Raw genomic sequence first — 451,425 nt, 5'->3', positions numbered from 1 at the left:
TATTTGGCGTGCTGCGCCCGGTGCTCAACAACATCACCGGCCACGGGCGCAACAAGCAGGTGGCCGGTATTGGCAGCGATGGCGAGCTGGGTGGCCTGGGCGGTCTGGATGGCGAACTGGCCAATGACCGTGTCAGCCTCAGTGGCCCGCAAAGCATCATGTTGCCAAGCCCCAGCGAAGGTTATGACGCGCAGTTGAATGCAATCAAGAGTCTGGTCGCAGAAGATCCGGGCCGTGTCGCCCAGGTAGTAAAAGAGTGGATCAATGCCGATGAGTGATAACCGCGCCGCCGCCAATGCCAAGTTGACCCGGGTCGACAAGGCCGCCATTTTGCTCCTGTCGCTGGGCGAGTCCGATGCCGCTCAGGTACTGCGCCATATGGGCCCCAAGGAGGTCCAGCGGGTGGGTGTGGCGATGGCGCAAATGCGCAACGTCCACCGCGAGCAGGTTGAGCAGGTGATGAGCGAGTTCGTCGAGATTGTCGGCGACCAGACCAGCCTCGGTGTGGGCTCGGACAGCTACATCCGCAAGATGCTCACCTCGGCCCTGGGCGAAGACAAGGCCAATGGCCTGATCGACCGTATCCTGCTGGGCGGCAACACCAGCGGCCTGGACAGCCTCAAGTGGATGGAGCCGCGTGCCGTGGCCGACGTGATCCGCTTCGAGCACCCGCAAATCCAGGCCATTGTGGTGGCTTACCTTGACCCCGATCAGGCGGGTGAAGTGCTTGGCCACTTTGACCAGAAAGCCCGTCTGGACATCATCCTGCGGGTCTCGTCGCTCAACACCGTGCAACCGGCGGCGCTCAAGGAACTCAACCAGATCCTCGAGAAACAGTTCTCCGGCAATTCCAATGCGGCGCGTACCTCCCTGGGCGGCGTGAAGCGGGCGGCCGACATCATGAACTTCCTCGACAGCTCGATGGAAGCGCAGTTGATGGACTCGATCCGCGATATTGACGAAGACCTCTCCGGGCAGATCGAAGACCTTATGTTCGTGTTCAACAACCTGGCCGACGTCGACGATCGCGGCATCCAGGCGTTGCTCCGTGAAGTGTCCTCCGACGTCCTGGTGCTGGCGCTCAAGGGCTCCGACGAGAACGTGCAGGAAAAGATCTTCAAGAACATGTCCAAGCGTGCCGCCGAGCTGCTGCGCGACGACCTGGAAGCCAAGGGCCCGGTGCGCGTCAGCGATGTCGAGACCGCGCAGAAAGAAATCCTCACCATCGCCCGCCGTATGGCCGAAGCCGGAGAAATTGCTCTCGGCGGGAAGGGCGGCGAAGAGATGATCTAAGTGAGCAGCGGCGAATCCCCCGGTGATGTGATCCGCGCCAAGGATGTCGGTGCTTTCGATGTATGGGGCCTGCCCAGCTTCGACCCGTGGCGCGAGCCCGAGGCAGAGCCCGAACCCGAGCCGGTTGAAGAACTGCCCGAGATGGAAGAAGTGCCGCTGGATGAAGTCCAGCCGCTGACCCTCGAAGAGCTCGAAAGCATCCGTCAGGAGGCTTACAACGAAGGCTTCGCCACCGGTGAAAAAGAAGGTTTTCACAGCACTCAGCTCAAGGTTCGCCAGGAGGCCGAAGTGGCTCTCAATGCCAAGGTCGCCAGCCTTGAACGATTGATGAGCAGTCTGCTGGCGCCGCTGGCCGAGCAGGACCAGCAGCTTGAAAAAGCTATGGTCGGGCTGGTCGAGCACATGACCCGGCAAGTGATCCAGCGCGAGCTGAAAACCGACTCCACGCAGATCGAGCAGGTGCTGCGCGAAGGGTTGAAGCTGTTGCCGATGGGCGCCGAGAATATCCGCCTGTTTATCAACCCGCAGGACTTTGACCAGATCAAGGCCTTGCGCGAGCGGCATGACGAAAACTGGCGGATTGTCGAAGACGACAGCCTGCAACCGGGCGGTTGCCGGATTGAGACCGAACACAGCCGCATCGATGCCAGCATCGAAACCCGGATCAAGCAGGCCATGAGCCAGTTGCTCGATCAGCTCCACGAACAGGCCCTGCACCCGGCGGCGCCTGATATCGACATCGACCTCGATGCACCTTAAGCGCACCAGCTTTGCCAAGCGCTTGAGCACCTATGCCCCGGCCGTGTCATTACCTGTGCAACCGGTGGTTGAAGGCCGTTTGCTGCGCATGGTTGGTCTCACCCTTGAAGCCGAAGGCCTGCGCGCGGCAATGGGCAGCCGCTGCCTGGTGATCAACGACGACAGCTTTCACCCGGTGGAAGTCGAAGCCGAGGTGATGGGCTTTAGTGGCAGTAAAATTTTCCTGATGCCTGTAGGCAGTGTCGCCGGTATTGCGCCGGGCGCCCGAGTGGTGCCGCTGGCCGATAATGGTCGCCTGCCAATGGGCATGAGCATGCTCGGCCGGGTGCTCGACGGCGCCGGCCGTGCGCTGGACGGCAAAGGCCCGATGAAGGCCGAAGACTGGGTGCCGATGGACGGCCCCACCATCAACCCGCTCAAGCGCGACCCCATCAGTGTGCCGCTGGACGTGGGCATTCGCAGCATCAACGGTTTGTTGACGGTGGGTCGCGGTCAGCGTCTGGGCCTGTTTGCCGGTACCGGCGTGGGCAAGAGTGTGCTGCTGGGCATGATGACCCGCTTTACCGAAGCCGACATTATCGTGGTGGGCCTGATCGGCGAGCGGGGTCGTGAGGTCAAGGAATTTATCGAGCACATCCTCGGTGCCGAAGGCATCAAGCGTTCGGTGGTGGTGGCATCGCCTGCCGATGATGCGCCGCTGATGCGTTTGCGCGCGGCCATGTATTGCACGCGGATTGCCGAATACTTTCGCGACAAGGGCAAGAACGTCCTGTTGCTGATGGACTCCCTGACCCGATTCGCCCAGGCCCAGCGGGAAATCGCCCTGGCCATTGGTGAGCCGCCCGCGACCAAGGGCTATCCGCCGTCGGTGTTTGCCAAGCTGCCCAAGCTGGTGGAGCGCGCCGGTAATGCCGAGGCTGGCGGCGGCTCGATAACCGCGTTTTATACGGTGCTGTCGGAAGGTGATGACCAGCAGGATCCGATTGCCGATTCGGCGCGGGGCGTGCTCGACGGGCATATCGTGTTGTCCCGCCGATTGGCCGAAGAGGGCCATTACCCGGCCATTGATATTGAAGCGTCCATCAGCCGGGTCATGCCCTCGGTGGTCAGCGTCGAGCACATGCGCCGCGCCCAGCAGTTCAAGCAACTGTGGTCGCGCTTTCAGCAGGCCCGCGACCTGATCAGTGTGGGGGCTTATGTGCCGGGCGGCGACCGCGAAACCGACACCGCCATTGCCCTGCAACCGGCGATGGTGGCGTACCTGCGTCAGGGGCTGAACGACAATATCAGCCTGGCCGAAAGCGGCGGCCATCTGGGCACTCTTTTCGCACCGGCAGCAGGAGGCTAATCGGGCATGGCCAGTGACAACAGGGCTTCGCGCCTGGCGCCGGTGGTGGACATGGCCGAAAAGACCGAGAAAGCGGCCGCCCAGCGCCTGGGGCACTTCCAGGGGCAGGTCAACCTGGCCAACAGCAAGCTCGGTGACCTGGAAAACTTTCGTGGCGAATATCAGGCGCAATGGGTCGATCGCGGCAGTCAGGGCGTGACTGGCCAATGGCTGCGCAACTATCAGTACTTCCTTGGCCAGCTGGAAACAGCGGTGGGCCAGCAGCGCCAGAGCCTGGTGTGGCATCAGAACAACCTGGACAAGGCCCGCGAGACCTGGCAACAGGCCTATGCCCGGGTCGAAGGGTTGCGCAAACTGGTGCAGCGCTACGCCGACGAAGCCCGCCAGCTGGAAGACAAGCGCGAACAAAAGCTGATGGACGAGTTGTCCCAGCGCTTGCCGCGCAAAGAGCCTTATTAGCGTTAAATTTATTTGCGTATCGGGCTTATGGCGCTTGCATCTGCGAGTCGCTCTCAACTCACCAGCGAGCCCATCCCTGGGCGCGCCTTTAGTCATTGATCGTTTTGTGAGTACAGATATTTTATTTTGCGGGATTTGATCTGACCTGGCTTAGTTTGAATCGTTTATTTCCCAAGTCAGTGATGCTGAATATAGCTTTTTTGGAAAAAACATATTCCTGCTCGTCGGCCCTGTCGTAAACATTTTCAATAGGGGCTGCCATTCCCACGATCTCTAGAATGATACCGCCACGACTAAACTCTTTTGCGACGCTCTCGCTGGTGGATGCGGCGAGAGGGAACCCAGGGCTATATGTATGTTTTGCCTTTGCCCCAGCTGCAAACCCTATGTCCTGCATGCCTCTGAAAACTCCGCTAATAGGCTCTCTTTCGTCTTGAATTTTAGTTTCAAATAATTCGGCAAGTTTTGTAGGGTTTCTAAGAAGTCCTTTGATTTTGTTTTCCAGGTTTTCTTTTCTGTGGAAAATTTGCTCGTTATTTCTGCGCAACTCACGAAGCACTTCACTTTCCAGGTTTTTGTGTGCACTCGTACCTTTTATGTATTGAGAGCCTGCGTTGGTGGCCCAAATATAATCCAGTGCTTCGCTCGTATCGAGATCCCTGAACTTGAGCAGTGGGGGTTTGCCTCGCTGCACGGCTTGTGCATGTTCTTTGTACTGGGCCGCAATTCTTTTAGCGTCCCCGGCAGACTGAGGGAACTCTTTAACCAGATAACTTGCAAACAAATCCAGGGAAATACCCGGGTTTTGAAGGTGAAGATTATTAAGGTAGTTAAGATATCGAACATCATCCAATGGCCCTAACCCACCTACATCTTTCAGTGTAAGCGGGTTGTTTCTAACCATTCGGTACAGGTTCAGGCCGTCAGTAATGCCGGCCGGGTCAGGGTTGGCCCAGCGGGCCAGCCACGGTGCATAGTAGCGATAACCGTAATAGATAAGCCCCGTCGCATCCCTTTCCTGGCCGGAATAACGAATGACTTTATAATGTGCTTCAATCTCGCTTCTGCTGGCATGCCACGCTGTACCTCCAAACGGAAAGTAGCCTTCGCGGCTTATTACCTGCGCGCTGGCACCTAACTCCAGGGCGACACTGTTTAAATAATCACCGATCTGGTAGCGCACCTGATTGTTATCAATACCCTCTGGCGGTTTGTTATTAGGCCAGTGCAAAACGCGAACCTGAGATCGCCCAAGCGAAATGTTGATGACCTGCATGGACTCATCGGTCGCTGTTTGGGTCCGCATTTCAATCCCCGGCAAATAGCGCACTTCGCAAACATGCTTCATGCCGCTGGAGAACGATGTACGGATTTTGCGCGACCGCGAGTTGTCGGCGTCATAGATATAACGCTCATCATCGTCCATAGCGTCAGGCCGACGTACCTGTACAACACGTTTCAACTGGTTTCGTACATCCCATTCCATGGGTTGCCCGGGCGATAGAAACTGCATGTTGCCCGGGGCGTCAAAGCCAGCGCCGAAATCCGGTTCCGATCCCTCTTCAGAACGTAACAGGCTGCGATTGCTATTCGGTGCCATGGCCATATGGCGGGTGGGAAGGTTCGATCCTGGATGACGCAGTTCCAGCAAATTGCCACCCATGTCATAGCTATATGTCTGGGTGTAAGGCACCAGAACACTTGTGTCCCCACCTGCGGTCAAGGGCAGCAACTGCGGCAGGCCAGGGGCGATGCTGGCATCCGTACTCTTGCGACCAGTCGCCTTTAACAACTGACCCAATGTGTCGTAATGATATGTGCTGATACCGTCTGTGCGTTGATTGGCAAAATATTTAACGGGTTCAAGCTTGTCTTCAAAGCAAATTACATTGCCGACAGGATCGTGATCGTAAACCCAATCCTGGACGAGTGAGCCGTCCTCCCGGTGTGCTCTGAGGTTGAGCAAGTAGTTGCCTGAGGCGCTGTATCGGGCATTGTGTGTGATGTTATTGCCATGACGCTCGCGCGTTGCATTGCCGCAAGCGTCATACTCGATGTCGCTGACCAGCACCTGCTCATCTTCACCGCTAATCTGCAGGCTGACGGATTTAAGTTGCCCGCCTATCGTGAATGTTTTCTGTTGTGTGTGGCTGCCCGCATCCATCTGTGTCAACTGTGCCCCGAATGCATCGTAAGCCCAGGCTGATGAGTTCTCTTTGCGTTCCAGCATTGACTCGCTGTCGGGCCAGTGCGGGGTGTCAAGGTTGGTCAGGAATCGCCGTGTTTGGCCAAGTGCCTGGCCTGTAAGTCCGAAGGCCGATATTTCAATGGTGCCGGCAGAGTCGTCATGACGGATCAATTGCCCGCAACCATTAAGCTGCCAATGGTCGGCACCGCCATAGGTCAAGCGCTCGACGCAATGCTCATCCCCTCCAGGGGCTTGTTCATTAACCGCCACAGGTCGGAGCAATTCATCGTATAGAGTCGCGCGCCGATTACCCCGGCTGTCCCATGTTTCAAGCTCATTTGCCGCTGCACCGAATAGATAAAATTGCCAGCCTGCATCCACACTGTCGCTGGCAAGTACTCGCCCGCCAAGATCATGCATTGACCTGAGGTTCGGTTTGATATGTTCACCCGCCTGGGCCTTGGCCCATAGTCGTGCATCCCATTGAGCCGTGATGCGCTGTGCAGCATCCAGGCCATTGCGCTCTATGCGTGCCTCTGTTACTCCGCCGACTTCTGATCGACAGTATTGAACGGTACGTAGCAGGAATCCTTGATGGCCAAAGCTGCTAAGAGTTGGCGTGCGCGCATGCAATTCGGGAGAAAATGAAGCGATGGATATTGAACTCATGACTATCTCGGTATTTAGGAGTTGTGAAGGCTATAAATGTTTGTGCGGACACGGAATTTCGGTCTTCTTATTTAGGTCTAGATCGCTGACGGTGCAAAAGCAACCCGGCAGCCGACGAGCGTCTATAGTTGCTCTGTCAATCTCGGGAGCAACTCACATGGCAGTGACATCTGAAGTCTCGGCAGATGGCAGTAAGCTGACTATTGCAATCAAGGGCCGGTTCGACTTTGCCAAGCATCAGGAATTTCGTAACGCCTACGAAGAACTGAGCCCTCCACCCGCCTGTGTGGTCGTGGATTTGAAAGACGCCACCTACCTCGACAGCTCGGCCCTGGGCATGTTGTTGTTGCTGCGCGAGCATGCCGGTGGGGATGAGTCCGATATCCGCGTGGTCAACAGCAGCCCGGACGTGCGCAAGATCCTCGGCATTTCCAACTTCGACAAGCTGTTCGATATCAATTGAGCAGCCCGATGGAACGCCTGTGGCGCCTGCAACAAACTGTTTTGCAGCAGCGCGACCTGATTGCCGAACACAGCGATTACCTGCTCAACGAGCAGCGGGTGGCCAAGGCCGTATTTGACCGGGTGGCGCACTCGGGCTGCCTGGACGCCCCCAATATCCGTTATCTGCAATCGCCCTATGCCTTGTTCAACGGCGATTTGCTGTTGGCCGCGTACACGCCGTCAGGCGATACCCATCTGCTGCTCGCCGACTTTACCGGCCACGGCCTGCCCGCAGCCATTGGCGCCATGCCCCTGGCGGAAGTGTTCTACAGCATGACGGCCAAGGGCTACGGGCTGGCGGAAATACTTCGGGAAATGAACGCCAAGCTCAAGCGCATCCTGCCCGTGGACATGTTCTGCTGCGCCGCACTGCTGTGTGTTAGCGCCCAGCGGCGCTGTGTCGAGGTGTGGAACGGCGGCATGCCTGATGGCTATCTGCAATCCGGCGGCCAGCGCACGGCATTGACCTCGCAGCATTTGCCCTTGGGGGTGTTGCGTGCCGATGTGTTTGACCATGCCACCCAGGTGTTGCCGATGGTGCCCGGGGATCAGGTGTTTCTGCTGAGCGACGGGGTGATCGACACCTGTGGGCCGGATCAGCAACTGTTCGGCGTCGAGCGTTTGGAGCAGGTGCTGGATGCCAATCGCCATCCGTTGCAGCTGATTGCCGAAGTCGAGCAGGCCCTGCGCGATTTTCAGGGGCGTGCCCGGGATGATGTGAGCATGGTCCAGATCACCTCGCAGATGCCTCAACTGCTGGGCGTGCCGGCCACCCTTTATTCCGACAGCGGCCTGTGCAGCCCGCTGGACTGGTCAGCCAGCTTCGAGTTTCGTGCCGCCAGCCTGCAGCAATTCAATCCGCTGCCTTACTTGCTGCAGTTGCTGATGGAGGTGCATGGGCTGCGCAGCCAGGGGCCGGTGATCCACGCGGTGCTGGGTGAGCTGTACAGCAACGCCCTGGAACACGGTGTGCTGGGCCTGGATTCGCGGCTCAAGCGTGGCAATGAGGGGTATGCGCGTTATTACCAGCAGCGTAAGGAGCGCCTGGCTGCCCTGCACGACGGGTATGTGCGGGTGTCATTGCAGGTCGAGCGGGCCGGGGAGGGCGGGCGCCTGGTCGTGCGGGTCGAAGACAGTGGTGAAGGTTTCGATGTGGCCAGGGTAATGGCCAGGCCGCTGGATTTAGACCGTTTGTCGGGGCGTGGAGTGAGTCTGGTGCGGCAACTGTGCCCTGCAGCGAGTTGGGGGCCGGATGGTCGCAGTGCGACCGTAGAGTTTTCATGGGGGGCTCTGGCATAATCGGCCCATTCTTGATCAAGGAGTGAACAAGTGTCTGACATTCATATGGATCCGAAAGTGGTCGATGCATTACGCGACGTGATGGAAGGCGGGTTTGCCGACTTGCTCGATACTTTTCTCTCGGACTCTGAAGAGCGGATTGGCCAATTGCACAACACCCGCGAAGCAGGCGACCTGACCCTGGTGGCCCACAGCTTCAAGGGCAGCAGCAGCAATATGGGTGCCATTCGATTGGCGCATTTGTGCGGCCAACTCGAAGAGCGTGCGCAAAAGAAGCAACTGGCGGAAATCCAGGAGCTGGTGATCAAGATCGACGATGAATACCAGATGGTCCGCCGGCTTTATCGCGCCGAGCGCCATCGGGCCGGGCCGTCACAGTTTGCCTCTGGCTAATATGGCCAAAGCTGGCCCGAACCTTGCTCTGACTCTCTGACCTGTACCCAAGCCAGCCGTACAGCGGAGACCCGTTAATGCCCGTTGCCGCCCAACCATTGCTCCAGACACCTGCCGCTGCGCCCCCCAAAGCCGCGGCGAGCAACCCTGCGCAGCCTGCCAGGGCTGATGTGCAGCCTTTTGCAAAGGTCTATGCCAAGGCCAGCGATCCGGCGCCAGCCATTGCCGATAGCGGCAACCCCTTGCCTGGCGGCAAGGCCAAGGAGGCTGCCAGCACGGATCAGGATGACAGTGCTGGTAAAGTGGGCGATGACGCGGCAGTTGCCGACCCGCTGCTTTTGCAGCCCGTGACCCCACCGGCGCTGCCGGCAGTGGATGCTGCGCCTGAGGCCGTGCCGCACGCCCCTGAAGTGCAAGTGGCGCAACTGGCTGTTCAAGTGCCGCCGCAACCTGTGGCCGACGATGGCTTCGATCCTGAAGCAGACCCTCTCGATGACATGCCTGCAGTGCGCCTGGCGATGGAGCAGGGCGGGCATGTGTCCGCCAGCAGCCAGGCCCCGGTCAAAACCGCCCCCGCCGACACGCAGCCTGCGGCGGCACAGGGGCAGGCCAGCGGCATTGCCATGCTGGTTGATGGCGAGGCCGACAAGGCATCCACCGGCGAAGGCGGCGAGAAAGCCTTTAAAGGGCTGGTCGATGACGGCCTCAAAGACCTGAAAAGCGCATCCAGCGATACCCGTGTCGATGACTTCGCCAATCGGCTGGCGGCACTGACCCAGGCATCCGTGCCCAAAACCGTCAACGCCCTGCCGGTCAACCAGCCGCTGGCCATGCACCAGAGCGGCTGGTCGGAAGAAGTGGTCAACCGGGTGATGTACCTGTCCAGTGCCAACCTCAAGTCTGCCGATATCCAGCTGGAGCCGGCTGAACTGGGGCGTCTGGATATCCGGGTCAATATGGCGGCTGACCAGTCGGCCCAGGTCAACTTTGTCAGTGGCCATGCTGGCGTTCGTGAAGCGCTGGACAGCCAGATGCACCGCCTGCGCGAAATGTTGGCCCAGCAGGGCATGGGTCAGGTCGACGTCAACGTGTCGGACCAGCCGCGCAACTGGCAGGGCCAGCAGGGCCAGGAGCAGCAGGCCCGCAGTGGCGCGGGTGGCCAGCGACTGGACAGCGTTGTCGATGACGAACCGGTTGAAGTGACAGCCGTTGCACCAAGCGTGGTGCTGGGCTCCAGTGCGGTGGATTACTACGCCTGATAAAAAACCTGTGGGAGCGGGCTTGCTCGCGATGCTGGCAGTGAGGTTTTCCTGAAGCACCGCGGTGATGCTGTCGCAGGCAAGCCAGCTCCCAAAAAATCCCCGGCGCTCATGATCCATCATCGCCACTTCTGGCATAACACTTGCTCTGCCTAGTCCAGCACCTGTAAAAACCCCAAAGTGACGGATTATTGGCATGGCGACGAGCGACGCGGTAAATGAACCGGCCGGCAAGGGCAAACTCAAGCTGATTATCCTGATCGTCGTGGCGGTACTGCTGGCGATCGGCCTTTCTGTGGGCGCGACCTGGTACTTCATGCAGACCCCCAAGAGCGAGCCTGTGGCTGCGGCCGATGCCAACGTCAAGCTGCCCGCCATCTACGAGCCAATGGCCCCGGCCTTTGTGGTCAATTTCAACGCCAATGGCCGCCAGCGCTACATGCAGGTGAGTGTGACCCTGCAGGCGCGCGACCCCGCCGATCTCAAGGCGCTGATGGTGCATATACCGGTGATTCGCAACAACCTGGTGATGCTGTTCTCCGGGCAGACCTTTGACGACCTCGCCACACCGGTTGGCCAGGAAATACTGCGCCAGAAAACCACTGCCAGCGTGCAGGAAGTTGCGCAAAAAGAGCTCGGCAAAGTGGTTATCGACCAGGCGCTGTTTACTAACTTCGTATTGCAGTAGGACCACGACATGGCCGTGCAAGACCTGCTGTCCCAGGATGAGATTGACGCGCTGCTGCATGGCGTCGATGACGGTCTGGTACAGGCCGAAACCGCTGCCGAGCCCGGCAGTGTCAAAAGCTACGACCTGACCAGTCAGGACCGTATTGTCCGGGGGCGCATGCCGACCCTGGAAATGATCAACGAACGTTTCGCCCGCTACACCCGCATCAGTATGTTCAACCTGCTGCGCCGCTCGGCGGACGTGGCCGTGGGCGGGGTGCAGGTGATGAAGTTCGGCGAGTATGTGCATTCGCTGTATGTGCCCACCAGCCTCAACCTGGTCAAGATCAAGCCGTTGCGCGGCACCGCGCTGTTTATCCTCGATGCCAAGCTGGTGTTCAAGCTGGTGGACAACTTCTTCGGTGGCGACGGCCGCCACGCCAAGATCGAAGGCCGTGAATTCACCCCTACCGAACTGCGCGTGGTGCGCATGGTGCTGGAACAGGCCTTTATCGACTTGAAGGAAGCCTGGCAGGCGATCATGGAAGTCAACTTCGAGTACATCAACTCCGAAGTTAACCCCGCGATGGCCAATATCGTCGGCCCCAGCGAAGCCATTGTGGTGTCCACCTTCCATATCGAACTCGACGGCGGTGGCGGCGACCTGCATGTGACCATGCCGTACTCGATGATCGAGCCCGTGCGCGAAATGCTCGACGCCGGTTTCCAGTCGGACCTCGACGACCAGGACGAACGCTGGAGCAAGGCCCTGCGCGAAGACGTGCTGGATGTCAGCGTGCCATTGAGTGCCACCGTGGCCCGTCGTCAGTTGCGCCTGCGCGACATCTTGCATATGCAGCCTGGCGATGTGATCCCCGTCGAGCTGGAAGACGAACTGGTGATGCGCGCCAATGGCGTGCCGTCGTTCAAGGTCAAACTGGGCTCGCACAAAGGCAATCTGGCCTTGCAAGTGGTTGAGCCCATCGGGCGGCGCTAGGCGTCGTACCCCAAGAATTTGCTGTGCCAACGAATGCTCGCCGAGGACTCCCTATGGCTAACGAACACGATACAACTGCTGCAGACCAGGCGCTGGCCGATGAGTGGGCTGCCGCGCTGGAAGAAACCGGTGATGTCGGCCAGGCCGATATCGACGCACTGCTGGCAGCCGATGCCGCGACCAAGCCGGCCTCCAGCCGCCTGCCGATGGAGGAGTTCGGCAGCGTGCCGCGCAATAATCAGCCGGTGACCCTGGACGGCCCCAACCTGGACGTGATCCTCGATATCCCGGTGTCCATCTCGATGGAAGTGGGCAGCACCGACATCAATATCCGCAACCTGCTTCAACTTAATCAGGGCTCTGTGATTGAGCTTGACCGTCTGGCCGGTGAACCGCTGGACGTGCTGGTTAACGGGACGTTGATTGCGCACGGCGAAGTGGTGGTGGTCAACGAAAAATTCGGCATTCGTCTGACTGACGTGATCAGCCCGAGCGAACGTATCAAGAAGTTGCGCTAATGAAACGGTTATTGGCTGCTGTTCTGGCCTGGCCCCTCAGCGCTCTGGCCGCGGAACCCGTGACCAGCGCCGTTGCGGTACCGGCGGCAGGTGGCGGGGTCGGCGCCCAGCTGACCCAGTTGGTATTGGGGTTGCTGCTGGTGCTGGGGCTGATCTTTGCCCTGGCGTGGCTGCTGCGCCGCGTTCAGCGGGCGGGGCCGCAGCAGGGGCAGTTGATCGAACTGATCAGCTCGCGGGCCCTGGGCCCGCGTGACCGGCTGGTGCTGGTACAAGTGGGCAACGAGCAGATCTTGCTCGGCCTCACGCCGGGCCGCATCACCCCGCTGCATGTGCTCAAGGAGCCGCTGGTGTTGCCTGAGAGCACGCAGCCGGCCACCCCGGAATTCGCCCGCCGCCTGATGGAAGCCCTGGGCCAGCAAAAGGACAAGCCTTGATGCGTTTTGTTGTCGCACTGTTGTTGGCACTGGCCGCGCCTTTGGCGTTGGGGGCTGATCCGCTGTCGATCCCGGCGATTACCCTGGGCACCGGGGCCAATGGCCAGCAGGAATATTCGGTTAGCCTGCAAATTCTCCTGATCATGACCGCGCTGAGTTTTATCCCGGCGTTCGTCATGCTGATGACCAGTTTTACCCGGATCATCATCGTCTTTTCGATCCTGCGCCAGGCCCTGGGTTTGCAGCAAACCCCGTCCAACCAGATCCTCACCGGTATGGCGCTGTTTTTGACCATGTTTATCATGGCGCCGGTGTTCGACCGGGTGAACAACGACGCCTTGCAGCCCTATCTGGCCGAAAAGCTCACGGCCCAGGATGCAATCCTCAAGGCCGAAGTGCCGATCAAGGACTTTATGCTGGCACAAACCCGCAGCAGTGACCTTGAGCTGTTTATGCGCCTGTCCAAGCGTACCGATATCGCCACCCCGGATGCCGCGCCCCTGACCATTCTGGTACCGGCCTTCGTGACCTCGGAGCTGAAAACCGCGTTCCAGATCGGCTTTATGATCTTTATCCCGTTCCTGATTATCGACCTGGTGGTCGCCAGTGTGCTGATGGCGATGGGCATGATGATGCTCTCGCCGCTGATCATCTCGCTGCCGTTCAAAATCATGTTGTTTGTGCTGGTCGATGGCTGGGCGCTGATTATTGGCACCCTGGCCAGCAGTTTCGGCGGAGTTTAGCCCATGACCCCGGAAGTGGCGGTAGACCTGTTTCGCAACGCCCTGTGGCTGACCACCATGATGGTCGCGGTGCTGGTGATCCCCAGCCTGCTGGTGGGCTTGCTGGTGGCCATGTTCCAGGCCGCGACCCAGATCAACGAACAAACCCTGAGCTTCTTGCCGCGCTTGCTGGTGATGCTGGTTACCCTGATCGTGGCCGGGCCGTGGCTGGTGCAGACCTTTATGGAATATATCCTGCAGTTGTACGGCAGCATTCCGCAGTTGATCGGCTAAATGTCGCTGCTAGCCCTGACAGACGCGCAGATCAGTACCTGGGTCGCCAGCTTTATGCTGCCGCTGTTCCGGGTGGGCGCGCTGCTGACCACCATGCCGATCATCGGCACCACCCTGGTGCCCAAGCGCATCAAGCTGTTTTTGTCATTGGCCATCACCCTGGCGATCATGCCCAGCCTGCCGCCGTTGCCCACCGTCAACCCGCTGGATTTGAGCGGCCTGCTGCTGATTGCCGAGCAAATCATCATCGGCGCGTTGCTGGGGTTGTCGCTGCAGTTGTTTTTCCAGGCCTTCGTGGTGGCCGGGCAAATCGTCGCAATCCAGATGGGCATGGGCTTTGCGTCAATGGTCGACCCGGCCAACGGCGTCAACGTGGCCGTGATCGGGCAGTTTTTCACCATGCTGGTGACCTTGCTGTTCCTGTCCATGAACGGTCATTTGGTGGTGTTTGAAGTCTTGACCGAGAGCTTCACCACCTTGCCGGTGGGGGGCGGATTGCTGACCAACCACTACTGGGAAATTGCCAACAAACTGGGTTGGGTGCTGGGCGCGGCGTTGCTGCTGGTGCTACCGGCCATTACTGCGCTGCTGGTGGTCAATATTGCCTTTGGCGTGATGACCCGGGCCGCGCCGCAACTGAACATCTTTGCCATCGGTTTTCCACTGACCCTGGTGCTGGGTATGGTAATCCTGTGGATCAGCATGGCGGACATTCTCAACCAGTATCAACCGCTGGCCTCCGAGGCCCTGCAGTTTTTACGCGAACTGGCACAGGCGAAGTAGAACGCTATGGCAGAGAGCGAGAGTGGCGCCGATAAAACAGAAGACCCCACGGAGAAACGCAAAAAGGACTCCAGGGAAAAGGGTGAAATCGCACGCTCAAAAGAGCTGAACACCCTGGCCATCATGCTGGCAGGTTCCGCGGGTTTGCTGATTTTTGGCGGCGCCCTGGCCCAGGACATGATGGAACTGATGCGCTACAACTTCAGCCTTAGTCGCGACGTGCTGCTGAACCCTGACTCGATGGGCGCGTTTCTGTTGCACTCGGGCAAGATCGCCCTGATTGCCCTGCAACCGGTGTTGCTGACCTTGCTGATCGCCGCGCTGGTCGGCCCGATTTCCCTGGGCGGCTGGCTCTTTGCCGCGGGCAGCCTGGCGCCAAAATTCAGCCGCATGAACCCAGCGGCGGGGATCAAGCGCATGTTCTCGGCCAAGGCGCTGGTGGAACTGCTCAAGGCTCTGGCCAAATTCTTTATCATCCTGATCGTGGCCTTGCTGGTGTTGAAGTCCGACATCGATGACCTGCTGCGCATCGCCCATGAACCGCTGGAACTGGCGGTGATTCACAGCCTGCAAGTGGTGGCCTGGAGCGCCTTGTGGATGGCCTGCGGGCTGATCCTGATTGCCGCTGTGGATGTGCCGGTGCAACTGTGGGAAAGCCACCAGAAACTGCTGATGACCAAGCAGGAGGTGCGCGACGAGCACAAGGACCAGGAAGGGCGCCCCGAGGTCAAGCAGCGCATTCGCCAGGTGCAGCGTGAAATGTCCCAGCGTCGCATGATGGCGGCGATTCCGGATGCCGACGTCATCATCACCAACCCTACGCACTACGCAGTAGCCCTCAAGTACGACCCCGAAAAGGGCGGGGCGCCGATGTTGCTGGCCAAGGGCAGCGACTTTTTGGCGCTGAAAATCCGCGAGATTGGTGCCAAGCACAACATCCTGCTGCTGGAGTCGCCGGCGTTGGCGCGGTCGATCTACCACTCCACCGAGCTGGAGCAGGAAATCCCTGCCGGGCTGTACCTGGCCGTGGCCCAGGTGTTGGCCTATGTCTACCAGATCCGCCAGCACCAGGCCGGCAAGGGCAAGCGCCCGGACCCGCTCAAGGACGTGCCGATCCCGCCGGACTTGCGGCGTGACGAGTAAATTGCAGTACCTGTTGTTATTGCAATAGATCATTCTTGAAAAGAATTTGAATTGAAAATATAAAAGCGTGAATATGTGTTAGATATGTTTTATGCTTTAAATGTTGTTGCGCTTTTATTGTGCTGACCAAGTAATTCTTCTATTGGCTGAGCAAATTCCTACGGTGCTATTTGAATAGCCCTTCTTTTTTATAAAAATTATCCAGATTATCGCTAGTTACTTTCTGACAGTTCCTTGGTTGTGATCCTGCATCTTTTTTAAACTGTGGCTGTTAATTTCTCCCCCGCTCTTTCAATAGGGTGATCGTGATCCCGGTGTGCAGTCCTGCTTTGCACCGGGGCAACTTAACAGCGCAGACCCATACCTATGGGTTTAAAAATGTTTGCATGGGAGATTGTTAATGAACGGTGGACTAAAAACAGCGATGGCATCCATTGCCTTGCTGGCGGTTTCTGTATCGAGTGCTCAAGCGGCGGGGACCGGGACGATCACATTTGAAGGGGAAATACTGGAGGCGGCCTGCTCCATCGAGCCTGACAGTGTCGACCAAAGCATCCCCTTGGGCCTGGTTGCCAGCGCGCAACTGGCAACGGGTGGCATCACTGACCCGGTATTCTTCAATATTCAGCTCACGGGCTGTACCTTTGCCACGACCGGATCCCCGCCGGCCAGGACGGTAACGGCCACGTTTACCGGAGCGGCCTCCACTGATGTAATCGGTGCACTGGCCATAACCGGTACGGCCAATGGTGCGGGCATCATGCTGCGCACCGGCAGCGGCGCGCCGATAACACTGGGCACCGCAACCGCTGCACAATCGCTTCTGGATGGCGACAACACCCTGCTGTTTTCCGCCCATATGAAAGGCACAGCCACCGGCACTATCACGCCGGGTAAGTTCAATGCCGTCACCAACTTCGCCCTGGCCTATCAATAAGCTATTTGCCCTGTTGCCGACCATTTGGCAGCAGGGCAGATGTAAGGGGGATTGACGTGAACATGATCTCAACGTTGGCAACTGTCTTTGGTGGGTGCGCGTTTGTTGTCTGGCTTGGTCCGATAGCTGTTGCCCGGGACAACCAAGGCAGCGGGAGCATCACACTTCACGGGCAAATTCTTGAGTCCGCCTGTGCGCTGGATGCAAACAGTGCTTATCAGGTGATTGAACTGGACCCTCTGCCGATGGGGCAACTTATTCGGTTGGGCGAAAGTGCTCCGCGCACATTCACTTTGCGCCTGGTCAAGTGCTTGTTGACCCGTCCCGATCCTTCTCGCCCGGACAGTTACTTGCCCGATTGGCAGCACGTCAGGGTGACGTTTGATGGCCTGCCGGATATGGGCGGGCGGTTTTTTGCCGCCGGGGGGACTGCCCAGGGGCTGGCCCTGCGCATTACCGACATGCAGGGCCAGGACAGCAAACCCGGAGTGCCTATGGGGCTGACGCCGTTGACCGGGGAGGACCAGGAGCTGCGCTATGTCCTGCAACTCGTCGGCAATGGTCGCCCAATGGCTGTTGGCTCGCACCGCGCTGCGGTGCGGTTCCGGCTGGAGTATTTCTAAATGCATTGGTTGTTTACATCGCGCCCGCTGTCTGGCGCCAACCTGATCTTGCGCAGAGGTTTGTTGGGTGGATTGATGTCGATAAGCAGCGCCGTTGTGGTTGCCGATGACATCCAGTTCAACACTGACATTCTCGACCTGAGCGATCGCGGCAATATCGACTTGTCGCAGTTTTCCCGCAGCGGCTTCATCTTGCCGGGTACCTACTCGATGCAGGTGCAGATCAACACCCAGTTGCTGGCCGAGCAGCGCATCGCTTTTTATCCGCCCGACGATGACGTCAAAGGCAGTCAGGCTTGCCTGGCACCCGCTCTGGTCAGCCAGCTTGGCCTGAAGGAGGGCCGGGAAGCAGAACTCGCCTGGTGGAAGGCCGGCGAGTGCCTGGATATTCGCAGCCTGCCGGGCATGGAGGTTAGTGGCGATTTAAGTACCTCCACCCTCTATATCTCTCTGCCCCAGGCCTACCTTGAATACAACGCCTTGAACTGGGACCCTCCAGCCCGCTGGGATGAAGGCGTGCCGGGCATGCTGATGGATTACAACCTGACCGCACAGTCCATCAGCCAGAAACACAGCTCGCGGCGCACTAACCTGACCGGCAACGGCACGTTCGGTGCCAATGCCGGGCCGTGGCGGTTGCGCGCCGACTGGCAGGGCCGTATCGATGACGAGCAGATCAACCGCGAGCAGCGCCTGGAGTGGAGCCGTTTCTATCTCTACCGGGCATTGCCGTCAATTCGCGCACGCGTAACCCTGGGTGAGAACTACCTGTATTCAGACCTGTTCGACAGCTTCCGCTTTACCGGTGTTGCACTCAACTCCGATGACAACCAGTTGCCTCCCAACCTGCGTGGCTATGCGCCGGAAGTGGTGGGTGTTGCCAGGACAAATGCCAAGGTGGTGATCAGCCAGCAAGGCCGCGTGCTCTATGAAGCATTGGTGGCGGCGGGGCCGTTTCGCATTCGCGACCTCAATGACGCTGTTACCGGCACCCTGGATGTTCGGGTTGAAGAGCATGATGGCGGCGTGACGACCTTTACCGTCGAATCGGCGAGCATTCCCTATCTCACACGGCCCGGCACCGTGCGCTTCAAACTGGCCGGCGGGCGACCGTCCGCGCTGCATGATGGCGGGCAGGGCAGTGCCTTTGGCACGGGTGAGTTTTCCTGGGGGGTCAGCAACGGCTGGTCGCTGTATGGTGGCGCGCTCAGTGACAACAACTACAACGCGCTGTCACTGGGGGCTGGGCGTGACCTGCTGGCCTTTGGCGCGATGTCACTGGACGTTACCCGGGCCAGCGCCACGCTGCAGGACAAGGGCTTTGCAGGCAACTCCTATCGCCTGAGCTATTCGAAAAGTTTCGATAAATACGACAGTCAGGTCACCTTTGCCGGCTACCGCTTTTCCGAAAAAAACTACATGAGCATGAGCGAGTACCTGAACGCACGCCATTACGGCGGCCCTGTGGGGGGCAGCAAGTCACTGTATGTCGCGACGTTCAACAAGCAGTTTCGCGATGCCGGGCTTAGTGCTTACCTCAACTACAGCAACCAGTCCTACTGGGATCGCCCGACCTCCGAGCGCTGGAGCCTTTCACTGGCCCGCTACTTCAATATGGGCGCGGTCAAAAACATCAGTCTCTCGCTGAACCTGTTTCACAATCAGGAGCGCAACCAGTACAGCGGTACGAACAACAACAATAACGGCCTGTACCTGACCCTCAGCCTGCCACTGGGGCGCTCCGGGACATTGACCAACAGTGCCAACAGCTCCTATGGCAAGCACAGCTATTCCACGCGATTCAGCGATCGTCTGGGTGAGCGCAACAACTATCAGCTGTCGGCAGGCAAGAACTCGTTCAGCGGCTATTTGAGCCATGCCGGCGATCACGCCGACCTTTCCGTCAGTGCTGCAATGCAGCCAGGCAACTCCACCAGCCTGAGCCTGTCCGCCCGTGGTGGCGGCACGCTGACTGCCCACGGCGGTGCCGGGCATCGAACTACGGGCACCGGCGGCACCCGACTGCTGGTCGATACCCAAGGTGTGGCCAACGTGCCGGTACGCGGTTATGGCTCGCCAACGCGCACCAATGCGTACGGCAAGGCCGTGATTTCGGATGTCTCGAGCTTTATGCGCACTGCAGCCAGTGTCGATCTGGAAAACCTGCCGGCGAATATCGAGGCAACCGAGTCCGTGACCCAGTTGACCCTGACCGAAGGTGCCATCGGCTATCGCACGCTGCAGGTCATTAGCGGCCACAAGGCGATGGCTCTGTTGCGCCTGCCCGATGGCAGCTCCCCGCCGTTCGGGGCCACGGTAAAGAACGACAAACAGCAGGAAACGGGCATCGTTAATGATGGTGGCAGTGTCTACCTGGGCGGCATCCAGGCTGGCGGGCGGATGGTTGTCAGCTGGGGCGGTGCCGAGCGCTGCACCCTGCTGATGCCCGCCAGCTTGCCGGCTGACGGGCTGGCCAGTGCCCTGGACCTGCCTTGCCAGCCAGGCATGCCCCCCCTTACCGACACGGAGAACCAGACCCCATGACCCTTGATGTTCGCGTTACGCCCTTGATGCTGGTCGCTTTAATGTTAGGCCTGCAGGATTACGCCCATGCAGCCATCGGCCTTGATCGCACCCGTGTGGTGTTCGATGGCAGCAAGGAGGCGGTGAGCCTCAACATCACCAACAACAATACTCAATTGCCATATCTGGCCCAGGGCTGGATTGAAGACGAGCAGGGCAACAAGATCACCACCCCGCTGGTCGTGCTGCCGCCGGTTCAACGGCTGGAGCCGGGTAAACGCAGCCAGATCAAGGTGCAGGCCCTGCCGGCCGTCAAGGCGCTGCCCCAGGACAGGGAAACGGTTTATTACTTCAACCTGCGGGAAATCCCACCCCGCAGTGAAAAAGCCAACAGCCTGCAAATTGCCCTGCAGACCCGCATCAAGCTGTTTTATCGACCGGCTTCTATCGTCCCGGGCCAGCAGGAGCAGGCTGATCCCTGGCAGCAACAACTGACCCTGACCCGTGAAGGCGAGCACTACCTGGTCAACAACCCAACCCCGTACTACGTCACGCTGATTGATGCCCAGCGCACGAAGGCCGATCAGACAGCGGCGGATTTCGAGCCGCTGATGGTCGCCCCCAACACTTCCTCGACGCTGGGGCCAACCGTCGCGGCTTTGGGTACGACCCCGGTATTGACCTATGTGAATGATTACGGCGGGCGTCCGACCCTGCTTTTCAAGTGCAGTGGCAATACCTGCCAGGTGGACGTCAAGGCGTCCCAGGCCAATGAGTGACAGTGCCGTGCGCCGCCGGGAGCGCCTTGTGATGCCTTGTCGGGGCAGGGTCCTGGGTTGTCTGCTACTGGCCCTGCAGGCCGTGCCGGGGCATGCGGAGATTGAAGGCATGAGTGGCGTGCTGCTTGTATCGGGCGCGCTGACCAATTCCCCTTGCGTGCTGGACATGACCTCGGCGGATCAGGCCATCGATCTGGGCAGTGTGCCGCGCAATCAATTGTTGCAACCGGGGGATGAGGCTTCGCCGGTGGCCTTTCAATTGCGCTTTGTCGATTGTCGGCGCGCCTCGGGAAGCCTGCTCAACGAGCGCACCGGCAACCTGGTATGGAGTGCCTACCAGCCTGTGGTTTCCGTGGCCTTTCTGGGCCAGGCCGACCCGGATGACCCGCGCCTGCTCAAGGTGCGGGGCGTTACCGGGATGGGCTTGCGCCTGACCGATGCCCTTGGCCGCGACGTACGTTTGGGGGCGCGCGGCGAGCCTTTGTTCCTGGATCGCGGCAGCGACACCCTGAGCTGGCAGGTACGCCCCACGCGCACCCGTGCTGCGCTGACCAGTGGTGCGTTCCGCGCCACTGTGGATTTCAGGCTTGTGTATGAATGAGGTGAAACGATGATCAAACCCTTAGGGGCGCGCCTGGCCATCGCCTGTGGCGCTGCACTTCTGCCCTTGTGCGAAGGGGTCATGGCACAGGTCGCTGTGTCCATCCGCGGGGTGATAGTTGCGCCGCCGCCGTGCGTCATCAACGCCGGCAGCACGCTCAATGTCCCGTTCGGCGACGACCTGATGACAACTCGCATCGATGGTGTGAACTACCGCCGGGGCGTGCCTTATACGCTCACGTGCGGGCCGCAGCCCTCGAACAACATGAAGATCACCTTGCAGGGCACCGGGGCCGGGTTTGGCAGCGCGTACCTGGGCACCAGCAAAAGCGACCTGGGGATCAAGCTGCTGTTGAACGGTGCCGCCTGGCCTCTGAACAATGCCGTGAACTTCACCTATCCCACCTTGCCGGTGATAGAAGCCGTGCCGGTGAAAAACCCGGGCAGCACACTGACAGGCGGGGCTTTTTCTGCCTCCGCCACGTTAGTGGTTGCCTTGCAGTAAGAGGGATCCAGACATGAAACCCTGGCAACAGTCCGTTCTGTTTGCAGTGTGCGCTTTTGCCCTGGGCGCCAGCGCACTGGCAAACCTCAGGTTTGACGGCACGCTGATAGAGCCGCCGCCTTGCACGATCAACAGTGGCAACACGATCGATATCAATTTTGAAAATGTCGGTATCAATAAAATCGACGGTGTGAACTACCGCAAACCCTTGAGCTTCACCCTGAGCTGCACGGCCGGTACGTTGCCTTGGGAGATGCTGTTGAAGGTGCAGGGCGTGGCCACGACCTTTGACTCATCGGCCGTGGTCTCCAGTGTGTCCGGCCTGGGTATCAAGATTCTGCGAAACGGCGTGCCCTTCACCCTGAATACGCCGCTGCTGATAAACCCGGCGTCACCCCCTGTGCTGGAGGCCGTGCCGATCAAAAGTGCAGCAAGCATCCTGGCACCGGGCGGTTTTTCGGCTTCGGCCACGCTGCTGGCCTATTACCAGTGAGGAGGGGGTGTATGCACATTGGAACGAAAACGGGTTATGGGTACGCCCTGGCATTGCTGATGGGCATGCCAATGCTGCTGCCTGGCACCCTTGAGGCCGCTGACAACCTTAGCTTCAGGGGCGTGCTGGTGGCGGATGCCTGCACCCTTCGCCCCGGCGACGAGGCGGTGCAGTGGGATCTGCGGGATGTTTCCATCAAGTACCTGTATTTGTATTCGCGCACCCTCGGCATGCCTTTTCAACTGCACCTTGAGGGCTGTAATACGACCGTCGGCAGCTCTGTGACGGTGACGTTCAGCGGTAACGAAAGCCTAGTGTTGCCCGGCCTGCTCGCACTGGACGGCGGCAGTAGAGCTACCGGAGTCGCAATCGGCATCGAAACCCCTGCTGACAGGCCCTTGCCCCTGAATACGGCCAGTGACGAGCAAGCACTGAGTAACGGCAACAATACAATTACCCTCAAGGCTTATATCAGGGGTGAGCCGCAGGCCATTGCCAGTCAGTCAATTACTGCGGGAACTTTCAGGGCCACGTCGACATTTACATTGCATTACCCATAACGCCCGCGCTGGAAGTTGACTTGAAGATTGAGGTTTTTATGAAGTGTCTGGTTGGATTTTTATTATTGTTGCTGGCTAATACTGCCAGTGCAATCCATTGTCGAGTTAATGGAGGGGCTTGGCAAAATATGGATTACGGTATTATGGATGTGTACGTCGCGGTAAGGGCCACCCCCGGAGATGGCAGGGTAATGCTGGATGGCTATCGGATAGAATGCAAATACCCTCCCGGTGTCGGGGGTGGGGCACAAGATAAATATTTTCTTTGGACAGAACAGAACGCGTTGTCCCCAGGCGGTGTTTTGTTTGGGCATCAAACAGGTCTGCGCATTGCGGGGCTTCATCTTGACTCTCCCATTCCCGAGAATATTCATGTTGCTACGATGCCAAGTGATGGTCGCATTATAACGTTGGATGCTTATATGTATGTAAATACAACAAGGGTGCCGGGAAAGTATATTAATATTCGGGCCGGGGAGCGGCTAGGTGTTCTGATGCTGAAGCGAACGAATACAATTCAGCTGCCGTGGGATAGTGTAAGTTTCTGGATTCATGCCAATAATAGTTTTTATTTTCAGCCATCCACCTGCACTATCAACAACAATGCGCCAATTGATGTTGATTTCGAGCAGGTTGATGCTTCAAGTCTCGAGGCTTCACCCGGTGCGACGCCTGTCAGGAAAGTGATACCGCTGAGGTACTCCTGTCCCGATTTTGGCATCAATACACCCATTACCATTACGTTGAAGGGGCAACGCTCATCCTTTAATTCATCAGTTCTTGCGCTGAGTAATAGTGACCTTGGCGTGGGACTTTTGCGCAATGGCAGCGTCGTCTCTCCCGAGTCTTTATATACGAGCAATATCTACAACAGTGCCGGGGGGGACGATGTGACCTTTGCATTGGTTCGCCGCCCTGGCAGCTTGCCAGTGGCAGGGCCTTTTTCCGGCAGTGCGACATTGATAATGGGGGTGCCCTGATTCGCGGGTACAGCCGGCAATCGTTATCGAAATGACAGGGCGACTTGATTGACTCATATGTGGCGCTTGGCAGATATCTCTATGAAATACATGACGGGTTTTATTTTACTGCTCTTGATGCAAAACGTATTTGCCGCTCATTGCCAGGTCGATGGCGGCCCCTGGGTTGATATGAAAACCAGCCCGCTGGATGTGCATGTTGACCTGCGCCTGGATAAAGACGCCGGCAAAGTTACCATGAGCGGTTACTCTGTGCGTTGTATGCATGATTTTCCGGGCTGGTATCCTGATTCTAACAAGCAATACTTTTCAACCGTGGCCAGCGGCTTGATTTTGGGGCCTACCGTCATGGATTATGGTTCTGGAATGGATATTCTTGGGGCTCTACTCCCTTGGCCGGTAAGTGCCGGTCGTTATTTGGCCTTGCATGATCGCTTGACCCCGGTGGTGGATCTGCCGGTCAAGGTCTATTTTGATATTCCTACGGCGCCAGGGAAATACATAAAGATCAAGCCGGGGGCGTTTCTCGCCGTTGTTCTGTTGTTTGTGACGTACAACTTCGACTCGCCCCAATACCCCGCCTACCGTATGCGCATTAACCTGATCGCCCGCAACGGCGTCGATTCCAGCCCCTCGACCTGCGTTATCAACAATAATTTGCCCATCAATATTGATTTTGGCAGCGTGGACGCTGTTGCGATCGGCACGAGCATCTTCAATACGCCGTACAAGAAAGATTTCCGGCTGAGGTACAGCTGTGACGGGCCCAGTGTGAACTCGCCCATTACCGTCAAGTGGCAGGCGACCCCTTCAGCCTTTCATACGCATGCCATTGCCACGAGCAAGCAGGACGCGGGGGTTATATTGTTTCGTCCCGACAGCAGTGCGCTGGTGGGGCCGGGCGGGGAGATCAGAAGCACCATCACAAACAGCTCAGGCTCGACCGAAGTGTCCTTCGCTCTGGTCAAAAAACCGGACACCTTTCCTGACGCCGGCCCTTTTACCGCCAGTGGCACCCTGACCCTGATGCTGCCCTGACTCGCCCGTACAACCCTTGCGCGCCTGACATATGGCCATTTGCCAAAGTTGGAAGGTTTCTTGCAGAGGCAGGCTCTACGGCGCATATGGCGTCAAAAGTTTGCTAAAGGTTTGTCGCAATGTCATTGGATCGCTCTCAGTTAATCAACACCGCGCGCAGCGGTCTGGCCGGCCTGGGTCAGGGGCAGTTGGGTGTGCCGCTGCTGCTGCTGGTGATGCTGGCAATGATGATGTTGCCCATTCCTGCGTTTCTGCTGGATGTGTTCTTTACCTTCAACATTGCCCTGTCGATCGTGGTGCTGCTGGTGTGCGTGTACGCCCTGCGGCCCCTGGATTTTGCGGTGTTCCCTACCATTTTGCTGGTCGCCACCCTGATGCGCCTGGCGCTCAACGTGGCTTCCACGCGGGTGGTGATGCTTCACGGCCAGGAGGGCCACGCCGCCGCAGGCAAGGTGATCCAGGCCTTCGGCGAGGTGGTGATCGGCGGCAACTATGTAGTGGGTATCGTGGTGTTTGCGATCCTGATGATCATCAACTTTGTGGTGGTGACCAAGGGCGCCGGGCGTATCTCCGAAGTCAGCGCGCGTTTTACCCTCGATGCCATGCCCGGCAAGCAAATGGCTATTGATGCCGACCTTAACGCCGGGCTGATCGACCAGAACCAGGCCAAGCTGCGCCGTCAGGAAGTGGCCCAGGAGGCCGAGTTCTACGGTTCAATGGACGGTGCCAGCAAGTTTGTGCGCGGTGATGCCATCGCCGGTCTGCTAATCCTGTTTATCAACCTGATCGGCGGCATGGCGGTGGGGATTTTCCAGCACGGCATGAGCTTCAGCGAGGCGGGCAAGGTCTACGCGCTGTTGACCATCGGTGACGGTTTGGTGGCGCAGCTGCCTTCGCTGCTGCTGTCCACGGCGGCGGCGATCATGGTGACCCGGGCGTCGGGCTCCGAAGACATGGGCAAGCAGATCAACCGCCAGATGTTTACCTCGCCCAAGGCGCTGGCTGTCTCGGCAGGCATCATGGCCATCATGGGCATTGTGCCCGGCATGCCGCATTTCTCCTTCCTCAGCCTGGCGGCTGTCGCCGGTGGCGCCGCGTACCTGATGTGGAAAAAACAGAACGTGGTCAAGGTCCAGGCCCTGCAGGAGGTCAAGCGCCAGCAGGAACTGCTGCCATCACCCGCCCGTGCCCAGGAAACCAAGGAGCTGGGCTGGGATGACGTCACGCCCATCGACATGATCGGCCTGGAAGTGGGCTACCGTCTGATTCCGCTGGTGGATCGCAACCAGGGTGGCCAGTTACTGGCGCGGATCAAGGGCGTGCGCAAAAAGCTGTCCCAGGATTTGGGCTTCCTGATGCCCACCGTGCATATCCGCGACAACCTCGACCTGGCCCCCAGCGCCTATCGCCTGACCCTGATGGGGGTGATCCTGGCCGAAGCCGAGATCTACCCCGACCGCGAAATGGCGATCAACCCGGGGCAGGTGTTCGGCACGCTCAACGGCATTACCACCAAGGACCCAGCCTTTGGTCTGGAAGCGGTGTGGATTGAGGTCAGCCAGCGTAGCCAGGCGCAATCGCTGGGCTATACCGTAGTGGACGCCAGTACCGTGGTGGCAACGCACCTCAATCAGATCCTGTACAAACACTCCCACGAGCTGATTGGCCATGAAGAGGTGCAGCAGTTGATGCAGTTGCTGGCCAAGTCCTCGCCAAAACTGGCCGAGGAGCTGGTGCCGGGTGTATTGAGCCTGTCGCAATTGCTCAAGGTGTTGCAGGCCTTGCTCGCCGAACAGGTGCCGGTACGGGATATCCGCAGCATTGCCGAAGCCGTCGCCAACAATGCCCACAAGAGTCAAGATACTGCCGCTTTGGTTGCCGCGGTGCGTGTGGGCCTGTCCCGTGCCATCGTGCAAAGCATTGTAGGCGTTGACTCCGAGCTGCCTGTGATCACCCTGGAGCCCAGGTTGGAACAAATATTGCTCAATAGTTTGCAGAAGGCCGGAGTTGGCCAGGAAGAGGGCGTTTTGCTGGAGCCAAGCATGGCAGAGAAGCTCCAGCGCTCGTTGATCGACGCTGCTCAGCGCCAGGAGATGCAAGGCAACCCGGTTATCTTGTTGGTGGCAGGCCCGGTACGCGCAATGTTGTCGCGCTTTGGCCGTCTGGCGGTGCCCAACCTGCATGTGCTGGCTTACCAGGAAATCCCTGACAATAAGCAGGTCACGATCGTTGCGACAGTAGGCCCTAACGGCTGAGGGTTTGGTTTATGCAAGTGAAGCGATTTTTCGCCGCCGATATGCGTCAGGCCATGAAGCTGATTCGTGATGAGCTGGGGGCTGACGCCGCCATTATTGGCAACCGCCGCATCGCCGGGGGCGTTGAGTTGACCGCGGCCCTGGACTACAAGCTGTCCGCGCTGGCACCCCGGGTGCCGAACATTGAGCTGGAAGAAGAGCTGCGCAAGACCCAGTCGCGGATTGTCTCGGCCCAGGCCGAGTTGAGCCTGCGCGGGGAAGGCGAGGCCGCAGCGGGAGATAACCGCCAGTTGTTTGCCGGTTTGCCGCTGACCGCTGCCGAGCCGTTGATCGAGCCGACCCTTGAAGAACCGCCGCGCCCGGCACCTGCGCCGCCCGCGCCGACAGTCGATCAGCGCGCTTTTGACAATATGCGTCATGAGCTCAACGGTTTGCGCGAATTGCTGGAAGTGCAGCTGGGCTCGCTGGCCTGGAGCCAGTTGCAGGACGCCAAACCGGCCCAGGCCAATCTGTGGCGGCGCCTGCAGCGCATCGGCCTGTCGGGGCCGTTGTCCCGTGATCTGCTGGCGCAAGTGGCGGGCATCGAAGAGCCGCGCCAGGCCTGGCGGATGCTGCTGGCGCATCTGGCGCGGATGATCTCCACCCCCGAGCTGGAGCCGCTGGAAGAAGGCGGGGTGATTGCGATGGTAGGCCCGGCGGGGATGGGCAAGACCACCACCCTGGCCAAGCTGGCAGCCCGTTATGTGCTCAAGTACGGCGCGCAGAATATCGCCCTGGTGAGCATGGACAGTTTTCGCATTGGCGCCCAGGAGCAACTCAAGACCCTGGGGCGTATTTTGAATGTGCCGGTGACCCATGTGGCCCCCGGCCAGTCGCTGGGCCAGACCCTCGAACCGCTGGTGCGCAAGCGCGTGGTGCTGGTCGATACCGCGGGCCTGCAAGCCAGCGACCCGGCGTTGCGCCTGCAGCTCGAAAGCCTGGCCGGGCGCGGGATCAAGGCCAGGAATTACCTGGTCTTGGCCACCACCAGCCAAAAGCAGGTGCTGACGGCCGCGTACCTCAGTTACAAGCGTTGCGGGCTGGCCGGTTGCATCCTCACCAAACTGGATGAAACCGCAAGCCTGGGCGAAGTGTTGAGCCTGGCGATCAGCAACGAGCTACCGGTGGCGTACCTCACCGACGGCCCGCGGATCCCGGACGATCTTCACCTGCCGCGGCGTCACCAGTTGGTGAGCCGGGCAGTGAGTGTGCAAATGCAGGAAGAACCCAGCGAAGAGGCCATGGCCGACATGTTCGCTGATATCTACCACAGCCCGCCCAAACGGGTTGGCTGAGGTCGTCAAAATTACGTTGCAATGTACCTACATCGGCTGGTCTGAAGGTGTTGTTCCACTGGGGAACGCGCAGCCAACGCATGTAGCCGCGTCTAAGTAAGACAAGGTAAAGAAAGATCATGGGCAGCATGCATCCCGTACAGGTGATCGCAGTGACCGGCGGCAAGGGTGGCGTCGGTAAAACTAACGTGTCAGTCAACTTGTCCATCGCATTGGCCGAGCTGGGCAGGCGCGTTCTGTTGATGGACGCGGACCTTGGGCTGGCGAACGTCGATGTTTTGCTGGGCTTGACCCCGAAATTCACCCTGGCCGATGTGGTCGAGGGGCGTTGCGAGCTGCGCGACGTATTGCTCCAGGGCCCCGGCGGGATCCGCATCGTGCCAGCGGCCTCGGGTACCCAGAGCATGGTGCACCTGAGCCCGGCGCAGCATGCCGGTCTGATCCAGGCCTTCAGTGACCTGGGCGACAACCTGGATGTGCTGGTAATCGACACCGCCGCCGGGATCGGCGAGTCGGTGGTCAGCTTTGTGCGCGCCGCCCAGGAAGTGCTGTTGGTGGTGTGCGACGAGCCGACCTCGATCACCGACGCCTATGCGCTGATCAAGCTGCTCAACCGCGACTACGGCATGAACCGCTTCCGCGTGCTGGCCAACATGGCCCAGAGCCCGCAGGAAGGGCGCAACCTGTTCGCCAAGCTGACCAAGGTCACCGACCGCTTCCTCGATGTAGCCCTGCAGTATGTGGGCGCCGTGCCCTACGACGAATGCGTGCGCAAGGCGGTGCAAAAGCAGCGCGCTGTGTACGAAGCGTTCCCGCGTTCCAAGTGCTCACTGGCGTTCAAGGCCATTGCGCAAAAAGTCGATACCTGGCCGTTGCCCGCCAACCCCCGGGGTCACCTTGAGTTCTTTGTCGAACGTCTGGTGCAGCAGGCAGGGGGGCGCTTTTAATGACGGCCAGCGGTTACCGCATGTACAGCAAGTCGTCGCGCGACAGCCAGTACGAACTTATCGAGCGCTATGCGCCCCTGGTCAAGCGCATCGCCTACCACCTGCTGGCGCGTTTGCCGGCCAGTGTGCAGGTGGATGACCTGATCCAGGCCGGCATGATCGGCCTGCTCGAAGTCTCGGGTAAATACGACGCCAGCAAGGGCGCGAGTTTCGAGACCTACGCCGGTATCCGTATCCGTGGCGCGATGCTCGATGAGGTGCGCAAGGGTGACTGGGCGCCGCGCTCGGTACACCGCAATACGCGCATGGTCAGTGACGCAATTCGGGTAATTGAAGCAAAAACCGGTTGTGACGCTAAAGATCATGAGGTTGCGGCCGAACTCCAGTTAAGCCTTGACGATTATTACGCCATTTTGAATGACACCCTGGGCAGCCGCCTGTTCAGTTTTGATGACCTGTTGCAGGACGGCGAACACGAAGGGTTGCATGAAGATGGCGCAAGTGCCCATACGGAGCCGTCGCGCGACCTTGAAGACGAACGCTTCCAGGCCGCGCTGGCCGATGCGATTGCACACTTGCCCGAGCGTGAACGGCTGGTGCTGGCGCTGTACTACGACGAAGAACTGAACCTCAAGGAAATCGGCGAAGTGCTGGGGGTCAGCGAATCCCGTGTCAGCCAGTTGCACAGCCAGTGCGCGGCCCGCTTGCGGGCACGTTTGGGGCAGTGGCGCGCGCACTAGGGTCCTTGATACCTGTGGGAGCGGGCTTGCCCGCGATGGGGTCGACGCGGTGAATCAGTAACGCCGCGTCGTCCGCATCGCGGGCAAGCCCGCTCCCACAGTCGATTCTGGCTGTGTTTGAAAACGAATTGATTGAATGACGCGTTCAGCAGATGAGCGCGTTAAAGACTGCTTGGAGGTCGAATTGGACAAGAACATGAAAATCCTCATCGTTGATGATTTCTCAACGATGCGGCGGATCATTAAAAACCTGTTGCGTGACCTGGGGTTCACCAACACGGTCGAGGCGGACGACGGCACCACCGCGTTGCCGATCCTCAACCTGGGGCATATCGACTTTCTGGTGACGGACTGGAACATGCCGGGCATGACCGGCATCGAGTTGCTGCGCCATGTACGTGCCGACGAAAAACTCAAGCACTTGCCGGTGCTGATGGTGACCGCCGAAGCCAAGCGCGAGCAGATTATCGAAGCGGCCCAGGCCGGTGTTAATGGCTATGTGGTCAAGCCGTTCACGGCTATCGCACTCAAAGACAAAATCGAAAAGATCTTTGAACGCATCGGTTGATCGGTTGCCTTGGGGGCACTATGGAGCATAAAGATTGCACACAGGCCGATTTTGAATCGACCCTGAAAAAACATGCTCACGAATTGGTCGAAAGCCTTGAACGAGGCCAGTTTGGCGATGCCGTGCAGTTGATTCACGAGCTTAACCAGACCCGCGACCGCGGCCTGTATCGCGAAGTCGGCAAGCTGACCCGCGAACTGCACAGCGCCATTGTCAATTTCCATATTGATCCGAGCATGCCGCAAGCCGAAGAAGTGTCGCAGATCACGGATGCCACTGAACGTTTGGCTTATGTTGTGAAACTCACGGAAGCGGCAGCCAACCGGACCATGGACCTGGTGGAAAACAGCACGCCACTGGTCAACGGCCTGGGTCAGGAAGCCAAGGAACTGAGCGCGGATTGGGGGCGTTTTATGCGCCGCGAAATCGGTGCCGAAGAGTTTCGCGAGCTGGCGCGTCGGGTTGACAGTTTTTTGACGCGCAGTGAAACGCAAAACAACATCGTCTCCGCCAATTTGACAGACATCCTGCTGGCCCAGGATTTCCAGGATTTGACCGGTCAGGTGATCAAGCGCGTGACGCAACTGGTGACGGACGTGGAGAGCAATCTGCTCAAGCTGGTGTTGATGGCCAGCCAGGTCGATCGCTTTGCCGGCATCGAACACGACCGTGAAGCCTTGCGTGCAGAAAATAATTCGCAAAAAAACCAGGCCAAGGGTGAAGGTCCGCAGATTCATGCCGATACACGTAATGACGTCGTATCCGGTCAGGATGATGTAGACGATTTGTTGTCCAGTTTGGGTTTTTAGGTCTTGAAGAGGCGTGCGGGCGCTGTTGCCCGGCGTCGAAGAGCCTTTTTCAAGGAGCACGTACATGAGCTTCGGCGCCGATGAAGAAATCCTTCAGGATTTCCTGGTTGAAGCCGGCGAAATTCTGGAGTTGTTGTCCGAGCAACTGGTCGAGCTGGAAAGCCGACCGGATGATGCGGATCTGCTCAATGCCATTTTTCGCGGTTTTCACACTGTAAAAGGGGGCGCCGGCTTCCTCCAGCTCCACGAACTGGTGGAATGCTGCCATATCGCCGAGAACGTCTTCGACATCCTGCGCAAGGGTGAGCGCAGCGTCGACGCGGAGCTGATGGACGTGGTGCTTGAGGCCCTGGATGCGGTCAACGGCATGTTCAGTGAAGTGCGCGAGCGCAGCCCGATCACCGCCGCAACCCCCGAGTTGCTGGCGGCACTGGCGCGCCTGGCCGAGCCTGCTGCTGCGCCAGCAGTGGTGGCGCCAGTCGCAGCGCCAGTGCTGCAAGCGCCGGTGACCGATATCACCGACAGCGAATTTGAGCAGTTGCTTGACTCCCTCGATGCGGTCAAGGCGGCTGCGGCCGAGCCTGAGCCTGAGCCTGAGCCTGCGGTCCCGACAGAGCTTTCGGCCAGCGACGAAATCAGCGACGCCGAATTTGAACTGCTGCTCGACCAGTTGCACGGCAAGGGTCAGTTCTCCACACAGGCTGCGACGGTTGCCGTGGCGCCCGCTCAAGCCCCTGCGGCGCCTGCTGACGTCAGCAATGAAATCACCGACGACGAATTTGAAGCCTTGCTCGATCAGTTGCATGGCAAGGGTTCGTTCAATACCGATGCGCTGCCCGCTGCTGCCAGCGAGACACCTGCCGCACCGTCGGCCAGCGCCGCCGAGGCGAGTGCTGACCCCGACCTGATCAGCGATCACGAATTTGAAGCCCTGCTCGACGAGATGCACGGCAAAGGCAAGTTCAGTGCGGACTCGGCAACGGTGGTGGCCGCAGTAGCCCCGGCCAAGCCGGCTGCGGCAGCTGCGCGTCCGGCACCGGCCCGTGCTGCAGCGGCACCTGCGGAAAAACCGGTCGCCAGCGAAGCCGAAACCACCGTGCGCGTTGATACCGCGCGGCTGGATGACATCATGAATATGGTCGGCGAGCTGGTGCTGGTGCGTAACCGCCTGGTGCGCCTGGGCCTGAACAGCCATGACGAGGAGATGGCCAAGGCGCTGTCCAACCTCGATGTGGTCACCGCCGACCTGCAAACCGCCGTGATGAAAACGCGGATGCAGCCGATCAAGAAAGTCTTCGGCCGCTTCCCGCGGTTGGTGCGCGACCTGGCACGCCAGCTGAAAAAAGAAATCAGCCTGGAGCTGGTGGGCGAAGAAACCGACCTGGACAAAAACCTCGTCGAGGCCCTGGCCGACCCGCTGGTCCACTTGGTGCGCAACGCGGTCGACCACGGTTGTGAAACCCCGGAAGAACGCGCCGCCGCCGGCAAGCCGAGCTGTGGCCGGGTGATCCTGTCTGCCGAGCAGGAGGGCGACCATATCCTGCTGTCGATTTCCGATGACGGCAAAGGTATGGACGCCAATTTCCTGCGTTCCCTGGCCGTCAAAAAAGGCTTGATGGACAAGGACGCGGCCGATCGCCTGAGCGAAAACGACTGCTACAACCTGATTTTCGCCCCGGGCTTTTCGACCAAGACCGAAATCAGCGATGTGTCCGGACGTGGCGTGGGCATGGACGTGGTGAAAACCAAGATCGCCCAGCTTAACGGCTCGCTGAGCATCGAGTCGGCCCTGGGCCGTGGCTCGAAAATCGTCATCAAGGTGCCGCTGACCCTGGCCATTATGCCGACCCTGATGGTGATGCTGGGCAACCAGGCGTTTGCGTTCCCGCTGGTCAACGTCAACGAGATCTTCCACCTCGACCTGTCGCGCACCAATGTGGTCGACGGCCAGGAAGTGGTGATCGTGCGCGACAAGGCGCTGCCGCTGTTCTACCTCAAGCGCTGGCTGGTGGCGTCTGCCGCCCACGAAGAGCAGCGCGAAGGGCATGTGGTGATTCTGTCGATCGGCACCCAGCGCATCGGCTTTGTGGTCGACCAATTGGTTGGCCAGGAAGAAGTGGTGATCAAACCGCTGGGCAAAATGCTCCAGGGCACGCCAGGCATGTCGGGTGCCACCATCACCGGTGATGGTCGCATTGCCTTGATCCTGGATGTTCCGAGCATGCTCAAGCACTACGCATCACGGCGTATTTGATTCTGGTGAGTGGGGGCAGTGACGCCCCGCACCGCCTAACGGAGTGTTTATGGTAGTCAAGGTCCTGGTGGTGGATGATTCCGGTTTTTTCCGCCGCCGCGTCTCGGAAATTCTGTCGGCTGACCCGACCATTCAAGTGATCGGCACCGCCACCAATGGCAAGGAAGCGATTGATCAGGCCCTGGCCCTCAAGCCGGACGTGATCACTATGGATTACGAGATGCCGCTGATGGATGGCATCACGGCCGTGCGCCATATCATGCAGCGCTGCCCGACCCCGGTACTGATGTTCTCCTCGCTGACCCACGAGGGCGCCCGTGTCACCCTCGATGCGCTGGACGCCGGGGCGGTGGATTTCCTGCCGAAAAATTTCGAAGACATCTCGCGCAACCCCGAGAAGGTTAAACAGATGCTGTGTGAAAAAGTACACAGCATTTCGCGTAGCAACCGGCGCATGTCCAGCTACAGCGCACCGGCCCCTGTAGCGCCGGCTGCTGTGCCACGGCCTGCGCCGGGCGGTTTTGCCGCGCCCGCTGCGCAACCCGTACCCGCGCGTACCACACCGATTGCCAGCCGCAGTGCTGCCGGGCCTGTTGCGGCTTCTGGCGCGCCCAAGCGCAAGGCCTACAAACTGGTGGCCATTGGCACCTCGACCGGCGGGCCGGTGGCCTTGCAGCGTGTATTGACGCAGCTGCCGGGTAATTTCCCGGCGCCGATCGTCCTCGTGCAGCACATGCCGGCAGCGTTTACCAAGGCCTTTGCCGAGCGTCTGGACAAACTCTGCCGCATCAGCGTCAAGGAAGCCGAGGACGGCGATATCCTGCGCCCGGGCCTGGCCCTGCTGGCACCCGGCGGCAAGCAGATGATGATCGACGGTCGCGGTGCGGTACGCATCCTGCCGGGCGATGAGCGCCTGAACTACAAGCCGTGCGTGGATATCACCTTCGGCTCGGCGGCCAAGTCCTTTGGTGACAAAGTATTGGCGGTGGTCTTGACCGGCATGGGCGCCGATGGCCGTGAAGGCGCGCGCATGCTCAAGCAGGGCGGCAGCCAGGTGTGGGCACAGGACGAAGCCAGTTGCGTGATCTACGGCATGCCGATGGCCATCGTCAAGGCCAGCCTGGCCGATGCGGTGTACAGCCTGGATGACATTGGCCGCCATCTGGTGGAGGCCTGCCACTGATGGACGTGCTCAGCCTGATTGGCATCATCATGGCGTTTGTCGCGATTATCGGCGGCAATTACCTGGAGGGCGGCCATCTCGGTGCCCTGGCCAATGGCCCGGCGGCGTTGATCGTGCTGGGCGGGACGGTGGGGGCGGCGTTGTTGCAGTCGCCCATGAGCGCTTTCAAACGGGCGATGCACAGCGTGGTGTGGATCTTGTTCCCGCCGCGTATCGACATGACGGGCGGCATCGATCGCGTGGTTAACTGGAGCCTGACAGCGCGCAAGGAAGGCTTGCTGGGCCTGGAAGGCGTGGCCGATACCGAGCCCGACAGCTATTCGCGCAAGGGCCTGCAATTGCTGGTCGACGGCGTGGAGCCGGAAACCATCCGCAGCGTGCTGGAAGTCGATTACCTGACCCAGGAAAGCCGCGATATCGAGGCCGCCAAAGTGTTTGAAAGCATGGGCGGCTATGCGCCGACCATTGGCATCATCGGCGCGGTGATGGGCTTGATCCATGTGATGGGCAACCTGGCCGACCCGGGGCAACTGGGCAGCGGCATTGCCGTGGCGTTTGTCGCGACCATTTACGGCGTGGCCAGCGCCAACCTGGTGTTGCTGCCCATTGCCAGCAAGCTCAAGGCGATTGCCATGCGCCAGTCGCTGTACCGCGAGATGTTGCTCGAAGGCATCCTGTCGATTGCCGAGGGCGAGAACCCGCGTTCCATTGAACTCAAACTGCAAGGCTTTACGGGTTAACTATGAGCCGGCGCCGCCGCCACGCGGATGAACACGTCAATCACGAACGTTGGCTGGTGTCCTACGCGGACTTCATCACCTTGCTGTTTGCCTTTTTCGTGGTCATGTACTCGATTTCCTCGATCAATGAAGGCAAGTACCGGGTGATTTCCCAGGCCCTGGTCGGGGTTTTCAATGATGCCGAGCGCAGCATCAAGCCGGTGCCCATCGGTGAAGAGCGCCCGCTGACCACCCAGCCCGCCGAGCCGTTGATCAAAGACAGCGAAAATACCGACGCCGGTTTGGGCCAGAGGCCCGATGACCCGCTCAAGACCATTGCCAATGACATCACCAACGCTTTTGGCGATCTGATCGCGTCCAAACAATTGACGGTGCGGGGCAATGAGTTGTGGGTCGAGATCGAGCTCAACTCCAGCCTGCTGTTCGGCAGCGGCGATGCGATGCCCAGCAATGCGGCCTTCGAGATCATCGACAAGGTGGCTGCAGTCCTTAAACCATTTGAAAACCCGATCCATGTCGAAGGTTTTACTGACGACCTGCCGATCCGTACTGCGCAGTACCCGACCAACTGGGAGCTGTCCTCGGCACGTTCGGCGAGCATCGTGCGGATGCTCGCGATGCAGGGCGTCAACCCCGGGCGCATGGCGTCGGTGGGCTACGGCGAATTCCAGCCGGTGGCCAATAACGCCACGCCAGAGGGGCGCGCGCTCAATCGCCGGGTGGTGCTGGTGGTGTCGCGCAACCTTGAGGTGCGCCGCAGCCTGACCGGCACGGGTACCGCCCATGCAACACCGGATGCCGCCCTCAAGCGGGCTGGCACACAAACTGCACCGCCACAGACACAGCCACTGGTTCGCGGGAATGCCGTCAATTCTCCGTCACCACCCCTATAAATCTCGGCCGGCACGCATGCAGCCGGGAGGAACAACTGAATGAGAGTCTGGGCAGTAGCCAATCAAAAAGGTGGGGTCGGCAAGACCACCACATCCATCGCCCTGGCCGGTTTGCTGGCAGAGGCGGGCAAACGTGTGGTGATTGTCGATCTCGACCCGCACGGTTCCATGACCAGCTACTTCGGTTATGACCCCGATGGTCTGGAGCACAGCGTCTACGACCTGTTTCTGCATCAGGGCCAGGTGCCCGAAGGCCTGGCGGCGCAACTGCTGCTGCCCACCAGCCACGAAAAAATCGCCTTGCTGCCCGCCACCACGGCACTGGCAACCCTGGAGCGTCAGGCTCCGGGGCAAAGCGGCCTGGGCCTGGTGATTGCCCGCAGTCTGGCGCAACTGTGGCAGGACTATGATTACGCGATCATCGACAGCCCGCCGATTCTGGGGGTGCTGATGGTCAATGCGCTGGCGGCCAGCCAGCAGTTGATTATCCCGGTGCAGACCGAGCATCTGGCGCTCAAGGGCCTGGAGCGCATGGTGCATACCCTGCGCATGATCAACCGTTCGCGCCCCCAGGAGCTGCCGTTCTGCATCGTGCCGACGTTGTTCGACCGGCGTACCCAGGCGTCGATGAGCACCTTGCGGGTGTTGCGTGATGTGTATCCCGACACCCTGTGGCAGGGCTTTATCCCGGTCGATACCCGTTTGCGCGATGCCAGCCGGGCAGGGCAGACGCCTTCGCAGTTCGATGACAAAACCCGTGGGGTGATCGCCTACCGTGCATTGCTCAAGCACGTCCTGACCCGCCAGCTTGCACCGCAGGTGGCGTGAGGTGGGCGGCTATTCAAGTATCGGTCGGGTCTGGCCGATAACGACTACAGGTCTCTGTCACGAGGCTGTTGAGTGGGGCACTTTATGACGCAGCCAGTAGCACTTTCCAACCGTTCGCAAGTGGCCTTGCAGTCGTATCTCGACGATTTGCTGTTCGATGCTACCCAGGCTGAAGCGGCCGGACCCGTGCCGGTGGAGCCGCTGGCCGAGCCAGCGCTTGAAGCCATCGACGAGGCACCGCTGGCAATGCCGGTCGAGCTGGAGCAAGTAGGGGTGCCGGCCGAGGCGTTGGCCCATCCGCTGGTCGAGGTGCATCGGCCCAGCGCACCGGGTGCGCATTTGCCAATCCCCGATGACGGCCGCCCGGCGTGGGCTGGCGAACCCTTCGAATGCCTGTTGTTCGACGTGGCCGGCCTGACGCTGGCGGTGCCGCTGGTGTGCCTGGGTTCGATTTACTCCCTGGCCGGGCGTGAACTGACCCCGCTGTTCGGTCAACCGGACTGGTTTTTGGGGATCCTGCCGAGCCAGAGCGGCAAGCTCAATGTTTTGGACACCGCACGCTGGGTGATGCCAGAGCGCTATCGCGAGGATTTTCGCGAAGGCCTGCAATACGTTATTTCGGTGCAGGGCTACGAATGGGGGCTGGCGGTGCATCAGGTCAGCCGTTCGTTGCGCCTGCACCCCAACGAGATCAAGTGGCGCTCCCAGCGCGGGCAACGCCCGTGGCTGGCGGGCACCGTGATAGAACACATGTGCGCGTTGCTGGACGTGGAGCAACTGGCGGCATTGATTGCCAAGGGCAAGTCATAACAATAATTGTGGTTGGCTCACCGGTGAAGGCGAGGCGCCAGTTATCAGAATCGAGCAGTATTTCAGTCAGGGGTTTGGGGTATGAAACAGTCAGCGGCACAGGGTTCTGAAGATCCGATCCTGCAATGGGTTACCTTCAAGCTGGACAACGAGACCTACGGCATCAACGTGATGCAGGTGCAGGAAGTGCTGCGTTACACCGAAATCGCACCGGTACCGGGTGCGCCTTCCTACGTGTTGGGCATCATCAACCTGCGCGGCAACGTGGTCACGGTTATCGATACCCGTCAGCGTTTTGGTCTGTATAACGCCGAAATCACCGATAACTCACGGATCGTCATCATTGAAGCCGACAAGCAAGTGGTCGGGATTCTGGTTGATAGCGTGGCAGAGGTGGTGTATCTGCGTCAGTCCGAGATCGAGACGGCGCCTAACGTAGGCAATGACGAATCGGCCAAGTTTATCCAGGGCGTGTGCAACAAGAACGGCGAGCTGCTGATTCTGGTCGAGCTGGACAAAATGATGACCGAGGAAGAATGGTCGGATCTGGAGAACATCTGATTGATCCTTGAGGCGGCGGTAATCGTCCTGGGCCTGCTGTGGGCCGTGACCCTGTGGCTGTTTATCAGCCATGTGCGGCGCCAGCGCGTGCTGGCGGCGCAACAGGCGGCGGGCGATGAACAGCGTGACCGGCGCCTGCGGGAACTGACGCGGCGCCTGGACACCTACCAGAACGGTAATGTGCAAATGGGCGAAGCCCTGCATGAACTGCGTGCCGTTGTAGCGCCGCTGCCTGAGAAACTCACCCAGCTGGAACAGCGCGACCCCACCAGCCTGTCGTTCAACCAGGCGGCGCGGCTGGTGAGCATGGGGGCCAGTGTCGACGAGCTGACCCAGGCCTGCGGCCTGACCCAGGCTGAGGCCGAACTGATGAGCAAGATGTACAAGGGCTGAGCAGGACAATCTTGTGCTCATGGTGCTGCTGACGTGCAGCCGCTGACGAGCGCAGCGAGGCTGCGAGGCTGCGCTCGGCGGCGTAGCCGTCGCAAAACAAGACACCTGCGGTGTATCAGTTGCATTCGGCATTCAGGCTTGCGGCCGCTTCGCGCCCGATCGCAGCCTCGCTGCGCTCGTCAGCGGCTACAACTCCAGCAGCACCTGCTGCAACGCCCTGACCATTCGCCGCCGTGGCCCTTGGGCATGGCTGAGCAGCACAATCTTGTACTCATGGTAATGATGACGCGTAGCCGTCGCAAAACAAGACACCTGCGGTGTATCAGTTGCATTCGGCATTCAGGTTTACGGCCGCTTCGCGCCCGATCGCAGCCTCGCTCCGCGAGTCAGCTGCTACAACTCCAGCAGCGCCTGCTGCAACACCCTGACCATTCGCCGCCGTGGCCCCTGGGCATGGCTGAGCAGCACAATCTTGTACTCATGGTAATGATGACGCGTAGCAGCTGACGAGCGTAGCGAGGCTGCGATCGGCGGCGTAGCCGTCGCAAAACAAGACACCTGCGGTGTATCAGTTGCATTCGGCATTCAGGTTTGCGGCCGCTTCGCGCCCGATCGCAGCCTCGCTCCGCGAGTCAGCGGCTACAACTCCAGCAGCGCCTGCTGCAACGCCCCAACCATTCGCCGCCGTGGCCCTTGGGCATGGCTGAGCAGCACAATCTTGTACTCATGGTAATGATGACGCGTAGCAGCTGACGAGCGTAGCGAGGCTGCGATCGGCGGCGTAGCCGTCGCAAAACAAGACACCTGCGGTGTATCAGTTGCATTCGGCATTCAGGTTTACGGCCGCTTCGCGCCCGATCGCAGCCTCGCTGCGCTCGTCAGCGGCTACAACTCCAGCAGCGCCTGCTGCAACGCCCCGACCATTCGCCGCCGTGGCCCCTGGGCATGGCTGAGCAGCACAATCCTGCGGTCATACCGCTCATCACCCACCGGCTCCACGACACAACTGCCGGTCCAGCGCTCGATCCCCGACCAGCAAGGCACCAGGCTCACCCCCAGCCCCTCGGCTGTCAGCAACGCAATGGTTTCCAGGGCATCCAGGTCCAGCAGGGCAGCGGGTGACAGGTGGTGATCCTGCAGGTATTGCAGGGCATGGCGGCCACCCCAGGCGTCGGGGTCGTATTGAATATACGGGCTGTTCTGCAGGCGGCTGTCGATGCTCTTGTCCGTCTGCTCACGGGCGATAAACACCAGGGCTTCCTCGCGCAGCAACACCGCATCGAAGGCCTTGCTCAGGGCAAACGGCGGGGCAACCACGATGGCGGCATCCAGCTCACCGGCTTCGAGTGCCTGATACAGCGCGCGTGACGTGCCGGGCACTATCACCGGTTTCAATTGCGGGGTTGAACGGGTCAATGCGCGTAAAGCCTGGGGCAGAAGCCCTGTGAGCACGGTTGAAATGGCGCCGATGCGCAAGGGCCCGGTCAGGCCCTGGCTGTCGGCATCACCCGCCAGCAGGGCCACTTCATTCACAATGGCGCGTGCCCTGGGCAGCAAGTCCATACAGGCCAGGCTGGGTTTGGCTTCATGCCCGACGCGCACCAGAAGCGCCATGCCCAGTTGCCGTTCAAGCGCCACAATACGCTGGCTGATTGCGGCAGCCGTAAGGTTCTCCAGGCGTGCCGCCTTGGCGATCGAGCCGCAATCCACCACGGCAATCAGGCTTTTGAGGTAGCGGGTATCCATAAGAATTTCTTTCGTTCACGGATAAAATAACAGGTTAGCTCCATTGAAGCCGGCGATGCATCATTTGTACAACGGCCATCTGGCCTGTTCCGGTTTCAGGAGGTCACTGTGCAATCGCTTTTTCATTTCGCCTATCACGTTCATGACCTGGTCTCGGCGCGGCGCTTTTACTGCGACGTGCTGGGCTGCGCGGAGGGGCGCAGCACGGAAAGTTGGGTGGATATCGACTTTTTCGGTCATCAATTGTCGTTGCATCTGGGCGAGCCCTTTGCTGTCAGCCATAGCGGCAAAGTCGGCGAGCACTGGGTGCCCATGCCGCATTTCGGCGTGGTACTGGCCCTGCCTGACTGGCACGCCCTCAAGGAGCGCCTGCTCAGCCATGACGTGCAGTTTGTATTGGCGCCGACCCTGCGTTTTGCCGGGACGGCGGGGGAGCAGGCGACGATGTTTTTCCTTGACCCCTCGGGCAACCCGATCGAAATCAAGGGCTTTGCCGATTGGGCATCCGTGTATGCCGTGTAATGCAAACGTGATTGGAGGAAAAACACAGCCATGATTCTTCTTGACCAAGCAGATGCCCACTCGATTGCCGAACAGGTGCGCACGGCGCGCCTGAGCCCCGGGGTGGTGGCCGAGCACTTCCTGACGCAAACCGATGCCCGGGAAGCCGCCATCCAGGCCTTCGTGGCCCACGACCCCCAGCGCGTGCGCAAGCAGGCGCAGGGCCTGAGCAGCCCGCGTCTCAACGGTGTGCTGGCCGGTGTGCCGGTGGGCATCAAGGACATCATCGATACCTGCGACCACCCCACAGCCTTTTATTCGCCGATCTACGCCAATAACTGGCCCTCGCGGGATGCCCATGTGGTTGCCCTGCTGCGTCAGGCCGGGGCGGTGATCATGGGTAAAACCCATACCACTGAATTTGCCTACATGAAGACCGGGCCGACGCGTAATCCCCATGATCTGCGCAGGACGCCGGGCAGCTCCAGTGCCGGTTCTGCGGCGGGTATGGCGGCAGGCTTTTTTGCGCTGGCACTGGGTACGCAAACGGCGGGTTCGTTGCTCAAGCCAGCTTCTTATTGCGGGTTGTATGCGTTCAAGCCGTCCCACGGGCTGGTTTCCCTGGAAGGGGTCAAGCCGCTGGCACCGAGCTTCGACACGTTGGGCTGGTATGGCCGCTCGGTTCGCGACCTGGCGCTGCTCGCCAGGGTATTGGTGCCCGGCCTGGCGCAAACGAACAGGGAGAGTGGCGCCCGATCATTCGGATTTTGTCGTACGTCGCGTTGGGATCAGATCGATCCGCTGGTGGCTAAAGCCTTGCTGGCAGCTATCGAACACTTGAAAACCGCAGGCCACAGCGTGACCGAGGTGGTCCTGGAGGACGAGTTTGCCAGTGTGTTTGATGATCATCAGTTGATCAATGACTGCGAGGGTGCCCGTTCACTGAGCAAGGAATGGCAATCGAGCCCGGAAGCGCTTAGCCCGCAAGTGCTGGCCATGATCGAGCGGGGGCGGGCTACGACCTGGGATCAGGAAACGGCGGCCAGGAGCCGGCTGGCGGCGTTGGCACCGATACTGAAAGCGCATTTTGAACCCTTCGACGCGATGCTGGGTGCCACCTGCGGCATGGTTGCGCCGCTGGGGCTGGAGAGCACAGGGCCATCAGACTTCTGCAAGTGCTGGATGGCATTTGGCCTGCCTCAGATCAACATCCCGTTGCCACGTGGGCAGGGGGAGTTGCCGGTGGGACTGCAAGTGATCGGTGGGTTTCGCCAGGACAGTATGCTGCTTGAGGCTGCGCAGCAGGTGGACATGGTCATTTCCGGCCTGTAGCCGCTGACGAGCGCAGCGAGGCTGCGTCCGGCGGCGTAGCCGTCGCAAAGTCAGACACTTCGGTGTGTCAGGCAAATTGAGTGCTCAGGTTTCACGACGGCTGCGTCGGGGTGCCGCATCACGCCGAACGCAGCCTCGCTCCGCTCGTCAGCTGCTACGAGGGCAACAGAGTGTTTAACGGGGGGTGATGTCCCGTTCCTGCGGCTCGGCCTGCGGGTCAAAACCCTGCGGGAACTTGCCTTTAAGCTGCCAGGCAAAGGCAATAATCTCTGCCAGGGTGCGGTACAGCTCTTGCGGGATGCTGTCGCCCAATTCCATGCGCGCCAGTAATTTGACCAGCTCGGCATTTTCGTAAATTGGCACTTCGTATTCGCGGGCCAGCGCCAGGATGGCTTCGGCCAGTTCGTCATCACCCTTGGCGGTGAGGGTAGGGGCCTGCTTGCCGTCGTATTTAAGGGCGATTGCCTGGCGTGGTTCGGCAGGTGTATTCATGCGGTTTCATCCACCCAGCGTTGTTCCAGACGGGTATGGCCACTTTGTGGCGGGGTACCTTGATGGCAATCCAGATCGGTCACGCTCAATCCGGCATCACTCAGGCGCTGGCGCAAGGCGCCCAACTGGCTTTCGATCAGGCTTGCAGTGTACGCCTGCTCGGCCCACAACTGGCCCGACAGGTTGCCGCGCAGCAGCTGCGCCTGCACATGCAGCGGGCCCAGCGGGGCCAGGTCGAAGGCCAGCTCCACGCGCCACAGTTGATCCTTGATTTCCCGGGATTCGGGTTTGTCTTGCGCTTGTTTTTCCGGCGGATCTTCACGCTGGAACTTGACCTGTAACGGCACGATGTCGTGGGCATTGCGCATGGGGATTTCCAGTTGCCAGGTGGTCAGTACCCCGCCATCGGCGGTGCGCCCGCTCTGTTCCAGGCTGGACAGCTGATGGCTTTGCAGGCGTGACACGGCCGCTGCGGCCAGTTTCAGCAGGTTTTCCAGGCTGTCTTCACCTTCGCCGCTTTGCAACAACCGCTGGGGCAGCGGGAAGCCGCCGGGCTGCGGTTTGGCGCTGACCTGGCCAAGCATGCCCAGGGCATTGCGCACAAAAGTCGGCAGGGCCTGGGCCTGGGTGCTGGCGGCCATGCCGGGGTTGAAGCTGGTGCTGGCCGGCAGGCCGGGCAGGATCTGCGCAATCAGGCGCAGCAAGGTGGCTTTCATGTCCGGGGCCAGTGCCTGGGCTTGCCCGCTCAGCAACCGCGCCTCCAGAAAGGCGCCGCTGTTGAGCAGGGCATCGCCTAGGCCCTTGGCGTTGCTCAATTGCGCGGGTGCAGGCAAACCGGCCAGTAGTTTGTCGATGGAGGTACGCAGTTCGGCAGGCATGTCGGTACTGGCCGGCAGTTTTTGCAGGGCGTTGAGCAGGCCCTCCAGCGAGCCTTGCCGGCGCTGTTGTGTTGCCAGTTGTTGCGCTACTGCCAGTTGCTCCTGACGCCCGCTCAGTGGCACAAAGTTGAGGCTCTGCGGGCCATCCACCCGTGCACTGAGCAAACTGCCGATCCGCAAGGGCTGCGGGCTGTCCAGGGTCAGGGTGCTGCCGCTCAGCGGGCTGTTGAGCAGGGTCACCAGCGAACGGTAAACCGCCGCTTGCCCGGCAGGTTGCGCCAGTGCCTGGGTGGTCAGGACCTTGCCTTGCAGCAGGGTGCCCACGGGCAGTTGTTGGGTGTCGAGGCGAGTCAGGGTGGCGACGCTGCTGCTCAGTGCCTGTTGCAGGCTGATCGCCAGGTTGCCCGCCGAAGGTTGGGTCACGGCCAGTTGGGTGCCCAGCGGCAGGGGGAAATTGCTGCTGGCCTGCACGTTGGCTTCGCGGCCACCGGCCAGGGTCAGCTTGAGCAAAAGCTGGAAGGTCAGGTCGTTCTGCTTGAGCGCCAGCACCTCGGCCTGGGCACTCTGGCCGGGTCTTATCAGGCCCTCGGCAGGTTGCAGCAACTTGAGCACTTCACCGCCCACAAGCCCCTGACGCACACTGCTGGGGGCGGGTTGTGGGATGGGTGGAATATTCATGTCGCCTTTCATCGTAACAACCTGTCGAAATTGCCCTCTTTAGCGTAGGACATGGCATGTATAATGCGGCCCCGTCGTTCAGAGCGCATAAAAAGAACGCAATTGTTTGATCCAGCTCTCTGAAACAGGCCGCAAATGCATTTATCCTGCATCACTTTAACGGCCATGCCTGCGCCGACTTGAACCGTGAAGGCCTCAATTACGTGACCAGCCCTCTTTTAGAAGCCGTAGCGCTCGCCTGTGAGCGTGACTGGCGGATGTTGTTCGAAGATCTCGAACTGCGCCTGGCCAGCGGCGACATGCTGCAAATCAGCGGCCCCAACGGCAGCGGCAAAACCAGCCTGCTGCGTTTGTTGGCGGGCCTGATGCAGCCCACGGCTGGCGAAGTGCGGCTCAACGGTCTGGCCCTGAACGCCCAACGCCATGAATTGACCAGCAACCTGCTGTGGATCGGCCATGCGGCCGGGATCAAGGATTTGCTTAGCGCCGAAGAAAACCTCAGCTGGCTGTGTGCCCTGCATCGCCCGGCAACCCGCGAGGCCATCTGGGCGGCGCTGGCGCAGGTGGGCCTCAAGGGCTTCGAGGATGTACCGTGCAACACCCTGTCGGCCGGGCAGCAGCGACGCGTGGCGCTGGCGCGGTTGTATCTGGACAGCCCGCCACTGTGGATTCTCGACGAGCCGTTTACCGCGCTCGACAAACAAGGCGTGGCGCAACTCGAAGAGCACCTGGCCCGGCATTGCGAAAGTGGCGGCATGGTGGTGCTTACCACACACCATACCTTGGCCCGCATGCCGGCCGGTTACCGCAATATCGACCTGGGGCAGTGGGCTGTATGAGTGTGTTTGCTGTGTTGGTGGCGCGCGAAGCGCGTTTGCTGTTTCGCCGCCCGGCCGAATTGGCCAACCCGTTGGTGTTCTTTGCGATAGTGATCGCGATGTTTCCGCTGGCCGTCGGCCCGGAGACTAAATTGTTGCAAACCTTGTCTCCTGGCCTGCTGTGGGTCGCGGCCCTTTTAGCGGTTTTGCTCTCGCTGGACGGGCTTTTTCGCAGTGATTTCGAGGACGGATCGCTGGAGCAGTGGGTCCTTTCGTCGCACCCCCTGCCTCTACTGGTGCTGGCCAAAGTGCTGGCACACTGGGCGTTTTCCGGCCTGGCGCTGGTTATCCTGTCACCCCTGCTGGCCCTGATGCTCGGGCTGCCGGTGGCGTGCCTGCCGGTGTTGCTGATGTCGTTGCTGCTGGGCACGCCGGTGTTGAGCCTGCTCGGTGCCGTGGGCGCTGCCCTGACCGTGGGCCTCAAGCGTGGCGGCTTGCTGCTGGCGCTACTGATTCTGCCTTTGTATATCCCGGTATTGATCCTGGGCAGTGGCGCCCTGCAGGCGGCCTTGCAAGGCATGCCTGCAACCGGTTACTTGCTGTGGCTTGGTAGCCTGACCGCCCTGGCTGTAACCCTGACACCCTTTGCAATAGCTGCCGGCCTGAAAATCAGCGTCGGCGAATAATGAGGTCTGGCCTGCATGGGCCAGTAAAGACCCTGGCTGGCATGACAGCACACCTGTCGTGACCGGCACCGTGATGGAAGCAGCGTGATGAACTGGACTTGGTTTCACAAACTCGGCTCGCCCAAATGGTTCTATGCCATCAGTGGGCGGCTGTTGCCGTGGTTAAGCATTGCCGCCGTGCTGCTGATCACCTGCGGGGTGGTCTGGGGCCTGGCCTTTGCACCGCCGGACTACCAGCAGGGCAACAGCTTCCGCATCATCTATATCCATGTTCCTGCGGCCATGCTGGCGCAGTCCTGCTATGTGATGCTGGCGGTGTGCGGGGTGGTGGGGCTGGTGTGGAAGATGAAAATCGCCGACGTGGCCCTGCAATCAGCGGCCCCCATTGGCGCCTGGATGACTGCCGTGGCGTTGGTCACCGGTGCGGTGTGGGGCAAGCCGACCTGGGGCTCGTGGTGGGTCTGGGATGCGCGCCTGACCTCGATGCTGATCCTGCTGTTCCTGTACTTCGGCCTGATTGCCCTGGGCAACGCCATCACCAATCGCGACAGCGCGGCCAAGGCTTGCGCGGTGCTGGCGATTGTGGGCGTGATCAATATCCCGATCATCAAGTACTCGGTGGAGTGGTGGAACACCCTGCACCAGGGCGCGACCTTTACCCTCACCGAAAAACCGGCCATGCCCGTGGAAATGTGGATGCCGCTGCTGCTCACGGTGCTGGGCTTTTATTGCTTCTTTGGTGCGGTGCTGCTGTTGCGCATGCGCCTCGAAGTGCTCAAGCGCGAGGCCCGCAGCAGCTGGGTCAAGGCTGAGGTGTTGAAAGCCCTGGAGGGTGCGCGATGAGTTTTGCTTCTTTTGGCGACTTTCTCGCCATGGGCCATCACGGGGTGTATGTCTGGTCGGCCTATGGCATTTGCCTGGCGGTGCTGGGGTTGAACGTGGCACTGCCAATCATGGCGCGCCGGCGTTATCTGCAACAAGAGGCGCGTGGTTTGCGTCGGGAGAATTCGAAGTGAATCCGCTGCGCAAAAAACGCTTGATCATCATCCTGGCGATTCTGGTAGGGGTCGGCGCTGCCGTGGCCCTGGCCCTGAGCGCCTTGCAGCAGAACATCAACCTGTTTTACACCCCGACCCAGATCGCCAATGGCGAAGCGCCATTGGATACCCGCATTCGTGCCGGTGGCATGGTCGAGGACGGTTCGCTCAAGCGTTCGGGTGACTCGCTGGACGTGCAATTTGTGGTCACCGACTTTAACAAGTCCGTGACCATCCAGTATCGCGGCATCCTCCCCGACCTGTTCCGTGAAGGGCAGGGCATCGTCGCGCTGGGCAAGCTCAATGCCCAGGGCGTGGTGGTGGCTGACGAGGTGCTGGCCAAGCACGACGAAAAATACATGCCGCCCGAAGTGACCAAGGCGCTGAACGAAAGTGGCCAATCCGCGCCTGTGCCTGCAAGTGAGGGTAAGTACTGATGTCTGGACTCTATTTCCCGGAATTGGGCCATCTGGCCATGATTCTGGCCCTGTGTTTTGCCATCGTGCAGGCCATCGTCCCGCTGCTGGGCGCCTGGCGTGGTGACAAGTTGTGGATGAGCCTGGCGCAACCCGCCGCCTGGGGGCAATTTGCCTTCTTGTTGTTCTCCTTTGGCTGCCTGACCTACGCCTTTATGGCCGATGACTTTTCGGTGGCGTATGTAGCCAGCAACTCCAACAGCGCGCTGCCGTGGTACTTCAAGTTCAGCGCGGTATGGGGTGCCCACGAAGGTTCACTGCTGTTGTGGGCGATGATCCTCGGTGGCTGGACCTTCGCCGTGTCGATCTTCTCGCGGCAGTTGCCGCAAGTGATGCTGGCCCGGGTGCTGGCGATCATGGGCATGATCAGTGTCGGCTTCCTGCTGTTCCTGATCCTGACTTCTGATCCTTTCGTGCGTGTGCTGCCGCAGATTCCTTCGGATGGCAACGACCTTAACCCGCTGTTGCAGGATATCGGCCTGATTGTTCACCCGCCGATGCTGTACATGGGTTATGTCGGTTTCTCCGTGGCCTTTGCCTTCGCCATCGCCGCCTTGCTCGGCGGGCGGCTGGACGCTGCCTGGGCACGCTGGTCGCGGCCGTGGACCATCGTGGCGTGGGCCTTCCTGGGTATCGGCATCACCCTCGGTTCGTGGTGGGCTTACTACGAGCTTGGCTGGGGCGGCTGGTGGTTCTGGGACCCGGTGGAGAACGCCTCGTTCATGCCGTGGCTGGTAGGTACGGCGCTGATTCACTCGCTGGCCGTGACCGAAAAACGCGGTGTGTTCAAAAGCTGGACCGTTCTGCTGGCGATTGCCGCGTTTTCCCTGAGCCTGCTGGGTACATTCCTGGTGCGTTCCGGCGTGTTGACCTCGGTGCATGCGTTCGCCTCCGACCCTGAGCGCGGCGTATTTATCCTGATCTTCCTGCTGTTTGTGGTCGGCGGTTCGCTGACCCTGTTTGCCCTGCGTGCGCCCGTGGTCAAAAGCCATGTCAGCTTCAAGCTGTGGTCACGCGAGACCCTGCTGCTGGGCAACAACCTGATCCTGGTGGTGGCCGCGTCGATGATTCTGCTCGGCACCCTGTACCCGCTGATTCTGGATGCCATCAGTGGCGCCAAGATGTCGGTGGGCCCGCCGTACTTCAACGCGTTGTTTATCCCGCTGATGGCTTTGCTGATGGTGGTAATGGCAATCGGCGTGCTGGTGCGCTGGAAAGACACACCGGTCAAATGGCTGTTGGGCATGCTCACCCCCGTACTGCTGGGCAGCGCCGCGCTGTCGGCCATTGCCGGGGTGGCCTATGGCGACTTCAACTGGGCGGTACTGACCACCTTTATGCTGGCGGCCTGGGTGCTGCTGGCCGGGGTGCGCGACATCGGTGACAAAACCCGCCACAAGGGCCTGATCAAAGGCGTGCGCAGCCTGACCCGCAGCTACTGGGGCATGCAGATTGCCCACCTGGGTATCGCCGTGTGTGCGCTGGGGGTGGTGTTGTCGAGCCAGCACAGTGCCGAGCGCGACTTGCGCCTGGCACCGGGCGAGTCGATGGAGCTGGGCGGTTATCACTTTATTTTTGAAGGCGCCAAGCACTTCCAGGGTCCGAACTTTACGTCGGACAAAGGCACGGTGCGGGTGATCCGCAACGGCAAGGAAGTCAGCGTACTGCACCCGGAAAAACGCCTGTACACGGTGCAGAACTCGATGATGACCGAAGCCGGCATCGATGCCGGTTTCACCCGTGACCTCTATGTTGCGTTGGGCGAGCCCCTGGACAACGGCGCCTGGGCCGTGCGGGTGCATGTGAAGCCGTTTGTGCGCTGGATCTGGTTCGGTGGCCTGCTCACAGGGTTTGGTGGACTGCTGGCAGCGATGGACCGTCGCTACCGGGTCAAGGTTAAAAGCCGCGTGCGTGAAGCACTGGGCATGACAGGAGCCACGGCATGAGACGTTGGTTGATGCTGGTCCCGCTGGCCGTTTTTCTCGGTATGGCGTGGTTTCTCTACCGCGGTTTGTATCTGGACCCGACCGAGCTGCCGTCGGCGATGATCGACAAGCCGTTCCCGGCCTTCAGCCTGCCTTCGGTGGAGGGGGACAAAACCCTCACCGAGGCTGACCTCAAGGGCAAGCCTGCGCTGGTCAACGTGTGGGCCACCTGGTGCATTTCGTGCCGGGTCGAGCACCCGGTGCTGACCAAACTGGCCGATCAGGGTGTGCTGATCTACGGCGTGAACTACAAAGACGTCAATGAAGATGCGAAGAAGTGGCTCAAGGATTTCCACAACCCTTATCAGCTCGACATCAACGACGCAGACGGCTCCCTGGGCCTGAACCTGGGCGTGTACGGCGCACCGGAGACGTTCCTGATCGACAGCAAGGGCATCATCCGCCACAAGTTTGTCGGCGTGATCGACGAGACCGTGTGGCGCGAGCAGCTTGCCGGTAAATATCAGGCACTGGTTGACGAGGCCAAACCATGAAGCGCTGGCTAGCCGCCGTGGTGTTCGGTTTGACCCTGACCGGGGTTGCCCATGCCGCCATCGACACCTATGAGTTTGCCAACGACGCCGAGCGCGACCGTTTTCGCGAGCTGACCAAGGAATTGCGTTGCCCCAAGTGTCAGAACCAGGACATCGCCGACTCCAACGCTCCGATTGCCACTGACCTGCGCCGCGAGATCTATCGCATGCTCGGCGAGGGCAAGGACAACCAGCAGATCCTCGATTTCATGGTCGCCCGCTACGGCGATTTCGTGCTCTACAAACCGGCCCTGACCAGCAAGACCGCCGTGCTCTGGTTTGGCCCGCTGGCCCTGCTGGTGGGCGGTCTGGTGGTGATTGGCGTCATCGTCGGGCGCCGTCGTCGTACAGGGCAGGTTGCAGGCTCGGACACACTTTCTGCCGAGGAGCGCAAGCGCCTCGACACTTTGCTGGATAAAACCCAAGATGATTGATTTCTGGCTCGCAGCAGGCTTGCTGCTACTGATAGCCCTCAGCTTTCTATTGATCCCGGTTTTGCGCGGGCGCCGTGCCCAGCGCGAAGAAGACCGTACCGCTTTGAACGTTGCCTTGTACCAAGAGCGGGTGGCCGAGTTGAAAGCCCAGCGCGAAGAGGGCGTGTTGACCGCCGAACAGTTCGAAACCGGCCGTGCCGAAGCGGCCCGCGAACTGCTCGCGGACACCGAAGGCGTGGCGCCGGGGCGGGTGTCCAGCCTGGGCAAGGCCATTCCGTTGTTGGCGGCAGTGCTGGTGCCGGTACTGGGCTTGAGCCTGTACCTGCATTTTGGTTCCAGCGACAAGGTCGAACTGACCCGCGAATTCTCCCAGCCGCCACAATCCCTTGAAGAAATGGTCGCGCGCCTTGAACGTGCCGCTGCTGCACAACCGGATTCGGCCGAAGGCCTGTACTTTCTGGGCCGTGCCTATATGGCGCAAAACCGTCCGGCGGATGCGGCCAGGGTGTTCGAGCGCGCGGCCAACCTGGCCGGTCGTCAGCCCGAGTTGCTGGGCCAGTGGGCACAGGCGCAGTACTTTGCCGACGATAAAAAGTGGAGCGACAAGATCCAGGCGCTGACCGATGAAGCCTTGAAGGCCGACCCGAAGGAAGTCACCAGCCTGGGCCTGCTGGGCATTGCCGCCTTTGAGGACCAGCGTTTCGAACAAGCCATTGGCTATTGGCAACGGCTGATGACCGAACTGCCCGAAGGCGACGCCTCCCGTGCGGCTCTGGAAGGCGGTATCGCCAAGGCCCGTGAGCAACTGCTGGCCAGCGGTGGCAAGGTCGAGGCTGCGCCGGTGGCCAAGGCCCAGGCATCGATCAAGGTCAGCGTGGATCTGGCTGACGCGGTCAAGGCCAGCGTCTTGCCGGGCGACAGCGTGTTCATCTTCGCCCGGGCGGTCTCCGGGCCACCGGCACCGCTGGCGGTAAAGCGCGTGACCGTGGCCGACCTGCCGATCACCGTTGAACTGGGCGATGTCGACGCAATGATGCCGCAATTGAAACTGTCCAACTTCCCTGAAGTCCAACTGATGGCACGCATCTCCCGTGCTGGCCAGCCGACAGCAGGCGAATGGGTAGGGCGCAGCGAGCCGCTGGCCAGCAGCACCCAGGCGTTGCAGCAACTGACCATCGACAGTCCGGATAAATAAACGCCCTGAATGTGGGAGCGGGCTTGCTCGCGATACAGGCGACGCGATCTTGCTCAGAGCCCGCGTCGCCTGTATCGCGAGCAAGCCCGCTCCCACAGGGGTCTTAGCTGACTCACAAGAGAAGCCGCCATGGCCGTATTTGCCCGTATCACCTTGCTTGCATTGGCTTTGGGCTTGAGTGCCTGTGCGGTTCATCAGCCTTACGAGCCGCCTGCGCCTTCAACGCCGATGCCGCAGCCATCGCCGCAACCTTCGGGCAAGCCGCTGCCGGACATGCCGATCCCCAAGGCGCCCAAACCGCTGCCGCGCACCTCGGCCACCTTCGCGCCACCCCCCGGCGGCCCTAGCCACTGGGATGCGCGCCTGGGCGTGTATGTGCTGGACAACCAGACCAATGTCTTCTACCGCCAGCGCGCCTACTACCGCTGGGACAATGGCTGGAGCCGCGCCGTGAGCCCCAATGGGCCGTGGGAAGAAACGGACATCAGCGGCGTACCGCCGGGGTTGAGCCGGCAGTTCAAGTAAAGCCAAGCGGCGACCTTCGGGTCGCCGTTTTTGTTTTGCGCGCCATGTCTGTCGCGCAGGGCCTTGCTGCAAGCTAAGCGTCGAAATATAGGCAGACAACGGGATTACTTTTAGATCGTTCAAAAGATGAATAGGCCGAATTATATGTTCCGGTATGTTTGTCGGAAATTAATTAGCTTGTTTGAGAAATTTCGCACCTTAATTAGGAGGGATACTTCTCTATTTGTAGGTGGAGTCTGAAATTACGGTGTTTTGTTTGAATGGGCGGGGGGTTTGTACTAAGTTTGTTTTAAGGTTTTTGGCGGCATGTCTTATTTAAGTAGCTGTTGGGCTGAACGGAATGTTGTTTGTCGTACTCTGCATTGCTTGTATTACCTTGCAATAGAAGGTGAGATGTTATGTTGCTAGTTAAATATATTTTTGGTCTGTGTCTGATCATTATGATGGTCGCTGGCACTGTCAGTGCTGAGCAAAATAATAAGCGCGCAGACTTAATAACGGTTTATCAACAAGCAATTGTTAATGATGCGAAGCTTTCAGCTGCACGTCATGAATTTATAGCTCTTCGCGAAGCCGTTCCACAGGCCAGGGCAGGGCTGCTGCCTACACTCAGTATCGGTGGATCACTTGAGTCTGTCCGTTTGGCGATGGAAGAACCGGACTTCTCGCGAGCGCGGAGCCAGTCGGTATTTCAAGCTGATATTATTCAACCCCTGTTTCGCCTTGACCGCTGGTTTCAACTCGACGCCGCACAGGCCAGCACAGTAAGGGCCGAACTGGAACTGCGTGCAAAAGAGCAAGGGATGATTCTTAGTGCGGCACAGGCCTATTTAGATACATTACGTGCACTGGACTCGTTGGCTGCCTCGAGAGCCGAGGAGGCGGCACTAAAGCGTCAGCGAGAGCAGGCACAAGGACGGTTTGCCCATGGCGCCTCCAGTATTACCGATGTTTTGGATGCCCAGGCAGCTTACGACATTGCCAATGCAAATCGAAAGCTGGCTGAGCGTAAGGTTGACGACGCATTTGAAGCCTTGGTGCGACTCACTAGCCACGAATATTCGTCAATCGAAGGTATTGATCACCACTTACCGGTACAGGCGCCAACACCCAATAACGCAAAGTTTTGGGTGGGGAAAGCGCTGCAGCAAAACCTTTCACTACTGGCCAGCAATTTTGCAGTAGTTGCTGCTGAGCATACCAAACAGCAGCAAAAAGCTGGCTTCGCGCCAACCCTGGATATGGTGGCATCTTATCGCAAGGGAGATAACGACAGTTTTGGTTATAGCAATCCAGTTGGGGGTGGTGCTACTGAATATCGTGGTGATGTTTCGCGCCACAGCATTGGGCTGCAACTGAATATTCCTCTGTACTCAGGAGGGATGACGCGTTCGCAAGTTCGCGAATCGACTGAACGTTTGGCACAAAGTGAGGATCAGCGAGATGATCGACGGCGTGAGGTGGTGCAAAATACCCGAAACTTTCATCGTGCCATTAATTCAGATGTTGAGCAGGTTGCTGCAAGACGGAAAAGTATCCTGTCCAGCCAGTCATCGCTCATGGCAACTGTGCGGGGGCGGGAGTTAGGCTCGCGCAGTCTTATGGACGTGCTTAATGCTGAGCGTCAGCTTTATGCTGCGGTTAGAGAATACAATAATGCGCGATATGACTATGTATTTAACACGCTAAGTTTAAAGCAGGTTGCAGGTGTGTTGAATGCTGCAGATTTGACTTCGCTGACAATGTTTATGAACAAGGGTTATGATCCGGATCGTGATTTTCTCCCCCCCGGCTAGCGGTTTTGAGTGTTGAGCTAGTAAAGGGTTTTCTGTTTTCTGTTTTCTGTTTTCTTGTTTGGCCAGTTATGTGCGGGTGTTGTGATTTTATCACCTTGGCCAGAGTTTGATTGTTTGAGCTTCTTTGTAATTGTTTTCGGTGTTCAAAATATTAATGTAATGTATTTTCTCTGCAAAAGAGAGTGGGCGGCTCTATGGGCGAAAATGGACAATCTGGAAGTGCAACTGCTTCTCCTCAACTGGATACTGGTCTGGTTTGTTTAGTGATGCTGGCCCGCTTTCATCATGTGGCTGCATCGGCAGAACAAATAGCGTATGAATTTGAAAATACGTTATTTGCGCCCGATGAGTTGCTGCTGGCCGCCAGAAAGCTTGGGTTGAAATCCAGGTTGATTACTACGACGCTTGTCCGACTCGCTAATACCCCGTTGCCTGCTATAGCCATTGATGGTGATGGGCGTTTCTTTATCATTGCCAAGGTTGATCAAGATCAAGGTAAAGTTCTTGTTCATGATCCCAGTGATGAGCGTGCAAATATCATTAGTGTCGAAGTGTTACGCAGTCGATGGAGCGGTCAATTAATATTGCTCAGGTCTGAAGCAGGTAGTGCTGGAGAAATTTCCCGATTCGATTTCACCTGGTTTATCCCTGCAGTCGTCAAGTACAGGAAATTATTGGGTGAAGTGCTATTGATCTCTTTTGTGCTACAAGTTTTTGCTCTGCTGACACCGCTTTTTTTTCAAGTGGTGATGGATAAGGTACTAGTGCACCATGGTCTGACTACATTGGATGTGGTTGCCATTGGCCTTTTAGTCATCATGTTATTCGAGTCAGCACTGAGTGGTTTGCGCACCTATATATTTGCCCATACGGCAAGTCGTATTGATGTGGAATTGGGTGCTAGGCTTTTTAAACATCTGGTTAATTTGCCACTGGCCTACTTTCAAGCTCGTCGAGTAGGCGATTCTGTCGCGCGTGTGCGTGAGCTGGAAAATATTCGTAGTTTTCTGACGGGGAATTCGATAACGTTGGTATTGGATGTGATGTTCTCGGTCGTATTCATCGCCGTCATGTTCTATTACAGTGTCTGGTTAACACTGATAGTATTGCTCTCACTGCCACTGTATGTGCTGATTTCAGCGCTTATTACACCTGTTCTGCGAGCACGGCTGCAGGACAGTTTTCGCCGCGGAGCCGAAAATCAGGCTTTTTTGGTTGAAACTGTAAACGGTATTGATACGGTTAAATCTATGGCTGTTGAGCCACAGGTTATTCGTACTTGGAATAACCAATTGGCAGCTTATGTTGCTGCAGGGTTTAAAACGCAAAACCTCTCAATGCTGGCCAATGAATCAGTCAGTTTGATTGGTAAGTTAGTTACAGTAGCCACGCTCTGGATGGGTGCCAGGTTGGTCATTGACGGTAGTCTCACGGTCGGTCAATTGATTGCTTTTAATATGCTTGCAGGCAGAGTCGCGCAACCCATCATGCGAATGGCCCAATTGTGGACCAGCTTTCAACAAACGGGTGTCTCAGTTCAACGCCTGGGCGACATTCTAAATACGCCAACTGAATTGTCCCAGGGCAATCGCAGTGCCTTGCCTGCCCTTGAAGGACATATTGAATTTGATCAAGTATATTTTCGCTATCGTACGGACGGTTCTGAAGTACTTCGCGGTATTAGTGCCCACATCACCGCTGGCGAAGTTATTGGTGTGGTAGGGCGCTCTGGTTCTGGAAAAAGCACGATTACACGTTTGCTCCAACGCCTGTACGTGCCTGAACGTGGCCGGGTGTTAGTGGATGGAATGGACTTGGCATTGGCTGATGCATCTTCTTTACGTCGTCAGATCGGTGTGGTGCTTCAGGATAATATGCTGTTTAACCGCACTGTTCGCGAAAATATTGCACTGACTGATCCAAGTACTCCATTTGAAGTTGTTATGCAGGCGGCACAAATGGCCGGCGCACACGAATTTATTCTGGAGTTACCTGAGGGTTACGACACCGTGGTCGGTGAACATGGGGCTTCTTTATCGGGTGGTCAGCGGCAACGTGTGGCGATCGCTCGAGCATTAATCGGGAATCCACGGATTCTTATTTTTGATGAGGCGACCAGTGCTCTGGACTATGAATCCGAGAGGCTTATTCAGCAAAACATGCAGCTTATTTGCAAGGGCCGCACGGTCATTATTATTGCTCACCGCTTATCAGCTGTAAGGGATGCGAATCGAATTCTTGTGATCGATCGAGGGCAAATTGTTGAGCAGGGCACCCATACAGAATTACTGACTCTTGAGGAGGGGCACTACGCTCGGTTGCATCGAATGCAACAGGGATAAGTCTCTTTGCCACGCACCCTGAATGTGTATGCCCTCAAAGGATGGTCTGTATGAGTGCTCGATCTGATTTGTTGCAACGCTACCGCGGTGCCTGGCGCGAGACATGGCGCAGCCGTAAAACCATGGATGCCCCAAAACGCCTGGCTCATGAAATTCAATTTTTACCTGCTGCATTAGAGTTGCAGGACAAACCAGTACACCCTGCGCCGCGTGTATTTATGTGGAGCATTATTTCTTTCGCCACATTGGCGTTGCTATGGGCCTGCCTTGGAAAAATCGAAGTCGTTGCCGTCGCTCCGGGGAAAGTTGTGCCCAGCGGTAAGACCAAAGTGATCCAATCCAGTGAAACTGCAGTGGTCACAGCGATTCATGTCAGCGATGGTCAGGAGGTTAAAGCAGGCGAGGTGCTGGTCGAACTGGATTCCACTTCAACAGATGCACAAGTCAAGCGAGTGAAGGGGGATCTATTAGCGGCACGCATAGACAGTGTGCGTGGTGGAGCGATGCTGGAGGCGATCAATCATCAAAAAGCTCCTGAATCACTTGTTGGTCTGATTCAAGGTGCCACCCCGGAGCAAGTGCTGAGTGCCCAGCGTTGGTTGCAAGGGCAATATCAGGAGTATCAAAGCAAGATAGATCTGGTGGACGCCGAAATTGCTCAACGAAGCGCGGATATTCAGTCAGCCAAAACTCAAGTTTCCAGCTTGCAGAGAACCTTACCGATAGCTACTCGGTTGGCAGAAGACTACAAGCAGTTATTGGCACAGCAGTTTGTGGCAAGGCACGAGTACCTGGAAAAGGAACACGCGCGCCTGGACCTCCAGCGCCAACTCGGTGTTCAGCAAGCGAGCGTTTTGCAGTCCACTGCGGCGCACAGTGAGGCCAGCCGCAGACGTGAAGGGGTTGTGGCTCAATCCCGCCGCGCCATGCTTGATTTGCAGCAAGAAGCCAATCAGAAAGAAACGAGCCTGGTTCAACAACTGACCCAGGCCAGGTATCAAGAAACCTTGGCCCTTCTCAGGGCATCCGTAGATGGGACTGTTCAACAACTTGCGATCCATACCGTTGGCGGGGTCGTAACGCCAGCTCAACAATTGATGGTTATTGTTCCGACTGGCCAGCCAGTTGAAGTTGAGGCAATGCTGGAGAATAAGGACATAGGGTTCGTCCGCCCCGGCCAGGCAGTCACGCTCAAAGTAGAGACCTTTACCTTTACCCGGTACGGCACTGTTGATGGGGAGGTAGTCAGTATCTCGAATGATGCGATTGAAGATGAAAAGCGTGGTCGGGTTTATAGCAGTCGTATTCGACTTAACTCCGATAGTCTTTTAGTCAAGGGGCAACGTGTTGCGTTAACTCCGGGCATGTCCGTTACGGCAGAAATCAAAACTGATTTTCGCCGTGTGATTGATTTTTTTCTCAGTCCTTTGCAGCAGCATATAAATGAAAGCCTCAGAGAGCGCTGAGTTCTGATTTGTTTGGCAATGTTGACCAGAGGTTATTGGATTGTATGAAAATAAAAATATTGTGCGTGTTGATCGGTTTGTGTTGTGTTTGTTATTTTGCGGTAATGATTCGGGAAATGACTGCTACTCCTTATCAGCTGGAACTAAAAAAACTATCCAGGTGGTTGAGTCATGCGGGTTCTATAGTTTCGAGTGATCGAAGTTTTGCTCGTGACAGGTTCAGAGGGTCAATCCAGTTTGCGGTTGCAACGACCGGTAGAGCATTAACTGATGAGCAGTTCCAAGCTGTTTTTGATGATCTGGCGCAACGCACAGCTGTTAATATATTGGATGCCGGTACTATTCCTGATCTGGACGAGTTTGTTGAGGCGGAAATTAATGCAGTGGTTCAGGGGTTTGGTCTGAAAAGATGGAATTGGCCCGGCGCACTCTATGATCAACTGCCATATCCGCTTGGGTGGGGGCATGATTATGTTCAAATACCTGGTGATACACTTATGGAATATCTTGGAAATATGAGTGTCGCACTTATGCAAAATGTAATAGGTTTTAACAGATATCTGAATGGAGACACGCCGCTTGATGCAGTGCCTAGCTGGAAAATGTCCCGTGATGTAAATGGCTGGATTAACGATAATCTATACAGGTTGTTTTCTGTGTCTCCCGATGAAGTTGTCGATGTGGTTCCGTAGTGGGTATTGGTTTTTAACATACAGCCCTGGGCCCTGGGCTAGAGATGGCGTCAACGGTGTGGCTAGGTTTTAATTGGTTTTTTCCAGTGTCTATTGTTGCGCTGAAGTTGTGCAGGAACAGTCTCGGAGGTCGATGTGGAAAAACAGCGCAGGGGGGCGAAGTTCTATTTTAAGGTCCTATATATTGTGGTCTGGTCTTTTTTAAGAATAGGAGCTGCAGGACTTTTGTTGATTTTCTATGTGCCAGCATTGTTTTTTCTTATGAGCGGTTACTACAGTTCTAAAGAAGATGCCGAGCGATACAAACATTACCAGCCACAAAATCCTGATGTCGTGTGCGGGATGATCTCGGGCACGGTCTTGGAGATCCCCAGGAAATACTTAATGCTTTGGCCTGAATACGAAGGAAAGAGCTCGTGGGAAAAAGACTTTATTTTCAATAAAAAAGGCTGTGATGCAAGTCTTCGGGCATTAGATTTAACTGTTTCATGGCCTGGCTTTCAAATTGTCAAATCCGAGGATTTTTTTGCAAGGCGGGACGAGATATCAATATTGGACATTACGGTAGTCCCATTAGTGAAAAGAGAAGGCTTTATGGAGCGCAGGCTAAAATTTTTTGCGCTGGTCAGCCAAAATGGGGCTGCTTTGAGTACTGAAGATAAGAACTACGAAGTCGAGCTGAATCTTTTTTCTGCCGAGCGCAGTGATCATGCTTTTACGGATCTTACGAATCGCTACTATTGGTCTGAAGTCAATGGTGAGCTGGCGGTAGTGTTTGAGTGTCATCGAGCGCGAATAAATAATAAGTTAAAAGATTGTAAAGGATATTTTCTTATTGATGAATTTGAGGCTTTTGTGAAAGTCGGATTTTCGTTTGAAGAGTTGAAGTATTGGCGTGAGATCGTCTATCGAACTAAAAATTTCATATTGTCTAAAGTGAAAATTTAAGGGGCGTGTATGATGCCGCAAAAGCTGAGTTTGCACGATTTAGAGCGTGCTAAAGGACTTTTGGAGACAGTAGGTCCTGCTGCTGCATATGACTACTTGTCTGCAAAAGGATATAGATATGCAGTGCTGGCAAATGGGGTGGCGAAGGGGGGGTCTTTATCTGGCGATGCGGCTATTAATTTTATGAGGCTCACAGCATCGGACTCAGGGCGTACGTTATCTGATGTTGATGTGAATCGCATTCGAAAGGATATGGCTATAGCATATATAGATGCATTGAAAGATAAGCTCGACTTTAGAGGTGGAGCTCTGATTGAGGATGTGAATTATAGTGAGGCTTGGGAGTTTCATAGAAGGGTGTTCAATGATCATGGTCTCACTGTGGAGGCCTGGACCCTCCACTCAGTATTGTCGGTAATTACAGAAAATACCAGAGAGGCATATTGGAAGAAGGTCTTGGAGTCGGCGGGAGATTTGCCTGGTGAGCTTAATTTGGCAATTCAGACAGGTCAACTCATGGCGCTTGCGTCGGCGATAAGTACGCCTGCTAATAGAGAGTTAGCTAAAAGATGGGTTGGCAGGGTTGACTCCCCGTCGGGAGGAGGCACAGTAGCGAAAAGTATTCTCAATCAAATAATAAATATGATTTCAGGTGCTTTTTCCAGTGGGTCGACTGATTCTTCCGATAAATCGGGCTCTACATTAATTGACATCAACATTAACCCCGCCCCACAGCCTCAGCAAACCATCCAGGACGAAAACCAAACCCGTCAAGATGTAAGCAATGGCTTTGCCGTCAACTCACCGACGCACAGCATTTCATTTAAAGATGGCCTGTTAAATAAAACCGACTTTACCTCAACGCAAATGGGCAGTCTGGCGACGGGTGGGATACGTCCAGGGGCAATTCAACGCGACCCCAATGCACGGCCCAATAGCTATCTCTCTCAGTTCTATCTTGACCGCCCCACCAGCAGCAAGCCGGATTATGGTTTGTTGAATGCCGTTACGCTCAATGGCCTTGCGGCGATGACTACGGTCAATACTTACGTCGATCCATTGCTGCTGGATTTGACCGGTAATGGCGTGCGGATGACCGATATTGGCGACGGCGTGCTGTTTGACACCGATCACAGCGGCACGCTCAAACGCACTGGCTGGGCCGATCGCAGCACCGGAATGCTGGTGGTTGACGACGGCAGTGGCCAGATCAAAGACGTTAGTCAGATGTTTTCTGAATACTACGCTGGCAAGTTTGGTGTGGGCGGTGCTGCGGGTGAAGTTCGATTCAAGGATGGCTTTGCCGCTTTAGCCAGCGAAGACAGCAATACTGATGGTGTAATTGATCACCATGACCCGATCTGGAGCAAGTTACGTGTCTGGGTGGATGTATCCCACGATGCTAAAACTGATGCAGGTGAACTCAAAACCCTGGCTGAACTGGGTATTACGCAATTCAATGTGCGGGATACGAATGCTAGCACCGAGGTTCGTGATGGCAACCGAGTGCTGGTCGAAGGCACTTTTACGATCAAGGGCAAAATCCAGGAGGCGCTCGCGGTCGATTTTCTGGGTGAACCTGTTAGCAGTACGTTGCTTGCACAGGCATCCGGTACACAGGTGATATCAACCTCAGAAGGTTCGACCACGAGCGCTTACGCAAGCCATAGCGTGACGGGTGAAACATTGGATGCCACCCAGTTGGGTGTTAACAACCTGTATGGCGGTGAAGGTGATGACACCCTGAATGCAGCCACAACAGGCAGCTGGCTGGTGGGGGGTGGAGGCAGCAATGTTTACAACGGTTCAGCCGTTGACGATGTTTTTGTGATTAGCGCCTCGGACAGCATGGAAAATATCCACGGTAATGGAGGTCGTGACACAGCCATCATAGTGGGGGACGAAGGCGTAGCGTTGAATATGGCCCGGGCCGGGCTGACTATCGCTCAGGGTGGGCGTGGCAACGATGTCCTTATCAGTGGGGGGGCTTCCAGCGTATTTCTCAAAGGTGGCTCGGGCGACTCGATGCTCATAGGTGGCGCAGGCAACGATGTGTTAGTCGGTGGCACTGGGCATAACATTATTTACGGCGGCAGTGGTAAGGCTGTGATCTATGCTGGCCCCAATGGCGACACTATTTATGCCTCTGATGGCGGAAGTATTATTTATGCAGGCGGTGGGGCAGACAGTATTTACGGCAGTGCAGGTAATGATGTCGTTGAAGTCGGGCGTGGTAATGCAGTTATTGACGGAGACGGTGGCATTAATATTGTCGCTCTGCATGGCAACCATGGTGACTATAAAATTACCCGCACTGCTACTGGCTATGAGGTTGTAGATACATTAGCTGGGCGTGACGGCACCGTTAAGCTGAAGAATATTCAAAAGCTCAATTTTGCGGATATATCGGCAGTCGACCTTGAGTTACCCAATGCCATGCCAGTGGCTGATGTGTTGTCTGTTGATCGAACTGGCAGGGCTTTTGATCGCGTACGGGTTCACCTTATTTCTGCCGTCAGTCTGCTTGCCAATGACCAGCCGCTGAATAGTTCAGGTCCCTTACGTATAGCCAGTGTCGGCGATGCAGTCGGTGGTACGGTCAGTCTTACTCGCCAAGGCGATGTACTGTTTACGCCGGATCCGCGTTTCACGGGATTGATCAGTTTTAAATATGGGGTTGTCGATGCGACCGGTAATCCCTCAGCCATGGTTGTCAATCTGGGAACCGGGCAGACAGCTCCCATGCGCGCCAATGTCGTCCTGCTCACCCCTGAGGTGCCACTTGACCCGCTGGCCGCGCAACAGTGGTATCTGAGCGACACCCATGTGCTTGAAGTGTGGAAGGACTACACCGGAAAAAGTGTGCGCATTGGTCAATTTGAGCCAGGCGGTGAATTTGCGGTTGCCCCAGAGGTTTTTGACATAAAACACCCAGACCTAGCCGCTAATGTTGATAAAGCCTGGCTCCAGACTCAGCAAGCCAATGGCACATTGCCAGACCTTGTGTCCAACCATGCCACCATGGTTGCCGGGGTCATGGTCGGTGCTAAAAATGGTATTGGGGGTGTCGGGGTTGCCTATGATGCGACGCTGGGTGGCTATTACCTGGCCAACAAGGGTGACGATCTGACTGCGCTCGGTCATATGGTCAGTTATGACATTGCGAACAACAGCTGGGGGTTCGAAAATGACTTTGCCATCAGCAATCTTCATCAAGGCCTGATCAATACCGCCAGTTCATTAACGGCTAATGCTCACTATGCTGCCAATAATGGCCGAGGTGGTTTAGGGACGATTATTGTAACTGCTGGGGGCAACAATCGTGCGAATGGCGGTAATGCCCAAGGATCGCTTACCAGTAATAATCGGCACTCGATTGAGGTCGGCGCCATCAATGCGCATGGGGATTTGTCGACTTTACAAACAGGTTCGACTCCTTTTTCCAGTCCAGGCGCCAGCCTGTTGATCTCGGCCCCAGGCAGTAATGTCGTATCCACCAGCCACATGCTGGAAACTGATCGGGGTTCAACTTTTGGCAATAGCTACAGTGCAATGCAAGGCACCAGTTTTGCTGCGCCTATAGTCTCGGGCATTGTTGCATTAATGCTTCAGGCCAATCCCAACTTGGGATACCGAGATGTTCAGCAGATCTTGGCGCTGTCAGCGCGCAAGATCAATGATCCGTCCACTGTATGGAGTGACAATGGTGCTCGCATCTGGAATGGTGCAGGCATGCACACCAGTAATGATTACGGTTTTGGTCTGGTTGATGCCCGCGCTGCAGTGCGTTTGTCTGAGTCATGGATATCACAGAGTACAGGTGCCAATGAGTCTGTTTTCAGTGCATCTAGCGGCGACCTTGGCAAAAGCCTGGTCGCTGGCGAGACCTTCAAATCAAGCCTGATGATGGATGCTGGCTTGAACATCGAGCATGTCGAAATCGATTTTGATGCTCAAGTAGGGCGTTTGGGGGATCTGACGCTTAAGCTTGTCTCTCCCGATGGTACGCAAAGCGTGTTGCTCAATCGGCAAGGAAAAGTGCCTTCGGGCATGCCTGGTGCGAACAGCGCGGACGCAGGCAGTACCCGGTCAGGTGCATTCAAGTACACGTTTATGAGCACGCATGACTGGGGTGAGCGCTCGGCCGGTGAATGGGCGCTTGAAGTAACCGACGCTGCTACAGGGCTTTTCGTAAAACTGAACAGTTGGTCATTACGTTTGTACGGCAGTAAGACCACTGCGGACGATACGTACTTTTACACAAACGAGTACATTCAGGCAGTCACTGCACAGGCAAACCGTGGCGTATTGGATGACGCCGTGAACGGCACTGCTGGTGGGCGTAATACAATCAATGCTGCGGCAGTATCCGGTGATACGGCGATTAATCTGATAACAGGCGTTGGAAGCATCGGCGGGGCCGCACTGCGAATAAACAGCCCTTCATCTATTCAAAATATTGTGACTGGCGATGGCAATGACACGCTGGTCGCAGGCATTGCAAATGCGTTACTCGATGGTGGTCGGGGCAACAACATCTTGATGGGCGGTGCAGGTAAAGACTTCTTTGTGATCCATCGCCGAGGTAGTGGTAGTGACATTGTGATGAACTACGATGCTGCCAATGGCGAGATCATTAATCTGGTTGGTTTTACAGGCAAGACCTTCGACAATCTGCTCATCACGCAACGTGGCGCTGACGCCTATGTTGAGCTGGGGGATGCTCAGTCCCTTTTGCTGAAAAATCAGATCGCATCAAAAATCACAGCAGCACACTTCATGTTTCAAGATACATTTGTGGCGCCAGCGGCTTACGTTAACAGCAACGCACCCGGGTTAACTTCTCAAGAAACGCTGGGGATTGTCGTTCTGAACGGTGGTTCCAAGGGCGTCAGTATCACCACGGGGGATGACGGCCGGTTTGTAGCATCCTTGGCCGGTACGGTGTACAGCCACGACACTGCAAGCTCAGACACTTTTGTGGTCGCCCGGCAGCCGGGAGTAGCCAACTATATGAATGCGCTCAGAGGTTTCAGGCAGGGCATCGATAAAATCGACTTGAGTCAAACGGGCATAACCAGTTTCGAACAACTCGTAATCAGCAAAAGCAATCGTGGGACGATCAACGGGATGTCTCAGATTCACGGCATAGAGATCACCACCACAGCGCTTGATCCTGCTGGCGGCAAGGTTCAATTGCTTTATCTGGATGCGTTGGATATTTCCCAGCTAAAACAGACCGATTTTATTTTTTCCAGCCATGCTCTGGAGTTGGTTCCTATCGCGACTGAAGTGGTGAGGCCTGCTTGGTGGCGGCCCGTTGTTGGCGAATCAGGTACGTTGGAGTCCTCTATCAAACGGCCAAATACTGATGTGTCGCCTGCGGTGCTCCGCCCTATTTCCCCGATAAAACATCCCAGAATACCTACTTTCGAAGAAAGTATGGCAGCTATCAATGATCGTTTGAAAGACAGGGAAATTAAAACCTTTGATGAGATTCTGGCGGAGCGGGGTATTGATTTAAACAAGTTGCATGAGCGACATCAGCCAGCCCCCTTTTTGCAAAGGGCCGATAATTTAGTGCAAGCAATGGCAGCATTTGACCCACCTGCTGCCAACTTGACCAGCATCACTGTTCCTGATCCGCAGAGCTTCCAACCGGCTCTTGCTGCAAATTGGACGTAGCGGATATCAAACGGGTGAGGATGAGGGCGGTCGAGAAACCGCCTTCGATTTCTTGCCAGAATTACTTTGAAAGCCCAATCAAAAAATCTCTCGCTGTTCTTCACCCTTGAACAGGTGTTTTTATTGCCTGCACCTTCCAGCCAAATACTCCTCAAATCTGTATACTTCCCCTTCGTTCGCGCCAGGGCAATCTGCCACTGACGCTGAACTTATCTCCCGGCACCTGCCGGCCATTGCTGCAAGCACCGGCTCAACGTGCTAGCGCACGCTTTGCCTTTTGACCTGGGACGCCCCTTGCGTTCCGTCACTTGCCAGCCATCACTTTGACAACCCACGGACTGCTGTCCGCTATCGCCTGCCTGTCAGGAAACCCGGGTTGTTGCGCTTGCCGATTTCGGCCCTTCGTTGCGTCTGTAACGACTGTGCGCGTATAAAAAAGGAGAAAGGAATGTTTCAACTTTCCACCTTCACCGTGTTGCTGCTTCTGTTGTGTTTTTATGGCCTGACTTTTCTGGTGTCCTTGCGCGTGGGGCGCAAGGACGAAAATGTCGACGGCTATATGGTGTCCAATAATTCCATCGGCTTTGGCATGTCCGCCGCCAGCATGACGGCCACCTGGATCTGGGCCGCTTCGTTTTATGCCGCCGCCAGTGCGGGCTACAAGTTCGGTCTCTCGGGGGCGTTGCATTACGGCTTCTGGGGTGCGCTGATGATTCTGTTTATCTACCCCTTTGGCCGGCGTTTCCGGCAACTGGCGCCCAAGGCCCATACCCTGGCGGAGATCATGCACGCACGGCACGGGCGCTCCAGCCAGATGATTCTGGCGGGGTCGAATATTGTCGGCAGTCTGATCAGCCTGATGGTCAATTTCACCGCCGCCGGGGCACTGGTCGCGGTGCTTTCGCCGTTGAGCTTTACCCACGGGGTGCTGATTGCGGGTGTCGGGATTCTGACGTACACCATATGGTCAGGGTTTCGCTCATCGGTGCTGACAGATTTCGGCCAGTTGTTCGCGATGATCTTCGCCGCAGTGGTGATTATTCCGATTATTTTCTTCCAGTTGGGCGGCCCTGAGATCTTCGCCCAGGGCATGCCGAGGATCACTCCCGAGCAGGCCAGCTTTTATTCGAAAACCGCGATTCTGGAGCAGGGCGCACCTTACTTCGTTGCCGTACTGGCCTACGCCATTGGTAACCAGACCATCGCCCAGCGCCTGTTTGCCGTGCGTGAAGACTTGATGAAGTCGACATTCGTCACCGCCACCATCGGTTATGCCTCGATTGTCATCGGGCTGGGCATGCTGGGTTTTCTGGCCTTGCTGGCGGGTATCGAGCCGCAGGATGGCGACCTCAATAACCTGATCCCGCAAATGGCCTCGACCTACTTACCGCCGTTTGCGGTGGGGCTGTTTTTCATCATGGTGATCGGTTCGCTGTCGTCCACGGCAGATTCCGACCTGTCCGCCTTGTCGGCGTTGGTGATGACCGATGTCTATGGCAAAAACATTGCCAAGGGCAAACCGAATCCCAAAACCATGTTGTTTGTCGGGCGCCTGACTATGGTGCTGGCAACCATGCTGGCGATGATCTTTGCCAGCATGAAACTCGACATCCTGACCATGCTGATTTTTGTCGGCGCGCTGTGGGGCGCCATTGTCTTTCCCGTGATTGCCAGCCTGTATTGGCAGCGGATTACCAATGCTGCCTTTACCAGTGCGGCGATTGCCGGGTTTGTGATGTTTCTGGTTGCCCGCTTCGAACTGCTGCAGATGCAAGGCGCGGTAGCGCTGTTCTTTGAGCTCTGTGCCTCGATCGGTGGCGGGGTGGTGATTGGCCTGATGGCGTTCGGCTTTTTTGGCAAGCGCGTGGGCTTTGTCATGGGAGGATTGGCGTTCTTGATACTGGCGCCTTTCGCGTTTGGTTTTCTACGCGATTACCCGGTGTTGCTCAGTTCACTGACGGCTTACGGTGTCAGTACCGTTGTGTGTGTGCTGGTGAGCTTGCTGGCCAACGAAACCTTTGATTTTGCCTGCATCAACGAGCGAGTCGTGGCCTTCCACCACAACGTCGATGCCACTGAAAAAGGAGTCACCCCATGTCCAGTTTCGCTTTAACCCTGTATGTCCTGATCTGGCCGGCCATTGCCGGGGCCGTGATGCTGACCCTGTGCGTCAGCCTGTGGCGCGATATGCGCAAGGCCAAACGTGAGGGTACGGACCTGGTCTGACGTTCTTGACCCCGTAGTCGCTGCCGAGGCACGCAGGCTGCGAGCTTTTCACTCGCATCGCTGCAAGCTCAAAGGCTCGCAGCCTGCGTGCCTCGGCAGCGACTACCCGGGGCGCGCGTTTTTTATCGGGAGTGTGTAGGGTGCTTCTAATCATTATCAGGAGCCGGTCATGCGCCCATTCGAATTCAAGCAAATTGATGTTTTCAGCAGCATTGCCCTCAAGGGCAACCCGGTGGCCGTGGTGTTGAATGCGGACAGCCTGAGCGATACGCAAATGGCCGACTTCGCACGCTGGACCAACCTGAGTGAAACCACCTTTGTACTGAAACCACAAAGCCCTGAAGCCGATTACCGTCTGCGAATTTTTACTACCCTCAACGAGCTGCCTTTTGCCGGCCACCCTACGCTGGGCAGTTGCCATGCCTGGCTGGAAGCGGGCGGCAAGCCCCGTGGCGAAGAGATTGTGCAGGAGTGTGCGGCAGGCCTGATCCGCATTCGCAGACAGGGTGGGCAACTTGCCTTTACGGCACCGCCGTTGGTGCGCTCGGGTGGCGTCGAGCATGAGCTGTTGCAACGCATCTGCCGTGGCCTGGGCATCGAGCCGCAAACTGTCGTGCAGGCCCGCTGGGTCGACAATGGCCCCGGCTGGGTTGCGTTGCTATTACGTGATCGCGAGCAGGTACTGGCCTTGAAGCCTGACTACGCGCAGTTGTCGGGTTTGGCCATTGGTGTTGTGGCTCCCTGGAACCCGGAACGGGACGGTGATGAGGCGCAGTTTGAAGTGCGCGCTTTTATTGCCGGTGAGGGCATGCCCGAAGACCCGGTGACCGGCAGCCTTAATGCCGGGCTGGCACAGTGGCTGATCGGCGAGGGCCTGGCCCCGTTGCGCTATGTAGCCAGCCAGGGCACCGCTATGGGCCGGGCAGGGCGGGTGTCTATCGAACAGATTGGCGCGGATATCTGGGTGGGTGGTTCGGCCGTGACCTGTATCTCGGGGCAATTGCAGCTGTGACGCTCAAGCGCCTTTGGCCTTGACGGCCCGCTTGGGCCTGGCCTTGCCCGTGGTGGCCTTGCGTTTCTTTTTCCAGGCCGGTGCCACACCCGCCGGGCTGGCCGGGCCGCTGATGGTCAGGGTCATGGCGCTGCAACGTTCGATATGTTTGCTCATCCAGGCCGCCTGTTTGGCGACGAAAATTTCCAGGGTCATTTCGCCGCTTTGCACCATGTCCAGGGCCTGCTCCCAGATGGCGGTGGTGCCGGGGTCGGCGATGGCGCGCGGTACGGCGTCGATCAGGCTGAAGGCCGGCGCGGTGGCGGCCAGGGCCTTGCCGTTTTTGCTCAGGTAGCCGCGGTCAAGCAAGCCCTGGATGATCCCGGCGCGGGTGGCTTCGGTACCGATGCCGGTGGTGTCCTTGAGCTTTTGCTTGAGCAGCGGATCCTGCACCAGTTTGGCAACGTTTTTCATTGCCTTGATCAGGTCGCCTTCGGTGAAGGGCTTGGGTGGCTGGGTCCACAGGTCCTTGAGGTGGACTGCCGCAATCGCGCAGTCCAGGCCTTCGCGCAATAACGGCAGGGGCTGCGGTGCCGGAGCTTCGCGACCTTTGGCCGGGGCCAGGGCCTCGGGCAGGGCGCGCTTCCAGCCGGGTTCGACGATCTGCTTGCCGACTGCCCGCAGGCTTTGCCCGGCGCAGTCGAAGTCGGCCTGGGTACGGTCGTATTCGTGGTTGGGCAGAAACTGCGCCAGGTAACGTGCGCGAATCAGCGTATAAACCGCGCGATGCTTACCGCTCAGGCGTTCAATATTCTTTGCCGCAGCTGTAGGAATGATGCCGTGGTGGGCGCTGACTTTGGCGTCGTTCCAGGCCCGTGAACGGCGCTGCGGGTCCAGATGGCCGGCCAGTGGCGCCAGTGACGGGTCAGCTTGCTGCAGGGCTGCCAGAATCGCCGGTGCTTCGCTGTGCTGGCTCTGGGGCAGGTAGCCGCAATCACTGCGCGGGTAGGTGACGACCTTGTAGGTTTCGTACAAAGCCTGGGCGACGTCGAGGGTTTCCTGGGCGCCGAGGCCGAGTTTTTTTGAACACACCTCCTGCAGCGTGCCCAGATCGAACGGCAATGGCGCGACTTCACGCATGCGCTCGGTGCGCAGCTTGATCACCCGCGCGCTGCTGGCGCTTTGCATTGCCCTTGCGGCCTGTTGGGCGTGGGCCTGGTTGAGGCAGCGGTCCTGGTCGTCGCAAGTGTCGGGGGCGGCGCGCCATTGCGCAGTAAACAGCTGCCCGTCGTGCTTGAGCTGCACATCGATGGCCCAGTAGGCCACGGGGATGAAGTCGCTGATGCTGCGATCACGGTCCACCACCAGGCGCAGGGTCGGGGTTTGCACCCGGCCTACCGGTAAAACGCCCTGGTAACCCGACTGACGGCCGAGCAGGGTAAACAGCCGGCTCATGTTCATGCCGATCAGCCAGTCGGCCCGCGAGCGGCCCAGGGCCGAGTGGTAGAGGTTGAAGGTCTCGCTGCCCGGCTTGAGCGCGGCCAGGGCCTTGCGGATCGACGCGTCGTCCAGGGCCGACAGCCACAGACGCTGGATAGGCCCGCGGTAGCGGCAGTGCTCAACGAGTTCGCGGGCGATCATCTCGCCTTCGCGGTCGGCGTCGGTGGCGATGACCAGTTCAGTGGCTTCACCGAGCAGGCGCTTGACGGCCTTGAACTGGCTGGCGGTCTTGGGCTTGACGCGCATCTTCCATTTTTCCGGAATGATCGGCAGGTCAGCCAGGACCCAACGCTTGTAGCGTTCGTCGTAGGCGTCGGGCGGGGCAGTTTCGAGCAGGTGACCGATGCACCAGGTGACGGTGGCATTGGCGCCCACCCAGCAGCCATCACCGCGGCGGCTGGCACCGAGCACGGCGGCAATATCTTTGGCCTGGGAGGGTTTTTCACACAGAAACAGCCGCATCGCTCAACTCATTCACGCATCGCAGAAGATGCACAGCATGGGCAGAGACAGGCGCGAGAGCAAGTTTTTTTACTGTTGATATGTACAGGCTTTTGCAGGTGCTGCAAAAGCTGTGGGAGCTGGCTTGCCTGCGATGCAGGCGACGGGGGCTGTCAGGCGTACCGTGGGCATCCCTTCGCGAGCAAGCCCGCTCCCACAATGGGAGGCGGGCTTGCAACAGGACAGGGGATTATTGCGCGTTGTAGATCTGGTCGAACACACCACCGTCGTTGAAGTACTTTTTCTGCACGTCGCGCCAGTCGCCGAAGGTTTTTTCAACCGACAGGAAGTCGACTTTCGGGAAGCGGTCGTTGTACTTGGCCAATATGGCCTGGTCACGCGGGCGCAGGTAGTTTTTGGCGGCGATTTCCTGGCCTTCAGGCGACCACAGGTACTTGAGGTAGGCCTCGGCCGTGGCGCGGGTGCCTTTTTTGTCGACCACTTTGTCAACCACGCTCACCGGCGGCTCGGCTTCGGCTGACACGCTCGGGTAGATCACTTCGAACTGGTCGCGGCCAAATTCGCGGGCGATCATTTCGGCTTCGTTTTCGAAGGTCACCAGCACGTCGCCAATCTGGTTGGTCATAAAGGTGGTGGTGGCTGCACGACCGCCAGTGTCGAGAACCGGAGCCTGTTTGAACAACTTGGCCACAAAGTCCTTGGCCTTGGTTTCATCGCCACCGTTTTTCAGCACATAGCCCCAGGCTGAAAGGAAGGTGTAGCGGCCGTTACCCGAGGTTTTCGGGTTGGGCACGATCACCTGTACGCCGTCCTTGAGCAGGTCGGGCCAGTCTTTCAGGGCCTTGGGGTTGCCCTTGCGCACGATAAACACGGTGGCCGAGGTGAACGGCGCACTGTTGTCCGGCAGGCGGGTGACCCAGTTCTCCGGGACCAGCTTGCCATTGTCGGCCAGGGCGTTGATATCGGTGGCCATGTTCATGGTAATGACGTCAGCCGGCAGGCCGTCAATCACCGAGCGGGCCTGTTTGCTGGAGCCGCCGAAGGACATTTGTACGTTGAGCTTTTCGCCGTTGTGCTCTTGCGCCCAGTGCTTCTGGAAGGCTGCGTTGTAGTCTTTGTAGAAGTCACGCATCACGTCGTAGGACACGTTCAGCAGCGGCGGTGGGGTCGCTGCACTCGCGACGCTGCCAAGGGCCAGGCCAGCGGCCAGAATAGAGGCACTAAAGAGTTTTTTCACTGCGCGTTCCTTGTTATAGGGAGCAATAAGGGCAAATTGCCAGTAACTATAGCGACTGTCGCATAGTCCTTAAAAGATTAAAAAGTGCTGTGGTTATGCTTTTTTTGCAAATAACGCGTTGCCACATCGCGAACAAAAAGACGCCGATTGTTCGTGAGTGTTCTTCTTGCAGGTCGGGCAATCGTGCTTGAGCTGTTCGCCACGCATGGCGTTGGCCAGTTCGGCAGTGAAGATGCCGGTGGGCACGGCAATGATCGAGTAACCGGTGATCATCACCATGGCCGAGATCACTTGCCCCATTACGGTTTTGGGCACTATGTCACCAAAGCCTACTGTGGTCAGGGTGACGATGGCCCAGTAGATACTCACCGGGATGCTGGTAAAGCCGTTTTCCGGCCCTTCGACCACATACATCAGGCTGCCGAACACCGTGACCAGGGTCGAGACACTGACCAGAAACACGATGATTTTCTGCTTGCTGCCACGCAGGGCCGACAGCAGGTAGTTGGCCTGGCTCAGGTAGGGGCGCAGTTTAAGGATACGAAAAATCCGCAACATTCGAATGATACGGATGATCAGCAGGTACTGCGCGTCGCTGTAATAGATCGCCAGAATCCCCGGCACAATGGCCAGCAAATCTACCAGGCCGTAGAAGCTGAAGGCATAACGCAGCGGCTTGGGCGAACAATACAGGCGCAGGCCGTATTCCACAGCGAATACAAAGGTGAAGCCCCACTCGATATAGGCCAGCAGCTTGGCGTAGTCGCGGTGGATGCTGTTGATGCTGTCGAGCACCACGACTACCAGGCTGCACAGGATGATCAGCAGCAAAGCCGTGTCGAAGCGCCGCCCCGCAGCTGTGTCGGCCTGAAAGACCATCACATACAGGCGTTGGCGCCAGTCATTGTTATTCATGCAGGTTGCTCGATGCCCAAATGTCAGAAGATTCGAGTATTAACGCTCAATGCGCAACCTGCATTGTTCTTGTGCGGGGCGCAGGATGCGCACACTGGCGTGGACCAGCCAGCAACCGAGGATAAAGGGGGCGGTCAGGGGCGCCAGGCCCAGGGCAATAAAGCCCGGCGTGATCAGCAAGGTCACGATGATGCCCGCCACGGGCAGCCAGGGCCGGCGTGGTTGCTGGCTCAGGGCCAGAGCAGCGAGGGCAGGGTTATAGCCAGCCAGGCCGCTGAGGGCGGCGGCAGTGTCCTGTTGATACAGGCTAAACAACATGCCGGCCAATGCCCCCGTGATTGCCCATAGCGCCGCCCGCCAACTGCTGAGCCACAGGCCGATAACGATCAACAGCCCGGCCAGCGGGTGTGGCAGCAGCATGACCTGGGCAACGCCCTTGAACAGCCCCTGTGCCAGTGTGAAGCCATTGACTGCCTGGGTGTGGTCCACGGCTTGAGCAGGCGGGTTGCTCAGGTGCAGCAGGATCCAGCCAATGCCCACAAACGGCGCGGTATAGGCCAGCAGACTTTGCCCGTGGCTGGCGCGCTTGAGCCACTGGTGTACGAGCATCGTACTCAGCCCGGCACTGGCAATGATCAGCAAGGGCAGCAGGGCCGACCATTCAAGCTGGTGGCTGAGCAGTAAGCCGAGCAGGATGCCGTTGTAGCTGTAGAGGCCCGCCTGGCGCTCGGCCTTGGGGTAGTCGCGCCGTTGCGCGGTGAGGAGCCCGGCAATACCGCCAAGCAAGGCGCCACCGAGCAGGGTGGGGGCACTGATCAGGATGGCCAGCAGGCACAGCACGCCGCACAGAGGATGACGCTGGAGGAAGATCTGGCTGAACCCGGCGCACAGGGCCGTCGCCCAGTCGGGGCAGGGGTTTGAACTCATGATTGTTACCTGGTAGTCGCCGCCGAGGCACGAAGGCTGCGAGCTCTTGATTGGCTCCCTGCATGATCAAGAACTCGCAGCCTTCGTGCCTCGGCAGCGACTACAGGTAGTGCGGTCTCCCCAAAAAGGAGAGACCGGTGGGCTTACTTGTCGCGAATCGAGAAGTTGGCCATGTGTTCCAGGCCCTTGATCAGCGCCGAGTGGTCCCAGTTGCTGCCGCCGATGGCCGCACAGGTGCTGAACACTTGCTGGGCATTGGCGGTGTTGGGCAGGTTGATCCCCAGTTCGCGAGCACCGGCCAGGGCCAGGTTGAGGTCCTTCTGGTGCAGGCTGATACGGAAGCCCGGGTCGAAAGTGCCCTTGATCATGCGTTCGCCATGCACTTCGAGGATTTTCGAAGAGGCAAATCCGCCCATCAGCGCTTCGCGAACCTTGGCCGGGTCGGCGCCGTTTTTCGCAGCAAACACCAGGGCTTCAGCCACGGCCTGGATATTCAGGGCGACGATGATCTGGTTGGCCACCTTGGCGGTCTGGCCGTCGCCATTGCCGCCCACCAGGGTAATGTTCTTGCCCATGTTCTGCAGCAGGGGCAGGGCACGGGCGAAGGTTTTTTCGTCACCGCCGACCATGATGCTCAGGGTGCCGGCCTTGGCGCCGACCTCACCGCCGGATACTGGCGCGTCGAGGTACTGTGCGCCCTTGGCGTTGATTTTTTCAGCGAAGGCCTTGGTTGCGGTAGGTGAGATCGAGCTCATGTCGATCACCACCTTGTTCGGGCTCAGGCCCGCAGCGATGCCGTCTTCACGGAACAGCACGTCCTCGACCTGCGGGGTGTCCGGCACCATGACGATGATGAATTCGGCTTCCTGGGCCACTTCGCGCGGGCTGGCCAGGGCGATGGCGCCGGCAGCGACCAGGTCGGCCGGGGCGGCGCCGTGGTGGGTCGACAGAAACAGGCTGTGCCCGGCTTTCTGCAGGTTGCTGGCCATAGGTGAACCCATGATGCCGGTGCCGATAAATCCGATTTTAGCCATGACAAATCCTCTTGTTTTTATTAAGGCAAATGCAGAGCGGGTAGGGTGGAAGCTGGTTTGATGTAGGAGCGGGCTTGCTCGCGATTGGATCGCAGCGGTGTCACTGATGCACCGCGTAGTTGCCATCGCGAGCAAGCCCGCTCCCACAGGTGTTACACCGCGTTATGGGTTTTGAGCCAGGCAAGACCGGCTTCGGTGCTGGTCAGCGGCTTGTACTCACAGCCCACCCAGCCCTGATAGCCGATGCGGTCGAGGTGGTCGAACAGGAAGCGGTAGTTGATTTCGCCCGTGCCCGGCTCATGGCGGCCCGGGTTGTCGGCCAGCTGGATATGGTTGATCTGCGCCAGATGGGTTTGCATGGTGCGGGCCAGGTCGCCCTCCATGATTTGCATATGGTAAATGTCGTATTGCAGGAACAGGTTGGCGCTGCCGACCTTTTCCTGGATCGCCAGGGCCTGCTTCGTGTTGTTGAGGTAGAAGCCTGGAATGTCGAGGGTGTTGATCGATTCCATCACCAACTTGATGCCCACCGCTTGCAGCTTGTCGGCGGCGTATTTGAGGTTGGCAACGAAGGTGTTTTCGACCGTGGCGTCGTCCACGCCCTGGGGGCGGATGCCGGCCAGGCAGTTGATCTGGTCGTTGCCCAGCACTTGCGCGTAAGCAATGGCCAGGTCGACCCCGGCACGGAACTCTTCAACCCTGTCCGGCAGGCAGGCAATCCCGCGCTCACCCTTGGCCCAGTCGCCGGCCGGCAGGTTGAACAGCACCTGGGTCAGTTTGTTGGCTTCCAGTTGCGCCTTGATATCGGCCGAGTTGTAGTCGTAGGGGAACAGGTATTCAACGCCATGAAAACCAGCGTTGGCAGCCGCTTGAAAACGGACAAGGAAATCCTGTTCAGTGAACAGCATGGACAGGTTGGCGGCAAAACGCGGCATGGTGGACTCCTGTGGTTCCCTCTCCCGTGGGAGAGGGCGAAGTAAGGGCTATTGATTAATCCAGCATCGAAATGGCGGTCGGTGCATCGTTACCCACCAGCGCCAGGTCTTCAAATTCATTTACGGCGTTGATTTCGGTGCCCATCGAGATATTGGTCACGCGTTCCAGAATAATCTCCACGATTACCGGTACGCGGAACTCCTTGATCAGCTCCTGGGCCTTGCGCAGGGCAGGCTGGATATCACCCGGTTCGAACACACGCAAGGCCTTGCAGCCCAGGCCTTCGGCGACCGCAACATGGTCGACGCCGTAGCCATTGAGTTCAGGTGCATTGAGGTTGTCGAAAGACAGCTGCACGCAGTAGTCCATTTCAAACCCGCGTTGTGCCTGACGGATAAGTCCCAGGTAGGAGTTGTTCACCACGACATGGATATACGGCAGGTTGAACTGTGCGCCCACGGCCAGTTCTTCGATCATGAACTGGAAGTCGTAGTCGCCCGACAACGCCACCACATTGCGGCTCGGGTCGGCCTTGACCACCCCCAGCGCTGCTGGAATGGTCCAGCCCAACGGGCCGGCCTGGCCGCAGTTGATCCAGTGACGCGGTTTGTAAACGTGCAGGAATTGCGCACCGGCAATCTGCGACAAACCAATGGTGCTGACGTAGCAGGTGTCCTTGCCGAATACCTGGTTCATCTCTTCGTACACGCGCTGCGGCTTGACCGGCACGTTGTCGAAGTGGGTCTTGCGCTGCATCGTGGCCTTGCGCTGCTGGCAGTCCTGCAGCCAGGCGCTGCGGTTTTTCAGCTTGCCGGCGGCTTTCCATTCGCGGGCCACTTCAAGGAACACCTTGAGCGCAGCACCGGCGTCGGAAACGATGCCCAGGTCCGGGTTGAATACGCGGCCGATCTGGGTCGGCTCGATATCCACATGAATGAATTTGCGGCCTTCGGTATAGACATCCACCGAACCGGTATGACGGTTGGCCCAGCGGTTGCCGATGCCCAGGACCACATCTGACTTGAGCAGGGTGGCGTTGCCATAACGGTGCGAGGTTTGCAGGCCGACCATGCCCACCATCAGCGGGTGGTCATCGGCGATGGTGCCCCAGCCCATCAGTGTCGGGATCACCGGAATGCCGGTCAGTTCGGCGAACTCCACCAGCAGGTCGCTGGCGTCGGCATTGATCACGCCGCCACCGCTGACCAGCAGCGGGCGCTCGGCCTGATCGAGCATGGCCAGGGCTTTCTCTGCCTGCAGCCGGTTGGCCGTAGGCTTGGCCAGTGGCAGCGGTTCGTAGGCGTCGATATCGAATTCGATTTCAGCCATCTGCACGTCGAACGGCAAATCGATCAGTACCGGGCCAGGACGCCCGGAACGCATTTCGTAAAAGGCTTTCTGGAAGGCGTAAGGCACCTGCCCCGGCTCCATCACCGTGGTTGACCACTTGGTGACGGGCTTGACGATGGTGGTGATGTCGACGGCCTGGAAGTCTTCTTTATGCATGCGCGCCCGTGGAGCCTGGCCTGTGATGCACAGAATCGGGATCGAGTCGGCCGAAGCGCTGTACAGGCCCGTCACCATATCGGTGCCTGCCGGGCCCGAAGTGCCGATGCACACGCCAATATTGCCGGCCTTGGTGCGGGTGTAGCCCTCGGCCATGTGCGAGGCGCCTTCGACGTGGCGAGCAAGGACGTGATCGATGCCACCGACCTTTTGCAGGGCCGAGTACAGCGGGTTGATGGCGGCACCCGGGATACCGAACGCGGTATCGACACCTTCGCGACGCATCACCAGAACGGCGGCTTCGATTGCTCTCATTTTGCTCATTGTTTTGTGCCTCTTACGTTTTGTAATTGTATACAAGTGGCTGTTGAGCGAGTGTATTCATCCTCCACCATGCAGGTCAATGGCTTTTATCGAATCAGTGACTGTCGAGTCGCGAGCCCTGTATTTAGGCTGTGGCGTCGATATTTAATTTTTAGGCAGCTAAAAATTGTATACAAAGTGCATTTGTATTGTGTTCTATTATTGTTATCCGGTGCGCCTTTCGAGGTGTGCAGAAGGCTTTCCATAACAAGATAAGGATGGCAACCATGAGTGCTTTAACCTTGAAAGTCGCTTTAGAACTGACCGCCCGGGCCTTGAGCATCGGGCGTCAGATCAATGCCGCGCCGTTGACGGTGGTGGTGCTCGACAGTGGCGGGCATTTGCTGGCGTTGCAGCGCGAAGACGGGGCCAGCCTGCTGCGCCCGAGCATTGCGATAGGCAAGGCCTGGGGTGCGATTGCACTGGGTAAGGGTTCGCGTTTGCTGGCGCTGGACGCGCAACAGCGTCCGGCATTTTTTGCGGCACTTAACGGTATGGGTCAGAGCGACGTGGTACCGGCGCCGGGCGGGGTGTTGATCCGTGATGAGGCGGGGCAGGTGATTGGCGCAGTGGGTATCAGCGGTGATACCTCGGATATCGACGAACAATGTGCGATCAGCGCGATCGAGGTGCTGGGCTTGCGGGCGGATGCGGGTGTGGTGGTCTGACCACAGGCCTTTGCTGTCTGTGGGAGCTGGCTTGCCTGCGATTCAGGCGCTACGGTGTGCCTGTTAAGCCGCGTCGATACTATCGCGAGCAAGCCCGCTCCCACAGGTTTTGTGCAGGCCTTCAGTCAGGCGTGCAACCCTTGAGCACCAATCGGATAATGGTCTGTGTAGCCGCTTCGTAGTCGCTGTCGTCGAGTTTGGCCTTGCCGGTAATGGCCGAGATCTGCCAGTCAAAGTCGGCGTAGGTCTGGGTCGCGGCCCAGATGCTGAACATCAGGTGATGAGGGTCAATGGCGGCGATCTGGCCACGGTCGATCCAGGTCTGGATGCAGGCGATATTGTGCTGGGCCTGGCCGTTGAGCTGTTCGACCTGTTTTTCGCTCAGGTGCGGGGCGCCGTGCATGATTTCACTGGCGAACACTTTGGAGGCAAACGGCAGGTCGCGGGAAATCAGGATTTTTGAGCGGATGTAGTTGCTCAGCACTTCGTTGGGTTCGCCATCGGCATTGAACGGCGTCGATGCCCGCAGAATCGGCTCGATAATGCTCTCAAGCACCTCGCGATAGAGGTTTTCCTTGGATTTGAAATAATAGTAGACGTTGGGCTTGGGCACGCCGGCCTTGGCCGCGATGTCGCTGGTTTTGCTGGCGGCGAAACCCTTGTCAGCGAATTCCTCACTGGCGGCACGCAAAATCAGTTCTTTGTTACGCTCGCGGATACTGCTCATAAACCCGATATGTCCTTGCCGGCTGGGGCGGTGGGGCATGGTAGCACCGGGCTTGCAAGCGGCTCAAGATTGCAGCTTTGCGGCCGGCACGCGCTATGCTTGTGGCCATTCAATCTTAAAGGACGTTTTCTTATGGCTGGCAGTAGCCTGCTGATGTTGCTCGACGATATCGCCGCCGTGCTCGATGACGTCGCACTGATGACCAAAGTGGCCGCCAAAAAAACCGCCGGTGTGCTGGGTGACGACCTTGCACTCAATGCCCAGCAGGTCTCGGGCGTGCGCGCCGACCGGGAGTTGCCGGTGGTGTGGGCCGTAGCCAAGGGGTCGTTTCGCAACAAGGCGATTTTGGTCCCTGCGGCGCTGGCCATCAGTGCCTTTGCACCGTGGGCGGTCACGCCGCTGTTGATGGTGGGTGGTGCTTATCTGTGTTTCGAGGGGTTCGAGAAGGTCGCCCACAGCCTGACCCACAACAAGGCCGATGCCCAAAGCCAGCGCCAGGCCCTGCAGGAGTCGCTGGCCGGTGCTGATGTGGATGTGGCGGCGTATGAAAAGGACAAGGTCAAGGGCGCCATTCGCACGGACTTTATTCTGTCCGCCGAAATTATTGCCATCACCCTGGGGATCGTCTCCGACTCACCGTTGATGCAGCAGGTGGTGGTGTTGTCGGGCATTGCCATTGTGATGACGGTCGGGGTGTATGGCGTGGTGGGGGGCATTGTCAAACTCGACGATGGCGGCCTGTACCTGAGCAAAAAAACCGGCGACGGGGCCTGGCCACGGTTCCAGCGCAGTTTTGGCCGCGGTGTGTTGAATGCCGCCCCATACATGATGAAAAGCCTGACCGTGATCGGCACAGCGGCCATGTTTATGGTCGGCGGCGGCATCCTCACCCACGGTGTGCCGCCGTTGCATCACTGGGTTGAAGGCGTGGCACAAGACAGCGCGCAATGGCTGGGCGTGGTCTCGGCCATCGTGCCGACCCTGCTCAACGCCGTCGCCGGCATCATTGCCGGCGCGGTGGTGCTGGCGGTGGTGTCCGTTGCAAGCAAGGTCTGGCACGCCATCAAGGCTTAGGCGCAGGCGGCGCGGGGCAGGGTGCTGTCTTGCAGCAGGCGGTAGCCGAGCACGGCGAACAGCAACATGATGCCGCCAGCTGCCAAAGACACGGTGAAGCCGGCTTGGGCGCCGTACGCGTCCACCACCCAGCCGCCGAGCACCGCGCCCAGGGCGACACCCATGCCCAGGCCGGTGATCATCCAGGTCAGGCCCTCGGTCAGTTTGGCCGGCGGGACGATGTTTTCCACCAGGCCCATCGCGGTGATCAGGGTCGGGGCGAAGAACAGCCCTGCCACCAGCATGCCGACGGCCAGCGTGGCGATGCTGTCGGCCCACAGCAGCGGTACCATCGTGATGGACGTGGCCAGTGCGCCGAGCACAAACAGCCTGGGCAGCGGCATGTTCAACTTGAGCATGCCGAACACCAGCCCGGCAGCGCACGACCCCAGGGCGTACATCGACAGCACGATGCTGGCGGCAGCCGGTTGGCCCTGATGCTGGGCAAAGGCCACGCTGACCACATCCACCGTACCGACAATCGTGCCCAACCCCAGCAGGGCCAACAGCAAGACCACCACCGCGCCCTGGCGCAAAACCGTGCCGTGGTGCTCGCTGCTGCGCGGGTGTACCGGTGGCTCGGTGTTACGTTGCAGCACAAACACGCTGACGCCAATGGCTAGCAGGATGGCTGCCGCCAGTGGCCCGGCCTGGGGGAACAGCGCGACGCTCAGGCCCACGGAAATCGGCGGGCCGATAATAAAGCTCACTTCATCGAGTACCGACTCGAACGAGAACGCCGTGTGCAGTTTGGGCGAGCCGCGGTACAGCTCGGTCCAGCGTGCCCGCACCATCGCCGACATGCTGGGCATGCAGCCTGACAGTGCGGCAAACACAAACAGGGTCCAGTCGGGCGCGGCAAAATGGCTGCACAGCAGCAGGGCCAGCAGACCGCTGACGCCAATGGCGGTGACGCCGGGCAGGATGCGGCTCTGGCCGTAGCGGTCGACCCAGCGCGAAATCTGCGGCGCCAGCAGGGCCGTGGCCAGGGCGAAGGTGGCGGCTACGCCGCCGGCGAGCCAATAGGAGCCTTGCAGTTGTGCCAGCATGGTGATGATACCGATGCCGACCATTGAGATCGGCATCCGTGCGATCAGGCCCGCACCGCTGAAAGCCTTGGTGCCGGGGGCGCTGAAAATCTCGCGATAGGGGTTGGCCATACAAGCTCCGGAACAGTGTTGGGGGTTGCTCTTGTAGCAGCTGCCGAAGGCTGCGTTCGGTTGCGAAGCAACCGTAAAACCGGTGAATGCGGTTTTCCTGAGTATCCGCATTCACTGGTTTTACGACGACTGCGTCGCCGAACGCAGCCTTCGGCAGCTGCTACGGGAATGTGTGAGTGCCGGTAATCACATACGCAGCGTATGTAGAAATATACGCATACACGGCGTATGTCAATTAACATACGTCGCGTATCCAAAAATAAAGGTGACAGGCATGGCGCCCAAAGCGCGGTCGCAAATGATTGAAGAAACCCGTGGCAAGCTGCTTGAAGCTGCCCGTCTGGCTTTCAGTTCAGTGGGCTATGCCCGAACGTCGATGGACGAATTGACCGCCTCGGTGGGGTTGACCCGTGGCGCGCTGTATCACCATTTTGGTGACAAGAAGGGGTTGTTCAAGGCCGTGGCCCAGCAGATCGATGCCGAGCTGGATGCGCAGCTGGCGCAGGTGCTTGAGCAGGCGGAGAGCCTGTGGCAAGGTTTTCAGGATCAATGCCGGCTGTATCTGGAAATGGCCCTGCAAGTCGAAGTGCAGCGCATTCTTTTGCGTGATGCGCCTTCGGTGCTGGGTTCGCAGTATGTACAAAACACCCAGTCGGTGTGCTGCCTGTCGATGGCATCGATGCTGCAAAGCCTGATGGACACCGAGGTGATTCAACGCACCGATCCCGAGGCGCTGGCGCGGCTGATTCAGGGCGGGTTGATGGATGCGTCGTTCTGGATTGCCGAAGCTGACGACCCGCCGCAACGTCTGGCCGCTGCGCTGGACAGCCTGGACCTGATGCTGCGGGGGTTGTTGCTGGTGCCCCAGACGCGTTGACGCGCCTGGGAGCGGCGGATCAGAAGTGGTACTTGATCAGCAGGCTGGTGGTGTTCTGATTGGTTTTGAATGCGCCGCTGTCTTCGATGCCGTACTTGTTTTTCCAGTAGTCGTATTCCACACCGACGTACAGTTGCTTGGCACTCCAGCTCAGGGCCTTGCCCAGGTCGTATTTGACCTGCGGGTTGAAGTGCAGGTTGGCATGGTAGGTGCCACGGGAGTTCTCGTCGTTGTCGACCACCCAGTCCATGTAGCCGTCGATCAGCACATCGGAGTTGCCCAGGGGCAGGGTGTAGGACCATACCGGGGTGATCTGCCACACGCCTCGGCCGGCGCGGCTGCCTTCCGGGAAGCGCTGGTAGAAGTTCAACTGGAAGTAGTCAAAGCCCGGCACGTTCAGGTCGAAACCCGGGCCGATCAGGTAGGCATCGGTATCGCCTTCGCCAAACTCGTAAGTCATGGCCAGCAGCACGTCCTTGATCGGGCCGAATTCAAACTTCTGGTCGAAGATCTTGCCGAACGACAAACGCGGGGTGAATTCACCGTAATAGGTGTTCGGGCCGACGTTGCCGTCTTTCTTGCCGTTGTAAAAGATACGGTCAAGGAAGAAGAAGTTGTCACCGTACTTCCAGCTGTCAGCATGCTCGAAGGTCATGGTTTGCTGAATTTTTGGATTGACCTGGAAGTCTTTGCCGTACAAGTAAGTCAGGCTGTTGGTTTGCCATTGCAGCAGGTCGCCGGCGACTGCCGGAGCCCCGCCCAGCATGCTCCCCGCAAGCATCAGGCTGGTCAGTGTGCGCTTCATTCGGTTAGCTCCAAAAAATAAAAAGTCGTGCAGTAGTGAGAACGTGGTGCTCGGTAATGGCGCCTTGGTTCCGGGTGTTAAAAGTTGCCTTTACGGTCAGCTTTAATGCGTTTAGCAAGTTCGGGGCCATGCCTGTTTTATAGCCATGAATAATCCCTCCACTGTGTGTTGGCAGTTGAGTGCAGGGGGCGGCAGGTAGGCCTTAAACCTTTGATATAAAGGCAAAAAGTTGGCTTTTAAGTCAGCTTTGAATAACGTCGCGTTTAAGCGGGCGCGCAGGATACGGGCTCTGGCGTTTTCACTCAAGTGCTCTGTTATCGCCCGCAGTGAGCAATAACAGAGCGTGCACACTCTTTACTTAGAAGTGGAATTTGATCAGGGCGCTGGCGGTGTTCTGGTTGGTGTCCAGGCGGCTGCTGCTTTCAATGCCGTACTTGTCCTTCCAGTAGCTGTATTCAATCCCGACATACAGCTGTTTTTCACCCACATTCAGGGCCTTGCCCAGGTCATATTTGATCTGCGGGTTGAAGTGCAGGTTGGAATGGTAGGTGCCGCGTGAGTTCTGATCGTTGTCCACCACCCAGTCCATGTAACCGTCGATCAACACATTGGAGCGGCCCACGGGGATGGTGTAGGAAAACGACGGGGTGATCTGCCAGACCCCGGTGCCAGGGCGCGGCCCCTCGGTATGGCGACGATAGAAATTAAGGGTGAAGTAGTTGAAGCCCGGCACCGCCAGGTCAAAGCCCGGACCGATCAGGTAAGCCTCGCTGTCGCCTTCGCCGTACTCGTAGGTCATGGCCAGCAGCACGTCCTTGATCGGGCCGTATTCGAATTTGCGGTCGAAAATCTTGCCGAACGACAGGCGCGGGCTGAACTCGCCGTAATAGGTGTGTGGGCCTTTATTGGGGTCATCCTTGCCGTTGTAGAAGATGCGGTCGACAAACAGGAAGTTGTCCCCGTACTTCCATTTGTCGGCATGTTCGAACGTAACGGTTTGCTGGATCGAAGGGTTGATCGCGAAGTTCTTGCCGTACAGGTAGGTCAGGCTATTGGTTTGCCATAAAAACAGGTCCCCGGCCATGGCCTGGCTGGCAGCCAGAAACCCACCCGCGAGCGTGACGCCCCAGTGTTTGCAGTTCATGGATAACTCCCTTTTATTATTGTTTTGTGTCAGATGCTGGCAAATCTGTGGGAGCGGGCTTGCTCGCGATTCAGGCACTGCGGTTGTTCAGGTAAACCGCGGTGATCCGATCGCGAGCAAGCCCGCTCCCACAGGTCAGTGCTGATGCACATGCCCGCTCATGGCTGCGCGTTCGGAGCCGCCCAGCACATTGAACATCAGGTTCAGGCACACCGCGCTGACGGCGGCCATGGCGATGCCGCTGTGGGTGATGGGGTCCATCCACAGGGGCAGGTGGGCGAAGAACTCGGGGCGCACCACCGGGATCAGGCCCATGCCGATGCTCACGGCCACCAGCAACTGATTGCGGCGGTCGGCGATGTCGGCTTCCTGGAGGATCTTGATCCCGGTGGCCGCCACCATGCCGAACATGGCAATGGCGGCGCCACCCAATACCGCAGGCGGAATCGAGGCCACCAGATACGCCGCTTTCGGCAGCAGGCTGAGGGTGATCAGGAAGATACCGGCCATGATCGTCACCGAGCGGCAACGCACGCCTGTCATCTGCACCAGGCCAATGTTCTGGGCGAAGGAGGAATGGGTAAAGGTGTTAAAAAAACCGGCGATAAACGAAGCGCCCGCGTCACACAACAAGCCGCGACGCAGCATGCGTGGGGTGACTTCCTGATCAGTGATCTTGCCCAGCGCCAGGAACATCCCGGTGGACTCGACAAAAATGATCACCACCACCAGGCACATCGAAAGGATCGGCGCCAAATGAAACTCTGGCATGCCGAAGTGCAACGGGGTGACAACCTGGAACCACGGCGTATTGTCCAGGCCGGAGAGGTCGACCATGCCAATGGCGCCGGAAAGCACATAGCCCAGGGCCATGCCGATCAACACCGACACATTGACCCAGAAGCCGCGCATAAAACGGTTGATCAACAGGATGGTACCCAGCACCAGGGCCGCGATGGCCAGGTACACCGGTGAGCCGAATTGTGCAGCCGCACTGCCGCCACCGGCCCAGTTGACCGCAACCGGGAACAGCGACAGGCCGATCGACGTGATGACCGTGCCGGTAACCAGAGGCGGGAAGAAGCGCACCACCTTGGACATAAATGGCGCAATGATCATTCCGAAAAAGCCCGCGGCGATGGTCGCGCCGAAGATCCCGGTCAGGCCGATACCCGGCATTCCGGCCATTGCCACCATGCTGCCAACGGCGGCAAAACTGGCGCCCATCATGACCGGCATGCGGATACCCATTGGGCCGATGCCCAGTGATTGCACGATGGTAGCCACGCCTGCGACCAGCAGGTCGGCGTTGATCAAGAAGGCGATTTCTTCACGACTCAGGCCGGCGGCCTGTCCGATGATCAGCGGCACGGCCACGGCGCCGCCATACATCAGCAGCACATGCTGCAAACCGACCAGGATCAGTTGCAGCATGGGTAGCCGCGCCAGCGGCGGCGGGGCGGTCACGGCGGGTATGCGCGGTTCGGTTAAATCGGACATGCAACACCTCGGTCATTCTTATTGTTGTGAGCTGGTGGTGTGTACTTGCGGGCGCAACACGGCTGCGCCCGCAACGTCTTTGCGTCAGTTGGTCCGGGCTCCTGCATTGATCCAGGCACCGACCAGGTCACGTTCCTGCTGGGTCATCTGGGTGATGTTGCCCAGTGGCATGATCGGCGTGACGACGGCCTGGGCCTGAATGCGCGGGGCCATCAGCTGGATCTGTTGCGCGGTGTCGAACATCACGCCTGCCGGAGCCGCACTGAACAACGGGCTGCTTGGCGTGGCGGAATGGCAGACTGTGCAGCGTTCCTGGATGACCTTGTGGACCTGCTCGAAATCGACCGTGGCCACGGCTGCTGCGGGGGCTGCGGGTGCGGTTACCGGAGCAGGCGCATCGGCGGCCTTGACCCCGCCCAGGGCGGTTTCCGGCAGCGGTTGGTACTTGATCACCTTGGCGGTGTCTGGCGCTGTCGATACAGGCTTTGGACCGGTAACGTAGGCCAGGCAGATCATGCCCAGGGCTGCGACCGGCAAGGTCCAGGCATATTTGTGGCTGTCGTGACGGGTGTTGAAGTAGTGACGCACCAGCACGGCCAGTACCGCAATCCCGGCCAGGATCAACCAGTTGTACTGGCTGCCGTAGGTGCTCGGGAAGTGGTTGCTGATCATGATGAACAGCACCGGCAAGGTGAAGTAGTTGTTGTGGCGCGAGCGCAGCAGGCCCTTGGCCGGCAGTGCCGGGTCGGGGCTGCGGCCTTCCTTGATTGCCGCGACCAGGGCACGTTGTGCCGGCATGATGATGCGGAACACGTTACCGACCATGATGGTGCCGATGATGGCGCCCACATGCAGGTAAGCGCCACGCCCGCTGAACACCTTGCTCAGGCCGAACGCTGCTGCCACCAGCAGTACAAACAGGATGAAACCGAGCAACGCCGGGCGCTTGCCCAGGGCGGAGTCGCACAGAAAGTCGTAAACGAACCAGCCGGCAATCAGCGAGCCGATACCGATGGCCACGGCTTCGGGGCCGCTCATGCTGCTGCCCGGAGCAATCAGGTACAGCGCGGGGTTGAAGTAGAACACCAGGCAGAGCAGGGCGATGCCTGACATCCAGGTGAAATAGGCTTCCCATTTAAACCAGTGCAGGTTTTCCGGCATGGTCGGGGGGGCCAGCTTGTATTTTTCCAGGTGGTAGATACCGCCGCCGTGAATCGCCCACAGATCGCCCGCCAGGCCATCCTTGGGGTTGGCCCGGTTGAGGTTGTTTTCCAGCCAGACGAAATAAAACGACGCGCCAATCCAGGCCACACCGGTGATCATATGAATCCAGCGCACGCTCAGATTCAGCCATTCCATTAGATGTGCTTCCACAGTCTTTACCTCTTGCCCGTCACTCTTTTGTGAGTGTTGGACCTTCTCTTATTGGTGGGGGGCGAGGAACAACAACTGATCCTCTTTAAAGAAATGCTCATCGCAGTTATTGCCGCTGCCACTGCGATCAACCACCAGGAAGTCATCCCGCTTTTCGATCGTCAGCACCGGGTGGTGCCAGACGCCGCGATGGTAATTGATGCCCTGCCTGCCATTACTGACAAAGGCGCGGACCAGGCCCGATACAGGTTCATCGCCAATGGGCGCGACCACGATCAGAAAGGGGTTGCCGAGCAGCGGAACAAAAGCCTGGCTGCCCAACGGATGGCGCTCCAGCATGCGTACGGTAAAGGGCATGTCCTGCGCTTCTGCGCGGAAAATGCTGATGATCGCCTTGTCCTCTGGCGTAGCCGTTTCGACCTCGGCCAGACGATGAAAGCGCATGGTCGAACCGTTGTTGATCATGAAGTGGTCGCTGCCATCGGTTTCAATCACGTCACCGAACGGGGCGAAGGCTTCTTTGGTCAGCGGTTCAATCATCAATGTGCGCATGGTGGTCTTCTTATTCGGGTTTCTGTGGTGTCAGTTTTGTCGCTATCGCGGGCAGGCCCGCTCCCACAGGGTGAATATCTTTCAAATGTGGGAGCGGGCTTGCCCGCGATGGGTTCAGCGCTTATTTGGCGACTTTGCCCAATACGCGGATGCGGCTTACACCACCGTCCGGGAACAGGTTGAGACGGATGTGGGTGATCGGGCCGAGGTTTTTCAGTTGCTCGCTGTAGGTATGTTCTGCGTGCATTTCCATTTTTTGGCTCGGCAGCAGTTCACGCCAGAACAGCGACTGGGTTTCGATCTGGCTGTCGGTACCGCCCTTGACGTACGCGCCCTGGATCGAGCAGCTGTCCGGGTAGTTGCCCTTGAAGTGCAGGGTGTCGACGATGATTTTCTCGATCTCGCCCGGGTGGCCCAGCGCGACGATGACCCAGTCGTTGCCCGGGGTACGACGACGTGCGGTTTCCCAGCCGTCGCCCATGTTGATGCCACGGCCCGGGTTGAGGATGTTGCTCATACGCCCGAAGTGTTCGTCGGAGCAGGCGAGGGCGCGGCCACCGTTGAGGGCCGCGGCCAGGTCGATCTGTTCGTTGTCGCCCACGGCTGACCAGTCACGGAACGGTACGCCGTATACACGCAGACGTGCTACGCCGCCATCAGGGTAGATGTTGAAGCGCAGGTGGCTGAAGGCCTGGTCGTTGCTGATTTCGTGGTAGTGATGGCTGTTGCCCTGCAGCTCGACGGCCGACAGCACTTCCACCCACTGGGTGTTTTCATTGGGTTCGCCCGAGGCCAGGAAGCAGGCCTCCAGCGAGGCAGACGGCGGGAAGTTGCCGGTGAAGAATGAAGTGTCGATGTCCACACCCTTGATCGAGCCGGGCACGCCGAGGCGGATGACAGCACTGTCATAGCCTTCGAAGCGCTTGCGGCGGGACTCCCAGCCGTCCATCCACTTGCCGTTGTCATCGAAAACGCCCTCCTTCCATACGGCCGGGGTCGGCTGGAACATGCGGTTGGCGTCGGCAAACCAGTCATCGGTTACCGAAACGATTTTGGTGCCCAGGCGGGCATCGGCCAGGTTGACGAACTTCTCGAAAGGTACGGCGTAAGCTTTCATTCTTCTTGTCTGCCTTTAAATGAGTGGCTGGAGATGCGTCATCGGCACATGCCGGTTCGGCTTAGAGCTGGAGTAATCGGAACAGGGCGATTTTGTTGATTTCTGCCAACGCGCATTTGAACTCGACGTCTGTCGGGTTATGGATGCGGGTTTCGAACGCGGCGAGGATCTGGTGCCGGTCGCTGCCTTTTACCGCCATGATGAAGGGAAACTTGAACTTGGCTTTGTAGGCCTCGTTCAGCTCGGTGAAGCGCTGGAACTCTTCGGCCGTGCATTGGTGAATACCGGCGCCAGCTTGTTCGTTGGTGCTGGCTTCGGTCAGTTGGCCCTGGACGGCTGCTTTGCCGGCCAGGTCCGGGTGAGCGTTGATCAGTGCCAGCTGGCTGGCGTGATCGGCGCTCAACAAAATGTCACTCATGCGCTGGTGCAGGGTTTCGATCTGATCGACGCTGCTGTCCAGGCCCAGGTCGTAAGCCTTTTCGGCAACCCAGGGCGAGTGTTCGTAGATATCGGCAAAAGCCGCCACGAAGGCTTCACGGCTCAGTTGTGAAGGCTTGAGGGTCTTGAAGGCGCTCATTTGGCGGTCTCTGCAACAAAAGGGTGGGTGGCGTGCCAGTGGCGGGCGATGTCCACACGGCGGGTGAACCAGACCTGCTCGTGACTCTTGGCGTATTCGATAAAACGCTTGAGCGCGGCGAGACGCGCAGGGCGGCCAATGAGGCGGCAATGCAGGCCGATGGATAGCATTTTCGGCGACTCTGCGCCTTCGGCGTACAGCACATCGAAAGCATCCTTGAGGTACTGGAAGAACTGTTCGCCGGTGTTGAAGCCCTGCACCTGGGTAAAGCGCATGTCATTGGTGTCCAGGGTGTAGGGGATTACCAAGTGCGGTTTGCCGGTGGGGTTGTTGGGCTCCCAGTAGGGCAGGTCGTCGTCATAGGTGTCGCAGTCGTACAAAAAGCCGCCTTCTTCCATCACCAGGCGCCGGGTATTGGGGCCGGTGCGGCCGGTGTACCAGCCCAGTGGGCGTTCGCCACTGATTTCGGTGAGGATGCGGATGGCTTCGAGCATGTGTTCACGCTCTTGCGCTTCGTCCATGTACTGGTAGTCGATCCAGCGATAGCCGTGGCTGCAGATCTCATGCCCGGCCTCGACCATGGCGCGGATCACATCCGGGTGGCGCTGGGCGGCCATTGCCACGGCAAACACCGTAAGTGGAATATCGAACTCGCGAAACAGCTTGAGGATGCGCCACACGCCGGCACGGCTGCCGTACTCGTACAGCGACTCCATGCTCATGTTGCGCTCGCCCTGCAGCGGTTGGGCCGACACCATTTCCGACAGGAAGGCTTCCGACTCCTTGTCACCGTGCAGGATGTTGCGCTCGCCGCCTTCTTCGTAGTTGAGTACAAAAGACAGGGCGATACGGGCGTTGCCCGGCCAATGCGGATGTGGAGGGTTTGGGCCGTAACCAATCAGGTCGCGTGGGTAGTCAGCGCTCACTGCAGTCTTCCTTATTGTTCGTGGTAACAGTCGATTGGCCAGACCTGGCGTCACTGCGATGAGCTGATTGTATACAACTTTACATTTTATTTGTAACCCTGAATTTTCCTATTTCTACCACGATTTGTCCTGAAAGAGTACTTGCAAGAAACCTGCCTGATTGGTCAGTTTATGGGTGCGAGGTCTCTAAGGGCTGCGGCTTTGACGACTAATGCCGTGCAGGCCCCGTCGTTTATGGGGATGCGCAGATTGTCATTTTTAATTGTGTACAATTTTTTTGATAAATGTCTTAATCGTGTCTTCGCCGAGCCTTTTGGTGCGCCAAAAGGGTGCGGCAACGGTTTTATTCACCGACTCGGGAGGTCGCAGAATCAATGGGACGTTTGACTACGCACGTTTTGGATGCCGCACACGGCTGCCCGGGCAGCTCGATCAAGGTCGAGCTGTATCGGGTTGAAGGTTCGGGGCTGGAGTTGGTCGCTACAGCGCTGACCAATAGCGATGGCCGTTGTGACGCGCCGTTGCTGGAGGGGGATGCCTACCGTTCCGGGGTTTACCAGGTGCAGTTCAGTGCCGGTGATTACTACCGTGCACGCGGTGTGAAATTGCCGGAGCCGGCGTTTCTGGACGTGGTGGTACTGCGTTTCGGCATCAGTGCCGAGCAGGATCACTACCATGTACCGCTGCTGATTTCGCCGTACAGCTACTCGACCTATCGCGGTAGCTAACCGTTTTCGATCTGCGCATGTGGTTATTTGCCCGCTCACACTGCGGGCTTTTTTTTGTCTGCCGAATTGTCGTAAAACTGTAGCAGTTGCCGAAGGAACGAGGCTGCGTTCGATTGCGAAGCGATCGTAAACCTGAGGCCGCGATTTAACTGATAGAACGCGGATTCAGATTCTACGACGGCTACGCCGCCGGACGCAGCCTCGTTCCTTCGGCAGCTGCTACGGGGTTGGATGCAACTAGCGGCTCAGCAACGATGCCGTGCCCGCTACGCTGAACAACCCGGCGCTAACCCGGTTGAACCAGCTCTGGCCCTTGCCGCTGCGCAGGTAGCCCGCCGCACCGTGGGCCCCCAGGCCGTAGGCCAGCTTGCACAGCAGGTCGAGCACGGTCCAGGTGGCGATCATCACCAGCAACTGGTTGAGAAACGGCAGGTCGGGGTTGAGAAATTGCGGCAAAAAGGCCGCAAAAAACAGAATGTCCTTCGGGTTGCTGGCCCCCAGCACAAACGCGCGCCCAAACAGGGCACCAAAGCGCGGTATGGGTGCAGCATCCGGCACGTTGGTGACAGTGGCTGGCTGACGCGATTGTTTCCAGCTCTGCCAGGCCAGGTAAAACAGATACAGCGCCCCGACGATCTTCAGCGCACTGAAGAGTTTTTCCGAAGCCAGCAGCAAGGCGCCCAGGCCCAGGGCCGAAGCACTGAGCAGGCAGATCGAGGCAAACACCCCGCCTAAAAAGGCCGGATATGAGCGGCGCAAGCCGTAGTTCAGGCTGTTGCTGATCATCAATAACGACAGTGGCCCCGGAATCAGGATTACCACCAATGCCGCGCTGCTGAACAGCAGCCAGGTTTCCAGACTCATCACTTCCTCCCAAACAACAAAGGCCCCGCGTCATTGCAGGGCCGATTGATACCGCCCGGTTTACAGGTAAATAAACTTGGCGATGAAAATAGCGCAGAGCACCCACAGACTGACGGAAATTTCCCGGTATTTGCCGGTGCCCGCCTTGAGTGCCACATAACTGATAAAACCCAGGGCAATGCCGTCGGCGACCGAGAACGTCATGGGCATCATGATCATGGTCACAATGGCCGGGATGCAGTCGGTCGGCTCTTCCCAGTTGATGTGCTGCATACCGCCCATCATCAGCATGGCCACATAAATCAACGCGCCTGCCGTGGCGTAAGCGGGGATCATGCCTGCCAGCGGGGCAAAGAACATCGCGGCCACAAACAGCACGCCCACGGTGACGGCGGTGAGCCCGGTTCGCCCGCCTGCAGCAACGCCGGCGGCACTTTCGACATAGCTGGTCACCGGCGGTACGCCGACCACGGCGCCGAACACGCTGGAGGCGCTATCGGCCTTGAGTGCCCGGGACAGGTTTTCGATCCTGCCGTCGGCCTTCACCAGCCCGGCCCGCTGGGCCACGCCCATCAGGGTGCCGGCGGTGTCAAACATATGGACAAACAAAAAGGCCAGCACCACGCTGATCATGCTGATGTTGAACACACCCTTGAGGTCCATGGCCATCCACGTCGGGGCCAGGCTCGGCGGTGCCGACAGGATGCCGTTGTAATGCACCAGGTCCAGGCCCCAGCCGGCCAGGGTGACCGCGATGATGCTGATCAGGATGGCGCCGAACACACGGTGATAGCTCAGTATCGCAATCATCAAAAAGCACACCGCCGCCAGCAGCGGCGCGGGGTCGCGCAACGAGCCGAGCTTGATCAGGGTGGCCGGGCTGTCGACGATAATGCCCGAGGTTTTCAGGCCGATGATCCCCAGAAACAACCCCACCCCCGCGCCCATCGCATAGCGCAGGCTGACGGGGATGCTGTTGAGCAGCCATTCACGCACCCGCGACAGGGTCAGAATCAAAAACAGCACACCGGAGACAAATACCGCACCCAGTGCCGTTTCCCAGCTGTAGCCCATAGTTCCGACCACGGTGTAGGTAAAAAACGCATTCAGTCCCATGCCCGGCGCCAGGCCTACTGGCCAGTTGGCATAAAGCCCCATCAGCAGGCTGCCCAGCGCGGCGGCGATACAAGTGGCGACGAAGGCCGCACCATGATCGATACCGGCATCGGCCATGATGTTGGGGTTGACGAAGATGATGTAGGCCATGGTGATAAAGGTGGTCAGCCCGGCGATCAGTTCGGTTTTCACCGTGGTGCCATGCAGCGACAGTTTGAACAGGCGCTCCAGCCAGCCACGGGAGGAGGGCGATGCAAGTTCAACGACGGGTATTTCTGACTTTTGGCTGTCCACGGTGATTCCTCAGGCTTTTATTGTTTTTAAGGGCACTGGTTGAGGCGAGAGACGGTTTTTCTGACTTTGAGGTCAAGAACGCAAGTGAAGTGAATTATGCTTTTGTATACAAAAAAAGCAAATAATGTTTTTTTAGATTGTGTTCGGAAAGTGATGGGTGGGCGCCAGTGTTTTGTGGGAGCGGGCTTGCCCGCGATGGGATCGCTGCGGTGCTGCTGGAGTACTGCGGCGCCTGCATCGCGGGCAAGCCCGCTCCCACAACCAGCCAGTGCCTTCAGGCACCCTGCTTTAAAGCTGGCGGCTCTGGCCCAGGGCGTGGTTGATCGCCAGCCAGCCATTTACCGCGTCTTCACCAGCCTGGGCGAACACCCTTTGCAGCAGTTTGACTTGTTCGCGGCGCAGGTTTTTCTCGAAGGCCACACCGTCGGCAGTCAGCTCCAGCAAGCGTTTGCGCTTGTCGGTCTCGGGCGCAACGCTGCGTACCAGGTCCATTTCGATCAACTGACGCAAGGGCGTGTTGAGGGCCTGCTTGCTCACGCCGAGCAAGGTCAGCAGTTCCTTGACGCTGACACCGGGGTAGTGGGCGATAAAAAAAACAATACGCTGGTGTACCCGGCTCAACCCACGACGTGCCAGCATTTCATCCGCCTTGGCGGTAAATGCTTGATAGCCAAAGAAGAAGGCTTCCATGGCAGCGCGCTGAGTGGTCGGATTTTTAAGGTCAAGCATATTGACGTATCTAGGGTTCGCGGCGTAGTTTCGGTCAAGCAGTTTGACTTATTTCCAATTACTTCCGCTACCGGTGATCTGTATGGCCTTCTCCGAACGTGTTTCCCGCCTGAAAAGCTCTTTGATTCGTGAAATTCTGGCTGCGGCCCAACGTCCGGAAGTCATGTCTTTCGCTGGCGGGCTACCGGCCGAGGCCATGCTGCCCAAGGTCGACTGGACCGATATGCCTGCCTCGATGGGCCAGTACGGCATGAGCGAAGGCGAACCGGCACTGCGTGAAGTGCTGGCTGCAGAAGCCCGCGCGCTGGGGGTTGATTGCGATGCGAGCCAGGTGATGGTACTCAGCGGTTCGCAGCAGGCGCTGGACCTGGCGGCCAAGCTGTATATCGACAAGGGCACCGAAATCATGCTCGAAGCGCCGACCTACCTGGCGGCGCTGCAAATCTTTCAATTGTTCGGCGCTGAGTGCCTGTCGTTCCCGCTGCAAGCCGATGGCCCGGACCTGGCTGCGTTGCGTGTACAGCTGGAAAAACACAGCCCGGCATTTATCTACCTGATCCCGACATTCCAGAACCCGTCTGCCGTGCGTTACAGCGAAACCAAGCGCGACGCCGTAGCGGCCTTGCTCGACGAGTTCGGTGTGACCCTGATTGAAGACGAACCGTACCGCGAGCTGAACTTCGACGGTGGCAGCGCCACGCCGATTGTCAGCCGCCTGAAAAAAGCCAGCTGGATCTACACCGGCACCGTGTCCAAGACCCTGTTGCCGGGCCTGCGTGTTGGCTTCCTGATTGCCAGCCCCGACCTGTTCCCGCACCTGCTGCGCCTCAAGCAATCGGCTGACCTGCACACCAACCGTGTTGGCCAGTGGCAGGCCTTGCAGTGGATCGGCACTGAAAAAATGAGCAATCACCTGGCTGAACTGCGTGATTTCTACCGCGTGCGCCGCGATGGTTTCCAGCTGGCGCTGGAGGAACACTTCTCGGATCTGGCTGACTGGCATGTGCCGCAGGGCGGGCTGTTCTTCTGGCTGACCCTCAAGCAACCGTTCGATACCCGCACTCTGCTCAAGCCTGCGCTGGAACAGAACGTGGCCTTTATGCCGGGCGAGCCGTTCTTCGCCAACCCGGACCAGAACGTGGGCAGCCTGCGTCTGAACTTCAGCCACATCGACCCGGCGCGCCTGCATGAGGGCCTCAAGCGTCTGGCCAATGTGATTCGTCAGGCCCAGGCGGCCCAGGCGGCCTAAGGGAGGCGCGATGCTCAAGGTTTATGGCGATTACAATTCGGGCAACTGCTACAAGATCAAGCTGATGCTGCATTTGCTGGGGCTTGAGTACCAGTGGTTTGCGGTGGACATCCTCAAGGGTGAGACCGAAACCCCGGAGTTTCTGGCGAAAAACCCCAACGGCAAAGTGCCGGTGCTGGAGCTGGAAGACGGTACCTGCCTGTGGGAATCCAACGCGATTCTGAACTACCTGGCCGACGGCAGCGAGTTTTTGCCGGTCGAACCGCGCTTGCGCACCCAGGTGCTGCAATGGCAGTTTTTCGAGCAGTACAGCCATGAGCCTTACATTGCGGTGGCGCGCTTTATCCAGTTCTACCTGGGGCTGCCCCAGGAGCGTCTTGAGGAGTACCGCAAGCTGCAAAAACGCGGGTACAAGGCGCTGGACGTGATGGAGCAGCAGCTCAATCGCACACCGTATCTGGTGGGTGAGCAGTACTCGATTGCCGATGTGACGCTGTATGCCTATACCCATGTGGCCCATCAGGGCGGCTTTGATCTGGGTGGCTATCCAGGCATTCAGGCGTGGCTGGCGCGGGTGGCCAGTCATCCGCGGCATGTGGGGATGCTGGATTGAGCTGATCGCCCATAAAAAACCGGCCTTGAGCCGGTTTTTTTTTATGGGTGGGAGCGGGCTTGCCCGCGATGGCCTCAACGAGGCCATCCGGTCTAACTGTGTCGCCTGTATCGCGAGCAAGCCCGCTCCCACAGAAGGGGGGCGTGATCTTTAAACGTTGGCAAACCGCTGGTTCAGGTAATCAATGATCACCTTGGACTCATACATCCAGGTGGTTTTGCCATCTTCTTCAATCCGCAGGCACGGCACCTTGATCTTGCCGCCTTGCTCCAGCAGGGTCTGGCGGTCCTGCTCGTTGTTCTTCGCGTCACGCAGGGCCACTGGCACATTCAGGCGGCGCAGGGTGCGGCGGGTTTTTACACAGAACGGGCAGGCGTGGAACTGATACAGGGTCAGGCCCTTGGCAGCCTGGTCGACCTGTGCCTGAGCGGCGGCAGGGCGCTGCTTTTTGCTTGGACGGGTCACGAAATCGCCAGCGATGATGAGCTGACCCAGGCCTACGCGAAGCGCTTTGATAAACACAGTAAAAGCCTCATGGGCAAGTAAGAAGGTGGGCAGCTTACCTGAAATTGCGCAGGCGAAAAAAAACCGGCGATAAACGCCGGTCTTTTCGGTGCAGCAGTTACTTGATCAGGCTGAGAAACTCGCTGCGCGTGGCGGCGTTTTCGCGGAACTCACCCAGCATCACCGAGGTGATCATCGACGAGTTCTGCTTCTCGACACCGCGCATCATCATGCACATGTGCTTGGCCTCGATCACCACGGCAACGCCCAGGGCGCCGGTAACTTGCATCACTGCGTCGGCGATCTGGCGGCTCAGGTTTTCCTGGATCTGCAGGCGACGGGCGTACATATCGACAATGCGTGCCACTTTCGACAGGCCCAGCACCTTGCCGCTCGGAATATAGGCCACATGGGCCTTGCCGATAAACGGCAGCAGGTGGTGTTCGCACAACGAGTACAACTCGATGTCCTTGACCAGCACCATTTCGCTGTTGTCAGAGCTGAACAAGGCACCGTTGGTGACTTCTTCCAGGGTTTGCTCATAGCCGCGGCAGAGGTACTGCATGGCTTTGGCGGCACGCTTTGGCGTATCCAGCAGGCCTTCACGGGAAACGTCTTCGCCGAGTTGACCGAGGATCGCGGTGTAGTTTTGTTCCAGGGACATTAATCTACCTGTGGGATTTTTCGCAAAGAGTAAGGGTACGGGGGCTGGCACGACGCTGCAAGCGTGATGACACGCTGTTACTCGTCGCGCCCCTCCATCATGGTGCGTTTGAGCATCACATACACCGCGCCTGCGCCGCCATGTTTGGCCTGGCAGGAGCAGAAGCCCAGTACTTGGGAGTGCTGGCGCAGCCAGGTGTTGACGTGGCTCTTGATCATCGGGCGCTTGCCGTCCAGGCGCACGGCCTTGCCGTGGGTGACGCGCACGCAGCGCACTTCAAGGCGCACAGCTTCGCCAAGGAACTCCCAGAGGGTCTCGCGGGCCTTTTCGACGGTCATGCCGTGCAGGTCCAGGCTGCCTTCAAAGGCGATCTGGCCCAGCTTGAGCTTGCGCATCTGGCTTTCTTGCACGCCGTCACGGGCCCAGCTGAGTTGATCTTCGGGGCCTACATCAATCACAAACTGGTCTGACAGGCCGTCGATGATGGTCGTATTGCTGCGCACAATGGCGTTCTGGCGCAATTTGGCCAGCTGCGCACGGTCAGCCTTGGGTTTGCCGGTGTCGGCGCGATCATGCTTGATCGGTTTGACACCGCGGATCTCGTTTTTGAACAGGGAAAAGTCGTCGTCTTGCATGTCAGCCTCCGCGAAGGGCGGCCAGTTTACCCAAGTCGACGACAATCGGGCGGAGGATATGCGTCAGTCGTGCTTTTTCATCAGGTGGGGAGCCATGTTCAGGCCAAACGGCTTGCGCATCAGGCGCCGCCGGCGGCGCCACATCCACACCCCCAGCCAGCTCACCAGCACACCGAACACCAGCACCAGCGCTGCTCCTGCGGGGCTGGCATTAAGCTCGCCCAAGGCTCCCGGGCGGCCAATCAGGCTGGCGGCGCCGGCCAGCAGCAACAGCACGCCACACAGGATCAACAGTGCGGCAAACATCAGGACCAGGCGCGAGCCCCAGTCGCGGTGGGCCTTGGGGCGCAAGCGCCGTGCATCAAAACCATCGGAGATCTTCATTCCGATCTTTCCTTAAAGGGTATCGGCCCTTCGACCGGTACTTGGGCCGGTTGTTCCTGCTTGCCGTGAAATTGGCAATTGCTTGCGGGTAGCAGGGGCAGGGAAGGGCGGTTGCACAGGCCGCCCGTCCTGGCCCGGGGCCGATCAAATCAGGTGTTGGGTCAGCGTCAGGGTGGCAAAGTTGTCGTTCATGATGGCCATTTCGGCTTTTTGCACTTGCTCGGCGCTGATGATGCCATCTGCAGTCGGCAGGTCGCGAGTGGCGCAGGCGTCTGACACCAGGGTGCAGCGCAAGCCGTAGTCCTTGGCCGCGCGCACGGTGGTGCTGACGCTGGAGTGGCTCATGAAACCGCAGACGATGACATCCAGCGAGCCCAGGTTTTCCAGGGCCTTTTGCAGGCCGGTGTCGTTGAAGGCGTTGGGCATGCGCTTTTCGATGATCAGCTCATCACCCTGCGGCTCCAGGCCCTTGATGAACGCGCCACGCTCGCCCTGGGGGTCGAACATGCCGCCCACGGTGCCCAGGTGACGGATATGGATGACCGGGCGCCTGGCCTTGCGCGCAGCTTCAAGCAGACGGGCGATGTTGGCGGTGGCCGCGTCCATGCCGGACAGGGCCAGTGGCCCGCTCAGGTACTCATTTTGTGCATCGATGATCAGCAGGCTGGCATTGCTCAGATTGGCTGCGGCATAACCACGACCTGTGAGTTGAAACATCGTCTTTAAAGCGGGCATTCGGGGGCTCCTTTGAATGGGGCTTTTGAGACATTCTCCACTGGCGGAACGCTTATGTGAATCGCCTCGCGTGCAAGCGGTGTGGTTGTTGGCCTGCAGCGATGTCAAGAACTTGTTCTGTCACCATAAAATGTACAGATTGGTACGATTCTGACATTTTTTTGCGCACAGTCTTACTTTTAAAAACACGCTGGTGTGTAACCACGGCCACAACTTTGGCGCGTTGGGGTTTGGCTGTTAGAATCGCCGATCGATTTTGAGGAGTAAGACCATTGATCACTTCCCGCCTGCGCACTCTGCGCGACCATATTCGCTGGGCCGTCAGCCACTTTCATGGGGAAGAGCTGTTCTTTGGTCATGGTACCGACAATGCCTGGGACGAAGCGCGTCAATTGGTGTTGGGTGCGCTGAATTTGCCGTGGGAAATCGCTGACAGTTATCTGGACTGCCGTCTTGAAGACGATGAACTGGTCAACCTGCAGCATCTGCTCAAGCGCCGTATCGAAGAGCGCGTGCCGACGGCCTACCTGTTGGGTGAGGCCTGGTTCTGCGGCATGTCGTTTATCGTTGATGAACGTGTGCTGATCCCGCGCTCGCCGATTGGCGAGTTGATCGAAAAACGCTTTGAACCGTGGCTGGCTGCCGAGCCTGCGCGCATTCTTGACCTGTGTACCGGTTCGGGCTGTATCGGCATCGCCTGTGCCTATGAGTTCCAGAACGCTGAAGTGGTACTGGCTGACCTGTCCTTCGAGGCCCTTGAAGTGGCCAACCAGAACATCGAGCGCCACGGTGTTGATGAGCGTGTGTATACCGTGCAGGGCGACGGCTTTGATGGCTTGCCGGGGCAGCGCTTCGACCTGATCGTGTCCAACCCGCCGTATGTCGATGCTGAAGACTTCGCCGACATGCCTGCCGAGTACCAGCATGAGCCGGAACTGGGCCTGGCCTGTGGTGACGACGGCCTGAACCTGGTGCGCCGGATGCTGGCCGAAGCGGCGGATCATCTGACTGAAAAGGGCTTGCTGATTGTGGAAGTGGGCAACAGCCAGGTGCATGTCGAGTCGCTGTACCCGGAAGTCGATTTCGCCTGGCTGGAGTTCGAACGCGGTGGTCACGGCGTGTTCATGCTGACCGCCGAGCAGTGCCGCGAGCATCAGGCGCTGTTTGCGTCGCGGGTCTGATTTACAAGGGCTTGATGCGGGAACATCTCTTGTGGGAGCGGGCTTGCCCGCGATTGGAGTGCTGCGGTTTCACTGACAAACCGTGGTGATGGCATCGCGGGCAAGCCCGGCTCCCACAGTCGTGCGCAGCCCATAGCCATTTCTGCGGCTAGCGGTGGGTCGCAATCCAGATCAACAACCCTGCCTGGAATACCGCAAAGGCCACCAGGCAGGTGATGGTAAAGCGCAAGCCCATTTCTTCGCGCTGGTACCTGCCGAGCTTTTCTTCTTTTTCCCGCAGTTTTACCTCTTGTTCCTGCAGGTTCTGTTCGGCCTGCTGGAGCATTTGCGCAGTCTCAAGCACGTCGAGGAACTGAAGTTTTTCGCCATTCCAGTTGTCCAGCAATTCGCCCACTTGCATGGCTTCGATCCGCGCCTTGAGAAACAGGGCGTCGGCATACACCACATCAAACCCCTGCACCCGCAAAAAATGATCGCGACGCAGACGGCTGTCTTCATTCAGGGCATCCCGGCTGGGCAGGTCTATCCCTTCAACGCGGTAGTGCGACCATTTTTTTTGCGCCCACAATGCCGCCTGCGCCAGCAGAAAACGGCCGATCCCGCGGTTCACCGGCTCAGTCTGCAAGCCACGCTCAGGGCTGAAACGCACATGGTGGGTGGTGTGGTCGACCCATACATCGAGCTGGTTTTGCTCGCTGCGCACGCGTTGGCCGGGCAGGGTGATGGCCATGCGCAGCAAGCTGAGGTCCTTGCTGTGGCGTTCGGCAAAAGCGAACTGCACAAAGCGCAAGGGCCGCGCCCCGGTGCTGCGGTCAGTGGGCAGCGGGGCGAGGCGCAGCATCCGGCAATGCTCGGGTTGCACGTCTGCCCAAGGCAGCGGCGGGGCCTCGGGCACTGCCGGTGCCTCGGGCCCGGCGGGTTGTGATGGGGTGTCGCTCATAACGGCTCGATCCTGTGCTGATGTCAGCAATGCAAGGCGGCCGACACCGGTTTATCGGCCGTTATGCGCCGTACTGTAGGGCTGGCCCGCGTTCACTTTCGTGATAAAGCGCACAGTTCTATCGCCCAGTTCGCCGGCCAGGCGCTGATTGGGATCGTTATAGGACTGAACCTGGCGTTTCATGTCCATCGGCACGATGCGCATCACATGGTTCATGCCATTGATCAGCGTGAGCACGGCATCCGGTTTGGCCGCCTTGAGCAGGCGGGCGTCCTTGACATCGACCTGAATGTCGTGGGTGCCCTGGATGATCATGGCCGGCATTTTCAGTGCGGCGAACGCGGCTGCCGGGTCATGGCGCAACAGGCTGATCATGTACGGCTGCACGCTGGGGCGGAATACCAGTTGCAGATCCTTGGGCACGTTGTCGTCGGTTTTACCGGCTTCCAGGCTGCTGATCAGCTCAAAACTGCGCTTGAGCTGGGCAGGTGGCAAATGGTTGCGTTGCAACTGCTCACGTAGCAGCACACCCACCGGGCGGCCCGTACCGGCAATGGAAACCACCCCGGCAGCACCGATTTGTGGCGCGGCCAGGCTGGCGATCATGGCGCCTTCACTGTGGCCGAGGACAAACACCTTGCCAAAGCGCGGGTCGCTTTTGAGTTTTTCGCCCCAGGCCACGGCGTCAGCCACATACTGATCGAAATTGAGTTTTTCCTCGTCAGGCCCGGCGGGCTGGCTTTGCGCGATGCCGCGCTTGTCGAAGCGCACGCTGGCGATATTGCTCTGGGCCAAGCGCCAGGCCAGTTTTTTCAGGGCATCGTTGCGTCCACCCATGGGGTTGTTGCCATCGCGGTCAGTCGGGCCGGAGCCTGCAATGATCAGCACCACGGGCACGGGCTTGTCACTCTTGGGCAAAACCAGCGAGCCATACAGCGTGCCGGAGCCGGTATCCAGCTCGATGGGCCGCAGCAGGACGTTGGAAGGGGGAGCCGCCAGGGCCTGGGTGCCAAAACCGAACAGGGTCAGTGCTAGTAGGAGTATTCGCAGCATCATAGCGCCATCATTGTCTAATGTGCCGGTTGGACAAACCCGGATGAGTAAGGTTCGAGGATGAACTACAGAGGTAGCCTGCGTATACTGGCGCATTTGGTTATCTGGGATCTGTTCAACCTCTGTTGTGCTGCAACCAGACTTGAATTGATCCTGGGCTGAACTTTATCGGCTGATTTCGCGGAGCGCCCTGCATGTCCGGCAATACCTACGGCAAGCTGTTCACTGTCACCACCGCTGGCGAAAGCCATGGTCCGGCGTTGGTCGCCATTGTTGATGGCTGCCCGCCAGGGCTGGAGCTGTCCCTTGAAGATCTGCAGCGTGACCTGGATCGACGCAAGCCCGGCACCAGCCGCCACACCACCCAGCGCCAGGAAGCCGACGAAGTCGAAATCCTCAGCGGGGTGTTTGAAGGTCGCACCACCGGTTGCGCCATTGGCCTGCTGATCCGCAACACCGACCAGAAGTCCAAGGACTACTCGGCGATCAAGGATCTGTTTCGCCCGGCCCACGCCGATTACACCTACCACCATAAATACGGCGAGCGCGACTACCGCGGCGGCGGTCGCAGCTCGGCGCGTGAAACCGCCATGCGTGTGGCTGCAGGTGCCATCGCGAAAAAGTACCTGGCCACCCAGGGCATCGTGATTCGCGGCTACATGAGCCAGTTGGGCCCGATTGAAATCCCGTTCAAGACCTGGGAGTCGGTCGAGCAAAATGCCTTTTTCAGCCCCGACCCGGACAAAGTACCGGAGCTTGAGGCCTATATGGATCAATTGCGCCGTGACCAGGATTCGGTCGGCGCCAAAATCACCGTGGTTGCCGAAGGGGTGATCCCGGGCCTGGGCGAGCCGATTTTCGACCGCCTGGACGCCGAGCTGGCCCATGCACTGATGAGCATCAACGCGGTCAAGGGCATCGAGATCGGCGCCGGTTTCGCCAGTGTTGCCCAGCGCGGCACCGAGCACCGCGACGAGATGACCCCTGAAGGTTTCCTGAGCAACAACGCCGGTGGCATCCTGGGCGGTATTTCGTCGGGCCAGCCGATCGTTGCCCACCTGGCCCTCAAGCCAACCTCGAGCATCACCACCCCGGGGCGTTCGATTGACGTGCACGGCAATCCCGTAGACGTGATCACCAAGGGTCGTCATGACCCGTGCGTGGGCATTCGTGCCACGCCGATTGCCGAAGCCATGATGGCCATCGTGCTGATGGACCACTTGCTGCGTCACCGCGGCCAGAACGCCGACGTTAGCGTCAGCACGCCCGTGCTGGGCCAGTTGTAATGCAGGGATTGTTGAGCGTCACGGTCTGACGGCCGTGGCGACACTTCCTTACTGGCGCCTGTCAGGTTTCTATCTTTTCTATTTCGCCTTGCTCGGTGCCACAGCGCCGTTTCTGGCGCTGTACTTCCATCACCTGGGGTTTTCCAGTGCGCGGATCGGCGAGCTGGTGGCCATCCCCATGCTGATGCGCTGTGTGGCACCCAACCTGTGGGGCTGGCTGGGGGACTACACCGGCCGGCGCCTGCTGATCGTGCGTGTGGGCGCGTTGTGTACCTTGCTCAGTTTTACCCTGATTTTCTTCAGCAAGAGCTACGCCTGGCTGGCGCTGGTGATGGCGTTGCATGCGTTCTTCTGGCATGCGGTGTTGCCACAGTTTGAAGTCATCACCTTCGCCCATCTGCGTGGGCAGCCCGAGCGTTACAGCCAGGTACGCCTGTGGGGCTCGATCGGCTTCATCCTTGCCGTGGTGGTACTGGGGCGCCTGTTCGAGTGGCTGAGCCTGGATATCTACCCGGTGGCGGTGATCGTGATCATGGGCGGCATTGTGCTGTGCAGCCTGTGGGTGCCGAATGCGCAACCTTCGGCGCTGGGGCGCAAGCTCGTGGAAGGCGGGTTCTTGAAGCAACTGTTCAGCCCGGGCGTACTGGCGTTTTATGCCTGTGTGGCGCTGATGCAAATGAGCCACGGGCCGTATTACACCTTTCTGACCCTGCACCTTGAAAACCTGGGCTACAGCCGTGGCGTGATCGGCCTGCTCTGGGCCCTGGGGGTGGTGGCCGAAGTGCTGATTTTCCTGGCCATGCGCCGCATCCTGCTGAGGTTTTCGGTACGCCGTGTATTGATGTTCAGTTTTGCTCTGGCGGCCTTGCGCTGGCTGCTGCTGGGCTCGTTTGCCGAGCACCTGTGGGTGCTGTTGCTGGCACAGTTGCTGCACGCGGCCACCTTCGGCAGTTTCCATGCCTCGGCCATGACGTTTGTGCAGCGCAGCTTCGGTCCCGGCCAGCAAGGCCAGGGCCAGGCCCTGTACGCCACGCTGGCCGGTATCGGCGGCGCAGTGGGGGCACTGTATTCCGGTTACAGCTGGAACAGCCTGGGCCCCACTATCACCTTTAGTATGGCGAGCGTCGCAGCGCTGGCCGCAGCCGTTATCATTGCCACTCGACTGCAAGAGGACAGGCCATGAGCCTTACCCGTGAACACCTGAGCCTGGAAATCATTGAAGCCGGGCGCTTTTTATATGCGCGCGGCTGGTCACCGGCCACCAGCAGCAACTATTCCACCCGGCTTTCGGCCAGCCAGGCGCTGCTGACAGTATCGGGCAAGCACAAGGGCCAACTGGGCCCTGACGATGTGCTGGCCACTGACCTGGCGGGCAACAGCCTGGAGCCGGGCAAGAAACCGTCCGCCGAAACCCTGCTGCACACCCAGTTGTACAGCTGGCGCTCCGATATTGGCGCCGTGTTGCACACCCACTCGGTGAATGCCACGGTGCTGTCGCGCCTCACGCCGGGCGACAGCATCGAGTTCGAAGACTACGAGCTGCAAAAAGCCTTCAGTGGCGTATCGACCCACGAGTCCAGGGTGCTGGTGCCAATCTTTGACAATGACCAGGACATCGCGCGCCTGGCGGCCAAGGTCCAGCCCTGGCTGGAGGCGCACCCTGATTGCGTGGGTTACCTGATCCGCGGGCATGGCCTGTATACCTGGGGCGCGCGCATGAGCGACGCCTTGCGCCAGATCGAAGCGTTCGAATTCTTGTTTGAATGCGAACTCAAGACCCGCGCAATACTCAATCGTTAACGCTGACTTCACCGTGAAGAAGCTCACCACCTGATTTGAACGGTCTGCCTGAACGGCCTGTAAAAGCCGAAAGCGCGCCGAAGCCGAGGAACCACGCCCCATGAGCAGCCTGTCCGTTTATCACGTATCGAGCCCGGAATTACCCAACAAGGTGTTGACCCACTTTGATGACATCGCCTCTACGCTGGCCGAGCAGGGCGTGCGCTTTGACCGCTGGCAGGCCGCCGCGCCAATTCAGCCCGGTGCCAGCCAGGATGAAGTGATTCACGCCTATCGCGACCAGATTGACCGGCTGATGAGCGAACGTGGCTATGTCACGGTTGACGTGATCAGCCTCAACAGCGATCACCCGCAAAAAGCCGAATTGCGCGCCAAGTTCCTCGACGAACACCGTCATGGCGAAGATGAAGTGCGTTTTTTTCGTCGCCGGTCGTGGCTTGTTTACGCTGCATATTGGCGACTATGTATATGCCGTGCTGTGCGAAAAGAACGACCTGATCTCCGTACCCGCCGGCACGCCGCACTGGTTCGATATGGGCGAGCATCCGCATTTTGTCGCCATCCGCCTGTTCAACAACCCTGAAGGCTGGGTTGCCAACTTCACCGGCGAAGACATCGCCGACCGCTTCCCGCGCCTCGAAGATTAAGGACGTCCCATGCCGATCAAAGCCATCCTGACCGATATCGAAGGTACTACCAGCGCTGTCAGCTTCGTATTTGACGTGTTGTTCCCGTATGCGGCCAAACACCTGCCCGGGTTTGTCCGTGAGCACGCCGAAGACCCTGAAGTGGCCATGCAGCTGGGGGCGGTGCGCCTGGACAGCGGTGAGCCCGAGGCCGATGTCGAGCGGGTCATTGAGATCCTCCAGCAGTGGTTGGCCGAAGACCGCAAGGCCACGCCACTCAAGGCGCTGCAAGGGATGATCTGGAAGCAGGGCTACGAGGCTGGCGAGCTGAAGGGGCATGTCTACCCGGACGCGGTCGAGGCGCTGCGCGAGTGGCATGCCAAGGGTTATGACCTGTATGTTTACTCGTCAGGTTCGATTCAGGCGCAAAAGCTGATTTTTGGTTGTTCCGAGGCAGGGGACCTGACGTCGCTGTTCAGCGGCTACTTTGACACCACCTCCGGGCCCAAGCGTGAGGCGCAATCCTATCGGCACATTACCGAAGCGATCGGTTGCCCGGCCGGGAAGATCCTGTTTTTGTCCGATATCGTAGAAGAGCTTGATGCTGCACAGGCGGCGGGCATGCAGACCTGCGGCCTGGCCCGCGACGGTGGTGAGCTGGTAGGGCATAAAACGGTCAGCAGTTTTGCCGAGATCGACCCTGCCGGACTGTAAAGCTTGGGTATGCCGCACAGCAAAAAGCCAGCAATCGCTGGCTTTTTTGTGGCTGGTTTTCAGGTTTTAGCGAGTGTGATAGGTCGGCAGGGCAAAGCGATGCTGGCTTTGCAGCAGTGAAATCGTCGGCAGTTCACTGGCCGTGCCGGCCAGGTCGCGGCGAATCGCGCTGATGGCCCAGGTCAGCTGTTCTGCAGTGTGCAATTGCGCGTAGGAAAGGGTGCGCTGGGTCTGCTTGCCATCGCTGTCACACAAGGTCAGCAACACGCCGCCATCCGGACGGGGTTTTACGTTGACGGTGTAGTTGGAGAACAACGACGCAAATTTTTCCTGGATCAGGCTCATGTGTTCAGCTCCATTAGCGCTCAAGTGCTTGTATGGAGTAGAGGTTGCAGTGATTGTGCCACTATTGTTTTTTTGAAAAGTCCTTATAAATCAACAGCTTGTATTTTATGAAAAATCTTTGAGTCGTGCATTCTGCATGAATGGCCATCGTGCATCCTGCATTTTGCCCAGTGAGCAATAGCGTATTGCCCGCGATTGATTGTCTCTATTGCCACCTTGAGCAAAAAAGGGATGACACCTTCGCTCCGTCTCAGGAAACTAGGTTTCTTTGTAGCGAAGGTGGAGCCTTACATGTCAGACAACAAGCCAGCAGACCAGAGCCGCCAGATGACCCCGGAAGAAGCCGCCGACTTTGCCGAACAGGTGTTCAACAAGGCCCGCGAAGGCGATGCTGCAATGCTGGCCGCCTTGCTGAGCAAGGGGCTGCCGGCCAATTTGCGCAACCACAAGGGCGACACCCTGTTGATGCTGGCCAGCTATCACGGCCACGTTGAGGCGGTCAAAGTGCTGCTTGAGCACAATGCCGACCCCGAAATTCGCAATGACAACGGCCAGAGCCCGATTGCAGGTGCTGCCTTCAAAGGCGACCTGGAGATGGTCAAGACCTTGGTTGAAGGTGGCGCACAAGTTGAAGGCGCGTCATTTGATGGTCGTACAGCGCTGATGATGGCCGCCATGTTCAATCGTGGCGAAATCATCGATTACCTGATCAGCAAGGGCGCGGATCCAAAGGCCAAGGACGCCAATGGCATCACCGCACTGGATGCCGCCAGGACCATGGGCGCCACCGAGGCAGTGGCTCAGTTGGAGAAGCTGTTGGGCTGATCGCCCTTGAAGGGCGCAATTGATATATCCTGCGCGCCCTTAATTTTCCTTGTGACAGGCCGCGCCCATGAAAACCACTCTCGTTGAACTCATCAGCAAAATCAGCTCCGGGTGCATGGGCGACGCCGAAATCGCAAAAATCGCAGATGAAGCGGCGCAAGCCTACGCAGATCAAGATGCGTTTCTGGCTGCCAACCCGGATATCAACTACGACGACAGCTTCCCGATCCCGCTGGGTGAATGGGTGGTGGTGGGCAGTCTGCCGGAAACGGTGTTGTTCCAGGCCGATACCTGGATGGACCTGTTTGCCCAGATCGTCGCTTCGTTCGGCCCCGATGTCGCGTTCAATATCAAGCCCAAGCAGTTGGCCAAGACCGAAGCGTTGACCGCGCTCAATCGCATCCAGATCCAGATGGGCAGCATGAGCCCGGAGAAGGGCGGTTATGTATTGATGAACCTTAGCCAGCCGCTGGATGACGAGATTCAGGTCGTGCTGGTTTACGGCGAAGACGTCCCGCGCGTGCTTGAGCTGTGTGCCCAGGTCGGTATTGCTGCGGCGCCTTCGCTGGAAGCCCTGAAGGTTGCCGTTCACGTCTGAAACCAGGCCCCTGCAATAAAACACGGAACCCTGGCCGCAGGTGACTATCCTATGAGCACAAGTACTCACTCGGGAGCGTCATCATGGGTTCAACGTTTAATGGTCTGATCGGTCTGATTATTCTGGCCCTGGATATCTGGGCCATCATCAACGTAATCAAAAGTGGCGCCGGGACGGGGGCAAAAGTGCTCTGGGTGCTGCTGATTCTGTTCCTGCCGGTACTGGGGCTGGTCATCTGGGCCATCGCCGGGCCGCGGGGCAATGTGCGTATTTAAAGCGCTAGCCGGCGGGCAGTTATGAGAAATCATGGCTGCCCGTTGAGTTTGTCAGCGTCAAGGTTCGACCTGCCATGTTCCTCGACGTAGAATGCGCGCCTTTCTTGGGCAGTTGGACCCGTGTCGCGATAGCGGTATGAGGTTTGGCTGCCGATCATGGGCGGGTGACCGTCCGTTGCCACCAGCATTCAAGGGGACTTCCCATGACCGAATCGCTTGACAACCACTATCTCGAAACCCTTTACGAAGGCTATGGCCAGCGTTTTCGCATGGACAAGCTGCTCCATGAAGTGCGTACCGATCACCAGCACCTGGTGATTTTCGAAAACCCGGTCATGGGCCGTGTAATGGCGCTGGACGGCGTAATCCAGACCACCGAAGCGGACGAATTCATCTACCACGAAATGCTCACCCATGTGCCGATCCTGGCCCACGGCGCGGTCAAGCGCGTGCTGATCATTGGCGGTGGCGATGGTGGCATGCTGCGCGAAGTGACCAAGCACATTGGCATTGAGCACATCACCATGGTCGAGATCGACGGCACCGTGGTGGACATGTGCAAAGAGTTCCTGCCCAACCACTCCAAGGGGGCATACGACGACCCGCGCCTGAACCTGGTGATCGACGACGGCATGCGTTTTGTCGCCACTACCGAAGAAAAATTCGACGTGATCATCTCGGATTCCACTGACCCGATCGGGCCGGGTGAAGTGCTGTTCTCCGAGAATTTCTACCAGGCTTGCCACCGTTGCCTGAACGAGGGCGGCGTACTGGTCACCCAGAACGGCACGCCATTTATGCAATTGCAGGAAGTGCAGACCACCGCCGGGCGCATGCGCAGCCTGTTCGCGGACTGGCATTTTTATCAGGCAGCGGTGCCGACCTATATCGGCGGCTCGATGACGTTTGCCTGGGGTTCGACGGATGCGAGCTATCGCAAGTTGCCACTTGAAACCCTGCGTCAGCGGTTTGCCGGTAGCGGCATCGTGACCCGCTACTACAATCCTGAAGTGCATATCGGTGCTTTCGCCTTGCCGCAGTATGTGTTGCAGGCGATCAACAAACCCAGCAACGACTGAGGCTGTGCAGTAGCAAGGCAGGGCAGAGCGGTCAGCCAAGGATAACTGTGGGAGCGGGCTTGCTCGCGATTGGAGCAACGCGGTGCAATTTTAAACCGCGTCGCCTGCATCGCGGGCAAGCCCGCTCCCACGGGGATTGAGCGCCCTTTCTTGTGTTTCAAAATGTGCTTTGCACGAAATTTTCACGGTATCTTTAAGACAATTCGCACGCAAAATTTCGCCTTTCCGACTCTCAAGCGCCTCTATTCCGGTGTTTTTGCGGGGTCTCGGGCCTAATCCTGTGTAATTAAAGAGCGATGCACCCGTGGCCTGCCACCGGTGATAAAGCCACTTCAACTTGAACCAATGGGTCCTAAAACGACATGGCAAACCCGGACGCCCCAAGCCAACAGCACGCTGCCTCGCGTGTGTTGCAACCCACCGTCAAATCGCACCTGGCATTTACGCTGCTGTGTGCCTTGATCATGATGGTGATGTTCACCCTGCTGCGGGTGGCATTGCTGGTTTACAACAAGGAAATGATCCTCGATACCCCGGCATCGACCTTCCTTGAAGCCTTTGGCAACGGTCTGCGCTTTGACGCGCGGATTGTCGTGTACTTCAGCATTCCGCTGTTGCTGGCGCTGCTCAGTGTCAAGGCCATGGCCATGCGTGGCGTACTGCGCTTCTGGCTGACCGCTGCCTCCAGCCTGGCGCTGTTTTTGGGCCTGATGGAGATGGACTTCTACCGCGAGTTCCACCAACGCCTCAACGGCCTGGTTTTCCAGTATGTGAAGGAAGACCCGAAAACCGTGATGAGCATGCTTTGGTATGGCTTCCCGGTGGTGCGTTACCTGTTGGCCTGGGCCGTGGGCACCGTCATCTTGTACTTTGCTTTCCGTGGTGCTGATCGGGTAACCCGTTCAACTGCGACGCAAGCTTCTGCCGGTACTTCCCGCGCCGTGGCACCGTGGTATGGCCGCATTGCCGTGTTTGTGGTGCTGTTGCTGGTGTGCGTGGTCGCGGCTCGTGGCACCTTGCGCCAGGGGCCTCCACTGCGTTGGGGTGATGCCTACACAACAGACTCCAACTTCGCCAACCAGTTGGGCCTCAACGGCTCTCTGTCGCTGATTGCCGCTGCGAAAAGCCGCTTCGGTGATGACCGCACCAATATCTGGAAGGCCACCCTTGAGCAGCCTGTGGCGACGCAGACCGTGCGCGACATGCTGCTGACCGAGCACGACAAGCTGGTCGATGCGGATACCGCTCCTGTGCGCCGTGACACTACGCCGCCAGAAGAAAAAACCCTGCCGATCAAGAACGTTGTTGTGATCCTGATGGAAAGCTTCGCCGGTCACTCGGTGGGGGCGCTGGGGCGTCCGGGCAATATCACCCCGTACTTCGACAAACTGGCCAAGGAAGGCTTGCTGTTCGAGCGTTTCTTCTCCAACGGTACCCATACCCATCAGGGCATGTTCGCCACTATGGCGTGCTTCCCGAACCTGCCGGGTTTCGAATACCTGATGCAGACCCCGGAAGGCAGCCACAAGCTGTCCGGCTTGCCGGAACTGCTGAGCGCCCGCAAGTTTGATGACGTATACGTCTATAACGGTGATTTCGCCTGGGACAACCAGTCAGGCTTCTTCAGTAACCAGGGTATGACCACCTTTGTGGGTCGTAATGATTTCGTCGACCCGGTGTTCTCTGATCCTACCTGGGGCGTGTCCGACCAGGACATGTTCAACCGTGGCCTGGAAGAGCTGAAAAAGCGTGAAGGCAAAGAGCCTTTCTATGCGCTGCTGCAAACCCTGTCCAACCACACGCCTTACGCCTTGCCGACGCCGTTGCCGGTTGAGCCGGTAACCGATCGCGGTTCGCTCAACGAGCATTTGACGGCGATGCGTTATTCCGACTGGGCACTGGGCCAGTTCTTCGAAAAAGCGCGTAAAGAACCGTACTTCAAGGAAACCCTGTTTGTGATCGTGGGTGACCACGGTTTCGGTAACGAGCAGCAGATTTCCGAGATGGACCTTGGCCGTTTCAACGTGCCATTGCTGCTGATCGGTCCTGGCATCCAGGAGAAGTTCGGCACCCGTACTGACACGGTGGGCACTCAGGTCGACATCGTGCCGACCATCATGGGCCGCCTGGGCGGTGAGTTCCGTCAGCAATGCTGGGGCCGTGACCTGCTGACCCTGCCGGAAGGCGACAAGGGCAGCGGCGTGATCAAGCCGTCAGGCAGTGACCAAACCGTGGCCATCATCAGTGACGACCATTTGCTGGTGCAGCCAAAAGACATGCCGGCCAAGGTATGGCAGTACAAATTGGGCGCCAACCCGGAGGCGACCGTGGTCACCGACACGCCGGAAGCGATCGAGCTGAAGAAAAAGCTCGAATCCTTCCTGCAGACCGCGACCAAAAGCCTGCTGGACAACACCGCAGGTGTGGCGGACCCGAAGAAATCCTCGGGTGAGTAAAAAACAGGCCTGAAGGCCTGATGCTGGCCAGGTGGGCATATCTGCTCGACTGGCCGGCGGCAAACACTCCAATCCGATGCCGGTTCCGGCATCGGATTTTTTTATGCTGCGTGCGCCCTGGCATGCAGCATAAATAGCGTGGGCAGAGGAAATTCGAGTGATAGGTTTTGCGTATCAAAACCTTCCACGATCAGGATTTTACAGGCTGCTCGAATCCCTTGAGATTGCGTACCGAGCTGCGGCAACTCTCGTGCGGCAGTCATTTTATCGTTCAAGGGGCTATTAACGTGTCTGCATCCGAAACATTCACTCATACCCAACTTCCGCTAACGATTGACGGTGTGCAACTGAGCATCGCCGCCATTCACAGGCGTGGCGAGTTGGCGCCGATCGTTTTCCTGCATGGTTTTGGTTCGACCAAAGAGGACTATGCCGGGATCGCGCTGCAGGCGGAATTCGACGGTCACCCCTTTGTTGCCTTCGACGCGCCCGGCTGCGGTGAAACCCTCTGCAGTGACCTGTCCAGGGTATCCATCCCGCTGTTGGTGCAGGTGACACTGCAAGTGCTGGAGCATTTCGATATCGAACGCTTCCATCTGGTCGGTCACTCTATGGGGGGATTGGCGGCTTTGTTGCTGGCTCATCAGTTTCCGGGGCGGGTACTGAGCTTCACCGACATAGAGGGCAATATTGCCCCGGAGGACTGCTTTCTCAGCCGTCAGATCGACGATTACCCGAGCGATGATCCCGAGGCGTTTTTCGCGGCTTTCATCAAGCGTGTCAGGCATGCCCCGGCGTATGCCAGTGCATTGTATTCGGCGAGCCTGAGGCACAAGGTGCGTGCCGAGGCGGTGCGAGGCATTTTTTCGACGATAGTTGATCTGTCCGATAACGCCGACCTGATGGGTAAGTTTCTTGGCTTGAAGTGCCCGCGAATGTTTATGTACGGCGAGCAGAACTCATCACTTTCCTACCTTGCGCATATCCAGGCTCAGGGCGTACGCCTTGCGCCAATCCCTGTGTGCGGGCATTTCCCTATGTATTCCAACCCGATCGCGATGTGGCAACAGATCGCTGATTTCCACCGCGCCAGCCAGGCCGGTTAAGCCTTGTGATCGTGCGCGCTCCCTGGTTCTTGCAGGGGGCGACAGGCTTGGCGATAGCGCTCAACCAGCAAGTTCAGCCATTTCACGCGCTAGCTTGCGGTGAAATGCCAATACGCGTGCACGCTTGAAACCTATAACAATAAGAGGTTCAAGTCATGCTTGAAGTCATTAACAACTTTCTCTCCGGAAAGCTCCTGATCGTGCTTGTTGTGGGCCTGGGTAGCTACTTCACCCTCCGTTCCCGCTTTGTCCAACTGCGCCATTTCCTGCATATGTTCGTGGCTTTTCGAGAGAGTGTGCACAAGAGCGCGGGGCAGATCAGCTCATTCCAGGCATTGATGCTCAGCCTGGCGGGCCGCGTGGGCGCAGGCAATATCGCCGGTGTCGGGGTAGCGGTGACGTTGGGTGGGCCTGGGGCTGTGTTCTGGATGTGGGTGACCGCATTGGTGGGGATGTCCACCAGCTACTTTGAATGCAGCTTGGGCCAACTCTACAAACGCTGCGATGCCAATGGGCAGTTTCGCGGCGGCCCTTCATATTACATCCAGCACGGCTTGAACAAAGCCTGGCTCGGAAAAATCATAGCCCTGTTGTTGTTAGTGACCTACGGTTTTGCATTTACCGGGGTGCAATCCCATGCGGTGACACACTCGCATTAATAATGCCTTCGGTTTTTCCACCACTTATACCGGTCTGGCGATTGCTGCCATGCTCGGCCTGGTTTTCGTCGGCGGAATCAAACGTATTGCCGCCGTTTCGGACTTGCTGGTCCCCGTCAAGACCCTGGCCTATATTGGCGTTACGCTCTATGTGATCGTGCTGCAGTTTGATCATGTTCCCGGCATGCTGATGACCATTTTCAAAAGCGCTTTCGGTCTGGACCAGGCCTTTTCTGGCATTGTCGGCACCGCCATTGTCATGGGCGTGAAGCGCGGTGTGTTTGCCAACGAAGCGGGATTGGGCAGCGCTCCGAATGTGGCCGCAGTGGCGAATGTCGATCACCCGGCGTCGCAAGGGGTGGTTCAAGCGTTTAGCGTATTTATCGACACCTTCGTGATCTGTACCTGCACGGCGTTGTTAATTCTTCTGTCTGGCTTTTACACGCCAGGCTTCGAAGGCGACGGCTTGATTCTCACGCAAAACGCGCTCGCAGAAGTGGTTGGCGACTGGGGGTGCACGTTTATCAGTGTGGCGCTGGCGTTGTTTGTCTTCACGTCGATTTTGTACAACTACTATCTGGGCGAGAACAACCTGCGCTTTTTGTTGGGTGAAAAGCGTCGCACGGTCATTATTTATCGTGGGTTGGTGCTGGTCCTGATCTTTTGGGGGGCGGTGCAGAACCTGGACACGGTTTTCGCCTTCGCCGATATCACCATGACCATGCTGGCTTTCGTCAATCTGATTGCCATTACGATGTTGTTCAAGGTTGGCCTGCGTGTGCTGCGTGATTATGACGAGCAACGCAAGGCAGGCATCAAGACGCCCGTTTTTGACTCCAGCCAGTTCAAGGATCTTGATTTGGACATCAAGGCCTGGCCGCCACGGTCTACACCGAATCAGGTGGTGACAGAGCCTGCACCCCATGCAGTGTTATCCGCACTGCAAAGATGACCACCACACGTAAATGAAGCTGGCACGCTCTGCAGCCGTGTTGGATGTGGGCGACGGTATTGCCTGAGCCGCGGTCTTTAATGGCTGATGCCCGTCAGCGTAGCGGACGGGCATCAACCTGGGGGCTGCTTGTTTATTGGGTCAAATCTTGCCCAGCAGCAGCAATATCAGCAACACAATCAGCACGGTGCCGATAATGCCCGAAGGGCCATAGCCCCAGCTTTTGGAGTGCGGGAACACCGGCAGGCCGCCGACCAGCAGCAAAATCAGGACGATCAGTAGAATCGTAGTCATGAGCATTTCCTTGTTGATAGGTTTCGCCAGGGATGGGCAGTGCTTATAAAATCCGACTGCGGTGCTGGATGAATAATTCAACTTATTTCATGTCATGCGCAAAAACAGTTCTGCCTTGATCGGTGGCAAGTGCGCAGGTAGGGTGGCGCGCTGCCCATCTGGAAACACTGCACATGCTCAATTACGCTTGGTTTTTTTTCGCAGCCCTGTTTGAAATCGCTGGCTGCTACGGCTTCTGGATGTGGCTGCGTCAGGGCAAGAGTGCCTGGTGGGCTGTGCCCGCGATTGTCAGCCTGGTGCTGTTTGCCCTGCTGCTGACCAAGGTCGAGGCCGCCTATGCCGGGCGGGCCTATGCCGCCTATGGCGGGATTTATATCGTCACCTCCATTGCCTGGCTGGCAGTGGTGGAGCGTATTCGGCCGCTGGGCTCTGACTGGATCGGAGTGGGCCTCTGTGTGGTGGGCGCGACCATCATCTTGCTCGGTCCGCGCCTCTCAAGCCCGTAATAGGCGTTTTCCACCGCTTGTATGTAGGAAAATGGTGATGCAAAAGTAGTCTTTTGCTGAATTGATGTGTGGGGATTGAAGCCAGGTTTTACGCCGTGCAGTCTTTGTGGCCACCCAGCCCTTAGGATGAGAGCCATGCAGATACTCAGTCGTGCCGCAGGCGAGCGTATTTCAATCGGACAGGACATCGCCCTGTACATCGTTGCCGTCAACGGCAATAACGTGCGCTTGGGGATCGAAGCCCCCAAGCACATCAGTGTTCATCGCGCAGAGATCTATGAGCGGATAAAAAAACAGCTCGCCGGGCGCCTGGCCATCGGTCCACTCAGGCCGCGTTAGTCAAAGAATTCCTTGGGTACCGCGTGCTTGGGCATCAGTTGGCACTGCTGGCTTTCAAGATCAAAGAAAATCACCGCCTGGCCTTTGCTGAGTGCATGACGGACCCGCAGCACGCGGGTCTCTTGCGGCGTGTCATCGCCGTTGTCAGTGCCATCGCGGCTGACGAAGTCCTCGATCAGGCGGGTGAGGGTGTCGGGTTCAAGCTGGTCGTAGGGGATAAGCATGGGCGTTCTCGTCAGTAGGCTTAAATCGATGTGTCGCGGTTATCCCAAAAGCGTTGTGCCTGCTCAAAAGCCTGCTCCCTGGGCGTACCAAGGCCGCGCAAGGCCAGGGCCATGGTTGAAAGCAGGGCCAGTTGCGGGTAGCTGTCTTCAACCTCGCCGCGCCATAGCGCCAGCAGGTGCTCAGGTTGCAGCGAGGCCGGTTTGACATGGCGCTGGGCTGACAATGCCGGCCATTCCTCGTCCCAGCCAACCCCGGCCGTAGTGCCGTAAAGATGGCTCAGGGTGTCGGGGTTGATTTCAACTTCGCCGCCATCGCCTTTTATCACGATGCTGTTGTCCCCCAGCAAACTGCTGGCTTCACGGTGTACGCCTTGATAGCCCGGATGAAAGATGCTCTGCAGGCCACAGCGCGCACCCAAAGGGTTGAGAATGCGGGCGAGCGAGTGAATGGGCGAACGCAGGCCCAGGGTATTGCGCAGATCAATCATGCGCTGCAAGTGTGGCGCCCAGTCCTGCAACGGCATAAAGGCCAGATTGCCAGTATCGAGGGCCTCGTTGACGCTCTGCCAGTTGCGGCATAGTGGAATGGCCAGCGCGTCGAGCAGTTGTTCGCTGTACAGCCGGCCCGCCGTATGGGCGCCACCACCGTGCATGAAAATGCGCACGCCGTTTTGCGCCAGGCACTTGGCGGCCAGCAAATACCAGGGTAAATGGCGCTTTTTACCGGCGTAGGTCGGCCAGTCGATATCGACCCGGATGGCAGGTGCTGTCAGACGCTCCCTCACGGCCTCGGTAAAGCCGGCCATTTCCTCGGCGCTTTCTTCTTTATGCCGCAGCAACATCAGGAAGGCGCCCAATTGCGTATCTTCTACCTTGTCTTCAAGCAGCATGCCCATTGCTTCGCGGGCTTCTTCACGCGTCAGGTTGCGGGCACCGCGCTTGCCTTTGCCCAGGATGCGTACAAAGGGCGCAAAAGGGTGCTCGGCAGGTGCTTCAAGGGTCAGTGCAGCGGGAGCGTTCATAGGCAATTGGTCGGCTTGGGCAGGCCCGCCAGCTTGGCGGCAAGTTTGGCTGGGGTGCCGTTGAACAGGCGGTTGAGGTGCAGGCTGTTGCCTTTTTCAGGCCCCAGCTTGAGGGCTGTGTACTTGATCAGCGGGCGAGTCGCAGGGGAGAGCTCAAATTCCTGATAAAAACTGCGCAACAACTCGAGGATTTCCCAGTGTTCGGCACTCAGCTCAATGCCTGCCTGCGCCGCCAGAGCCTGGGCGACTTCAGCAGACCAGTCATTGAGGTCGAGCAGGTAACCGTCCTTGTCCAGGCCGATGGTTTTACCGTTGAGGGTGAGCTCATTCATAGCCAGCTGTTGACCTTGTCATAACGAATCGACAGTTCGACGAACGCCGGGTAATCCACACAGGTTGCCCACGACGGGCATTCAAGGTGGCGCGCCAGCAAGTCTTCCTCAAGGATGAAAACGGTCTGTTCCTCCAGGGATTTGAGAACGCTGCCCTGCTGCAGGGCGTACACCGCATCGCCACTCAGCAACAGGGCGTCATCCTTGCCCAGCAGGCGCAGGCAACTGCCCAGGCGAGTGTCGGAAAATGGTGAATGGCTCAAAACATGTAGGGTCGACATCAGAGAGTAATCACTTGGTCATAACGGTCAATAAGTGCACGGACTTCTTCAACTGGCAGCGGCTGCACATCATCGACGGCAAGCCCTGCGGGGGAAATGCCACGCTCGCTCAGGCTGTGGCTGCAGGCGTACAGATCATCAACACCGAACATCGACAGCGCCTGGAGGTTGGCTGTGAGGTTCTTTTGCTGGATGGCTGCAGCATTTTGATTGGCCAGCAGTTGAAAAATGCCGTCATCCATAAACAACAGCGCCACCGGCAAATCGAATGCGCCACCGGCCAGCACGATATCCAGCGCTTCTTTGGCGCCGGGGCCGGCCCACGGTGCTTGTCGGCTGATAATCAAAAGAGACTTGGGCATTTCAAGGCCCTCCGAAACAGATCAGTCGATCGGCTGATTGAATGGCATCGTGCAACTGGCCAAGCCCGGACAACTCCCAGGGTGCTTGCAAATTGATGCCGGGGCGTTGATAGCGTGCGGCTTCGTCTTTATTCAGGACGCCACGGCGCAAGGCGGCGGCAATACAGACCACGCCATCGAGTTGATGCTGGCTGACGAATGCTGCCCATTGTTGCGCGATGTCCTGCTCATCTTGCGGGGTCACGATATTGCTTGAAGCACTGTGCACACCGTCTTGATAGAAGAACAGCCGGACAATCTCATGGCCACCGGCCAGCGCCGCCTCGGCAAAGCGCAAGGCACGGCGGGAGGAGGGGGCATGGGCCGCTGAATAAAGGGCAATGGCAAATTTCATGGTGGGCTCTGTCAGCAAAACTGAGGCAATGATAAAGCCAGATGCCCCAAGATGCTTGTGGCAGGCAATAAAAAGCCCCGCACAAAGGCGGGGCTTGGGCTTCGGGGGAGGCAGGCGAACCTTTCTCAACCCCCGGAAACGACAAAGCCCGTCAGTGACGGGCTCTATCGGTGCAGCAATATGGCGGAGGCGATGGGATTCGAACTCATGGACCTGTTACAGTCGACGGTTTTCAAGACCGTTGCCTTAAACCACTCGGCCACACCTCCTATACGTTGTTTCGGGCGCCATAATACCTGAATGAAACACGTTGTCAAACTCTCTTGATCCCTTGTTTCAGAGCCTCTGCTATGATCTTTGCTACTTAACATTTCAAACCACAGGAGTATCGCCATGCGCGAACAGGATTACGCTACTAACAGCAGCGTGCAGGCCGAGCAGCTAGAGGTTAGCCGCGTACTGCGCAACACGTACGGCTTGCTGGCTCTTACTCTGGCTTTCAGCGGTGTGATGGCTTACGTCTCGCAGCAGTTGCGGGTCGGCTACCCTAATATCTTTGTTGTACTGATCGGCTTCTACGGGTTGTTCTTCCTGACGAACAAACTACGTGATTCGGCATGGGGCCTGGTGTCTGCATTTGCCCTGACCGGTTTCATGGGCTTTCTGCTGGGCCCGATCCTTAACCGTTACCTGGGCATGCAGGGCGGCGCCGAGGTGGTCAGTTCTGCATTTGCCATGACGGCCCTGGTATTTGGCGGTCTGTCTGCCTATGTGCTGATCACCCGCAAGGACATGAGCTTCCTGGGCGGCTTTATCACGGCCGGCTTCTTTGTACTGCTGGGCGCTACGCTGGCGAGCTTCTTCTTCCAGATCAGCGGCCTGCAACTGGCGATCAGTGCCGGTTTTGTACTGTTCTCGTCGGTGTGCATCCTGTTCCAGACCAGCGCCATCATTCATGGCGGTGAGCGTAACTACATCATGGCGACCATCAGCCTGTATGTATCGATCTACAACCTGTTTATCAGCCTGCTACAGCTTTTCGGCATCATGAGCCGCGACGACTGATCGGCAACCGCTGCACAAAAACCCGCTTCGGCGGGTTTTTTTATGCTTGCGAAGTATGCCCGGCAAGCCCGCTAGCCGGGGGGAGGGACGGTGACTGACGATGCGTCGCCCTGATTGTCCAATGCGCCTTTGACAACCCTGCTATTCCCTATAGAGAGAGGACGCTGCTCACCCTCTATAGGGAAATATCCGAGTTTGAGAGCCGTTATATTGGCTGTGAGTGGTGCAGTTGATTGCAGCGATCTCAGGGTGTCTTTGTTAGGCCCATCAACTCCGGTGTGAGCTGGGTAGCGGGCGATAATCCGCCATGAGCGCCTGAGCGCCTGAGCGCCTGAGCGGGGAGATGAGATTGTGGAGCCCTCAACGTTTCGTATAACCCAACCCTGAACAGGAGGTTCTGTGGCCAGTGATATTCAGCAATTTGATCGCGCTAGCGTGGCGCAGCTTTTTAAAGCGCGCCTGGCGTTCGCGCACATGACCACAACGCAGGGGCGGGAGTGACGTCATGATCAAATCATTTGAGCGGGGTTTCTTCAGTGAAAGGCGCTCTGCCCGCCCCGACAGTCATAGAGAGAAAGCGGGCAACAATAATCAAGGGCGTGGGGCGCCACCGGGCCCTCCAGGAGATGATCAATTGAAAAGCCGAGTTGAAGCACTGGAAAAAGTACTCCCCGAAATCCGCGAACGGCTGGTGCGGGTAGAGACCAGGCTGGAGGGTATTGAACAAGCCATGGCCACAAAGATGGACTTGGGCGACCTCAAGGTCTCGATGGCGGAACTGAAAGCCGCCATGATTGAAGGATTCAACAACCAGACCAAATGGTTTGTGGCCACTGCCGCGGTAATGGCAGGCACCGCGTTTGCAGCAGCTCGGTTGATTCACTAAGCGCATTACGGTGTTTGGGGGGGGCATTTGCAATCAACCCCTCCACAGGTTTCAGCACCCTGAAGTGCCAATGGTGGGTTATGCGCCGCGGGTGTTAGCCGCGCAGGTTGGCCAGGCGGGTTGCAGGCCACAACCCCGAGGCGAAGTAAAAAGGCGCCCTTAGGGCGCCTTTCAGATGTTATTGAGGAGTAGTCGCAGCGATTCTTCAGCGTTTGGCACGATGGCCTTGGGTTCAGAATCCGATCAGCAGGCTGGTCGTCACTACTTCAGAGAAACCCGTTTTCTCTGCTGCCTGAATGCGGGGAGGGATAGTACGGGTACCCTGCCTCGATCAATGCGCACTTGCAGTCCTCAGTTACAAGATATTCCCGTGTAATAGCTCCGTCAAGGTGCCGTAACCAGGCCTCTGGTGGCCTGACTCAGGCCCATCCTGGGCGCGCCGATCGATGGTCGCGATATCGAGCGCTGTGGCGTTTTGGGGCAGACGATCTTAACCCGCATACCTCTGCCGAGGTTATGGCCAGTGCGCAGCCTTTATGCAGGCCAGGGAAGCCGATGCTGCTAAGTATTTGATTTATAAAAACATACCTGTTTCAAAATGTTTCAAGTGTTTTTGCGGTCAATATCGTCAGCTTCGCGATGTCTGTTGTGCCAAATCATTTTTAGCGCCAGTTTTCCGCTGAATATCACCCGGTATATGGTGAAAATGCCTGCGCAACAATTCCTATACTGCCCCGGCGCCTGCACATCAGCGCCGTTCAACAAGCCACAGCGTTTTGTTGGGCTGCTTTGGCCGCAGCCGTTTGCGCAAATGGGAAGGCGGTTAATGGCCTTTTGTTTGCCGTGCATCTAATAAGTCTAAAAATGAGAAATGTGTAATGAATAAACAGTCGATCCAGATCGCGCTTGCGTATATGTCCGTAGTCATTGGTGGCGGTTTTGCCTCCGGGCAGGAGGTACTGCAGTTTTTCACCGGCTATGGGCTTGTTGGCATCGTGGGCACGCTGGTAAGTGGCTTGATGTTCGCGTTCCTGGGGATGCAGATTGCCCGGATGAGTTCGAAGATGCAGGCAACTTCCCACAAGGAGGTGCTTTACATCCTGTTCGGTGCGCGTATCGGCCTGGTTGTCGATGTGGTGCTGTCCTTCTTCCTCTATGGTGTCGGCGTGGTCATGCTGGCAGGTAGCGGTTCGATTTTTGCCCAGCAATATGATCTGCCTCCACTGTTTGGCGGGGTGCTGATGACTGTGCTTGTGATCGCCACCCTGTGCATGAACGTCAAGCGCATTATCGACCTGATCAGCGCAGTGATGCCTTTCCTGCTGGCGATGGTGCTGATCATCACCACCTACTCGATTTTCAGCTACAACGCGCCAATCGAGACCCTGGACGCGGTCGCTCGCGAGAACAACGAAACGGTCACTGGCAACTGGTTTGTCGGCGCATTGTTGTATGCATCGTTCAATATCGCAGTGGGTTTCCCCATGCTGGCGGTGATCGGCGGCATGACCAAACAACCCAAGGCCGCGGCTGTGGGCGGCGTGCTCGGCGGCCTGGGGCTGGGCCTGTTGATCCTGCTGTTGAACATCGGCTTGTTTGCCAACATCAACCAGTTGCAGGGTATTGAAATGCCATCGCTGGCACTGGCGGGGCGTATTTCGCCGATTCTTTCGGTGGTGATGTCGCTGGCCCTGGTGTGTATGGTCTACAGCACGGCGGTGGGCATGTTCTTTGCCTTCAGCGCACGTTTCGCCAAGCCTGAAACCCGTCGCTTCAAGTTGATCAGTGCTGCCACCGTGTGTGTCGGCCTGGGCTTGAGCCTGGGTGGTTTCAGCAAGCTGGTCGGCACCGTGTACCCGCTGCTGGGGTACGTCGGCTTTGCCTTGATCCTGGCGATCTGCTTTAACTGGGCGCGCAGCCGCTCTGTCGCCAGAGCGCAAAAAGCGGCACTGGACGCAGTGTCCTGACCCGGTTGCCGCCGAATGAACATTCGGCGGCATCTGTTTCAAGCTTGCTGTTCAAGTATCTGATTGACGTCCCGAATCGTTGCGTAATCCAGCGCCATATTGGCCAGCGACAATGCATGCACCTCTTCGGCAGGCCAGAGGCTCCCATTCAGATCCTTCTGGTCAAAGGTGTAGCAGGCGTCTGACCCAACGATCACCTCAAACCCCAGGCAGCCTGCTGAGCGCACCGTAGACTCCACGGAGTTGTTGGTGATCACGCCGACGATCAGCAACTGGTTAATCGCGCGTGTGCGCAGCCAGCGCTCCAGGCCGCTATTGGCAAACGCATCGGGCACGTTCTTTTCGCTGACGTGCTCATGCTCAAGGGGCGCCAGCGCCACCTGGAATTCGCAGCCCGACTGGCCTGGCCAGAACACCGAGGTGGGCGTGCGCGAAATATGCCGGACATGGATGACCGTGCGTTGCGTCTGCCGCCAGGCTTGCAGCAAGCGCTGTACGTTGCGCTCGGCATCCGGGTTGTTTCTGCGGCCAAGCTCGGGGTTGCACATCCCTTTTTGCATATCGATGATGATCAGTGCCGCATCCGGGGTCATTGAAGGCATGGCGGGTCCTTGGGCTGTGGGTGGGGCCATGCTAAACGCAATATCGCGGCGTATACCAGTGCCTACAGGTCGTCATTCTGGGTCAGGGTGTGTGGCTGGCCGTGGGTAATCATCCATTTGAGCAGTGCGCTGACCCGCACCCGGTGCGTGCTCTCAACCCATTGCACGCCGTCATGGCTGTAATGCTCGATATAACGGCTCAGTACCAGTTCATCGCCCTGGTCCGTCAGGCGCAGGCTGGTTTCGCGGCAGTGCAGGGCAGCGTTGGCGCGCTTGACCAGGCGTTGCTCCAGGATCATGGACGGGTTGTCAGAAGGCATGGTGACAAAAATTCTTGGCAGGGAAGATGAGTGATCCTCCCATTGGCGTCTTGCCCGGATATGTCTGCTTTCTTGCCGTAGTGACACTTTGTTGCCGAATTGAAATATATGACGCGGCGCGCCGAATAGTTTTAGATAGAAGGCCTTACAGACCTTAAGTGATACGCGCCGGTGAGCAGCCTTTTGATCGTGGACGATGACCTTGAGGTCCTTGCGCTCCTGAAGAAATTTTTTGTCCGTCATGGTTATTCGGTGCAGGTCGCGACCGATGGCACTTCGCTGTGGGCAGCGATGGCCGTCCAGCCGCCGGACCTGATCATTCTTGACCTGATGTTGCCCGGGGAAAATGGCCTGATGCTGTGTCAGCGTCTGCGTCAGCAGTTTCCCACGCCAGTCATTATGCTGACGGCAATGGGCGAGTTAAGCGATCGGGTGGTGGGCCTGGAAATGGGCGCCGATGACTATCTGAGCAAGCCTTTCGATGCCCGCGAATTGCTGGCCAGGGTGCGTGCGGTGCTGCGTCGTGCAGGGCAGGGCCAGCCTTCGACCGGGCTGGTGCCGCGACCGCTGATGAAGTTTGCCGGCTGGCAGTTGGACCTTACCCGCCGGGAACTGCGCTCACCGGATCAAGTGATGATCCCGCTGTCGGCCGGCGAGTTCGACTTGTTGCTGGTGTTTGTCGAGCATCCGCAACGCATTCTTGCCCGCGAGTTGCTGCTGGATCTGGCGCGGGGGGCGGGGCATGACGCGTTCGATCGCAGCATCGATGTGCAGGTCAGCCGCTTGCGACGCAAGCTGGAATTCGACAGTCAGGGGGTGGAGATGATCCGCACCGTGCGCAACGTCGGCTACTTGTTCACCCCCAGTGTGACCCGGCAGTGAAGCGCTGGCTTGCAGGTTGGCGGCTGCGCTCGCGCAACACCATCGCACGCTGGATTGCCTTGACTACCATTGTCGCGATGCTCACGGCGCTGGCATTCAATGCCCTGTTTACCCAATTGGCAGGGGTCTGGGCCTACCCGCCGCTCAGCGAGATCGGGCTTTTGGAGAAAATCTCCCTGACCACCAAGCTGATAGAGGCCTCCCAGGCCCCGCAGCGCGAGCGCCTGGCGGCGGCCGCCACTGACAGCAGCCTGAATATCAGCTGGCATGCCAGCCGCGAAGGGCTGGATTTGCCCCAGGTCGCCGATGCTGTGCAGCGCACCGCGACCCCTCTGGCGCAACGCTTGTTCAACAGCCCGGAACGACGCCTGGAGGCCTATCAGCCCGAGGACTGGCCACAGCAGAACGGGCACTACGCCTTGCTGGTGCAACTGGCAGATGGTTCCTGGCTGATGTTCAGCATCCCGTCGCGCAGTTGGGGCCTGGGGCAGTGGCAACGCAATTTGATTCTGGTTGTGCTGGTGCTGCTGTCTACCGCCCTGGTTGCGCTGATAGCCACGCGCCATCTGGCCAGGCCGTTGCAACAATTTGCCGAGGGTGCCCGACGTTTCGGGGTCGACTTTCGTGCCCCGCCCATCGAGCCGGTCGGGCCTACGGAGATCCGCCAGGCAATCCTTGCCTTCAATGCCATGCAGGCGCAGTTGCAGCACTTCATCAAGGACCGTACCCAGATGCTCGCGGCCATTTCCCATGACTTGCGCACACCGCTGACGCGCATGCGCCTGCGCGGTGAGTTTATTGACGACCCCGATCAACAACAGCGGTTATTTCGCGATGTCGACGAAATGCAGGCCATGATCAACTCCAGCCTGGCGTTCTTTCGCGATGACGCCCGGCTGGAGCAGGCCACGTCATTTGATTTGGCCGAGCTTCTGCAAACCCTGGTGGATGACTACCGTGACCAGGCCATCGACATTGCCTTCAGTGGCCCCGCACACCTGGTGTACTTCGGGCGCCCGCTGGGCCTTAAGCGTGTGGTCACCAACCTGCTGGACAACGCCATCAAATACGCCAGCGAGCCTGCCGTTGAACTGAGTGGCGACGATGAACAGGTGACGGTGCGCGTGCTCGATCGCGGGCCGGGCATTGCTGTGCAATGCCATGAACAGGTGTTCGTACCCTTTTATCGGCTTGAAGGTTCGCGTAACAAAAACACCGGCGGAGTGGGGCTGGGTTTGTCGGCTGCCCGCGCGATTGTGCTGGAGCATGGAGGCTCGCTGACCCTGAGCAACCGTCAATCGGGAGGGCTGCAAGTCAACGTGCAGTTACCGGTATTAAAGGCTGACGGCGCAGCATGATCGGCTAAATTTAAGTGTTTTTGGTATCAGTACCCAGCGCGTAAGTTGTTTCCCGGCTACTTTGGTTGACGACCGCGTGTGTGCCACTTGAGGCGCCCGGCGGTCGCTGCCGTGGGCCTTTACACTGCTACGGGCAGCGGCGAGTCGCGCTCCGCTGACGGAATATCATGCAGGGAAATCCGTGATGTCTCCGGCAACGCCAGGCCCCCGGCCAGGGCCAGCAAGGCCACTGCAATCAGGTAGAACGCCGGCGACAGATTGCTGGCAGTGATGCTGATCAGCCAGGTTGCCATCAGTGGTGCAGTACCGCCGAAGAGGGTGTAGGCCATGTTGTAAGTGATGGCTGAGGCGGTATAACGCGTGCGGGTAGGAAAAGTTTCCGAAAGCAAGGCAGCGGTCACCACACCGCACAACACTGCGCCTATTGCCAGAAGCATCACACCGACGATGGACGCGGCAAACCCGCCGGAGCTGGCCAGCAGAAACGACGGGTACACCGAGACAATCAACAGCACGCAAGCCGTCACCACCGTCGCGCGGCGCCCGACCCGGTCAGAGTACAGCCCGGCGAAAGGGCACAGTGCCGCCGCGAAGAGCAGGGCGATCAATGACACCAGCAAGGCACTGGCGCGACTCAACCCGCCCGCGACTTGCAGGTAGGTCGCAAAGTAGGTCGTGAACATATAGAACGACAGCGCTGTCAGCGACACAAAGGCCCCCAGGCAGCAAATGGCCGCACCATGATGGCGCAAGGTTTCCTTGAGCGGTGAGTGGGCCACGGCATGCTCCTGCTTCACCGCCTGGAATGCCGGGGTTTCATCCAGCTGCCAGCGCAGATAAAGCCCCACCAGACCCAGCGGCGCGGCGATCAGAAACGGCAGGCGCCAGCCCCAACTGGCCATGGCCTCGGCCGATAACGACGCCTCGAGTGCGTAGGCCACCACGGCGGCGGCGGCAAAAGCGGTAAATGTCGATACCGGCACAAAGCTGCCATACCAGGCCCTTTTATCGTTGGGCGCATGCTCCATCAGGTAGGCGCAGGCGCCTGCGTATTCGCCGCCTGCTGAAAATCCCTGGGCGCAACGGATCAGGGTCAGCAGCAGCGGTGCCATTACGCCGATGGCCGCATAGGTGGGCAGAATGCCAATCAATGTTGTCGCCCCGGCCATCAGCAGGATCGTCATCGCCAGGGTGCGCTTGCGCCCGATACGGTCCCCCAGCATGCCGAAGAACACCCCGCCCAAGGGGCGAAAGGCAAAGGCCACGGCAAACACGGCAAAGGTCTTGAGCAATGCGGCACTGGCATCGCCGCTGGGGAAAAATTGCTGGGCGATGGTGGTGGCCAAAAAGCCATAGACGGCAAAATCGAACCATTCGACAAAATTACCGATGGCGGCGGCGACAATCACTTTTCTCAGCGTTTTGGGGCTGACGTGCTCTGTGGATACGCGTGTCATGCTCAACCTCGACCTGTCATCAGTTTGCGATGATTATCGAGGCCGGCGCTGAAACGATTCGCTCCAGAAGTGTCATCGGCGTATTCAGCACCGACGTGTGCCGTGATTTACACCTGCGGTGCTGGCGCCGGGCATGGCGCAACAGAGCGCTGGTCGCCAGGCCAGGGGGTCTTTTTCGAAAAATCCGGGTACTGCAGTATCGTCTGCAAAAAATCGTTGACGGGCATGGGCCGGGCGTAGAAATAGCCTTGCATGAAGTCCACGCCGCAGGCCCCCAGATAGTCGCGTTGCTCCTCGGTTTCAATGCCCTCGGCCAGCACCTGCAGATCCAGTTTAAGTGCCAGGTCGAGGATGGAGTCGAGGATATGCACCGACAGGGCATCGGCGCCGATCATGGAGACAAAGCTTCGATCTATCTTGATGTAGTCGACTTTGAATTGCTGCAAATAGCTCAGGCTGGAGTGACCGGTGCCAAAATCATCCAGGGCAATTTGCACGCCGAGCCCATGCAGCTGTTCTATCAGTTGCAGCGCGGTGGGGGTGGGCTTGATCAGTTCGCGTTCAGTCATCTCCAGAACGATGATGATCGTACCTGGTTTAAACGCCTGCAAAAATGCAGTGCAATCATCCACCAGCTCGAAACTCTCAAAGTGTTTGGCGCAAATATTGAAGCCAATATGAAAGGGCTGTACCAGCCCAGGCGCATGCGGCGCGAGTAATTGCGCGGTGTTGTGCATGATCGTGCGGGTCATGGCAATGATCAGGCCGGATCGCTCGGCAAGCGGTATAAAACTGTTGGGGGTAATGATCCCTTCATGGGGGTGATCCCATCTGATCAGCACTTCGCATCCCACACAGGTACCCGAAGTTGACGAAATAACCGGCTGTAAATAGGGAATGAACTCATTCGCTGACAGGGCGCGCTGAAGTTCCATGCTCGGAGCCAGCACGCGGCCAAGCATCCAATAAGTAAACCACGCGGAAAACAGGCCCAATACCAATAAAAGGCCGAGCAGCACCGAATAGGTCTCGAATGTATGTCTCAACAGAGTGCCCGGCGGGTAGGCGGCTTGCACAGTAAAGCCATACTCATTGGACACCTGTTTTTTGCTGGCCGTCGCAGCGTCATTGAAAGGTGGTGTGTGCGTGACGCCGTATTGAGTCATCCAGGTGTTGCCCACCTGAAGTGATAAGTTGCTGTGTTTATTGATCAGGTGCAGGGCATCCTGGATATGCCGGCCATCGATGCCCACCAGAACACTTTTATTGCCCTGTTGCGTTCTCAATACCAGAACTGAAGTTTTCGGCCCGGGGGTAGCGTGGTCAACCAGGCGCAAACGGCCACGCATATAACTCGACGGGTTGATCTGCATGTTTATATCGGTGCCGTATAAAGAACTGCAATACACCTGGTTATCAATGGCCAGGTTGGTTGCGCGCAGAAAGCGATACGTGGCCACCGCCTCGCGCAGTTCCTTGGCCACTTCAGGGCAGGGCACCCCGGCAAGGCTGATCAGTTCATCGGCTGCGGCCTGTGCCTCGACCAGCATGACCGTTATCTGCCGGAATGCCTCGTGAGCGGCATTGCTGGAGGTGCGGGACAGGTCTGATTGGGTCTTGAGGTAGACCAGGAAGCTGCCCAGGATGATAGGCAAGATGCCGATGGCAAACGAAATCAAAAGGACCTTTTTCGAGGAATAACGTAGTGCGCGATTCATGGACAGCCCTGCGAGGTTCAGCCGAATAAAATGCACGAGTCCCAGCCCTGAAACACACTGAACCCAAGGTCGGATACTAGCCCCTCAAAACCGCCAGTAACACCCGTAGACCGTGGCTTTCAGGAGGGGTAAGGAAAAGTAAGGGAAGTGAAAGCCTATATAAGGTTTATGGCGGGTTGCGGGGCCAGGGCTATGTGAGCATGGCGCTGAAATTGGCCGCGGACGCTTCAGCATGTATTCACCCAACGCAGTACCCATCGTGGGCAGGGACTTCGCTTTCAAGGCAGCCCTGGCCGTGCAGGGGCAGGAGAGGGTCAAGAATGTCGACTTTCGCAATGCCTTGCGTTTTCTTGATGTGCTGACCCGCCAGGGCCGCCTGTTGAACGAGGGCGAGCGCGAGGCTGTGGTCCATCAGATAGCCGCCCATCTGTGCCGCTGTGGCCTGTACCGCCCGCTGGTTGTATTTGCCCAGTACAACCGTGCCTTGACCCAGGTGGTGAGGTTTATCGCTTGCACACAGGACGATGTGTTCAAGGCAGCCGATGTGATCAGGCACTTGTTCTCGGTACTGGCCAAGGCGAAAAGTCAGGGGGTTTGCTTATATGACACGGGCGATGCCAGTGATGTTTCATTGTTTGTGCGGCGCGAGTTCCAACGCGACAACAAATGGAACGGGCTCTATGGCTACGGCGGTGCAGCGGTGATCAGGTTGGCACATGGCAAACCCCCATCAACATATTATTGATGTTGTAGTAGTACTCGACATCCGAGAACCGCGAATACGTAATAAGACCCCCCTCCAGCCCGCGGCGCATAAACAGGGCCTGTTTGTCGCTGTTGTCACTCTCGAAAACGGTGGCGTTCTGGGTGTTGAATAAAAACCTGGAGGTGTCGAGTTTTTCAAAGTGTACGTCGAGCCGGCGGTTATATAAAAAGCCTTGTTGCTGCGGACTCTTCAGGTTGAAGTAGAGGTAGATTTCACCTGCGTCCATGTTAATCGACATGTCGCCTTTGCCGGTCCAGCGCTGACCATTGTCTGTGGAATAAACAAAATCAATAGAGGCATAGCATTGCGCTTGGGGGGTGTCCTCATGGTAGTTATAGGCTTGTAACGCAATCAGGGTGCCAAATACCATGATGGACGCCAGGCTCAGCCACAGGGTTATTTTTTTTGTTCGATAATGAGGTAGTTGGTGCATAGCGCCTCTCCTTTGCTTTCCGGCTTTTCGCAGCTGACTAAAAGTTCGGACAGGGTTTTCTTGATGTAATAGTTAGTGCCTGTCGTGCCCACGGCAGGGCCAAATATCGCCATCGCTGCTGCAATATCACGCGCGGCGGTTTTATCGCCCAGTTCAACATACTGTTTTGCATGTTCGCTTTGCGATAACAGCCGCCAGCGCTCCAGCTGCACCGGTTTGTTAAACAGCATATAGGCATAACCCACCGGCAAGAGCATGCCTGCTAACACGAGCGGATAAAAAAGGCCGTTGCGCCAGCTCTGCTTTCTGGGTGGGGGTGCCGGTATAGGTGGGGTGATGGGTATTGGCGCTGGAGTGTCGTCCTGTATGGCTAACACCGGTGTCGGTTCAGGCAGGGAGCAGGTTTGAATACCCGTGTTATCGGTGGCCAGGGGCTCTGCCTGGTGCTCCCTGTCAGGGGGTATGTTTTCGCTGGAGATTTTTTCAATATTTAAAAGCAGAACGACGCCGCGCCTGGGCAACGTTTTTAATACAGAGCGGTCCAGGCCGACTTCCGAGAGGTAATGCCTGAGGGTATGAAGCGCCTTATAGTAGCTGCTGTCCGATACGATAAGCCCGCGCTCTCCCCATACGCGCCGGATCAAGTCCTCCTTGTCGGTCACGCCCTCGATCAGGGCTAATAACAGGTGGCCCTCGTTACTGGTAAGGGTGGTTTGCAGAGGAGGGTTGCGCAGTAAAAGCTTGTCATGATCATAGCTGCATTTGACCGTCGTTAATGCGTTTGAAGTTTCACGGTCGCCCTGCATCTTACTTACCTTTGATGTTTTCCTGTGCAAGAAGATCATAGGCAGATGCTATCAGTCAAGCTTGGGCGTAGGAAATATCCTATCTATACGGTTGCGCTGTTTGTTTATTCGGGCAAGTGCGTAAAGTCAGTGTATGTAAGAAGTTTTAAGCGTCTGAAGTGCTGCAAGTAAGGCTGGGTAAGATTATTAGGGGGTGGACTATATAGACTCAAAGTTGGATGTTTTATCAGGCGTTGGGTAGGGTGATGGTTGCCATGTATGGGTTTGGAAGTGCGGTTGTAAAGTGTCTTGTATTGATGTTGGCGCTGGCAACCAGTGCAGGGCTCAGCGGTTGCACTGCCCATGACTGGGTTCACGCGGCGGGAAGTATCCTGCAGGCCCGGGATGCCTACGATAAACAGGCGCGTGGCGACCGCATCGCGAGGGCCAATTCTGCTGCCGTGCAAGCCAGGCGCTAACGGGCAAATCTTCTGGCCGCCATCACGCACAGGATCACCGCCGCCGTTACGCCAAACATGCCCAGGCTGACCCTTTCATGCAGCAGGGTGGCGGCCAGCGCCAGGCCAAAAAACGGCTGCAGCAGTTGCAACTGGCCCACCGCAGCGATACCGCCCTGGGCCAGCCCGCGATACCAGAACACAAAGCCGATCAACATGCTGAACACAGAGATATAAGCCAGCCCGGACCAGGCAGGGACGCTGATGCCTGCGAACGAGGAGGGCGCCCAAAACCACGCCAGGGGGGCCATCACCGGTAGCGCGAGCACCAGTGCCCAGCAAATCACCTGCCAACCGCCCAGGGTGCGGGACAGTTTGGCGCCCTCGGCATAACCCAGACCGCAGATCAGCACGGCCAGCAACATCAACAAGTCACCTTCAGGGGCGGCTGTCAGGCCCTGGGAGAGGGCATAGCCCACCACGCACGCGCTGCCCAGCACCGAGAAGCACCAGAAGGCCGGCCGTGGTCGCTCGCCCCCACGCAGCACCGCGAATGCCGCCGTGGACAGTGGCAACAGGCCGAGAAACACAATGGTGTGCGCCGACGTTACATGCTGCAGGGCCAGGGCGGTCAGCAGGGGGAAGCCGACCACCACGCCGCCGGCCACGATGGTCAAGGCCAGCAGCTGGCTGCGCTGCGGTCGGCGGGCCTTGAGCAGGCCGAGCATGGCCAGTGCCAGCACGGCGGCAATGCTGGCGCGCGCCAGAGTCAGAAAAACCGGATCAAACTCCAGCACCGCCACCTTGGTCGCGGGCAGCGAGGCGCTGAAAATAACCACGCCAATAAACCCGTTGATCCAGCCGCTCAGGTTTTTATCGGCAATGGGGTTTTGCAGGTTGGAAGTGCGTTCCATCGAATGTCACACTCAAGGTTGATTGCGCGATTGCATGCCGCACATCCTATGGCTGATGATTAATGACAATCAAAAAATTGTCATGGATACAAAGCCCGATGTCCCGATCCCGTTACAAGTCACTGGTTGACGCTTTTGCCGATGATATCCGCAGCGGGCGCCTGTCGCCGGGCACGCGTTTACCCACCCACCGCGAGCTGGCGGCGCATGAGGGCCTGGCCCTGGTGACGGCCAGCCGGGTCTATGCCGAACTTGAGGCGATGGGCCTGGTCAGCGGTGAAATCGGGCGCGGCACTTTTGTCAGGGAGACCTCGCTGCCCCCGGGGCACGGCATCGACCAACCCGATGTGACGGCGGGGATGCTGGACCTCAACTACAACTATCCCGCCGTGCCCGGCCAGGCCGAACTGTTGCGCACGGCCTTGCGCCAATTGGCGTTGTCTGGCGACCTTGAATCCTTGTTGCGCTACCAGCCCCACGGCGGGCGCCAGCATGAGCGGGGGGCAGTGGCGCGCCATCTGCTGGCCAGCGGGTTGAACGTGCCAGGTGAGCAGGTGCTGATCGTCAACGGCGCGCAGCACGGGTTGACTGTGGCCCTGATGGCCTTGCTCCAGCCCGGTGACGTGATTGCCGTGGATGCCTTGACCTACCCGGGTTTCAAGGCGCTGGCGCTGGCGCTGCACCTTGAGCTGCTGCCGATCCCCGGTACCGAACACGGGCCGGACCTTGATGCCCTTGCCAAGCTGTGCCGCAGCCGATCGGTGCGGGCGATCTATACCATGCCTACGCTGCACAACCCGCTGGGCTGGGTGATGGACCTTGAGCAGCGCAAGCAGCTGGTCGCGATTGCCCGGCACCACGACCTGCAGATCATCGAAGACGCGGCCTACGCCTTTCTGGTGGAAAACCCGCCGACGCCTCTGGCCGAGTTGGCGCCGGAAAGAACGCTGTATGTTTCCGGGTTTTCCAAGAGTGTTGCCGCCGGCTTGCGCGTGGGTTTTATCGTGGCGCCTGCGGCCAAGGTCGCCGCACTGGAGCGAGTTATCCGCGTCACGGCCTGGAATGCGCCCGGGGTAATGACAGCCATCACCAGCGCCTGGCTCGATGACGGCACGGTGAGTCGCCTTGAAGGGCAAAAGCGCAAGGATGCCCAGCGAAGGCAGCTGATTGCCGACGAAGTATTGGACGGATTGCATAGAGTGCGACACCCATCGTCCTACTTTGTCTGGCTACCCCTGTCGGAGGACGCCAGGGCCGATCAAGTGGCTGCGGCACTTGAGCGTCAGCAGGTCTCGGTGTCCACGGCCCAGCCTTTTGCCACCTCGCCCCATGTGCCCCATGCAATCCGGTTGGCACTGGGATCGGTGGCAATCGGGGCGCTGCGCGAAGGTCTGGAGAAGGTGCGGTGGGTGGTTGGGGCGTACGCCTAGGTTTAAGTTTTTCCTACACTGCTTACTTTTATCTTACGTTGCTTAGTAAATTTCCCTACCTTGTCTGCTTACGCGCAGATGAATAAGGACAGGGTGATGTCGGACGGATGGAGTGACCAGGAATTAGCCGCCTCGGTAGAGGCCTATCGCGACATGCTAGAAAAACAGCTCAGCGCCACCCCTTTTGTTAAGGCCCATATCTATCGCGGTTTAGCCAAACGTTTCGGCCGCGATGAGGGGGCTTTTGAGCGCCGGATGCAAAACATCTCAGCCATTTATGAAGCAAGGGGGCTGAGGTGGGTTAAGGGGCTCAAGCCGCAAAAGAATATCGGAACAGCGATCAAGGCCAGACTAATTGACATGATCGACTCGCAGCCGAATATCAGCCTTGTAGATGATGAATTGGCAACAGCCGTAACCCAAGCAGAGCAAGAGCATGCCTTCGATCCGAAGAGCATTGAAGACGCCAGGAATCGCGTTGTTGCGAGTATTGTCCGCCGTCGTGGTCAAGCCGCGTTTCGGCAAAAGTTGTTGGTTGCCTATGGCGAGCGCTGCGCAATTACCGGGTGTGATCTAGTGCAAGTGCTGGAGGCTGCGCATATTCATCCTTACAGGGGTGAACAGACCAACGCAGTCTCAAACGGCTTGCTGCTGCGCGCTGATCTGCATACGTTGTTCGACCTTTACCTGATTGCCATCGTGCCAGGCAGTCGCCTTATTCGCCTGGCACCTGCATTGAGCCAGTCCGACTACACCCGCTACGAAGGCATGCCGCTCAATACACCCGCATCCCCTTTAGCGATGGCCAGTAATGAAGCATTGCAGTGGCATGCCGATCAATGCACCTGGCTCAAATCCCCGACCGGCTCATCGGGCTGATCATACGCACACCCAAACTCAGGGCCTGGGTCACCAAGGCCCGCATATCGGCAGTGTTCTCGTTCATGACGCACTGCGCCAGTTTCTCGCCCAGGGTTGGGGCGGTGTCGGTGCCTTCAGGGTAGGCCCGCAGGATCAACAGCCCGCTGTTGGTCAGGACCACTTCGAAAAAGGCTACACCCGACATGCCGTCGAAGTGGATGTAGCCAATGTCGGCCAGCCATTTGACCGTGGCCAGGAACAGGTTTTCTTCCTTTTCCAAGGCCTCGCGGTTGCTGTCCGCCAGGCCTTTGTAATCAATAAAGCGTTCGGCAGTCAGGGTGATGGGCAAGGGGAAGTTACGGTACAGGTGGCCCAGGATCAAACCGGCATAGCAGTCGAACAATTCGATATTGTTGGACGGCAAGGTGTTGATCGAGTGAAGGTTTTTCTCTGTGAGGTGACCGGCTAATCCTTTGAACATGCGAACCTCTGTCAGCTGTGTCTGTATGGCGTGACTGAATAAGCGTACCCATTGGTATAGCACAGCCATGTACGGGGAAGCTGACCTGTAGCAATTGTTACAAGGTAAGTCGTACAGCCCGGAAAAACCCTAAAAAATCAGGTGCATAACTGGCTATTTAAAATCAGGCTGCTATTACTGTGGGGCGCGATAACCTGCGCAAGGCCCGGTTGGCCGAGGCTATTAATTATCAGGAGGATAGATGTCAAAGCCTGCATGGATGCGCAACACCCTGGTGGCGGCTGCCTTGTTGAGTGTGCTGGCAGCGCCTGCCCATTCAGCGCAGGACCGCACCCTGCAACTGGCCATCGGCGATGAACCAACCGAAGGCTTCGACCCGATGCTGGGCTGGAGCCACGGCAGCTATTTGCTGCTGCACAGCCCTTTGCTCAAGCAAAACGAAGATTTGTCCTGGAGCAGCTTTCTGCTCAGCGATTATCAGACCAGCGCGGATGGCAAGACCTGGACCCTCAAGCTCAAGCCCGACCTGAAGTTCTCCGACGGCTCGCCGCTGACCGCCAAGGACGTGGCTTACACCTACAACAATGCGGCGGCCAGTGGTGGCAAGGTCGATATGGGCAACTTCCTCAAGGCTGAGGCGGTTGATCCACTCACGGTGCGTATTGAGCTCAAGGCGCCGCAAAGCACATTCGTCAATGTGCTCGGTTCCCTGGGGATCGTCTCGGCAGATAAATACGACGCCAAAACCTACGCGCAAAAGCCGATTGGCGCCGGACCTTACCGGTTGGTCAGCTACCAGCCGGGCCAGCAGTTGATTGTTGAGGCCAACCCGTATTACGCCGGGCAAAAGAACGATTTCAACAAACTGGTGTTTGTGTTTCTGGATGAAGACAGCGCCTTTGCTGCCGCCCAAAGCAAGCAGTTGGGCATTGTACGCATTGCTCCTTCGCTGGCAGTAACACCTGCCGCGGGCATGAAGCTGTGGGTTCGGCCCAGCGTGGAAAACCGTGGCATCGTGATGCCAACCATTGCCTCAGGTAAAAAAGACGCTCACGGCTACCCCATCGGCAACGATGTGACGGCCGACGTGGCCATTCGCAAAGCCATCAACTACGCCATCAACCGCCAATTGCTTGCCGATCAGATTCTCGAAGGCCACGCGATCCCGGCCTATACCGGCGTGCAGGGCTTGCCGTGGGACAACCCGGATGCGGCGTTCAAGGATGGCGATATCGACAAGGCCCGACAGTTGCTGGATGACGCCGGCTGGATTGAAAATGCCCACGGTATCCGTGAGAAAGATGGCCTGCCGGCTAAAGTCACCCTGTGGTACGCCAGCGGCGATGCCACCCGCAGGGATCTGGCCCAGGCCGTGCGTTCGATGCTCAAGCCTGTGGGCATCGACGTGGACTTGAAGTCCGGCAGTTGGGAAACCGTCGAGCGCAACATGCACGCCAACCCCACCCTGTTCGGCTGGGGCAGCCTTGACCCGATGGAGCTTTACCATCACTACAGCAGCAAGGCGGCAGGGGTTGAGTACTACAACCCGGGTTATTACCAGAACCCGGTGGTCGATCAGCATCTGCAGCAAGCCCTGGATGCACCCACCTGGCAGCAAGCGGTGCCGTTCTGGCAACAAGTGGAGTGGGACGGCAAGACCGGTGTCGGGGTCAAGGGCGATGCGGCCTGGGCCTGGCTGCTCAACGTGCAGCACACCTACCTGACCGATGAGTGCGTCGACCTGGGCAAGGGCGCCCCGGAAATCCACGGCTCCTGGTCGTTGCTCAACAGCGTCGATGGCTGGAAGTGGACCTGCCAGTGACCCGCGGCTTTGCGCTGTTTGTTGTGCGGCTGCTGGGCCTGCTGCTGGTCACGGCAGCGGGCACCTTTGTTCTGCTCAGCTTTTCGCCGGTGGACCCGATTCGCGCCTATATTGGCAACGATCTGCTGCATGTGCCACCCGAGCAATACCCGTTGATTGCTGCGCGCTGGGGGCTCGACCTGCCGTTGTGGGAGCGTTTTCTGCGCTGGTTCGGGCAAATGCTGCAAGGTGATTTCGGCTATTCCATGCTCTATAACGCGCCGGTCTCTCAAGTGATCGGTGAGCGTTTTGCCACCTCGTTTGCCCTGCTGTTTTCGGCCTGGCTGTTTTCCGGGATCGTCGGCCTGGCCCTGGGCCTGGCAGCGGGACGGTACCTGAACCGTTGGCCCGACCGGCTGATCTCGACCCTGTGTTATGTGCTGGCGTCCATGCCGACGTTCTGGATTGGCTTGCTGTTGCTGTCACTGTTTGCCGTGACGCTCAACTGGGCACCGATCTGCTGTGCCTGGACCCCCGGCAGCAATGCCGAAACCGCATCCTGGGGTGACAAGCTCAGGCATTTGATCCTGCCCATGTTGGCCCTGGGGGTGTTGGGCGTAGGTAATATCGCCCTGCATACCCGCTCGCGGGTGGCCGAGGTGATGAACAGCGAATTTATCCGTTACGCCCATGCCCAGGGTGACAAAGGCTGGCCGCTGATCAACTTTCATATCCTGCGCCACGCCATCACTCCAGCCTTGTGCCTGCAGTTTGCCTCGGTGGGGGAGTTGATCGGCGGCTCGTTGCTGGCTGAAAAAGTGTTCGCCTATCCGGGCCTGGGACAGGCCACGATCGATGCCGGATTGCGCGGCGATATTCCATTGTTGATGGGGATCGTGATGTTTTGTGCGGTACTGGTGTTTACCGGCAACAGCATCGCCAACGCGCTGTTGCTGCACCTTAACCGTGGGGTGGCGCGCCAGTTATGACTTACAACCCCAATGGCGCATTGCTCAGGCTTTGCCTCTCGTTATTGATGCTGCTGGGATTGATCGCCTACGGTCTCTCAATCATCAATATTGATGTCTCCATGGATCTGCTGGCGCGGCGCCTGCCACCCTCTGCCGAGTACTGGTTTGGCACTGACAGCCTGGGTCGTGATCTGTGGTTGCGGTGTTTTCAGGGGATGACCACCAGCCTGCAAATCGGCCTGACGGCGGCCTTTAGCAGCGGCTTTCTGGCGATGCTGGCGGCTAGCTTGTGCGCGGTGAACAAAACACTGGATTACCTGATTCGCGGGCTGATCGACAGCATGCTGGCGTTGCCGCATTTGTTGCTGCTGGTATTGATTTGTTTCACTTTGGGCGGCGGTAAACAGGGGGTCATCCTGGCTGTGGCGTTGACGCACTGGCCGCGGCTGGCGCTGATTCTACGCGGCGAGATCCTGCGTATCCGTGAAACCGACTTTGTGATGCTTTCCCATCGCCTGGGCAACAGCAGCTTCTATCGCTGGCGCCATCACTTGCTGCCACTGCTGCTGCCACAGTGGATTATCGGCACCCTGTTGATGTTCCCCCATGCGGTGCTGCATTCGGCGGCGTTGAGTTTCCTGGGCTTTGGCCTGGCACCCCATGACCCGTCACTGGGCCTGTTGCTGGCGGATGCGCTAAGGTACTTGAGCAGTGGCGCCTGGTGGCTGGCGTTTTTTCCGGGTTTGATTCTGGTGGGTCTGGTGTTGGTCTTTGACCAATTTGCGCGGGCATTGCAGCAGCTCTGGATAAGGATTACCTGATGCTGAAATTCGACCGGTTTGCGCTCGACGTTGCTCACTACCATTGGCTGGGAAACAAAACCTGGCATCCGCTGTTGAGCAATATCTCTCTTGAAGTACGCCCCGGTGAATTGACGGCACTGGTGGGCTCCAGCGGTGAAGGCAAAAGCCTGCTGCTGCAAAGCGCTTTGGGCTTGCTCCCGGAAAACATGCGCTGTCGCGGCGAAATAGTGCTCGACGGACAGGTGCTGGGGCAGGCCGGCAAGGTCAACCAGCGGGGCAAAGCCCTGTGTTACGTGCCCCAGGGTGTCAGCGCCCTGAACCCGCTGATCAAGGTCGGGCCTCAATTGCAGCGTGCGGCTCAATTGAGCGGGGTCAGGCTGGGGCTCGATGCGGTGGCCGAGCAACTCAAGCACTACAACCTCAAGCCGGAACTGGTCGACGAATTTCCGCGCATGTTGTCAGGGGGCATGGCCAAACGCGTACTGGCCAGTTGCGCGGCCCTGACCCCTGCGCGTTATATCCTCGCGGACGAGATCACCTCATGGCTGGATGACGAACACGCCTGTCAGTTACTGACCCACCTCAAGGGCTTTTGCCTGCAAGGCCGGGGGATTTTGTGGGTGACCCATGACCTGGCACTGGCGGCGCGCTTTGCCGACAGGATCGCCGTGCTGCATCAGGGCGAACTGCATGAAACCCTGAGTGCTGAAGAATTGCGCGAAAACGGCGGCAGCCCTTGGTTGCAGTCACTGTGGGCGGCCTTGCCCGAGCAACAGTTCTTTGCCCGTCGGGTACCGGAATATGCTTGAGGTCCAGCAACTCAGCATCGTTCAGGATGGGCGGCAGCTCTGGGACAGCGTGTCGTTCCAGGTCAGGCCGGGGGAGCGCCAGGGCATATCGGCACCCAGCGGTTACGGCAAAATCACCCTGGGCCGGGTACTGGCGCAATGGCAGTCAGCAACTTCGGGCCGTGTGATGGTGGGTGGCAAACCGTTGTCGCAAAAGGGTTATTGTCCGGTCCAACTGGTGCCGCAGCATCCCGAGCAAACCTTCAACCCCTATCGCACCACTGGCGAGAGCTTGCGTGATGCCTGGTCGCCGGATGCTGTATGGCTGGCTCGTCTGGCGGTGAACCCTGAGTGGTTGGCGCGTCGTCCTGACGAATTGTCTGGCGGCGAACTAGCGCGTATCGCCTTGCTCCGGGCACTGGATCCGCGTACCCGATACCTGATTGCCGACGAAGTGACGGCGCAACTGGATGCCCATGTGCAGGCACAGGTGTGGCAGGTCTTGCTGGAAGAAGCCCGGTGCCGGGCGTTGGGGATGATTGTGTTCAGCCACAACAAAGCGTTGTTGCAGAAGGTGTGTTCGAGTATTTGGGTGCCGTAGTGCGCCGCAGGGGATCCGGCGTTCAGCCCGGGCGGGTTGTTCCGGCCATCAATGAATCCACCACTGCGCGGGCCACCTCGACGCCGTGTATCACATCTGCCTGCTGTCAGGACCGATCACTGAACTCAGTGACTGGGCGAGACTGTCCACGCATTTTAAACGCCGCAAGGCGGCCGGGATTCTCTCGGAAACTTCCCGCGAGTGAGAGGGATCAGGCAGGTGCAGGCGTTACAATTTGTGTGGGAAACACCGGATTGCTTTTGTGGGAGCGGGCTTGCTCGCGATGCAGGCGACGCGGTTTAAAGTTGGACCGCGTTGCACCAATCGCGAGCAAGCCCGCTCCCACAGTTGCCAGTTGCCAGTTGCCAGTTGCCAGTTGCCAGTTGCCAGTTGCCAGTTGCCAGTTGGTCAGGGCTGATTTTCCAGGTCATGCAGTTCGCAGTACTGCGCCCAGTCCATACCCGCCATTTGCGCCACTTCGCGGTGCACGTCAAGGCGCTGTGCGGCGAATTCTTCAGGGGTGGCGCTGGTCAGTTGCAGCGTCAGCTCCCAGGCAAAAAGGCCCAGGCGTTCGGCTTCGGCCTCGAAGGCTTCGTTCAGGCGTTCCTGGCGATATTCCTTCATCGACTGGCCCACTGCGCGGGCAGCCAAAGGGTTCAAGGTTGCAAGTTCTGCAGCCAGTTCGGGGTGTTCGTCGAGAAAACGATCAAGGGCTTTTTGATGTCGGAGGCCGGGTTCAGTCATGACTGTTTCCACGCAGCAAGGCAGGGGCGCCGCTATACAGGATACGGCGGCCGGTGATGATGAACACTACATCAATACCCAGCAGGGTAATGGCCGACAGGTAATCGGCGCGGGGCTGGGTGATATCGCGCTCATAGCAGCTCTGCGCATGGCGCCCGACACCGCCAGCCTCAGCCAGTTGCGCCTGGGTCATATTCAGGCGCAAACGCTCTGTTCTCAGCCGCTCACCATATGTGTTCATTTGCGTCGCCCAAACAGGCACAAGTCATAATAAAAGAGTAAGCCAAACCGTCAGGCAGGGGAAGACTTGTGGGTAGGGTGGGCCTTTTGTTTAAAGGCACAGCAGGATGCCGCGAGACGATCCTGCCGGGCTGCGATGCTTGTTACGCTGTTTTTTTCTCGGTTTCCGGCAGGAACCAGTTCAGCAGCAGCGCACAGATACCCCCTGTGGCCACCCCGGACTCCAGCACGTTGCGCAAGGCGGCAGGCATATGCGCGAGGAACTCCGGCACTTGCGATACGCCCAGGCCCAGGGCCAGGGACACGGCAATGATCAGCAGGGCGCGACGGTCCAGGGTGATGCTGGCCAGGATATTGATACCCGAGGCCGCAACGGCGCCGAACATGACCATCGCAGCACCGCCCAGCACTGGCTCAGGCACGGCCTGGATGGCACCTGCAACGCTTGGGAACAGGCCCAGCAGGATCAGCATGGCGGCAATCCAAACACCGATATGGCGGCTGGCAATGCCGGTGAGCTGGATCACGCCGTTATTCTGGGCAAAGACCGAACTGGGGAAAGTGTTGAAGATACCCGCCAGAAACGAGTTGGCACCATTGACCAGCACGCCGCCCTTGATGCGTTGCATCCATACCGGGCCGTCCACTGGCTGGCGCGAGACTTTGCTGGTGGCTGTCACGTCACCGATGGCTTCCAGCGAGGTCACGAGGTAGATCACCAGCATCGGAATAAACAGCGCCCAGGAAAACCCCAGGCCGAAGTGCAGCGGCATCGGCACCTGGAACAGTTCAGCCTGGTGCATGCCGGTGAAGTCCAGGCGGCCCAGGTAACCGGCCAGGGCATAGCCCACGGCCAGGGCGATCACGATGGCGCAACTGCGCATCCATACCAGCGGGATACGGTTGAGGATCACGATAATGGCCAGCACCACGCCCGAGAGCATCAGGTTTTCGCCGTTGGCGAACGTGCCGTTGCCCATAGCCGTGAAACCGCCGCCCATGCTGATCAGGCCGACTTTGATCAGGGTCAGGCCGATCATCAGTACCACGATGCCGGTGACCAGCGGGGTGATCATGCGTTTAACGAAGGGTAGAACCCGGGAGATGCCCATTTCGACAAACGAGCCGGCAATCACCACACCAAAGATCGCCGCCATCACGCCTTCAACGGGCGTGCCTTGCTTGACCATCAGCGCGCCGCCGGCAATCAGCGGGCCGACGAAGTTGAAACTGGTGCCCTGCACGATCAGCAGCCCGGCGCCAAAAGGGCCGAAGCGTTTGCACTGGACAAAGGTGGCGATGCCGGAGATCACCAGCGACATGGAGACAATCAGGTTGGTGTCGCGGCTGGACACGCCCAGTGCCTGGCAGATCAGCAGGCCGGGGGTGACGATCGGCACGATAATGGCCAGCAGATGCTGTAGGGCAGCCAGAAAGGCGATCCACGGCTTGGGACGGTCTTCAAGACCCAAGACCAGCTCGCTGGTCTGAGGCTCGGCTTCAAGCGGGGTTTTGAGAGAGGTCATGGCGTGCGCCCTGGAAAAAAGAGCGCGATTCTACTGGTGTTGAGCCATTACGCCCAGTGCTGGATTGCGCAGGGGCCTGGCTTGCTGTGGGAGCGGGCTTGTTCGCGATGCAGGCCGCTCGGTTTATCTGATCGACCGAGTGGCCTGCATCGCGAGCAAGCCCGCTCCCACAGTAAGGGGGGGATTACAGATGCAACGCATGCCCCAGCGCACGCAACGCCGCTTCCTGCACGGCTTCACCCAGGGTCGGGTGGGCGTGGATGGTGCCGGCGATGTCTTCCAGGCAGGCGCCCATTTCCAGTGACTGGGCAAAAGCCGTCGACAACTCCGAAACGCCTGCGCCCACGGCTTGCCAGCCGACAACCAGATGGTTGTCACGGCGCGCCACAACCCGCACAAAGCCGGATTTGGCCTCCAGGGTCATGGCCCGGCCATTGGCCGAGAACGGGAAGCTGGCGCTGATGCAGTCCAGCCCTGCTTCTTGCGCCTCGACCGGGGTTTTGCCCACCACCACGATCTCCGGGTCGGTAAAGCAAACCGCGGCAATGGCCGTGGGGCTGAACTCGCGGTGCTGGCCGGCAATGATCTCGGCCACCATCTCGCCCTGGGCCATTGCCCGGTGGGCCAGCATCGGCTCGCCGGTCAGGTCGCCAATGGCCCACACATTGCGCATGCTGGTGTGGCAACGGTTGTCGACGCGAATCGCCGGGCCGTTCATGGTCAACGCCAATGCTTCAAGGTTGAAACCCTGTGTGCGCGGGCGACGACCCACTGCCACCAGCACCTGATCGGTTTCCAGGGTCTGGCTCTGGCCCATGCGGTCGCGCATCGACAGGGTCTTGCTGCTGGCCTGGAAGCCTTCGACGCTGTGTTCCAGGTACAGGGTAATGCCCAATGCCTTGAGGGACTCGGCTACCGGCAGGGTAAGATCCTTGTCGTAAGTCGGCAGGATCCGGTCGCGGGCTTCCACCACCGTGACTTCCGCGCCGAGCTTGCGGTAGGCGATACCCAGTTCCAGGCCGATATAGCCCGCGCCGACCACGGTCAGGCGCTTGGGAATGGCGGTGGGTTGCAGGGCTTCGGTGGACGAGATGATCGCGCCGCCGATGGGCAGGATCGGCAGGTCGACCGTCTGCGAGCCGGTGGCCAATAGCAGGTGTTCGCACTCGATGCGTTGCCCGTCGACTTCCACGGCCTTGCCATCGAGAATGCGCGCCCAGCCATGGATGACCTTGACGCCATTCTTTTTCAGCAGTGCGCCGACGCCGCTGGTCAGGCGGTCGACAATGCCGTTTTTCCACTGCACGCTCTGGCCGATGTCCAGGGTCGGGGCCTGGGTCTTGATCCCCAACGGCGAGGTGCCGCTGCTGTAGCGCTGGGTGGTGTGGAATTGTTCGGCAACGTGAATCAGCGCCTTGGACGGAATGCAGCCGACATTCAGGCAGGTACCGCCCAGCGACTGGCCTTCGATCAGGACCGTCGGGATGCCCAGCTGGCCGGCGCGGATCGCCGCCACATAGCCGCCGGGGCCGCCACCAATAATCAGCAGCGTGGTGTGTTGGGTTGGCTGCATGGTCACTCCACAAACAGGGTGGCAGGTTGTTCGAGCAAGCCACGCATGGCCTGGATAAATTGCGCCGCGTCCATGCCGTCGACCACGCGATGGTCGAAGGAGCTGGAGAGGTTCATCATTTTACGGATGACAATCTGGCCCTTGACCACCACCGGGCGCTCGACGATGCGGTTGACGCCGATGATCGCCACTTCGGGCAGGTTGACCACCGGCGTGCTGACGATGCCGCCCAATGCTCCCAGGCTGGTCAGGGTGATGGTTGAGCCGGTGAGTTCTTCACGGGTGGCCTTGCCGGTGCGCACGGCGTTGGCCAGCCGGGCGATTTCATCGGCGGCGCCCCACAGGTTGAGGGTTTCGGCATGGCGCACCACAGGCACCATCAAGCCGCCGTCGCTTTGCGCGGCGACGCCGATATGGGCGGCGCCGAAGCGGGTGATGATTTGCGCTTCGTCGTCGTAGCGCACGTTGATCTGCGGGAAGTCGCGCAAGGCCACGACCATAGCCCGCAGCAGAAACGGCAGCAGGGTCAGTTTGCCGCGGCTTTCGCCCCATTTCTGATTGAGCTGGGCGCGCAGTTCTTCCAGGGCGGTGACGTCCACTTCCTCGACATAGCTGAAGTGTGCGGCGCGGCGCTTGGCGTCCTGCATGCGCTGGGCGATCTTGCGGCGCAGGCCGATCACCGGGATCTGTTGCTCGTCATTGCGAATCGCATAGCCGCTGGCCGGGGCGACGCCGGTGCCGGCGTCGCGGGCCAGGTAGGTATCCAGGTCATCATGCAGCACGCGCCCGGCCGGGCCGCTGCCCACCACAAAACGCAGCTCGATGCCCGCATCCCAGGCGCGCTTGCGCACGGCCGGGGAGGCCAGTGGCCGTTCATTGGCTTCACGCGCCACAGGCGCGGTGCGCTGCACGGGCGCCGGCTTGATCGACGGTGCAGCCACGACGGCCACTTCAACCCGGGCCTGGGGCGCGGCTTTGACAGGGGTGGCCACAGGTTCCGCTGCAGTGGCAGGTTGTGCGCCTTCGCGCAGGTTGCCAGCACCTTCGACTTCAATGCGGATCAGCTCGCTGCCCACGGCCATTACTTCGCCAGGCTGGCCACCCAGGGCCAGCACGCGGCCAGCCACGGGGGAAGGGATATCTACGGTGGCCTTGTCGGTCATCACATCTGCGACCACCTGGTCTTCGCTGACCATGTCACCGACTTTGACAAACCATTCCACCAGTTCAACTTGCGCAATGCCTTCGCCAATGTCCGGCATCTTGATAACGTGCGTACCCATTCAGACCTCCATAACCCGTTGTAGTGCCGCACCCACTCGCGCCGGGCCAGGGAAATAGGCCCACTCCTGGGCATGGGGATAGGGGGTATCCCAGCCGGTTACACGCTCGATCGGTGCTTCCAGGTAATGGAAGCAGTGCTCCTGGACCAGTGCGATCAGTTCGGCGCCAAACCCGCAGGTACGGGTGGCTTCGTGAACAACAACGCAACGGCGGGTCTTTTTCACCGAGGTGACGATGGCGTCCAGGTCCAGCGGCCAGAGGCTGCGCAAGTCGATGACTTCAGCGTCGATGCCGGTTTCTTCCGCGGCGGCCTGGGCCACATACACGGTGGTGCCGTAGGTCAGGATGGTGACTTCAGTGCCGGGGCGCACGATGGCGGCGCAATCCAGCGGGACGGTGTAGTAACCGTCGGGCACGGCGCTGGCCGGGTGTTTCATCCAGGGCGTTACCGGGCGGTCGTGGTGGCCGTCGAACGGGCCGTTGTACAGGCGTTTTGGCTCCAGAAAGATCACCGGGTCATCGTTTTCGATGGCGGCAATCAGCAGGCCCTTGGCGTCGTAGGGGTTGGACGGCATCACGGTGCGTAGGCCACAGACCTGGGTAAACATGGCCTCGGGGCTCTGGCTGTGGGTCTGGCCACCGTAGATGCCGCCGCCGCAGGGCATGCGGATGGTCATCGGGGCGATAAACTCGCCGGCTGAGCGATAGCGCAGGCGCGCCGCTTCAGAGACGATCTGGTCGGACGCCGGGTAGAAGTAGTCGGCAAACTGGATTTCGGCCACCGGGCGCAGGCCATAAGCGCCCATGCCCACGGCGGCACCGACGATGCCGCTTTCCGAGATCGGCGCGTCGAACACCCGCGAGCTGCCGTACTTGGCCTGCAGGCCTTCGGTGCAGCGAAACACGCCGCCGAAGTAACCCACGTCCTGGCCAAACACCACCACGTTGTCGTCGCGCTCAAGCATCACATCCATAGCCGAGCGCAGGGCCTGGATCATCGTCATGGTGCTGGTACTCACGGCGTTCTCCATCTGAATTTTATTGTTGTCGTTCATCTGGTTATAACCCCAATTCCTGGCGTTGCCGGCGCAAATGCTCGGGCATGTCCTTGTACACGTCTTCAAACATGCTCGCGGCGCTCGGGATTTGCCCACCGGCCAAGGTGCCAAAACGCTCGGCTTCCTTTTGCGCGCCGATGATTTCGGCTTCCAGTTCGGCGCTGACCGCGGCGTGCTCTTCTTCCGACCAGTTGCCGGTGGCAATCAGGTGCTGTTTGAGGCGAATAATCGGATCGCCCAGCGGGAAGTGGCTCCAGTCATCGGCAGGGCGATACTTGGACGGATCGTCGGAGGTGGAGTGCGGGCCTGCGCGGTAAGTGACCCACTCGATCAGGGTCGGGCCCAGGTTGCGCCGTGCGCGCTCTGCGGCCCAGGCCGAGGCGGCGTACACGGCGATAAAGTCGTTGCCGTCCACCCGCAGCGAGGCAATGCCGCAGCCCACACCGCGCCCGGCGAAGGTGGTGGACTCGCCACCGGCAATGGCCTGGAAGGTGGAAATGGCCCATTGGTTGTTGACCACGTTGAGGATCACCGGGGCGCGGTACACGTGGGCGAAGGTGAGGGCGGTGTGGAAATCCGATTCGGCGGTGGCGCCGTCGCCGATCCAGGCCGAGGCGATTTTGGTGTCGCCCTTGATGGCCGAGGCCATGCCCCAGCCAACGGCCTGTACGAATTGGGTGGCCAGGTTGCCGGAAATACTGAAAAAGCCGTAGTCACGCACCGAATACATGATCGGCAATTGCCGACCCTTGAGCGGGTCGCGTTCGTTGGACAGCAACTGGCAGATCAGGTCCACCAGTGGTACATCGCGGGCCATCAGAATGCTTTGCTGGCGGTAGGTGGGGAAGCACATGTCGTCGATGTTCAGGGCCAGGGCCTGGGCGCTGCCGATGGCTTCTTCGCCAAGGCTTTGCATATAGAACGACATTTTTTTCTGGCGCTGGGCGACCACCATGCGCGTGTCAAAAATACGCGTCTTGAGCATGGCGCGCATGCCTTCACGCAATACCTCGCTGGATACGCCTTCGGCCCACGGACCAAGGGCCTGGCCCTGGTCGTCGAGCACGCGGATCAGGCCTTTGGCCAGGTCGGCGGTATCGGCAGGTTCTACGTCGATCGGCGGCTTGCGCACCAGACCGGCATCGGTCAGGCGCAGGTAGCTGAAGTCGGTCTTGCAGCCTGGGCGGCCGGAGGGTTCGGGAACGTGCAGGCGCAGCGGTGCATATTCATTCATGGCTTTCTCTACGCTCGATCTTGTCGTGTTTATTAGGCGCGGGAGCTAGGTGGACGATCTGGCTACTTAATGCCCGGATCTTGTCCTACAACAATCATATTCCTGACAGTGAAGAATATTTCTCTGTAGTTCGTTGTGCTTTGCAGCATTTAAGGATAAGAATTCTGCATAAACATAAAAAACAGGTGCTTTTGTCTCATGCGCAAGCTAGATCGAACCGATATCGGGATTCTCAACAGCCTTCAGCAGAATGCGCGCATCACCAATGCGGACCTTGCGCGTTCGGTAAACCTGTCGCCGACGCCGTGTTTCAATCGGGTCAAGGCTATGGAAGAGCGCGGCCTGATCCGCGAGCAGGTGACCTTGCTCGACGCCGACATGCTGGGGCTGCACGTCAATGTGTTTATCCATGTCAGCCTGGAAAAACAGGTCGAGGAAGCCCTGCAGCATTTTGAAGCGGCGATTTCCGATCGCCATGAAGTCATGGAGTGCTACTTGATGGCCGGCGACCCGGATTACCTGATCCGCGTGCTGGTGCCCAGCATCCAGGCGCTGGAGCGCTTTATGATGGACTTTTTGACCAAGGTGCCCGGCGTGGCCAATATCCGCTCCAGCTTTGCCCTCAAGCAGGTACGTTACAAAACCGCATTGCCGCTGCCGCCCGGCGGGCTGACCCTGGAGGAGTGATTACACCCGCAGCCGCCAGCGCTCGTTGAAGCGCAGGTCGACCACCGACAGCGGTTCCACGTCAATCAGGTTGAAGGAGGCGGTGGTCGCGGCCAGAGCATGCAAAATCGCCGCGCGGATCACAAAAGGGTGGGTCACCACGGCAAAGTGGCCCTCTTCACGAAACTCGTCGAGCCAGGCGCTGACCCGCAAGCACAAATCCTGTACCGACTCGCCGCCGTGGGGGGCCGAGCAGGGGTTGTTGATCCAGTTGTTCAGCGCCTGGGGCATGCTCTGTTGCAGGTCACACAGACGCTGCCCTTGCCAGTCGCCGATATCGTAATCACCCAGGGCGGGCACGATTTCAATTTCGCCGCCCAGTGCCTGGGCGGTTTGCAAGGTGCGGGTTTCGGGGGCGCAGAGGATGCGCACCGGTTTTTTCAGCCTGGCACTCAGCTCCGCTGCCAGCAGCAAGCCCTTGGGGTCAGCCGGCTCGTCCAGGGCAAAGCGCCCCAGACGCTGTGCCTCGGTGCGCGCATGACAAATAAAGCTGAGGCGGGTGGGCATTCTCAAGTCCTTGGGTGGTATCGGGTTGCGGGTGACTGCGTGTGCTCGTCCTTCAAGTCAGTTTAGGCGAGTATTATGACGACGTAATCCACTCTCAAGGTACTTTGCAATGGCTGCTGCTCGTTTGAAAAAAGTCTTCAATACCGCTGCATTGCTGGCACTGATGGCCAGCGCCAGTGCGGCGTTTGCCCATGCCCACCTCGAATCATCCACACCTGCTGCGGGGAGTACGGTGGCCAGTGCCGACGAACTGCGCCTGGTCTTTACCGAAGGCGTGGAGCAGGCGTTTACCAAGGTGGTGATCAGCCATGACCAGACGCCGGTGGCGGTGAGCAGCCTCAAGACCGAACCGGGCAACCAGAAGGTCCTGATCGTGACCCCGGCGCAGCCCCTGCCAGCAGGCACTTACCAGGTGAAGTGGAACGCGGTGTCGGTCGATACCCACAAGAGTGCGGGCGACTACAGCTTTACGGTGAGCCACTGAGTTGATTGTCAGCGCAATGGTGGTGTGCCGGTTTGTGCATTTCTGCGTGGTGCTGCTGATGTTCGGGGCCTGTGCCTTCAGGCTCTTGTTGCCGACGGCTGGGCTTCGTGTGGAGATGGACCGACAGTGGCGCCCGATCAATCGCCTGCTGGCGTGGGTGGGGCTGGGCAGTGGCCTGGCCTGGTTGCTGCTGACGACCCACTCGATGGCAGGCAGTTGGCCTGACACGCTGGCCCCGGCGACGCTGTGGCTGGTGTTGGGCAGCACCTTTTTTGGTCAGGTGTGGGCCTTCCATCTGCTGTTCTGCGTGTTGCTGCTGGTTGCCCTGTATGCGCGTGCGGGTTTTTACCTTGTCGGGACGCTGGCGGTCCTGTTGCTGGCCACGTTGGCCCCGGTGGGGCACGGCGCAATGCTGGATGGCTGGCGCGGGCAATTGCTGATGCTTAACCAGTGGGTGCATCTGCTGTGCGTCGGGGCCTGGATCGGCGGGCTGCTGGGGTTGCTGCTGACGCTTGTGCGGCCCGCCGCACAGGACGTGGGGGCGGTGTTGCAGCGCTTCAGCAATCTGGGGTTTGGCCTGGTTGCGGGGATTATTCTGACGGGGCTGATCAATACCCGGGTGCTCACCGGTGCGCTCTGGCCTACCCCCCTGTTTGAGGGATTCGCCCTGATCTTGTTGATCAAGGTGACGCTGGTGGGCGCCATGCTCTTGCTGGCGCTGTTCAACTTGCTGATGAGTCGCAGGGGGCATTTCGCCGTATTGCGCCGCAGCGTGGCACTGGAATGGCTGTTCGGGCTGGCGGCGGTGGCTGCCGTGTCATTGCTGGGGACCTTGCCACCGCTGGTGGTGGGGTAAAGCCGGAGTACACCCATTCGTAGCAGCTGACGAGTAGAACGAGGCTGCGTCCGGCTGCGCAGCAGTCGTCAAATCGGTCAGTCCGGTGTTCATGTCTACCGTGAACACCGGGTTTACGGCCGCTTCGCGCCCGGACGCAGCCGTCGTTCCTCGGCAGCTGCTACGTATGCTGCTAGATCAGCAGAAACACACCCAGCAATCCACCGAACACCAACCACTTCTCGGCGTAGTAACGCGTGCGGTTGCGTTTTTTCAGTTCCTTGCCGCGCAGGCGGATCTTGTACAGCCGGGTAAAGGCGCGGTTCAGGGCACCAGTTTTGTCGGTGGCAGCGTTCGGTGAGCTGGCGGATGCCATCACCGTGCGGCTGAACCACTGGTTGAAAGCGCTGGCCCAGCGATATTGCATCGGGCGTTCGATATCGCAGAACAGGATGATGCGGTTTTTATCCGTGGTGTTTTCGGCGTAATGAATAAAGGTTTCGTCAAATATCACCGCCTCGCCATCACGCCACGCATAGTTTTCCCCGTCGACATTGATATAACAGCCCGGGTCATTCGGCGTGTCCAGGCCCAGGTGAAAACGCAGGGAACCGGCATAAGGATCACGGTGGCGCACCAGCTTCGAGCCGGGTGGCAACTCGGCAAACATGGCGGCCTTGATAGTCCCGATGCCGTTAAGCAGCTCGATGGTGCGCGGGCACATCTCGACCGCTGAAGGGTGATTGTCGCCATACCACTTCAGGTAAAAGCGCTTCCAGCCGCTCTTGAAAAAGGAGTTGAAACCCACGTCATTCGGCTGTTCTGAGCGCTTGATTGCGCCCGCGTTCATCAGGTTGCGCGCTTCTTCGCGGATTTCCTGCCAGTGCTCCTGCAAGGGTTGCAGCTCGGGAAAGTCGCCAGGCTTCAGATACGGCTGGCTGGGGACCTTGGAGAACAGGTACAGAAAGCAGTTGATGGGCGCCAGAAAAGTGGAGTGATCGCTCAACTGGCGACCGAGTTTATGGCGAACCTTGCCCCGCAGGTGGACATACGCGATGGACAAAACGTAAACAGCAATAATGATGAGTTTCAAGAGTATCGTCACAAGTCAGGAGAAACGCAGCCCGGCAAACACGCAAGTGGCCCGACATCTCGTAAGAAATATCGGGTACTGGTGCCGCTTTTTGGGAGCCAATATGTAAGGTTAAAGCAGCACTTTGGCCATTTTCCAGCCTTTCATAACGTTTTTGTCATCTTTGCTTACAGTCTTTGGTCGTGTTGCGGGTGCCGCCCTGGTATGGAAAAAGCCGCCTCAGGCCTCGTTAGCGGCGTTTTTTTCCAGCAAGGCATCGACTTCGGCGGTACCAGGGGCGGTGGCGGGGCCGCGGCGGGTAACGGCCAGGGCCGCTGCTGCATTGGCTCGCGTCGCCGCGTGTACGGGGCTGTAACCGGCCGCCAGTGCGGCAATCATCACCCCGGTATGGGCGTCGCCGGCACCGTTGCTGTCGACAGCCTGGACCTTGAACCCGGCCACAGGCTGCTGACCATGCCTGTCGCTGACCCAGCAGCCCTGCGGGCCGTCGCGCACAACGCTGACGCAGCCCTCGGGCAGGCGGGCGGCCAGGGCGGGCAGGGCGGGCAGGGCGTCGAGCAGGGACGGGCTGGCGGTGAAGCTGCGTGCCTCGGCGCTGTTGCTGGTCCAGAGGTTCAGGCGCGGCAGCAGGGCGTTGAGCAATTGCGGGGCGATATCGGCCAGTAACGGGCCGGGGTCGAACGCTACCTGCACGTCGGGCGCCAGGCTCAGGATCCAGCGCAACAGAGGTTCGGCCTTGTGGGCATGCAACAGGCTGTACCCGCTGACATAGACGTGATCATCAGGCTGGACGCTGACCTGTGCCAGATCCTCGGCAGACAATCCGCCTTCGGCGCCGATACAGGAAATAAAGGTCCGCTCGGCGCTGGCTTCGGTGAGGGCCACGCACACGCCGGTGTCCTTGCCCGGGTCGATGGCCAGGGACAGCTGGATACCTTCGGCATGCAGGGCCTCGCGGGCCAGGTCACCAAACCGGCCCTGGCCGTGGCGACCCAGGTACACGCTCTGCAGGCCATTGCGTTGGGCGGCGGCCATCACATTGAAGCCACCGCCTGCGTAAAAACAGGCGTCATGGGCCAGGACATCGCCACCGGAACGGGGCAGGGTGTCCAGCGCCATCGCCAGGTCGACGATCACCTGGCCGGTATGCAGCAATCTAGCCATGGGCGGCCTCCGGTGCGCAGCGGCGGCGGTCTTTGGCGCCGCCCGACAGGGCATACAAGCCCGCGGCGACTGCGAATGTAACGACCCAGCCAAGGCCGTTGTGGCCCAGCCATGAATCGGCCAGCGGCCCGACAAACCAGTCCGCATCCGAACTGCCCACCCGGGTAAAACAGAACCCCAGCACCAGCGCGATGGCCCAGGCCCCCAGTGCGCGCCACTCGATGCCGCCCTTGTACCAGTAGGCGCTGCGGGGGCTGACGTCGAGCAGGTCGTGGGCGCTGTAATAATGGCGGTGCAGCAGGTCGACGATAAAGATCGCCACCCAGGCCGTGATTGGAATGGCCGTGAGTGAGATAAACGTGATGAAAGGGCCGTAAAAACTGTCGGCAAACAGCATGAAGTAAATCGAGCCACAGAATATGGCCACGATGTCTACGACCACGGCCTGCACCCGCTTGATGTTCACGCCCAGGGTCAGGGTTGTCAGGCCGGCAGAATATACTGACAGATGATTGGACAGCAGCAGGCCGCCAAAGGCGCTGAGCAGATAGGGCACAGCCATCCAGGACGGCAACAGGTTGCGGATAGCCGCAATGGGGTCGGTGGCCGACGCCAGCGCGTGGTTGCCCACGGTCAGCAGGCCGCCAAGGGTGATCAGCAACACCAGCGGGATCCCTGCGCCCCAGGCCGCCGAGGCCACCAGTTGCGAGGCGCTGACGCTGTGTTTCTGGTAGCGCGACATATCGGCACCGGCGTTGGCCCAGCCGATGCCGGTGCCTGCAGCCATGATGCCAATGCCGATAATCACGGCGCTCATGGGCGCGGGGCTGGCGTTCAATACCCCTGGCCAGTCGATGGTGGCGCAGAGAAAACCGCCCACCAGCAGGTTGAGCGCGCCAAACACATAGGTTGCCCACTTCTGGATCACCAGCAGCGTGGCATGGCCAAGCCCGGAAACCGCCAGGGTCAGCAGGGTGAAAATACCGATAAATACCAGGGTCAGCAGCGGAGCGCTTTTGGCTTCGGTGGGGGTGTTGAACAGGATCGTGCTCAGAGACAGCAACACGAAAGCGGCGGTGGTGGTATTGACCGTTTCCCAGCCTACCCGGGACATCAATGACACCAGCGTAGGCGCCATATTGCCGCGCACGCCGAAAATGGCCCGCGACAATGTCAGGCTTGGCGCTCGCCCACGTCGTCCGGCAATGGAGATAACGCCGACCACGGCGAACGAGCCTGCGGCACCGATCAAGGCAACAATCACCACCTGCCAGATTGCCAGTTGATGAAAGGCCACCAGCGTGGCCCCCAGCGGCAAGCCGAGAATGCTGATATTGGCGGCAAACCAGACCCAGAACAGTTGAAGCGGGTTGCCCTTGCATTCGCTTTCGGGGACGGGCTCGATGCCGCGGGTTTCCAGTTGCCCGGCAGAGTGCCCGGCGTCAGGGGATGTCATGGCGTGTAGCTCCTGAGGCTGTTGTTATCGTTGTAGGCAGGCCGGGCTTGGGTGTGAGGCCCGTCGTGGTGCGGTCAAGGGCAGGGGGTCAGCTGTGGCGAAGGGCTAGCAAGTCGCGCACCAAGGGGTCCAACTGCATGCTGTTGACCGCGACGATTTGCTTGATCAGCGCCGCAGGCCAAAGTTGCAGGCCGCCGCAGGCACCCAGCATGGCGCCGAGGATGGCGGCAATGGTGTCGGTATCGCCGCCAATGCTGGCGGCCATGCACAGGGCGTCGAAACTGCTCAGGGCGCCGCTGGCCACGCGCTGGGCGAGGGCAAAGGCGGCGACCACGGATTCTTGAGACGCGACCGATGTGCCGATCACGTCATACAACAGGTCGCCGATATTGTCGGGGTTGCACTCGCGACTGGCCTGCCTGGCCCAGCGAATGCGCGGGCCGATGCGGCCGCCAGCCACCCAGTGGCCGTGGTGTTCGGCCATAAACGCCATTTCAGTACCGGCATTGAGGGCGTGCTCAAGTTGTGTGCCATTGAGCCCGCTGGACACCACGGCGGCAACCGCAGCGGCACTGGCAATCCCCAGGCTGGTGTTGTGCGTCACCTGGCAGGCCTGGACTACAGACTGGATAAAACGCTCCGGCTGGCGCACGTCGCTGGCGATGCCCACCGGGGTTATGCGCATGGCTGCGCCATTGGTGGTGCCATGACGCCCGGACTCTTCGGGGCTGTGGCCCGCGAGGATCATCTCGATTGCACGCTTGGTCGACGGCCCCAAAAGGTCCTGGGAGCCTTTGGCCTGCATGTTGGCTTCCCAGGCAATCAGGCGTTGGGCTAGCAGGTGCGGGTCAATGCTGCCCCGGCCCTCGACCAGCAGTTGGCCAACCAGGATGGCCTGCTCGGTGTCGTCGGTGATTGAGCCTGCAAGCATGCCCGGGGCGATAGGCTGATCGGCGGGGGCGTTTTCAAGGGTGCCAATGTGGCCAAAGCGGGACAGAATCTGCCCGCGGCTCAACGACTGGGTCGGCATGCCCAGGGCATCGCCCAAAGCCAGGCCATAGAACGCGCCCAGTGCTCGGTCCATTGCTGTCATGTGGGTGTTCCAAACGAGTGGTACATGCGAAAGTGCTGTGGGTCCAGCCAACTTTCGACCATTTCCATCAAGCGCCCCTGGCGGTCGTAAGTGGTGCGCAACGCCTTGAGAAATACGGTCCCGGCAGGGCGCCCGAGCATGAGGGCGTCTTCTTCGTTGAGGGGTTCGGCGCCAATCCATTGGTCGCCGCGATCTGCGACAAACCCGTAGGCTGCCAGGGTTATGGTCAGGGAATCGTCGATCAGGCCAACCCTTGGCAAGCCTTCCAGGCCACCGGTCGCGGGCATCAGTGAGCGCTCCAGGGAGATGGCGGTGCCATCGTCCCGGCGCCGGCGACGTTCCAGGATAATAAACTGGCTCAAGCCAAATTGATGCAGCAGGTCCGGGCGCTCTATGGCCTCGAGCCTGAGCTGCTCTGTGTGGATGCGGGCACCGGTGCTGGCCAGTGCCTGGGTCCAGCCGTTGTTCTGGTCGAGGGTAATACCGTCATAGGTGACGATGGCGCCGCCTTCGTTTTGCGTGGCTATATATTTTCGCCTTTCCAGTTCCGTCAGTGCTGCACGCAATGTGCTGTGGCTGACGCCCAGTTCTTGAGCCAATTGGTCTTCTCCTGGCAGTGGATTGCCGTCTGCCAGGAGACCGCTTTCGATACGGTGGACGAGCTCGTCGACTACCCGTTGTTGTTTGTTGAATCGAACCTGTTTGATCATGCCGAAAGTAATAGCTCAGCAATTGAGGTTCGGCAATATTCTCAACCCGGTATCAGCCATAAAGGGTGGTTATAACGGGTATTGCTTGTCAGCAAGGATGCCTTGCGCCGGCGGGCAACCCCGGCCCAAGGCCGGCGCAGGGAGGGACGGGTGTTTCAGCCGCACGCCTTGAGGTTGACCGGGCCCACGAACTCGTTGCCGCGGCCCATTACGCAGGCCACCGCCTGATTGCGCTGGCGCTCCCAGGCCTGGACCGGATAGGTCTTGTTCCACGCCTCGTACAGCTGGCGGTCCTGTTTTGACAGGCGCAAGTTGTATTGCTTGCTCATATAGAAGTAGGTGCGGGCAATCATGCCGCGAATGGAGGGCCGGGGCATGACCTTCTTGGACTTGAAATCAACCTGTGTCAGGCACGAGCCATATTGGCCCTTTTGCACGGGTAGCCAGCCAAAACTGAAGTTGTTTCTGTCCCCGTTGACCTCGCCGATGCTGGGCACCAGGTTGTGCAGGTCCGCTTCGGCCACCTTGAACACCGGGTCGTTGCGGGTGCAGTTTTTGCGTCCCCCACTTTGCCAGCACTGGCGCTGATGGCCGATCTGCCAGGCGGGCACGATATGCTCCCACTCAATTCGTGCGGCGCGGTTGGCATTTTTGCGTGGGGTATAGCCACAGGCTTTGAGGTCGACACGGTTGCCGGTGTATTTACAGCCGCAGTAGAACTCGGTGGACTGCGGTGCGTAGAGCTTCCAGGCGACTTTCTTGGCTTCGCTGAAGGTTTGCGGGGCGCCAGCGTGAGCGCTTAAAACGGTAAAGAGACTGACCAGTGCCAGTAAACAAACCCTCATCGACTCAATCTTCCTCAGGCACAGTCCAGAACACGTTAATGGCACCATCATCGCGATAGGCAATGGTGACATTGTCGTTTTCGGAAATTTCTTCGATCAGGCGTTCCCAGAACTCGGGGTTGTCGCCTTCAAGTCGTTCAAGCACCGCCATCTTGTCTTTTTGCGCTTTGGGCGAGCTGATGATTTTTTGTATACGCGTGCCGAAAATTTCGTAGGGGCTCGGTGGGGTCGGCTCTTTCGCCGCTTTTTTAGCCATGATGCGATCCTTGGTGTGCTGTATGCGCATACAGTATTTAACTGCGCCAGATTTGGCAACTGTTTGCTGCTTTGGCAAGCAAACCGGCGCTTGGTTCTGGGCGCAAAAAAAAAACCGCCTCCCGGAGGGGAGGCGGCTTCTTGAATCGCAAGTGCTTGAAACTCCGGGTTTAGTACTCCCAGAACATGCGCTGCAGCTCTTTGCTGTCCTGGGTCTTGGTCAGTGCAACCATGGCCAGGATGCGGGCTTTCTGAGGGTTCAGGTCGTGGGCGACCACCCAGTCATTCTTGTCGTCCGGCTGTTCTGCGTTACGCAGTACGAAACCGCCGCTGTTAACGTGAGAAGAACGAATGATTTGGACGCCATCTTTGCGCAGGGCTTGCAAGGTTGGCACTACGCTCGACGCCACCGAACCGTTGCCGGTACCTGCGTGGATGATGGCCTTGGCGCCGGATTGGGCCAGTGCCTTGTAGGCGGTGTCGTCCACATTGCCGTAGGAGTAGGCGATGCCTACGTTTGGCAGGCTCTTGATGTTTTTGATGTCGAACTCGGAATCCATGGTGTGGCGCTTGGCCGGCAGGCGGAACCAGTAGGACTTGCCTTCAACCACCATTCCCAGCGGGCCCCAAGGGCTTTTGAAGGCTTCGGTCTTGATGTTGATCATTTTGCTGACATCGCGACCGGACTGGATTTCGTCGTTCATGGTCACCAGCACGCCTTTACCGCGCGCTTCCTTGCTGCCGGCAACGGCAACGGCGTTGTACAGGTTGAGCATGCCGTCAGCCGACATGGCAGTGCCCGGGCGCATGGAGCCGACCACGACAATCGGCTTGTCGGTTTTTTCCACCAGGGTCAGGAAGTAAGCGGTCTCTTCCAGGGTGTCGGTGCCGTGGGTGATGACGATGCCATCGACATCATCGCGTTCAGCCAGCTCGGCAACCCGGCGGCCCAATTGCAGCAGGTTGTCGTTGGTGATGCTCTCGGAAGCAATTTGCATCACTTGCTCGCCGCGCACGTTGGCCAGCTCGCTCAGTTCGGGAACACCGGCAATCAGCTTGTCGATACCGACTTTGGCTGCCGTGTAAGTGGCGCTGTTGGCAGCGCTGGCGCCTGCTCCGGCAATGGTGCCGCCAGTGGCCAGAATGATGACGTTGGGTTTGCCGGCCGCTTCTTGCGCCTGGGCAGTTGGCAGAGCCAGCAGCAGTGCCAGGGCCCCCGGAATGATTGATTTCAACACAGCATTTTTCATTATTTTTTCTCTTATTAGTGAGTGTGCCGATGTACGCACACCGAGCACGGCACGGGCCATCCATTGGCGGCGTGCGGCGTAGGTGAAGCACTATCTATGCCAGTGGCAAAGGCTCTGGGTGGCCCGTTCAAGCCACTGATTCACTGGGTCCAATGTCACTTGCTGCAAGCTCTGTTGCGAGCCTGGACGGTTTCCCGAACAAAGTCGGGTTTTATGTTCGGAGAATCGAATGCGTCGCGGGTGGGCAGGGGCTTTTTTCACGTTGACAAATAACCAGCGGTTTTCCATAGTGAGGTTCAAGCAAACGTTTGCGCGGCGTTTTTTGAGCCTGTGATGACAGGCACTCACCCTGAGCTGTTGCCCGTCACACGGCGCTTGGTATTCAGGTGTAGCGCAGGCAGGACGTTGCTCACAATAATCATAAGATCGGAGTTACTGCCATGAAGCTGCCATTTGCTGGACGCCTTCTCGCTGTCGCCATGCTGGCTGCAGCATCCCTCGCTCTGCCTCTCGCCCATGCCGAAACAGCGCCAAAGCCCAAGGTCGGGCTGGTGATGAAATCGTTGGCAAACGAATTTTTCGTCACCATGCAAAAGGGCGGCGAAGACTATCAAAAGGCCAATGCGGCCACGTTCGACCTGGTCTCCAACGGGATCAAGAACGAAACGGACACTGCAGGCCAGATCGACATCATCAATCAAATGATCATTGCCAAGGTCGATGCGCTGGTCATTGCGCCCGCAGATTCCAAGGCCCTGGTTTCGGCGATCAAAAAAGCCCGGGATCGCGGGATCGTAGTGGTCAACATCGACAACCAGCTGGACCCTGACGTGCTCAAAAGCAAAGGCCTCGATGTGCCGTTCGTGGGGCCCAACAACCGCCAGGGCGCGCGTGAAGTCGGGGTGTACCTGGCGACCAAGCTGCAGGCAGGCGATGAAGTGGGCATCATCGAGGGCGTGTCGACTACCACCAATGCCCAGATGCGCACCGCAGGTTTCAAGGATGCAATGACCGCTGCCGGCATGAAAGTCGTGCCGGTGCAGTCAGGCAACTGGGAAATCGACGGCGGCAACAAGGTTGCCGCGGGCATGCTCAGCGAATACCCGAACCTCAAGGCTATCCTGGCCGGCAATGACAGCATGGCCCTGGGCGCGGTGTCGGCTATCCGTGCCGCAGGCAAGGCCGGCAAGGTCCAGGTGGTGGGCTATGACAATATCGATGCGATCAAGCCGATGCTAAAAGATGGCCGGGTACTGGCAACGGCCGATCAGGCAGCAGCCAAACAGGCGGTTTTCGGCATTGAAACCGCGCTCAAGCTGGTCAGAAAAGAGCCGGTCGAGAACCTCAAGGACGGTGTCATCGATACCCCTGTGCAACTGGTCACCCATCCTTAATCCGGCCCGCTGTCGCTGGCACCTGCCCCATCGGCAGGTGCCCGGAGAAATGTCATGTCTGCACCTGATGCCAGCGTGGTCCTCACGGTCGGCGGGATTGGTAAAACCTATACACAACAGCCGGTACTGGCAGGTATTGACTTGTCGCTGTATCGCGGCGAAGTGCTGGCCCTGACGGGGGAGAATGGCGCCGGTAAAAGCACCCTGTCGAAGATCATCGGTGGCCTTGAAATGCCGACCTTGGGGCACATGCATTTCAATGGCCAGGCCTATGCGCCCGGCAGCCGCTCGCACGCCGAGAAGCTGGGAGTGCGCATGGTCATGCAGGAGCTGAACCTGCTGCCCACCCTGACCGTGGCGGAAAACCTGTTTCTGGACAATCTGCCCGGGCGCCTGGGCTGGATCAGCCGCAAGCAATTGCGCAAGGCGGCGATCGAGGCTATGGCCCAGGTTGGCCTGGAGGCGATAGACCCGGACACCCTGGTCGGTGAGCTGGGCATTGGCCATCAGCAAATGGTCGAGATCGCCCGCAACCTGATTGGCGACTGCCATGTGCTGATTCTCGATGAGCCCACGGCGATGCTTACGGCGCGTGAAGTCGAAATGCTCTTTGTGCAAATCGAACGGCTGCAGGCCCGGGGCGTGGCGATCGTTTATATCTCCCACCGGCTTGAAGAGCTGGCCCGTGTGGCCCAGCGCATTGCCGTGTTGCGCGACGGTTGCCTGGTGTGTGTCGAGCCAATTGCCGATTACAGCAGCGAGCAACTGGTCAACCTGATGGTAGGGCGCGAACTGGGCGACCAATTGGACCTGGGGCCGCGCAGCCTGGGTGAACCGGCGCTCAAGGTCACTGCGCTGAGCCGTGCAGACAAGGTGTGCAAGGTCTCGTTTGAGGTCAGAAAAGGCGAAATATTTGGTATCTCAGGCTTGATCGGGGCAGGGCGTACGGAGCTTTTGCGCTTGATCTACGGCGCCGACTTGCCCGATAGCGGCACGGTTGCCCTGGGCTCACCGCTGCAGGTGGTCAGCATCCGTTCGCCCGCCGATGCCGTGAAGCAGGGCATTGCCCTGATTACCGAGGATCGCAAGGGCGAAGGTTTGCTGTTGAGCCAGTCGATCAGCGCCAATATCGGCCTGGGCAACATGCAGCGCGTATCCAGGGCCGGTGTGGTTGATGGCCAGCAAGAGGCAGCATTGGCCCGGCGCCAGATCGACGCAATGGGCATTCGCAGCAGCGGCCCCGAGCAGGTGGTGTCGCAGCTGTCCGGTGGCAACCAGCAGAAGGTGGTCATTGGGCGCTGGCTGGAGCGCGACTGTTCGGTCCTGTTGTTCGACGAACCCACGCGTGGCATCGACATTGGCGCCAAGTTCGATATTTACCGCCTGCTGGGCGAGTTGACGCGCCAGGGCAAGGCGCTGGTGGTGGTGTCCAGCGACCTGCGTGAGTTGATGTTGATCTGTGACCGCATCGGTGTGCTGTCTGCGGGGCGTCTGATCGATACGTTTGAGCGTGACAGCTGGAGCCAGGAACAGTTGCTGGCCGCGGCCTTTGCCGGTTATCAAAAAAGAGATGCGCTGCTCGCAGAAGCAGCGCCACAGGAAGCCCTATGAAAACCTCCCTCGCGCCGCGAAAAAATACCCATAACTACTATGGCATGGGCACTTACCTGGGGCTGGCAGGCGCCTTGCTGGCCATGATCATTCTGTTTTCCAGCCTGAGCGATCACTTTTTCTCCTATGACACGTTAAGCACCCTGGCCAACCAGATCCCGGACCTGATGGTGTTGTCGGTGGGCATGACCTTTGTGCTGATCATCGGTGGTATCGACCTGTCGGTAGGCTCGGTACTGGCCCTGGCGGCGTCTACCGTCAGCGTGGCGATTCTGGGCTGGGGCTGGAGCATCCTGCCGGCGGCCCTGCTGGGCATGGGCTGCGCAGCACTGGCCGGAACCCTTACCGGCTCAATCACCGTGGCCTGGAAAATCCCGTCGTTTATCGTGTCGCTGGGGGTGCTGGAGATGGCCCGGGGAGCGGCTTACCAGATGACCGGTTCGCGCACGGCCTATATCGGTGACGCTTATGCCTGGCTTGCCAACCCCATCGCCTTCGGCATTTCCCCCGCCTTTATCATCGCCTTGCTGATTATCGTGGTTGCCCAGGCAGTGCTCACCCGTACCGTGTTTGGCCGTTATCTGATCGGCATTGGCACCAACGAGGAAGCCGTGCGTCTGGCAGGTATTAATCCAAAACCTTACAAGATTCTGGTCTTCAGCCTGATGGGCTTGCTGGCCGGGGTAGCGGCACTGTTCCAGATCTCGCGCCTTGAAGCGGCAGATCCCAATGCCGGCTCTGGCCTGGAGTTGCAGGTGATCGCGGCGGTGGTGATTGGTGGCACGAGCCTGATGGGCGGCCGTGGTTCGGTAATCAGCACTTTCTTTGGCGTGCTGATTATCTCGGTACTGGCCGCGGGGCTGGCGCAAATCGGCGCAACGGAGCCGACCAAGCGTATTATTACCGGTGCTGTCATTGTGATAGCAGTGGTATTGGACACATACCGCAGTCAACGTGCACAGCGACGGAACTGAGCAATGGCAACGATTAAAGATGTCGCGGCAATGGCAGGCATTTCGTACACGACGGTTTCCCATGTGCTGAACAAGACGCGCCCGGTGAGTGAGCCGGTGCGCCTGAAGGTAGAGGAGGCCATTGCCCGCCTCGACTATGTGCCCAGTGCGGTGGCGCGTTCGCTCAAGGCCAAGACCACGGCCACGATCGGCCTGTTGGTGGCCAATAGCCTGAACCCGTACTTTGCCGAACTGGCGCGTGGTATCGAAGACTACTGTGAGCGCAACAACTACTGCGTGATCCTGTGCAACTGTGACGACGACCCCGACAAGCAGCGCAACTACCTGCGGGTGCTGCTTGAAAAACGGGTCGACGGGCTGGTGGTGGCTTCGGCAGGCGGGGATCTGGGCATGGCCAGCGGGCTGGTCGGGGTGCGCACGCCGATGGTTATCGTCGACCGCAGCCTTGAGGGTGTGGAGGCCGATCTGGTGTGCATCGATCACGAACTGGGGGCGTACCTGGCCACTCGCCATTTGCTGGAGCTGGGCCATCGTGCCATTGCCTGTATTGGCGGGCCGGCCATCACCCGCGTCGCCCAGCTGCGCCGGGCCGGTTATCTGCGCGCGTTGGCAGAGGCGGGCGTGGCGGCGCCGCAGCACTGGATGATCGAGAGCGACTTCAGCAGTGTCGGGGGTTATCAGGCGGCTGTCGGCCTTTTGCAACACAACCCGCCATCGGCCATTTTTGCCTGCAATGACATGATGGGCATTGGTGTGCTGCGGGCAGCAGCAGAACGCAATATTCGGGTGCCGCAGCAGTTGTCGGTGATCGGTTTTGATGATGTGCAGATGAGCCGCTATGTCTATCCGTCGTTGACCACGGTCGGGCAGTCAATTGTGCACTTGGGCGAAATGGCTGCGCAGTTACTGTTGCGCCGTATCGCATCGCCCGGGCGTGCGGTGGAGCAACGAATCGTCAAGCCCGAGATTGTGTTGCGCGAGTCCACTCGGGCTTATGCCGAGGCCGCGTTCAAATCCCCCCAATCAATCACCGGATGAGTGTCGATACATGCAAGCAAATGTAGTGGTGGTTGGCAGCCTGAACATGGACCTGGTGACGCGCACGCAGCGGTTACCGCGCCCGGGAGAAACGGTGTTCGGGCAGTCCTTTACGACGGTGCACGGAGGCAAGGGGGCCAACCAGGCGGTGGCAGCATCGCGTCTGGGTGCGGCTGTGGCTATGGTCGGTTGTGTTGGCAGTGACGCCTATGGCGTACAACTGCGCGACGGGCTGCTGGCCGACCGTATTGACTGCCAGGCCGTGCGCACCGTACCAGGCAGTGCAAGCGGCGTGGCGCTGATCACGGTCGCGGCTGACGGCCAGAACACCATTGTGGTGGTGGCAGGTGCCAATGGCGGTCTGGAGCCTGAAGATATCCAGGCATTTGATCAGGTTTTGCAAGCCGCGCAGGTGCTTGTTTGCCAGCTTGAAGTGCCGATGCCTACAGTGGGGTACGTGCTCGGTCGCGGGCGTGAACTCAACAAGACTGTGATCCTCAATCCGGCCCCGGCAAGTGGCCCGTTGCCAGAGCACTGGTACGACGCGATCGATTACCTGGTCCCCAATGAGAGCGAGGCCTGGGCGCTCAGCGGCGTAGTGGTTGATGGCCTTGAGTCGGCGCAGCGTGCTGCTCGCCAACTGATCCAGTTGGGCGCGCGCAAGGTGATTATCACCCTGGGTGCTCTGGGTGCGCTGTTTGTCAGTGCGCAGCGGGTTACGCACTTTGCGGCGCCCAAGGTTGAAGCGGTCGATGCCACGGCGGCGGGGGATACCTTTGTCGGAGGCTTTGCAGCCGCGCTGGCGGCGGGGATGGCTGAAGATGACGCTATTCGCTTTGCCCAGGTTGCAGCAGCGTTATCGGTAACCCGCGCCGGTGCTCAACCCTCCATTCCCATGTTGCATGAAGTACAGGGCCTTGCCACACCATGAAAAAAACTCCGCTGCTCAACATCGCCCTGTCGCGGCTGATAGCCTCGTTGGGGCATGGCGATATCATTGTCATTGCCGATGCCGGGTTGCCCGTGCCCAAAGGGGTCGAGCTGATTGACCTGGCACTGACCCCAGGCGTACCGGACCTTGCCAGTACCCTGCAGGCCTTGCTCAGCGAGATGCAAGTGCAAAACCATGTGCTGGCCCATGAACTGCTGCTGGCACCGTGCGCGGCGCTGTCATCCATTGAGTTGCATGCCAGCAAGGGGGCGCTGGGCTCGCAGCGCCTTCTGTCCCATGACGCTTTCAAAGAGCTTTGCCTGCAGGCAAAAGCGATTGTTCGCACAGGCGAATGCCACCCTTACTGCAATATTGCCTTGATATCAGGCGTCATCTTTTAGACAGACACTACATGGAGTTGGTTATGCCGGTATTTACCCGTTTGTTTCAGCCACTGATCAGGAGTGTCGTGCTTTTGTCCGCCATCACGATTTCGAGCGTCCACGCAGCCGACAAGATTGATCTTATTATCGACACCGATCCTGGTGCAGATGATGTCGTCGCGTTACTGCTGGCGCTGGCCTCACCCGAGCAGCTGAATGTGCTGGCCATTACCACCGTGGCGGGCAATGTGCGGCTCGACAAGACCTCGCGCAATGCTCGCCTGGCCCGGGAGTGGGCAGGGCGCGAAGAGGTTCCGGTGTATGCCGGGGCGCCCAAGCCATTGGTGCGCACGCCGATTTACGCGGAAAACATCCACGGTCAGGAGGGGGTGACCGGGGTCCCGGTCCATGAGCCTGCCAAAGGGCTTGAGCCGGCCAATGCGGTCAACTACCTGATCGATACCCTGCGTGCGGCCAAGCCAGGCAGCGTGACCATTGCCATGCTCGGCCCGCAGACCAACCTGGCACTGGCCTTGATCCAGGCGCCCGATATCACCAAGGGCATCAAGGAAGTCGTGGTGATGGGCGGGGCCCATTTCAATGGCGGCAATATCACGCCGGTAGCCGAATTCAACCTCTATGCCGACCCGCATGCGGCAGAGGTGGTTTTGCACAGCGGCGTGAAACTGACCTATGTACCGCTGGACGTCACCCACAAGATCCTCACCAGCGAAGCACGCCTCAAGCAGATCGCCGCGTTGGGCAATACGGCCGGCAAGCTGGTGGGGGATATTCTCAATGAATACGTCAAAGGCGACATGGTTCACTACGGCTTGCCGGGCGGGCCTGTACACGATGCCAGTGTGATCGCTTACCTGCTCAACCCCGGGTTGTTTTCCGGGCGCGAAGTCAATCTGGTCGTGGATACCCGTGAAGGTCCCACGTTTGGCCAGACCATTGCGGACTGGTACAACACCCTGAATCAGCCAAAAAATGCTTTTTGGGTTGAAAACGGCGACGCCCAGGGGTTTTTTGACTTGCTGACGGAGCGCCTGGGCCGCTTGAAATAAGTTGCGCGCGTCCGGGCTCAGGTCAGTTTTGCCAGTTCCGTGTGGCGATATTTTTCGAACACCTGGCTGACAAAAGCGCGTGCGGCCTCCGTGCCAAGCTCTTTGACCAAAAGGTCGATGCCGATGATCGCCAGCTCTTCAGGGCTGCCCGGGCTGTAAGAGCACTGTCCTTGATGCCACTTGGCCTTGATATCTGCGTCGATGCTGACTGTTGTCATGGGGTGCTCATGAGAGGGGCGTGAAAGAGCGATTTTAGCAAAAAGTCGCTGTGACGCCATCGACAGAGCCGGGTTAATCGCGTCATGGGGCATTTGCTGTGTCAAATTGCCCATCGGCGCGCTGGTGCGTGCCACACTTGCATTTTTTTCCAGAGGTGCATGCGCCATGCAAATTGATTTGAACGCCCCTGACGGGCTTACCCTGGCGTCGGTACGTCAGTTGCTGGCTTCGGCCAGTGACGATGGCCACACGCAATTGCGTGTGACACGCGCGGGTGTTGCCTTTATTTCTTCTGGCGTGGTGGGCGGTGCAGATATAGACGGGCTGCTGTTTCGCCTGGAGACCTGGGCAGCAGGCTCAGGTTATGTCGGAAAAATTGCGGCCAGTGATGAGGTCTGGGTGATGCAAATTTTCAATGCGTTAAAAGACAACTGGCCTAACCCGCCATTTGACTACATTGATGTGTACTAATTCTTACACATATTTGGCAATGATTAGAGGCGTACGCTACATGCCTGCTCGGGCAAACTGCCTGCGCGTTGGCTAAACAGAGGGTGCTGACAGGCACCATGCAACCTATATGCGAAAAAGCTGTCGCAAAGGTTCAGACTTTTTACTTAAGGAGGCTTCATGTCTTGGAAGCTAGTGTCATTGGGTTCGTTGTTGGCGGTCGTAGCGCTGTCCGGGTGCAGTACGTCAGGTTCGGGCAGTGAGCCCGCTGCCGAGGCAGGGCATAGCCGCTGTGATGCCAGTGCAGCTGCCTTTGTCATCGGCAAGAAAGCATCGGCCGAACTGCTGGAGCAGGCTCGCATCAAAGCCGGTGCGCAGAATGCACGCGTCTTGATGCCCCACGATGTCATGACGCTCGAGTACCGCTCGGATCGTTTGAACCTGAACACGGATGACCAGGCGGTCATTACCCGCGTGAACTGCGGCTAACGTTCTGTCAGGCATAAAAAACCCCGTCACATGGACGGGGTTTTTTTGTTCGAAGGAGATTTACTCCGGACGAACCTGTGCAGCTTGCATACCCTTTTGGCCTTTCTCAGCCACGAAGGAAACGGTCTGGCCTTCTTTCAGGCTTTTGAAACCGTCGCTTTCGATAGCTTTGAAGTGTACGAACAGGTCGTCACCGCCACCTTGAGGAGTGATGAAGCCGAAGCCTTTTTCATCGTTGAACCATTTTACGGTGCCGGTTTGGCGATTAGACATGGTGTATCTCCAAGAAACTTATATTTTCAGTAGTACTGTGCTGCTCAGGCCAACTGGGCACACCGAGCTATCATAGTCGAAATGTGCGCTTTGGAACCCCCCCTGAACCACAGTTTGCTGCGATGTTAGTTTCGGTCTGCTGCCTGAAACGCTCGAAGCCCCCGGTTTCCGGGGGCTTGAGGGTTAAACGGGCTTGGAAAAAAAGCACTCGCGAATGAATATTTTTTACGCAAAAAATGGTTTCTGGCCATTTTTGCCCTGAATCAGGCCCGAATTCGCTCTGCAGCCAGGTCTATTTTTTCGCGCGGCAGGCCTGGATTGCGTCCAGCGCCTTGGTTCGCAGCTCTGCACTCGGCTGGGTGGTCTTGCTCATCAGTTGGGTGATTTCAGCCGTGCTGAACTTTTCGGACAGTTTTTCCGCGCCGCATGCACAGTGTTGCTGGGCGGTCTTGACGTCGACACTTTGGCTTGCCGCCGCTACGCAGTCCTTCATGTAGTCGTTTTTTGCGCCTGCTGGCCAATTATCGGCTTGGGCGCTCAGGGGTAACAGCAGTGCCAAGGGTGCTGCGAAGGCGAGTAAGCGGATCGTGCGCATAAGTTGCTCCTTGTAAGCATGAAAGCCGAGTGTGTATCACTGAGTATCTGAAAGGTGAGTGCAGCTCAAGTTCACCGCTTTGTAAAAAAGTACCCTTTATTTTGGATGCGGGGCAGGGTGCGCAACAGGCAGCGTACATCTGTGCTAGCATGCCGCCCTTGGCTTTTTTTGCGTTTGCATGCTCGCGCAGTTGCAACCCAGAGCCATCAACCCTATTTATTTGAACTCCAGTCACTCTGGTTCGGTTTCCGGTTGGCCGCAAGGCTCCTGCCACTGTGAGGCAGGCAGACCACCGAATCGCGTACTGGCTCATCCCAACCCACGTGACCTTTGGTAGGGGTCACCACTAGGAGAGGAGGCGCCATGCCAACTATTACTCTTCCCGACGGCAGTCAACGTTCTTTCGATCATCCGGTATCCGTGGCCGAGGTTGCCGCGTCCATTGGCGCAGGCCTGGCCAAAGCCACCGTGGCCGGCAAGGTCAACGGCAAGCTGGTTGATGCCTGTGACCTGATCGAACATGACGCCACCTTGCAAATCATCACGCCCAAGGATGAAGAGGGGCTGGAAATCATTCGTCACTCTTGCGCCCACCTGGTCGGCCATGCAGTGAAGCAACTGTTCCCTACGGCCAAAATGGTCATCGGGCCGGTGATTGACGAAGGTTTTTATTACGATATCGCCTATGAGCGTCCGTTCACTCCGGATGACATGGCCGCTATCGAGCAGCGCATGCAGCAGCTGATCGAAAAAGACTACGACGTCATCAAGAAAGTGACGCCGCGTGCCGAAGTCATCGAGCTGTTTGCCGCGCGTGGTGAAGACTACAAGCTGCGCCTGATCGAAGACATGCCGGACGAGCAGGCGATGGGCTTGTACTTCCATGAAGAATACGTCGACATGTGCCGTGGCCCTCACGTGCCCAACACACGCTTCCTGAAGTCGTTCAAGCTGACCAAGCTGTCGGGCGCCTACTGGCGCGGCGATGCCAAAAACGAGCAGTTGCAGCGTATCTACGGCACGGCCTGGGCTGACAAGAAGCAACTGGCAGCCTACGTTCTGCGTATCGAAGAAGCCGAAAAGCGTGACCACCGTAAAATCGGCAAGCGCCTTGGCCTGTTCCATACCCAGGAAGAAGCGCCGGGCATGGTGTTCTGGCACCCGAACGGCTGGACCCTGTACCAGGTACTTGAGCAGTACATGCGCAAAGTACAGCGCGACAATGGCTACCTGGAGATCAAGACTCCACAGGTCGTCGATCGCAGCCTGTGGGAAAAGTCTGGTCACTGGGCCAACTACGCCGAAAACATGTTCACTACCCAGTCGGAAAGCCGCGACTACGCGATCAAGCCGATGAACTGCCCTTGCCACGTGCAAGTGTTCAACCAGGGTCTCAAGAGCTACCGTGAGCTGCCGCTGCGCCTGGCCGAGTTCGGTGCCTGCCACCGCAATGAGCCGTCGGGTGCCCTGCACGGCATCATGCGCGTGCGCGGCTTTACCCAGGACGATGCACACATCTTCTGTACGGAAGAGCAGATGCAGGCCGAGTCCGCCGCCTTTATCAAGCTGACCCTGGATGTCTATGCCGACTTCGGCTTCAAGGACATCGAGCTCAAGCTGTCGACACGTCCTGAAAAGCGTGTGGGCTCCGATGAACTGTGGGATCGTGCCGAAAGTGCATTGGCCTCAGCCCTTGATAGCGCGGGTCTGCCATACGACTTGCAGCCGGGTGAAGGTGCCTTCTACGGGCCGAAGATTGAATTTTCTCTGAAAGATTGTCTGGGTCGTGTCTGGCAGTGTGGTACCCTGCAGCTCGATTTCAACCTGCCGATCCGTCTTGGCGCAGAATATGTGTCCGAAGACAACAGCCGCAAGCACCCGGTTATGCTGCACCGCGCGATCCTTGGATCGTTCGAACGCTTTGTCGGTATCCTGATCGAGCATTACGAAGGTGCGTTCCCTGCATGGCTTGCGCCGACGCAGGCAGTGATCATGAATATCACTGACAAACAGGCAGATTTTGCTGCTGAAGTTGAAAAAACTCTCAATCAGAGCGGATTTCGTGCCAAGTCTGACTTGAGAAATGAAAAGATCGGCTTTAAAATCCGCGAGCATACTTTGCTCAAGGTTCCCTATCTCTTGGTTATCGGAGATCGGGAAGTCGAGATGCAGACTGTCGCTGTGCGTACACGTGAAGGTGCTGACCTGGGCTCGATGCCCGTCGCGCAATTCGCTGAATTCCTCGCACAAGCGGTTTCCCGGCGTGGTCGCCATGATTCGGAGTAATTATTATTAAGCGTGAAATGAGACAAGATAAACGAGCTGCACCGAAAGCCCCGATCAACGAGAATATCTCGGCACGCGAGGTTCGGTTAATTGGGGCTGAAGGCGAGCAGCTTGGGATTGTGTCAATTGAAGACGCGCTTCTTAAAGCTGAAGAGGCCAAACTGGACTTGGTGGAAATTTCCGCTGATGCAGTACCCCCAGTTTGCAAGCTGATGGACTACGGCAAATCGATCTTCGAAAAGAAGAAGCAGATTGCTGCTGCAAAGAAAAACCAGAAACAGATTCAGGTTAAAGAAATCAAGTTTCGTCCAGGGACGGAGGAAGGGGATTACCAGGTAAAACTGCGCAACCTGGTACGTTTCCTGAGTGATGGGGACAGGGCCAAGGTATCGCTACGATTCCGCGGCCGTGAGATGGCCCACCAGGAGCTGGGTATGGAACTGTTGAAGCGGGTTGAAGCTGACCTTGCGGAATACGGTACCGTCGAACAGCATCCTAAGATGGAAGGACGCCAGCTGATCATGGTCATCGCCCCGAAAAAGAAGAAGTAATCAATAGGGCACGGCAGGCCTTCTGATTATGTTTATCAACTGAATGCGGAGTATCCGAACATGCCAAAGATGAAGACTAAAAGTGGTGCTGCTAAGCGGTTTCTGAAAACTGCTAACGGTATCAAGCACAAGCACGCTTTCAAGAGCCACATCCTGACCAAAATGTCGACCAAGCGTAAGCGTCAACTGCGCGGTAGCAGCTTGCTGCATCCGTCTGACGTGGCAAAAGTCGAGCGCATGCTGCGCCTTCGTTAATTTTTGGTTAAGACTAGAGGAAGTAACTCATGGCTCGTGTAAAGCGTGGCGTTGTCGCCCGTAAACGTCACAAAAAAATTCTGAAACTGGCTAAAGGCTACTACGGCGCACGCTCACGCGTATTCCGTGTTGCCAAGCAAGCGGTAATCAAGGCAGGCCAATACGCCTACCGTGACCGTCGTCAGAAAAAACGTCAGTTCCGCGCTCTGTGGATCGCTCGTATCAACGCTGGTGCTCGTATCAACGGTCTGTCTTACAGCCGTTTCATCGCCGGCCTGAAAAAAGCTTCCATCGAGATCGACCGTAAGGTTCTGTCTGATCTGGCAGTGAACGAAAAAGCGGCGTTTGCTGCGATTGTCGAGAAAGCTAAAGCCACTCTGGCTTAAGTACCCCCGACAGTCACTCGGGCTTGCCTGTGCAGGCCCGGGTGCTAAACGTCATAAATAGGGGAAGAGCCTTCAAGCTCTTCCCCTATTTTGTATCTGGAGTCTGTACATGGAAAACCTGGATGCGCTGGTCTCTCAAGCACTAGAGGCTGTGCAAAGCGCTGAAGATATCAATGCCCTGGAGCAAATCCGGGTTCAATACCTTGGTAAAAAGGGTGAATTGACTCAGGTGATGAAGACCCTGGGCAATCTGCCGGCAGAAGAGCGTCCGCAAGTCGGTGCGCTGATCAACGTTGCCAAGGAGCGTGTCACAGAGGTTCTCAATGCGCGCAAGGCGTTGTTTGAAGAGGCCGAACTGGCCGCCAAACTGTCTGCCGAGTCCATTGATGTGACCCTGCCTGGCCGTGGCCAGACCTCTGGCGGTCTGCATCCGGTAACCCGGACTCTGGAACGTATCGAACAGTTCTTTACCCACATTGGCTACGGCATTGCCGAAGGCCCTGAGGTTGAAGACGATTATCACAACTTCGAGGCGCTCAACATCCCAGGCCATCACCCGGCCCGGTCGATGCATGACACCTTCTATTTCAATGCCAACATGTTGTTGCGCACCCATACCTCGCCGGTACAGGTCCGCACCATGGAATCCAAAAAGCCGCCGATCCGCATCGTCTGCCCGGGCCGTGTGTATCGTAGCGACTCCGATATCACCCATTCGCCGATGTTCCACCAGGTTGAAGGCCTGCTGGTCGATCGCGATATCAACTTCGCGGACCTGAAAGGGACCATCGAAGAGTTCCTGCGGGTGTTCTTCGAAAAAGAACTGGCCGTGCGTTTCCGTCCATCCTACTTCCCGTTCACCGAGCCTTCCGCTGAAGTGGATATGGAATGTGTGATGTGCAGCGGTAAAGGCTGCCGTGTCTGCAAGCAGACTGGCTGGCTGGAAGTCATGGGCTGCGGCATGGTTCATCCGAACGTGCTGCGCATGTCCGGGATCGATCCGGAAGAGTTCTCGGGCTTTGCCTTCGGCATGGGCGTTGAGCGTCTGGCCATGCTGCGTTACGGCGTGAACGACTTGCGTCTGTTCTTCGACAACGACTTGCGGTTCCTCGCGCAATTTCGCTAGTCGTAACGAATTCTTAGGAGAGCAGGATGAAATTCAGTGAACAATGGCTGCGTGGTTGGGTAAACCCGCAGGTAGGTCGCGACGAGCTGGTTGCTCGTCTGTCGATGGCCGGTCTTGAGGTCGACAGCGTTACGCCGGCCGCCGGTGTATTCAGTGGTGTGGTGGTGGGCGAGGTGCTGAGCACCGAGCAGCACCCTGATGCCGACAAGCTGCGCGTTTGCCAGGTCAGCAATGGTGCCGAGACGTTTCAGGTAGTGTGCGGCGCGCCCAATGTGCGCCCTGGCTTGAAAATCCCGTTCGCCATGATCGGTGCTGAACTGCCGGGCGACTTCAAGATCAAGAAGGCCAAGCTGCGTGGCGTTGAGTCCAACGGCATGCTGTGCTCGCAAGCAGAGCTGCAAGTGGGCGAGGGCAATGACGGCCTGATGGAGTTGCCGGCTGATGCGCCGGTGGGCGAAGACATTCGTGTATACCTGGGTCTTGAAGACGCCAGCATCGAAGTCGACCTCACTCCGAACCGTGGCGACTGCCTGTCGCTGGCAGGTCTGGCGCGTGAAGTGGGCGCTCTGTACAACGCCCAGGTGACTCGCCCGGTGGTTGCGCCAGTTGCTGCGGTACACGAGGAAGTGCGTCCGGTTGAAGTGTTGGCACCTGCTGCTTGCCCGCGCTACCTGGGCCGTGTGATCCGCAATGTCGACCTGTCCCGGCCAACGCCGCTGTGGATGGTTGAGCGCCTGCGTCGCGCTGACGTGCGTAGCATCGATGCCGCTGTCGACATTACCAACTATGTCATGCTGGAACTGGGTCAGCCGTTGCACGCGTTCGACCTTGCCGAGATCAATGGCGGCATTCGTGTGCGCATGGCCGAAGAAGGCGAGAAGCTGGTACTGCTTGACGGTCAGGAAGTCACCCTGCGCAGCGACACGCTAGTGATTGCCGACCATACCCGTGCCCTGGCTATTGCGGGCGTAATGGGTGGCGAGCACAGCGGTGTGACCGAAAAGACCCGCGACGTATTCCTTGAAAGCGCTTTCTTTGATCAGATCGCTGTCGCTGGCAAGGCCCGCTCCTACGGCCTGCACACCGACGCTTCGCACCGCTATGAGCGTGGCGTGGACTGGAAGCTGGCGCGTGAAGCCATGGAGCGCGCCACTGGCTTGCTGCTGGAAATCACTGGTGGCGAAGCTGGCCCGATCATCGAAACGGTAAACCAGCAGTACCTGCCATCGATTGCGCCAATCACCCTGCGTGCCGCGCGTATCAGCCAGATGCTGGGCATGGAAATGGACTCGGCGGAAATTGAGCGCCTGCTCAGTGCCCTGGGCCTGACCATTACCGCTGAAGGTGAAGGGCAGTGGCGTGTAGAAGTGCCTAGCCATCGTTTCGATATCAGTCTGGAAGTTGACCTGATCGAAGAGCTGGCGCGCCTTTACGGCTACAACCGCTTGCCGGTTCGTTATCCGCAGGCCCGACTGGCACCGCAAGCCAAGGCCGAAGCGCGCAGTGACCTGCCGGAGCTGCGTCGTCTGCTGGTAGCACGCGGGTATCAAGAAGCGATCACCTACAGCTTTATCGACCCGAAACAGTTCGAGCTGTTCAGCCCGGGTGTTGAACCGCTGCTGCTGGCCAACCCGATCTCCAACGACATGGCCGCCATGCGTGCCTCGTTGTGGCCAGGCCTGGTCAAGTCATTGCAGCACAACCTGAACCGTCAGCAAGATCGCGTTCGCCTGTTTGAAAGCGGCCTGCGTTTTGTTGGTCAACTGGAAGGCCTGAAGCAAGAGCCGATGTTGGCTGGCGTGGTGTGTGGCAGCCGTCTGCCTGAAGGCTGGGCACAAGGTCGCGATGTTGTCGACTTCTTCGACGTCAAGGCTGATGTTGAAGCGGTACTGGGTTTTGCTGGTGCACTGGACGCTTTCACCTTTGTGCCGGGCAAACATCCTGCCCTGCATCCGGGCCAGACTGCACGTATCGAGCGTGACGGTCGCGAAGTTGGCTATGTCGGTGCCATCCACCCTGAGCTGTCCAAAAACCTTGGTCTTGACCGTCCAGTGTTTGTTTTTGAACTGGTTCTGGCGGAAGTCGCGGCAGGTAAAATGCCGAAATTCCATGAGTTATCGCGCTTTCCTGAAGTGCGTCGTGACCTGGCGTTGTTGGCAGATCGTGACGTAGCAGCCAGTGCTGTGCTGGATGTAATTCGTGAAAATGCAGGCGAATGGCTGACAGACCTAAGGTTATTTGATGTTTACCAGGGTAAAGGCATTGATCCGCATAGAAAAAGCCTTGCAGTTGGCTTGACCTGGCAGCATCCATCGCGCACTCTTAATGACGATGAGGTGAACGCCACAACGCAAAATATCCTCACCTCGCTTGAACAAAGGTTGAACGCCACGTTAAGGAAGTGACGTATGGGGGCTCTGACAAAAGCTGAGATGGCGGAACGTCTTTATGAAGAGTTGGGCCTGAACAAACGCGAGGCCAAAGAACTGGTCGAGCTGTTTTTTGAAGAAATCAGGCACGCTCTTGAAGACAACGAGCAGGTCAAATTGTCGGGTTTTGGCAATTTTGATCTGCGTGACAAGCGACAGCGGCCAGGCCGCAATCCGAAAACGGGAGAAGAAATCCCGATCACGGCTCGCCGTGTAGTCACTTTTCGTCCAGGGCAGAAGTTGAAGGCCCGAGTAGAGGCTTATGCTGGAACCAAGTCATAACGACGAGCTCCCGCCGATCCCGGGCAAACGCTACTTCGCCATCGGCGAAGTTAGCGAGCTGTGCGGTGTAAAACCGCACGTGCTGCGCTACTGGGAGCAAGAATTTCCTCAGCTCAACCCCGTAAAACGTCGCGGAAACCGCCGGTATTATCAGCGCCAGGATGTGCTGATGATCCGGCAGATTCGAGCGTTGCTTTATGATCAAGGTTTCACTATTGGCGGGGCGCGCTTGCGGCTTTCCGGTGATGAAGCCAAAGATGACACCACGCAGTACAAGCAGTTAATTCGGCAAACGATTAGCGAGCTTGAAGATGTTTTGCAGGTCCTGAAAAAATAACCAAAGCGTTTTAAAATACTTTCGTATTTCAAAAGCTTAAGGTATATTTCTCGACGTTCTAGCAAGTTGTAACGCCTAGTCGGGGCGTAGCGCAGTCCGGTAGCGCACTAGCATGGGGTGCTAGGGGTCGAGTGTTCGAATCACTCCGTCCCGACCATATTCTGTAAGGGAATCAAGGGTTTACGCTCTTGGTTCCCTTTCTCGTTTCTGCCTTGCGCAAAACTGGCGCAAAATGCGCGCAAAACTATCCGGTGATTTCGCTGATATTCAGGTCTGGAATCGCATCCGACCAGATCACATCGGCGTGGTCTTTTTGGTAGTTCTTGGTCATGGTCTCGCTGGCATGACCCGCAATGGCCTGACCATCTTTACCGGCTCTTTTGTACAGGTGCAGCGACAATGCGCGCACTTCGTGAAAGCCCGGCATCTCTTCTTCTTTCCAGTCCGCGTAACAGCCGGCGAGTTCACGCGCCTCTTTAAAAGAGCGCGTTAAAAACCGATCCTCTACTTTGGTCCAGTGCTCTTTAGTCTGCGCCTGCTTTTGTAACAGTCGTTGTGGCTTGCGATGAATCAAGAACGGGGAGGCTACGTTGTCTCTGCATCGTGTAATAACGGTTTGTAACTCCTCAGTCACCTTGAAACGAATCCACGCTGTATCGCTGGCTTTGGCAGTTTTCTTTTGTACCAGGTACAGATAGCCATCCTGCACGCCATCAAATCGCATGTCCAAAATATCTGAGCGGCGTTGAGCGGTGATCAGTGCCAAGTCGATGGCGTTGCGCAACCAAGGTGGCGACACTTCCCTGATCGCCTTCAGACCTTCCACAGTGTGGCGTTTGCGTTGCTTCTTCTCGATACGGTTGATGGTGCTCGATGCCGGGTTGTCCGGGCACAAGCCCTTCGACGCGGCATGATTGAAAATGTCCACCAGCAAGGCGCGACTTTGATTGGCGCTACGGGGTGTCAGGGTGTCGAGCAGCTCTGCAACCATGCGTATGGTTATCTGATCGACAGCCTTACCCTCAAAGTGTCTTCTGAATCGTCTGAAGTGAACGGCGTACAGCCCCAGCGTCCCCTTGGCCAGCTCGCGGGGCGGAAGAATTTCGGCTTCGTACTTGTCCAGGAATCCTGCAAATGAACCTGACATGTTGCCCATCACGGCCCCAACCAGGTCAGCACCGCGCATGAACTCCAGATTGAGCTGTTTAGCGGCGTCGATTGCTCTGATCCGGTCGCTGCCAAACTGAAACCACTTACCGTCGGTGGGCCGACGGTAGCGGTAGGTCGAGCGCCGCGCATCAAAGTACAGGTTCTGCGGCAGGTGCTTGTTCGCACCAGTGCGCGGCCTAGGGGACATCAGGCTACTCCTTTCAATACCATTGCGACCAAGTCGTTACCATCCGACTTGCTCAGCGCATTCCAGTCAACGTACCAAAGCGAGCCAATCTGCTCACCCGGCAATTTGCCGTTGCGGATGTAGTTACGAATAGCTTGGGAGCACAACGGCGTTCCGTTCTCACCCCAGCGGCGGCGCTGGTATTCGCTGATTTTGATGAGTTCTTTACGCATGATTAGCGTCCTTTCCAAGCGTTATTAAGGCTCTTATACCCCACCACAAGCTGCGCGGGCGGGCGGTTCTGAGCGTTTAGCGTTGCATCAACATGGGCTGCCTCGCGCAGCTTTACGTGGGGTATAAGCACCCCCGCAGTGGCACGAATAGCGTTAGTAATGCCTGCTGCTTCGCAGCAGAGACTGTTTTTTACAGGCGTGGCGATCCCACGGGCGTTGCAGAGCAAAGCGGGCAGGGCTGGGTGGTGTATCAGTTGGTGGGTCATGCCGCTTTTCTCCGGGTACGGGCATCCGGTTGATGCTTCTGGCCATCGGCCAAGCCGCAACGGTAGCCAATCAAATAGAGCAGGCCCGCGCTGAAAATCAGGACAATCAACGCGCAGATCTGAGTCGTGGTCATGTGGTGTGCTCCTGGTGCATCGCTGGTGGTGACAGCGGGGTTAGTCGTCTTTGTTCTGGGTATCGCCTTGCGGCCTCGTAAGCTCTTCATCAGCCTTGTATGCACGGATATCGATCAGTGCGGCAACGTGGCGGATATGAGCGAACTTGGTGGCCTTGCGGCTGCTATCGAGCGTGGTAATGGGCAGTTGAATACGGCCGCTGATGATTTCCGCGATGAATGACTGTTCGTTGAGGTAGCGAAAATACTGCGCGCGCAGCTTGTCGAGGGGGATCAGCACGTCGCCGAAGTTGCGGTACAGCAGCTCAACGGTGGCCGCGTCCGGTGCTGGCATGAGCCGCAGCGGATTTTGGTTGGCATTACTCATGGGCGGACCTGCTCGTTTTAGGTGGGTGGCGGGCTGGGTGTGTCCAGGCATTCAGGCAGTGGCGCTTGGTCAGTTCGCGTAAATGCTCAGGCACTTCAAGGAGCGCAGCGTTGCGCTCCTCGCGTGTAGGCATGGCCACGATCTGCCGCGCATACTCCCTAGGCCACGTCACGGCGGTCAGCCGGAATAGGTGGAAGGGCCAGCCCCAACTGCTCGGCCAGCCAAGCGATGCCGGGCGGACGTACCCGGGTTGATTGGCTGTACTGCATGCCGAGTTCAGCGTGGAACCAGTTGCTGTCCTTGACCCGCAGATGCTCACGATCCCGAACCGGGAAGGCTGGCAGGTTGCGGTCGTTGAGCAGGCCTTTTTCGCGCATCAACTTGATCAGTTTTGGCCGGTTAGTGCCCAAGCAAGCGGCGGCTTTGGCGAGAGTGCGATCCATACCACCTCCTAAGCTGCATGCGCGGCAGGAGCTACCGACGCGGCCAAGTGGTTGAGGGATTGCAGGAGCCGGTCGACGCTGTGCTGCTCGTCGCCATATGCCGTAAAGCACTGGGTGCGGGGGTATGTGTTGCCAGCGACGATAATGGCCGTGACGCCTGTGCGGCTCTGCGTGCGATGCACCGCTATTCTGACGTCCTCATCGAAGCCGACATCGAGCAGCAATGAGCCTCCATTGCGCACCAACTGGTGCAGTTGCTGTTGCTGATGAGTATCCAGTAGTTGGCCGCGGTCGACAGATTCGGCAGTCACGCGTGGTGTTGCTGGCTCGGCAGTATCCATACGGCCATTGGCGATGGACTCAATAAAGTCAGCGAGCACCAGGTGCGTGTCTTTGCTTGGGGTCTGTACCGTCAGGCTGTGCTTCTCAGCGCCGGTGATGATCGTAAAGTGAGTGCTGGCGGGGCCGCGCTCGACATGAAGATCAAAGGTCAACGGCTGGTTGGTATTTTGAAGCGGGCAAACGTACTTAAACGTGCCGTTCAAATTGACCTGTGCAGCCAGCAGGCGAAGGGTTTTATCAGCCAAAGAAAACCGGTTCATGCTGCATGCCCTCCATTGTTCGGGTCGAACGGGGTAGGGCGGTTGCTTTGCCGGACCAGACGGGGTTTGTGGTTGTGGAGGATGACCAAGCAGCCGGTGGTGGCTTGCAGCTGCTCGATCAGTCGACGGTTACTGGCGCACGTTGGGTGGACGTGCAGGGTTGCTGTGGTGTGCATGGTGTTGCCTCGCTCTGTGGTGGGAGAGTGAGGTGATTATTAACCCTAAAGGTTATCATGGTCAATATTTAATCTTTAGGGTTTATTTTTGAGGTTGTTTCATGATTTTGGATCCGTTGCTTGCCTTGTGTGATGGCCATGAGCTATAAATGACTTCGTTGGGTGTACCACCCAAGTGCTCTTTAAACATCGATAAATATCTAGGCTTGCAGTTGGCGATTGGGTTACCAATCAGTTTTGGGGTTCTCCAAGACTATTTCCGCCACCCGCATGTTCGTTCTATGCAGGTTTGCAGAACTCTCGCGCTTTGCATGAGGGAATGCTACCCGAATGTATCCATGTGTTTACGGATGCTTCTGAATATTAGGTAAAACTACGCGTCGACGCAAAAGCTTCGTGCTGAGCGATAACAGCGTGAACTAGTCTGCGCTAACGGAAAGCATACCCTTGCTTACCCAAAGCGTTACTCGTTGACGTTAACGAAAAGCGTAGCCGCCGTTGGCCGAATTTTTGATTCGGTAAACAGTGACCAAAATGTACACATAGCGAATCGGCGGCGGTCGGGCTTCTCTAAACCTTCGAATCAAATGTCTTTGATTCAAAGCTTCAGAGAAGCCAGAACTGTGGTTTGTATGGGCACCTTCAAGTTCCTTTCGGCCTGGAAGCTTTCGGCGGGGCAATTTCGCCCGACAGGAGCTATATCGATGAGTAAATTAAAGAACGCTAACCGCCGTAAGGCGGCAAAGCACGCGCACAAAATTGAAGGTGCTCGCGTTAAGGCAAAGACTTCGGTGTCTTCGAAAGAAGACTCGAAAAGCAAGGTGGAGGGAGTTAAGAAGTGTCTTGGTTTTATTTATGATACTTTCAAGGTTCCAGCCATTAAGTGGTGTTTTCAAAATTGGTCCAGTATTTGTGATACTGCAGGAAAATGGGCTGAAATTATTTTGACTACGGTGAGCTGATGACGCAACAAATCACACAATTCGAATTCCCATGAGGCCAGCAAAAATGCTGGCCTTATTTTTTGGTGAGCAAGATGGATAAGCCTCGTTATTCGCAAAAGCCAATTTTCAATATTGAGTCGTTAGCTTTAAGACTTGGGGAGTCCCCTATGCTCTTGAATAATCTGGCAAGAAATTCGCACAGACTATACCGGACGGTTCCTCAGCAGAAAAAGGATGGTTCAGTCAGAGAGACGTTTGATGCACATCAGCCGTTGAAGGCTATTCAGAGAAAGATAGTTGATCGTATTTTTTCGGGCGTGATTTTCCCTGACTATCTGCATGGTGGAATTCGCGACGTAAACAGCCCTAGAAGTATCTATTCAAATGTGGCATGTCATGCTGGGGCTCGTGTTGTACTTATGCAGGATATTAAGAATTTCTTTCCATCCATCACTGAAGATAAGGTTCTAGGTGTATTCAAGGGTGTGCTTGGTTTTGGAGATGATGTTTCAAGTTTGCTGGTAAAGTTAACTACTAGAAGGGGGGTAGTGCCTCAAGGTGCCAGCACTAGCAGCTATCTTGCAAATCTTGTTTTTTGGGATGTTGAGCCAAGGCTAGTAACTTGGGTTAAAGCTAATAATTTATCTTATAGCCGATTTGCTGACGACATTACAATTTCTTCGAAAGGGGATGTTCGTGACGAGTTAAAAACAGATGTTATAAGAAAAGTTACTGGCATGCTTGCTTCAAAAGGCTTTTATCAGAAACGACAGAAAATGCATGTACTTAAAAAAGGTCAGGTGATAGTAACTAAAGGTGGAGTTGAACCATTTGTTATTACCGGTCTTGCTGTTTCCGGGCCTAATCCAGGGGTGGCTAAATTTGAGCGAAAAAAAATAAGAGCAGCCGTGAAAGAGTTTGAGGACTTGATAGGTTCAGGAGTATTTGTTTCAGATGTTGAGAATAAATATAATAGTGCTATGGGGCGAGTAGGTAGACTGATTGCTTGTGGGCAATCTGATGGGATTATTCTTAAAGAAAGATTAAATGCAGCGCGCCTTAAGGCCAGTGTCCCACTGCTAGAAAAATATCTTGCGGCAAATATTATTCCGGTCGTACAAGCTAAAGTCGAAGAATAGGTACTATTTCAGCTGTATAGTATTTGCCCTAAGCATATTTCAGAATCCCTTTACAGATCGGAAATTTTCCACCTAGCCCGACCACAAACGCTCCATTCTTCATTCATTCGAATAATGCGCTCTGGCCAATCAGGGTTGAGCGCGTACAGATACATCTCGCTGCCTTCCTGCCTCAGTTGCTTCAGCGTCGTAGCTTCATCACTCGCGCGTTTGGCGGCAACAAAATGCCCAGCAAATGCTTCAAGTGACGGATCAATAACGACCTTGTCACCCTCCATGAACTTCGGCTCCATGCTTATGCCTTCTACACGCAGAATGAATGCACGCGGCCCAACAGGCCCAGGCGCCTCGATCCATTCCTCAGCATCACGAGGATCGAAACTTTCTTCTGATGAGCACCATGAGCCAGCAGCAATTGATCCGATCACAGGTAGTTTCCTGCCGGTGTAGCCAATAACGGAACCGTTGTCGAAGTTCGCATAGCCATGTGGCACATCAAGCGAGCCGTTAGGCAGGCTTAAGGCTCGTTCGATTTCGCGCGCAATTTGATCACCAATCCCTTTGGTTGGGTTCTTCCCGCCGAAAGCGCTCACTTGCGCAGGCGCTTTGCCTAGCAGCTCGGCAATGTCGATCAGGCGTAGTTTTTTCTCGGCCAGGATATGGCGGAAATTGTGCAGTCGGGTATCTGAAATTCTCATGCAGTGATTGTGCCCAGATTAACCTATAGGGTGAATGTCCTTATAGGTATTGCAATAGTTAACCTTTGTGGTTAAATTGCATCTCCCGGAGGTACACCACATGAAATTGCGTGACTACATCGACAGCCTGGATTCAGAAGCTCTGCTGGCTTACGCCGGCCGTTGCAACATCGCGGTGAATTACCTGCGCTTGCATGTGAAGTACGCGAGTAAAGATCCAAGCGTTTCGCTGATCAGGTCGCTGACCCGAGAAAGCGAAGGCTGTGTATCGCTTGCTGAGGTTCTTGAGCACTTTGGTGTGACGGAAAGCAAAGCGGCATAGAAAGAAAAAAGGCGACCCATAAGGCCGCCCAGTTCCTCCCGGCACACACCACCACAGTGTCGCCGGGTCGCGGTAAAGGTAGGCGGGCACACCACATGCTAAACCACCTCCCTTTAACCGCGCTTTCCAAAGCTCGGAAGCCTTGGGGTTTGCTGCCATTTCCACCACAGATTTGGCAGCGGTTGCGCCAGAGGTGAGCGACGGATCGTTCGCCTCGGCACGGTGCCGGTTTCGATCTTAAGAATCTAGACCGGCTTTTTGGGCCTCTTCAAGCCACGCGGCAAATGTACCACCACTGCACGCCGCGCGGCACTGGCAACATTCAAGGATTAATGCCATGAGCCGTATTGCTCTGAGTTGCACCCAGCGAGCGCGACGCGAAATTCTGCCGCTCGATTTGGCGCTTTATCATGCTGCCCGCGATTACCCGGGCGGCGCTGCTGCCATTGCCGCCACCACCGGCCGCAACCCCACCACGTTGCAGCACAAGCTTTCCCCGACCCACCCAAGCCACGCGGTGAATGTTCAGGAGTTCGCCGAGATTCTGGAACTGACCAAAGACCGCCGCATTCTGGATGCGGTGCACGCGTTGGTGGGCGACACGATTTGGCAGGAGCTGGCCGAGGCTTATACCGACGATATGCCCGAGACGCTGACCACCGGCCTTGCCGTGTATTTCCGTCAGGTCGCGGATCTTGCAGATACCTGGGCCAAGAGCATTGGCGACGGCGTGGTGACTGACCGCGAACTGGCCGAGATTCGCTTGCAGGTGTTTCGCGGTATTCAGGGGTTGCTGGGGATGTTCAACCGCGCTTGCTACGTCAACTCGACCACGCGGGGTGCTGACCGTGGCTGACATCGCTGATTTTGCCAACGATCTGGTGCAGGAACGTATCGATCAAGCACTGGCAGCGCGTAAGGCGTTGCCGGTGTTTGAGTCTTTTGAGTTCTGCGTGGATTGCGATTCGACTATCCCTATGGCCCGTCGATTGGCCGTCACCAGTTGCACCCGATGTGCAGCCTGCCAACAACTGAATGAACAAGTAGGTACTCGTTATGCTCGATGACGTTCTCGGTCAATTCGCTGATCACGGCCTTGAGCCTGCGCAACCGCTGATTTACGGCAAGCTAACCCGCTGCAAGACCACGCAGGATAAGGGCAAGGAGAAAAACGGCTGGTACGTGATCCATGAGCACCGCACCGAGAAAAACGAAATACTGATTTTCGGCAGCTTCGGTGATTGGCGCTCGGGCGACAGCAATAAGATCAAGGTCAAGGCCGGGCGCATGAGTCAGGAAGAGCGCGACGTGATGCGTGCTCGTCAGGAAGAGGCCAAGCGTCGGGCTGCAGAGGTTGCCGCCAATGCGGCGCGTCGGGCTGCTAATCGTGCCTCGGGCTTGTTTAAGCGCATGCCGGAAAAGGGCCGTAGCGCCTATCTGGAACGCAAGCAGATCGTCGGTATCCGTGTGCGTTATGCCCCGCGTACCGGGGCACTGCTTATTCCCATGACCACTGCACGCGACCAGATCGTTGGGCTGCAAGTGATCTACCCGGAAAAGCAGGAAGACACCGGCCGCGACAAATCCTATTGGCCGCATGGCATGTCCAAAGAAGGCGCCTATCACCTGATCGGCCCGCACCCTGAACCGGGCGAGCCCGTGTTGGTGTGTGAAGGTTATGCCACCGGCGCGAGCCTGAATATGGCCACCTCGTTAACGGTGGCCATTGCTTTTGATGCAGGCAACCTCAGCGCTGTGGCCAAGGCCATGCGCGAGCGTTTTCCCGGCCGTGCGTTGATCATCTGCCGTGACGATGACTGGAAGACCAAGCGCTCCAACGGCGAGCCTTGGAACCCCGGTGAGGAGAAGGGCAGTAACGCAGCGTTGATCGTCGGTGGCCAAGTGGTCGGGCCGATCTTTTCAGGCGAGCGCGAGATCAAGTGGACTGACTTCAACGACCTGCACTGTGCCGAAGGGCTGGACGCTGTGCGCCGTCAGGTGTTGGCGGTGGTCAAACCGCCGGCAGCGGGTGGCTGGAAAGACCAACTGGCCCGCACTGAAAACGGCTCACTGATCGCGCACATGCAAAACGTCGAGCTGATTCTGGGTAACGATGAGCGCTGGTCGGGTGTGATCGCGTTCAGCGCGTTCAGCTCCAAGATCGTCAAGTTGCGCACGCCGCCGTATGGCGGTGGCACCGGCGATTGGGGCGATATTGATGACATCCGCGTGATGAAGTGGCTGGCACAGCAATACAATCTGCGGGTCAAAGCCTCCAGCGTGATCGAGGCCGTCAGTGTGGTGGCTCACGACCATGCGTTTCACCCGGTGCGCAACTACCTCAACCAACTGGAATGGGACCGCGTGCCGCGCCTCGATACGTGGCTGAACAAAGTCATGGGTGTAGCCCAAAGCGGTTACAGCGCCAAGGTCGGCAAGCGCTGGATGATCTCGGCGGTTGCACGGGTGATGCGTCCCGGCTGCAAGGCTGACTCGGTGATGATCCTTGAAGGCGGGCAGGGCGAAGGCAAGTCGACGGCCATGAGTATCCTCGGCGGTGACTGGTTTATGGACACGCCCTTTGCTCTGGGCGACAAGGACGGTTTTCAGGCGATCCGGGGCAAGTGGATCATCGAGCTGGGCGAGCTGGACAGCTTCAACAAAGCCGAAAGCACCAAGGCCAAACAGTTCTTCTCCGCGTCAACCGACACCTACCGCGAGAGCTACGGCCGCAGAACAAATGACGTGCCACGCCAGTGTGTGTTCGTGGGTACGACCAACCAGGACGAATACCTCAAGGACGCCACGGGCAACAGGCGTTATTGGCCGGTGGCCTGCACCAAGGTCGATCTGGATCTGCTGCGCGACATGCGCGATCAACTCTGGGCTGAGGCGATGTTTTGCTACAAGGCTGACGAGATCTGGTGGGTCAATCGCGATGAAACCGCCATGTTCTCCGAAGCCCAGGACGAGCGCTTTGTGGTGGATGAGTGGGAAGGCCCGATTCTGAATTGGCTGGAAGAGTCTCAGATTGGCGAGACCACCAGTGGCAGCGAAGTGTTGGCCAGCGCGTTGAAGCTCGACTTTGGCCATTGGGGCAAGCCTGAGCAAATGCGCGTCGGCGCGATCATGCATCGGCTTGGATGGCGGCGTGTACGCCTGGCAGCGTTGGCCAAAAGTGGACAGCGGCCTTGGGCGTACAAGAAGCCGGACAACTGGGGCGGTCACTCAGCCTTGCAGGTGCAAAAGATCGAGGAGCCTTGCTTTGATTAAGCGCATCGACACTTTGCTCAAGCTCTGGGCGGAAGACCTGCACAGCGAGTCACCCGAAGGCACAGGCAGCGGCAACATGATTGCCATGCTGATGGAAACCAAAGGCGAGCTGATACGCGGCACGCGCGGCAGTCGGGTGCTGCTCGATGAGTCGGCTGACATTGAGCTGATCGTCAACAAGCACCTGCCCCCGCAGTTGTCTGTGTTGGTCCATGAGCACTACTGCAACCACGACAGTTTCTTGTCTCAGAAGATGATGCATTGCGGATGCAGTGCGCCGACCTATTACCGTCGCCTTCACGAGGCACACCAGTGCATCGCTAACCTGTTGCTCGGGAGGCTGGCTGCGTGATCGTTTCCTTGCCCCGTGCCTGTCTTACCTTGTTGGCCCGCCGTGTCCCGCTGCTTTCTATGGCAGTGGGTCAGGCGCAGGCCACGTCTTTGCTTGTCTGTCCCACCGTCCCGCTTGAAAGTGCCTCCCGCCCATGTGAGCGCAGCGGGCACCTATACGCGCGCTTCACGCGCACGCGTGTTTTTATAAATCTCTCTTTATACGAGGAAAAGGTAAAAGAAGTAGGACAGTGGGGCACAGCCTTTGATTTGGGTGTTCTCCCTTGTCCCACCTTTAACCTGAACAGTGGGGCAGGGCAGACAGCCCCCAAAAGCGTTAGCCGGGATGATGTATTCGCCGACATTCACCGGGTGTTTCACCGCCTGACCCACTTATTCACCGATGGCATTAAAAGCGGCTTGCTGCCATGAGAATCCACCTGTAAAAAGTAGCCATCTTCGATAGGTGCGACCGCAGAGAGCGGCAGGCACCCACCACTAAACCCGGCCATTGCGCCGGGTTTTTGCGTTTATGGGGCAGGCGATGACAACAGAGCAACAAGCGTTAGCTGATATGCCGATCTGGTTACTGATCGTCCTCTCCATGATCGGCGGGGTGTCCGGCGAGATGTGGCGGGCGGACAAGGACGGGGCGCGAGGCTGGTCACTGGTGCGGCGGTTGGTGTTGCGCTCCGGTGCCTGTGTGGTGTGCGGCTTGTCGACGATGATGCTGCTGCACGTCAACGGCGTTTCGCTCTGGGCGTCCTCGGCGCTGGGCTGCCTCACGGCAATGGCCGGGGCGGATGTCGCCATCGGCCTTTACGAACGCTGGGTCGCTAAACGGCTGGGCGTCTGTGAAATCCCACCCCGTTCTGACTCCTCAGAGTAATTCCCTTCTCTCAAAACATGCCGGGGACCCTGGGGGATTTCCGGGGGTACGGGGCAGGAAACCCGCGGGAAAGTGTTAGCGGACAGTTCACCAGCTTAGTGAACTGGGGTGAACAGGTGAACTCCCCGTATTCATTAGGTGAACAGGACATTCCATCATGACTGTAATCAGCAAAACGGAGTTTGCGGCACGGCGAGGCTGGGCTAAATCGTATGTTTCCAAGTTGGCCAATCAAGATCGATTGGTGCTGACTGAGGATGGCAAGGTGGAGCTGGAAGCCACCGAAGCCCTGCTGGCCGAGTCTGCCGACCCAAGCAAAGCCGCCGTCGCCGACCGGCACGACCGGCTTCGCCTTCAGCGGGAAGCTCAAATCGCCGCAGAAGAACCTGCGGTGCCGCAAGTCGGCCAGCCGGTGGATTTCCAAAGGTCTCGGGCTCTGCGCGAGCACTACATGGCGTTGCAGGAGCAAGCCAACTTTCACAAACAGCAGGGCACTTTGGTCGAGCGCATCGCAGTAGAAACCGGCGCTTACAACGCGGGCCGCTTGTTGCGGGATCAACTGCTGGGCATGCCTCCGCAACTGGCACCGGAACTTGCCGTCATGACCGACCCCTGGCAAATCGAAAAGCACCTGACGGCCGCTATCCGTCGCTCGCTTGAGGATGCAGAACGCTTGTCCTCAGCGGATCTTGAACACGCCCTGACCCCGAGCTAAGCCCATGCCCACGGAAATCCCTAACGGTGCAGAGGTGTACCGGGAGGCGTATTTCCGTGGGCTGCACCCTGACCCGGATGTCTGGGTAGATGAGTGGGCCGACGAATACATGCGCATCCCGCGTGACACCGGCGCCGCTGAGCCAGGCCAGTACCGCACATCCCGCACGCCATATGCGCGCGAACCTATGCGTTGTCTGTCGCCGGCTCACCCTTGCAAACGCGTGATCACCATGGTCGCGTCGCAGCTGATGAAAACGCAGATCGCCTTGAACTGGATCGGCGGTTTGATACACATGGCGCCGTCCAACATCCTGACGCTACTACCGAGTCTTGGCCTGGCCAAGCGGGTGTCGTCACGGATCGGCAAAACCATCAAAGCCACGCCGGTGCTGCGTGAACGGGTGGCGTCCAGTCGTTCGCGGGATTCACGCAACACCATGGACACCAAGGAGTTCGAGGGCGGTTCGCTGTACGTCACCACCGCCGGCTCTGCGGCCAACCTGTCGGAGCTGTCGGCGCGCTACGTCTACGGCGACGAGATTGACCGATGGGAAGTGGACATCGGCGAGGAGGGCGACCCCATCGAGCTGGCGGAAACCCGGGGCAGTACCTTCGGCCGTAATGCCAAGTTCTACTTCTCTAGTTCGCCGACCATCAAGGGCGCCTCGCGGATCTCCGATCTGTTCGAGGGCAGCGACCAGCGTTATTACTACGTGCCATGTCCGACCTGTGGGCACAAGCAGACCTTGGAGTGGGAGCTCCTGCATTACTCGAAGGACTTCAGCGTTGTGCATTACCAGTGCGCCGGTCCTGAGTGTGACGTGCTGATCGAGGAGTATCACAAGGGCGAAATGCTCGCTAAAGGCGAATGGCGCGCCCATGCCGAGGGCGACGGCGAGACAGTTGGCTTCCACCTCAATGCATTGTATTCGCCGCTTGGTTGGATGGACTGGAAGTCGCTAGCCAAGCAATTCGAGAAGGCGAAAAAAGCCCAGGCCAAAGGCGATCTTGAGCCCATGCAGGTGTTCTACAACACCCGTTTGGCAAAGGTTTGGGACAGCGCACAAGAGCAAACCAAAGCGGACGTGCTTAGACAGCGGGCGCGGTTGGAAGACTTCACCCTTGGCTCGCTGTCGGCGGCGGTGCTTATGATCACCGGTTCCGTAGACGTTCAGGCCAACCGTCTGGAGTTCATGGCCATGGGCTGGGGCGTCGGCATGGAGCGCTGGGTCGTGGACTACCAAGTAGTCTCGGGCGATCCCGCAGATGAACGCACCTGGGCGGCGTTGGACGAATTGCTCAAGGCTAAATATCGCCATCCCTGCGGTGTCGGTCTTGGCATTCTCGCGGTAGCCGTCGACTCCGGTGGCCACCACACCGATGAGGTCTACCAGTTCTGCCGCGTTCGCCGCTGGCGGAATGTGTTCGCCATCAAGGGTGCGAGCAAACCCGGTAAGCCGGTGATTGCTCAGCGCCCGTCGATGGTCGATGTGACCTGGAAGGGTCAAACCGAGCGCAACGGCGCCGAGCTGTGGTTCGTCGGTACCGACACGGCCAAGGACTGGATCTATAACCGTTATTCGTTCCCTTCCGGGCCAGGTGCGTTGCACTTCGCTAATGACTTGCCGGACGACTTCTTTGATCAGTGCGTCGCGGAGCGCAAGGTTGCGCGCTACATACGGGGCCACAAACGCATCGAGTGGGTCAAGGGCAAGGCCGAACGCAACGAAGCGCTCGACCTAATGGTGTATTGCCTGGCTATGGCGCATTACCTGGGCCTCAACCGTTACAAGGAACACGATTGGGAGCGCGTGCGTCAGTCCCTGGCGCAGTCTGGTCTGTTCGACGACGCATTGGGCATCAAGCCTGTTCAAGGCGAACGTGTCACCGGACCAGCAACACCAGTTTCTGCTCCGCAATCGACTCCACAACCTACTGCTCCGATCGTGCAATCGCGGCCGGCAGCACTGCCACCTCAACGCCGCAGCTCCACCAGCGGTTATCTGAAGAGACGCTGATATGTCCTTTACCCAAAAGCACCTCGACGCGGTTGAGGCGGCCATCGCACGTGGTGAAAAAGTCGTGCGCTACACCGACCGCACCGTGGAGTACCGCACCGTCGACGAGCTGCTCAAGGCTCGCGAGGAAATCCGCTCGTCGCTTATCAATGCTGCCGGGCCGCGCTCGCGCGTGGTCAGGCTGTACCACGGAGGCAAAGGACTCTAATGGCCCGTCACTTTCCGACGCTCACCCGTAACGGATTCGTGTTGCCGTCGAACATCAAGGCCAGTTACGAAGGTGCCGGGGAGGGCCGACGATCCACTGGCTGGGATGCTCCCGACAACGGGGTCAACAGCATCAACACCCCGGCATTGCGTAACTTGCGTTCGCGCTCCCGGGCAGCGGTTCGCAATGACCCGTATGCCTTCAACGTGATTGATAAGCGCGTCAGCAACTTGATCGGCACCGGCATCACGCCGCGTCCAAAAACTGACGACGAAGCCCTGCGCAAACTACTACAGGAACTCTGGGACGACTGGGTCGATGAGTCGGACGCCGATGAGCGCACCGATTTCTACGGACAGCAGGCGTTGGCCGCTCGCACGGTGGAAACCTCGGGTGAATGCTTTGTGCGATTGCGGCCACGCAGTTTGGACGAAGGCCTCGCGGTTCCGCTGCAGTTGCAGATCCTGGCACCGGAGTTCGTGCCGCATGACAAGTTCGAAACCACCAAAACCGGCAACATCATCCGCGCCGGGATCGAGTTCACACCTGGTGGCAAGCGGGTAGCGTACTGGATGTACCTGTCGCATCCGCGCGATGCGTCGTCGCTGAACGCCGGTTACAACCAGTTAGTGCGAGTGCCGGCGTCACAGGTGCTGCATATCTTTGAGCCGATCGAGCCGGGTCAACTGCGCGGCGTGCCGCGATTGTCGCCGGTGCTCAAGCGTCTGCGCAGTCTCGACAACTACGACGACGCAGTGTTGTTCCGTCAGGAGGTGGCCAACCTGTTTGCCGGTTTCATCAGTCGGCCAGCACCGGACTCTGGACTAGTGCCCAGGGATCCACTCACCGGACAGTTGCTGAGCACTGACCGTGATGGCTTCACACCGATGGTGGCGCTGGAGCCGGGCACCATGCAGGAGCTGGGACCAGGTGAAGAGGTCGAGTTCTCCAAGCCGCCGGACGCGGGCAACAACTATCCGGACTTTATGCGGCAGCAGCTGATGGCTGCGGCTGCTGGTACGGGAACGCCTTACGAGATCCTCACCGGCGACATGCGCGAGGTTAACGACCGAGCATTGCGGGTTGTGCTGAACGAGTTTCGGCGTCGGCTTGAGCAGCTGCAATTCGGTGTCTACGTGCACCAACTCTGCCGCCCAGTGCGGGCCGCCTGGATGGACATGGCCGTGTTGTCAGGTGTCCTGGTGCTGAAGGACTACGCGCAGCGGCGCCGTGAATACCTGCGTACCCGTTGGGTGCCACAAGGTTGGGCCTACATCCAGCCGGTGCAGGACGTCCAGGCCCGTCGCATGGAAGTGCAAGCCGGTTTCGCTTCGCGTAGCGAGATGGTCCTGCGCACCGGTTACGACGCGGAAACGGTCGACGCGGAAAACGCGGCTGATCTGCAACGAGCCACGGCACTTGGCCTTAATTACAACACTCTCGACGCTGTCGTCACCAACGATGACAAGGAGCAACCATGAGCAAGAAAGCGCGACCGCGCGTTTACAACCGTGCGGGCCAGCGGGTGCAGGTTCAGGACAAGACCTGGTACGCGTTGCAGGCCAGCGGCGAGGCCGCTGACCGAGTGATCGAAGTCTTTGTCTATGGCGAGATCGGTACCTGGGGCATTACTGCCAATCAGTTCGTGCAGGATCTGCGTGCGATGGATGATGGAGTCTCACCGGTCATTGCGGCATTCAACAGCATCGGCGGCGACTTGTTCGACGGGCTGGCGATGCACAACGCGCTTTCGCGTCTGGGCGAGCGTTGCACCGGACGGATTGACGCATTGGCGGCCAGTGCGGCCAGCGTGGCGGTGTGCGGTGCACACCATGTAGTAATTGCGTCGAACGCCATGCTGATGATTCACAATCCTTACACCTATGCCGGAGGGGATGCTGAGGACTTCCGTCGAGTCGCTGATGTCCTGGATCAGACCCTGGAGGCGATCATCGCGGCCTACAAGGCCAAGGCGCCGAACATCGATGATGCCGAGCTACGTCGAATGGTCAACGCCGAAACCTGGCTGACGGCCAATGAAGCTGTGGCCCTGGGGCTGGCCGATGAAGTCGGCGACGGCATCAAGGTCAAAGCATGCCTCGGCCAAGGCGCGGTGTTGCAGCGTTACCAGCACGCACCGGCTGAGTTGCTGGCCCAGCTCGACGAGCCACCCGAAGCGGATCCGGATCTGGAGCTGGATCCGGTCGCTCCGCCGTTGGTGCCGGTGGTGGTCGACTCGGCGAAGTTGGCACTGATGATCACCCAGCGTTGCACGGCGGCGGGCATCAGCAACTTGGTCGAGCCGCTGCTTAGCTCGACCAAGCTCGAAAGTGAAGAGATCGTCATGGCTGGTCTGGCCCGAGCCAAGGCGGTGAATGACCTATGCGTGGCGGCCCGTTTGCCGGAGTTCAGCGCTGAGTACGTTTCAGCGGGGCTGGATGCGGCGGCGGTCCGGGCACGTCTGTTCGACAAGATTGTCACCAGCGGCAAGGGCTTTGAAATCGACAACAGCCTGCCGCTGGACAACGACACGGCACCCAAGGTGCTGGCCAAACAACCTGATCCCACCTCGATTTGGGCTTCGCGACAAGCGGCTCAATCTGGAACTGCGCACGGCGCGAAAGGAGCAAGACAATGACCATTAAAAAAGAGCCGATCCATACGGGTGAATTTCTCCTATCCGAAGGCGCCGGGAACATCTCGCGGGAAACGATCAATGTTGCCGCTGGCCCTGCGCTGAATCCCGGCCAAGTCCTCGGTCTGGTCACGGCCACCGGTGAGTTTGCGCCGTATGACCCGGCCGCCGAAGACGGTACTCAGGCTGCCGTGGCGATCCTCTACGGGCAGTTGGGAGAGTCGGACATCGTGCGCCGTGGTCGCGCCGTGGTGCGCTTGGCTGAAGTCAGCGAAGTGCATCTGACCGGGCTGGACCCAGAGGCCGAAAAGGATCTGGCCACCCATTTCCTGATCGTTCGTTAAGACCCTCAGTCACGTTTCCCCAGCCCGCCTTGAGCGGGCTTTTCAATTTCTGGAGAGTACCCATGGCCGAGATTGCCATTTTTGACGACGAAGCGTTCACCGTCACTGCGCTGACTGCTGCACTCAACGATCAACCTTACCTGCCGGGCCGCATCAGCGCTTTGGGCCTGTTCCGCGAGGAAGGCATCACCACCCTGACCGTACAGATCGAAAAGGACGGCGACACCCTGGCACTGGTGCCAGCCGGTGAGCGGGGTGGCTCTGGTCTGGTAGTCGCGGCCAGCAAGCGCAACCTGATCCCGTTCAACACCGTCCACCTGCCGGAGCGCTTCACCATCAAGGCCGACGAGATCCAGGGCATTCGTGCTTTCGGTACTCGCACCGAGCTGCAGGCGGTACAGGATGTGGTCAATGCCCGCCTGGCCAAAGCGCGCCGTCAGTTGGACGCGACCCATGAGTTCCAGCGCATGGGCGCACTCAACGGCCTGATCCTCGATGCTGATGGTTCGACGGTGCTCTTGGATCTTTACGACCGCTTCGGTGTGCAACGTCAGAAGCTGCCCATGGGCTTGGCGGACCCAGGCACTGAGTTGCGGGTTAAATGCGGTGAAGCACTGGATATGCAAGAAGACGCGCTCGGCAGTGTGACCAGCACCGGCTCTCGCGCCTTCTGCGGCAAGAACTTCTGGAACAAGCTGATCGTTCACAAGTCGGTCAAGGAAACCTACCTCAACAGCCAGCAGGCGGCGGCTCTGCGGGGTGACGCCCGGGAGAGCTTCGAGTTCGGTGGCATTATCTGGGAGCGCTACCGTGGCAAGGTGGCGGGTGTCTCGTTCGTCCACGACGACAAGGCGTTGCTGGTCCCTGAGGGTGTGCCTGATCTGTACATCTCGGTGTTCGCGCCGGCGGACTACATGGAGACGGTCAACACTCAGGGAATCCCTTACTACAGCATGATCGAGCCGCTGCCGTTCAACAAAGGCATGGCCGGTGAAGCCCAGTCCAACCCGCTGCACCTGTGCACCCGACCGCGCGCTCAGATCCTGCTGGAGCTCTGACCATGGGCTTTCGCGATCTGATCGCCGAGGTCGACGCGGTGGTGTTCGAAACACTGGGCGACACCGCGCGGATTGAGGGTCGCGAGGACCCGGTGTTCGGTATGTTTGCCGCGCCCTGGTTGCAGCCGAAGCTCGGCAAGCTCAACACCGGCTTGCGTGAGCCGCGGTTCGAGATCCGCGTCAGCGATTCGCAGGGCCTGGTGCAGGGCCTGTTGGTCAGCATCGATTTGCCCGCCTTGGATGGCGGCGGCGATTACGACCTGCTGCAGCTGGAGCCGAGCGGTGACGGCCTGGTCGCCCTGATCCTGAGGATGCGCCCATGAGTGTCGGTAGCTATTTCAAACCCTCGGCCGGCGGCGGGATGATTTCCATCCAGTCCTCGGCCGCAGACCTTCAAGCGTTCCAGGACTTTGCCAAGTTGGTGCCCAAGGCAGCGGCCACCGCACACCGTCGAGCGATCAACAAGACACTGGGTTGGTTGCGTACGCACATCGCTCGTGCCGTCAGTCGGCAGGAGCGGATTGCCGTCGCGGCGGTGCGTCAACGGTTGCGCAGTTACCCGGTGTCCGGCGGGGCTGCGAGTGGCAAGCTCTGGTTCGGTTTGAATGCCATCGAGTCCAGCCGGATCGGCCGCGCACGGCAGACCGGCAGCGGCGTATCGGTGGCGGGGCGGCGTTACCAGGGCGCATTCCTGAAGAAGGTCTACGGCAACAAGCCCGACATCTGGATTCGTACCGCGAGCAAGCACTTCAATGCGGACGACTATCCCGATAGCACGGTGTCACCCGGTCGCGGGCCGAGTTCGGGGTGGGTCGCGGAAAACGGCAGCCGCTTTCCGCTGGCCAAAGCCAAAGTGTCTCTGGAACAAGCCCGTCCCCACTTTGAAAGCTGGGTACAAAAGGCCGATGAACGCTTGTTGGAGATCCTGAAACAGGAACTCAACTTTGAGCTGCAGAAGTACCTCAAGAGGATCGCTTAATGGCTGATGAACGTTTTAGCTTGGACCAGCTTTACCTGGCGGTCGAGCAGCACCTGGCGACCCATCTGCCGGGGGTTCAGACCGTGAGTGCCTGGCCGAACATCCAAGACCGCATCGCATTGCCGGCGGTGTTTCTGGAGCTGGCCGAGATCGAGCCGGGTACCGACATTGGCACGGGAGAAACAACGTTGGTGTGCAAGTTCGAGGCGCGCATCATCGTCGACCCGATCAAGCCGCATCATCAACGGCAGGCCGTGCAATTGGCGACCCAGCTCGCCGTGTTGCTGCGCGCACAGACGTGGGGGTTGCCGGTCGAACCCGCCGAGTTCGTACAAGCGCAGCAGGACTGGACCCAGCCGGCGCTTGATGGCTACACCGTCTGGTTGGTGGAGTGGACTCAGCAGGTGTACCTCGGCGTAGAGGAGTGGCCTTGGCCTGATCAGCCGCCGGGCATGCTGCTGTTTGGGTTTAACAACGATGTCAAAGAGGACTTTGTCCCGGCGGAGGACATGTGAGCGGCTACGCAAGCGCCCAGCATGACCGCATGCTCGCCGGGGTGGTGAAGGCTTGTTATGTGGTGGCGCTCGATCTGAGCGCCTCTCCGCCGGTGTGTCGCGTCTCGGACGGTGGTGATTGGGTCAGTGCCTGGGTGCGCTGGCACAGCATTGCCGCCGGCAAGGCCAGGCACTGGCGGGCGCCGTCCATGGGCGAACAGGGCACGTTGATCAGTGCCAGCGGGGACGTGGCACAAGGCACGTTCATCCCGGGCTTATATGGCAATGCCGGCCCACCACCGGATAACCGCGACCATGTGGAAGTCTGGCGCTTTGATGATGGCGGCTCGCTGATCTACGACTGGCAGGCCAAGAGCTACAGCATCAACCTGCCCAGCGGCACGGTGACGATCAAGGTTGCCAGCACGGAGGCGGTCATCACGGACAGCGCGGTCAATGTCACCACCGGCAACATCAACCTGAAAGCGGCAGTCACCATCGACGGTGCGTTACACGTCACGAAGGGCATAACCAGTGCCGGCGCAATCATTGATGCCGGCGGCAACAGCAACCATCACACGCATTAATTTCAACTCACGACAGCCCGCCCAGTGCGGGCTTTTTCATGCCTGGAGAAAACATGGCCAAGTTCGAAAATTCTGCCGCCGAGGTGCCTGCCGTCGCTGAACCAGTGCCGGATCGGCAACTGACTTTCAGCGACCAGGTGTACACCTCGCGCACCCTGATCATTCCCCGCAGCGACCGAACGTTGTCGGTGGCTAAGGGTGTTGTGCAGGTTCTGGCCTCCGATACCCAAGCCGTCAGCTTTCTGAGGGCTAACGCAGAGTTCCAACCTCTGAAGGAGTGATTTAGATGATCGGAATGGACCGCCATACAGGCCTGCTCATTTCCGGCATTGAGCATCTGCGGCAGTCCATGGCGGACATCTTGGGCACGCCCCTGGGGAGTCGCCGCTATCGGCCGGAGTACGGCAGCACGATCCGGCGCTTTGTTGATCTGCCGGTTAACGAAGGGTGGAAAAGCGCAGTACAGGCCGAGGTGGCCAGGGCGTTGGGTCGCTGGGAGCCGCGCTTGCGCCTGGAGCGCGTGCGCGTGCTGTCCGTTATGAATGGCTCGATCAATCTGCAAATTAGCGGCGAATACCTCGGCGAAGGTGTGTTGCTGGAGGTGAGTGCATGAGTGTCGTCAACCTGTCGGCGCTGCCGGCGCCGGATGTGCTGGAAACTCTGGATTTTGAAGATATCTATCAGGAGGTGCTGGCCGACTTTCGGTTGCAGATGGGCGATAACTGGACGGCCCTGCTGGAGTCCGACCCGGTCGTAAAGCTGCTGGAAGTCGCGGCCTATCAGAAACTGATGAGTCGGGCGCGCATCAACGACGCGGCAAAGTCCAGTTTATTGGCTTATGCCCGGGGCACGGATCTGGACAACCGCGCGGCTGATTACGGTGTCGAGCGATTAACGATCACCGAAGCTGACCCTGACGCGATTCCGCCGATCCCGAAGGTGATGGAAAAGGACGACGCGCTGTTGTACCGCACGCAGCTTTCGCTGGAAGGCCTGTCGGTGGCGGGCAGTCGCGGGGCGTATGAGTTTCACGGCCTGAGCGCGTCGGCCAACGTGGCCAACATCTCGGTGGACTCCCCGACGTTCAAGGCGGCAGAGATTAGCCAGGCGCTGCGCGATCAGTTGCCCCCCGGGGCGATTGTACTGGTGTGCGATTACGCGGCCGGTCTGACCAATCCGCTGCCGGGTGACGTGTCGTTGGCGGTGCTGCCGACCCTTGAAAGCACCGTCGCGCCGGCGGCCCTGGTGGCCACGGTGCAAGCGGCGCTATCGGCCGAGGATGTGCGCCCGATCACGGACCGGCCTCGTAGCCAGCTGGGGCAGCCGACCAACTTCAGCATAAACGCCGTTCTGGAATTGCTAGACGGCCCGTCCTCGGTGGTAGTGCTGGCGGCGGCCAATGCGGGCTTGGCGGTGGCGGTGGCGGCGGCCAGGCAGTTGGAGGGGGAAATGTCGCTGTCGGCGATCTACGCGGCCTTGCACGTCTCCGGCGTGCGCCGGGTGGTGCTGACGCAGCCCACGGCGGATGTGATTTGTGACAAGCGGCATTACCCGAACTGCACCGCGATCAGCGTCACCGGCGTGGTGGTCCCATGAGCCGGCTGTTACCGCTGAACAGCACGCCGCTGGAGCGGGCGCTGGCCACGGCCTGTGACTTGGGGATCGATCCGGAAATTATCCGGGGCCTTGCCGACTCGGCGCGGTGCCCGGTGGACTTCTTGCCCTGGTTGGCCTGGGCGATGTCGGTCGAAGGCTGGGAGGCCGCCGAAACCGAAGAGCAACAGCGCGCCCTGATTCGCGAGTCGATTCCGGTTCACAAGCGCAAGGGCACGGTCGGTGCGGTGCGCCGCGTGCTGAAGGCGGTCGGGGTTCGGGCTGAGTTCAAGGAGTGGACGCAAATCCCGGGCGCGGTGCCGTACACCTTTCAGTTGATCGCGTGGGCCAACGACAACCGGGGCGGCGAGGGGTCGATTCTGTCCCCGCAACTGTTCGAACGTTTGCGCGCCCTGGTCGATGCCACGAAGAACGAACGCAGCCACTACACGCTCAAGGTCGGCGCGCGGTTTGACGGGGGTTTGCGGTTGGCCAATGCCAGTCAGACCCGGCAACTGGACCGCCGGACGCTGGAAGTCCAAGGCGTGCCGATGGACTGCGCCGAGTCAGCCCTGGGGCTGGCCAACGCGTCCAGCGTCCGCTGTGTGATTCATCAAAGCGCCGATCTGTTAGGCGTTCCCATCCATGCAGAGCAGGGCTTTGCGGTCGCTAATGCGCACCGCACCCGTATCGTTGTTCGCGCCACTATGGAGGCCGTCCTCGTATGAGTACCCCGTTACAACCCCTGATCACCAAGGCCGGGTTGGCCGCCATCTGGCGCGCCGACAACACCGGTGTGGCGGCCGAAATCACCCATATCGTGGTGGGCACCACGGGCTATACCCCGGTCAACACGCAGACCGCTTTGCGCGCCCAAGTGGCGAAATACGCCATTTCCGATGGTCAACGCCTGAGTGACACGCTGATTCACGTCACGGCGGTGGCCGACGACACCAAGGCCTATTGGGCGCGTGAGATTGGCTTTCTGCTGTCGGACGGCACGCTGTTGGCGGTCTGGTCGCACCCTACCGAGGCCCTGACCTACAAGTCGGCCAACGCTGAGTTGCTGCTGGCCTATGACTTGTCGCTGACGGCGCTGCCGGCCAATAGCGTCACCATCACCTCGACTGGCGCTGGCTTGAACCTGACGCTTTCGGCCGAACTGGCCGCGCTGGCGACGGCGCAAATCGCCAGTCAACTGCGTGGCATCAAGTATCAAGACACGCTGGACGATCAGGCCAAGCTGCACCAGATCGAAGGCCAGCAAATTGCCAACCTGATGGATCGGATGAAAGCCGCTGAGCTTCGGCAAGGCACCGATCATGATGAGTTGTTAACCGCCATCGCAGCCAATGCGACCGCCATGGTCGGGCTGCAAACCCTTTTTTCTAAAACCACCCTCGGAGTCTGAGCCGATATGAGTCTCGAATCGCAAATTGCTGACCTGGTGTCGGCCGCTAATGGCCTGATCACTGTATTCAGCGCCAAAAAAAGCAGCATCGACGCGGCCGTCGCGGCGGCGATTGCCGCCGTTCCAGCAAACAAAAAGATCTTTTATGTTCACCAGCTTAATGGACTCGATACGAACGATGGATCGATTACAGCGCCGCTGAAAACCATCGATAAAGCGCTGGCGAATACGCCTTATGGGGGGATCTGCGCAATCCTGCTTCAGGCGGACTACCTCATGTCTGCCAACGTCGCGAACCTTGAAGGTCGCTTCTTGGAATTGCGCTCTGATGATCCTGCCAATCGCCGCTTTTTGCGTCCGATTTACTATGACGTAAGCGGTGTTACGCAGCTGACCGCCTTCCCTGCATCGGGTGGCAATGCGCTGCACTTTCGTGACTTGAAAATCGAACTGCCATCGGCGACTGGCCTGACAGTGACGGTTATCAACAACTGTTTGTTGCGGGCGGGCAGCACCACCAGTTCGGCATTGTTCCCGGTCAAAATGACCGATACGACCGTTACCGACGTGGCCGGCGCAACGGCCTGCATTGTCTCTGCTGGTGCGTCAGCGATTGTTCTGGAATGTATCGGGGTGACGTTCCCGGCGTCGTTCGGTGGTCGCTATATTTCCGGCGTCGCTTCCGGTGCTGCACCCAACACGCTGGCCAATGTCATGTCCAACCTCAGCGCCCTGTAAGGAGAAACGCAGCCATGAACACGCAAAACCTGAACGTCATTTTCGCGGGTACCAGTTACACCGGTTTCGCCTTCTCTGCGCTGCCTTTGGGCGCCGCTTTGCTCGCCGCTGCGCAGCAGGTTGATAAGGAGGCGGATGCGGCTCGTCGCGCGGTCGTGCCCGATACATTGCGCGCTTTTGAGCATGATCTCGCCGCCGCCGAGGCGAATGCCTTCGCGGCATCTGGTTATGTTGGCGACATGCCGCCATTCGTGAAAGCCTGGGCCGACGCGGCCGAGCTGGAGCCGCAAGCGGCGGCTGACAGCATCATTGCCGAGGCCTCTGCCTGGAATGGTGCGCTGCTGGCGATCCGTGCGGCCCGACTCAAGGGCAAGCAACGGGTGCTCAAGGCCACCAGTCACGACGCCGCCGAGGCGCTGGCTGACACCGCGATCGCGGACATCCGCGACAGCATCGCCGGGGTCGGCAACGCTGCCTAACCCCTGATTCAACCGCCTTGAGCGCCCCGCATTGTCGGGGCGTTTTTGTTTGTGCAAACAACCGCGCCGGACGCGGTTGTTTGCTTTTTGGAGATTGGCCTTATGAGTTTTTTTCACGGCGTCACAACCACCGATATTAAGACCGGGGCGCGCACCATTTCCTTGCCGTCGTCTTCCATTGTCGGCCTGTGCGACACCTTCAGCCCGGGCATCCTCGGCGGCGGTACGGCGCTGGCCGGCGAGCTGAAGTTGATCACCACCGAGCGCGAAGCCATTGCCGCCTTCGGTCCCGATTCGGCGATCACCAAGGCCTGTCAGGCGATCTACAGCAAGGCCAAGGCAGTGATCGTCGCCATCGGTGTGCCGAAGCTGGAAGACGCGGCGCTGCAAACCTCGGCGATCATTGGCGGGGTTCTGGCTTCCGGTAAGCGCACCGGCCTACAGGCCTTGCTCGATGGCAAAAGCCTGTTTAACGCCCAGCCGCGGCTGTTGATCGCGCCGGGGCATACGGCCACTCAGGCGGTGGCCACGGCGCTCGATGGCTTGGCGCAGAAGCTGCGCGCGATCGGCATTATCGATGGGCCTGGCACCACGGATGAGGCCGCCATGGCCTACGCCGACAACTTCGGCAGTCGCAACCTGTTCATGGTTGACCCGGGCGTGCAGTACTGGGACACCGGCCTGAGCCAGACGGTCGATGCCCCGGGCTCGGCCTGGGCGGCGGGCTTGTTTGCCTGGACCGATGCCGAGTACGGCTTCTGGGCGTCGCCGTCGAACAAGGAGTTCGTGGGCATCACCGGCACGACCCGGTCCGTCGAGTACTTGGACGGCGACGAGACGTGCCGGGCGAACCTGCTGAACAACGCCAATATCTCGACGATCGTCCGCGACGACGGCTATCGCCTGTGGGGCAACCGCACGCTGTCGAGCGATCCGAAATGGGCGTTCGTCACCCGCGTTCGCACGCTGTTCATCCTCATGGATGCCGTGCAGGCCGGCCACAAATGGGCCGTTGATCGCTCGATCACCAAGACCTACGTCAAGGACGTGACCGACGGCCTGGAAGCGTTCATGCGCGACCTGAAAGCTCAGGGCGCAATCATCAACTTCGAGGTGTACCCGGACACCGAGTTGAACACGGCCAGCCAAATCGCCCAGGGCAAAGTCTATTGGCGCATTCGCTTCACCGACGTGCCGCCGGCTGAAAACCCGAATTTCCTTTTCGAAGTCACCGATCAGTGGATGACCGAAATTCTTGAAGCAGCCTAAGGGGCCTAGTCAATGATTCCTCAAACTTTGTTTAACACGAACCTGTTTGTTGACGGCGTGAGCTTTTCCGGCGACGTGCCGAACCTGACCCTGCCCAAGCTGACCACCAAGACCGACGAGTATCGCGGTGGCGGCATGGCCGGTGCCATCGAAATGGATCAGGGTCTGGAAAAAATGGAGGCGTCCTTTGTCACCAAGGGCGTGCGCCGTGAGTCGTTGAAGTACTTCGGTCTGGCCGACGGCACGGCCTTTAATGCGACGTTCCGTGGTGCCTTCAAGGGGCAAAAGGGCGCAGTGACGGCGGTGGTCGCCACCCTGCGCGGCCGGCTCAAAGAGGTCGACCTGGGCGACTGGAAAGCCGGTGATCCGGCCGAGATCAAACACGCCATTGCAGTCACGTACTACAAGCTCGAAATCGACGGGCGCCTGATGTACGAAATCGACATGGTCGCCGGTATTCAGGTGATCGACGGCAAAGACCAGCTCGCCGAAGTGCGCACCGCGCTCGGCATGTAAGGGAATAGATCCAGATGAAAGCAACTGATAAAGCACTGCCGGTCTGGCTGGCGGTCACCTCTGAGAGCGCCGTCGTGACCCTCTCGCGTCCCAGCGATGCCAACGGGATCAAGGTCGAGACGTTGACCTTGCGCGCTCCGGCCGTGCGCGAAGTGCGGGCGGCCGACCGTGCCTCTAACGGCGATGACGAACAGCGCGAGCTGATGTTGTTCGCGGCCTTGGCCGAGGTCGGCCTCAAGGATCTGGAAGGCCTCAAGCTGGTGGACTATCGCCGTGTCCAGGCGGCCTATGCGCGCTTGGCGCCCGATACCGATTACTCGACGTCGATGCCGGCGTGGTTGTCGATTACCACCGATAACGTGCTGGTCACGCTGTCGTGCCCGAGCCAAATCAACGGCGTCACCGTCGACAAGTTGGCCTTGCGTTCCCCGACCGTGCGCGACGTTCGTGCGGCGAATCGTGACGCGGGTGGCGATGACGAGCAGCGCGAGCTGGTGTTGTTTGCCGAGTTGGCCGGTGCGCCTGTTGCGGATCTGGAGGGCCTGAAGCTGGTGGATTTCAACCGCTTGCAGGCCGGCTATTTTCGTATGGACCAAGACAACGGGGTTTGACCCCGGCGTCATAAAAATGGCCGCGAAACGTCTGGCGGCGGAAACCGGATTTTCCGCCGCTGAGATTCTGTCGATGCCGTTTGCTGAGATGGTGTGGTGGCTCACGGATTGAGCCGCCTTCGGTAAGGCTGTGCAAATGGGGGCCATGATATGGCGAACAAGATCGCCCTCGGGCTGGTCATCGGCGGCGCCGTCAGTTCTACGGTCGGTGCTGCATTCAAAGACGTGACGGGACGCATCAAGCGCCTCGAGGCAGAAGGCAACAAGGCGCGTGTGCTGCAGCGCACGATTGGCGACACCATTCGCCTGCGCGATGAATGGAAAAAGGCCCACGACAGCGGCGCCGCTGGAGCCTCCAAGTTGTTGAGTCGGTTGAACTCCAATCTGGACAGCTTGAAAAAGCAGGGCGTCGAAGTCGGGCGTCTGGAGAAGTCCTATCGGGCCATGGGGCAGGCGGCCAATAAAGCCGAGCTGAAGGCCAAGGGGCATCAACAGCTTGACGCCGGAAAGTCCGGCATGAAAAAAGCGGTCGGCGCCGCTGTCGTCGGTGTGGGCTCTATGGCGGTGCCGACCAAGGTCAGCGCGGACTTTGGCGCCATTGTTCGAGACATCGCGATCAAGGCAGGGATTGCCAATAAGCCACAAGAAAAGGAGATGTCACAAAAGATCATCGCCACCTCGCGTGACACCGGCATGGCGCGCAACGACGTGGCCGACGTGGTCAACCAGTTGGTTGGCGCCGGTATGGAGTTGAGCAAGGCCCTAGAATATGCGCCGGTCGCGGCCAAGTTTGTCGTGGGGCAGGGGTCCAGCGGTGTCGACACGGCGAAGATGATCAACGCCCTAGGGCAAAACGCCAAGATCACCGACCCCAAGCAGATGCAGCAGGCGCTGGAAGCGATTGCCTATCAAGGGCAGGCGGGCAGCTTTGAAGCGGCCGACATGGCTAAATGGTTCCCTGAGCTGTTGGCCAACATGGGCAGCCTGGGCATCACCGGCATGGACGCGGTGACGCAGTTGGGCGCCATGCTGCAAGTGCAGATGAAGTCGGCCGGCGGCGCCGATGAGGCGGCCAACAACCTCAAAAACTGGATGGGCAAAATCGGCTCCGGCGAAACCGTCAAGGCGTATGAAAAGGCCGGCATCGACTACAAGGGTTCGATGCAGACCGGTTTGCAAAACGGCATGTCGACGCTGGAAACCAGCATGGCGTTGGCGCAGAAGTACATCCAAGCCACCGATCCGAAGCGCGCGGCGGCGATGGCCAAAGCGACATCCGAAATCAGCCAGCAAGCCGACCCGGAGAAAGCCAAGGCCATGATGGCCTCTCTGGAAGAGTCGCTGCGCACTGGCGACCTGTTCGCTGACATGCAGGTCAAGGCCGCGCTGTCGGCGTTCATGCAGAACAAGGCGCTGTACAGCCAGCTTAAAAACGATTCGCGTGATGCCACCGGCATCCTCGACAAAAACCTCAGCGAGCGGCGTGAGGCGTCGTCGCAGAAGTGGGCTGAAATGGCGCAGTCGATGGATGACGCCATGCGCAGCGTGGGGGACGCTCTGCGCCCGGTCACGGACACGGTGGCTGAGGCGCTGACCAAGGTCACCAAAAGCATTACCTCGATGTCTGACAGCGCGCCCGGGGTGGTGACGGGGATCGCGTTGGTCGGTGGTGGATTGGTCACGCTCACGGGTCTGTTCAGTTCGTTCAAGATGGGTAAAGGGCTGTTGAACCTGGCGCGCGGATCGCTGGGTGGCGGCAAGGCCGGCGCGGTGCAAAAAGTCTTTGTCACCAACGCCGAGGATGGGGGTGGTGACGGCGAAGGCTCGGAGCCCAAGGGCAAGGCCGGCAAGGCGTTGTCGCTGGTGGAAACCGGGCTCAAGGCGGTGGCGGCTTTCAAGGGAATGCCAGTTGATGGCGGTGATGAAGCGGGAGAAGGCGACGATAAGAAGCCCGGAAAATTCGATCTGATCGCGACCGGCCTCAAAGTGGTTTCGATGGCGAAAGACGTCGCCTCAGGCGGCGACGAGGGTGGCGAGTCGGGATCGGCTGACGACGGCGTCAAGAAGGTTTTCGTGGTCAACGCGGGCGCCCTGGGCGGCGGCGCTGAAGGCGCTGGGGAAACGCGCCGGCGTGGACGCGGGTCAAGGCGCAATGCTTCACGCCGTCGGCCGTTGCCTCGGCCGGGAGGTTCTTCGCGCTCGCCTATTCCGGGGGCACGGCCGCCGGTCCCTGTGCCGCGTCCACCGATTCCACCGGTACCGGTTCCGGCCGGTTCGCTGGCTCGGCTGGGCGGGGTGGTGCAGGCGGTCGGCAAGATCGGCAAAGCCGCCAAGATGATTCCCGGCGGCGCGCTGATGGATGCCGGCGCCATGGCCTTCGAAACCTATGAGAATGCCAAGACCCAGGGCGAACAGGCCGAGGGTTATGGCGCGGCTGCCGGCAATCTGGCGGGCACCATGGCGGGCGCGGCGGCCGGCGCGGCCATTGGCTCGGTGGTGCCGATTATCGGGACCGCCATTGGGGGCTTGATTGGTGCCTACCTCGGCAGTCAGGGCGGCCAGATGTTGGGCGGCGCCGTGGGCAAGTCGGTGTTTGGTGGCGAAGATGAAAAGCCCGAGGCAAAACCGGAAGCCAGGCCGGCGCCGCTGCTGATGGCGCCTCGCCCTGGTCCGGCGGTTCCCAGCTTGGCCACCCTGACTCAGCCGCTCAATGGGGCGACCGATCCGGGCAATAAGGCGAACGGTTCCGGCGCGTTGCTGATGGCTCAGGCGCCGGCCCCGCAAGGGCCAGTGCTGGGCGACGTCGCTCGCGCCATGGCCGTACAGGCACCGACTAAGCCGGCGGCCGTGGCCATTCAGCCCAAGGAGCCGGAGAAGCCGGCACCGACCAAAGTGGACCAGCAGTTTCAGTACTCGCTGAGCATGCCGGTCACGGTGCAAGGGGATGTCAAAGACCCGCAACGCTTGGCTCAGGACTTGATGCCGCACATGCAGCGGATGATGGCGGACGCAGCGAAACAGAACGCTACCAAGCTGTACGACGAACCCCACGTGTAAGGAGGCCGCATGGCGTATATGGAACAGTTGCAAGCGGGGCTCAAGTACTTGGTCGAGGCCGGGGAGGCTGGGCGGCGCAGTGCGGACGGCATGCTCGGCCCGGTCAACGGCGCGATCAGTGAAATCACTGGCGCGGCGTCCGAGCTGGAAAACATCCCGTTCGTGGGGCCGGCGATCGGCGCCAAGCTTCAGCGGGTGATGCGCGGCGTCGACGCGGCCCAGGCCAAGGTCGGGCAGGTGGTGGCGGTGTACGGCCGGGCGACCCGGTCGGCCGCCGAAGTACAGGAACGGATGGGGACGCTGAAGGAACAGGCGGGCAAGGCGTCGACGGCGATCAACAAAATCGCCGGCAAGGTCAGTCCGTCGTTGGCCAACATCGTGCCCACCAGTTCCTTTGCCGTGGATGCCACGCCAGCGCCGGAGGCGGTGAGGCCGTTCCCGCACTTGCTGATCATCCAGCCGCGCGACCCCAAGGAGCAACCCTACTTTTTCAACCTGGACACGGCGGCTTTCGACGAGCTGAGTCGTTCTACCGAATTCCGTTGGGCTTCACAGGAACGCCTGTCTCGCCGCCCGGCGCAGCAGGCCATCGGGATGGGAGAGGAAAAGCTTACGCTCAAAGGCACGATCTACCCGGGCTTCAAGGGTGGCCTCAAGCAGCTCGATACGTTGCGCACCATTGGAGCCAGGCTTCAGCCACTGACCCTGACCACGGGCTATGGCGAGGTGATTGGGACGTGGTGCCTGAAGAACATCGGCGAGGAACAGGGCGTACTGATGCACGGCGGGATTCCGCGTAAACAAGGGTTCACTCTGGAGTTTGTGCGCTATGGCGACGACATGCAGAACGTCTGATGGGGACATGCTCGATGTCATTTGCCATAACGTTTATGGCCATTTGCTGGGCAGCGTCGAAGCGGTGCTGAATGCCAATCAGGGGTTGGCGGATGAGCCTCAGCCCTACCGCACCGGCGTGGTGATCTATCTGCCGGAACTGCCCAGCCCGACCGGGGAGGGGGTGAACTTGTGGGATTGACCTCGGGCGCTACCGCCGCCGGCGGCCCGTTGCGTTACGCGTAACGGCCCTTTGTTTTTTGCCCCGCCATGTGCGGGCTTTTTTTGGACAAAATCCATGACCCCCATGTTTCGAATCGTGGCCGATGGCACCGATGTGACGGCCAAGATCAATGATCGATTGTTGTTGCTGCGCACCTCTGACAAGCCCGGGATGGAGTCCGACGAGTTTGAGTTGCGCATTGATGACCGAGACGGCCAAGTGGTGCTGCCTCGGCGTGGCAGCTCGATCGAGATCTACCTGGGCTATGCCGAAACATCCTTGGCGCGCCTGGGGCGTTACGCGGTGGACACGGTCGAGGTGTCGGGTCCGCCGGACACGATCGTGATCAAGGGCAAGGCCAGTGACATGCGCGGCAGTGGCAAGACCATCCGCAGCGGCAGCTGGGAAGGCGTGCCGCTGTCGACGATCGTGGCCGATATCGCCGCGCGCAATGGCTGGCAGCCGGTGTGTCCGGTGACCACGAAAGTCGCCCGGGTGGATCAGCTCAACGAGTCCGATTTTAATTTCATCACGCGCTTGGCCAAACAGTACGACTGCACGGCCAAGGTGGCCGACGGCAAACTGTTGGTGATGCCGCGTCAAGCGGGCCAGACGGCCAGCGGCAAGGCGTTCGGCGCGATCACCCTGACGCGTAGCGACCTCAGCCGCTGGCAGTTCAGCCTGGGCGATCGCAACTCGCACAAGGCCGTGGCGACTAAGCACCAGGACAAGAAGACCGGCAAGCTCGCCACCGTCTCGGTGGATAACGACGACGCCCCGGATGGCTTGCCGGCGGTGCATACCGATCGGCATATCTACCCGAACAAGACCGCCGCCGAGTCGGCCGCCAAGGCGCGTTTGGCGGCGTTCAATCGTTCCACCGCTGACGTGCGTTTCGAGATGCCCGGCCGGACCGACATCTTTGCCGAGCGATTGATCAACGCCCAGGGTTTCAAGGTCGGCCTTGATGGCGAGTACTTGGCGGATTCGGTGGAGCAGGTGTTTACCCAATCCGGCTGGTCGACCACCGTCGAGTGCAATGCCGGCAAGCAGGGCAAATCCAAGGGTAAGAAAAAGAAAGTTAAGCCGCCGCTCAAGGTGGTGAATGTCAACGCGCCGTAGCGCCCCCATCGCCGCCTGAGTGCGGTTTTTTTATACCTGGAGTTTTGTATGTCCGTCACTGAACAACAGCTGCAACGCATCATGCCGAACGCCCGCCGCCAAGCGGGCGTTTTTGTATCCGCTCTAAACGCGGCCATGGCGCATCGGCAAATCAATACGTCGAAACGTCAGGCGGCGTTCCTGGCCCAAGTTGGTCATGAGTCCGGCCAGCTGCAGTACGTCCGTGAGCTGGGCGGCGATCAGTACCTGAGCAAATACGACACCGGTAGCCTGGCCGTGAAACTGGGCAATACCTCGGAGCTCGATGGCGATGGCCAGCGTTATCGCGGTCGCGGCTTGATCCAGGTGACCGGACATAGCAACTACCTGCGCTGCAGCCTGGCGCTGTTCGGCGATGAGCGATTGTTGCGCACCCCTGAGCTGCTCGAGTTGCCGCAATGGGCGGCCGAGTCGGCGGCGTGGTTCTGGTGGGGGCGCGAGCTAAATGCCCTGGCAGATCGGGGCGAGTTCGAGGCGATCACCCGCAAGATCAACGGCGGCCTCAATGGTTTGGCGGATCGGCTGGAGTTGTGGGCGCGGGCGAGGGCGGTGCTATGCGTCTCGCCGACCTGATCCCGGCTCCGTATCGGCTGCTGGCCATCAGTGGGCTGCTGGCCGCATTGGTCGGCGGATCTGCTGTGTCAGCCTGGAAGGTTCAGGACTGGCGCTACGGCCAACAACTCGCCGAACAGGCCGGCCTGCACAAGGACGATCTGATCGCCATCAGCAACGCCGCCGCTGACCAGGTGCGCACGGCACAGGGCAACCGCCTGGCCCTTGAGCAGCGGCTGTCGACCAGTGAACAAACCCACTACAAGGAACTGAGTGATGCTCAACGCAACCAGGCTCGCCTGCGTGATCGCCTTGCCACTGCTGATCTGCGGATGTCAGTCCTCCTCGACGCCACCGATGCAGGCAGTGGCGACGAAGTGTCAGCCGCCGCCCCAACCGGCGGCGTGGTTCATGGCGGAACACGAGCCCAACTTGACCCAGCGCATGCTCAACGAATTATCGGCATCACCGATGCCGGCGACCAAGGACTGATCGCCCTGGCGGCCTGTCAGGCCTACGCCAAAGAAGTCTCAACACCGAAGTGAAAAAGAGCGGTCGGGGTAGATGCGTCAACATCCAACCCGACCGCCGTCCCTGCAGATTGTCCCTGCAAGTCCAGCCAAGGCTCTTACTCCGTGCACGAAGCGGAGCGAGCCTAGCACCTGTCTATCCATACAGTAAAGGTCTTGCACATTATGTCTTCACCCATCATTCCTTGGATGGGCGGCAAACGCCGCCTCGCCGACCGCCTTATCCCCCTGTTCCCACCCCACGAATGCTATGTCGAAGTCTTCGCCGGCGGCGGGGCGCTCTACTTCCTGCGGCCACAGCCTGCTCCAGTCGAAGTGCTAAACGACATCAATGGCGACCTGGTGACCCTGTACCGCGTGGTGCAGAACCACCTGGAAGAGTTCGTGCGTCAATTCAAATGGGCACTCAGCTCACGGCAGATATTCGAGTGGCAAAAAATGACCCGCCCGGAAACCCTGACCGACATCCAGCGCGCCGCTCGTTTCTTCTATCTGCAGCACCATGCATTCGGTGGCAAGGTCTCAGGTCAGAGTTTCGGTACCGCAACAACTGCTCCTGCAATCAACCTGTTGCGCATTGAAGAAAACCTGTCGGCAGCCTGGCAGCGGTTGTCCGGCACCTACGTCGAAAACCTGCCCTGGCTTGAGTGCGCCGAGCGCTACGACCGGCCGCACACCTTCCACTACATGGATCCACCTTACTGGCAGACCGCGGGCTACGGCGTTAAATTTCCGTTTGAAAACTATGAGCGCATGGCTGATTTTATGCGGCGCTGCAAAGGCAAGGTGATGGTCAGCATTAACGACCACCCGGACATTCGGCGGGTGTTTGAAGGGTTTCATTTTGAGACGACCGAGATCCGGTACACGACCACCAATCAGCGGCAAGCGAAGGCTGAGGTGACGGGGGAGTTGATTGTTATGAATTGGGACCAGGAGGCTTTCGGTGGGCTTTTTTAGTTAAACCTATTTGTGAGCGATTTTGATCTACTTAGAATGTAATGCGATTTTATGAAGAAGGAGTTGCTCTGGTTGTGCCAGAGCGTAATACATCTGCATTTCCGATTGTAGTTTGTCGTAATGGACTACAGTCGGTTACTAGGGCGTAATTACGCTGGGCCAAGAAGCAGTTTTAGGCTGTGATAGGTGGTGAAGTGAAAGTTTGACTCGCTTAGCAAAGAGTTTAATTTGCCCAAGGCTCAATCTCATCCTCTTCGAAATTCATGCTGAAGTATTTTTTCGGGTCGTAGCCGTCGCAATAAGCCACGGGTAGATTTGTTAGTAATTCGTATTTTTCTACATATCCTTTTTGATTCCATTTGCTACCAAATCTGGATATTAAGTTAAAAAATAATATATATAGCTCGGGATTGGAAAGTTGTGCTCTGTATATTTTAATCAGATCAATTTTCTCACTCTCGGATAGATGTTTGTCATTGTCTATGAGCTTGATCGCATTGTACATATTTCGAAAGTAGCTGCTTAAGTCAGTTTGATTCGTCCTCCCAAGTTTATAAGTTGTGCAGGCATTAACTTTGTCAAGCATCATTGATGCTATCACCACCCCGCCAGGATGGAATGAAATTTTTTGGCTTATAAAATCTATCCATGTGTCACTTAGACCATAGTAAAAGCACATATAGGCGATATCAATTTTTTGAGCGTCAGTTAGATTTGCTGCTAGTTCTTTGTCGATTTCCTCAACGGCTTGAAGTAGTCGTTTTAGTTGGATTTTGTATACTACAAAAGCTCTTCTGCCTTCTTCAATGATATCGATTTTACTGGTTTCTATACTTGGTATTCGAATGTTTCTGACGTTTTCGTTGTGGTAGTCAATCATCTTGAAAAAACGATCGCATACACCGTTTTTAGATCCTTCTAAATTTTGGGAGATAATGGTGTATATTAATAATATAACGCTGAATATTGTAAATATAGTGCCGATGAATCCGCCAAAAAAATCTCCGAACTTTGCTGCTAATTCCGCGTCAATCTTAAAGCTTGTGTTGAAATATGTATCGTCGAATAAAATAAATAGAGCTGTTGCTAGTGATGCTGTTCCGAAAAATATGCATGATATTTTAATGATTTTTACTGGCCAAGTCATAGTAGTCTCAAATGTCTGATCGATCACTAGACGCAAGGTATAGGGATAATGAAAAAGCAGCAAGACCTGCTCCTTGACGGCAAAGTCCTTGAAAGCGTGTTTATGGTCGATATCGTATAAGCGCCGTCGTACGTAAATGTTGCCCTCTGACCAATATTTTTGGTGTACACCGTCTGTCGTGGATCGTTACTGTTGAAAAAATCGTTCTGCACAAACCGTTTGCTCACTTACTGGTGAAAACGCCTGATTAGTACGCTGATATGTGCAGTCTGAGCTTGGTGGCTTTGCCAAATGCACAGATTTCAATCTCAGTAGCGCACTTTTCTGACTCGCAAACGATGGTCGAATTCTTCGGCGGAAGCGGTCGATAGCAGCCATTCGTGAAAGGCAGCTATCGAAACTTTGCGGGTAGTACTACGAGCAGAATCGGCAAAAAGCAGATTTTGGCTTGTATTTCGAAGATGCGATTTATATGGTTTTAGGCACCGTGCAAGCCGGATTCATCAGGAGCGGCCGCCGACTTCAGCAACTTCAAAATCACCAAGGCAAATGCCCGGCTTTTGGTTTCGTTATCTAGCACTTCTAATGACAATTTCTCGTGGTCGGTCATTGCATCCAGCACGGTATCAAGAACACGCTTCGGGAACAGGCCGTGCATCACTTGATCCACCGAGTGGTTGTTTACCTGAGCCATCACATCTTCTTGGCGGCTGATGCGTTGGGCGATGCCTGTGAGAAACTGCAGTTGGTCGTCATCGCTAACCTCTGCACCGAAGATATCATTCAGAGCCTCAATGATTTCGGACAAACGCTTTTTCTCCGGATCATGGGGCTTGCCGCTGCCTACATCATTTCCAGGTTTGAGGGTGTATTCGCCTTCTTCCTCGCTTAGGCGTAGCTGATGCTCAGCGCGCTTGCTCAGGCGGTAGTGGCTAAGTTGTAGCTCTTCCACGTCCACATCGTCTTGTAGCAGACGGTCTACCCGCAGTAGCGGGTGCAGGTGCTTGGCGTATACGCAGAGCTGCTCCAGCTCGCGATCCTCATAAGGAACGATCTGCGAGAGAAACTCGTACAGGCGCACAAAACTTTGCAGGTTCTTGCGGAATAGGTCGAGCTGATCAACTTGTTCGCCAGCTTCCTTCAATGCGTGTTCGGCTTTTTTCAAGCCGGCGCTATCGCCATTGGCTTCGGCGGTGCGTTTGTAATCTAGTGCTTGCTGGTGTGACTCCAAAGAGAAGGCATAACGCTTGGCAAAGCGTTCTTTGGCCGGTGCGCAGTAATAACTGAGTTTGCTGGCTTGCGCCTTGGGGTCGAAGAAAGCCAGAGCAAACGCTTCGACCTCTTGCCAGTGATAGATGCCCTCGGCATCCAGCTTCTTCTGCAGGTCGTAGATGATCTGCGGGTCGGTCACATCGGTCAGCTCGGCCTTGGTGTAGTACGGCAAAAAGGCGTCGAGAATATCCTTTGGCTCGTTGAAGAAGTCGAGGATGAAGGTTTCCTTGCTGTCACCAAAAGTGCGGTTCAATCGCGATAGGGTCTGCACGCAGTCCACGCCTTGCAGTTTCTTGTCCACGTACATGGCGCACAGCTTGGGCTGATCGAAGCCGGTCTGATACTTATTAGCCGCGATCATCACATTGAAGTCTTGGGTGTCGAAAGCCTTGGCCAAGTCGCGGCCATTCAGTCCGGCGTTAAGCAAGCTGCTGTTTTCCGTAACCTCTTCCGGGATCACCTCATCCGGCAATACGCTACCGGAGAAGGCTACTAGCGGGTGCACATCGCTATACCCCATCTGCTGCACATAAGCTTTCATAGCCAACTGATAACGCACGGCTTCCTGGCGGCTGCTGGTGACTACCATGGCCTTGGCTTGACCACTAAGCAGGCCGCGGATATTGGCGCGGAAATGCTCGACGATCACCTCGACCTTCTGGCTTATGTTGTACGGGTGTAAACGCACCCAGCGCGCCAGTTTGATGCGCGCTTTCTTGCTGTCCACCTCGTCGTCTTCGCCGTCTGGATGGGCGATCTTCCAGGCGGTGCTGTAGGTGGTGTAGTTACGCAGCACGTCGAGGATAAAACCTTCTTCGATGGCCTGACGCATGGAGTACAGGTGAAATGCCTCTGGCTTGTTGCTGGTACTGGCCGGAAGCGTCAGGTCGGCCGGGCGACCGAACAATTCCAGGGTCTTGGGCTTGGGCGTGGCGGTGAAGGCGTAGTAGCTAATGCGTTCATTGGGTTGGCGTGCCTGCACAGCGGCGTCCAGCAGCTCCTCGGCACTGACTTCTTCAGCATCCACAGCATCACTGCCGAGAATCTGTTTCAGCTTGCTGGCCGACGAGCCAGTTTGCGAGGAATGCGCCTCGTCAGCGATTACCGCATAACGCCCGCTAGCCAGCTTAGGGTACTTGTCCAGGGCATCGAACAAGGCTGGGAAGGTCTGAATGGTAACGATGATGATGCGCGTCTGCTCGGCCAGTGCCTCGGCTAGTTGCTCGGATTTGCTTTGGTTGCCGATATCCCGGCTGATCGGTTTAACCACGCCCTGAGCGTGTTCGAACTGGTAGATGGTGTTTTGCAGTTGGCTATCCAGCACCGTACGGTCGGTGACCACGATCACCGAATTGAACAGGCGCTGACCGGCATCGTCGTACAGCGAGGCCAATTGATGAGCGGTCCAGGCGATGGAGTTGGACTTGCCCGAGCCTGCGCTGTGCTGGATCAAATATCGCTTGCCCGGCCCTTCGGTGCGGGTGGTATCGATCAGCTTATTGACCACTTCCCATTGGTGGTAACGGGGGAAGATCATTGTTTCTTTGGTCACTAGTGTGCCGTCGAAGCCTTCGCTGGTTTTCTTGTCCAAGTGCAGAAATCGCCCCAGCACCTTGAGCCACGCGTCTGTCTGCAACAGGCGTTGCCACAGGTAGCTAGTGGCGTATTGGCTGTCGTCCTCAGGCATCGGGTTGCCTGCGCCGCCTTCTGCGCTGCCGAGGTTAAACGGCAAGAAGAAAGTGTCTTTACCTGCCAGCTTGGTGGTCATCGCCACTTCGTTTTGGCCTACGGCAAAGTGCACCAGAGCGCCGCGCTTGAAGGTCAGCAGCGGCTCGGGTTTGCGCGTTAGCGGATCTTTTACCGGACGGTCATTGCGGTACTGGCGCTTGGCGTTTTCCACCGACTGTTTGAACTCGCTTTTCAGCTCCAGCGTCGCAGTGGGGATACCGTTGACGAACAGCACCAAGTCCAGGCGTGGGTTGTAGCTCTGCCCGCTGCTGCCGGCATCACGCGCATGCGGTGAGTAGGACACCTCCGGCACCACCCGCAGGCGGTTGCACTGGTAGCTCTTGAGAGTATCCGGGTTCATCCCGTGGTCAGGTTGGAAGCTGCACAGCTCAACCTTTACCGCCGGCAGCTTGAAGCCATGGCGCAGCACATCCAGGGTGCCGCTCTGCTCCAGCTCTCGCACGAGCTTTTGCACCAGCACATCGTCCGGGTTGATCGGGTTGGCCTTGGCGAACTTGTCCCAGCGTTCCGGCCAGGCGTCCTTGAAGTAGTCCAGCACATCTTCGGTATACAGCGCGGTGCGGCGGTCGTAGCCGCTGGCGGTGCCGACCAGCCAACCTTGGGCGGCCAGGGCGTCAATAATGTCCTGCTGAAACTGAGCTTCCTTGCTGTCCGCCATTACACGGCCTCTTTTGCTAATTTGGGAGTTGACGCGTTGGCCGGTGGCTGCCAGTCGCGCACGTCTATTTTGCCGGTGACTGCGGCAAAGATTAGGGAGGAACGGCGCTCTTGGAGAAGGCTTGTCCCGATTAACGATTGAGAAATAAGCGTTTCAAATTCAGACTCAAGCGCCCTAACTTCAGAAACTAGAAGTGGTATTTCAGCTCTAGGGGGAGTGCGATTACGAGCCCCCCCACAATTGGGTTAGATAGTTGCTTGACAGTCGAGCCGTATGCCGCAACATCTAATTGCTTTTGCCAAAAATAGCTTTCGCTACAGAGCCTAATGTATTCAGTCAATCCTACGTCAGGCCGGATAATCATCATTTGAGCGTTGATAAATCCTGTTTTGTTTCCAATTACTGCAGAATCAAAAACAGCGACATGCCCTATAGTGCCTCTGACAGTGATTACCAAATCACCATCGCAAAGCTTTCCTCTGCTGAGCGAATTGAATTTTTCCGGCGTAATAAAATTTAGATTCTTATCGGTAAGCTTATAGCCAACTATATTTTTCGATGAGACAAATGGAATGCCTTCTCCGACTAAATCTCCCTCGCTTGGGTAAGCGGAACTTCTATCGCCATCGATCATAGTTGACACGTAACGGAGTGGCTTAACTTCCCAATGTGCCGGTACTTCGCCCAGCCACTTCACGTCCGAGTTTTTCATCGGTACCGTGTGGTCGAGGCCTTTGGTGACGGCGTGGGAGATCACTGCCTGTCGCTTTTCCTTGAGCAATTCGATTAGGCGCTGTTGCTCTTTGATCAGCGCGTCGATGCGGGCGGTTTCGTGGTCGAGGAAGCGGGCGATTTGGGTTTGCTCGGCTGTTGTAGGAATCCAAGCAATACCGCCCCGAAGAATTTCCTGAGTAACACTGAATACCTTGACCCCTTTTACACCCATACGTAACTGGGTTCTGAAGGCGAAAGACTCTAGACAATAGGCAAGAAACCGTGAACTTACGTCCGAATCCAAGCTGTAGATAATTGTGTGATAGCCAGCGAAAAGAGGCTCCGAGCCTGACACATGAGTGAAATTGCCGACGCCTTCAAGGTCCTCCGAGGTATCGGCAAACACAAAATCGCCATAGCTAATACAAGATGATGACTCTGTTTCCAGATACTCCGCAGGCACGCATTTTAGAACCTGTATGTCTTGGTTTACCTCGAAAGGGTACAAGGAGTGAACTTCACCATAATTCAGACAAGGGATACCTGTATCAGTTAAATCTGCTTTTGTTATCGTCAATCCTTTTCTAAAGCGGCCGAGATACCTGAGCGGTTTAACACCCCAATGTTCAGGTACAACCCCTAGCCACTCGACCCCAGAATCCCTGTAGTCCGGATACGCTGGAAACGTCATGCCGACAGCCCCTCAATCATCTGCTTGATTCGGTCGGTACAGGCTTTCAGATCGCTATCGATCTCGGCCAACGGGCGCGGAGGTTGGAACACATAGAAGTGGCGGTTAAAGGGAATCTCGAAGCCGACGATGCCGACCTCGCCATCCTGGGCGTCGGTTTTGCTTTCGTCGATCCAGGCATCCGGTACATGGGGGATGACTTCGCGCTGGAAGTAGTCGTACACCGACTCACCCAGCGGCACGTTCTCGTTATCGCGCAGGCCGGCATCCGCTTCCGGCTGGCCTTTGGTCATGCAGATATCCGCCTCGGGGTCGCGCTCACTCAGGGCGCTCATAAGGGCTTTGAGTTCCGGCGTGCTGAGGCTGACGCTGTGGGCTGTGAGAGCTTTTTTCAGCAGCTTGCTGAACTGCTCGCGGTTACGGTGCAGCGAGCTAGCGTCCATGGTTTGCAGGGCAGTTATCAGTTGCTGTTGGGCGGCGCTTTCCCGCTTCTGCAGGGCTTTTTCTTCCAACACTTTGCCAAGACGTTCGGCGCTGGTCTGGAAGTTCAAACGCAGCGGGCGTTCGACGGTGATACGGCGGTAGCCGAAGGCGTCGATGGGGAAGATTTTGCTCTGCGCGCTGTGCTCGAAGCCGCCATACAGGCGCACCAGCTCGCTGATTTGATCCTCGGTGATGTATTGGCGCTTGCTGCCCAGCGACTTGCGCATTTTGGCATAGTGCTGGCTGCCGTCGATCAACTGCACCTTACCCTGGCGCGCAGCGGTCTTGTGGTTGCTGAGTATCCACACATAGGTGGCGATGCCGGTGTTGTAGAACATGTCGGTGGGCAGCGCGACGATGGCTTCAACCAGATCGTTCTGCAGCAGGTAGCGGCGAATCTCCGACTCACCCGAACCCGCACCGCCGGTAAACAGCGGCGAGCCGTTGAGGATGATGCCGATGCGCGAGCCACCGTCTCGCGGGTCACGCATTTTGCTGACCAAGTGCAGGAGGAACAGCAGCGAGCCGTCGGACACCCGTGGCAAGCCGGGGCCGAAGCGACCATCGAAGCCTTTGCGGCTGTGCTCGTCGGTGATCTGCTTTTGTACCTTCTTCCATTCCACGCCAAACGGCGGGTTGCTGAGCATAAAGTCGAAGTGCTTGTCGGCCAGTTGGTCGTTGGACAGGGTGTTGCCGAGTTTGATGCTGGCCACGTCCTGACCCTTGATCAGCATGTCCGCCTTGCAGATGGCATAGGACTCGGGGTTGAGCTCCTGGCCGTGCAGAGACACGCTGACCTTTTCGCTGATGGACTGGATGTACTCATCACCCTCAGACAGAAAGCCACCCGTGCCCGCAGTTGGGTCATAGATGGTGACGATGCTGTTGGGCGCGAGCTTGTGGTCCTGATTGGTGATCACCAAGGATGTGGTGAGGTGCACGATATCGCGCGGGGTGAAGTGCTCCCCGGCAGTTTCGTTGGAGCTTTCCGCGAACTTCCGGATCAGCTCTTCAAAGATGATGCCCATGCCGAAGTTGCTGATGAACTCGGGGCTCAGATCCGTGGCGGCGAAACGCTGCACCACCTGATACAGCAGGTTGGCGGTTTCCAACTGCTGAACGAAATCTTCAAAGTGGAAGTGCTCGAAGATCTCGCGGGCATCCTTACTGAACGCCTGCACATAGCACATCAGGTCGGCGGCGGTTTGGGTGTCTGACAGCGTGCCAAGGGTCAGCGGCGAGCCGTTGAAGAACTGCTGGCCGGCAGCGCGCAGCAGAATCATCTCACGCACTTGGTCCGGACGGCCTTCCTGGGCGAAGGTTTGTTTGATCACCTCATCCTTGGTCGGTGCGAGTACGCACTCCATCCGCCTTAACAGGGTGAATGGCAGGATGATACGACCGTATTGCGATTGTTTGAAGTCACCGCGCAGCAGATCGGCAATGGACCAAAGAAACGCAGCCGTCTGGGAATGATTTTCCATGTTCACGCAATAACACCTTGGAGTAGAGACAAAAGCGTGAGTCTAACACCCAAGGATTCCTTCAGGAGCATCAACGTAATAGCTGGGGGCTGTATGGAACTGCGCAAAACCTACCCTGAAAGCCACGGCTTACCGTTTGCCTACGCACGAATTGCAGTACATTTTGCCATGATGAAAAATTGTATTTTTCTTTTAATTACAATGGCTTACGATATTTTACGAGGGAACATGGGGTGCTAGGGGTCGAGTGTTCGAATCACTCCGTCCCGACCATATTATTCAATGACTTAGGCCAATGTCCCCCACATTGGCCTTTTTCATGCGCGTGACTTTTGCGTGACTTCTCCAGATTTCAAGCTTGCCTCCTCTTCAGAATCGTCAGCACCGGCCCACGCGAGTCAGTTGCTGATACCATATTTGCAGCTTCTATCAGATGCCCCAGCTCAGCGCCGGAGTAATGGCTGGTGATGCTGCCGTTCTTGTGTCCGAGCAAGGCTTTGCGGTCCTCTTCGGTCACACCTGCCGCTCGAAGGCGTCGACCAAACGTGTGCTTTAAATCGTGAATACGAATAGACAGATAGCCGGGGTGAGCAGGGCGAAGGTTTTCCTCCTGCCAGAGTTTCGCCGCCCTCACTCGCGCTTTCTTCCATGCCGAGTCATTCATGCGATGCATTGCGGTACCGTTGTAAGGAAATACCCATTCCTTGCTGATACCGCGTTGCTTCTCAATGATCGACTTGGCCACACTATTGAGCACCACCAGGCGCTCATCACCGTTCTTCACTCCTGACCGCTCATGCCGGCCGCCAAAATCTGCTGGTATCAGAAACACACTGGTGCCCAGTTCCGGTACCGCAATTTCCCAATCCCACTTCAATTTGCAGACCTCTTGCTCGCGACAGCCCGTGTTCACCTTGAACAAGGCCATCGTCTGCAAGTGGGCGGGCAACTCCCCAAAAAGAATCGACTGCTCTTCCCATGACATAGGGTAGGGCTTGCGGCTCGATTTCTTCTCTTCCAGCTTTGTGAGCATTGGCACGCTATCCAGCCACGGCCTCCGCTCATCATCCCGCCACTTGCGTGCGCACAACGTCAAAACGCGCACTACACGCTCAATCGAAATGTTTACTGTCCGGTTGGCCACACCTTTCTTGATCTTCCCGTCCGGCAGTTTGTAAGTTGCCAGGCGGTCTTTAATGAATGGCTCAAGCGCCTGATCATCAATGTGGGTCAAGGGCATGTCACCGATAAACGGATCCAGCTGCGCAAGATGATGGGCTGATAGCTTGATTGATGGCTGGTCTCGAATCTCCAGAAGGAAGCGCATTGCTGCGTCTCTCCACGTTCGTACCTGCCTGACGCCATACACCTTCTGTTGCCGAATCTGCTCCAGCCTGTGTATCAGGTACCGCTCTGCTTCTTCCCGTTGACTAGTTCCAGTACTTTCGTAAAGTCGTTCGCCGTTGATTTTCTTGTCGATATGCCAGAGCCCGCTCCTTTGGGAGAGGCCTGTGATCGTTTTCCGCGCCATGTTGAATCTCCGATCTGGCGCCCGCTGCGGGGCAATTGTTGCTCCGATGCGCCTTTTTTATCAATTGCCTTGGCTTCAACGTAGGACGAAGCCCACTCATCAAGCTCCAACCGATCAAACCCAACGCCGCGTTCGCCAAGCGGGAACTCGCTCACGTACGGGCGGACGATCTCGTTAAAAAGGGCCAGGTTCATACTCAGATATTCCGGTGCTTCACCGGCGCGCATGAACCGCGGCTGGATCAATGCCTTGCGGGCAACGCTTTTGCTCGCCATAGCGAATCCTCGCCCGTCGATCACCGGCAGGCTGTGAGTTGTAAAGTGTTGGTTTACAGCTGCCGCTTGAATTCGGTGCACCGCACGATGATCGTGCTGGCATCGCGCTGAATTGGCGGCATGGCCTTGAGGGGAAGGGCGCTGCAATCTCGGCGGGCGTACTGGCAAGCGCAGCACATGCCGCCTTTGGGGTGGTGGGTCATGGCATCACTGGCTCGACCAAGGCCCAGCAGATCTGCCGGGCGTAGACCGAGGGCACCCGCTTGACCTCGCCGGAGCGCTCCATCCGCTCAAGTTGGCGGCGCACCCATTCCGTTTTCAGCCCCTTATGCCCGACCATACTAAGGCCGTTACGAATAACATAGGTCATCTGTTGCGAGCCCCAGCTGACTATCTGCCCTTTGATATCGGCATCGGTTGGCTTTGTTTTCTCAGTCATACCTTCTCCCGTGCGCGCCGCTCAACCGCTTCGGCCTGGCGCAACTTGCTGCATTTGGTGTGGTTGCCGTGGCCGCGTGACTTCTCGCAGATGTCACAGATGGTTTGCAGGTCCAGCGGACGCATGGGTGCGCCGCGAATCTTTACTGTTCGGCGGAGGGTTGTCATAGCGCGTCCTTTAGCAGGTCAGTTACCTGCTTGATGCCGCTGGCATAGCTCGAAGGCGATGCTGTAGCCGTTGTGGTCAAATTCCGGATGGTGTTGGCAATCACCAGCGGGTTGCTGATTGAAGAACCTAGCGACCTCACGACATCCAAGGCGAAGCGCTGACCCTCAAGTTGCATGACGCGATTGATTGGGCCGGCGATCACTATCTCAGGCAGCGCTATTGCTGCTTGAGCAGGGGCGACCACCACGGCGGCAGGTATTTCGCGGGCACGATCAAGCGCCCGCTGTGCGATTGAGTTCATTGGGTTGCCTCGGGATTAGTCGTTGCGGGTGATGCCCACTAGGTCGCCATCGCGCAGGACGGCGGTTTCTTTCAGCTCCAGCAGGATCGCTGCAGCGTGTTCGCGGTTGATGGCGTATAGGTAAACGCTGAAGGTGCCTTCTTCGGTCTTGAAGTCGACAGGGAACAGCTGCCACTGCAGGCCGTTGACCACGGCGACCCGAGCAAGAGAAATCGTTTGTTTGTTCATGAGCCCTCCTGCGGCTGGGTCATTTCTTTAAGTATGTCTTGGTCAGCTTTCCGTTGACGGCGTGGCCGCGCTTGAGCACGACCCGGCCCAGCGCTGCCCGGTCTTTCTCGCTATGGCTGGCCTGGCTGAGCAATCCGAAATAGCTATTGGCGGTCTCGCGCAGATCCTCGGCCGGTGCCGTGGCGGTTCGCTTGAGTGCCTGTGCCAGTGCGCGCTTGCGGGTGGTGCGCCGCCACGGCTTGATCACATGCCCTACGAAGTCGACACCGCGATCAACCGGTTGCAGGATGGTTTTGGTTGGGTTCAGTCTAGCGCCCAGCGTCTGCAGGAATACTTCGACCTCTGCGTGCCAGGCATTGAGCTGCTGCGGTGACTCATGCAAGAACACAAAGTCATCGACGTAGCGGATGTAATGCTTTGCCCTCAAGCGGTGCTTGGCGAACTGATCCAGCGCGTCCAGATAGACGTTGGCGAAGAACTGCGACGATAGGTTTCCAATGGGCAGTCCGAGGTGAGCAGGCTGCGCGGTCAGGCGCTTGTGCTGCGGTACCAAGCCAAACAGATGGCGCGGGCTTCTGGTTTCGAAGTTCTCGCGGGGGTCGTGCATCAGGATCTGCTCAGCAAGCGCGAGCCACCATGGCTCGGCGATCTTCGCTGCCAGTTGCCGGCGCAGCACCTGCTTATCGATCGCTACGAAGAAGTTGGCCAAGTCGCACTTGATATAAAAGATTGGCTTCGACCAGTTCTCACTGGCGCTCCTGATCTTCGACTCAAGGCGCTTTGCGGCGTATAGGGTGCCTCGGCCAGGGATACAGGCGCAGCTGTCGGCTATGAAGCTGGCATAGAAGCGCGGGGCCACATGGTTGTAGAGCAGGTGGTGGACGACCCGATCCCGAAAGGCTGCTGCCCATACTTCGCGGGCTTTCGGGCGGGTTACCACAAAGCATATCGAGCGGCCTGGCTGGTAAGTGCCAGACATCAGGTCGTCGTGTAGCAGGATCAGGTTCTGTTCCAGGTTCATTTCGAAAGCCAGAGCGCTGTCGCTGTTTCGCTTCGAGCGCCGACAATCGTAATAGGCCTGCACCAGATCCTGAAACTGGTAGGGACCAACAGTCGAATCTGCGGACGGGGCGGGCACGGAGCTCGTTGTTCTTGTCGTTGTTGTTCTGATTGCCATCATCGAAGTTCATGTTGAATGCGTTGTTGGCGGAGCGCTGCGACCTATCGTGCTATCTACGTCGCCAAGCCGAAGGCAATGCCGATCAGCGAGGAAACTGCGCGAGACCTACGCGGACGCTTTAGACCGGCGGTATCTCTGATGCGCATGGCGGTGACCAGAAGGTCAGCGGCACGACCAGATTCAAAATCGCACAGACCTGAAAGCCGTAACTCTCAGATGGCGGGCGCGGTTGGGGTATGGCGTTTCCAGGCATTGGCTTGTTTGCCAATGGAGGAGGTGAGCAGGATCGTTTTTGATTGCTGCTCTGGGCTGATGAACCGGCTTTCGGTGCATAGCCTCATGACCAGATCTACCTGGTGCACTTTCTCCAGAAGTAGCTCCAAATGAGGCCGCTTATCTCTATTTGAGTTTGCCCTGCCAATCAGCGTAAGGATCTCCATGCAATCATCCATAACTCGTTTGCTGATCACTTGCTTTAGGTCTCTCGGGATACTCCGAGTGAGGCCCGTTGCAAGTTTGAACAGGTCAATCGACGCTTTGTAGATCGCAAGATCCGTATGCATTGCCATTAGGCTGAAACTCCCAAAGCAACCGGCCGCAAGCGGCCGGATTAAATAAGCGAATTAATCAATGATCAGCTCTCTGCGGACGGGGCGGGCACGGAGCTCGTTGTCCTTGCCGGTGCTGACCTGATTGCCATCACCGAAGTGCATGCCGAATGCGATGCTGGCGGAGCGCTGCGAGCTTGACCAGTACCAGGAGCCGCTAAAGGCTTCTTCGCCATCGTCTTGGAATGCCGGGAACACCGTCTGAGCCGGAAACTCTGAGGTGTACAGCTGGCCCACTGGCAGGCTGTTTGGATTGTCGCCATCCCGACCCCAGCAGTAGTTTTCCTCGGTCGTTGGCTTGAAGTGGCGGTACTGCAGCTCCTGCACGTCACGGGCTGGAATGGCCCAGTCGGTGAAGCCGTCAATCTCAAGGGTCAGCACCTTCTGAGCCAGCTCGCTACCAGCAGCGGCCATTGATTCGGTATTGCTGCGGCTGTCGGTAAAGCTACCGGCGCCCTCGATGATCACGCCGCGAGCGCCCCAGGCGCCTTTCAATTCGTGGGCTGCACCGGCGGTGATATTGAGATAACGCTGGCCGTTTTCAACGGTGACCCCCGTGACGAAACCGCCGCCGTAGGCTTTGCCAATGGCTGAAATTGGCGTTACAGGCAATGCTTTAACTATTGCGGACATGGTGCTTCCTCTTTTTTAGGCAATAAAAAAGGCGCTGATGCGCCCGGTAGCCGGTCAAGAACGAATGATTGAAGGATTAAATAAACAATCTGCGGACGGGGCGGGCACGGAGCTCGTTGAACTCGTCGAGGCCGTTCTGATCGCCACCAACGAAGTACATGCCGAAAGCGAGGTAGGCGGAGCGCTGCGAGCTCGACCAGTACCAGGTGTCTTTGGCGAACAGCTCCGCTACGTTCAGCCAGCAGTGGTACAGCTCAGCAGCAGCGGGCAGGTAGAAGTCGTGGTGGCCATCCGCTTGATGCTCGGCGCAAGCGTTGGCCGCCGGGTGTTCCTGATCATTGCCGCACAGGGCTTCGGTGTTGGCAAAGCCATCCCGCTTGCTGGTGGCGCCACTCTCGGTGCCGCGACCACCCCATTCGAAGCTGCCGGCATCCTTATCAGCGATGATCAGGTAGTGCGCCGGCACATCGCCGTGGGCCGCCACAAGACCGCCGTTGAAGCCGCCTTGACCCAGCCAGGCTGCCCCGAGCTCAGGAATCGAATAAGGGGTGATTGGTGACACGTTGGCCGCTGGCGGCAGCACCTGGGCAAACACACTGGTCAGGGCCAGTTTTGCCAGTGACGAAGCCGGCATCTTGATCGTGGTGTCGCCGTGCTTGAGGGTGATCATTTCGGGTTTCATTGGGTATCTCGCTGTTTAATTGAGGATGAACTCAGGCCACTCTGGATTTGCTTTCTGGCTGCCATTCACAAAACCCAACTTTTGGCGCTTTGGTCTTTGGGTTGATGATTGGCTTGTTGTCCGCGTCAGTCATTACGCACTTTGCCCTAATCCGCAGATCCCGGCATTGGATGGTTTTGCGGGCCAGATCAATGAACTGTTCAGCGTACTGAGGCGCATCAAACAGCGGTGAGAGCTGGCGAGCCGTACCCCCCCCCATAATCTGCTCGGTCTTCTTCTCGACCAGCTCCATCCATTCTGCGAGAGGGATTGGCTCAACGCCGCCTGGGGCTTTCACGTTCTTGCGGGTGCCTTTGGTGCGCTTCTTGGCCTCGGCCAGCGCAACGTCGCGGGTCATTCCAAACACGGCGAATGTGCTCATGGATTATCTCCAGTCAGGCGCCGCCCTCCGTGACCGGATGCGACGAGGTTATTTATCGTTAGTGACATGTAGGCGTGACAGTCACAGAAGGCGGATGAACTCTGCCAGTTGATGATCCGTCATGCGGTCGGCGCCGCGAATGAAGCGGGATATCAGATCCTGCTCCTCGTCAATTCCGGTGCGCGCCATGGTTCGTTTCAGCGCGGCGTCATCGTTGTGATAGAGGGCTGTGACAATCTTTCGTGACAGCAGCAGTGCTTCTTTTTCTTTCGCACTCAGCTTGTCGCGGTCGCGTTGATCGCGCTTCCGTTCGGTTGCAGATTTGGCCATGGCTTGCCTCTTCAAGTCCGCTGGGCGGCAAGTGGTGCTGGGTTTGGCGAAGGCGTCGTTGTGCGGATGCGTTGACGCGCTTCACATGTGACTGCCAAAGAAGGCGAAGACTGTCAGCGTGATGCCAAAGCGCAAAGTCCAGCTGCTCAGGAATTTCCCGAACTGCTTAACGTTGAACTTCTGCGCTTTTGCTTCCAGCTCATGGGAATGACTTACTGCGGCGTTGATACCAGTGCGCGTTGTGATGACCCTGTCTGTGGCCCGCTCAACGACTTCAAAGGCGTTGCTGCCTATCGGCTTGACGATAAAGAGTGGCGCCAATGGCGGCGGCATTACGCCGGGCTTTTGGTAGAACTCGGCCGTGGCCTGGTGAGCACGTGTGCGCAACCCGTCGAGAACGGTGATGCGCTGGATGATTGATGGGTGCATGGTCGATCCTCGACTTGGGTTGCGGGTATTCGTCAGCACTCGGGGCCTGGGATATATGCCGGTGGGCGCGCAGGGGAGTGCTGACGAATAACCGCAGGATTAAAAAGCCCGGTCGAAACCGGGCTGTGAGCTGCTCTACAAACGCCGCCGTATGTAAGAGCGAAGCGTGTAAATCGTGTTAATTGCCCATGGCTGCAAATCCTCCGCTCAGGTGTGCACTGCGGGCGGTAGCGTGGCAGTGGTGTGATGCAGGTGTCCAGCGTCTGCTGGGTTGGCTTCCGCATCGGTCTGTATTCAGGTTGTAAAGTCGGAGTACAGACCGATGCGGCCTGGTGATGGGGGGCCAGGCGCTCGGGAAGTTTTCGACAGGCTGTCGTGGCGCTGGTTGATACGGTTTAGCCGATCAGCTCGACCGCTTCGGCGCGGCGCACTAAACGCATTTCAGCGCTGCGGCGTTCCGATGGCCTGCGATCACGGCGGGCCAATTGGTCGTCTGTGGCGGTGTGCATGGCGATCAGGCCAGCCAGCAACAGGCAGAGCGGTGTGATGATCTGTCGTCGCATGGCTTCGGCGACCATCGCGCCCTGTCGGTGAACGCCAAGCTTGAACATGGCACAGGCCAATCGCTTGACCACGGTGCCAGGCGCAATGCCGAACGCTCTGGCGATTTCTTTCGTGGTCATGCCTTGTACTACTGCAAGTACAAATTGCAGCTCCCGCGGCGCAAGGCCACGGCCAAGGTGGCCTTCCCATGTACCTTCTACGATCGTCGATTCCATGATGTGTACTCGGTTGTTTTCCCAATGCACCCGGTCGCCCAGGTACATCAGTGAAAGTGTCCGTGAAGCGCCCAAGTCCGCTACTGGCGGCGACTTGGGTTTGCGGCATCAGCAATGTATGGCAGCGCTGCGCCGCCGATGGCTTCGCGCTGGAGGCTTGTTCGGCCTTGAGCTTCCCTGTTCACGGTGCCTATTTCGGCTTTAGCTCCGTGGTCATCGGGTTATGTATTCGCTACACGACTGACAACTGCAGCTCTTTGGCCTGCTGGGTAGGGCAGTTCGTCGTGGGTTGCCGGTCCGAACTCCGGCTGGGCTGCTTACTTCATTTCGTATTTCTCCTATGTGTTTGTTCCGCACCATGCGCGGCGCCGCGGTTTCCCCACCTGTCCGGCATCACACATTTCGTGCTCGATGATCTGCCGGCTGGCTGCATGGTTTGGCGTCCTCTCAATGTGGAGAGAGCGGCAGCTTCCAGAGGCTGCATGGGCGACGGTTTAGCTTTCTCACCACCGGGCTTGCCGGTACGTCGCGGGGTCACGTCAGGTTGTGTAAAGAGCGTTCGGGTTGCCCCAGGCATCTCTGCCGTGTTGCCGGTGTTGGCCGGCGATGGAGTAAGTTAACCATCGGTATATTATTCAGGTCAATACCGATGGTTAATTATTTTTCTCGGGACGAAAAAAATCCCGCTCATTGGCGGGATTTTTTTATTGATTTGTAGCTGTTACCAAAGAACAGAAGACCAGAAGACTCGTCCGAGAATTTCGATTTCGTGCTCAATCATTTCGCTGGCCGAGTACTCCTCGTCAGGGTGCTCGTCTCTATTGAAGCTTCGCATGCGTACGCCGCCGCCTGGTAATCGATAAAGAGTTTTTACGCGTAATTGGCCGCCGTGATCTAAAGCGTACATTTTTCCATCGCTTACTGAGGTGGTCCCTCTATCTACGCCGACAGTACTGCCATCCGGCAATACTGGTTCCATGCTGTTGCCGCGAACTGTGACGCAAACAGCTTCTGATGGCTGGACGCCTTGGCGTCTTAGGGTGATTTTCCCAAAGCGAAGTTTTTGTTTCGGGGATTGCTGGACGCTGGTGCGGCCGTGGCCTGCACACAACTCCACTTCCTTGAGGAACGGCACGTATACCTCATCATCGTCGAGCGGTGTTTCGTCGTCCCACGTATCTAGTGGGCCAATCATCACTGCGTTGGAAGTCGGCGGCGAGCGATCTGGCGCGACCCGGGTGAGCTTATCTATTTCTGCTGCCAAACGAGGGCTGAACTTCTCGACAGGCTCTTGAAGCTGCTCTGAAAGTACTGCTGCGAATTGAGCATTCAAAGGGTTGATGCCTTTGAAATACAGGTTCACTGCTGCTGGTGTAACCCCGGCAGCGTCCGCAATCTTTCTCTGACTCAATTTCAACTCGTTTTTTTTCGCGAGGAAGAGGTCGTGAGCGGCCTTGCACTCGGCAAGGCGATCTGGAGGGAGGATGCGTTTTTTAGTCATGGAGAGAATCTATAACCAATGGTTAAAACAAAGAAGAAACCATCGGTATTGATACTTAATTAACAGATGGTTAATATTGTGCCCATGAAAACCTGAGGTACGACCATGAAAGAGACTTCCCTCGATGAGTTCGTGACCGAAAAAGGGCAGTCCGAAGCCGCGCGGCTTTTGGGCGTGACCCCTCCGGCCATTTACAAAGCCATAGCAGCAGGGCGCCACATACGTGTGATTGAACTCCCTGATGGTGTTTTTCAAGCCAGCGAGCTCCGGCCATTCCCATCGCAACCTACAAAACTACAAGTCGCCTAATTCAGTAGTGCTGAAAACAGTATCGGCTCATTGCCACCTAAGCGGCAGCACCTTGAATTAGCTGTTAATTCGTCCAGTAGCTAAATCGCAGACAAAAAAAAGCCGGTGGCTAGACCGGCTTCGATACAACAATTCACGGGGTCATTATGAGCACCATTGAATCATCAAGCAATACCCTTCAAAGCGTCGCCCATCTACGTGCTATCCATCAATTCGCAGCCATGCAAGCCGCACTGCTGGTCCGTTTCCAGTATTCCCACGAGTCGAAAGCGCAGCTGCGCCGTGAATGCATTGAGCATTTGAAGGCTTCGCTTTCGCCTGGTGGGGGTGTTAGCGCATGAGCAATGTTATTCAACTTCACAGCACCGGGGGATTTACCCGGATGGACAACGAACTGTATGAGTCCCTGATAGGGGCTGAGCTGTCCGGTAGAGAGCTTCGTGTGGCTTTGGCTATCCACAGGCTGACTGCGGGCTACAACAAGGAATCCGTGAAGGTTGCAGCCCTTTACATCGCCAAGATGATGTATGGCGAGCAGGGCGCAGATACTGAACGGGCAAACGTGTCTCGCGCTATCAATTCCTTGATCCGCCAACGTGTTCTTTTTCGCGATGGTGGCAGTCGTGACCCGATCCATTTTCTACCTTCGAAAGAGTGGAAATTAGACCAGAAATCGACCGTGTTGAAATCTACACACTGTGTAGAAAACATACATGCCACTGTGTTGGAAACTACACACATAAAAGACATAAATACAATTACTACTCCTAGCGGAGTAGTCGTCAACGCCGAGGACAATCCTGAGGCGAAGACAACCAAGATCACTCGCCGCAAATCAGTGGTCGACGCTTGCCCGTATCAAGCCATTATCGACCTGTATCACACCGCCCTCCCTGAGCTACCCGCAGTTGCACTGATAACCGCTGACCGCAAGTCCAAGCTGCAAGCGCGGTGGCGGGAAAGTGAGGTGCACCGTGACTTGGCTTTCTGGGCTGAGTATTTCTTTCAGGTGAAAACTTCGGAGTTTCTGACCGGCAAGGCGCCGGGTCGCAATGGCTCCAAGCCTTTCCGCGCAACTTTCGACTGGCTCATTGCCCCTAGCAACTTCGTCAAGGTTGTGGAGGGTAATTACAATGCGTGATCCCTACAGCGTTGAGGCCGAACACGGTGTACTGGGCGCGATGTTCCTGCGCCCTGAGCTGATCGATATTCTGAGTGCAGACCTGTCTGTCGACGATTTTTACTACCAGGACAACGCGGCGCTGTATCGCGGAATTCTGGCTTTGCATGGTGATAGCAAGCCTGCCGACCCTGTAACCGTTGGGGTTCACATCGGCGAATTACCGAGCGGCAAAAAGGCCATCTGGTACGCAGCCGAAATCACCCGCAATACCCCAAGTGCCGCTAATGCTGCGTCTTACGCCATGACGGTGCGTGAGCGCAGCCTTGACCGGGCCATGATCGAGCTGAGCAACCGCATCAACGAGATTGCCCACAGTGATCAGCCCACCGTGGACAAAGTGGCAGCGGTGCAGGCTGAGGCTCAAGCCATTGACAGTCAGTCCGCCACGTCTGAAGTGCTGATGGCTGAAGACATACTCGATGACTACATCGAAGTGTTGCAGGCCCGCGCTGATCGGGGGGAGGGGATCGACGGACTGTCTACCGGCATTCCTGATCTGGACGCGAAGCTGCAAGGCCTGAAGCCTGAGCAGTTGATCATCATTGCGGGGCGTCCGGCGATGGGTAAAACCACGCTGGCCATGAACATTGCTTCCCACGTTGCCATCCGTGAGTGCAAGAGCGTCATGGCGTTTAGCTTGGAGATGAACAATACCGGCCTGCTGGATCGCTTCATGGCGTCTGAAGGACGTATCCCGCTGCAACTGATCAAGAACGGTACCGCTCCCCAGACGCATGGCGCTGAGCTGATGAGCGCTGCGGGCAAACTCAAGCACTCCAAATTATCTATTTCAGACCGGGCATCAATGACGATCAACCGGATTCGTTCAGCTGCCCGTCGCCACAAGCGCCGCCACGGTCTTGATTTGATCGTGATCGACTACCTGCAACTGATGGACTCCGATTCGCGGACGTTCAGCCGTGAGCAGGAAATCAGTTACATGACTCGTAGCGCCAAACTGATGGCCCGTGAATTGGGCATCCCGGTGATTCTGCTCAGTCAGCTTTCACGCAAATGCGAAGAGCGCCCGAACAAGCGGCCTTTGTGTTCAGACCTGCGCGAATCCGGCGCTATCGAGCAAGACGCGGACATCATCCTGTTTGTGTACCGCGATGAGGTTTACCACGAACACAGCGATGCCAAGGGCATTGCAGAAATCATCATCGGCAAGGGCCGAGACATCGAGACTGGCACTGTACGAACTGCGTTTCTCGGTCAGTACAGCCGGTTTGAACAACTGGCGGCGGGCTGGATTGAGCCGCCAAAAGTTCAGAAGGTCGCCAGTATGGCCAGTCGCTACAGCAAGGAAAAAAGTTAATGAGTGCACTCGAAAAGCAGGTCTCGGGCGATCACTACAAGTCGCTCAAAATTCAACCCATTGAATTTATTCACGCCAATGGCATTCCGTTTGCGGAGGGCAGCGTTATCAAGTACGTGACGCGGTGGCGTGACAAGGGTGGCATTGCTGATTTGGAGAAGGCTAAGCACTTTCTTGAAATCTTGATCGAGCTTGAGCGCAAAGTGGTGATTGAATGATCCAATCAACCATCGAAAAGCGGGCGTCAAACACTCAGATCAAAACCCTGACCGTGAAGCTGTCCGACGCGGAAATTGGGCGCAATGCCAAGCTCGAGCATGTGCGAGACCTGCGCGACGCCGGCCATCCTGCGCTGCATTTCCGGTTTGGCAAGAATCGCACCCGAGGCTCCTGGTACTTGGTCAACAAACGGCGTTGGCACCGTATCGGCGCGTTCCCGGACTTGAGCGCCAAGCAGGTACTGGCCGCGTTGCCCTCTGTGCGCCTGCGGGTTTCTGCCGATGCAGGCTCGGCTATTTCGCAGTGGGCAACCACAGGCGAACTGCTCACCTGGTATGCCGATCGTATGGCCCGTGACCGCAATCTGTCGGCCAAACGCAAGAACACCGGCGCCTCAGCGATGAAGTGTCATCTGTTGCCGCGTCTGGGTGATCTGCCGTTGGTTGAGGTCAACAAGGCGGAACTCGACAAACTGCTGATGTGGCCGCTGCAAGAAACCCTCTCCATCGATTACGTGCGTCTGGCGTTCCAGTTGCTGGCCTTGGCATTCCGGCAGGCCTTGGCGCTGGGCCTGATTACGTCCAACCCGATGGCGGGCATCAAGTTCAAGGACTTCTCCAAAGCCAAGGTGAGCATCAAGCCGTCCCGTTTGCGCGGGGTGCAGTTGCAGGACTTGCTCGGTGAGTTGGGGCAGGTGATGGGTAGCGAACCGGCTGATGCCATGCTGGCCCTGATGATGCTGTGCCACGGCACGCGGATCGGTGAAACCCGGCAGGCGCGTTGGTCGCATATCAGTCTGGCCGAGGGTGAGTGGTTCATTCCGGCTGAGCACACCAAGACCGGTGTTGAACATCACCTGCCGCTGACTGAGCAAGTCCGCGCCTTGTTGATCCAGTACCGCGATATCCAAACCGCCCGAGGTTATGACGGCCTGTACCTGTTCCCGGCGCGCAGTGGTAAGGCTTTGAGTGAAGGGCAGGCCAGTGCCGTGTTCACGCGGCTAGGGAAGGGCGAGTGGACCAGTCACGACTTGCGCAAAGTGGCTCGTACCGCATGGGCAGACCTTGGCATTGACCACTTGATCGGTGAGCTGCTGATTAACCACGCCATGGGTCACAACGTGCAGGTGTACATCCAGTCGGACGTGATGGGCCGCAAGCGTGACGCGCTGGAGAAGTGGCACACGCATCTAGATCAGAAGGGTTTGAACCTGATCCACGGGCAGACAGGCGTTAGATTCAAAGAATCCGGTAATACGCTGGAGGCCGCTAAAGGCGTGGCTTGCAGTGCTATTCAGAAAACAACCATAGGCGAGGATTAAAATCGATGGCTAGGGCGATGAGATTCACTGATCGAACCGTTGAGGATCTGCTGGAGCATTGGGGGCGTTGGGTTGTGCTGGGTTCTGGGGTCTCCTGCTGCGCATCCAGGGAGAACGATCTCCACTCACCAATGATCACTGATGACGACGCTTTGATGATCGATCGGTTAGTGGGGCGCCTGATCCAACGTTATAAAGAGTGCGGAGACGTGATCATGAAGTACTACACCTCAAGGGATAAGGCGCTGGCAGATGTAGGCAAGAAGCTTGGATATGGCGAAGAGAAAACCCGGCAGCTATGGAAGGCTGGTGTTGCTTGGATTGATGGGGCTTTAGATGTTCGCCGTGAGGCTGCTTGACAGGCCCGGTCTCAACATGTAGTTTTGTCGTTACTTTGCGGTTTTTCCGCGAGCAAAGCCCGACCCTGAGTTGGGCTTTTTGCTTTCTGTAATTCCATAAGCCTCGCCATCGTGCGGGGCTTTTTCGTTTTCGGCCCTATGCCTGGCTCTTTGCTTCAAGCGGATGACAGTGACGTGGGGTCGAACCTATTTGAGGACTGCAAATGAACTCGGAGCAACAGGCTCTCGTGGATGTGCCGTTGTGGCTGTTGGTATTGCTGAGCATGGCCGGTTTGTCCGGAGAGATGCTGAGAGCATCAGGTAGCGACCTCGGGTTGCGGCAGATCCTGCAGCGAGTGGCTTTACGGTTTCTCGCGTCCGGACTTTTGGGAATGGCAACTTTGCTGCTCGCAATGGCGCTCTGGAGCAACCTGTACTTGGCCGCGGGACTGGGCATCGTGATCGCGGTGATTGGGGCAGATGTCGCGGGAGGACTTTATACCCAATTTTTGGCCAGGAAGGCTGGTGTTAGCAGTCCACCGACAACCAATAATTTGGGCGATCAGTAATAACTGGCAGAGGGGGAGGGGAGCAGTGTTCAAACTCGACTTATCGCTAGATGCAGCGCCGATATCGGCCGCCTTCCTTGATCTGCAACAGAAGCATCTACCCTTTGTGCTGGCCCTGACCGCGACCCGACTGGCTCAGCGTGTCAAGAAAGGCACCATCGCGGTGATGAAACAGCGCTTAGATCGGCCGACCCCGACCACGCTCAATAGCCTATTTGTGAAGTACGCGGTCAAAAACGGCCAGCCCGCCAAGGTCTATTTCAAGGATTCGTGGACATCGGGCATCCCGGCCGACACCTACCTGCAGCAAGCGGTAGGGGGTGGTCAGCGGCCGCATAAGCGGTTTGAGAAGGCGTTGATCGCACGCGGCATCATGCGCGGCAGTGAGTACGCCATACCGACCGCGCCCTTTATGAATCAATACGGCAACGTGTCACGCGGCACCATGACCAAGATTCTTTCGGGCTTGGGTGCCGCCGAGACGCGCACCGGCTACCAAGCTAATGCTAGTGGTAGCGCTCGAAGCAAGCGCAAGGGCAATGCGCTCTGGTTCTTCTCGGGTGATGTCGGCGGCTCGCGCGGGGTGTGGGAGCGCAAGTCGATGGGGATGGGTGATGCGATCCGCCCGGCTTTTGTCTTCAGTGGTTCTGCGCCTAGTTATCGCACTATCTTCCCGTTCTTCAAGATCGCCGAGAACATCGTCAAGGCCAACTACTCGGCCGAGTTCGCGGCGGCGTTTGCTCAAGCCACGGCCACCGCTCGGCCATGACCGTTAAGCCCGGGAAATATCGAAAAATGTCGAAAAATCGCATATTTAATGCGTTTTTCGCTTGACAGGTCTGGCCTGATTGAAATCAAAAAGGTACTCCCGGACCCCACCCCCCATAGGGGGTAATTCGGGCCCCGCCTCTTCGCTATGTATGACCCATTTCCAGAGGTTGGTTGTTGTTTAGTCTAGGCATCACAAAACAAAAAGTTATAAGGCTGAAAGCCACGGCTGACGGGATTCACAGGCACTTTTATACGACGGGCCTATAGCACCTGATACGCCAACTAAGGGTTTAGTCGAGCAGCGATAGACCAACCGACCGAATAGCCAAGGGTGTTGATTAGTTATGATCGTTGCATCTATCGCCCGAGAGCCCGGCTGGCTTAATAAAAAGCAAATGGCTGAAAGCCTGGGTATCACGACGCAGGCCTTCGATAAATGGGGGGTCGTGGCGGTTGCCAAGATCGGCCGCGAGTCCTTTTATGACGTCCGGTCAGTAGTCGATAACCGCCTTCAACACCAAACCGGAAAGCAACAACCTGGCTCCGAAGAGGTTGATCCGCTCATTGGTTACAAAATCGATTGCGAGCGCCTGCGGCTGACCCGAGAGCAGGCCGATGCCCAGGCGCGCAAAAACAAGGTCGGCGACAAGGAGCTGGTGCCGGTCGGTTTCATGATCTTTGCACTGTCTAGCTTGTCGGCGCAGCTGGCCTCAACCCTCAACACCATCCCCAAGAGCGTAAAGCGTAAGCACCCCGATATCGCCGTGCGTCACCTTGATGCAGTCGAAACCGAGATAGCCGTTACGCGTAACGCTGCTGTCGGGTTGGCTGACCGCATACCGGAGCTTTTGGATGAGTACATCGCCTCCGTGGATGAGGCCGCTGGTTGACGCCGTCCGGCGCGGGCTAAAGAGCCTTAAAAAAGATGCGCCACTAACGGCGGTCGAATGGGCAGATAAATATTTCTTCATGTCGTCGGAGTCGTCTTACGGCGAAGGAAAATGGACCACTGAGGCCTTTCAGGTGGCGTTGCTCAACGCCATGGGCAACGACCTGATCGAAGAACTCAACCTGCTGAAGTCGGCGCGGGTTGGCTACACCAAGATGTTGGTGGCGAACATCGCCTACAAGATCGAACACAAAAAACGCAGTGTCTGCATGTGGAGTCCGACCGACGACGACGCTAAAGACATCATGAAAAAGCACGTCGATCCGATGATTCGCGACGTGCCGGTGATCAAAGCACTGGCGCCCTGGTGCGGAAAAAAACACGGCGACAACACCCAAGAATCCAAGGTCTTTGAAAACCGCAAGGTTCTGTGGTGGCTGGGCGGCACTGCCGGCGGTAACTATCGGGAGAAAAGCCCGGATGAAGTCGGTTACGACGAGCTGTCGAACTTCGATGAGGACATCGACGGCGAGGGTTCGCCGACGTTCCTGGGCGATAAACGCCTTGAGGGTGCGACCTACCCCAAGTCGATTCGCGGTTCCACGCCCAAGCTGGCTGGAACCTGCCAGATCACCCGGGCGGCCGAGGAATCGGCCTACCTGATGCGCTTTCACATTCGCTGCCCGCATTGCCGCACTGAGCAGACGCTGAAGTGGGGCGGGCCAGATGAGCCGCTTGGCATCAAGTGGTTGAAAGATGAGCGCGGCGAGGTCATTAAGGCCTGGTATCTGTGCGAGTCCGGGAACGGCTGCACGTTCGAACATCACGAGATGATCGAGGCGTCCCGAGTCGGCCGGTACATCTGCGAGAAAACCGGCATCTGGACGCGTGACAGCATCGAGTGGTTCGAGGCGGACGATGCGCCGATGCGCACGCCGCGCCGGCTCACGTTCCATATCTGGACGGTGTATTCGACTTTCACCACCTGGGTGAAGATCGCCGACGAGCGCGTCAAGGCCGGCAAGGATCGGGGCAAGCTCAAGACGTTTACCAACACCACGTTGGGCGAGACGTGGGAAGAAGACCAGACCGAGAAGGTCGATTGGGAATTGCTGCACGCCCGACGTGAGGTCTACCCCGCGCAGGTGCCGGCGGGTGTTGTGGTGCTGACCGGTGGGGTGGATACCCAAGATGACCGTTATGAGTTGCGGGTGTGGGGCTGGGGCGCTGGAGAAGAAGCGTGGTTGATTGACCGCAAAATTCTTACCGGTGATCCGTCGAGTGCGGTTCTAAAACGCAAAGTGGGGCGTGAACTGCACCGGATGTATACCCGCGCTGACGGTGCGGTGATGCGGGTCGAGCGCTGGTGCTGGGACTCCGGCGGTCACCACTCGGACGATGTCCGAGCCGAAAGCCGCAAGCATGGCGTGCATTGGGTGATCCCGATTTTCGGGGCCAGCACCTACGGCAAGCCGATTGCGAGCTTCCCACGACGCAAGGAAAAGAAGTCCAAGACCTACTTAACCGAGGTCGGTACCGACAACGCCAAAGAGGTGATCTACAACCGTCTCAAGCTACAGCCGGACGGCAATCGTCCGGTGCCGGGTCTGGTGCATTTTCCTGCCGACGACCTGATCTGCGACGGCGACGAGCTGAAGCAGATCACCAGTGAAACCAAGAAATGGATCATGGCCAGAGGGCGCCGCGTGCTTCGCTGGGATGCCAGCAAGAAGCGCAACGAGGCGCTCGACTGCTTTGTGTACGCCTTGGCGGCGCTGCGCATCTGTCAGGAAAAATTCGGCTTTGATCTTGAGTATCTGGCCAGACAGAACGCGGCCACCGGCGTTTGGGAGGTTCCAGACGACCCGGACGACTCGGATGAGCCGGACGATCACAACGAACCACAAGCCCGGGCTGTCGAGCCTGAGCCTGAACCGGCCCTGGTGCCGATCCAACCCCAACCAGATGAAACAGGAGCGAGCGCATGGCTGGTGTAAGCGCCCAGGAAATGGTCGACCTCTACATTGAGGCCGAGAAAGCCGTTTTGCTTGCCAAGGAAATGGGATTCAAGGACCGCAAAACGGTGATGGTCGAATTGCGGGATATCACCGCCAATCGTGAGAAGTGGGAGCGGCGTTTGGCTCAAGAGCAGCGCAGGGGGCGTCCGGGGCATTCCATGGCGACGTTCGATTGAACCTGCTGGATAAAGCCCTGTTGCCGCTGTTCCCGGGCTTAGTCGCCGAGCGTTGTCGGGCGCGGAACGTTGTTATGGCCTTTGAGGCCGCTACGGTGACCCGCACGCACAAGGCCAAGAAGCAAACCAAAAGCGCTGATGCGTCGCTGAATCGCACGCTCAAATCACTGCGTGAGCAGTGCCGCAAGCTGGATGAAGATCACGACATTGTCACCGGCCTGTTTGACCGATTGGAGGAACGAGTGGTGGGCGGTCCAGGTATTGCGGTGGAGCCCATTCCGTTGGGCTATGACGGCAGTATTCACGTCGTTTTCGCGGCCGCGCTCAAGGCGCTATGGAGTGAGTGGTCGCTTAAGCCTGAGTCGTCCGGGGAGCTGAGCCGGCCGCAAATGGAGCGCCTGGTGTGTCGCACTTGGCTACGCGATGGCGAGGCCTTGGCGCAGAAGCTGATGGGCAAGGTGCCCGGCTATGACCATCTGCACGGCGTGCCGTTTGCCCTGGAGTTGCTGGAGCCGGACTACCTCCCGATTGAATACACGGACTTTTCAAAGGGCATCGTCCAAGGCGTCGAACGCAACTCTTGGCGCCGGGTTCGGGCATATCACCTGCTGAAGACTCACCCGGGCGACGTAGGCGGCAACTTGGCGCAGAAAACAAAGCGTGTCCCTGTCGAGCAGATGATTCACATCGCGCACCGTAAACGCATTGGGCAGAACCGTGGCCAGCCGTTGTTGCATGCGGTGCTGATCCGCTTGGCGGACATCAAGGATTACGAGGAAAGCGAGCGGGTCGCGGCGCGCATCAGTGCGGCGTTGGCCATGTACATCAAGAAGGGCATCGGTGAGGACTTTGTGCCGCCGCCCGCTGGTGAGACTCGGGCCGAACGAACGTTCCCGATCGCGCCGGGCATCGTGATCGACACGCTGCTACCCGGTGAAGACATCGGGATGATTGAAAGCAACCGGCCGAACCCGTTTCTTGAGGGGTTCCGCAATGGCCAGCTCAAGGCGGTGGCGGCCGGTACGCGCAGCACCTATTCCAGTGTGGCACGCAGTTACGACGGCACCTATTCGGCCCAGCGTCAGGAGCTGGTCGAGGGGCAGCTGGGTTATGACCTGCTTCAGCACGAATTTATCGACTACTGGTGCCGTCCCGTTTATCGCGAATGGCTGCGTATGGCGATCGTCAGCGGCCAATTGGTCGTGCCCCCTGACGTCGATCCGCGAACGATCTACGGCGCGTTCTATCAAGGTCCGGTGATGCCCTGGATCAACCCGGTGCATGAGGCGACGGCGTGGAAGCTTCTGGTTGAGGCCGGCTTTGCCGATGAGGCCGAGGTGGTCCGCTCGCGGCAGCGCAACCCTACAGAACTCAAGGCATCGCGCACGGCGGAAGTCGAAGCGAACCGCGAGGCCGGGCTGGTATTCAGCTCGGACTACTACCACCAAATCTACGGGAAGAATCAGCCCAATGATGACGAAAAACAACGAATCGCTGATGCGGCCACGGGGCGCGATCACAGCGGCGACTGAGGGCGGCGAAAGCTGGTACACGATGCGCGCGCTGTCGGCGAGCATCGGCGAGCTGCGCATTGAGGGTGAAATCGGCGCGTGGGGCATCACGGCCAAGCAATTCGCCAAAGACCTCAAGGCCCTCGGTGACGTGTCACAAATAAATTTGTACATCAATTCCCCGGGCGGTGAAGTGTTCGAGGGGATCGCCATTTACAACATGCTCAAGCATCACCCGGCCAACATTGACGGGACGGTGGGGGCGCTCGCGGCGTCCATGGGCAGCGTGATCCTGATGGCTGCTAACACGGTCAGCATCCCGGAAAACGCCGCGATCATGATCCACAAGCCCTGGGGGATTCAGGGTGGTGACGCCGAGGATATGCGGCGTTACGCCGAATTACTCGATCAGGTAGAGGGTTCGCTGGTCCAGGCGTATGTCGCCAAGACCGGCAAGACCGCCGAGGAAATCCACGCCTTGCTTGACGCAGAAACGTGGATGTTCGGCAGCGAGGCGGTAGAGGCCGGCTTCGCCGACAAAATCCTTGAGCCGCTCAAGGCCTTCGCTCACATCAAATCGCAACGCATGCAGGAGTTCACCAACATGCCAGAAGCTTTTAAACAACTGTTGACCCCGCGCGGCTCGGTCAATCTGCCAGCCCCTGCTCCAGCCCCTGCTCCAGCTCCAGCCCCCGCTCCAGCTCCAGCCCCGGCATCCGCTCCGGCCCCGTCCAATCTGACGGCTGACCAGATTCGCGCTCAGGTGCTGGCGGACGACGTCACTCGTCGCGGTGGCATTCAAGCGGCCTTCGGCACCTTTGGTGAGGCCCATGCGTCGTTGCTGCGCACCTGCCAGGATGATGTCAATTGCACCGTTGCCCAGGCACGCGAGCAACTGCTGGCGGCGATGGGCGCACAGACCACCCCAGTCGCGAGTCCGCGACATCAGGGCCATATCAACAACGGCAATCTGGTCGGCGACTCGGTTCGGGCTTCGCTGTTTGGCCGCCTCGGCATGGAAGAAAACCAAGCGGACAACGCCTACAACCACATGACCCTGCGTGAACTGGCCCGGGCTTCCCTGGCTGATCGCGGCATTGGTGTGGCGACCCTGCGCCCAATGGACATGGTCGGTCTGGCGTTTACCCACGACACCAGCGACTTCGGCAACATCCTGCTCGATGCCTCGCACCGTTCGCTGTTGGCTGGCTGGGAGGATGCCGAGGAAACCTATCATCTGTGGACTCGTCAAGGCCGTTTGAGCGACTTCAAGGTGGCCAACCGCGTCGGCCTGGGTTCGATGTCGACCCTGCGTGAAGTTCGCCCGGGTGCTGAATACAAGTACATCACCCTGGGTGACACCGGTGAGACGATCCGTCTGGCCACCTACGGCGAAATCTTCAGCATCAACCGTCAGGCGATCATCAACGACGACCTCGACGCGCTGAGCGCGATTCCGCGCCTGATGGGCGCCGCTGCGCGCGCAACCATCGGTGATCTGGTGTATGACACCCTGATCAACAACGGCAAGATGAAGGACGGCAAACCGCTGTTCGACGCCGCGCGCAAAAACCTGTTCACCGGTGCCGATTCGAAACTGTCGATCGCGGCGATGAGCGCGGCGAAAACCGCCATGGCGTTGCAGAAGGGTAAGCCTGCCAAAGAAGGCGAAAAGACCCGCACGTTGAATGTGCGTCCCGCGTACCTGTTGTGTCCGGTCGCGTTGGAAGATCAGGCCAACCAGTTGATCCGCTCGACGTCGGTGCCGACCGCTCAGGTCAACGCCGGCGTGGTCAACCCGATCCAGAACTTTGCCCAGGTGATCGGCGAGCCGCGTTTGGACGACAATTCGTCGTCGGCCTGGTATCTGGCCGCGAAGCAAGGTAGCGACACCATCGAAGTGGCCTATCTGGATGGCGTTGACGTGCCGTACATCGATCAGATGGAAGGCTTCACCAGCGATGGTATCGCCACTAAGGTTCGGATCGATGCGGGCGTGTCCGCGCTCGACACTCGCGGCCTGAACAAGTCCGTTGGCGCGTAATACGCCGCCCACCCCATGACCCCGCCAAGTGCGGGGTTTGTTGTTTCTGGACAGGAGAAAAATGGCTATGGCCACGAACTACGTAAGCACTGGTGAAACCACTACCTTGCCGGCCCCCACTGGCGGCTCTGTCGCCGGCAGCCCTCAGGTGATCAACGATCTGGCCGTCATGCCCTTGCAGAGCGGATCAAAAGGCACGCTGATCGTGTACCGCACCGGTGGCAACTGGAGCGTTCCGGCGGACGCCGCGCTGAAGGCCGGCATGAAAGCCAGCGTCAAGGCGGGCGCCCTGGTGCTGGCCGGCACTGCTGATTCGGCCCCCTACGGCAAGCTGTTGACCGATTCGGTCGGTGGTTACGCCGAAGTGTTGATCGTTCAGTAATGCCGGGCGCTCGTTTTCGGGCTATGGCCGGTCGCATGGACGCCTTGCTGGTGAGCCGCCTGGGTGATTCGGCGACCCTCGCCGATGGTCGGCCCGTCATGGGCGCCTTTGCCTCGCCCTTTGTCGGCGCCGAAATCGGTGGCGGCGAAAGTGCGGGTAAGCGCTTGGGGTCGGTGATCAATACCGATGAGGTGTTGGAGCCGACCTTGACCGTGCGGGTGGTCGACGTGATCGGTGTCAAAAAGGGCGATTTTCTGACCGTTGAACTGCCGGCCGAGTTGGGCGGTGGTCTCTATAAAGTCAGCCGGTTGAGGCCTGATGGTGCCGGCATGGTTGACTTGGTACTGAGTGCGAACGATGAGCGAACTGACGACATTACATGACGCGATCAGCAGCACGCTCACGGCGGCGCTGCCCAAGGTGCTGCACGTCGAGGCGTTTCCTGAGCTGGATTCCAAAGTCAGGACGCCGGCGCTGTTGTACGGCCTGACCGATATGACGTTGGGCGAGGATCGGGGTGAGGGCAAAACCGGGCTAATTGGGCGGTTTCAGTCGTGCATTCTGATCGATGCCGATCGCCCCAAGGCGTCATTGCAGGCGGCCATTCTGGCGGCGCAAATGACGGTGGCGCTGAAGGAGCAGTGGTGGGGTTTGGATTTTATTCTGGGCCCGCCTTTGGAGATTCACGCGCAGCCGGAAGCCCCGACCAAGGAACTGGAACAGTTCGTCATGTGGTCGGTCCAGTGGATTCAGCACTTTGAGCTGGGTGAATCCGAATGGCCTTGGCCGGATGAGCCGCCGGGCTCACTGGTGCTTGGTTTTAACGACGACCTCAAAGAGGACTTTGTCCCGTCGGAGGACATGTGAGCAGCTACGCAAGTGCCCAGCACGACCGCATGCTGGCAGGGGTGGTCAAGGACTGTTATGTGGTCGCTCTGGATCTGACGGCCTCCCCGCCGGCGTGCCGTGTTTCGGATGGCGAGTGGACCAGCGCCTGGGTGCGCTGGCACAGCATCGCCGCCGGCAAGGCCCGGCACTGGCGGGCGCCGTCTATGGGCGAGCAGGGAGCGTTGATCAGTGCCAGCGGAGACGTGTCACAAGGCACGTTTATCCCGGGCCTGTATGGCAACGCGGGTGCACCGCCGGATAACCGCGACCATGTGGAAGTCTGGCGGTTTGACGATGGCGGCTCGCTGGTCTACGACTGGGCGGCCAATAAATACACCATCACCTTGCCGACTGGCGAAGTGCTGGTAAAGGTTGGCGGTTCGACGTTGTCCGTTACGGATAACGCGATCGCAGGGGTGGCCGCTGCAATCAACTTGAAAGGCGTGGTGAACATTGACGGTCCGTTAAACGTGACCAAAGACATTAACGGCGCTGGCAAGATCATCGACGCCGCTGGTAACAGCAACCACCACACGCACTGAGGTGTATATGACTGAAGGGAAGGAAGTGCCGGAAGGCGGCCTGTCGGTAGATGGTATTTTTCAGTTGCTCGAAAGTCAGATTGCGCAGACCTACGATGCCGCACGTATGCAAAAGGCGTGGGAAAACATCTTGGCCGGCCCAACGCCGCCCAAGGTGCTTGCGACGGCCCTGGTGCGAGCGTTGAGTCACGGCCGCTATGAACGGCGCCGCGCTCAGTCGGTTACGCATGTGAATGTGTACGTGTCGGGCGCTGTGGAGTCCGAGCGCCTCGGCCACGAGATTGCCAAGGGCATCAAGTCAGGCCCGCTGAAAGACTGACCCCAACCATTACCCCACAAGCCCGCCGAGTGCGGGCTTTTGTATGCCTGGAGAAAAGAAACATGGCCAAGACCACCACAACGCTTGTCGGTGAGGAACAGGCAGCCCCTGAGCTGGCTCTGGAGCGGCTGAAGTTTCGCGACAAGGTCTATACGTCGCGCACCCTGATCATCCCTGAAACCGGTTGCACCCTGTCGGTGAACCGGGGTTTTGTAGAGGTTCTGGCGTCCGATGCCGACGCTGTCCAGTGCCTGAAAGCCAACGCCGAATTTGAGCCCGCGAAGGAGTGATTTAGATGATCGGAATGGACCGCCACACCGGCCAACCCATTTCCGGCATCGAGCATCTGCGCCAGTCCATGGCGGACATCTTGGGCACGCCCCTGGGGAGTCGCCGCTATCGGCCGGAGTACGGCAGCACGATCCGGCGCTTTGTTGACCTGCCGGTTAACGAAGGGTGGAAAAGCGCAGTACAGGCCGAGGTGGCCAGGGCGTTGGGTCGCTGGGAGCCGCGCTTGCGCCTGGAGCGCGTGCGCGTGCTGTCCGTTCTGAATGGCTCGATCAATCTGCAAATTAGCGGCGAATACCTCGGCGAAGGTGTGTTGCTGGAGGTGAGTGCATGAGTGTCGTCAACCTGTCGGCGCTGCCGGCGCCGGATGTGCTGGAAACTCTGGATTTTGAAGATATCTATCAGGAGGTGCTGGCCGACTTTCGGTTGCAGATGGGCGATAACTGGACGGCCCTGCTGGAGTCCGACCCGGTCGTAAAGCTGCTGGAAGTCGCGGCCTATCAGAAACTGATGAGTCGGGCGCGCATCAACGACGCGGCAAAGTCCAGTTTATTGGCCTATGCCCGGGGCACGGATCTGGACAACCGCGCTGCTGATTACGGTGTCGAGCGATTAACGATCACCGAAGCGGACCCTGACGCGATTCCGCCGATCCCGAAGGTGATGGAAAAGGACGACGCGCTGTTGTACCGCACGCAGCTTTCGCTGGAAGGCCTGTCGGTGGCGGGTAGTCGTGGGGCGTATGAGTTTCACGGCCTGAGCGCGTCGGCCAACGTGGCCAACATCTCGGTGGACTCCCCGACGTTCAAGGCGGCAGAGATTAGCCAGGCGCTGCGCGATCAGTTGCCCCTCGGGGCGATCGTGCTGGTGTGCGATTACGCGGCCGGCCTGACCAATCCGCTGCCGGGTGACGTGTCGTTGGCGGTGCTGCCGACCCCGGAAAGCACCGTCGCGCCGGCGGCCCTGGTGGCCACGGTGCAAGCGGCGCTATCGGCCGAGGATGTGCGCCCGATCACGGATCGGCCGCGCAGTCAGCTTGGGCAGCCGACCAACTTCAGCATCATCGCCGTTCTGGAGCTGCTGGACGGCCCGTCCTCGGTGCCGGTGCTGGCGGCAGCCAATGCGGGCTTGGCGGCGGCAGTGGCGGCGGCCAGGCAGTTGGAGGGGGAAATGTCGCTGTCCGCGATCTACGCCGCCTTGCACGTCTCCGGCGTGCGCCGGGTGGTGCTGACGCAGCCCACGGCGGATGTGATTTGTGATAAGCGGCATTACCCGAACTGCACCGCGATCAACGTCACCGGCGTGGTGGTTCCATGAGCCGGCTGTTGCCGCTGAACAGCACGCCGCTGGAGCGGGCACTGGCCACGGCTTGTGACTTGGGGATCGACCCGGAAATCATCCGGGGCCTAGCCGACTCGGCGCGGTGTCCGGTGGACTTCTTGCCCTGGTTGGCCTGGGCGATGTCGGTCGAAGGCTGGGACGCCGCCGAAACCGAAGAGCAACAGCGCGCCCTGATTCACGAGTCGATTCCGGTTCACAAGCGCAAGGGCACGGTCGGTGCGGTGCGCCGCGTGCTGAAGGCAGTCGGGGTGAGAGCTGAGTTCAAGGAGTGGACGCAAATCCCGGGTGCGGTGCCGTACACCTTTCAGTTGATCGCGTGGGCCAACGACAACCGAGGCGGGGAGGGGTCGATTCTGTCCCCGCAACTGTTCGAACGTTTGCGCGGCCTGGTCGATGCCACGAAGAACGAACGCAGCCACTACACGCTCAAGGTCGGGGCGCGGTTTGACGGTGGCTTGCGGTTGGCCAATGCCAGCCAGACACGGCAACTGGACCGCCGGACGCTGGAAGCTCAAGGCGTGCCGATGGATACCGCCGAGTCAACCCTGGGGTTGGCCAACGCGTCCTCCGTTCGCTGTGTGATTCATCAAAGCGCCGATCTGTTAGGCGTTCCCATCCATGCAGAGCAGGGCTTTGCGGTCGCTAACGCGCACCGCACCCGTATTGTTGTTCGCGCCACTATGGAGGCCGTCATCGTATGAGCACCCCGTTACAACCCCTGATCACCAAAGCCGGCTTGGCCGCCATATGGCGTGCCGACAACACCGGTGTGGCGGCCGAAATCACCCACATCGTGGTGGGCACCAGCGGCTATACCCCAGCCAATACGCAGACTGCTTTGCGCACCCAGGTGGCGAAATACGCCATTTCCGATGGTCAGCGCCTGAGTGACACCCTGATTCACGTCACGGCGGTGGCCGACGACGCCAAGGCCTATTGGGCGCGCGAGGTGGGCTTTCTGCTGTCGGACGGCACGCTGTTAGCGGTCTGGTCGCACCCTACCGAGGCCCTGACCTACAAATCGGCCAACGCCGAGTTGCTGCTGGCTTATGACCTGTCGCTGACGGCGTTGCCGGCGAATAGCGTCACCATCACCTCGACCGGCGCGGGCTTGAACCTGACGCTGTCGGCCGAGCTGGCCGCGCTGGCGGGGGCGCAAATCGCTGCCCAGCTTCGCGGCGTCAAGTTCCAAGACGCGCTGGAAGAGCAGGCCAAGCTGCACCAGATCGAAGGCCAGCAAATTGCCAACCTGATGGACCGGATGAAGGCCGCCGAACAGCGGCAGGAATCCGACCATGAAGGCGTGTTAACCGCCATTGCCGCCAACGCGACCGCGTTGATTGGTCTGCAAACACTTTTTTCTAAAACCACCCTCGGAGTCTGAGCCGATATGAGTCTCGAATCGCAAATTGCTGACCTGGTGTCCGCGTCTAATGCCCTGGTCTCGGCCTTCAACGGCAAAAAATCCGGTATTGATAATGCTGTGGCGGCTGCCATTGCGGCGGTGCCTACTATGAATAAAACGTGGTTTGTTGATCAGACCGCGGGGCTGGATGCCAACGATGGTAGCGCTGCCGCGCCATTCAAAACCATTGGCAAGGCGATGGCCAGTACGCCGTCCAATGGCATTTGTTATGTCAACTTGATGTCCGACTACACTTTCGCGGACGCAGCGGCCCTGACAGTGGGTTATTTGATCATTAACGCCTACCAGGGTGCTCGCACGCTGTACCCGAAGTATTTTCAAACCACGGACGGCAACGGGGTTACGGCTACAACCTTGGGCGGTTTTTCTGCGTCGTCGGTGGGTTACACAGTAGAAATTCGTGGCTGCGGTATTGTTTTGCCGTCCCCGTCCGGTCAAGTACCAGCCCCCAACGTCACGCGCTCTAACTCGTTTCTGCGCACTAACTCAGCTTCCAACATGCCGCCATACGTCGGACTTGTCTTGCAGGCGCCGATTATCACGATGCCATCAGATTTTTATGGTGCGCTGATGGGGCTCGCTGCGTCTTCGGCCATTTTGACAGTGTCGGGCGGGACCATTCCGAGCGCCATGCTAGGGCACTACCTCTCAAACGTCGGTAACGTGGCGGGCACCGACCCGAAAACGCTAAACAACGTGCTGACTAACCTCAGCGCAATTTAAGGAACTGCCTGCATGAAAACCCTGAATTTGAACATTGACCTCAGCGGCACCAGTTACATCGGTTATGAGTTTTCAGCCCTGCCCTTGGCGGCGGCGCTGTTGGTGGCGTCGCGGCAGATTGACGATGCGGCAGACGCGGCACGCCGTGCGGTGCTGGGCGACTCGTTGCGCGCCCTGGAGTACCAGCGAGCGGCCGCCGAGGCCAGGGCTTTTGCCGCTGGAGGTTACGTTGGCGACATGCCGCCGTCGGTGCAGTCCTGGGCCGATGCGGCCGAGCTGGAGCCGCAAGCGGCGGCCGATAGCATCATCACCGAGGCCGATGCCTGGCAAGCGGCGCTGTATGCGATCCGCGCGGCCCGCCTCAAGGGCAAGCAAAGGGTGCTCAAGGCCACCAGTCACGACGCCGCCGAGGCGCTGACTGACACCGCAATCGCGGAAATTCGCGACAGCATCGCCGGAGTCGGCAACGCTGCCTAACCCCTGATTCAACCGCCTTGAGCGCCCCGCATTGTCGGGGCGTTTTTGTTTGTGCAGACAACCGCGCCGGACGCGGTTGTTTGCTTTTTGGAGATTGGCCTTATGAGTTTTTTTCACGGCGTCACGACCTCACTGATCGACACCGGCGCGCGGACCATTTCCCTGCCGTCGTCGTCGATCATCGGCCTGTGCGACACCTTCACCCCGGGCGTTCTCGGCGGCGGCACGGCGCTGGCTGGCGAGCTGAAGCTGATCACCACCGAGCGCGAAGCCATTGCCGCGTTCGGTCCTGATTCAGCCATCACCAAGGCCGCCAAGGCGATCTATGCGCGAACTAAAGCGGTGATCGTCGCCATCGGCGTTCCCAAGCTTGAAGACGCCGCGCTGCAAACGTCCGCCATCATTGGTGGCGTTCTCGCCTCCGGCCAGCGTACCGGCCTTCAAGCGCTGCTGGATGGCAAGAGCATGCACAACGCTCAGCCGAAACTGTTGATTGCCCCGGGGCACTCTTCGACCCAGGCCGTGGCCACCGCCATGGATGGCTTGGCCGGCAAGCTGCGCGCGATCGCCATCGTGGACGGCCCGAACACCACCGATGAGGCCGTAATGGCCTACGCCGAGAACTTCGGCAGCAAACGGGTTTATCTGGTCGATCCCGGTGTGCAGTACTGGGACACGATCACCAGCGCAACGATCGATGCGCCGGGTTCTGCGTGGGTCGCTGGCCTCTTTGCCTGGACGGATGCCGAGTATGGCTACTGGGCATCGCCGTCGAACAAAGAGTTTGTCGGCATCACCGGCACGACGCGCCCGATCGAGTATCTGGACGGTGATGCGACCTGCCGGGCCAACCTGCTGAATAACGCGAACATCGCGACGATCATCCGTGACGGTGGTTACCGCTTGTGGGGCAACCGCACGCTGTCCAGTGACCCGAAATGGTCGTTTGTCACCCGTGTGCGCACCTGCGACATCCTGATGGATGCCGTCCAGGCGGGCCACAAGTGGGCGGTAGACCGCTCGATCACCAAGACCTATGTCAAGGACGTGACTGAAGGGCTTCAGGCGTTCATGCGCGACGAGAAGACCCGGGGCGCGCTGATCAACTTTGAAGTCTACGCAGACACCGAGCTGAACACGGCCAGCCAAATCATGCAGGGCAAATTCTATTGGCGCATTCGTTTCACCGACGTGCCGCCGGCAGAAAACCCGAATTTCCTTTTCGAAGTCACCGACCAATGGGCGACCGAAGTTCTTGAAGCAGCCTAAGGGGGCTAGTCAATGATTCCTCAAACTTTGTTTAACACGAACCTGTTCGTTGATGGCGTGAACTTCTCCGGCGACGTGCCGAGCCTGACCCTGCCGAAGCTGACCACCAAGACCGACGAGTATCGCGCTGGCGGCATGGCCGGTGCCATCGAAATGGATCAGGGTCTGGAAAAAATGGAGGCGTCCTTTGTCACCAAGGGCGTGCGCCGTGAGTCGTTGAAGTACTTCGGTCTGGCCGACGGCACGGCCTTTAATGCGACGTTCCGTGGTGCCTTCAAGGGGCAAAAGGGCGCAGTGACGGCGGTGGTCGCCACCCTGCGCGGCCGGCTCAAAGAGGTCGACCTGGGCGACTGGAAAGCCGGTGATCCGGCCGAGATCAAACACGCCATTGCAGTCACGTACTACAAGCTCGAAATCGACGGGCGCCTGATGTACGAAATCGACATGGTCGCCGGTATTCAGGTGATCGACGGCAAAGACCAGCTCGCCGAAGTGCGCACCGCGCTCGGCATGTAAGGGAATAGATCCAGATGAAAGCAACTGATAAAGCACTGCCGGTCTGGCTGGCGGTCACCGCTGAGAGCGCCGTCGTGACCCTCTCGCGGCCCAGCGATGCCAACGGGATCAAGGTCGATACGTTGACCTTGCGGGCCCCGGCCGTGCGCGAAGTACGGGCGGCCGACCGTGCCTCTAACGGCGATGACGAACAGCGCGAGCTGATGTTGTTCGCGGGCTTGGCCGAGGTCGGCCTGAAGGATCTGGAAGGTCTGAAGCTGGTGGACTATCGCCGTGTCCAGGCGGCCTATTCGCGCTTGGCGCCCGATACCGATTACTCGACTGAAATGCCGGCGTGGTTGTCGATCACCACTGACAACGTGCTGGTCACGCTGTCGTGCCCGAGCCAAATCAACGGCGTCACCGTCGATAAGTTGGCCTTGCGTTCCCCGACCGTACGCGACGTGCGTTCGGCGAATCGTGAGGCGGGCGGCGATGACGAGCAGCGCGAGCTGGTGTTGTTTGCCGAGTTGGCCGGTGCGCCTGTCGCGGATCTGGAGGGCCTGAAGCTGGTGGATTTCAACCGCTTGCAGGCCGGTTATTTTCGTATGGACCAAGACAACGGGGTTTGATCCCGGCGTCATAAAAATGGCCGCGAAACGTCTGGCGGCGGAAACCGGATTTTCCGCCGCTGAGATTCTGTCAATGCCGTTTGCTGAGATGGTGTGGTGGCTCACGGATTGAGCCGCCTTCGGTAAGGCTGTGCAAATGGGGGCCATGACATGGCGAACAAACTCGCCCTCGGGCTAGTGATCGGCGGCGCCGTCAGTTCGACGGTCGGTGCTGCGTTCAAGGACGTGACGGGGCGGATCAAGCGCCTTGAGGCAGAAGGCAACAAGGCGCGTGTGCTGCAGCGCACGATTGGCGACACCATTCGCCTGCGCGATGAATGGAAAAAGGCCCACGACAGTGGTGCTGCCGGGGCGTCCAAATTGCTCAGCCGGTTGAACTCCAACCTCGACAGCTTGAAAAAGCAGGGGGTCGAGGTCGGCCGTCTGGAGAAAGCCTATCGTTCCATGGGGCAGACGGCCAACAAAGCCGAGCTTAAAGCCAAGGGGCATCAGCAGCTTGATGCGGGTAAAGCTGGCATGAAAAGCGCGGTCGGCGCCGCTGTCGTGGGTGTCGGTGTGCTGGCCGTTCCGACGAAGGTCAGCGCGGACTTTGGCGCCATTGTTCGTGACATCGCGATCAAGGCCGGCATTGCCAATAAGCCGCAAGAACAGCAGATGTCGCGCAAGATCATCGACACTTCGCGTGACACCGGCATGGCGCGCAACGACGTCGCCGACGTGGTCAACCAGTTGGTTGGCGCCGGTATGGAGTTGAGCAAGGCCCTGGAATATGCACCGGTCGCGGCCAAGTTTGTCGTGGGCCAAGGGTCGAACGGTGTCGATACGGCGAAGATGATCAACGCCTTGGGGCAAAACGCTAAGATCACCGACCCCAAGCAGATGCAGCAGGCGTTGGAGGCAATTGCCTATCAAGGGCAGGCGGGCAGCTTTGAAGCTGCCGACATGGCTAAATGGTTCCCTGAGCTGTTGGCCAACATGGGCAGCCTGGGCATCACTGGCATGGATGCGGTGACGCAGCTGGGTGCCATGCTGCAAGTGCAGATGAAGTCTGCCGGCGGCGCCGATGAGGCGGCCAACAACCTCAAAAACTGGATGGGCAAAATCGGCTCAGGCGAAACCGTCAAGGCGTACGCCAAGGCCGGTATCGACTACAAGGGCTCGATGCAGACCGGTTTGCAGAACGGTATGTCCACGCTGGAAACCAGCATGGCGTTGGCTCAGAAGTACATTCAAGCCACTGATCCCAAGCGTGCGGCTGCGATGGCCGAGGCGACAGCGAAGATCAGCAAGGAATCCGATCCGGAGAAAGCCAAGGCCATGATGGCCTCGCTGGAGGAATCCTTGCGCACAGGCGACCTGTTCGCTGACATGCAGGTCAAGGCCGCGCTGTCTGCCTATATGCAGAACAAGGCGCTGTACAGCCAGCTGAAAAACGATTCCCGCGATGCCACTGGCATCCTCGACAAAAACCTCAGCGAGCGGCGTGAGGCGTCGTCGCAGAAGTGGGCCGAGATGGCTCAGTCGATGGATGACGCCATGCGCAGCGTTGGGGACGCCCTGCGCCCGGTCACGGATACCGTGGCGGAAACGCTGACCCGAGTCACCAATGGCATTACCTCGCTGTCTGACAGCGCGCCAGGGGTGGTGACGGGTATCGCGGCGGTTGGTGGCGGGTTGATTGCGCTCAAAGGCCTGTTTAGCTCGTTCAAAATCGCCAAAGGATTGCTAAACGTCGCGAGGGGCTCGTTGGGCGGCAAGTCCGGCGAAGTGCAAAAAGTCTTTGTGACCAATGCCGAGGACGGCAAGGGTGGCGGTGATGATGGCGAGCCCAAGGGCAAGGCCGGCAAGGCGTTGTCGCTGGTGGAAACCGGGCTCAAGGCGGTGGCGGCTTTCAAGGGAACGCCAGTTGATGGCGGCGACGAGGCGGATGGCGATAGCGACAAGAAGCCTGGAAAATTCGACCTGATCGCGACTGGCCTAAAGGTAGTTTCGCTTGCTAAAGACGCTGTGTCTGGCGACGACGACGGCGGGGCGGGTGGTGATTCTGGGGCGGGTGACGACAGCGTCAAGAAGGTTTTCGTCGTTAACGCGAGTGCAATGGGTGGGGGCTCTGGAGGGCCAGGCGAAGCACGCCGGCGTGGTCGAGGTTCAAGGCGTAACCCCGCGCGCCGTCGGCCAACGCCACCTCGGGCGGGTGGTCCGCCACGGCCTCCGGCCCCACGTCCGCCAGCGCCACGGCCTCCGGTGCCGATCCCACGGCCACCTGTGCCGATCCCGCGTCCGCCGATTCCACCGGTACCGGTGCCTAGCGGCGCGATGGCCAGGCTTGGCGGGGTAGTGCAAGCAGTCGGTAAGATCGGCAAAGCCGCCAAGATGATACCCGGGGGCTCGCTGATGGAGGTCGGCGCCATGGCCTTCGACACCTATGAAAACGCCAAGACCAAGGACGAACAAGCCGAGGGTTATGGTGCGGCCGCCGGAAATCTTGCCGGCACTATGGCCGGCGCTGCTGCAGGGGCCGCTATTGGCTCAGTGGTGCCGATCATCGGCACCGCTATCGGCGGGCTGGTGGGCGCTTACTTGGGCAGCATGGGGGGCTCTGCGCTGGGCGGCGCAGCGGGTAAGTCGTGGTTTGGGGGGGATGACGAAAAGCCCGCTCCACCGGTAACGCCGTTGCTGATGGCGCCTCGGCCGGGGCCAGCTATTCCAGGCCTGGCCACTATGGGTAAGTCATTCAACGGTGCGAACGGCTCAGGTTCGCTGCTGATGGCTACGGCACCTCAGGTGCCGGCGATGGGGGATGCGGCTCGCTCCCTGGCAGTGTCTGCGCCGACCAAGTCGGCCGCTGTGGCAATTCAGCCGAAAGAAATGGAGAAGCCTGCACCGGCCAAAGTGGATCAGAAGTTTGAATATTCACTGAGCATGCCGGTAATAGTGCAAGGGGATGTGAAAGACCCGCAGCGCCTGGCGCAAGACCTCATGCCGCACATGCGCTTAATGATGGCGGATGCGGCGAAACAAAACGCTGCGAAGCTATACGACGAACCGCACCTGTAAGGAGGGCTCCATGGCTTACATGGAACAATTGCTGTCGGGCCTCAAGTACTTGGTCGAAGCTGGGGAGGCTGGACGGCGCAGTGCCGACGGCATGCTGGGGCCGGTCAACAGCGCCATTTCGGAATTAACCGGCGCCGCGTCCGAGCTGGAAAATATCCCGTTCGTGGGGCCGAGTGTCGGCGCCAAGCTACAGCGGGTAATGCGTGGCGTGGATGCAGCACAGTCCAAGGTCGGCCAGGTAGTAGCCGTGTACGGCCGTGCAACGCGGGCGGCCACCGAGGTGCAGGAGCGAATGGGTGCGCTGAAGGAACAGGCGGGCAAGGCTGCAACGGCGATCAACAAGATAGCCGGAAACGTCAGCCCGTCGCTGGCCAACATCGTGCCCACCAGTGCGTTTGCCACGGATGCCACCCCGGCGCCGGAAGCGGTAAAGCCGTTCCCGCACTTGCTGATTATCCAGCCCCGTGACCCCATGGAGCAGCCCTACTACTTCAATCTGGACGCGGCGGCCTTCGACGAACTTAGCCGCTCGACCGAATTCCGCTGGGCCTCACAAGAGCGCCTGTCGCGCCGCCCGGCGCAGCAGGCCGTAGGCGTGGGAGACGAAAAGTTAACGCTCAAAGGGACGATTTACCCGGGCTTCAAGGGCGGGCTTAAGCAGCTAGACACATTGCGCACCATCGGCGCCAGGCTTCAGCCGCTGACCCTGACCACGGGCTATGGCGAGGTGATTGGGACGTGGTGCCTGAAGACCATCGCCGAGGAACAGGGCGCGTTTTTGCACGGCGGGATTCCGCGTAAACAAGGGTTCACTCTGGAGTTTGTGCGCTATGGCGACGACATGCAGAACGTCTGATGGCGACATGCTCGATGTCATTTGCCATAACGTTTATGGCCATCTGAGCGGCAGTACCGAAGCGGTGCTGGATGCCAATCAGGGGTTGGCGGATGAACCCCAGCCCTACCGCGCCGGCGTGGTGATTTATCTGCCGGATCTGCCCAGCCCAACCGGGGAAGGGGTCAGTTTGTGGGATTGACCTCGGGCGTTGCCGTCGGCCAGTTGCGTTACGCGTAACGGCCCTTTGTTTGTTTTTTACCCCGCCGTGTGCGGGCTTTTTTTTGGAAAAAATCCATGACCCCCATGTTTCGAATCGTGGCCGATGGCGCCGATGTGACGGCCAAGATCAATGATCGGTTGTTGTTGCTGCGCACCTCGGACAAGCCCGGGATGGAGTCCGACGAGTTTGAGTTGCGCATTGATGACCGCGACGGCGAGGTGCAACTGCCTCGGCGTGGCAGCTCGATCGAGATCTACCTGGGCTATGCCGAAACCTCCTTGGTGCGCCTAGGGCGTTACGCGGTGGACACGGTCGAGGTGTCGGGTCCGCCGGACACCATCGTGATCAAGGGCAAGGCCAGCGACATGCGCGGCAGTGGCAAGAGCATCCGTAGCGGAAGCTGGGAAGACGTGCCGCTGTTGGCGATCGTGGCCGACATTGGTGCGCGCAATGGCTGGCAGCCGGCGTGTCCGGTGGCGACGAAAGTCGCTCGGGTGGATCAGCTCAACGAATCGGATTTTAATTTCATCACGCGCCTGGCCAAACAGTACGACTGCACGGCTAAGGTGGCCGACGGCAAGCTGTTGGTGATGCCCCGTCAAGCGAGCCAGACGGCCAGCGGCAAGGCGTTCGGCGCGATCACCCTGACGAAGAGCGACCTCAGTCGCTGGCAGTTCAGTCTGGGCGATCGCAACTCGCACAAGGCTGTGGCGACCAAGCACCAGGACAAGAAGACCGGCAAACTCGCCATCGTCACCGTGGACAACGACGACGCCCCGGATGGTTTGCCGGCGGTGCATACCGATCGGCATATCTACCCGAACAAGACCGCCGCCGAGTCGGCCGCCAAGGCGCGTTTGGCGGCGTTCAATCGCTCGACCGCTGACGTGCGTTTCGAGATGCCCGGCCGGACTGACATCTTTGCCGAGCGGCCGATCAATGCCCAGGGCTTTAAGGTCGGCCTCGATGGCGAGTACCTGGCGGATTCGGTGGAGCAGGTGTTTACCCAATCCGGCTGGTCGACCACGGTCGAGTGCAATGCCGGCAAGAAAGGCAAGTCACAAAGTAAGAAGAAGAAAGCTAAACCGCCGCTGAAGGTCGTGAGCGTCAACGCGCCTTAACGCATTCCGTTGCCGCCATCGAGCGGGTATTTTTTGCCTGGAGAAACCCATGCCCATCACCACGCAGCAACTGCTGCAGATCCTCCCGAACGCCGGCCAAGTTGCCGGCGTTTTTGTGTCCGTTCTAAACACGGCCATGAACCACTACCAGATTGTTGGCTTAAAACGCGTGGCGGCTTTCATCGCCCAGATCGGGCATGAGTCTGGCCAGCTCAAGTACGTCAGAGAAATATGGGGCCCAACCAAGGCTCAGGCCAAATACGAGGGCAGGGCAGACCTGGGCAATACCGTGGCGGGTGACGGCTCCAAGTACCGCGGGCGTGGCCTGATCCAGATCACTGGCCGGGCCAACTATGTAGAGTGCGGCGAAGCCCTGGGCCTTGACCTGATCAATCACCCGGAGCTGCTGGAGCAGCCGCAACACGCGTGTATGTCAGCGGCGTGGTTCTGGGCGAGCAGGGGGCTGAGTACGCTGGCCGATGCGGGCAAGTTCGACACCATCACTCGGCGCATCAATGGCGGGCAGAACGGCGCGACCGATCGTCAGGCTCTGTATGACAAGGCGTTGAAGGTGTTGGTGTGACAGTCGATGCGTGGAGGTTGGCCAGCCTCGGGCTTTCGTTGGTATTGCTGTTTACGCTGGGCGCCGCTGGCGGGTGTTGGCTGGCTGACCGTCACTACCGGCCACTGCTCGATACCGTAAACACGGACTTGGCCACAGCCAAACTGGCTCGGGACAACCTTGAAACCCTGGCGGGTGAGCAGAGTAGAAAATTGGGTGAGCTGGTTACCGCGAGTGATGAACGAGCAAGGCAAGCAGCTCAGGCCGTCGCGGATGCCAAGGAGCTGGCCAAGCCTGATTACGCCGCGGCGAATCGACTGCTGCAGGAGCGGATTGGTGGTGATCCTGCTCAGGCTGCTGCGGCGATCATTGATCAGGAGTTAGGGCTATGAGCTGGTTGACAGAATCGTCCAGGAAGACAAATTGGTTGACGCGGTCTTTGTCAATCAATTGGACAGAAAGCAACATTCTGTCAACCAGTGGCGGGATTTCGTTAAGTAAGTTGGCTTGCATGTTAAGTAAATCAGTATTTTTGTCCAAGGGACTGGCGGCAGTGGCATGCCTGGTCCTGCTGACAGGGTGTGCGACTGAAGGATCCGAGGTGCGTATCGTGCGAGTTGAGGTGCCGGTGCTGGTTCCGTGCAAGACGCAAGAAGTCACCGCTCCATCATGGGCGTCAGCCGGGTTAAAGAAAGCTGACTCGCTGGAGATGAAGGTGAGGGCGCTGCTGGCTGAGCGTCGGCAGCGGATGGGGTACGAGCGGGAGTTAGTTGCAGTGGCGGCGGCCTGCCGTTGAGTCAGGGCGCTAATTTTCGGGACCTACATTCGTGGTCGCAAAAATCAACATGCCCTCAACTCATGTAGGAAAAACGGAATAGGACTTATCTGCCAGCCAACGCAAAAAGCAAAGCCCCGGAGGTTCGCGGCTCCAGGGCTTCTATTTTCGCCTCCATCCCTTAATGTCGGACGAACGTGGCGCCGAGATTACCAGCGATGTTCCTATTATTCACTACTGCGATAGGTGGATTGCGCTTGGTCGGCAGGACGCCGAGGAGAGGGCTAACGGGCTGAGCGGCACTCTCATGTACTGATGTATCTAGGGCTATTCGGCTGCGACGAGCGGCGATCGGAACAGTGAGCATTATGAGGCAGCACGAATAGCGAGATGGGCCTATTCTTCAGGGGTGGTTTGACGCGCATTCAGCGACAGCTACTCCTATGACAGGCCATTTTGTAATGTCAGTGACTTATCTGCCATTGGTGATCTGGAACAAGCATTGGGAGCTCGACGGCTCTCGGGTGCGATGCCGATATTGTCTGCGCGCTCAGGAGCTCACGGATACCAGAAGCTTTGTTCATGCCCTTGGGTGTGAGGCTTGGGGGCTGCAAGCTCAATACCCTAGTCGTGATCTGGAGACCATTGTGGGGCATAAAATTCGCCTGGGGCTGTTTTGATACGAATTAGGAGTGGTCTATTTTGGTTCGGCAGGACGCCGGAGATGGGCTAAATAGGCTGCGTGACTTTTGCGTGACTCTCTCACGAACCTATATGTATCTATGGCTATTCGATTGCAGCGAGCACCAGAGATAGCGGCCATGTTTAAAGGGTTTGCAATGCCATTGCGGGCATGGGGTGCTAGGGGTCGAGTGTTCGAATCACTCCGTCCCGACCATATTCTGTAAGGGGATCAAGTACTTAGGTACTTGATCCCCTTTCTCGTTTCTGGCCTGCGCAAAACTGGCGCAATATGGGCGCAAAACTAACCGGTAATTTCGCTGATATTCAGGTCCGGAATCGCATCCGACCAGATCACATCGGCGTGGTCTTTCTGGTAGTTTTTGGTCATGGTCTCGCTGGCATGGCCCGCAATGGCCTGGCCATCTTTTCCGGCTTTTTTGTACAGGTGCAGCGACAGCGCGCGCACTTCGTGGAAGCCCGGCATTTCTTCTTCTTTCCAGTCTGCGTAACAACCCGCCAAGTCCCGAGCATCTTTGAAGGCTTGGGTCAGGTACCGCTCTTCAATCTTCGTCCAGTGCTCTTTTGTCTGGGCCTGTTTCTGTAGCAAGCGCGTCGGTTTGCGGTGTATCAGGTACGGGGATGCCACGCTGTCTTTGCATCGATTGATAACGGCCTGCAGTTCGTCGGTCACGACGAATCGAATCCAGGCGGCATCGCTCGCTTTTGCTGTCTTCTTTTGTACCAGGTACAGGAAGCCGTCGCGCACTCCGTCAAAGCGCATGTCCAGGATGTCGGTACGTCGTTGTGCGGTGATCAGTGCCAGGTCTATGGCATTGCGCAGCCAGGCAGGCGCTACTCTTCGGATGGCTTTTATCCCTTCGATGGTGTGGCGCTTGCGTTTTTTCTTCTCTATGCGGGTGATGGTGCTCAATGCCGGGTTGTCCGGGCATATGCCTTTGGAGGCCGCATGATTGAAGATATCAATCAGCAAGGCACGGCATTGGTTGGCTGTTCTGGGAGTTAGGCTGTCCAGTAACTCAGCGATCATTCGTATCGAGATTTCATCGACGGCCTTGCCTTCAAAGTACTTTCTGAAACGTCTGAAGTGAACGGCGTACAGCTCGAGTGTGCCCTTGGCCAGCTCCCGGGGTGGCAATATCTCAGTTTCGTATTTGTCCAGAAAGCCTGAAAAAGTACCGGATGGACTGCCCATGACAGAGCGGACCAGGTCGGCGCCTTGCATAAAGGCCAGGTTGAGTTGTTTTGCGGCCTCGATGGCCTTGATCCGGTCGGTGCCCAGCTGCAGCCCCTGAGCCTGACCACGGGTTACGGCGACGTACTGGGCAACTGGTGCCTGAAAACCATTGAAGAAGAACAGAGCGCCTTCCTGCAGGGCGGCATCCCGCGCAAACAAGCCTTTACCCTGGAGTTTGTACGCTATGGCGACGACCTGCAGAACCGCTAGCGGCGACGTGCTCGACACGATCTGCCAGAACTACTACGGCCACCTCAACGGCACGGTTGAAGCCGTGCTCGATGCCAACCAGGGGCTGGCGGATGAAGTGCAGCCGTTTCGGGCAGGGGTGATGATTGTCCTGCCGGATCTGGTGGTGCGGAGTGAGAAGGGGGTGATTTTGTCGGGGTAGTAGGGGCGCTTCGGTCAGTTGGTCACGTCAATTTGCTCTTTGAAAGCCAGCATCGCGGCGCTGACACGGGCCGATTCGCTGGCATCCAGAAGAGCGTCCCCGCACGCCGGGCAGAAGTCGCCCATCACCGCCGCTATCGAGGTGGATTCATTCCTGTAGGAGCAGGGCAGGTCACGGGTTTCACGCACCAGCGAAGTGACACCGCAAACAGGGCAAATCATTAACGTTGATGCTCTTGCACATACTGCTGCAAGGCTTGATCCAGCCGCGTTTGCCAGCCACTGCCGCCAGCCTTGAAGTAGTCCACTACCTCGGGTGAAAGACGCAAGGTGACCCGCTCCTTGACCGGCGCTTTCTGCGGACCGCGCTCGCCACGGCGGCGCACGGTTGCCTGTTCAAAAAAGGCGTCAACAGCTGCCGGATCATTGGGGTCATACAGCGCCCCGGGCTCCCGCGCGATGGGCGCATCGGCAGCCGCTTCGCGTTTGACCCGTTCCCAGTCAGTCTTGCTGGAGGCTTGCATAATACTTTCTCTCCTGTTTTGACGCGCGGCGCAAAGAAATTGCGCGGATGTCCTGGTCGCGTTCAACGTAGACGAGCACAAGGACGATACCCACGATCTTGACCATCGCCACGTCCATCAACCGGTGTTCACCCTGACGCGGCGAGCAGAACGTGATCTTGTTCGGCGCGTGGTACACCAAGCCTGCATCCGCCAGATCCAGACCATGCTTGGCAAGGTTGGTTTGGCGTTTGGCTTCGTCGAAAACGATCATTATTTTATCGTACTCACAAAAAAATAAGCAGGCAAGCCGTGTCTGGCGAGAAAGAGACCGATGGCGCGTAGCAAAACTAGCTTTTTTTAGAGCCTTTTAAACCTGCCTCTAATCCGTGTTTTATGTGGGACTTTTCCCGGCAGGAGTCTGCATGACCCTAACCTTCCGCATCGTCGCAGACGGTGCCGACATCACCGTGCTGATCAATGACCGCCTACTGTTGCTGCGCACCACGCACAAACCCGGAATGGAATCCGACGATTTCGAGCTGCGCATCGATGACCGCGACAGCGCGGTGTCGCTGCCCAGTCGCGGGGCCAGCATTGAGGTGTTTTTCGGTTACAGCGGCGCCTCGGGCGTTACTCCGTGGACGAGGTCGAACTGTCCGGCCCACCGGATACCCTGGTGATCAGGGGCAAGGCCAGCGACATGCGCGGCAGCGGCAAAACCACCCGCAGCGGCAGTTGGGAAAACGTCAGCCTGGCCAGCATCGTCAATGACGTGGCCGCACAAAACGGATGGCAGTCGGTGTGCCAACTGCCCTGTAATCCTCATGCCGTTGGGACTTTCTAACGGTCACAACGGTTTTTGTTTGGGGTGGCCGGGGTAGGAGGATCTTGCTGGTTAACCATGTAGGTATAACTCTCTCCTGCCGGATAGGGGACTGTGGGGGCGGTCAATACGTTATAGAGGTCAGGCCTACGGTTGATGAGGTAGCTGGTTTCGGGAGGTTGCGTACTTGGAAAGTCGCAGATAATACAATCGGCAATGAGCAAGGTGTCTTCATTACGTACCGCCTTGACCAATGCTGAACCATAAGGGTCGCAGATGATGCTGTTGCCGGTGTACTGCAATACCTGTGTTTGGACGCTGCCTTCAACGCTATATTCCCAGCTTGCACGATTTCCATAGCTGCAGAAGTTCTGGTTGTGAAGTGCGTTGGCGGGAATGCAGTGTAAGGCAATATCAGGGTAGGGTTCGGTTTGCCCGGAAAGCATTGAAACGGGTGCTGCTGTTGGTATGACCGTTAATAGAGCGCCATTCAGGGCCAGGCAACGAGCAACTTCGGGGAATTCGGCGTCATAACAAATGGCAATTCCTACAGGAAATCCATTTATATCGAATATTCGATAAGGATTTTGGAGTGGGTCGTAGCCGGATTTTTGCATGTTATACGCAGGGGCTCTAAACCAACTGTATTCTTCTGTTCCCCACAGGTGTGTTTTGAATTGGACGCCAAGTAAGGTGCCAGTATGATCAATTACCAGGGCGGCATCATACGTTCCGGGATTTCCCGCAGGGTCGACACCTTGATAGGGAAGTGGGCAAATAATCGCCATGTTGTATTTAAAGGCCAACGCTGAGATCGGACCGCCTGTTTCATAAAAGTGATGCTCAAGCAGGTAGTGGGCTGTAGCTGCGGCAGTATCGGCAGATTTCAGTTCGTAGCCTGACAAAAAAAGTTCAGGGAAACTGATGAGCTGGACATCAAATTTAGCGGCTAATGAACAGGCTGTATTCATGGTGTCTAAGTTGAACGTGATGGCTTCTTTAATGGTGCTGGCTGTTGCTACCTGGCTCGGGCCTTGCGCAAGTGAGTAACGGATTCCCTTGTTTTTGGCAGGGGGGGTTAATTGACGCAGATAAGTTTGAATCACTGGTGTATAGGGCTTGAGAGTCGTGTTTTTTTGCATGGCAACATTCCATGTGTCGACTGCTGTACGATGGTGGTGTTCGGTGGAGACCAACTAAAGGTGTTTGACATGAGTGGCTAGCAACCGCGGGAGCCTATATATGCATAATGCGCTCTGTCCACCTGCAAGAGTTGTTGTATGTTAGCGTTTTGCATGTCGACATGCTTGCCCCTGGCATCCAGGTTACTGATTGCCTTGGCAATGTCGCGGTGTAAGATAGTCAGCTTGTCATAGGACAAGTCCTGGCGAACGACGACGCGCATGGCGAGTGGGCCGTCTGGTGTTTCGCTGCTGGTGTAAGGCAGGTGGTAGGAGGGCAGTTTCCATCCGCGCTTTTCAAGCTCTTGAGATAGATCCGTTAATGTCCATGCCATTGGTCCCGTTCTTTTGTCGATCCACACCACAATCGGAAACAAATCGGTTTGACTGATGGTCTGCAAGTGGTCTTGGGTGCCACTATCAGTATTGATCAGTTTAGCAAAATAATTGGCATTCGACATGCAGTTGTCGATGACATCTTGATAGCCTTTTTTGCCAAAACGAATCAGGTTGTAATAAGCGGCAATTACCATTGCACTGCCGCGAGAAAAATTGACGGTATAGTCTTTGAACGCAGCACCCAGGTAGGTGACGTTATAGATCAGGGCAGGGTCCACAACCTGTTCATCTTTGAACACCAGCGTTCCGACACCAGGGTATACCAGGCCGAACTTGTGGTTGGATACGTTGATGGACCGAACCTGCGGCAGCCTGAAATCCCATAAAAGCGTCGGGCTTGAGAATGGCAGGCAGAATCCACCACTGGCGGCATCAACATGCATGGGAATATCCATGGCGTCTTGAGTGCCTGCGAAGTTTTTTGACCTCAAGCTGACCAGAACATCATTGATGGCTGACACTGGATCGGCCGAACCTGTAAAGGTCGTGCCTACAACTGTTCCTACCACAAATACCAATTCGGCAGGAGTTTTCAACGCGAGGATTGCTTCATCTGTAACGGGATCAAAGTCGCAGGCCTCGACGATCGTTTGTGCAAGGGCCTGGTGCTCCGGGTTTATATTTGGAAGGGTAAGCAGGCTTGCGAGGGGTGTGTTTAGAAACGCACTGATATCTTTTTCGCTGAGTGTGTATTTGTTGTCTGCCAGGTTGAACAACAGGGCGTCAGTGTTGAAGTACAGGCAATATTTATTCCAGCAGGTGTGGATGTCACGCGCGGCAAGTAAGAAAGGTTTGTCTTTGCGGTAATACCCCTGTGGGTAGCCTTCGGGGTTTTTGGATTTTCTGGCTCGCCACAACTTTGTCCAGGCATAACGATGGGCAATCATGCCCAGCATGACCGCTTCAGAATAACCAATAGTTGGGGTGCCAATGAACCCGTTGGGGGTCGTGGCTGGTGTACCATGGTACCAAGACTGGATCATGCGGGCGACGCGATCACCCATTTCAGCTGTCAGTGGATACTCGGACTTGTCGATAAATACCTTTCCTAGGCTCTGTACGTAAACCCAAGAAATACGATTTTCTGTAAAATACACCGCCATTAAAGCCAGGAGGCCAAGATGGCAAAGCGGTATGAACTCCCCGACGCAGCCTGGGATCTGGTTGCAGATATCTTCACCAAAAATCAGCGCACCGGGCGCCCTCGGGCCGATGATCGCCTGATGCTAAACGGTATTCTCTGGGTGCTTTGCTCTGGCGCAGCCTGGCGAGACATGCCCGAACGATTCGGCCCTTGGTCAACGATCTATCAACGGTTCCGGGGATGGCGTGATTGCGGAGCTTTTGATCAGATGCTCAAGCGTCTTCATATCCGATTGAATGAGCAGGGTTTGATTGACTTGGAAACATGGATGATCGACTCCACTGCCGTACGAGCAACCCGGGCCTCATCAGGTGCCGGGAAAAAAGGGGATTTGAAGAACCGCAAGACCACGCGCTCGGGCGCAGCCGGGGTGGCCTGACGACCAAGATTCACATGCTGTGCGACGCCAATGGTGTGCCTCTGCGTTTCCTGTTGTCAGGCGGACAAGCCAGCGATATAGCCTATGCCCAACCGCTACTCGATCAGGCTTGCATACCCAGCCTGCGCGGTCGCCCACGCAAGCGTTGCCGCTGGTTGCTGGCTGACAAGGGTTACGACGCTGAAGCGCTGCGCCAGTATTGTGATCGTTATCGCATGCAGCCAGTCATTCCGTTGCGAAGCATGAAGCGCAAAACCAAGCCAGGATTGCCTCGACTTTTTGATCGCCCCAAATATCGGCAGCGCAACATCATCGAACGCATGTTTGGCTGGCTGAAGGAGAACCGTCGCATCGTGACGCGCTTCGACAAGCTCGCAACAAGTTTTGCGGCGATGGTCTCATTGGCCTGCGCTATGCGGTGCTTGCGACAATACTTTACGTACAGAGCCTAAGGTGTCATGGATAATGGCATCGATTTCCTGCTCCATATAATCAGTAATATATGAGCCTAAATCGGCCGAGTTTCTGGCGTCCATGTCCAGTTCATCGCTTATCAGTCGTTGAGCCGCGAGTGGACTCATTGGTAAATCTGGAATGGTCTCTGATGGGGTCGGTACCGAAAATGCTTTCTGGCCATAGGTTGGAGTCAGATAACTCTCGACAGCTACTTGGGTTGTAGCAGATGTTTTGCTTTTAATGGGGTTTTCAATGCCATTTTTCATTTCCGTACTCCTTGTGTGGAAGTCAAAGTCTGGTATCAGTCGTGTGTTGTAGTTTTTTTGCCTTGTCGGTTGTACTGATCGACCAGCGTATTGTGACGGAACTGGACTCAAGAAGTTTCCGCGCTCCGTGTGGCTTATCTCTTTGTGTAATGAAGGTCTTGCCTTTCATTACGCACTATCAATATAAAAGTCCGATGATTTACGTCTGGTGGAGTGTTCGGTAATTGCCTGAAAAACCATAAATCACCCCCTGGGGTTGATTCATGTTCAGCGTCGTGCCGAAATCTGCTGCGGCGCCAAAAAAGCATCGTGGAAATAGTTACGAAATGCCTGCATGGCAGGGCTGAAATCCCGCTCGCGGTGCCACGCAAGGCCCACGCTCATGGGGGGCACCTTGTCGGTGACGGTGAGTGTTTCGATGCGTTTGCCTTCCAGTGACCAGGGGCGATGCACCAGGTCCGAGAGGATTGCTACGCCGCTGCCATTGGCAACCATGCTGCGCACCGCTTCAACTGAGCTGGTGCGCACCCGAACATTGGGTTTTTGCTGGGCCTGCGTCCAGTAACGCATCGCGCTTTGTTCTGCTTCATCGACGGTCAGCAGGATATAGGGTTCCTTGGCCACCTCGGCCAGGCTGACCGCCGGGTGTTCGCACAGGGGGTGATGGCTGGGCAGCCACAAGCGGCGTTCTGAGTTGAACAGGGTCTCCGAGACGATAGCCGGATGGGTGAGGTTGGCGATGAGAACTACGGCCATGTCGAATCGCCCGTCCAGCAAACCCTGTTCGATGGCGGTGCGCTCTTGTTCGTGAACTTCGATGGTCACCTCCGGATGCCAGTGTTCAAGTCGTTGCAAATGGTGCGGCAAGAAGTAGCCAATCACGGTATAGCTGGCCGCCAGGCGCAACACGCCACTGGCGCGCATGTCGGGCAGGGGGCTGTTCAAGGCATCATCGACGCTGCGCAAAATCACATAGGCTCGGTTCAGAAAATGCCGGCCGGCATCGGTCAGGCTCATGCCCTGCACCGAGCGCTGGAACAGCAGGGTGCCGACGGTGCTCTCCAGTTCCTTGATGGCCGTGGTCACTGCCGATTGGGAGATGTTCAAGTGAATCGCCGCTTGAGAAATTTGCCCGATTTCAGCGGTGGCGACGAAATAGCGAACCTGGCGCAGGGTCAGAGACATGGGCACTCCGGGCGAACAGCCCTCTGTTTTTCAGAAGACATCCTATCGATTAATAGAACTTTCCATGGGATCTGGGGGAATCTAATTTAGCGTGCATGCGGTCACAAGAGCCAGGAGCAACTGTCATGCATACAGTGGATTTCAATTCGGATATGGGTGAAGGCTTTGGCCCCTGGACCCTGGGCGACGGTGTCGACAACGCGCTCATGGGGCTGATCAGTTCGGCCAATATCGCCACCGGCTTTCATGCGGGCGACCCCGGTACCATGCGCCGCACTGTCGAGCAGGCCAGGCTTCGGGGTGTGGCCATCGGCGCACATCCGGGCTTTCGCGATCTGGTCGGTTTCGGCCGTCGGCATATCCACACATCCCCACAGGAGCTGGTCGACGACGTCCTCTACCAGTTGGGAGCCCTGCGTGAAATGGCCCGCGTGCAGGGCGTGGCCCTGCAACATGTGAAGCCCCACGGTGCGCTCTACATGCATCTGGCTCGGAACGAGGAGGCGGCCCGTTTGCTGGTGCAAAACCTGCAGCGTCTGGAGCCTGAGCTGTTGCTGTACTGCATGCCTGGCTCGGTGATCTGGCGCATTGCAGTGGAGCTGGGCCAGCCGGTTATCCGCGAGTTCTATGCCGACCGCGACTACGACCTGAGCGGTTCGATCGTCTTTACCCGCACTGTGCGTGCCCATGACCCGGTTCAGGTCGCCGCACGGGTGCTGCACGCCTGCCGGGAGGGCGTAGTGCGCACAGTGGAGGGCGAGGATCTGGTGATTGAATTCGATTCCATTTGCCTGCATAGCGACACGCCAGGGGCTCTGGCGTTGGGGCAAGCCATTAGGGGTGTACTTGAGGGGGCCGATATCAGGGTTCGTGCCCCGCGCTGACGTTCTACAGACCTGTTTTTGCCTGCCTTTCCAAAACAATTACAAGAGAAACAGACATGGCTGAGCACACTGTAATCACTCAACTACCCGGGATGTTCTATCGCAAGGCCTCTCCTGAATCGGCAAGCTTTGTCGAGGAGGGCGCGCATGTCAGTGCCGACACGGTGATTGGCCTGATTGAAGTCATGAAGCAGTTTTGTGAATTGACCGCTGGAACGGCCGGGCGTATTAGCGCCTTTCTGGTGCAAGACGGTGATCCGGTGGAGCCGGGCCAGGTCATTGCGACACTCGACGATGAGTGAGGGCGGATCATGACTCAAGGCATTCGCAAATTACTGATCGCCAACCGTGGTGAAATTGCCGTGCGGATAATTCGCGCCGCCCACGCGCTGGGGATACCCACTGTTGCTGCGTGCAGTGAGGCCGACCGCGATTCGCTGGCCGCACGCATGGCTGATGAAGTCCATGTTCTGGGCCAGGCGCGGGCGGATAAAAGCTACCTGAATATCAAGGCATTGATCGGTGCCCTGAAGGTCACTGGCGCCGATGCGGTTCACCCCGGTTATGGCTTTCTCTCTGAAAATGCAGATTTTGCTGAAGCGGTCGTCGCGGCAGGGGCGATTTTTGTTGGCCCCAGCCCCGACACCATCCGCCGCATGGGCGATAAAGCCGAGGCCCGCCGCACAGCACAAGCTGCTGGCGTACCCGTGGTGCCGGGTTCCCCAGGTGAATTGATTGACGTCGACTCGGCGCTCAATGTAGCCGAGTCCGTTGGCTTTCCCTTGTTGATCAAGGCCTCGGCCGGTGGTGGCGGGCGCGGGATTCGGCTTGCGCAAAACGCCCCGCAGTTGCGTGATGAGTTCCCTCGGGCCCAGCGCGAAGCCCTGGCGGCGTTTGGCAATGGCGGGGTGTATCTGGAGCGGTTTATCACCAAGGCCCGGCATATTGAAGTGCAGGTGTTGGGTGACGGGCAGCGCGCGGTACATCTGTTTGAGCGCGAGTGCTCGTTGCAACGTCGCCGGCAGAAAATCTTTGAGGAAGCGCCATCTCCTGTCCTTGACCAGCAGCAGCGCGAAACGCTCTGCGCCAGTGCAGTGCGTCTTGCCGAGTCGCTGGGTTATAGGGGGGCGGGCACTCTGGAATACCTGTATGACGACACGACGGGCGAGTTTTTCTTTATCGAGATGAACACACGCATTCAGGTCGAGCACCCGGTCAGTGAATTGATCACCGGTATCGATCTGGTCCAGGCCATGTTGCGCATTGCCGGTGGTGAGCCTCTGCAGTTCAAGCAAAGCGATATCCAGCTCAAGGGCACCGCGTTGCAAATGCGCCTGAATGCCGAAGACCCGGCGCGGGATTTCTTTCCTTGCCCGGGGCGGGTGGAGGAGCTGATCTGGCCGCAAGGCGCGGGCATTCGCGTCGATACGCACCTGTATCCAGGCTACCGCGTGCCGCCTTACTACGATTCGTTGCTGGCCAAACTCATCGTGCAGGGTGCCGACCGCACTGAAACCCTGGCCAGGGCTCTCAGGGCAGTGGAACAGACCACCCTTGGCGGAATGGCCAGCACCCTGCCTTTGCATCGCGAACTGTTACAGCAACCGTGGTTACACCGTGCCGATTTTAATACGGGAACATTGGAGACCTGGCTAGTCGAACGCCGCCGTGGAGGTGAAGCATGAACCCCTCCATCCGCTACAGCTTTGGTGCCGACGAGCACTTGTTTGCCGAAGTCAGCGAAAGCATGTCCCTTGAGGCCTTCTTCAAGGGCATGGCGGTCACCCGTGCGGTCGAGCAACTGGCGCTCGATGGCGTGCTGGATGTGTGCCTGGCCAACGCCTCGTTCCAGATTCGTTTCGACCCGGATCGCATCGCGCCAGATGCCTTGCTGCAAGCCGTGCAGAATGCCGAGGCCGCGGCTGTTGCCGAGCGCACGCTACACACGCGGATCATCGAAATTCCGGTGCTGTACAACGACCCCTGGACCCATGAAACCCTGATGCGTTTTCGCGATCGGCATCAGGACCCGAGCGTCACGGATCTGCAATACGCCGCACGGATCAACGGCCTGGCCGATGTCGATGCATTTATCGCCGCCCATAGCGGTGCACCGTGGTTTGTCTCGATGGTCGGTTTTGTTGCCGGGTTGCCGTTCATGTTCCAGATGGTGGAGCGCGAGCGGCAGTTGCAGGTGCCCAAGTACCTGCGGCCACGCACGGATACACCTAAGCTGACCCTCGGCCACGGTGGCTGTTTTGGCTGTATCTACTCGGTGCGCGGTGCCGGGGGGTATCAGATGTTTGGCGTCACGCCGGCACCGATCTACGACCCTGAACAAAAGCTGGCTTACCTGAAGGATCACATGGTGTTTTTCCGCCCGGGGGACATCGTGCAATTCAAACCGATAGACCGTGAGGCCTATGACCAGGCATTGGCCGATGTGACGGCTGGGCAGTTCGACTTGCGAATGCGGTCGGTGGAGTTTTCGCTGGATGATTTTCTGGCCGACCCGGTCGGGTATCCCAGGAAGCTGCAGGAGGTGTTGGGATGATCAAGGTACTCAAACCCGGTCTGGCTACCTCGGTGCAGGATCTGGGCCGCGAAGGCTACTACCACTTGGGCATTCCGCCTTCCGGTGCGCTCGATCAGTACGCCTTGCGCGCCGCCAATCATCTGGTGGGCAACCCCCTTGGGGCGGCGGCGCTGGAATGCACGCTGTCGGGGCCGGAACTCGAATTCGCCCAGGATGCGCTGGTGGCCGTGTGCGGCGCGCACATGACTCCCCGGCTTGATGGTGAGCCCATGCACGCCGACACAGCGTTCGCGGTGAGAGCCGGGCAAGTGCTGCGCTTCGATTTTCCCACGGCAGGCGCCCGCGCCTATCTGGCGGTGGCCGGTGGCATTGATGTGCCGGTGGTGCTCGGCAGCCGTTCAACCTATGCCCTCGGTGCACTGGGCGGGGTTGCGGGGCGACGCTTGCTCGCGGGCGACCAATTGACGGTGGGCATTGCCAGCGGCCACAGCCGTGCCGGAGCCAGCCTGCCCATGGCGTTGCGCCAATCCCTGGGCGGTGAAATCACCCTGCGCGTGGTGCCCGGTTTGTATTACCACCGCTTGAGCGAGGCAGCGGCGCAGAGTTTTTTTGCCGAGCCCTGGACCGTCGGATCGGAGGCCGACCGTATCGGCTATCGCTTCAAGGGCGCCAGTGCGCTGAACTTTGCGCCGCGTGAGCAACCATTCGGCGCCGGTTCCGATCCGTCGAACATCGTCGACAGTTGCTACCCGATCGGTTCGATCCAGGTTCCCGCAGGGCTCGAGCCCATCGTGCTGCACCGCGACGCCGTGTCCGGTGGCGGCTACGCAATGATTGGCACGGTGATCAGTGCCGACCTCGACCTGATCGGCCAGATGCAACCCAACCAGAAGGCCCGCTTTGCGGCGGTGACCCTCGAAGAAGCGCTGCAAGCGCGGCGTTCCTATAAAAAGAAGCTCAGTTGCCTGAGCAGGCTGTTCCCATCCGGTGCGGAGAAATTAACCCGCGCTTGAACCTTTGATCCGTTTTGGAGTTCTCCGCTATGGCCGCTTCAACGCAATCGAATCAAACCGAATACAACCCTGTTCATGAGCCTGTCCCAAGCCAGGCGCGGATGGGCCGATTGTCCCTGACCATGGCGTGGTGGGCGGTGTGCAGCGCCATGTTCTATATCGTGGTCGGTGCGTCGTTGGCCTTGTCCTTTGGTGCACGCAATGCGCTGATCGGCATGTTGCTGTCAGTGATCAGCTACGGGCTGGTCAACAGCGTGCTCAGCCGTTTTGCGATCCGTAGCGGCTTGTCGGTGGCGTTGTTTTCGCGACTTTTGTTTGGCAGTACTGGGGCGTGCCTGGCGACGTTGATCTTCTTCTCGACCGCGATTTATTACGCGGTGTTCGAAGGCTCGGTGATCGCGGTGGCGCTCAATCACCTGTACCCGCAACTGGCCTATCCCGTGGCCGCGCTGGTGGTGGTGCTGTACAGCGTGCCGTTGATCCTGGGCAGCGTGCAGCACTGGCTGGACAAGTTCAACGGCGTGCTGCTGCCGGTGTACCTGGGTGGCTTGCTGGTGGCGGTCGGGTTGTCGATCAGCCGCTATGGCTACCAACCGCAATGGCTGGATTTCGGCCCGGAAACGCCGAGTGCTTTCGGTTGGTGGGACTGTTTTGTGGCGTACATGGGCGTGTGGATATTGATGCTGTTCACTTTCGACTACGCCCGTTTCGGCAAGACGGAAGACGCCGGGTATCACGGCCGTTGGAACTTCGGCATGCCGTTCTATGCGGTGACCTTCCTGCTCAACGGCGCGGCGGGCATCTATTTGGTCAGCAGCATTCCCCATGAGGGAGCGCTGAATGAAGTCTCGGTGGTGCTGGCGATTTTGCAATTGATGGGCCTTTGGGGGCTGTTGTTTGTCTGGGCCACGCAAACCCGGATCAATACGGCCAACTATTACTTGGCGACACTGAATATGCAGGCGTTCTTTGTGCGCTTTGGCCTGCGCGGTTCCTACCTGATGTGGGCGCTGGTGGTGGGAGTAATCGTGTACGTCCTGATGCTTGCCGATGTGTTTGGCTACCTGCTAAAGGCCCTGGCCTATCAAGGGATTTTCGTGGTGGCCTGGGTGGGTGTGGCATTGGCGCAGATTCTTTATGGGCGCAGTGACATTGCAGCGCTTGATCGGGTGCCGGCATTCAACCCGGCGGGTTTGACGGCTTGGTTTGGCGCCTCGGCCCTGGGGCTGGCATTGATGTTTGCCGGGGGCAGCGTGAGCAGCTTCAGTGCGCCACTGACGGCGATCGTTGCGTTTGGGTTGCAGGCGGGATTGTCCCATCTGAACCGGTTAGGCACAGAGTCGTTAGAGTAACTGTAACCCGACCGGAGTATAGGCATCATCCTGCCTGGAGGGCTGCAGGTGATGCCCTCCGTCGCTTGGGATGATGGTTTGCAGCAGGGTAACCGTCCGGGCATCCCGTCTTGCGTAATACAGTCGGTTGCCAATTATGTGGGTAACGTTCGGCAACGTCATCTAAGAGAGGGGGCCTGACTTGGCTGACAGCCTCTCTAGTAAATTAGCCGTCAGGGCTTATCGATATTTCGGGTGCGTGGCTGACTGGAAAGTTTACTGAACGAGCAATGAAGCATTTCTCATGAGCTATTTTGTGCAGTGTGTGAGCTTTTAAGATTTCAGACCCTGGAGCTAGAATCACCTTAGGTCTCAAAATAACGGAAGTGAATTGACCAGCGCCGTTGCTCTCCTCGACCATTGTTCCTTGGGCGTTGTCCTCGTAGGCTATCACAATGATCCCGGCCTCAGCACAAAGGCCAAGGTACCAAAGCTTGTGGCACGCAGATAAGGATGCCAAGAGCAATTCCTCGGGATTCCAGCGTGTTGGGTCTCCTCGAAAACTGGGATCGGACGATCCCTCAATGGGTCTTTTGCCGTTAGCTGCGATTACGTGCGCCCGGCTGTAACCCCGATAAGATGACGTTCCTGTTCCGTTGTTGCCGGCCCAAGTTACCTGGACTTCGTACTCATGTGCTTTATCTACCATCGATCCCTCCTAGGAAAGTTTTCGAAAAGTCCGTTAAAAAACGGACTTATTGAGCAGGCACCCATCGATGATGCAGCATTTCCCTGATTTCACTTGCCCGCTGCGTCGGCAGGCGAGCGAAAACGTCCTTCAAGTAGGCATACGGATCATGCCCGTTTAGCTTGGTCGACTGGATCAAGCTCATCAGCGCAGCAGCGCGTTTGCCACTGCGTAACGACCCAGCGAAGAGCCAGTTTTTCTTCCAAGAGCCCAAGGACGAATTTGCTGCTTAATATCGTTGTTGTCTATAGGCAACGTTCCATCGTTCAGATAACGGCTCAATGCTATCCAGCGCTTGAGGCTGTAATCTAAGGCTTTGGTGATGGCCACCCCCTCAAACACAAGCTCGCGCTGGGCGATCATCCAGGCATGCAAGGTCTCCATCAGCGGAGCTGCTTTTTCCTGACGTATTCGTCGTCGCTCATCAGGCTCCAAGCCTCGAACTTCGCGCTCAACCTCGTAGATAGCAGCGATGTACTGCAACGCCTCTGCGCGAGGATGCTTTTCTTGGTAGCGTGTAATTCGTAAAACTTGCGCCGGGCATGGGCCATGCAGCCGATTTCAGTCACGCCCAAAGCAAAGCTGGCTTTTAGGCATGAATTTTTGAGCGACATGTATGTATGGACTACATGATGAGAGGCGTTTGCGCGTAAATTTGCAGTGACCATCATCGCTGACTTCTCAAGCACGTTCAGCTGTATCTGAACAATCGAATGGACGCCGAAGATACGGCTGCCGAGATGTTTTTCCAGGTGTTGGCCTCATGCAGTGACCTGGAAACCCTGCAGGCGCACGCGCTACTCGACTGATACGCCGCCACGGCGGTACTCTCGCCGGGCGCTGCTGGCGTTTGTGCCGCTGCTTATACACCTGCCATTTTTGGGGTCTCCATGGACAGAATCGCCTTCAAACCGCTCCTCCTTGCCGCCGGCCTCCTGGCGTTTATGCCTATGGCTCATGCCGCCAGCACGCTGGTCTACTGTTCCGAGGCCAGCCCGGCCGGCTTCGACCCCAGCCAATACACCAGCGGCACCGATTTTGATGCTTCCGCCGAAACCGTGTTCAACCGCCTGACCCAGTTCAAGCGCGGTGGCACCGAAGTCGAACCCGGCCTGGCCACCCGCTGGGATGTCTCCAAAGACGGCCTGGCCTATACCTTCCACCTGCGGGAGGGCGTCAAGTTCCATACCACCGATTTCTTCACCCCGACCCGGGATTTCAACGCAGATGACGTGCTGTTCACTTTCACTCGCCTGCTGGATGCCGAGAGCCCGTTTCGTAAGGCTTACCCCTCCGAGTCGCCCTATTTCACCGACATGGGCCTGAACACCACGATCAAGAGCGTCGACAAAATCGACGACCACACCGTGCGTTTCAACCTCAACAACGTCGATGCATCATTTGTACAAAACCTGGCCATGAGTTTCGCCTCGGTGCAATCGGCCGAATACGCGGCGCAATTGCTCAAGCAGGGCAAGGCCGAAGAGATTAACCAGAAACCGGTGGGCACCGGGCCGTTTGTGTTCAAGCGTTATCAGAAGGACTCGCAGATCCGCTATGTCGGCAACAAACAGTATTGGAAGCCCGAGGATGTAAAACTCGACAACCTGGTCTTCGCCATTACCCCGGACGCGGCCTCGCGCTTGCAGAAACTCAAGGCCGGGGAGTGCCAGGTCAGCGGCTACCCGCGGCCCGCGGATATCGAAGTGATGAAGCAGGACCCCAACCTGCGGGTGCTGCAGCAACCCGGGTTCAACCTGGGCTTTCTGGCCTACAACGTGACACACCCGCCGCTGGACCAGCTCAAGGTGCGCCAGGCCCTGGACATGGCCATCGACAAGCCGGCGATCATCAAGGCTGTGTATCAGAGCGCCGGGCAATTGGCGCAGAACGCCTTGCCGCCGGCGCAATGGTCGTATGACCCGACCATCAAGGATGCCCCCTACGACCCGGTCAAGGCCCGGGCGTTGTTAAAAGAAGCCGGGGTTGCCCCGGGCACCACCATCAACCTGTGGGCGATGACCGTGCAACGCGCCTCCAACCCGAATGCGCGCATGTCGGCACAAATCATCCAGCAGGATTGGGCCAAGGTCGGGATCAAGGCCAATATTGTCAGCTACGAATGGGGCGAGTACATCAAGCGCGCGAAAAATGGCGAGCACGATGTGATGATTTACGGCTGGACGGGCGACAACGGCGACCCGGATAACTGGCTCGGCGTGCTTTACAGTTGTGCAGCGGTCAAGGGCAGCAATTACGCCAAGTGGTGTAACCCGCAGTACGACAAACTGGTGCAGCAGGCCAAGGTCAGCAACGACCGTGAGCAACGCATCCAGTGGTATCAACAGGCACAGAAAATCCTCAAGGAACAGGTGCCGATAACACCTATTGCCAACTCGACGGTGTTCCAGCCCATGCGCAAGGAAGTGACCGACTTCAAGATCAGCCCTTTTGGGCTGACGCCGTTCTACGGGGTCAGCCTGGACAAGTAGGCGACATCAGCTGTCACGCAAAGGCCCCCCTGGCCAAGCGGGCAGGGAGGGCTTTTACAGGGCAGCAGGCAAGTGCTTGCCTGTGGGTTTATCGGGGGCGCACCCAGTGTGCGGGACAGCTCAAACAGGGCCTCTGAAGGCCTGCCTGCTGCTCAAAGAGCGTTTCGAAGGCCTTGCCGGGTTGATACCGGGGTTGCTGAAAATAGAGGTCGGGGTTGATGTCAGCCGCATCGACTATGCCTGTGATGTCGTGCTCTACAGCGAATTCGACTCGCATGAGGCCTTGGCTGCTTACGCCACCCACCCCGAGCACTTGCGGGTACGTCGGGAACTGGGCGATTCGCGGATTGCCAGGCATCAGGTGGACTATGTCGTGCCTTGAACTTCTTCACGATGCAACTAAGGTCGTGGTGGCGCATTCACTGATCGGTGTGCGCCCGGCATCTGTTCTCGAGCGTGATTCAACGGCAGGGATACCCCTATGAAACCAAACAGCTCAACGCCCCGCGGGGCCGTCGCCCTGGGTCTGCTGGCCCTGGCAATGGCATCGGCGGTCCGTGCCGAAGATGCTTGCAGTGCCCTGGCCGCCAGGGCCTTGCCCGATGCGACCATCACCGAGGCCCGGGTCATTGCCGCGGGGCAGTACTCCATGCCGCAGAACCCGCTGACGCGGCTGGCCAGTTTCTCCGGCATGAACCCGGCAGGGCGCGCCGCCATCGGGCCCAACCCGGCCTTTTGCAAGGTGGCGGCCACGCTTGCGCCCATCAGCGATTCAGACATCAAGATCGAAGTGTGGCTGCCGCTCAAGGGCTGGAACGGCAAGTTGCTCGGTGTGGGCAGCTTTGGCTGGGGCGGGGCGATGATGTACCCGGCCATGCTCTCCGGGCTTGAGCAGGGCTACGCCACGGCGGCCACTGATACCGGTCACGACAGCAGCACAGAAGAGGGTCAGGGCGGACGGTTCGCCCTCGGCCACCCGGAGAAACTGATCGACTATGCCTGGCGTGCTGACCACTTGATGACGGTGCATGCCAAGGATCTGGTCAAGGCTTACTATGGCAAGCCGGCCAGCCGCGCGTACTGGGTTGGCTGCTCGCTGGGTGGCCTTGAAGGCCTGATAGAAGCCCGGCGTTTTCCCGATGACTATGATGGCATCGTCGCCGGTGCGCCGCCCAATCCGCTGGTCAAGTTCAATGCCGCCCAGCTCTGGCCCGGCTGGCTGCTGGGGCGCAACCGTGACCTGAACATGACTAAAGCCAAGTTCGAGATGATCAGCCAGGCCGCACTCAAGGCCTGCGCCTCACCGATTGGCCTCAAGCAGGGGTTTATCGACGACCCGCAGCACTGTGACTTCGAACCCGAACAATTGCTGTGCAAGGAAGCCGAGACGGCCGACTGCCTGACAGCGGGGCAGGTCGAACTGATGAAACAGCTCTATCGGGGCCCGATCAACCCGCGAACCCAGGAGGTGATTTTCCCCGGCGTGGCCAAGGGCAATGAACGCCTGCTTGGTGATTTTGTCGATGGCCAAGCGTTCCCGGTGGCGCTTGACCTGTTCAAGTACGCGGCTTTCCAGGACCCGGACTGGGACTGGACGACCCTTGACTGGGACAAGACCGTGAACGAGGCCGTGAGCAAGCTCGGGCCGTTGTTGCATGTGGGTAGCGACCTTGCGCCGTTTTTCGATCGGGGGGCCAAGTTGCTGTTGTATGTGGGCTGGAATGACTTTCATAACGGCCAGGAACTGATCGACTACTATCAGTCGCTGCTGCGTGACTCGGGCCCTGCGGCGCAGGCTTCGGCACGCCTGTTCCTGATCCCGGGCATGGGCCATTGCTATGGCGGGGCTGGCTGCGACACTTTCGACAAGCTGGCCATTATCGACAATTGGGTGGAGCACGGCGTGGCGCCGCAGCGCATCGTTGCATCAAAAGTTGAAGATGGCGAAGTCGTGCGTACACGTCCCCTGTGCGCCTGGCCGCAGGTGGCCCGTTATGTGGGCAAGGGCGATGTAGAAGATGCCGGCAGTTATGCCTGCGTCGATGCAACTCGATAGTAAAACCAGTGGCCTGCAGGCAATAACCATGCAGGCCACCAGAGCGGCCCGGCGCCTGGTATTTAGCGGCCTTCCAGCAATTCCCCGGCCTGATCCAGCAATGCCAGCGGGTCCTTGGCCTTATGGATATCCACGGACAGCAACTGACGGAAACGTCGGGCGCCAGGGAACCCCTGGCCCAGCCCAAGAATATGCCGCGTGATGTGGTGCATTGAACCACCCGCAGCCAAATGTGCAGCGATATAAGGGCGCAACAGAGCCAGCGCTTGTGCCCGCGAAATGACAGGCGCAGAACTGCCAAACAGGCGTTGATCGACCTCGGCCAGGATATACGGGTTGTGATAGGCCTCGCGGCCGAGCATCACACCATCGAACACCTGCAAATGTTCCTGGCATTGATCAAGGGTCTTGATCCCGCCGTTGAGAATGATCTCCAGTTCAGGGAAATCGGTTTTCAACTGTGCGGCGATGTCATAGCGCAGGGGAGGGATATCGCGATTCTCTTTTGGCGACAGCCCTTCGAGAATGGCGATACGCGCATGCACAGTAAAACTGGTACAGCCGGCATCGCGGACCGTACCGACGAAATCGCACAACTGTGCATAGCTGTCGCGGCCATTGATGCCGATACGATGCTTTACCGTGACCGGGATAGAGACGGTATCGCGCATGGCCTTGACACAATCGGCCACCAGCGCAGGGTGCGCCATCAGGCAAGCGCCGATCATATTGTTCTGCACCCGATCGCTGGGGCAGCCGACATTCAGGTTCACTTCGTCATAACCTGCTTGCTGAGCCATGCGTGCGCAAACGGCCAGGTCAGCCGGAACACTCCCGCCCAGTTGCAAGGCCAGCGGGTGCTCAGTGTCGTCATGACGTAAAAAACGGTCGGCATCACCATTAATCAGCGCACCGGTGGTGACCATTTCGGTGTACAGCAAGGCGTTCTTGGAGAGCAGGCGCAGGAAGAAACGGCAATGGCGGTCGGTCCAATCCATCATAGGCGCCACGCTAAAGCGCCTGGACACCGCAGAGCCTTTGTTTACGGGGTTTGTAGCTGATTTTTCTAGCATTTTGCTCTACGTGTTTAAGGCGTGTTTTAGGGGGTAAAAGGGCGTTTTTTGCATGTCACTGGTACAATGTACCATCTCGATTTCGAATTGTACCAGTTGACCATGGCCACGATCAGAGCGCGCAAACGCACCGACGGCAGCACCAGTTACACAGCTCAAATACGCCTGATTCGTGAAGGGGCGCAAGTCTACCAAGAGAGCCAGATTTTCGCCCGAAAACAGGCAGCCCAAGCCCGGCGTCATCGAGCGGGCCAATCGCGTTGGGGCGATGGTCAAGGAAATGATCGACCCGGATGTGCTTGAAATGGCCAGGGTCGTTACTTGCGCAGCACCAAACAGTCAGCCAGACGCTGGCGGAATAAGGGCTCAGGGTGCCTGGCTGAGTTGAACATCCGGGGCATCATCCGGGCAAAAGCCGAAGGTCCCAGTATGGGCGCATTTGCGCAGCGTTATAGGGGGCACAGGTTAGCGATTCAGATTTTTTTCTCTTGTCTTATACCGGCATAAGACCAGCCCAAGAAGAAGCAAATAACGATGGCGACACCCATACCCATAAAGAATATCAAGGGCGATTGTTCGGCAATGGACTGTTTGCCTTCGTAAGTGGCTTGAATAATCTGAATGGCAGCAATAAAGGCTACGCCGCTGAAAGCACATGCCTTGAGGAGTTTTCTCGGGTTCGACGGCTGCTTGGCAGTATGAAAAAAAAAGCCGAGCAAAATCGATGCAATGATCAAGAAGAGAATTAAAAGTAGCATCATGGGTGATTCTCTGGCCGAGTTGAAACGCCTGGTCTGGAGGCTAGTGCAGCCCTGTAGCCCTGTCCAGTGACTAACGGCAGGCGCGGCGTCTGTTGAGGCCTGTAGTTTGGCGATGGCTTGTAACCATTATCAGCACCCTCCATTGGGTCGCGCTGGTCAGGCAGTTGTCTCGCAATTGATGCTTGCCGTAAATGTTGTGCCTGTCGGTGTTGCCTGCGAGTCATTGTCCATGCCTTACATAAGGGCTGTGGTGGTTGAGCGCTTGACTGGATGAGTTGTTAAGGTCATGCCCTGCAGCCGGTTGTGTTGTTCAACAGGCCATAAGATCAATCTGCTTTGCCATTCACACCAGGACCGTTTGCTGAAACAATCGACTGTTTGGCCAAGGAGGCATGCAAGATGATTGTGGTGGTTGAAGGGATCAGTGCCGCAGGTAAAACCACCTGGTGCAATCAGGCTGCATCAGCCAGCCTGTTGCCGGAGTCATTTCCTGCGGATCGAATGAGCCAGCCTGTGCAGGACGCGCAGGTAGCTGCCTATTGGACCCGCTGGAATGCCAAGCGCTGGAATGATGCGTGCGCGATTGAGCAGTTGTACGGGGTGGCCGTCTGCGACACCGATCCGTTGAAGCTGCATTACAGCTGGTGTCTTTGGCAAGTTGGGCAGGGCACCGAGGCGCAGTGGCAGCTCGCTTGGCAGGCAGCTCGCCGTGCGGTCACCGCGCAGCAGCTGGGTTTTGCCGACCTTTATTTGGTCAAGGCTATCGACGCCGCGACAGCGCGCCAGCAAATGGCGGGCGACCCAAGCCGTACACGCAAAAATTTCGAGTTGCATCTGAGTCTGCAAGCACCACTGCTGGACTGGTACCGTGCAATCGAGCAGGTGTTTCCTGGGCGGGTGCATTGGCAGCTGCCGCTTGACTCCAAGATCCCGCAAACCTCTGCCAATATCCGCAGGTATGACTTGCGGGCATTTGATGCGCTTTTGGATGCTCTGCCCAGGCCTGCCTTTGACCTGGCCCGCTAGGTCGGCTGCGGCAGGGGAGCGTCATGGGGCAATCTCGCGGGCGCTGGCAAAGCCCGTAAAAACGGGCCTTTCTGCCCGTGAGTACCACTAAGTAGCTGTTTTTGAATAAATTTATTTAAAAAGTGCTTCCCATATCCGAAGAGTGCGGGTATATTTGCGCTCGTTCTCACAGCGAACCCTTACAGGTTCAAGGCGATTGGCAACATTCGCAAGCTGCAAGAATCGATAAATGAATGCCAGGCATTCATCGCTACATCTACAGGGGCGTCGCCAAGCGGTAAGGCAGCAGGTTTTGATCCTGCCATGCGTTGGTTCAAATCCAGCCGCCCCTGCCATATTCCAGATCTTGTCCAGTATCGGACAAGCATCTTCAAGTTCAGCGTCAACGCCATCTGGCCTGACGCACTCCCGCCAGTCACCCATACCTCTGCTTTATCCCAAGGTTTTTTGACCTGCCCTGACGGTTTTTCGCCGGATCAGTTCTGTGGGCTCTTGCCGATCAACCCATTGCTTGCGAAACCAGTGCGAACTGGCGAACACCTCCAGCGGGTTGTGGGGGCGTGCCGAGGGCCATTTGGGTGACGCAGTCTACTGACTCAAGGCCGGCCAGCGTCAGCCATTCACTCAGGCCGCTGTCCTGCGGTACATCGATACGCACAAACTGACCGGGGATCCGGGCGAGCAGGGTAGCGATCAGATGTTTGGCTTGCTCGAGGTTTTCAGCGATGACCGGGCCAATGCAATGACCCCGACCGGCACGGCGCAACAGCGCCAAGGCCTGTAGCTGACCGTTACGTTCGATGCCTGCCGTGTGCTCCAGTGTGTCGTGCAACTGCGCAAAGATGGCGCTGCGCTCCAGTGCGCTGCCTGCATTGGCCAGAGCAAGTTGTTGGGCCTGGTCTGACGGGCCGAGAGCACGGCAATGCTCGGCTTCGGGCAAGGCCTGGAGTTCTACGGCATGCGCCAGGCCCTGGCGTTGCTCGATGATACCGAATTCGACAAAGCCCTGGCTCAGATACAGGGGGGCGCCGGCGACGGAGGCATTGAGGATGGCAATGCCTGGCTTGCAGGCTTCAAGTGCCTGCTCCATCAACCGGCGGCCAATGCCCCGGCCCTGGAAGTCGGGGTTGACCACCACCAGGCCAATGGTTGCAAACGCGCCCTGCGGGCAGGCAAATGCCGTACCGATCAATTGATCATCGACGCAGGCCACAAATCCTTTGAAGGTACGCTGCAACAGGCTCCAGTCTTCGAGGCGGTGGGGCCAGTTCAGTTGCGCGGACAGCCCATGAGCCGCGGGCAAATCGGCCGGGCTCATGGGGCGGTAAGTACAGGGCTGTGCGCACATGGTGTAACTCCTTGAACAGGTGTGCGCTATCTAGCGGCATTAACGCCGAGCTTTCAACCCCCAACCCTGGCCGAGACGATACTTGCCACCTGGCGTGGCTGGCAGTTGAGGTAAGCCGAGGATTGCAGCCACTGCTGGTCAGGGTACCAGGCGAACATGAACTGGCCATTCTTGAGTTTGTCGACCACCTGACGCGCCACTTGCGGGCGTACCGCCGGGCAACCCAGGCTGCGGCCGATGCGACCCTGGGTCTTGCTCCACAGGGGGTTCACATAATTGGCCGGGTGGATCACGATGGCCCGTTCGCGGGCCAGATCGTTGATCCCCGGTTCCAGGCCGTCCATGCGCAACGAGTAGCCGTGGCTGCCGATATAGCTTTCGCGGGTGCTGAACAGGCCCAGGCTGGACTGGTTGCTGCCATCGGCATTGGAGAAGCTGGTGGCAAAATTTTCCCCGGATTTTTTCCCGTGGGCGACGAGATCACGCAGAACCAACGTCTTGCGGTTGAGGTCAAAGATCCAGAGACGGCGGGCAGTCGAAGGCTCCGAGTAATCGATTACGGCCAGGTGCCGGGCTTGCTTGGCGCCGTTGTTGACCGCGCACTGCATGGCGCTCAGGGCACTTTTGAGGGCCTGGGGGTTGAGTTCGGGGGCGGCGTGGCTAAGTTTGTTGAGCAGGACGGGATTGGCGGTGGCTGCGTATGCAGTGCTACAGGTTGCACTCAGCGCAATGGCTGCAAGACAAAAGCGACGTAAAAAGATCAGCATGGTTCGTGTGTTCTCGAAGGTAGTCAGGCCAGCACCCTGCGCCGATAACTTGGCGCGCCTGTATTAACTGCTAGCCTGTGGGTTTGCCGTGACGGCCGATTCAGTTCATGGCCATTAAATTGGAGTAAAGCAGTTGTTCAAAAAACGCGCATTTTACTTGAGCATTGCCTTACTGACTGCGCCACTGGTCGCTGTAGCCGATCCCCTACAGGCGGGCGCCGAAAACCCGGTGCAACAGGCGCTCAACCAACTGCCCCAGGCCTGTCCAGGCCTGGCTCCACGCATCAGTCAGCCGATGCAGCAACTGCTGCAGGGCTTTTATCAGGGCCAGGGCGACCAGCCGGTGTGGTCGGTCAATGGCCGCCTGGGTGCCTTGCAAACGGCGCTGGCGCAACTGGCCGACGACGGTCTTGATCCCGGCAACTACAAGGTGCCTGCCGGGCATGACCTGTGTGCCGACATCGAAACCAGCCAGCACTACCTGCAGGCCTTGCAGGATCTGCACTACGGCCGTCTGCAACAGTCGCGCTTCGAGCCGGTCTGGCATGCCAGTGAAGTGCCACAAGATCGTCAGGCCTGGACTCTGGCCTTGGCCGGCCCGGGCCTGAACGATGTCCCTCGGGCCTTTGCCCAGGCGCGCCCGCAAAATGAGCTGTACCAGAACCTGCGCAAGGTTTATGCGCGTCTGCGCCAGCAACCGCTGCCACAATGGCAGTCGCTGGCTAGCGGCCCCTTGCTGCGCCCAGGCATGCAGGATGCGCGAGTGCCGGACCTGGCCCGGAGACTTGTCAGCGAAGGCTATCTGAACCACATGCCGGCGACTGTCGATCACCATTACAGCAATGAGCTGGTGGCGGCGGTGAAGAGCTTTCAGCTTGATCACTCACTGCAGGCCGACGGCGTTATCGGCGCCGGCACCTTGAAGGAGCTGAACGTCAGCCCCCGGGACCGGCGCGAACAACTGCGCATCAACCTGGAGCGTTTTCGCTGGATCGCCCAGGACCTGGAGCCTGACAGCCTGCTGGTCAACGTACCCGCCGCACAATTGACCGTGTACCAGAACGGTGTGCCGGTGTGGCAGACACGTACCCAGGTGGGCCGTGCCGAGCGCCAGACCCCGCTGCTCAAGTCCCGGGTCAATCGTCTGACCCTCAACCCGACCTGGACCATCCCGCCGACCATCTTTCGCGAAGACAAATTGCCGCAGATTCGTCGTGACCCTACCTTCCTCAGTCGCCAGGATTTGCAGATCGTCGACAGCAATGGCCAGCCGCTGGCGGCGCAGGATATCAACTGGGACCGCCCGGGCAACATCCTCTTGCGCCAGGGGGCGGGGCCAAGAAACCCGCTGGGCAAAATTGCCATCCGCTTTCCCAATCCGTTCTCGGTGTACCTGCACGACACCCCCAGCCAGGCCCTGTTCAGCAAGGCGCCACGCGCGTTTAGCTCGGGGTGCGTGCGGGTCGAAGCGGTGTTCCAGTTGCGCGACCTGTTGGTGACACCTGCCGAAAAAGTGCGCAGTGAAGAGCTGTTGAGCACCGGCTTGACCCATGAGTTCAGGCTGTCCAAGCCGACCCCGATCCTGATGACCTACTGGACCGCCCAGGCGAACAAGGACGGCAAGGTGACCTATGCGCCGGATATCTATAATCATGACCCGGCCTTGATTGCCGCACTGGCTGGCAAAAAATAATTCGGCAATTGCGCATTTTCGTAGCAGCTGACGAGCGGAGCGAGGCTGCGTCCGGCGGCGCAGCCGTCGTGAAATCAGGCACCACGGTATGTCAGCTGCAATCTGCACTCAGGCATTACGACGGCTGCGTCGGGGTGCCGCATCACGCCGAACGCAGCCTCGCTCCGCTCGTCAGCTGCTACATAATCCCGGGCAACTTGCTTCAGCCGCAGCCGAGCCCCTAGTATCCAGCTCTCGATTGTCGACCGTGAGAGCCCTTATGAGCTGCTGGCCCGATTCGCGCTTCACCGATCTGCTGGGCATTGCCCACCCCCTGATCCAGGCACCGATGCTGGGCGCTGGCGCCGATATCATGATCGGCGTCGCAAAGGCCGGAGGGCTGGGTTCCCTGGCGTGCGCCACGTTGAGCCTTGATGCCATCCGCAGCGAGGTGGCCGCCTTTCGTGTGGCCTGCGACCAGCCGCTTAACCTGAACTTCTTTTGCCACCAGCCCCCGGAGTACGACGAGGCCGCCATCGAGCACTGGAAGTCGCTGTTCAAGCCCTATTACAGCGAACTCGGCGCCGACTATGACGCGCCGACCCCGGTATCCAGTCGCGCGCCATTCGATGAAGCCACCTGCGCCCTCGTCGAGGAACTGCGCCCCGAAGTGGTGAGCTTTCATTTCGCCCTGCCGGCACCGGAGTTTGTGGCCAGGGTCAAGGCCAGCGGGGCCAAGGTCCTCAGTTCAGCCACGACGGTTGACGAGGCGCAATGGCTGGAACGCCACGGCTGTGACGCGATTATCGCCATGGGCTATGAGGCAGGCGGGCACCGGGCGATGTTCTTGCACCGCGAGCTGACCACGCAAATCGGCACCTTCGCCCTGGTGCCGCAAATTGTCGATGCCGTGTCGGTGCCGGTGATCGCCGCAGGCGGCATCGCCGATGCGCGCGGCATTGCGGCAGCATTTGCCCTGGGCGCCAGTGCCGTGCAAATCGGCACCGCCTACCTGTTTTGCCCGCAGGCCAGGTTGGCCCAGGCCCATCAGCGCGCCTTGCGCGAGGCGGGCTCCAGTGACACCGCGCTGACCAACCTGTTTACCGGGCGGCCAGCGCGCGGCATCGTCAATCGGGTGATGCGCGAACTGGGCCCGATCAATCCCCAGGCGCCCGCCTTTCCGCTGGCGGGGGGCGTGCTGTTGCCGCTCAAGGCCAAATCCGCCGCTGACAGCGGCGACTTTATCAACCTGTGGGCCGGTCAGGCTTTCCCCCTGAGCCCCGGGCGAAGCGCCGAACTGTCGTCCTATGAACTGACATGCAAGTTTGTCGACGACTATGCCGCCCGTTCCGCATGCATGTAGCGGTTTTGCCCGGCATGGCTGGCGGTGCGAATCAGCAACATGACCGCACCTGCCACCGGCAGGCTTACCAGCAGCAATGCATAGCGCAGCGATTCAATACCGTACGCCGGCTGCAGGGCATCGCTGAGCAAACCGGCCAGCAATGGCCCCAGGCCAATCCCCAGCAGGGTCGAAATAATGGTCTGCAAGGCCATCGCCGTACCCCGGCGGTTGGCCGGGACCAGCTGGGTAATCAGGTTGAATGACGGCGCCACCCACCACACCGAAAAAAAGCTGTAGAGCGCACACAACAGCATCGCACTGGGCACCGGCACGCTGCCCGCCTGCAGCCACACCGTGTTTGGCCACAACAGGTAAGCGAACAGTGCGCTGAGCGCCGTGACATGCCCGATCACCGGAATACCCACTTGCCAGTGCGGGTTGCGTGGGGTCAGGTGGTCGCTCAACCAGCCGCTGAACAAGGCGCCGATCCCGGCAAAGCCGCCACAGATAAACCCCGCCAGCAACCCGGCATGTTGCAGTGACAAACCGTGGGAGCGTACCAGAAAGCTGGTGTTCCACATGCCGATCGCATATGAGCCCAGGGTGGTCAGGCCGCCTGCCATGACCAGGCAGCGGTAGGCGGGCAGGGCCCAGAGTTTGCGTGCTTCCTTGCCCAGGCTCTGCAGGGGGTGGGCCGCATGGGCGCTGGCCAGGTCCCAGCGGCCCCGCGCCGGGTCCTTTGCCACAAAGGCCAGCAGCGTGGAGAACAACAGTGCCGGCAGGCCGATCACGATAAATGCGGTGCGCCAGCCATACTGTTCGACCACCCAGGCGCCCAGGCTCAGGCCGATCACCGCAGAGAAGGTCGGTGCCGCAGTGAAGCAACTGATGGCAAACGAACGGCGATGGGGCGGGTATAGGTCGGCAATGATCGACATCGAGGTCGAGGTGGTCGGCGACTCGCTCACCGCCACGGCCATGCGTGCCAGGGCGAGCATCCAGAAGCTCACTGCCAGCCCGCACAGCAGGGTGGCCACGGCCCATAGCAAACAGGCGATCGCCAGCAAACGCGTGCGTACCATACGGTCGGCCAGGCGCCCGGCGGGCAAGGCCAGCAGGGCAAAGACCGCGGCAAAGGCCAGGCCGGAAATCAGCCCCATCGCCGTGTCACTGACGCCGAATTCGGCTTTGATCGGCTCAATCATCACGGCCAGAATCTGGCGCCCGACAAAATTGTCTGCAAACACCGCCGCCAGCAATAACAGCAAGGCATGGCTGCGCCAGCCGACATGAGCGTTGGACATGGTGGGTTTCCTGTCAGATAAAAATGCCGAAGGCGCTGACCCGGTCAGCGCCTTCGGCCAGGTGCGATGCCTCAGGCCCGCTGGCGCGCCAGGGTCATGGCAGTGTCTTCGATCATGTCTTCCTGACCGCCCACCATGCCCCGACGGCCCATCTCCACGAGGATTTCCCGGGCCGGCACGCCGTACTTTTTCTCGGCGCGCTTGGCAAACAACAGGAACGAGCCGTATACCCCGGCGTAGCCCATGGTCAGGGCGTCGCGGTCGCTGCGGATCGGGAAGTCCATGATCGGCACCACCAGATCCTCGGCCACGTCCTGAATGCCGAACACGCTGACCCCGGTTTCAATGCCCATGCGGTCACACACCGCCACCAGGATTTCCATCGGCGTATTGCCCGCACCGGCACCCAGCCCGGCAGCCGCAGCATCAATGCGCGTGGCGCCGGCTTCGATGGCCGCGATGGAGTTGGACACACCCATCGACAGGTTGTGATGGCCGTGAAAGCCGATCTCGGTATCCGGGTGCAGGGCTGCACGCAGGGCCGCGACCCGGGCCTGGATATCGTGGGGCAGCATGTAGCCGGCTGAGTCAGTGAGGTACACGCAGTTGGCGCCGAAGCTCTCCATCAGCTTGCCCTGTTTGACCAGGCCCTCGGGGCTGTTCATATGGGCCATCATCAGAAACCCCACGGTGTCCATGCCCAGCTTGCGCGCATAGGAAATGTGCTGCTCGGACACGTCGGCTTCGGTGCAATGGGTCGCCACGCGAATGGTGTTGACCCCCAGCTCGTAAGCCATTTGCAGATGGTCCACGGTGCCGATGCCGGGCAGTAGCAGGGCCGAGACCTTGGCCTGCTTGAGCATCGGAATCACCGCCGACAGGTACTGCTCATCGGTGTGCGCCGGGAAGCCGTAGTTCACCGAACTGCCGCCCAGGCCATCGCCGTGGGTGACTTCGATCAGCGGCACACCCGCAGCATCGAGGCCGCAGGCGATGTCTTTCATCTGCTGCAGGGTGATCTGGTGACGCTTGGGGTGCATGCCGTCGCGCAGGCACATGTCATGCACGGTAATTTTTTTGCCGCGAAGATCCATGATCGGCTCCTTAAGCGAGGGCAGGTTGAGGGGCGGATGCCTTGAGTTGCAGCTCGCCCTTGAGGATTTCCTCGGCGAACATCTCGGCGGTGCGCGCAGCGGCGGCGGTCATGATGTCCAGGTTGCCGGCGTACTTGGGCAGGTAGTCGCCCAGGCCTTCGACCTCCATGAAAATCGATACCCGGTTGCCGTCGAACACCGGGCCGTTGACCAGCTTGTAACCCGGCACATACTGCTGCACCTGCTCGATCATGGTGGCGATGGCGAAGCTGATCGCGGCTTGATCCGGCTCGGTTTCAGTCAGGCAATGCACGGTATCGCGCATGATCAGCGGCGGCTCGGCGGGGTTGACGATAATGATCGCCTTGCCCTTTTTCGCCCCGCCTACCTGTTCGATGGCACTGGCCGTAGTGCGGGTGAATTCGTCGATGTTTTTGCGCGTGCCCGGGCCCACCGATTTGGACGCGGCAGTGGCGACGATTTCGGCGTAAGCCACCGGCTGTACGCTGGACACGGCCGCCACCAGCGGAATGGTCGCCTGGCCGCCGCAGGTGACCATATTGACGTTCATCGCGCCGCGCTTGAGGTTGGCCTTGAGGTTGACCGGCGGTACGCAATACGGGCCGATGGCGGCGGGCGTCAGGTCGATCATCAGCACGCCCAGCTCGTTGAGTTTGCGGCTGTTTTCAGCATGCACATAAGCCGAGGTGGCATCGAAGGCGATCTGGATATTGTCTGCCAGCACATGGGGCAACAGGCCGTCGACCCCGTCACTGGTGGTCTTGAGGCCCATCTCGCGGGCGCGGCTCAGGCCTTCGGAGGTGGCGTCGATGCCCACCATCCACACCGGTTCCAGCACCTCGCTGCGCAGCAGTTTGTAGAGCAGGTCGGTGCCGATATTGCCCGGCCCGATCAGGGCACATTTGATCTTTTTGCTCATGGGAAAGGTCTCGAACGGGAGTTAGGGCACAAAGCGCAGGCGGGCAGCGCCCAGGCCGCTGAGGGTCAGGCTGACCTCATCGCCGGGTTGCACCGGCACCAGCGGCGCCAGTGCGCCGGAAAGAATGATTTCGCCCTTGCGAAACGGAATGTCGAACTTGCCCAGGGTATTGGCCAGCCAGGCCACGGCCTCGCAGGGGTGGCCCTGTACTGCCGAGCCAAAGCCGTGACCGGCGGACTGGCCGTTTTTCAGCAGATGCAGCTCGACTTTGGCCAGGTCCAGTTCGCGTGGGTTGATGCGTTGCTCGCCCAGGGCGAACACTCCGCAGGAGGCGTTGTCGGCCACGGTGTCCTGAATGCGGATTTTCCAGTCGGCGATACGCGAGTCGACAATCTCGAAGCACGGCACCACCCATTGGCTGGCCGCCATCACGTCCTCGGCGGTGATGCCGGGGCCGTACAGGTCTTCGCCGAGGATAAAGGCGATCTCGCCTTCGGCCCGTGGCTGCACCAATTGGTGGGCGGCGAAGCTGACGTCGCTGTTGTCGGCGACCTGCATGCGGTCAGTCAAAAAACCGAAATCGGGCTGGTGTACATCGAGCATTTCCTGCACGGCGCGGCTGGTAACGCCGATTTTTTTGCCGACCACTTGCTCGCCCAAGGCCTGGCGGCGCTGCAAAAAGCGCAGGGAAATCCGGTAGGCAGTGTCCAGGCTCAAGTCCGGGTAGCGGGCGGTTAATGGCTGCAGGCTGCGGCGTTCACGCAGGGCGTGAAACAGCTCGTCGCCCAGGGCTTCAATCAACTGTGTGTCCATAAATTGGCTCTCTTAAACGCCAGAAAACGCTTTGTGGGAGCGGGCTTGCTCGCGATGCAGGCGGTGAGGTCTTTCAGGCAGACCGCGTTGATTCCATCGCGAGCAAGCCCGCTCCCACCGTTTTTGTGTCCGGTGGCTCAACCCGGCCAGACGCTCGATTCGGCGCCGCCGTCCACTTCCAGGATCTTGCCGGTAACCCAACGTGAAGCCGGGCTGGCCAGGTACAGTGCCGCAGCGGCGATGTCTTCCACTTCGCCCAGGCTTTGCAGCGGCGTGGCCTTGATCATGCCGTCGCGCATGGCCACCGGCAGCACGCCATTGAGGGCGGCCGTCAGCACCGGGCCAGGGGCTATGCCGTTGACCCGCACCTGCGGCGCAAAGTCCTGGGCGAGCAGGCGGGTCATATGGCTCAACGCAGCCTTGGCAGTGCCGTAGGCGCTGAACTGGGTTTGCGCATACCGTGCCGCGCCCGAGGTGATATTGATGATGTTGCCCTGGCCCGCCTCGCGCATGTGCGGCACGCACAGCTGGCTCAGGTGGTAGGCCGAGGACACGTTGAAACGCATGATTTCCTCAAAACGCTCCACGCTCAGGGTCAAGGGGTCATTGGGCCCGGCGCCGCCTGCGTTGTTCACCAGGTGAGTGATGCGGCCCATCTGCTCGCGGGCCTGGGTGACCAGAGCGCTGCGCTGTTCGCTGTCATTTACATCGCAGCTCAGGGCCAGGGCCCGGCGACCCAGGGCGCGTACTTCTTCAGCCACGGCTTCGACGTCGGCCAGGGTGCGGGCCGCCAGGACCACATCGGCGCCGGCTTCAGCGTAGGCCAGGGCGATGCCGCGGCCAATGCCGCGACCGCCGCCGGTGATCACGGCCACGCAGCCGCTGAGGTTGAAGCGTTGAATAATGTTCATAACGGGTCCTTTTTTATTGGCGGGGCGCCCACAGGTCAGGCAGGCCAGGATCACTGGCGGCAATCAGGCGCTTGAGCAGCACTTTAAGCGCCTGGGCATCACCGGGCCCCAGTTTGGCCGATACGTTTTCTTCCACCGCCTTGGCCAGCGCCAACTGTTGCAATGAAGCCTCACGGCCAGTGGCGGTCAGCACATAGCGCGGTTGTTGTTGGCTGCCCTCCAGGGCGACCAGATTCTGCTTTTCGAGAAAACGCATGCTTGCCACGCTGACCACATGCCCGGTGTAGCTGACGAACGTATTGATTTCGTTGAGGGTCAGGTTGTCGCGGATACACAGCACCGACAGGATAAAAAACGCATGCTCGTCCAGTTGCTGATTGCTCAGCAGGCGATGCAGGGCGTCGAGCAACTGGTAGTGGGCGCGGCCCAGCAGGTAGCCGAGCAGGTCTTCGGTGTAGCTGCACTCCGGCGGTGGCGGGGTGGTTGCCAGGCGCAGTTCGCTGCGCGGCTTGCGGGTGGCCAGGGCATATTGGCCGCTTTGGAACGCCAGCGGAGCGCGGTCGCTGTGATCGAAGGCAAGCACTTCACCGACAAAAATCACATGGTCGCCGCCTTCGTATTGAAAGGCGGTGCGGCACTGAAAACGGGCGGTACAGTCCTGCAACAGCGGCGCTTCGCTGATGCCGTTGTCGAGTTCGATCTCGGCAAACTTGTTCTCGCCCTGCATGGCAAAACGACCGGACAGCGGCTCCTGTTCGGTGGACAGCACATGCACGTTCCAGTGCTTGCCCGAACTGAACACCGGCAAACTGCGAGCGGACTTGGCCAGGCTCCACAGCACCAGCGGCGGGTTGAGCGATACCGAGTTGAAACTGTTGGCCGTAATGCCGATGGGCGAGCCGTCTTCGGCCTGGGTGGTAATGATCGTCACCCCGGTGGTGAACGTGCCCAGTGCGGTACGGAAGGCCTGCGGGTCAAAGCTGCTTTGCATTGCCATGACGAACCTCATGGATTGAATTTTCGTGCTGGCAGTATTCGCCTCGCAGCGGGGCACTACATCGTCTTAATGGACTAACGAATACAGCCGATTATCGTCCGATCGGACGAGGCAGCACGGGGCGCAGTTCGCTAGCGTCGGCTCATCGAACCCGTGTATCAGAGGACTTGCCCATGACGTTCAGCAGCACTGCCCCAGAACAGCTGTCCAGCCTGTTGGCGGCGCAGAAAAAAGCCTTTATTGCGGCCGGCCCTGTCAGTGCCGAACAGCGCCGCGAGCGGATTCAGCGGGTGATAGAGCTGCTGGTGCGTTTTCAGCAACCCTTGGTCGAGGCGATGGACGCCGATTTTGGCGGCAGGCCCCAGGGCTTTTCCTTGATGAATGATGTGCTGGGCTCACTGGCATCGCTCAAATACGCCCGCGACCATCTCGGCCATTGGCTCGAAGACGAGCCACGCCAGGTGTTCGCACCCTATGATCAGCTGGGCGCCAAGGCCTGGGTCATGCATCAGCCCAAAGGCTCCATCGGCATTCTGGGTACCTGGAATGCACCGTTGTTCACCTTGCTCAGCCCCTTGGCCTGCGTATTGGCGGCGGGCAACCGGGCGATCCTCAAGCCCTCGGAAGTGGTGCCGCGCACGGCGCAGGTGCTGGCCCAGGCGTTTGCCGAGTTGTTCGAGCCGCTGGAAGTCGCGGTGGTCAACGGTGATGCGCAGCTGGCGCAGGTGTTTACCGCGCAACCTTTCGACCATCTGGTCTTCACCGGCAGCACCGCCGTCGCGCGCTCGGTGATGCGCAATGCGGCCGAGAACCTGGTGCCCCTGACCCTGGAGCTGGGGGGCAAGTCCCCGGTGATCATTTCCCGCAGTGCCGACCTGGCCAAGGCGGCCTTCAGCATTGCCGTGGCCAAGGCCAACAACGGCGGGCAGATCTGTATCAACCCGGACGTGGTCTATGTGCCCCGTGAGCAACTGGAGGATTTTCTCGCTCTGCTGGGGGCGGCTTACAGCGAGCTGCTGCCCACTACGCAAGACAACCCGGACGTGGTGGCGGTGGTCAATGACCGGCACTTGCAGCGCATCGAAAGTTATGTGCAGGACGCCCGCGACCGGGGTGCCCGGGTCGAGCATTTCCCGCCAGTGCCGCTGGACACTGGCGCTTCACGTCGACGCCCCCTGCAAGTGGTGATCAAGCCGCCTCGCGACAGCCGCATCCTGCAGGAAGAAATCTTCGGCCCGGCGCTGGTGCTACTGCCTTATGAGCACCTCGAGCGGGCACTGGACGACATCCACTCGCGCGAGCGCCCGCTGGCGCTGTACTACTTCGGCCAGAGTGAAGAAGAGCAGCGCTACGTGCTGCAGCACACGATTTCCGGCGGGGTCAGCATCAACGACGTGATGATGCATGCGGCCTTGCACGATGCGCCGTTTGGCGGCATTGGCGCTTCGGGCATGGGCCATTACCACGGCCGTGAAGGCTTTCTGCAGTTCAGCCATATGCGCACCGTGTACAAGGCCCCGGCCCATGACCCACGCCGCGAATGGGGCTTGCTGCCGCCTTACGGCGAGCACTTCTTGCCCACCATGCAGGCGATGGTCACAGCCGACTGATCCCCCCCTGCTTTCTACTGTGGGAGCGGGCTTGCCCGCGATGCAGGTGGCGCGGTTTGTCAGCATGAGCCCGTGGATGCCATCGCGAGCAAGCCCGCTCCCACAGGTCAAGACAGATGGTTTTATAAAAACAATAACTGTTGTGGAGATTGACCTTGCCAAACCCTGCCGAAACACCTGAACAACCTGCCGGCTGGCCCCGTCGCCATGTGCTCAAGGCTGGCGCCCTGGCCGTGGGCGCGGGCCTGCTGGGACGGTTTGCCAATGCCGCCAGTGGCACCGCCATTTCACCCGCCGAGTATCTGGCAATGGATGCCACGGACATGGCCCGCGCCGTGCAAAAGGGTGAACTGAGCCCCGAGCACCTGCTGGCTGCGGCTATGGCCCGCTGTGATGCGGTCAACCCCAAGGTCAATGCCGTCAATATGCGCCACGACGATTATGCCCAGGCATTGCTCAAGGCCCGCAGTAGCGCTGGCGTGGCAAGCAGCGGCGCCCTGGCCGGGGTGCCGATCCTGATCAAGGACCTCAACACCTACCTGCAAGGCACCCCCACCAGCAACGGCTGCCGCCTGTACAAGGACGCGCCGCCAGCGCCTCACACCAGCACCCTGATTGCCCGTTATCAGGCGGCCGGTGCCGTACCGTTTGGCAAGACCACTTGCCCGGAATTCGGCCTGACCACCACCACCGAATCTTTGCTCTGGGGGCAGACCCGCAACCCGTGGAACCTGGGCAAAAGCGCCGGCGGCTCGTCCGGCGGTGCGGCTTCGGCGGTGGCCGCCGGTATTGTGCCGGTGGCCCATGCCACTGACGGCGGTGGTTCGATCCGTATCCCGGCGTCCTACTGCGGCCTGGTCGGGCTCAAGCCCACGCGCTACCGCACCCCCAGCGGCCCCGGCAAGTACGAAGGCTGGTTTGGGGCCAGCGTGGCCAATGTGGTGTCGCGCAACCTGCGCGACATGGCGCTGTTTATGGATGTGGGGCAGGGGCATGAGGCGGGCAGCCCGTACTGGGCCAAGCCACTGGTGCGCCCGTACGTTGAAGAGTTGCGTGCTGCTCCCGGTCGTTTGCGCATCGGCCTGGTGCGTGACTCGTTGACTGGCGCGCCATTGGACCCGGCCGTGGCCAGGGTATTGGACGACACCGCCCGGCGCCTGGCCGCCCAAGGCCATGAGGTACAAGAGCTGCGCCTGAATATCGACCCGCGCCAGCTGTTCGGAGCCCACGGTTCGGTGATTGGCGATGCCCTGCTGACCATGGTGCGCGACCGTGAACAGGTACTGGGCCGCAGTGCTACGGCCGATGACTATGAGCGCATCACCCAGGTGGTGCTGGGCAATGCGCAAAAGGTCACGGGGGAGGGCTTGTACCGGGCGCGCCAGTCGTTCGAAGGCATTGGCGGTTATATGGAAGATCAGTTCCAGACCTTTGATGTGATCCTGTCGCCGGTGACGGCCAATGTCACCCCCGATCTGGGCCTGCTGAGCCTCGATCAGCCGTGGGACAGCTACGCCCATAACGCGATGGGCAGCGCGGCCTTTACCGTGCTGGCCAATGTCAGCGGGCAGCCTGCATTGTCATTGCCGGTGGGCATGAGCGACAACGGCCTGCCCATTGGCATGATGTTTACGGCGCCACTGGGCGGTGAAGACGTGTTGCTGCGCCTGGGCGCGCAGATCGAGCAGGATCGGCCGTTTGCCAAGTTGCCGGTGGTTTAAACGCGCCCTCAGCCTGACCCTCTTCCGCAGGGAGAGGGCCAACCTCACCGCGATCTGACGACTAGTCCGCTTTGACGATGATCGCCAACCCCGCTGGCGGGATTATTCGTCACACACCGCCCGCGCATTCGCGCAGCGAGAGACTGACGGAGAACACACGGATGGATCAGATACGAGAGAAAAGTCCGATTGAGCTTGAGCTGCTGCAACGTGCGCGTGATCTGATCCCCGCACTCAAAAGCCGTTCAGCCCAGGCGGACAAGGATTGCAAGCTGCCCGACGAAACCATTCGTGACATGCAGGAAGCGGGTTTGTTTCGCGCCCTGCAACCGAAAATGTGGGGCGGTCATGAAGTCGATCTGCGCACCTTTTTCGAGATTCAAATGACCTTGGCCGAAGGCTGCATGTCCACTGCCTGGGTCTTCGGCGTGGTCGGCGTACACCCGTGGCAGCTGGCTCGCTACCCGGTTGAGGCCCAGCGCGATGTGTGGGGCGAGGACAGCTCGGTGCTGGTGGCCTCCACCTATATGCCGGTGGCCAAGGTCACCCCGGTCAAGGGTGGCTATCAGGTCAGCGGGCGCTGGGGGTTCTCCAGTGGCAGCCAGCATGCCCAATGGTGCCTGCTCGGCGGCATTGTGCCGCAAGACGAAACCGGTCCCACCGAACACGGCACTTTCCTGATCCCGGCCAGCGACTACCGCATTGAACAGAACTGGGACGTGTTGGGCCTGCGCGGCAGTGGCAGCCACGATATCGTCGTCGAAGACGCCTTTGTCCCGGCCCATCGTGTGCAGCGCACCAACAACTACAGCATCGAAGCCACACCGGGGCGGTTGGTCAACACTAATCCGATGTACGCCATCCCGTTTGCCCAGGTGTTTGCCCGCGCCGTCTCGACATCGGCTCTGGGCGCCCTGCAAGGCGCCATCAATGAATTCCGTGACAACGCGGCCAAGCATATCGGCAAGCACGGTGCCAAAACCGCCGAAGACCCTGCGGCACAGGCCGCCGTGGCCGAAGCCATCATCACCGTCGACTCGCTCAAGCTGGTGCTGATGCGCAACTACGCCAACCTGATGGCGCTGGCCGCCGCCGGGGAATACCCGGATGTGGAGACCCGCTTGCTGTACCGCTACCAGTCCTCTCATGTGACCAATGTGTGTGCCGACCGGGTCAGTGACCTGCTGCGCTGCATGGCCGCCTCTGGCCTGTACCACACCAACCCGGTGGCGCGGTTCTTCCGCGACCTGCATCAGGCCCGCGGGCATATCGCCAATAACGAGGCGGCCTACCGTCGCAGTTACGGCTTGGTGCAACTGGGCCTGCCCAACGCAGACCCGTTTGTTTGACCTGATCCACCTTCAAACCTCTGACCTCAGCGCAAGGCATAACAATAATGACGGCTCACGATCAGTCTCAGTCCAGCTATGACGTAATTGTTGTCGGCTCCGGTGCCGGCGCCATGACCTCGGCCCTGTTTGCGGCTGATCAGGGCCTGTCGGTTCTGATTGTCGAAAAAAGCGATAAATACGGCGGTACCTCGGCCATTTCCGGCGGCGGTATCTGGATCCCCAACAACCATTACTTCGCCGCAATCGGCGGCCAGGACAGCCCAGAACTGTCCATGCAGTACCTCAAGGCTACAACCGGTGAACACGGTGACCCGCAGCGCCTGCAGGCGTATCTGGACAACGCCGCGCCGATGATCAAAAAGCTCACAGCCAGCAGCCATGTGCGCTATGCCGTGGCGGCCAAATACCCCGATTACTACCCGCAATTGCCCGGTGCCTTGCCTGGCGGTCGCACGCTGGACCCGGAGCTGTTCGACACCAGCCTGCTGGCCGAAGAACTGCCCAACCTGCGCAAGCCTTCACCCTCCACCCTGTTGATGGGGCGCATTGCCTGGACCGCCCGCGACGCGCACAAGGCGATGGCGCGCAGTTTTGGCTGGCAATGGCTGATTTTCAAGTTGATGGCGCGCTACAAACTCGATTTCAAATGGCGGCGCAAAAGCAAATACGACCGCCGCGCCGCGTTGGGCAGCTCGCTGGTGGCGTCGTTGCGGCGTTCGCTGATGGACCGCAACGTGCCGCTGTGGCTCAACACCGACTTTCAGGATGTGCTGCTCGACGGTGACCGGGTGTGCGGGATCAAGGTTTCTACCGGCGGCAAGGTGCTGGAACTCAAGGCCCGGCGCGCAGTGATTTTCGGCTCCGGCGGTTTTGAGCAAAACCAGACCCTGCGTGAGAAGTACCTGCCGCAACCCACCCGCGCCAGCTGGAGTGCCACGCCACCGGGCAACAATACCGGGGCAGCGCTTGAGGCCGGCATGCACATTGGCGCCGCCACCGCGCTGATGGACTGGGCCTGGTGGGCACCGACCATCGCCGTGCCCGGTGAAGAAAAACCGCGTGGTGTGTTTGCCGAGCGGGCGTTCCCGGGGGCCATCGTGGTCAACAGCCTGGGCCGTCGCTTTGTCAACGAGGCCGCGCCGTACCTGGAATTTGTCGATGCCATGTACCAGGACAACCAGAAAACCGATGGCCGCTCGGTACCGTCGTGGGTGATCTTCGACGGCCACTTCCGGCATACCTACGCGATGGGCCCGTTGATGCCGGCCCAGGTGGTTCCCGACAGCCGTCTGCGCAAGGAATGGCTCAACACGGTGTACTGGAAGGCCGATAGCCTGGAGGCGCTGGCCATGCAGATCGGCGTCGATGCCCAGGGGCTGGCCAACACCGTGCAAAAGGTCAACGGCTACGCGCAAAGCGGTATCGATCTGGACTTTGAGCGCGGCGCCAATGTGTTCGACCGTTACTACGGCGACAGCAATGTCAAACCCAACCCGTGCCTGGCACCGTTGCGCAAAGGCCCGTATTACGCCATGCGCCTGGATGCCGGTGATATCGGCACCAAGGGCGGGCTGTTGACCAACCGTCATGCTCAGGTGGTACGCGAAGACGGTCAGCCGATCCCCGGCCTTTATGCCATCGGCAACTGCTCGGCGTCGGTGATGGGCACCAGTTACCCCGGTGCCGGTGGCACCCTGGGCCCGGCCATGACCTTCGGCTATATCGCCGCCAACCATATCGCCAGTGCTGTGTCGGCACCGGCCAGTGCCAAGGTGCGGGTGCTGTCATGAGCCGGAGCACAAAAGCCGCCAGCAACAGCAAGATCCTCGCGCCCCTGCACGCTGATCGCCTCAGCGCCCGGGACTGGCATGACACCTGCGATGTACTGGTGATCGGCTGGGGCGCGGCGGGGGCCTGCGCTGCGCTGGAGGCCAGCAGTACTGGTGCCCGGGTGATGGTTGCCGACCGCTTCATGGGCGGCGGTGCCAGTGCCAAGAGCGGAGGGGTGGTGTACGCAGGGGGCGGCACGCAGCACCAGCAAGCCGCAGGTTTCAGCGACAGCCCGCAAGCCATGTTTGATTACCTCAAGCATGAAACCCAGGGCGTGGTCAGCGATGCCACCCTGCACAAATTCTGCGATGACAGCGTCAGCAACCTGGCCTGGCTCGAAAGCCACGGCGCGCGTTATGCCCATAGCGTGCCGCCGGGAGGGAAGACCTCATACCCGTCCGATGGCTATTTCTTGTATTACTCGGGCAATGAACTGGTGCCGTCCCATGCCGGCTCCCAGGCACCCGCTCCCCGTGGCCATCGTACGGTGGGCAAGGGCCAGTGTGGCGCGGTGCTGTTCGGTCATTTAAAAGCCGCATGCCTGCGGGCCGGGGTGCAACCGTTGCTGCAGTCCGCGGCGCGGCGCCTGGTGGTGGATGACAGCGGCCGGGTGGTGGGTGCCGAATTCTGGAGCTTGCCGGCGGGCAGCCGCGAAGCCCTCTTGCATGAGCGCCTGGCGGCGCGGGCCGAGCGCCTGCAGAACTTCGCCCCCGGTTATTGCGACCGCCTGCGGCAAAAGCTCAGTGCGCTTGAGCGTGATCACGGCCAGCCGCTGCTGATCCGCGCCCGGCGCGGGGTGGTGCTGAGTACCGGTGGCTTTATCTTCAATCGCGGGTTGATTCGCGATCATGCGCCCAATTTTCGGCGCAACTTCAAGGTGGGTGCCACCGGCTGCGACGGCAGCGGTTTGCTGCTGGGGCAATCGGTGGGGGCCAGAAGCGAGCGGCTGAGCCGGGTGTCGGCCTGGCGCTTTATCAACCCGCCGCACTGTTGGCCCAAGGGGATTGTGGTCAACAGCAACGGCCAGCGCTTTTGTAACGAAGAAGTGTATGGCGCCACCCTGGGCCAGCCACTGTGCGATGAGCAGGGGGGCCAGGCCTGGCTGGTGCTGGATGCGCGTCTGCGCAAACAGGCGATCCGCCAGGCGCTGTTTGGCGGCTACTGGTGGTTCCAGGCGTTGCCGGCACTGGCCTTGATGCTGCTCAAGGTACGCAAGGGCGACAACCCGGACAAATTGGCCAATGTGTGTGGCATGCAGGCGGGTGAATTGAGTGCTGCACTGCGCGCTTATAACGCCGCCGCGCGAGGTGATGCCCCGGATGCCTTTGGCAAGTCTGAAGGCAGCCGCCAGGTGCTGGACAAGGGGCCGTTCTATGCCTGCGATATCAGCGTCGGCAACCCGATCTTTCCGCTGGGGGCGCTGACCCTGGGCGGGCTCAAGGTCGATGAAAACAACGGCGCGGTGCTCGATAACGATGGCCAGCCGATTGCCGGCCTGTTCAGTGCCGGGCGCACCGCCATTGGCGTGGCGTCGCACCTGTATATCAGCGGGCTGTCGTTGGCCGATTGTGTGTTTTCGGGACGTCGCGCGGGCCTGGCGGCCAGCACTGCCAATGCTCAGAGAGAGACCCTTGAAACGGTTTGAGAAAGTGTTGCAAACCTGCTCCCACAGAGTCGGCATCCTCAATAAAAGGACAAAAACATGAGCGCACGTGTTGCAGGCAAGGTGGCGTTGATCACTGGCGGTGCCAGTGGCGTAGGCAGGGCCACGGCGCTGCTGCTGGCCCGTGAGGGCGCCCGGGTGGTGATCAGCGATATCGATGTGGCCGGCGGCCTGGCCCTGGCCGAAGAGATCGGCAGCCAGGCGCTGTTTGTCGAGCACGACGCGGGCAGCGAAGCAGACTGGGCGCGGGTCATTGAAACCGTGCGCAAACACCACGCACGGCTGGACATCCTGTTCAACAACGCCGGCATCCTGCTCAAGGGTGATATTGAAAATACCCCCTATAGTGAATGGCAACGGGTACAGCGCATCAATGCCGACAGTGTCTTCCTGGGTTGTCGCGCTGCCATAAGCCTGATGAAAGAAGGTGAGGGCGGCTCCATCATCAACATGTCTTCGATTGCGGCCGTGGCCGGACGCGATGATTACGTTGCCTACAGCGCTTCCAAAGGCGCGGTTGCTGCCCTGTCACGCACCGTGGCGGTGTTGTGTCGCCGGCGCAAATACCGCATCCGCTGCAACTCCCTGCACCCTGACGGCATCCTTACGCCCATGACCACCGCCGGCCTGCCCGCTGGGCTCGACCCGTGGAGCCTGACCATCGATGCCGACCCGATGGGGCGCATGTGCCTGCCTGAAGATGTGGCCGCCAGCGTGTTGTTCCTGGCCAGTGACGAGTCCCGCGCCATCAGCGGTATCGAGCTGCGCATCGACAGCGGCCAGTTTGTGATGAGTATCTGATATGAACCAACCTGCGTACTTCTCCCTGCGCGTGGCGCAAATCGTTGCTGAAACAGCGGATTCCAGATCGCTGGTATTCGATGTTCCCCTGGCCTTGCGCGAACGCTTTGCCTATAAGCCCGGGCAATTTTTGACCCTGCGCGTGCCGTTTGACGGCGGCTGGTTACCGCGCTGCTATTCACTGTCGAGCACCCCGCTGCAAGACGAACCGTTGCGTGTGACCATCAAGCAAGTGCGCGACGGGCGCGCCTCCAACTGGCTGTGCACGCAGTTGAGCGAAGGCGATCAGCTGCAGGTGCTGGCACCGGCGGGGGTGTTCGTGCCCCGGCATTTTGATGATGATTTTGTCTTGTTTGGCGGGGGTAGCGGCGTCACGCCGGTGCTGTCGATCCTGCGCTCGGCGCTGATTGCCGGCACGGGCCGGATCCTGCTGATCTACGCCAACCGCGACGAGGCCTCGGTGATCTTCGCCGCTGAACTCAGGGCACTTGCAAGCGCCTACCCTGAGCGCCTGCAAGTGATCCACTGGCTGGACTCGGTACAAGGCATTCCGGCGATGGCGCAACTGGCCCACATGGCCCGCCCCTTTTTACACGCCCAGGCGTTTATCTGCGGCCCCGGGCCGTTTATGGACGCCGCCGTCAGCGCCTTGCACGACATCGGCATGGAGCACGGGCGCATTCATGTCGAGCGTTTTGTCTCGCTGCCCGAAGAAGGCAGCGTGGCGGCCCCGGCCCCGGTCAACACCGAAGTCATCGGCAGTCAGCTGTCGGTGCGCCTGGACGGTGAAGAATTTGAAGTGCCCTGCGCCGAGGGCGAAACCCTGCTTGGCGCCATGCAGCGCGCGGGCCTCAACCCGCCGAGTTCCTGCCTGGTGGGTTCCTGCGCCACCTGCATGTGTACGCTGGAGCGCGGCAGTGTCGAGATGCTGCGCAACGATGCCCTGGACTCACAAGAACTGAATGACGGCTGGGTGCTGGCATGCCAGTCAGTGCCCAGCAGCGAACACCTGCGTGTGTGCTTTCCCGAATAACTTGCCAGACGAGTGACCGATGACTTCCAGCCCGCAACAGAACCTGCCGCGCTCGATCCCGCAACTGCTGTTCAACGCCTCAAAGCAACATGCGGGGCGCACGGCCATCGAAGAGCACGGCGAGTGCATCGATTACAGCGACCTGCCGCGCCTGGCCCTGGCCGTGACCCGCAGCCTGATGGCCCAAGGCATTGGCAAGGGCGACCGGGTGGCGATCTGGGCACCCAACGGGCGCGACTGGATCATCGCCGCACTGGGCATCCATTGTGCGGGCGCCGTGATGGTGCCGATCAACACCCGCATGAAAGGCGGCGAAGCGGCCGATATCCTGCAGCGCAGCGCCAGCCGTTTGCTGTTTGTGCAGCCGATGTTTTTGGGCACCGACTACCTGGCCTTGCTGGCACCGTATCGCCCGGCCAGCCTGGAGTGCCTGGTGCTGCTGGGTGAAGCCCCGTCGGCCAGCGCCAAGGGGCTGGACTGGGACGGCTTCTTGTCCTTGGGCGCGGCCACCAGCGAAGCGGCAGCGCTCTTGCGTGCGGCCAGTGTCAGCGGTGAAGACCTCAGCGATTTGCTGTTCACCTCCGGCACCACTGGCAAGCCCAAAGGCGTGATGAGTGCCCACGGGCAAACTATCCGCGCCTTTGGCGAGTATGCGAAGGTGATTGGCTTGCAGGCCGGTGATCGATATCTGGTGATCAATCCGTTTTTTCATGCCTTTGGCTACAAGGCAGGCTGGCTGACGTGCCTGTTGGCGGGCGCGACGATCCTGCCGCACCCGGTGTTCGATGCCGAAGCGGTATTTCAGCGCATCGCCGCCGAGCGCATCAACGTGTTGCCGGGGCCGCCGACCCTGTACCTGTCGATGCTGGCCCATCCCAAGCTGGCCGAAACTGACCTGTCGAGCCTGCGCATTGCCGTCACCGGAGCGGCCACCATCCCGCCGATCCTGATTGAGCGCATGCGCCGCGAGCTGGGTTTTTCGGTGGTCACCACGGCCTATGGCCTGACCGAGTGTGGTGGCCTGGCAACCATCTGCGACCCCGGCGACAGCGCGACGGTGATAGCCGGCACCAGTGGCCGGGCGATCCCGGGCACCGAAGTGAGTATCCGTGACCCGCAGAACCGGGCTTTGCCGGCGGGCAGCACGGGGGAAATCTGCCTGCGCGGTTTTCATGTGATGCAGGGTTATTTTGAAGACCCGCAAGCCACCGCCGACACCATCGACAGTGAGGGGTGGCTGCATACCGGCGATATTGGCGCGCAGGACGCGGCGGGTAACCTGCGCATTACTGACCGGCTCAAGGACATGTTTATTGTCGGCGGGTTCAACTGCTACCCGGCGGAGATTGAAGCTGGCCTGATCGAGCACCCGGCCATTGCCCAGGTGGCGGTGATTGGCGTGCCCGATGAGCGCATGGGGGAGGTGGGCTGTGCCTGTGTGGTGTTGCGTCATGGCCGGCAGCTGGATGAAGCCGGGTTGATCCAGTGGGCGCGTGAGCACATGGCCAACTACAAGGTGCCGCGACTGGTGCGTTTCTACGTGTCACTGCCGGTGAATGCGGCGAACAAAGTGGCGAAGAATGAATTGCGGGCGGGGTGGCAATAGGGATCCTGCGCGAAGCTGCCGCCGCAGGGTTTAACTGTTGTCTTGCGTACATATCCGGCATTTGTGTCTAACTGAAATTATGGTTTCGCCTTTACGGCGAGTCACTTTTTCCAGACGCCGAAAAAGTAACCAAAAAGGCTTGCCCCTGGCGTCCGGCCGGCCTGTTTGGATACGGGATTGGCGAGCGACATATGTTCTCTGTGGGAGCCGGGCTTGCCCGCGATGCAGGCACCTCGTTCTACCTGGATGACCAAAGTGCTGCCATCGCGGGCAAGCCCGCTCCCACAGGGGGGTTGGTGTTGTTTGAGATTTTTGCTTTTGCTGTTGCCACTCGATTGTCCAGACGACGCGAATGCCCCTCACTCAGGGACTCGCCGTAACGGCGAAACCATAATTTCAGTTGGATAATAATGCTGGATATGTACTCAACTCAGCGGTTTTCCTGTAGTCGCTGAGGAGCGTAGCGAGGCTGCGTATCCTGAAGCAGTGCCGCGTGGGCGTTGATGCCAGGGTTGATGCTGAACAGAGTGGTTTCGAAGGGCAGGCGGGGTGAGTCGTTCCTGGATTCAGTGCAATACCTTCAGCCCGGCAAAAATCTACAGCATCCCCCGTTCAGTCCCCTCTCCCTAAGGGAGAGGGCCAGGGTGAGGGCGCTTTTGCTTTAAAAGGCTCAGTTACCCTCAAACCGCGCCGCACGTTTTTCGATAAACGCCTGCATCCCTTCCTTCTGATCCCGGGAGGCAAACAGCAACGCATTGGCCTTGCGCTCAAGGGCCAGGCCGGTCTCCAGCGGCCCGTCCACGCCCGCCAGTATCACTTCCTTGATTTGCTCGGCCGCCAATGGCGGCATGGCCGCGATCACTTGCGCCATCTCCAGGGCGTAAGCCTGCACCTGATCATCGTCCACCAGGTTGCTGACCAACCCGGCTACCCAGGCTTCTTCAGCGCTGATCGGCTGCCCGGTCAGGGCCATGCGCATGGCCTTGGCCTTGCCCACCGCCCGCACCAGGCGCTGGGTGCCGCCGATGCCCGGCATGATGCCGATGCGTATTTCAGGTTGGCAAAATTTAGCGCTGCGCCCGGCCACAATAATGTCCGCCAGCATGGCCAGCTCGCAGCCACCGCCGTAGGCGTAGCCGCACACCGCCGCGATCACCGGCTTGGGGCAATGCTGGATCGGCGCCCAGACCCGCTCGGTATGGCGCTGGTAAATATCGATGGGGCCAACACCCGCCATGCTGTTGATATCGCCACCTGCTGCAAACACCGTGTCACCGCCGGTTAGCAGAATGCAGCGCACTTCAGGGTCTGCCGCCAGTTGCGTGAAGTAGTGTGATAACAGCGCCTGCAATTCAAGGCTCAGGGCGTTGGTGGCCTGGGGTCGGTTAAGGCGCAGCAGGGCCACGCCCGGGGTCGGAAATTCAAGCAATACCGGCGCGGCAGATGGGTCTGACATGGGCTTCCTCATTAACGGGGGCTGTCACCACAGCGTGCGCTGGATTGTTGCGCCCGGCCGAGTGTGGTTCATCGTCCGTTCAGACGACGAGCAGCCCACCGATTGCCCCTAGAGTGGCTCCATCAGTAGAACAGGAGCACGTCATGGGCCAACTCTCAGGGCTGGACTACAGCGGTAAGGTGGTGCTGGTTACCGGCGGTACCAAAGGCATCGGTGCCGGTATTGCCTGCAGCTTTCTACAGGCCGGCGCGCAGGTCATCGTCTGTGCCAGGACAGCGCCTGAGGTGTTGCCTCACGCAGGTTGCGCACAGGCCGTGTTCATGGCCTGCGATGTGCGTGACGGGGATTCGCTCAAGGCGCTGTTCGACGGTATCCGCGCCGATTTTGGTCGCCTCGATGTGGTAGTCAACAATGCCGGTGGCAGCCCTGCGGCCGAAGCGGGCAGCGTATCGCCACGTTTTCATGAAGGCATCATCCGCCTCAATCTTATCGCCCCCCTCAATGTTGCCCAGCAGGCCAATGCCCTGATGCAGCAACAGGCCGAAGGTGGCTGCATCGTGTTTATCGGCAGCATCAGCGCCTTGCGGGCATCGCCCGGCACGGCGGCGTATGGCGCAGCCAAGGCCGGGGTGCTGGCCCTGGTGCAATCGCTGGCCGTGGAATGGGCGCCCAAAGTGCGGGTGGTCGCGGTCAGCCCGGGGCTGGTGCTTACCGAACAGGCACACCTGCATTACGGCGACGAACAGGGCATCGCCGCTGTCAGCGCCGGGATCCCGGCCGGGCGCATGGCGCTGCCCGAGGACATCGGCAACGCCTGCCTGTTTATCGCTTCGCCTTTGGCCGGTTATGCCAGCGGCTGCAATTTGTTGTTGCACGGTGGCGGCGAGCGCCCGGCGTTTCTCAGCGCCGCGCATTGACGACCTTCAGCGGCGACCACCGGGTCGCTGCCCTTGACACGCAGGAGACGAACTTGGCTGATTCTCAATTGCTAACCGACGTGCGCGCCCTGGTGGGGCGTGAATATGGTCGCGTCTACGCCTGGGACGAAGTCAACGCCCCGATGATCCGCCAATGGTGCGAGATCATGGGTGTGGACAACCCGCTCTACAGCGACCCGGCGGTTGCCGCCAGCAGCATCCACGACGGCCTGGTGGCACCGCCTGCAATGCTGCAGGTGTGGTGCATGGAAGGTTTTCACCAGAACAACTACGCCCCGGGTTCGACCCGCGAAAACCCCTATGAAGTGCTCAAGCTGATCGAGTCCTACGGTTACCCGTCGGTGGTTGCAGTCAACTCCGAGCTGACCTTCGAGCGCAATCTGCGCCCGGGTGAAAAGCTCTACTACACCACCCGGCTGGAGTCGGTGGGGGATGAGAAAACCACCGGCCTGGGCACCGGTTTTTTCGTCACCCTGGTGATGGATTACTTCGTTGAACACAAAGCGGGTGACGAGGCCGTGGGCCAGTTGCTGTTTCGCGTGTTCAAGTTTCGCCCGGCCAACAATCACGCCGTTGCAGCGGCGCCGGCCAAGGCCGAAGCCCCGCCTGCGGCCAAGCGCCCCAAGCCGGGCATGAGCGATGACACGCGGTTTTTCTGGGAAGGTTGCGACGCGGGCAAGTTGCTGATCCAGCGCTGCAGCCAATGCCAGACCCTGCGCCATCCTCCGGCGCCGGTGTGCATCGAATGCCACTCCTTCGACTGGGACAGCGTGCAGGCCAGCGGCCGCGCCAGCCTGTATTCGTTCGTGATCATGCATTACCCCGAAGTTGCACCGTTCGACCACCCCAACCCGATCGGCCTGATCGAGCTTGAGGAAGGTGTGCGGCTGGTGGTCGGTCTGGCGGGGGCAACGCGTGACGAGTTACGCATCGGTCAGCCCTTGCAACTGGAGTTTCACACCTTTGACGGCGAGCTGACGTTGCCAATGTTCCGGCCTGTGGCCGAGTAAGGGAGCCAGCATGGATTTCGAATTTACCGAAGACCAGCGCGCCATCGCAGAAATGGCCGGCAGTGTGTTTGCCGACTATTGCACCGATGACCGTTTGCGCCAGTTCGACACCTGCGAACAGGCCTATATGCAGCCCCTGTGGCAGCTGTGCGTGGAAACCGGGCTGCAAGCCCTGGCCATCCCGGAAGCTCAGGGGGGCAGCGGGCTGGGCATGACCGAGCTGATGCTGGTGTTGCAGGCGCAGGGCGGGGCCCTGGGGCAAGTGCCGTTGTGGCGTCACCAGTTGGCAGCCGCGACCCTGGCGCAGTTTGCCCAGGCCTCTTTGTCGTCGTGGGCCGTCGAAGCCGCCGCGGGCAGGGCGCTGCTGACGCTTGACCTGAGCGGCTTGCATACCGCCCGGGGCATGCGCTTGCACGCTCGAGCGGCTGACGGTGGCTGGCGCATCGACGGTCAGGTGGGCGCATTGGCGCTGGCCGAGCAATCACAGGCGGCGTTGCTGCTGGTGAGTGTCGACGGTCAGCCGCGGCTGGCGCTGATCGAACTGGCCAACGCGGCGATCAAGCCTGTCGCCGGGCGCATGACCCACGGCGAAGCGATAGCCGACCTGCATATCGACGGCCTGCTGATTGGCGCCGAACACCTGCTCCCGGCCGCCGCCCTGGACTGGCTTGAACCGCGTGCCATCGCGGCATTGGCAGCGTTGCAACTGGGGGTGAGCAGCGAGCAGATCCGCCGCACTGTGGAGTACGTCACCGAGCGGCGCCAGTTCGAACGCAGCATCGGCAGTTTTCAGGCGGTGCAAATGAGCATGGCCAACGCCCATATCGCCCTCGAAGCCCTGCGCAGCACCTTGTGGCAGCTGTGCTACCGCCTCGACGCCGGGCTGCCGGCACCGAGCGAAGCCCTGGCCACGGCCTGGCAAGCCTGCGAAGCCGGGCACCTGATCGGGCACAACGCCCAGCATGTGCACGGCGGCATCGGCGTCGACCTGACCTACCCGATGCATCGCTTTCTCTACTGGAGCCGCGCCCTGGGCTGTGCCCTGGGTGGGTCGGCCGCATGCCTTGAACGCCTCGGCGACTGGCTGAGCCATAACGACAAGCTGGGATGGAAATATGACCTTGCAGAACACCAAGCGCTTTGACGACGTGCGCCCCGGCGAAACCCTGCCGGAACTGGCCATCCCGATCACCGTGGCATTGGTTACCGGCGGCGCGATTGCCACCCGTGACTACTTCCCCGGCCACCATGACCTCAATGCGGCCCAGGCCCTGGGATCGCCGCATATCTTTATGAACATCCTCACCACCAACGGCCTGGTGCAGCGTTATGTCGAAAGCTGGGCGGGGCCCGAGGCGCGTTTTACCGCGCTGAAAATCAAGCTCGGTGCGCCGAACTACCCCGGTGACAGCATGACCTTCAATGGCGCGGTAACCGGCCATGACGCGGCCACCCGCACGGTGGAAATCACCCTCAGCGGCAAAAATTCCATGGGCAACCACGTGACCGGTACGGTCGCGCTGGTTCTGCCCTGATCGCGGGAGACAACGCACATGACGCAATCGTCACTCTCGGGCCGCGCAGCCATTGTTGGCCTGGGCGCAACCGAATTCTCGAAAAACTCCGGGCGCACCGAGCTGCGCCTGGCGCTGGAAGCGACCCTGGCAGCCCTGCAGGACGCCGGTATCGACCCCAGCGAGGTCGAGGGTTTCAGCTCGTACTCGGTAGACAAGGTGCCGGAGTACGAAATCGCCCGCTTGCTGGGCTGCAAGGACGTCAAGTTCTTCTCCCAGGTTCCCCACGGAGGGGGAGCGGCCTGTGCGCCGATCATGCACGCGGCCATGGCCGTGGCCACCGGCGTGGCCAAAGTGGTGGTGGTGTACCGCGCCATGAACGAACGCTCCTGGTATCGCTTTGGCAGTGGCAGCTACGGCTTTGCGTCGACGCCGATCTTCGAGAACGTCAACTACGGCTGGTACATGCCCCACGGCCTGCACACCCCGGCCTCCTGGGTCGGGATGTTTGCCCAGCGCTACATGCACACCTACGGTGCCACCTCGCAAGACTTCGGTCGCGTGGCGGTCGCCGTGCGCGATTTTGCCGCCACCAACCCGGCGGCGTTTTTCTATGGCAAACCGATCACCCTCGAAGAACACCAGGCCTCGCGCTGGATCTGCGAGCCGCTGCACCTGCTCGATTGCTGCCAGGAATCCGATGGTGCGGTGGCGATGGTGATTACCTCGGCCGAGCGGGCCAAGGACCTGCGCCAGAAGCCGGTGATGATCAAGGCCGGCTCGCAGGGGATCACCTCTGGCCAGCAGATCATGACCTCCTTCTATCGCGATGACATTACCGGGCTGCCGGAGATGGGCGTGGTCGCCAAAGAGCTGTATCGCCAGTCGGGCCTTGGCCCTGATGCGCTGCAAACGGCAGTGATCTACGACCACTTCACCCCGTTCGTGCTGCCGCAACTTGAAGAATTCGGCCTGTGCGAGCGCGGCGAAGCCAAGGAGTTTATCCGTGCCGGGCACCATGCGCGTGGCGGCAAGTTCCCGATCAATACCCACGGCGGGCAATTGGGCGAGGCCTATATCCACGGTATGAACGGCGTGGCTGAAGCGGTGCGCCAGGTACGCGGCAGCGCGGTTAACCAGGTCGACCATGTAGAAAACGTATTGGTCACTGCCGGTACCGGCGTGCCTACCAGCGGCCTGATTTTGGGAGCAGCCTGAATGTACGTCGACCTCACGCCCGAACAACACGCCCTGCGCCTGAAGGTGCGGGACTACTTCCAGAACCTGATGACCCCGCAGCTGCGTGAGCAATTGCGCGGCAAAGAGGGTGGCGAACTGTACCGCGACACCATCCGCCAGATGGGGCGCGACGGCTGGTTGGCCGTGGGTTGGCCCAAGGAACACGGCGGCCAGGGCTACGGCCCTACCGAGCAGTTCATCTTTTTTGAAGAGGCCAATATTGCCGGTGCGCCGTTGCCGTTCGTGACCATCAGCACGGTGGGGCCAGCGTTGATGGCCCACGGCACCGAACTGCAAAAGGCCAGGTTCTTGCCGGGTATCGCTGCGGGGGAAATCATCTTCGCCATCGGCTACTCCGAGCCGGATGCCGGCAGTGACCTGGCGGTGCTCAAGACCGCAGCACGGCTCGAGGGTGACACGTTTGTGGTCAACGGCGCCAAGCTCTGGACCTCGGGCGCGGAGTCGGCGGATTACATCTGGCTGGCGGCGCGTACCGACCCCGAACGGCCAAGGCACAAAGGGGTGTCGATCCTGATTCTCGATACGCAGGCCGAGGGTTTCTCGGCCACGGTCATCCCCACCACCAGCAACCCGACGACGGCCACCTTTTACGACAACGTACGGGTACCCAAAGACATGCTGGTAGGCGAGCTGAACGGTGGCTGGAAGCTGATCACCGCGCAGCTCAACCATGAACGGCTGGGCCTGGGGGCCTGGTCGGACAAGGTCGTGGGGCTGTTTGGCCGGGTGCTGGCGTGGGCCAGGGCGGCGGATGAAAACGGCGTGCGGGCGACAGACAAGGCCTGGGTGCGTGCAGGGCTGGCCCAGTGTTATGCCCGGCTGGAGGCTATGCGCCTGATCAACCTGCGCATTGCTGCCGACCTTGAGCGCGAGCGCATGGACGTGGCACTGGCCTCGACCACCAAAGTCTACGGCTCGGAATCGGGGATCGAAATCTTGCGCACGCTGAGCAATATCGTCGGTGCCAATGGTCTGGTGCGCAGTGGTTCTGCCGCGTCCCTGTTGCATGGCGACCTGGAGTACGAAGTGCGTGCTTCGGTGACCCTGACCTTCGGCGGTGGCACCAATGAAATCCAGCGCGAGCTGATCGCCCAGTTCGGTTTGGGCATGCCGCGTACCCAGCGTTGAAATTTGACAGCACTGATTGACCTGTAGTCGCTGCCGAGGAACGAAGGCTGCGAGATTTATCCGCGTCGCTCGCAAGATCAACAGCTCGCAGCCTTCGTTCCTCGGCAGCGACTACAAGAACCGAAAGGTGAACAACCATGAACGCGATTGACCAGTTCAGAGAACAAACCCGCAGCTGGCTTGAGGCCAATTGCCCGCCCTCGCAGCGCAAGGCCATCCCTGAAGGCGAGATGGTATGGGGCGCCCGCGAGATGGAGTTCCCCAGTGCAGACGCGCAAGTGTGGTTCGAGCGCATGCGCGACAAAGGCTGGTTCTGCCCCGAATGGCCAGTCGAATACGGCGGTGCAGGGCTTAGTGACGAATACAACGCGGTGCTCGAGAGCGAGCTGCGCCGCCTCAAGTGCCGCCCGCCACAGATCAACCTGGGTATCTGGATGCTGGGCCCGGTGCTGCTGGAATTCGGCACCGAAGCGCAGAAAAAACAGCTGCTCACCCCCATGACCCGCGGCGAGGTGCGTTGGTGCCAGGGCTTCTCCGAGCCCAATGCCGGCTCTGACCTGGCCAGCCTGAAAACCTCGGCCCGGGATGCCGGCGACCACTTTGTGGTCGATGGCAGCAAAATCTGGACCTCCTACGGCGACAAGTCGGACTGGATGTATGCCTTGGTGCGCACCGACCCAGCAGCCGGTAAGCATGCGGGCATCAGCCTGATCGTGCTGGATATGCAAAGCCCGGGTGTCAGCGTTGCGCCGATTGATTTGATCAGCGGCAAGTCGGCGTTCTGCCAGGTCTTTTTCGACGCCGTCAAAGTGCCGAAAAGCCAACTGATCGGCCCGCTGCACGGTGGCTGGAACCTGGCCAAGCGGCTGTTGCAGCACGAACGCAAGGCCATGTCCAAGTTTGGCGAGTTCAGCTTGCCCACTCACTTTCATCTGCTGCCTCTGGTCAGCCAGTACTTGCCCGACCCTTCGGGGCAAAGCGAGTCGGCACTGATGGCGCGGGCAGTGGCCACGGCGATGAACGAGCACAGCTACAACCTGACCGTACAGCGCATGGGTGAAGAAGCCCGCGCCGGGCAGGACGTCAGCGGGTTGATGGCGATCATGAAACTGGTCCACACCGAACAGGAACGTGACAAGTTCGAGGTGCTGCTGGACGTCATGGGCTATCACGCGCTCGGCTGGGACCAGGGCACCTTCACGGGCCAGGAACAGGCCATTACCCGTGGCTGGCTGAACAGCTTTGCCCTGACCATCTCTGGCGGCTCGTCGGAAGTGCAGCTCAACGTTATTGCCAAGCGGGTCCTGGGCCTGCCTGACGTGAAGTAAGGAAACTCACCATGAACCTGCTTTACAACGAAGATCAACGCATGCTGGCCGACAGTGCCCGCGAGTTCCTTGCCGCGCGCAGCCCGGTATCGCGCCAGCGCGCCCTGCGCGATGAGGCCCAGCCGGGCGGCTTTGACCCGCAACTGTGGCAAGACGCCGTGGCACTGGGCTGGAGCGCGATTCCTTTTCCCGAGAACCTGGGTGGCCTGGATTTTGGCTGCAAGGGCCTGGGGCCGATTTTTCAATCCATCGGTTGCAACCTCAGCGCCACGCCGCTGCTTTCCAGCGTGGTACTCAGCGGTACGCTGTTGCACCTGCAAGGCAATGCGCAGCAGCAGGACCGCTGGCTGTCGGCGATCATCAGCGGTGAGCGGCGTGTAGCGCTGGCACTGGACGAACAGCCCCGGCACAACCCGACAAAAGTGGCGACGCAAGCCGTGGCCAATGGTGGCGGCTACAGCCTGAGCGGGGACAAGTATTTCGTTATCGATGGAGTGGGCGCCGACGCTTATCTGGTAGCAGCACAGACCGGCCCGTCGGGGCTCAGCCTGTTCCTGGTGCCGGCAGCTGCCCCGGGCCTGACCGTCAGCCCGTTGCCGCTGATTGACTCGCGCAACCATGCGCGCTTGCACCTGCATCAGGTGCAGGTCGGAGCTGATGCCTTGCTCGGCGCCGCCGGGTCGGCCTTGCCGGCGCTCAACAGAGCCCTGGACCGTGGCCGCGTATGCCTGGCGGCCGAGATGCTGGGCATGTCCGAAAAACTCTTCGACATGACCCTCGACTACCTCAAGACCCGTGTGCAATTCGATGTGGCGATTGGCACCTTCCAGGCGCTGCAACACCGTGCGGCACAACTGTTTGTCGAGCTGGCACTGGCGCGCAGCGCGGTGATGGCCGGGCTGGACGCACTGGACGACATCAGCCTGAGCGAGGGTGAGCGTCAGCGCCTGGCCAGCCTGGCCAAGTGGAAAGCGGGGCAGATGGCACTCAAGGTGGTCAATGAGGCGGTACAGATGCACGGCGGCATCGGCGTGACCGACGAGCTGGATGTGGGGTTGTTTCTCAAGCGCATCCGCGTGGCCCAGGCCTGCCTGGGCGATGCCGATTTTCACTGCGAGCGCTATGCAGCTCTGGAGCTGGCGCACGCTTGAGCCTGTAGCGAACTGTTCGAGTCAGGAGAATAACAAAATGAAACTTGAGCAATGGCAGAGCGCCTGGCAGCAGTTGATTGGTGCCGGCTCGCCTTTTGAAGTACTGACGCCAGCGGATGGCGGGGTGAAGTATTTTCGCCACAGTGCAGCCAGCGTCTGGGCCGCGATCGACAGTGGCCGCGTACACGGTGATCGTGAATTCCTGGTGTGGGAGCAGCAGCGCCTGACCTTCGCCCAGTTCTTCGATCAGGTGGACCGCCTGGGCGGGCAACTGGTGCAGCGCTTCGGCGTGCGCAAGGGCGATCGTGTGGCCATTGCCATGCGCAATCAACCGGCATGGCTGGTCGCGTTTGCCGCTATCCAGCGCTGTGGTGCGGTGTGTGTGCCGCTCAACAGTTGGGGGCTGCGTGACGAGTTGTTCCACGGCTTGCAGGACAGTGGTGCGCACCTGTTGCTGTGCGACCCGCCGCGCTTGCAACTGCTGGCTGACGACCTGCGTGCGCAAGGGCTGGCAACCCTTGTGGTGGGCCTGGACGACGGCGTGCCGCTGGAGGAACACTGTCAGCGTCTCGAAGACCTGCTGGCGGCACCGGCGCTGAATGTGCCGGTGCAGCCCGTCACGGCCCAGGACCCGGCCATGATCCTCTACACCTCTGGCACCACGAGCCTGGCCAAGGGTGTGCTGTCCACCCACGCTGCGGTGTGCCAGGCGCTGGTGGCGCTGGAGTTTCAGGGCGCGTTTTGTGCGTTGAGTTCGCCGGAGCGCATCAGCGTGGTGATCAACAGCGGCTATGCCCCCACCACCTTGATGGCCGTGCCGCTGTTCCACGTCAGTGGCCTGCATGCGCAATTTTTACTGGCCTTGCGCAGCGGCCGGCGATTGTTGCTGATGTATAAGTGGGATGTGGAAAAAGCCTTTGACCTGATCCGCGATGAGCACTGCACCCAGTTCAACGGGGCGCCGGTCATGATGCAGCAACTGCTGACCTCACCGCGCTTTGGTAGCCCCGACACGGCCAGCCTGTTCGGTCTGGGCCTGGGCGGTGCGGCCCCGTCCAGCAGCCTGCTGGCCCACCTGACCCAGCGCAAGCCTGAAGCCATCGGCGGCAGCGGCTACGGCCTGACCGAAAGCAATGGCATTTGTGCTGCGATCGGCGGCGACCAGTTTGTCTACAAACCGGCGTCGGCGGGCTGGCCGCTGCCCATTGTTGATGTGCGCATTGGCGACAGCCCCGAGCGACCGTTGCCCAACGGTGTCAGCGGGCTGATCTGGGTCCGTTCGCCGACCCTGATGAACGCTTACTGGAACCTGCCCCAGGCCAGCGCCCAGACCCTGCAACAAGGCTGGCTGGACACCGGTGATATCGGCCTGCTGGACGAGGAGGGTTTCCTGTACATCACCGACCGGGCCAAGGACCTGATCAATCGTGGCGGCGAGAAGATTGCCGCTGCCGAGGTCGAGTCCTGTGCCTGTGAAATGCCCGGTGTGATTGAAGCCGCAGCGTTTGCCGTACCCGACGATGTGCTGGGCGAAGTGGTGTTCTTGGTGGTGCGTGGCGAGCCGGCGTCAACCCCGGATGGCGACGCGGTGCGCAGCTTTATTGCGCAGCGCCTGGCGAGCTTCAAGGTGCCGGCGCAGATTCATGTCCAGCACACGCCGTTTGCCCGCAATGCCTCGGGCAAGACACTCAAAAGTGTGCTCAAAGAGCTGCTTGTAACGGCCTGAATAGTCTTAGTGGACGATGTACTCGCTGCTGATTGGCGAAGAATGGGTGCATACCCCCAGCAAGCCTTATTCGCGTAGGAGGCAATACATGAAAATAACAAGAACAGGCGTAGTGCTCGCAGCCGCCATGGCCGTCAACGTGGCCGCCATCGGTACGGCAACCGCCCAGGTATCGCCCGCAGAAGCGGCCAAGTTGGGCAAGGAACTGACCTGTGTCGGGGCCGAGCAGGCGGGTAACGCGGCAGGGACCATCCCGCCGTATACCGGCAAGTACCTGGGGGAAGTGCCGGGCTGGAACCATGTGAAATTTTCCGGTGACCAGCCGGTGGATCCCTACGCCGCCGAGAAGCCGATCCTGGTGATTACTGCGCAAAACATGGCCCAGTACGAAGACAAGCTGACCGAGGGCCAGAAGGCCCTGCTCAAGCGCTACCCGACCACCTACAAAATGAATGTGTACACCGGTCACCGCGATTACCGCTACCCGGATTATGTGTGCAAGCGGGTCATGAGCAACGCCTTGAATGCCAAGCTGGTCAATGACGGCATGGGCTTTGAAGGCCTGGGCCAGGTCCCGTTCCCGATTCCGAAAAATGGCATGGAAGCCCTGTGGAACCACCAGCTCCCGGCCCGTGCCTGGACCGAAGAAAAAACCAGTGACCTGGCCTCCGTGCTGCCCAACGGCAGCATTGGCTGGGGGCGCGCTTATGCCCGCAACCTGGCGATGGCCAACTCGCCAACAGTAGAGCCCAGGACTGAAGACAAGCTGCAGGCCATGAGCAACAACATGACGCTCAAGCCGACCCGGGACAATGGCACACTGAGCATCTCCCACGAACCCTACAACTTCGCCACCGACCCGCGTCAGGCCTGGAGCTACAGCCCTTCGACCCGCCGTGTCCGGCTGTTGCCGGGTTACGGCTACGACCAGCCGATGATCGGCACCAACGGCACCATGACCGTGGACGAAGACCGTTTGTACAACGGCTCACCGGAGCGCTACAACTGGAAGCTGCTGGGCAAGCGGGAAATCTACATCCCGGCCAACGCCTACAAGCCCAACGCGGGTACGGTGAAATACGCCGACATGCTGACGCCCAACCATCCCAATCCGGATTTGATGCGTTACGAGCTGCGTCGGGTGTGGGTGGTTGAAGCCGATCTCAAGGAAGGCTACCGCCATGTCTACGGCAAACGCGTACTGTTCCTCGACGAAGACACCTGGAACTCGGTACTGGCGGACAACTACGACGCCCGTGGGCAGTTGTGGAAGCACGCGATGATCAACTACTACTACCACCCGGACATGAGTGGCTGGCAGGCCGGCTCGCAGTTCTTCATGGACTTGAACTCGGGGCAATACACCGGCTACGGCATGACCAACGAAGCCAAGAAAGGCCCGATCCTCAACGAGGGCAAGTTTACCGCTGACCAGTACACCGCCGATGCGGCCCGGGCGATGGGACGCTAAACCTTAGGTTTACAGCGGCAAGCTGCAAGCAAAAGCCCCGCAGGTGTAATGCCTGCGGGGCTTTTTCGTTGGCTCAGGTCAGTGAGGCAAAAGTCATACCGGTGGCATGAACCACCTGGCGCAGGGTGCGCAGTGTGGGGTTGCCTTTGGGCGAAAGGGCGCGGTACAGGCTCTCGCGGGACAGCCCGGCCTTTTCGGCTGTTTGAGCCATGCCTCCCCGTGCTTCGACCACGTGGCGCAGCGCGGTCAGAAAACTGGCCTGGCCGCCTTCTTCATCGAGCTCTTCAATGGCGATGCGCAGGTATTCAATGGCAAATTCGGGATCCTGGCGGATCATCTCGATAACGGATTCGTCGTGATTTCTGGTTCTGTTCATGGCTTCCTCTTCTGATACTCGCGCCAGCAGGCTACGGCTTTCTCGATATCGGCCTGTTGCTGGCGCTTGTCGCCGCCCAACAGCAACAACACCAGCTTTTTGCCGTCTTGAGCGTAATAAAGCCGGTAGCCCGGGCCGTGATCGATACGTAACTCCCAAACGCCCCGGCACAAGGGTTTGCAATCACCAAAAGCACCCGCTGAAAGCCGGTTAACCCTGACGGTGATACGTGCCTTGGCTGTTCGATCCTTTAAATGGTCCAGCCATTGCTGGTAGTAGTCGTTACCCGTTTCGCTGACATAGTGTCTTATCTCGATCATAAGAAATGTAGCTTTGAAGCTACTCCTGGTCGATTTTTTTTAACCGCCATCTGCGGCTGTTCGTCTGATCAGACCCACATCCAATGTGATAGAGGGTGACCATCGGAACGCTAGGGCTGTGGCGTCGCAAGGGCAATTAGGACGGATCGCAAGGTTGTGCAGGTTTTTTTACAGGCGAGGCCTTTGCGAAGCGGCGGCGGGTGGCGGTAATGCAACAGGTCATTACCGCAGCCAGGAGGAGGGGGTAAGAGGGGGGGGGGTTACGCCTGCGACCAGACGGCCAGTTCGTAGCCATCGAGGTCGGTGAAGTGGAAGCGGCTGCCCCCCGGGAACTTGAATTCAGGCCGGGTGATCTGGCCTCCGGCAGCGCTGATCGCCTGCTGTGCCTGGGCCAGATCGTCAGCGTACAGAATGATCAGCGGGCCACCGGGGCGTACTGGCTCGCCGGTGGTAAAGCCACCGCTCAGGCGCCCATCGCTGAACTCGCTGTAGGTGGGGCCAAAGTCGGTGAAGGTCCAGCCAAACACGGCGCCATAAAAGGCTTTGCTGCGCGCGATGTCATGGACGTTGAATTCGATGTTGTCGATTCGGTAGTGGCGGTTGTCTGTGGTCACGGGCATCTCCTTATGAGGCTTAAATATAGATAAGTGACTGGCTGAATGCCATCCGGTTCTCTTAAGCACAAGAAGCGCGTGGCCATTGGCCAAACCAGTCAGCCACCTTGAGTGTTTTGACCATTGTTGCAGAGCCTTGCCGGGGCGATTATCAACAGGATTTTTCACGGTTCCCATCCTAAAAATAAAGACCGAGGGATTCTGCTGATGCGCGACTATCTGACTTCGATGGCTGATTTTGACTACCAGCGCACGGTCACCGCTGCCCTGGACGGCCATTTGACGGCCGTCAATGCCTGTGTCGAGTGCTGCGACCGTCACGCCTTGCCGGGGCGTATTGCGTTGTTCTGGGAGGGGCGTGATGCCAGCAGCGCGACGTACACCTTCACCCAGTTGCAGGAGCAGGCCGCACGCTTTGCCAATTTCTTGCTGGCCCAAGGCGTAAAGCGTGGTGACAAGGTAGCGGGCCTGCTGCCGCGTAATGTCGAGTTGTTGATCGTGGCCTTTGCCGCGTGGCGTATCGGCGCCATCTACCAGCCGTTGTTCACGGCATTTGGTCCCAAGGCCATCGAGCATCGGCTTAACAGCTCCGGCGCCGCCCTGGTGGTCACCGATGCGGTCAACCGCGCCAAGCTCAACGAGGTCATGGCCTGCCCGGCGATTGTCACGGTGGCGGGCGCCAAGGGGCAGGGCCTGGTACGTGGCGACTTCAGTTTCTGGGCAGAGCTGGACAACTACCCGGCCACCTGCGAGCCGGTGATGCTGAGCGGTGAAGACCCGTTCCTGCTGATGTTTACCTCGGGCACCACTGGCCCGGCCAAGCCACTGCTGGTGCCGCTCAAGGCCATTGTCGCCTTCCAGAGCTACACCCGGGATGCAGTGGGGTTGCGCCCCGAGGATTCGTTCTGGAACCTGGCCGATCCGGGCTGGGCCTATGGCATTTACTTCGGAATCACCGGGCCACTGTCGATGGGTCACCCGATTACCTTTTACGATGGCCCGTTTACCGTAGAGAGCACCTGCCGGGTGATCAAAAAGCTCGGCATCACCAACCTCACCGGCTCACCCACCGCGTACCGCATGCTGATTGCCGCCGGTGACGCCTTCTCGAGCAAGATCAAGGGCCAGTTGCGCGTGGTCAGCAGCGCTGGTGAGCCGCTCAACCCCGAAGTGATCCGCTGGTTTGCCGATGAGCTTGGCGTCACCATCCATGACCACTATGGCCAGACCGAAGTCGGCATGGTGCTGTGCAACCACCACGGCCTCGAGCATGCGGTGCATATGGGCGCTGCCGGTTTCGCCTCGCCGGGGCACCGCATCGTGGTGCTCGATGACAACCACCAGGAACTGCCCGTGGGCCAGCCGGGCATCCTGGCGGTGGATCGCAGCCAGTCACCGATGTGCTGGTTTGGCGGTTACGAAGGTTTCCCGACCAAAGCGTTTGTGGGCAATTATTACTTGAGCGGTGACACCGTGGAGCTGAACCCGGACGGCAGCATCAGTTTTGTTGGGCGCAGTGATGACGTGATCACCACTTCCGGTTACCGCGTGGGCCCATTCGACGTGGAGAGCGCGCTGATCGAACACCCCGCTGTGGTTGAAGCCGCCGTGGTGGGCAAGCCCGACCGTGAGCGCACCGAGCTGGTCAAGGCCTTTGTGGTGTTGAACCCCCAGTATCTGGGTGACGCGCAACTGGCCGAAACCCTGCGCCTGCATGTGCGCCAACGGCTGGCGGCACACGCTTATCCCCGTGAAATTGAATTTGTCAGCGAGCTGCCGAAAACACCAAGCGGCAAGTTGCAGCGCTTTATTTTGCGCAACCAGGAAATCGCCAAGGCTGAACTGGCCGCAAGTGCCAGCGTCAGCGCCTAACTCTCAGGAATCATCATGCAAATCGAAAACAAGGTTTTTATCGTCACCGGTGGTGCATCGGGGCTGGGTGCCGCCACGGCGCAGATGCTGGTCAAGGCCGGTGCCAATGTGATGTTGGTGGACCTGAACGCCGAAGCAGTGGCCGCCCAGGCCCTGGCGCTGGGCGACCAGGCGCGTAGCGCTGTAGCGGACATCAGCCAGGCCGACGCCGCCCAGGCGGCCGTGGCCGCTACGGTGGCCGCCTTTGGTGCGGTCAACGGGCTGGTCAACTGTGCCGGCATCGTGCGCGGTGAGAAGATCCTTGGCAAAAACGGCCCGCATGGGCTGGAGACGTTCAGCCAGGTGATCAACGTCAACCTGGTTGGCAGCTTCAACATGTTGCGTCTGGCTGCCGCGGCGATCGCCGAAACCACTGCCGATGCCGAAGGCGAGCGTGGGGTGATCATCAATACGGCTTCGGTTGCCGCATTCGACGGTCAGATCGGTCAGGCAGCTTATGCTGCATCCAAGGGCGCAATCGCCAGCCTGACCTTGCCTGCAGCCCGTGAACTGGCCCGCTTCGGGATTCGGGTGATGACCATCGCCCCGGGTATTTTTGAAACCCCGATGATGGCTGGCATGACGCCAGAAGTGCGCGAATCGCTGGCCGCCGGCGTGCCATTTCCGCCGCGCCTGGGCAAGCCCGACGAGTACGCCGCGCTGGTGCGCCACATCATTGAAAACAGCATGCTCAATGGCGAGGTGATCCGTCTCGACGGCGCCTTGCGCATGGCCGCGAAATAAGAGGTGTGAAATGACAATCAGTAATGATCCGGTTGTAATCGTAAGTGCTGCGCGCACGCCCATGGGCGGCTTTCAAGGCGACTTCAAGGGCCTGACAGCGCCGCAACTGGGTGCTGCGGCGATCCGCGCTGCGGTTGAGCGCGCCGGTGTTGCCGGCGATGGCGTGGAAGAGGTGCTGTTTGGCTGCGTGCTGTCGGCCGGCCTCGGCCAGGCACCTGCGCGTCAGGCTGCCCTGGGTGCCGGGCTGGACAAGGGCACGCGTTGCACCACGCTGAACAAGATGTGCGGCTCGGGCATGGAAGCCACGATTCTGGGGCACGACCGGCTGCTGGCCGGCAGCGCTGATGTAGTGGTGGCGGGGGGCATGGAGAGCATGTCCAACGCGCCGTATCTGCTCGATCGCGCCCGCAGCGGTTACCGCATGGGTCATGGCCGGGTGCTGGATCACATGTTCCTCGACGGCCTGGAAGACGCCTACGACCGTGGCCGCCTGATGGGTACTTTTGCTGAAGACTGCGCCCAGACCCACGGCTTTACCCGTGAAGCGCAGGATGCGTTTGCCGTGGCCTCGCTGACCCGTGCGCAGCAGGCGATCAAGGACGGCAGCTTCAGCGCCGAGATCGTCCCGGTGCAGGTCACGGTGGGCAAGGAGCAGCGCCTGATCAACGAAGACGAGCAACCACCCAAGGCCAATCTGGCAAAAATCCCGACCCTGAAACCGGCGTTCCGCGAAGGCGGTACGGTGACGGCGGCCAACTCCAGCTCGATTTCCGACGGTGCAGCGGCGCTGGTGCTGATGCGTCGCAGCGAGGCGCAAAAACGTGGACTCAAGCCCCTGGCAGTCATCCACGGCCACGCCGCGTTTGCCGATGAGCCGGGGTTGTTCCCGACGGCGCCGGTGGGCGCCATCAAACGCCTGATGAGCAAGACCGGCTGGGATCTGGGAACGGTCGATCTGTTCGAGATCAACGAAGCCTTTGCCGTGGTCAGCCTGGTGACCATGAGCGCACTGGATATTCCCCACAGCAAGGTCAATATCTACGGCGGCGCCTGTGCGCTGGGGCATCCGATCGGAGCATCGGGCGCACGGATACTGGTGACTTTGCTCTCGGCCTTGCGTCAGCAAAAGGCTACGCGCGGCGTTGCAGCCATCTGCATCGGCGGCGGTGAAGCCACGGCCATTGCCGTGGAATGTCTGTACTAAGGATTTTATATGCTGCCTACAGCAGAACAATTACAAATACGCGAAGCAGCAGGGCAGTTTGCCCAGGAACGCCTCAAGCCCTTTGCCGCCGAGTGGGACAAGCAGCATCGCTTCCCTCGCGAGGCCATAGACGAAATGGCGCAACTGGGTTTTTTCGGCATGCTGGTGCCTGAGCAGTGGGGCGGTTGCGACACGGGCTACCAGGCCTATGCGATGGCGCTGGAAGAAATTGCTGCCGGTGACGGCTCGTGCTCCACGATCATGAGCGTGCACAACTCGGTGGGGTGCGTGCCGATTCTCAAGTACGGCACCGAATCGCAAAAACAGCAGTTCCTGCCAGCGCTGGCCAGCGGTGCAATGCTCGGCGCGTTTGCATTGACCGAACCCCAGGCCGGTTCCGATGCCAGTGACCTGAAAACCCGGGCCCGCCGTGAGGGCGATTATTACATCCTCAATGGCTGCAAGCAGTTCATTACCTCCGGGCAAAACGCCGGGGTGGTGATTGTGTTTGCTGTCACGGACCCGGCTGCGGGCAAGCGCGGCATCAGCGCGTTTATCGTGCCCACGGACACGCCGGGCTACAGCGTGGCGCGGGTCGAAGACAAGCTGGGGCAGCATGCCTCGGACACCTGCCAGATTCTGTTTACTGACCTCAAGGTGCCGGTGGCCAACCGCCTGGGCGAGGAGGGGCAGGGCTACAAGATCGCCCTGGGCAACCTCGAAGGCGGGCGCATCGGTATTGCTGCGCAGGCCGTAGGCATGGCCCGCGCAGCCTTTGAAGCGGCCCGAGACTACGCCCGCGAACGTGTGACCTTTGGCCAGCCATTGGTTGAACATCAGGCCGTGGCGTTTCGCCTGGCCGACATGTCGACTGAAATTGCCGTCGCCCGGCAGATGGTGCACTACGCCGCCGCACTGCGTGACAGCGGCCAGTCGGCCCTGGTCGAGGCCTCGCAAGCCAAGCTGTTTGCATCGGAAATGGCCGAGCGCGTGTGCTCTAAAGCGTTGCAAACCCTGGGTGGTTATGGCTATTTGAGCGACTTCCCGCTGGAACGGATCTACCGCGATGTGCGGGTGTGCCAGATCTATGAAGGCACCAGTGATATTCAGCGCATGGTCATTGCGCGCAATCTTTGACTTGAGGACATTAGCGATGAGCTACGAAACCATTCTGTTGGACATTCATGGCCAGGTGGGCCTGATTACCTTGAACCGGCCCCAGGCGCTCAATGCCCTGAATGCGCAATTGATTCGCGAAGTGAACCACGCGCTGGACACGCTGGAAGCCGATCACGCAATTGGCTGCATTGTCATTACCGGCTCGAAAAAATCCTTTGCCGCCGGTGCGGACATCAAGGAAATGGCCGACCTGAGTTACCCGCAAATCTACCTCGATGACCTGTTTTCGGACAGCGACCGCGTGGCGGCCCGACGCAAGCCGATCATTGCTGCAGTGGCAGGTTTTGCCCTGGGTGGCGGTTGTGAACTGGCGATGATGTGTGACTTTATCCTGGCCGGTGACAATGCCAAATTCGGCCAGCCGGAGATCAACCTGGGGGTGTTGCCGGGCATGGGCGGCACACAGCGCCTGACCCGTGCAGTGGGCAAGGCCAAGGCGATGGAAATGTGCCTGAGCGGGCGTTTGATGGGGGCTGAAGAGGCGGAGCGTTCGGGGCTGGTAGCCCGTGTGGTGGCGGTGGATGAACTGCTCGACGAAGCGCTGAAAGTGGCGGCCACCATCGCCAAAAAGTCCCTGCCGGTGCTGATGCAGACCAAGGAGTGCGTCAACCGCGCTTTTGAAGTCAATCTGGCGGAAGGTGTGCGTTTCGAGCGTCGGGTATTCCACGCCTTGTTCGCCACACAGGACCAGAAGGAAGGGATGGCGGCGTTTGTAGAAAAGCGTGAGGCGCAGTTCAAGAATCAATAACTGCACATGCCTCTATGTGGGAGCGGGCTTGCTCGCGATAGCCTCAACGCGGTGTGTCAGCTGCACCGAGCCGACTGCATCGCGAGCAAGCCCGCTCCCACAGGTTGTGAATCAGTTTCTAAAGCAGATAGTTCTTCAACTCCCGCGCAATCACCATGCGCTGAATCTCGCTCGACCCTTCATAAATCTGGGTAATCCGCGCATCGCGGTAGTAACGCTCCACCGGGTAGTCCTCCAGGTAGCCATAGCCGCCGTGGATCTGGATGGCTTTGGAGCACACATATTCAGCCATCTCCGACGCAAACAACTTGGCCTGCGAGGCTTCCGACAGGCAGGGTTTGCCTGCAGTGCGCAGGCGCGCGGCATGCAGGATCAGCAGGCGTGCCGCATTGATGCGGGTCTGCATGTCGGCCAGCATATTGGCCACGCTCTGGTGTTCGATGATGGCCTTGTCAAATTGCACCCGGTCACGGGCATAGCCCAATGCGGCTTCAAATGCCGCTCGGGCAATGCCCAGGGCCTGGGCGCCAATACCGATTCGCCCGCCTTCAAGGTTGGCCAGGGCGATGGCCAGTCCCTTGCCGCGCTCGCCAAGCATATTGGCCTCGGGCACGCTGCAGTTGTTCAGGGTCACGGCACAGGTGTCCGAAGCACGGATGCCCATTTTGTGCTCGGTACGGTCGACGATAAAACCCGGGGTTGCCGTAGGCACCAAAAACGCTGAAATGCCTTTTTTGCCCAGGTCAGGGTCGGTCACCGCAAACACGATCGCCAACTTGGCCCGTTTGCCGTTGCTGACAAATTGCTTGGCACCGTTGATCACCCATTGGCCGTCACGCAGCTCTGCGCGGGTACGCAGATTATGGGCTTCAGAGCCCGCCTGGGGTTCGGTCAGACAGAAGCAGGCGATGGTCTGGCCGCTTGCCAGCTCCGCCAGCCAGGTCTGTTTTTGCTCCTCGCTGCCGTACTTCAGTATCGGTCCGCAACCCACCGAGTTGTGGATGCTCATCAGGGCGCCGGTCGCGGCATCGCCCGCGGAGATTTCTTCCACCGCCAGGGCGTAGGCGACGTAATCAACATAGGTGCCGCCCCATTCCTCCGGCACTACCATGCCCAGCAGGCCCAGTTCGCCAAGCTTGGCCACCAGCGCGTCGTCGATCCAGCCGGCCTTTTCCCACGCCTGGGCATGGGGGGCGATTTCACGCCGGGCAAAGTCGCGGGCCATATCGCGGATCATCACTTGCTCTTCGCTCAGTTCGATATCTTGCATGGCTCAGGCTCCCTTGGCGTTGAATTCGGTAAAGAAGCTGGCGACATGGGCGCTGTCCAGCGCCTCAAGGGTTGGCGGGTTCCAGCGCGGGTTCTTGTCCTTGTCGATGAGCAATGCGCGTACACCTTCCATCAGGTCGCCACGATCAAACCACTGACGGTCAAGATGCAGCTCCAGGGCGAAGCATTGCTCAAGGGGCAGTTCCCGGCCACGGCGCAGCATTTCAAGGGTCACGGCCATCGCCAGCGGCGAGCGGGTTAGCAGCAGGTCGGCGGTCTGGTTGGCCCAGTCGCGGGTTTCCGGGGCAATGACTGCGCGCAGATGGGCGACAATGCGCGGTACATCAGCCTGGGCGAAAACGCTGTCAATCAGCGGGCGCAGCCTGGCCAGCGGCGGGTCGGGCAGTACGGTTACCGCAAATCGGGCGACCAGTGCGCTCAGGTCATCGATAGGGGATGCTTGCCAGTTGAGGCTGTCCAGGCCCTTGTCCAGTTCAGGCAGTGCGCTGCTTTCCAGATAGCCGTCTGCCAGCCCGCAGTACAACGCATCGGCGGCGCGGATTTGCACGCCGCTGACGCCCAGGTAGGTACCCAACTGACCTGGGGTGCGGGTCAGGAAGTAGCTACCGCCAACGTCAGGAAAATAACCGATACCCACTTCCGGCATCGCCAGTTTGCTGCGCTCGGTGACCAGGCGCAGATCCGCGCCCTGTACCAGGCCCATGCCGCCGCCGAGAACGAAGCCGTCCATCAAGGCCACGACGGGCTTGGGGTAGCGGTGCAGGGTCAGGTCGAGGGCGTATTCCTCTTCGAAGAACTGGCTGTGCAGGGTGTCGTTGTTTTGATAGCTGTCGTACAGCGAGCGGATATCACCGCCTGCGCAAAAGGCTTTCTCGCCTGCGCCACGCAGTACAACGGCCTTGATTTGCGGGTCAGTGGCCCAGGCATCCAGCTGCTGTTGCAGGCCGCGCACCATTTCAAGATTGATCGCGTTGAGGCCGCCGGGGCGGTTCAGGGTCAGGTGGCCAATATGGTTGCGGACCTGGGCCAGAATCGTGTCTGGAAGCGGCGCGACTTCCGGTGTCGGTGAGGATGAAACCTGAGCAGTCATCACTAACTCCCTGCTTTATATTATTTTTAGTGGGTGTTCACGGGCGAACGATAACCGATGCTAACAGTGCAAATTTGCCCATTACAACCCTGATAAGTGCAGGGTTGGTGTGCATTTTTGCCTGTTAGCCATGCAGTAATGCGCGTATTTATTGTGCCAGCCAGCCGCCGTCCACATTCCATGCTGCGCCACGCACCTGGCTGCCGGCCTCGCTGCATAAAAACAACACAAGTTCGCCCAGTTGCGGCGGGGTGACGAACTCCAGCGAAGGCTGTTTTTCTGCCAGCAGGTCGTGCTGCGCCTGATAGGGGTCAATGCCCTGGCTGATACGTTGATCAATCTGTTTTTGCACCAGCGGCGTCAGGACCCAGCCCGGGCAGATGGCGTTGCAGGTGATATTGCTGGTGGCGGTTTCCAGGCCCACCACTTTGGTCAGGCCGATCACCCCGTGCTTGGCGGCAACATAGGCGGCCTTGCCGACCGAGCCCACCAGCCCGTGTACCGAGGCAATATTGACGATACGCCCCCAGCCGCGCTTGCGCATGCCGGGCAGGCTGAGGCGGGTACTGTGGAACACACTGGACAGGTTAATGGCGATGATCGAGTCCCAACGCTGTACCGGGAACTCCTCGACGCTGGCCACATGCTGGATGCCTGCGTTGTTGACCAGGATATCGATGCCGCCAAATTCGCGTTCGGCATAATCGATCATGTCGGCGATCTGCGCCGGGTCGCTGACATCTGCCGGGTGGTGGCCAACCTTTACGCCAAACTGTTCGACCTCGGCAATCACTTTGCCCGGATCGCCAAAGCCGTTGAGAATCAGGTCGGCTCCGGCCTTGGCCAGGCTTAGTGCGATGCCCAGGCCGATACCGCTGGTAGAACCGGTAACCAATGCAGTTTTGCCCTTAAGGCTCATGATCAATTCCTCAATGAAACACGATGGGTGCGTGAATGAGGAAACGTAGCACGGGGTTTGCCGTAGCCCAAACGAAACGGCCCACCAAAAGGTGGGCCGTTTTCACGCAACGCTGGGAGGATTAGTCCTGGCGGCTGGTGACTTCCAGCAGGTGGTAGCCGAACTGGGTTTTAACCGGGCCTTGCACCACGTTGATTGGCGCGCTGAAAACCACGGTGTCGAATTCCTTGACCATCTGGCCCGGGCCGAAAGAACCCAGGTCGCCGCCCTGACGGCTCGACGGGCAAGAGGAATTGGCTTTGGCAACTTCGGCGAAATCAGCGCCGCCTTCGATTTGCGCTTTCAGTTCGTTGCACTTGTCTTCGGTGGCAACCAGGATGTGACGGGCAGTGGCTTTGGCCATGAGGGAGTACTCCTTTGAATAAGGTGCTGAGCCTACCGGATTCGGTGATTTTTTTCTCGGCAAAAGTGCGCTTGAGTGAATTGATTACAGGCTACAAGCCCGCTTCCTTCAGGCGTCTGGCGTGCTCGATGTAAAGCTCTACCGGGTTGATGCGCCTGCGGCTTCCTCTTGCCATATGGTTGATGCTGTCGAGGTGATCCAGGGGGTAGTCGGAGCGGATGACCTGGCCCAGATGCGAGCTGAAGCGGCCAACCATGCCGTCGTTTTCTCGGGTCTCGCGGGTAAAAAAGCTGTCAAACACACGCAAGGCATTGTGCAAGGGGTCGAGCAGGTTGAGTGACTCGGCCAGCCGCGAGCCTTTGATGATGCCGCTCCAGGAATAATAGTGCACATCGTTCACCTGTGCGGGGCCCATGCCGCCCCATGTGTCGGGCAGACCCTGGGGGTATTGGCGGTTGAAGGCGGCAACGCCATCGGTGGTCAGGGCGTTTAGGGCATTCAAGGCATTTTGGGGCAGGTGCGGGTGGCCGCTGAGGGCGGACACAAATGCGCTGAACGAGGTGGTCAGGGCGGCAGCGACCGTTTCCCCAAGCCTCCCCGGCACAAAGGCCAGGCGCAAGCGATCGGCCAGCTCGGAGCCGTGGTTGGGGCCACTGACTGACGTCACTGAAGCGATGAGTTCAGGGGCGATGGCCGCCACATAACGCGCGGTAAGGGCGCCCTGGCTGTGGCCGATCAGGTTGACTCGCTGTGCGCCAATCTGCCTGCGCAGGTTGTGGATCTGCTTGAGCAGTTGATCGCCCCGGGCTTCATTGTCGTTGGCGGCTGAAATGATTGGAACGAAGACGCTGGCACCACACTCATTGAGGGCTTGCTTGATGCCATGAAAGTAGTGATGTGAGCCTATCCGGTCGAATCCAAAAAGGCCGTGTACCAATAAGATCGGATAGCGTGTATTTACCGAATCGTCCATGTTCAATCTCGCAGGGTGTTTTTTGATCCATGAAAACACCTTAGTCGAGATCGCCTTTGCGCAACCGTGGGGCTTTTCCCAGGTTGCGCACGGTTTAGCCGAACGTGGTTGTCAGGCGATGGCCCTGGCCGTGTGGCGCTGTGCTTGCAACCGGCGGGCGGCGTTGCGCAGCAGGTGTTCGGTGGCATCCCAGCCCAGGCAGCCGTCGGTTACGGACACGCCGTAGCGCATCGTTGCACCCAGGGGCTGGCAGCCTTCGAACAGATGGCTTTCGAGCATCATGCCGATCAGCGAGTGATCGCCCGCCAGGCGTTGCTCAAGCACATCGTTGAACACCTCGGGCTGGCGCAGCGGGTCTTTGCCGCTGTTGGCGTGGCTGCAGTCGACCATCAGGCGGGCAGGGATACCTGACTTCTGCAGCCCGGCGCGGGCCTTGGCGACGCTGGTGCGGTCGTAGTTAGGGCCGCTGTGGCCGCCGCGCAATACCAGATGGGTGTCGGGGTTGCCACGGGTTTCGACGATGGCCGGGTGGCCCTGGCTGTCGACACCGAAGTGACGATGGCTGTGTGCCGCAGAACGCATGGCGTCACAGGCGATCGCCACGCCGCCGTCGGTGCCGTTCTTGAAGCCTACAGGCAGATCAAGACCGCTGGCCATTTCGCGGTGGATTTGCGATTCCGTCGTGCGGGCGCCAATGGCCACCCAGCCCAGCAGGTCGTCGAAGTAGCCGGCGGCAATGGGTTGCAACAGCTCGGTGGCGACCGGCAGGCCCATGCGCAGCATTTCCAGCATCAGTTCCCGCGACAGGGTCAGGCCGTGGGCCATGTCATCGCTGCCATCCAGGTGCGGGTCGTAGGCCAGGCCTTTCCAGCCCACGGTGGTGCGCGGTTTTTCGATGTAGGCACGCATCACCAGCAGCATGTCATCGCGCACATCATGGGCGAGGGCGGCGAGGTTGCTGGCGTATTCCAGCGCGGCGACGGGATCGTGGATGGAGCAGGGGCCGACCACCACCAGCAAGCGGGAGTCTTCACCGTTGAGGATGGCGCGAATGGCCTGGCGCTGGCTGCTGACCTGGGTGCGCAGGGCATCGCTCAGGGGCAGTTGCTGCTTGAGTTGCGCTGCGGTTGGCAGGCGACGGGTCGAAACAGGAGCAGTGGCAGTGTGTACGGTTGGCAGAGCTGAAACGGATGCGTTCATGGTATGGGCTTCCTGGGCAGGCGGCGGGTTGTCCCGCGCGCTCAGCCCTACTGGGGTGTTCGACAATTGGCCAGACTGGCCGTGAGTACAGGCGTGCCACCAATGTGGGTCCGTTCGGAGGCGGCAGGCTGTCCCGAACGGCGGCTGATAAATCGCCATGCAGTGCAAAGGTCGAAGCGGTAATAAGTGGCGTAGTTCATGGGGTAAATCCTCAATTCAAGAAAATGTGCGGGGCTGAAAAAACAAAACCCCCGGTCGGGGAGCCGACCGGGGGTTAGATTTCTCTGGCAGGCGACCCCTAAGTAGTGGGCGCCGTGTGGGTATCAGGCGCGCCAGTGGCTAAACCAATACCCAAAATAAAATCGTGCAGCGGAGTGCATGTTGTTCGCGCACACGGCAGCAGCCAGACGCGATTGGCGTGTGGTCTTACAGGCGGCTGTGATGGCGTGGTGCAACATGGCTTGGCTCCAATTGATGTTCCGCAGCTTACTTGAGACGAGCCTGCGGTTTCAATAAAAAAATAGCATGGGGCGCAATGGTGCTGGCTATGGCCCTTGCCTGAGCCCCTGTCATGCCTTGCACGGCGCTGTTTGCGGGGCCTGCATAGTAAATCGGGAGCTTGCCTCAATTAAGCGCATACTCAAGCTGACTCACCATCCTTTGCTTCTGTCAGATGCGTGCCCTGAGGCGGAATGATGCCGTCTTTCATGCCCAGAAGAACCGCTACCTTGTGGGCTTCACCACGCCTCCCCTTTTTGCGCCCGGCGAGCACTTGATAAGTGGTAGCAGGGTCGACGCCATGTTCCCGAGCGAACTCTTGAACGGACTTTCCCTGGTGTTCCAGCCATGCCTTGGCTTGTGCGGCGGTACGAATTCCGGTCATAGTTCAAAACCGTTCAAAGTTGTTTAATATTTATGGATTATACCATCCTCGCGGGTGTTTAAAATGGGATCCTACATCCAAATGAGTGGAATTGGTTTGCGCTTGAGGCAGGAGCGAGAGCGGCTTGGTTTGTCGCAGAAAATTTTTGGCGAAATCGGTGGTGTCGAGGCCAACGCCCAGGGCAAGTATGAAAATGGAGATCGTGCGCCCAAGGCGGATTATTTGTCGCGCGTTGCCGCACGCGGTGTGGACGTGCTCTATGTATTGACGGGCAGCCCGACCCCGACCTTGATCGATAATTTGAGTCAAATAGAAGAAAAGGTTCTGATCAGCTACCGGGTGCTGCACAAGGAGGATCAGGACGCCATCCGCCGCTTGACCGTTACCCTGGCAGAGTTGTCCGCGCCGCAACTGGTTAAAGAACGACGTGATCCCGAGGAGGTTGAGCCTGTCAAGGAATGAGTCTTTACAAGGAATTAACGTTTTGCCAGCGATAGATGACGCAAGTCGGTAGGTTGGTGCATTAGTTTTTGCTAAGGTGTCGGCAATCATCCAAGACCAATTTGCGAGGTGTCGACTTGATTCGGGTTCTAGTGGTCGATGACCACGATCTTGTGCGTACAGGGATCACACGAATGCTGGCCGATATCGAAGGCTTGCAAGTGGTCGGCCAGGCCGAGTCCGGTGAGGAGTCGTTGCTCAAGGCTCGCGAACTGAAACCGGATGTGGTCCTGATGGATGTCAAAATGCCTGGCATTGGTGGCCTCGAGGCGACCCGCAAGATGATGCGCAGCCACCCGGATATCAAGGTGGTTGCCGTGACGGTGTGTGAAGAAGACCCTTTCCCGACGCGCTTGCTGCAAGCAGGCGCGGCGGGCTACATGACCAAAGGTGCGGGCCTGGCCGAAATGGTCCAGGCGATTCGCCAGGTCTTCGCCGGCCAGCGCTACATCAGCCCGCAAGTCGCCCAGCAATTGGCGCTCAAGTCCTTCCAGCCTGCCAGTGACTCCCCCTTTGATGCCCTGTCCGAGCGCGAAATCCAGATCGCGCTGATGATTGTCGGCTGTCAGAAGGTCCAGGTCATTTCCGACAAGCTCTGCCTGTCGCCCAAGACGGTCAATACCTACCGCTACCGGATCTACGAGAAACTCTCGGTCAAGAGCGATGTGGAGCTGGCCTTGCTGGCCGTTCGTCATGGCATGGTTGATGCTGGTTGATCATGACTGACGTGTTCGACGCAAGCGCATTTCTCTCCACCTGCAGCGGCCGGCCCGGCGTGTATCGCATGTTTGACCGCGAAGCGCGGCTCTTGTATGTGGGCAAGGCCAAGAACCTGAAAAAACGCCTGGCCAGCTACTTTCGAAAAACCGGCCTGGCGCCCAAGACCGCCGCGCTGGTTGCGCGCATTGCGCAAATTGAAACCACCATCACCGCTAACGAAACCGAAGCGCTGCTGCTTGAACAGACGCTGATCAAGGAGTGGCGCCCGCCGTACAACATCCTGTTGCGCGACGACAAGTCCTACCCCTATGTGTTTCTGTCGGATGGCCAATATCCGCGCCTGAGCATCCATCGCGGGGCCAAAAAGCTCAAAGGCAAATACTTCGGGCCTTACCCCAGTGCGGGCGCCATCCGGGAAAGCCTGAGCATCTTGCAAAAGACTTTTCTGGTGCGTCAGTGCGACGACAGCTACTTCAAAAACAGAACGCGACCCTGCCTGCAGTATCAGATCAAGCGCTGCAAGGCCCCTTGTGTCGGGCTGGTGGACCCACAGGAGTACGCCGAGGATGTACGCCACTCGATCATGTTCCTGGAAGGGCGCAGCAGTGCCCTGACCGATGAGCTGAACGCCGCAATGGAGCAGGCCGCCAGTACGCTGGACTTCGAGCGCGCGGCCCAGGTACGGGACCAGATTTCCCTGCTGCGCCGGGTTCAGGACCAGCAAAGCATGGAGGGCGGCACCGGGGATGTGGACGTGATTGCCGCGTTTGTGAACCCGGGTGGGGCCTGTGTACACCTGATCAATGTGCGTGGCGGACGGGTGCTGGGCAGCAAGAACTTCTTCCCGCAAGTGGGCATCGAGGAAGACGTGGCTGAGGTCATGGCCGCCTTTCTCGGTCAGTACTACATCAGCAGCCCCGAGCGCGACCTGCCCGGCGAGCTGATCGTCAACGTCGAGCACGAGAGCTTCGAGGCGATCACCGAGGCGATCGAGGCGCTGCGCGGGCGGGAACTGGCGATCAGCTACCGTGTGCGTGGTACCCGTGCGCGCTGGCAGCAACTGGCTGTCACCAACGCCGAGCAGGCCCTGATGGCTCGCCTGACCAACCGTCTGCATGTGGCGGCACGTTTTGAAGCCCTGGCCCAGGTGTTGAAGCTCGATGAGATACCCCAGCGCCTGGAATGTTATGACATCAGCCACTCCAGTGGCGAAGCCACGGTGGCGTCCTGCGTGGTGTTTGGCCCTGAGGGGCCGATCAAGTCGGACTACCGGCGCTTCAATATTGAAGGCGTAACCCCGGGCGACGATTATGCCGCCATGCACCAGGCCCTGATGCGCCGCTTCAGCCGGCTCAAGGAAGGGGAGGGCAAGTTGCCGGATATTCTGCTGGTCGACGGTGGCAAGGGGCAGATGTCGATGGCCCGCGATGTGCTCAATGAACTGGCCGTCCCTGACCTGATTTTGCTCGGCGTAGCCAAGGGGGCGACACGCAAGGCGGGTTTTGAAACCCTGTACCTGAACGATGCCGCCCATGAATTTACCCTCAAGGGCGACTCGCCGGCCTTGCATTTGATCCAGCAAATCCGCGATGAGGCTCACCGTTTTGCAATTACCGGGCATCGGGCACGACGGGGTAAAACCCGGCGAACCTCAACCCTGGAAGGCATTGCAGGGGTAGGGCCGACCCGTCGCCGAGATTTATTGAAACATTTTGGTGGCTTACAGGAGCTATCTCGTGCCAGCATCGAGGAGATCGCCAAAGCACCCGGGATCAGTAAAAAGCTCGCTGAGTTGATTTATGCAAACCTGCACAGCGAGTAGAATGCCACCTCACCTCGTAGCCAGTTGTGCCGATGAATATCCCTAATTTGATCACCGTACTACGCGTTCTACTTATTCCTTTCTTCATTTTGTTGTTCTATTTGCCCTACAGCTGGAGTTATGCAGCCGCCAGCTCAGTCTTTGCATTTGCCGCGGCGACCGACTGGCTTGACGGCTATCTGGCCCGTCGACTGGAGCAAAGCACGCCTTTTGGCGCCTTTCTGGACCCGGTCGCCGACAAGCTGATGGTGGCGGTGGCCCTGGTGTTGCTGGTGCAAGAACATCACAACGTATGGCTGACGTTGCCGGCGGCGGTGATTATCGGTCGTGAAATCGTCATTTCCGCGTTGCGCGAGTGGATGGCCGAACTGGGCGCGCGGGCTCAGGTGGCGGTATCGAACATGGGCAAATGGAAAACAGCGGCGCAGATGCTGGCCCTGGTGATCTTGCTGGCTAACCCTTCGGACTTCAGCTTCTGGGTGTTGGTGGGTTACGGGCTGCTGCTGGTGGCTGCCGGCTTGACCCTGTGGTCGATGCTTCAGTATTTGCGGGCTGCTTGGCCGCACCTGAAGACCACCTCGGTAAAATAAATAAAACTTTTTTGAATCAAAGGCTTGACGCGTTATTAGATTTCTATAGAATGCGCATCACCAAGCGGGAATAGCTCAGTTGGTAGAGCACGACCTTGCCAAGGTCGGGGTCGCGAGTTCGAGTCTCGTTTCCCGCTCCAAACATGGCGCTGTTGAATTGTCTGCAATTCGATAGCGCAAGAACAAAGGACCTTCGGGTCCTTTTTTCGTTTCTGGGGTTTTATCCGGGTTTGCTGAGTCGCTCTTGTGAGGCTGCAGCCGGGTGATATTTTCTGGCAAGTTAGATTGAGACGGCGAATAGGTTCGCGCTGTTCGCCATAGAGTGGGCGAACTCTTTAGAGGACCACTCTAAGAGTGGCTTGTTTTAAGCTCGCCGTTCTTTCAATCAAGGGCGCACTTGCCCCGCCCGCGACCCGTCTCATGCAATCCCGGCGCCGGAAGACCCCGGGCAGCACCTTGCGATTTCATCTTTGTCGCGTCATGTTTAATGATCTTGAATGGTTAAATATGTTAGCGGAATCAGGTAGTTGATCAGGTTTGCCGATCACTGGATATTCGCACGCTGAATAACGGCGTGTTCTTGTTGTATTGTCCGACAAGGCGTTTGATTTCTATATAACAGACTATGGCAGTGGGTCGGGAATATTGTTAATTTGCGCCCCGTTGATCACTGGACCTCTAATAATGAAAAAACTATTTTTCAAGACCACCCTCGGTCTTGCCGTTGCACTTGCGTCTTCTCAGCTACTTGCCAGCGGTCTTGCAATCAATGAACAAAGTATCAGCGGCATGGGCACCGGCTTCGCCGGTCGATCATCCTCTGCTGACGATGCCAGTACCATCTATGGCAACCCTGCGGGCATGGCACGCCTGAAACAGGAGCAGGTGAGTGCAGGTGCTGCCTTGCTCGTGGCGAAAACCGATATCAGCCATACCCGCAGTACCTTTGGCGGCAAGGAAGACGGCGACATGGTGCCGTTGACTGCGGTGCCAATGGGTTATTACGTCAAGCCGATTGATGAACACTGGGCTTTCGGTGTCGGTTTCTATGTGCCGTTTGGCTTGATTACGGACTATGGCAGTGGTTTCGCAGGGCGTTACTTCGCCAATAAAAGCAAGATCCAGGTCATGACGTTCCAGCCTACGGTCAGCTATGCCTTCAATGACAAGGTGTCGATCGGGTTTGGTCCGACCATCAACCGCATTGACGGTGAGCTGACGTCCCAGGTGCCGAATGCCTTAACTCCGGGCACAAACGACGGCAAGGTGAAGATCAGCGGCGATGACACGGCCATCGGTTTCAACGCCGGTATCCTGGTACAGGCCACTGACAGCACCCGTGTGGGCCTGACCTATCACTCCAAGGTCAGCTACAACCTCAAGGGCGACACCAAAGTCACTGGCGGCACCTTCAGCCTGCTGGGCCTCAGCGGCCAGAGCTACGATGCCAAGCTGGACCTGGACACGCCGGAGTCGGTGGACTTCTCGGTCACTCACCAGCTCAATGATGACTGGACGCTGTATGCGGGCAGCACCTGGACGCGCTGGAGTCGCCTCAAGGACATTACCGTGCAGAACAGTGATGTCAGCCCGCGTCTTGGCGGCTCGTTGAGCACCATTACCGAAGAGCAGAACTGGCATGACACCTGGGCCCACGCGATTGGGGCCGCGTATCAGTTGAATCCGCAATGGGTGCTGCGCACGGGTTTGTCGGTTGACCAGTCGCCAACCAACAACACCAACCGTTCGCCGCGCATTCCTACGGGCGACCGTACCGCCATCAGCTTCGGCGCTGGCTGGACGCCGGTCAGTAACATGACGATCGACCTGGCGTACTCCTACCTGTGGGAAGACAGTACCAAGGTCAACGACAGCTCGGCTTCCAAGGGCGCGTACAGCTCTACCTACAAAAACAGCGCGAGCGGTTTTGGTACTTCGATCACCTATCGCTTCTGATCCACGGGATGTGCGTTACCGGGGATGTAACGCACATCATGCTCAGTCAAGGCACCGCAAGCGGCTCGGCTTCGCCAGGGGCAAACACTGCCCGGGCATTGCTCTGCGGGCTGAATATCCCCGTCAGTAGCAGCATGGCTACAACCGCCACGACCAGAACCCACCAGGCACTGACAAAACTTCCCGTGAGTTCGCGCAGCCAGCCCGTCAGCCAGGGCGATACCGCATTGACAAGAAACCCCGCGCCTTGCACGAACCCTGCAAGCTGACCGGCTTCGGCGGGTTTGCGGCAATGGTCGAGGGTCAGGATCAGGCTCAGGGCGAAACAGGCTCCCAGGCCAAAACCAATCAAGGCCACCCACACCTGCGGCGCCTCCAGCGGCCACATGACCAGGCCGGTAAAGCCCAGCGCCTGCGCCCCCAGGCTGACGGCCAATAGCGGGCGCCTGTCCAGGCTGCGGTGGGCCAGCGCCGGCATCACCAGCGCTGCGATGACCTGGAACACGGTCATAAACGCCAGAAGCGAGCCACTGTGTGCTGCGCTCCAGCCCATTTGCAAATAGTAAGCGGGCAACCACGCCACCATGCTCATATAGCCACAGTTGACCAGGCCGAAGTACAGCGCCAATAACCATGCGCGCCGCTTGCGCCACGGGCGCATGGTTACTGGCTCGCCCGCCGTTCGGGCAGGGCTGGCAAAGGGCAATGCCCCCCACAGCACCAGCGCGACCACAGCAGGCACCAGCCATATCCCCAGGCCGGCCTGCCAATGGCCAAAGTGGCCGGCCACCCGCGGGCTGACAAGAGCAGCCAGGCCGCCGCCAGCCATAAGGGAGGCGGAGTACACCCCTAAAGCCAGCGCCACCCGTTGCGTAAACTGGCGCTTGATCAGCGCCGGAACCAGCACCTGAATCAGCGCAACCCCGGCACCGCCCAACAAGGCCGTGGCCATCAGGGTTTGTGCCTGATCGGCAGACAAGCGCCACAGGCAGGCGCCCAGGATCATCGACAGGCCCAGGGCCACGCCACGTCGCTCGCCCAGGCCGGCCTGCAGGCGTACACCGAGCAAGGCCACCAGGCCCATGCAGATCACTGGCAGGCTGGTCAGCCAGGCACTGCTCTGAAAGCTCATGCCCGTGTCATGACGAATCTCCAGCAACAGCGGGCTGATGGAGCTGAGCAACGGACGCAGGTTAAGCCCCAGTACCACCAGCAATGCCCAGTTGGCAAACACCCGCGCCGGGTGTTTATCCAGGCTCATGGCAGGCTTTCCAGTCACGATAAATCTCGACCATGGCCGGTTGGGGGAGGTGTTGTATCGCCAGTTCCTGGTCGCTCAACGGCAGCGCCAGTTGCTGGTAAATGGCTGCCGTAGACAGCCCGAAGGGTTCGCCCTGCGGGTTGCTGGCGGCATACACCACCCGGGTGACGCCACACAGGTGCATGGCACTCAGGCACATGGGGCAAGGCTGGCCACTGGCATAGATCACGCAACCCTCCAGGCGCGGGCCCAGTTGCTGGCTGGCAGCCCGTATGGCCAGGAGTTCTGCGTGTGCAGTCGGGTCCTGGCTGATATGAATGGTATTGACCGCCTCAACGATCACCTCGCCGTTTTTGACCAGTAGCGCCGCAAAAGGCCGGCCACCGCTGGCAACGTTGCTGGCGGCCAGGGCCACGGCGCGTTGCAGGTAAAACTCATCGCTATGCATAACAACTCCAGGGTGTGCTCAGTGCGCGCCGGCATCGCGCAGCAGCTGGGCGGTCGCGCCCTGGCCGCGCTGCTGCGCTTGTTGCAGGGGTGTGTGCCCGTCGCTGTCGGGCAGGTTCAGGTCGGCACCGGCATTGATCAGCTGGGTGATGATCTGCTGATGCGCCGGGCCGCCGTCGGAGAGCACGATGGCTTCCATCAGGCAGGTCCAGCCCAGGCGATTGACATGGTTCAGATCAACCCCGGCCGCGATCAGCAGGCGCACCGTTTCAACATGGCCGCGCTCGCAGGCCGGGATCAGGGCGGTGCCGCCATAGCGGTTGGTACTCTGCAGGTCGGCACCGTGGGCCAGGGTCATTTGCAGGATTTCGTTACGCCCGCTGGCGCCTGCCAACAGGTAGGGGCTGTCGCGCATCAGGTTCTTCTGGTTGACGTCGGCCCCTGCCTGGATCAAGGCCCGGGCGATTTCGATGTGGTTCGATCGGGTTGCCAGCAGCAGCGCACTGCTGCCATCCAGCGCCTGGACGTTTAAGTCCGCGCCTTCGCTGATCAGTTGCTGGACCCTGTCCAGTTCGCCGTCGCTGACGGCATTGAGGAGTGTCTTGCCGCTTGCCATCACCGCTCCCGTAATTAATAGCGCGGCCATCAGCAGGCCATATTTGCGTGTCAGGCTAGCCAAGGTTAAGCCCTCTTTTACATCCTGTGAAAAGCCAGTATGGTCAGCGCAGAAAGTATTCTGAAATTAAATATAGCCATGCCTTTAAGTGGCAACGTGAATGGTGAGGCGGATGCTTGATCCCATACTGTTACGCAGTTTTGTCGCGGTGGTGGACTGCGCCAATTTCACCCGGGCGGCGCAGCGTCTGCATCTCACTCAGTCGACGGTCAGCCAGCAGATCCGCCGTCTGGAGGACAGCCTTGGCTGCAAGCTGCTCGACCGCGAGCAGCGCCGGGTGATCGCCACGCCTGAAGGTGAGCGTCTGCTGGCCTATGCCCGGCGCATCCTGGCGCTTGATCAGGAAGCCCGCGACGTGCTGTTCAACCAGGCCAGTGAGGGGGTGTTGCGCCTCGGCGTGCCTGAAGACTTTGCAGCCGAGCGCTTGATGCCGATTCTTTCGCGGTTCGGCCTGGAGCACCCGCGAGTACGCCTGGAAGTCACCAGCGGATTAGGCCCTGAATTGATGCGGTTCTATCGCCAGGGTGAATTCGACCTGCTGCTGGTCAAGCAGATGGGGCAGGGTGATGATTGCCTGGCGTGCTGGCCCGAACCCATGTGTTGGGTCGACAGCCGTTCAGCTCCCGCACTGGGGCGCGAGCCTTTGCCGCTGGTGGCGTTTCCGGTGGGCGGTTTGTACCGCAATGAAATGCTCCATCACCTTGAAGTGGGGGGATGGCGCTGGCGCATCAACTACTCCAGCGCAAGTCTGGCCAGTGTCTGCGCGGCCGTGGCGGCGGGCCTGGGAATCAGTTTGTTGCCGTTGCGGGTGATCAGTCCGGAGCACAGGGTGATTGACGCCGGCAGCGGCCTGCCGGATATCCAGGGGGTGTTTCTGGCGTTGTATGCCCGCAACGGGCTCAGCCACGCGGGCAAGCTGTTGCAGTGCCAGTTATTTGAGCTGTGCCAGGCCCTTGCAGCCCATGCGCCGGATTCCAGTGCGGCTCCTGCCGGCTCGCGATCAAAGCCGCCGCCAGCAATCAGTGTGCCTTGATACGGCTCGCGAAGAGCCTGCGCCAAGCCTTCAGGCATGCGCTCGGCGCCAATGCGCAATCACCCCCTGTGTCCTCCAGCGCGCTGCTCAGGCGGGCTGGGCCACCAGGTTATTGCTGACGTTACGCCCCAGCACCAGCACCGTTACAAAACCGCAGCCCACCAGGGCCGTGGCCAGGCTCAGCAGCACCGAGCTGCCCAACTGATCGACGATTTGCCCGCCGAAGAACGAGCCCAAGGCAATAATCACCTGAAACAGGGCCACGAACAGTGGCATGCCGCGCTCCACATCCTTGGGCGCTACCACAAACATCCAGATGCTGGCGCAGGCCGGGAAGGCGCCGAAAGCGAAGCCCCAGAGGGCGATGAGCATCGCAGCGCCAGTCATGCCGGTGGCGAAGTAGGGGAACAGGGCGGTACTGGTGCCAATCATCAGGGCCACCAGCAACAGGGTGTGGCGCACGCTGCGGTTGGCGGCGAAGCCGGCGAAGAGATTACCCATTACCCCTGCAACACCATAAAGCAACAGCAATGAGCCGATGGTCGGCCCGTCGAAACCGGCACTGTGCTTGAAGAAGGGGGCGACATAGGTATAGGCGGCAAAGTGCGCCAGGCCAATGAGTAATACCGCAATCAACCCCACCCGCGATTGCGGGTTGATAAACAAGGCCGGCAGGTCACTGACGCGAATGGCCTTCTCGGGGGTGAGCCGCGGCAGGAGGAAGATCTGCGCCAGTAGCACCGGTACGCCCACCAGTGCCGTCACCAGGAAGGTCATGCGCCAGCCCAGCAGGCCACTTAGCCATGTGCCTACGGGCACGCCCAGGACGGTGGCCAGGGTTACGCCGACCATGATGATCGAGGTGGCCTGGGCGACGCCCACGCCCTTGGGGGCCAGGCGACCACTCAGGGCGATGGCGGTCGCCCAGAAGCCGCCGATGCTGATACCCAGCAGCACACGACCCACCAGCAGCAGGTTGAAATCGCTGGCGAAGGCCACGACGGAGTTGGCAATGATCATGACCAGCGTCAGGCCGACCAGCAGGTAGCGACGGTCCATCGTACCAATGCCGATGGACAGCAAGGGCGCCGCGAGGGCGGCCATTATGCCGGGCAGGGTGACCATAAGCCCGGCGTGGCCGGCACTGATGCCAAGGTCACTGGCAACGTCGTTGAGTACGCCCACCGGGAGAAACTCGCTGGTCACCAGGGCAAAGGCTCCCACGGCGACCGATAGAATCGCCAGCCACTGTTGTTTGACGCTCTGTTGAGGATGTTCGGGGCGGCCGCGAGGCGGCAGGCTGGCGCTTGGCATGGTGGTGAGTTCCAGAAGGGGAGATGTCGCCTGAAGCCAGGCTGGGGGCGGGGGAAACTGGAGGGGATTATAGGGGGCAGTATTGCCGATCAAACACGTGGGCACTTCGATAGTAATTATCAGTGCCATCGATGGGGCGCCCGCAATAGAGCGCCCGCTGTTGGCTGGAGGCGTTAGAGGCGAGTTGTCAGGCCCGATGCATGCAAGAGCGTGCTGGCCCGGTCAGATGATGATATCCATGCGCGGGCCGAGCCCGTCGACCAGCACGGATATATGGGCCTGTACTTCGCAACGTGCTTTACACAGGTCGATGGCGCCTCTGAGTTCACGGTCGATGATGCGTCTGGCTTCTTCTCTTTTTTCGCAGGCGGTTTCAGCCGTCAAGGTCACCTGGCCGGCAAAGGTGGTTTCAACCGTAGACAGTTTGTTCCAGTCGGGGGTTTGTATATTGGCGATGCTTTTTCTGACCTTGTCGGCTGCTTTGGCTGCAATATCCGTATCTCCTGTCGGAGAAATCGAATATGTAAATAAGAAGTAGTGTTTAGTCATTTAATCTGCCTTATTAAGTAACGAATTATAGGGCGAACGTCAGGCTCGCTTAACTCAACATTAGCACTGCAAACAGGCAGCGAAATACTGGCCTTAAAGTTTTCGGGCTAAAAGAGTGTGTTCAGTTGTTTATATTATTTATATGATTTGTAGGTTGAAGCTGTCCAGCGGCATTGGGCTTTGCATGATGTAAAAGTTGCTATATGAGGGGCTGTTTCGGCATGTTTGATTGCATCAGCGCCTAGATCAGATCTTGAGGGTTTTTCGTCACCGGGCACGATGCGCTCATGCGGCACACCCACTAAAAAACTGCACAATGCTGGCGCAAGTGTCTTGCACCAAAAACAGACCTGGCTGATTCATGGTGAAGCATTCTGGCTGTCTGTGTTTTATGAAACTTCCTACATCTTCAGTTTTCCGCCCATTACAGTTTTATGGCACACCACTTGCTCTGGAGGATGACCGGGCGCAGACAACTCTGTGGTCGGGCGACGCAGCAAGCGTGGTTGCTCGTCTGTCATTGCCTGCGTATTTCCCTTCGATTCAAAGGACTGGTCATGCAAGAGAAAGCAATGGTTGTGAGCCGACGCAAAGTACTCAACTGGATCGGCGTGACAGCGGGCGCCGCCGCGATGTATCAGGCAATGACTGCCTTGAGTTTTGCCGCTGAATCGAACTATGAGCGGGATTTTGCCTTGAGCGGTGCGCCAAAGGGCACCCGTGTGCTGATCCTTGGGGCGGGGCTGGCGGGCATGACCGCCGCCTATGAGCTGCGCAAGGCCGGCTATCAGGTCAAGGTGCTGGAATTCAATGCCAAGCCGGGCGGACGTTGCTGGACGCTGCGTGGCGGTGACCGTTTCACCGAGCTGGGCGGCGCTACCCAGCATTGCGAATTCGACAAGGGCCTGTACCTCAACCCTGGCCCGTGGCGCATCCCGTACCATCACCATGCCGTGCTCGATTACTGCCACAAGTTCGGCGTTGCCCTGGAACCCTTTATCCAGGTCAACTACAACGCGATGGTGCATTCCACCCAGGCGTTTGAGGGCAAGCCGCAACGTTACCGTGCCGTGCAGGCCGACTTTCAGGGGCATGTGGCCGAACTGCTGAGCAAGGCCGTCAACCAGCACGGCCTGGATCAGGCACTGACCCGCGAAGACCGCGAGCGCCTGCTGGAGGTGATGCGCAAATGGGGCGCGCTCGATAGCAGCAATGCCTACAAGAAATCCCTGGAGACCAGCATGCGTCGCGGTTTTGCCGTGGACGATGGCGGCGGCCTGATGCCCGCAGCGGTGGCGTCCGAGCCAATCGACTGCAAGGCGCTGCTGGATTCCAATCTGTGGCAAAGCATCGCCAGCGGCCAGGAGTACGAGTTCCAGAGCAGTATCTTCCAGCCGGTTGGCGGCATGGACATGATTGCCCAGGCGTTCCAGAAACAGGTCAACGACCTGATCCAGTACAACGCCAAGGTCACGCGTATCCAGCAAAATGGCAACGGTGTGACCGTCACCTACCAGAACAGCGACGGCAGCGGCGGGGCGCGGCAAGAGCAGGCCGACTGGTGCGTGTGTACCTTGCCATTGTCGATTCTCGGGCAACTGCCCATCGATGTCAGCGCGCCGATGATGAGCGCGATCCGCGCCGTACCCTACGAGTCGTCGATAAAGGTCGGGCTGCAATTCAAACGTCGTTTCTGGGAGCAGGACGAGCATATCTATGGCGGCATCAGCTACACCGATACGCCCATCAGCAAGATCAGCTATCCGAGCACCGATTACGGCAAGCAGGGCAAAGGCGTGTTGCTCGGCGCCTATATCTGGGGGCCGAACGCTTACGAGTTCACCGCCATGAGCCCGCAAATGCGCGTGCAGAAGGCCGTTGAATACGGGGCGCAGATCCACCCGCAATACCCGGCAGAGTTCGAAAACGGCATTGCCGTGGGCTGGCACCGGGTGCCCTGGACCAACGGCTGCTACGGCCTGTGGACCCCCGAAACCCGTGAGCAGCATTACAAGAACCTGTGCCAGATTGACGGGCGCATTGTCCTGGCCGGTGAACATGCTTCTTACATTCCGGCCTGGATGGAGGGCGCCATCCTGTCTTCCCAGGATGCGATCAAACGCCTGCACACCCATATCATCGCCAGCGCGAAAGCGGCCTGAGCCCGGAGACAGCCATGCGAATGACTTTAACCACCGCTATCCTGGCCGGCGTGCTGGCCAGTGTGCCTGCGTTTGCCGAAGATGCGCCGATACTGTCCACCTCTGGCAAGTTCGATCAGCCCAGTGGCGAGGCCCTGTTCAATCAGGTCTGCCAGGGTTGCCATATGGCTGATGGCCAGGGCTCCCACGGGGCGGGCGCGTATCCGGCGCTGGCCGCCAACCAGAAACTGGGGGCCAAGGTGTACCCGGTGTATATGGTGACATCAGGGCAGGGCGGCATGCCGGGCTTCAAGAAATACATGGATGACCAGCAGATTGCAGAGGTGGTCAACTATGTGCGGACCCACTTTGGCAACCACTATGCCGACACCGTGACCGTCGAGGATGTACGCGCGGTCACCCGGCGCTGACAAGCAATCATGGACTGCGCGTTTTTTCATACCCTTAAAGGAATTTAACGATGTCTAAAAAAATGATCCCCGCTTTTGTTTTGACCTCGGTGCTGGCCGGCCTGATGGCAACCCAGGTGAGTGCGGCAGAAGTGATCCGCCACAAGCTGCCCAATTCTGACTTTCCGATTTCCCTGGCTGTGGAAATCCCGCCGGGTGTCACCGTGGTCAACCTCAGTGGTGTGGTGCCGCCCATTGCCGACAGCAAGGCCGACCCCAAGACCCTCGCCGCTTATGGCGACACCGAAGTGCAGACGGTCAATGTGCTGAAAAATATCGAGGCCACCCTCAAAAGCCTGGGCCTGAGCATGGGCGATGTGATCAAGATGCAGGTGTATCTGGTGGGCACGCCGGAAACCGGCAAGATGGATTTCGCCGGTTTTATGAAGGGTTACACCCAGTTTTTCGGCACCCAGGCCCAGCCCAAGCTGCCAACCCGCTCGGCATTCCAGGTGGCCGGTCTGGCCAACCCGAATTATCTGGTAGAGATCGAGGTCACGGCAGCCCGGCCGTAACTTCCCCGCTTAAAGGGCGGGTGCCATCGCGCCTGCCCGTTCCCCTTCACGGTGTACCCGACAGGTTGCTCAGCGCCCAAGCGGCGGCGTGTCCAGCGCCAACAACTCCTCCATCAAGCTGAACACCGTGGTTTTGACAGCACTGTTCAGCGCTGTCCATGCCAGCCCCGTGGTTGCCCTATAGTCCCCCAGATCCAGCGGCCTGGAGATGACATTGGCGGGCAGGGCGCGCCCGGCGTTGGCTGGCAGCAGGCCAACCCCCAACCCGGCAGATACCAGGGCAAGCATGGTGGTGAACTCGCCCAGTTCGGTTGCGTGTTGCAGATGCGCGCCCTGGCGGGCGAGCGCTTGCATCAGTTCATCGTAAAAGCCGGGGGCGTAACGCCGGGCCAGGGTAAAAACCGGCAACTGGCTCAGCTCACAGGGGTGCAAGACGTCGCAGGCCAGCAGCGGGTGGTCGCCGGGCAGGGCGACAATAAAGTTTTCCTGCAACACCTCGCGGGTGTGGATCCCCGGGATGGCGGCCGGCAGGCGCATCAGGCCGAAGTCGAGCTGGCCGTTTTTCAGCGCCACGGCCTGGTCCGGGCCGGGCATGTCCTTGAGTTCCAGTTCGATCCGCGGGAAGCGGGCATGCAGCGAGCGGACCAGCATGGGCAGCAACTCGGGCAGTACCGAGGAGACAAAGCCGAAGCGTACCCGGCCGATTTCTCCACGGCCACACGCCCTGGCCACATCGGCGGCATGGGCCGACTGGTGGAGTGTGGCCCGGGCCTCAGGCAAGAAGAGGGTGCCCACCTCGGTGAGTGCGACCGAGTGGCGGTTGCGCTCGAACAGGCGCACCCCCAGCTCTTCTTCGAGCATCTTGATCTGCATGCTCAGGGCCGGTTGCACGATGGACAGCCGTTGCGCGGCCCGGCCGAAGTGCAGCTCTTCGGCCAGAGTCACAAATGATCGCAGGTGTTTGATTTCCACAGGGCACTCCAGGCTATGCAACGACGTCATGGCGAAGCGCATGGTAATGGATCGCAGAAGGTTTTAGCCAAGCACGGCCATGTGCGACGGTGCAAAAAAACGCGCAAGGCGTTGGCAGACGTTGGACAATGGGTGTTTTCACTTCAAGCGAGCGATCACTTATGTCTCACCACGACATCACTTTTATCCCTGATCCCGATGCGGATTCCATCTCCTCGGATGTTGCCGGGTTTGCCGGCTTGCTGGTATCGACGCAGATTCCGACCCGTGCCGATGGCAGCCTGGAGCTGGGCGGGATTGTCGAGCAGAGCGAGTGTACGTTGCAGGCGCTCAAGCTGGCGCTGGAGAAGGCGGGTAGTTCGATGAGCCGGGTACTGCACCTGACCATTTACCTGACTGACATGGCTGATCGGGCGGCGTTCAATGAAGTTTACAAGCGTTACTTTGCCCAGCCGTGGCCGGTGCGCGCTGCGGTGGGCGTGGCCGAATTGGCGGTGGCGGGGATGCGGGTGGAAGTGACGGCGATGGCGGCCAAGGGCTGAGAACAACACACGGTTGTGGGAGCGGGCTTGCTCGCGACTTGATCGCCGCGGTGTGACTGAAACACCGCGGCGCCTGCATCGCGAGCAAGCCCGCTCCCACGATCGTGCCGTTTATTACTTCAACGGCGGCGTGCGCGGCGGGATCATGCGCTTGCTGCCCGTTGCCTCAAATGCCGAAGCAAAGCGCAGCAACGCCGAATCGTCATAGGCGCGACCGGCAAACGTCAGCCCCACCGGCATGCCGATATCCGCCATCACGCCCATGGGCACGGTCACGGTCGGTACACCCAGGTGGCGAATGGCGAGGTTACCGTTGGCCACCCACACGCCGTTGCTCCAGGCAATGTCCGCCGACACCGGGTTCACATCTGCATCTGCCGGGCCAACATCAGCGACGGTCGGGAACAGCACGGCATCCAGGCCCAGGTGGTCCATCCAGTCTTCCAGGTCGATGCGCCGGGTTTTTTCAAGGCCGCACAGGCCGTCGGGCACGGTGCTGATCTGGTCCCACGGGGTAATGCCACGCTGGGCCATGCGCACATATTCGTCCATGCCGGCCGCCAGTTCGTCCTCACGGTTGGGCAGGGTGCCCGGGTCGTGCGGGAAGATCAGTGGGCCGTCGACGTCGGCCAGGCGGTTGAGTTGCGGGTCACCGTTGGCGCGCAGGAAATCATCGAATGCCCAGGCCGACAGCTCCCACAGCTCGTCATGCAAGAACTCTTTGGACACCAGCCCGCGGGTAAACACGGTGGGCGCGCCGGGGCGATCGCCTTCGCAGTTGGACACCAGCGGGAAGTCTACTTCCAGCACTTCGCCGCCCTGGGCTTCGATGGCCTGGCGTGCGGCTTGCCACAGGTCGATCACCGAGGCGCGGGTGATGATGCGCTGCCCGGTGGGGCCGCCAATGCCGGGGCATTCAGCCGTGCCGGCCTCGGGGTCGGCATTGATATACATGCGCGGTACGCCAAAGCGCTTGCCGGCCAGGGCATCGGCCTTGACTGCCAGTTCTGCATAGGCAGCTGGACGCACCGAGGCCACGCTCGGCAACGGCACCCAGGGTTGCAGGCGCCACAGGTCGCCACGGGTATCCGGGTCTTCGGCGACGACAACATCGAGCACTTCGAGCAGGTCAGCCATCGTGCGGGCAAAGGGCACGACCACGTCCATGGTCGGTGTCAGCGGCCAGTTACCGCGCACTGAAATCACCCCGCGCGACGGCGTGTAGGCGCACAGGCCGTTGTTGGACGCCGGGCCGCGCCCGCTGGACCAGGTTTCCTCGGCCAGGCCGAAGGCCGAAAAACTGGCCGCCGTGGCCGTGCCTGCACCGTTGGACGAGCCGGAGGCGAAAGGCGCCGTCAGGTAGTTGGCGTTGTACGGGCTTTCGGCGCGGCCATACACACCGCGTTGCATGCCGCCGTTGGCCATGGGCGGCATATTGGTCTTGCCCAGGCAGATGGCCCCGGCACCGCGCAGGCGCTCAATGGTGAAGGCATCACGATAGGCGATCAGGTCCTTGAAGGCCGGGCTGCCCGAGGCGGCGGTCAGGCCCTTGACCAGGTAACTGTCCTTGGCGGTATAGGGGATGCCATCCAGCGGGCCGAGGGTCTGGCCCTTGGCCCTGCGGGCGTCCGAGGCCTGTGCTTCGGCCAGTGCCTGGGGGTTGCGCACCACCACGGCATTGAGCGCGGTGGCCGTGTCAGGGGTGTCGTAGGCGTCGATCCGCGCGAGATAGGCCTGCACCAGTTCGACCGCCGTGGTTTGGCCGGTTTCGAGCGCGGCGCGCAGTTGGGCTATGGACACCTCGGTGACTTCGATCATGGGCTTACCGCTTGAGGACTATGGGAAACCGCAGAGCTTAGCGAAACTCCTGCCTTAACAGCCAGCCCATGTGACATTTGATGTCGTAAATAGGTACCACACCTTGTGGGAGCGGGCTTGCTCGCGATTGGCGCGGCGCGGTGTATTCGCAACACCGAGGCGCTGCCATCGCGAGCAAGCCCGCTCCCACAAAGGGGTGCAAGTGGCTAAAGCCGCTGCCACAGCGCGTCGGCCTGGGGGTTGCGGTTGTCGCGCCAGCGCACCAGGATCACTTCCAGATGATCGGACTCCATGTCCGGGTACAAGCGCACCAGCTCACCGCGTTCGATCAGTGGCGCCACCATGCTGTGGGGCATGCACGCCACGCCCTGGCCGCTGGCGACCATCGGCTTGAGCGCCTCCGAGACGGTGGCTTCGAACACTTGCAGCAAACGCTGGGGCTGGGGGTGACGGTTGATCTGGGTGCGCGACAGTTCATGCAATTGCGCACTGCGCGAATAGCTGAGCAACGGGATCGGCTCGTCGGTGTGCGCGCAATGCGCCGCCAGTGCGGGCGTGGCGACCCAGTACAGCTCGTCGTGGCCCAGGGACTTGACCTCGAACTCGCTCTGGCGCGAGTAGGGTGCCGTCTTGGTGTCACGGTAGAACAGGATGAAATCGCAACGCCCGGACATCAGCGCCATGTAGTAGTCATCGGTGCTGCGATAGCCCGTGTCGATACGGGTGAACAGCGGCGCCTGCGGGCTGTTCAACTGGCTGATCCAGCCCGGGAAGAAGTTGCACGCCAGGGTGTGCAGCGAGGCAAAGGTCAGTGGCCGGTTGAGCACCTTGACGCTCTGTTCACAGTCGCGGGCCATGCGCACCAGTTCCACGGCATTGGGCAGCAGCGCTTCGCCCGCCGCAGTCAGGCGCACCGGGTTGCGTTCGCGGTCGATCAGGGTTGCACCCAAGTGAGCCTCAAGCAGTTGAATGCGCCGGCTCAGGGCCGATTGCGATGAGCCGCGCATGCTGGCCGCTGCCGTGAATTTACCGGTGTCGGCCAGGGCGAGAAAATCTTCGTACCAGTCAATGTTCATGGACTTATTCCAATATTCGATAGCCCGTGCAGCATAGTGGATCAATTGCCGCTATCCGGCCCAAGCCTGTGTCTTTATTGTGCGCTGAACCGCCACCTGCCGTTGAACTGTGGTTGACAGGCATAACAAGAAGAATTTTGAAGGGGCAATGATATGCACAAATTGAATAGGGCCAAGCTTTTACTTGGGGCGCCGCTGTTGGCCTTGCTGTTGACGGGTGCCCAGGCCGCCCAGGCAGGTGTGCTGGACAAGGTCAAGGCCCACGGCAGCGTGCGCTGCGGCGTCGCGGGCGACAAGCCGGGCTTTTCGCTGATCGATGACAAGGGCCGCTGGACCGGCATGGATGTGGACCTGTGCCGCGCTGTGGCCGCGGCCGTGCTGGGGGATGCCGACAAGGTCGAGTATCTGACCACAACGGCAAAAAACCGCTTTACCGCCCTGGCCTCCGGGGAAATTGACATTTTGTCCCGTGCCGCTTCCTGGACCGCTGAACGCATCGCCAACCTGGGTGTGGACTTCACCACGGTCTGGTTTTACGACGGTCAGGGCTTTATGACCCACGCCGCCGACGGTATTCAGAAACTCACTGACCTGGACGGCGCCACTTTCTGCCTGTCACCGGGCACCACCTCCGAGCAAAACCTGGAAGATTATTTCGGTCGCCGTGGCCTGACTTACAAAACCGTGGTCATCGAAAAAAGCCCCGAACTCTATGCCGCCTTTCAGCGCGGGCGTTGCAACGCCATTTCCAATGACTCTTCGGGGCTGGCAGCGCGTTTGGCGTTGATGAACAACCCCAAGGACTATGCGCTGTTGCCCGAGGTGATTTCCAAGGAGCCGCTGGGGGCCTTTGTCGCTCAGGGTGACACGGTGTGGCGCAATATTGTGACCTGGACCGCTTACGCGCTGATGACCGGCGAAGAGCTGGGCGTGACTTCGGACAACGTCGACGAGTTGCGTGGCAGCAAGACCGCATCCACCGATATCGCCCGCTTGCTGGGCACCGAAGGCAGCATCGGCAAGTCCTTTGGCCTGGACAGTGACTGGGCTTATCGCGCCCTCAAGCAGGTCGGCAACTACGCGCAAATCTACGACCGCAACCTCGGCCAGCAGACGGCATTGAACATCCCGCGCGGTCTCAACCGCAGCTGGAAAGACCACGGCCTGATGTACGCACCGCCGATTCGCTGAGGGGATTACTGTCATGTCGACCCATCGTTCGCCCAACCTGCGCCTGTCGAGCGTGCTGCAGCAGGGACTGGTACTGGCTCTGGTTGGCGCAGTGTTTTATCTGCTCTCCAGCAACGCCGCGCTGAATTTGAAGAACCTCAATATCGCCTCGGGATTCGGTTTTTTGTCCCAGCGCGCCGGCTATGACATCAGCTTCTCGCTGATTGATTACACCCCGGATGCAACCTATGCCCGCGCCTATCTGGTGGGCTTGCTCAACACCTTGCTGGTGTCAGTGCTGAGCATTGTCCTGGCGACCCTGCTGGGCGGTGCGCTGGGCATGGCGCGCGTCTCGGACAACTGGTTGATCAAGCGCCTGAGCGGCACCTGCATCGAATTTTTGCGCAACGTGCCGCTGGTGGTGCATCTGGTCTGGTGGTACGGGCTGGTGCTGGCGCTGCCCGGGGTCAAGCACTCGGCCTCGCTGTTTGGCGTGGTGTTTTTGAACAACAACGGCCTCAACCTGCCGTGGCTCGAGCAGGGCAGTGTGGTCGGCTGGGGGCTTTTCCTGATGCTGCTGGGCACGTTGCTGGCTTATGTGTTCTGCCGCTTGAAAGAAGCCCGCGGGCCGTGGCGCGGTTTTGCCTCCAGGCGCTGGCCCGCGCTGCTGGCCGGGGCAGTGCTGCTGCCTTTGCTGGTGTACGCCCTGAGTGATGCCCATGTGCAATGGGAAGTGCCGGTGCAGCGCGGTTTCGGTTTCAAGGGCGGGATCACCCTGGTACCGGAAATGCTTGCCTTGTGCCTGGCCCTGTCGTTCTACAGCGCCAGTTACATCGCCGAGATCGTGCGTGGCGCGATTGAATCGGTGCAGCGCGGCCAGTACGAAGCGGCCAGGGCGCTCGGCTTCACATCCGGCACTACCATGCGTCAGTTGATCGTGCCGCAGGCCATCTATCCGATGATTCCGCAGATCACCAACACCTACCTGAACATCGTCAAGAACTCCTCGCTGGGGGTGGTCATCGGCTTTATGGAGCTGGTGTCGTCCACCGGCGGCACCACCCTGAACCAGACCGGCCAGGCTATCGAATGCATCGCGCTGGTGATGGGCACCTACTGTGCGATCAGCCTGGTGATCTCATTGGCGATGAATATTTATAACCACCGCATTGGCCAGAGGGGGCACTGAACATGACCGCAATGAATCAGGCACTGGCAATCCCGCTGGCACCGCCACGCTTGCCCCGACTACAGCGTGCCCTGGCCTGGAGCCGCAGCCACCTGTTCCCCAGCCCGGGCCACAGCCTGTTGACCCTGAGCGTACTGGCACTGCTGGGCTGGTGCATTCCCGCGGCGCTGAACTGGCTGGTATTTGATGCCACCTTCGTCGGCAGCAGCGCCAAGGACTGCAACCCCGGTGGCGCCTGCTGGCTGCCGATTACCCAGCGCTGGAACCTGTTCGTATACGGTTTCTACCCGCAGGCTGAACAGTGGCGGGTAAGCCTGGCACTGGTGCTGGCAGGGGCAGCGTTTGTCTTGCTGTTTTTCAAGCGCCTGGACCGTCGCCTGCTGCTGGCTTATCTGGCGTTGCTGCCGATTGTGATGTGGTGGCTGCTCAAGGGCGGTGCCGGTTTGCCCGAGGTCTCCTCGACCAAATTCGCCGGCATGCTGGTCACGGTGTTCCTGGGCACCGCTGGGATGATCTTTGCCCTGCCGCTGGGGATTTTGCTGGCTCTGGGGCGGCGCTCGAAACTGCCCGTGGTGCGCATGCTCTGCGTGCTGTACATCGAGCTGGTGCGCTCGGTGCCGGTGATCTCGCTGCTGTTTATGGCCTCATTGATGATCCAGTTGTTCCTGCCGCCGGACTCGGCCTTCGACATCCTGCTGCGGGTGCAGCTGGTGCTGATCCTGTTCACGGCCGCGTATATGGCCGAGACCTTGCGCGGCGGTTTACAGAACCTGCCCAAGGGGCAGTACGAGGCGGCGATGGCGCTGGGTTTCGGCTACTGGAAAACCATGGGCCAGATCATCCTGCCGCAAGTGCTCAAGCAATCCATTGCCCCCTTGCTCACGCAATTTATTGGCCTGTTCAAAGAGACCACGCTGGTGATGATCGTGGGTGTGCTGGACATCGTCGGCATCGCCATGAGCACCGCGGTCGCCCCGGAATGGGTCGAGTACGGTCACGAAATCTACGTCTTCCTGGCGATCTACTTCTTCGTCATCTGTTTTGCACTGTCGCGCTATGCCCGACACCTTGAACAACGTATGGAGCAAAGCCGCTCATGATCAGCAAACCCAAGGCTGATGCCGCCGCGATGGTGCGCATCGAACAATTGAACAAGTGGTTCGGCAATGCCCATGTATTGAAGAACATTTCCCTGGATGTACACGCTGGCGAAAAAGTGGTGATCTGCGGGCCTTCGGGTTCCGGCAAATCGACCCTGATCCGCTGCATCAACCAGCTGGAGCAGCACCAGCAGGGGGTGGTCGAGGTGTTGGGCGAAGAACTCAATGGCAGTGTCAGGGGCCTGGAGCGTATCCGCCGTCAGGTGGGCATGTGCTTCCAGCACTTCAACCTGTTCCCGCACCTCACGGTACTGAAAAACTGCACCTTGCCCCAGACCTCTAATCTGGGCGTGCCCGAGGCGCAAGCCATCGAGCGAGCGCTGGGCTTGCTGGACAAGGTCAAGATGCGCGACCACGCCAACAAGTTTCCGTCGCAGTTGTCCGGTGGTCAGCAGCAACGCATTGCCATTGCCCGGGCGCTGTGCATGCAGCCCAAGGTCATGTTGTTTGATGAGCCGACCTCGGCTCTGGACCCGGAAATGATCGCTGAAGTGCTGGACGTGATGACCGGCCTGGCCCAGGAAGGCATGACCATGATCTGCGTGACCCACGAAATGGGTTTTGCGCGCAAGGTGGCTGACCGCATCGTATTTATGGACCAGGGCGAGATCGTTGAAGAAGCTCCCCCCGAGCGGTTTTTCTCCGCCCCCGAGTCTCCCCGTACCCAACGTTTTTTAAGCCAGATCATCAATCACGGAGTGCATGCCCAATGACCCAGCCTATCGCAATGGCCCTGCATGGCGGTGCCGGTGTACTGATGCCCGGTGTTTTGACCCGCGAAGACGAGCAGGCGATCCACGCCGCATTACTGCAGGCGCTCAAGGCCGGGGTCGATGTCCTGGAAAAGGGCGGCAGCAGCCTGGACGCGGTCCAGGCCAGTGTGGTTGAACTGGAAGAGTGCCCTTGGTTCAACGCCGGCAAAGGCGCGGTGTTTACCCATGCCGGAGACCATGAACTGGACGCGGCAATCATGAACGGTGCCAACCGCGAAGCCGGTGCCGTGGCCGGTGTGCATCATGTGCGCAACCCGATTTGCGGTGCGCGGGCAGTGTTGGAGCACAGCGAGCATGTACTGCTGGCCGGTGCCGGGGCAGACTTGTTCCTGTCCGAGCAGGCGGGTCTCGAACATGTCAGCAATGACTGGTACGACACGCCGTTGCGTCGTCGCCAGTGGGCTGCGCAACAGCAGCAACCGGAGACGGTGTTGCTGGAGCCGGGCGGCGTGGAGAAAAAATTTGGCACCGTGGGCGCTGTTGCCCTCGATAGCCAGGGGCATGTGGCAGCGGCCACCTCCACGGGGGGCATCACCAACAAACGCTACGGCCGGGTGGGCGACTCGCCGCTGATCGGCTCCGGCACCTGGGCGGATGACCGCAGCGCGGCGATATCGGCGACCGGGCACGGCGAGTTCTTTATGCGCACCGTGGTGTCCCACAACATTGCATCGCGCATTCGCCTGGTGGGCTCAAGCCTGGCAGACGCCTGCGAGCAAGTGGTGCAGGGCGAGCTCAAGGAGCTGGGCGGTAACGGCGGCGTGGTCGCTGTGACACCGGCTGGCGAGACCGTGCTGAGCTTCAATACGCCGGGCATGTACCGCGCCTGGCTGGATGCTGACGGCGGTCTGCACACGGCCATTTACGCCGAGGACGATTGCCTGCATCGACGTTGAGTGAATTGACCCGCGGGGCGGCTGGAGATTAGTCTCGATCTCCTTTCGCCCCGTGGAATGCACTGATGATCACCTGCTACCTGCGTTACGTGATTGACCCTTACCAACTGGCCGAATTCGAGGCCTATGCCAAAGTCTGGATCCCGCTGGTAGCCAAATTTGGCGGCCAGCATCATGGCTACTTCCTGCCCTCGGAAGGTGCCAACAATATCGCCCTGGCCATGTTTACCTTCCCCAGCCTCGCAGCCTATGAAGACTATCGCGAGCGCTCAAAAACCGATGCCGAGTGCATTGCCGCGTTCAAGCTGGCTCAAGACAATCGCTGTATCCTGAGTTACGAGCGCAGCTTTTTCAGGCCTGTTTTCGAATAAATCCCCGGTGGGAGTGGGTTTGCTCACAATGGCAGCGACGGGCTTCAACTGACCCACAGCGCCGCTTACATCGAGAGCAAACTCGCACAAAAAGTGTTGGAGTGTAAAAGTCCGTAATAACTGCCGAAGACTGCAGTTGTAAATCTAGTGGTTGGGTTTCAGGTGTGTCCAGTAATTGTGTGTTGCAAGGTCTCTACTCAGTAAGTACACGTTAAATTATGTAGGAAATTTCTAGGTTATATTTAGATTTTTCTCATTTGAAAATAAGAATTCTCGTTCATGTCCAATCGGTTGTTTCGGAAATTATGCTGTTTTATTTGCGTGCAGAATATCTAGGGGCTAGATTTAATTAAAGTGCCATCGCGTGAATAGTTCTGGCGTGGCCGTGATGAGTCCGATAGCGATTGATTGATGTGCGTAGTTGACGTATGAGGCCGGTATGGACGGTGGGGTATAAATCCAGCAAGTGAATTGTTATGGGTTGGACCGCAAAATGGATATAAAAAAAATTGAGTCCTACCTGTCTGATTCTGCAGTTGAATCGGCAGTTGTGTGTGCTCGGCGATTGATTCAGAGCCTGCCTGACCAAAAAGCAATAAGTAACAACAGGATACTTCTTGCGTATGGAGGGGGTAAGGATAGTAGTTATATGGTTGCTTGGGTTAGATATATCCAAGGCATTATTATGGCGGAAAAAGGAGACACGTTCAGGCTGAGGATCATTACAAATCGACATGCTGGCATGAACCATATGGTAATGAAGAATATTGATGGTGTTTATAAAGCGCTGGGTGTTTATGGTGATGCTGCGGTTGAGTGCTTGATCTGTGATGGTTTATTGATTAGACGTTTTGAGCGTTTCCTAGAGGTGCCTGAAGAACTAAAGCTTAGAAATCGAACGGATGTATTGATGAGCGGCCACTTGTTTCAAGCGGATGCTCGATCTACTTTTTGTAATGCCTGTAATTTAAGTATGGTGAATTCATTTGGCATGGGCGCCCATTTGGATGGGGGTGTTGATATTATTGTGACGGGTGACTCCACTAAAGAACAAGCCGCTTATTATGCATGGGTGCGACATCTCTCTCGAGTGTTCGGTATTCAGAGCGTTGTTGAAGGGGGGCGGGGGTTCTCCCAATTTCTTAAGGTACTTGATAGTGTGGCTGGAGCGTATTTTGGGAGAATATATGGTTTAGATAACCTCGCCGCAGAGCATAGGGTGTTTTACGGGTTGATACGTGATCCGGTATTTTTCAATATATATCAAGATACCCGTTATGATGCAGGTGATCATTGGCGACTTTTAACGGAGTTTTTGGGGTTTGATTTTGACGAGTTGATGTTTAGTTTTTCCGAGTCAGACTGTGGCAACCCAACGCTCATGGCACATATCAGAGGGTTGAGGGCTGAAACGTTGCTAGGGCGTAGCTATGCGGAAGGTGTTCGTGAGTATGTTAACTTTGCAATAGGACTGATGAGGCAAAAGGATTTTCCACCCTCGTTGATTGCAGAGATGGAAGCACGTTATCGAAATAAGTCTTCAATTGACCGTCAGCGAGCACGTGCGGCGACGTTTGCAAAAGAAGCTTTCGACCTGTCGACAGAGCAAATAATATGCATGATTTATTCGCCATTCACAGAGTTCGGGAATAATCTTGAGAGATACCTGTCGCAACAAAAAATTGCACTGTCGGTCGCAGAAGTTCATACGCTGCTTGGTGGTAATGGTTGCGCATGTTCGATGTTAAAGAAAAAACTGGAGAAGCTATCCGGTCTGAGCTTGGAGCAATTAAGGCAATGCTATGGCAATTGCTTGGTGGTTTCTCTTCTTGAGCCCAAAGCGCACGATCCTTTGTCGAAAATTTTACAACGCGATCCTCATAAGGCTGTAATAGACGTTGCCAATAATTACTCTGCGAGCGGACGTGCTATTGAAATTATCTCAGGTAGATAATCTGCAGGTGTAAACGTGTTGCGGGCAAGGTTGTTGTTTCGGTTGCGCCGTGCTAAGAAATGTGAGTGGGTGTATGAAATATTTTAGATAGGCTTGAATAATAGCTGGTTGGAGGGGCAAGTGTGCAGGATGATAATTGCTCGAGGTACATTCTCTGTCGTCGACGTCATGAGCGCTGCTCGTGCAATGGCTGCTGGCGAAACTGCAACCCACGATGGGGAGATAAAGCAACACCTGGATGGATGGGGTTGTCTTTGGATAACACATGGTAAAGTTAGAACATTGCACGGTGAGGGAAGTTTCATTGAAGCACTGTCGACGATGGATGTGTCTAGTATCAATACCCGTTTTTTGGCTGTGCATGTACGCCATGCAACGTTGAGACAAAATAGCGGTATAAAATATGCGCACCCCTTGAAGCTGGACAATGGTTTGGGGTGTTGGTATTTCATGCATAATGGTTATCTGCCAACAGTGTACTTGCATTTGGGACTTAAAAAATCCAGTTTTGATTCGGCTGAATACTTGGAGTATATAGTGGGGGCTGTTCAGCCGCTTGATATCAGTGAGGTGTATTTAACAGCAAAGCTAGGTGGGCTCCAGCCCGGCGGTAGTTCAGGTAATTGCTTTTTGATTACAGGCAATAAAGCATGGGCATGGCAATGGTTTTCGAAAGATACTGTGTGTGCAGATTATTTTACGATGAGGCACTTTAAGGCGGCTGAAGTTGAATATATCTCATCAGAAATAATTCCGTTTTTGGGCGATGAGTCTAAATGGCGTTCGATGAGGAATGGTGAGCTTTATCAATTTAATTTGATAGGGGGATAGTATGAAAATGGGTGGTGGAGTAGAAATAGTTACACCCGACAGGGGGGTAGGGCCAGCGTGGCTCGATGATGTAATATCTGCGAGGATATCTGTGCTTGTGTTTCGTGGTTTTATATCGCCTGATCTAACTCGCATTTTGATCGATGACCTGAAGAACTGTGAGAGTTCAGTTCGTGTGTCGAGTTATTTGAACGCCACGTTAACGACGCTAGGGCCCTATTTGGCGAAGTATGTTTCGTCGCCTGATGAGTACTTCGAGCAAGCGGCTACTATTAAAACCCTGTTGCCGCACTCATTAAGCCAGGCGCAATCCGATATTTATCAGTTATTGAAGCAATGGTTTTGTCTCGACTCATTAAATACAGCTGTAGAGCCGGTATTGGGTGAGTACTCAGGCTCTGTCATCCGTTTCCATGCTGATGGTATAGCCAATCCTTTGCACAGCGATAATATCTCGCGCGATGCAGCAGGCTCTGGTTTGATAGTTGAGCGTATAGCTCATCAGCTTAGTTGTGTCGTGTGTTTGCAAGCATGTACTTCAGGAGGGCAGTTGAGGGTTTTTAGAAAAAATTGGTGTTTGGAAGATGAATGCTTTAAGGCCAGGTGCGAACTCGGATATTCTTGCGGTGTGGTAGAGGGATATGGGGCTTGTGAGTTTAGTCCTGCGCAAGGCGATGTGTATATTTTCAATCCTGCTTATTATCACGAAATAGATCGAGTTTCTGGGGTCGCTCGTATTACGATGGGGTTTTTTTTCGGCTTCCCCGGAGAAGATATGAAAAAAGCAATTGCCTGGAGTTGACCGTGGATGTTGGGCTGGTGGTCGGGTTTATAGGAGTGCCTGTATGTCTGTCAAAGATATAATGCTTGCAGTGTGCGTGGTCATTATTTGGGGGGTAAATTTTGTTGTCATAAAAATCGGGCTAGATGATATGCCTCCTTTTTTATTGGCTGCGCTGAGATTTACGATGGTGGCGTTCCCAGCGATTTTTTTTATTCGATTGCCCTGCGTGCCATTGAAGTGGTTATTCGCGTATGGGATGACAATCAGTTTTGGGCAGTTCTCATTTTTGTTTCTCGCCATTAAACTCGGCATGCCTGCAGGTATCGCATCGCTGGTTATTCAGACTCAAGCATTTTTCACGATAATTTTTTGTGTGCTGTTGCTCTCTGAACGGTTTAGGTGGGCACATATCGCCGGAATATTGGTTGCATGCAGTGGGGTTTTTCTGCTTGCGAGAGCGGGTATGAATATTCAGGGGAGTAACTCTATCTCGCTGGGGGCTTTGCTTTTGACGTTAGGGGCTGCAGTGTCTTGGGCTTTGGGCAATGTAGCCAATAAAATTATTTCACGTGATAGTCAAGTTACAGGTATTTCCTTAGTTGTCTGGAGCGCATTGGTGGCGATAGTTCCTTTTTTTGCCTGCTCATTACTGTTTGAAGGTGTTGACGTGATACGAGAAAGTCTATTGGCGGTCTCCAATAGAACGATGTGGGCTCTCGTTTATCTTGCTTTATTTGCTACTATTTTTGGCTATGCGGCATGGGGGTATCTATTGGGGCGATACGAAGCCTGGCGGATTGCACCCTTGTCTCTTCTGGTGCCTGTCGTGGGGATAATAAGTGCAAATTTATTACTCGGCGAGGCCTTGTCCGGCGAGCAGGTGGTCGGGGCATTCATGATCGTTTTTGGATTGCTTTTAAATACGTTTAGTGGCTTTTTTTCTTTTGCTCGATGGGGGCGTGGCTGAATTTATTCGGCGTGTGATCAGGATTGATTCTGGTCTTTTGAAGTCGAGTGTAAAGCTATTTTTATCACGTGATAATCGTGCGGGTTAACATTTAAAGGCGGATTCAAGAATGCCAGTCGTCCTTCCTCAGGCAGCAAATAAAGTGATGATTCTCTGCGCGGGGGCACGAAAATCATGAATTTATGTCTGTCGGAATTAGAGCCGTCTTCAGTCTTCGGCCTCCGAATGAAGAACGCTTTAAACAGACAGTCGGGATCATGTGTTTTGACATGGACATGTCATGAGGCAATCCTATTAAAAAAATATTCGGTTACTGATCCTGAATATGTTCTTGTTTTACGGGAGGCCATTGTCTGGGCTGTTCAGGCTGAGGGTTGTACCGGAGTATTGGTTTTGCATGATGCAGATACTCTATGTTATATCGCAGCTTCGATGAGTTATTTGTTGAGTGGGATTCCAGCTTCAGTAATAGTTACCGGCGCACTGATTCCGGTCAATATGCCCGATAGCGATGTGTGGGAGAATATCGATGGTGCAATGATGACGTTCGCCTGCGGAATACCTGGCGGCGTACATTTATATTTTCATGGGGATATTCTAAGGCCGCTTTTGTCATCCAGAATTAAAACTGCGGGGCGGCAACCCTTTTGGGAGCGTGATGATATTCCTTGTCAGGTTGGTGCTTCTTGTAGAGTGTTGGAAGTTACCTATATTACACCTGTGAAGCCCGTCAGTATCGGAGTGTTGCCTGTTTTTCCTGGTATGGGCTCCTCCTTTCTTGATTGTATGCTGAGTAGTGGGATTCAGTCGCTTGTGTTGGAGTATGATGGAACAGGAGAAGCATTCAATCTAGACGTGATTGGAAGCCTGCGCAGGGCCTGTTCTAAGGGCATTGTTGTTGTGTTGATTTTGACATGTGTTGGGCGGAGCGATTATAGAGTGGGTGATGAAATTAACTGTGCGGGGGTGGTCTCTGCTGGTCATGTGACGCGTGAGGCAATATTGGGAAAGTTATATGCGCTTATAGGCAGCGGGCTTAAGTATCACCAGGTTCGTGATTTTTTTGAGTGTGAGTAGCTGAGGCTTGTGCAAGGGGGATTTTGTTTGTTTTGATTTGCAACGGTATTTGCATTTGTTGTGGATGTATAAATGTTTAGTGTAAATATTGGGTTGGCTGTTGCTATCGTTGCGCTCTGGCGTTGCGATGGGGTGTGCTTTTTGCGAAACATCAAAGGGTTCCCATTGACCCGCATTGGGCTGTGCCGCGCACATTTTCATTCTAAAAAAATCGAATTGTGGTTGCTTGGGCTACATACTGTCGACCCACACAGCAGACTGGGATCGTCTCAAGTATGACGCTCCAACTAAATTTCACCCAAGAGGCATGTCCTATGGCTACCGCATCCGCATTTATTGATATTCCCGCCACAGCCGATCAGGTCTGGCAATTGATTGGTGGCTTCAACTCGCTGCCGGACTGGCTGCCTCTGGTTGCTACCAGCGAATCTGGTGAAGGCGGGCGCTTGCGCCATCTGCAGACCGTGGATGGCACGGTGATCGTTGAGCGCCTGCAAACGTTCGACAATGCCGGCAAGACCTATAGCTATTCGATCGTCGAGGCGCCGTTCCCGGTGACCGACTACCTGGCGACCTTGCGCGTTGAAGCCCTGGGCGACGGCGCCCGTGTGACCTGGTCGGGCCGTTTCACCCCGGCAGGTGTGAGCACTGAAGCTGCCGAAGAGCTGTTTGCCGGGGTCTATCAGGGTGGGCTGGCGGCGCTGAGCGGCAATTTCGCCGGCTGATTTGTACTCGGTGCTTTTAACTGCAATACCGGGTACATATCCGGCATTTGTATCTAACTGAAATATTGGTTTCGCTTTTACAGCGAGTCACTTTGCAAAAGCGGCAAAGTAACCAAAGCGCTTTCGCCCCTTCGTACGGCCTTCGCTGCGCTCAGGTACCCTCGCTCCGGTTCTACTCCGTGGGCACGCCGCGACGGGCCATCCATGGCCCATCGCGGCTCTCCCGGCATCCATGCCGGTCGACCCACTCCACAGAACCTCCTCTCGGCCTCCCGGGAGGGCAGGCAGATCAAAAGCACTGCGGCCCCGAGGCGGCCGACCGGCCGGCCTGTTTGGCGGCGAGGTCTGTGAGCCCCGAGTATTTCCTCTGTGGGAGCGGGCTTGCTCGCGATGCAAGCGGCGCGGTATTTCAGTTGAATCGCGCCGATGCCATCGCAGGCAAGCCCGCTTTCACATTAAATGCAAGCGCAACAGTGGGTTGAAAATACCCAGCATCCATGCAGTGATGGCACTTTAAAATCAAAAAAAGCTTAAAACCTGTGGCGATTTAATGACTTAGGTCAGTATTGCCTTGAAATAAAATGTGCAGAATCACTTGTTACTGATTGTTACGATAGGGTAAGATCGCCCTGCGTTCACCTACCACGGTTTATGCATTTTTAAGCCCCAAGTTTCCATCAGCTACTTGGGCTTTTTTTTGCCTGAAATTTGATATTGGATCCAATTTTAGGCGTGTAAGGTTTTCTGATATCGCCCCGTCCGCCAGCACCAGGCAGCGCTCGCACCGAATCTGCGATAAAGGGGAGCTGGTTTTGCGCTTGGGTCAATCAAAGGGCATTCGCCTGGTCATACCCCACTCGCGGCCATTGAAGAGCATGGACAGCGGCTCCTTGCTGTGGGGGGCTCGGAGATCGACATGGAACTAAAGGGCAGTCTCTGCGAATAAAGAAGGCCTCACATTTTTCGGCGAGGTGATGAAGCAAATCTTTAGCGTAGGAATGATCGTATGCTGCTTTCGAGTCTCTCTCTTCCGAATTTACATGAGCCCGGCCGCACTCATGTGTCTCCCGGCAATCAATGTACGGCTGCAGTGAGCAGCGTTCTGCCTGACACCAGTATTTTTGCGCGTAAGTCATCTGCGCAGACTCAGCTCAAGTTCGATGCCGTCGTCCAGGCACTTGAACAGGAACCGCCCGGCGCGTTAAACGGGAGTGCCCTTGAGTTGTTGAGCCTGGCGCTGGTTAACACAGCAAGCTGGCCAACCAAGACCGCCCTGGCCTGGAAACATGATGCGGATACAAGCCCGTACACCGCGTTCTTTGCAGGCAAGCAAAAGTGTTGGTCTGATATGCAGTCTTTGCCCGGTGACCGGGTCGATCAGTGCATCGAAGTCACCCATGACGGCAATAATAATTACTCGGCATCTATTCAGGGGAAGACCTGGCGGGCCTGGGGTGATGATTCTTTCTTCAAGTTGCTGTTGGCCATCAGGGATGATGTGTCAACTGAGTTGATCAGTGATCATCAAGCTGGCGCTTTGCGAAAGGAGTTGACGCATAATCTTATTGAGCAACGAAGCTTGTTGGAAGGGGTGTGGCAAGAGGGCGAACAATCACCCGCGCGACTTGGCTTCGTCAGTCCTGCCACTGCAGTAAATAGCGGCGCACGCACCATGACGAGTGTGCCTGTCAGCGTGCAGTGCAACCCTATGTGGGTTAACCCTGAAACACGACCTGCCTGTAAATACTCTCCGGTCAAAGTACCTGAGTTGCCGCTAAATGGCGCTAGGGTTAAAAACCGGGCAGAGGTCCTGCAAAGCATGCATGCAGTGCTGCACAATCGCGTTGAAGTCTGCAGATCGCTGGCTATGGATAGGGGTGGGCCCAGTTCAGGCAGCTGGTTTTCATTTATAAGGCCTCCTCGTATTGAAACCCCCTGGTTGAGTAAAAGCACTGTGCCAGCGCTGGTCATCAGCGGCGGCAGTGCCAGTAAACTCGATGCAGAACTTCGCAAGAACTACAGTCTGGCCTGGCATCCTAAAAACATGACAGGCGTTCACGGCTCCCGGTCCGAACCTGTATACCTTCTTGTCCACAAACTTGACTACCCGGCCTACGCCTCAACGATGAAAGATGTATTTGAGCAGTATCCAAACTTGCACCTGGTGGGCTGGGACGGTGGTAAGTTGACGGGCTTTGGGGCTGCCCGGGCCTCGGCATTGGCATTTGCGGATACGCTGGCATACCGTCCCGAAAGGATCATGCTGATCGATCAGGATGTTGTGAAAACAGAGCAGACCAGGCATACCAACCCAGCCGTACTCAACCAGATAGACGCTATTCACACAGCAACCCGGCAGCCGATTGTGGGTTATGGAATCGGCTATCCGGAGCGACAAGCACCCCCGAAACCGTTTATGGAAACATCCCCACCTCAAGCGCAGGACTTTAATTCGCCCGCTCAACAGTTTGTCTCTATCAAGGCGCCATTTCGTGGGCAATGGACAGATGGAATTTATCCGCCTTACATGGTGGCCGGCGGTGAAGACATGTTGATGGGTAAGGAACTTGGTTTAAATATTGCGGGCCGTAATGTTGTTTTGCCGGAAGAGCGAATTGTCAAGAAGGCGCTGGTCGGGGTCGCAGATACACCGAATGCGTATTGGAGTGAAGGTCGAACGCAAACGTTGAAGGCGTTGTTCGAGTCCGAGAAAAATACAGTGATCCAGTTTGAAGAGCAAACAATGACCCTGGATCAGCTGATGTATGTATTCCAAGGCAGGGGCTGGATTGCTTCACACCCGAGCGATGATTCGTACAATGTTTCAGCGTGCGTTATTGAGCGGATTATTTTAAGGCTGCAAAATGAGTTAGCCAAAGAACGATAGCCACACATCACCCCGTCTTGCCCTGTAGCCCAATAACTTCGCAGGCAAACAAGTGACTGGCGCTGTGCAGAACAGGAGGCGTCGTGGCCGGCTACCGGCCACGTTGTGTCATCAAGCTTTTGCTAACGCTAAACATATGGGTGGTTTAGCGCACCAGGCAGGGCTTTTTGTTGTCGTATTTCCAGCCGGGAATCATGTACTGCATGGCTACGCTGTCATCCCGCGCACCCAGGCCCATGCCTTTGTACAGTTCGTGAGCCTTGGCCACGGCGTCCATGTCGATATCCACGCCAAGCCCGGGTTTGCTTGGCACCTTGATATGACCGTCGACAATTTTCAGCGGTTCGTGGGTCAGGCGCTGTCCATCCTGCCAGATCCAGTGGGTATCGATGGCGGTGATGTCTCCCGGCGCTGCCGCCGCAACCTGGGTAAACATGGCCAGCGAGATGTCGAAGTGGTTGTTGGAGTGCGAACCCCAGGTCAGGCCCCATTCGTGGCACATCTGCGCAACCCGTACCGAGCCCTGCATCGTCCAGAAGTGGGGGTCGGCCAGGGGGATGTCCACGGCTTGCGACTGAATTGCATGGCCCATCTCGCGCCAGTCAGTGGCAATCATGTTGGTAGCCGTAGGCAGGCCGGTGGCGCGGCGGAATTCAGCCATCACTTCGCGCCCCGAATAGCCGTTTTCGGCGCCGCACGGGTCTTCGGCATAGGCCAGCACGTTGTGCTGGTCGCGGCACAGGGCGATGGCTTCTTTAAGTGACCAGGCGCCATTGGGGTCCAGGGTGATGCGCGCAGCGGGGAAGCGTTCGGCCAGCGCCGTCACCGCTTCGATTTCTTCAGCGCCGCGCAGTACGCCGCCCTTGAGCTTGAAGTCGTTGAAGCCGTAGCGGGCCTGCGCCGCTTCTGCCAGGCGCACGATGGCTTCAGGGCTCAGCGCCTTTTCATGGCGCAGACGCTGCCAGTCATCACCGTCGGTTTCATTGCGGTAGGCCAGGTCGGTGTGTTGCCGGTCGCCTATATAGAACAGATAACCCAGCATCTTTACCGTATCCCGTTGCTGGCCTTCGCCGAGCAAGGCCGCGACCGGCACATGCAGGAATTGACCGAGCAGGTCGAGCAGGGCGGCCTCCATTGCCGTGACGGCGTGGATGGTGATGCGCAGGTCGAAGGTTTGCAAGCCGCGGCCCGCCGAATCGCGGGCGGCGAAGGTGCGGCGCATGGCATTGAGAACGCTCTGGTAATTGCCGATGGGCTGGCCCACCACCAGGTTGCGGGCGTCTTCCAGAGTTTCGCGGATGCGTTCGCCACCGGGCACTTCACCCACGCCGATATTGCCGCTGCTGTCCTTGAGAATAACGATATTGCGGGTAAAGAAAGGGCCGTGGGCGCCGCTCAGGTTGAGCAGCATGCTGTCATGGCCCGCCACCGGGATTACCTGCAGGCTGGTGACGATCGGGGCTTGGCTGGCGTGGTGTTGATGGTCGGCATTCATGGTCTGGTCCTTGTCAGGCAGGTTGCAGGGCTGTGGGGGTTGCGGTCGTGGGGGTGGGTTTGGTCTTGGCAAAAAACACAATGAGTGCCGCTATGATCGATGTGCCGGCCAGGCCATAGAGGCCACCCTGGATCGAGCCGGTGGTTTGTTCCAGGAAGCCGAAGGTGGTGGGGGCGACGAAGCCGCCGAGGTTGCCGATGGAGTTGATCAGCGCGATTACCGCCGCCGCGATGCGGGCATCCAGATAACCCTGGGGGATGGGCCAGAACAGTGCCGAAGCCGCCTTGAAGCCGATTGCGGCAAAGCAGATGGCGATAAACGCAAAGATCGGCCCGCCGGTGGTGGACATGAACATGCCGAGGGCGGCAATGACCAGCGCGGCCGCCACCCAGGCCTGCTGGAACCTGAACTTGCTGGCCAGCGAGGCAAAGGCGTACATGGCAATGATGGAGATCAGCCACGGGATCGAGTTGTAAAAGCCCACCTGGATATCGCTCAGGTCGCCCATTTTCTTGATGATGCTCGGCAGCCAGAAAGTGGCCGCATAAATGGTCAGCTGGATACAGAAGTAGATCGCGCAAAACAGCATGATCTGCCGGTCCTTGAGCAGCCTGCCCAAGGTGGGCTTGACGGTGTTGACGGCATCGCGTTCACGCTGCTCGCGGTCAATCTCGTTGACCAGCGCATCTTGCTCGGCACGGCTGAGCCATTTGGCGTCATGGGGTTTTGAGTCCAGCCAGAACCACACAAACACGCACAGCACCACCGAGGCCATGCCTTCGATGATGTACATCCACTGCCAGCCATGCAGGCCCATGCCGGTGATTTGCAGCAGCAGGCCGCTCAGTGGTCCCGAGATCAGCGAGGCCAGTGCAGAGCCGCTGAGGAAGATGGCAATCGCCTTGCCGCGTTCGGCGCCCGGTAACCAGCGGGTAAAGTAATAGATCACGCCCGGGAAGAAGCCGGCTTCGGCTACGCCGAGCAGAAAGCGCAGGATATAGAAGTGGGTTTCGTTCTGGATAAAGGCCATCAGGGTGGCGGTGATGCCCCAGGTGAACATGATCCGGGTCAGCCAGATACGGGCGCCGACTTTTTGCAGCAGCATATTGGACGGCACTTCAAACAGTGCGTAGCCGATGAAAAACAGCCCGGCCCCGAAGCCATAGGCAGCGGCACCAATGCCCAGATCGTGCTCCATGTGGCTGCGCACAAAGCCGATGTTTACGCGGTCGATGTAGTTGACGATAAACATGATGACGAAAAGCGGCAGTACATGCCTTTTTACTTTTTGGATCGCGCGCGCCAGGACCGGGTCGTTGGCGTGCGCAGCAGACGGATTGCCGGAAGTGTTCACAATGCTGAGCCCCACTGATTATTTTTATGCGGGTGATGTGTGCTGCAGGTCGGGCCTGCAGTTGCCAGACATCATACGAGTTGGGTTTTGCTCTCGCAATGCTTCGTAACAAACCAAAAAGTTATATAAAAAACCGATATAGATACTTTAAGTCGATTTAATGGGGTATTACCTTGTTTCAAGCCCGAAAATAGTGCGCTAAGCACGCTTGCCTGAAAGCTATAATCAGTTCAAGGATCAGGCTTGGGTGATTTTTATATGACTTGTCATACATGTTGCGGTGTTAGTATCAGACCGTCTTGTTCGAAGGGATTTGCCCCATGCACGACCCCCAGAGTGCGCCGTTGCGCAAGCGTTCACCGGGCCTGGCCCATGACATCGTGGCCGAGCTGACCCAGCGAATCCTGTTGGGCCAGCTGGCGCCTGGCGAGAAGCTGCCTTCCGAATCCGCCATCGTGCGCGAGCACGGCGTGAGCCGCACGGTGGTGCGTGAGGCGATTTCAAAATTGCAGGCAGCGGGGCTGGTTGAAACCCGCCACGGTATTGGCACCTTCGTGCTTGAGCGCGATCAGCGCCAGGGCATCCACCTGAGCCGGGATACCGCGGCCAGCGTGCGCGGCATTATCGAGTTGCGCATGGGCCTGGAGACCCAGGCGGCGGCACTGGCTGCCCGGCGCCGCACGGATGAGCAACTGCAGCAAATGCGTCAGGCGTTGGATGACCATCAGGATTCATTGGCCAACAACGACAGCAGCGTTGAGCCGGACCTGCGGTTTCACCAGTTGATCGCCCAGGCCACGGGCAACAGTTGTTTTACCGATATCATTGCCCAGCTGGGGCGTTCGGCGATCCCGCGTACCCGGATCAACAGTCAGGAGCGCGGTGATGCCGACCTCAAGCAGTTGGGACAAATGGCCGTGCTCGAACACGAAGCGATTCTGCGCGCCATCCGCCGCCAGGACCCCGACGCCGCCCGCGCCGCCATGCTGCTGCATTTGAGCAACAGCCTGGAGCGCATGGCGGGGGAGTGAGGGCTGTCACTTCAACGCCATATCCTCAGGATTGATCTGTTTCCAGGCTTGCAGCACCACCTGCGCCTTGGGCTCCTGGCCGCTGTCGAGGTAAAACTGGATCAACGCCAAACGGGCATCGCGAAACGCCGGCTGGCGCTTGAGCAGTTCCTCCATTTGCGCACAGGCCTGGTCGAGCTGGCCGCTCTGGTGCAGGGCCACGGCCAGCACATAGCGGTACTGGCCGTTGTCCGGTTCCAGTTTTACCGCCTGCTGCAACGCTTTCATCGCTTGCCCGGGCTGGCCGGCACGAATCAGCGCCAACCCCTGGCTGTGCTGCAACAGCGCCGCCTGCGGGTGGGCCTTGATCCCATCGCTGAGCAAAGCGGTGGCTTCACCAGCCCGGCCGCTGGCCTCCAGCCACTGGGCCAGGGTGACCAGCGCCGGGTAGAAGTCCGGGTCGCGCAGCAGCGCAGCACGCAGTTTGGGCTCAACCTCGGCATTGCGGCCGCTGGCCTGGTAGAGCATGGCCAGGTTGAGGTTGGACTCGGCCCGTTCGGCCAGGCTCAATTGCACCGCCTCGTATTCGCCGATGGCCTTGTCCCATGCCCCTTGATTCGTGCCCAGGCCAGTGCGCGCAGCACCCTGCAAGTTGCGCGCGGCAATGATGCGCACCGCCCGCACGCTGTCACTCAACAACGGACTGAGCAAGGCGACCCGCTCCGCCGGTGGCAAGAAGGCGCTCACCGCCCGCACCGCGCTTTCACGCACTTGCGGGGCGGGGTGGTTGAGGTCCTTGCTGGCCAGTTTCAGCGCAGATTCGCTGGGGTAGTTGGCCAGTTCGGCCAACAGCGTGGCGCGTTGAATCGCTGGCAAGTTGCTGCGCCGCAATTGCTCGTACAGCGCCTGCCCGGCACCGGGACGGCCGCCGCGGATCAACCACAGGCTGTCATCGTAGCGCGCCGCTTGTGGTGCATCGTGGGCGCTCCAGAGTTTGAATTGCTCGGTTACCCGGTCACCGGCCTTGCCCTGATGGCAGGTCAGGCAGGCGTCAGGGGTACCCAGGGCCTTGGCCCGCACCGGGTTGGGCAGGCTGAAGCTGTGGTCATGACGAAAGTCGTTGCCCATGTAGAACTTGCCGGGCATATGGCAATCCACGCACTGCGAGCCGGGCTGGCCTTCGGCATGGCGATGGTGGTCGCTGGCGTCATAGTTCTTCGCCTGCAGGCCCTTGCCGTCAACTCCGGGGATCGCAGCCTTGCCAGCGGGGTTGTGGCATTGCAGGCACACGCCATTGCCCGGCGCCTTGAGTTCAGTGCTGTGAGGGTTGTGGCAATTGCTGCAACGCACCCCCTTGTCGAACATTTTGCTTTGCAAAAAGGAGCCGTGCTCAAACACCTCGTCCTTGATCTTGCCGTCCAGGGCATACAGTTCGCGGGTCAGCACGCTGGGCAGGTAGTCGTCCATCAGCCGCTTGCCCACGGTAAATCCATCGCCCAGGGGCGCACGACGGGCGTGGCAGCGGGCGCAGGTTTCGATCTCGACAGTGGCGTCCTTGTTTTTAAGGTCGACGTCAAAGCCGCTATGGGGCAACGGGTTGTTTTCGGTTACGGCGCGCAGATGGTTGGACGCCGGGCCGTGGCAGGCCTGGCAACCGACGCCGAGGCTGTTCCACTGGCTGTTGAAGGTGTTGGCGGTGGCGTCGAAGTTGCGTTTGTAGCCGGTGGTGTGGCACTCGACGCACATAAAGTTGGCGTTCTGGCTGGGCTTGCTCCAGTGCAGCGGGTTCTTGAAATTCACGCCCTGGCCCGGGTACAGATGGAACCAGCGGTTTTTTTCGCTATCCCAGGCCACGCCCAGGGCTTGCAGTTTGCCGTCACCGACTTCGATCAGATACTGCTGCAACGGTGCAATGCCGAAGGTATAGGCCACCTTGAAGTCGGCGGGCTTGCCATCGGCTCCCGGTGTGTTGACCCAAAATTCTGCGCCCTGGCGAAAAAACCGGCTGCTTTCGCTTTCGCCTGTAAACGCGGCATTGTTGAAATCAGCGAGCACAGTCTGCGGCTCGGCCACTTGCATGGCCAACTGGTGATGGGAGCCTTGCCAGTCCTTGGCCTGGGCGCCGTGGCAGCCCTGGCACTGTTGTTCGTCAACCATCTGCGCCGGGGCGGGTTTCGGGCTCACAGACGCAATTGCCGCAGGCGGGGGCGTCAACACCACCGGGGCCGGGCGACTGAGGTAAAACCACAATCCGGCCAGCACCAGCAGCAACACCCCGGCGCTTGCGGGTAACAGGTAACGGCTCATCAGGGTGGGGCGCGAATCAGGTTGGTTTGCAGCTTTTATAGTTTTAGTTTTGGGCATTGCGACTTCCGTATCGAAAAGGCTCTAGCGTTCACCGACAAACCAGCGGTAATAGGGGTTGGCGCCATCGCCACGCATCACTTCGCGGATATCCCGGCTCCAGGCCTCGCGGTCGCCATCATAGGCATGCAGGCTGGAACGGTAAAACTGCATCAGGCGTTGCTGATGGGTATTCATGCGCTCGACAAACTCCGGGCTGGCGTTAAGCAAAACTGCCGGTTGGCGCAGGTCGAGCAGCGCCGGCAGTACCCGGCTGATTTCTTTGCTGCGCACCCAGGGAGCGTACTCGATACGCGGTTGGTCGTCCGTGACGGCCGGCGCATCTGCAGCAAAACGCTGCAGCCCTGCACGGTCGGTCACCCAGGTTGCCAGCAGTGCCGCTGACGAAGCCACGCCCACATCCTGCAGGGCGTTGCGTACCCCGGGTTGCTCGAAGCGGGCGCTGATGCGTGCGGCATCCAGTTCCATCGGTTGCAATGAACCCACCAGCAGCATTTCGTGAAACTCGCTGGTCCACAGCGTGGCGTAGGGGAACACGTCGAGAAAACTGCGCACCAGCGAGCGCGAGTCGTCGATATTCTGCGTCGGCAACGGCAGCCATTGCGCAACGATCCCCTGCGGTTGCAGGCGCTGCGCGGCCAGTTGATAGAAGTCCCGCGAGTACAGGTTGACCACCCCGGCGGCGGAGGGCGGCGGTGGTTCAAGGGTGATCAGGTCATAGCGCTGTTCGCTGCGCAGCAGCTCCTGGCGACCGTCGCGCAAATGCACCTGCAAGCCGGGGTTGGTCGCCGCCGCGAAATTACCTTTGAACAGGGTTGAAGCCTTGACCACCGCGGGCAGCAACTCGGCTACCACCCGCTGCTCCAGTCCCGGATAACTGAGCAGGGCGCCGGCGGTGATCCCGGTGCCAAAACCGATCACCAGCGCCGAGCGCGGTTCGCCGTTGTGGATCAACAGCGGCAACAGGGCCTGGATGCGCATGTAGCGCAGCGACGGCATGGCATCGCCGGTGTTGGAAACGCCCTGGATATACAGGCGATGGAAGGTGCGCTCGCCTTTGCCCTGGGTGACCACGGCCACCGTGCCGCCACGGCCTTCTTCATAAAACGCCAGTTCGCCGTTGCGTGCTCCCGGCAGCAGGTCGGCGAGGCGCTCGACCGGCGTCAGTACGGCCACCAGCAACGCTGCCAGGCTGAGCGCAATTACGCCCTGGCGATGACCTTTCTTGACCCCATGTCCCTGGCTTACCGCGATAAAACCTACGGCAGCAGCGATGATCGCCAGCACACCGAGGGTCCGCACCAGACCCAGCCACGGGATCAGTACAAACCCGCACAGCGCAACGCCGACAATCCCGCCCAGGGTGTTGAACGCCACCACTGCGCCGACATCGCGGCCCACCCGGTCGGGGCCCACGCACAGGCGCAGGGCCAGCGGGAAAGCGGCACCCAGCAGCAGCGTGGGGATAAACACGATGCTCAACGCCACCACCGCAAAACGCACACTCATGCCCAGCAGCGCGCTGGCACCCAAGGTCAGTGCCAGCGCTTCTGCCTGAGTTTGCAACAGCACCAGCCAGCGCCCGAGCAGGGCGATTTCCAGCAAGGCCACCAGCCCGGCGCCGGCGATCAGCAAGGCAAAAATCCCCCAGGGATCGCGCAGGCGATCCACCCGCCGCGCCATCAGGCTACTGCCGATAAACAACCCGGTCAGGTAAGTGGCCAGCACCACGGCAAAGGCGTAGGGGCGAGTACTCATAAACTGCACGATCGATTGCGACCAGACCACTTCATACCCCAGTGCCACGCCACCGGCGATGGCATACAGCAGCATGGCCAACCGGGCCGGTTTAAGTGCGGTGCCGGGCGCTACCACCGGGATGGCGGGTTCGACATGAGCCCGCTGCAGCCACACCGCGCCAACGGCGGCAATCAAGTTGAGCGCAGCGGCCACCAGCGCACTGGCGAACACGCCGAGGCTGGCGATCAGGAGAAAAGCCGTAAGCAGCGTGCCGACAATCGCCCCGCCAGTATTGGCGGCGTACAGGCGGCCACCGGCCTGGCCCAGATGGTGCGGGTCAGCCGCCAGTGCGCGCATCAGCACTGGCAGCGTACCGCCCATCAAGAGCGCGGGCAGGCCCACCAGCAACAATGGCAGCAGCCAGGCGGGCAGGCCGATCCGTTGTTCGAGCCAGGCAAATGGCGCGGCGGCCATACCCAGCCCCAGCGTGGCGCCGATGCCGAGCACGGCCACACCGACTTCAAGGCCCGCATACAACAGCAAGGGCTTGCCCAGGCGGTCGGCGCAGCGGCCAAACAGCAGCCCGCCAAGGGCCAGCCCGGCAAAGAAGGCGCTGATGCCGGTGGTGATGGCGTACACCTCGACACCGATCACCAGCGACAGTTGTTTGATCCACAGCACCTGATAGATCAGGGCGGCAGTACCGGAGATAAACAGCAGCAAGGCGGGGGCAGACAATGCAGTACGGCTGGACGGTAAGGATGGCGGCATTGCGCTGGAGCCTTGTGCAGAAGGAATTCGGGAAGGAGTCGTTACCCCGTGTGGGAGCGGGCTTGCTCGCGATGGAGGCGGCGCGATCTGACAGATGCAGCGCGTCGAGACAATCGCGGGCAAGCCCGCTCCCATAGGGCAGGTTTACTGCGCTGGCTGATGTTTCATTTTTTCCGCAATCTTGGCGTCTACCGCTGCCCGTACCTGATCGATACTGAAGCTTGGCGGCTTCTGGCTCGGCGGGTAATCAACGAAGGTTTCCAGGAAGTTGGCTGCCTTCATGATTGCCAGTTCGTTCAAGTAGACGTTTTTCGTGCTCCAGTCGTAATACTGGTCGGAGACCACGTCAGCCCGTTCGAACGGGTCCATGCGCAAGTTGAAGATTTTCGGCACCCGCAGGCATACGAACGGTTCGCTCCAGACCTTGAAACCGCCCGGTTCGCGTTGCTCGCAGAACACCACTTTCCAGTTGTCGAAGCGCATCGACACCAGCATGCCGTCATCGTTGAAGTAGTAGAACTCGTTGCGATTGCCCTTGGGTTGCTGGCCGGTCAGGTACGGCAGCTGGTTGAAACCGTCCAGGTGAACCTTGAAGTTGCTGCCGCCTGCCACCGGGGCCCAGCCCTTGAGCAACTTGTCCTTGACGTCGGCATCGCCAGCCACTGCAAGCAGGGTAGGGAACCAGTCCAGCCCCGAGAACATCTCGTTGCTGACTTCACCGGCCTTGATTTTACCCGGCCAGCGCACGATCGCCGGGACCCGGAAGGCACCTTCCCAGTTGGAGTTCTTCTCGTTGCGGAACGGCGTGGTCGCCGCGTCCGGCCAGGAGAACTGGTTGGGCCCGTTGTCCGTGGTGTAGACCACGATGGTGTTGTCGGCGATTTTCAGGTCGTCGAGGGTTTTCAGCAGTTTGCCGACGTCGCCGTCATGCTCAAGCATGCCATCGGCGTACTCGTTGCCGGGCATACCACTCTGGCCCTTCATCGAGTCGCGCACGTGGGTAAAGACGTGCATGCGCGTGGTGTTCATCCACACAAAAAAAGGCTTGTCGGCCTTGGCCTGCTTTTCGATAAATGCCTGCGCCGCCGCGGTGGTTTCATCGTCGATGGTTTCCATGCGTTTGGCGGTCAGGGCCCCGGTGTCTTCAATCTTGCCGTCGGCAAAACTGTGAATCACGCCACGGGGCGAGGTGGCCTTGACGAAGGCCGGGTCATCCTTGGGCCAGTACGGGCGCTCGGGCTCTTCTTCGGCATTGAGGTGGTAGAGGTTGCCGAAGAACTCGTCAAAACCATGATTGGTCGGCAAGTATTCGTCGCGGTCGCCCAAGTGGTTTTTACCGAACTGTGCTGTGGCGTAGCCTTGCGACTTGAGCGCCTGGGCGATGGTGATATCGCGCTTTTGCAGGCCCACCGGTGCCCCCGGGATGCCGACCTTGGACAGGCCGGTGCGCAGCGGCGTCTGCCCGGTAATGAATGACGAGCGCCCGGCGGTGCAGCTGTTCTCCGCGTAGTAGTCGGTGAACATCATGCCTTCTTTGGCAATCCGGTCGATGTTGGGGGTTTTGTAGCCCACCACGCCCATGGAGTAGGCGCTGATATTGGACTGGCCAATGTCATCACCAAAAATCACCAGGATATTGGGCTTTTCAGCGGCTGCGGCGGTGGCAGAAAACGCCATCACCGAAGCCGCCACGAGGGCTAGCCGGGGTAACCACTTGATTGTTCGAGTCATGCAACTTGCTCCTTGTTGACCTGGTTAGTGCACTGCTGACGGCTGTTTTTCTTATTGCTGTTGCTCGTTGGCACTGGCCTCGAACGGGTAGATCCGTCGCCATTGCGACGCCATATCGACGATAGTCCAGTCCTGCTGTTTTGCCTGATCGAGCGCCTTGTCCAGGCGGCCGATTTTCGAGTCCCTGTCATAGGCCCATTCACGTTTGGCGTCGGTGTGGTGCACCAGCCCCATCAGGCGCGGGCCCAAGCCTGCGGCAGTCCACTGGAGCATCTGCAGGTCGCCGTCGGAGTTGCCGAAGGCGAGGATCGGCCGGCGGCCAATCACGCTGTCGATGCTCACCGGCTTGCCGGGGCCGTCATCGTTATGGGCGATTTTGGCGGTGCGCAGGATGGACGGTTGGCCGTCCTTGAGCTGGTATTCGGTGACAAACGTGGAGCCGATCACTTGCTCCGGCGGGACGCCATAGACCTCCTCGGCAAATACGCGCATAAAGCCGGTATCGCCGCCGGAAACGATGTAGGGCTTGAACCCCTGGCTGCGCAGGTATGCAAGCACTTCCAGCATCGGCTGGTAGACCATCTCGGTATAGGGCTTGCCGGTTGTCGGGTGGCGGGCCTTGCTTAGCCAGGTTTGCACGTTGTTGCGAAACTCATCGGTGGTGAGCCCGGCATGGCTGGCCATAAAGATTTTCAGCAGGCCCTCCATGCCGCTTTCGGCGAGGGCCTTGTGGTCGTTTTCCAGCACCGCCTTGAACGGTTGTTGGTCTTTCCATTCCGGGTGTTGGGGGGCCATGCGTTTGATTTCGTCGAAGGCAAACAGCTCCTCGAAATAACCCGGTTGTTCGCTCCACAGGGTGCCATCGTTGTCGAACACGGCGATGCGCGCTTCGGGTTTTACAAAGCCCTTGCTGTCTGGCGTGGTAACCGTCTCGACAAACTCAATGATGCTTTTTTTCGCGGGGCCTTCGTTCCAGGAGGGCAAGGGGTCGGCAGCCAGGGCGAACAGCGGCAGGGCGAACAAAAGCGCCGCCAGGGTTGTAGTCGCTGCCGAGGTACGAGGCTGCGAAAAGGACCGCAGGGCCTTCAAGATTTCGGAGCCGCTTCGCTGCCCATCGCAGCCTCGTGCCTCGGCAGCGACTACGGGTTTTGAGTTATTCATTTCAGGACGTCCTTTTCATGTCTTGGGTTGAGCGGGCGCAAACCATGGTTTTTGCGCGGCGGGCGGTTGCGCAGCCACTGCCGGGTGGCGTTTAAAACCGGGTGCAAGCGACCCCGGTTTACATACAGGGCAACGGCCAGCAGCAACACGGCAACGCCCACCAGCCAAAAGGCGGACAGCCGTAATCGAGTGGGTTGGCCCATTTGTTTGAGGTCGTCAACGATGGAGAACACCGGGGTGTAGCTGCTGCTGGCGGCGGCGGCCTTGAAGGTGACGGCCGGGAGTTCGCTGAAGCGGGTTTTACGGTTGACGTTGTCCCACCATTTGACGCGGACCGCCGGCAGCTCGAAATCGCCTTCGCGCTCGATGCGATAACGGACGCGGTCAATGCGCTGACCGCCATTGAAGCCGCCGCGACCGTCGTCCAGATTGCTCACCTGCGGGGTTTGCGGGTATGCACCGAGCCCGGCCACCGAGGCCAGGGGCGGGGCAGGCAGGGCCAGCCCCGGAGTGCCGTCAGCCTGTAACGTTACGCTGCGGGTCAGGCTGTCACCCACCTTGAATGGGCCGCCTGACGGAGTGAGCGACTGGCTCAGGCGCAACGCGCTGGCCGCCAGTACCGGCTCGCCGGGGCTGAAACCCTCGGGCAGGCTGGCACGAAAGGTCAGTGCCGGGGTTTGCCCCGACAGCTCATGGCTGGCCTGCGCCGGAGTGGCACGCACCGTCAAGGGTGCGATGGAGAACACGTGCGCCTGGGTCGGGGTAATCCGGTAGGTGTAGCGCAGGCCGCTGAAGGTCAGGCCCTGGATCGTCTGCGACAGGTGTTCGGCCTCACCATTGGGTGGCATCACATCGGTACCGGCCAGGCTCAGTTCGGGCAATGACGCACCACGGGTAAACCAGCTGTCGGTCAGCACATCGACCTGAAGTTGCACGGCCTCGCCCACCACCACGGCGTCGCCCGGTACCAGTCGGGCCTGCACCCGCAGTTGTGGTTCGTCGGCCTGCGCCAGGCCGACGAACATCAACAGTGCCAGCGCACAGGGCTTCACGGTGCCACCTTCTGATCTTGCAGGCTGAATTTTTGCCGCAAGAAATTCGCCGGGGAGGTGGTCAGGTTTTGCAGCCACTGTTCATCACTGGCCGCCTGCAGGGTTTGCACTGGCTTGCTCTGGCCTTTGCCTGGGGGTTTGTCGAATTTGACTGCGTCGGGTTTGACCTCGGGGGTGTTCTGCTCGGCGCTGTCGGTATCTTTTTCCAGGGCAATGGCCAATGCCAGGTTGGCGCTGGCTTCGGGGAACTGCGGTTGCAGGGTCAAGGCCTGGCGATAGGCGGCAATCGCCTGCTCGAACTTGAAGCGGCGCACGTAAATATTGCCCAGGTAAAAGTACGCCTGGGCGGTGTTCAACTGGGCAAAGCTGGCCAGTGCCAGATCGAAATCGGCGGCGTTATAAGCTGCGATGCCTTTCCAGTAAGGGTCGACAAATAACTCGGCTGCTGCCGGATAGTGCTGGTGTTCAAAGGCCCAGCGCCCTTGCTGGTCGCGGGTGAAGAAGGCATCGGTCAGTGGGTTGGCGTGCGCCGGTGCCGGTTGCAGGGCCAGCCCTGCGCCCAGCAGCAGGACGGCGTTCCAGTTCAGGCTCCAGCCACGGCGCACCGAGAACCAGGCCATCAACAGCAGGGGGCCGCACAACCAGTAGCCGGCGTCTTTCCATTGCAGCTCGCGCTGCTCGTCGCTGGCGGCCTGGAAGTGCTGTTGGGCGTGGCCTTCGACCCAGTCCAGATCATCGTTGTTGAGGGTCAGGCTGCCCAGCGGCGCATCCGTGGCGCCAGCCAGTTGCTTGAGCGCGGCACTGTCGAAGCTGCCCAATTGCGGGCGGCCGGTACTGTCGGTGCGTGGTTGACCGCTGGCGTCGCGAATGATCCCGCCATTGCTGCTGCCCACCGCCAGTACCAGCACTTGCAGGGCACTGCCCGGCAACAGGGCTTTGAGGCTGTCCAGTTGCGTGGTGTCGGCACCGTCGGTGATCAGCAGCAAGGTGCCGGGGGCTTTCTCGGCCTGCAGCAGGCGCTTGGCCTGTTCGATCACCGCCGCTACGTTTTTGCCGGGCCGGGCGATCAGGTCGGTGCCCAGGGCCTGGACAAAACTGTCGAGCAATGCCGGATCGTCGGTGGCGGGCAAGACCAGATGGGCGCTGCCTGCATAGGCAATCAGGGCCGTACGGGCACCGTTGCGCCGGGCGATCAGGTCATGCAGTTTGTGCTTGGCGGCTTCCAGTCGGGTGGGCTGCACATCGCTGGCATCCATTGACGGTGACAGGTCGAGGGCGATGATCAGCGGGGCGCGGTTTTGCAGGAAGGCCGGGCGGTCCTGTTCCCAGGTGGGGCCTGCCGTTGCAACGGCGCCGATGATCAGCAGGGCTGCGGTCAAATGCACCGGGCGCAGGTGGTGGCTGTCGGTCGGGGTGACCAGCAAGTGGGGCAACAGGTGCGGGGCAATGATCGCCCGCAAGCGTCGCTGCTGGTCATGGCTGCGCCGCCATAACAGCGGCAGCAGGGCGCCGACAATCGCCAGCAGCAGCCAGGCCGGGCGCAGAAAGTGGAAGTCACTGAGGTTGATCTCCATCTCGGGCCTCCTGCGGTGGCGGGTGCGGGTGCCGTCGTGAGGCCAGCAGCGCAAGCAGGTGATACAGCGTCACCAGGCTGATGGCGGCCGCTACGGGCAACCAGAACAGGTCACGTTTGGGCTGGTGGCTGAACGTCTGCACGGTGTGCGGGGTGATGCGGTCGAGGGTGGCGTACACCTGGTTCAGGCTGTCGCGGTCTTCAGCGCGAAAGTACTGGCCGCCCGTGCTGTTGGCGATGCTTTGCAGGGCGGCCAGGTTGACCTTGGCTTCGCCGTCGGCATTTGGGTCGCCGATGCCGATGGTGTGGATCACCACCCCTTTGGCCGCGGCCATGGCTGCGGCACGGGGGACGGGGATGGCGCTGCTGGTGTCGTTGCCGTCGGTGAGCAGGATCAGCACTTTTTCCTGTTCGTGGGCCTGGTCGAGCAGTTTCAGGCTCAGGCCGATTGCGTCGCCGATGGCGGTGTCGGGGCCCGCCATGCCGATGCCGGTGTCGTCCAGCAGCAGTGCCAGGCTGGCGTGATCGAGGGTCAGGGGCGCTTGCGGATAGGCCGCGCTACCAAACAGGATCAGGCCGATGCGGTCGTCCTTGCGCCGGGCAATAAAGTCCTGCACCACCTGTTTGACCGCGCTCAGGCGGTCGATTTTCTGGCCGCTGGCGTCGGTGAAGTCGGCGGTCTCCATCGACTGAGAAATATCGATGGCGAGCATCAGGTCGCGTGCCGGTTGTTGGCGTTCGATGGGTTTTTCGACCCATACCGGCCTGGCCACGGCCACCACCAGCAATGCCCACACCAGCAGGTTGAGCAGCAATTGCCCGCTATTGTGCTGCGCGCCTGCTACCTGAGGGGCCTGATCGACGGCGCGGCTCATGCCGTAGAAAAACGGTACGCGCACCGCGCTGCGAGCTTCGCGATAGGCGGGCAGCCAGCGGTAGCCGCACCACGGCAAGGGCAGCAACAGCAGCAGCCAGGGGTAATCAAACTGCCACATGGTGCAGCTCCACCCAGCGTGTGCAGGTGTCGACCAGTTGCTGGCGTTGTGTGGCGGGCAGGGCGAGCAATTGCTCATCCGGGGCGTAGGCCAGAAACGCCAGTTGCTGGCTGAAGTCCTCGGGCACCGGCTGCGGGCCGTGGCGGCTTAAAAAGTCCTGCCAGGCTTCGCCCTGCAACGGCCCCGCTGCCTGCGGTACGGGCATGGACAGGGCCACCCGTTTAAGCAGCGTGGGCAGCTCGCGCAAGGTGCCCAGCGGGTCGTTGGCCGTGCGCAGTTGTGCCAGCCTTTGTAACGCCTCGCGCCGGTAGCGGTCGCGCCGCCAATGCAGGCAGGCGCGAGCAGCCCAGACCGCCAGGCCGCTCAGCACAAGCCCAAGCAAGGCCCACCAGCCCCAGGTTTGCGGCAGGTAGCTGACGGGTGCCGGCAGGGCCAGGGTTTGCAGTTGGTCAATGCTGGGGATAGGGCTGGTCATGGCCGCACTCCGCTCAGTTTGCCCAGTTCGGTACGCAGCTGGCTGTGGGCGTCCCGGGCGGTGCTGAACATCATCAGCGGCACCTGGCTGCGGCGCAGCAGGCTGGCGATGTCCTTGAAGCGCCCGCTGAGGAAGTCGCCCAGCGGCTGGCGTACGTGTGCATGCTGCACCGCCAGTTCCACTTGCAGCTGGCCCTGGGTAACCAGCAGGCGCCCGGTATCGGGCAGGTCCAGCGCCAATGGGTCGTAGACCTGCATGGCGATGACATCGTTATGCACCGCCAGTTGGCGCAGCAACTGCAGGGTGTGCGCTCCGGCCCCGGCGAAATCGCTGATCAGGCAAATCAGATGGTCGTGCCCGGCAATGGCCAGGCAGTGCTGGAGCACCTTGTCCAGCTGATCGGCGTCTTCGCAGTCGGGCAATGTGGCGTTGAGTGCCTGGTTTTGCAGGGCGATTTTGCTGCACAGCGCCTCGACCCGTTTGCGGCTGCGCAGCGGGGCAATGCTGTCGATGCGCTGATCGTTGAACACCAGCGCGCCCACCCGGTCGCCGGCGTTGAACACCATCCAGGCGGCCAGCGCGCCCAGTTCGGCAGCGGTGGCAGATTTAAAGCTGCGGCTGGAGCCAAAAAACATCGACATGCGCTGGTCGACCACGATCAAGGCCGGGCGGTCGCGTTCTTCGGTAAAGGTGCGCACCACGGGTTTGCCGGTGCGCAATGAGGCGCGCCAGTCGAGGTGACGCAGGTCGTCGCCGGGTTGATAGCGGCGCAGTTCGTCGAAATTCAGGCCGCGGCCGCGCAAGCGTGAAGCATGGTTGCCCGAGAGGATGCTGCCCCGGGGTTGGCGGGCGACAAAACTCAGCGCCCGCGCCTTGAACTCCAGCGTCATTAGTTGCGCCAGCGAAACATAGACCAGGCCGTCGGCCTCCTGCCGTTGAGCGTGCATCAGGCGGGTATCGCGACTTTGTCGAGCAGGCGCTGCAGTACCTGATCTGCGCTGACGCCATCGGCGACGGCGTCGTAGCTCAGTTGCAGGCGGTGGCGCAGTACCGGATACACCACGGCGCGCACATTGTCCGGGGTGACAAAAGCCTGGCCGCGCAGCCAGGCGTCGGCCCGCGCACAGCGGTCAAGGCCGATACCGCCGCGGGGGCTGGCGCCGATGCTGATCCAGCGGGCCAGGTCGGCGTCGTAGTCGGCGGGGTGGCGGGTGGCGTTGACCAGGTCGATCAGGTAAGCATCGATGGCCGGGGATACGGCCACTGCGGCGACTTCGCGGCGCGCCGCAAAAATCACCGCCTGGCCCAGGGCGAATGGCGGTGCAGTCTCGACGCTGACGTGTTGCGCCTGTTCCTCGGCACGCAGCATGCGCAGCACTTGGGATTCGTCTGCCGGCTCGGGGTAGTCGAGCAGTACCTTCATGACAAAGCGGTCCATCTGCGCCTCGGGCAGCGGATAGGTGCCTTCCTGCTCGATGGGGTTTTGCGTGGCCAGCACCATAAACAGTTCGGGTAACGGGTGGCTGTTGCCGGCCACGGTGATCTGCCGTTCTTCCATAGCTTCGAGCAGGGCCGCCTGTACCTTGGCCGGGGCGCGGTTGATTTCGTCGGCCAGGATCAGGTTGCCGAACAGTGGCCCGGGTTGAAAGCGGATCAGGTTCTGGCCATCAACCTGGTGCAGTACTTCGGCACCGGTGATGTCCGATGGCAGCAGGTCGGGGGTGAACTGGATACGGCTCATCTGCGCATCCAGGTGCCTGGCCAGCGCCTTGACGGTACGGGTCTTGGCCAGCCCGGGCAGGCTTTCGAGGAGCAGATGACCGTTGGCCAGCAGGCCGACGATGATCTGCCGGATAACCTCGTCCTGGCCCAGTACCGCTTCAGCGATGCTGGCTTGCAGGGCATTCAGATCGTTGAGCGCTGTCATAAAGCATTCCTTGCTTGAGCACGGTTACCAGGGGGCGGGGACCACCACAAACTGCACGTTGCCACCCACATAGCGCGGCTGATACCAGGTTGGTCCGCAGTGTTGATACGCCACATTGTTGGCCACGACCGATACGCAGCCCTCAGGCACGCTGGTGACTTGCGAGCCGATGGCTATTGCCGTGGCCGTGGTTGCACCCACCACGGCGGCGGCTGCCCACGGGTGATACCAGTTGTCCGGTGGTGGCGGTGGTGGTGGCATGGGCCTTGGCGGTGGCGGCATCGGCCGTGGCGCCGGGTAGGGATGTGGTTGCGGTTGCGGTTGCGGGTATGGGCGCGGCTCCGGTTGCGGGTGCGGCCTGGGTTGTGGCTGTGGGTGCGGTTGCGGCATGGGGTGCGGCGCCGGTGGATGTCCGCCAGTGTGCGGCACCACAAATGTACGTGCGCCACCCCCTCCGCGTAGTTGCCAGGCCTGGGTGGCGGAGGTGTGCAGCAGGCAGGCGCTGAGAACGCCACACATCAGCCAAGGCAGGCGCTTCATGGTTGCGCCTCCAGACGGTATTGACTGGGGGCCCATTGCAATGGCACTTCCTGCGCGCCGTGCGGGGGGTCGAACTCAAAGCTGGTGGCGCTGAGCGCCGGTTTGAGCTGCCAGGCAAAGTCGACGCTGTGACGGGGGTGTTCGGGTATGTCGCGGCGGGTGATGGTCAGGCGGCACGGCAGGGGTTGTTCGCCCTGACGCAGCCACAGTTGCCAGTCGATATCGTCCTGGCGCAAGGCGTAATGATCACAGCGCTGACCGTCCAGCGTGTCACTACCGATCAGCACGGCTGAACGCAGGCCGCCCTGTTGGGCGGTGCTGGCGTTCCAGCGAAACAGATCGGCCAGCGGCAGCTCGATGCCGTAGCGGCTGTTGAGCAGGTCAATCAGCCCATTGATGCTGGCGGGGGCCGGGGCGCTGGCATAGTAGGGGCCGGGGCTCTGGTAAAGGGTAAAGCGCTTGCCGTCGTAATAAAGGGTACGGCGCCCGCCCTGATTGTCCACCGAGACCTTCAGTTTGTCCGGCTGCTGGGCCAGCAGTTGGGTGGTGTGACGGAACTCGACGGTCTGGCCATTCTCCAGCACTTGATCGGTCTGGCTGCGGGCCTCGACGCCAAACTGCTTGAGGCTGCGCAGGTAACTGCCCATCCGCTCCAGGGCCTGCAGGGCGGCAGGCTCAATGGCAGTCTCAGCCGCGGCATGGACCTGCCCGGTAAAGACCAGCAGCAGGCCGAGCAGGGCAGGGCGCATCACGGGCATGGTCATGCCCTCTACCAGACGTACTGCATGCGCAGGGTCCAGGTGGCGATATCCGGTGAGCCCTTGCGCTCGGTCACGGTGTCGGTATAGGCCAGCAGGCCGCCGAACTGCGGTGTGAGCATAAAGCCCATACTGGCACCTGCCAGGGTGCTTTCCTGTTTGTTGTCCTGCCAGTCACCGTCGATTTTGGTTTCGCCGCCGCGGGTGTAGGTGGCGTCCAGCGAGGCCCAGAGAGCGCGGTTGAAGTCGTAGCTGTAATGGCCCTCGATGGCATACAGGGGCTTTTGTTCGAGCTTGCTGTTGCCCTGGTATTCATCGTTGGACCCGTACAACGACACCATGGTGTTGATCTCCAGCCAGGTGGGGCCAATGGGGGTGCCGAAACCCAGCTCGGGTTTATACACCCAGCGGTTGGCGCCGATATTGATCACCCGGTTCTTGTCATAGTCGCCGGTGGGTGTGGTGACTGTCAGGGCGGCGGTGAGGAAGGTCTCGGGAGTCCATTTGGCGAACTCCTCCTTGCTCAGCGCCGGGCCGCCAAAGATGTTGTGTGCGAACACCAACTGGGTGTCACCCATGCCGCCGTTGTGCTTGGTGCCGGTGAAATAACGGGCATTGTCGAACGAGGCCGAGACGTCGGCGTAGGGTTGCAGGATCTCGATGGCGCTGTTGCGCCCGTCGATGCCGAATGAGCGGGCGTAACGCAAGATATACAGGTCGGCATTGAGGGACAGCCCGTCGATGGGCAGCGAGGTGTCGATGGGGGTATTGGAGTCGACGCGGTTGTAGTAGCCGAACAGCATGTTCAGATCGGTGGGGGTGTTTTGCCAGTCGCGGGCATTGTCGGCCCAGCCTGCCAGCGGCGTCAGGATCAGGGTGAGTGCCGTAAAACTGGCCTTGCGGGCGGTACTTGCTCCCATCGTAGTGCTCCTTCAATCGCTCTTTGGCGGTTTATCGTCCAATGCCCGGCGTGTTTATTTGTTTAATGACGCTAGCAGTAACCGCAGACTTCGCTGGCTGGCGGCCGAAATGCTGCTGATTCTGTGGGCTGGGTCTCTTTTAAATGACGAGCGGTTCGGCATATGTTCTCTGTGGGAGCCGGGCTTGCCCGCGATGCAGGCACCTTGTTCTATCGGGAGGAACAAAGTGCTGCCATCGCGGGCAAGCCCGCTCCCACAAGAGTTTTCGTTGTTTGATTATTTTGCTTTTGCCACTCGATTATCCAAACAACGGGAATGCCCATCGCGGCTCTCCCGGCATCCATGCCGGGAGGCCCACTGCGCAGAACCGCCACTCGGCCTCCCGATGAGGCGGGTAGATCAAAAGCCGTCGAGGCGGCCGACCGGCCGGCCTGTTTGGATGCGGGATTGGCGAGCGACATTTTTTCTCTGTGGGAGCCGGGCTTGCCCGCGATGCAGGCACCTTGTTCTATCGGGAGGAACAAAGTGCTGCCATCGCGGGCAAGCCCGCTCCCACAAGAGTTTTCGTTGTTTGATTATTTTGCTTTTGCCACTCGATTATCCAAACAACGGGAATGCCCATCGCGGCTCTCCCGGCATCCATGCCGGGAGGCCCACTGCGCAGAACCGCCACACGGCCTCCCGATGGGGCGGGTAAATCAAAATCAAAAGCCCCTGAGGCGGCTGGCCGGCCGGTTTGAATGCAGGATTGGCGAGCGACATATGTTCTCTGTGGGAGCCGGGCTTGCCCGCGATGCTGGCACCTTGTTCTATCGGGAGGAACAAAGTGCTGCCATCGCGGGCAAGCCCGCTCCCACAAGGGATTGGTGTTCTTTGGGAGATCACGCCCATCCAGCGGACTACTGGTTATTTAGCCACCTGTGGGCATTGGCTGCGTGATATCGTATTGGCCTTTATCTAGGGGTTATCCAATGCGAATGCTGATCGGCGTCATGAGTCTGGCCTTGCTGGCCGGTTGTGTGTCTCCTGCGATGGACACTGCCCGTGCCAAGGCCCCGACCCGGGTGCTGGCTTCGGAAAAAGCCACGGCGCTGGTCGCCGAATGCATCAAGTTTTCATGGCAGGATGAAAGCGTGTTCGGCGTCGATGCCAGTGCCTATATCAACAGCGACAAGGCCGGCAAGCAGACGGTCTACACCCGTGGTGCCGAGTCCTTTGCCGATCTGCTGCCCCAGGGCACCGGCACGGCAGTGAGCTATTACGCCAAACAGCCGGGTGATGCTGCCGCCATGCGCCGCCTGGCGATGCTGGCGACGTGCCTGTAACCGCGTAATGGACTTGAGGCAGGGCTTTGTCCTGACCCGGCACTGGCGTGATACGCCATCGGGCATCGAGGTCGACTTCTGGCTGGCCACTGATGACGGGCCGCAGCAGGTGCGCCTGCCTTACCAAACGTCCACTGCGTTTATCCCGACCATTCAGTCAGGCCAGGCGCAGGCGCTGTTGCAGGGCGAGGCGGGGGTGGAATTTCGTGAGCTGGCGCTGTGTGATTTTCAGTCACGCCCGGTGACGGGCCTGTATTGCCGCCAGCACGGCCTGCTGATGGACATTGCCCAGCGCCTGCGCCGCGCCGGGGTTGATGTGTACGAGGCCGACATCCGCCCGCCGGAGCGTTTTTTGATGGAACGCTTTATCACTGCTCCAGTGAGTTTCGGCGGCCGAGCCCAGGGCGACGGGCTGCTGCTGGATGCGCGGCTCAAACCCCATCCCGACTACCGGCCGCAGCTCAAACTGGTGTCACTGGACATCGAAACCAGCGAGCAGGGCGATCTGTATTCCATTGCCCTGGAAGGCTGCGGCCAGCGCCAGGTGTATATGCTGGGCAAGGCTACTGCGGCCGATACCCCGGTGGATTTCGACCTGGAGTTCTGCGCCACCCGCGGTGACCTGCTGCTGCGTCTGAACCAGTGGCTGGCACGGCATGACCCCGACGCGATCATCGGCTGGAATGTGGTGCAATTCGATCTGCGGGTGTTGCACGAGCATGCCCGACGCCTGGGCATTCCATTGCTGCTGGGGCGTGGCGGCAGTGAAATGCAGTGGCGCGAGCACGGCACGCGCAAGCACCATTTTTTCGCCAGTGCTGCTGGGCGGCTGATCATTGACGGCATTGAGTCGTTGCGCTCGGCGACCTGGTCGTTTCCCTCGTTCAGCCTGGAAAACGTCGCCCAGACCCTGCTCGGCGAGGGCAAGGACATCAGCACGCCGTACCAGCGCATGGACGAAATCAACCGCATGTTTGCCCATGACAAGCCTGCACTGGCGCGCTACAACCTCAAGGACTGCGAACTGGTCACGCGGATTTTCGCCAAAACCGAGCTGCTGACCTTTTTGCTGGAGCGCGCCTCGGTTACGGGCCTTGAGGCCGATCGCAGCGGTGGCTCGGTGGCGGCGTTTTACCATTTGTATATGCCGCTGATGCACCGCCAGGGCTTTGTCGCGCCCAACCTGGGCGATAAACCACCCCAGGCCAGCCCCGGCGGTTTTGTCATGGAGTCCGAGCCGGGGTTGTACGAATCGGTGCTGGTGCTCGATTACAAAAGCCTGTACCCGTCGATTATCCGCACGTTCCTGATTGACCCGCTGGGGCTGGTGGAAGGGTTGCGCGAGCCAAGCGATGAGGCCTCTGTGCCCGGGTTTCGCGGCGCGCGCTTCTCGCGTAGCCGGCACTGCCTGCCGGCCATTATCGAGCGTGTGGCCAAGGGCCGTGAAGTGGCCAAACGGGAGAAAAACGCGCCTCTGTCCCAAGCCCTGAAAATCATCATGAATGCTTTTTACGGGGTGTTGGGCTCCAGCGGTTGCCGGTTTTTCGATACGCGGCTGGCGTCGTCGATCACCCTGCGCGGGCATGAAATCATGCTCAAGACCCGGGCACTGATCGAAGCCCGGGGCTATAGCGTGATCTATGGCGACACCGACTCCACCTTCGTCTGGCTGCGCAGTCAGCACAGTGAAGAGGACGCCGCGCGTATCGGTCGCGAACTGGTGCGGTACGTCAACGACTGGTGGCAGGCCCATGTGCGTGACGAGTACGGCCTGACCAGTGCCCTGGAGTTGCAATTCGAGACCCATTACAGCCGCTTCCTGATGCCGACCATTCGTGGCGCCGAAGAAGGCAGCAAAAAACGCTATGCGGGGTTGGTGGTGCATGCCGACGGGCGCCGGGAGATGGTCTACAAAGGGCTTGAAACCGTACGCAGTGACTGGTCGCCGCTGGCCCAGCAGTTCCAGCAGGCCTTGTACCTGCGCATCTTCAACCGCCAGCCCTGGCAGGACTATGTGCGCGACTTTGTGCGCAGCACCCTGGCGGGTGAGCATGATGAACTGTTGATTTACCGCAAGCGCCTGCGTCGCCCGCTCAGTGGCTATGAGCGCAATGTGCCGCCCCATGTGCGGGCCGCACGCCTGGCCGATGAGTACAACGACCGGCAGGGGCGGCCCCGGCAGTACCAGAACGGCGGGACGATCAGCTACGTGATCACCGTGGCCGGCCCCCAGCCGCTGGAAAACCGCACCGCAGAAGTGGATTACGAGCACTATCTGACGCGTCAGCTACAACCGGTGGCGGACGCGATTCTGGTGTTTGTCGATGACAACTTCAGTGCCCTGGTAGGCGGGCAGTTGGGGTTGTTTTAAGCGTCGCTGGCAGGGCCGGCGGCGGCTTTGGAGCGGGCGCGATCCTTGGCAGCCTTGGCTTCGGCGGCCAGGCATTCCAGGCAGAACTGCTCGGCGTAGCTCATCAGGATTTCGGTGGTGTCGCCCTTGATCGTGCGGGATCCGGCGAGGATATAGCGCATGCGTTTTTCCGTGACCCCCAGGCGCAGGGCAATCCAGGCCGGAGTCTGGCCGATGCGGTCGACCAGTTTGTTGGCGTATTCGGTGGAGTGGTTGTAGCGTTCAGCGTTGGGAAACATAGGGGTTCCATGGGGCGGTAGGGTGAAGCCGGAGCGCATGGTACTCCTTTTCACCCGCGCCCATGATCTTGCCTGCCCCGGCGGTCATGATTTCACCGGCTTGATCAGGCTTTCTGCCGGGATGCCGAACATCTCATGCAGCTTCCAGATCATGGGCAGGGTCAAGGAGCGTTTGCCGTTGAGCACTTCATACACCCGGTTCTGCCGGCCGATAGCAGGCACCAGGTCAGCCGGTGACAGCCCGGACTGCTCCATTCTGAAGCGGATGGCATCCACCGGGTTGGGCAGGTCGACGGGGAAATGCTTGGCTTCGTAGGCTTCGATCAGGGTGATCATGACCTCCAGGTAGTCGCCTTCAGGTGTGCCGGGCTGCGGTTCATTGTCGAACAGCGGCGAAACCGACTTCAGTGCGTCTTTGTAGTCTTGCTCTGTGCGAATTGGACGAATATTCATGGGTTACTCCATTTCCACGGTGTTGGCATCAATGGCGTCGTACTGCTGGTGAGTACCTGCGAATTTGATATAGATGGCGCTGTAGCGATAGGCCACAGCCACCACGAGCCGGTAGGCGTTACCTTTGATGTTGAACACGACCCGGTTGCTCTTGAGAATGCTGGCATGGCGAAACTGCGCCTTGATGTCGGCCGGTGTTTGCCAGTTCGCCTTTTTTGCTTCATCAATCCAGCACAGGAAAGATTGCTCTGCGCCTGGATGCTTCTGCCAAAAGATCTTGAGCTGACTGATTGCGATGATTCTCATAAAATGATCCTAGTCCCATAGTGGGACTTTTGCAAGTTGGCTTTACGTCCTGTGCAGCTCAAATACCCCGCAATGCTTAAGAACGCCAGTTTGAAAACTTGAGCAAATATGAGCTGTGCCATTCAGGCCTCACTGTCCTCGGCATGGACTCATCTGTAACAGCGAAAGACCCGGCCCAAGTCATGCCTACCCGCTGTTTTATCAACTAGAGTTCCTCCACTCACCAACAGACACGAGAGGGATTTTCATGACTGCGCTGGATGTTTTCTGGGTCGGACTGGGGGGCGGGCTGGGCTCGCTGCTGCGCTGGTGGATCGGGTTGCGGGTCGGGCAGCTGTACAAGGGATCGTTCCCGCTGGGCACGTTCCTGATCAACGTCAGCGGCGCCTTTGTGATCGGTTACCTGAGCATCCTGTTTACGGTGGACTGGCGCGACCGCTATGGCGATTTCCTCAGCGCCGCGGTGCTCACCGGTATCCTGGGCGGTTACACCACATTCAGCAGCATGCAGCTGGATGCCTCGAAACTGGCCAAGGCCAGGGATCGGGCATGGGCCGCCGGTTATCTGATTATCTCGGTTCTGGTCGGCCTGGCCGCCGCCGCGTTCGGCGCCTGGCTGGCGCGCTGACTCTGGAGCAAACCTCATGTTGAACATGATTATTCTGATTTTCGTTGGCGGCGCGTTCGGCGCCATGTGTCGCGAGTTTGTCATGCTGTCGGTGCCGCGCCTGGCCGACGGTTTTCCGATGGATATCTTCGTCGCCAATATCGTCGCCGCGTTTCTGCTGGGCGTGGCCACGTCGCTGTTCAAGAGCAACCGGATCAATCAGTACGTCCATGTAATGGTCGGCACCGGGATCATGGGCGGGCTGTCCACGTTCTCCAGTTTCGTCTTTGGCGCCGTCGAGATGATGCAAGACCCTGGCAGTGTTTTTGTCTCCATCTGCTATCTGGTGATCAGCCTGGTGATCGGCTTTGCCGCTGTTGAGCTGGGCCTGGCGGCCGGGGCCAAAGTGACTCCGCTACCCGCATCCGATACGCCGCAATAGACCATTGCAACAGCCATGAAAAAGCCCTCGTCAGAGGGCTTTTTTGTTGCCTGCATAAAGGTTCAGGCCAGCGACGTGCGCTTGCCGAAGAACATCTCGGTGATCAGGTCGTTATTGATTTGATCGCCCTGCAGGGTGCGCACCAGCAGTTCACTGCCCAGCAGCGGCAACGACAATACCATCGTCGGGTTGACCCGTTTAACCTTGGGCATGTTCCGCGTTTCGTTGACCAGTGCGATGATCTGGGTGTCGTCGCCGGCCACTTCCTTGGCCGCAAGGATGGTGAACACGTTTTCGGCATCGCTGTCGCACAGGGTGACGATGTATTTAGCGTCTTCAGCACCGGCCAGTTTCAGGGTCGACGCCGCCGACGGGTCACCTTCAATGATATCGGCCTTTTCCGGCAGGTCGTGCTGGCTGCCGGCAGCGCACACCACGGTGACATGCTCGCCGCGATCGGTCAGGCCTTTGTAGACGTTTTGTGCCAGGGAGCCAACGCCAACGAGGATGTAGTGATTTTTACGCGCCATATGGGTAATCCTGCCTTTAACAATGCGTTGGATGTTGTTGCTGATCAGCGGGCCGGCAATGGACGCCACCGAAATCGCGAAGATGGTGATGCCCAGTATGATCACCGTCAGGGTGAAAAAACGTGCATCGGTGGTATGCGGGACGATGTCGCCAAAGCCTACGGTCGACATCACCACAATGGCGAAGTAGAACGCCGAGGGCAGGTCCGTCACGGGTGGTGCAAAGCCGTCACCGATGTACAGCGTGCCCAGGGTGCTGTAGACAATCAGCGAGGCGATGCTGACCACTGCAAAGAAGCTGCCCGAGGCCAGGCTGTATTGATCAAAGCGGCGCCAGTAGAAGCCCAGTACGGCAATAGTGAACACCGAGAAGAAGGTCACGCCATCAGGTTTTTTCAAAATGAAAAAATCTACGCAGACGGTGGCCACCAGCAGCAGCAGGGAAAAAAACCAGCTGATACGCGACTTGATCAGCAACCCCAGTGACATCAGCAACAGCACAAGCCCCACGACAAAACCGGGGATTTCCAGCAAGGCTAAAAAGCTTAATGCCTCCTTCCAGGTATCAAATGAGGCGGACTTCGCGTTGGCATGGGCAACGCCACGCTCCAGCACCGGCAAAAACAAGAGAAAGCCGTTGATTGCCACCAGCAAGGCGACCCCATAGGCAAAGGAGATCCGATTTTTTACGTCCTGTAATAAAGTCATGGCACCTACGACGCGTCAGTTAAAGGGTGAGGGGAGTGTAGGTCAGGTTTTTCGGGCTGCCACCTGCAGCCCGCGTGCTTGAGCCTTGCCTCAGGCATTGGCTGGCAGTTGGTCATAACCGCGGATGTAGTAGTTAAGGGCTGAAATCAGCCAGCACAGTACAAACATGCCGATAATCCAGTAGCCAATTTCGCCGAAGTTTTCACTGATGGCATTGATCGGCGTCCAGATGCCGCCCGTGAGTTGCAGTTTGTCGGCAATCAGCCCCAGCGCTTCGACGCCGCCGATAAACAGGGCAACCACCACCGAGGCGGCGGTAATGGTGATGTTGTAGTAGAGCTTGCGCACCGGTTTGGAGAATGCCCAGCCGTAGGCGCCGATCATCACGAAGTTGTCCAGTGAGTCGATCAGGGCCATGCCCACGGCGAACAGCACCGGGAACACCATGATCGACCACAGGCTGATGCCGTGGGAGGCGCTGGTGGCGCTGATGCCCAGCAGGCCGATTTCGGTGGCGGTGTCAAAGCCCAGGCCGAACAGAAAACCCACCGGGTACATGTGCCAGCTTTTATTGACCAGGTTGAACACCCGGCCAAAGACGCGCGCCATCAGGCCGCCCGGGTTGGTAGAAATCAGGTCCAGTTCCTCGGGTGGCAAGGAGTGACCGGCCTTGACCTGTTTGAACTTCCTGTATACCGAAATCAGGATCACCAGGTTGAGCACACCGAACAGCAGCAGGAATACCGAGGACACCAGGGTGCCGATTAGGCCACCCGTCTCGTGGAACCATTCCATGTCGTCCTTGAAGGCCATTGCCGTGGCCGCAATCGCGAACGAGGCGAGCACCACAATGGTCGAGTGCCCCAGGGAGAACCAGGTGCCCACGGCGATCGGGCGCTTGCCCTGTTGCATCAGCTTGCGGGTGACATTGTCGATGGCGGCGATATGGTCGGCGTCCACGGCGTGGCGCAGGCCAAAGCCGTACGCCAGCAGGGCGGTGCCCATCAGCACCGGGTTATTGCCGAACTCGACAAAGGCCCAGGCCCAGGCCAGCAGGTTGGCCACGATCAAGCCGGTCAGCAGATAAATGGCGCGCCGCGTGGTATTTGACGGCGCTGCATTTGTCAGGGGGTGGGCAATCGCGGTCATGGAAAGACTCCGGCAAAATTATCGAAATTATTGGCGGTGTGCCGGCATGACGTCTTTGTTGGGCACCAGGAACAGCCAGGACGCCAGTACAAAGGGCATGGTCAGTGTCGGGATGCCAATCGGGGCCAGTACTGTATTCAAGGCGCCTTGTACAAATACAGTGAAAATCACCCCGACCAGGGTGTAGATCAGCACGCGCCAGCTGGGCTTGTTGAAGGTCGAACCCAGGGCGATGGCGGTCAGCACGGCGCTGAAGGCATACAGGCCGTTGTTGATGCTGGTGTGTTCGGCTTGCAGGACCACGGCCACCAGCACTGCCAGCAGTGAGCCCAGCAGGCCGAACACCGCGGCCCACAACGACGACACCGCAAGCCCGGCGAGGAACAGCACGCTGCCGAGCACGGTGCTGATCAGAAACACTTCCGAGATTCCGTAGAAGGTGCTTTTGAACAAGTCGATGCCGTCGAACAGGCTAGTGTTGTACGCGACCAGATCGTGGGGCAGGTTGGGTACGGGCAGGGCGCTGGAAGTCAGGCCGCCAAAGGCGTAGCTGGCCAGCAGCATGGTCCAGGTCACCAGCACGAAGGGGGCGGTGAGGGCGGCGACTTTCCAGGTTTTGAGGATATCGGCGATGCAGATGGTGACGATCACCGACACCACGCTGCCGAGGATGATGCACAGCCACAGGATAGGCGTGACGGCGAGGAAGGTTGGCAGGGCAGCACCAACCAGGCAGCCGTTGTAGCCGTAGAGGCCGGCCTTCCAGGAGGTGCGGTCCTTGAGGTGCATGCCGGTAAAGGTGGCCACTGCGGTGCCCAGTACACTGCCGAAGGCCATGGCCGGGTTGCCTTCACCCAATGCGCCGACAAAGATCGCGGCAAAGAACAGCAGCCCGGTGAGGGGGTTGTTCTGGAACATGACCTGAGCACAACCGCGCAGGGTGACGTCGATAAATTCAAGGACGACATTGCCATCCGCGATTTTCGACCACTTGGATGCAGCTTCCATATTGACTCTCCCGATTGAGCATTTGGCCAGGATCAGCTTGCGTAGCAGCTGCCGTAGGAACGAGGCTGCGTTCGGCTGCGAAGCAGTCGTAAAATCAGACACCTGCGCTGTGTCAGCTAGTCTCCGATTTCAGGTTTTGCGGCCGCTACGCGCCCGAACGCAGCCTCGTTCCTACGGCAGCTGCTACAAAAGCCTCGATCTTTTTACTTCCACAAAAACGCCGGCTGCAGGGTCACGCCCAGGATTTCTTCGCGGGCCACCTTCCAGAACTCGCGGATCTGCGCCTTGACCTCGCCACTGTCGTTGCCCAGTACCTTGAAGATCAGCCCGCAGTCGTTGGGCAGGCGGGTCACGCCGCTGGCCAGCCCGGCCTCCATGTCAAACAGCGCCGGGATGCGCTCGACAATCCGGTCGTGATGCTCCTTGGGCGTGAGCAACACCACGTTGCCGAACACATCGAAGGTCTGCATCACGCCGATGGCGTCCAGGCTCTCCTGTTTTGGCTCAAGGATGTACTTCTCGACAAACAGCTCGCGACCTTCGAGGTTCTCGGCGCGCACCCGCGAGGAGTACACGTCAAAGCCGAAACGCTCATCCACATGGTGGTACTTGCGCCCCGACATCAGGATTTCACAGTAGATGGCCGTGGCCGTGGGGTGGATGCGGATTTGCGTGTCGGTGATAAAGCGCGCATTGCGATGGGGGATCAGCGGGTCGGGCATAAATTCCAGGTAGCCGCCTTCTTCCACCGTGAAGTGCTGGATCTGCGAGGCGTAGTTGGCATTCATCGAATGCACTTTGGTCGCCGATTGGGTGGTGACGTGCCCGCAGGCACCCACCCCGACGTTGACGTCCGTGGCCAGGCGGTCGCCCTGCAGTATGCAACCTGAGGTTGAAATCATGGTCACGCACGGCAGCTCGGGCATCTCTTCGTCCCAATACAGGGCCCGCTGCACCAGCGACGGCACGCGGCGCTCCATATCGGCCAGCACGCTGCGGTTGCCGCGCTTTTCAAAACCCAGGCGCAAGTAACCGCTCTTGCCCACGGCACCGCTGTGCATTTGCGCAGGTTCGTCCTGGTACTGCGCCAACTCCGGCGCATCAATGCCGAGTGAGTGAGCGCGCAGCCGTGACGGGTTGTTCACGATCTGGCTCTGGGCTGTCATGCACTGACCCCGCTTTTGACCGCCGGTTTTTGGGCGAACAGGAACATGTGCTCGATCATGTCCACCAGTTCTTCAATGCCTTGGCCGGTCTTGCAGTTGGTGAGGATATACGGGCGGTTGCCGCGCACCACTTTGGTGTCGCTTTCCATTACGTCCAGGCTGGCGCCGACGTAGGGGGCCAGATCGATCTTGTTGATGATCAGGATATCGGCCTGCACCAGGCCCGGGCCGTTTTTGCGCGGGATTTTCTCGCCTTCGGCCACGTCGATTACATAGATATAGAAGTCGGCCAGGGCCGGGCTGAAGGTCAGGGTCAGGTTGTCGCCGCCGCTCTCGATCATGATCAGGTCGCTGTCGGGGAACTTCTCTTCCATTTCCTCGACCGCCGCGATGTTCATGCTTGGGTCTTCACGCACTGCCGTGTGCGGGCAGGCACCGGTCTCGACGCCGAGGATCTTGTCTTCGTCGAGGATGCCCTTGAGGGTGCGCTTGACCTGCTTGGCATCTTCGGTGGTGACGATATCGTTGGTGATGATCAAGGGCTTGTAGCCACGGTTGATCAAGATCGGGGTGATCACTTCGATGATCGCGGTTTTACCTGAACCGACCGGGCCGCCAATACCAATACGAGTAATCTTTTTCACGGTTATTTCCTTACCAGATAGGGGAGCTGAAGCTGCGTCGGCACACGCCGATGCAGCCCGGGGTGTCAGTTCATAAATAGCCGTACATGCGCTTTGACGTGTATGGCGGCGAGCACATCGACAATCGGGACATAGGAGGACATCTGCTCGATATCGCCGATTTCGGCGATATCGCAGAAGGCTTCAATGTCGTGGTTGAGTTCAAAAAGGATGTGCTGGGTGTCCAGGTGCGTGACCCGCATCAGGCGCATGGCCGCGCTGAGGATGGTCATGGCGACCCCGTACTGGTGCATCACCACGACCTCACGGGCACCGATGCCCTGGGTCGACATCACCACGGCCTGGGTGACGGGGTAGGTGCCTGCAGCGTTGCCGGCCTTGATCTGCTCAAGCCACCAGCGCACCAGCGGTTTTTCCACGACATGGATCGACATCTCGGCGAGTTTTTTGCCCATGCGCGTGGCCATCAAGCGGCTTTCTTCGTTGAGCTTGCGGTTATTCACCGCCCAGTCGGCGCGCAAAATGCCGTCGCGGTCTTCAGCCACAGCAGCCCGATGCGCAGCGACCACGCCCATGCCGTCACAGCTGGCCGCCTGCTTGAGGGCGGTAAGCACAAAACCCTTGAGGGTCGCGACATCGTGAACGATGCCTTTCTGAATGGCCGATTCCACGCCGTTGGAGAACGAAAAGGCACCGACCGGCAATACGGAATCGCCAAACTGCATGATGCGAATTAGATCTGATGCGTTCATCTATGCGCCTTCTTGCCGGGTTCAGTGCTTATGGCTGTGGAACGTATGGCCGTTGTCGTGACTGTGACTGTGTGCGTCATGGCTGTGCACGCCCTGGATTTTCAGGGCTGCAGCGTCCAGCTTGTCCTGCGGGCTGGCCACATGGACATGGGTGTCGGTTTCCTCTGCACCGCCAAACAGCAGGCGCGCCTCTGATGTGGTCAGCAGCGGCAGGATTTCGGCGCCGCCAACAAAGGCATACGGCAGGTGTTGAAAACCGTGGGTGCGCATCACCGAGTCCATCATCTTGGTTTCGACGGTGAGCGGGATGTAGACCTCGTTGTTCTTGGTGACGGCTTTCCAGTGCTGGTTGCCCAAGGCATGGCCCAGCTCGAAGCTGGTCTTGATCAGCACGTCCAGGGGTTGCTGCTTGAGTTCGCGCAAGTCGATGACCATGACGTCGCGCAAGTTCAGTTGCACGACCACGGCAGTGTTGGAGGCCTCGTCCCACAGCAGCACATCGCCGTCGGACAGCACCACGTTGCGTTCCAGCGAGATGCCCAGGTCGAGACCGCCGAGGCTGGTGCGCCGGCAGCGGCTTTTTTGCGCTTCACGCTGGTCGAGTACCAGCAGGTCAACCTTGGCGCCTTCGAGTTTGTGTTGCCAGTGCGGGTCTTTCTTGGCATTGCCCAAAATGTGTTCAATCAAAATCACGTTGCAAGCTCCTTCCCTGAATCATGTTCCGGGGGGGGTGCCACCGGGATGCACGCACCCCGGCAGCGGCCCGTTCAGGCGTTAGCCAAAGAAATAACGCTGGTTCATGGTGGCCACGTCGATGGGTTTGCACGTGGCGTGCACACCGTCGACTTTTACCGCGAAGGTTTCCGGGTCAACATCGATATGCGGGGTCTGGTCGTTGCGCACCAGGTCTTTTTTCGACACGGTGCGGCAACCGCGAACCGCCATGACCTGACGCTCCAGCCCGGCCTTTTCCTTGACGCCGTCTTCCAGTGCCGCCTGCGACACAAAGGTCACGCAAGTGTCTTGCAGGCTTTTGCCGAACGCGCCGAACATCGGGCGGTAGAACACCGGCTGCGGGGTGGGCAGGGAGGCGTTAGGGTCACCCATTGCTGCCCAGTTGATCATGCCGCCCTTGATTACCATCTTCGGCTTGGCCCCGAAGAAACGCGGGTCCCACAGCACCAGGTCAGCCATCTTGCCGACTTCCACCGAGCCCAGTACATGGCTGATGCCCTGGGCCAGGGCCGGGTTGATAGTGATCTTGGCCACATAGCGCAGGACGCGGAAGTTGTCGTTGTCGGCGCTGTCTTCCGGCAGCTTGCCGCGGGAGACTTTCATCGCATGGGCGGTTTGCATCACGCGCAGCCAGTTCTCACCGACCCGGCCCATCGCCTGGGAGTCACTGGAGAACATGGAAATCACGCCCATGTCCTGCAACACGTTTTCGGCGGCGATGGTTTCCGGGCGTACGCGGCTTTCGGCGAACGACACGTCGGCCGGCACGTTCGGGTTGAGGTTGTGGCAGACCATAATCATGTCGAACAGCTCGGCCTGGCTGTTGACGCCGTAGGGCAGGGTCGGGTTGGTCGAGCTCGGCAGCACGTTGCTCTGGCTGGCCACCTTGATGATGTCGGGAGCGTGACCGCCACCGGCGCCTTCAGTGTGGAAGGTGTGAATGGTTCGACCCTCGAAGGCATCAATGGTGTCTTCGACATAACCGCATTCGTTGAGGCTGTCGGTGTGTACCGACACCTGTACGTCCATCTCGTCGGCGGTACGCAGCGCGTGGCGCAGTGCGTTGGAGGTTGCGCCCCAGTCCTCGTGAACCTTGAGCCCGGCGACACCGGCGATGATCTGTTCGGCCAGCGGGTCGCGGCCAAAGGAGTTGCCCTTGCCCAGCATGCCGACGTTGATCGGCAGCCCTTCCAGCGAGCGCAGCATCTGGCGGATGTTCCAGGGGCCGGCGGTCACGGTGGTGCCGTTGGTGCCGTCGGTTGGGCCGATGCCGCCGCCGAAGAAGGTGGTGATGCCGTTGGACAGCCCGTGGTAGGCCTGCTGCGGCGAGATCAGGTGGATATGGGTGTCGATCCCGGCGGCGGTGAGGATCAGGTGCTCACCGGAGATGGCGTCGGTGCTCACACCCACCACCAGGCCCGGGGTGACGCCGCTCATGATGCCCGGGTTGCCGCTTTTGCCGATACCGACGATCTTGCCGTCACGGATACCCACGTCGGCTTTGATTACGCCCTGGATGGCGTCGATGATGGTGACGTTGGTGATCACAAGATCCAGTACGCCGTTGTCGCGGGTCAGGGTGTTGTCGGCGCCCATGCCGTCGCGCAGGGATTTACCGCCGCCGTAAACGGATTCTTCGCCGTAACCGCGCAGGTCCTTTTCAATTTCGACAAACAGGTTGGTGTCACCCAGGCGGATTTTGTCGCCCGTGGTTGGGCCGAACAGGCCTGCGTATTCTTTGCGTGAAATGGTAGGCATCGGTGGCTCCTTTTCTAATGCCGCGCGGGCGTCAGTGGTTCAACGGCGCGTGTGCAAAGTATGAAAATGCGGGTTACTTGTCGTTGACAGGCTTGGATGGCTTGCCCGGCTCGGAGAACTTGAAACCGTGGTCGCGCGCGCGCTGAATGGCTTGCAGTTTTTCCGGGCGCTCATGGCTGCTGGTCAGTTTGTCGGGTACCCAGCCGTCAACCAGGTTGTTGAAACCGTAGAGGGTTTGCTTGCCACCGTAGGGGATCAACGGCACTTCAATCTCGTCACCCGGCTCGAAGCGGATAGCCGTGGTGGACGAGATGTTCAGGCGCTTGCCGAAAGCGGCAGCACGGTCGAACTCAAGGGCACGGTTGACTTCGAAAAAGTGAAAGTGCGAGCCGATCTGGATCGGCCGGTCACCGGTGTTGCGCACTTTGACTTTGGTGACGGGGCGGTCTTCGTTGAAGGTGATGGGCGTGCTGGCATAGAGGGTACCGCCCAGTGGCACATCGGCTTCATTGCCCTTGCTGACACCGCCGGGGTTTTTGGCGTGGGGAATGCTGTGGTTCGGATGGGTATCCTGGTGCGGGCTGTTGGTCTCTTTGGTGCTCATGACTGACTCCTCGAAACGTGGCGGTCTTGCGTTAACCGGGTTCAGGGCAGGTGCTTACTTGATCGGGTCGTGGACCGTGACCAGACGGCTGCCGTCGGTGAAAATCGCTTCAACCTGTACGTTGGGAATCAGGTCGCTGACGCCTTCCATCACGTCATCCTTGGTCAGTACCTTGCTGGCCTCGGTCATTACGTCTTCAACCGATTTGCCGTCGCGGGCACCTTCCAGGGCGGTGACGGTGATGATTGACACGGCCTCCGGGTAGTTCAGCTTCAAGCCGCGTGCCTTGCGCCGGAATGCCACGTCCGACAGGGTGTAAACCATCAGCTTTTCGACTTCTCTGGGGGTGAGCTGCATAAGCCCTCCTATCTGCAGTGCGGTAAGAATTAAAGTTCTGGAGTGCCGCTCAGGCGTGCGCGCATGCAAAACACTCCACACGACGGGGACGTGCGAAGGCAGGGTGACGTTTGAGTGGGGGTGTTTAATGCCTGTTGTCGTTTCATAAGCTCAACCGTTCAAATCCATTAATACGGGTGCGAGGCAGAGCCTAGACCATAATCGCCGGGCGACCAGGCGAGACCGGAACGCGACAAAGAGTCTGTTGACACAGAAAGAAAGGCAGCGTTTGTTTATTAAATTCTTATAAAACAGTTGGTTACGGTGTTCTTGTGACGTTTTAATGCGTTGCTTTTGGCCGGTGATACGTTGTTTAGGTCAGAAAAAACTTCATCTTTAGTGCGATATGTCATCTAAACAGTTAAAGCTGTTCGTCTAAATGAGTGCGCTTCGTTATTTTTCGTCGGGTAACTTGCCGTTTTTAAACAAATGCCGATGGCCGCAGTGATACAGCGCGGCATGCAACTGGTCGTTGAGTTCGGTCAATTGCCGAAGCATTTCCAGGCTCAGCCAGACATAGGCATAGAAGGGTGTTTCGGTGATCTTGCCGTCCAGGCTTTTGAGCACCAGTTCGTGCAGGTCGTGGGTTTTTTGCCGTAGCTCGCCACTGATCTGGTTGTTGGATATACCTTCGCACAGCTTGTTCTGCAACGATTCGAGGGCCTGCGGGATAAGGTGGTGCAGGCCGTTGAGGGCGGGCTCGCTCTCGATCAGCAGGTGGCTCTCGCGCGAAGACCAATAGGCATCGATCATCAGGCTCATGGTGGCCAGCAGGTTGCGGTGCAGGGTTTGCAGGGACTCGAATACCTGTGGCTTGAGGTTGCTCTCGTTGCTGGCGGGGGTGATGTAGTTGCGCAGCTTGATCACCGCGTCCAGCTCGTCCTTGAGCTGATCATCCAGCTTGGGACGTTCGGGTACCCGAGGCGAGAAATACTGCGAGTACAGGCTGTTGATCTTGCCCAGGCTTTCGCCGAATTTGATCCGCAGGTCGGTGTAGGCCCGCTGCGGGTAGATGCTGGTGTAAAGCATGGCCAGCAGCGACCCCGCCAGCACATAACCGCTGCGGGTAAGGGCCGATTCCATGTCGTTGGGCGGTGCGCAACTGACCACCGCCAGCGTGGCGCCGATCAGCAGGGCCATATAGGGGTGTTTGCCCAGGGTCAGGTAGCCGGCAATAAACATCATCACCGCGCACCATGCCAGCATCAGGGCAAAGGAGTGCATCTCCAGGTACAGCGCCACCAGGCCCGACAGCGCGCCCAGCACCGTGCCGCCGGTGCGTTGCAGCGCGCGGGAAAACACGTTGCCCCAGTAGGGCTGTGGGCCCATGACGATGAGCATGGTAATCAGGGCATAAGAGGCGCCGTCGAGCTTGAAAAACCGGATGACGACAAAGGTAATCAGGAACGCCAGGCTGATGCGGGTAGCGTGAATCCAGCGGTAGTTTTTGCAGACCAGTTTTTCCAGATTCGATATCTTTTTGCCCAGCTGCATAAAGTCCCCAATCACTGTAGTGGATTGGGCTGGCAGCGTAGTTCAGGTCGGGCGTGTCCACCACTGGGGATGGCTCTATTACGAGGGGAGGAAAGCGGCAGGCGTAAAAAAGGCCATTACCATCATGGGGATCCGGTAATGGCCAAAAATCTCAACCAAAGAGAGCGTCAGGCGCAAACCTGACGAGCGGCAATGTATCAATCCCACTCTTAGTTAGCTAGCTAAGGGTGTGCGAAACTGTTTTACCTGCTGCGCAACAATGGTGCATTACAGGCTGGCTAGGCAGGGGCAGCGTTAGCCGATACCCTTTGGCCCATGCAAATACCTGACTTGAATCTGCTGGTTGCCTTGAATGTCTTGCTCGAAGAAGGCTCGGTGGTGGGCGCGGCCCGGCGCATGAACCTGAGCGCCCCGGCCATGAGCCGCACCTTGACCCGCATCCGCGAGGTCTTGAACGACCCTGTTCTGGTGCGTTCGGGGCGTGGGCTGGTGCCCACGCCCCGAGCACTGGAGTTGCGCGAACAAGTGCGCGGGGTGGTCGAGCTGGCGCACGGGGTGTTTACCCAGAGCCAGAACAGTGATTTGCGTGAGCTGGAGCGAACATTCAGCATTCGCGCCAATGACGTATTTTTTGGCGTGTATGGCGCAGCACTGCGCCAGCAAATGGCCCTGGACATGCCCAAGGCCACGTTGCGGGTGGTGCCTGAGGGCTTTACCGATGACGAGGCGCTGAATGAAGGCCGCATTGACCTGACCATCTGCGCCACTAACCGCTTCAGCCCGGATATCAAGGTACAGAGGCTGTTTACCTGTCCGTTTGTGGGGTTGGCAAGGGAAGGGCATCCGATTTTCGACGGGCCCATTACGGCCCGCCGCTTTGCCGGTTTTGACCATATCAGCGTGTCCCGCAGGGGCCATGCCCGCGGGCCGATTGACACGCTGCTGGCCGAGCTGGGGCTGGAGCGGCGGGTGTCGTTCACCACGCCGACGTTCTACTCGGCGATTTTTGCCCTGGCCGGGGAGGACCTGATCCTGCCGCTGATGCCCCAGGTGCTGCTCAAAAACCTGGAGCCACTTGGCCTCAAACTGCGCCCGTTCGAGCTCCCGATCACCTTGCAACCGGTGGATATTGTCCAGGCCTGGCATCCGCGGCTGGACAACGATCATGCCCACCGCTGGCTGCGTCGCACCCTCAAGACCTTCTGCGAGAATGCCGTGGTATAGGCCTCAACCCTGTGGGAGCGGGCTTGCTCGCGAGGGTATCTGCGCGGTTATCCATGCAAACCGCAGCGCCTGCATCACAGGCAAGCCAACTCCCACAGAACATAATGCTCAGCTGACCATTGCGTCTGGCGCACTCCACAGTTAGTTATTTATCAATTTTTATAGCTATACCGGCTGATTAAACTTTCTGTCATCTATCAAGACGACGGAGTCAGCCATGTATTGGCGGTTTGATCACGGGCGCAGTCTGGCGCCTGGAGTTGCGCTGTGACGGCGCTGGCAGCGGGTGCCGTGGCACCCGCTCCGGCCACGGCCGGGAGCGCGGCTTTTGGCCTGCGGATTTTTACCGGTCTGCTGGGCGTTTTACTGGCCGTGCTGGTGTCGGGTTTCAACGAAAATGTGACCAAGGTGGCCATGCCTGATATCCGTGGGGCTATGGGTATCGGTTATGACGAAAGCACCTGGTTGCTGGCGGTGTATTCGGCCACGTCCATCAGTGCGATGGCCTTTGCGCCGTGGTGTGCGGCCACCTTTTCTTTGCGTCGTTTTACCCTGTGTGCCATCGGCGCCTTTTTGCTGCTGGGCATCCTTTGCCCATTGGCCCCCAATGTCGATGCGCTGATGCTGCTGCGTACCTTGCAGGGCTTTGCCGGTGGGGCCTTGCCACCGATGCTGATGTCGGTGGCGCTGCGCTTTCTGCCGCCGGGCATTCGCCTGTACGGGTTGGGCAGTTACGCTCTGACGGCCACATTCGGGCCCAGTTTTGGAACGCCGTTGTCGGCCTGGTGGGTGGAGTACGCGGGGTGGCAATGGGCGTTCTGGCAGATTATCCCCCTGGGCCTGTTGTCGATGGCGTGCGTGGCCTGGGGCCTGCCGCAGGATCCGCTGCGCCTTGAACGTTTCAAGCAGTTCGACTGGCGCGGTCTGCTGCTGGGCTTGCCGGGGCTGATCATGCTGGTGCTGGCGCTGGAACTGGGGCAACGCCTGAACTGGTTTGAGTCGCCGATGATCCGTTTTTTCATCGTCGCGGGCAGCGCCCTGATGGTGCTGTTCTTTATCAATGAATGGTCGCACCCGCTGCCGTTTTTCAAGTTGCAATTACTGAAAATTCGCAACCTGAGCCACGCTTTGCTGACGCTGGGCGGGGTGCTGTTTGTGCTGTTGGCGGTGATCAAGATTCCTTCCAGCTATCTGGCTCAGGTACAGGGCTATCGGCCCCTGGAAACCGCGCCGGTGATGCTGATGGTGGCCTTGCCGCAATTGATTGCGCTGCCGCTGGTGGTTGCCTTGTGCAACCTGCGCTGGGTCGATTGCCGCTGGGTGCTGGCCATCGGGCTGGGGCTGCTGGCGCTGGCCTGCGTGATCGGTTCGCAAATAACCGCAGTCTGGAACCGGGAAAATTTCTACGCCTTGCAGGCGATTCAGATCATCGCCCAGCCGATGGCGGTGATCCCGCTGCTGATGCTCGCCACTGGCGGCCTGAACCCGGCGGACGGGCCGTTTGCCTCGGCCTGGTTCAATACCGTCAAGGGCTTCTCGGCGGTGGCAGCGAGCAGCGTTCTGGGGGTGCTGACGCTCAATCGCGAGCATTTTCACTCAACCATGCTGCTCGATCGCCTGGGTAACTCGCCACTGGTCAGCACCGGCACAGACCTGGCGCGCCGGGTTCATCAGCAAGCGGTGGTACTGACGTCTGCCGATCTTTATCTGTACATGGCCGCCCTGGCGATGTTCCTGATTGTGTTAATCCCTTTTGGCCCCACGCGGATCTACGCGCCGGGCACACCTGTTGGAGTTGTGAAATGAGTACAACAAGCGGGCGCAAGCCCTGGGTCCTGGCCGCTGCCGTCGCGCTGGCAGTTATTGTGCTGTACGCGCTGTGGCGGCTGGTCTTTGTCACGGGCACCGTGCAGAACACCAACGATGCTTTTGTCAGCGCCGATTTCACCCTGATTGCGCCCAAAGTGGCGGGGTTTATCGACGAGGTGCTGGTGCAGGATAACCAGCCGGTCAAGGCCGGGCAGTTGCTGGCCCGGATCGACCCGCAGGACTACCAGGCCGCGGTGCAGGCCGCGCAAGCCAGTGTAGCGACGGCGCAGGCGCAACGGGCCAATGCCCTGGCGATGCTGGAACGCCAACGCTCGCTGATCGAACAGGCCAAGGCCACGGTGGATGCGGATGTGGCCCAGGTGGAATTTGCCAGCCATGAACTGCAGCGCTATGAGCACCTGGCGGGGCAGGGTGCAGGTACGCTGCAGAACTCCCAGCAGGCGAAAAACCGTTCGCTGACGGCGCGGGCCGAACTGGCCCAGCACAAGGCCGCCCTGGAAGCCGCCCGCCAGCAAACCCGCGTATTGGCCGCCCAGGCCACGGCCGCGCAAGCATCGGTGGAGTATGCCGAGGCCTTGCTGGCACGGGCCGAGCTGGACTTGTCGCATACGCAACTGCTGGCGCCGTTTGACGGTGTGGTGGGACGGCGCAGTGTACGCCTGGGGGCGTATGTCAAACCCGGCGACACCGTAATGGCCGTGGTGCCACTGGCCGACGCTTATGTCGTGGCCAATTTTCTCGAACACCAGCTGACCCATATGCAGGCCGGGCAGCGCGTGACGATCAGGGTCGACAGCTTTCCCGGGCAGACCCTGCAAGGCACCGTCGACAGCATCGCCCCGGCCACGGGGGTAACGTTCTCGGCCATTGCCCCGGATAACGCTACCGGTAACTTCACCAAAGTGGCCCAGCGCATTGCGGTGAAAGTCACGCTGGATCACGGGCAGCTACTGGCCAGCCAATTGCGCCTGGGGATGTCGGTGGATGCCGCCATCGACACAGCAATGGCGCACGATCAGCAGGTCAGCACACGATGAAAAAACATGCAGTGGCCTGGGCTGTGGCCTGTTACAGCGTACTGAGCCTGAGTGGTTGCGTGGTCGGCCCGGACTTCAAGGCGCCCGTGCCCGAGTTGCCTGCGGGCTGGGCATCGGTGCCCACTGAGCCGGGGCACAATCGCGCAGTAGATACAGCAGTGGACCTGCATTGGTGGGACCGTTTCGGCGACCGGCAATTGTCTGCCCTGGTGCGCGAGGCGCAACAGCGCAACTTTGATGTGCAACGGGCGGCCAGCCGCCTGCAACAAAGCCTGGCGATCCGACGTCAGATCAATGCCGACACCTTGCCCGAGGTGGATGCAACGGCAGCCTACAGTCGTAGCCGCAACAGCCAGAAGGGTTTAAGTGACCCTTCCGGGAACAGTGGCAGGCAGGCCTTCAACCTGTGGAACGGCGGCCTGGGGTTCAGTTGGGAGGCTGACCTGTGGGGTCGCGTCAAGCGTTCGGTGGAAGCGGCGGATGCCTCCGTGCAGGTGGCCGCACAGGACCGCAACGCGGTGCAACTGTTGGTGATCGTGCAGACCGCGCAGCACTATATTCAGTTGCGCGGCACTCAGCAGGCACTGGCGGTGGTCGAGCAAAACCTGCAGATCGCCCGGCGCAGCCTGGAACTGACCCGGTTGCAGCTGCGGGAGGGTGTGGCCACGGATTTACAGGTATCTGAAGCTGCGGCCCAAGTGGCCGAGATCGAAGCGCGACAGGCACCCTTGCAGCAACGCAGCGCACAGTTGATCAATGCCCTGAGCTTGCTGCTGGCCCGCGAGCCACGGGCCTTGCAGGCGCAATTGAGCGCAGCGGCCGACGTGCCGGCCTACGGCGCGGATGTACCGGTCGGCCTGCCCAGCGAACTGGCGCAACGGCGCCCAGACATTCGTCGTGCCGAGGCCCGGCTGCATGCAGCCACTGCGGCGATCGGCATGGCCGAGGCGGATTTCTATCCGCGGATCACCCTGTCGGGCAGCCTTGGGTTTCAGGCGATGCAACTGTCGGATCTGGGCAGTTGGGGCTCGCGTAATTTTGCCTTCGGCCCGGGCTTGAGCGTGCCGGTGTTCGAGGGCGGGCGTTTGCAGGGGGGCTTGCAGTTGCAGGAAGGGCGTCAGCAGGAGGCGGGCATCGCCTATCAGCAAACCGTATTGCGCGCCTGGCATGAGGTGGACGATGCACTGGTGGCGTATCAGGCCAGCCAACGTCGGCGCGACAGCCTGCAACAGGCGGTGGCGCACAGCCAACGGGCACTGGACAGCGTGCATCAGCAATATGCCCAGGGGGCGGTGGACTTTCTCAACGTGCTGACGGTGCAAAACGCGTTGCTGGCCAACGAAGCGGCGCTGGTGGACAGCACGGCACAGGTCTCGTTGTCGCTGGTGGATGTGTTCGCAGCATTAGGGGGTGGGTGGCAGGCGTTGCCCCTGAACCCCGACGACACGACCCAAGTAAAGTGAGTGATGCATGGCGGCAGGATCACTGCTCTTGTACAGGCGTGAATGAACGCCCAAAACTTGCGTTTCAAAAGTACATGAAACACGATGCCTCCCTTGACGCCCGGGAACTCAAGCAGGGGGCACTCTTGGCGATTGGCAGCTGAATAAAAGGGGAAGGTATGGATATTTACGCAATCATCGGTGCTGGCGGCTTCGGCCGGGAAGTGCTGCCCGTTGCAAGAGAACAAATTGGCAAGATGAGCGAAAGTGCATACCGGCTGGTGTTCGTGGATGATGGCGTTCAAGACAAGGAAGTTAATGGCGTAGAGGTCATCTCCTTGTCGGAATTCAAAGCCATTGCGGGAACAAACAAATATTTCAACATTGCGATTGGCAACAGCAAAGTGCGACAGGTTATTGCACAAGACATGATGGCTTCTGGGGCAAGGCCTTTCACGGTCTCTTCGGTGGGCAATAGCGTGATCCTTGACGGCAATACAATTGGCGAAGGATCAATTTTGTGTCCTTTCACAACGATTACGTCCAATGTGAAAATAGGCAGCTACTTTCACGCCAATATCTACTCCTATGTTGCACATGATTGTGTAATCGGTGATTTTGTAACCTTTGCCCCGGGCGTCAAGTGTAACGGCAATGTAACGATCGAAGACCACGCCTATATAGGCACGGGCGCGATTATCAAGCAGGGCACGCCGGACAGACCCATTGTGATTGGCGAAGGTGCCATTGTGGGAATGGGGGCCGTCGTGACCAAAAGCGTGGCAGCTGGAGCCGTGGTAGTTGGCAACCCGGCAAAACCACTTAGCAAAAATCCGGGCAGTTAATCGGCATTTTTATGTTGGCCTGAGAGCCTGCCGGGTGAATCAGAGTCGCAATGAAAGTCACTTGCTCCCAGTCAGCAAGTGACTTGAATATTCACTCTTTGCAACAACAGCGGCGATTTTAACCCTGTACATCCTGGCCGTGATGAGGCTACCGAGCCCGGGCTCGGGGGCCAGGTTGTCCGCAAGGCCCCCCAGGGTCGTATTGCCAGTACCCGCAAGCAAAGCGACGCGGGTAATGGTCGCTGGCCAAGGGCTGGAATCTGCGGCAGTGCAGCAGGATTTGCTATGCTCGCGCCTCGACCGCAAACGCCAATATAGGCGTGCCCCGTTCATATTGAGCCTATTTATGTCTGCCGATACTCAAGCCACTGCGGTGCGCTTTTCCCGTTCCGACTACAGAACCCTGGGCCTTGCCGCCCTGGGCGGAGCGTTGGAAATTTACGATTTCATTATTTTCGTATTCTTTGCCCTGACCCTCAGCCAGCTGTTCTTCCCCCCGGACATGCCCGAGTGGTTGCGCCTGTTGCAAAGCTTCGGGATTTTTGTGACCGGTTATCTGGCTCGTCCACTGGGCGGGATCCTGATGGCGCATTTTGCCGATCATCTGGGACGCAAGCGGGTGTTCAGCCTGAGCATCCTGATGATGGCGTTGCCCTGTCTGCTGATCGGCATCATGCCCACTTACGCCGACATCGGTTACTTCGCCCCGCTGATCCTGCTGGCCTTGCGCATCCTGCAGGGCGCAGCGGTCGGGGGCGAGGTGCCCAGTGCCTGGGTGTTCGTGGCCGAGCATGCGCCGGCCGGGCGCCGGGGCTTCGCGCTGGGCTTTTTGCAGGCCGGGCTGACCTTTGGCTATTTGATTGGTGCCTTGACCGCAACGCTGCTGGCACAGTTGTTTACCCCGGCTGAGATCCTCGATTACGCCTGGCGTTTTCCGTTCCTGCTCGGCGGTGTGTTCGGCGTGATTGGTGTGTGGCTACGCCGTTGGCTGAGTGAAACACCGGTGTTTCTGGCCCTGCGTGAACGCAAGGAGGGCCGTGCAGAGTTCCCCTTGCGCACCGTCCTGCGCGATCACCGGGCGTCCTTGCTGCCGGCCGCGTTGTTGACCTGCGTGCTCACCAGCGCCGTGGTGGTGTTTGTGGTCATCACCCCGACCGTGATGCAGCAACGCTTCGGCATGACCGCCAGCCATACTTTTGCGCTGAGCAGCCTGGGCATTGTGTTCTTGAATATCGGCTGTGTGCTGGCCGGGTTGATCGTTGACCGTATCGGCGTGTGGCGCAGTATTGCGCTATACAGTGTGCTGTTACCGCTGGGTATCGGCCTGCTGTACGCCAGCCTGGTCGGGCAGTGGGCAGTGCCCGGTCTGGCCTATGCGTTCGCCGGTTTGACCTGCGGGATTGTCGGGGTAGTCCCCTCGGTGATGGTCGGGCTGTTCCCGGCAGCAATCCGTGTTTCGGGGATTTCCTTCACCTACAATATCGCCTATGCGCTATGGGCCAGTACCACGCCGTTGCTGCTGATCGCCCTGATGCCGTGGAGCCCGTGGGTGTGCGTGGCGTTCTGCGCGATGATGGGGCTGGTCGGCTTGCTCACCGCCCGGCGCTACGGTTTAAGCGGCGCGACACAGGTCGAGCAGCGCCTATTGGCCAAGGCCGAAATGTAACAGGTGGCAACCTTCGGTCATCACGGTGATTGCTGGCTCTAATAGGAAGCATTACTATTCGCGCCCCACCTGTGCAGTCCCGTGCGATGACTCAGAAAGTGCCCCGCAAAACGGGCTTCTTTGAACATTACGAAGAGTTGATCGGCACCTGGACCCGGCGCCTGCGCAATCGGCAGCAGGCGCAAGACCTGGCCCATGACACCTTTGTCCGCGTGCTCGAATCCAACCCGGATGCGGTCGAACAGCCGCGGGCGTACTTGCACCAGACAGCACGCAATATCGCGGTAGACGGCTTTCGCCGCGAAGAGCTACGCGACGCCAAGGAGCTGGCAGCCGTTCCCCCAAGTTCGTCCGAAACCGGCGATCCGGAGCAGTATATGCGCGCTATCCAGTTGGCTGAGTCGGTCGAAAGGGCTTTGCAGGAACTGCCGCTCAATTGCCGCAAGGTGTTTGTCTGGCAGAAGATCGAGGGCCTGACCCAGGCCGAGATTGCCGAGCGCCTGGGGCTGTCCAGAAACATGGTGGAAAAGTATATGATCCGCACCCTGCGCCATCTGCGTGAACGCGTGGAGGCTCCGTGATGACATCGGTAAAGGATTGCAGGATGGATACACGTGACTGTACCTGTGGCAGCGCCAGCGTGCGTGACGCGGCTGCCACCTGGTTTACCCGGGTGCAAGCGCAAACCCTGAATGCTGGCGAGCAGGCCCAATTCCAGGCCTGGCGCACGCAACACGCCAGCCATGAGGCCGAATACCAGTGGCTGGCCAGTTTGTGGTCTGCCGCCGATCTGTTGCCCAAGGCCCGTTTGCAGGCGCTGTGTGAAGTGCCTGCACCGCGGCACAGCCGGCGTTCGTTTCTGGCCTACGGGCTGGCAGCCAGCCTTGTCGCGGTGGCGGCGGGGGCGGGCATATGGATGCAGCTGCAAGCCTCTGCCGGTTATCACGCAACATTTGCCACGGTGTTGGGTGAGCGTCGTACCGTGACATTGCCCGATGGTTCGGCCATTGAACTCAATGGCCGCAGCCTGGTGCGCGTGAGCTACGAAGGGCAGCAGCGTATTGTCGAGCTGGAGCGCGGCGAGGGCATGTTCAACGTTGCCCATGATGCCGACCGGCCGTTTGTGGTGCAGGCCGGGGCCGGCCAGGTAACCGTCACGGGTACTCGCTTTGACGTGCTGCGCGAAGGTGACCAGGCCCGCGTTGCGGTAGAGTCGGGGCATGTGCGGGTACAGGGCGCCAACCCGGATGCAGTGGTCAACCTGACGGCCGGGCTGGGTACCGTAGTCGATGAGCGTGGCCGGGTGGCCGCCGCGCAGCCGGTCAACACCCGTGCGTTGACGGCGTGGCGCAAGGGCCAGTTGGTGTTCGAAGACGCCAGCCTTGAAGACGTGGCGGCGCAAGTGTCGCGCTATCGCGACAAACCGTTACACGTCAGCACGCCGGCGGTGGCGCAAATGCGCCTGAGCAGCGTGTTCAAAACCAATGACACCGATGCCCTGCTCAAGGCGCTGCCGCAGATCTTGCCGGTCGCGATCATGACGCGGGCAGACGGCAGCCAGGAAATCATCGCGAAAAAATAATTGGCCACAGGATTCAGGTTTTTTTCGAGTTCTTCGTCTTCTTGAACAACTGCAACTGGTTTGCATTAACAGTCGCACTCAAGTGCGATCAACAGGGCAAGACTCGACGTGAAAAACAACAATCCTCGTGGGCGACTTTGCTCGCTTGAAACACCTTTGCGCACACCCTCCAGCCTGACTCGCACGCGCCTGCTGCCGCTGGCGTTGGCCCTGGCGGTCAGTGCCGCGATGCCGGCGGCCTTTGCTGGCGAAGCGGCGTCGAGCGCCATCCATATCCAGGCCCAACCCCTGGGCTCGGCCTTGAGCCAACTGGCGCAGCAAACTTCGCTGCAGGTTTTTTTCAGCCCGCAACTGGTAGCAGGCAAACAGGCCCCGGCCGTCGATGGCAACCTGTCGCCCGAGCAGGCCCTGGGCCGCCTGCTGCAAGGCAGTGGCCTGAGCTATGAGCTGAGTGGCGATGCCGTGACCCTGCGAGCCGCACCCACAGTCAGTGCCGCCGCATCCGGCCCGCTTGAGTTGGGACCGGTGGATGTCAAGGTGGTCGGCAACTGGTTGAGCGATGCCAACGATGCCGTGGTGCAAAACCACCCCGGCGCCCGAACGGTGATTCGCCGCGAGGCGATGATCGAGCAGGGCACCATGAACGTCAGTGATGCCCTCAAGCGCATCCCGGGTGTACAGGTGCAGGAATCCAACGGCACCGGCGGCAGCGATATTTCCCTGAACGTCGGCGTGCGTGGCCTGACTTCGCGCTTGTCGCCGCGCTCCACTGTATTGATTGACGGTATTCCCGCGGCATTCGCTCCTTACGGTCAGCCACAACTGTCGATGGCGCCGATTTCAAAAGGTAAACAGTTTCTAATAAAAGAGGTCGCCAGCGGTGCGGGGACTTGTACCCGTGCCGGTGGGGGCCGGACCACGAAGCGAAAAAAATCTGGTTTGGCTGACGCAAATAGAACCCTCCAAGGGCTTCCAGAGGCCCCCTCATGTGATGGAGCTACGCAATGAAGGTTTTTTTAGACGATGAACGTTCAACCCCTGACGGGTGGATACGAGCCTACTGGCCTGATGAGGTCATTAGACTGCTTCAGGCTGGACAGGTTGAGGTGCTGAGCCTTGATCATGATTTGGGTGACGATAGTCGTGGAACAGGCTATGACGTAATTCTATGGATGGAGACAGAGGTAGCTTTGCACGGTTTTTCACCACCTTTGATACTGATTCACTCTGCCAATTCAGCTGCTGCACAAAGAATGAGAGCTGGAGTAGAATCAATCGCCCGGCTGGCGTCTAGGCAGAGCTTTGCAAATCTGAAGGTTAAATTTTATGAGGAAGAAATTGTGACTGTAAGGGGTGGCGTTCAGAATTCACTGAATTCTCTCTACGAGAAATTCAAAAATGAAGTGTCACTGCCCGCAGAACTTGCAGAGAGAGCATCGCCGCCGCTTCTTTTGAGTGTTTCAGATAAATGGGTGAACGCCGAAAAACGTGTTTTAGTTGTAGGGCAGGAAACGCTTGGTTGGGATTTTCATCCCGGTGACTACTTTCCCGATCTTAAAGATCCGATCATGACCTTCGCGGATTTCCAAGTCACGCCGAGTAGCGTAGCCGCACTTACTGCTGGTTATCGTGATTTTGAGTTCGCTAGGCATCAACCGGGGAATTACAACAGTCCGTTTTGGCGAGCCTACCGCAGCGTGCGATCCTCCTTGGGGGAGGACGTAGATGGTGCTGAAACAGCGGTGCTCTGGACTAACCTTTTCAGGATGTCACTCGACAATGGAAGTGTGTATGAGAATGGGAGTTCTGAAGAGGCTGCACTGATACGGGAGGCGGGTTCGGCCTTGCTACGTGCTGAAATTCAGGTACTCGCTCCAACCTCTGTGATTTTCTTCACTGGACCCAACTACAACGAGCATCTCTACGCACAGTTTCCGGGGGTCGAGCCTTTCAATCTTGAGAGCTATGAGCCGGAGAAAACCTCCATGCTGAAACACCCCCTTTTACCGATCCGAACTTTTCGAACCTATCATCCTGCTTATCTAGCAAGAAGTGGTCAGTGGGGCATAATTTCAGAGATTAATGCTTGGAATCAAGAATCGGATTAATCTGAATATATCAATTAATAGCTGATAAAAGCCCCTCTGCGGAGAGGGGCTGCCATTGGTATATTGGGGTAAGTCGGACAGTAAAGGTCCAGTATGCACACCAGAGAAAGCATCCGATTGCACATTGTGCAGAATGGTATGAAAACCAGCCGATTTAGGTCGTGGCAGGATGCTGCAGAAAGTGAAAAAAGGGGGCTGTTGCGTGAGCATCTTCCTTCAGGGTATTCAAATTGGTTTGCTATCGTAGAGGGTAAATCCATCTGGTGGATTTACTCTGACTCGTCTGACGGTGGGGTCTGGACAAGTGAAGGTATGGCAATAACGGGGTGCTGGGTACCATACGATGATGCCTTGGCTCGTGCTATTTATGATTTGTGCTACCCTAAGAAGCTAAACAGTTATAAATAAAAAGGATGAGAGGCACTTATGGTAAAGGATAGAAATTGGCGTCTTGAAAATATGTTGGCAAGTCTCGGAGAGACGCCTGAAGATGTACGAGATTTTTTTGTATACTCCTATCATTTTATCGATGACCGCTTGTTTTTCTTAAATGCAAGGGAAACACTAGGCGAGTTCCCAGATGGCTACGCTATTGTTCGTGAGGCTGAAATGCTTTTGAAGAGGCATGGCTGGGAAGGTGACGGCACGTTAGAATTGCTGTGGTTGCCTCCATTCATGGGTGTTGGCGTAGAAGACACATATGGAGTTGTTTGCTTTCATGTCAAACAATCCAATAACGGCACCTCATGGTTCGCCTCGAAATATGCACTTCCATTTGAAAGCTTAGAGCCACACAACTAAACCTGTAGGTTTGGATATATATAATGGTCGTACGCGGCCATTATGGAGCTGTTGTGGCTTTTGGTTTATTATATCTTACCATGCATATAAAAAAGTCAATAAAAAATCATTTTTTCATACAGGCAAGCAGTGCCACGTTTTTAGGGCGTGTTTCAGTACCGCCGAAACTTTGCACTGTAATCGTGTGGGTGTGTAACCCTGCTGGCTGCGACCAGACAGATTGTATGCCATACCAGTTCTCATCACCTAAAACCGCGTTGCCGGGGTCTGTTGGGGATCGATCTCGCGTATGACGTGTCTCGTGGCTATGTAACCCATCCATCGAAGCCGTAGCGTTGTGTTTGTGGCTTTTTAGATCGTCTTGCTGGGCGGAAGCTAAGGATCTACCCGGATCGATGCCCTTGCCGTTATCCCAAGCCCTTACGAACTGCCCGCGTAGGTCGAGTGTTCCACCTGAACCGTTTGCTGCGATCCAGCCCGGTGGACAGCTTGTAGCGTTAAAAAACGCATACATGCCGGACGTTGATTGAGTTGTCCAAATACCGCTTTCGCACGATAAAATTAGCCCTTTAAAGTCTCTGGCGAGCAGGCCATTGGGAGAGCAACTTGTGCCAGCGGCTTCTACTTTTGTTAGGTTTATGTTGTTGTCGAACTGTCCTCTACCTTTGACAGTCAAGGTTCCATCCATTCTGGAATTGCCTAAAACTGCCAAGTCTTTCTTGACGTTCATGTAATTGGTGTTTATTTCGTCTGAAAATATTGTATCTGTGTAAAGCGTTTTGATTAGCCCTTTTCCTGCGGAAAGGGTATCAATGACCTGATAGGCAACCTCTGTTCCTGCGTCGTCTTGGGAAAGCATTCCACAAGGTGCGTTTTCAGTTGATTCGATAAGACCATCTGCTGAGTGAGTATATACAGGGCAAAGTCTATCAAGCATCACTCTTTCATTGGTCGATGAGTTTACTGCTACATCTACCGCTACCGGGCTGCCAGTTTCTGTATGGATTCCGATACCACAATCCACTGTTTTTGACTCCCAAGCACTTCCGCTTGTGTCTTTAACCCATTTGATACAGCGAAGTCTGTTATGCCCTTTGGACTCTTTAAACGCGACTGCTGAGCCTAGCATTGAGTTTGTTCCATCTACTCTTAAATACTCGTTTCCGCCCTCTCGGTCGTAGGTGGCGACTAATGTGCAATTAGCTTTTAAAGCTAGGCATTCCGTATTGGTTATTTTTGTAGCGGGGTCGGAGAGTGCAGCAAAGTAGAACTGATGACCGCCAGTCACGTTTAAAGAGTCATTAGCATTGGCGGCAATTTTTGCTCTGTTGTAATATCGGAAATTTTGAGAAAAAGATTTTTCATTTTTCGGTTGAAAGATGACTTTGTAGTTTTTTATAAATCCTTCTTCGTCGGGGGTTATTTTTGCATTCGCAATGAAGTCATATGGAACTCTTGACCAGAATTTACAAGGAATGAGTTGTGTTGATTTCTCTTTAGATAAAACAGGCACCCAGCTTTTGGGGTTTCCGCAAGTGGAGTCTTTGGCGATAAATTCATTATTAAGCATTTCAAGGATGGCCGGAGAACCACTCCACTCGCTGCCATTCTTGAAGTTGTCAATGTCCCAGCCATCGAGATGGATACGCTTGTCAAAAGCGGTGATGATGGAGACTATATCTTTTCCGAATATAGTGGCTTGTTGCTCTCGCTGTTGTTCCAGATACCAACAAAGGAAGCTGACGACAAGAGACATTACTATTGATAATGAAAGAAGCGTTTCAAAAAGAGTTAAGCCTTTTTGTTTTTTATTACGGATGAGTGCCATGGGTTTTATTTATGTTGTTATATTTACAATAACATAAAAGAGAAACTTTAAAAGAGGGGTTGTTGATGGGGGTGATAGCTAATGGTTCGGAGGTATATCCTTGAACCTATGGCTGCTTAGCTCAACGAAAAGATAGGCGGTATTTTCTACTCTGTGGGAGTAGGATATATGCCCGTGAAGGTCATTATTTGGTTTAAAGATACAAGTATGTATCGTGGCAGGATACATAGTGGTTGTAAATTCCTACGGTGTAGGAATGTGTATATCCGCAAAGCGAAAAATAGCTTCACGGGTATAAGTATGTAAAGTGGGGCTTTACATGTATTTATAGTTTAATGTCCAGCTTTTCGATAATAGATTGCTTGTATTCGTCGGCTTCAATGTCTATTTTTATTTTTGCTTCTTTCCACTGTTCTTCATAAAGGTCTTGCCATCGTGCTACTAATGAATGGACAATCATATCAAGGTTTTGTTGTTTTACACTGTTCCCGCTTCTTGCAAACTCCTTGATTAGAACATCATTGGATATTGATTTGCAGCCTGAAAATGCTGCTATTAGCTTTTTAGCGAGGTTTGAGGTCATTCGTATATCATGAAGCTCATCCATTTCTATTATTTTTATGAACAAAATTAAAAATTTTTGACGCTCACGTCTTTTAAATCCACCAACCATGCCGCCTATTTTTCCTGCATATTCCATCCTGTTCATAATTAGAACTCCTATGTTGTTATAATACCAATACCATAGGGTTTTGATATGTCAATGCTTCAAGGTCATATCTCCGAACCTTCAACTATTTCAGGTTTTGCTTCCGGGATATGTATTGTAGGAAATTGGCTACTTTCGATTTTTTTGAAATTTTAACGTCACCAATCCCCCACATTTTTTTGTGAAATTAATTTGAGAGCGATTTTTGAGTTTTTGCAGTGTCGTTTTTTGTTCTGCTTTGTGGCAAATTTCAACTAAGTGATTTGCTTAGGGTTGAACCCTATTTGCTCATTAACGTCCGACCTTATATTTATTTTCGTTTTGCTATTGACAAGGTTTTTTGCTGTAAATAAGCCATAATTCAATGGTTAAAAAATTAAATATCTAAAAAAATTCGATGAAAACGTTAAATTTTCACGGCAATTTTTTCAAGAAAATAATTTTTGTAAAAAGTCGATTTTTGGTTACTGCCCCAAATCGCTTTCGGGATATTTAGGCTTATCAGCCCAGTGAATGATATTCACCCATTTTGATGAATTTTGAAAAGTGTGAAATTTTCATCAGGAGAGAAATTTGATATGTATGTATACATACATATAGGTTGGGGGACATATCTCCGAACCTATGGAAGTATTGGGTTGAGTGGTTAACGCTGTTTTGGACTGTTTTTGATATAGGCTTTTTACACTACCCATAATGCTGCGAGGTATAACGCATTTGGCTATTTTAGGCGTGTAGTGGTGTGGCTTGGTGTCGTTGTATCAACGGAGTGGAAGAATGCCGATTTTGACCAATTCCGTGCGTTATATCGATATCGGTGGGGCGGTGTATGTATATGTGGGGGATACGGGGAGGAAAGGGAGGGGATGGGCGGGAAAGGAAGAAGAAACACCCTCACCGGGTGCTATTATCTGATATAGGCTTTTGCACTAATTATAATGCTAGGGTTGCTTTCTCCAATAAAATATAGTTCTACGGCTTACATTTAACTCCTTCATGACTTCCTTAATGGTTGCTCCTGCTTCAAGTAAGATAATACCTCGTTCTCTCTTGGTCTTGCCCTTCTGTTTACCCCTGAAAGCCTGTATCTCGCTTGTATGGGTTCTTGCGACATAATCGTCAAAGGTGCCCCGGTTAAAGTTTCTATGCGTCCACTTCGCCACGCTTTTGGCCGTGTGCTTTACTTCGGAAATGTCCAACGGCGTAGTAAAATTAACGTTGTAGCCGGTGGCACGGTCTAGGCAAGCGTTTAGCCATTGTTCATAGGTCGGCCAACCCTGACGAATCGCCTTGTATGCCCACGCTCTTAATTGGTCAAAAAGCATACAGTTACGACCCAAGCCATAATCCTCTATGGGCTTTTCTTTGGCCTTTTCAGGGGTTAGGTCGATGTAGTCGGCCAAGTCGTCCAACGTGTATGGATCGGCCTGCCATTGGTGGACGATCCAGTGGGAATTGATCGGGTTCTTGCAGATCAACCCGGAATAGCCTCTGTCGGCTCCCAGACGACTACGCAAGCCTGCCTCAACGGCTGCAGCGTATCGTAAAGCGGCGGTTTTGCCGTCGATTGCGGTTCGGACAGGTGTTTGTAGGAGGTAAAGCAAATGAGCGTGCCCATTGGCCGGATTTCGAGCTATTAGGTTTGGGGCTGGTGCTCCCACGTCATCCCAGTGCATCCCTGCATTAGATTTATCGAGGTCAAAAACCATCCAATATCTATGTGTAGGCCCATTGGGCTGAACTAGTCTTGCAAGTTTAGCTTTTTCTTTTTTATTGATTTTTAAGCCGCTGATTAAATCATCGGTGTGATAAGGTCTCTTTGGTAAGTAGTCCTCAAATAGTTTTATACATCCCATTGTTTTCCTCTTCTAATTGGTTGTTTAGAAAAAGAAAACCTTGGAAGATGACTTGACAATAAACTTTTTGATGATTAAATGAGTGTGTTGATTAAAGTTTTTTAAAATTTTATTGTAGTATCCTTAGCCACCTTGCCGGGTGGTTTTCTTTTTCTGCTCCTTTCAAGTTGCCACACTTTCGAAGTTTGTCAAACTTAGATGGTAAAAAACCCGCTTAGTCGCGGGTTTTTTATTGGCATAAAAAAGCCTGCACGATGCAGGCAAAGGGAAATGGGAATTACACTACCGCCTGTAAGTGGTGAGTTTGTACTGTGGTTTGTGTTGAAAATCAATGCTGCCTATCAATTAGACTGAAGGATATGAGTTTTTTCATTCAAGAAATTATTTTTTTTGCCGATACAGCAAGTACTGATTTATTACGTCTTGGGTTTAGGAGCGGTCGATGAATATTAGAAGTATGAACATTGGTAGTCGAGCCGGTATTGGGTTCACAATTATCGCATTACTCGTTTTGGTTATGGGAGGGATCGCTTTATTCCAAGCATACCAAATGGACGATGCAGCTGCCGAAATTCGTAATGAGTGGTTGCCAGCAGTCGAGGCTGTGGGAGAGGTTGGGAGTAGTTTAGGGCGAGCCAGAGCACTGACTTTACGAACGTTGATTTTGGAGGGGAAATCCGAACTAAATACTACCGTTGATCTGGTTAGAAGTATAAACCAAGATGTTGCTATGAGCTTGAAAGGTTATGAAAAGGAAATAGATGACTCTGAGGATCGTCAGATTTTCGAGAAATTTAAAACCTCATACGAAAAGTACCTTTCTGTTCAGCGTCAGATTTTAGAAGGAGTTTTGTCTTCACCTGAAAGGGCTGACGAAATTAAGATGGCAAATGGACCTTTGGCTGATGATGCTGATCAAATGATGGTTTTTTTAAATCAGTTGATTAAGTTTAATAAGAAAGGTGCTGTTTATGCTGCTGATCAAACAAATAAAGTATTTAATGCTGCTGTTTTCATGATTGTTGTCGCGTTGATTATTATTTTGATACTGATGATTGTAATCGCGGTGGTTCTTACTCGGAGTATCGTTTCTCCTTTGGCTGAAGCGGTGGTAGTTGCAGATAGAATTGCCGATGGTGATTTAACTCAACGAATCAAGATAAATGGTTCTGACGAGCCTGCACACCTGCTAATTGCATTGAAAAAAATGCAGATTAGCTTGCATGATACGATTAAAAGAATCTCCGAATCATCAAATATGCTGGCTTCTGCTTCTGAAGAGTTACATGCGGTGACGGAGGATACTAATCGAGGACTCAACCAGCAAAGTGCAGAAATCGACCAAGCCGCTACAGCGGTAAATGAGATGACAGCGGCGGTTGAGGAAGTGGCTCGTAACGCTGTAAATACTGCCGATGATTCTAAAGCTGCTGATAAAAGCACCTATCAAGGCCGTGAAAAGGTTAGTCAGACTTTGGAGTCCATTAATAAACTCGTTGGTAATATCTCTGATACTTCGTCTGAAGTTAAAATTTTGGCACAGAGTGCCGGTGAAATTAGTCAAGTACTGGTAGTAATTCGCTCAATTGCTGAGCAAACAAACTTGCTGGCACTTAATGCTGCCATCGAAGCTGCTAGGGCTGGCGATGCTGGTCGTGGCTTTGCTGTTGTAGCGGATGAGGTACGTGCGTTGGCTCATAGAACCCAACAATCGACAGCTGAAATAGAACAAATGATTGAAGGTATTCAATCAGGTACAGGCCGTGCAGTTGATGCTATGAATGAGAGCCAAGACCGTGCTAATGGCACGTTAGTGGTTGCTCGGGAAGCTAATGATGCTCTTGAGGTAATTAGTGAAGCAATTACCTCAATCAACCAGAAAAACTTGGTTATTGCCAGTGCTTCGGAAGAGCAGGCACAGGTTGCCCGTGAAGTTGACAGAAATTTGGTTAATATTAGGGATTTGTCAATGCAAACGTCTGCGGGGGCTAACCAAACCAATGCGGCTAGTCAAGAGCTTTCGCGTCTTGCGGTAGATTTGCATTCTATGGTTTCAAAATTTAGGCTTTAAAAGCAAGATGACGCTCGCAAATTATTTATAAGCCCCTTTTAGGGGCTTTTTTTATGAGTTAGCTATATGGGTCATAAGGGTCTTGATATGGGCTTGGTGGCTTGAGTTTTAGCAGTCTTCTCTTTCTGGCTTCTTTCGCCTGCAGGGCTTCCTCCTTGTCAAACTCAACAACTTGTTTTCTTGTGAACGTGTCGGATGCCAAAAGTTTCACTTTATCTGTAAATCCTAACTCCACTTTGGCATGGTCTAATCCTTGTTCTTTTAGTTGTTCCCCAACGTTAAATAGGTAATCCTTTCGTTTCTCTGAACCCAAGCGGCTTGCCATTTTATATGTGTTTTCTCTTAATCTCTTATAGAATTGCTCTGGATTTTCATCAAGCCTTTTGGCTTCAAGTATTCGATCAACCAGAATGTCAAATTTTTTGATTAATGGTTCAAGCTCTTCCTCGTAGACCTTAATCGCTTTTTCTAATACTGATTTTCTTTCGGTATCCTCTTCTATTTTCTTCCTTAGCTCGCGTAGTTCTTTGGTCATTTTTTCTTTGGTGGATTTGAAATTTATCTTTAGCTGTTCGGTTTTGTTCGTCTTCTCGGTTATGTCCTCGGACAGTATTTGCCTATGGTGGTCGAGCTTCGCATTTTCTTTTTGCTGCTCTGTGGCGTGCATCTCTAAGTTTTGGATTTTATTCTGGTATGTTGAAACAGTATTTTGAAGCTCGCTTATCGTGGTGTTAAGAGTGACGACATTCGTTTTTTGCTCGGTCAGCTCTTCTTTCTTCTGTGTAAGCTCCTGCTCAAGTTTCTCTACTTGTCTGGTGTAATAGTTATGGCTTCGCTCGCTCTTGGGCTTCTTGGCCTCCTGCTCAATCTTGCTTAGGAATTCTTTGTTATCCTTGGTTTTAGGTAGGAATTTGGCTTGTAAGCCATATGGAGCGGCTAAGCTGTTAAAGTGCTCGTAAAAGGCCGCCTGCATTACTTTTGACTTCCATGACTCGCGTTCTCGGATAAACCTATGGTTTTGCTTTTCTTCGCTACGGTTGGGAAGTTTGAAGTTTTCTAATGTTGGCGGTTCGGATATATTATCAAGGTGAGCTTTGTTCTTCGCGTAGTATTGTGATGCGAATTCAAATTCTTGGGCTGAAAAATCATATTTTCCGGTCTTTGTGTTTTGAAGGTCAAGGAAGGCGTGAACGTGGTTGGTTGTCTCGTCCAAGTGGCTGAATGAAAAAAGCATCTTGTTGTTGGGGAAATTCTTTTGATAGAACTGGTGCATGGCTTTCTGCAAAAGGTCTGTGTATCCCTTTGTGATTGCCAATTTATTGGGTTCAGGTATCACAAGGATGATTTCTTTAACCCTGTTGACCGTCCTTGATACGGCTCGATCTGGTGCGTTTTGCTCGATCTCTCGCTTTTTGGTGGTGTAGTTCTCTAGAAGGTCGATACGCTGAGCTACACGGCTGATTTTGTGCTGATTGAGTAGGGCGGCGTAGTCTCCGACTACCAACGGCCTTTCTCCCTCCATTACCGATGTGACGTATTCTTTTATTTGGGTGGGTTCGGTTGCGTTGATGAATTTGACCAGCTTCGATTTTAGTTTTCGGAGCTTTTCTTTTTCTGCTGCTATCTCGTCAGTCGCTTCTGTTGCTTTGAGTTTGGTTTGTAGTTGGTCGTTGAAGTCGGCCAGCAATTGCTCTGCCAGTTCCCTTGTTAATACCTGTTCAACACCACCAATAATGGCTATATTGGGGTGCGGTGGGTTGGGGTTGAATTCAAAGTCGTCATACTCGTTTTGGTCCAGCCTAAGCGAGTGTTTCAACGAGCTATCCAGCCCATTCAGGTTGGAATAGTTTCTGTCTCTTTTAGTCAGCGTAATTATCTGCAAATTGGTATCATTCATTTTATCCTCAGTGGTGGGTTGGTTTTTGCTCTTGGCTTTTGCTTCTGTCCTGCCGACTAGGCACCTGCGTTAACCGTCACATCTTTTGCGTAGCAAAAGTGGGATGGTTAACATAGCTGGTATGTTTCTAAGGGCTTCTTTGAAAACTTGAACCATATGCATATATTGAACCACATAAAAAATGTATATCAAGCATGATGGTGTGGGTGGTTTTGTATAGTGGTGTTGGTTGGGTATGTGCGTGCGGTGTAGTAATCTTTATTATAGTTATCTAGTGTATATGATATCTATATATAGATAACTAAAGACGTGTGTGGGTGCGTGCGTATACATGAGGCGTGTGCGGGGGAGTGCATTATGCGAGAGATTTTTTTAAAAAAGTTTTTTTTGAAGAAAGTCAAAAGCTATTCTGGTGATTAAGAGCGTGATGCCTTTTGTTTTTGCTCTGGTTTTTAACGTGTAACGCCTTGGATTGTTAATGTGTAACCCCTCCAATTTTCGGTTTATTAGAGGGGCTTAATTTTATTTTATGATGTGGGAAAGGTCTGGTATTCCAAATGGCGTTAGTGGAGCTTTTTGTTTGAAAAATTGATGGGTATAAAGATTAAAGTCTTTTTCACCTTTTATACGAATGTCCATGCCGACGAGGTTTGTTTCTTTGTCAATTTTAACGTCGAAGGTGATTCCTCTGGTGATGAAAAATGTGTTGAGTTTCAATCGGCCTTCTTCTGTTTCGTATAGGGCTATTATGTCTTCGTAGGTGGTGATTTCGAGCGTTTCCGCTTCGATTGCTAACGTGCCTTCAAGTTTTTGGATCTCGCTTTCTAACACGGTGATCCGTGCTTCGCTATCGGCCACACGCCTGATAAATGTATTTGGAATTATTCCGTCAAACTGAGCTAGCGAAGCCTCTAACATCTCCAATGTGGATTTTTCGGTTGTTAGCTTGGCTTTCTTGGCTCGTATTTCTTCTTTTGGTGCCGAAGTATCACGAACGGAAAAGAAACGGCTGAATGCGTCGTTTACGGTGTCCATTTGCTTGTATTGGTCTTGGCTGAACCAAGTGAAGTCTTTTCGCTTCTTGTCTGTCCGCTCGTCAATGTAACGATTTTCCGATAATTGCCTAACGAAAGCGAGGAATGTGCCGAAAACAAGCTCAAATCTTATTCTGTTACTACATTCGCATACTCGTTCGGCTCTGTTAGAGCAAACAAGGTAGGCGTAGCGTTTTTTCTCGGTTCCTAATATTTGTAAGTTGAAAATCATCCCGCATTTATGTTCTTCGCATTGGATGCAGTGCCGGAAAATATTGTAATGGTGGGGTGTTCTACGTCCGTAATTTCGCCCATTTAATCGGGTTTTCATCGCAGCAACGGCTGCACTGAATTCTATTTCATCAATGATTTTTGGAAAATAATTGGGAACATAACGATCAAACGCTTTGGTGCCGTTCTCGTTGCGTCGTTGCAAACGTAGCACGCCAATTGGGCTTTTGCTGTTTATAAGTTGAAGGACTGCTGTTCTAGTCCAACGGCGTTTTGAATGTTTATTTACTTGCTTAACGCTCTCCAATACTCCAACGTGTTTGAGTAGGTCGAAAATCTGGCGAATTTCTTGGGCTTCATCTTCAACGATGATAAAAGATTGACTTTGTTCATCAAAGCGAAAGCCGTAGGGGCATCGTTTACCTATAACGTTGGTTTCTGCAGTGTCTCGCTTCTTTACCCACACGGATTTCAGGCGTTTGCTCTTGGTGTCGCTTTCTTCGTGTGCCCGTTTTGCGATTACACCTACTAGGATCAAGGTTTCGAGGTCGCGGCTTGGATCGTCGTAGGAATATGTCTTGTTGTCGAAAACGGTGTGTAGTCGCACGCCTTTTTTGAGAATTGATTGGATTAGATCAACGGAGTCGGTGAGTTTCTGGCGGGTTAGTCGGTCGATTGATTCGACAATGATGTAGTCGCCATGCTCAATTTCTCCACTCTCTATCCTGTCCAACAACCCTTTTAACTGGCCGATCCGGGCGTTTGCACCACGGAATGCACTGATCCCCTTGTCGATAACGGTTTCGACCACGGGGACGCCTGTGACCTCTGTAAATGCTTGGAGTGGGGTGGTTTGACGGTCGTGGCTGTCTCGGCCTTCTTCGCCTTGCGAGGCGGTTGACCATCTGACGTATGCGTATGCCTTGGGCATTGAATCGGCTCCGGGTAGGTTCTATCTCATTTTATTAGAAAATAGCTTACCGTGGTCCTCGGGCAACCTGGACAGCATCGACGTGGTGCGCGGCGCCGGTTCGGTACGCTACGGGCCGCAAAACGTGGGCGGGGTGATCAACTTTGTGACCCGGGCCATTCCCGAGACCTTCCAGGGCGAAGTCGGCACCACCCTGGAAACCTCCGAACGCGGCGGCTGGAAGCACATCGAATCGGCCTTCCTCGGCGGCACGGCAGACAACGGCATCGGCGCCGCACTGCTGTATTCCGGGGTCAAGGGCGATGGCTACAGGGCGCGCAACAACGACAACGATATCGATGACGTGTTGCTCAAGACCCATTGGGCACCTACCGATCAGGATGACTTCACCCTTAATTTCCACTATTACGATGCCACGGCAGACATGCCCGGCGGCCTGACCCAGAAGCAGTTCGACGCCGACCCGTACCAGTCGCTGCGCGACTACGACAACTTCACCGGGCGGCGCAAGGATGTGTCCTTCAAGTACTTGCGCCAGATCGATGACCAGACCCAGTTTGAAGTCCTGACCTATTACACCGACAGCTTCCGTGGCAGCAATATTGCCGCGCGCAACCTGCAAACCCTGGCGTCCTACCCGCGCAGCTATCACACCTTCGGCATCGAACCGCGGGTGTCCCATGTGTTCAGCCTGGGCCCAGTGACCCAGGAAGTGGGTGTGGGCTATCGCTATCTCAAGGAAGCCATGCATGAAGAGGCCAGCCAGGTGTACCTGGTCAATAACGTGCCCGTACCGGGGCCCGGGGCTGACGGCCATGTGTATCAGGACCGCACCGGCGGCACCGAGGCCAACGCCTTCTATATCGATGACAAGATCGATGTGGGCAACTGGACGGTCACTCCGGGGATCCGCTTTGAGCGCATCAGCACCAACTGGCACGACCGCCCGGTGCTGGGCAACAACGGCAAGCCGGTGCAAGAGAAAAACCGCAGCATCGACAGCAGCGAAGCACTGCCGGCCTTGAGCGTGATGTATCACCTGTCGGATGCATGGAAGCTGTTTGCCAACTATGAAACTTCGTTCGGCAGCCTGCAGTACTTCCAGCTGGGCCAGGGGGGTGTAGGTGATGCCACGGCGGCAGGCTTGCGTCCTGAAAAGGCCAAGACTTACGAGCTGGGTACCCGCTACGACAATGGCGTGTGGGGCGGTGAAGTGACGCTGTTCTATATCGACTTTGCCGATGAGCTGCAATATGTGAGCAACGATGTGGGCTGGACCAACCTGGGCGCGACCAAACACCAGGGCATCGAGTCGTCGGTTCACTATGACATGTCGGCCCTGGACGCACGCCTTGACGGTCTATCGGTCAATGCGGGCTTTACCTATACCAAGGCTACGTCCGAGGGTGACATACCCAACTTCAAGGGCCGTGACCTGCCGCTGTATTCGCGCCAGGTGGTCAACCTGGGTGCGCGGTATGTGGTCAACCGCTGGACCTACAACCTGGACATGTTTGCCCAGTCCCAGCAACGCGCGCCGGGTACTGGCGGGGTGTATATCACCGACCCGACCCCGGATGGCCAGTACGGCGATATTCCTGGATATGCGACCTGGAGTACCCGGGTTGGCTACGACTTCGGCCCGCAAGCGTCGAACCTGAAGGTGGGAGCGGGGATCAAGAACCTGTTCAACCAGGAGTACTACACCCGCTCCAGTGACAACAACTCGGGGATTTACCTGGGCGAGCCGCGTACGTTCTTTGTGCAGGCAAGTGTGGGGTTATAAACGCATCACACAGACTGTGGGAGCGGGCTTGCCCGCGATTCAGGCAGCGCGGTGTTTCAGTTTTACCGACGTGATCCTGTCGCGAGCAAGCCCGTTCCCACAGGGCCAGGGCAGCGTCCGTCAAACCCGTAAAATCCGCCCGCTGATGGCCACGGCCAGCAGCATGGCGGTGATCAGCAAGAAGGCGCTGCCCAGGCTGCTGGCATGGGCAATAAAGCCGATGGCCGCAGGCCCTGCCAGAATGCCCGCATAACCCAGTGTGGTGATGGCCGGCACGGCGATGTGTTCCGGCATCACGGTCTGTTTGCCCACGGCGGTGTACAGAACGGGCACGATGTTGGAGCAACCTGCGCCCACCAGCGCATAACCCAGCAACGCTAACTCCCAGCTCGGTGCCAAGGTTGCCAGGGCCATGCCCGTGGCGGCAAACAACCCGCCCAGGACAATCACCAGTCGCGCGCCCAGGCGCCTGACGATGGTGTCGCCCATCAACCGTCCTGCGGTCATGGTCAAGGCAAATGCGGCATAGCCCAGCCCGGCATAGGCTTCGTCGATGCTTTTCTCACTGGTCAGGAACACGGCGCTCCAGTCGAGCATCGCGCCTTCGGCCAGGAATACGGTAAAGCACAGCAAACCGATAAACAGCACCACGCCGTGGGGCACGGCAAACGCCGGGCCACTGCTTTCACTGCCATAGGGCAGCAGATGCGGCGCAGCCTTGAGCAGGGCCGCGAGGATCAACACGATCACCACCACTATTGCCCACAGCGGCGACAGCCCCAACGCCAGCAGGGCGCTGACCCCGGCCGCACCGGCAATCCCGCCGACACTGAACAGCCCGTGAAACCCCGACATCATGTTGCGCCCGCTGGCGCGTTCAACGATCACGGCTTGCAGGTTGACGGTGGAGTCGACGGCGCCCAGGCCCGCGCCAAACAAAAACAGTGTGGCGATCAACAGCGGTATGGCACTGACCGTTGCCAGCAGGGGCAAGGCGAGGCAGATCAACAGCGTGCCGCCCACCAGCACCCGGCGACAGCCATAGCGCGTGGCCAGGATACCGGCGACGGGCATCGCCAGGATCGAGCCCGCGCCCAGGCACAGCAACAACAGGCCCAAGGTGGCCTCGTCCAGTCCTGCCCGCGCTTTGGCGTAGGGCACCAGTGGCGCCCAGGCGGCGAGGCCAAAGCCTGCGATAAAAAACGCAATGCGCGTCGACATTTGTTCAAGACGCCCGGGCACAAGGGGCATTTGGGTGGTGATGGCAGTCATGGTCATCCTTGGAAAACGGGCTTTGGTGCGCTGCGGCGTAACATCCTTGCATATTTGCGGCATGGCTCGCGAGGGCGCTGGCGTACGGATTGGCGAGAGTGGTTGAATAGCGCGCTTGCTTATCCCGCTGCCACTGGTACGTATTTTATGGACAAGAACTCTGACTCCGCAGTGCTATTGCTCAACCCCGCAGGGCTGTATGACCCTGCGCCCAATGGTTACTCCCATGTTGCCCGTGTGGCAGCGAATGTGCGCCTGGTGTACACCGCCGGCCAGGGCGGCGAGAACGCCGACAGCGAGCTGTCAGCCGACTTTGCCGAGCAGGTCCGCCAGGCCTTTGCCAACCTGCAGATCGCCCTGGCAGCGGCGGATGCGCAGATCAAGGACGTGGCCAAGATCACGGTATTGATCGTGGATCACAGCCTGGAGCGTTTGCAGATTCTGGGCGCCGAGGTGAAGCGGGTATGGGGCGAGCTGCCGGCACCGGCCTGTACCTTGATTCCGGTGCCGCGCCTGGCGCTGGATGAGATGTTGTTTGAGGTCGAGGCGGTTGCGGCGGTAGCCGTCTGAGAGATTGCCCTGTGGGAGCGGGCTTGCTCGCGATAGCAGCACCTCGGTGATTGAGCTACACCGAGCCGCACGCATCGCGAGCAAGCCCGCTCCCACAGGAGGGTCACACCTGCAACAGGCGCTCCCTGAGCTTGCCGATTTCGTCGCGCATCTGCGCCGCGGCCTCGAACTCCAGATCGCGGGCCAGGGCGTACATTTTTTCTTCCAGCTGGCGAATGCGTTTGCTGATCTCGCTCGGCGAGCGCAGTTCGTTTTCGTACCTGGCGTTTTCTTCCGCGGCCTTGGCCATGCCTTTGCGTTTCTTGCTGCGCGAGCCCGGCACCACCGCACCTTCCATGATATCGGCCACGTCCTTGAACACGCCTTTGGGCGTAATGCCGTTGGCCAGGTTGAAGGCGATCTGTTTCTCGCGGCGGCGTTCGGTCTCGCCGATGGCGCGCTCCATCGAGCCGGTGATGCGGTCAGCGTAGAGAATCGCCCGGCCATTGAGGTTACGTGCCGCCCGGCCGATGGTCTGGATCAGCGAGCGCTCGGAACGCAGGAAGCCTTCCTTGTCGGCGTCCAGGATCGCCACCAATGACACCTCGGGCATGTCCAGGCCTTCACGCAGCAGGTTGATCCCCACCAGCACGTCAAACACCCCCAGGCGCAGGTCGCGGATGATCTCGACCCGTTCCACGGTGTCGATATCCGAGTGCAGGTAACGCACCCGTACGCCGTGGTCGGCCAGGTAATCGGTGAGGTCTTCGGACATGCGCTTGGTCAGGGTGGTCACCAGCACGCGCTCTTCGAGGGCCACCCGCTTGGAAATCTCTGAGAGCAAGTCGTCGACCTGGGTCAGGGCCGGGCGCACCTCGATCTGCGGGTCGACCAGGCCGGTCGGGCGCACCACTTGCTCGATCACCCGGCCCGAGTGCTCGGCCTCGTAATTGCCGGGGGTGGCGGAGACAAAAATGGTCTGCGGGCTGATGCGCTCCCATTCGTCAAAACGCATCGGCCGGTTGTCCAGCGCCGAGGGCATGCGGAAGCCGTATTCCACCAGGGTCTCTTTGCGCGAGCGGTCGCCTTTGTACATGGCGCCCACCTGCGGCACGCTGACGTGGGACTCGTCGATGACCAGCAGGGCGTCGGCCGGCAGGTAGTCAAACAGGGTAGGCGGTGCGGCGCCGGGCTCACGCCCCGACAGATAGCGCGAGTAGTTTTCGATGCCGTTGCAGTAACCCAGCTCCATGATCATTTCCAGATCAAAGCGGGTGCGCTGTTCCAGGCGCTGGGCTTCGACCAGCTTGTTATTGGCACGCAGGTACTCGAGACGCTCCTTGAGTTCCTCCTTGATGCCTTCGACGGCGTCGAGCAGGGTTTCGCGCGGCGTTACATAGTGGCTCTTGGGGTAAAAGGTAAAGCGCGGCATCTTGCGGATGACTTCGCCGGTCAGCGGATCGAAGGCGCTGATGCTTTCGACTTCGTCATCGAACAGTTCGATGCGTACCGCCTCCAGATCCGACTCGGCAGGGTAGATGTCGATCACATCGCCGCGCACACGGAAGGTGGCGCGGGCAAAATCCATGTCGTTGCGGGTGTATTGCAGGTCGGCCAGGCGGCGCAGCAACTCGCGCTGGTCAAGCTTGTCGCCGCGGTCGACGTGCAGCACCATCTTCAGATACGTCTCGGGGCTGCCCAGGCCATAGATGCACGACACCGTGGTGACGATGATCGCGTCCTTGCGCTCCAGCAGGGCCTTGGTCGCGGACAGGCGCATCTGCTCGATATGGTCGTTGATCGAGGCGTCTTTCTCGATAAAGGTATCGGAGGAGGGCACATAGGCTTCGGGCTGGTAGTAGTCGTAGTACGAGACGAAGTACTCCACCGCGTTGTTGGGGAAAAACGACTTGAACTCGCCATACAACTGCGCGGCCAGGGTCTTGTTGGGCGCCAGCACCAGGGTAGGGCGGTTCACATGGGCGATCACGTTGGCGATGCTGAAGGTCTTGCCCGAGCCCGTTACCCCGAGCAGGGTCTGGTGCGACAGACCGGCTTCGATGCCTTCGATCATCTGGCGAATGGCTTCGGGTTGATCGCCCGCAGGCTCAAAGCGGGTAACAAGCTGGAAATCGGGCATGAAGGACCTCTGGTTTGCGTCTGTAAGGCCGCAGGAAAAAACAGGATACGGGTAAATATGGAGGCCCTGTCCTACTGTTTCAAGGCGAAGCTCTGATACGGGCCTATTGGCAAAGATTGCAATTAGACCAGTGGCCTGAAAATAAACTCAAATACTTGGCCAAAACCGGCAATAGCCTGTTGCCCGAATCCTGATCGGGCTTATACTTGCTCCCCGTTTGTGCACCGCTCTAGTGCAATCGGCTGGAGCGTTGTCACCCCCTCCATTCCCCATTCAGAGCCGCCGTAATAATGAGCCTGTTCTCCGCTGTCGAAATGGCACCACGCGATCCTATCCTGGGCCTCAACGAAGCATTCAACGCCGATACTCGTACCAGCAAAGTGAATCTGGGGGTCGGTGTTTACTGCAACGAAGAGGGACGAATTCCGCTCTTGCGTGCCGTTGTCGAAGCCGAAACGATCCGGGTTGCCCAGCATGCGTCGCGCGGCTACTTGCCGATCGACGGCATTGCTGCTTACGACCAAGCTGTACAGAAGCTGCTGTTCGGTGCCGAATCGTCACTGCTGGCGGCTGGCCGGGTGATCACCACGCAAGCCGTTGGTGGCACGGGCGCGCTGAAAATCGGTGCGGACTTCCTCAAGCAACTGCAGCCGGGCGCTGTGGTGGCCATCAGCGATCCAAGCTGGGAAAACCACCGCGCGCTGTTCGAAACTGCCGGTTTCCCGGTGCAGAACTATCGCTATTACGACGCTGCCAGCCATGACGTGAACCGTGCCGGCATGCTCGAAGACCTCAACGCCTTGCCAGCCGGTTCGATCGTGGTGCTGCACGCCTGCTGCCATAACCCGACCGGCGTCGACCTGACCCCGGCCGACTGGCAGAACGTGCTGGATGTGGTCAAGGCCAAGGGCCTGATCCCGTTCCTGGACATGGCCTACCAGGGCTTTGGCGACGGTATCGACGAAGACGCTGCAGCCGTGCGCCTGTTTGCCGAATCGGGCCTGAGCTTCTTCGTTTCCAGCTCGTTCTCCAAGTCGTTCTCGCTGTATGGCGAGCGCGTTGGCGCACTGTCGATCATCACTGAATCCCGGGAGGAGAGCGCCCGCGTTCTGTCCCAGGTCAAGCGCGTGATCCGCACCAACTACTCCAACCCGCCGACCCACGGCGCAACCATCGCCGCTGCAGTGCTAAACAGCCCTGAGCTGCGTGCGATGTGGGAAGAAGAGCTGGCAGAAATGCGTCTGCGCATTCGTGGCATGCGTCTGCAGATGGTTGAACTGCTGTCGAAAAAGGCCCCGGGCCATGACTTCAGTTTTGTTGCCCGTCAGCGTGGCATGTTCTCGTACTCCGGCCTGACCGTTGAACAAGTGACGCGCCTGCGTACCGAGTTCGGCATCTACGCCCTGGATACCGGTCGAATCTGCGTGGCTTCTTTGAATCAGCGCAACATTGAAGCGGTAACCGACGCCATTGTTCAGGTCATCTGAACAATCCGGGAGAAGTCATCGAAAGTGTTGACTTCTCTTTTTATATCAGTAAGATAGACGCCATTCCGCGATAGCTCAGTTGGTAGAGCAAATGACTGTTAATCATTGGGTCCCTGGTTCGAGTCCAGGTCGTGGAGCCAGATAGAAAAAAGCCGCTAGCGATAGCGGCTTTTTTTTGCCTGAAATTTGGCAAATGCCTGCCGGATACCCCGCCTGAATTCCTCAGAAAATAATGGCTTTTAGCCATTTTCTTGCAACCTGAAACGTTTTTTTTAAGAAGTTCGTCACGAATATCGCTATTCGATAATAAAAATCGTTTACTCCTATCTGAGAATGATTATTATTGCCTGCAGTTCGGTCTAGCTCAAAGGATCTGTGTCAGTGATAAGAACTTCTCCGGTATTTTCCCGACTGCAAGCCGGGAAAAACGTTTACGGCATGCTCAACTCTCTCCCTTCACCGCTGCTTTGCGAGATGCTTGCATTTGCCGGCTATGACTTTGTAATCCTTGATCTAGAGCACTTGCTGCGTTCCGAAGACGACATCATGCATTGTGTGCGGGCCTGTGAGGCCGCCGGAATTTCGCCTTGGCTGCGCATGGCGCAAGTGGACGAGAAACTGATCGGCAGGGCGCTTGATGCCGGCATTGAAGCCATCGTGCTTTCGCGCACCGAGAGTGCAGGGCAGGTTCGGCGCGCCCTCGACGCAGCTTTTTTCCCGCCCCTGGGCAAGCGCGGCATCACTGGCGGGCGCATCACCGGCTTCGGCCGCCTGCCACTGCCCGACTACATCGAGCTGGCCAACCGCCAGACCCCCATCATCCCCATGATCGAAAGCCGCGCCGGCGTCGACGCGCTAAGCGAGATCCTGCAATTGCCGGGTGTCGGCATGATCATGGAAGGCGCCCTCGACCTGGCCCTTGATCTTGGCCTCGGCCCGGACCCGCTCAATCCCCAGGTCTGGCAAACCCTGCAAGACATGGCCGATACCTGCCTGCGTGCCGAAGTAGCGTTTTGCGCCAACCCGCGCACCGCTGAACAGAATGCGCTGTGGCGCGCTCGTGGCGTTCGCAGCTTTTTGGCGGGTGAAGACCGCGGCCTGCTGCATAACGCCTTGAAAGCCCGCCTGCACTCTCTCCAACAGCAATAAATGAGTCGACGTAGTCCAATGAAAACAACAACACTGCACTTTTCACTGAGCCTCTTCACCCTGGGCATCTGCCACGCGGCCCTGGCGGCCGATCCGCCGCCTGCCAGCAGTGTGGAGCTGGCGCCCATGACGATTCAGGGCGACGTTCTTGGCGCGGCCAGCGACCAGGAAGTCCGTACCTATGCCGGCAGTCGCAGCGTGATCGATTCCAGCGACCTGAAAAAAGCCAGCGCCCGCGGTCTGGACGATGCGCTGCAGCGAGTGCCCGGGATCAAGATTTTTGACGAGACCGGCACCGGGGCCTTGCCGCAAATTTCCGTGCGCGGTCTGTATGAGAGCCGCAGCGGTCGCATCCAGGCCCTGTCCGATGGCATTCCCCTGGCCCTGGCGCCTTACGGCCAGACCGGGCTTTCGCTGTTTCCAATGACCATGGCCACGGTCGATCGTGTGGATATCGTGCGCGGGGGCGCAGCGGTGCAATACGGTCCGAACAACGTCGGCGGGGTGATCAACTTCATCAGCAAGCCGATCCCCCGCGAGTGGGAAACCACCCTGCAGGAAAAGACCACGTTCAACGTGGGCGGGCGCCAGTTGTGGGACACCTATGTGGGCACCGGCGGCTACCTGACCGACAACTTCGGCCTGCAACTGGACATCAACACCCTGAGCGGCTCCTACGGTCGTGAGCACTCCGATACCGATGTGCAGAACTACCGTTTGCGCGGCCAGTGGAACATCGACGACGACCGCGACCTGAGCTTCGGTATCCAGCACTACAAGGCCGACATGGACCTGGCCGGCGCGCTCAGCGTCAAGGACTACAAGGACGACCCGCGCCAGTCGACCCGCCCGCTGGACCGCTTCGAGGGTGACACCGATCGCGTCTGGGGCACTTACACCCAGCGACTGGGCGCAATCGGGCCATTTGACTCGGTGGAGTTCAGCTGGACCAACTTTGCCCACAACAGCTATCGCAACTTTGTGGTCGGCTTGCCGTTCACTCCGGACGGTACAGCGGTGACCAAGCAGGACGGCCCGCGTGACTTCAAGGTCTGGGGTACGGAGCCGCGCATCAGTGCCACCATCGATGGCGACACCGTCGGCCAGACCTGGCTGCTCGGTGCCCGGTATGTCAGCGAAGACATCAGTTACAAGGTCAACCGCGAGAGCCTGGCCACCGGCGTCACCGCGCCGTTTCGCGACTGGAAGTTCGATGACAGCGCTCGCGCCTTTTATATCAGCAACGCCATCAGCCTGTTCGATCGCCGCCTGACCATCACCCCGGGCGCGCGCTATGAGAATGCGCGCATGAATTACAGCGACGGCATTACCGGCTTCGAGCGCGAGAACAAGTCTGAAGAGTGGTTGCCGGGCCTGACCGTGGGTTACCAGGCCAACGAGGCCTGGTATGTCTACGCCAACGCCCAGAAGTCCCTGCGTCCGCCCCAGGTCACGCAGATCGTCAAGGAAGGCGCCGTGGGTGCCGAACTGGCGTGGAACTACGAGACCGGCGTGCGATATACCCCGTGGGACGGCATGCGTGTCGACTTCAACCTGTACCGCATCGACTTCGACGACCAGATTGCATACAACGCGACCACCGACCGTTTCGACAACCTGGGCAGCACCCGTCACCAGGGCTTCGAGACCGATATTTTCTGGACGCCGCAGGCCATGCGTGACCTGGACTTGCATGCCGGCTATGCCTATCTCGACGCCAAGCAGCGCAACGGTACCTACAAGGGCAACGAGGTGCCGTATTCCTCGCGCAACCAGTTTCTGGTGGATGCCCGCTACCGTTTTGCTGAGCACTGGACCTACAACCTTGATGGCCTGTACATCAGCAAGGCCTACACCGATGCGGCCAATACCCGAGAAGAAAATGCCTCTGCCAGTGTGGGCGAGCTGCCTGCCTACTGGGTGTGGAATACCGCCATCGAGCGTGAATTCCCGCTGGCCGACAAGAGCGTCCTGACCGCCTCGGCGGGCATCAGCAACCTGTTTAACCGCGAATACTACTTCCGCGGGATCGACACCAGCCCGTGGGGTCGTCAAGCCGCGCCTGAGCGTTCGCTCACCCTAGGCGTCAACTACCGCTTCTAAACCGCGCACACGCGCCCCTTAACCAGTTGCCCGAGCCTGCGGGACGGGCAACTGTTGCCCCCAGGAAAGTGCCATGCAACGTCCATTCGTCATCCTTGCTCACGTCGCACACCCAGCCATTCTCGAGGGCTTTTTGCCTGCCGCACACAAGCGCGGCCTGCCGATCGTGGTGATTACCGACCATGCTCAGGAACACCGGCGCCTGCTCGCCACGTCGCCGATTTCGCCTGACCAGCTCCAGGTTATCGAGTGTGATGTGTTCAACCCGCTGGCGGTGATCGAGAGCCTCAATGCCCAGGGATTGCGCCCGGTGGCCGTGTTCTCCAACAGCGATCACCTGCAAACCGCGACGGCGATAGTGGCAGAAGCCTTCGAGTGCCCGGGCAAAGACTGGCGGCTGTGTTACGCCGCGAAAAACAAGGCAGCCATGCGTGAGCGCATGCAGCGTCTGGGGTTGCCCGGGCCGTGGTTCCAGGTGCTGGGCGCGAACACCGAACTGCCGGACGATGCGCCGTGGCCGGTGGTGGCCAAGCCGCGGGAAGGGGTGGCCAGCCTGGACGTGCGCCTGTGCCATAACGCCGCCGAGCTGAGGGCTTACTGCGAGCAGTTCTGGCAGCAACAACCGGACCGCGCGCTCTTGCTCGAAGCCTATATGGCTGGCCCATTGTTCACCCTCGAGACCCTGGGCGACGGGCGCAACCTGCAAGCCATCGGCGGCTTCGACGTGAGCCTGTCGGCCCCACCGCACTTCGTGGAACTGGCTGCACGCTGGAACGGCCAGCTCAGCTGCGTGCAGCGGGCTGCCGCGCTGGCACAGGTTGCTGCGTTTGGCGTCAATTTCGGCGTTTGTCACAGCGAGTTCATTCTCACGGCCCAAGGCCCGATGCTGGTGGAGATCAACTACCGCAGCATTGGCGATGGCCGCGAGTTCCTGCTCGATCGCCTGCTGCCACAGGGCTGGTTCGACCGTATCGTCGCCCTGCATCTGGGCCACAGCCTGATCGCAGCGCAACCGGCGCAAGCCCAGGCCACGGTGCATTACCTGGTGGCTGAGCGCCCGGGGCGCCTGGACCAGGCCAGCGCCAGTTTCAATGTCGAGTCCGAGAGCCACTGGTGTGATTATCGCGCGTTGCAGCATACCGGCGACACCGTCACCATCAGCCACTCCAACAAGGACTACGTTGGCGTATTGCGGTTGATCGCCGCGGATGACGTGAGCCTCGATGCCCACCTGAACTCGACCCTCAACGACTTGAAGTGGGTGGTGGCATGAGCCTGCAAGCAGACGCCGCCGATCAGGCATTCATTACCCGTCGCATCATCGATTGCTGCCTGCGTGAAGACATTCGCGGGGTGGTCAGCCAGGGGCTGATTGCGCAATTGCCCGAAGAACTGACCCATTATCTGCCGGCGCAGCCGGGCAACCACTGGCTGAGGATTGCCCATTTGGGCACTGACGAACTGTGGCTGCCGGTGGTGCGGGCGTATCCGTTGCAGGACTGGAGCGTGACTGGCGATGCCTGGATCCGGGTAGCGCCCCAGCAGTTGCCGCAGGTCCAGCGTGGCTACCCGCTGTGGCTGGGCCTACTGAGCCAGGGGCTGGATGAAGAAAGCCTCGGGTTGTTCGCGGCGTATCGGCAAGAGGCCGATTGCGCCACGCAACACCGGACCCTGTGCAAGCAAGCCTATCAGCGCAATGCCGCCGCACTCGGCGATGTTATCGGGCTCGAGCACTGGTCGCAGCGCCTGTTGAAGATCGACCAGCTGGCCAGTTATCTGGACCACCCGTTCTACCCGACCGCGCGGGCCAAAAGCGGCTTCGATGACGCGGCCCTTGAAGGCTATGCGCCGGAGTTCGCGCCGCGTTTCGAACTCAACTGGCTGGCGATCCCCAAGCAGGCCCTGACCCTCACCAGTGCGCAGCCGCCGCATTGGCCGGGCTTTGAGGAGGTTGGCTTGCCAGCCACTTTGCACACCAGCCACTCACTGCTGCCGGTGCATCCGTTGACCTGGGCTGTGCTTGAGCAGTATGGCCTGCCTGATGGCGCGCTCAAGGCACCACGCACTGCCATGCAGGTCGAACCGACGTTGTCCGTGCGCACGCTGGTGTGCATTGATCACCCCCAGTGGCATATCAAGTTGCCATTGCTGGTCACCACCCTGGGGGCGCGCAATCTGCGCTTGATCAAGCCGAGCACCCTGTATGACGGCCACTGGTTTCAGACCACGCTGCTGGCCTTGGCCGAGCGTGATCCAGCGCTGGCATCGCGGTACCTGCATGTTGATGAAAAGCACGGTGGCCATGCTGCCCAAAGCCGCCATCTGGCCTATATCGTGCGTCGTTACCCGGCGGGCCTGGACCACACCACGCTGGTACCGGTGGCTGCGCTGGCCAGCCCGCTGGCTGATGGCCGGCTGTTCCTCGAGCAATTGGTCGAGCGCTTCTACGCAGGCTCCTTGCAGCATTGGCTGGATGATTATCTCGACCTGCTGTTGCAGGTTCATCTGCGGCTCTGGCTGCAATACGGCATCGCGCTGGAGGCCAACCAGCAGAACGCGGTGTTGATCTACGAGCAGGATCAGCCCGTGCGCCTGCTGATGAAGGACAACGATGCCGCTCGCCTGTGGCCGCAGCGCTTTGCCACGGCGTGCCCGGACCTGAGCGAATGGCCAGACGCCTTGCAGGATGAACGCATTCGCGTCGACAGCAGCCAGCCGTTGGCGGAAATGTTCTGCACCATCACCTTGCAACTGAACATGGTCGCCATTGTGGAGGCCATCGCGCAGGCGGGCCTGGACACGCGAGCCCGCCTGTATGGCACGCTGCGTCAGCGCCTGACGGCATGTCTGGGGCAACTCGAAGCCGAAGGCATCAACGTTGACGACGCACGCCGCTGGCTGCTCGACAGCCCCAGGCTGCCGGTCAAATACCTGCTCAGTGCCGGCAGCCTGTTCAGCAAGGCGCACTCGGGGGCCAGTGACATCAACAAGTTCTATGGCTACAGCGCGGCGAATTTCCTGCTGGAGGAGGTGGCATGCAGCGCCGTCTGATTGCCAGCGTGCTGCTGGGGCATTACCTGTCGGCCTTTACGGCCTTGGGTATTCCTTTGTACCTGCCGCGGATCCTCGCCGACCTGGCCCCTGATACCCCGGGCTGGGCCATCGGCGTGCTGTTTGTCCTGCCGACGCTGTGCACAGCCCTGGCCGCACCGCTCTGGGGGCGCTGGGCCGATCGCAACGGTTGCCGTATTTCGTTGTTGCGTGCCCATGCAGGGTTGTTTGCGGGGTTTCTGCTGGCGGGCTTTAGCCCCAATCTGGGGGTGTTTGTGTTGGCGTTGATCATCCAGGGCACTTTCGGCGGGGCGATGGCGGCGTCCAACGCCTACCTGTCGACCCAGTTCAAGGGCGGGGATCTGTCCCGGGCCTTGAACTGGACGCAGTATTCGGCACGCCTGGCGATGATCAGCGGTCCGATCCTGTTGGGGCTGCTGACCTCGCAAGGCTTGGGCATCAACCTGTACAGCTGGCTGGCCTGGCTGCCGTTGCTGGCCTTCGTGCTGGTGCTGCCGTTGCCCAATGACACGCCCAGGCATGCCCTGGACCGTAAGAAACCCGAGGCCTTGAGCGAACTTCCGGCAGACATGACACGGCTGCTGGCGGTGCAGTTTTTGTTCAGTTTCGCCATGGTCGTGACATTTCCCTATTTCATGCCCTTCGGCGAGCAGTTGGGGATTGGCAGCGACACCTTGATCGGTGTGCTCTACAGCCTGCCCCATGTGGTGTACCTGCTGGCCTTGCCCTGGGTCCACAAGCACCCGGGCAACCTGCTGTTACCAGGGCTGGCGCTGCTGGCCGTCAGCAATGCCCTGCAATTCTGGAGCGTGCAGGCCGAGCCGTTGTTTGCTCTGCGCCTGCTCAGTGGGGCGGGCATGCTGCTCAGCTTTGTCGGCCTGCATCGCTGCCTGAGCCAGCGCAGCCGCCAGGGCAGTGCAGGGCGCCTGTTCGGCTGGTTCGACTCCAGTGGCAAATGGGCCGGCACGGCTGCCGGTGTCACGGCCGCCGTGGTCAGTCAGGCCTGCGGCATCGCATCACCCTTTCTTGTTGCGTGCCTGGCGGCCCTGGCGGCCTTGGTAATCGCACGCCCTCTATTGATGACTTCCCGGGAGATTCCGGCATGACGATCACCCTTAATACTGCATCCCTGAACGACCATGCCCTGGATGGAGAGGCCCAGCGCCATGCCATCGAGTGCCTGCTCAACTGCTATTTGCGTGAATATGCCCTGCCGCGCAACGAAGCCAACCTGAACTATCAGGCACAGGACTTGCCGATGAGCCTGCGCCAGGCCAACGGTCGTTGCATCAGCCTGCGTCTGCCGGGTGGCCGGCTGGTGGTGCGCATCGACCGCGCCAGCCTGCTGGGACGCTGCCATTACATCGGCGCACCTTACTTCAAGGGCAACCAGCAAAGTTGGCGCCCCCTGGACGCCGAGGAGCTGGCCAGCCTGTTGTGTACGCCGCTCAGCGGTGTCGAGCGAGTTGGCGAAATGTTGCAACAAGTCGCCAACAGCCTGCAGATTACCCGAACCTTTCTGCGCCATGCCCGTCCGGCCAATGAGGTCACTGACAGCTTGCTGGCGTCCGAGCAACATCAATTGTGGGGCCATGCCCTGCATCCGACGCCGAAAAGCCGCGAGGGTATTTCCCATGACGCTTTGCTGGCCTGTTCGCCGGAGGTCGGGGCGCGCTTTCAATTGCACTGGTTCAAGGTTGATCCGCTGCTGATCCGTCATCAGGGCGAGAATCCGCGCAGCACCCTGCATCAGCTCTCGGGGCGCGACGACGCCTACCCGTGCCACCCCTGGGAAGTCGCCCGCATACTGGCCGACCCGATGGTGCAGCGTGCGCAGCAACAGGGCCTGATCGAGTACCTCGGGGTACTGGGGCTGGCCATGTACCCGACCTCGTCCGTGCGTACGCTTTACCACCCGCAACTGGCCTATTTCATGAAATTCTCGATGCATGTGCGGTTGACCAACTGCGTGCGCAAAAACGCCTGGTATGAGTTGGACAGCGCCGTAGCCTTGACCCGTCTGCTTGGGCCGATCATGGACGAACTGGCAACCCGGCAACCGGATTTTGTATTGATGCCCGAACCCGCCGCGACCAGCCTGGACCTCAGTGCCCTTGGTTCCCTGGAGGAGGCCCGCGAAGTCACCGAGTGTTTCGGCATCGTGTACCGGGCAAACCTGAGCGTGGCTGACCGCGAGCGCTATCAGCCGCAGGTGGCGATGGCACTGTTTACCTGGGATCAACAGGATCGAAGCGTCTGCCGTCAGCAGGTTCAGCGTTACGCTGACCGGGCTGGCTTGAGCATCGAACAGGCCACGTTGAACTGGCTGGATGCCTATGCCGCGAGGATGCTGGGCGGCGTCCTGTATTGCCTGTTCCGCCAGGGCATAGCGCTGGAGCCGCATTTGCAGAACACGGTGATCGGTTTCACCGAAGACGGCCTGCCTTGCCGGGTGTGGATTCGCGATCTGGAAGGGACCAAGCTGGTCCCGGAAATCTGGCCTGCCGAACGCCTGAGCGCGCTGGATGAGCGCACCCGGACCTCGGTCTACTACAGCGCGCAAAAGGCCTGGCAGCGGGTGGGTTACTGCGCTCTGGTAAACAATCTGGGAGAAGCGATTTTTCATCTGGCCAATGGCAGCGACACCTTGGAGCAACAGCTCTGGGGTCGCATTGCTGAACTGTTACAGGCCCAATCCCTGCAGCTCGGCCAGCCACAGCCACTGCTTGACCTGTGCGCCGGGGCAGCGTTTCCCAGCAAGGAAAACTTTATGACCCGCTTGATGATGCGTGCCGACCGAGAGGCCGGTTACACCTTGCTGCCCAGCCCGCTGGCAGTCATTGAAAAGAGCGAATGCGCATGACGCTTCCTGTAGCGGTCCGTCAACGTATCGAGCAGCTCAAGGCCGGGCACGAGGCGCCACTGTGTGCCTACATTTACGACCTGCCAGCCCTTGAGCAGCATGTAAAAGCGATGCGTCAGGCAATGCCCGAAAATTGCGAACTGTTCTACGCTGCCAAGGCCAACCCTGAAGCTCGGGTGCTGAAAACCCTGGCACCTTGGGTGGATGGATTTGAAGCTGCCTCGGGCGGTGAACTGACCTGGTTGCACGAGCAGTGCCCTGACCAGCCGCTGATCTTTGGTGGCCCTGGCAAGCTCGATCATGAACTGGATATTGCCCTGCAGTACCAGGTTTCAGCGTTTCATGTCGAGAGTGTCACCGAATTGCGCAGCCTGGCTCGCATCGCTGGCAAGCGGGGCGTACAGGCGCCGGTGATGCTGCGCCTGAATCTGAAGCTGGCCCGGGCACCTCAGAGCCGTTTGGTCATGGGCGGTAAACCCACACCGTTCGGCCTGGATGAAGAGGGGCTGGCCAGCGCCCTGCAAGTGTTGCGCGAAGAGCCGTCGCTGGAACTCAAGGGGCTGCATTTCCATCTGCTTTCCCATCAGTTGGATGTGGATGCGCACCTGGAGTTGATTCGCAGCTATTTACTGACCTTCCGCCAACTGTGTCGCGACCACGGCTTGCAACTGCCCCTCCTGAACGTCGGTGGCGGCATGGGGATCAACTATCAGGACGCAGCACAGTCGTTCGACTGGCCGAGGTTTTGCCTGGGCCTCAAGGGGTTGCTCGACGAGTACCCGATGGGCGCGACCCGTATCCGCTTTGAAATCGGCCGCTTTATCAGCGCTGCGTGCGGCTACTACGTCATGCAGGTGCTGGATATCAAAAGCAGCCACGGCGAGCTTTTCGCCATTGGCCGTGGCGGTACTCACCATTTTCGTACCCCGGCAGCCCAGGGCCATGACCATCCGTTCACGGTAGTGCGGGGCAATCAACCCGCACAGGTCAGCGATCAACGCGTCACCCTGGTAGGCCAGCTCTGTACGCCGAAAGACGTGCTTGCAAGGCAGCAACCGGTCGCGCAACTGGCGATGGGTGACCTGCTGGTATTCACCTTGGCGGGGGCTTATGCCTGGAACATCTCGCATCAGAATTTCCTGATGCATGAACCGCCGTTGAAGGCTTTTATCGAGGGTTGATTGCACGCAGCTGGCAGCCCAATGGCTGCCAGTTGTAAAAGCCAAGAGGGCTATTGGCTCAGAAGGACCTCGCTCAGGAACTCATAGCCCATTTTGATTGCGGGCACGCTGATGCAAACAAAAAGAATGCCGAACTGCCACTGAACAATCTTGTTGTGGGCTTCCAGTGTCGAGATTGAGGTACGCAGTTCTACGCCTTGTTCCCTTATGGACGAGCGAAGCTCGGCACTTTGCTCCCTGATCAGAGCGCGCATCTCTGCGCCCAGCTCTGAAATTGAAGCTTTAAGGTGTTTTTCTGTCTGTGCAAGATCAGATTTGGATGCGAGTTTTTCCACATCACACTCCCAGGCATCAACAACTGCCTTGGCTTTGTTTGAGGGCATGCTGATCGATGTCAGCGCGTCATACAGGGTGATCGACAGCTTCATTTCGCCTCCTGCGATTGGCAACTGCGCAAAGGTCTCCACCTGATGGCAGGGACGGGTCCAAACCAAATAGTCTGCTTAACCCGCCAAACAATAAAGTCAGCCGTTTCTGTCAGTGATGTCAGCCGTCGACGACCCATAAAAAAGCCGCTGACAAGAGCGGCTTTTTTGCAGGTTATTTGGGACTTATCTGGGCAGAGAAGGCGCGGCAGGCTGCGGTGTCAGAATTTGCTCACTATGGGCGGGCAGCATTTCCCAGGCATCACGTGGTTCATCCAGGTCGCGGTTGAGGGTTTCCGGGGTTTTGAAGGTGGTATACAGGGTAATCAGCGTCAGCAGTGACAGGTAGCAGGCAATTGGCAACCAGGCGCCGATACCGGCGCTGGCGTCGCCATCATGGCTGGCCACGACCAGAGCGATGAGCCCGGCGCCAATTAATGGTGCTATGCCGCCAGCAATCACCGCAGAGGCTTCCCGGGCGATGGATACCCCCATATAGCGGTGGCGCGAGCCAAACAGCTCAGGCATCAGCGCCGCCTGGGTGCCAAACATGCCCCAGGTGCCGATGCCCAGGGCGATGGAGATGGCAATGATGCTGGCCACCACATTGCCCTGGCTCAGTACCCACCACACCGGGAACGCCAGTGCCAGTTGCAGCAGGGCAAAGGCCCTGTACACCACTACACGGCCAAAACGGTCGCTGAGCTTGCCCGCAATCGGCACGGTCAGCGCGCCCAGGCTGGCGGCGCAGATCAGTGTCAGTACGCCCACCGGCCCTTGCAGGCCGACCACGCCCACGATGTAACTCACTGCCAGGGCCTGGTAAATCGACGAACCGCCGTTTTCTCCCAGGCGCAGGCCGATGCCCAGCAGCAGCGTGGGTTTGGAATGTTTCATCGCGCTTTTGAGCGGGTTGTCGCACACGCGCTTAAGTGCCTTGAGGCGGATAAAGGTCGGCGATTCCTTGAGCGACAGGCGCATGTACAGGCCCAGGGCAACGATCACCACGCTGCTGAAAAACGGTATGCGCCACAGCCCGCTTTCGAGCACGTTGTCACTGCTGCTGATGACCGCAAAGTACACCAGTGCGGCAAGGATAGTGCCCAGTTGAATGCCAAGGAACGGCAGCGCCGCGTAGAAGCCGCGGCGGCCTTGCGGGGCGTACTCGGTCATCATTACCGCCGCACCGGCTTGTTCGGCACCCGCGCCCAGCCCCTGGAGCAGGCGCAGCACCACCAGCAGCACGGGGGCGAGGTAGCCGACCTGGCTGAAGGTGGGCAGGGCGCCAATCAGGGTGCTGGAAACGCCCATCAGCAGCACCGTGGAGGTGAGCACGAACTTGCGCCCCACGCGGTCGCCGATCATGCCGAACAGCACGCCGCCCAGCGGGCGGATCGCAAAGCCCAGGAAGTAGGTGCCAAAGCTGGCGATCAGGCTCATGGTGCGGGTTTGTTCAGGGAAGAACAGCGGGCCGAAAATCAGCGCGGCGGCCAGGGTGTAGAGGGCAAAGTCATAGTATTCCAGCGCGCTGCCCAGGGAGCAGGCCCAGGCGGCCCGGTGCAGGTCTTTCTTGGGGGCTTGGGTTTCGGGGACCAGGTCAATATCAGATGAACCATGTTCGTGAGTCATGTTGGTACCTTCTGGTAGGTGCCTTTACGGCATCTTGTTATCGATAGGCAGCAGATTTTTTACAGATTCAACCTCTGTATTTCCTCGAGCATGGCCTGCTCCATGATGTCGATGGGCGCCTCCATGCCGGTGTACAACTCGATTTGCCGACAGGCCTGATGCACCAGCATGCGCGTGCCGGACACGGTGCAGCAGCCCAGCTCGGCGGCCTGCAGCAGCAGGGCGGTGCGCACGGGCATAAAGGCGACGTCCATGACAATCAGGTGGCTGGCCAGTAGCCCGTCCAGCGGGTTGCTGTCAGGTTGCTTGAAGCCCACGCTGGTGGCGTTGATCACGATGTCAAAATCCTGCGCGGCGAAGGCCTCGACACTGCCGCCCCAGTGCGCGCCCAGGTCTGAGCTCAGGACCTTGCCCCGTTCGCTGCTGCGGTTGAACACTGTGACCCGGGCTGCCGCTTGCAGGCAGCCATAGACTACGGCCCGTGCTGCACCCCCCGCGCCGATCACGGCAACCCGCTGGTTATTGAGCTCGCAGACTTCCTGCAGGGCGCGCACCGCGCCCAGGTAATCGGTGTTGTAGCCGGTGAGTACACCGTCGACATTATTGATGGTGTTGACCGCGCCAATGACCAGCGCGTTCTCATCGATCGCGTCCAGATGCTCCATCACCACGGTTTTGTAGGGCATGGACACGTTCATCCCGCGCACACCCAATGTGCGGATGGCCGCGACGCCTGCAACCGGATCTTCGATGCCAAAACAGACAAAGGTGTAGTCCAGGCCCAGGGCGGCGTAGGCCGCGTTGTGGATTTTTGCGGAGAGGGAAAAGGGTGAGCCCATGATCGAACCGCACAGGGTTGGCAGGGACTGGGGCATGCGTGCCTCCTTGTATTGGATTTATGAGTGGGGCAATAAGCCCACTTTCAACCCCTCCTGCGCCGTGTGCCAATCGTATATGGTGATGTTGTGATCACGGATACTGATCACCATCTGATTCCGGGCGATTGTCGATGTGTGCAAGCACATTGAGCCTCTCCCGGTGTTATGGTGCTGAATCCTTCCTGCCAACGGATTTGTTGTGATGACTACACCGCGTGCTGCTGTCGGCCCGATCAAGGCCGTGATTTTCGATATGGACGGGTTACTGCTGGATACCGAGGGCATCTACACCGAAGTTACGCAGATCATCGCCGAACGTTACGGTCGCACTTATGACTGGAGCATCAAGCAGCACATCATTGGTCGCGGCGCTCTGGACCTGGCCGAATTTCTGGTCAAGGCGCTGGAATTGCCGATCACCGCGCAGGAATTCCTGGTTATCCGCGAACCGCTACTAAAAGAGCGCTTCCCCAAAGCCGCGGGTATGCCGGGTGCCGAGGCGCTGGTGCGGCATTTGAAGGCCCACAATATCCCGATAGCAGTAGGTACCAGTTCGTCGCAGCATTCATTTGCGCACAAGACCACCTTGCATGGTGAGTGGTTTGACCTGTTTGACACCATCGTCACTGCTGATGACCCTGAAGTGGGCGCGGCCAAGCCTGCGCCGGATATCTTCCTCACGGCAGCACGGCGCCTGGGCGTTGCGCCCGGGCAGTGCCTTGTGTTTGAAGATTCGCCCTTCGGCGTGACGGCGGCAAAAGCCGCCGGCATGACCGCCATAGCCGTGCCGGATGAAGCGATGGCCGACAGCAAGTACGCGCATGCCGACCTGATCATTCGCCAGCTGGCCGATTTTGATCTGGCGGCTTATGGCTTGCCGCCGATGCGCTGAGTGCAAGCAAACACTTTGTAGTCGTTGACGAACGTCGCCTTGCTCCGCTCGTCAACGGCTACAGGGGTCACTGCACCGGCAGTTTTTCCAGCGCTGCACGCAATTGGTCAGCGCTGGCAAACTCTTGCTGCGACACCAGTTTGCCGTCGTCCAGTTGCAGCCACAGCACCTTGTCTTCGGCGCCCGGATAGTTGGCAGCCACCTTGCCGTCGCGGTCGAGCACCACGCGGTAGCTGTAGTCACGCATGGCCGGGATGGCGATAAATTTGCCGATCAGCGAAGGCATGCGCTGCACATCGGCAAGGAACACCACATTGCGTGCCTCCAGATAGCCCTTGGCCTGGTTCTCCAGTGCGGCCTTGACCAGTTTTGAGCCGTCCATATTGCGTGCTACCAGCAGCACCCGGGTTTTCTCGTTAAGGGTGTAGGGCTGGTCGTGCTGATCCTGCAAGGTCCACGGCGTCAGGCGCTCGCCGATATTCGCGGCCTGGGCCAGCATGGAAAAAGCGCTCAACAGCAGCACAAGTGCAATTTTCACCGTTCGATACCCCTTCAGTTAACTAGGTCTGGCCTGACAGGTTTCAGGCAGGGCCGGTATGGTATCCCACAGCGTCAGGTAAAAGGTCTGAGACGCATTTAGCTACAAAATGCTCTAAGGTTAAGCGCAACCGGCCCAAGGAACTGCACTGATGACGCGTCTGACAGCGAAAGACTTTGCCCCCGAATTGCTTGAGCTCTATGACTACTACGCCCACGGCACCATCAACCGCCGCGAGTTTCTTGACCGTGCTGCGGTGTTCGCCCTGGGTACGACGGCGTTATCGTTGCTGACGGCGTTGAGTCCTGACTATGCACTCGCCGAGCAGGTTTCTTTTACCGACCCGGATATTGTTGCCGAGTACATCCTGTACCCGTCGCCCAAGGGTAACGGCCAGGTGCGTGGTTATCTGGTGCGGCCAGCCAAGGCCACCGGCAAGCTGCCGGCCGTGGTGGTGGTGCATGAGAATCGCGGGCTGAATCCGTATATCGAAGATGTGGCCCGGCGCCTGGGCAAGGCGGGGTTTATTGCCCTGGCACCCGATGGCCTGACGTCGGTGGGTGGTTACCCCGGCAATGACGAGCAAGGCCTGGCGCTGCAGCAGAAAGTTGACCCGACCAAGCTGATGAATGACTTTTTCGCGGCGGTGGAGTGGTTGATGCACCACGATGCAAGCACTGGCAAGGTGGGCATTACCGGGTTCTGCTATGGCGGCGGGGTGGCTAATGCGGCAGCAGTGGCCTACCCGGAGCTGGGGGCGGCGGTGTCGTTTTACGGACGCCAGCCGGGGGCTGATGAGGCCAGCCGTATCCAGGCACCGCTCATGCTGCACTACGCCGGGCTGGATACGCGCATCAATGAAGGCTGGCCAGCCTTTGAACAGGCGTTGAAGGCCAACGGCAAAGTCTATGAGGCGCATATCTACCCGGGGGTGAACCACGGCTTTCACAACGACTCCACGCCCCGTTACGACGAAGCCGCCGCCACCCTGGCCTGGAACAGAACCCTGGGTTGGTTCACCAAGTACCTGGCGTAGCGCTTAGCTGTTTTTTTTACGCAGGCTTTTGAGCCGTGCGCTGGCGCGCTGCACGGCGGCCATTTTTTCCGGGCGCTTCATGCCCCGCCATTTGCGGATGTCTTCCTTGGTACGCCCGCAACTCACGCACAAGTCGCCGCTAAGCTGGCAAACCGCAATGCACGGGTTTTCGATGTCTTTTGCCACGGCTCAGTTCTTCTGGGCCAGACGTTTTGGCCAGTTGCCGCCACAGCTGCGCTGGCATTCTTCTTCCGAGTCGAAATACACATGGGCCGAGCCGTTGCGTACCTTGACCCCGGCATCCGCCAATGCCTGGGCCGTCAGTTCCCCCATAAAGCGCGCCTCGCCATCGGCCAGGGCGAAGTCTTTGCTGGCTTGCGTATCGAACACCCAGATCACCTTGAGGCTGGCCGGGAAGGCTTCGTAGTCGACCACATGGGTCAGCCAGGCAAACCCCGGGATCTGTGATTTGGCCGTTTCACAGGCCTCGGTCAGTGAGGTGATCAGGCGACGTTCGATCTGTGCCTGGGTGCGTTTGCTTAGAGACATGGGTGAATCCTGTTGATAGGCGGGGCAAAGCCGTGATTATACCTGAGCGCGGGGCTTGGCTACTGCTGCTTCGCCCAGAGTGCCACCTGAGGTAGAATGTCGCGGTTGAACGGCTGGCCGCCCTGGAGCGTCATGTCCACGCAGGTTCCCCGGAAGGAACCGCGAGCAGGCCGGACATCAAGGGAGTCGCATCTGCTGTACCCAAAATGTTACCCAAGTAGCTGAAGCCAAGACCAACAAGAGATCAGCGCCCAAGGTACATGAAGTGAGGTCTGTAACGTGCACAGGCCTTATATATCTGCCCGTTCGGGGCTTGAAGCTGGTTCGATTGCAGGTGACCGTCTGCAGTGGGCCAGGCAACTTCAGGCACTGCGTGCCGGGCAGATGGCGTTTTATCTTAGGTACTACAACATGTTAAAAAAAATGAACAAGGGGCTACTGGGCCTGGCGCTGACCATGGGGATTACCTCCGTGCAAGCGGCAGAACCAAAACACGTGGATGTACTGCTGATCGGCGGCGGCATCATGAGCGCTACTCTGGGTGTCTGGCTCAATGAGCTGGAACCCGGCATGTCCATGGAGATGATCGAACGTCTCGATGGCGTTGCCCTGGAAAGCTCCAATGGCTGGAACAACGCAGGTACCGGTCACTCGGCCCTGGCAGAGTTGAACTACACGCCAGAAGACAAGAACGGCAACGTTGAAATCCCGAAGGCCATTGAAATCAATGAAGCTTTCCAGGTCTCGCGCCAGTTCTGGTCGTGGCAGGTCAAGAACGGCGTGCTGAAAGATCCGCGCTCGTTCATCAACTCCACGCCGCACATGAGCTTTGTGTGGGGCGACGACAACATCAAGTTCCTGAAAAAGCGCTACGAAGCCCTGCAAGCCAGCCCTCTGTTCGCGGGCATGCAGTACTCCGAAGACCCGGTGCAGATCAAGAAGTGGGTTCCGTTGATGATGGAAGGGCGTGATCCCAACCAGAAAGTCGCGGCTACCTGGTCTCCGATCGGTACTGACGTGAACTTCGGCGAAATCACACGCCAGTTCGCGGCTTACCTGCAAACCAAGCCTAACTTCTCGCTGAAACTGTCGAGCGAAGTTGAAGACATCAAGCGCAATGAAGATGGTTCGTGGCGCGTGGTGTACAAAAACCTGAAGGACGGCACTAAAACCGAAACTGACGCCAAGTTCGTGTTTATCGGCGCTGGCGGCGGTGCCCTGCACCTGCTGCAGAAATCCGGCATTCCTGAAGCCAAGGAATACGCAGGCTTCCCGGTTGGCGGCTCGTTCCTGGTGACCGATAACCCGACTGTTGCCGAGCAGCATCTGGCCAAGGCCTACGGCAAGGCTTCGGTTGGCGCGCCACCGATGTCGGTTCCGCACCTGGACACCCGCGTGCTGGATGGCAAGCGCGTCATCCTGTTTGGCCCGTTCGCAACCTTCTCCACCAAGTTCCTGAAAGAAGGTTCGTACTTCGACCTGCTGACCAGCACGACTACTCACAACATCTGGCCAATGACCAAAGTCGGTATCGAACAGTACCCGCTGGTTGAATACCTGGCCGGTCAGCTGATGCTGTCGGACGAAGACCGCTTCAATGCTCTGAAAGAGTACTTCCCCAACGCCAAGTCCGAAGACTGGCGCCTGTGGCAGGCCGGTCAGCGCGTGCAGATCATCAAGCGTGACGAAGAGAAGGGCGGCGTGTTGAAACTCGGTACCGAGATTGTCAGCGCCAAAGATGGCAGCATCGCCGGCCTGCTGGGCGCATCCCCGGGTGCCTCCACTGCGGCACCGATCATGCTGACCGTGCTTGAAACCGTGTTCAAGGACAAGGTTGCGACACCAGAATGGCAAGCCAAGCTGCACCAGATCGTGCCGAGCTATGGCACCAAGCTGAACGGCGATCCTGATCGCGTTGCTCAAGAGTGGGCCTACACGGCTGAAGTCCTGAAACTGACTCCACCACCGGCAATCCCGGCGGCGACTCACACTGCAACACCTGCTCAAGCGCCGGCCAAGCCTGCGCCAAGCAATCCAGCGGCTGACATGGCGCTGTAAAAAAAAACGGCCCCGCCCGATGCTATTCGGGTGGGGCCGCTTTATTTAGCGTGACTTCCTCGCTCAACCTCCGCGTACTCCCTCACTGGGTCCCGAACAGGGCCGTCCAGTAAATCCCCGCATCACTTTTCGGGTCTGTCGCATAGGCAGCGCCCAGTTCGCGAAACTCAGGGTTCATCACATTGGCACAATGGCCAGGGCTTGCCAGCCAGCCATCGACCAACTTGCGCGTGGTGTCTTGCCCGGCGGCGATGTTTTCGCCGATCTGTTGCGCGATATAGCCCGCCAGTTCCGCACGATCCCCCGGGGTGCTGCCATCGCGTCCCTTGTGATCGAAATAGTTGTTGTTGGCCATGTCCCGCGAATGATTTTCGGCAGCGCTGGCCAGGTTGCTGTTCCAGGTCAGGGGCGCGGCGGGGCTGAAGGTCTGGGTGCCGCATTGGCGGGGTTGGTTGCGGGCACTGTTGAGCATCTCGAGGACTTTTTGCCCTTCGGCCTGCCAGTCACCCAAGCGTGCCGCCAGCAGCGGGCGGGCCAGAACGATGCGCCAGTCGCGCTGGTCATGGCTGACGCCGATATCGACAAATTGCGGGTCCAGCACCACGCGACAGAAGCTTTCCTGCACGGCTTTCATGGCGGCTTGCGCATCACGGGGGCCGGACAGGTTGATCGCCTGCACATTGACCATCGGGTAGGCTGCCCGGGCAAGGGCTTGCTGCAAATCGCCGAAGCTGCTGGCCGGCAGCACCAGGCGGGTGTCGGCCGACAGCGGTGGCAACTCTTGCGATGGCTGCCCGGCGCACAGCTGAATCTGGCTGCGGTAGGCGTTGATCGACTCGATCAATTGCGATTCTTCGCTGGCCACGGCGCCAGCGCTGAACGCCAGACCCAGGCTCAAGGCGCCGAGACGGTTCAGGGTGAAGTGAGCACGCATACGGGTTCCCTCTAAACGGAGTGCGCCCATGATGCGTTATTTCGCCCGGTTAGTCTTTTGCCTGTGCCACGAAGGCTTTGGCCCTGGCGGTCAGTTGATCGATCTGGCGGTCACGTTTTTTCTCGGCGTCGAGCATTGCCTTCTTGCCGTTGCGTTGCAGCAGGTAGGTATGGATCTGGCGCACTTCGGTGGACTGGTAAATCGCGGCCACGTCGAGCACACCCGTCAGGCCATCGCTGCTGTGGTCGCGGGTGTTCATCAGCACTTGCGGGCCGCGCGTACCGATGACTTGCAGGCCCATCGCCTCGAATGCGGCGACCTTGCTCACGCTGCAGGTCAGTTCGGTGTGAGGGTAGCGACGCACCACCTGCGCGACCATCGCCCGGGTCACACCCTGCTGGCGATGGCTGGCCAGTTCGGCCATATAGGCAATGGCGCAGGCCTGGGGGTCGTCCTTGACGGGCAAGTACAGGGCGAAGCCGGTCACTTTTTCCGGGTCCTGGTCGTCAGTCGCGACCAGCAACTCAACGGCAATGCCTTTGGATCCATCGAGTGCCTGCAGGTACAAGTGCACTTCAAAGCCGATGGCGTATTGATAGATGCTGTACAGCAGATTGCTCGGGGCGATTTCCATCGCACTGATATCGCTCAGGTGATCGACCACCAGTTGCAGGATCTGGCTGTTGATCGGCTCGCTGACCGGGGTATTGAAATGGGTGAGGAGGGGCATGGGGTGGTTTCTATAGTGTGCCGCAGGACAATTCGTAGCAGCTGCCGAAGGCTGCGTCCGATTGCAAAGCGATCGTAAATACGCGGTACGAGGTTTACCTGGATGGCCGCGGTGGCTGATCTTACGACGGCTTTGCCGCCGGACGCAGCCTTCGGCAGCTGCTACAAAATCAAAATCAGCTTCGCCGACGTTAGCGCTGGCTCAACCAAAAGTCATGCAGCGCCCGCGCGGCGGGGGCAATGGCAGCAACGCTCTGCTGATGGGCAGCTACGTCGAGGTCGGCGGGCAGTTCGAAGTTGTCCTGCTCGGCGCAGTCGGCGATGGCTTGCAGCAGGCGTGCTTGCGGTGCCGGCAGTGCTGGCCAGTTGCTGATGGCTACTGCGCGGGTGTAGCCGAAGCACCACTCTTCAGCCAGGGTCACGTCCTGGCCCAGATGCTCGGTCTGCTCGAAACGCGGGGTAAATGCGCTGCTGTCCTCAGCCAGTTGCCGGGCCAGGGTATTGATATGACGCACACTCAGTTCGATGAACTGCTTGGCTTCTTCAGGGCTTTCCCAGGCCGGGTTCTGACCGCCCCAGATCGCCGGGAACCATTCGCCAATATCGACCTGCGTCGGGCTCGAAACCAGCGCGGTGAAGTAACCGTCGAGTTCTGAAGGGTTGAGCACGGAGTGATCGTCGCCGTATTTGAGCAACGTGTTTTCGATCACTTCAAAGTCGCTGGCGTTCAGGGGTTGCGATTGCATGTTCGGGCTCCTTGGAGGGGGCGGTACAGCGGGCGATCGGTGCAGATCGCCGGTGCGAAGTCAGTCCACGGAAACGATAGACTGGAGCTCAAAGTATTTAAAGCCGGCTTTGGCCAGGGCCTTTTTGGCCTCTTGCTCAGCATTGAAGCGGCTCAGGTCCTTGGAGTCATGCACAAACAGGGTTTCATCGCCGTCAAACACCTTGGTCACCCGCATGGTGACGCGAAGAATCGGGCCGCTGCGCTTTTTCGGCGCAGGTGATGGCGCCTTGGCAGGTGCCGCCGCTTTTTTTACAACCGGGGCGATTTTTTCGGGGGCAGGTTCAACGTCGAATTCAACCTCAGGTTGAACCGGGGTAGCAGGCAGATCAAGGCCGAGCGCTCTGCGCATGTCGTCCTCGGTGAATCCGGCACTCATTGATAGCTCTCTGATAATTTCAAAGAGGCGCTTATAGGGCAGCGGTTCGGGTTATGGCAAGAAAATTTGATCATTTGCTACAAATTACCGCTTTTTCAGGGTTTTTTGCGTTTATTGGATCCAATTTAGCTGTCTCGCAACAAGCCATGACCATCCAGCAGTTTGTAAGCAATTTCGGGACGTTTTTCCAGGGCGCGGCGGATGGCAGCCGGAATGGCCTGGCGGGTTTTACGGCACAGCCCCGGCTGCTCGGCAAGGCGGATGGCAATGCCGCGCATGGTGCGCACTTCGGTATGGCCGGGGTCGATCAGCACCTCAATGCCCAATTGCTCATGCATGCGCCGCTGCATATGTTCCAGGTCGCTGAGGCTTTGTATGTTTTCCAGCCGCTCCAGCAGCACTTTCTCGGCCTGGCGCGTGAGGCTGAAGATCCGCAGGTCGCTGTCAGGTGCTGCCAACAGCTGTTCCCGCTCGCAGATGCAGGCGCCGGGTGGGCAGGGTGAACGAAGCGTCACGGAAGGCGTCATGACGTTCAGCATAGCTGCCCCGGGTTTTAGTCGTCCAGACGCAGGGCCATGATCACCGTACGCTCGGCCCCGTGGTACTCGTCGCGGACTTTCTCAAAGCCCAGTTGTGCATAGAAAGACTCCGCCGTCAGCGAGGAGGGCACCCGCAATTCTGCAATCTGCGCAGCAATGGCGGCATCCTTGAGGCGCGCCATCAATTGCTGGCCTATGCCACGGCCCTGGTGGGTGGGGCTGACGAACACACTGCGCACCACCGCCTGATCCAGGCTGGCAGTGCCCACGACCTGCTGTTCGAGTACGGCTACATACATCTGGCGTTGTTGCATCAGCTTCAGGATCGAGGTCGGGCAGAAGTGCTGCTCGACCGCGCTGATCACCTGCGGGGCATAGTCCCGGGCGTTGGACTCACGTAAGGCGGCGATCACCACGTTGCTGATGGCTTGGGCATCGACTGGCAGGGCACGGCGAATCAGGCACTGCATACAGGCTCCTTGCTTTAGTGCGGTTGGGCCGCCGTGCCAGCCCCGTCGGCCAGCACCCAGGCGTAGAGCTGGCGATCGATATTGGCACCGCTGAGTATCAGCGCCACGCGGCGGCCTTGCTGGCGCGACTGCTCGCTGATCAACCCGGCCAGTGCTGCGGCCCCGGCCCCTTCGGCGGTGTTGTGGGTGGTTTCATGGTAGACCCGAATCCCGTGGGCGATCTGCTGATCGGTGACCCGAATGATTCGCGCCGCGCCTTTGCGGATAATATCCAGCGCTTCAGGCAACGGTTGGCGACACGCCAGGCCATCGGCGAACGTGCGTGCAGAGTCGGTACACACCACGCGGCCTTGTTCAAAACTTTGCGCAAACGCATCGGCGTGACTGGACACCACCCCGACAATCTCGGTGTTCAGGCCCAGCAGGTCGCGGGTCTGGATCAGTCCGCAGATCCCCGAACCCATGCCGATGGGGACATACACCGTGTCCAGCTCTTCGACGGCTTCGAGCAGTTCCAGCGCATAGGTGGCGACGCCGCGGATCAGGTCAGGATGAAAGGCCGGCACCAGGTGCCATTGCCGGGTTTGCGCCAATGCCGCCGCTTCGGCCCGCGCTTCATCGAAGTCCTGGCCGCATTCAATCACGGTTGCGCCCAACGCCCGCATAGCGGCGTTTTTTTCAACCGAGTTGCCTTGCGGCACCACGATATGGATCGGCAGGCCCACACTGCGGGCCGCGAGCGCCAGGCTTTGCCCGTGATTGCCGCGGGTGGCGGTGACCAAACCTGTGGTGCCTGGCTCGCGGGCCAGTAAACCCTGCACATACAAAAGGCCTCCCCGAACTTTGAAGGCACCGGTGGGGGTGTGGTTTTCATGCTTGACCCACACCGTGCAACCCATGCGTTCGGTCAGCAAAGGCCAGGCCAGCTGGGGGGTTGGCGCCAGGGTCTGGTGTACGGTATGGGCGGCAAGGCGAAGGGCATTCAAGTCAAACATGGCGCACCGTCATCGAGGGATTTGACTCGATTCTAGGCACAACGCATTGTATGGGCCGACCCTTATATTGCATGGCCAACAATAAATGTGGATACCGACGCTCACCGACACGGACCAGCCACGCTACCTGGCGCTGGTCGATGCCATTACCCGGGCCATTGCTTGTGGCGAACTGCAGCCCGGAGCGCGCTTGCCCCCTCAGCGGCGTCTGGCCTGGGCGCTGGGCTGGAACCCCAGCACCACCATGCAGGCATATCGCGAGGCCGCGCGGCGGCATCTGGTGGCGGGTGAGGTGGGGCGTGGCACCTATGTGCTGGCGGGCAGCCAGGAGGCGACCCTGTTCAGGCTGCAACACGCCGATGAGCAGGCCAGCCGTACCGACCTGCGCACCAACGTACCCGCCATCGACCCCCTTGGCGAGCAGGATGCGCAAGCCTTGACCTGGTTGCTCGACAGTCGCCAGGCGATTCGCTTGCAGGGCTATCTGAGTGCTGCCGATCTGCTGCTGGCGCGGGTCCAGGGCGCGGCCTGGCTCAAGGGGCGCGGGCTGGACGTGAACGTGGAGCAGATCATGCTCTGCACCGGTGCCCAACAAGGGTTGTTTACCGTGCTGCTGTCGTTGTGCCAGGCGGGCGATACCGTACTGGTTGAAGCCTTTACCGCGCCGGGGATCAAGGCCGCCTGTGCGCAGTTGCGCTTGCCCATGCAGGGGGTGGCGATGGACGGTGAGGGGATCCTGGCGCAGGACTTCGAGCGGATGATTCGTGCCACCGGGGCGCGGGTTGCCGTGCTGACCCCGACCCTGCAAAACCCCACCGCGGCGGTGATGAGCAGTGAACGCAAACAGGCGATTGCCCGGATCGCCCGGCATTACGGTGTGCAGGTGATTGAAGACGATGTATACGGTGCGCTGACCGCCAGTACGCCGTTGTACCGCTATATGCCCGAGCTGGGAGTCTTGATCACCAGCCTGTCCAAGACTGTGGCGGCGGGCGTGCGCCTGGGCTGGATTGTGGCGAGCCCGTCTGTACTGGCGCGTATCGATCCTTATGCGCAGTCGGCGCATTGGGGCATATCGCCGCTGTGCCTGGCTATCGCCTGCCAATGGATCAGTGATGGCACTGCGCAAGCGCGGCTGCAGTGGCAAACCGGAGAAGTGACCCGGCGCTGGCGCCTGGCAAAAAAACTGCTGGGGCCGGCAATGGCCCCGGCAGACGCGCCGTCGCCGCATATCTGGGTGACGCTGGCAGGCGGTGCCGAAGCCTGTCGTGCCGTTGGGGTTGAGGTGGTGCCCGCGGATGTTTTTGCGGTTAAATCCACGCCAAGCCATGCGGTGCGCATCAGCCTGACGGCGGCTGCCAGCGCCCAGGTGCTGAAAGTGGCGCTGCAGCGGATTGCATGCC

At 58.8% G+C, this 451,425-nt stretch carries 452 protein-coding genes, 5 tRNA genes and 13 pseudogenes (2 of these 470 cut by a window edge); 288 read left to right on the top strand and 182 right to left on the bottom strand.

What is annotated here, in order from left to right:
* The 5 genes in view from fliF to fliJ are tightly spaced (at most 6 nt apart) and all read left to right on the top strand, a layout consistent with a single transcriptional unit that may run on beyond the window.
* Positions 1–278 carry the end of a flagellar basal-body MS-ring/collar protein FliF gene (fliF, locus tag BFC21_RS09290; RefSeq protein ID WP_083369565.1) on the top strand. 1,504 nt of this gene lie to the left of the window's left edge, so the window shows 278 of its 1,782 coding nt (coding positions 1,505–1,782); its start codon lies off the left edge, out of view; its stop codon occupies positions 276–278.
* Positions 271–1,293: a flagellar motor switch protein FliG gene (gene fliG / locus BFC21_RS09285; RefSeq protein WP_083369860.1), complete on the top strand. Its 1,023-nt coding sequence runs from the start codon at positions 271–273 to the stop codon at positions 1,291–1,293. The genes fliF and fliG overlap by 8 nt, the downstream gene beginning before the upstream one ends.
* Complete coding sequence (fliH, locus tag BFC21_RS09280) at positions 1,294–2,052, top strand: flagellar assembly protein FliH (RefSeq protein WP_088377734.1); 759 nt, start codon at positions 1,294–1,296, stop codon at positions 2,050–2,052.
* A complete protein-coding gene (gene fliI / locus BFC21_RS09275; RefSeq protein WP_088377733.1) occupies positions 2,042–3,400 on the top strand; it encodes a flagellar protein export ATPase FliI in 1,359 nt (452 codons plus the stop codon). The genes fliH and fliI overlap by 11 nt, the downstream gene beginning before the upstream one ends.
* A gap of 6 nt (positions 3,401–3,406) precedes the next feature.
* Entirely contained in the window at positions 3,407–3,859 is a 453-nt protein-coding gene (gene fliJ, locus BFC21_RS09270) for a flagellar export protein FliJ (RefSeq protein ID WP_095003431.1), read from the top strand.
* 121 nt (positions 3,860–3,980) lie between these two features.
* Here the strand turns inward: fliJ and BFC21_RS09265 are convergent, their stop codons facing one another.
* Positions 3,981–6,716, bottom strand: coding sequence for an RHS repeat domain-containing protein (locus tag BFC21_RS09265; protein WP_120266003.1), 2,736 nt, complete (start codon positions 6,714–6,716; stop codon positions 3,981–3,983).
* A gap of 157 nt (positions 6,717–6,873) precedes the next feature.
* Between BFC21_RS09265 and BFC21_RS09260 the strand changes: the two genes are divergently transcribed.
* The 36 genes from BFC21_RS09260 to BFC21_RS09085 all read left to right on the top strand — a co-directional run bounded on the left by BFC21_RS09260 (position 6,874) and on the right by BFC21_RS09085 (position 39,084).
* Entirely contained in the window at positions 6,874–7,179 is a 306-nt protein-coding gene (locus tag BFC21_RS09260) for an STAS domain-containing protein (protein ID WP_016781571.1), read from the top strand.
* 8 nt (positions 7,180–7,187) lie between these two features.
* Positions 7,188–8,519: an ATP-binding SpoIIE family protein phosphatase gene (locus tag BFC21_RS09255; RefSeq protein WP_088377732.1), complete on the top strand. Its 1,332-nt coding sequence runs from the start codon at positions 7,188–7,190 to the stop codon at positions 8,517–8,519.
* Positions 8,520–8,549: 30 nt separating this feature from the next.
* The gene (locus tag BFC21_RS09250) at positions 8,550–8,912 is read left to right on the top strand and encodes an Hpt domain-containing protein (RefSeq protein ID WP_088377731.1); all 363 of its coding nucleotides are present in this window, start codon (positions 8,550–8,552) and stop codon (positions 8,910–8,912) included.
* Between the two features lie 77 nt (positions 8,913–8,989).
* Entirely contained in the window at positions 8,990–10,171 is a 1,182-nt protein-coding gene (locus tag BFC21_RS09245) for a flagellar hook-length control protein FliK (protein ID WP_088377730.1), read from the top strand.
* A gap of 196 nt (positions 10,172–10,367) precedes the next feature.
* Positions 10,368–10,859, top strand: coding sequence for a flagellar basal body-associated protein FliL (gene fliL, locus BFC21_RS09240; RefSeq protein WP_088377729.1), 492 nt, complete (start codon positions 10,368–10,370; stop codon positions 10,857–10,859).
* A gap of 9 nt (positions 10,860–10,868) precedes the next feature.
* Positions 10,869–11,837 (top strand): flagellar motor switch protein FliM, encoded by a 969-nt coding sequence (gene fliM / locus BFC21_RS09235; protein ID WP_016781566.1) that lies wholly within the window; start codon positions 10,869–10,871, stop codon positions 11,835–11,837.
* A gap of 53 nt (positions 11,838–11,890) precedes the next feature.
* On the top strand, positions 11,891–12,355 hold the full coding sequence (gene fliN / locus BFC21_RS09230) for a flagellar motor switch protein FliN (protein WP_016781565.1): 465 nt from the start codon (positions 11,891–11,893) through the stop codon (positions 12,353–12,355).
* Positions 12,355–12,789 (top strand): flagellar biosynthetic protein FliO, encoded by a 435-nt coding sequence (gene fliO, locus BFC21_RS09225; RefSeq protein ID WP_088377728.1) that lies wholly within the window; start codon positions 12,355–12,357, stop codon positions 12,787–12,789. Before fliN ends, fliO begins: the two co-directional genes overlap by 1 nt.
* The gene (gene fliP / locus BFC21_RS09220) at positions 12,789–13,532 is read left to right on the top strand and encodes a flagellar type III secretion system pore protein FliP (RefSeq protein WP_120266002.1); all 744 of its coding nucleotides are present in this window, start codon (positions 12,789–12,791) and stop codon (positions 13,530–13,532) included. The genes fliO and fliP overlap by 1 nt, the downstream gene beginning before the upstream one ends.
* A gap of 3 nt (positions 13,533–13,535) precedes the next feature.
* Complete coding sequence (gene fliQ, locus BFC21_RS09215) at positions 13,536–13,805, top strand: flagellar biosynthesis protein FliQ (RefSeq protein WP_016781562.1); 270 nt, start codon at positions 13,536–13,538, stop codon at positions 13,803–13,805.
* The gene (gene fliR / locus BFC21_RS09210) at positions 13,806–14,588 is read left to right on the top strand and encodes a flagellar biosynthetic protein FliR (RefSeq protein ID WP_016781561.1); all 783 of its coding nucleotides are present in this window, start codon (positions 13,806–13,808) and stop codon (positions 14,586–14,588) included.
* A 6-nt stretch (positions 14,589–14,594) separates the two neighbouring features.
* On the top strand, positions 14,595–15,731 hold the full coding sequence (gene flhB / locus BFC21_RS09205; protein ID WP_016781560.1) for a flagellar biosynthesis protein FlhB: 1,137 nt from the start codon (positions 14,595–14,597) through the stop codon (positions 15,729–15,731).
* A 400-nt stretch (positions 15,732–16,131) separates the two neighbouring features.
* Positions 16,132–16,668, top strand: a complete 537-nt coding sequence (locus BFC21_RS09200; RefSeq protein WP_157700492.1) for a fimbrial protein — start codon at positions 16,132–16,134, stop codon at positions 16,666–16,668.
* A gap of 62 nt (positions 16,669–16,730) precedes the next feature.
* On the top strand, positions 16,731–17,291 hold the full coding sequence (locus tag BFC21_RS09195; protein WP_088377725.1) for a fimbrial protein: 561 nt from the start codon (positions 16,731–16,733) through the stop codon (positions 17,289–17,291).
* On the top strand, positions 17,292–19,835 hold the full coding sequence (locus tag BFC21_RS09190; RefSeq protein ID WP_120266001.1) for an outer membrane usher protein: 2,544 nt from the start codon (positions 17,292–17,294) through the stop codon (positions 19,833–19,835).
* Complete coding sequence (locus BFC21_RS09185; protein WP_088377723.1) at positions 19,832–20,593, top strand: fimbria/pilus periplasmic chaperone; 762 nt, start codon at positions 19,832–19,834, stop codon at positions 20,591–20,593. Before BFC21_RS09190 ends, BFC21_RS09185 begins: the two co-directional genes overlap by 4 nt.
* Entirely contained in the window at positions 20,586–21,194 is a 609-nt protein-coding gene (locus BFC21_RS09180) for a fimbrial protein (protein ID WP_088377722.1), read from the top strand. The genes BFC21_RS09185 and BFC21_RS09180 overlap by 8 nt, the downstream gene beginning before the upstream one ends.
* Positions 21,195–21,203: 9 nt before the next feature.
* Positions 21,204–21,698 (top strand): fimbrial protein, encoded by a 495-nt coding sequence (locus BFC21_RS09175; RefSeq protein WP_120266000.1) that lies wholly within the window; start codon positions 21,204–21,206, stop codon positions 21,696–21,698.
* Positions 21,699–21,711: 13 nt separating this feature from the next.
* The gene (locus BFC21_RS09170; protein ID WP_120265999.1) at positions 21,712–22,191 is read left to right on the top strand and encodes a fimbrial protein; all 480 of its coding nucleotides are present in this window, start codon (positions 21,712–21,714) and stop codon (positions 22,189–22,191) included.
* Between the two features lie 11 nt (positions 22,192–22,202).
* The gene (locus BFC21_RS09165; RefSeq protein WP_120265998.1) at positions 22,203–22,751 is read left to right on the top strand and encodes a fimbrial protein; all 549 of its coding nucleotides are present in this window, start codon (positions 22,203–22,205) and stop codon (positions 22,749–22,751) included.
* A gap of 20 nt (positions 22,752–22,771) precedes the next feature.
* Positions 22,772–23,731 carry a fimbrial protein gene (locus BFC21_RS09160; protein ID WP_120265997.1) on the top strand — a complete coding sequence of 320 codons (960 nt, stop codon included), beginning with the start codon at positions 22,772–22,774 and terminating at the stop codon, positions 23,729–23,731.
* 81 nt (positions 23,732–23,812) lie between these two features.
* Positions 23,813–24,769 (top strand): fimbrial protein, encoded by a 957-nt coding sequence (locus BFC21_RS09155; RefSeq protein WP_162939306.1) that lies wholly within the window; start codon positions 23,813–23,815, stop codon positions 24,767–24,769.
* A 125-nt stretch (positions 24,770–24,894) separates the two neighbouring features.
* Positions 24,895–27,024, top strand: a complete 2,130-nt coding sequence (gene flhA, locus BFC21_RS09150; RefSeq protein ID WP_029611494.1) for a flagellar biosynthesis protein FlhA — start codon at positions 24,895–24,897, stop codon at positions 27,022–27,024.
* An 11-nt stretch (positions 27,025–27,035) separates the two neighbouring features.
* Complete coding sequence (gene flhF, locus BFC21_RS09145; RefSeq protein ID WP_088377719.1) at positions 27,036–28,358, top strand: flagellar biosynthesis protein FlhF; 1,323 nt, start codon at positions 27,036–27,038, stop codon at positions 28,356–28,358.
* A 119-nt stretch (positions 28,359–28,477) separates the two neighbouring features.
* On the top strand, positions 28,478–29,305 hold the full coding sequence (fleN, locus tag BFC21_RS09140) for a flagellar synthesis regulator FleN (protein WP_016781547.1): 828 nt from the start codon (positions 28,478–28,480) through the stop codon (positions 29,303–29,305).
* A complete protein-coding gene (gene fliA, locus BFC21_RS09135) occupies positions 29,305–30,045 on the top strand; it encodes an RNA polymerase sigma factor FliA (RefSeq protein ID WP_016781546.1) in 741 nt (246 codons plus the stop codon). The genes fleN and fliA overlap by 1 nt, the downstream gene beginning before the upstream one ends.
* A 196-nt stretch (positions 30,046–30,241) precedes the next feature.
* Positions 30,242–30,613, top strand: coding sequence for a chemotaxis response regulator CheY (locus tag BFC21_RS09130; RefSeq protein ID WP_162939305.1), 372 nt, complete (start codon positions 30,242–30,244; stop codon positions 30,611–30,613).
* Between the two features lie 20 nt (positions 30,614–30,633).
* Entirely contained in the window at positions 30,634–31,422 is a 789-nt protein-coding gene (locus BFC21_RS09125; RefSeq protein ID WP_086797874.1) for a protein phosphatase CheZ, read from the top strand.
* Positions 31,423–31,486: 64 nt separating this feature from the next.
* Positions 31,487–33,676 (top strand): chemotaxis protein CheA, encoded by a 2,190-nt coding sequence (locus BFC21_RS09120; RefSeq protein ID WP_120265995.1) that lies wholly within the window; start codon positions 31,487–31,489, stop codon positions 33,674–33,676.
* Positions 33,677–33,725: 49 nt separating this feature from the next.
* On the top strand, positions 33,726–34,859 hold the full coding sequence (locus tag BFC21_RS09115; protein ID WP_088377717.1) for a chemotaxis response regulator protein-glutamate methylesterase: 1,134 nt from the start codon (positions 33,726–33,728) through the stop codon (positions 34,857–34,859).
* A complete protein-coding gene (locus tag BFC21_RS09110) occupies positions 34,859–35,599 on the top strand; it encodes a flagellar motor protein (RefSeq protein ID WP_088377716.1) in 741 nt (246 codons plus the stop codon). Before BFC21_RS09115 ends, BFC21_RS09110 begins: the two co-directional genes overlap by 1 nt.
* A gap of 2 nt (positions 35,600–35,601) precedes the next feature.
* Positions 35,602–36,492, top strand: a complete 891-nt coding sequence (gene motD / locus BFC21_RS09105; RefSeq protein WP_086797872.1) for a flagellar motor protein MotD — start codon at positions 35,602–35,604, stop codon at positions 36,490–36,492.
* Between the two features lie 39 nt (positions 36,493–36,531).
* On the top strand, positions 36,532–37,320 hold the full coding sequence (locus BFC21_RS09100) for a ParA family protein (protein ID WP_016781539.1): 789 nt from the start codon (positions 36,532–36,534) through the stop codon (positions 37,318–37,320).
* A gap of 84 nt (positions 37,321–37,404) precedes the next feature.
* Positions 37,405–38,130 (top strand): CheW domain-containing protein, encoded by a 726-nt coding sequence (locus BFC21_RS09095; RefSeq protein ID WP_088377715.1) that lies wholly within the window; start codon positions 37,405–37,407, stop codon positions 38,128–38,130.
* A gap of 81 nt (positions 38,131–38,211) precedes the next feature.
* Entirely contained in the window at positions 38,212–38,691 is a 480-nt protein-coding gene (locus BFC21_RS09090) for a chemotaxis protein CheW (RefSeq protein WP_016781537.1), read from the top strand.
* On the top strand, positions 38,692–39,084 hold the full coding sequence (locus BFC21_RS09085) for a DUF2802 domain-containing protein (RefSeq protein ID WP_016781536.1): 393 nt from the start codon (positions 38,692–38,694) through the stop codon (positions 39,082–39,084).
* A gap of 885 nt (positions 39,085–39,969) precedes the next feature.
* Here the strand turns inward: BFC21_RS09085 and BFC21_RS09065 are convergent.
* Positions 39,970–40,830, bottom strand: coding sequence for a LysR substrate-binding domain-containing protein (locus BFC21_RS09065; protein WP_120265994.1), 861 nt, complete (start codon positions 40,828–40,830; stop codon positions 39,970–39,972).
* Positions 40,831–40,938: 108 nt separating this feature from the next.
* On the opposite strand from BFC21_RS09065, the gene BFC21_RS09060 reads away from it, so the two are divergent.
* Together BFC21_RS09060 and BFC21_RS09055 are read left to right on the top strand one after the other, a co-directional pair.
* Positions 40,939–41,352 (top strand): VOC family protein, encoded by a 414-nt coding sequence (locus tag BFC21_RS09060; RefSeq protein ID WP_088377713.1) that lies wholly within the window; start codon positions 40,939–40,941, stop codon positions 41,350–41,352.
* A 30-nt stretch (positions 41,353–41,382) separates the two neighbouring features.
* Positions 41,383–42,663, top strand: a complete 1,281-nt coding sequence (locus BFC21_RS09055; protein ID WP_120265993.1) for an amidase — start codon at positions 41,383–41,385, stop codon at positions 42,661–42,663.
* Positions 42,664–42,837: 174 nt separating this feature from the next.
* Here the strand turns inward: BFC21_RS09055 and BFC21_RS09050 are convergent, their stop codons facing one another.
* Together BFC21_RS09050 and BFC21_RS09045 are read right to left on the bottom strand one after the other, a co-directional pair.
* Positions 42,838–43,155, bottom strand: a complete 318-nt coding sequence (locus tag BFC21_RS09050) for an EscU/YscU/HrcU family type III secretion system export apparatus switch protein (RefSeq protein WP_088377711.1) — start codon at positions 43,153–43,155, stop codon at positions 42,838–42,840.
* Positions 43,152–44,723, bottom strand: coding sequence for a flagellar hook-length control protein FliK (locus BFC21_RS09045; protein WP_120265992.1), 1,572 nt, complete (start codon positions 44,721–44,723; stop codon positions 43,152–43,154). The genes BFC21_RS09050 and BFC21_RS09045 overlap by 4 nt, the downstream gene beginning before the upstream one ends.
* A gap of 191 nt (positions 44,724–44,914) precedes the next feature.
* On the opposite strand from BFC21_RS09045, the gene ccmA reads away from it, so the two are divergent.
* From ccmA to BFC21_RS08955, 19 genes are all read left to right on the top strand, one after another.
* Complete coding sequence (gene ccmA, locus BFC21_RS09040; RefSeq protein ID WP_120266708.1) at positions 44,915–45,550, top strand: cytochrome c biogenesis heme-transporting ATPase CcmA; 636 nt, start codon at positions 44,915–44,917, stop codon at positions 45,548–45,550.
* Positions 45,547–46,215 carry a heme exporter protein CcmB gene (gene ccmB, locus BFC21_RS09035; protein ID WP_016781529.1) on the top strand — a complete coding sequence of 223 codons (669 nt, stop codon included), beginning with the start codon at positions 45,547–45,549 and terminating at the stop codon, positions 46,213–46,215. Before ccmA ends, ccmB begins: the two co-directional genes overlap by 4 nt.
* 84 nt (positions 46,216–46,299) lie before the next feature.
* The gene (locus BFC21_RS09030; protein ID WP_169844141.1) at positions 46,300–47,058 is read left to right on the top strand and encodes a heme ABC transporter permease; all 759 of its coding nucleotides are present in this window, start codon (positions 46,300–46,302) and stop codon (positions 47,056–47,058) included.
* Entirely contained in the window at positions 47,055–47,231 is a 177-nt protein-coding gene (ccmD, locus tag BFC21_RS09025; protein WP_120265991.1) for a heme exporter protein CcmD, read from the top strand. The genes BFC21_RS09030 and ccmD overlap by 4 nt, the downstream gene beginning before the upstream one ends.
* The gene (gene ccmE / locus BFC21_RS09020; RefSeq protein WP_016781527.1) at positions 47,228–47,689 is read left to right on the top strand and encodes a cytochrome c maturation protein CcmE; all 462 of its coding nucleotides are present in this window, start codon (positions 47,228–47,230) and stop codon (positions 47,687–47,689) included. The genes ccmD and ccmE overlap by 4 nt, the downstream gene beginning before the upstream one ends.
* Positions 47,689–49,674, top strand: coding sequence for a heme lyase CcmF/NrfE family subunit (locus BFC21_RS09015; protein ID WP_162939304.1), 1,986 nt, complete (start codon positions 47,689–47,691; stop codon positions 49,672–49,674). The genes ccmE and BFC21_RS09015 overlap by 1 nt, the downstream gene beginning before the upstream one ends.
* Positions 49,671–50,207 carry a DsbE family thiol:disulfide interchange protein gene (locus BFC21_RS09010; RefSeq protein ID WP_088377708.1) on the top strand — a complete coding sequence of 179 codons (537 nt, stop codon included), beginning with the start codon at positions 49,671–49,673 and terminating at the stop codon, positions 50,205–50,207. The genes BFC21_RS09015 and BFC21_RS09010 overlap by 4 nt, the downstream gene beginning before the upstream one ends.
* Complete coding sequence (locus BFC21_RS09005; protein WP_016781524.1) at positions 50,204–50,680, top strand: cytochrome c-type biogenesis protein; 477 nt, start codon at positions 50,204–50,206, stop codon at positions 50,678–50,680. Before BFC21_RS09010 ends, BFC21_RS09005 begins: the two co-directional genes overlap by 4 nt.
* Positions 50,673–51,875, top strand: coding sequence for a c-type cytochrome biogenesis protein CcmI (gene ccmI, locus BFC21_RS09000; RefSeq protein WP_120265990.1), 1,203 nt, complete (start codon positions 50,673–50,675; stop codon positions 51,873–51,875). The genes BFC21_RS09005 and ccmI overlap by 8 nt, the downstream gene beginning before the upstream one ends.
* A 129-nt stretch (positions 51,876–52,004) precedes the next feature.
* A complete protein-coding gene (locus BFC21_RS08995; protein WP_016781522.1) occupies positions 52,005–52,400 on the top strand; it encodes a hypothetical protein in 396 nt (131 codons plus the stop codon).
* A gap of 398 nt (positions 52,401–52,798) precedes the next feature.
* Entirely contained in the window at positions 52,799–54,196 is a 1,398-nt protein-coding gene (locus BFC21_RS08990) for a TolC family outer membrane protein (RefSeq protein ID WP_120265989.1), read from the top strand.
* 194 nt (positions 54,197–54,390) lie between these two features.
* A complete protein-coding gene (locus BFC21_RS08985; protein WP_120265988.1) occupies positions 54,391–56,538 on the top strand; it encodes a type I secretion system permease/ATPase in 2,148 nt (715 codons plus the stop codon).
* A gap of 50 nt (positions 56,539–56,588) precedes the next feature.
* Positions 56,589–58,004 (top strand): HlyD family type I secretion periplasmic adaptor subunit, encoded by a 1,416-nt coding sequence (locus BFC21_RS08980; protein ID WP_120265987.1) that lies wholly within the window; start codon positions 56,589–56,591, stop codon positions 58,002–58,004.
* Between the two features lie 116 nt (positions 58,005–58,120).
* The gene (locus tag BFC21_RS27170; protein ID WP_162939303.1) at positions 58,121–58,696 is read left to right on the top strand and encodes a hypothetical protein; all 576 of its coding nucleotides are present in this window, start codon (positions 58,121–58,123) and stop codon (positions 58,694–58,696) included.
* A 135-nt stretch (positions 58,697–58,831) separates the two neighbouring features.
* Positions 58,832–59,644, top strand: a complete 813-nt coding sequence (locus BFC21_RS08970; protein WP_095003455.1) for a hypothetical protein — start codon at positions 58,832–58,834, stop codon at positions 59,642–59,644.
* A gap of 9 nt (positions 59,645–59,653) precedes the next feature.
* Positions 59,654–65,329: a S8 family serine peptidase gene (locus BFC21_RS08965; RefSeq protein WP_162939302.1), complete on the top strand. Its 5,676-nt coding sequence runs from the start codon at positions 59,654–59,656 to the stop codon at positions 65,327–65,329.
* Between the two features lie 448 nt (positions 65,330–65,777).
* The gene (locus BFC21_RS08960; protein WP_088377706.1) at positions 65,778–67,442 is read left to right on the top strand and encodes a sodium:solute symporter family protein; all 1,665 of its coding nucleotides are present in this window, start codon (positions 65,778–65,780) and stop codon (positions 67,440–67,442) included.
* Complete coding sequence (locus tag BFC21_RS27450) at positions 67,424–67,555, top strand: putative transporter small subunit (RefSeq protein ID WP_016781520.1); 132 nt, start codon at positions 67,424–67,426, stop codon at positions 67,553–67,555. Before BFC21_RS08960 ends, BFC21_RS27450 begins: the two co-directional genes overlap by 19 nt.
* 169 nt (positions 67,556–67,724) lie before the next feature.
* Entirely contained in the window at positions 67,725–68,567 is an 843-nt protein-coding gene (locus tag BFC21_RS08955; protein WP_120265985.1) for a PhzF family phenazine biosynthesis protein, read from the top strand.
* Positions 68,568–68,570: 3 nt separating this feature from the next.
* Here BFC21_RS08955 and BFC21_RS08950 read toward each other — a convergent pair whose 3' ends face one another.
* From BFC21_RS08950 to gcl, 7 genes are all read right to left on the bottom strand, one after another.
* A complete protein-coding gene (locus BFC21_RS08950) occupies positions 68,571–70,508 on the bottom strand; it encodes a DNA topoisomerase III (protein WP_088377704.1) in 1,938 nt (645 codons plus the stop codon).
* A 229-nt stretch (positions 70,509–70,737) separates the two neighbouring features.
* On the bottom strand, positions 70,738–71,745 hold the full coding sequence (locus BFC21_RS08945; RefSeq protein WP_016781517.1) for a sulfate ABC transporter substrate-binding protein: 1,008 nt from the start codon (positions 71,743–71,745) through the stop codon (positions 70,738–70,740).
* 93 nt (positions 71,746–71,838) lie between these two features.
* Entirely contained in the window at positions 71,839–72,660 is an 822-nt protein-coding gene (locus BFC21_RS08940; RefSeq protein WP_095003457.1) for an ion transporter, read from the bottom strand.
* Positions 72,661–72,699: 39 nt separating this feature from the next.
* Positions 72,700–73,587 carry an urea transporter gene (locus BFC21_RS08935; protein WP_088377702.1) on the bottom strand — a complete coding sequence of 296 codons (888 nt, stop codon included), beginning with the start codon at positions 73,585–73,587 and terminating at the stop codon, positions 72,700–72,702.
* 143 nt (positions 73,588–73,730) lie between these two features.
* Entirely contained in the window at positions 73,731–74,621 is an 891-nt protein-coding gene (locus BFC21_RS08930; protein WP_095003459.1) for a 2-hydroxy-3-oxopropionate reductase, read from the bottom strand.
* A gap of 152 nt (positions 74,622–74,773) precedes the next feature.
* Positions 74,774–75,556: a hydroxypyruvate isomerase gene (gene hyi / locus BFC21_RS08925; RefSeq protein WP_088377701.1), complete on the bottom strand. Its 783-nt coding sequence runs from the start codon at positions 75,554–75,556 to the stop codon at positions 74,774–74,776.
* 55 nt (positions 75,557–75,611) lie between these two features.
* Entirely contained in the window at positions 75,612–77,387 is a 1,776-nt protein-coding gene (gene gcl / locus BFC21_RS08920) for a glyoxylate carboligase (RefSeq protein ID WP_095003460.1), read from the bottom strand.
* Positions 77,388–77,653: 266 nt separating this feature from the next.
* Here gcl and BFC21_RS08915 point away from each other — a divergent pair, with 266 nt between their 5' ends.
* Positions 77,654–78,094 carry a heme-binding protein gene (locus tag BFC21_RS08915; RefSeq protein WP_088377699.1) on the top strand — a complete coding sequence of 147 codons (441 nt, stop codon included), beginning with the start codon at positions 77,654–77,656 and terminating at the stop codon, positions 78,092–78,094.
* Between the two features lie 121 nt (positions 78,095–78,215).
* Here the strand turns inward: BFC21_RS08915 and BFC21_RS08910 are convergent, their stop codons facing one another.
* Entirely contained in the window at positions 78,216–78,821 is a 606-nt protein-coding gene (locus BFC21_RS08910; RefSeq protein ID WP_016781509.1) for a TetR/AcrR family transcriptional regulator, read from the bottom strand.
* Between the two features lie 132 nt (positions 78,822–78,953).
* Here BFC21_RS08910 and BFC21_RS08905 point away from each other — a divergent pair, with 132 nt between their 5' ends.
* Positions 78,954–79,895 (top strand): DUF808 domain-containing protein, encoded by a 942-nt coding sequence (locus tag BFC21_RS08905; RefSeq protein WP_088377698.1) that lies wholly within the window; start codon positions 78,954–78,956, stop codon positions 79,893–79,895.
* Here BFC21_RS08905 and BFC21_RS08900 read toward each other — a convergent pair.
* On the bottom strand, positions 79,892–81,094 hold the full coding sequence (locus BFC21_RS08900; RefSeq protein WP_088377697.1) for an MFS transporter: 1,203 nt from the start codon (positions 81,092–81,094) through the stop codon (positions 79,892–79,894). The two genes, BFC21_RS08905 and BFC21_RS08900, sit on opposite strands and share 4 nt — an antisense overlap.
* 274 nt (positions 81,095–81,368) lie before the next feature.
* On the opposite strand from BFC21_RS08900, the gene BFC21_RS08895 reads away from it, so the two are divergent.
* Positions 81,369–81,971: a TetR/AcrR family transcriptional regulator gene (locus BFC21_RS08895; protein ID WP_095003463.1), complete on the top strand. Its 603-nt coding sequence runs from the start codon at positions 81,369–81,371 to the stop codon at positions 81,969–81,971.
* Between the two features lie 19 nt (positions 81,972–81,990).
* Here BFC21_RS08895 and BFC21_RS08890 read toward each other — a convergent pair whose 3' ends face one another.
* From BFC21_RS08890 to puuE, 8 genes are all read right to left on the bottom strand, one after another.
* The gene (locus BFC21_RS08890) at positions 81,991–82,776 is read right to left on the bottom strand and encodes an outer membrane protein OmpK (protein WP_086797835.1); all 786 of its coding nucleotides are present in this window, start codon (positions 82,774–82,776) and stop codon (positions 81,991–81,993) included.
* 358 nt (positions 82,777–83,134) lie between these two features.
* Positions 83,135–83,920: an outer membrane protein OmpK gene (locus BFC21_RS08885; protein WP_095003464.1), complete on the bottom strand. Its 786-nt coding sequence runs from the start codon at positions 83,918–83,920 to the stop codon at positions 83,135–83,137.
* Positions 83,921–84,055: 135 nt separating this feature from the next.
* A complete protein-coding gene (locus tag BFC21_RS08880; protein ID WP_029611490.1) occupies positions 84,056–85,420 on the bottom strand; it encodes a nucleobase:cation symporter-2 family protein in 1,365 nt (454 codons plus the stop codon).
* 84 nt (positions 85,421–85,504) lie between these two features.
* A complete protein-coding gene (locus BFC21_RS08875) occupies positions 85,505–86,794 on the bottom strand; it encodes a urate hydroxylase PuuD (protein ID WP_088377694.1) in 1,290 nt (429 codons plus the stop codon).
* A 48-nt stretch (positions 86,795–86,842) separates the two neighbouring features.
* On the bottom strand, positions 86,843–87,346 hold the full coding sequence (locus tag BFC21_RS08870) for an ureidoglycolate lyase (protein ID WP_088377693.1): 504 nt from the start codon (positions 87,344–87,346) through the stop codon (positions 86,843–86,845).
* Positions 87,347–87,467: 121 nt separating this feature from the next.
* Positions 87,468–88,463: an allantoicase gene (gene alc, locus BFC21_RS08865; RefSeq protein WP_088377692.1), complete on the bottom strand. Its 996-nt coding sequence runs from the start codon at positions 88,461–88,463 to the stop codon at positions 87,468–87,470.
* Between the two features lie 61 nt (positions 88,464–88,524).
* A complete protein-coding gene (gene uraD / locus BFC21_RS08860) occupies positions 88,525–89,040 on the bottom strand; it encodes a 2-oxo-4-hydroxy-4-carboxy-5-ureidoimidazoline decarboxylase (protein WP_088377691.1) in 516 nt (171 codons plus the stop codon).
* Entirely contained in the window at positions 89,037–89,966 is a 930-nt protein-coding gene (gene puuE / locus BFC21_RS08855) for an allantoinase PuuE (protein WP_086797827.1), read from the bottom strand. The genes uraD and puuE overlap by 4 nt, the downstream gene beginning before the upstream one ends.
* 374 nt (positions 89,967–90,340) lie before the next feature.
* Between puuE and uraH the strand changes: the two genes are divergently transcribed.
* A complete protein-coding gene (gene uraH / locus BFC21_RS08850) occupies positions 90,341–90,694 on the top strand; it encodes a hydroxyisourate hydrolase (protein WP_016781497.1) in 354 nt (117 codons plus the stop codon).
* Positions 90,695–90,931: 237 nt separating this feature from the next.
* Here the strand turns inward: uraH and BFC21_RS08845 are convergent, their stop codons facing one another.
* From BFC21_RS08845 to BFC21_RS08830, 3 genes are all read right to left on the bottom strand, one after another.
* Positions 90,932–91,558, bottom strand: a complete 627-nt coding sequence (locus BFC21_RS08845; protein WP_016781496.1) for a LysE family translocator — start codon at positions 91,556–91,558, stop codon at positions 90,932–90,934.
* A 60-nt stretch (positions 91,559–91,618) separates the two neighbouring features.
* Positions 91,619–92,968 carry an NCS2 family permease gene (locus BFC21_RS08840; RefSeq protein WP_088377690.1) on the bottom strand — a complete coding sequence of 450 codons (1,350 nt, stop codon included), beginning with the start codon at positions 92,966–92,968 and terminating at the stop codon, positions 91,619–91,621.
* A gap of 288 nt (positions 92,969–93,256) precedes the next feature.
* A complete protein-coding gene (locus BFC21_RS08830) occupies positions 93,257–93,697 on the bottom strand; it encodes a MarR family winged helix-turn-helix transcriptional regulator (RefSeq protein ID WP_088377689.1) in 441 nt (146 codons plus the stop codon).
* A gap of 82 nt (positions 93,698–93,779) precedes the next feature.
* Between BFC21_RS08830 and BFC21_RS08825 the strand changes: the two genes are divergently transcribed.
* Positions 93,780–94,946, top strand: coding sequence for a PLP-dependent aminotransferase family protein (locus tag BFC21_RS08825; protein WP_016781493.1), 1,167 nt, complete (start codon positions 93,780–93,782; stop codon positions 94,944–94,946).
* A gap of 10 nt (positions 94,947–94,956) precedes the next feature.
* Positions 94,957–95,559: a glutathione S-transferase family protein gene (locus BFC21_RS08820; protein ID WP_120265983.1), complete on the top strand. Its 603-nt coding sequence runs from the start codon at positions 94,957–94,959 to the stop codon at positions 95,557–95,559.
* 150 nt (positions 95,560–95,709) lie between these two features.
* Here the strand turns inward: BFC21_RS08820 and BFC21_RS08815 are convergent, their stop codons facing one another.
* The 5 genes from BFC21_RS08815 to BFC21_RS08795 all read right to left on the bottom strand — a co-directional run bounded on the left by BFC21_RS08815 (position 95,710) and on the right by BFC21_RS08795 (position 98,481).
* The gene (locus BFC21_RS08815; RefSeq protein WP_095003471.1) at positions 95,710–96,081 is read right to left on the bottom strand and encodes a glutathione S-transferase N-terminal domain-containing protein; all 372 of its coding nucleotides are present in this window, start codon (positions 96,079–96,081) and stop codon (positions 95,710–95,712) included.
* A 100-nt stretch (positions 96,082–96,181) separates the two neighbouring features.
* On the bottom strand, positions 96,182–96,727 hold the full coding sequence (gene folE, locus BFC21_RS08810) for a GTP cyclohydrolase I FolE (RefSeq protein WP_003442011.1): 546 nt from the start codon (positions 96,725–96,727) through the stop codon (positions 96,182–96,184).
* Between the two features lie 77 nt (positions 96,728–96,804).
* The gene (locus tag BFC21_RS08805; RefSeq protein WP_016781490.1) at positions 96,805–97,362 is read right to left on the bottom strand and encodes a Smr/MutS family protein; all 558 of its coding nucleotides are present in this window, start codon (positions 97,360–97,362) and stop codon (positions 96,805–96,807) included.
* 63 nt (positions 97,363–97,425) lie between these two features.
* Complete coding sequence (locus BFC21_RS08800) at positions 97,426–97,746, bottom strand: hypothetical protein (protein ID WP_088377688.1); 321 nt, start codon at positions 97,744–97,746, stop codon at positions 97,426–97,428.
* Positions 97,747–97,890: 144 nt separating this feature from the next.
* Complete coding sequence (locus tag BFC21_RS08795) at positions 97,891–98,481, bottom strand: cysteine hydrolase family protein (protein WP_088377687.1); 591 nt, start codon at positions 98,479–98,481, stop codon at positions 97,891–97,893.
* Between the two features lie 272 nt (positions 98,482–98,753).
* Between BFC21_RS08795 and prmB the strand changes: the two genes are divergently transcribed.
* Positions 98,754–99,662, top strand: coding sequence for a 50S ribosomal protein L3 N(5)-glutamine methyltransferase (gene prmB / locus BFC21_RS08790; RefSeq protein ID WP_016781487.1), 909 nt, complete (start codon positions 98,754–98,756; stop codon positions 99,660–99,662).
* 148 nt (positions 99,663–99,810) lie between these two features.
* On the opposite strand, the gene BFC21_RS08785 is transcribed toward prmB, so the two are convergent.
* Entirely contained in the window at positions 99,811–100,602 is a 792-nt protein-coding gene (locus BFC21_RS08785; RefSeq protein ID WP_088377686.1) for a hypothetical protein, read from the bottom strand.
* A 51-nt stretch (positions 100,603–100,653) separates the two neighbouring features.
* A complete protein-coding gene (locus BFC21_RS08780; protein ID WP_095003473.1) occupies positions 100,654–101,658 on the bottom strand; it encodes an alpha/beta hydrolase in 1,005 nt (334 codons plus the stop codon).
* A gap of 191 nt (positions 101,659–101,849) precedes the next feature.
* Between BFC21_RS08780 and aroC the strand changes: the two genes are divergently transcribed.
* The 5 genes and pseudogenes from aroC (at position 101,850) to mtnC (ending at position 106,081) form a co-directional block, all read left to right on the top strand.
* The gene (gene aroC / locus BFC21_RS08775) at positions 101,850–102,941 is read left to right on the top strand and encodes a chorismate synthase (RefSeq protein WP_088377685.1); all 1,092 of its coding nucleotides are present in this window, start codon (positions 101,850–101,852) and stop codon (positions 102,939–102,941) included.
* A 34-nt stretch (positions 102,942–102,975) separates the two neighbouring features.
* A complete protein-coding gene (locus BFC21_RS08770) occupies positions 102,976–104,124 on the top strand; it encodes an MFS transporter (RefSeq protein WP_120265982.1) in 1,149 nt (382 codons plus the stop codon).
* Positions 104,121–104,741, top strand: coding sequence for a methylthioribulose 1-phosphate dehydratase (locus tag BFC21_RS08765; protein WP_095003475.1), 621 nt, complete (start codon positions 104,121–104,123; stop codon positions 104,739–104,741). Before BFC21_RS08770 ends, BFC21_RS08765 begins: the two co-directional genes overlap by 4 nt.
* Positions 104,742–104,841: 100 nt before the next feature.
* A pseudogene (locus tag BFC21_RS08760) lies at positions 104,842–105,388 on the top strand (acireductone dioxygenase).
* A gap of 9 nt (positions 105,389–105,397) precedes the next feature.
* On the top strand, positions 105,398–106,081 hold the full coding sequence (mtnC, locus tag BFC21_RS08755; protein WP_088377683.1) for an acireductone synthase: 684 nt from the start codon (positions 105,398–105,400) through the stop codon (positions 106,079–106,081).
* Positions 106,082–106,147: 66 nt separating this feature from the next.
* Here mtnC and BFC21_RS08750 read toward each other — a convergent pair whose 3' ends face one another.
* Entirely contained in the window at positions 106,148–106,426 is a 279-nt protein-coding gene (locus tag BFC21_RS08750) for a DUF3509 domain-containing protein (RefSeq protein ID WP_088377682.1), read from the bottom strand.
* Positions 106,427–106,717: 291 nt separating this feature from the next.
* Between BFC21_RS08750 and BFC21_RS08745 the strand changes: the two genes are divergently transcribed.
* From BFC21_RS08745 to BFC21_RS08715, 7 genes and pseudogenes are all read left to right on the top strand, one after another.
* On the top strand, positions 106,718–107,251 hold the full coding sequence (locus tag BFC21_RS08745; protein ID WP_016781478.1) for an ankyrin repeat domain-containing protein: 534 nt from the start codon (positions 106,718–106,720) through the stop codon (positions 107,249–107,251).
* Positions 107,252–107,318: 67 nt separating this feature from the next.
* Positions 107,319–107,849, top strand: a complete 531-nt coding sequence (locus BFC21_RS08740) for a hypothetical protein (RefSeq protein WP_095003477.1) — start codon at positions 107,319–107,321, stop codon at positions 107,847–107,849.
* 83 nt (positions 107,850–107,932) lie between these two features.
* A complete protein-coding gene (locus BFC21_RS08735; RefSeq protein WP_016781476.1) occupies positions 107,933–108,124 on the top strand; it encodes a PLDc N-terminal domain-containing protein in 192 nt (63 codons plus the stop codon).
* 203 nt (positions 108,125–108,327) lie between these two features.
* Positions 108,328–109,203, top strand: coding sequence for a polyamine aminopropyltransferase (gene speE / locus BFC21_RS08730; protein WP_083369557.1), 876 nt, complete (start codon positions 108,328–108,330; stop codon positions 109,201–109,203).
* A 362-nt stretch (positions 109,204–109,565) separates the two neighbouring features.
* Entirely contained in the window at positions 109,566–111,659 is a 2,094-nt protein-coding gene (locus BFC21_RS08725) for an LTA synthase family protein (protein WP_120265981.1), read from the top strand.
* Positions 111,660–111,946: 287 nt separating this feature from the next.
* Positions 111,947–112,765 (top strand): alpha/beta fold hydrolase, encoded by an 819-nt coding sequence (locus BFC21_RS08720; protein WP_088377680.1) that lies wholly within the window; start codon positions 111,947–111,949, stop codon positions 112,763–112,765.
* Between the two features lie 155 nt (positions 112,766–112,920).
* Positions 112,921–114,376, top strand: a pseudogene (locus tag BFC21_RS08715) (alanine/glycine:cation symporter family protein).
* A 141-nt stretch (positions 114,377–114,517) separates the two neighbouring features.
* Here BFC21_RS08715 and BFC21_RS08710 read toward each other — a convergent pair.
* Positions 114,518–114,676, bottom strand: a complete 159-nt coding sequence (locus tag BFC21_RS08710) for a DUF3309 family protein (RefSeq protein ID WP_085984374.1) — start codon at positions 114,674–114,676, stop codon at positions 114,518–114,520.
* Positions 114,677–114,843: 167 nt separating this feature from the next.
* On the opposite strand from BFC21_RS08710, the gene BFC21_RS08705 reads away from it, so the two are divergent.
* Together BFC21_RS08705 and csrA are read left to right on the top strand one after the other, a co-directional pair.
* Positions 114,844–115,176: a YnfA family protein gene (locus tag BFC21_RS08705; protein WP_088377678.1), complete on the top strand. Its 333-nt coding sequence runs from the start codon at positions 114,844–114,846 to the stop codon at positions 115,174–115,176.
* A 135-nt stretch (positions 115,177–115,311) separates the two neighbouring features.
* Positions 115,312–115,515, top strand: coding sequence for a carbon storage regulator CsrA (gene csrA / locus BFC21_RS08700; RefSeq protein WP_088377677.1), 204 nt, complete (start codon positions 115,312–115,314; stop codon positions 115,513–115,515).
* On the opposite strand, the gene BFC21_RS08695 is transcribed toward csrA, so the two are convergent.
* The 7 genes from BFC21_RS08695 to BFC21_RS08665 form a co-directional block, all read right to left on the bottom strand.
* On the bottom strand, positions 115,512–115,739 hold the full coding sequence (locus BFC21_RS08695; protein WP_016781468.1) for a YheU family protein: 228 nt from the start codon (positions 115,737–115,739) through the stop codon (positions 115,512–115,514). The two genes, csrA and BFC21_RS08695, sit on opposite strands and share 4 nt — an antisense overlap.
* A gap of 20 nt (positions 115,740–115,759) precedes the next feature.
* Positions 115,760–116,761: a glycosyl transferase family protein gene (locus BFC21_RS08690; protein WP_088377676.1), complete on the bottom strand. Its 1,002-nt coding sequence runs from the start codon at positions 116,759–116,761 to the stop codon at positions 115,760–115,762.
* Entirely contained in the window at positions 116,758–117,093 is a 336-nt protein-coding gene (locus BFC21_RS08685) for a TusE/DsrC/DsvC family sulfur relay protein (protein ID WP_016781466.1), read from the bottom strand. Before BFC21_RS08685 ends, BFC21_RS08690 begins: the two co-directional genes overlap by 4 nt.
* Complete coding sequence (gene tusB, locus BFC21_RS08680) at positions 117,090–117,374, bottom strand: sulfurtransferase complex subunit TusB (protein ID WP_088377675.1); 285 nt, start codon at positions 117,372–117,374, stop codon at positions 117,090–117,092. Before tusB ends, BFC21_RS08685 begins: the two co-directional genes overlap by 4 nt.
* Positions 117,374–117,736 (bottom strand): sulfurtransferase complex subunit TusC, encoded by a 363-nt coding sequence (gene tusC, locus BFC21_RS08675; RefSeq protein ID WP_086797800.1) that lies wholly within the window; start codon positions 117,734–117,736, stop codon positions 117,374–117,376. Before tusC ends, tusB begins: the two co-directional genes overlap by 1 nt.
* A 1-nt stretch (position 117,737) precedes the next feature.
* Positions 117,738–118,130, bottom strand: coding sequence for a sulfurtransferase complex subunit TusD (tusD, locus tag BFC21_RS08670; RefSeq protein ID WP_088377674.1), 393 nt, complete (start codon positions 118,128–118,130; stop codon positions 117,738–117,740).
* A 181-nt stretch (positions 118,131–118,311) separates the two neighbouring features.
* Positions 118,312–118,399: transfer RNA gene (locus BFC21_RS08665), tRNA-Ser, on the bottom strand.
* Between the two features lie 124 nt (positions 118,400–118,523).
* Here BFC21_RS08665 and BFC21_RS08660 point away from each other — a divergent pair.
* From BFC21_RS08660 to BFC21_RS08650, 3 genes are all read left to right on the top strand, one after another.
* The gene (locus BFC21_RS08660) at positions 118,524–119,195 is read left to right on the top strand and encodes a Bax inhibitor-1/YccA family protein (RefSeq protein ID WP_086797798.1); all 672 of its coding nucleotides are present in this window, start codon (positions 118,524–118,526) and stop codon (positions 119,193–119,195) included.
* 505 nt (positions 119,196–119,700) lie between these two features.
* A complete protein-coding gene (locus tag BFC21_RS08655) occupies positions 119,701–120,081 on the top strand; it encodes a hypothetical protein (protein WP_157700491.1) in 381 nt (126 codons plus the stop codon).
* A gap of 878 nt (positions 120,082–120,959) precedes the next feature.
* A complete protein-coding gene (locus tag BFC21_RS08650) occupies positions 120,960–122,048 on the top strand; it encodes a hypothetical protein (protein ID WP_086797796.1) in 1,089 nt (362 codons plus the stop codon).
* A 38-nt stretch (positions 122,049–122,086) separates the two neighbouring features.
* On the opposite strand, the gene BFC21_RS08645 is transcribed toward BFC21_RS08650, so the two are convergent.
* A complete protein-coding gene (locus BFC21_RS08645) occupies positions 122,087–122,641 on the bottom strand; it encodes a cysteine hydrolase family protein (RefSeq protein WP_088377672.1) in 555 nt (184 codons plus the stop codon).
* Between the two features lie 71 nt (positions 122,642–122,712).
* Positions 122,713–122,970, bottom strand: coding sequence for a hypothetical protein (locus BFC21_RS08640; protein ID WP_016781456.1), 258 nt, complete (start codon positions 122,968–122,970; stop codon positions 122,713–122,715).
* A gap of 171 nt (positions 122,971–123,141) precedes the next feature.
* On the opposite strand from BFC21_RS08640, the gene BFC21_RS08635 reads away from it, so the two are divergent.
* Positions 123,142–123,852, top strand: coding sequence for a response regulator (locus BFC21_RS08635; protein ID WP_016781455.1), 711 nt, complete (start codon positions 123,142–123,144; stop codon positions 123,850–123,852).
* Positions 123,849–125,210: a cell wall metabolism sensor histidine kinase WalK gene (locus BFC21_RS08630; RefSeq protein WP_016781454.1), complete on the top strand. Its 1,362-nt coding sequence runs from the start codon at positions 123,849–123,851 to the stop codon at positions 125,208–125,210. Before BFC21_RS08635 ends, BFC21_RS08630 begins: the two co-directional genes overlap by 4 nt.
* 119 nt (positions 125,211–125,329) lie before the next feature.
* Here BFC21_RS08630 and BFC21_RS08625 read toward each other — a convergent pair whose 3' ends face one another.
* Both BFC21_RS08625 and BFC21_RS08620 read right to left on the bottom strand, forming a co-directional pair.
* The gene (locus BFC21_RS08625) at positions 125,330–126,667 is read right to left on the bottom strand and encodes an MFS transporter (protein ID WP_088377671.1); all 1,338 of its coding nucleotides are present in this window, start codon (positions 126,665–126,667) and stop codon (positions 125,330–125,332) included.
* Positions 126,668–126,774: 107 nt separating this feature from the next.
* Positions 126,775–128,385, bottom strand: coding sequence for an EAL domain-containing protein (locus BFC21_RS08620; protein WP_218188531.1), 1,611 nt, complete (start codon positions 128,383–128,385; stop codon positions 126,775–126,777).
* Between the two features lie 232 nt (positions 128,386–128,617).
* Here BFC21_RS08620 and BFC21_RS08615 point away from each other — a divergent pair, with 232 nt between their 5' ends.
* Positions 128,618–129,130, top strand: a complete 513-nt coding sequence (locus tag BFC21_RS08615; RefSeq protein ID WP_088377669.1) for a hypothetical protein — start codon at positions 128,618–128,620, stop codon at positions 129,128–129,130.
* On the opposite strand, the gene BFC21_RS08610 is transcribed toward BFC21_RS08615, so the two are convergent.
* The 3 genes from BFC21_RS08610 to BFC21_RS08595 all read right to left on the bottom strand — a co-directional run bounded on the left by BFC21_RS08610 (position 129,090) and on the right by BFC21_RS08595 (position 131,741).
* On the bottom strand, positions 129,090–129,584 hold the full coding sequence (locus tag BFC21_RS08610) for a hypothetical protein (protein WP_162939301.1): 495 nt from the start codon (positions 129,582–129,584) through the stop codon (positions 129,090–129,092). The genes BFC21_RS08615 and BFC21_RS08610 overlap by 41 nt on opposite strands.
* Positions 129,548–130,390 (bottom strand): hypothetical protein, encoded by an 843-nt coding sequence (locus tag BFC21_RS08605; RefSeq protein ID WP_256557642.1) that lies wholly within the window; start codon positions 130,388–130,390, stop codon positions 129,548–129,550. Before BFC21_RS08605 ends, BFC21_RS08610 begins: the two co-directional genes overlap by 37 nt.
* 454 nt (positions 130,391–130,844) lie before the next feature.
* Positions 130,845–131,741, bottom strand: a complete 897-nt coding sequence (locus tag BFC21_RS08595) for a DMT family transporter (protein WP_088377665.1) — start codon at positions 131,739–131,741, stop codon at positions 130,845–130,847.
* A gap of 98 nt (positions 131,742–131,839) precedes the next feature.
* On the opposite strand from BFC21_RS08595, the gene BFC21_RS08590 reads away from it, so the two are divergent.
* Positions 131,840–133,171: a PLP-dependent aminotransferase family protein gene (locus tag BFC21_RS08590; protein WP_120265978.1), complete on the top strand. Its 1,332-nt coding sequence runs from the start codon at positions 131,840–131,842 to the stop codon at positions 133,169–133,171.
* A gap of 96 nt (positions 133,172–133,267) precedes the next feature.
* Positions 133,268–134,050, top strand: a complete 783-nt coding sequence (locus BFC21_RS08585) for an HNH endonuclease (protein WP_120265977.1) — start codon at positions 133,268–133,270, stop codon at positions 134,048–134,050.
* Here BFC21_RS08585 and BFC21_RS08580 read toward each other — a convergent pair.
* Positions 134,022–134,513, bottom strand: a complete 492-nt coding sequence (locus BFC21_RS08580) for a hypothetical protein (protein ID WP_086797777.1) — start codon at positions 134,511–134,513, stop codon at positions 134,022–134,024. The genes BFC21_RS08585 and BFC21_RS08580 overlap by 29 nt on opposite strands.
* A 241-nt stretch (positions 134,514–134,754) precedes the next feature.
* Here BFC21_RS08580 and BFC21_RS08575 point away from each other — a divergent pair, with 241 nt between their 5' ends.
* Genes BFC21_RS08575 through BFC21_RS08555 form a run of 5 tightly spaced genes read left to right on the top strand, consistent with a single transcriptional unit; the run spans position 134,755 to position 139,477 of the window.
* The gene (locus BFC21_RS08575; RefSeq protein ID WP_120265976.1) at positions 134,755–136,335 is read left to right on the top strand and encodes an ABC transporter substrate-binding protein; all 1,581 of its coding nucleotides are present in this window, start codon (positions 134,755–134,757) and stop codon (positions 136,333–136,335) included.
* A complete protein-coding gene (locus BFC21_RS08570; protein WP_120266706.1) occupies positions 136,332–137,303 on the top strand; it encodes an ABC transporter permease in 972 nt (323 codons plus the stop codon). The genes BFC21_RS08575 and BFC21_RS08570 overlap by 4 nt, the downstream gene beginning before the upstream one ends.
* Entirely contained in the window at positions 137,300–138,106 is an 807-nt protein-coding gene (locus BFC21_RS08565; protein WP_095003496.1) for an ABC transporter permease, read from the top strand. The genes BFC21_RS08570 and BFC21_RS08565 overlap by 4 nt, the downstream gene beginning before the upstream one ends.
* Positions 138,106–138,897: an ATP-binding cassette domain-containing protein gene (locus BFC21_RS08560; RefSeq protein WP_088377661.1), complete on the top strand. Its 792-nt coding sequence runs from the start codon at positions 138,106–138,108 to the stop codon at positions 138,895–138,897. Before BFC21_RS08565 ends, BFC21_RS08560 begins: the two co-directional genes overlap by 1 nt.
* The gene (locus tag BFC21_RS08555) at positions 138,890–139,477 is read left to right on the top strand and encodes an ATP-binding cassette domain-containing protein (protein ID WP_120265975.1); all 588 of its coding nucleotides are present in this window, start codon (positions 138,890–138,892) and stop codon (positions 139,475–139,477) included. Before BFC21_RS08560 ends, BFC21_RS08555 begins: the two co-directional genes overlap by 8 nt.
* A 408-nt stretch (positions 139,478–139,885) precedes the next feature.
* Here the strand turns inward: BFC21_RS08555 and BFC21_RS08550 are convergent, their stop codons facing one another.
* From BFC21_RS08550 to BFC21_RS08520, 7 genes are all read right to left on the bottom strand, one after another.
* On the bottom strand, positions 139,886–140,221 hold the full coding sequence (locus tag BFC21_RS08550) for a DUF6388 family protein (protein ID WP_088377658.1): 336 nt from the start codon (positions 140,219–140,221) through the stop codon (positions 139,886–139,888).
* Complete coding sequence (locus BFC21_RS08545) at positions 140,214–140,462, bottom strand: helix-turn-helix domain-containing protein (RefSeq protein ID WP_088377657.1); 249 nt, start codon at positions 140,460–140,462, stop codon at positions 140,214–140,216. Before BFC21_RS08545 ends, BFC21_RS08550 begins: the two co-directional genes overlap by 8 nt.
* A gap of 142 nt (positions 140,463–140,604) precedes the next feature.
* Positions 140,605–141,987 carry a nucleobase:cation symporter-2 family protein gene (locus BFC21_RS08540; RefSeq protein ID WP_088377656.1) on the bottom strand — a complete coding sequence of 461 codons (1,383 nt, stop codon included), beginning with the start codon at positions 141,985–141,987 and terminating at the stop codon, positions 140,605–140,607.
* Positions 141,988–142,171: 184 nt separating this feature from the next.
* Positions 142,172–143,560, bottom strand: a complete 1,389-nt coding sequence (lpdA, locus tag BFC21_RS08535) for a dihydrolipoyl dehydrogenase (RefSeq protein WP_088377655.1) — start codon at positions 143,558–143,560, stop codon at positions 142,172–142,174.
* Between the two features lie 2 nt (positions 143,561–143,562).
* A complete protein-coding gene (locus BFC21_RS08530) occupies positions 143,563–144,843 on the bottom strand; it encodes a dihydrolipoamide acetyltransferase family protein (RefSeq protein WP_088377654.1) in 1,281 nt (426 codons plus the stop codon).
* Positions 144,844–145,899, bottom strand: a complete 1,056-nt coding sequence (locus tag BFC21_RS08525) for an alpha-ketoacid dehydrogenase subunit beta (protein ID WP_086797767.1) — start codon at positions 145,897–145,899, stop codon at positions 144,844–144,846.
* Positions 145,900–145,903: 4 nt separating this feature from the next.
* Positions 145,904–147,136 carry a 3-methyl-2-oxobutanoate dehydrogenase (2-methylpropanoyl-transferring) subunit alpha gene (locus BFC21_RS08520; protein WP_016781431.1) on the bottom strand — a complete coding sequence of 411 codons (1,233 nt, stop codon included), beginning with the start codon at positions 147,134–147,136 and terminating at the stop codon, positions 145,904–145,906.
* A 198-nt stretch (positions 147,137–147,334) separates the two neighbouring features.
* Here BFC21_RS08520 and bkdR point away from each other — a divergent pair, with 198 nt between their 5' ends.
* Complete coding sequence (bkdR, locus tag BFC21_RS08515) at positions 147,335–147,823, top strand: Bkd operon transcriptional regulator BkdR (protein WP_016781430.1); 489 nt, start codon at positions 147,335–147,337, stop codon at positions 147,821–147,823.
* Here the strand turns inward: bkdR and BFC21_RS08510 are convergent, their stop codons facing one another.
* Complete coding sequence (locus BFC21_RS08510; RefSeq protein WP_088377653.1) at positions 147,824–148,369, bottom strand: histidine phosphatase family protein; 546 nt, start codon at positions 148,367–148,369, stop codon at positions 147,824–147,826.
* A gap of 109 nt (positions 148,370–148,478) precedes the next feature.
* Between BFC21_RS08510 and copC the strand changes: the two genes are divergently transcribed.
* Both copC and copD read left to right on the top strand, forming a co-directional pair.
* The gene (gene copC / locus BFC21_RS08505; RefSeq protein ID WP_016781428.1) at positions 148,479–148,853 is read left to right on the top strand and encodes a copper homeostasis periplasmic binding protein CopC; all 375 of its coding nucleotides are present in this window, start codon (positions 148,479–148,481) and stop codon (positions 148,851–148,853) included.
* Positions 148,854–148,857: 4 nt separating this feature from the next.
* Complete coding sequence (copD, locus tag BFC21_RS08500; RefSeq protein WP_088379495.1) at positions 148,858–149,709, top strand: copper homeostasis membrane protein CopD; 852 nt, start codon at positions 148,858–148,860, stop codon at positions 149,707–149,709.
* 172 nt (positions 149,710–149,881) lie between these two features.
* Here copD and lpxO read toward each other — a convergent pair whose 3' ends face one another.
* The 8 genes from lpxO to BFC21_RS08460 form a co-directional block, all read right to left on the bottom strand.
* The gene (gene lpxO / locus BFC21_RS08495) at positions 149,882–150,781 is read right to left on the bottom strand and encodes a lipid A hydroxylase LpxO (RefSeq protein WP_088377652.1); all 900 of its coding nucleotides are present in this window, start codon (positions 150,779–150,781) and stop codon (positions 149,882–149,884) included.
* A 219-nt stretch (positions 150,782–151,000) separates the two neighbouring features.
* The gene (locus BFC21_RS08490) at positions 151,001–151,945 is read right to left on the bottom strand and encodes a PfkB family carbohydrate kinase (RefSeq protein WP_120265974.1); all 945 of its coding nucleotides are present in this window, start codon (positions 151,943–151,945) and stop codon (positions 151,001–151,003) included.
* Positions 151,938–153,401, bottom strand: coding sequence for a cytosine permease (locus BFC21_RS08485; RefSeq protein ID WP_088377650.1), 1,464 nt, complete (start codon positions 153,399–153,401; stop codon positions 151,938–151,940). Before BFC21_RS08485 ends, BFC21_RS08490 begins: the two co-directional genes overlap by 8 nt.
* 88 nt (positions 153,402–153,489) lie before the next feature.
* Complete coding sequence (locus BFC21_RS08480; RefSeq protein WP_088377649.1) at positions 153,490–154,494, bottom strand: ADP-ribosylglycohydrolase family protein; 1,005 nt, start codon at positions 154,492–154,494, stop codon at positions 153,490–153,492.
* Complete coding sequence (locus BFC21_RS08475; protein ID WP_088377648.1) at positions 154,491–155,204, bottom strand: GntR family transcriptional regulator; 714 nt, start codon at positions 155,202–155,204, stop codon at positions 154,491–154,493. Before BFC21_RS08475 ends, BFC21_RS08480 begins: the two co-directional genes overlap by 4 nt.
* Before the next feature lie 155 nt (positions 155,205–155,359).
* A complete protein-coding gene (locus tag BFC21_RS08470; protein WP_016781421.1) occupies positions 155,360–156,049 on the bottom strand; it encodes an endonuclease in 690 nt (229 codons plus the stop codon).
* Positions 156,050–156,053: 4 nt separating this feature from the next.
* Positions 156,054–156,305 (bottom strand): DUF1654 domain-containing protein, encoded by a 252-nt coding sequence (locus BFC21_RS08465; RefSeq protein WP_016781420.1) that lies wholly within the window; start codon positions 156,303–156,305, stop codon positions 156,054–156,056.
* A gap of 169 nt (positions 156,306–156,474) precedes the next feature.
* Complete coding sequence (locus tag BFC21_RS08460; protein ID WP_016781419.1) at positions 156,475–157,554, bottom strand: asparaginase; 1,080 nt, start codon at positions 157,552–157,554, stop codon at positions 156,475–156,477.
* Positions 157,555–157,994: 440 nt separating this feature from the next.
* Here BFC21_RS08460 and BFC21_RS08455 point away from each other — a divergent pair, with 440 nt between their 5' ends.
* Genes BFC21_RS08455 through BFC21_RS08425 form a run of 7 tightly spaced genes read left to right on the top strand, consistent with a single transcriptional unit; the run spans position 157,995 to position 164,955 of the window.
* Positions 157,995–158,948: a sugar ABC transporter substrate-binding protein gene (locus BFC21_RS08455; RefSeq protein WP_088377647.1), complete on the top strand. Its 954-nt coding sequence runs from the start codon at positions 157,995–157,997 to the stop codon at positions 158,946–158,948.
* 54 nt (positions 158,949–159,002) lie between these two features.
* Complete coding sequence (locus BFC21_RS08450) at positions 159,003–160,559, top strand: sugar ABC transporter ATP-binding protein (protein WP_088377646.1); 1,557 nt, start codon at positions 159,003–159,005, stop codon at positions 160,557–160,559.
* Positions 160,556–161,533 (top strand): ABC transporter permease, encoded by a 978-nt coding sequence (locus BFC21_RS08445; RefSeq protein ID WP_016781416.1) that lies wholly within the window; start codon positions 160,556–160,558, stop codon positions 161,531–161,533. The genes BFC21_RS08450 and BFC21_RS08445 overlap by 4 nt, the downstream gene beginning before the upstream one ends.
* Before the next feature lie 3 nt (positions 161,534–161,536).
* Complete coding sequence (locus BFC21_RS08440) at positions 161,537–162,571, top strand: LacI family DNA-binding transcriptional regulator (protein ID WP_088377645.1); 1,035 nt, start codon at positions 161,537–161,539, stop codon at positions 162,569–162,571.
* 10 nt (positions 162,572–162,581) lie between these two features.
* A complete protein-coding gene (gene rbsK / locus BFC21_RS08435) occupies positions 162,582–163,502 on the top strand; it encodes a ribokinase (RefSeq protein WP_120265973.1) in 921 nt (306 codons plus the stop codon).
* Entirely contained in the window at positions 163,499–163,903 is a 405-nt protein-coding gene (rbsD, locus tag BFC21_RS08430; protein WP_088377643.1) for a D-ribose pyranase, read from the top strand. The genes rbsK and rbsD overlap by 4 nt, the downstream gene beginning before the upstream one ends.
* A gap of 23 nt (positions 163,904–163,926) precedes the next feature.
* Positions 163,927–164,955: a nucleoside hydrolase gene (locus BFC21_RS08425; protein WP_016781412.1), complete on the top strand. Its 1,029-nt coding sequence runs from the start codon at positions 163,927–163,929 to the stop codon at positions 164,953–164,955.
* Between the two features lie 17 nt (positions 164,956–164,972).
* On the opposite strand, the gene BFC21_RS08420 is transcribed toward BFC21_RS08425, so the two are convergent.
* Positions 164,973–165,173, bottom strand: a complete 201-nt coding sequence (locus BFC21_RS08420; RefSeq protein ID WP_016781411.1) for a hypothetical protein — start codon at positions 165,171–165,173, stop codon at positions 164,973–164,975.
* Between the two features lie 166 nt (positions 165,174–165,339).
* Between BFC21_RS08420 and BFC21_RS08415 the strand changes: the two genes are divergently transcribed.
* A complete protein-coding gene (locus BFC21_RS08415; protein ID WP_016781410.1) occupies positions 165,340–165,645 on the top strand; it encodes a hypothetical protein in 306 nt (101 codons plus the stop codon).
* Positions 165,646–165,804: 159 nt separating this feature from the next.
* Positions 165,805–166,113, top strand: a complete 309-nt coding sequence (locus BFC21_RS08410) for an I78 family peptidase inhibitor (RefSeq protein WP_016781409.1) — start codon at positions 165,805–165,807, stop codon at positions 166,111–166,113.
* A gap of 60 nt (positions 166,114–166,173) precedes the next feature.
* Here BFC21_RS08410 and BFC21_RS08405 read toward each other — a convergent pair whose 3' ends face one another.
* Positions 166,174–166,386, bottom strand: coding sequence for a cold-shock protein (locus tag BFC21_RS08405; protein ID WP_003179963.1), 213 nt, complete (start codon positions 166,384–166,386; stop codon positions 166,174–166,176).
* Positions 166,387–166,678: 292 nt separating this feature from the next.
* A complete protein-coding gene (locus BFC21_RS08400; RefSeq protein WP_016781408.1) occupies positions 166,679–166,981 on the bottom strand; it encodes a hypothetical protein in 303 nt (100 codons plus the stop codon).
* Between the two features lie 363 nt (positions 166,982–167,344).
* Here BFC21_RS08400 and thrS point away from each other — a divergent pair, with 363 nt between their 5' ends.
* From thrS to BFC21_RS08350, 9 genes are all read left to right on the top strand, one after another.
* The gene (gene thrS, locus BFC21_RS08390; protein WP_016781407.1) at positions 167,345–169,267 is read left to right on the top strand and encodes a threonine--tRNA ligase; all 1,923 of its coding nucleotides are present in this window, start codon (positions 167,345–167,347) and stop codon (positions 169,265–169,267) included.
* Positions 169,267–169,818 carry a translation initiation factor IF-3 gene (gene infC / locus BFC21_RS08385; RefSeq protein WP_169844844.1) on the top strand — a complete coding sequence of 184 codons (552 nt, stop codon included), beginning with the start codon at positions 169,267–169,269 and terminating at the stop codon, positions 169,816–169,818. The genes thrS and infC overlap by 1 nt, the downstream gene beginning before the upstream one ends.
* Positions 169,819–169,878: 60 nt before the next feature.
* The gene (rpmI, locus tag BFC21_RS08380; RefSeq protein WP_002553160.1) at positions 169,879–170,073 is read left to right on the top strand and encodes a 50S ribosomal protein L35; all 195 of its coding nucleotides are present in this window, start codon (positions 169,879–169,881) and stop codon (positions 170,071–170,073) included.
* A gap of 29 nt (positions 170,074–170,102) precedes the next feature.
* A complete protein-coding gene (gene rplT / locus BFC21_RS08375) occupies positions 170,103–170,459 on the top strand; it encodes a 50S ribosomal protein L20 (RefSeq protein WP_003442184.1) in 357 nt (118 codons plus the stop codon).
* Positions 170,460–170,568: 109 nt separating this feature from the next.
* On the top strand, positions 170,569–171,585 hold the full coding sequence (pheS, locus tag BFC21_RS08370; RefSeq protein ID WP_016781405.1) for a phenylalanine--tRNA ligase subunit alpha: 1,017 nt from the start codon (positions 170,569–170,571) through the stop codon (positions 171,583–171,585).
* A gap of 26 nt (positions 171,586–171,611) precedes the next feature.
* Positions 171,612–173,990, top strand: a complete 2,379-nt coding sequence (gene pheT, locus BFC21_RS08365) for a phenylalanine--tRNA ligase subunit beta (RefSeq protein ID WP_088377642.1) — start codon at positions 171,612–171,614, stop codon at positions 173,988–173,990.
* A 3-nt stretch (positions 173,991–173,993) separates the two neighbouring features.
* On the top strand, positions 173,994–174,296 hold the full coding sequence (gene ihfA / locus BFC21_RS08360) for an integration host factor subunit alpha (protein ID WP_002553164.1): 303 nt from the start codon (positions 173,994–173,996) through the stop codon (positions 174,294–174,296).
* Positions 174,277–174,633, top strand: coding sequence for a MerR family transcriptional regulator (locus BFC21_RS08355; protein ID WP_016781403.1), 357 nt, complete (start codon positions 174,277–174,279; stop codon positions 174,631–174,633). The genes ihfA and BFC21_RS08355 overlap by 20 nt, the downstream gene beginning before the upstream one ends.
* A gap of 80 nt (positions 174,634–174,713) precedes the next feature.
* Positions 174,714–174,790 (top strand) — tRNA-Pro (locus BFC21_RS08350).
* Between the two features lie 87 nt (positions 174,791–174,877).
* On the opposite strand, the gene BFC21_RS08345 is transcribed toward BFC21_RS08350, so the two are convergent.
* The 7 genes from BFC21_RS08345 to BFC21_RS08310 form a co-directional block, all read right to left on the bottom strand.
* Positions 174,878–175,990, bottom strand: coding sequence for a tyrosine-type recombinase/integrase (locus tag BFC21_RS08345; protein ID WP_120265972.1), 1,113 nt, complete (start codon positions 175,988–175,990; stop codon positions 174,878–174,880).
* Positions 175,990–176,202, bottom strand: a complete 213-nt coding sequence (locus BFC21_RS08340) for a hypothetical protein (RefSeq protein WP_120265971.1) — start codon at positions 176,200–176,202, stop codon at positions 175,990–175,992. Before BFC21_RS08340 ends, BFC21_RS08345 begins: the two co-directional genes overlap by 1 nt.
* A gap of 262 nt (positions 176,203–176,464) precedes the next feature.
* The gene (locus tag BFC21_RS27165; protein WP_158637842.1) at positions 176,465–176,602 is read right to left on the bottom strand and encodes a hypothetical protein; all 138 of its coding nucleotides are present in this window, start codon (positions 176,600–176,602) and stop codon (positions 176,465–176,467) included.
* A gap of 40 nt (positions 176,603–176,642) precedes the next feature.
* Positions 176,643–176,969 carry a pyocin activator PrtN family protein gene (locus BFC21_RS08330; RefSeq protein WP_120265969.1) on the bottom strand — a complete coding sequence of 109 codons (327 nt, stop codon included), beginning with the start codon at positions 176,967–176,969 and terminating at the stop codon, positions 176,643–176,645.
* 158 nt (positions 176,970–177,127) lie between these two features.
* Complete coding sequence (locus BFC21_RS08320) at positions 177,128–177,412, bottom strand: phage antirepressor KilAC domain-containing protein (protein ID WP_120265967.1); 285 nt, start codon at positions 177,410–177,412, stop codon at positions 177,128–177,130.
* 8 nt (positions 177,413–177,420) lie between these two features.
* Positions 177,421–178,014, bottom strand: a complete 594-nt coding sequence (locus BFC21_RS08315) for a hypothetical protein (protein WP_120265966.1) — start codon at positions 178,012–178,014, stop codon at positions 177,421–177,423.
* Positions 178,011–178,190 carry a hypothetical protein gene (locus BFC21_RS08310; protein ID WP_120265965.1) on the bottom strand — a complete coding sequence of 60 codons (180 nt, stop codon included), beginning with the start codon at positions 178,188–178,190 and terminating at the stop codon, positions 178,011–178,013. The genes BFC21_RS08315 and BFC21_RS08310 overlap by 4 nt, the downstream gene beginning before the upstream one ends.
* A 704-nt stretch (positions 178,191–178,894) precedes the next feature.
* Between BFC21_RS08310 and BFC21_RS08305 the strand changes: the two genes are divergently transcribed.
* Positions 178,895–179,152 carry a hypothetical protein gene (locus BFC21_RS08305; protein ID WP_120265964.1) on the top strand — a complete coding sequence of 86 codons (258 nt, stop codon included), beginning with the start codon at positions 178,895–178,897 and terminating at the stop codon, positions 179,150–179,152.
* 74 nt (positions 179,153–179,226) lie between these two features.
* Positions 179,227–180,273, top strand: coding sequence for a reverse transcriptase family protein (locus BFC21_RS08300; protein ID WP_120266705.1), 1,047 nt, complete (start codon positions 179,227–179,229; stop codon positions 180,271–180,273).
* A 50-nt stretch (positions 180,274–180,323) separates the two neighbouring features.
* Here the strand turns inward: BFC21_RS08300 and BFC21_RS08295 are convergent, their stop codons facing one another.
* Positions 180,324–180,971 carry a LexA family transcriptional regulator gene (locus BFC21_RS08295; RefSeq protein WP_094992979.1) on the bottom strand — a complete coding sequence of 216 codons (648 nt, stop codon included), beginning with the start codon at positions 180,969–180,971 and terminating at the stop codon, positions 180,324–180,326.
* A gap of 100 nt (positions 180,972–181,071) precedes the next feature.
* Between BFC21_RS08295 and BFC21_RS08290 the strand changes: the two genes are divergently transcribed.
* The 35 genes and pseudogenes from BFC21_RS08290 to BFC21_RS08125 all read left to right on the top strand — a co-directional run bounded on the left by BFC21_RS08290 (position 181,072) and on the right by BFC21_RS08125 (position 208,759).
* Positions 181,072–181,293 (top strand): hypothetical protein, encoded by a 222-nt coding sequence (locus BFC21_RS08290; RefSeq protein WP_094992978.1) that lies wholly within the window; start codon positions 181,072–181,074, stop codon positions 181,291–181,293.
* A 337-nt stretch (positions 181,294–181,630) separates the two neighbouring features.
* Positions 181,631–182,149: a phage regulatory CII family protein gene (locus BFC21_RS08285; RefSeq protein ID WP_162939299.1), complete on the top strand. Its 519-nt coding sequence runs from the start codon at positions 181,631–181,633 to the stop codon at positions 182,147–182,149.
* Positions 182,142–182,360, top strand: coding sequence for a TraR/DksA family transcriptional regulator (locus tag BFC21_RS08280; RefSeq protein WP_120266704.1), 219 nt, complete (start codon positions 182,142–182,144; stop codon positions 182,358–182,360). Before BFC21_RS08285 ends, BFC21_RS08280 begins: the two co-directional genes overlap by 8 nt.
* Positions 182,350–184,566, top strand: coding sequence for a VapE domain-containing protein (locus BFC21_RS08275; RefSeq protein ID WP_120265962.1), 2,217 nt, complete (start codon positions 182,350–182,352; stop codon positions 184,564–184,566). The genes BFC21_RS08280 and BFC21_RS08275 overlap by 11 nt, the downstream gene beginning before the upstream one ends.
* A complete protein-coding gene (locus BFC21_RS08270; protein ID WP_120265961.1) occupies positions 184,559–184,918 on the top strand; it encodes a hypothetical protein in 360 nt (119 codons plus the stop codon). Before BFC21_RS08275 ends, BFC21_RS08270 begins: the two co-directional genes overlap by 8 nt.
* A 522-nt stretch (positions 184,919–185,440) precedes the next feature.
* Entirely contained in the window at positions 185,441–185,785 is a 345-nt protein-coding gene (locus BFC21_RS08265) for a phage holin family protein (protein WP_094992973.1), read from the top strand.
* A 157-nt stretch (positions 185,786–185,942) separates the two neighbouring features.
* Positions 185,943–186,500, top strand: a complete 558-nt coding sequence (locus BFC21_RS08260; RefSeq protein ID WP_120265960.1) for a terminase small subunit — start codon at positions 185,943–185,945, stop codon at positions 186,498–186,500.
* A gap of 4 nt (positions 186,501–186,504) precedes the next feature.
* The gene (locus BFC21_RS08255) at positions 186,505–188,520 is read left to right on the top strand and encodes a phage terminase large subunit family protein (RefSeq protein ID WP_120265959.1); all 2,016 of its coding nucleotides are present in this window, start codon (positions 186,505–186,507) and stop codon (positions 188,518–188,520) included.
* A 1-nt stretch (position 188,521) separates the two neighbouring features.
* A complete protein-coding gene (locus BFC21_RS08250; RefSeq protein ID WP_120265958.1) occupies positions 188,522–188,728 on the top strand; it encodes a phage head-tail joining protein in 207 nt (68 codons plus the stop codon).
* Entirely contained in the window at positions 188,728–190,209 is a 1,482-nt protein-coding gene (locus tag BFC21_RS08245; RefSeq protein ID WP_120265957.1) for a phage portal protein, read from the top strand. The genes BFC21_RS08250 and BFC21_RS08245 overlap by 1 nt, the downstream gene beginning before the upstream one ends.
* Positions 190,206–191,366 (top strand): head maturation protease, ClpP-related, encoded by a 1,161-nt coding sequence (locus BFC21_RS08240; protein ID WP_120265956.1) that lies wholly within the window; start codon positions 190,206–190,208, stop codon positions 191,364–191,366. Before BFC21_RS08245 ends, BFC21_RS08240 begins: the two co-directional genes overlap by 4 nt.
* The gene (locus BFC21_RS08235) at positions 191,363–191,707 is read left to right on the top strand and encodes a head decoration protein (protein WP_120265955.1); all 345 of its coding nucleotides are present in this window, start codon (positions 191,363–191,365) and stop codon (positions 191,705–191,707) included. Before BFC21_RS08240 ends, BFC21_RS08235 begins: the two co-directional genes overlap by 4 nt.
* A 62-nt stretch (positions 191,708–191,769) precedes the next feature.
* Positions 191,770–192,765, top strand: coding sequence for a major capsid protein (locus BFC21_RS08230; protein WP_120265954.1), 996 nt, complete (start codon positions 191,770–191,772; stop codon positions 192,763–192,765).
* A gap of 2 nt (positions 192,766–192,767) precedes the next feature.
* Complete coding sequence (locus BFC21_RS08225) at positions 192,768–193,088, top strand: hypothetical protein (RefSeq protein ID WP_120265953.1); 321 nt, start codon at positions 192,768–192,770, stop codon at positions 193,086–193,088.
* On the top strand, positions 193,085–193,744 hold the full coding sequence (locus BFC21_RS08220; RefSeq protein ID WP_120265952.1) for a hypothetical protein: 660 nt from the start codon (positions 193,085–193,087) through the stop codon (positions 193,742–193,744). The genes BFC21_RS08225 and BFC21_RS08220 overlap by 4 nt, the downstream gene beginning before the upstream one ends.
* On the top strand, positions 193,744–194,259 hold the full coding sequence (locus BFC21_RS08215) for a hypothetical protein (protein WP_120265951.1): 516 nt from the start codon (positions 193,744–193,746) through the stop codon (positions 194,257–194,259). The genes BFC21_RS08220 and BFC21_RS08215 overlap by 1 nt, the downstream gene beginning before the upstream one ends.
* Before the next feature lie 29 nt (positions 194,260–194,288).
* Positions 194,289–194,825, top strand: coding sequence for a phage baseplate assembly protein V (locus BFC21_RS08210; protein WP_120266703.1), 537 nt, complete (start codon positions 194,289–194,291; stop codon positions 194,823–194,825).
* 53 nt (positions 194,826–194,878) lie between these two features.
* Positions 194,879–195,106, top strand: coding sequence for a hypothetical protein (locus BFC21_RS08205; RefSeq protein WP_256557606.1), 228 nt, complete (start codon positions 194,879–194,881; stop codon positions 195,104–195,106).
* Between the two features lie 5 nt (positions 195,107–195,111).
* Positions 195,112–195,438 carry a GPW/gp25 family protein gene (locus BFC21_RS08200; RefSeq protein WP_120265466.1) on the top strand — a complete coding sequence of 109 codons (327 nt, stop codon included), beginning with the start codon at positions 195,112–195,114 and terminating at the stop codon, positions 195,436–195,438.
* The gene (locus BFC21_RS08195) at positions 195,435–196,421 is read left to right on the top strand and encodes a baseplate J/gp47 family protein (protein WP_120265950.1); all 987 of its coding nucleotides are present in this window, start codon (positions 195,435–195,437) and stop codon (positions 196,419–196,421) included. Before BFC21_RS08200 ends, BFC21_RS08195 begins: the two co-directional genes overlap by 4 nt.
* On the top strand, positions 196,418–197,146 hold the full coding sequence (locus BFC21_RS08190) for a phage tail protein I (RefSeq protein ID WP_120265467.1): 729 nt from the start codon (positions 196,418–196,420) through the stop codon (positions 197,144–197,146). Before BFC21_RS08195 ends, BFC21_RS08190 begins: the two co-directional genes overlap by 4 nt.
* Positions 197,143–197,829 (top strand): phage tail protein, encoded by a 687-nt coding sequence (locus tag BFC21_RS08185; RefSeq protein ID WP_120265468.1) that lies wholly within the window; start codon positions 197,143–197,145, stop codon positions 197,827–197,829. The genes BFC21_RS08190 and BFC21_RS08185 overlap by 4 nt, the downstream gene beginning before the upstream one ends.
* 6 nt (positions 197,830–197,835) lie before the next feature.
* Positions 197,836–198,567 carry a hypothetical protein gene (locus tag BFC21_RS08180; RefSeq protein WP_120265949.1) on the top strand — a complete coding sequence of 244 codons (732 nt, stop codon included), beginning with the start codon at positions 197,836–197,838 and terminating at the stop codon, positions 198,565–198,567.
* Positions 198,568–198,581: 14 nt separating this feature from the next.
* Positions 198,582–199,046, top strand: a complete 465-nt coding sequence (locus BFC21_RS08175; protein ID WP_120265470.1) for a hypothetical protein — start codon at positions 198,582–198,584, stop codon at positions 199,044–199,046.
* A 102-nt stretch (positions 199,047–199,148) separates the two neighbouring features.
* Positions 199,149–200,315: a phage tail sheath family protein gene (locus BFC21_RS08170; RefSeq protein ID WP_120265471.1), complete on the top strand. Its 1,167-nt coding sequence runs from the start codon at positions 199,149–199,151 to the stop codon at positions 200,313–200,315.
* 12 nt (positions 200,316–200,327) lie between these two features.
* Positions 200,328–200,831, top strand: coding sequence for a phage major tail tube protein (locus BFC21_RS08165; protein WP_120265948.1), 504 nt, complete (start codon positions 200,328–200,330; stop codon positions 200,829–200,831).
* Between the two features lie 14 nt (positions 200,832–200,845).
* Positions 200,846–201,118: pseudogene (locus BFC21_RS27550) on the top strand (phage tail assembly protein); the annotation flags it as partial.
* Between the two features lie 39 nt (positions 201,119–201,157).
* On the top strand, positions 201,158–201,442 hold the full coding sequence (locus tag BFC21_RS27545) for a phage tail assembly protein (RefSeq protein ID WP_256557654.1): 285 nt from the start codon (positions 201,158–201,160) through the stop codon (positions 201,440–201,442).
* Positions 201,443–201,592: 150 nt separating this feature from the next.
* Complete coding sequence (locus BFC21_RS08155) at positions 201,593–204,499, top strand: phage tail tape measure protein (protein ID WP_120265474.1); 2,907 nt, start codon at positions 201,593–201,595, stop codon at positions 204,497–204,499.
* Positions 204,500–204,508: 9 nt separating this feature from the next.
* Positions 204,509–205,354 (top strand): phage tail protein, encoded by an 846-nt coding sequence (locus BFC21_RS08150; RefSeq protein ID WP_120265475.1) that lies wholly within the window; start codon positions 204,509–204,511, stop codon positions 205,352–205,354.
* Positions 205,329–205,535, top strand: coding sequence for a tail protein X (locus BFC21_RS08145; protein WP_120265476.1), 207 nt, complete (start codon positions 205,329–205,331; stop codon positions 205,533–205,535). Before BFC21_RS08150 ends, BFC21_RS08145 begins: the two co-directional genes overlap by 26 nt.
* A 96-nt stretch (positions 205,536–205,631) precedes the next feature.
* Complete coding sequence (locus BFC21_RS08140) at positions 205,632–206,678, top strand: phage late control D family protein (RefSeq protein ID WP_120265477.1); 1,047 nt, start codon at positions 205,632–205,634, stop codon at positions 206,676–206,678.
* Positions 206,679–206,726: 48 nt separating this feature from the next.
* Positions 206,727–207,290: a glycoside hydrolase family 19 protein gene (locus BFC21_RS08135; RefSeq protein WP_120265478.1), complete on the top strand. Its 564-nt coding sequence runs from the start codon at positions 206,727–206,729 to the stop codon at positions 207,288–207,290.
* A complete protein-coding gene (locus BFC21_RS08130) occupies positions 207,272–207,814 on the top strand; it encodes a lysis protein (protein WP_120265479.1) in 543 nt (180 codons plus the stop codon). The genes BFC21_RS08135 and BFC21_RS08130 overlap by 19 nt, the downstream gene beginning before the upstream one ends.
* Positions 207,815–207,964: 150 nt before the next feature.
* On the top strand, positions 207,965–208,759 hold the full coding sequence (locus tag BFC21_RS08125; RefSeq protein ID WP_120265947.1) for a DNA adenine methylase: 795 nt from the start codon (positions 207,965–207,967) through the stop codon (positions 208,757–208,759).
* 223 nt (positions 208,760–208,982) lie between these two features.
* Here the strand turns inward: BFC21_RS08125 and BFC21_RS08120 are convergent, their stop codons facing one another.
* From BFC21_RS08120 to BFC21_RS08035, 19 genes are all read right to left on the bottom strand, one after another.
* Positions 208,983–209,969, bottom strand: coding sequence for a putative phage abortive infection protein (locus tag BFC21_RS08120; RefSeq protein WP_120265946.1), 987 nt, complete (start codon positions 209,967–209,969; stop codon positions 208,983–208,985).
* Positions 209,970–210,384: 415 nt separating this feature from the next.
* Positions 210,385–213,585, bottom strand: coding sequence for a type I restriction endonuclease subunit R (locus tag BFC21_RS08115; protein ID WP_120265945.1), 3,201 nt, complete (start codon positions 213,583–213,585; stop codon positions 210,385–210,387).
* Positions 213,586–213,772: 187 nt separating this feature from the next.
* The gene (locus BFC21_RS27410) at positions 213,773–214,990 is read right to left on the bottom strand and encodes a restriction endonuclease subunit S (protein WP_177342581.1); all 1,218 of its coding nucleotides are present in this window, start codon (positions 214,988–214,990) and stop codon (positions 213,773–213,775) included.
* Positions 214,987–216,963, bottom strand: a complete 1,977-nt coding sequence (locus BFC21_RS08100) for a class I SAM-dependent DNA methyltransferase (protein WP_120265944.1) — start codon at positions 216,961–216,963, stop codon at positions 214,987–214,989. The genes BFC21_RS27410 and BFC21_RS08100 overlap by 4 nt, the downstream gene beginning before the upstream one ends.
* Before the next feature lie 346 nt (positions 216,964–217,309).
* Positions 217,310–218,473, bottom strand: a complete 1,164-nt coding sequence (locus BFC21_RS08095; protein WP_256557653.1) for a tyrosine-type recombinase/integrase — start codon at positions 218,471–218,473, stop codon at positions 217,310–217,312.
* Positions 218,359–218,763: a hypothetical protein gene (locus BFC21_RS27540; protein ID WP_256557641.1), complete on the bottom strand. Its 405-nt coding sequence runs from the start codon at positions 218,761–218,763 to the stop codon at positions 218,359–218,361. Before BFC21_RS27540 ends, BFC21_RS08095 begins: the two co-directional genes overlap by 115 nt.
* 199 nt (positions 218,764–218,962) lie before the next feature.
* The gene (locus BFC21_RS08090; protein WP_120265942.1) at positions 218,963–219,202 is read right to left on the bottom strand and encodes a hypothetical protein; all 240 of its coding nucleotides are present in this window, start codon (positions 219,200–219,202) and stop codon (positions 218,963–218,965) included.
* Entirely contained in the window at positions 219,199–219,369 is a 171-nt protein-coding gene (locus BFC21_RS27160) for a hypothetical protein (RefSeq protein WP_162939298.1), read from the bottom strand. Before BFC21_RS27160 ends, BFC21_RS08090 begins: the two co-directional genes overlap by 4 nt.
* Complete coding sequence (locus BFC21_RS08085) at positions 219,366–219,671, bottom strand: hypothetical protein (protein WP_120265941.1); 306 nt, start codon at positions 219,669–219,671, stop codon at positions 219,366–219,368. The genes BFC21_RS27160 and BFC21_RS08085 overlap by 4 nt, the downstream gene beginning before the upstream one ends.
* A gap of 15 nt (positions 219,672–219,686) precedes the next feature.
* Entirely contained in the window at positions 219,687–219,899 is a 213-nt protein-coding gene (locus BFC21_RS08080; protein ID WP_120265940.1) for a hypothetical protein, read from the bottom strand.
* A 19-nt stretch (positions 219,900–219,918) separates the two neighbouring features.
* A complete protein-coding gene (locus tag BFC21_RS08075) occupies positions 219,919–220,920 on the bottom strand; it encodes an RNA-directed DNA polymerase (RefSeq protein ID WP_256557652.1) in 1,002 nt (333 codons plus the stop codon).
* Between the two features lie 371 nt (positions 220,921–221,291).
* Positions 221,292–221,519 carry a four helix bundle protein gene (locus BFC21_RS27770; RefSeq protein ID WP_371914948.1) on the bottom strand — a complete coding sequence of 76 codons (228 nt, stop codon included), beginning with the start codon at positions 221,517–221,519 and terminating at the stop codon, positions 221,292–221,294.
* Positions 221,520–221,702: 183 nt separating this feature from the next.
* Positions 221,703–222,320, bottom strand: coding sequence for a DUF1566 domain-containing protein (locus tag BFC21_RS08065; RefSeq protein ID WP_120265937.1), 618 nt, complete (start codon positions 222,318–222,320; stop codon positions 221,703–221,705).
* A gap of 76 nt (positions 222,321–222,396) precedes the next feature.
* On the bottom strand, positions 222,397–223,002 hold the full coding sequence (locus tag BFC21_RS08060) for a DUF1566 domain-containing protein (protein ID WP_120265936.1): 606 nt from the start codon (positions 223,000–223,002) through the stop codon (positions 222,397–222,399).
* A gap of 31 nt (positions 223,003–223,033) precedes the next feature.
* The gene (locus BFC21_RS08055) at positions 223,034–223,423 is read right to left on the bottom strand and encodes a hypothetical protein (protein ID WP_120265935.1); all 390 of its coding nucleotides are present in this window, start codon (positions 223,421–223,423) and stop codon (positions 223,034–223,036) included.
* An 81-nt stretch (positions 223,424–223,504) separates the two neighbouring features.
* Positions 223,505–223,753 (bottom strand): hypothetical protein, encoded by a 249-nt coding sequence (locus BFC21_RS08050; protein ID WP_120265934.1) that lies wholly within the window; start codon positions 223,751–223,753, stop codon positions 223,505–223,507.
* A gap of 81 nt (positions 223,754–223,834) precedes the next feature.
* Positions 223,835–224,182: a hypothetical protein gene (locus BFC21_RS08045; protein ID WP_120265933.1), complete on the bottom strand. Its 348-nt coding sequence runs from the start codon at positions 224,180–224,182 to the stop codon at positions 223,835–223,837.
* A gap of 395 nt (positions 224,183–224,577) precedes the next feature.
* Positions 224,578–224,961 carry a response regulator transcription factor gene (locus BFC21_RS08040; protein WP_120266701.1) on the bottom strand — a complete coding sequence of 128 codons (384 nt, stop codon included), beginning with the start codon at positions 224,959–224,961 and terminating at the stop codon, positions 224,578–224,580.
* Positions 224,962–225,682: 721 nt separating this feature from the next.
* A complete protein-coding gene (locus BFC21_RS08035; protein WP_120265932.1) occupies positions 225,683–226,462 on the bottom strand; it encodes a S24 family peptidase in 780 nt (259 codons plus the stop codon).
* A gap of 105 nt (positions 226,463–226,567) precedes the next feature.
* Here BFC21_RS08035 and BFC21_RS08030 point away from each other — a divergent pair, with 105 nt between their 5' ends.
* The 37 genes and pseudogenes from BFC21_RS08030 (at position 226,568) to BFC21_RS07860 (ending at position 254,504) form a co-directional block, all read left to right on the top strand.
* Positions 226,568–226,771, top strand: coding sequence for a Cro/CI family transcriptional regulator (locus BFC21_RS08030; RefSeq protein ID WP_120265931.1), 204 nt, complete (start codon positions 226,568–226,570; stop codon positions 226,769–226,771).
* 146 nt (positions 226,772–226,917) lie between these two features.
* A complete protein-coding gene (locus BFC21_RS27155; RefSeq protein WP_162939297.1) occupies positions 226,918–227,112 on the top strand; it encodes a hypothetical protein in 195 nt (64 codons plus the stop codon).
* Positions 227,109–227,912 carry a replication protein gene (locus BFC21_RS08025; protein ID WP_120265930.1) on the top strand — a complete coding sequence of 268 codons (804 nt, stop codon included), beginning with the start codon at positions 227,109–227,111 and terminating at the stop codon, positions 227,910–227,912. The genes BFC21_RS27155 and BFC21_RS08025 overlap by 4 nt, the downstream gene beginning before the upstream one ends.
* Positions 227,905–229,272 carry a replicative DNA helicase gene (gene dnaB / locus BFC21_RS08020; protein WP_120265929.1) on the top strand — a complete coding sequence of 456 codons (1,368 nt, stop codon included), beginning with the start codon at positions 227,905–227,907 and terminating at the stop codon, positions 229,270–229,272. The genes BFC21_RS08025 and dnaB overlap by 8 nt, the downstream gene beginning before the upstream one ends.
* Complete coding sequence (locus BFC21_RS08015) at positions 229,272–229,490, top strand: DUF3310 domain-containing protein (protein WP_120265928.1); 219 nt, start codon at positions 229,272–229,274, stop codon at positions 229,488–229,490. Before dnaB ends, BFC21_RS08015 begins: the two co-directional genes overlap by 1 nt.
* Complete coding sequence (locus tag BFC21_RS08010; RefSeq protein WP_120265927.1) at positions 229,487–230,812, top strand: site-specific integrase; 1,326 nt, start codon at positions 229,487–229,489, stop codon at positions 230,810–230,812. Before BFC21_RS08015 ends, BFC21_RS08010 begins: the two co-directional genes overlap by 4 nt.
* Positions 230,813–230,829: 17 nt before the next feature.
* Positions 230,830–231,171, top strand: a complete 342-nt coding sequence (locus BFC21_RS08005) for an antiterminator Q family protein (protein ID WP_120266700.1) — start codon at positions 230,830–230,832, stop codon at positions 231,169–231,171.
* A 203-nt stretch (positions 231,172–231,374) separates the two neighbouring features.
* On the top strand, positions 231,375–231,719 hold the full coding sequence (locus tag BFC21_RS08000) for a phage holin family protein (RefSeq protein WP_120265926.1): 345 nt from the start codon (positions 231,375–231,377) through the stop codon (positions 231,717–231,719).
* A gap of 25 nt (positions 231,720–231,744) precedes the next feature.
* Positions 231,745–232,488 carry a hypothetical protein gene (locus BFC21_RS07995; RefSeq protein WP_120265925.1) on the top strand — a complete coding sequence of 248 codons (744 nt, stop codon included), beginning with the start codon at positions 231,745–231,747 and terminating at the stop codon, positions 232,486–232,488.
* Positions 232,489–232,834: 346 nt separating this feature from the next.
* The gene (locus BFC21_RS07990; protein WP_120265924.1) at positions 232,835–233,380 is read left to right on the top strand and encodes a terminase small subunit; all 546 of its coding nucleotides are present in this window, start codon (positions 232,835–232,837) and stop codon (positions 233,378–233,380) included.
* Positions 233,343–235,376, top strand: coding sequence for a phage terminase large subunit family protein (locus tag BFC21_RS07985; RefSeq protein WP_256557640.1), 2,034 nt, complete (start codon positions 233,343–233,345; stop codon positions 235,374–235,376). The genes BFC21_RS07990 and BFC21_RS07985 overlap by 38 nt, the downstream gene beginning before the upstream one ends.
* Positions 235,364–235,573 (top strand): primosomal replication protein PriB/PriC domain protein, encoded by a 210-nt coding sequence (locus BFC21_RS07980; protein WP_120265922.1) that lies wholly within the window; start codon positions 235,364–235,366, stop codon positions 235,571–235,573. Before BFC21_RS07985 ends, BFC21_RS07980 begins: the two co-directional genes overlap by 13 nt.
* Positions 235,570–237,105 (top strand): phage portal protein, encoded by a 1,536-nt coding sequence (locus BFC21_RS07975; protein ID WP_120265921.1) that lies wholly within the window; start codon positions 235,570–235,572, stop codon positions 237,103–237,105. Before BFC21_RS07980 ends, BFC21_RS07975 begins: the two co-directional genes overlap by 4 nt.
* The gene (locus tag BFC21_RS07970) at positions 237,044–239,128 is read left to right on the top strand and encodes a ClpP-like prohead protease/major capsid protein fusion protein (protein WP_120265920.1); all 2,085 of its coding nucleotides are present in this window, start codon (positions 237,044–237,046) and stop codon (positions 239,126–239,128) included. Before BFC21_RS07975 ends, BFC21_RS07970 begins: the two co-directional genes overlap by 62 nt.
* 67 nt (positions 239,129–239,195) lie before the next feature.
* Positions 239,196–239,510 carry a hypothetical protein gene (locus BFC21_RS07965; RefSeq protein WP_120265919.1) on the top strand — a complete coding sequence of 105 codons (315 nt, stop codon included), beginning with the start codon at positions 239,196–239,198 and terminating at the stop codon, positions 239,508–239,510.
* Positions 239,510–239,893, top strand: a complete 384-nt coding sequence (locus BFC21_RS07960; protein ID WP_120265918.1) for a hypothetical protein — start codon at positions 239,510–239,512, stop codon at positions 239,891–239,893. The genes BFC21_RS07965 and BFC21_RS07960 overlap by 1 nt, the downstream gene beginning before the upstream one ends.
* On the top strand, positions 239,868–240,377 hold the full coding sequence (locus tag BFC21_RS07955) for a hypothetical protein (protein ID WP_256557639.1): 510 nt from the start codon (positions 239,868–239,870) through the stop codon (positions 240,375–240,377). Before BFC21_RS07960 ends, BFC21_RS07955 begins: the two co-directional genes overlap by 26 nt.
* A gap of 29 nt (positions 240,378–240,406) precedes the next feature.
* A complete protein-coding gene (locus BFC21_RS07950; RefSeq protein WP_120266698.1) occupies positions 240,407–240,940 on the top strand; it encodes a phage baseplate assembly protein V in 534 nt (177 codons plus the stop codon).
* Between the two features lie 7 nt (positions 240,941–240,947).
* The gene (locus tag BFC21_RS07945; RefSeq protein WP_120265917.1) at positions 240,948–241,259 is read left to right on the top strand and encodes a hypothetical protein; all 312 of its coding nucleotides are present in this window, start codon (positions 240,948–240,950) and stop codon (positions 241,257–241,259) included.
* Positions 241,260–241,321: 62 nt separating this feature from the next.
* Positions 241,322–241,549, top strand: coding sequence for a hypothetical protein (locus BFC21_RS07940; protein ID WP_120265916.1), 228 nt, complete (start codon positions 241,322–241,324; stop codon positions 241,547–241,549).
* Positions 241,550–241,554: 5 nt separating this feature from the next.
* A complete protein-coding gene (locus tag BFC21_RS07935; protein ID WP_120265915.1) occupies positions 241,555–241,881 on the top strand; it encodes a GPW/gp25 family protein in 327 nt (108 codons plus the stop codon).
* Complete coding sequence (locus BFC21_RS07930) at positions 241,878–242,864, top strand: baseplate J/gp47 family protein (protein WP_120265914.1); 987 nt, start codon at positions 241,878–241,880, stop codon at positions 242,862–242,864. Before BFC21_RS07935 ends, BFC21_RS07930 begins: the two co-directional genes overlap by 4 nt.
* A complete protein-coding gene (locus tag BFC21_RS07925; protein ID WP_120265913.1) occupies positions 242,861–243,589 on the top strand; it encodes a phage tail protein I in 729 nt (242 codons plus the stop codon). The genes BFC21_RS07930 and BFC21_RS07925 overlap by 4 nt, the downstream gene beginning before the upstream one ends.
* Complete coding sequence (locus BFC21_RS07920) at positions 243,586–244,272, top strand: phage tail protein (RefSeq protein WP_120265912.1); 687 nt, start codon at positions 243,586–243,588, stop codon at positions 244,270–244,272. The genes BFC21_RS07925 and BFC21_RS07920 overlap by 4 nt, the downstream gene beginning before the upstream one ends.
* A 6-nt stretch (positions 244,273–244,278) precedes the next feature.
* Entirely contained in the window at positions 244,279–245,037 is a 759-nt protein-coding gene (locus BFC21_RS07915; protein WP_120265911.1) for a hypothetical protein, read from the top strand.
* 12 nt (positions 245,038–245,049) lie between these two features.
* Positions 245,050–245,514: a hypothetical protein gene (locus tag BFC21_RS07910; protein WP_120265910.1), complete on the top strand. Its 465-nt coding sequence runs from the start codon at positions 245,050–245,052 to the stop codon at positions 245,512–245,514.
* A 102-nt stretch (positions 245,515–245,616) separates the two neighbouring features.
* Positions 245,617–246,783, top strand: coding sequence for a phage tail sheath family protein (locus BFC21_RS07905; RefSeq protein WP_120265909.1), 1,167 nt, complete (start codon positions 245,617–245,619; stop codon positions 246,781–246,783).
* 12 nt (positions 246,784–246,795) lie between these two features.
* Positions 246,796–247,299: a phage major tail tube protein gene (locus BFC21_RS07900; protein ID WP_120265908.1), complete on the top strand. Its 504-nt coding sequence runs from the start codon at positions 246,796–246,798 to the stop codon at positions 247,297–247,299.
* Positions 247,300–247,313: 14 nt separating this feature from the next.
* A pseudogene (locus tag BFC21_RS27535) lies at positions 247,314–247,586 on the top strand (phage tail assembly protein); the annotation flags it as partial.
* A 39-nt stretch (positions 247,587–247,625) separates the two neighbouring features.
* Positions 247,626–247,910: a phage tail assembly protein gene (locus tag BFC21_RS27530; protein WP_256557651.1), complete on the top strand. Its 285-nt coding sequence runs from the start codon at positions 247,626–247,628 to the stop codon at positions 247,908–247,910.
* Positions 247,911–248,060: 150 nt separating this feature from the next.
* Positions 248,061–250,967 (top strand): phage tail tape measure protein, encoded by a 2,907-nt coding sequence (locus BFC21_RS07890; RefSeq protein ID WP_120265906.1) that lies wholly within the window; start codon positions 248,061–248,063, stop codon positions 250,965–250,967.
* Positions 250,968–250,977: 10 nt separating this feature from the next.
* Positions 250,978–251,823 (top strand): phage tail protein, encoded by an 846-nt coding sequence (locus BFC21_RS07885; protein ID WP_120265905.1) that lies wholly within the window; start codon positions 250,978–250,980, stop codon positions 251,821–251,823.
* The gene (locus BFC21_RS07880) at positions 251,798–252,004 is read left to right on the top strand and encodes a tail protein X (protein WP_120265904.1); all 207 of its coding nucleotides are present in this window, start codon (positions 251,798–251,800) and stop codon (positions 252,002–252,004) included. The genes BFC21_RS07885 and BFC21_RS07880 overlap by 26 nt, the downstream gene beginning before the upstream one ends.
* A 95-nt stretch (positions 252,005–252,099) precedes the next feature.
* Positions 252,100–253,146, top strand: coding sequence for a phage late control D family protein (locus BFC21_RS07875; RefSeq protein ID WP_120265903.1), 1,047 nt, complete (start codon positions 252,100–252,102; stop codon positions 253,144–253,146).
* Between the two features lie 49 nt (positions 253,147–253,195).
* Positions 253,196–253,729, top strand: coding sequence for a glycoside hydrolase family 19 protein (locus BFC21_RS07870; RefSeq protein WP_120265902.1), 534 nt, complete (start codon positions 253,196–253,198; stop codon positions 253,727–253,729).
* A complete protein-coding gene (locus BFC21_RS07865; RefSeq protein ID WP_256557638.1) occupies positions 253,726–254,100 on the top strand; it encodes a hypothetical protein in 375 nt (124 codons plus the stop codon). Before BFC21_RS07870 ends, BFC21_RS07865 begins: the two co-directional genes overlap by 4 nt.
* A 119-nt stretch (positions 254,101–254,219) precedes the next feature.
* Positions 254,220–254,504, top strand: coding sequence for a hypothetical protein (locus BFC21_RS07860; RefSeq protein ID WP_120266696.1), 285 nt, complete (start codon positions 254,220–254,222; stop codon positions 254,502–254,504).
* A 964-nt stretch (positions 254,505–255,468) separates the two neighbouring features.
* Here BFC21_RS07860 and BFC21_RS07850 read toward each other — a convergent pair.
* Positions 255,469–256,470, bottom strand: a pseudogene (locus tag BFC21_RS07850) (tyrosine-type recombinase/integrase); the annotation flags it as partial.
* Between BFC21_RS07850 and BFC21_RS07845 the strand changes: the two are divergent.
* Positions 256,438–256,632 (top strand): annotated as a pseudogene (locus tag BFC21_RS07845) (phage tail protein); the annotation flags it as partial. The pseudogenes BFC21_RS07850 and BFC21_RS07845 overlap by 33 nt on opposite strands.
* Complete coding sequence (locus BFC21_RS07840) at positions 256,607–256,813, top strand: tail protein X (protein WP_120265899.1); 207 nt, start codon at positions 256,607–256,609, stop codon at positions 256,811–256,813. The pseudogene BFC21_RS07845 and the gene BFC21_RS07840, both read left to right, overlap by 26 nt.
* A gap of 14 nt (positions 256,814–256,827) precedes the next feature.
* Here the strand turns inward: BFC21_RS07840 and BFC21_RS07835 are convergent, their stop codons facing one another.
* Genes BFC21_RS07835 through BFC21_RS07825 form a run of 3 tightly spaced genes read right to left on the bottom strand, consistent with a single transcriptional unit; the run spans position 256,828 to position 257,589 of the window.
* Positions 256,828–257,034, bottom strand: coding sequence for a type II toxin-antitoxin system MqsA family antitoxin (locus BFC21_RS07835; protein WP_120265898.1), 207 nt, complete (start codon positions 257,032–257,034; stop codon positions 256,828–256,830).
* Positions 257,034–257,336, bottom strand: coding sequence for a BrnA antitoxin family protein (locus BFC21_RS07830; protein ID WP_095003553.1), 303 nt, complete (start codon positions 257,334–257,336; stop codon positions 257,034–257,036). The genes BFC21_RS07835 and BFC21_RS07830 overlap by 1 nt, the downstream gene beginning before the upstream one ends.
* Positions 257,314–257,589 (bottom strand): BrnT family toxin, encoded by a 276-nt coding sequence (locus BFC21_RS07825; protein WP_120265897.1) that lies wholly within the window; start codon positions 257,587–257,589, stop codon positions 257,314–257,316. Before BFC21_RS07825 ends, BFC21_RS07830 begins: the two co-directional genes overlap by 23 nt.
* 151 nt (positions 257,590–257,740) lie before the next feature.
* Between BFC21_RS07825 and BFC21_RS07820 the strand changes: the two are divergent.
* Positions 257,741–258,123 (top strand): annotated as a pseudogene (locus BFC21_RS07820) (phage late control D family protein); the annotation flags it as partial.
* 35 nt (positions 258,124–258,158) lie between these two features.
* Here the strand turns inward: BFC21_RS07820 and BFC21_RS07815 are convergent.
* Positions 258,159–259,283 (bottom strand): nitrilase-related carbon-nitrogen hydrolase, encoded by a 1,125-nt coding sequence (locus BFC21_RS07815; protein ID WP_120265896.1) that lies wholly within the window; start codon positions 259,281–259,283, stop codon positions 258,159–258,161.
* Between the two features lie 77 nt (positions 259,284–259,360).
* On the bottom strand, positions 259,361–260,824 hold the full coding sequence (locus tag BFC21_RS07810) for a pyridoxal-dependent decarboxylase (RefSeq protein WP_120265895.1): 1,464 nt from the start codon (positions 260,822–260,824) through the stop codon (positions 259,361–259,363).
* A gap of 18 nt (positions 260,825–260,842) precedes the next feature.
* Here BFC21_RS07810 and BFC21_RS07805 point away from each other — a divergent pair.
* Positions 260,843–261,696 (top strand): annotated as a pseudogene (locus BFC21_RS07805) (IS5 family transposase).
* On the opposite strand, the gene BFC21_RS27150 reads toward BFC21_RS07805, so the two are convergent.
* Entirely contained in the window at positions 261,643–261,966 is a 324-nt protein-coding gene (locus tag BFC21_RS27150) for a hypothetical protein (RefSeq protein WP_162939296.1), read from the bottom strand. The pseudogene BFC21_RS07805 and the gene BFC21_RS27150 overlap by 54 nt on opposite strands.
* A gap of 267 nt (positions 261,967–262,233) precedes the next feature.
* On the bottom strand, positions 262,234–263,151 hold the full coding sequence (locus BFC21_RS07800) for a LysR family transcriptional regulator (RefSeq protein ID WP_086797662.1): 918 nt from the start codon (positions 263,149–263,151) through the stop codon (positions 262,234–262,236).
* A 125-nt stretch (positions 263,152–263,276) separates the two neighbouring features.
* On the opposite strand from BFC21_RS07800, the gene BFC21_RS07795 reads away from it, so the two are divergent.
* From BFC21_RS07795 to BFC21_RS07770, 6 genes are read left to right on the top strand one after another with little or no spacing between them, the layout of a single operon-like run.
* Positions 263,277–264,035 (top strand): 5-oxoprolinase subunit PxpA, encoded by a 759-nt coding sequence (locus tag BFC21_RS07795; RefSeq protein ID WP_120265894.1) that lies wholly within the window; start codon positions 263,277–263,279, stop codon positions 264,033–264,035.
* 56 nt (positions 264,036–264,091) lie between these two features.
* Positions 264,092–264,337 carry an acetyl-CoA carboxylase gene (locus BFC21_RS07790; RefSeq protein ID WP_095003574.1) on the top strand — a complete coding sequence of 82 codons (246 nt, stop codon included), beginning with the start codon at positions 264,092–264,094 and terminating at the stop codon, positions 264,335–264,337.
* A 9-nt stretch (positions 264,338–264,346) separates the two neighbouring features.
* The gene (locus tag BFC21_RS07785; protein ID WP_120265893.1) at positions 264,347–265,720 is read left to right on the top strand and encodes an acetyl-CoA carboxylase biotin carboxylase subunit; all 1,374 of its coding nucleotides are present in this window, start codon (positions 264,347–264,349) and stop codon (positions 265,718–265,720) included.
* Entirely contained in the window at positions 265,717–266,589 is an 873-nt protein-coding gene (locus BFC21_RS07780; RefSeq protein ID WP_120265892.1) for an allophanate hydrolase subunit 1, read from the top strand. The genes BFC21_RS07785 and BFC21_RS07780 overlap by 4 nt, the downstream gene beginning before the upstream one ends.
* A complete protein-coding gene (locus BFC21_RS07775; protein WP_120265891.1) occupies positions 266,586–267,584 on the top strand; it encodes a biotin-dependent carboxyltransferase family protein in 999 nt (332 codons plus the stop codon). Before BFC21_RS07780 ends, BFC21_RS07775 begins: the two co-directional genes overlap by 4 nt.
* Before the next feature lie 29 nt (positions 267,585–267,613).
* The gene (locus BFC21_RS07770; protein WP_120265890.1) at positions 267,614–268,936 is read left to right on the top strand and encodes a cytosine permease; all 1,323 of its coding nucleotides are present in this window, start codon (positions 267,614–267,616) and stop codon (positions 268,934–268,936) included.
* A 205-nt stretch (positions 268,937–269,141) separates the two neighbouring features.
* On the opposite strand, the gene BFC21_RS07765 is transcribed toward BFC21_RS07770, so the two are convergent.
* Entirely contained in the window at positions 269,142–269,624 is a 483-nt protein-coding gene (locus BFC21_RS07765; RefSeq protein ID WP_095003579.1) for an OsmC family protein, read from the bottom strand.
* A 46-nt stretch (positions 269,625–269,670) separates the two neighbouring features.
* Positions 269,671–270,253: pseudogene (locus BFC21_RS07760) on the bottom strand (IS66 family transposase); the annotation flags it as partial.
* 300 nt (positions 270,254–270,553) lie between these two features.
* Between BFC21_RS07760 and BFC21_RS07750 the strand changes: the two are divergent.
* From BFC21_RS07750 to BFC21_RS07740, 3 genes are all read left to right on the top strand, one after another.
* Positions 270,554–272,155, top strand: coding sequence for an ABC transporter substrate-binding protein (locus BFC21_RS07750; protein ID WP_088377637.1), 1,602 nt, complete (start codon positions 270,554–270,556; stop codon positions 272,153–272,155).
* Positions 272,156–272,261: 106 nt separating this feature from the next.
* Positions 272,262–272,537 (top strand): Dabb family protein, encoded by a 276-nt coding sequence (locus BFC21_RS07745; protein ID WP_086799635.1) that lies wholly within the window; start codon positions 272,262–272,264, stop codon positions 272,535–272,537.
* Positions 272,538–272,636: 99 nt separating this feature from the next.
* A complete protein-coding gene (locus tag BFC21_RS07740) occupies positions 272,637–274,211 on the top strand; it encodes a tannase/feruloyl esterase family alpha/beta hydrolase (protein ID WP_088377635.1) in 1,575 nt (524 codons plus the stop codon).
* 62 nt (positions 274,212–274,273) lie between these two features.
* On the opposite strand, the gene dusA is transcribed toward BFC21_RS07740, so the two are convergent.
* The gene (gene dusA, locus BFC21_RS07735; RefSeq protein ID WP_088377634.1) at positions 274,274–275,284 is read right to left on the bottom strand and encodes a tRNA dihydrouridine(20/20a) synthase DusA; all 1,011 of its coding nucleotides are present in this window, start codon (positions 275,282–275,284) and stop codon (positions 274,274–274,276) included.
* A 102-nt stretch (positions 275,285–275,386) separates the two neighbouring features.
* On the opposite strand from dusA, the pseudogene BFC21_RS27525 reads away from it, so the two are divergent.
* Positions 275,387–275,597, top strand: a pseudogene (locus BFC21_RS27525) (site-specific integrase); the annotation flags it as partial.
* A gap of 160 nt (positions 275,598–275,757) precedes the next feature.
* Here the strand turns inward: BFC21_RS27525 and BFC21_RS07725 are convergent.
* The gene (locus BFC21_RS07725; RefSeq protein ID WP_088377633.1) at positions 275,758–276,045 is read right to left on the bottom strand and encodes a hypothetical protein; all 288 of its coding nucleotides are present in this window, start codon (positions 276,043–276,045) and stop codon (positions 275,758–275,760) included.
* A gap of 399 nt (positions 276,046–276,444) precedes the next feature.
* Here BFC21_RS07725 and BFC21_RS07720 point away from each other — a divergent pair, with 399 nt between their 5' ends.
* Positions 276,445–277,071 carry a hypothetical protein gene (locus BFC21_RS07720; RefSeq protein WP_120265889.1) on the top strand — a complete coding sequence of 209 codons (627 nt, stop codon included), beginning with the start codon at positions 276,445–276,447 and terminating at the stop codon, positions 277,069–277,071.
* A 260-nt stretch (positions 277,072–277,331) separates the two neighbouring features.
* Positions 277,332–277,406, top strand: a tRNA-Gln gene (locus tag BFC21_RS07715).
* Positions 277,407–277,570: 164 nt separating this feature from the next.
* On the opposite strand, the gene BFC21_RS07710 is transcribed toward BFC21_RS07715, so the two are convergent.
* Both BFC21_RS07710 and BFC21_RS07705 read right to left on the bottom strand, forming a co-directional pair.
* Entirely contained in the window at positions 277,571–278,419 is an 849-nt protein-coding gene (locus BFC21_RS07710) for a GNAT family N-acetyltransferase (RefSeq protein WP_088377631.1), read from the bottom strand.
* Between the two features lie 53 nt (positions 278,420–278,472).
* Positions 278,473–279,186, bottom strand: a complete 714-nt coding sequence (locus BFC21_RS07705; protein ID WP_088377630.1) for a murein L,D-transpeptidase catalytic domain family protein — start codon at positions 279,184–279,186, stop codon at positions 278,473–278,475.
* 133 nt (positions 279,187–279,319) lie between these two features.
* Between BFC21_RS07705 and BFC21_RS07700 the strand changes: the two genes are divergently transcribed.
* Positions 279,320–280,879 (top strand): murein L,D-transpeptidase, encoded by a 1,560-nt coding sequence (locus BFC21_RS07700; RefSeq protein ID WP_088377629.1) that lies wholly within the window; start codon positions 279,320–279,322, stop codon positions 280,877–280,879.
* 259 nt (positions 280,880–281,138) lie between these two features.
* Positions 281,139–282,221: a nitronate monooxygenase family protein gene (locus BFC21_RS07695; RefSeq protein WP_120265888.1), complete on the top strand. Its 1,083-nt coding sequence runs from the start codon at positions 281,139–281,141 to the stop codon at positions 282,219–282,221.
* Here BFC21_RS07695 and BFC21_RS07690 read toward each other — a convergent pair.
* The 6 genes from BFC21_RS07690 to BFC21_RS07660 form a co-directional block, all read right to left on the bottom strand.
* Positions 282,194–283,507, bottom strand: a complete 1,314-nt coding sequence (locus tag BFC21_RS07690; RefSeq protein ID WP_088377627.1) for an MFS transporter — start codon at positions 283,505–283,507, stop codon at positions 282,194–282,196. The two genes, BFC21_RS07695 and BFC21_RS07690, sit on opposite strands and share 28 nt — an antisense overlap.
* A gap of 71 nt (positions 283,508–283,578) precedes the next feature.
* Positions 283,579–284,601 carry a 4-hydroxy-2-oxovalerate aldolase gene (gene dmpG, locus BFC21_RS07685; protein ID WP_088377626.1) on the bottom strand — a complete coding sequence of 341 codons (1,023 nt, stop codon included), beginning with the start codon at positions 284,599–284,601 and terminating at the stop codon, positions 283,579–283,581.
* A gap of 10 nt (positions 284,602–284,611) precedes the next feature.
* On the bottom strand, positions 284,612–285,541 hold the full coding sequence (locus BFC21_RS07680) for an acetaldehyde dehydrogenase (acetylating) (RefSeq protein ID WP_088377625.1): 930 nt from the start codon (positions 285,539–285,541) through the stop codon (positions 284,612–284,614).
* Positions 285,542–285,562: 21 nt separating this feature from the next.
* Entirely contained in the window at positions 285,563–286,354 is a 792-nt protein-coding gene (locus BFC21_RS07675; RefSeq protein ID WP_088377624.1) for a fumarylacetoacetate hydrolase family protein, read from the bottom strand.
* Positions 286,355–286,491: 137 nt separating this feature from the next.
* Positions 286,492–287,265 (bottom strand): glucose 1-dehydrogenase, encoded by a 774-nt coding sequence (locus BFC21_RS07665; protein ID WP_016781272.1) that lies wholly within the window; start codon positions 287,263–287,265, stop codon positions 286,492–286,494.
* Positions 287,266–287,278: 13 nt separating this feature from the next.
* Positions 287,279–288,262, bottom strand: a complete 984-nt coding sequence (locus BFC21_RS07660) for a flavin reductase family protein (protein WP_016781271.1) — start codon at positions 288,260–288,262, stop codon at positions 287,279–287,281.
* Between the two features lie 173 nt (positions 288,263–288,435).
* On the opposite strand from BFC21_RS07660, the gene BFC21_RS07655 reads away from it, so the two are divergent.
* From BFC21_RS07655 to BFC21_RS07620, 8 genes are all read left to right on the top strand, one after another.
* Entirely contained in the window at positions 288,436–289,872 is a 1,437-nt protein-coding gene (locus BFC21_RS07655) for a coniferyl aldehyde dehydrogenase (protein WP_088377623.1), read from the top strand.
* 155 nt (positions 289,873–290,027) lie between these two features.
* Positions 290,028–291,593 carry an amidase gene (locus BFC21_RS07650; RefSeq protein ID WP_088377622.1) on the top strand — a complete coding sequence of 522 codons (1,566 nt, stop codon included), beginning with the start codon at positions 290,028–290,030 and terminating at the stop codon, positions 291,591–291,593.
* 161 nt (positions 291,594–291,754) lie between these two features.
* Positions 291,755–292,942: an acyl-CoA dehydrogenase family protein gene (locus BFC21_RS07645; protein WP_086797540.1), complete on the top strand. Its 1,188-nt coding sequence runs from the start codon at positions 291,755–291,757 to the stop codon at positions 292,940–292,942.
* Between the two features lie 47 nt (positions 292,943–292,989).
* Entirely contained in the window at positions 292,990–294,735 is a 1,746-nt protein-coding gene (locus BFC21_RS07640) for an FAD-binding protein (RefSeq protein ID WP_088377621.1), read from the top strand.
* On the top strand, positions 294,732–296,420 hold the full coding sequence (locus BFC21_RS07635) for an FAD-binding protein (RefSeq protein ID WP_088377620.1): 1,689 nt from the start codon (positions 294,732–294,734) through the stop codon (positions 296,418–296,420). The genes BFC21_RS07640 and BFC21_RS07635 overlap by 4 nt, the downstream gene beginning before the upstream one ends.
* 57 nt (positions 296,421–296,477) lie before the next feature.
* Positions 296,478–297,239 (top strand): SDR family oxidoreductase, encoded by a 762-nt coding sequence (locus tag BFC21_RS07630; protein WP_088377619.1) that lies wholly within the window; start codon positions 296,478–296,480, stop codon positions 297,237–297,239.
* Between the two features lies 1 nt (position 297,240).
* Positions 297,241–298,272 (top strand): ferredoxin--NADP reductase, encoded by a 1,032-nt coding sequence (locus BFC21_RS07625; protein WP_088377618.1) that lies wholly within the window; start codon positions 297,241–297,243, stop codon positions 298,270–298,272.
* Positions 298,273–298,291: 19 nt separating this feature from the next.
* The gene (locus BFC21_RS07620; RefSeq protein WP_088377617.1) at positions 298,292–299,878 is read left to right on the top strand and encodes a FadD3 family acyl-CoA ligase; all 1,587 of its coding nucleotides are present in this window, start codon (positions 298,292–298,294) and stop codon (positions 299,876–299,878) included.
* A gap of 670 nt (positions 299,879–300,548) precedes the next feature.
* Here the strand turns inward: BFC21_RS07620 and BFC21_RS07610 are convergent.
* A complete protein-coding gene (locus tag BFC21_RS07610) occupies positions 300,549–301,334 on the bottom strand; it encodes an enoyl-CoA hydratase (protein ID WP_177342580.1) in 786 nt (261 codons plus the stop codon).
* Between the two features lie 143 nt (positions 301,335–301,477).
* On the opposite strand from BFC21_RS07610, the gene BFC21_RS07605 reads away from it, so the two are divergent.
* The 10 genes from BFC21_RS07605 (at position 301,478) to BFC21_RS07560 (ending at position 312,860) form a co-directional block, all read left to right on the top strand.
* Positions 301,478–302,251 (top strand): SDR family oxidoreductase, encoded by a 774-nt coding sequence (locus BFC21_RS07605; protein WP_095003595.1) that lies wholly within the window; start codon positions 301,478–301,480, stop codon positions 302,249–302,251.
* A gap of 53 nt (positions 302,252–302,304) precedes the next feature.
* The gene (locus BFC21_RS07600; protein WP_088377613.1) at positions 302,305–303,282 is read left to right on the top strand and encodes a bifunctional MaoC family dehydratase N-terminal/OB-fold nucleic acid binding domain-containing protein; all 978 of its coding nucleotides are present in this window, start codon (positions 302,305–302,307) and stop codon (positions 303,280–303,282) included.
* 10 nt (positions 303,283–303,292) lie between these two features.
* Entirely contained in the window at positions 303,293–304,426 is a 1,134-nt protein-coding gene (locus BFC21_RS07595; RefSeq protein ID WP_088377612.1) for an acyl-CoA dehydrogenase family protein, read from the top strand.
* On the top strand, positions 304,398–304,817 hold the full coding sequence (locus BFC21_RS07590; RefSeq protein WP_088377611.1) for a MaoC family dehydratase: 420 nt from the start codon (positions 304,398–304,400) through the stop codon (positions 304,815–304,817). The genes BFC21_RS07595 and BFC21_RS07590 overlap by 29 nt, the downstream gene beginning before the upstream one ends.
* 18 nt (positions 304,818–304,835) lie before the next feature.
* On the top strand, positions 304,836–306,014 hold the full coding sequence (locus BFC21_RS07585; protein ID WP_016781257.1) for a lipid-transfer protein: 1,179 nt from the start codon (positions 304,836–304,838) through the stop codon (positions 306,012–306,014).
* Positions 306,015–307,184 (top strand): acyl-CoA dehydrogenase family protein, encoded by a 1,170-nt coding sequence (locus BFC21_RS07580; RefSeq protein ID WP_083369548.1) that lies wholly within the window; start codon positions 306,015–306,017, stop codon positions 307,182–307,184.
* 137 nt (positions 307,185–307,321) lie between these two features.
* Positions 307,322–308,512 (top strand): acyl-CoA dehydrogenase family protein, encoded by a 1,191-nt coding sequence (locus BFC21_RS07575; RefSeq protein ID WP_088377609.1) that lies wholly within the window; start codon positions 307,322–307,324, stop codon positions 308,510–308,512.
* An 11-nt stretch (positions 308,513–308,523) separates the two neighbouring features.
* On the top strand, positions 308,524–309,663 hold the full coding sequence (locus tag BFC21_RS07570; protein ID WP_088377608.1) for an acyl-CoA dehydrogenase family protein: 1,140 nt from the start codon (positions 308,524–308,526) through the stop codon (positions 309,661–309,663).
* A gap of 37 nt (positions 309,664–309,700) precedes the next feature.
* Positions 309,701–311,389 (top strand): class I adenylate-forming enzyme family protein, encoded by a 1,689-nt coding sequence (locus BFC21_RS07565; RefSeq protein ID WP_088377607.1) that lies wholly within the window; start codon positions 309,701–309,703, stop codon positions 311,387–311,389.
* A gap of 88 nt (positions 311,390–311,477) precedes the next feature.
* Positions 311,478–312,860 (top strand): DUF1329 domain-containing protein, encoded by a 1,383-nt coding sequence (locus BFC21_RS07560; RefSeq protein WP_177342579.1) that lies wholly within the window; start codon positions 311,478–311,480, stop codon positions 312,858–312,860.
* A gap of 73 nt (positions 312,861–312,933) precedes the next feature.
* On the opposite strand, the gene BFC21_RS07555 is transcribed toward BFC21_RS07560, so the two are convergent.
* The 3 genes from BFC21_RS07555 to BFC21_RS07545 form a co-directional block, all read right to left on the bottom strand.
* Entirely contained in the window at positions 312,934–313,236 is a 303-nt protein-coding gene (locus BFC21_RS07555; protein WP_016781251.1) for an addiction module antidote protein, read from the bottom strand.
* The gene (locus tag BFC21_RS07550) at positions 313,233–313,556 is read right to left on the bottom strand and encodes a type II toxin-antitoxin system RelE/ParE family toxin (protein ID WP_120265885.1); all 324 of its coding nucleotides are present in this window, start codon (positions 313,554–313,556) and stop codon (positions 313,233–313,235) included. The genes BFC21_RS07555 and BFC21_RS07550 overlap by 4 nt, the downstream gene beginning before the upstream one ends.
* Positions 313,557–313,816: 260 nt before the next feature.
* Entirely contained in the window at positions 313,817–314,176 is a 360-nt protein-coding gene (locus BFC21_RS07545; protein WP_088377604.1) for a VOC family protein, read from the bottom strand.
* A gap of 201 nt (positions 314,177–314,377) precedes the next feature.
* Between BFC21_RS07545 and BFC21_RS07540 the strand changes: the two genes are divergently transcribed.
* The 5 genes from BFC21_RS07540 to BFC21_RS07520 are packed head-to-tail and all read left to right on the top strand — an operon-like array spanning position 314,378 to position 319,956.
* On the top strand, positions 314,378–316,042 hold the full coding sequence (locus BFC21_RS07540) for an AMP-binding protein (RefSeq protein ID WP_086797510.1): 1,665 nt from the start codon (positions 314,378–314,380) through the stop codon (positions 316,040–316,042).
* Between the two features lie 15 nt (positions 316,043–316,057).
* The gene (locus tag BFC21_RS07535; protein WP_088377603.1) at positions 316,058–316,825 is read left to right on the top strand and encodes an SDR family NAD(P)-dependent oxidoreductase; all 768 of its coding nucleotides are present in this window, start codon (positions 316,058–316,060) and stop codon (positions 316,823–316,825) included.
* Positions 316,826–316,835: 10 nt separating this feature from the next.
* Positions 316,836–318,029, top strand: coding sequence for an acetyl-CoA C-acyltransferase (locus BFC21_RS07530; RefSeq protein ID WP_088377602.1), 1,194 nt, complete (start codon positions 316,836–316,838; stop codon positions 318,027–318,029).
* 9 nt (positions 318,030–318,038) lie between these two features.
* Complete coding sequence (locus tag BFC21_RS07525) at positions 318,039–319,166, top strand: acyl-CoA dehydrogenase (protein ID WP_120265884.1); 1,128 nt, start codon at positions 318,039–318,041, stop codon at positions 319,164–319,166.
* Positions 319,167–319,182: 16 nt separating this feature from the next.
* Positions 319,183–319,956: an enoyl-CoA hydratase gene (locus tag BFC21_RS07520; RefSeq protein ID WP_120265883.1), complete on the top strand. Its 774-nt coding sequence runs from the start codon at positions 319,183–319,185 to the stop codon at positions 319,954–319,956.
* Positions 319,957–320,074: 118 nt separating this feature from the next.
* Here the strand turns inward: BFC21_RS07520 and BFC21_RS07510 are convergent, their stop codons facing one another.
* The 7 genes from BFC21_RS07510 to BFC21_RS07480 all read right to left on the bottom strand — a co-directional run bounded on the left by BFC21_RS07510 (position 320,075) and on the right by BFC21_RS07480 (position 326,714).
* Entirely contained in the window at positions 320,075–321,226 is a 1,152-nt protein-coding gene (locus tag BFC21_RS07510; protein WP_120265881.1) for an acyl-CoA dehydrogenase family protein, read from the bottom strand.
* 3 nt (positions 321,227–321,229) lie between these two features.
* Positions 321,230–322,336 carry an enoyl-CoA hydratase/isomerase family protein gene (locus BFC21_RS07505; protein ID WP_120265880.1) on the bottom strand — a complete coding sequence of 369 codons (1,107 nt, stop codon included), beginning with the start codon at positions 322,334–322,336 and terminating at the stop codon, positions 321,230–321,232.
* Positions 322,337–322,484: 148 nt separating this feature from the next.
* Complete coding sequence (locus BFC21_RS07500; RefSeq protein WP_088377598.1) at positions 322,485–323,255, bottom strand: 3-hydroxybutyrate dehydrogenase; 771 nt, start codon at positions 323,253–323,255, stop codon at positions 322,485–322,487.
* A 121-nt stretch (positions 323,256–323,376) separates the two neighbouring features.
* Positions 323,377–323,658 carry a peptidylprolyl isomerase gene (locus BFC21_RS07495; protein ID WP_016781241.1) on the bottom strand — a complete coding sequence of 94 codons (282 nt, stop codon included), beginning with the start codon at positions 323,656–323,658 and terminating at the stop codon, positions 323,377–323,379.
* Positions 323,659–323,749: 91 nt separating this feature from the next.
* Complete coding sequence (locus BFC21_RS07490; protein ID WP_088377597.1) at positions 323,750–324,631, bottom strand: alpha/beta hydrolase; 882 nt, start codon at positions 324,629–324,631, stop codon at positions 323,750–323,752.
* Between the two features lie 111 nt (positions 324,632–324,742).
* A complete protein-coding gene (locus BFC21_RS07485) occupies positions 324,743–325,831 on the bottom strand; it encodes a 3-deoxy-7-phosphoheptulonate synthase (protein WP_095003610.1) in 1,089 nt (362 codons plus the stop codon).
* A gap of 640 nt (positions 325,832–326,471) precedes the next feature.
* Complete coding sequence (locus BFC21_RS07480; RefSeq protein WP_088377595.1) at positions 326,472–326,714, bottom strand: DNA-binding protein; 243 nt, start codon at positions 326,712–326,714, stop codon at positions 326,472–326,474.
* A gap of 81 nt (positions 326,715–326,795) precedes the next feature.
* Here BFC21_RS07480 and BFC21_RS07475 point away from each other — a divergent pair, with 81 nt between their 5' ends.
* From BFC21_RS07475 to BFC21_RS07450, 6 genes are all read left to right on the top strand, one after another.
* Positions 326,796–327,176, top strand: a complete 381-nt coding sequence (locus tag BFC21_RS07475) for a helix-turn-helix domain-containing protein (RefSeq protein WP_086799631.1) — start codon at positions 326,796–326,798, stop codon at positions 327,174–327,176.
* A gap of 116 nt (positions 327,177–327,292) precedes the next feature.
* Positions 327,293–327,931 (top strand): UvrY/SirA/GacA family response regulator transcription factor, encoded by a 639-nt coding sequence (gene uvrY / locus BFC21_RS07470; protein WP_029611459.1) that lies wholly within the window; start codon positions 327,293–327,295, stop codon positions 327,929–327,931.
* Between the two features lie 2 nt (positions 327,932–327,933).
* A complete protein-coding gene (gene uvrC, locus BFC21_RS07465; protein ID WP_029611458.1) occupies positions 327,934–329,757 on the top strand; it encodes an excinuclease ABC subunit UvrC in 1,824 nt (607 codons plus the stop codon).
* Positions 329,758–329,789: 32 nt separating this feature from the next.
* Positions 329,790–330,347, top strand: a complete 558-nt coding sequence (gene pgsA / locus BFC21_RS07460) for a CDP-diacylglycerol--glycerol-3-phosphate 3-phosphatidyltransferase (RefSeq protein WP_016781234.1) — start codon at positions 329,790–329,792, stop codon at positions 330,345–330,347.
* 64 nt (positions 330,348–330,411) lie between these two features.
* Positions 330,412–330,487, top strand: a tRNA-Gly gene (locus BFC21_RS07455).
* 544 nt (positions 330,488–331,031) lie between these two features.
* On the top strand, positions 331,032–332,303 hold the full coding sequence (locus tag BFC21_RS07450; protein WP_095003611.1) for an OmpP1/FadL family transporter: 1,272 nt from the start codon (positions 331,032–331,034) through the stop codon (positions 332,301–332,303).
* A gap of 46 nt (positions 332,304–332,349) precedes the next feature.
* On the opposite strand, the gene BFC21_RS07445 is transcribed toward BFC21_RS07450, so the two are convergent.
* Genes BFC21_RS07445 through BFC21_RS07435 form a run of 3 tightly spaced genes read right to left on the bottom strand, consistent with a single transcriptional unit; the run spans position 332,350 to position 334,657 of the window.
* The gene (locus tag BFC21_RS07445) at positions 332,350–333,564 is read right to left on the bottom strand and encodes a CynX/NimT family MFS transporter (protein ID WP_120265879.1); all 1,215 of its coding nucleotides are present in this window, start codon (positions 333,562–333,564) and stop codon (positions 332,350–332,352) included.
* Complete coding sequence (locus BFC21_RS07440) at positions 333,551–334,012, bottom strand: nucleoside deaminase (RefSeq protein WP_120265878.1); 462 nt, start codon at positions 334,010–334,012, stop codon at positions 333,551–333,553. Before BFC21_RS07440 ends, BFC21_RS07445 begins: the two co-directional genes overlap by 14 nt.
* Before the next feature lie 18 nt (positions 334,013–334,030).
* Entirely contained in the window at positions 334,031–334,657 is a 627-nt protein-coding gene (locus BFC21_RS07435) for an ankyrin repeat domain-containing protein (RefSeq protein ID WP_120266695.1), read from the bottom strand.
* A 142-nt stretch (positions 334,658–334,799) separates the two neighbouring features.
* Between BFC21_RS07435 and BFC21_RS07430 the strand changes: the two genes are divergently transcribed.
* Complete coding sequence (locus BFC21_RS07430) at positions 334,800–335,720, top strand: LysR family transcriptional regulator (RefSeq protein ID WP_120265877.1); 921 nt, start codon at positions 334,800–334,802, stop codon at positions 335,718–335,720.
* An 87-nt stretch (positions 335,721–335,807) separates the two neighbouring features.
* On the opposite strand, the gene BFC21_RS07420 is transcribed toward BFC21_RS07430, so the two are convergent.
* Together BFC21_RS07420 and BFC21_RS07415 are read right to left on the bottom strand one after the other, a co-directional pair.
* A complete protein-coding gene (locus BFC21_RS07420) occupies positions 335,808–337,034 on the bottom strand; it encodes an MFS transporter (protein WP_016781232.1) in 1,227 nt (408 codons plus the stop codon).
* A gap of 222 nt (positions 337,035–337,256) precedes the next feature.
* A complete protein-coding gene (locus tag BFC21_RS07415) occupies positions 337,257–337,583 on the bottom strand; it encodes a hypothetical protein (protein WP_088377593.1) in 327 nt (108 codons plus the stop codon).
* Positions 337,584–338,215: 632 nt separating this feature from the next.
* On the opposite strand from BFC21_RS07415, the gene BFC21_RS07410 reads away from it, so the two are divergent.
* Genes BFC21_RS07410 through BFC21_RS07400 form a run of 3 tightly spaced genes read left to right on the top strand, consistent with a single transcriptional unit; the run spans position 338,216 to position 340,709 of the window.
* Entirely contained in the window at positions 338,216–339,745 is a 1,530-nt protein-coding gene (locus BFC21_RS07410; protein ID WP_037001250.1) for a flavin monoamine oxidase family protein, read from the top strand.
* 14 nt (positions 339,746–339,759) lie between these two features.
* Complete coding sequence (locus BFC21_RS07405; RefSeq protein WP_029611456.1) at positions 339,760–340,155, top strand: cytochrome c; 396 nt, start codon at positions 339,760–339,762, stop codon at positions 340,153–340,155.
* A gap of 50 nt (positions 340,156–340,205) precedes the next feature.
* A complete protein-coding gene (locus BFC21_RS07400) occupies positions 340,206–340,709 on the top strand; it encodes a RidA family protein (protein ID WP_088377592.1) in 504 nt (167 codons plus the stop codon).
* A 69-nt stretch (positions 340,710–340,778) separates the two neighbouring features.
* Here the strand turns inward: BFC21_RS07400 and BFC21_RS07395 are convergent, their stop codons facing one another.
* Positions 340,779–341,681, bottom strand: coding sequence for a LysR family transcriptional regulator (locus tag BFC21_RS07395; RefSeq protein WP_095003618.1), 903 nt, complete (start codon positions 341,679–341,681; stop codon positions 340,779–340,781).
* A gap of 161 nt (positions 341,682–341,842) precedes the next feature.
* Here BFC21_RS07395 and BFC21_RS07390 point away from each other — a divergent pair, with 161 nt between their 5' ends.
* Positions 341,843–342,223 (top strand): RidA family protein, encoded by a 381-nt coding sequence (locus BFC21_RS07390; RefSeq protein ID WP_016781226.1) that lies wholly within the window; start codon positions 341,843–341,845, stop codon positions 342,221–342,223.
* A gap of 114 nt (positions 342,224–342,337) precedes the next feature.
* On the opposite strand, the gene BFC21_RS07380 is transcribed toward BFC21_RS07390, so the two are convergent.
* Both BFC21_RS07380 and BFC21_RS07375 read right to left on the bottom strand, forming a co-directional pair.
* Entirely contained in the window at positions 342,338–344,041 is a 1,704-nt protein-coding gene (locus BFC21_RS07380; RefSeq protein ID WP_120265875.1) for an amidase, read from the bottom strand.
* 206 nt (positions 344,042–344,247) lie between these two features.
* Positions 344,248–345,117 carry a LysR family transcriptional regulator gene (locus tag BFC21_RS07375; RefSeq protein ID WP_088377589.1) on the bottom strand — a complete coding sequence of 290 codons (870 nt, stop codon included), beginning with the start codon at positions 345,115–345,117 and terminating at the stop codon, positions 344,248–344,250.
* A 153-nt stretch (positions 345,118–345,270) separates the two neighbouring features.
* Between BFC21_RS07375 and BFC21_RS07370 the strand changes: the two genes are divergently transcribed.
* The 13 genes from BFC21_RS07370 (at position 345,271) to BFC21_RS07305 (ending at position 359,901) form a co-directional block, all read left to right on the top strand.
* Entirely contained in the window at positions 345,271–346,308 is a 1,038-nt protein-coding gene (locus BFC21_RS07370; RefSeq protein ID WP_088377588.1) for an amino acid ABC transporter substrate-binding protein, read from the top strand.
* A gap of 13 nt (positions 346,309–346,321) precedes the next feature.
* Entirely contained in the window at positions 346,322–347,476 is a 1,155-nt protein-coding gene (locus tag BFC21_RS07365; RefSeq protein WP_120265874.1) for an amino acid ABC transporter permease, read from the top strand.
* Between the two features lie 2 nt (positions 347,477–347,478).
* Positions 347,479–348,576: an amino acid ABC transporter permease gene (locus tag BFC21_RS07360; RefSeq protein WP_088377586.1), complete on the top strand. Its 1,098-nt coding sequence runs from the start codon at positions 347,479–347,481 to the stop codon at positions 348,574–348,576.
* Positions 348,573–349,349 carry an amino acid ABC transporter ATP-binding protein gene (locus BFC21_RS07355; RefSeq protein ID WP_086797483.1) on the top strand — a complete coding sequence of 259 codons (777 nt, stop codon included), beginning with the start codon at positions 348,573–348,575 and terminating at the stop codon, positions 349,347–349,349. The genes BFC21_RS07360 and BFC21_RS07355 overlap by 4 nt, the downstream gene beginning before the upstream one ends.
* Positions 349,346–350,305 (top strand): isoaspartyl peptidase/L-asparaginase family protein, encoded by a 960-nt coding sequence (locus BFC21_RS07350; protein WP_120265873.1) that lies wholly within the window; start codon positions 349,346–349,348, stop codon positions 350,303–350,305. Before BFC21_RS07355 ends, BFC21_RS07350 begins: the two co-directional genes overlap by 4 nt.
* Positions 350,306–350,370: 65 nt before the next feature.
* Positions 350,371–350,676 carry an NIPSNAP family protein gene (locus BFC21_RS07345; protein ID WP_095003623.1) on the top strand — a complete coding sequence of 102 codons (306 nt, stop codon included), beginning with the start codon at positions 350,371–350,373 and terminating at the stop codon, positions 350,674–350,676.
* Between the two features lie 493 nt (positions 350,677–351,169).
* Entirely contained in the window at positions 351,170–352,630 is a 1,461-nt protein-coding gene (locus BFC21_RS07340) for a hypothetical protein (RefSeq protein WP_120265872.1), read from the top strand.
* Between the two features lie 168 nt (positions 352,631–352,798).
* Positions 352,799–353,461, top strand: a complete 663-nt coding sequence (locus BFC21_RS07335; protein WP_218188529.1) for a class II glutamine amidotransferase — start codon at positions 352,799–352,801, stop codon at positions 353,459–353,461.
* A gap of 1 nt (position 353,462) precedes the next feature.
* On the top strand, positions 353,463–354,263 hold the full coding sequence (locus tag BFC21_RS07330) for a hypothetical protein (RefSeq protein WP_095003626.1): 801 nt from the start codon (positions 353,463–353,465) through the stop codon (positions 354,261–354,263).
* Positions 354,264–354,306: 43 nt separating this feature from the next.
* Positions 354,307–355,212, top strand: a complete 906-nt coding sequence (locus tag BFC21_RS07325; protein ID WP_120265871.1) for an EamA family transporter — start codon at positions 354,307–354,309, stop codon at positions 355,210–355,212.
* A gap of 264 nt (positions 355,213–355,476) precedes the next feature.
* Positions 355,477–356,289 (top strand): asparaginase domain-containing protein, encoded by an 813-nt coding sequence (locus BFC21_RS07320; RefSeq protein WP_162939295.1) that lies wholly within the window; start codon positions 355,477–355,479, stop codon positions 356,287–356,289.
* 314 nt (positions 356,290–356,603) lie between these two features.
* Entirely contained in the window at positions 356,604–357,014 is a 411-nt protein-coding gene (locus tag BFC21_RS07315) for an SRPBCC family protein (RefSeq protein WP_086797470.1), read from the top strand.
* Positions 357,015–358,104: 1,090 nt separating this feature from the next.
* On the top strand, positions 358,105–359,901 hold the full coding sequence (locus BFC21_RS07305) for a hypothetical protein (RefSeq protein ID WP_256557635.1): 1,797 nt from the start codon (positions 358,105–358,107) through the stop codon (positions 359,899–359,901).
* A gap of 145 nt (positions 359,902–360,046) precedes the next feature.
* Here the strand turns inward: BFC21_RS07305 and gudD are convergent, their stop codons facing one another.
* The gene (gene gudD, locus BFC21_RS07300) at positions 360,047–361,396 is read right to left on the bottom strand and encodes a glucarate dehydratase (RefSeq protein ID WP_088377583.1); all 1,350 of its coding nucleotides are present in this window, start codon (positions 361,394–361,396) and stop codon (positions 360,047–360,049) included.
* A gap of 13 nt (positions 361,397–361,409) precedes the next feature.
* On the bottom strand, positions 361,410–362,750 hold the full coding sequence (locus tag BFC21_RS07295; protein ID WP_088379490.1) for an MFS transporter: 1,341 nt from the start codon (positions 362,748–362,750) through the stop codon (positions 361,410–361,412).
* Positions 362,751–363,070: 320 nt separating this feature from the next.
* On the opposite strand from BFC21_RS07295, the gene BFC21_RS07290 reads away from it, so the two are divergent.
* Positions 363,071–363,781: a FadR/GntR family transcriptional regulator gene (locus tag BFC21_RS07290; protein WP_088377582.1), complete on the top strand. Its 711-nt coding sequence runs from the start codon at positions 363,071–363,073 to the stop codon at positions 363,779–363,781.
* A gap of 6 nt (positions 363,782–363,787) precedes the next feature.
* On the opposite strand, the gene BFC21_RS07285 is transcribed toward BFC21_RS07290, so the two are convergent.
* The 13 genes from BFC21_RS07285 to BFC21_RS07225 form a co-directional block, all read right to left on the bottom strand.
* Positions 363,788–366,124 (bottom strand): tetratricopeptide repeat protein, encoded by a 2,337-nt coding sequence (locus BFC21_RS07285; protein WP_120265867.1) that lies wholly within the window; start codon positions 366,122–366,124, stop codon positions 363,788–363,790.
* A 24-nt stretch (positions 366,125–366,148) separates the two neighbouring features.
* Positions 366,149–368,635 (bottom strand): fused MFS/spermidine synthase, encoded by a 2,487-nt coding sequence (locus tag BFC21_RS07280; RefSeq protein WP_120265866.1) that lies wholly within the window; start codon positions 368,633–368,635, stop codon positions 366,149–366,151.
* A 144-nt stretch (positions 368,636–368,779) separates the two neighbouring features.
* The gene (locus BFC21_RS07275; protein ID WP_120265865.1) at positions 368,780–370,366 is read right to left on the bottom strand and encodes an arylsulfatase; all 1,587 of its coding nucleotides are present in this window, start codon (positions 370,364–370,366) and stop codon (positions 368,780–368,782) included.
* A gap of 51 nt (positions 370,367–370,417) precedes the next feature.
* Positions 370,418–371,527 (bottom strand): HAD family phosphatase, encoded by a 1,110-nt coding sequence (locus BFC21_RS07270; RefSeq protein ID WP_256557634.1) that lies wholly within the window; start codon positions 371,525–371,527, stop codon positions 370,418–370,420.
* Positions 371,524–372,579, bottom strand: a complete 1,056-nt coding sequence (locus tag BFC21_RS07265) for a hypothetical protein (protein WP_256557633.1) — start codon at positions 372,577–372,579, stop codon at positions 371,524–371,526. Before BFC21_RS07265 ends, BFC21_RS07270 begins: the two co-directional genes overlap by 4 nt.
* Positions 372,576–374,153 carry a VWA domain-containing protein gene (locus BFC21_RS07260; protein WP_120265864.1) on the bottom strand — a complete coding sequence of 526 codons (1,578 nt, stop codon included), beginning with the start codon at positions 374,151–374,153 and terminating at the stop codon, positions 372,576–372,578. The genes BFC21_RS07265 and BFC21_RS07260 overlap by 4 nt, the downstream gene beginning before the upstream one ends.
* The gene (locus BFC21_RS07255) at positions 374,134–375,147 is read right to left on the bottom strand and encodes a VWA domain-containing protein (RefSeq protein WP_120265863.1); all 1,014 of its coding nucleotides are present in this window, start codon (positions 375,145–375,147) and stop codon (positions 374,134–374,136) included. The genes BFC21_RS07260 and BFC21_RS07255 overlap by 20 nt, the downstream gene beginning before the upstream one ends.
* On the bottom strand, positions 375,134–375,622 hold the full coding sequence (locus BFC21_RS07250; protein ID WP_120265862.1) for a DUF4381 domain-containing protein: 489 nt from the start codon (positions 375,620–375,622) through the stop codon (positions 375,134–375,136). Before BFC21_RS07250 ends, BFC21_RS07255 begins: the two co-directional genes overlap by 14 nt.
* Positions 375,619–376,569: a DUF58 domain-containing protein gene (locus tag BFC21_RS07245; protein WP_120265861.1), complete on the bottom strand. Its 951-nt coding sequence runs from the start codon at positions 376,567–376,569 to the stop codon at positions 375,619–375,621. Before BFC21_RS07245 ends, BFC21_RS07250 begins: the two co-directional genes overlap by 4 nt.
* Positions 376,569–377,549 carry a MoxR family ATPase gene (locus BFC21_RS07240; RefSeq protein ID WP_120265860.1) on the bottom strand — a complete coding sequence of 327 codons (981 nt, stop codon included), beginning with the start codon at positions 377,547–377,549 and terminating at the stop codon, positions 376,569–376,571. The genes BFC21_RS07245 and BFC21_RS07240 overlap by 1 nt, the downstream gene beginning before the upstream one ends.
* 24 nt (positions 377,550–377,573) lie before the next feature.
* Complete coding sequence (locus BFC21_RS07235) at positions 377,574–378,089, bottom strand: hypothetical protein (protein WP_120265859.1); 516 nt, start codon at positions 378,087–378,089, stop codon at positions 377,574–377,576.
* Positions 378,086–378,853 (bottom strand): DUF2092 domain-containing protein, encoded by a 768-nt coding sequence (locus tag BFC21_RS07230; RefSeq protein WP_256557632.1) that lies wholly within the window; start codon positions 378,851–378,853, stop codon positions 378,086–378,088. The genes BFC21_RS07235 and BFC21_RS07230 overlap by 4 nt, the downstream gene beginning before the upstream one ends.
* 5 nt (positions 378,854–378,858) lie before the next feature.
* A complete protein-coding gene (locus BFC21_RS07225; RefSeq protein WP_086797443.1) occupies positions 378,859–379,767 on the bottom strand; it encodes a transporter in 909 nt (302 codons plus the stop codon).
* Positions 379,768–380,738: 971 nt separating this feature from the next.
* Here BFC21_RS07225 and BFC21_RS07220 point away from each other — a divergent pair.
* Positions 380,739–381,092: a hypothetical protein gene (locus BFC21_RS07220; RefSeq protein WP_162939294.1), complete on the top strand. Its 354-nt coding sequence runs from the start codon at positions 380,739–380,741 to the stop codon at positions 381,090–381,092.
* Positions 381,093–381,099: 7 nt separating this feature from the next.
* Positions 381,100–383,463 carry a DNA polymerase II gene (locus BFC21_RS07215; protein ID WP_120265858.1) on the top strand — a complete coding sequence of 788 codons (2,364 nt, stop codon included), beginning with the start codon at positions 381,100–381,102 and terminating at the stop codon, positions 383,461–383,463.
* On the opposite strand, the gene BFC21_RS07210 is transcribed toward BFC21_RS07215, so the two are convergent.
* From BFC21_RS07210 to BFC21_RS07200, 3 genes are all read right to left on the bottom strand, one after another.
* Positions 383,460–383,741 (bottom strand): hypothetical protein, encoded by a 282-nt coding sequence (locus BFC21_RS07210; protein WP_088377578.1) that lies wholly within the window; start codon positions 383,739–383,741, stop codon positions 383,460–383,462. The genes BFC21_RS07215 and BFC21_RS07210 overlap by 4 nt on opposite strands.
* A gap of 84 nt (positions 383,742–383,825) precedes the next feature.
* Positions 383,826–384,194, bottom strand: coding sequence for a type II toxin-antitoxin system HigA family antitoxin (locus tag BFC21_RS07205; protein WP_016781209.1), 369 nt, complete (start codon positions 384,192–384,194; stop codon positions 383,826–383,828).
* Positions 384,195–384,197: 3 nt separating this feature from the next.
* A complete protein-coding gene (locus BFC21_RS07200) occupies positions 384,198–384,500 on the bottom strand; it encodes a type II toxin-antitoxin system HigB family toxin (RefSeq protein ID WP_088377577.1) in 303 nt (100 codons plus the stop codon).
* A 247-nt stretch (positions 384,501–384,747) separates the two neighbouring features.
* Between BFC21_RS07200 and crcB (BFC21_RS07195) the strand changes: the two genes are divergently transcribed.
* The gene (gene crcB / locus BFC21_RS07195) at positions 384,748–385,128 is read left to right on the top strand and encodes a fluoride efflux transporter CrcB (protein WP_088377576.1); all 381 of its coding nucleotides are present in this window, start codon (positions 384,748–384,750) and stop codon (positions 385,126–385,128) included.
* Positions 385,129–385,144: 16 nt separating this feature from the next.
* Entirely contained in the window at positions 385,145–385,549 is a 405-nt protein-coding gene (crcB, locus tag BFC21_RS07190; protein WP_016781206.1) for a fluoride efflux transporter CrcB, read from the top strand.
* A 62-nt stretch (positions 385,550–385,611) separates the two neighbouring features.
* Here the strand turns inward: crcB (BFC21_RS07190) and kch are convergent, their stop codons facing one another.
* The 11 genes and pseudogenes from kch to BFC21_RS07135 form a co-directional block, all read right to left on the bottom strand.
* Complete coding sequence (gene kch, locus BFC21_RS07185; protein WP_120265857.1) at positions 385,612–386,787, bottom strand: voltage-gated potassium channel protein; 1,176 nt, start codon at positions 386,785–386,787, stop codon at positions 385,612–385,614.
* 90 nt (positions 386,788–386,877) lie between these two features.
* Positions 386,878–387,936: a HoxN/HupN/NixA family nickel/cobalt transporter gene (locus BFC21_RS07180; protein WP_088377574.1), complete on the bottom strand. Its 1,059-nt coding sequence runs from the start codon at positions 387,934–387,936 to the stop codon at positions 386,878–386,880.
* A gap of 27 nt (positions 387,937–387,963) precedes the next feature.
* Entirely contained in the window at positions 387,964–388,944 is a 981-nt protein-coding gene (gene yut / locus BFC21_RS07175) for an urea transporter (RefSeq protein WP_095003643.1), read from the bottom strand.
* Positions 388,945–389,147: 203 nt separating this feature from the next.
* Positions 389,148–390,110: an urease accessory protein UreD gene (locus BFC21_RS07170; RefSeq protein ID WP_095003644.1), complete on the bottom strand. Its 963-nt coding sequence runs from the start codon at positions 390,108–390,110 to the stop codon at positions 389,148–389,150.
* On the bottom strand, positions 390,107–390,754 hold the full coding sequence (gene ureG, locus BFC21_RS07165; RefSeq protein ID WP_016781201.1) for an urease accessory protein UreG: 648 nt from the start codon (positions 390,752–390,754) through the stop codon (positions 390,107–390,109). The genes BFC21_RS07170 and ureG overlap by 4 nt, the downstream gene beginning before the upstream one ends.
* 65 nt (positions 390,755–390,819) lie before the next feature.
* On the bottom strand, positions 390,820–391,506 hold the full coding sequence (locus BFC21_RS07160) for an urease accessory protein UreF (RefSeq protein WP_088377571.1): 687 nt from the start codon (positions 391,504–391,506) through the stop codon (positions 390,820–390,822).
* A 21-nt stretch (positions 391,507–391,527) separates the two neighbouring features.
* Complete coding sequence (ureE, locus tag BFC21_RS07155) at positions 391,528–392,199, bottom strand: urease accessory protein UreE (protein ID WP_016781199.1); 672 nt, start codon at positions 392,197–392,199, stop codon at positions 391,528–391,530.
* Positions 392,200–392,280: 81 nt separating this feature from the next.
* Complete coding sequence (locus BFC21_RS07150) at positions 392,281–393,999, bottom strand: urease subunit alpha (RefSeq protein WP_086797428.1); 1,719 nt, start codon at positions 393,997–393,999, stop codon at positions 392,281–392,283.
* 202 nt (positions 394,000–394,201) lie between these two features.
* Positions 394,202–394,498: pseudogene (gene ureB, locus BFC21_RS27765) on the bottom strand (urease subunit beta); the annotation flags it as partial.
* Between the two features lie 159 nt (positions 394,499–394,657).
* Complete coding sequence (locus BFC21_RS07140) at positions 394,658–394,960, bottom strand: urease subunit gamma (RefSeq protein WP_016781195.1); 303 nt, start codon at positions 394,958–394,960, stop codon at positions 394,658–394,660.
* Positions 394,961–395,392: 432 nt separating this feature from the next.
* The gene (locus tag BFC21_RS07135) at positions 395,393–396,493 is read right to left on the bottom strand and encodes an FUSC family protein (RefSeq protein WP_095003645.1); all 1,101 of its coding nucleotides are present in this window, start codon (positions 396,491–396,493) and stop codon (positions 395,393–395,395) included.
* 315 nt (positions 396,494–396,808) lie between these two features.
* Here BFC21_RS07135 and BFC21_RS07130 point away from each other — a divergent pair, with 315 nt between their 5' ends.
* From BFC21_RS07130 to BFC21_RS07080, 11 genes and pseudogenes are all read left to right on the top strand, one after another.
* Complete coding sequence (locus BFC21_RS07130; protein ID WP_088377569.1) at positions 396,809–397,717, top strand: LysR family transcriptional regulator; 909 nt, start codon at positions 396,809–396,811, stop codon at positions 397,715–397,717.
* Positions 397,718–397,984: 267 nt separating this feature from the next.
* On the top strand, positions 397,985–399,523 hold the full coding sequence (locus BFC21_RS07125) for an MFS transporter (protein WP_120265856.1): 1,539 nt from the start codon (positions 397,985–397,987) through the stop codon (positions 399,521–399,523).
* Positions 399,520–400,584, top strand: a complete 1,065-nt coding sequence (locus BFC21_RS07120) for an HlyD family secretion protein (protein ID WP_120265855.1) — start codon at positions 399,520–399,522, stop codon at positions 400,582–400,584. The genes BFC21_RS07125 and BFC21_RS07120 overlap by 4 nt, the downstream gene beginning before the upstream one ends.
* Positions 400,581–402,047, top strand: coding sequence for an efflux transporter outer membrane subunit (locus BFC21_RS07115; RefSeq protein WP_120265854.1), 1,467 nt, complete (start codon positions 400,581–400,583; stop codon positions 402,045–402,047). Before BFC21_RS07120 ends, BFC21_RS07115 begins: the two co-directional genes overlap by 4 nt.
* A gap of 158 nt (positions 402,048–402,205) precedes the next feature.
* Entirely contained in the window at positions 402,206–402,871 is a 666-nt protein-coding gene (locus BFC21_RS07110) for an acetyltransferase (RefSeq protein ID WP_120265853.1), read from the top strand.
* Between the two features lie 346 nt (positions 402,872–403,217).
* Positions 403,218–404,537, top strand: coding sequence for an MFS transporter (locus BFC21_RS07105; protein WP_095003651.1), 1,320 nt, complete (start codon positions 403,218–403,220; stop codon positions 404,535–404,537).
* Between the two features lie 86 nt (positions 404,538–404,623).
* On the top strand, positions 404,624–405,118 hold the full coding sequence (locus BFC21_RS07100) for a sigma-70 family RNA polymerase sigma factor (protein WP_088379487.1): 495 nt from the start codon (positions 404,624–404,626) through the stop codon (positions 405,116–405,118).
* Positions 405,119–405,141: 23 nt separating this feature from the next.
* Entirely contained in the window at positions 405,142–406,119 is a 978-nt protein-coding gene (locus BFC21_RS07095) for a FecR family protein (protein WP_088377566.1), read from the top strand.
* Positions 406,120–406,347: 228 nt separating this feature from the next.
* Positions 406,348–407,010 (top strand): annotated as a pseudogene (locus tag BFC21_RS07090) (secretin and TonB N-terminal domain-containing protein); the annotation flags it as partial.
* Positions 407,011–407,123: 113 nt separating this feature from the next.
* Positions 407,124–408,227, top strand: a complete 1,104-nt coding sequence (locus BFC21_RS27520; RefSeq protein WP_256557631.1) for a cyclic-phosphate processing receiver domain-containing protein — start codon at positions 407,124–407,126, stop codon at positions 408,225–408,227.
* Positions 408,228–408,653: 426 nt separating this feature from the next.
* Positions 408,654–409,028: a hypothetical protein gene (locus tag BFC21_RS07080; protein ID WP_120265852.1), complete on the top strand. Its 375-nt coding sequence runs from the start codon at positions 408,654–408,656 to the stop codon at positions 409,026–409,028.
* 106 nt (positions 409,029–409,134) lie between these two features.
* Here BFC21_RS07080 and pilV read toward each other — a convergent pair whose 3' ends face one another.
* From pilV to BFC21_RS07065, 3 genes are all read right to left on the bottom strand, one after another.
* Positions 409,135–410,856, bottom strand: coding sequence for a shufflon system plasmid conjugative transfer pilus tip adhesin PilV (pilV, locus tag BFC21_RS07075; RefSeq protein WP_120265851.1), 1,722 nt, complete (start codon positions 410,854–410,856; stop codon positions 409,135–409,137).
* Positions 410,857–411,181: 325 nt separating this feature from the next.
* Positions 411,182–411,565: a hypothetical protein gene (locus BFC21_RS07070; protein WP_120265850.1), complete on the bottom strand. Its 384-nt coding sequence runs from the start codon at positions 411,563–411,565 to the stop codon at positions 411,182–411,184.
* A 941-nt stretch (positions 411,566–412,506) separates the two neighbouring features.
* On the bottom strand, positions 412,507–413,421 hold the full coding sequence (locus BFC21_RS07065) for a replication initiation protein (protein WP_120265849.1): 915 nt from the start codon (positions 413,419–413,421) through the stop codon (positions 412,507–412,509).
* Between the two features lie 442 nt (positions 413,422–413,863).
* Between BFC21_RS07065 and BFC21_RS07060 the strand changes: the two genes are divergently transcribed.
* Positions 413,864–415,492 carry a methyl-accepting chemotaxis protein gene (locus BFC21_RS07060; protein WP_120265848.1) on the top strand — a complete coding sequence of 543 codons (1,629 nt, stop codon included), beginning with the start codon at positions 413,864–413,866 and terminating at the stop codon, positions 415,490–415,492.
* Between the two features lie 58 nt (positions 415,493–415,550).
* Here the strand turns inward: BFC21_RS07060 and BFC21_RS07055 are convergent, their stop codons facing one another.
* Positions 415,551–417,389: a hypothetical protein gene (locus BFC21_RS07055; RefSeq protein ID WP_120265847.1), complete on the bottom strand. Its 1,839-nt coding sequence runs from the start codon at positions 417,387–417,389 to the stop codon at positions 415,551–415,553.
* A 522-nt stretch (positions 417,390–417,911) separates the two neighbouring features.
* Complete coding sequence (locus tag BFC21_RS07050; RefSeq protein ID WP_017736445.1) at positions 417,912–419,585, bottom strand: recombinase family protein; 1,674 nt, start codon at positions 419,583–419,585, stop codon at positions 417,912–417,914.
* 46 nt (positions 419,586–419,631) lie between these two features.
* On the opposite strand from BFC21_RS07050, the pseudogene BFC21_RS07045 reads away from it, so the two are divergent.
* A pseudogene (locus tag BFC21_RS07045) lies at positions 419,632–421,371 on the top strand (TonB-dependent receptor family protein); the annotation flags it as partial.
* Positions 421,372–421,491: 120 nt separating this feature from the next.
* Here BFC21_RS07045 and BFC21_RS07035 read toward each other — a convergent pair.
* Positions 421,492–422,643, bottom strand: coding sequence for an MFS transporter (locus BFC21_RS07035; RefSeq protein WP_120265845.1), 1,152 nt, complete (start codon positions 422,641–422,643; stop codon positions 421,492–421,494).
* A gap of 147 nt (positions 422,644–422,790) precedes the next feature.
* Here BFC21_RS07035 and BFC21_RS07030 point away from each other — a divergent pair, with 147 nt between their 5' ends.
* The gene (locus tag BFC21_RS07030) at positions 422,791–423,213 is read left to right on the top strand and encodes a RidA family protein (protein WP_095003654.1); all 423 of its coding nucleotides are present in this window, start codon (positions 422,791–422,793) and stop codon (positions 423,211–423,213) included.
* A gap of 103 nt (positions 423,214–423,316) precedes the next feature.
* Here BFC21_RS07030 and uvrB read toward each other — a convergent pair whose 3' ends face one another.
* A complete protein-coding gene (gene uvrB / locus BFC21_RS07025) occupies positions 423,317–425,332 on the bottom strand; it encodes an excinuclease ABC subunit UvrB (protein ID WP_086797407.1) in 2,016 nt (671 codons plus the stop codon).
* A 290-nt stretch (positions 425,333–425,622) separates the two neighbouring features.
* Between uvrB and BFC21_RS07020 the strand changes: the two genes are divergently transcribed.
* From BFC21_RS07020 to BFC21_RS06980, 9 genes are all read left to right on the top strand, one after another.
* Positions 425,623–426,819 carry an amino acid aminotransferase gene (locus BFC21_RS07020; protein ID WP_088377563.1) on the top strand — a complete coding sequence of 399 codons (1,197 nt, stop codon included), beginning with the start codon at positions 425,623–425,625 and terminating at the stop codon, positions 426,817–426,819.
* A gap of 64 nt (positions 426,820–426,883) precedes the next feature.
* Positions 426,884–426,959, top strand: a tRNA-Asn gene (locus BFC21_RS07015).
* Between the two features lie 298 nt (positions 426,960–427,257).
* Entirely contained in the window at positions 427,258–427,968 is a 711-nt protein-coding gene (locus BFC21_RS07010) for an HpcH/HpaI aldolase/citrate lyase family protein (RefSeq protein WP_088377562.1), read from the top strand.
* An 18-nt stretch (positions 427,969–427,986) separates the two neighbouring features.
* Positions 427,987–430,071, top strand: coding sequence for a TonB-dependent siderophore receptor (locus BFC21_RS07005; RefSeq protein WP_095003656.1), 2,085 nt, complete (start codon positions 427,987–427,989; stop codon positions 430,069–430,071).
* A 73-nt stretch (positions 430,072–430,144) separates the two neighbouring features.
* Positions 430,145–431,344 (top strand): acetyl-CoA carboxylase biotin carboxylase subunit family protein, encoded by a 1,200-nt coding sequence (locus BFC21_RS07000; RefSeq protein WP_120265844.1) that lies wholly within the window; start codon positions 430,145–430,147, stop codon positions 431,342–431,344.
* Complete coding sequence (locus BFC21_RS06995; protein ID WP_088377560.1) at positions 431,341–433,122, top strand: IucA/IucC family protein; 1,782 nt, start codon at positions 431,341–431,343, stop codon at positions 433,120–433,122. The genes BFC21_RS07000 and BFC21_RS06995 overlap by 4 nt, the downstream gene beginning before the upstream one ends.
* Positions 433,107–434,249 carry an MFS transporter gene (locus BFC21_RS06990; protein WP_088377559.1) on the top strand — a complete coding sequence of 381 codons (1,143 nt, stop codon included), beginning with the start codon at positions 433,107–433,109 and terminating at the stop codon, positions 434,247–434,249. The genes BFC21_RS06995 and BFC21_RS06990 overlap by 16 nt, the downstream gene beginning before the upstream one ends.
* Complete coding sequence (locus BFC21_RS06985; protein WP_088377558.1) at positions 434,246–436,006, top strand: IucA/IucC family siderophore biosynthesis protein; 1,761 nt, start codon at positions 434,246–434,248, stop codon at positions 436,004–436,006. The genes BFC21_RS06990 and BFC21_RS06985 overlap by 4 nt, the downstream gene beginning before the upstream one ends.
* Complete coding sequence (locus BFC21_RS06980; protein WP_177342578.1) at positions 436,003–437,187, top strand: type III PLP-dependent enzyme; 1,185 nt, start codon at positions 436,003–436,005, stop codon at positions 437,185–437,187. The genes BFC21_RS06985 and BFC21_RS06980 overlap by 4 nt, the downstream gene beginning before the upstream one ends.
* A gap of 50 nt (positions 437,188–437,237) precedes the next feature.
* Here BFC21_RS06980 and BFC21_RS06975 read toward each other — a convergent pair whose 3' ends face one another.
* From BFC21_RS06975 to aroE, 3 genes are all read right to left on the bottom strand, one after another.
* Positions 437,238–437,615, bottom strand: coding sequence for a DUF1640 domain-containing protein (locus BFC21_RS06975; protein ID WP_088377556.1), 378 nt, complete (start codon positions 437,613–437,615; stop codon positions 437,238–437,240).
* A 183-nt stretch (positions 437,616–437,798) separates the two neighbouring features.
* Complete coding sequence (locus tag BFC21_RS06970; protein WP_120265843.1) at positions 437,799–439,241, bottom strand: MFS transporter; 1,443 nt, start codon at positions 439,239–439,241, stop codon at positions 437,799–437,801.
* Positions 439,242–439,300: 59 nt separating this feature from the next.
* On the bottom strand, positions 439,301–440,116 hold the full coding sequence (aroE, locus tag BFC21_RS06965; RefSeq protein WP_088377554.1) for a shikimate dehydrogenase: 816 nt from the start codon (positions 440,114–440,116) through the stop codon (positions 439,301–439,303).
* 205 nt (positions 440,117–440,321) lie between these two features.
* On the opposite strand from aroE, the gene BFC21_RS06960 reads away from it, so the two are divergent.
* Positions 440,322–441,011, top strand: coding sequence for an HAD-IA family hydrolase (locus BFC21_RS06960; RefSeq protein WP_088377553.1), 690 nt, complete (start codon positions 440,322–440,324; stop codon positions 441,009–441,011).
* A 67-nt stretch (positions 441,012–441,078) separates the two neighbouring features.
* On the opposite strand, the gene BFC21_RS06955 is transcribed toward BFC21_RS06960, so the two are convergent.
* A complete protein-coding gene (locus tag BFC21_RS06955) occupies positions 441,079–441,549 on the bottom strand; it encodes an FAD/FMN-containing dehydrogenase (protein ID WP_120265842.1) in 471 nt (156 codons plus the stop codon).
* Between the two features lie 151 nt (positions 441,550–441,700).
* Between BFC21_RS06955 and yghX the strand changes: the two genes are divergently transcribed.
* A complete protein-coding gene (gene yghX, locus BFC21_RS06950; protein ID WP_088377551.1) occupies positions 441,701–442,585 on the top strand; it encodes a YghX family hydrolase in 885 nt (294 codons plus the stop codon).
* 3 nt (positions 442,586–442,588) lie between these two features.
* Here yghX and BFC21_RS06945 read toward each other — a convergent pair whose 3' ends face one another.
* Together BFC21_RS06945 and BFC21_RS06940 are read right to left on the bottom strand one after the other, a co-directional pair.
* Positions 442,589–442,771 carry a DUF1289 domain-containing protein gene (locus tag BFC21_RS06945; RefSeq protein WP_016781168.1) on the bottom strand — a complete coding sequence of 61 codons (183 nt, stop codon included), beginning with the start codon at positions 442,769–442,771 and terminating at the stop codon, positions 442,589–442,591.
* A 3-nt stretch (positions 442,772–442,774) separates the two neighbouring features.
* A complete protein-coding gene (locus BFC21_RS06940) occupies positions 442,775–443,134 on the bottom strand; it encodes a hypothetical protein (protein WP_088377550.1) in 360 nt (119 codons plus the stop codon).
* A 411-nt stretch (positions 443,135–443,545) separates the two neighbouring features.
* Here BFC21_RS06940 and mqo point away from each other — a divergent pair, with 411 nt between their 5' ends.
* Complete coding sequence (mqo, locus tag BFC21_RS06935) at positions 443,546–445,192, top strand: malate dehydrogenase (quinone) (protein WP_095003665.1); 1,647 nt, start codon at positions 443,546–443,548, stop codon at positions 445,190–445,192.
* 82 nt (positions 445,193–445,274) lie between these two features.
* Here mqo and BFC21_RS06930 read toward each other — a convergent pair whose 3' ends face one another.
* From BFC21_RS06930 to BFC21_RS06900, 7 genes are all read right to left on the bottom strand, one after another.
* The gene (locus BFC21_RS06930) at positions 445,275–446,126 is read right to left on the bottom strand and encodes a CAP domain-containing protein (protein ID WP_088377548.1); all 852 of its coding nucleotides are present in this window, start codon (positions 446,124–446,126) and stop codon (positions 445,275–445,277) included.
* A gap of 49 nt (positions 446,127–446,175) precedes the next feature.
* On the bottom strand, positions 446,176–446,856 hold the full coding sequence (locus tag BFC21_RS06925) for a GNAT family N-acetyltransferase (RefSeq protein WP_088377547.1): 681 nt from the start codon (positions 446,854–446,856) through the stop codon (positions 446,176–446,178).
* A gap of 190 nt (positions 446,857–447,046) precedes the next feature.
* Positions 447,047–447,601 carry a UPF0149 family protein gene (locus BFC21_RS06920; protein ID WP_088377546.1) on the bottom strand — a complete coding sequence of 185 codons (555 nt, stop codon included), beginning with the start codon at positions 447,599–447,601 and terminating at the stop codon, positions 447,047–447,049.
* A gap of 60 nt (positions 447,602–447,661) precedes the next feature.
* A complete protein-coding gene (locus BFC21_RS06915; protein ID WP_016781162.1) occupies positions 447,662–448,018 on the bottom strand; it encodes a hypothetical protein in 357 nt (118 codons plus the stop codon).
* A 125-nt stretch (positions 448,019–448,143) separates the two neighbouring features.
* Complete coding sequence (locus BFC21_RS06910; RefSeq protein WP_088379486.1) at positions 448,144–448,545, bottom strand: hypothetical protein; 402 nt, start codon at positions 448,543–448,545, stop codon at positions 448,144–448,146.
* A 26-nt stretch (positions 448,546–448,571) separates the two neighbouring features.
* Positions 448,572–449,027, bottom strand: coding sequence for a GNAT family N-acetyltransferase (locus tag BFC21_RS06905; RefSeq protein ID WP_120265841.1), 456 nt, complete (start codon positions 449,025–449,027; stop codon positions 448,572–448,574).
* A 14-nt stretch (positions 449,028–449,041) separates the two neighbouring features.
* Positions 449,042–450,022 carry a threonine dehydratase gene (locus BFC21_RS06900; protein WP_088377544.1) on the bottom strand — a complete coding sequence of 327 codons (981 nt, stop codon included), beginning with the start codon at positions 450,020–450,022 and terminating at the stop codon, positions 449,042–449,044.
* A gap of 85 nt (positions 450,023–450,107) precedes the next feature.
* Between BFC21_RS06900 and BFC21_RS06895 the strand changes: the two genes are divergently transcribed.
* Positions 450,108–451,425, top strand: partial view of a PLP-dependent aminotransferase family protein gene (locus BFC21_RS06895; RefSeq protein WP_088377543.1) — the 5' portion only. 14 nt of this gene lie beyond the right edge of the window; 1,318 of the gene's 1,332 nt are visible here — the first part of the coding sequence; its start codon is at positions 450,108–450,110; its stop codon lies off the right edge, out of view.

Origin of the sequence: Pseudomonas sp. TMW 2.1634 (genome assembly GCF_001703595.1) — a bacterium.
GTDB classification, from domain to species: domain Bacteria; phylum Pseudomonadota; class Gammaproteobacteria; order Pseudomonadales; family Pseudomonadaceae; genus Aquipseudomonas; species Aquipseudomonas fragi.
Note: the sequence above shows the minus strand (reverse complement) of the source record. Positions and strands in the feature narration are given on the sequence as shown.

Bases quoted from the DNA above. Each gene is read 5' to 3' on its own strand.
- fliG (WP_083369860.1), top strand. From the start codon at position 271: ATGAGTGATAACCGCGCCGCCGCCAATGCCAAGTTGACCCGGGTCGAC.
- fliI (WP_088377733.1), top strand. From the start codon at position 2,042: ATGCACCTTAAGCGCACCAGCTTTGCCAAGCGCTTGAGCACCTATGCC.
- fliJ (WP_095003431.1), top strand. From the start codon at position 3,407: ATGGCCAGTGACAACAGGGCTTCGCGCCTGGCGCCGGTGGTGGACATG.
- BFC21_RS09265 (WP_120266003.1), bottom strand. From the start codon at position 6,716: ATGAGTTCAATATCCATCGCTTCATTTTCTCCCGAATTGCATGCGCGC.
- BFC21_RS09260 (WP_016781571.1), top strand. From the start codon at position 6,874: ATGGCAGTGACATCTGAAGTCTCGGCAGATGGCAGTAAGCTGACTATT.
- BFC21_RS09255 (WP_088377732.1), top strand. From the start codon at position 7,188: ATGGAACGCCTGTGGCGCCTGCAACAAACTGTTTTGCAGCAGCGCGAC.
- BFC21_RS09245 (WP_088377730.1), top strand. From the start codon at position 8,990: ATGCCCGTTGCCGCCCAACCATTGCTCCAGACACCTGCCGCTGCGCCC.
- fliL (WP_088377729.1), top strand. From the start codon at position 10,368: ATGGCGACGAGCGACGCGGTAAATGAACCGGCCGGCAAGGGCAAACTC.
- fliM (WP_016781566.1), top strand. From the start codon at position 10,869: ATGGCCGTGCAAGACCTGCTGTCCCAGGATGAGATTGACGCGCTGCTG.
- fliN (WP_016781565.1), top strand. From the start codon at position 11,891: ATGGCTAACGAACACGATACAACTGCTGCAGACCAGGCGCTGGCCGAT.
- fliO (WP_088377728.1), top strand. From the start codon at position 12,355: ATGAAACGGTTATTGGCTGCTGTTCTGGCCTGGCCCCTCAGCGCTCTG.
- fliP (WP_120266002.1), top strand. From the start codon at position 12,789: ATGCGTTTTGTTGTCGCACTGTTGTTGGCACTGGCCGCGCCTTTGGCG.
- fliQ (WP_016781562.1), top strand. From the start codon at position 13,536: ATGACCCCGGAAGTGGCGGTAGACCTGTTTCGCAACGCCCTGTGGCTG.
- fliR (WP_016781561.1), top strand. From the start codon at position 13,806: ATGTCGCTGCTAGCCCTGACAGACGCGCAGATCAGTACCTGGGTCGCC.
- flhB (WP_016781560.1), top strand. From the start codon at position 14,595: ATGGCAGAGAGCGAGAGTGGCGCCGATAAAACAGAAGACCCCACGGAG.
- BFC21_RS09200 (WP_157700492.1), top strand. From the start codon at position 16,132: ATGAACGGTGGACTAAAAACAGCGATGGCATCCATTGCCTTGCTGGCG.
- BFC21_RS09195 (WP_088377725.1), top strand. From the start codon at position 16,731: ATGATCTCAACGTTGGCAACTGTCTTTGGTGGGTGCGCGTTTGTTGTC.
- BFC21_RS09190 (WP_120266001.1), top strand. From the start codon at position 17,292: ATGCATTGGTTGTTTACATCGCGCCCGCTGTCTGGCGCCAACCTGATC.
- BFC21_RS09185 (WP_088377723.1), top strand. From the start codon at position 19,832: ATGACCCTTGATGTTCGCGTTACGCCCTTGATGCTGGTCGCTTTAATG.
- BFC21_RS09180 (WP_088377722.1), top strand. From the start codon at position 20,586: ATGAGTGACAGTGCCGTGCGCCGCCGGGAGCGCCTTGTGATGCCTTGT.
- BFC21_RS09175 (WP_120266000.1), top strand. From the start codon at position 21,204: ATGATCAAACCCTTAGGGGCGCGCCTGGCCATCGCCTGTGGCGCTGCA.
- BFC21_RS09170 (WP_120265999.1), top strand. From the start codon at position 21,712: ATGAAACCCTGGCAACAGTCCGTTCTGTTTGCAGTGTGCGCTTTTGCC.
- BFC21_RS09165 (WP_120265998.1), top strand. From the start codon at position 22,203: ATGCACATTGGAACGAAAACGGGTTATGGGTACGCCCTGGCATTGCTG.
- BFC21_RS09155 (WP_162939306.1), top strand. From the start codon at position 23,813: ATGAAATACATGACGGGTTTTATTTTACTGCTCTTGATGCAAAACGTA.
- flhF (WP_088377719.1), top strand. From the start codon at position 27,036: ATGCAAGTGAAGCGATTTTTCGCCGCCGATATGCGTCAGGCCATGAAG.
- fleN (WP_016781547.1), top strand. From the start codon at position 28,478: ATGGGCAGCATGCATCCCGTACAGGTGATCGCAGTGACCGGCGGCAAG.
- fliA (WP_016781546.1), top strand. From the start codon at position 29,305: ATGACGGCCAGCGGTTACCGCATGTACAGCAAGTCGTCGCGCGACAGC.
- BFC21_RS09130 (WP_162939305.1), top strand. From the start codon at position 30,242: ATGAAAATCCTCATCGTTGATGATTTCTCAACGATGCGGCGGATCATT.
- BFC21_RS09125 (WP_086797874.1), top strand. From the start codon at position 30,634: ATGGAGCATAAAGATTGCACACAGGCCGATTTTGAATCGACCCTGAAA.
- BFC21_RS09120 (WP_120265995.1), top strand. From the start codon at position 31,487: ATGAGCTTCGGCGCCGATGAAGAAATCCTTCAGGATTTCCTGGTTGAA.
- BFC21_RS09115 (WP_088377717.1), top strand. From the start codon at position 33,726: ATGGTAGTCAAGGTCCTGGTGGTGGATGATTCCGGTTTTTTCCGCCGC.
- BFC21_RS09110 (WP_088377716.1), top strand. From the start codon at position 34,859: ATGGACGTGCTCAGCCTGATTGGCATCATCATGGCGTTTGTCGCGATT.
- motD (WP_086797872.1), top strand. From the start codon at position 35,602: ATGAGCCGGCGCCGCCGCCACGCGGATGAACACGTCAATCACGAACGT.
- BFC21_RS09100 (WP_016781539.1), top strand. From the start codon at position 36,532: ATGAGAGTCTGGGCAGTAGCCAATCAAAAAGGTGGGGTCGGCAAGACC.
- BFC21_RS09095 (WP_088377715.1), top strand. From the start codon at position 37,405: ATGACGCAGCCAGTAGCACTTTCCAACCGTTCGCAAGTGGCCTTGCAG.
- BFC21_RS09090 (WP_016781537.1), top strand. From the start codon at position 38,212: ATGAAACAGTCAGCGGCACAGGGTTCTGAAGATCCGATCCTGCAATGG.
- BFC21_RS09065 (WP_120265994.1), bottom strand. From the start codon at position 40,830: ATGGATACCCGCTACCTCAAAAGCCTGATTGCCGTGGTGGATTGCGGC.
- BFC21_RS09055 (WP_120265993.1), top strand. From the start codon at position 41,383: ATGATTCTTCTTGACCAAGCAGATGCCCACTCGATTGCCGAACAGGTG.
- BFC21_RS09050 (WP_088377711.1), bottom strand. From the start codon at position 43,155: ATGAATACACCTGCCGAACCACGCCAGGCAATCGCCCTTAAATACGAC.
- BFC21_RS09045 (WP_120265992.1), bottom strand. From the start codon at position 44,723: ATGAAAGGCGACATGAATATTCCACCCATCCCACAACCCGCCCCCAGC.
- ccmB (WP_016781529.1), top strand. From the start codon at position 45,547: ATGAGTGTGTTTGCTGTGTTGGTGGCGCGCGAAGCGCGTTTGCTGTTT.
- ccmD (WP_120265991.1), top strand. From the start codon at position 47,055: ATGAGTTTTGCTTCTTTTGGCGACTTTCTCGCCATGGGCCATCACGGG.
- BFC21_RS09015 (WP_162939304.1), top strand. From the start codon at position 47,689: ATGTCTGGACTCTATTTCCCGGAATTGGGCCATCTGGCCATGATTCTG.
- BFC21_RS09010 (WP_088377708.1), top strand. From the start codon at position 49,671: ATGAGACGTTGGTTGATGCTGGTCCCGCTGGCCGTTTTTCTCGGTATG.
- BFC21_RS09005 (WP_016781524.1), top strand. From the start codon at position 50,204: ATGAAGCGCTGGCTAGCCGCCGTGGTGTTCGGTTTGACCCTGACCGGG.
- ccmI (WP_120265990.1), top strand. From the start codon at position 50,673: ATGATTGATTTCTGGCTCGCAGCAGGCTTGCTGCTACTGATAGCCCTC.
- BFC21_RS08995 (WP_016781522.1), top strand. From the start codon at position 52,005: ATGGCCGTATTTGCCCGTATCACCTTGCTTGCATTGGCTTTGGGCTTG.
- BFC21_RS08990 (WP_120265989.1), top strand. From the start codon at position 52,799: ATGTTGCTAGTTAAATATATTTTTGGTCTGTGTCTGATCATTATGATG.
- BFC21_RS08985 (WP_120265988.1), top strand. From the start codon at position 54,391: ATGGGCGAAAATGGACAATCTGGAAGTGCAACTGCTTCTCCTCAACTG.
- BFC21_RS08980 (WP_120265987.1), top strand. From the start codon at position 56,589: ATGAGTGCTCGATCTGATTTGTTGCAACGCTACCGCGGTGCCTGGCGC.
- BFC21_RS27170 (WP_162939303.1), top strand. From the start codon at position 58,121: ATGACTGCTACTCCTTATCAGCTGGAACTAAAAAAACTATCCAGGTGG.
- BFC21_RS08965 (WP_162939302.1), top strand. From the start codon at position 59,654: ATGATGCCGCAAAAGCTGAGTTTGCACGATTTAGAGCGTGCTAAAGGA.
- BFC21_RS08960 (WP_088377706.1), top strand. From the start codon at position 65,778: ATGTTTCAACTTTCCACCTTCACCGTGTTGCTGCTTCTGTTGTGTTTT.
- BFC21_RS27450 (WP_016781520.1), top strand. From the start codon at position 67,424: ATGTCCAGTTTCGCTTTAACCCTGTATGTCCTGATCTGGCCGGCCATT.
- BFC21_RS08955 (WP_120265985.1), top strand. From the start codon at position 67,725: ATGCGCCCATTCGAATTCAAGCAAATTGATGTTTTCAGCAGCATTGCC.
- BFC21_RS08950 (WP_088377704.1), bottom strand. From the start codon at position 70,508: ATGCGGCTGTTTCTGTGTGAAAAACCCTCCCAGGCCAAAGATATTGCC.
- BFC21_RS08940 (WP_095003457.1), bottom strand. From the start codon at position 72,660: ATGAATAACAATGACTGGCGCCAACGCCTGTATGTGATGGTCTTTCAG.
- BFC21_RS08935 (WP_088377702.1), bottom strand. From the start codon at position 73,587: ATGAGTTCAAACCCCTGCCCCGACTGGGCGACGGCCCTGTGCGCCGGG.
- BFC21_RS08930 (WP_095003459.1), bottom strand. From the start codon at position 74,621: ATGGCTAAAATCGGATTTATCGGCACCGGCATCATGGGTTCACCTATG.
- hyi (WP_088377701.1), bottom strand. From the start codon at position 75,556: ATGCCGCGTTTTGCCGCCAACCTGTCCATGCTGTTCACTGAACAGGAT.
- gcl (WP_095003460.1), bottom strand. From the start codon at position 77,387: ATGAGCAAAATGAGAGCAATCGAAGCCGCCGTTCTGGTGATGCGTCGC.
- BFC21_RS08915 (WP_088377699.1), top strand. From the start codon at position 77,654: ATGAGTGCTTTAACCTTGAAAGTCGCTTTAGAACTGACCGCCCGGGCC.
- BFC21_RS08910 (WP_016781509.1), bottom strand. From the start codon at position 78,821: ATGAGCAGTATCCGCGAGCGTAACAAAGAACTGATTTTGCGTGCCGCC.
- BFC21_RS08905 (WP_088377698.1), top strand. From the start codon at position 78,954: ATGGCTGGCAGTAGCCTGCTGATGTTGCTCGACGATATCGCCGCCGTG.
- BFC21_RS08900 (WP_088377697.1), bottom strand. From the start codon at position 81,094: ATGGCCAACCCCTATCGCGAGATTTTCAGCGCCCCCGGCACCAAGGCT.
- BFC21_RS08895 (WP_095003463.1), top strand. From the start codon at position 81,369: ATGGCGCCCAAAGCGCGGTCGCAAATGATTGAAGAAACCCGTGGCAAG.
- BFC21_RS08890 (WP_086797835.1), bottom strand. From the start codon at position 82,776: ATGAAGCGCACACTGACCAGCCTGATGCTTGCGGGGAGCATGCTGGGC.
- BFC21_RS08885 (WP_095003464.1), bottom strand. From the start codon at position 83,920: ATGAACTGCAAACACTGGGGCGTCACGCTCGCGGGTGGGTTTCTGGCT.
- BFC21_RS08880 (WP_029611490.1), bottom strand. From the start codon at position 85,420: ATGTCCGATTTAACCGAACCGCGCATACCCGCCGTGACCGCCCCGCCG.
- BFC21_RS08870 (WP_088377693.1), bottom strand. From the start codon at position 87,346: ATGCGCACATTGATGATTGAACCGCTGACCAAAGAAGCCTTCGCCCCG.
- alc (WP_088377692.1), bottom strand. From the start codon at position 88,463: ATGAAAGCTTACGCCGTACCTTTCGAGAAGTTCGTCAACCTGGCCGAT.
- uraD (WP_088377691.1), bottom strand. From the start codon at position 89,040: ATGAGCGCCTTCAAGACCCTCAAGCCTTCACAACTGAGCCGTGAAGCC.
- uraH (WP_016781497.1), top strand. From the start codon at position 90,341: ATGGGACGTTTGACTACGCACGTTTTGGATGCCGCACACGGCTGCCCG.
- BFC21_RS08845 (WP_016781496.1), bottom strand. From the start codon at position 91,558: ATGAGTCTGGAAACCTGGCTGCTGTTCAGCAGCGCGGCATTGGTGGTA.
- BFC21_RS08830 (WP_088377689.1), bottom strand. From the start codon at position 93,697: ATGCTTGACCTTAAAAATCCGACCACTCAGCGCGCTGCCATGGAAGCC.
- BFC21_RS08825 (WP_016781493.1), top strand. From the start codon at position 93,780: ATGGCCTTCTCCGAACGTGTTTCCCGCCTGAAAAGCTCTTTGATTCGT.
- BFC21_RS08820 (WP_120265983.1), top strand. From the start codon at position 94,957: ATGCTCAAGGTTTATGGCGATTACAATTCGGGCAACTGCTACAAGATC.
- folE (WP_003442011.1), bottom strand. From the start codon at position 96,727: ATGTCCCTGGAACAAAACTACACCGCGATCCTCGGTCAACTCGGCGAA.
- BFC21_RS08805 (WP_016781490.1), bottom strand. From the start codon at position 97,362: ATGCAAGACGACGACTTTTCCCTGTTCAAAAACGAGATCCGCGGTGTC.
- BFC21_RS08800 (WP_088377688.1), bottom strand. From the start codon at position 97,746: ATGAAGATCTCCGATGGTTTTGATGCACGGCGCTTGCGCCCCAAGGCC.
- BFC21_RS08795 (WP_088377687.1), bottom strand. From the start codon at position 98,481: ATGCCCGCTTTAAAGACGATGTTTCAACTCACAGGTCGTGGTTATGCC.
- BFC21_RS08785 (WP_088377686.1), bottom strand. From the start codon at position 100,602: ATGAGCGACACCCCATCACAACCCGCCGGGCCCGAGGCACCGGCAGTG.
- BFC21_RS08780 (WP_095003473.1), bottom strand. From the start codon at position 101,658: ATGATGCTGCGAATACTCCTACTAGCACTGACCCTGTTCGGTTTTGGC.
- aroC (WP_088377685.1), top strand. From the start codon at position 101,850: ATGTCCGGCAATACCTACGGCAAGCTGTTCACTGTCACCACCGCTGGC.
- BFC21_RS08765 (WP_095003475.1), top strand. From the start codon at position 104,121: ATGAGCCTTACCCGTGAACACCTGAGCCTGGAAATCATTGAAGCCGGG.
- mtnC (WP_088377683.1), top strand. From the start codon at position 105,398: ATGCCGATCAAAGCCATCCTGACCGATATCGAAGGTACTACCAGCGCT.
- BFC21_RS08750 (WP_088377682.1), bottom strand. From the start codon at position 106,426: ATGAGCCTGATCCAGGAAAAATTTGCGTCGTTGTTCTCCAACTACACC.
- BFC21_RS08745 (WP_016781478.1), top strand. From the start codon at position 106,718: ATGTCAGACAACAAGCCAGCAGACCAGAGCCGCCAGATGACCCCGGAA.
- BFC21_RS08740 (WP_095003477.1), top strand. From the start codon at position 107,319: ATGAAAACCACTCTCGTTGAACTCATCAGCAAAATCAGCTCCGGGTGC.
- BFC21_RS08735 (WP_016781476.1), top strand. From the start codon at position 107,933: ATGGGTTCAACGTTTAATGGTCTGATCGGTCTGATTATTCTGGCCCTG.
- speE (WP_083369557.1), top strand. From the start codon at position 108,328: ATGACCGAATCGCTTGACAACCACTATCTCGAAACCCTTTACGAAGGC.
- BFC21_RS08725 (WP_120265981.1), top strand. From the start codon at position 109,566: ATGGCAAACCCGGACGCCCCAAGCCAACAGCACGCTGCCTCGCGTGTG.
- BFC21_RS08710 (WP_085984374.1), bottom strand. From the start codon at position 114,676: ATGCTCATGACTACGATTCTACTGATCGTCCTGATTTTGCTGCTGGTC.
- BFC21_RS08705 (WP_088377678.1), top strand. From the start codon at position 114,844: ATGCTCAATTACGCTTGGTTTTTTTTCGCAGCCCTGTTTGAAATCGCT.
- csrA (WP_088377677.1), top strand. From the start codon at position 115,312: ATGCAGATACTCAGTCGTGCCGCAGGCGAGCGTATTTCAATCGGACAG.
- BFC21_RS08695 (WP_016781468.1), bottom strand. From the start codon at position 115,739: ATGCTTATCCCCTACGACCAGCTTGAACCCGACACCCTCACCCGCCTG.
- BFC21_RS08690 (WP_088377676.1), bottom strand. From the start codon at position 116,761: ATGAACGCTCCCGCTGCACTGACCCTTGAAGCACCTGCCGAGCACCCT.
- BFC21_RS08685 (WP_016781466.1), bottom strand. From the start codon at position 117,093: ATGAATGAGCTCACCCTCAACGGTAAAACCATCGGCCTGGACAAGGAC.
- tusB (WP_088377675.1), bottom strand. From the start codon at position 117,374: ATGTCGACCCTACATGTTTTGAGCCATTCACCATTTTCCGACACTCGC.
- tusC (WP_086797800.1), bottom strand. From the start codon at position 117,736: ATGCCCAAGTCTCTTTTGATTATCAGCCGACAAGCACCGTGGGCCGGC.
- tusD (WP_088377674.1), bottom strand. From the start codon at position 118,130: ATGAAATTTGCCATTGCCCTTTATTCAGCGGCCCATGCCCCCTCCTCC.
- BFC21_RS08660 (WP_086797798.1), top strand. From the start codon at position 118,524: ATGCGCGAACAGGATTACGCTACTAACAGCAGCGTGCAGGCCGAGCAG.
- BFC21_RS08655 (WP_157700491.1), top strand. From the start codon at position 119,701: ATGATCAAATCATTTGAGCGGGGTTTCTTCAGTGAAAGGCGCTCTGCC.
- BFC21_RS08650 (WP_086797796.1), top strand. From the start codon at position 120,960: ATGAATAAACAGTCGATCCAGATCGCGCTTGCGTATATGTCCGTAGTC.
- BFC21_RS08645 (WP_088377672.1), bottom strand. From the start codon at position 122,641: ATGACCCCGGATGCGGCACTGATCATCATCGATATGCAAAAAGGGATG.
- BFC21_RS08640 (WP_016781456.1), bottom strand. From the start codon at position 122,970: ATGCCTTCTGACAACCCGTCCATGATCCTGGAGCAACGCCTGGTCAAG.
- BFC21_RS08625 (WP_088377671.1), bottom strand. From the start codon at position 126,667: ATGACACGCGTATCCACAGAGCACGTCAGCCCCAAAACGCTGAGAAAA.
- BFC21_RS08620 (WP_218188531.1), bottom strand. From the start codon at position 128,385: ATGAATCGCGCACTACGTTATTCCTCGAAAAAGGTCCTTTTGATTTCG.
- BFC21_RS08615 (WP_088377669.1), top strand. From the start codon at position 128,618: ATGTATTCACCCAACGCAGTACCCATCGTGGGCAGGGACTTCGCTTTC.
- BFC21_RS08610 (WP_162939301.1), bottom strand. From the start codon at position 129,584: ATGCACCAACTACCTCATTATCGAACAAAAAAAATAACCCTGTGGCTG.
- BFC21_RS08605 (WP_256557642.1), bottom strand. From the start codon at position 130,390: ATGCAGGGCGACCGTGAAACTTCAAACGCATTAACGACGGTCAAATGC.
- BFC21_RS08595 (WP_088377665.1), bottom strand. From the start codon at position 131,741: ATGGAACGCACTTCCAACCTGCAAAACCCCATTGCCGATAAAAACCTG.
- BFC21_RS08590 (WP_120265978.1), top strand. From the start codon at position 131,840: ATGTCCCGATCCCGTTACAAGTCACTGGTTGACGCTTTTGCCGATGAT.
- BFC21_RS08585 (WP_120265977.1), top strand. From the start codon at position 133,268: ATGTCGGACGGATGGAGTGACCAGGAATTAGCCGCCTCGGTAGAGGCC.
- BFC21_RS08580 (WP_086797777.1), bottom strand. From the start codon at position 134,513: ATGTTCAAAGGATTAGCCGGTCACCTCACAGAGAAAAACCTTCACTCG.
- BFC21_RS08575 (WP_120265976.1), top strand. From the start codon at position 134,755: ATGTCAAAGCCTGCATGGATGCGCAACACCCTGGTGGCGGCTGCCTTG.
- BFC21_RS08565 (WP_095003496.1), top strand. From the start codon at position 137,300: ATGACTTACAACCCCAATGGCGCATTGCTCAGGCTTTGCCTCTCGTTA.
- BFC21_RS08560 (WP_088377661.1), top strand. From the start codon at position 138,106: ATGCTGAAATTCGACCGGTTTGCGCTCGACGTTGCTCACTACCATTGG.
- BFC21_RS08555 (WP_120265975.1), top strand. From the start codon at position 138,890: ATGCTTGAGGTCCAGCAACTCAGCATCGTTCAGGATGGGCGGCAGCTC.
- BFC21_RS08550 (WP_088377658.1), bottom strand. From the start codon at position 140,221: ATGACTGAACCCGGCCTCCGACATCAAAAAGCCCTTGATCGTTTTCTC.
- BFC21_RS08545 (WP_088377657.1), bottom strand. From the start codon at position 140,462: ATGAACACATATGGTGAGCGGCTGAGAACAGAGCGTTTGCGCCTGAAT.
- BFC21_RS08540 (WP_088377656.1), bottom strand. From the start codon at position 141,987: ATGACCTCTCTCAAAACCCCGCTTGAAGCCGAGCCTCAGACCAGCGAG.
- lpdA (WP_088377655.1), bottom strand. From the start codon at position 143,560: ATGCAGCCAACCCAACACACCACGCTGCTGATTATTGGTGGCGGCCCC.
- BFC21_RS08530 (WP_088377654.1), bottom strand. From the start codon at position 144,843: ATGGGTACGCACGTTATCAAGATGCCGGACATTGGCGAAGGCATTGCG.
- BFC21_RS08525 (WP_086797767.1), bottom strand. From the start codon at position 145,899: ATGAACGACAACAATAAAATTCAGATGGAGAACGCCGTGAGTACCAGC.
- BFC21_RS08520 (WP_016781431.1), bottom strand. From the start codon at position 147,136: ATGAATGAATATGCACCGCTGCGCCTGCACGTTCCCGAACCCTCCGGC.
- bkdR (WP_016781430.1), top strand. From the start codon at position 147,335: ATGCGCAAGCTAGATCGAACCGATATCGGGATTCTCAACAGCCTTCAG.
- BFC21_RS08510 (WP_088377653.1), bottom strand. From the start codon at position 148,369: ATGCCCACCCGCCTCAGCTTTATTTGTCATGCGCGCACCGAGGCACAG.
- copC (WP_016781428.1), top strand. From the start codon at position 148,479: ATGGCTGCTGCTCGTTTGAAAAAAGTCTTCAATACCGCTGCATTGCTG.
- BFC21_RS08490 (WP_120265974.1), bottom strand. From the start codon at position 151,945: ATGGCTAGATTGCTGCATACCGGCCAGGTGATCGTCGACCTGGCGATG.
- BFC21_RS08485 (WP_088377650.1), bottom strand. From the start codon at position 153,401: ATGACATCCCCTGACGCCGGGCACTCTGCCGGGCAACTGGAAACCCGC.
- BFC21_RS08480 (WP_088377649.1), bottom strand. From the start codon at position 154,494: ATGACAGCAATGGACCGAGCACTGGGCGCGTTCTATGGCCTGGCTTTG.
- BFC21_RS08475 (WP_088377648.1), bottom strand. From the start codon at position 155,204: ATGATCAAACAGGTTCGATTCAACAAACAACAACGGGTAGTCGACGAG.
- BFC21_RS08470 (WP_016781421.1), bottom strand. From the start codon at position 156,049: ATGAGGGTTTGTTTACTGGCACTGGTCAGTCTCTTTACCGTTTTAAGC.
- BFC21_RS08465 (WP_016781420.1), bottom strand. From the start codon at position 156,305: ATGGCTAAAAAAGCGGCGAAAGAGCCGACCCCACCGAGCCCCTACGAA.
- BFC21_RS08460 (WP_016781419.1), bottom strand. From the start codon at position 157,554: ATGAAAAATGCTGTGTTGAAATCAATCATTCCGGGGGCCCTGGCACTG.
- BFC21_RS08455 (WP_088377647.1), top strand. From the start codon at position 157,995: ATGAAGCTGCCATTTGCTGGACGCCTTCTCGCTGTCGCCATGCTGGCT.
- BFC21_RS08450 (WP_088377646.1), top strand. From the start codon at position 159,003: ATGTCTGCACCTGATGCCAGCGTGGTCCTCACGGTCGGCGGGATTGGT.
- BFC21_RS08445 (WP_016781416.1), top strand. From the start codon at position 160,556: ATGAAAACCTCCCTCGCGCCGCGAAAAAATACCCATAACTACTATGGC.
- BFC21_RS08440 (WP_088377645.1), top strand. From the start codon at position 161,537: ATGGCAACGATTAAAGATGTCGCGGCAATGGCAGGCATTTCGTACACG.
- rbsK (WP_120265973.1), top strand. From the start codon at position 162,582: ATGCAAGCAAATGTAGTGGTGGTTGGCAGCCTGAACATGGACCTGGTG.
- rbsD (WP_088377643.1), top strand. From the start codon at position 163,499: ATGAAAAAAACTCCGCTGCTCAACATCGCCCTGTCGCGGCTGATAGCC.
- BFC21_RS08425 (WP_016781412.1), top strand. From the start codon at position 163,927: ATGCCGGTATTTACCCGTTTGTTTCAGCCACTGATCAGGAGTGTCGTG.
- BFC21_RS08420 (WP_016781411.1), bottom strand. From the start codon at position 165,173: ATGACAACAGTCAGCATCGACGCAGATATCAAGGCCAAGTGGCATCAA.
- BFC21_RS08415 (WP_016781410.1), top strand. From the start codon at position 165,340: ATGCAAATTGATTTGAACGCCCCTGACGGGCTTACCCTGGCGTCGGTA.
- BFC21_RS08410 (WP_016781409.1), top strand. From the start codon at position 165,805: ATGTCTTGGAAGCTAGTGTCATTGGGTTCGTTGTTGGCGGTCGTAGCG.
- BFC21_RS08405 (WP_003179963.1), bottom strand. From the start codon at position 166,386: ATGTCTAATCGCCAAACCGGCACCGTAAAATGGTTCAACGATGAAAAA.
- BFC21_RS08400 (WP_016781408.1), bottom strand. From the start codon at position 166,981: ATGCGCACGATCCGCTTACTCGCCTTCGCAGCACCCTTGGCACTGCTG.
- thrS (WP_016781407.1), top strand. From the start codon at position 167,345: ATGCCAACTATTACTCTTCCCGACGGCAGTCAACGTTCTTTCGATCAT.
- rpmI (WP_002553160.1), top strand. From the start codon at position 169,879: ATGCCAAAGATGAAGACTAAAAGTGGTGCTGCTAAGCGGTTTCTGAAA.
- rplT (WP_003442184.1), top strand. From the start codon at position 170,103: ATGGCTCGTGTAAAGCGTGGCGTTGTCGCCCGTAAACGTCACAAAAAA.
- pheS (WP_016781405.1), top strand. From the start codon at position 170,569: ATGGAAAACCTGGATGCGCTGGTCTCTCAAGCACTAGAGGCTGTGCAA.
- pheT (WP_088377642.1), top strand. From the start codon at position 171,612: ATGAAATTCAGTGAACAATGGCTGCGTGGTTGGGTAAACCCGCAGGTA.
- ihfA (WP_002553164.1), top strand. From the start codon at position 173,994: ATGGGGGCTCTGACAAAAGCTGAGATGGCGGAACGTCTTTATGAAGAG.
- BFC21_RS08355 (WP_016781403.1), top strand. From the start codon at position 174,277: ATGCTGGAACCAAGTCATAACGACGAGCTCCCGCCGATCCCGGGCAAA.
- BFC21_RS08345 (WP_120265972.1), bottom strand. From the start codon at position 175,990: ATGTCCCCTAGGCCGCGCACTGGTGCGAACAAGCACCTGCCGCAGAAC.
- BFC21_RS08340 (WP_120265971.1), bottom strand. From the start codon at position 176,202: ATGCGTAAAGAACTCATCAAAATCAGCGAATACCAGCGCCGCCGCTGG.
- BFC21_RS27165 (WP_158637842.1), bottom strand. From the start codon at position 176,602: ATGACCACGACTCAGATCTGCGCGTTGATTGTCCTGATTTTCAGCGCG.
- BFC21_RS08330 (WP_120265969.1), bottom strand. From the start codon at position 176,969: ATGAGTAATGCCAACCAAAATCCGCTGCGGCTCATGCCAGCACCGGAC.
- BFC21_RS08320 (WP_120265967.1), bottom strand. From the start codon at position 177,412: ATGGATCGCACTCTCGCCAAAGCCGCCGCTTGCTTGGGCACTAACCGG.
- BFC21_RS08315 (WP_120265966.1), bottom strand. From the start codon at position 178,014: ATGAACCGGTTTTCTTTGGCTGATAAAACCCTTCGCCTGCTGGCTGCA.
- BFC21_RS08310 (WP_120265965.1), bottom strand. From the start codon at position 178,190: ATGCACACCACAGCAACCCTGCACGTCCACCCAACGTGCGCCAGTAAC.
- BFC21_RS08305 (WP_120265964.1), top strand. From the start codon at position 178,895: ATGAGTAAATTAAAGAACGCTAACCGCCGTAAGGCGGCAAAGCACGCG.
- BFC21_RS08300 (WP_120266705.1), top strand. From the start codon at position 179,227: ATGGATAAGCCTCGTTATTCGCAAAAGCCAATTTTCAATATTGAGTCG.
- BFC21_RS08295 (WP_094992979.1), bottom strand. From the start codon at position 180,971: ATGAGAATTTCAGATACCCGACTGCACAATTTCCGCCATATCCTGGCC.
- BFC21_RS08290 (WP_094992978.1), top strand. From the start codon at position 181,072: ATGAAATTGCGTGACTACATCGACAGCCTGGATTCAGAAGCTCTGCTG.
- BFC21_RS08285 (WP_162939299.1), top strand. From the start codon at position 181,631: ATGAGCCGTATTGCTCTGAGTTGCACCCAGCGAGCGCGACGCGAAATT.
- BFC21_RS08275 (WP_120265962.1), top strand. From the start codon at position 182,350: ATGCTCGATGACGTTCTCGGTCAATTCGCTGATCACGGCCTTGAGCCT.
- BFC21_RS08265 (WP_094992973.1), top strand. From the start codon at position 185,441: ATGACAACAGAGCAACAAGCGTTAGCTGATATGCCGATCTGGTTACTG.
- BFC21_RS08260 (WP_120265960.1), top strand. From the start codon at position 185,943: ATGACTGTAATCAGCAAAACGGAGTTTGCGGCACGGCGAGGCTGGGCT.
- BFC21_RS08255 (WP_120265959.1), top strand. From the start codon at position 186,505: ATGCCCACGGAAATCCCTAACGGTGCAGAGGTGTACCGGGAGGCGTAT.
- BFC21_RS08250 (WP_120265958.1), top strand. From the start codon at position 188,522: ATGTCCTTTACCCAAAAGCACCTCGACGCGGTTGAGGCGGCCATCGCA.
- BFC21_RS08245 (WP_120265957.1), top strand. From the start codon at position 188,728: ATGGCCCGTCACTTTCCGACGCTCACCCGTAACGGATTCGTGTTGCCG.
- BFC21_RS08240 (WP_120265956.1), top strand. From the start codon at position 190,206: ATGAGCAAGAAAGCGCGACCGCGCGTTTACAACCGTGCGGGCCAGCGG.
- BFC21_RS08235 (WP_120265955.1), top strand. From the start codon at position 191,363: ATGACCATTAAAAAAGAGCCGATCCATACGGGTGAATTTCTCCTATCC.
- BFC21_RS08230 (WP_120265954.1), top strand. From the start codon at position 191,770: ATGGCCGAGATTGCCATTTTTGACGACGAAGCGTTCACCGTCACTGCG.
- BFC21_RS08225 (WP_120265953.1), top strand. From the start codon at position 192,768: ATGGGCTTTCGCGATCTGATCGCCGAGGTCGACGCGGTGGTGTTCGAA.
- BFC21_RS08220 (WP_120265952.1), top strand. From the start codon at position 193,085: ATGAGTGTCGGTAGCTATTTCAAACCCTCGGCCGGCGGCGGGATGATT.
- BFC21_RS08215 (WP_120265951.1), top strand. From the start codon at position 193,744: ATGGCTGATGAACGTTTTAGCTTGGACCAGCTTTACCTGGCGGTCGAG.
- BFC21_RS08210 (WP_120266703.1), top strand. From the start codon at position 194,289: ATGCTCGCCGGGGTGGTGAAGGCTTGTTATGTGGTGGCGCTCGATCTG.
- BFC21_RS08205 (WP_256557606.1), top strand. From the start codon at position 194,879: ATGGCCAAGTTCGAAAATTCTGCCGCCGAGGTGCCTGCCGTCGCTGAA.
- BFC21_RS08200 (WP_120265466.1), top strand. From the start codon at position 195,112: ATGATCGGAATGGACCGCCATACAGGCCTGCTCATTTCCGGCATTGAG.
- BFC21_RS08195 (WP_120265950.1), top strand. From the start codon at position 195,435: ATGAGTGTCGTCAACCTGTCGGCGCTGCCGGCGCCGGATGTGCTGGAA.
- BFC21_RS08190 (WP_120265467.1), top strand. From the start codon at position 196,418: ATGAGCCGGCTGTTACCGCTGAACAGCACGCCGCTGGAGCGGGCGCTG.
- BFC21_RS08185 (WP_120265468.1), top strand. From the start codon at position 197,143: ATGAGTACCCCGTTACAACCCCTGATCACCAAGGCCGGGTTGGCCGCC.
- BFC21_RS08180 (WP_120265949.1), top strand. From the start codon at position 197,836: ATGAGTCTCGAATCGCAAATTGCTGACCTGGTGTCGGCCGCTAATGGC.
- BFC21_RS08175 (WP_120265470.1), top strand. From the start codon at position 198,582: ATGAACACGCAAAACCTGAACGTCATTTTCGCGGGTACCAGTTACACC.
- BFC21_RS08170 (WP_120265471.1), top strand. From the start codon at position 199,149: ATGAGTTTTTTTCACGGCGTCACAACCACCGATATTAAGACCGGGGCG.
- BFC21_RS08165 (WP_120265948.1), top strand. From the start codon at position 200,328: ATGATTCCTCAAACTTTGTTTAACACGAACCTGTTTGTTGACGGCGTG.
- BFC21_RS27545 (WP_256557654.1), top strand. From the start codon at position 201,158: ATGCCGGCGTGGTTGTCGATTACCACCGATAACGTGCTGGTCACGCTG.
- BFC21_RS08155 (WP_120265474.1), top strand. From the start codon at position 201,593: ATGGCGAACAAGATCGCCCTCGGGCTGGTCATCGGCGGCGCCGTCAGT.
- BFC21_RS08150 (WP_120265475.1), top strand. From the start codon at position 204,509: ATGGCGTATATGGAACAGTTGCAAGCGGGGCTCAAGTACTTGGTCGAG.
- BFC21_RS08145 (WP_120265476.1), top strand. From the start codon at position 205,329: ATGGCGACGACATGCAGAACGTCTGATGGGGACATGCTCGATGTCATT.
- BFC21_RS08140 (WP_120265477.1), top strand. From the start codon at position 205,632: ATGACCCCCATGTTTCGAATCGTGGCCGATGGCACCGATGTGACGGCC.
- BFC21_RS08135 (WP_120265478.1), top strand. From the start codon at position 206,727: ATGTCCGTCACTGAACAACAGCTGCAACGCATCATGCCGAACGCCCGC.
- BFC21_RS08130 (WP_120265479.1), top strand. From the start codon at position 207,272: ATGCGTCTCGCCGACCTGATCCCGGCTCCGTATCGGCTGCTGGCCATC.
- BFC21_RS08125 (WP_120265947.1), top strand. From the start codon at position 207,965: ATGTCTTCACCCATCATTCCTTGGATGGGCGGCAAACGCCGCCTCGCC.
- BFC21_RS08115 (WP_120265945.1), bottom strand. From the start codon at position 213,585: ATGGCGGACAGCAAGGAAGCTCAGTTTCAGCAGGACATTATTGACGCC.
- BFC21_RS27410 (WP_177342581.1), bottom strand. From the start codon at position 214,990: ATGACGTTTCCAGCGTATCCGGACTACAGGGATTCTGGGGTCGAGTGG.
- BFC21_RS27540 (WP_256557641.1), bottom strand. From the start codon at position 218,763: ATGGCGAGCAAAAGCGTTGCCCGCAAGGCATTGATCCAGCCGCGGTTC.
- BFC21_RS08090 (WP_120265942.1), bottom strand. From the start codon at position 219,202: ATGACTGAGAAAACAAAGCCAACCGATGCCGATATCAAAGGGCAGATA.
- BFC21_RS27160 (WP_162939298.1), bottom strand. From the start codon at position 219,369: ATGACAACCCTCCGCCGAACAGTAAAGATTCGCGGCGCACCCATGCGT.
- BFC21_RS08085 (WP_120265941.1), bottom strand. From the start codon at position 219,671: ATGAACTCAATCGCACAGCGGGCGCTTGATCGTGCCCGCGAAATACCT.
- BFC21_RS08080 (WP_120265940.1), bottom strand. From the start codon at position 219,899: ATGAACAAACAAACGATTTCTCTTGCTCGGGTCGCCGTGGTCAACGGC.
- BFC21_RS08075 (WP_256557652.1), bottom strand. From the start codon at position 220,920: ATGAACCTGGAACAGAACCTGATCCTGCTACACGACGACCTGATGTCT.
- BFC21_RS27770 (WP_371914948.1), bottom strand. From the start codon at position 221,519: ATGGAGATCCTTACGCTGATTGGCAGGGCAAACTCAAATAGAGATAAG.
- BFC21_RS08065 (WP_120265937.1), bottom strand. From the start codon at position 222,320: ATGTCCGCAATAGTTAAAGCATTGCCTGTAACGCCAATTTCAGCCATT.
- BFC21_RS08060 (WP_120265936.1), bottom strand. From the start codon at position 223,002: ATGAAACCCGAAATGATCACCCTCAAGCACGGCGACACCACGATCAAG.
- BFC21_RS08055 (WP_120265935.1), bottom strand. From the start codon at position 223,423: ATGAGCACATTCGCCGTGTTTGGAATGACCCGCGACGTTGCGCTGGCC.
- BFC21_RS08050 (WP_120265934.1), bottom strand. From the start codon at position 223,753: ATGGCCAAATCTGCAACCGAACGGAAGCGCGATCAACGCGACCGCGAC.
- BFC21_RS08045 (WP_120265933.1), bottom strand. From the start codon at position 224,182: ATGCACCCATCAATCATCCAGCGCATCACCGTTCTCGACGGGTTGCGC.
- BFC21_RS08040 (WP_120266701.1), bottom strand. From the start codon at position 224,961: ATGGAATCGACGATCGTAGAAGGTACATGGGAAGGCCACCTTGGCCGT.
- BFC21_RS08035 (WP_120265932.1), bottom strand. From the start codon at position 226,462: ATGACTAAAAAACGCATCCTCCCTCCAGATCGCCTTGCCGAGTGCAAG.
- BFC21_RS08030 (WP_120265931.1), top strand. From the start codon at position 226,568: ATGAAAGAGACTTCCCTCGATGAGTTCGTGACCGAAAAAGGGCAGTCC.
- BFC21_RS27155 (WP_162939297.1), top strand. From the start codon at position 226,918: ATGAGCACCATTGAATCATCAAGCAATACCCTTCAAAGCGTCGCCCAT.
- BFC21_RS08025 (WP_120265930.1), top strand. From the start codon at position 227,109: ATGAGCAATGTTATTCAACTTCACAGCACCGGGGGATTTACCCGGATG.
- dnaB (WP_120265929.1), top strand. From the start codon at position 227,905: ATGCGTGATCCCTACAGCGTTGAGGCCGAACACGGTGTACTGGGCGCG.
- BFC21_RS08015 (WP_120265928.1), top strand. From the start codon at position 229,272: ATGAGTGCACTCGAAAAGCAGGTCTCGGGCGATCACTACAAGTCGCTC.
- BFC21_RS08010 (WP_120265927.1), top strand. From the start codon at position 229,487: ATGATCCAATCAACCATCGAAAAGCGGGCGTCAAACACTCAGATCAAA.
- BFC21_RS08005 (WP_120266700.1), top strand. From the start codon at position 230,830: ATGAGATTCACTGATCGAACCGTTGAGGATCTGCTGGAGCATTGGGGG.
- BFC21_RS08000 (WP_120265926.1), top strand. From the start codon at position 231,375: ATGAACTCGGAGCAACAGGCTCTCGTGGATGTGCCGTTGTGGCTGTTG.
- BFC21_RS07990 (WP_120265924.1), top strand. From the start codon at position 232,835: ATGATCGTTGCATCTATCGCCCGAGAGCCCGGCTGGCTTAATAAAAAG.
- BFC21_RS07985 (WP_256557640.1), top strand. From the start codon at position 233,343: ATGAGTACATCGCCTCCGTGGATGAGGCCGCTGGTTGACGCCGTCCGG.
- BFC21_RS07980 (WP_120265922.1), top strand. From the start codon at position 235,364: ATGGCTGGTGTAAGCGCCCAGGAAATGGTCGACCTCTACATTGAGGCC.
- BFC21_RS07970 (WP_120265920.1), top strand. From the start codon at position 237,044: ATGATGACGAAAAACAACGAATCGCTGATGCGGCCACGGGGCGCGATC.
- BFC21_RS07965 (WP_120265919.1), top strand. From the start codon at position 239,196: ATGGCCACGAACTACGTAAGCACTGGTGAAACCACTACCTTGCCGGCC.
- BFC21_RS07960 (WP_120265918.1), top strand. From the start codon at position 239,510: ATGCCGGGCGCTCGTTTTCGGGCTATGGCCGGTCGCATGGACGCCTTG.
- BFC21_RS07955 (WP_256557639.1), top strand. From the start codon at position 239,868: ATGAGCGAACTGACGACATTACATGACGCGATCAGCAGCACGCTCACG.
- BFC21_RS07950 (WP_120266698.1), top strand. From the start codon at position 240,407: ATGCTGGCAGGGGTGGTCAAGGACTGTTATGTGGTCGCTCTGGATCTG.
- BFC21_RS07945 (WP_120265917.1), top strand. From the start codon at position 240,948: ATGACTGAAGGGAAGGAAGTGCCGGAAGGCGGCCTGTCGGTAGATGGT.
- BFC21_RS07940 (WP_120265916.1), top strand. From the start codon at position 241,322: ATGGCCAAGACCACCACAACGCTTGTCGGTGAGGAACAGGCAGCCCCT.
- BFC21_RS07935 (WP_120265915.1), top strand. From the start codon at position 241,555: ATGATCGGAATGGACCGCCACACCGGCCAACCCATTTCCGGCATCGAG.
- BFC21_RS07930 (WP_120265914.1), top strand. From the start codon at position 241,878: ATGAGTGTCGTCAACCTGTCGGCGCTGCCGGCGCCGGATGTGCTGGAA.
- BFC21_RS07925 (WP_120265913.1), top strand. From the start codon at position 242,861: ATGAGCCGGCTGTTGCCGCTGAACAGCACGCCGCTGGAGCGGGCACTG.
- BFC21_RS07920 (WP_120265912.1), top strand. From the start codon at position 243,586: ATGAGCACCCCGTTACAACCCCTGATCACCAAAGCCGGCTTGGCCGCC.
- BFC21_RS07915 (WP_120265911.1), top strand. From the start codon at position 244,279: ATGAGTCTCGAATCGCAAATTGCTGACCTGGTGTCCGCGTCTAATGCC.
- BFC21_RS07910 (WP_120265910.1), top strand. From the start codon at position 245,050: ATGAAAACCCTGAATTTGAACATTGACCTCAGCGGCACCAGTTACATC.
- BFC21_RS07905 (WP_120265909.1), top strand. From the start codon at position 245,617: ATGAGTTTTTTTCACGGCGTCACGACCTCACTGATCGACACCGGCGCG.
- BFC21_RS07900 (WP_120265908.1), top strand. From the start codon at position 246,796: ATGATTCCTCAAACTTTGTTTAACACGAACCTGTTCGTTGATGGCGTG.
- BFC21_RS27530 (WP_256557651.1), top strand. From the start codon at position 247,626: ATGCCGGCGTGGTTGTCGATCACCACTGACAACGTGCTGGTCACGCTG.
- BFC21_RS07890 (WP_120265906.1), top strand. From the start codon at position 248,061: ATGGCGAACAAACTCGCCCTCGGGCTAGTGATCGGCGGCGCCGTCAGT.
- BFC21_RS07885 (WP_120265905.1), top strand. From the start codon at position 250,978: ATGGCTTACATGGAACAATTGCTGTCGGGCCTCAAGTACTTGGTCGAA.
- BFC21_RS07880 (WP_120265904.1), top strand. From the start codon at position 251,798: ATGGCGACGACATGCAGAACGTCTGATGGCGACATGCTCGATGTCATT.
- BFC21_RS07875 (WP_120265903.1), top strand. From the start codon at position 252,100: ATGACCCCCATGTTTCGAATCGTGGCCGATGGCGCCGATGTGACGGCC.
- BFC21_RS07870 (WP_120265902.1), top strand. From the start codon at position 253,196: ATGCCCATCACCACGCAGCAACTGCTGCAGATCCTCCCGAACGCCGGC.
- BFC21_RS07860 (WP_120266696.1), top strand. From the start codon at position 254,220: ATGTTAAGTAAATCAGTATTTTTGTCCAAGGGACTGGCGGCAGTGGCA.
- BFC21_RS07840 (WP_120265899.1), top strand. From the start codon at position 256,607: ATGGCGACGACCTGCAGAACCGCTAGCGGCGACGTGCTCGACACGATC.
- BFC21_RS07835 (WP_120265898.1), bottom strand. From the start codon at position 257,034: ATGATTTGCCCTGTTTGCGGTGTCACTTCGCTGGTGCGTGAAACCCGT.
- BFC21_RS07830 (WP_095003553.1), bottom strand. From the start codon at position 257,336: ATGCAAGCCTCCAGCAAGACTGACTGGGAACGGGTCAAACGCGAAGCG.
- BFC21_RS07825 (WP_120265897.1), bottom strand. From the start codon at position 257,589: ATGATCGTTTTCGACGAAGCCAAACGCCAAACCAACCTTGCCAAGCAT.
- BFC21_RS07815 (WP_120265896.1), bottom strand. From the start codon at position 259,283: ATGCAAAAAAACACGACTCTCAAGCCCTATACACCAGTGATTCAAACT.
- BFC21_RS07810 (WP_120265895.1), bottom strand. From the start codon at position 260,824: ATGGCGGTGTATTTTACAGAAAATCGTATTTCTTGGGTTTACGTACAG.
- BFC21_RS27150 (WP_162939296.1), bottom strand. From the start codon at position 261,966: ATGAAAAATGGCATTGAAAACCCCATTAAAAGCAAAACATCTGCTACA.
- BFC21_RS07800 (WP_086797662.1), bottom strand. From the start codon at position 263,151: ATGTCTCTGACCCTGCGCCAGGTTCGCTATTTCGTCGCCACCGCTGAA.
- BFC21_RS07795 (WP_120265894.1), top strand. From the start codon at position 263,277: ATGCATACAGTGGATTTCAATTCGGATATGGGTGAAGGCTTTGGCCCC.
- BFC21_RS07790 (WP_095003574.1), top strand. From the start codon at position 264,092: ATGGCTGAGCACACTGTAATCACTCAACTACCCGGGATGTTCTATCGC.
- BFC21_RS07785 (WP_120265893.1), top strand. From the start codon at position 264,347: ATGACTCAAGGCATTCGCAAATTACTGATCGCCAACCGTGGTGAAATT.
- BFC21_RS07780 (WP_120265892.1), top strand. From the start codon at position 265,717: ATGAACCCCTCCATCCGCTACAGCTTTGGTGCCGACGAGCACTTGTTT.
- BFC21_RS07775 (WP_120265891.1), top strand. From the start codon at position 266,586: ATGATCAAGGTACTCAAACCCGGTCTGGCTACCTCGGTGCAGGATCTG.
- BFC21_RS07770 (WP_120265890.1), top strand. From the start codon at position 267,614: ATGGCCGCTTCAACGCAATCGAATCAAACCGAATACAACCCTGTTCAT.
- BFC21_RS07765 (WP_095003579.1), bottom strand. From the start codon at position 269,624: ATGGTAGATAAAGCACATGAGTACGAAGTCCAGGTAACTTGGGCCGGC.
- BFC21_RS07750 (WP_088377637.1), top strand. From the start codon at position 270,554: ATGGACAGAATCGCCTTCAAACCGCTCCTCCTTGCCGCCGGCCTCCTG.
- BFC21_RS07740 (WP_088377635.1), top strand. From the start codon at position 272,637: ATGAAACCAAACAGCTCAACGCCCCGCGGGGCCGTCGCCCTGGGTCTG.
- dusA (WP_088377634.1), bottom strand. From the start codon at position 275,284: ATGCTAGAAAAATCAGCTACAAACCCCGTAAACAAAGGCTCTGCGGTG.
- BFC21_RS07725 (WP_088377633.1), bottom strand. From the start codon at position 276,045: ATGATGCTACTTTTAATTCTCTTCTTGATCATTGCATCGATTTTGCTC.
- BFC21_RS07720 (WP_120265889.1), top strand. From the start codon at position 276,445: ATGATTGTGGTGGTTGAAGGGATCAGTGCCGCAGGTAAAACCACCTGG.
- BFC21_RS07710 (WP_088377631.1), bottom strand. From the start codon at position 278,419: ATGTGCGCACAGCCCTGTACTTACCGCCCCATGAGCCCGGCCGATTTG.
- BFC21_RS07705 (WP_088377630.1), bottom strand. From the start codon at position 279,186: ATGCTGATCTTTTTACGTCGCTTTTGTCTTGCAGCCATTGCGCTGAGT.
- BFC21_RS07695 (WP_120265888.1), top strand. From the start codon at position 281,139: ATGAGCTGCTGGCCCGATTCGCGCTTCACCGATCTGCTGGGCATTGCC.
- BFC21_RS07690 (WP_088377627.1), bottom strand. From the start codon at position 283,507: ATGTCCAACGCTCATGTCGGCTGGCGCAGCCATGCCTTGCTGTTATTG.
- dmpG (WP_088377626.1), bottom strand. From the start codon at position 284,601: ATGGATCTTCGCGGCAAAAAAATTACCGTGCATGACATGTGCCTGCGC.
- BFC21_RS07680 (WP_088377625.1), bottom strand. From the start codon at position 285,541: ATGAGCAAAAAGATCAAATGTGCCCTGATCGGGCCGGGCAATATCGGC.
- BFC21_RS07675 (WP_088377624.1), bottom strand. From the start codon at position 286,354: ATGGACACACAGTTGATTGAAGCCCTGGGCGACGAGCTGTTTCACGCC.
- BFC21_RS07665 (WP_016781272.1), bottom strand. From the start codon at position 287,265: ATGAACATTATTCAACGCTTCAACCTCAGCGGCTGCGTGGCCGTGATC.
- BFC21_RS07660 (WP_016781271.1), bottom strand. From the start codon at position 288,262: ATGGCAATGCAAAGCAGCTTTGACCCGCAGGCCTTCCGTACCGCACTG.
- BFC21_RS07655 (WP_088377623.1), top strand. From the start codon at position 288,436: ATGACGTTCAGCAGCACTGCCCCAGAACAGCTGTCCAGCCTGTTGGCG.
- BFC21_RS07645 (WP_086797540.1), top strand. From the start codon at position 291,755: ATGGATCAGATACGAGAGAAAAGTCCGATTGAGCTTGAGCTGCTGCAA.
- BFC21_RS07640 (WP_088377621.1), top strand. From the start codon at position 292,990: ATGACGGCTCACGATCAGTCTCAGTCCAGCTATGACGTAATTGTTGTC.
- BFC21_RS07635 (WP_088377620.1), top strand. From the start codon at position 294,732: ATGAGCCGGAGCACAAAAGCCGCCAGCAACAGCAAGATCCTCGCGCCC.
- BFC21_RS07630 (WP_088377619.1), top strand. From the start codon at position 296,478: ATGAGCGCACGTGTTGCAGGCAAGGTGGCGTTGATCACTGGCGGTGCC.
- BFC21_RS07625 (WP_088377618.1), top strand. From the start codon at position 297,241: ATGAACCAACCTGCGTACTTCTCCCTGCGCGTGGCGCAAATCGTTGCT.
- BFC21_RS07620 (WP_088377617.1), top strand. From the start codon at position 298,292: ATGACTTCCAGCCCGCAACAGAACCTGCCGCGCTCGATCCCGCAACTG.
- BFC21_RS07610 (WP_177342580.1), bottom strand. From the start codon at position 301,334: ATGTCAGACCCATCTGCCGCGCCGGTATTGCTTGAATTTCCGACCCCG.
- BFC21_RS07605 (WP_095003595.1), top strand. From the start codon at position 301,478: ATGGGCCAACTCTCAGGGCTGGACTACAGCGGTAAGGTGGTGCTGGTT.
- BFC21_RS07595 (WP_088377612.1), top strand. From the start codon at position 303,293: ATGGATTTCGAATTTACCGAAGACCAGCGCGCCATCGCAGAAATGGCC.
- BFC21_RS07590 (WP_088377611.1), top strand. From the start codon at position 304,398: ATGACCTTGCAGAACACCAAGCGCTTTGACGACGTGCGCCCCGGCGAA.
- BFC21_RS07585 (WP_016781257.1), top strand. From the start codon at position 304,836: ATGACGCAATCGTCACTCTCGGGCCGCGCAGCCATTGTTGGCCTGGGC.
- BFC21_RS07580 (WP_083369548.1), top strand. From the start codon at position 306,015: ATGTACGTCGACCTCACGCCCGAACAACACGCCCTGCGCCTGAAGGTG.
- BFC21_RS07575 (WP_088377609.1), top strand. From the start codon at position 307,322: ATGAACGCGATTGACCAGTTCAGAGAACAAACCCGCAGCTGGCTTGAG.
- BFC21_RS07570 (WP_088377608.1), top strand. From the start codon at position 308,524: ATGAACCTGCTTTACAACGAAGATCAACGCATGCTGGCCGACAGTGCC.
- BFC21_RS07565 (WP_088377607.1), top strand. From the start codon at position 309,701: ATGAAACTTGAGCAATGGCAGAGCGCCTGGCAGCAGTTGATTGGTGCC.
- BFC21_RS07560 (WP_177342579.1), top strand. From the start codon at position 311,478: ATGAAAATAACAAGAACAGGCGTAGTGCTCGCAGCCGCCATGGCCGTC.
- BFC21_RS07555 (WP_016781251.1), bottom strand. From the start codon at position 313,236: ATGAACAGAACCAGAAATCACGACGAATCCGTTATCGAGATGATCCGC.
- BFC21_RS07550 (WP_120265885.1), bottom strand. From the start codon at position 313,556: ATGATCGAGATAAGACACTATGTCAGCGAAACGGGTAACGACTACTAC.
- BFC21_RS07545 (WP_088377604.1), bottom strand. From the start codon at position 314,176: ATGCCCGTGACCACAGACAACCGCCACTACCGAATCGACAACATCGAA.
- BFC21_RS07540 (WP_086797510.1), top strand. From the start codon at position 314,378: ATGCGCGACTATCTGACTTCGATGGCTGATTTTGACTACCAGCGCACG.
- BFC21_RS07535 (WP_088377603.1), top strand. From the start codon at position 316,058: ATGCAAATCGAAAACAAGGTTTTTATCGTCACCGGTGGTGCATCGGGG.
- BFC21_RS07530 (WP_088377602.1), top strand. From the start codon at position 316,836: ATGACAATCAGTAATGATCCGGTTGTAATCGTAAGTGCTGCGCGCACG.
- BFC21_RS07525 (WP_120265884.1), top strand. From the start codon at position 318,039: ATGCTGCCTACAGCAGAACAATTACAAATACGCGAAGCAGCAGGGCAG.
- BFC21_RS07520 (WP_120265883.1), top strand. From the start codon at position 319,183: ATGAGCTACGAAACCATTCTGTTGGACATTCATGGCCAGGTGGGCCTG.
- BFC21_RS07510 (WP_120265881.1), bottom strand. From the start codon at position 321,226: ATGCAAGATATCGAACTGAGCGAAGAGCAAGTGATGATCCGCGATATG.
- BFC21_RS07505 (WP_120265880.1), bottom strand. From the start codon at position 322,336: ATGACTGCTCAGGTTTCATCCTCACCGACACCGGAAGTCGCGCCGCTT.
- BFC21_RS07500 (WP_088377598.1), bottom strand. From the start codon at position 323,255: ATGAGCCTTAAGGGCAAAACTGCATTGGTTACCGGTTCTACCAGCGGT.
- BFC21_RS07495 (WP_016781241.1), bottom strand. From the start codon at position 323,658: ATGGCCAAAGCCACTGCCCGTCACATCCTGGTTGCCACCGAAGACAAG.
- BFC21_RS07490 (WP_088377597.1), bottom strand. From the start codon at position 324,631: ATGGACGATTCGGTAAATACACGCTATCCGATCTTATTGGTACACGGC.
- BFC21_RS07485 (WP_095003610.1), bottom strand. From the start codon at position 325,831: ATGAACGCATCCGTTTCAGCTCTGCCAACCGTACACACTGCCACTGCT.
- BFC21_RS07480 (WP_088377595.1), bottom strand. From the start codon at position 326,714: ATGACCGGAATTCGTACCGCCGCACAAGCCAAGGCATGGCTGGAACAC.
- BFC21_RS07475 (WP_086799631.1), top strand. From the start codon at position 326,796: ATGAGTGGAATTGGTTTGCGCTTGAGGCAGGAGCGAGAGCGGCTTGGT.
- uvrC (WP_029611458.1), top strand. From the start codon at position 327,934: ATGACTGACGTGTTCGACGCAAGCGCATTTCTCTCCACCTGCAGCGGC.
- pgsA (WP_016781234.1), top strand. From the start codon at position 329,790: ATGAATATCCCTAATTTGATCACCGTACTACGCGTTCTACTTATTCCT.
- BFC21_RS07450 (WP_095003611.1), top strand. From the start codon at position 331,032: ATGAAAAAACTATTTTTCAAGACCACCCTCGGTCTTGCCGTTGCACTT.
- BFC21_RS07445 (WP_120265879.1), bottom strand. From the start codon at position 333,564: ATGAGCCTGGATAAACACCCGGCGCGGGTGTTTGCCAACTGGGCATTG.
- BFC21_RS07440 (WP_120265878.1), bottom strand. From the start codon at position 334,012: ATGCATAGCGATGAGTTTTACCTGCAACGCGCCGTGGCCCTGGCCGCC.
- BFC21_RS07435 (WP_120266695.1), bottom strand. From the start codon at position 334,657: ATGGCCGCGCTATTAATTACGGGAGCGGTGATGGCAAGCGGCAAGACA.
- BFC21_RS07430 (WP_120265877.1), top strand. From the start codon at position 334,800: ATGCTTGATCCCATACTGTTACGCAGTTTTGTCGCGGTGGTGGACTGC.
- BFC21_RS07420 (WP_016781232.1), bottom strand. From the start codon at position 337,034: ATGCCAAGCGCCAGCCTGCCGCCTCGCGGCCGCCCCGAACATCCTCAA.
- BFC21_RS07415 (WP_088377593.1), bottom strand. From the start codon at position 337,583: ATGACTAAACACTACTTCTTATTTACATATTCGATTTCTCCGACAGGA.
- BFC21_RS07410 (WP_037001250.1), top strand. From the start codon at position 338,216: ATGTATCAGGCAATGACTGCCTTGAGTTTTGCCGCTGAATCGAACTAT.
- BFC21_RS07405 (WP_029611456.1), top strand. From the start codon at position 339,760: ATGCGAATGACTTTAACCACCGCTATCCTGGCCGGCGTGCTGGCCAGT.
- BFC21_RS07400 (WP_088377592.1), top strand. From the start codon at position 340,206: ATGTCTAAAAAAATGATCCCCGCTTTTGTTTTGACCTCGGTGCTGGCC.
- BFC21_RS07390 (WP_016781226.1), top strand. From the start codon at position 341,843: ATGTCTCACCACGACATCACTTTTATCCCTGATCCCGATGCGGATTCC.
- BFC21_RS07380 (WP_120265875.1), bottom strand. From the start codon at position 344,041: ATGATCGAAGTCACCGAGGTGTCCATAGCCCAACTGCGCGCCGCGCTC.
- BFC21_RS07375 (WP_088377589.1), bottom strand. From the start codon at position 345,117: ATGAACATTGACTGGTACGAAGATTTTCTCGCCCTGGCCGACACCGGT.
- BFC21_RS07370 (WP_088377588.1), top strand. From the start codon at position 345,271: ATGCACAAATTGAATAGGGCCAAGCTTTTACTTGGGGCGCCGCTGTTG.
- BFC21_RS07365 (WP_120265874.1), top strand. From the start codon at position 346,322: ATGTCGACCCATCGTTCGCCCAACCTGCGCCTGTCGAGCGTGCTGCAG.
- BFC21_RS07360 (WP_088377586.1), top strand. From the start codon at position 347,479: ATGACCGCAATGAATCAGGCACTGGCAATCCCGCTGGCACCGCCACGC.
- BFC21_RS07355 (WP_086797483.1), top strand. From the start codon at position 348,573: ATGATCAGCAAACCCAAGGCTGATGCCGCCGCGATGGTGCGCATCGAA.
- BFC21_RS07350 (WP_120265873.1), top strand. From the start codon at position 349,346: ATGACCCAGCCTATCGCAATGGCCCTGCATGGCGGTGCCGGTGTACTG.
- BFC21_RS07345 (WP_095003623.1), top strand. From the start codon at position 350,371: ATGATCACCTGCTACCTGCGTTACGTGATTGACCCTTACCAACTGGCC.
- BFC21_RS07340 (WP_120265872.1), top strand. From the start codon at position 351,170: ATGGATATAAAAAAAATTGAGTCCTACCTGTCTGATTCTGCAGTTGAA.
- BFC21_RS07335 (WP_218188529.1), top strand. From the start codon at position 352,799: ATGAGCGCTGCTCGTGCAATGGCTGCTGGCGAAACTGCAACCCACGAT.
- BFC21_RS07330 (WP_095003626.1), top strand. From the start codon at position 353,463: ATGAAAATGGGTGGTGGAGTAGAAATAGTTACACCCGACAGGGGGGTA.
- BFC21_RS07325 (WP_120265871.1), top strand. From the start codon at position 354,307: ATGTCTGTCAAAGATATAATGCTTGCAGTGTGCGTGGTCATTATTTGG.
- BFC21_RS07315 (WP_086797470.1), top strand. From the start codon at position 356,604: ATGGCTACCGCATCCGCATTTATTGATATTCCCGCCACAGCCGATCAG.
- gudD (WP_088377583.1), bottom strand. From the start codon at position 361,396: ATGAATGCCGACCATCAACACCACGCCAGCCAAGCCCCGATCGTCACC.
- BFC21_RS07290 (WP_088377582.1), top strand. From the start codon at position 363,071: ATGCACGACCCCCAGAGTGCGCCGTTGCGCAAGCGTTCACCGGGCCTG.
- BFC21_RS07285 (WP_120265867.1), bottom strand. From the start codon at position 366,124: ATGCCCAAAACTAAAACTATAAAAGCTGCAAACCAACCTGATTCGCGC.
- BFC21_RS07280 (WP_120265866.1), bottom strand. From the start codon at position 368,635: ATGCCGCCATCCTTACCGTCCAGCCGTACTGCATTGTCTGCCCCCGCC.
- BFC21_RS07275 (WP_120265865.1), bottom strand. From the start codon at position 370,366: ATGACTCGAACAATCAAGTGGTTACCCCGGCTAGCCCTCGTGGCGGCT.
- BFC21_RS07270 (WP_256557634.1), bottom strand. From the start codon at position 371,527: ATGAATAACTCAAAACCCGTAGTCGCTGCCGAGGCACGAGGCTGCGAT.
- BFC21_RS07260 (WP_120265864.1), bottom strand. From the start codon at position 374,153: ATGGAGATCAACCTCAGTGACTTCCACTTTCTGCGCCCGGCCTGGCTG.
- BFC21_RS07255 (WP_120265863.1), bottom strand. From the start codon at position 375,147: ATGTGGCAGTTTGATTACCCCTGGCTGCTGCTGTTGCTGCCCTTGCCG.
- BFC21_RS07250 (WP_120265862.1), bottom strand. From the start codon at position 375,622: ATGACCAGCCCTATCCCCAGCATTGACCAACTGCAAACCCTGGCCCTG.
- BFC21_RS07245 (WP_120265861.1), bottom strand. From the start codon at position 376,569: ATGCACGCTCAACGGCAGGAGGCCGACGGCCTGGTCTATGTTTCGCTG.
- BFC21_RS07240 (WP_120265860.1), bottom strand. From the start codon at position 377,549: ATGACAGCGCTCAACGATCTGAATGCCCTGCAAGCCAGCATCGCTGAA.
- BFC21_RS07235 (WP_120265859.1), bottom strand. From the start codon at position 378,089: ATGAAGCGCCTGCCTTGGCTGATGTGTGGCGTTCTCAGCGCCTGCCTG.
- BFC21_RS07230 (WP_256557632.1), bottom strand. From the start codon at position 378,853: ATGACCATGCCCGTGATGCGCCCTGCCCTGCTCGGCCTGCTGCTGGTC.
- BFC21_RS07225 (WP_086797443.1), bottom strand. From the start codon at position 379,767: ATGGGAGCAAGTACCGCCCGCAAGGCCAGTTTTACGGCACTCACCCTG.
- BFC21_RS07220 (WP_162939294.1), top strand. From the start codon at position 380,739: ATGCGAATGCTGATCGGCGTCATGAGTCTGGCCTTGCTGGCCGGTTGT.
- BFC21_RS07215 (WP_120265858.1), top strand. From the start codon at position 381,100: ATGGACTTGAGGCAGGGCTTTGTCCTGACCCGGCACTGGCGTGATACG.
- BFC21_RS07210 (WP_088377578.1), bottom strand. From the start codon at position 383,741: ATGTTTCCCAACGCTGAACGCTACAACCACTCCACCGAATACGCCAAC.
- BFC21_RS07205 (WP_016781209.1), bottom strand. From the start codon at position 384,194: ATGAATATTCGTCCAATTCGCACAGAGCAAGACTACAAAGACGCACTG.
- BFC21_RS07200 (WP_088377577.1), bottom strand. From the start codon at position 384,500: ATGAGAATCATCGCAATCAGTCAGCTCAAGATCTTTTGGCAGAAGCAT.
- crcB (WP_088377576.1), top strand. From the start codon at position 384,748: ATGACTGCGCTGGATGTTTTCTGGGTCGGACTGGGGGGCGGGCTGGGC.
- crcB (WP_016781206.1), top strand. From the start codon at position 385,145: ATGTTGAACATGATTATTCTGATTTTCGTTGGCGGCGCGTTCGGCGCC.
- kch (WP_120265857.1), bottom strand. From the start codon at position 386,787: ATGACTTTATTACAGGACGTAAAAAATCGGATCTCCTTTGCCTATGGG.
- BFC21_RS07180 (WP_088377574.1), bottom strand. From the start codon at position 387,936: ATGACCGCGATTGCCCACCCCCTGACAAATGCAGCGCCGTCAAATACC.
- yut (WP_095003643.1), bottom strand. From the start codon at position 388,944: ATGGAAGCTGCATCCAAGTGGTCGAAAATCGCGGATGGCAATGTCGTC.
- BFC21_RS07170 (WP_095003644.1), bottom strand. From the start codon at position 390,110: ATGACAGCCCAGAGCCAGATCGTGAACAACCCGTCACGGCTGCGCGCT.
- BFC21_RS07160 (WP_088377571.1), bottom strand. From the start codon at position 391,506: ATGAACGCATCAGATCTAATTCGCATCATGCAGTTTGGCGATTCCGTA.
- BFC21_RS07150 (WP_086797428.1), bottom strand. From the start codon at position 393,999: ATGCCTACCATTTCACGCAAAGAATACGCAGGCCTGTTCGGCCCAACC.
- BFC21_RS07140 (WP_016781195.1), bottom strand. From the start codon at position 394,960: ATGCAGCTCACCCCCAGAGAAGTCGAAAAGCTGATGGTTTACACCCTG.
- BFC21_RS07135 (WP_095003645.1), bottom strand. From the start codon at position 396,493: ATGCAGCTGGGCAAAAAGATATCGAATCTGGAAAAACTGGTCTGCAAA.
- BFC21_RS07130 (WP_088377569.1), top strand. From the start codon at position 396,809: ATGCAAATACCTGACTTGAATCTGCTGGTTGCCTTGAATGTCTTGCTC.
- BFC21_RS07120 (WP_120265855.1), top strand. From the start codon at position 399,520: ATGAGTACAACAAGCGGGCGCAAGCCCTGGGTCCTGGCCGCTGCCGTC.
- BFC21_RS07115 (WP_120265854.1), top strand. From the start codon at position 400,581: ATGAAAAAACATGCAGTGGCCTGGGCTGTGGCCTGTTACAGCGTACTG.
- BFC21_RS07110 (WP_120265853.1), top strand. From the start codon at position 402,206: ATGGATATTTACGCAATCATCGGTGCTGGCGGCTTCGGCCGGGAAGTG.
- BFC21_RS07105 (WP_095003651.1), top strand. From the start codon at position 403,218: ATGTCTGCCGATACTCAAGCCACTGCGGTGCGCTTTTCCCGTTCCGAC.
- BFC21_RS07100 (WP_088379487.1), top strand. From the start codon at position 404,624: ATGACTCAGAAAGTGCCCCGCAAAACGGGCTTCTTTGAACATTACGAA.
- BFC21_RS07095 (WP_088377566.1), top strand. From the start codon at position 405,142: ATGGATACACGTGACTGTACCTGTGGCAGCGCCAGCGTGCGTGACGCG.
- BFC21_RS27520 (WP_256557631.1), top strand. From the start codon at position 407,124: ATGAAGGTTTTTTTAGACGATGAACGTTCAACCCCTGACGGGTGGATA.
- BFC21_RS07080 (WP_120265852.1), top strand. From the start codon at position 408,654: ATGGTAAAGGATAGAAATTGGCGTCTTGAAAATATGTTGGCAAGTCTC.
- pilV (WP_120265851.1), bottom strand. From the start codon at position 410,856: ATGGCACTCATCCGTAATAAAAAACAAAAAGGCTTAACTCTTTTTGAA.
- BFC21_RS07070 (WP_120265850.1), bottom strand. From the start codon at position 411,565: ATGAACAGGATGGAATATGCAGGAAAAATAGGCGGCATGGTTGGTGGA.
- BFC21_RS07065 (WP_120265849.1), bottom strand. From the start codon at position 413,421: ATGGGATGTATAAAACTATTTGAGGACTACTTACCAAAGAGACCTTAT.
- BFC21_RS07060 (WP_120265848.1), top strand. From the start codon at position 413,864: ATGAATATTAGAAGTATGAACATTGGTAGTCGAGCCGGTATTGGGTTC.
- BFC21_RS07055 (WP_120265847.1), bottom strand. From the start codon at position 417,389: ATGAATGATACCAATTTGCAGATAATTACGCTGACTAAAAGAGACAGA.
- BFC21_RS07050 (WP_017736445.1), bottom strand. From the start codon at position 419,585: ATGCCCAAGGCATACGCATACGTCAGATGGTCAACCGCCTCGCAAGGC.
- BFC21_RS07035 (WP_120265845.1), bottom strand. From the start codon at position 422,643: ATGACTGCCATCACCACCCAAATGCCCCTTGTGCCCGGGCGTCTTGAA.
- BFC21_RS07030 (WP_095003654.1), top strand. From the start codon at position 422,791: ATGGACAAGAACTCTGACTCCGCAGTGCTATTGCTCAACCCCGCAGGG.
- uvrB (WP_086797407.1), bottom strand. From the start codon at position 425,332: ATGCCCGATTTCCAGCTTGTTACCCGCTTTGAGCCTGCGGGCGATCAA.
- BFC21_RS07020 (WP_088377563.1), top strand. From the start codon at position 425,623: ATGAGCCTGTTCTCCGCTGTCGAAATGGCACCACGCGATCCTATCCTG.
- BFC21_RS07010 (WP_088377562.1), top strand. From the start codon at position 427,258: ATGCTCAACTCTCTCCCTTCACCGCTGCTTTGCGAGATGCTTGCATTT.
- BFC21_RS07005 (WP_095003656.1), top strand. From the start codon at position 427,987: ATGAAAACAACAACACTGCACTTTTCACTGAGCCTCTTCACCCTGGGC.
- BFC21_RS07000 (WP_120265844.1), top strand. From the start codon at position 430,145: ATGCAACGTCCATTCGTCATCCTTGCTCACGTCGCACACCCAGCCATT.
- BFC21_RS06995 (WP_088377560.1), top strand. From the start codon at position 431,341: ATGAGCCTGCAAGCAGACGCCGCCGATCAGGCATTCATTACCCGTCGC.
- BFC21_RS06990 (WP_088377559.1), top strand. From the start codon at position 433,107: ATGCAGCGCCGTCTGATTGCCAGCGTGCTGCTGGGGCATTACCTGTCG.
- BFC21_RS06985 (WP_088377558.1), top strand. From the start codon at position 434,246: ATGACGATCACCCTTAATACTGCATCCCTGAACGACCATGCCCTGGAT.
- BFC21_RS06980 (WP_177342578.1), top strand. From the start codon at position 436,003: ATGACGCTTCCTGTAGCGGTCCGTCAACGTATCGAGCAGCTCAAGGCC.
- BFC21_RS06975 (WP_088377556.1), bottom strand. From the start codon at position 437,615: ATGAAGCTGTCGATCACCCTGTATGACGCGCTGACATCGATCAGCATG.
- BFC21_RS06970 (WP_120265843.1), bottom strand. From the start codon at position 439,241: ATGACTCACGAACATGGTTCATCTGATATTGACCTGGTCCCCGAAACC.
- aroE (WP_088377554.1), bottom strand. From the start codon at position 440,116: ATGCCCCAGTCCCTGCCAACCCTGTGCGGTTCGATCATGGGCTCACCC.
- BFC21_RS06960 (WP_088377553.1), top strand. From the start codon at position 440,322: ATGACTACACCGCGTGCTGCTGTCGGCCCGATCAAGGCCGTGATTTTC.
- yghX (WP_088377551.1), top strand. From the start codon at position 441,701: ATGACGCGTCTGACAGCGAAAGACTTTGCCCCCGAATTGCTTGAGCTC.
- BFC21_RS06940 (WP_088377550.1), bottom strand. From the start codon at position 443,134: ATGTCTCTAAGCAAACGCACCCAGGCACAGATCGAACGTCGCCTGATC.
- mqo (WP_095003665.1), top strand. From the start codon at position 443,546: ATGTTAAAAAAAATGAACAAGGGGCTACTGGGCCTGGCGCTGACCATG.
- BFC21_RS06930 (WP_088377548.1), bottom strand. From the start codon at position 446,126: ATGCGTGCTCACTTCACCCTGAACCGTCTCGGCGCCTTGAGCCTGGGT.
- BFC21_RS06925 (WP_088377547.1), bottom strand. From the start codon at position 446,856: ATGCCCCTCCTCACCCATTTCAATACCCCGGTCAGCGAGCCGATCAAC.
- BFC21_RS06920 (WP_088377546.1), bottom strand. From the start codon at position 447,601: ATGCAATCGCAACCCCTGAACGCCAGCGACTTTGAAGTGATCGAAAAC.
- BFC21_RS06915 (WP_016781162.1), bottom strand. From the start codon at position 448,018: ATGAGTGCCGGATTCACCGAGGACGACATGCGCAGAGCGCTCGGCCTT.
- BFC21_RS06910 (WP_088379486.1), bottom strand. From the start codon at position 448,545: ATGACGCCTTCCGTGACGCTTCGTTCACCCTGCCCACCCGGCGCCTGC.
- BFC21_RS06905 (WP_120265841.1), bottom strand. From the start codon at position 449,027: ATGCAGTGCCTGATTCGCCGTGCCCTGCCAGTCGATGCCCAAGCCATC.
- BFC21_RS06900 (WP_088377544.1), bottom strand. From the start codon at position 450,022: ATGTTTGACTTGAATGCCCTTCGCCTTGCCGCCCATACCGTACACCAG.